Source organism: Paraburkholderia haematera, assembly GCF_905220975.1.
GTDB lineage: Bacteria > Pseudomonadota > Gammaproteobacteria > Burkholderiales > Burkholderiaceae > Paraburkholderia > Paraburkholderia haematera.
The window spans coordinates 229126-690498 of sequence record NZ_CAJNBK010000001.1 but is presented as its reverse complement, the minus strand read 5'-3'; the positions used below and the strand labels follow the sequence as shown (position 1 = coordinate 690498).

The 461373-nt window shown below is 61.9% G+C and carries 381 protein-coding genes, 1 tRNA gene, 1 other RNA gene, 2 pseudogenes and 2 riboswitches (2 of these 387 cut by a window edge); of the genes and pseudogenes, 177 read left to right on the top strand and 208 right to left on the bottom strand.

The features are described from left to right. Positions 1-697: the beginning of a DNA translocase FtsK gene (locus KHO23_RS03050; protein ID WP_211609554.1), read on the bottom strand. Its footprint begins 1619 nt before the window's first position; the window shows 697 of its 2316 coding nt (coding positions 1-697); its start codon is at positions 695-697; the stop codon falls past the left edge of the window. A 345-nt stretch (positions 698-1042) separates the two neighbouring features. Between KHO23_RS03050 and trxB the strand changes: the two genes are divergently transcribed. The 3 genes from trxB (at position 1043) to KHO23_RS03035 (ending at position 3686) form a co-directional block, all read left to right on the top strand. Then, the gene (gene trxB / locus KHO23_RS03045) at positions 1043-2041 is read left to right on the top strand and encodes a thioredoxin-disulfide reductase (RefSeq protein ID WP_211609552.1); all 999 of its coding nucleotides are present in this window, start codon (positions 1043-1045) and stop codon (positions 2039-2041) included. A gap of 252 nt (positions 2042-2293) precedes the next feature. Beyond that, positions 2294-3052, top strand: coding sequence for a Smr/MutS family protein (locus KHO23_RS03040; RefSeq protein WP_211609550.1), 759 nt, complete (start codon positions 2294-2296; stop codon positions 3050-3052). A 13-nt stretch (positions 3053-3065) separates the two neighbouring features. Further along, positions 3066-3686, top strand: coding sequence for a trimeric intracellular cation channel family protein (locus tag KHO23_RS03035; protein ID WP_211609828.1), 621 nt, complete (start codon positions 3066-3068; stop codon positions 3684-3686). A gap of 108 nt (positions 3687-3794) precedes the next feature. Here the strand turns inward: KHO23_RS03035 and fliD are convergent, their stop codons facing one another. Next, positions 3795-5306 (bottom strand): flagellar filament capping protein FliD, encoded by a 1512-nt coding sequence (fliD, locus tag KHO23_RS03030; RefSeq protein WP_211609548.1) that lies wholly within the window; start codon positions 5304-5306, stop codon positions 3795-3797. A gap of 346 nt (positions 5307-5652) precedes the next feature. Here fliD and KHO23_RS03025 point away from each other — a divergent pair, with 346 nt between their 5' ends. Then, positions 5653-6312, top strand: a complete 660-nt coding sequence (locus KHO23_RS03025) for a glutathione S-transferase family protein (protein WP_211609547.1) — start codon at positions 5653-5655, stop codon at positions 6310-6312. Between the two features lie 157 nt (positions 6313-6469). Then, positions 6470-7387, top strand: coding sequence for a LysR family transcriptional regulator (locus KHO23_RS03020; protein WP_211609545.1), 918 nt, complete (start codon positions 6470-6472; stop codon positions 7385-7387). 162 nt (positions 7388-7549) lie between these two features. Here KHO23_RS03020 and KHO23_RS03015 read toward each other — a convergent pair whose 3' ends face one another. The 4 genes from KHO23_RS03015 to KHO23_RS03000 form a co-directional block, all read right to left on the bottom strand. Beyond that, positions 7550-8665, bottom strand: a complete 1116-nt coding sequence (locus KHO23_RS03015; protein ID WP_211609543.1) for an ABC transporter ATP-binding protein — start codon at positions 8663-8665, stop codon at positions 7550-7552. A 112-nt stretch (positions 8666-8777) separates the two neighbouring features. Continuing rightward, positions 8778-9635: a carbohydrate ABC transporter permease gene (locus KHO23_RS03010; RefSeq protein ID WP_148662094.1), complete on the bottom strand. Its 858-nt coding sequence runs from the start codon at positions 9633-9635 to the stop codon at positions 8778-8780. Then, a complete protein-coding gene (locus tag KHO23_RS03005) occupies positions 9625-10566 on the bottom strand; it encodes a carbohydrate ABC transporter permease (protein ID WP_211609541.1) in 942 nt (313 codons plus the stop codon). The genes KHO23_RS03010 and KHO23_RS03005 overlap by 11 nt, the downstream gene beginning before the upstream one ends. Before the next feature lie 198 nt (positions 10567-10764). Then, entirely contained in the window at positions 10765-12012 is a 1248-nt protein-coding gene (locus KHO23_RS03000) for an ABC transporter substrate-binding protein (protein ID WP_211609539.1), read from the bottom strand. Positions 12013-12545: 533 nt separating this feature from the next. Here KHO23_RS03000 and zwf point away from each other — a divergent pair. The 4 genes from zwf to KHO23_RS02980 all read left to right on the top strand — a co-directional run bounded on the left by zwf (position 12546) and on the right by KHO23_RS02980 (position 18615). Further along, on the top strand, positions 12546-14009 hold the full coding sequence (zwf, locus tag KHO23_RS02995; RefSeq protein WP_211609537.1) for a glucose-6-phosphate dehydrogenase: 1464 nt from the start codon (positions 12546-12548) through the stop codon (positions 14007-14009). A gap of 203 nt (positions 14010-14212) precedes the next feature. Further along, positions 14213-14935 carry a 6-phosphogluconolactonase gene (gene pgl, locus KHO23_RS02990; RefSeq protein WP_211609535.1) on the top strand — a complete coding sequence of 241 codons (723 nt, stop codon included), beginning with the start codon at positions 14213-14215 and terminating at the stop codon, positions 14933-14935. Continuing rightward, on the top strand, positions 14913-16829 hold the full coding sequence (locus tag KHO23_RS02985) for a bifunctional transcriptional regulator/glucokinase (protein WP_211609533.1): 1917 nt from the start codon (positions 14913-14915) through the stop codon (positions 16827-16829). Before pgl ends, KHO23_RS02985 begins: the two co-directional genes overlap by 23 nt. Positions 16830-17688: 859 nt before the next feature. After that, positions 17689-18615, top strand: coding sequence for a bestrophin family protein (locus KHO23_RS02980; RefSeq protein ID WP_211609531.1), 927 nt, complete (start codon positions 17689-17691; stop codon positions 18613-18615). An 11-nt stretch (positions 18616-18626) separates the two neighbouring features. Here the strand turns inward: KHO23_RS02980 and KHO23_RS02975 are convergent, their stop codons facing one another. The 5 genes from KHO23_RS02975 to apbC all read right to left on the bottom strand — a co-directional run bounded on the left by KHO23_RS02975 (position 18627) and on the right by apbC (position 24294). Then, entirely contained in the window at positions 18627-19373 is a 747-nt protein-coding gene (locus tag KHO23_RS02975; RefSeq protein WP_211609529.1) for a lysozyme inhibitor LprI family protein, read from the bottom strand. A gap of 2 nt (positions 19374-19375) precedes the next feature. Then, positions 19376-21661 (bottom strand): arginine/lysine/ornithine decarboxylase, encoded by a 2286-nt coding sequence (locus tag KHO23_RS02970; RefSeq protein WP_211609528.1) that lies wholly within the window; start codon positions 21659-21661, stop codon positions 19376-19378. Positions 21662-21745: 84 nt separating this feature from the next. Beyond that, a complete protein-coding gene (gene dcd / locus KHO23_RS02965) occupies positions 21746-22315 on the bottom strand; it encodes a dCTP deaminase (RefSeq protein ID WP_012432068.1) in 570 nt (189 codons plus the stop codon). A gap of 225 nt (positions 22316-22540) precedes the next feature. Further along, positions 22541-23074 (bottom strand): superoxide dismutase family protein, encoded by a 534-nt coding sequence (locus KHO23_RS02960; RefSeq protein ID WP_211609526.1) that lies wholly within the window; start codon positions 23072-23074, stop codon positions 22541-22543. Between the two features lie 131 nt (positions 23075-23205). Further along, on the bottom strand, positions 23206-24294 hold the full coding sequence (apbC, locus tag KHO23_RS02955; RefSeq protein WP_211609524.1) for an iron-sulfur cluster carrier protein ApbC: 1089 nt from the start codon (positions 24292-24294) through the stop codon (positions 23206-23208). 339 nt (positions 24295-24633) lie between these two features. On the opposite strand from apbC, the gene KHO23_RS02950 reads away from it, so the two are divergent. Then, positions 24634-25287, top strand: coding sequence for an OmpA family protein (locus KHO23_RS02950; protein ID WP_211609522.1), 654 nt, complete (start codon positions 24634-24636; stop codon positions 25285-25287). 446 nt (positions 25288-25733) lie between these two features. After that, complete coding sequence (metG, locus tag KHO23_RS02945) at positions 25734-27869, top strand: methionine--tRNA ligase (RefSeq protein ID WP_211609520.1); 2136 nt, start codon at positions 25734-25736, stop codon at positions 27867-27869. Positions 27870-27981: 112 nt separating this feature from the next. Here metG and KHO23_RS02940 read toward each other — a convergent pair whose 3' ends face one another. Both KHO23_RS02940 and KHO23_RS02935 read right to left on the bottom strand, forming a co-directional pair. Continuing rightward, on the bottom strand, positions 27982-32298 hold the full coding sequence (locus KHO23_RS02940) for a translocation/assembly module TamB domain-containing protein (RefSeq protein WP_211609519.1): 4317 nt from the start codon (positions 32296-32298) through the stop codon (positions 27982-27984). 39 nt (positions 32299-32337) lie between these two features. Then, entirely contained in the window at positions 32338-34176 is a 1839-nt protein-coding gene (locus KHO23_RS02935) for an autotransporter assembly complex protein TamA (RefSeq protein WP_211609517.1), read from the bottom strand. 401 nt (positions 34177-34577) lie between these two features. Between KHO23_RS02935 and KHO23_RS02930 the strand changes: the two genes are divergently transcribed. The 4 genes from KHO23_RS02930 to panD all read left to right on the top strand — a co-directional run bounded on the left by KHO23_RS02930 (position 34578) and on the right by panD (position 37098). Next, complete coding sequence (locus tag KHO23_RS02930) at positions 34578-34763, top strand: DUF3460 family protein (RefSeq protein ID WP_211609515.1); 186 nt, start codon at positions 34578-34580, stop codon at positions 34761-34763. Positions 34764-34767: 4 nt separating this feature from the next. Then, positions 34768-35640 (top strand): segregation and condensation protein A, encoded by an 873-nt coding sequence (locus KHO23_RS02925; RefSeq protein WP_211609514.1) that lies wholly within the window; start codon positions 34768-34770, stop codon positions 35638-35640. 187 nt (positions 35641-35827) lie between these two features. Beyond that, positions 35828-36661, top strand: coding sequence for a pantoate--beta-alanine ligase (panC, locus tag KHO23_RS02920; protein ID WP_211609512.1), 834 nt, complete (start codon positions 35828-35830; stop codon positions 36659-36661). Between the two features lie 50 nt (positions 36662-36711). Further along, complete coding sequence (gene panD, locus KHO23_RS02915) at positions 36712-37098, top strand: aspartate 1-decarboxylase (protein WP_211609510.1); 387 nt, start codon at positions 36712-36714, stop codon at positions 37096-37098. 59 nt (positions 37099-37157) lie between these two features. Here panD and KHO23_RS02910 read toward each other — a convergent pair whose 3' ends face one another. After that, positions 37158-37796 carry a ParA family protein gene (locus KHO23_RS02910; protein WP_211609508.1) on the bottom strand — a complete coding sequence of 213 codons (639 nt, stop codon included), beginning with the start codon at positions 37794-37796 and terminating at the stop codon, positions 37158-37160. Positions 37797-38005: 209 nt separating this feature from the next. On the opposite strand from KHO23_RS02910, the gene KHO23_RS02905 reads away from it, so the two are divergent. Continuing rightward, complete coding sequence (locus tag KHO23_RS02905; RefSeq protein ID WP_211609506.1) at positions 38006-38425, top strand: PaaI family thioesterase; 420 nt, start codon at positions 38006-38008, stop codon at positions 38423-38425. Between the two features lie 163 nt (positions 38426-38588). Here KHO23_RS02905 and KHO23_RS02900 read toward each other — a convergent pair whose 3' ends face one another. Further along, the gene (locus KHO23_RS02900; RefSeq protein WP_211609505.1) at positions 38589-39005 is read right to left on the bottom strand and encodes a DoxX family protein; all 417 of its coding nucleotides are present in this window, start codon (positions 39003-39005) and stop codon (positions 38589-38591) included. Between the two features lie 123 nt (positions 39006-39128). After that, positions 39129-40589 (bottom strand): cobyric acid synthase, encoded by a 1461-nt coding sequence (locus KHO23_RS02895; protein ID WP_236066717.1) that lies wholly within the window; start codon positions 40587-40589, stop codon positions 39129-39131. Positions 40590-40743: 154 nt separating this feature from the next. Here KHO23_RS02895 and cobU point away from each other — a divergent pair, with 154 nt between their 5' ends. The 4 genes from cobU to KHO23_RS02875 are packed head-to-tail and all read left to right on the top strand — an operon-like array spanning position 40744 to position 44171. Then, a complete protein-coding gene (gene cobU, locus KHO23_RS02890) occupies positions 40744-41298 on the top strand; it encodes a bifunctional adenosylcobinamide kinase/adenosylcobinamide-phosphate guanylyltransferase (protein WP_211609503.1) in 555 nt (184 codons plus the stop codon). After that, a complete protein-coding gene (gene cbiB, locus KHO23_RS02885) occupies positions 41298-42233 on the top strand; it encodes an adenosylcobinamide-phosphate synthase CbiB (RefSeq protein ID WP_211609502.1) in 936 nt (311 codons plus the stop codon). Before cobU ends, cbiB begins: the two co-directional genes overlap by 1 nt. Continuing rightward, on the top strand, positions 42226-43263 hold the full coding sequence (gene cobD, locus KHO23_RS02880; protein WP_211609500.1) for a threonine-phosphate decarboxylase CobD: 1038 nt from the start codon (positions 42226-42228) through the stop codon (positions 43261-43263). The genes cbiB and cobD overlap by 8 nt, the downstream gene beginning before the upstream one ends. Further along, positions 43260-44171: a cobalamin-binding protein gene (locus KHO23_RS02875; RefSeq protein ID WP_211609498.1), complete on the top strand. Its 912-nt coding sequence runs from the start codon at positions 43260-43262 to the stop codon at positions 44169-44171. Before cobD ends, KHO23_RS02875 begins: the two co-directional genes overlap by 4 nt. A gap of 36 nt (positions 44172-44207) precedes the next feature. On the opposite strand, the gene KHO23_RS02870 is transcribed toward KHO23_RS02875, so the two are convergent. The 7 genes from KHO23_RS02870 to KHO23_RS02840 all read right to left on the bottom strand — a co-directional run bounded on the left by KHO23_RS02870 (position 44208) and on the right by KHO23_RS02840 (position 52152). Further along, positions 44208-45623, bottom strand: coding sequence for a Fic family protein (locus KHO23_RS02870; protein WP_211609496.1), 1416 nt, complete (start codon positions 45621-45623; stop codon positions 44208-44210). A gap of 204 nt (positions 45624-45827) precedes the next feature. Next, positions 45828-46418 carry an alpha-ribazole phosphatase gene (cobC, locus tag KHO23_RS02865; protein ID WP_211609495.1) on the bottom strand — a complete coding sequence of 197 codons (591 nt, stop codon included), beginning with the start codon at positions 46416-46418 and terminating at the stop codon, positions 45828-45830. Then, entirely contained in the window at positions 46403-47179 is a 777-nt protein-coding gene (locus KHO23_RS02860) for an adenosylcobinamide-GDP ribazoletransferase (protein ID WP_211609493.1), read from the bottom strand. The genes cobC and KHO23_RS02860 overlap by 16 nt, the downstream gene beginning before the upstream one ends. A gap of 48 nt (positions 47180-47227) precedes the next feature. Then, entirely contained in the window at positions 47228-48289 is a 1062-nt protein-coding gene (gene cobT / locus KHO23_RS02855) for a nicotinate-nucleotide--dimethylbenzimidazole phosphoribosyltransferase (protein ID WP_211609492.1), read from the bottom strand. Positions 48290-48325: 36 nt separating this feature from the next. Then, entirely contained in the window at positions 48326-49162 is an 837-nt protein-coding gene (locus KHO23_RS02850; protein ID WP_211609490.1) for an ABC transporter ATP-binding protein, read from the bottom strand. Further along, positions 49162-50217, bottom strand: a complete 1056-nt coding sequence (locus KHO23_RS02845; protein WP_211609488.1) for a FecCD family ABC transporter permease — start codon at positions 50215-50217, stop codon at positions 49162-49164. Before KHO23_RS02845 ends, KHO23_RS02850 begins: the two co-directional genes overlap by 1 nt. 27 nt (positions 50218-50244) lie before the next feature. Further along, the gene (locus KHO23_RS02840; RefSeq protein WP_211609486.1) at positions 50245-52152 is read right to left on the bottom strand and encodes a TonB-dependent receptor domain-containing protein; all 1908 of its coding nucleotides are present in this window, start codon (positions 52150-52152) and stop codon (positions 50245-50247) included. A gap of 91 nt (positions 52153-52243) precedes the next feature. Beyond that, positions 52244-52500, bottom strand: a riboswitch (cobalamin riboswitch). Between the two features lie 207 nt (positions 52501-52707). On the opposite strand from KHO23_RS02840, the gene KHO23_RS02835 reads away from it, so the two are divergent. The 5 genes from KHO23_RS02835 (at position 52708) to KHO23_RS02815 (ending at position 55147) form a co-directional block, all read left to right on the top strand. Continuing rightward, the gene (locus tag KHO23_RS02835; RefSeq protein WP_211609484.1) at positions 52708-53064 is read left to right on the top strand and encodes an ATPase; all 357 of its coding nucleotides are present in this window, start codon (positions 52708-52710) and stop codon (positions 53062-53064) included. Next, positions 53061-53375, top strand: coding sequence for a cell division protein ZapA (locus tag KHO23_RS02830; RefSeq protein ID WP_120297991.1), 315 nt, complete (start codon positions 53061-53063; stop codon positions 53373-53375). Before KHO23_RS02835 ends, KHO23_RS02830 begins: the two co-directional genes overlap by 4 nt. 110 nt (positions 53376-53485) lie before the next feature. Next, positions 53486-53667: non-coding RNA, 6S RNA (gene ssrS / locus KHO23_RS02825), on the top strand. A gap of 93 nt (positions 53668-53760) precedes the next feature. Further along, positions 53761-54219 carry an EVE domain-containing protein gene (locus tag KHO23_RS02820; protein ID WP_211609482.1) on the top strand — a complete coding sequence of 153 codons (459 nt, stop codon included), beginning with the start codon at positions 53761-53763 and terminating at the stop codon, positions 54217-54219. Positions 54220-54415: 196 nt separating this feature from the next. After that, complete coding sequence (locus KHO23_RS02815) at positions 54416-55147, top strand: SIMPL domain-containing protein (RefSeq protein ID WP_211609480.1); 732 nt, start codon at positions 54416-54418, stop codon at positions 55145-55147. A 125-nt stretch (positions 55148-55272) separates the two neighbouring features. Here KHO23_RS02815 and lgt read toward each other — a convergent pair whose 3' ends face one another. Then, positions 55273-56178 (bottom strand): prolipoprotein diacylglyceryl transferase, encoded by a 906-nt coding sequence (lgt, locus tag KHO23_RS02810; RefSeq protein WP_211609479.1) that lies wholly within the window; start codon positions 56176-56178, stop codon positions 55273-55275. Between the two features lie 161 nt (positions 56179-56339). Beyond that, positions 56340-57302, bottom strand: coding sequence for a LysR family transcriptional regulator (locus KHO23_RS02805; protein WP_211609477.1), 963 nt, complete (start codon positions 57300-57302; stop codon positions 56340-56342). Between the two features lie 214 nt (positions 57303-57516). Between KHO23_RS02805 and ilvD the strand changes: the two genes are divergently transcribed. Together ilvD and KHO23_RS02795 are read left to right on the top strand one after the other, a co-directional pair. Next, complete coding sequence (gene ilvD, locus KHO23_RS02800; RefSeq protein ID WP_211609475.1) at positions 57517-59190, top strand: dihydroxy-acid dehydratase; 1674 nt, start codon at positions 57517-57519, stop codon at positions 59188-59190. Positions 59191-59381: 191 nt separating this feature from the next. After that, positions 59382-59723, top strand: a complete 342-nt coding sequence (locus tag KHO23_RS02795; protein ID WP_211609474.1) for a c-type cytochrome — start codon at positions 59382-59384, stop codon at positions 59721-59723. Between the two features lie 84 nt (positions 59724-59807). On the opposite strand, the gene KHO23_RS02790 is transcribed toward KHO23_RS02795, so the two are convergent. From KHO23_RS02790 to KHO23_RS02780, 3 genes are all read right to left on the bottom strand, one after another. Continuing rightward, positions 59808-60494: a DUF2486 family protein gene (locus KHO23_RS02790; protein ID WP_211609460.1), complete on the bottom strand. Its 687-nt coding sequence runs from the start codon at positions 60492-60494 to the stop codon at positions 59808-59810. Positions 60495-60587: 93 nt separating this feature from the next. Then, the gene (locus tag KHO23_RS02785; protein WP_211609454.1) at positions 60588-61004 is read right to left on the bottom strand and encodes a DNA polymerase III subunit chi; all 417 of its coding nucleotides are present in this window, start codon (positions 61002-61004) and stop codon (positions 60588-60590) included. A 52-nt stretch (positions 61005-61056) separates the two neighbouring features. Then, positions 61057-62613 carry a leucyl aminopeptidase gene (locus tag KHO23_RS02780; RefSeq protein ID WP_211609446.1) on the bottom strand — a complete coding sequence of 519 codons (1557 nt, stop codon included), beginning with the start codon at positions 62611-62613 and terminating at the stop codon, positions 61057-61059. A gap of 137 nt (positions 62614-62750) precedes the next feature. Here KHO23_RS02780 and lptF point away from each other — a divergent pair, with 137 nt between their 5' ends. Genes lptF through KHO23_RS02765 form a run of 3 tightly spaced genes read left to right on the top strand, consistent with a single transcriptional unit; the run spans position 62751 to position 65392 of the window. Then, the gene (lptF, locus tag KHO23_RS02775; protein ID WP_211609441.1) at positions 62751-63848 is read left to right on the top strand and encodes an LPS export ABC transporter permease LptF; all 1098 of its coding nucleotides are present in this window, start codon (positions 62751-62753) and stop codon (positions 63846-63848) included. 3 nt (positions 63849-63851) lie between these two features. Beyond that, on the top strand, positions 63852-65000 hold the full coding sequence (gene lptG / locus KHO23_RS02770; protein ID WP_211609439.1) for an LPS export ABC transporter permease LptG: 1149 nt from the start codon (positions 63852-63854) through the stop codon (positions 64998-65000). 11 nt (positions 65001-65011) lie between these two features. Then, a complete protein-coding gene (locus KHO23_RS02765; RefSeq protein WP_211609433.1) occupies positions 65012-65392 on the top strand; it encodes a sirohydrochlorin chelatase in 381 nt (126 codons plus the stop codon). 865 nt (positions 65393-66257) lie between these two features. Here the strand turns inward: KHO23_RS02765 and cobA are convergent. The 6 genes from cobA to KHO23_RS02735 form a co-directional block, all read right to left on the bottom strand. Then, positions 66258-67010 (bottom strand): uroporphyrinogen-III C-methyltransferase, encoded by a 753-nt coding sequence (cobA, locus tag KHO23_RS02760; RefSeq protein ID WP_211609432.1) that lies wholly within the window; start codon positions 67008-67010, stop codon positions 66258-66260. A 54-nt stretch (positions 67011-67064) separates the two neighbouring features. Further along, a complete protein-coding gene (locus tag KHO23_RS02755; protein WP_211609431.1) occupies positions 67065-68378 on the bottom strand; it encodes a sulfate adenylyltransferase subunit 1 in 1314 nt (437 codons plus the stop codon). 19 nt (positions 68379-68397) lie between these two features. Beyond that, complete coding sequence (gene cysD, locus KHO23_RS02750) at positions 68398-69360, bottom strand: sulfate adenylyltransferase subunit CysD (RefSeq protein WP_211609430.1); 963 nt, start codon at positions 69358-69360, stop codon at positions 68398-68400. Positions 69361-69475: 115 nt separating this feature from the next. Beyond that, positions 69476-70219 (bottom strand): phosphoadenylyl-sulfate reductase, encoded by a 744-nt coding sequence (locus KHO23_RS02745; protein ID WP_211609429.1) that lies wholly within the window; start codon positions 70217-70219, stop codon positions 69476-69478. Continuing rightward, positions 70216-70755, bottom strand: coding sequence for a DUF934 domain-containing protein (locus KHO23_RS02740; protein ID WP_211609428.1), 540 nt, complete (start codon positions 70753-70755; stop codon positions 70216-70218). Before KHO23_RS02740 ends, KHO23_RS02745 begins: the two co-directional genes overlap by 4 nt. 22 nt (positions 70756-70777) lie before the next feature. Next, positions 70778-72457, bottom strand: a complete 1680-nt coding sequence (locus KHO23_RS02735) for a nitrite/sulfite reductase (RefSeq protein ID WP_211609427.1) — start codon at positions 72455-72457, stop codon at positions 70778-70780. A gap of 219 nt (positions 72458-72676) precedes the next feature. On the opposite strand from KHO23_RS02735, the gene KHO23_RS02730 reads away from it, so the two are divergent. From KHO23_RS02730 to KHO23_RS02710, 5 genes are all read left to right on the top strand, one after another. Next, the gene (locus tag KHO23_RS02730; RefSeq protein ID WP_211609426.1) at positions 72677-73618 is read left to right on the top strand and encodes a CysB family HTH-type transcriptional regulator; all 942 of its coding nucleotides are present in this window, start codon (positions 72677-72679) and stop codon (positions 73616-73618) included. A 32-nt stretch (positions 73619-73650) separates the two neighbouring features. Further along, positions 73651-74829, top strand: coding sequence for an ABC transporter substrate-binding protein (locus tag KHO23_RS02725; RefSeq protein ID WP_211609425.1), 1179 nt, complete (start codon positions 73651-73653; stop codon positions 74827-74829). Positions 74830-74978: 149 nt separating this feature from the next. Beyond that, positions 74979-76169 carry an efflux RND transporter periplasmic adaptor subunit gene (locus KHO23_RS02720; protein WP_211609424.1) on the top strand — a complete coding sequence of 397 codons (1191 nt, stop codon included), beginning with the start codon at positions 74979-74981 and terminating at the stop codon, positions 76167-76169. Between the two features lie 15 nt (positions 76170-76184). Next, a complete protein-coding gene (locus KHO23_RS02715) occupies positions 76185-79376 on the top strand; it encodes an efflux RND transporter permease subunit (RefSeq protein ID WP_211609423.1) in 3192 nt (1063 codons plus the stop codon). Between the two features lie 89 nt (positions 79377-79465). Next, positions 79466-79726 (top strand): hypothetical protein, encoded by a 261-nt coding sequence (locus KHO23_RS02710; protein ID WP_012432018.1) that lies wholly within the window; start codon positions 79466-79468, stop codon positions 79724-79726. A gap of 96 nt (positions 79727-79822) precedes the next feature. On the opposite strand, the gene KHO23_RS02705 is transcribed toward KHO23_RS02710, so the two are convergent. The 6 genes from KHO23_RS02705 to KHO23_RS02680 form a co-directional block, all read right to left on the bottom strand. After that, positions 79823-80974: a Gfo/Idh/MocA family protein gene (locus KHO23_RS02705; RefSeq protein ID WP_211609422.1), complete on the bottom strand. Its 1152-nt coding sequence runs from the start codon at positions 80972-80974 to the stop codon at positions 79823-79825. Between the two features lie 79 nt (positions 80975-81053). Next, positions 81054-82103: a sugar phosphate isomerase/epimerase family protein gene (locus KHO23_RS02700; protein ID WP_211609421.1), complete on the bottom strand. Its 1050-nt coding sequence runs from the start codon at positions 82101-82103 to the stop codon at positions 81054-81056. Between the two features lie 88 nt (positions 82104-82191). Further along, the gene (locus tag KHO23_RS02695; RefSeq protein WP_211609420.1) at positions 82192-83154 is read right to left on the bottom strand and encodes a substrate-binding domain-containing protein; all 963 of its coding nucleotides are present in this window, start codon (positions 83152-83154) and stop codon (positions 82192-82194) included. Between the two features lie 90 nt (positions 83155-83244). Further along, positions 83245-84258, bottom strand: a complete 1014-nt coding sequence (locus KHO23_RS02690) for an ABC transporter permease (protein ID WP_211609419.1) — start codon at positions 84256-84258, stop codon at positions 83245-83247. Continuing rightward, positions 84239-85726 carry a sugar ABC transporter ATP-binding protein gene (locus tag KHO23_RS02685; protein WP_211609418.1) on the bottom strand — a complete coding sequence of 496 codons (1488 nt, stop codon included), beginning with the start codon at positions 85724-85726 and terminating at the stop codon, positions 84239-84241. The genes KHO23_RS02690 and KHO23_RS02685 overlap by 20 nt, the downstream gene beginning before the upstream one ends. 3 nt (positions 85727-85729) lie before the next feature. Beyond that, on the bottom strand, positions 85730-86809 hold the full coding sequence (locus tag KHO23_RS02680; RefSeq protein ID WP_211609417.1) for a LacI family DNA-binding transcriptional regulator: 1080 nt from the start codon (positions 86807-86809) through the stop codon (positions 85730-85732). Between the two features lie 296 nt (positions 86810-87105). Between KHO23_RS02680 and KHO23_RS02675 the strand changes: the two genes are divergently transcribed. From KHO23_RS02675 to KHO23_RS02645, 7 genes are all read left to right on the top strand, one after another. Then, positions 87106-87759, top strand: a complete 654-nt coding sequence (locus KHO23_RS02675) for a protein-L-isoaspartate O-methyltransferase family protein (protein ID WP_211609416.1) — start codon at positions 87106-87108, stop codon at positions 87757-87759. A gap of 59 nt (positions 87760-87818) precedes the next feature. After that, positions 87819-88142, top strand: a complete 324-nt coding sequence (locus KHO23_RS02670) for a rhodanese-like domain-containing protein (protein ID WP_120297962.1) — start codon at positions 87819-87821, stop codon at positions 88140-88142. A 13-nt stretch (positions 88143-88155) separates the two neighbouring features. Then, complete coding sequence (locus KHO23_RS02665; protein WP_211609415.1) at positions 88156-89703, top strand: TolC family outer membrane protein; 1548 nt, start codon at positions 88156-88158, stop codon at positions 89701-89703. Positions 89704-89992: 289 nt separating this feature from the next. Continuing rightward, a complete protein-coding gene (locus tag KHO23_RS02660) occupies positions 89993-90472 on the top strand; it encodes a DUF2844 domain-containing protein (RefSeq protein ID WP_211609414.1) in 480 nt (159 codons plus the stop codon). Positions 90473-90504: 32 nt separating this feature from the next. Further along, a complete protein-coding gene (locus tag KHO23_RS02655) occupies positions 90505-91806 on the top strand; it encodes a DUF3443 domain-containing protein (protein WP_211609413.1) in 1302 nt (433 codons plus the stop codon). A 136-nt stretch (positions 91807-91942) separates the two neighbouring features. Next, positions 91943-92395: a DUF2844 domain-containing protein gene (locus tag KHO23_RS02650; RefSeq protein ID WP_211609412.1), complete on the top strand. Its 453-nt coding sequence runs from the start codon at positions 91943-91945 to the stop codon at positions 92393-92395. 33 nt (positions 92396-92428) lie between these two features. Beyond that, positions 92429-94000 carry a DUF3443 domain-containing protein gene (locus KHO23_RS02645; protein ID WP_211609411.1) on the top strand — a complete coding sequence of 524 codons (1572 nt, stop codon included), beginning with the start codon at positions 92429-92431 and terminating at the stop codon, positions 93998-94000. 329 nt (positions 94001-94329) lie between these two features. On the opposite strand, the gene KHO23_RS02640 is transcribed toward KHO23_RS02645, so the two are convergent. The 3 genes from KHO23_RS02640 to KHO23_RS02630 all read right to left on the bottom strand — a co-directional run bounded on the left by KHO23_RS02640 (position 94330) and on the right by KHO23_RS02630 (position 98222). Next, a protein-coding gene (locus KHO23_RS02640; protein WP_407946027.1) for an IS3 family transposase occupies positions 94330-95465 on the bottom strand; the annotation gives its coding sequence in 2 pieces (ribosomal slippage) (positions 94330-95201 and positions 95201-95465; 1137 coding nt in all). A 174-nt stretch (positions 95466-95639) separates the two neighbouring features. Continuing rightward, the gene (locus KHO23_RS02635) at positions 95640-97406 is read right to left on the bottom strand and encodes a tetratricopeptide repeat protein (RefSeq protein ID WP_211609409.1); all 1767 of its coding nucleotides are present in this window, start codon (positions 97404-97406) and stop codon (positions 95640-95642) included. 144 nt (positions 97407-97550) lie between these two features. Then, on the bottom strand, positions 97551-98222 hold the full coding sequence (locus tag KHO23_RS02630) for a hypothetical protein (protein ID WP_211609408.1): 672 nt from the start codon (positions 98220-98222) through the stop codon (positions 97551-97553). Positions 98223-98654: 432 nt separating this feature from the next. Between KHO23_RS02630 and KHO23_RS02625 the strand changes: the two genes are divergently transcribed. Further along, positions 98655-98921: a hypothetical protein gene (locus tag KHO23_RS02625; RefSeq protein WP_211609407.1), complete on the top strand. Its 267-nt coding sequence runs from the start codon at positions 98655-98657 to the stop codon at positions 98919-98921. A gap of 257 nt (positions 98922-99178) precedes the next feature. Here KHO23_RS02625 and KHO23_RS02620 read toward each other — a convergent pair whose 3' ends face one another. Beyond that, positions 99179-100510 carry an aspartate aminotransferase family protein gene (locus KHO23_RS02620; RefSeq protein ID WP_211609406.1) on the bottom strand — a complete coding sequence of 444 codons (1332 nt, stop codon included), beginning with the start codon at positions 100508-100510 and terminating at the stop codon, positions 99179-99181. A 361-nt stretch (positions 100511-100871) separates the two neighbouring features. On the opposite strand from KHO23_RS02620, the gene urtA reads away from it, so the two are divergent. The 13 genes from urtA (at position 100872) to ureG (ending at position 114181) form a co-directional block, all read left to right on the top strand. After that, positions 100872-102170, top strand: coding sequence for an urea ABC transporter substrate-binding protein (gene urtA, locus KHO23_RS02615; RefSeq protein ID WP_211609405.1), 1299 nt, complete (start codon positions 100872-100874; stop codon positions 102168-102170). 122 nt (positions 102171-102292) lie between these two features. Beyond that, the gene (gene urtB / locus KHO23_RS02610) at positions 102293-103930 is read left to right on the top strand and encodes an urea ABC transporter permease subunit UrtB (RefSeq protein ID WP_211609404.1); all 1638 of its coding nucleotides are present in this window, start codon (positions 102293-102295) and stop codon (positions 103928-103930) included. Position 103931: 1 nt separating this feature from the next. Then, positions 103932-105164 carry an urea ABC transporter permease subunit UrtC gene (urtC, locus tag KHO23_RS02605; protein WP_211609403.1) on the top strand — a complete coding sequence of 411 codons (1233 nt, stop codon included), beginning with the start codon at positions 103932-103934 and terminating at the stop codon, positions 105162-105164. Then, positions 105161-106024 (top strand): urea ABC transporter ATP-binding protein UrtD, encoded by an 864-nt coding sequence (urtD, locus tag KHO23_RS02600; RefSeq protein ID WP_211609402.1) that lies wholly within the window; start codon positions 105161-105163, stop codon positions 106022-106024. The genes urtC and urtD overlap by 4 nt, the downstream gene beginning before the upstream one ends. A gap of 806 nt (positions 106025-106830) precedes the next feature. Then, positions 106831-107523: an urea ABC transporter ATP-binding subunit UrtE gene (gene urtE / locus KHO23_RS02595; RefSeq protein ID WP_211609401.1), complete on the top strand. Its 693-nt coding sequence runs from the start codon at positions 106831-106833 to the stop codon at positions 107521-107523. Between the two features lie 158 nt (positions 107524-107681). Then, on the top strand, positions 107682-108563 hold the full coding sequence (locus KHO23_RS02590) for an urease accessory protein UreD (RefSeq protein WP_211609400.1): 882 nt from the start codon (positions 107682-107684) through the stop codon (positions 108561-108563). Between the two features lie 232 nt (positions 108564-108795). Further along, a complete protein-coding gene (locus KHO23_RS02585) occupies positions 108796-109599 on the top strand; it encodes a transporter substrate-binding domain-containing protein (protein WP_211609399.1) in 804 nt (267 codons plus the stop codon). Between the two features lie 163 nt (positions 109600-109762). Further along, positions 109763-110065 carry an urease subunit gamma gene (ureA, locus tag KHO23_RS02580; RefSeq protein WP_063495016.1) on the top strand — a complete coding sequence of 101 codons (303 nt, stop codon included), beginning with the start codon at positions 109763-109765 and terminating at the stop codon, positions 110063-110065. A 16-nt stretch (positions 110066-110081) separates the two neighbouring features. Then, on the top strand, positions 110082-110387 hold the full coding sequence (locus tag KHO23_RS02575) for an urease subunit beta (RefSeq protein ID WP_054041797.1): 306 nt from the start codon (positions 110082-110084) through the stop codon (positions 110385-110387). A 55-nt stretch (positions 110388-110442) separates the two neighbouring features. After that, the gene (gene ureC / locus KHO23_RS02570; protein ID WP_211609398.1) at positions 110443-112149 is read left to right on the top strand and encodes an urease subunit alpha; all 1707 of its coding nucleotides are present in this window, start codon (positions 110443-110445) and stop codon (positions 112147-112149) included. Positions 112150-112152: 3 nt separating this feature from the next. Then, the gene (gene ureE, locus KHO23_RS02565) at positions 112153-112863 is read left to right on the top strand and encodes an urease accessory protein UreE (protein WP_211609397.1); all 711 of its coding nucleotides are present in this window, start codon (positions 112153-112155) and stop codon (positions 112861-112863) included. Continuing rightward, positions 112850-113530, top strand: coding sequence for an urease accessory protein UreF (locus KHO23_RS02560; protein ID WP_211609826.1), 681 nt, complete (start codon positions 112850-112852; stop codon positions 113528-113530). Before ureE ends, KHO23_RS02560 begins: the two co-directional genes overlap by 14 nt. A gap of 12 nt (positions 113531-113542) precedes the next feature. Then, positions 113543-114181 (top strand): urease accessory protein UreG, encoded by a 639-nt coding sequence (gene ureG / locus KHO23_RS02555; RefSeq protein ID WP_211609396.1) that lies wholly within the window; start codon positions 113543-113545, stop codon positions 114179-114181. 2 nt (positions 114182-114183) lie between these two features. On the opposite strand, the gene KHO23_RS02550 is transcribed toward ureG, so the two are convergent. The 5 genes from KHO23_RS02550 to KHO23_RS02530 form a co-directional block, all read right to left on the bottom strand. After that, on the bottom strand, positions 114184-114540 hold the full coding sequence (locus KHO23_RS02550) for a hypothetical protein (RefSeq protein ID WP_211609395.1): 357 nt from the start codon (positions 114538-114540) through the stop codon (positions 114184-114186). A 13-nt stretch (positions 114541-114553) separates the two neighbouring features. Next, entirely contained in the window at positions 114554-115867 is a 1314-nt protein-coding gene (gene waaA / locus KHO23_RS02545) for a lipid IV(A) 3-deoxy-D-manno-octulosonic acid transferase (RefSeq protein ID WP_211609394.1), read from the bottom strand. A gap of 76 nt (positions 115868-115943) precedes the next feature. Beyond that, on the bottom strand, positions 115944-116828 hold the full coding sequence (locus KHO23_RS02540; protein WP_211609393.1) for a Kdo hydroxylase family protein: 885 nt from the start codon (positions 116826-116828) through the stop codon (positions 115944-115946). Between the two features lie 61 nt (positions 116829-116889). Then, positions 116890-117891, bottom strand: coding sequence for a lipopolysaccharide heptosyltransferase I (gene waaC / locus KHO23_RS02535; RefSeq protein WP_328821940.1), 1002 nt, complete (start codon positions 117889-117891; stop codon positions 116890-116892). Positions 117892-118099: 208 nt separating this feature from the next. Continuing rightward, positions 118100-119494 carry a phosphomannomutase/phosphoglucomutase gene (locus KHO23_RS02530; RefSeq protein ID WP_211609391.1) on the bottom strand — a complete coding sequence of 465 codons (1395 nt, stop codon included), beginning with the start codon at positions 119492-119494 and terminating at the stop codon, positions 118100-118102. Between the two features lie 277 nt (positions 119495-119771). Here KHO23_RS02530 and KHO23_RS02525 point away from each other — a divergent pair, with 277 nt between their 5' ends. From KHO23_RS02525 to KHO23_RS02495, 7 genes are all read left to right on the top strand, one after another. Then, a complete protein-coding gene (locus KHO23_RS02525; RefSeq protein WP_211609390.1) occupies positions 119772-121034 on the top strand; it encodes an oligosaccharide flippase family protein in 1263 nt (420 codons plus the stop codon). Beyond that, positions 121031-121858 carry a glycosyltransferase gene (locus tag KHO23_RS02520; protein ID WP_211609389.1) on the top strand — a complete coding sequence of 276 codons (828 nt, stop codon included), beginning with the start codon at positions 121031-121033 and terminating at the stop codon, positions 121856-121858. The genes KHO23_RS02525 and KHO23_RS02520 overlap by 4 nt, the downstream gene beginning before the upstream one ends. Before the next feature lie 63 nt (positions 121859-121921). Beyond that, positions 121922-123070 carry a glycosyltransferase family 4 protein gene (locus KHO23_RS02515; RefSeq protein ID WP_211609388.1) on the top strand — a complete coding sequence of 383 codons (1149 nt, stop codon included), beginning with the start codon at positions 121922-121924 and terminating at the stop codon, positions 123068-123070. Between the two features lie 12 nt (positions 123071-123082). Continuing rightward, entirely contained in the window at positions 123083-124105 is a 1023-nt protein-coding gene (gene galE / locus KHO23_RS02510) for a UDP-glucose 4-epimerase GalE (protein ID WP_211609387.1), read from the top strand. 587 nt (positions 124106-124692) lie between these two features. Then, on the top strand, positions 124693-125844 hold the full coding sequence (locus KHO23_RS02505) for a glycosyltransferase (protein ID WP_211609386.1): 1152 nt from the start codon (positions 124693-124695) through the stop codon (positions 125842-125844). 26 nt (positions 125845-125870) lie between these two features. Continuing rightward, positions 125871-126959, top strand: coding sequence for a glycosyltransferase family 4 protein (locus KHO23_RS02500; protein ID WP_211609825.1), 1089 nt, complete (start codon positions 125871-125873; stop codon positions 126957-126959). Positions 126960-127104: 145 nt separating this feature from the next. Further along, on the top strand, positions 127105-128250 hold the full coding sequence (locus KHO23_RS02495) for a glycosyltransferase (protein ID WP_236066699.1): 1146 nt from the start codon (positions 127105-127107) through the stop codon (positions 128248-128250). Here KHO23_RS02495 and KHO23_RS02490 read toward each other — a convergent pair. The 6 genes from KHO23_RS02490 to KHO23_RS02465 all read right to left on the bottom strand — a co-directional run bounded on the left by KHO23_RS02490 (position 128176) and on the right by KHO23_RS02465 (position 137472). After that, positions 128176-129660, bottom strand: coding sequence for an MOP flippase family protein (locus KHO23_RS02490; RefSeq protein WP_211609384.1), 1485 nt, complete (start codon positions 129658-129660; stop codon positions 128176-128178). The two genes, KHO23_RS02495 and KHO23_RS02490, sit on opposite strands and share 75 nt — an antisense overlap. A gap of 160 nt (positions 129661-129820) precedes the next feature. Next, positions 129821-132082: a polysaccharide biosynthesis tyrosine autokinase gene (locus KHO23_RS02485; protein WP_211609383.1), complete on the bottom strand. Its 2262-nt coding sequence runs from the start codon at positions 132080-132082 to the stop codon at positions 129821-129823. 95 nt (positions 132083-132177) lie between these two features. Next, on the bottom strand, positions 132178-133545 hold the full coding sequence (locus tag KHO23_RS02480) for a cellulase family glycosylhydrolase (RefSeq protein ID WP_211609382.1): 1368 nt from the start codon (positions 133543-133545) through the stop codon (positions 132178-132180). Between the two features lie 70 nt (positions 133546-133615). Beyond that, positions 133616-134869: a hypothetical protein gene (locus tag KHO23_RS02475; protein WP_211609381.1), complete on the bottom strand. Its 1254-nt coding sequence runs from the start codon at positions 134867-134869 to the stop codon at positions 133616-133618. Then, on the bottom strand, positions 134866-136365 hold the full coding sequence (locus tag KHO23_RS02470; RefSeq protein WP_211609380.1) for a N,N-dimethylformamidase beta subunit family domain-containing protein: 1500 nt from the start codon (positions 136363-136365) through the stop codon (positions 134866-134868). Before KHO23_RS02470 ends, KHO23_RS02475 begins: the two co-directional genes overlap by 4 nt. Before the next feature lie 39 nt (positions 136366-136404). Further along, positions 136405-137472 carry a glycosyltransferase family 2 protein gene (locus KHO23_RS02465; protein WP_211609379.1) on the bottom strand — a complete coding sequence of 356 codons (1068 nt, stop codon included), beginning with the start codon at positions 137470-137472 and terminating at the stop codon, positions 136405-136407. 428 nt (positions 137473-137900) lie between these two features. Here KHO23_RS02465 and KHO23_RS02460 point away from each other — a divergent pair, with 428 nt between their 5' ends. Then, complete coding sequence (locus KHO23_RS02460) at positions 137901-138881, top strand: glycosyltransferase family 2 protein (RefSeq protein ID WP_211609378.1); 981 nt, start codon at positions 137901-137903, stop codon at positions 138879-138881. Between the two features lie 211 nt (positions 138882-139092). On the opposite strand, the gene KHO23_RS02455 is transcribed toward KHO23_RS02460, so the two are convergent. Both KHO23_RS02455 and KHO23_RS02450 read right to left on the bottom strand, forming a co-directional pair. Next, positions 139093-140349, bottom strand: a complete 1257-nt coding sequence (locus KHO23_RS02455) for a glycosyl hydrolase (protein ID WP_236066698.1) — start codon at positions 140347-140349, stop codon at positions 139093-139095. 668 nt (positions 140350-141017) lie between these two features. After that, positions 141018-142574 carry a methyl-accepting chemotaxis protein gene (locus tag KHO23_RS02450; protein ID WP_211609376.1) on the bottom strand — a complete coding sequence of 519 codons (1557 nt, stop codon included), beginning with the start codon at positions 142572-142574 and terminating at the stop codon, positions 141018-141020. Between the two features lie 269 nt (positions 142575-142843). On the opposite strand from KHO23_RS02450, the gene KHO23_RS02445 reads away from it, so the two are divergent. Then, positions 142844-143944, top strand: a complete 1101-nt coding sequence (locus KHO23_RS02445; protein WP_211609375.1) for an MraY family glycosyltransferase — start codon at positions 142844-142846, stop codon at positions 143942-143944. A 383-nt stretch (positions 143945-144327) separates the two neighbouring features. Here the strand turns inward: KHO23_RS02445 and KHO23_RS02440 are convergent, their stop codons facing one another. The 4 genes from KHO23_RS02440 to KHO23_RS02425 are packed head-to-tail and all read right to left on the bottom strand — an operon-like array spanning position 144328 to position 149052. After that, a complete protein-coding gene (locus KHO23_RS02440; protein ID WP_211609374.1) occupies positions 144328-146214 on the bottom strand; it encodes a polysaccharide biosynthesis protein in 1887 nt (628 codons plus the stop codon). Between the two features lie 5 nt (positions 146215-146219). Beyond that, positions 146220-147236: an MraY family glycosyltransferase gene (locus KHO23_RS02435; protein WP_211609373.1), complete on the bottom strand. Its 1017-nt coding sequence runs from the start codon at positions 147234-147236 to the stop codon at positions 146220-146222. Then, positions 147233-148198 carry an NAD-dependent epimerase/dehydratase family protein gene (locus KHO23_RS02430; protein ID WP_211609372.1) on the bottom strand — a complete coding sequence of 322 codons (966 nt, stop codon included), beginning with the start codon at positions 148196-148198 and terminating at the stop codon, positions 147233-147235. Before KHO23_RS02430 ends, KHO23_RS02435 begins: the two co-directional genes overlap by 4 nt. Then, positions 148189-149052: a glycosyltransferase gene (locus tag KHO23_RS02425; RefSeq protein WP_211609824.1), complete on the bottom strand. Its 864-nt coding sequence runs from the start codon at positions 149050-149052 to the stop codon at positions 148189-148191. Before KHO23_RS02425 ends, KHO23_RS02430 begins: the two co-directional genes overlap by 10 nt. A gap of 759 nt (positions 149053-149811) precedes the next feature. Between KHO23_RS02425 and KHO23_RS02420 the strand changes: the two genes are divergently transcribed. Then, complete coding sequence (locus tag KHO23_RS02420) at positions 149812-152280, top strand: methyltransferase domain-containing protein (RefSeq protein WP_211609371.1); 2469 nt, start codon at positions 149812-149814, stop codon at positions 152278-152280. A gap of 38 nt (positions 152281-152318) precedes the next feature. Here KHO23_RS02420 and KHO23_RS02415 read toward each other — a convergent pair whose 3' ends face one another. Then, positions 152319-153260: an NAD-dependent epimerase/dehydratase family protein gene (locus KHO23_RS02415; protein WP_211609370.1), complete on the bottom strand. Its 942-nt coding sequence runs from the start codon at positions 153258-153260 to the stop codon at positions 152319-152321. Between the two features lie 6 nt (positions 153261-153266). Then, positions 153267-156335 carry a glycosyltransferase gene (locus tag KHO23_RS02410; protein ID WP_211609369.1) on the bottom strand — a complete coding sequence of 1023 codons (3069 nt, stop codon included), beginning with the start codon at positions 156333-156335 and terminating at the stop codon, positions 153267-153269. Positions 156336-157140: 805 nt separating this feature from the next. Here KHO23_RS02410 and KHO23_RS02405 point away from each other — a divergent pair. Further along, on the top strand, positions 157141-159735 hold the full coding sequence (locus KHO23_RS02405) for a glycosyltransferase (protein ID WP_211609368.1): 2595 nt from the start codon (positions 157141-157143) through the stop codon (positions 159733-159735). A 113-nt stretch (positions 159736-159848) separates the two neighbouring features. On the opposite strand, the gene KHO23_RS02400 is transcribed toward KHO23_RS02405, so the two are convergent. The 11 genes from KHO23_RS02400 to KHO23_RS02350 form a co-directional block, all read right to left on the bottom strand. Beyond that, complete coding sequence (locus KHO23_RS02400; protein ID WP_211609367.1) at positions 159849-160820, bottom strand: glycosyltransferase family 2 protein; 972 nt, start codon at positions 160818-160820, stop codon at positions 159849-159851. Then, complete coding sequence (locus tag KHO23_RS02395) at positions 160817-162091, bottom strand: glycosyltransferase family protein (protein ID WP_211609366.1); 1275 nt, start codon at positions 162089-162091, stop codon at positions 160817-160819. Before KHO23_RS02395 ends, KHO23_RS02400 begins: the two co-directional genes overlap by 4 nt. 165 nt (positions 162092-162256) lie before the next feature. Continuing rightward, positions 162257-163012 carry an ABC transporter ATP-binding protein gene (locus tag KHO23_RS02390; protein ID WP_211609365.1) on the bottom strand — a complete coding sequence of 252 codons (756 nt, stop codon included), beginning with the start codon at positions 163010-163012 and terminating at the stop codon, positions 162257-162259. Continuing rightward, positions 163009-163821, bottom strand: coding sequence for an ABC transporter permease (locus KHO23_RS02385; protein ID WP_211609364.1), 813 nt, complete (start codon positions 163819-163821; stop codon positions 163009-163011). Before KHO23_RS02385 ends, KHO23_RS02390 begins: the two co-directional genes overlap by 4 nt. Continuing rightward, the gene (locus tag KHO23_RS02380; protein WP_211609363.1) at positions 163808-164317 is read right to left on the bottom strand and encodes a GNAT family N-acetyltransferase; all 510 of its coding nucleotides are present in this window, start codon (positions 164315-164317) and stop codon (positions 163808-163810) included. The genes KHO23_RS02385 and KHO23_RS02380 overlap by 14 nt, the downstream gene beginning before the upstream one ends. Then, entirely contained in the window at positions 164314-165444 is a 1131-nt protein-coding gene (locus KHO23_RS02375) for a DegT/DnrJ/EryC1/StrS family aminotransferase (protein ID WP_211609362.1), read from the bottom strand. Before KHO23_RS02375 ends, KHO23_RS02380 begins: the two co-directional genes overlap by 4 nt. A 22-nt stretch (positions 165445-165466) precedes the next feature. Further along, positions 165467-166018, bottom strand: coding sequence for a dTDP-4-dehydrorhamnose 3,5-epimerase (gene rfbC, locus KHO23_RS02370; RefSeq protein ID WP_211609361.1), 552 nt, complete (start codon positions 166016-166018; stop codon positions 165467-165469). Continuing rightward, positions 166015-166896 carry a glucose-1-phosphate thymidylyltransferase RfbA gene (gene rfbA / locus KHO23_RS02365; protein ID WP_211609360.1) on the bottom strand — a complete coding sequence of 294 codons (882 nt, stop codon included), beginning with the start codon at positions 166894-166896 and terminating at the stop codon, positions 166015-166017. The genes rfbC and rfbA overlap by 4 nt, the downstream gene beginning before the upstream one ends. A 33-nt stretch (positions 166897-166929) precedes the next feature. Continuing rightward, positions 166930-167871 carry a dTDP-4-dehydrorhamnose reductase gene (gene rfbD / locus KHO23_RS02360; RefSeq protein ID WP_211609359.1) on the bottom strand — a complete coding sequence of 314 codons (942 nt, stop codon included), beginning with the start codon at positions 167869-167871 and terminating at the stop codon, positions 166930-166932. Then, entirely contained in the window at positions 167864-168916 is a 1053-nt protein-coding gene (rfbB, locus tag KHO23_RS02355) for a dTDP-glucose 4,6-dehydratase (RefSeq protein WP_211609358.1), read from the bottom strand. Before rfbB ends, rfbD begins: the two co-directional genes overlap by 8 nt. Before the next feature lie 468 nt (positions 168917-169384). Further along, complete coding sequence (locus KHO23_RS02350) at positions 169385-170299, bottom strand: GDP-mannose 4,6-dehydratase (RefSeq protein ID WP_211609357.1); 915 nt, start codon at positions 170297-170299, stop codon at positions 169385-169387. A 202-nt stretch (positions 170300-170501) separates the two neighbouring features. Here KHO23_RS02350 and KHO23_RS02345 point away from each other — a divergent pair, with 202 nt between their 5' ends. Next, on the top strand, positions 170502-171392 hold the full coding sequence (locus tag KHO23_RS02345; protein WP_211609356.1) for a symmetrical bis(5'-nucleosyl)-tetraphosphatase: 891 nt from the start codon (positions 170502-170504) through the stop codon (positions 171390-171392). A gap of 9 nt (positions 171393-171401) precedes the next feature. Here the strand turns inward: KHO23_RS02345 and KHO23_RS02340 are convergent, their stop codons facing one another. The 8 genes from KHO23_RS02340 to KHO23_RS02305 form a co-directional block, all read right to left on the bottom strand. Beyond that, positions 171402-172253, bottom strand: a complete 852-nt coding sequence (locus tag KHO23_RS02340; RefSeq protein ID WP_211609355.1) for a lysophospholipid acyltransferase family protein — start codon at positions 172251-172253, stop codon at positions 171402-171404. A gap of 37 nt (positions 172254-172290) precedes the next feature. Beyond that, positions 172291-173571 carry a dihydroorotase gene (locus KHO23_RS02335; RefSeq protein WP_211609354.1) on the bottom strand — a complete coding sequence of 427 codons (1281 nt, stop codon included), beginning with the start codon at positions 173569-173571 and terminating at the stop codon, positions 172291-172293. Between the two features lie 79 nt (positions 173572-173650). Then, complete coding sequence (locus KHO23_RS02330) at positions 173651-174676, bottom strand: aspartate carbamoyltransferase catalytic subunit (RefSeq protein ID WP_211609353.1); 1026 nt, start codon at positions 174674-174676, stop codon at positions 173651-173653. Between the two features lie 57 nt (positions 174677-174733). Continuing rightward, positions 174734-175285, bottom strand: coding sequence for a bifunctional pyr operon transcriptional regulator/uracil phosphoribosyltransferase PyrR (pyrR, locus tag KHO23_RS02325; RefSeq protein ID WP_211609352.1), 552 nt, complete (start codon positions 175283-175285; stop codon positions 174734-174736). Continuing rightward, the gene (ruvX, locus tag KHO23_RS02320) at positions 175272-175712 is read right to left on the bottom strand and encodes a Holliday junction resolvase RuvX (RefSeq protein ID WP_211609347.1); all 441 of its coding nucleotides are present in this window, start codon (positions 175710-175712) and stop codon (positions 175272-175274) included. Before ruvX ends, pyrR begins: the two co-directional genes overlap by 14 nt. Positions 175713-175722: 10 nt before the next feature. Then, positions 175723-176301 (bottom strand): YqgE/AlgH family protein, encoded by a 579-nt coding sequence (locus KHO23_RS02315; RefSeq protein ID WP_211609337.1) that lies wholly within the window; start codon positions 176299-176301, stop codon positions 175723-175725. A 262-nt stretch (positions 176302-176563) separates the two neighbouring features. Continuing rightward, positions 176564-178012, bottom strand: coding sequence for a hypothetical protein (locus tag KHO23_RS02310; protein ID WP_211609336.1), 1449 nt, complete (start codon positions 178010-178012; stop codon positions 176564-176566). A gap of 145 nt (positions 178013-178157) precedes the next feature. Beyond that, entirely contained in the window at positions 178158-178328 is a 171-nt protein-coding gene (locus KHO23_RS02305) for a rubredoxin (RefSeq protein WP_006047743.1), read from the bottom strand. Positions 178329-178561: 233 nt separating this feature from the next. On the opposite strand from KHO23_RS02305, the gene KHO23_RS02300 reads away from it, so the two are divergent. Further along, positions 178562-179422: a hydroxymethylpyrimidine/phosphomethylpyrimidine kinase gene (locus KHO23_RS02300; protein WP_120297886.1), complete on the top strand. Its 861-nt coding sequence runs from the start codon at positions 178562-178564 to the stop codon at positions 179420-179422. Between the two features lie 195 nt (positions 179423-179617). Here KHO23_RS02300 and groL read toward each other — a convergent pair whose 3' ends face one another. The 4 genes from groL to KHO23_RS02280 form a co-directional block, all read right to left on the bottom strand. Then, entirely contained in the window at positions 179618-181258 is a 1641-nt protein-coding gene (gene groL / locus KHO23_RS02295; protein WP_211609334.1) for a chaperonin GroEL, read from the bottom strand. A 52-nt stretch (positions 181259-181310) separates the two neighbouring features. Then, positions 181311-181601: a co-chaperone GroES gene (gene groES / locus KHO23_RS02290; protein ID WP_007178996.1), complete on the bottom strand. Its 291-nt coding sequence runs from the start codon at positions 181599-181601 to the stop codon at positions 181311-181313. Between the two features lie 390 nt (positions 181602-181991). Then, a complete protein-coding gene (locus tag KHO23_RS02285) occupies positions 181992-182186 on the bottom strand; it encodes a hypothetical protein (protein WP_211609330.1) in 195 nt (64 codons plus the stop codon). A gap of 114 nt (positions 182187-182300) precedes the next feature. Next, positions 182301-182993: a CBS domain-containing protein gene (locus KHO23_RS02280; protein WP_211609329.1), complete on the bottom strand. Its 693-nt coding sequence runs from the start codon at positions 182991-182993 to the stop codon at positions 182301-182303. 857 nt (positions 182994-183850) lie between these two features. Between KHO23_RS02280 and KHO23_RS02275 the strand changes: the two genes are divergently transcribed. Both KHO23_RS02275 and KHO23_RS02270 read left to right on the top strand, forming a co-directional pair. Next, positions 183851-184273, top strand: a complete 423-nt coding sequence (locus tag KHO23_RS02275; RefSeq protein ID WP_407946026.1) for a hypothetical protein — start codon at positions 183851-183853, stop codon at positions 184271-184273. 38 nt (positions 184274-184311) lie between these two features. After that, positions 184312-184716 (top strand): DUF2471 domain-containing protein, encoded by a 405-nt coding sequence (locus tag KHO23_RS02270; protein WP_211609327.1) that lies wholly within the window; start codon positions 184312-184314, stop codon positions 184714-184716. 77 nt (positions 184717-184793) lie between these two features. On the opposite strand, the gene KHO23_RS02265 is transcribed toward KHO23_RS02270, so the two are convergent. Next, positions 184794-185612 carry an FkbM family methyltransferase gene (locus KHO23_RS02265; protein WP_236066697.1) on the bottom strand — a complete coding sequence of 273 codons (819 nt, stop codon included), beginning with the start codon at positions 185610-185612 and terminating at the stop codon, positions 184794-184796. 496 nt (positions 185613-186108) lie between these two features. Here KHO23_RS02265 and KHO23_RS02260 point away from each other — a divergent pair, with 496 nt between their 5' ends. The 6 genes from KHO23_RS02260 to KHO23_RS02235 all read left to right on the top strand — a co-directional run bounded on the left by KHO23_RS02260 (position 186109) and on the right by KHO23_RS02235 (position 193120). Then, entirely contained in the window at positions 186109-187746 is a 1638-nt protein-coding gene (locus tag KHO23_RS02260) for an alpha/beta fold hydrolase (protein WP_211609326.1), read from the top strand. Positions 187747-188157: 411 nt separating this feature from the next. Further along, a complete protein-coding gene (locus KHO23_RS02255) occupies positions 188158-188691 on the top strand; it encodes an SCO family protein (RefSeq protein WP_328821938.1) in 534 nt (177 codons plus the stop codon). Positions 188692-188716: 25 nt separating this feature from the next. Further along, positions 188717-190675 carry an RICIN domain-containing protein gene (locus tag KHO23_RS02250; protein WP_211609322.1) on the top strand — a complete coding sequence of 653 codons (1959 nt, stop codon included), beginning with the start codon at positions 188717-188719 and terminating at the stop codon, positions 190673-190675. Then, the gene (locus KHO23_RS02245; RefSeq protein ID WP_211609321.1) at positions 190672-191112 is read left to right on the top strand and encodes a hypothetical protein; all 441 of its coding nucleotides are present in this window, start codon (positions 190672-190674) and stop codon (positions 191110-191112) included. Before KHO23_RS02250 ends, KHO23_RS02245 begins: the two co-directional genes overlap by 4 nt. Positions 191113-191398: 286 nt before the next feature. Beyond that, the gene (locus KHO23_RS34940) at positions 191399-192034 is read left to right on the top strand and encodes a hypothetical protein (protein WP_236066696.1); all 636 of its coding nucleotides are present in this window, start codon (positions 191399-191401) and stop codon (positions 192032-192034) included. Positions 192035-192109: 75 nt separating this feature from the next. Then, positions 192110-193120 (top strand): hypothetical protein, encoded by a 1011-nt coding sequence (locus tag KHO23_RS02235; protein ID WP_211609318.1) that lies wholly within the window; start codon positions 192110-192112, stop codon positions 193118-193120. 30 nt (positions 193121-193150) lie between these two features. Here KHO23_RS02235 and KHO23_RS02230 read toward each other — a convergent pair whose 3' ends face one another. Next, positions 193151-194233, bottom strand: a complete 1083-nt coding sequence (locus KHO23_RS02230) for a glycosyltransferase family 4 protein (protein WP_211609317.1) — start codon at positions 194231-194233, stop codon at positions 193151-193153. Continuing rightward, a complete protein-coding gene (locus KHO23_RS02225; protein WP_211609315.1) occupies positions 194233-195486 on the bottom strand; it encodes an oligosaccharide flippase family protein in 1254 nt (417 codons plus the stop codon). The genes KHO23_RS02230 and KHO23_RS02225 overlap by 1 nt, the downstream gene beginning before the upstream one ends. Positions 195487-195836: 350 nt before the next feature. On the opposite strand from KHO23_RS02225, the gene KHO23_RS02220 reads away from it, so the two are divergent. Then, positions 195837-197027, top strand: coding sequence for a glycosyltransferase (locus KHO23_RS02220; RefSeq protein ID WP_211609312.1), 1191 nt, complete (start codon positions 195837-195839; stop codon positions 197025-197027). Positions 197028-197054: 27 nt separating this feature from the next. On the opposite strand, the gene KHO23_RS02215 is transcribed toward KHO23_RS02220, so the two are convergent. After that, on the bottom strand, positions 197055-198203 hold the full coding sequence (locus KHO23_RS02215) for an acyltransferase family protein (RefSeq protein ID WP_211609311.1): 1149 nt from the start codon (positions 198201-198203) through the stop codon (positions 197055-197057). Between the two features lie 280 nt (positions 198204-198483). Here KHO23_RS02215 and KHO23_RS02210 point away from each other — a divergent pair, with 280 nt between their 5' ends. Together KHO23_RS02210 and KHO23_RS02205 are read left to right on the top strand one after the other, a co-directional pair. Beyond that, positions 198484-199977, top strand: a complete 1494-nt coding sequence (locus KHO23_RS02210) for an O-antigen ligase family protein (protein ID WP_211609307.1) — start codon at positions 198484-198486, stop codon at positions 199975-199977. Then, on the top strand, positions 199974-201188 hold the full coding sequence (locus KHO23_RS02205; RefSeq protein ID WP_211609304.1) for a glycosyltransferase: 1215 nt from the start codon (positions 199974-199976) through the stop codon (positions 201186-201188). The genes KHO23_RS02210 and KHO23_RS02205 overlap by 4 nt, the downstream gene beginning before the upstream one ends. Before the next feature lie 39 nt (positions 201189-201227). On the opposite strand, the gene KHO23_RS02200 is transcribed toward KHO23_RS02205, so the two are convergent. Further along, positions 201228-202970: an FAD-dependent oxidoreductase gene (locus tag KHO23_RS02200; protein WP_211609301.1), complete on the bottom strand. Its 1743-nt coding sequence runs from the start codon at positions 202968-202970 to the stop codon at positions 201228-201230. A 228-nt stretch (positions 202971-203198) separates the two neighbouring features. Then, positions 203199-203819 (bottom strand): LbetaH domain-containing protein, encoded by a 621-nt coding sequence (locus KHO23_RS02195; protein WP_211609299.1) that lies wholly within the window; start codon positions 203817-203819, stop codon positions 203199-203201. 176 nt (positions 203820-203995) lie between these two features. Between KHO23_RS02195 and KHO23_RS02190 the strand changes: the two genes are divergently transcribed. After that, the gene (locus KHO23_RS02190; protein ID WP_211609297.1) at positions 203996-204502 is read left to right on the top strand and encodes a hypothetical protein; all 507 of its coding nucleotides are present in this window, start codon (positions 203996-203998) and stop codon (positions 204500-204502) included. 31 nt (positions 204503-204533) lie between these two features. Here the strand turns inward: KHO23_RS02190 and KHO23_RS02185 are convergent, their stop codons facing one another. From KHO23_RS02185 to KHO23_RS02145, 9 genes are all read right to left on the bottom strand, one after another. After that, positions 204534-205868: a glycosyltransferase WbuB gene (locus KHO23_RS02185; RefSeq protein WP_211609295.1), complete on the bottom strand. Its 1335-nt coding sequence runs from the start codon at positions 205866-205868 to the stop codon at positions 204534-204536. A 58-nt stretch (positions 205869-205926) separates the two neighbouring features. Then, positions 205927-207069 (bottom strand): glycosyltransferase family 4 protein, encoded by a 1143-nt coding sequence (locus KHO23_RS02180; protein WP_211609293.1) that lies wholly within the window; start codon positions 207067-207069, stop codon positions 205927-205929. Positions 207070-207184: 115 nt separating this feature from the next. Further along, positions 207185-208144, bottom strand: a complete 960-nt coding sequence (locus KHO23_RS02175; RefSeq protein ID WP_211609291.1) for a GDP-L-fucose synthase family protein — start codon at positions 208142-208144, stop codon at positions 207185-207187. A 5-nt stretch (positions 208145-208149) separates the two neighbouring features. Then, a complete protein-coding gene (gmd, locus tag KHO23_RS02170) occupies positions 208150-209268 on the bottom strand; it encodes a GDP-mannose 4,6-dehydratase (protein ID WP_211609290.1) in 1119 nt (372 codons plus the stop codon). A gap of 96 nt (positions 209269-209364) precedes the next feature. Then, positions 209365-211599: a polysaccharide biosynthesis tyrosine autokinase gene (locus tag KHO23_RS02165; protein ID WP_211609287.1), complete on the bottom strand. Its 2235-nt coding sequence runs from the start codon at positions 211597-211599 to the stop codon at positions 209365-209367. 61 nt (positions 211600-211660) lie between these two features. Beyond that, a complete protein-coding gene (locus tag KHO23_RS02160) occupies positions 211661-212800 on the bottom strand; it encodes a polysaccharide biosynthesis/export family protein (RefSeq protein ID WP_211609284.1) in 1140 nt (379 codons plus the stop codon). 66 nt (positions 212801-212866) lie between these two features. Next, entirely contained in the window at positions 212867-214252 is a 1386-nt protein-coding gene (locus KHO23_RS02155) for an undecaprenyl-phosphate glucose phosphotransferase (protein ID WP_211609280.1), read from the bottom strand. Positions 214253-214309: 57 nt separating this feature from the next. Beyond that, complete coding sequence (locus KHO23_RS02150; RefSeq protein WP_211609279.1) at positions 214310-215917, bottom strand: sugar phosphate nucleotidyltransferase; 1608 nt, start codon at positions 215915-215917, stop codon at positions 214310-214312. A gap of 86 nt (positions 215918-216003) precedes the next feature. Continuing rightward, positions 216004-216990: a GlxA family transcriptional regulator gene (locus tag KHO23_RS02145; RefSeq protein ID WP_211609821.1), complete on the bottom strand. Its 987-nt coding sequence runs from the start codon at positions 216988-216990 to the stop codon at positions 216004-216006. An 808-nt stretch (positions 216991-217798) separates the two neighbouring features. On the opposite strand from KHO23_RS02145, the gene KHO23_RS02140 reads away from it, so the two are divergent. The 3 genes from KHO23_RS02140 (at position 217799) to KHO23_RS02130 (ending at position 223227) form a co-directional block, all read left to right on the top strand. Beyond that, entirely contained in the window at positions 217799-220099 is a 2301-nt protein-coding gene (locus tag KHO23_RS02140; protein WP_211609277.1) for a hypothetical protein, read from the top strand. A 169-nt stretch (positions 220100-220268) separates the two neighbouring features. Continuing rightward, on the top strand, positions 220269-220721 hold the full coding sequence (locus KHO23_RS02135) for a GDP-mannose mannosyl hydrolase (RefSeq protein ID WP_211609270.1): 453 nt from the start codon (positions 220269-220271) through the stop codon (positions 220719-220721). Between the two features lie 124 nt (positions 220722-220845). After that, positions 220846-223227: a PIG-L family deacetylase gene (locus KHO23_RS02130; protein WP_211609269.1), complete on the top strand. Its 2382-nt coding sequence runs from the start codon at positions 220846-220848 to the stop codon at positions 223225-223227. A 25-nt stretch (positions 223228-223252) separates the two neighbouring features. On the opposite strand, the gene KHO23_RS02125 is transcribed toward KHO23_RS02130, so the two are convergent. Continuing rightward, a complete protein-coding gene (locus KHO23_RS02125) occupies positions 223253-224338 on the bottom strand; it encodes a glycosyltransferase family 4 protein (protein WP_211609265.1) in 1086 nt (361 codons plus the stop codon). Positions 224339-225053: 715 nt separating this feature from the next. Then, entirely contained in the window at positions 225054-225497 is a 444-nt protein-coding gene (locus KHO23_RS34935) for a hypothetical protein (protein WP_236066695.1), read from the bottom strand. On the opposite strand from KHO23_RS34935, the gene KHO23_RS02120 reads away from it, so the two are divergent. Next, positions 225472-227013 (top strand): hypothetical protein, encoded by a 1542-nt coding sequence (locus KHO23_RS02120; RefSeq protein ID WP_236066694.1) that lies wholly within the window; start codon positions 225472-225474, stop codon positions 227011-227013. The genes KHO23_RS34935 and KHO23_RS02120 overlap by 26 nt on opposite strands. Before the next feature lie 118 nt (positions 227014-227131). Here the strand turns inward: KHO23_RS02120 and KHO23_RS02115 are convergent, their stop codons facing one another. Together KHO23_RS02115 and KHO23_RS02110 are read right to left on the bottom strand one after the other, a co-directional pair. Then, a complete protein-coding gene (locus KHO23_RS02115) occupies positions 227132-228670 on the bottom strand; it encodes an amino acid permease (RefSeq protein WP_211609260.1) in 1539 nt (512 codons plus the stop codon). Positions 228671-228746: 76 nt separating this feature from the next. Next, complete coding sequence (locus KHO23_RS02110) at positions 228747-229523, bottom strand: SDR family NAD(P)-dependent oxidoreductase (RefSeq protein ID WP_211609257.1); 777 nt, start codon at positions 229521-229523, stop codon at positions 228747-228749. Positions 229524-229846: 323 nt separating this feature from the next. On the opposite strand from KHO23_RS02110, the gene KHO23_RS02105 reads away from it, so the two are divergent. Next, positions 229847-230830 (top strand): helix-turn-helix domain-containing protein, encoded by a 984-nt coding sequence (locus tag KHO23_RS02105; RefSeq protein WP_211609254.1) that lies wholly within the window; start codon positions 229847-229849, stop codon positions 230828-230830. Positions 230831-231854: 1024 nt separating this feature from the next. On the opposite strand, the gene KHO23_RS02100 is transcribed toward KHO23_RS02105, so the two are convergent. The 4 genes from KHO23_RS02100 to KHO23_RS02085 all read right to left on the bottom strand — a co-directional run bounded on the left by KHO23_RS02100 (position 231855) and on the right by KHO23_RS02085 (position 236859). Beyond that, a complete protein-coding gene (locus tag KHO23_RS02100) occupies positions 231855-233339 on the bottom strand; it encodes an MFS transporter (RefSeq protein WP_211609252.1) in 1485 nt (494 codons plus the stop codon). 166 nt (positions 233340-233505) lie between these two features. Then, a complete protein-coding gene (locus KHO23_RS02095) occupies positions 233506-234762 on the bottom strand; it encodes a CaiB/BaiF CoA transferase family protein (RefSeq protein ID WP_211609248.1) in 1257 nt (418 codons plus the stop codon). Beyond that, positions 234759-235760 (bottom strand): hydroxymethylglutaryl-CoA lyase, encoded by a 1002-nt coding sequence (locus KHO23_RS02090; protein ID WP_211609244.1) that lies wholly within the window; start codon positions 235758-235760, stop codon positions 234759-234761. Before KHO23_RS02090 ends, KHO23_RS02095 begins: the two co-directional genes overlap by 4 nt. 205 nt (positions 235761-235965) lie before the next feature. Next, on the bottom strand, positions 235966-236859 hold the full coding sequence (locus tag KHO23_RS02085; protein ID WP_211609240.1) for a LysR substrate-binding domain-containing protein: 894 nt from the start codon (positions 236857-236859) through the stop codon (positions 235966-235968). Between the two features lie 215 nt (positions 236860-237074). Here KHO23_RS02085 and KHO23_RS02080 point away from each other — a divergent pair, with 215 nt between their 5' ends. Both KHO23_RS02080 and KHO23_RS02075 read left to right on the top strand, forming a co-directional pair. Next, positions 237075-237728, top strand: a complete 654-nt coding sequence (locus KHO23_RS02080; RefSeq protein WP_211609237.1) for a LysE family translocator — start codon at positions 237075-237077, stop codon at positions 237726-237728. Between the two features lie 203 nt (positions 237729-237931). Continuing rightward, positions 237932-238720: a sulfite exporter TauE/SafE family protein gene (locus tag KHO23_RS02075; protein WP_211609230.1), complete on the top strand. Its 789-nt coding sequence runs from the start codon at positions 237932-237934 to the stop codon at positions 238718-238720. A 58-nt stretch (positions 238721-238778) separates the two neighbouring features. Here the strand turns inward: KHO23_RS02075 and KHO23_RS02070 are convergent, their stop codons facing one another. Together KHO23_RS02070 and KHO23_RS02065 are read right to left on the bottom strand one after the other, a co-directional pair. Next, positions 238779-239027 (bottom strand): hypothetical protein, encoded by a 249-nt coding sequence (locus tag KHO23_RS02070; RefSeq protein WP_211609228.1) that lies wholly within the window; start codon positions 239025-239027, stop codon positions 238779-238781. Positions 239028-239347: 320 nt separating this feature from the next. After that, positions 239348-239701 carry a BON domain-containing protein gene (locus KHO23_RS02065; protein ID WP_211609226.1) on the bottom strand — a complete coding sequence of 118 codons (354 nt, stop codon included), beginning with the start codon at positions 239699-239701 and terminating at the stop codon, positions 239348-239350. A gap of 683 nt (positions 239702-240384) precedes the next feature. On the opposite strand from KHO23_RS02065, the gene KHO23_RS02060 reads away from it, so the two are divergent. The 3 genes from KHO23_RS02060 (at position 240385) to KHO23_RS02050 (ending at position 243781) form a co-directional block, all read left to right on the top strand. Next, a complete protein-coding gene (locus tag KHO23_RS02060) occupies positions 240385-241836 on the top strand; it encodes a TAXI family TRAP transporter solute-binding subunit (RefSeq protein ID WP_211609224.1) in 1452 nt (483 codons plus the stop codon). Between the two features lie 94 nt (positions 241837-241930). Continuing rightward, complete coding sequence (locus KHO23_RS02055) at positions 241931-242575, top strand: 2-hydroxychromene-2-carboxylate isomerase (RefSeq protein WP_211609222.1); 645 nt, start codon at positions 241931-241933, stop codon at positions 242573-242575. A 225-nt stretch (positions 242576-242800) separates the two neighbouring features. Next, positions 242801-243781 carry a LysR substrate-binding domain-containing protein gene (locus KHO23_RS02050; RefSeq protein ID WP_211609220.1) on the top strand — a complete coding sequence of 327 codons (981 nt, stop codon included), beginning with the start codon at positions 242801-242803 and terminating at the stop codon, positions 243779-243781. A 129-nt stretch (positions 243782-243910) separates the two neighbouring features. On the opposite strand, the gene xdhC is transcribed toward KHO23_RS02050, so the two are convergent. The 3 genes from xdhC to xdhA form a co-directional block, all read right to left on the bottom strand. After that, a complete protein-coding gene (xdhC, locus tag KHO23_RS02045; protein ID WP_211609218.1) occupies positions 243911-244477 on the bottom strand; it encodes a xanthine dehydrogenase accessory protein XdhC in 567 nt (188 codons plus the stop codon). A gap of 185 nt (positions 244478-244662) precedes the next feature. Further along, complete coding sequence (gene xdhB / locus KHO23_RS02040) at positions 244663-247029, bottom strand: xanthine dehydrogenase molybdopterin binding subunit (protein WP_211609214.1); 2367 nt, start codon at positions 247027-247029, stop codon at positions 244663-244665. Positions 247030-247056: 27 nt separating this feature from the next. Beyond that, entirely contained in the window at positions 247057-248586 is a 1530-nt protein-coding gene (gene xdhA, locus KHO23_RS02035; RefSeq protein ID WP_211609211.1) for a xanthine dehydrogenase small subunit, read from the bottom strand. A 389-nt stretch (positions 248587-248975) separates the two neighbouring features. Here xdhA and KHO23_RS02030 point away from each other — a divergent pair, with 389 nt between their 5' ends. After that, positions 248976-250187 (top strand): MFS transporter, encoded by a 1212-nt coding sequence (locus tag KHO23_RS02030; RefSeq protein WP_211609209.1) that lies wholly within the window; start codon positions 248976-248978, stop codon positions 250185-250187. A 916-nt stretch (positions 250188-251103) separates the two neighbouring features. Here KHO23_RS02030 and KHO23_RS02025 read toward each other — a convergent pair. From KHO23_RS02025 to aspT (KHO23_RS02010), 4 genes are all read right to left on the bottom strand, one after another. After that, on the bottom strand, positions 251104-252333 hold the full coding sequence (locus KHO23_RS02025; protein WP_211609208.1) for a pyridoxal-phosphate-dependent aminotransferase family protein: 1230 nt from the start codon (positions 252331-252333) through the stop codon (positions 251104-251106). 124 nt (positions 252334-252457) lie between these two features. Next, a complete protein-coding gene (locus KHO23_RS02020) occupies positions 252458-254119 on the bottom strand; it encodes a bifunctional aspartate transaminase/aspartate 4-decarboxylase (RefSeq protein WP_211609206.1) in 1662 nt (553 codons plus the stop codon). Positions 254120-254222: 103 nt separating this feature from the next. Beyond that, positions 254223-255905, bottom strand: a complete 1683-nt coding sequence (gene aspT, locus KHO23_RS02015) for an aspartate-alanine antiporter (RefSeq protein WP_211609203.1) — start codon at positions 255903-255905, stop codon at positions 254223-254225. Between the two features lie 118 nt (positions 255906-256023). Beyond that, positions 256024-257709, bottom strand: a complete 1686-nt coding sequence (gene aspT, locus KHO23_RS02010; RefSeq protein WP_211609201.1) for an aspartate-alanine antiporter — start codon at positions 257707-257709, stop codon at positions 256024-256026. Between the two features lie 145 nt (positions 257710-257854). Here aspT (KHO23_RS02010) and KHO23_RS02005 point away from each other — a divergent pair, with 145 nt between their 5' ends. Together KHO23_RS02005 and KHO23_RS02000 are read left to right on the top strand one after the other, a co-directional pair. Then, a complete protein-coding gene (locus KHO23_RS02005) occupies positions 257855-258028 on the top strand; it encodes a hypothetical protein (protein ID WP_211609199.1) in 174 nt (57 codons plus the stop codon). A 205-nt stretch (positions 258029-258233) separates the two neighbouring features. Beyond that, positions 258234-259232 carry a 2-hydroxyacid dehydrogenase gene (locus tag KHO23_RS02000; RefSeq protein ID WP_211609196.1) on the top strand — a complete coding sequence of 333 codons (999 nt, stop codon included), beginning with the start codon at positions 258234-258236 and terminating at the stop codon, positions 259230-259232. On the opposite strand, the gene KHO23_RS01995 is transcribed toward KHO23_RS02000, so the two are convergent. Further along, positions 259229-259849, bottom strand: coding sequence for a plasmid fertility inhibition factor family protein (locus KHO23_RS01995; protein ID WP_211609193.1), 621 nt, complete (start codon positions 259847-259849; stop codon positions 259229-259231). The genes KHO23_RS02000 and KHO23_RS01995 overlap by 4 nt on opposite strands. 102 nt (positions 259850-259951) lie before the next feature. Here KHO23_RS01995 and KHO23_RS01990 point away from each other — a divergent pair, with 102 nt between their 5' ends. From KHO23_RS01990 to KHO23_RS01980, 3 genes are all read left to right on the top strand, one after another. Further along, positions 259952-260776 carry a crotonase/enoyl-CoA hydratase family protein gene (locus KHO23_RS01990; protein WP_211609188.1) on the top strand — a complete coding sequence of 275 codons (825 nt, stop codon included), beginning with the start codon at positions 259952-259954 and terminating at the stop codon, positions 260774-260776. 235 nt (positions 260777-261011) lie between these two features. Continuing rightward, complete coding sequence (locus tag KHO23_RS01985) at positions 261012-262178, top strand: MFS transporter (RefSeq protein WP_211609184.1); 1167 nt, start codon at positions 261012-261014, stop codon at positions 262176-262178. Positions 262179-262231: 53 nt separating this feature from the next. Beyond that, positions 262232-263395 (top strand): MFS transporter, encoded by a 1164-nt coding sequence (locus KHO23_RS01980; RefSeq protein WP_211609178.1) that lies wholly within the window; start codon positions 262232-262234, stop codon positions 263393-263395. A 310-nt stretch (positions 263396-263705) separates the two neighbouring features. Here KHO23_RS01980 and fahA read toward each other — a convergent pair whose 3' ends face one another. Together fahA and hmgA are read right to left on the bottom strand one after the other, a co-directional pair. Beyond that, entirely contained in the window at positions 263706-265034 is a 1329-nt protein-coding gene (gene fahA, locus KHO23_RS01975) for a fumarylacetoacetase (protein WP_211609172.1), read from the bottom strand. Further along, the gene (gene hmgA / locus KHO23_RS01970; protein WP_211609167.1) at positions 265031-266377 is read right to left on the bottom strand and encodes a homogentisate 1,2-dioxygenase; all 1347 of its coding nucleotides are present in this window, start codon (positions 266375-266377) and stop codon (positions 265031-265033) included. Before hmgA ends, fahA begins: the two co-directional genes overlap by 4 nt. A gap of 272 nt (positions 266378-266649) precedes the next feature. Between hmgA and KHO23_RS01965 the strand changes: the two genes are divergently transcribed. Continuing rightward, positions 266650-267483: an EAL domain-containing protein gene (locus tag KHO23_RS01965; RefSeq protein WP_211609820.1), complete on the top strand. Its 834-nt coding sequence runs from the start codon at positions 266650-266652 to the stop codon at positions 267481-267483. 51 nt (positions 267484-267534) lie between these two features. Here the strand turns inward: KHO23_RS01965 and KHO23_RS01960 are convergent, their stop codons facing one another. Next, on the bottom strand, positions 267535-268320 hold the full coding sequence (locus tag KHO23_RS01960; RefSeq protein ID WP_211609164.1) for an IclR family transcriptional regulator: 786 nt from the start codon (positions 268318-268320) through the stop codon (positions 267535-267537). A 104-nt stretch (positions 268321-268424) separates the two neighbouring features. On the opposite strand from KHO23_RS01960, the gene KHO23_RS01955 reads away from it, so the two are divergent. Further along, the gene (locus KHO23_RS01955; RefSeq protein ID WP_211609163.1) at positions 268425-269615 is read left to right on the top strand and encodes an acyl-CoA dehydrogenase; all 1191 of its coding nucleotides are present in this window, start codon (positions 268425-268427) and stop codon (positions 269613-269615) included. 155 nt (positions 269616-269770) lie between these two features. Here KHO23_RS01955 and KHO23_RS01950 read toward each other — a convergent pair whose 3' ends face one another. After that, positions 269771-270409 carry a peroxiredoxin gene (locus tag KHO23_RS01950; RefSeq protein WP_211609160.1) on the bottom strand — a complete coding sequence of 213 codons (639 nt, stop codon included), beginning with the start codon at positions 270407-270409 and terminating at the stop codon, positions 269771-269773. A 357-nt stretch (positions 270410-270766) separates the two neighbouring features. On the opposite strand from KHO23_RS01950, the gene KHO23_RS01945 reads away from it, so the two are divergent. From KHO23_RS01945 to KHO23_RS01935, 3 genes are all read left to right on the top strand, one after another. Continuing rightward, entirely contained in the window at positions 270767-271069 is a 303-nt protein-coding gene (locus KHO23_RS01945; protein ID WP_028198798.1) for a DUF883 family protein, read from the top strand. A 139-nt stretch (positions 271070-271208) separates the two neighbouring features. Beyond that, on the top strand, positions 271209-271595 hold the full coding sequence (locus tag KHO23_RS01940; protein ID WP_211609155.1) for a phage holin family protein: 387 nt from the start codon (positions 271209-271211) through the stop codon (positions 271593-271595). Positions 271596-271724: 129 nt separating this feature from the next. After that, positions 271725-272204 (top strand): DUF3318 domain-containing protein, encoded by a 480-nt coding sequence (locus KHO23_RS01935; protein ID WP_211609153.1) that lies wholly within the window; start codon positions 271725-271727, stop codon positions 272202-272204. A gap of 76 nt (positions 272205-272280) precedes the next feature. Here the strand turns inward: KHO23_RS01935 and KHO23_RS01930 are convergent, their stop codons facing one another. The 7 genes from KHO23_RS01930 to glyA all read right to left on the bottom strand — a co-directional run bounded on the left by KHO23_RS01930 (position 272281) and on the right by glyA (position 277085). Continuing rightward, positions 272281-272712, bottom strand: coding sequence for a type IV pilin protein (locus KHO23_RS01930; protein WP_211609152.1), 432 nt, complete (start codon positions 272710-272712; stop codon positions 272281-272283). A gap of 10 nt (positions 272713-272722) precedes the next feature. Next, on the bottom strand, positions 272723-273169 hold the full coding sequence (locus tag KHO23_RS01925; RefSeq protein WP_211609148.1) for a pilus assembly PilX family protein: 447 nt from the start codon (positions 273167-273169) through the stop codon (positions 272723-272725). A 128-nt stretch (positions 273170-273297) separates the two neighbouring features. Further along, entirely contained in the window at positions 273298-274107 is an 810-nt protein-coding gene (locus tag KHO23_RS01920; protein ID WP_211609142.1) for a PilW family protein, read from the bottom strand. Further along, a complete protein-coding gene (locus KHO23_RS01915; protein ID WP_211609134.1) occupies positions 274104-274475 on the bottom strand; it encodes a hypothetical protein in 372 nt (123 codons plus the stop codon). The genes KHO23_RS01920 and KHO23_RS01915 overlap by 4 nt, the downstream gene beginning before the upstream one ends. A gap of 107 nt (positions 274476-274582) precedes the next feature. Continuing rightward, the gene (locus KHO23_RS01910) at positions 274583-275149 is read right to left on the bottom strand and encodes a GspH/FimT family pseudopilin (RefSeq protein WP_407946025.1); all 567 of its coding nucleotides are present in this window, start codon (positions 275147-275149) and stop codon (positions 274583-274585) included. Positions 275150-275348: 199 nt separating this feature from the next. Then, positions 275349-275831 carry a transcriptional regulator NrdR gene (gene nrdR / locus KHO23_RS01905; RefSeq protein WP_027799387.1) on the bottom strand — a complete coding sequence of 161 codons (483 nt, stop codon included), beginning with the start codon at positions 275829-275831 and terminating at the stop codon, positions 275349-275351. A 6-nt stretch (positions 275832-275837) separates the two neighbouring features. Next, on the bottom strand, positions 275838-277085 hold the full coding sequence (gene glyA / locus KHO23_RS01900; RefSeq protein ID WP_211609129.1) for a serine hydroxymethyltransferase: 1248 nt from the start codon (positions 277083-277085) through the stop codon (positions 275838-275840). Between the two features lie 166 nt (positions 277086-277251). Continuing rightward, positions 277252-277360, bottom strand: a riboswitch (ZMP/ZTP riboswitch). A 238-nt stretch (positions 277361-277598) separates the two neighbouring features. On the opposite strand from glyA, the gene ydfG reads away from it, so the two are divergent. The 12 genes from ydfG to KHO23_RS01840 all read left to right on the top strand — a co-directional run bounded on the left by ydfG (position 277599) and on the right by KHO23_RS01840 (position 286790). After that, a complete protein-coding gene (gene ydfG / locus KHO23_RS01895) occupies positions 277599-278345 on the top strand; it encodes a bifunctional NADP-dependent 3-hydroxy acid dehydrogenase/3-hydroxypropionate dehydrogenase YdfG (protein ID WP_211609127.1) in 747 nt (248 codons plus the stop codon). Positions 278346-278415: 70 nt separating this feature from the next. Then, on the top strand, positions 278416-278895 hold the full coding sequence (gene ybgC / locus KHO23_RS01890; RefSeq protein ID WP_211609819.1) for a tol-pal system-associated acyl-CoA thioesterase: 480 nt from the start codon (positions 278416-278418) through the stop codon (positions 278893-278895). A gap of 155 nt (positions 278896-279050) precedes the next feature. Continuing rightward, positions 279051-279728 carry a protein TolQ gene (gene tolQ, locus KHO23_RS01885; RefSeq protein ID WP_074285341.1) on the top strand — a complete coding sequence of 226 codons (678 nt, stop codon included), beginning with the start codon at positions 279051-279053 and terminating at the stop codon, positions 279726-279728. 10 nt (positions 279729-279738) lie between these two features. Then, complete coding sequence (tolR, locus tag KHO23_RS01880; RefSeq protein ID WP_211609125.1) at positions 279739-280182, top strand: protein TolR; 444 nt, start codon at positions 279739-279741, stop codon at positions 280180-280182. Further along, on the top strand, positions 280179-281195 hold the full coding sequence (tolA, locus tag KHO23_RS01875; RefSeq protein WP_211609122.1) for a cell envelope integrity protein TolA: 1017 nt from the start codon (positions 280179-280181) through the stop codon (positions 281193-281195). The genes tolR and tolA overlap by 4 nt, the downstream gene beginning before the upstream one ends. A gap of 139 nt (positions 281196-281334) precedes the next feature. After that, a complete protein-coding gene (gene tolB, locus KHO23_RS01870) occupies positions 281335-282627 on the top strand; it encodes a Tol-Pal system beta propeller repeat protein TolB (RefSeq protein WP_211609120.1) in 1293 nt (430 codons plus the stop codon). 32 nt (positions 282628-282659) lie between these two features. Further along, a complete protein-coding gene (gene pal / locus KHO23_RS01865; protein ID WP_035552920.1) occupies positions 282660-283169 on the top strand; it encodes a peptidoglycan-associated lipoprotein Pal in 510 nt (169 codons plus the stop codon). 19 nt (positions 283170-283188) lie between these two features. After that, a complete protein-coding gene (gene ybgF / locus KHO23_RS01860; protein ID WP_211609818.1) occupies positions 283189-283938 on the top strand; it encodes a tol-pal system protein YbgF in 750 nt (249 codons plus the stop codon). Between the two features lie 210 nt (positions 283939-284148). Then, a tRNA-Lys gene (locus KHO23_RS01855) sits at positions 284149-284224 on the top strand. Positions 284225-284448: 224 nt separating this feature from the next. Further along, positions 284449-285111 carry a TonB-dependent receptor gene (locus KHO23_RS01850; RefSeq protein ID WP_211609116.1) on the top strand — a complete coding sequence of 221 codons (663 nt, stop codon included), beginning with the start codon at positions 284449-284451 and terminating at the stop codon, positions 285109-285111. 301 nt (positions 285112-285412) lie between these two features. Beyond that, entirely contained in the window at positions 285413-285784 is a 372-nt protein-coding gene (locus tag KHO23_RS01845; RefSeq protein WP_211609114.1) for a hypothetical protein, read from the top strand. A 193-nt stretch (positions 285785-285977) separates the two neighbouring features. After that, the gene (locus KHO23_RS01840) at positions 285978-286790 is read left to right on the top strand and encodes a mechanosensitive ion channel family protein (protein ID WP_211609112.1); all 813 of its coding nucleotides are present in this window, start codon (positions 285978-285980) and stop codon (positions 286788-286790) included. A gap of 176 nt (positions 286791-286966) precedes the next feature. Here the strand turns inward: KHO23_RS01840 and KHO23_RS01835 are convergent, their stop codons facing one another. Then, positions 286967-287638, bottom strand: a complete 672-nt coding sequence (locus KHO23_RS01835) for a DedA family protein (RefSeq protein WP_211609110.1) — start codon at positions 287636-287638, stop codon at positions 286967-286969. Between the two features lie 172 nt (positions 287639-287810). Here KHO23_RS01835 and mutL point away from each other — a divergent pair, with 172 nt between their 5' ends. After that, positions 287811-289862, top strand: coding sequence for a DNA mismatch repair endonuclease MutL (gene mutL, locus KHO23_RS01830; protein ID WP_211609108.1), 2052 nt, complete (start codon positions 287811-287813; stop codon positions 289860-289862). A gap of 43 nt (positions 289863-289905) precedes the next feature. Then, a complete protein-coding gene (miaA, locus tag KHO23_RS01825; protein ID WP_211609106.1) occupies positions 289906-290865 on the top strand; it encodes a tRNA (adenosine(37)-N6)-dimethylallyltransferase MiaA in 960 nt (319 codons plus the stop codon). A gap of 70 nt (positions 290866-290935) precedes the next feature. Here the strand turns inward: miaA and purM are convergent, their stop codons facing one another. After that, positions 290936-291991 (bottom strand): phosphoribosylformylglycinamidine cyclo-ligase, encoded by a 1056-nt coding sequence (gene purM / locus KHO23_RS01820; protein ID WP_211609098.1) that lies wholly within the window; start codon positions 291989-291991, stop codon positions 290936-290938. Positions 291992-292101: 110 nt separating this feature from the next. Between purM and KHO23_RS01815 the strand changes: the two genes are divergently transcribed. The 7 genes from KHO23_RS01815 to panB all read left to right on the top strand — a co-directional run bounded on the left by KHO23_RS01815 (position 292102) and on the right by panB (position 298415). Next, positions 292102-293178 carry an AI-2E family transporter gene (locus KHO23_RS01815; RefSeq protein ID WP_211609094.1) on the top strand — a complete coding sequence of 359 codons (1077 nt, stop codon included), beginning with the start codon at positions 292102-292104 and terminating at the stop codon, positions 293176-293178. A gap of 93 nt (positions 293179-293271) precedes the next feature. After that, entirely contained in the window at positions 293272-294033 is a 762-nt protein-coding gene (hda, locus tag KHO23_RS01810; protein ID WP_211609091.1) for a DnaA regulatory inactivator Hda, read from the top strand. Next, a complete protein-coding gene (locus tag KHO23_RS01805) occupies positions 294026-294712 on the top strand; it encodes a histidinol-phosphatase (protein ID WP_211609086.1) in 687 nt (228 codons plus the stop codon). The genes hda and KHO23_RS01805 overlap by 8 nt, the downstream gene beginning before the upstream one ends. Next, positions 294709-296289, top strand: a complete 1581-nt coding sequence (pcnB, locus tag KHO23_RS01800; RefSeq protein ID WP_211609084.1) for a polynucleotide adenylyltransferase PcnB — start codon at positions 294709-294711, stop codon at positions 296287-296289. Before KHO23_RS01805 ends, pcnB begins: the two co-directional genes overlap by 4 nt. Positions 296290-296337: 48 nt before the next feature. Then, positions 296338-296886 carry a 2-amino-4-hydroxy-6-hydroxymethyldihydropteridine diphosphokinase gene (folK, locus tag KHO23_RS01795; protein ID WP_211609080.1) on the top strand — a complete coding sequence of 183 codons (549 nt, stop codon included), beginning with the start codon at positions 296338-296340 and terminating at the stop codon, positions 296884-296886. Continuing rightward, positions 296883-297563, top strand: a complete 681-nt coding sequence (locus KHO23_RS01790) for a deoxynucleoside kinase (RefSeq protein WP_211609076.1) — start codon at positions 296883-296885, stop codon at positions 297561-297563. The genes folK and KHO23_RS01790 overlap by 4 nt, the downstream gene beginning before the upstream one ends. Positions 297564-297599: 36 nt before the next feature. Beyond that, the gene (panB, locus tag KHO23_RS01785) at positions 297600-298415 is read left to right on the top strand and encodes a 3-methyl-2-oxobutanoate hydroxymethyltransferase (protein WP_211609071.1); all 816 of its coding nucleotides are present in this window, start codon (positions 297600-297602) and stop codon (positions 298413-298415) included. A gap of 334 nt (positions 298416-298749) precedes the next feature. On the opposite strand, the gene pabB is transcribed toward panB, so the two are convergent. The 5 genes and pseudogenes from pabB to grpE all read right to left on the bottom strand — a co-directional run bounded on the left by pabB (position 298750) and on the right by grpE (position 305288). Then, on the bottom strand, positions 298750-300639 hold the full coding sequence (pabB, locus tag KHO23_RS01780; protein ID WP_211609068.1) for an aminodeoxychorismate synthase component I: 1890 nt from the start codon (positions 300637-300639) through the stop codon (positions 298750-298752). A gap of 24 nt (positions 300640-300663) precedes the next feature. Further along, positions 300664-301803: a molecular chaperone DnaJ gene (gene dnaJ, locus KHO23_RS01775; RefSeq protein ID WP_120297733.1), complete on the bottom strand. Its 1140-nt coding sequence runs from the start codon at positions 301801-301803 to the stop codon at positions 300664-300666. Between the two features lie 267 nt (positions 301804-302070). After that, positions 302071-304023 (bottom strand): molecular chaperone DnaK, encoded by a 1953-nt coding sequence (dnaK, locus tag KHO23_RS01770; protein ID WP_211609065.1) that lies wholly within the window; start codon positions 304021-304023, stop codon positions 302071-302073. A 153-nt stretch (positions 304024-304176) separates the two neighbouring features. Beyond that, positions 304177-304621: pseudogene (locus KHO23_RS01765) on the bottom strand (thioredoxin family protein). Positions 304622-304703: 82 nt separating this feature from the next. Then, on the bottom strand, positions 304704-305288 hold the full coding sequence (gene grpE / locus KHO23_RS01760; RefSeq protein ID WP_211609817.1) for a nucleotide exchange factor GrpE: 585 nt from the start codon (positions 305286-305288) through the stop codon (positions 304704-304706). A 390-nt stretch (positions 305289-305678) separates the two neighbouring features. On the opposite strand from grpE, the gene KHO23_RS01755 reads away from it, so the two are divergent. Continuing rightward, on the top strand, positions 305679-305840 hold the full coding sequence (locus KHO23_RS01755) for a hypothetical protein (protein ID WP_012431795.1): 162 nt from the start codon (positions 305679-305681) through the stop codon (positions 305838-305840). Here the strand turns inward: KHO23_RS01755 and KHO23_RS01750 are convergent. The 3 genes from KHO23_RS01750 to hrcA all read right to left on the bottom strand — a co-directional run bounded on the left by KHO23_RS01750 (position 305812) and on the right by hrcA (position 308503). Further along, positions 305812-306219 (bottom strand): RNA-binding S4 domain-containing protein, encoded by a 408-nt coding sequence (locus KHO23_RS01750; protein ID WP_211609063.1) that lies wholly within the window; start codon positions 306217-306219, stop codon positions 305812-305814. The two genes, KHO23_RS01755 and KHO23_RS01750, sit on opposite strands and share 29 nt — an antisense overlap. Positions 306220-306227: 8 nt before the next feature. Then, positions 306228-307298 (bottom strand): ferrochelatase, encoded by a 1071-nt coding sequence (gene hemH, locus KHO23_RS01745; protein WP_211609061.1) that lies wholly within the window; start codon positions 307296-307298, stop codon positions 306228-306230. Positions 307299-307483: 185 nt separating this feature from the next. Then, complete coding sequence (hrcA, locus tag KHO23_RS01740; RefSeq protein WP_120346113.1) at positions 307484-308503, bottom strand: heat-inducible transcriptional repressor HrcA; 1020 nt, start codon at positions 308501-308503, stop codon at positions 307484-307486. A 213-nt stretch (positions 308504-308716) separates the two neighbouring features. On the opposite strand from hrcA, the gene KHO23_RS01735 reads away from it, so the two are divergent. Together KHO23_RS01735 and recN are read left to right on the top strand one after the other, a co-directional pair. Then, the gene (locus KHO23_RS01735) at positions 308717-309619 is read left to right on the top strand and encodes an NAD kinase (RefSeq protein WP_211609059.1); all 903 of its coding nucleotides are present in this window, start codon (positions 308717-308719) and stop codon (positions 309617-309619) included. A 112-nt stretch (positions 309620-309731) separates the two neighbouring features. Then, positions 309732-311402 (top strand): DNA repair protein RecN, encoded by a 1671-nt coding sequence (gene recN, locus KHO23_RS01730; RefSeq protein ID WP_211609057.1) that lies wholly within the window; start codon positions 309732-309734, stop codon positions 311400-311402. A 17-nt stretch (positions 311403-311419) separates the two neighbouring features. Here recN and glnE read toward each other — a convergent pair whose 3' ends face one another. After that, on the bottom strand, positions 311420-314314 hold the full coding sequence (glnE, locus tag KHO23_RS01725; RefSeq protein WP_456238757.1) for a bifunctional [glutamate--ammonia ligase]-adenylyl-L-tyrosine phosphorylase/[glutamate--ammonia-ligase] adenylyltransferase: 2895 nt from the start codon (positions 314312-314314) through the stop codon (positions 311420-311422). Between the two features lie 90 nt (positions 314315-314404). Here glnE and KHO23_RS01720 point away from each other — a divergent pair, with 90 nt between their 5' ends. From KHO23_RS01720 to KHO23_RS01695, 6 genes are all read left to right on the top strand, one after another. Further along, positions 314405-318592, top strand: a complete 4188-nt coding sequence (locus tag KHO23_RS01720) for a YhdP family protein (protein ID WP_236066691.1) — start codon at positions 314405-314407, stop codon at positions 318590-318592. Between the two features lie 128 nt (positions 318593-318720). Beyond that, entirely contained in the window at positions 318721-319599 is an 879-nt protein-coding gene (locus KHO23_RS01715; RefSeq protein WP_211609047.1) for a carbon-nitrogen hydrolase family protein, read from the top strand. Between the two features lie 93 nt (positions 319600-319692). Next, the gene (tldD, locus tag KHO23_RS01710) at positions 319693-321159 is read left to right on the top strand and encodes a metalloprotease TldD (RefSeq protein WP_211609045.1); all 1467 of its coding nucleotides are present in this window, start codon (positions 319693-319695) and stop codon (positions 321157-321159) included. Between the two features lie 403 nt (positions 321160-321562). Next, complete coding sequence (gene aroG, locus KHO23_RS01705) at positions 321563-322636, top strand: 3-deoxy-7-phosphoheptulonate synthase AroG (RefSeq protein ID WP_211609043.1); 1074 nt, start codon at positions 321563-321565, stop codon at positions 322634-322636. Between the two features lie 201 nt (positions 322637-322837). Next, complete coding sequence (locus KHO23_RS01700; RefSeq protein ID WP_211609035.1) at positions 322838-323176, top strand: type II toxin-antitoxin system RelE/ParE family toxin; 339 nt, start codon at positions 322838-322840, stop codon at positions 323174-323176. A 3-nt stretch (positions 323177-323179) separates the two neighbouring features. Beyond that, on the top strand, positions 323180-323512 hold the full coding sequence (locus tag KHO23_RS01695; RefSeq protein ID WP_211609032.1) for a helix-turn-helix domain-containing protein: 333 nt from the start codon (positions 323180-323182) through the stop codon (positions 323510-323512). A 55-nt stretch (positions 323513-323567) separates the two neighbouring features. Here the strand turns inward: KHO23_RS01695 and hmpA are convergent, their stop codons facing one another. Continuing rightward, positions 323568-324773, bottom strand: coding sequence for an NO-inducible flavohemoprotein (gene hmpA / locus KHO23_RS01690; protein ID WP_211609029.1), 1206 nt, complete (start codon positions 324771-324773; stop codon positions 323568-323570). A gap of 110 nt (positions 324774-324883) precedes the next feature. Next, complete coding sequence (locus KHO23_RS01685; RefSeq protein ID WP_211609816.1) at positions 324884-325438, bottom strand: cob(I)yrinic acid a,c-diamide adenosyltransferase; 555 nt, start codon at positions 325436-325438, stop codon at positions 324884-324886. A 237-nt stretch (positions 325439-325675) separates the two neighbouring features. Between KHO23_RS01685 and KHO23_RS01680 the strand changes: the two genes are divergently transcribed. The 6 genes from KHO23_RS01680 (at position 325676) to proC (ending at position 333025) form a co-directional block, all read left to right on the top strand. After that, the gene (locus KHO23_RS01680; RefSeq protein ID WP_211609028.1) at positions 325676-327091 is read left to right on the top strand and encodes an FAD-linked oxidase C-terminal domain-containing protein; all 1416 of its coding nucleotides are present in this window, start codon (positions 325676-325678) and stop codon (positions 327089-327091) included. A 110-nt stretch (positions 327092-327201) separates the two neighbouring features. Further along, positions 327202-328695 carry an FAD-linked oxidase C-terminal domain-containing protein gene (locus tag KHO23_RS01675; RefSeq protein ID WP_211609027.1) on the top strand — a complete coding sequence of 498 codons (1494 nt, stop codon included), beginning with the start codon at positions 327202-327204 and terminating at the stop codon, positions 328693-328695. 291 nt (positions 328696-328986) lie between these two features. After that, a complete protein-coding gene (gene glcE, locus KHO23_RS01670; RefSeq protein ID WP_211609026.1) occupies positions 328987-330075 on the top strand; it encodes a glycolate oxidase subunit GlcE in 1089 nt (362 codons plus the stop codon). Positions 330076-330083: 8 nt separating this feature from the next. Next, positions 330084-331310, top strand: a complete 1227-nt coding sequence (gene glcF, locus KHO23_RS01665; protein WP_211609025.1) for a glycolate oxidase subunit GlcF — start codon at positions 330084-330086, stop codon at positions 331308-331310. A gap of 153 nt (positions 331311-331463) precedes the next feature. Continuing rightward, positions 331464-332162: a YggS family pyridoxal phosphate-dependent enzyme gene (locus KHO23_RS01660; protein WP_211609024.1), complete on the top strand. Its 699-nt coding sequence runs from the start codon at positions 331464-331466 to the stop codon at positions 332160-332162. 47 nt (positions 332163-332209) lie between these two features. Further along, positions 332210-333025 carry a pyrroline-5-carboxylate reductase gene (gene proC, locus KHO23_RS01655; protein WP_211609023.1) on the top strand — a complete coding sequence of 272 codons (816 nt, stop codon included), beginning with the start codon at positions 332210-332212 and terminating at the stop codon, positions 333023-333025. A 121-nt stretch (positions 333026-333146) separates the two neighbouring features. On the opposite strand, the gene ubiA is transcribed toward proC, so the two are convergent. Continuing rightward, positions 333147-334010 carry a 4-hydroxybenzoate octaprenyltransferase gene (gene ubiA / locus KHO23_RS01650; RefSeq protein ID WP_211609022.1) on the bottom strand — a complete coding sequence of 288 codons (864 nt, stop codon included), beginning with the start codon at positions 334008-334010 and terminating at the stop codon, positions 333147-333149. 220 nt (positions 334011-334230) lie between these two features. After that, the gene (locus KHO23_RS35340) at positions 334231-334353 is read right to left on the bottom strand and encodes a hypothetical protein (RefSeq protein ID WP_268963865.1); all 123 of its coding nucleotides are present in this window, start codon (positions 334351-334353) and stop codon (positions 334231-334233) included. Positions 334354-334627: 274 nt separating this feature from the next. Here KHO23_RS35340 and KHO23_RS01645 point away from each other — a divergent pair, with 274 nt between their 5' ends. Together KHO23_RS01645 and KHO23_RS01640 are read left to right on the top strand one after the other, a co-directional pair. Then, positions 334628-336934 (top strand): DUF6531 domain-containing protein, encoded by a 2307-nt coding sequence (locus KHO23_RS01645; RefSeq protein WP_211609021.1) that lies wholly within the window; start codon positions 334628-334630, stop codon positions 336932-336934. An 88-nt stretch (positions 336935-337022) separates the two neighbouring features. Then, positions 337023-337262 (top strand): hypothetical protein, encoded by a 240-nt coding sequence (locus tag KHO23_RS01640; RefSeq protein WP_211609020.1) that lies wholly within the window; start codon positions 337023-337025, stop codon positions 337260-337262. A 171-nt stretch (positions 337263-337433) separates the two neighbouring features. Here the strand turns inward: KHO23_RS01640 and KHO23_RS01635 are convergent, their stop codons facing one another. The 6 genes from KHO23_RS01635 to recG form a co-directional block, all read right to left on the bottom strand. Continuing rightward, a complete protein-coding gene (locus KHO23_RS01635) occupies positions 337434-337922 on the bottom strand; it encodes a Dps family protein (protein ID WP_211609019.1) in 489 nt (162 codons plus the stop codon). 154 nt (positions 337923-338076) lie between these two features. Beyond that, complete coding sequence (locus tag KHO23_RS01630; protein WP_211609018.1) at positions 338077-338253, bottom strand: hypothetical protein; 177 nt, start codon at positions 338251-338253, stop codon at positions 338077-338079. Between the two features lie 80 nt (positions 338254-338333). Continuing rightward, complete coding sequence (locus tag KHO23_RS01625; protein WP_211609017.1) at positions 338334-339788, bottom strand: catalase; 1455 nt, start codon at positions 339786-339788, stop codon at positions 338334-338336. A gap of 70 nt (positions 339789-339858) precedes the next feature. Beyond that, on the bottom strand, positions 339859-339999 hold the full coding sequence (locus tag KHO23_RS01620; RefSeq protein ID WP_211609016.1) for a hypothetical protein: 141 nt from the start codon (positions 339997-339999) through the stop codon (positions 339859-339861). A gap of 183 nt (positions 340000-340182) precedes the next feature. Continuing rightward, complete coding sequence (locus KHO23_RS01615; protein WP_211609015.1) at positions 340183-341142, bottom strand: hydrogen peroxide-inducible genes activator; 960 nt, start codon at positions 341140-341142, stop codon at positions 340183-340185. A 134-nt stretch (positions 341143-341276) separates the two neighbouring features. Next, positions 341277-343583 (bottom strand): ATP-dependent DNA helicase RecG, encoded by a 2307-nt coding sequence (recG, locus tag KHO23_RS01610; protein WP_211609014.1) that lies wholly within the window; start codon positions 343581-343583, stop codon positions 341277-341279. A 147-nt stretch (positions 343584-343730) separates the two neighbouring features. Here recG and queA point away from each other — a divergent pair, with 147 nt between their 5' ends. The 5 genes from queA to secF all read left to right on the top strand — a co-directional run bounded on the left by queA (position 343731) and on the right by secF (position 349897). Next, positions 343731-344789: a tRNA preQ1(34) S-adenosylmethionine ribosyltransferase-isomerase QueA gene (gene queA / locus KHO23_RS01605; protein WP_211609013.1), complete on the top strand. Its 1059-nt coding sequence runs from the start codon at positions 343731-343733 to the stop codon at positions 344787-344789. Between the two features lie 238 nt (positions 344790-345027). Further along, a complete protein-coding gene (gene tgt, locus KHO23_RS01600) occupies positions 345028-346233 on the top strand; it encodes a tRNA guanosine(34) transglycosylase Tgt (RefSeq protein ID WP_211609012.1) in 1206 nt (401 codons plus the stop codon). Between the two features lie 204 nt (positions 346234-346437). Continuing rightward, positions 346438-346767 carry a preprotein translocase subunit YajC gene (gene yajC, locus KHO23_RS01595; RefSeq protein WP_007179286.1) on the top strand — a complete coding sequence of 110 codons (330 nt, stop codon included), beginning with the start codon at positions 346438-346440 and terminating at the stop codon, positions 346765-346767. Between the two features lie 118 nt (positions 346768-346885). Continuing rightward, positions 346886-348928: a protein translocase subunit SecD gene (gene secD / locus KHO23_RS01590; RefSeq protein ID WP_211609011.1), complete on the top strand. Its 2043-nt coding sequence runs from the start codon at positions 346886-346888 to the stop codon at positions 348926-348928. An 18-nt stretch (positions 348929-348946) separates the two neighbouring features. Next, entirely contained in the window at positions 348947-349897 is a 951-nt protein-coding gene (gene secF, locus KHO23_RS01585) for a protein translocase subunit SecF (protein WP_211609010.1), read from the top strand. Positions 349898-349977: 80 nt separating this feature from the next. Here the strand turns inward: secF and KHO23_RS01580 are convergent, their stop codons facing one another. From KHO23_RS01580 to KHO23_RS01565, 4 genes are all read right to left on the bottom strand, one after another. Further along, on the bottom strand, positions 349978-351255 hold the full coding sequence (locus KHO23_RS01580; protein ID WP_211609009.1) for an MFS transporter: 1278 nt from the start codon (positions 351253-351255) through the stop codon (positions 349978-349980). A 289-nt stretch (positions 351256-351544) separates the two neighbouring features. After that, the gene (locus KHO23_RS01575; protein WP_211609815.1) at positions 351545-352114 is read right to left on the bottom strand and encodes a YceI family protein; all 570 of its coding nucleotides are present in this window, start codon (positions 352112-352114) and stop codon (positions 351545-351547) included. 78 nt (positions 352115-352192) lie between these two features. Beyond that, positions 352193-352756, bottom strand: coding sequence for a YceI family protein (locus tag KHO23_RS01570; RefSeq protein ID WP_211609008.1), 564 nt, complete (start codon positions 352754-352756; stop codon positions 352193-352195). Positions 352757-352764: 8 nt separating this feature from the next. Next, a complete protein-coding gene (locus KHO23_RS01565; RefSeq protein WP_211609007.1) occupies positions 352765-353325 on the bottom strand; it encodes a cytochrome b in 561 nt (186 codons plus the stop codon). Between the two features lie 466 nt (positions 353326-353791). On the opposite strand from KHO23_RS01565, the gene KHO23_RS01560 reads away from it, so the two are divergent. The 8 genes from KHO23_RS01560 to KHO23_RS01525 all read left to right on the top strand — a co-directional run bounded on the left by KHO23_RS01560 (position 353792) and on the right by KHO23_RS01525 (position 363601). Then, positions 353792-354547 carry a paraquat-inducible protein A gene (locus KHO23_RS01560; RefSeq protein WP_211609006.1) on the top strand — a complete coding sequence of 252 codons (756 nt, stop codon included), beginning with the start codon at positions 353792-353794 and terminating at the stop codon, positions 354545-354547. Between the two features lie 7 nt (positions 354548-354554). Beyond that, positions 354555-355205: a paraquat-inducible protein A gene (locus KHO23_RS01555; RefSeq protein WP_211609005.1), complete on the top strand. Its 651-nt coding sequence runs from the start codon at positions 354555-354557 to the stop codon at positions 355203-355205. After that, positions 355198-356856: a PqiB family protein gene (locus tag KHO23_RS01550; protein WP_211609004.1), complete on the top strand. Its 1659-nt coding sequence runs from the start codon at positions 355198-355200 to the stop codon at positions 356854-356856. Before KHO23_RS01555 ends, KHO23_RS01550 begins: the two co-directional genes overlap by 8 nt. After that, the gene (locus tag KHO23_RS01545) at positions 356853-357605 is read left to right on the top strand and encodes a PqiC family protein (protein WP_211609003.1); all 753 of its coding nucleotides are present in this window, start codon (positions 356853-356855) and stop codon (positions 357603-357605) included. The genes KHO23_RS01550 and KHO23_RS01545 overlap by 4 nt, the downstream gene beginning before the upstream one ends. A gap of 843 nt (positions 357606-358448) precedes the next feature. Then, the gene (locus KHO23_RS01540) at positions 358449-360572 is read left to right on the top strand and encodes a site-specific recombinase (protein WP_211609002.1); all 2124 of its coding nucleotides are present in this window, start codon (positions 358449-358451) and stop codon (positions 360570-360572) included. 195 nt (positions 360573-360767) lie between these two features. Beyond that, on the top strand, positions 360768-362063 hold the full coding sequence (locus KHO23_RS01535; protein ID WP_211609001.1) for a THUMP domain-containing class I SAM-dependent RNA methyltransferase: 1296 nt from the start codon (positions 360768-360770) through the stop codon (positions 362061-362063). Between the two features lie 347 nt (positions 362064-362410). Then, positions 362411-362794 carry a VOC family protein gene (locus tag KHO23_RS01530; protein ID WP_201080170.1) on the top strand — a complete coding sequence of 128 codons (384 nt, stop codon included), beginning with the start codon at positions 362411-362413 and terminating at the stop codon, positions 362792-362794. 66 nt (positions 362795-362860) lie between these two features. Beyond that, positions 362861-363601 (top strand): helix-turn-helix transcriptional regulator, encoded by a 741-nt coding sequence (locus KHO23_RS01525; RefSeq protein ID WP_211609000.1) that lies wholly within the window; start codon positions 362861-362863, stop codon positions 363599-363601. A gap of 168 nt (positions 363602-363769) precedes the next feature. Here KHO23_RS01525 and KHO23_RS01520 read toward each other — a convergent pair whose 3' ends face one another. From KHO23_RS01520 to KHO23_RS01510, 3 genes are read right to left on the bottom strand one after another with little or no spacing between them, the layout of a single operon-like run. Further along, the gene (locus KHO23_RS01520) at positions 363770-365224 is read right to left on the bottom strand and encodes an NAD(P)(+) transhydrogenase (Re/Si-specific) subunit beta (RefSeq protein WP_211608999.1); all 1455 of its coding nucleotides are present in this window, start codon (positions 365222-365224) and stop codon (positions 363770-363772) included. Then, entirely contained in the window at positions 365224-365565 is a 342-nt protein-coding gene (locus KHO23_RS01515) for an NAD(P) transhydrogenase subunit alpha (RefSeq protein ID WP_211608998.1), read from the bottom strand. The genes KHO23_RS01520 and KHO23_RS01515 overlap by 1 nt, the downstream gene beginning before the upstream one ends. A 12-nt stretch (positions 365566-365577) precedes the next feature. Continuing rightward, a complete protein-coding gene (locus KHO23_RS01510; RefSeq protein ID WP_211608997.1) occupies positions 365578-366720 on the bottom strand; it encodes a Re/Si-specific NAD(P)(+) transhydrogenase subunit alpha in 1143 nt (380 codons plus the stop codon). 293 nt (positions 366721-367013) lie between these two features. Here KHO23_RS01510 and KHO23_RS01505 point away from each other — a divergent pair, with 293 nt between their 5' ends. The 9 genes from KHO23_RS01505 (at position 367014) to KHO23_RS01465 (ending at position 377270) form a co-directional block, all read left to right on the top strand. Continuing rightward, the gene (locus KHO23_RS01505; RefSeq protein WP_211608996.1) at positions 367014-367508 is read left to right on the top strand and encodes an NUDIX hydrolase; all 495 of its coding nucleotides are present in this window, start codon (positions 367014-367016) and stop codon (positions 367506-367508) included. A gap of 124 nt (positions 367509-367632) precedes the next feature. Then, on the top strand, positions 367633-368790 hold the full coding sequence (mnmA, locus tag KHO23_RS01500) for a tRNA 2-thiouridine(34) synthase MnmA (protein ID WP_211608995.1): 1158 nt from the start codon (positions 367633-367635) through the stop codon (positions 368788-368790). 226 nt (positions 368791-369016) lie between these two features. Beyond that, positions 369017-370627, top strand: coding sequence for an FMN-binding glutamate synthase family protein (locus tag KHO23_RS01495; RefSeq protein ID WP_211608994.1), 1611 nt, complete (start codon positions 369017-369019; stop codon positions 370625-370627). 161 nt (positions 370628-370788) lie between these two features. Next, positions 370789-371640 carry an FkbM family methyltransferase gene (locus KHO23_RS01490; protein WP_236066690.1) on the top strand — a complete coding sequence of 284 codons (852 nt, stop codon included), beginning with the start codon at positions 370789-370791 and terminating at the stop codon, positions 371638-371640. 208 nt (positions 371641-371848) lie between these two features. Then, positions 371849-372856, top strand: a complete 1008-nt coding sequence (glyQ, locus tag KHO23_RS01485; protein WP_211609814.1) for a glycine--tRNA ligase subunit alpha — start codon at positions 371849-371851, stop codon at positions 372854-372856. A 15-nt stretch (positions 372857-372871) separates the two neighbouring features. Beyond that, entirely contained in the window at positions 372872-374971 is a 2100-nt protein-coding gene (gene glyS / locus KHO23_RS01480) for a glycine--tRNA ligase subunit beta (protein ID WP_211608992.1), read from the top strand. A 10-nt stretch (positions 374972-374981) separates the two neighbouring features. Further along, positions 374982-375536, top strand: a complete 555-nt coding sequence (gmhB, locus tag KHO23_RS01475; RefSeq protein WP_211608991.1) for a D-glycero-beta-D-manno-heptose 1,7-bisphosphate 7-phosphatase — start codon at positions 374982-374984, stop codon at positions 375534-375536. Positions 375537-375576: 40 nt separating this feature from the next. Beyond that, the gene (locus KHO23_RS01470; RefSeq protein WP_211608990.1) at positions 375577-376335 is read left to right on the top strand and encodes a lysophospholipid acyltransferase family protein; all 759 of its coding nucleotides are present in this window, start codon (positions 375577-375579) and stop codon (positions 376333-376335) included. 44 nt (positions 376336-376379) lie between these two features. Then, the gene (locus KHO23_RS01465; RefSeq protein ID WP_211608989.1) at positions 376380-377270 is read left to right on the top strand and encodes a M48 family metallopeptidase; all 891 of its coding nucleotides are present in this window, start codon (positions 376380-376382) and stop codon (positions 377268-377270) included. 110 nt (positions 377271-377380) lie between these two features. Here KHO23_RS01465 and KHO23_RS01460 read toward each other — a convergent pair whose 3' ends face one another. The 6 genes from KHO23_RS01460 to KHO23_RS01435 all read right to left on the bottom strand — a co-directional run bounded on the left by KHO23_RS01460 (position 377381) and on the right by KHO23_RS01435 (position 383771). Beyond that, positions 377381-377779, bottom strand: a complete 399-nt coding sequence (locus KHO23_RS01460) for a hypothetical protein (RefSeq protein ID WP_211608988.1) — start codon at positions 377777-377779, stop codon at positions 377381-377383. A gap of 25 nt (positions 377780-377804) precedes the next feature. Beyond that, positions 377805-378191 (bottom strand): lactoylglutathione lyase, encoded by a 387-nt coding sequence (gene gloA / locus KHO23_RS01455; protein WP_211608987.1) that lies wholly within the window; start codon positions 378189-378191, stop codon positions 377805-377807. Positions 378192-378296: 105 nt separating this feature from the next. Further along, positions 378297-379949: a long-chain-fatty-acid--CoA ligase gene (locus KHO23_RS01450; protein ID WP_211608986.1), complete on the bottom strand. Its 1653-nt coding sequence runs from the start codon at positions 379947-379949 to the stop codon at positions 378297-378299. 83 nt (positions 379950-380032) lie between these two features. After that, positions 380033-381853 (bottom strand): alkyl sulfatase dimerization domain-containing protein, encoded by a 1821-nt coding sequence (locus tag KHO23_RS01445; protein ID WP_211608985.1) that lies wholly within the window; start codon positions 381851-381853, stop codon positions 380033-380035. A 109-nt stretch (positions 381854-381962) separates the two neighbouring features. Then, positions 381963-382652, bottom strand: a complete 690-nt coding sequence (locus KHO23_RS01440; protein ID WP_211608984.1) for a TetR/AcrR family transcriptional regulator — start codon at positions 382650-382652, stop codon at positions 381963-381965. 162 nt (positions 382653-382814) lie between these two features. Next, entirely contained in the window at positions 382815-383771 is a 957-nt protein-coding gene (locus KHO23_RS01435) for a LysR family transcriptional regulator (protein ID WP_211608983.1), read from the bottom strand. A 102-nt stretch (positions 383772-383873) separates the two neighbouring features. Here KHO23_RS01435 and KHO23_RS01430 point away from each other — a divergent pair, with 102 nt between their 5' ends. Both KHO23_RS01430 and KHO23_RS01425 read left to right on the top strand, forming a co-directional pair. After that, a complete protein-coding gene (locus KHO23_RS01430; protein WP_211608982.1) occupies positions 383874-385220 on the top strand; it encodes an MFS transporter in 1347 nt (448 codons plus the stop codon). Between the two features lie 273 nt (positions 385221-385493). Next, on the top strand, positions 385494-388490 hold the full coding sequence (locus KHO23_RS01425) for an autotransporter family protein (protein ID WP_211608981.1): 2997 nt from the start codon (positions 385494-385496) through the stop codon (positions 388488-388490). A gap of 9 nt (positions 388491-388499) precedes the next feature. Here the strand turns inward: KHO23_RS01425 and KHO23_RS01420 are convergent, their stop codons facing one another. Next, positions 388500-389609 carry a porin gene (locus KHO23_RS01420; protein ID WP_211608980.1) on the bottom strand — a complete coding sequence of 370 codons (1110 nt, stop codon included), beginning with the start codon at positions 389607-389609 and terminating at the stop codon, positions 388500-388502. Between the two features lie 354 nt (positions 389610-389963). On the opposite strand from KHO23_RS01420, the gene KHO23_RS01415 reads away from it, so the two are divergent. Continuing rightward, positions 389964-390902, top strand: a complete 939-nt coding sequence (locus KHO23_RS01415) for a DMT family transporter (RefSeq protein WP_211608979.1) — start codon at positions 389964-389966, stop codon at positions 390900-390902. A gap of 66 nt (positions 390903-390968) precedes the next feature. Here the strand turns inward: KHO23_RS01415 and rsmA are convergent, their stop codons facing one another. From rsmA to KHO23_RS01395, 4 genes are all read right to left on the bottom strand, one after another. Next, a complete protein-coding gene (gene rsmA, locus KHO23_RS01410; protein WP_211608978.1) occupies positions 390969-391835 on the bottom strand; it encodes a 16S rRNA (adenine(1518)-N(6)/adenine(1519)-N(6))-dimethyltransferase RsmA in 867 nt (288 codons plus the stop codon). 129 nt (positions 391836-391964) lie between these two features. Continuing rightward, positions 391965-392975 (bottom strand): 4-hydroxythreonine-4-phosphate dehydrogenase PdxA, encoded by a 1011-nt coding sequence (gene pdxA / locus KHO23_RS01405; protein ID WP_211608977.1) that lies wholly within the window; start codon positions 392973-392975, stop codon positions 391965-391967. A gap of 4 nt (positions 392976-392979) precedes the next feature. After that, complete coding sequence (locus KHO23_RS01400; protein ID WP_211608976.1) at positions 392980-394344, bottom strand: peptidylprolyl isomerase; 1365 nt, start codon at positions 394342-394344, stop codon at positions 392980-392982. Positions 394345-394411: 67 nt separating this feature from the next. Next, positions 394412-396778 (bottom strand): LPS-assembly protein LptD, encoded by a 2367-nt coding sequence (locus KHO23_RS01395; protein ID WP_211608975.1) that lies wholly within the window; start codon positions 396776-396778, stop codon positions 394412-394414. Positions 396779-397000: 222 nt separating this feature from the next. On the opposite strand from KHO23_RS01395, the gene KHO23_RS01390 reads away from it, so the two are divergent. Both KHO23_RS01390 and murU read left to right on the top strand, forming a co-directional pair. Further along, positions 397001-398080, top strand: a complete 1080-nt coding sequence (locus KHO23_RS01390) for an aminoglycoside phosphotransferase family protein (protein WP_211608974.1) — start codon at positions 397001-397003, stop codon at positions 398078-398080. A gap of 3 nt (positions 398081-398083) precedes the next feature. Continuing rightward, on the top strand, positions 398084-398797 hold the full coding sequence (gene murU / locus KHO23_RS01385) for an N-acetylmuramate alpha-1-phosphate uridylyltransferase MurU (protein ID WP_211608960.1): 714 nt from the start codon (positions 398084-398086) through the stop codon (positions 398795-398797). Positions 398798-398953: 156 nt separating this feature from the next. Here murU and KHO23_RS01380 read toward each other — a convergent pair whose 3' ends face one another. Further along, positions 398954-400843 (bottom strand): ABCB family ABC transporter ATP-binding protein/permease, encoded by a 1890-nt coding sequence (locus tag KHO23_RS01380; protein ID WP_211608953.1) that lies wholly within the window; start codon positions 400841-400843, stop codon positions 398954-398956. A 258-nt stretch (positions 400844-401101) separates the two neighbouring features. Continuing rightward, positions 401102-402940, bottom strand: a complete 1839-nt coding sequence (locus KHO23_RS01375; protein WP_211608943.1) for a cytotoxic necrotizing factor Rho-activating domain-containing protein — start codon at positions 402938-402940, stop codon at positions 401102-401104. Between the two features lie 488 nt (positions 402941-403428). Here KHO23_RS01375 and KHO23_RS01370 point away from each other — a divergent pair, with 488 nt between their 5' ends. Next, positions 403429-403824, top strand: a complete 396-nt coding sequence (locus KHO23_RS01370) for an acyl-CoA thioesterase (protein ID WP_211608929.1) — start codon at positions 403429-403431, stop codon at positions 403822-403824. Positions 403825-403959: 135 nt separating this feature from the next. On the opposite strand, the gene KHO23_RS01365 is transcribed toward KHO23_RS01370, so the two are convergent. Continuing rightward, on the bottom strand, positions 403960-404295 hold the full coding sequence (locus KHO23_RS01365) for a DUF4148 domain-containing protein (protein WP_211608921.1): 336 nt from the start codon (positions 404293-404295) through the stop codon (positions 403960-403962). Positions 404296-404509: 214 nt separating this feature from the next. Then, positions 404510-405415: a LysR substrate-binding domain-containing protein gene (locus tag KHO23_RS01360; RefSeq protein WP_211608918.1), complete on the bottom strand. Its 906-nt coding sequence runs from the start codon at positions 405413-405415 to the stop codon at positions 404510-404512. Between the two features lie 160 nt (positions 405416-405575). Between KHO23_RS01360 and KHO23_RS01355 the strand changes: the two genes are divergently transcribed. Further along, entirely contained in the window at positions 405576-406190 is a 615-nt protein-coding gene (locus tag KHO23_RS01355) for a glutathione S-transferase (RefSeq protein WP_211608910.1), read from the top strand. 9 nt (positions 406191-406199) lie between these two features. Here the strand turns inward: KHO23_RS01355 and KHO23_RS01350 are convergent, their stop codons facing one another. Both KHO23_RS01350 and KHO23_RS01345 read right to left on the bottom strand, forming a co-directional pair. Next, on the bottom strand, positions 406200-407462 hold the full coding sequence (locus KHO23_RS01350; RefSeq protein WP_236066689.1) for an MFS transporter: 1263 nt from the start codon (positions 407460-407462) through the stop codon (positions 406200-406202). Next, positions 407459-408679 (bottom strand): serine hydrolase domain-containing protein, encoded by a 1221-nt coding sequence (locus KHO23_RS01345; protein ID WP_236066688.1) that lies wholly within the window; start codon positions 408677-408679, stop codon positions 407459-407461. Before KHO23_RS01345 ends, KHO23_RS01350 begins: the two co-directional genes overlap by 4 nt. Positions 408680-408790: 111 nt before the next feature. Between KHO23_RS01345 and KHO23_RS01340 the strand changes: the two are divergent. Next, positions 408791-409677: pseudogene (locus KHO23_RS01340) on the top strand (LysR family transcriptional regulator). A 12-nt stretch (positions 409678-409689) separates the two neighbouring features. On the opposite strand, the gene KHO23_RS01335 reads toward KHO23_RS01340, so the two are convergent. Continuing rightward, on the bottom strand, positions 409690-412800 hold the full coding sequence (locus KHO23_RS01335; RefSeq protein ID WP_211608894.1) for a sensor domain-containing protein: 3111 nt from the start codon (positions 412798-412800) through the stop codon (positions 409690-409692). 165 nt (positions 412801-412965) lie between these two features. After that, positions 412966-413442, bottom strand: coding sequence for a nitrate reductase associated protein (locus KHO23_RS01330; protein WP_211608886.1), 477 nt, complete (start codon positions 413440-413442; stop codon positions 412966-412968). 158 nt (positions 413443-413600) lie between these two features. On the opposite strand from KHO23_RS01330, the gene fdhD reads away from it, so the two are divergent. Next, a complete protein-coding gene (gene fdhD, locus KHO23_RS01325; RefSeq protein WP_211608880.1) occupies positions 413601-414440 on the top strand; it encodes a formate dehydrogenase accessory sulfurtransferase FdhD in 840 nt (279 codons plus the stop codon). Positions 414441-414468: 28 nt separating this feature from the next. On the opposite strand, the gene KHO23_RS01320 is transcribed toward fdhD, so the two are convergent. The 18 genes from KHO23_RS01320 to KHO23_RS01235 all read right to left on the bottom strand — a co-directional run bounded on the left by KHO23_RS01320 (position 414469) and on the right by KHO23_RS01235 (position 436962). Next, positions 414469-415239, bottom strand: a complete 771-nt coding sequence (locus KHO23_RS01320) for an enoyl-CoA hydratase (RefSeq protein WP_211608871.1) — start codon at positions 415237-415239, stop codon at positions 414469-414471. 124 nt (positions 415240-415363) lie between these two features. Next, a complete protein-coding gene (locus KHO23_RS01315; RefSeq protein WP_211608863.1) occupies positions 415364-416563 on the bottom strand; it encodes an acetyl-CoA C-acyltransferase in 1200 nt (399 codons plus the stop codon). Between the two features lie 71 nt (positions 416564-416634). After that, the gene (locus KHO23_RS01310; protein ID WP_211608855.1) at positions 416635-419070 is read right to left on the bottom strand and encodes a 3-hydroxyacyl-CoA dehydrogenase/enoyl-CoA hydratase family protein; all 2436 of its coding nucleotides are present in this window, start codon (positions 419068-419070) and stop codon (positions 416635-416637) included. A 116-nt stretch (positions 419071-419186) separates the two neighbouring features. Beyond that, complete coding sequence (locus KHO23_RS01305) at positions 419187-420974, bottom strand: acyl-CoA dehydrogenase C-terminal domain-containing protein (protein ID WP_211608847.1); 1788 nt, start codon at positions 420972-420974, stop codon at positions 419187-419189. Between the two features lie 97 nt (positions 420975-421071). After that, entirely contained in the window at positions 421072-421671 is a 600-nt protein-coding gene (locus KHO23_RS01300) for a TetR/AcrR family transcriptional regulator (protein ID WP_211608845.1), read from the bottom strand. Positions 421672-421898: 227 nt separating this feature from the next. Then, on the bottom strand, positions 421899-423158 hold the full coding sequence (gene clsB, locus KHO23_RS01295) for a cardiolipin synthase ClsB (RefSeq protein ID WP_211608843.1): 1260 nt from the start codon (positions 423156-423158) through the stop codon (positions 421899-421901). Continuing rightward, on the bottom strand, positions 423155-423655 hold the full coding sequence (gene nudB / locus KHO23_RS01290; RefSeq protein WP_211609813.1) for a dihydroneopterin triphosphate diphosphatase: 501 nt from the start codon (positions 423653-423655) through the stop codon (positions 423155-423157). The genes clsB and nudB overlap by 4 nt, the downstream gene beginning before the upstream one ends. A 179-nt stretch (positions 423656-423834) precedes the next feature. Then, a complete protein-coding gene (gene aspS / locus KHO23_RS01285) occupies positions 423835-425634 on the bottom strand; it encodes an aspartate--tRNA ligase (RefSeq protein WP_211608830.1) in 1800 nt (599 codons plus the stop codon). A 76-nt stretch (positions 425635-425710) separates the two neighbouring features. Next, complete coding sequence (locus tag KHO23_RS01280; protein WP_211608823.1) at positions 425711-426367, bottom strand: DUF502 domain-containing protein; 657 nt, start codon at positions 426365-426367, stop codon at positions 425711-425713. A 75-nt stretch (positions 426368-426442) separates the two neighbouring features. Further along, entirely contained in the window at positions 426443-426847 is a 405-nt protein-coding gene (locus tag KHO23_RS01275) for an FmdB family zinc ribbon protein (RefSeq protein WP_211608821.1), read from the bottom strand. A 181-nt stretch (positions 426848-427028) separates the two neighbouring features. Next, complete coding sequence (locus KHO23_RS01270) at positions 427029-427652, bottom strand: methyltransferase domain-containing protein (RefSeq protein ID WP_211608819.1); 624 nt, start codon at positions 427650-427652, stop codon at positions 427029-427031. A gap of 35 nt (positions 427653-427687) precedes the next feature. Next, positions 427688-429265, bottom strand: a complete 1578-nt coding sequence (gene ubiB, locus KHO23_RS01265; protein WP_211608811.1) for a ubiquinone biosynthesis regulatory protein kinase UbiB — start codon at positions 429263-429265, stop codon at positions 427688-427690. 15 nt (positions 429266-429280) lie between these two features. After that, positions 429281-429925, bottom strand: a complete 645-nt coding sequence (locus KHO23_RS01260; RefSeq protein WP_211608804.1) for a ubiquinone biosynthesis accessory factor UbiJ — start codon at positions 429923-429925, stop codon at positions 429281-429283. 153 nt (positions 429926-430078) lie between these two features. Further along, on the bottom strand, positions 430079-431068 hold the full coding sequence (locus KHO23_RS01255) for a Tim44 domain-containing protein (RefSeq protein ID WP_211608797.1): 990 nt from the start codon (positions 431066-431068) through the stop codon (positions 430079-430081). Between the two features lie 38 nt (positions 431069-431106). Further along, on the bottom strand, positions 431107-431838 hold the full coding sequence (ubiE, locus tag KHO23_RS01250) for a bifunctional demethylmenaquinone methyltransferase/2-methoxy-6-polyprenyl-1,4-benzoquinol methylase UbiE (protein WP_211608783.1): 732 nt from the start codon (positions 431836-431838) through the stop codon (positions 431107-431109). 67 nt (positions 431839-431905) lie between these two features. Then, positions 431906-432319 (bottom strand): gamma-butyrobetaine hydroxylase-like domain-containing protein, encoded by a 414-nt coding sequence (locus tag KHO23_RS01245; RefSeq protein ID WP_211608774.1) that lies wholly within the window; start codon positions 432317-432319, stop codon positions 431906-431908. Between the two features lie 85 nt (positions 432320-432404). Continuing rightward, positions 432405-432833: an HIT family protein gene (locus KHO23_RS01240; RefSeq protein ID WP_211608769.1), complete on the bottom strand. Its 429-nt coding sequence runs from the start codon at positions 432831-432833 to the stop codon at positions 432405-432407. Positions 432834-432867: 34 nt separating this feature from the next. Then, positions 432868-436962 (bottom strand): DUF3683 domain-containing protein, encoded by a 4095-nt coding sequence (locus KHO23_RS01235; RefSeq protein WP_211608768.1) that lies wholly within the window; start codon positions 436960-436962, stop codon positions 432868-432870. Positions 436963-437446: 484 nt separating this feature from the next. Between KHO23_RS01235 and ilvA the strand changes: the two genes are divergently transcribed. The 3 genes from ilvA to queF are packed head-to-tail and all read left to right on the top strand — an operon-like array spanning position 437447 to position 440759. Continuing rightward, entirely contained in the window at positions 437447-439012 is a 1566-nt protein-coding gene (gene ilvA / locus KHO23_RS01230; RefSeq protein ID WP_268963870.1) for a threonine ammonia-lyase, biosynthetic, read from the top strand. A gap of 23 nt (positions 439013-439035) precedes the next feature. After that, positions 439036-439938 carry a 5'-nucleotidase gene (locus KHO23_RS01225; RefSeq protein ID WP_211608767.1) on the top strand — a complete coding sequence of 301 codons (903 nt, stop codon included), beginning with the start codon at positions 439036-439038 and terminating at the stop codon, positions 439936-439938. After that, entirely contained in the window at positions 439935-440759 is an 825-nt protein-coding gene (gene queF / locus KHO23_RS01220) for an NADPH-dependent 7-cyano-7-deazaguanine reductase QueF (RefSeq protein ID WP_211608766.1), read from the top strand. Before KHO23_RS01225 ends, queF begins: the two co-directional genes overlap by 4 nt. A 1023-nt stretch (positions 440760-441782) precedes the next feature. On the opposite strand, the gene KHO23_RS01215 is transcribed toward queF, so the two are convergent. The 3 genes from KHO23_RS01215 to KHO23_RS01205 form a co-directional block, all read right to left on the bottom strand. Next, complete coding sequence (locus KHO23_RS01215; RefSeq protein ID WP_211609811.1) at positions 441783-442169, bottom strand: RidA family protein; 387 nt, start codon at positions 442167-442169, stop codon at positions 441783-441785. A gap of 69 nt (positions 442170-442238) precedes the next feature. After that, entirely contained in the window at positions 442239-443720 is a 1482-nt protein-coding gene (locus KHO23_RS01210; protein ID WP_211608765.1) for an N-acyl-D-amino-acid deacylase family protein, read from the bottom strand. 3 nt (positions 443721-443723) lie between these two features. After that, entirely contained in the window at positions 443724-444614 is an 891-nt protein-coding gene (locus KHO23_RS01205; protein WP_211608764.1) for a MurR/RpiR family transcriptional regulator, read from the bottom strand. A 146-nt stretch (positions 444615-444760) separates the two neighbouring features. On the opposite strand from KHO23_RS01205, the gene KHO23_RS01200 reads away from it, so the two are divergent. Continuing rightward, the gene (locus KHO23_RS01200) at positions 444761-446038 is read left to right on the top strand and encodes an amino acid deaminase (protein WP_211608763.1); all 1278 of its coding nucleotides are present in this window, start codon (positions 444761-444763) and stop codon (positions 446036-446038) included. Positions 446039-446182: 144 nt separating this feature from the next. Here the strand turns inward: KHO23_RS01200 and KHO23_RS01195 are convergent, their stop codons facing one another. Together KHO23_RS01195 and KHO23_RS01190 are read right to left on the bottom strand one after the other, a co-directional pair. Further along, positions 446183-446680 carry a MarR family winged helix-turn-helix transcriptional regulator gene (locus tag KHO23_RS01195; protein ID WP_211608762.1) on the bottom strand — a complete coding sequence of 166 codons (498 nt, stop codon included), beginning with the start codon at positions 446678-446680 and terminating at the stop codon, positions 446183-446185. Positions 446681-446711: 31 nt separating this feature from the next. Continuing rightward, entirely contained in the window at positions 446712-448307 is a 1596-nt protein-coding gene (locus tag KHO23_RS01190; protein WP_211608761.1) for an MDR family MFS transporter, read from the bottom strand. A 140-nt stretch (positions 448308-448447) separates the two neighbouring features. On the opposite strand from KHO23_RS01190, the gene KHO23_RS01185 reads away from it, so the two are divergent. After that, entirely contained in the window at positions 448448-449290 is an 843-nt protein-coding gene (locus tag KHO23_RS01185) for an EcsC family protein (RefSeq protein WP_211608760.1), read from the top strand. On the opposite strand, the gene KHO23_RS01180 is transcribed toward KHO23_RS01185, so the two are convergent. From KHO23_RS01180 to KHO23_RS01170, 3 genes are all read right to left on the bottom strand, one after another. Continuing rightward, entirely contained in the window at positions 449260-450225 is a 966-nt protein-coding gene (locus tag KHO23_RS01180; protein WP_211608759.1) for an alpha/beta hydrolase, read from the bottom strand. The genes KHO23_RS01185 and KHO23_RS01180 overlap by 31 nt on opposite strands. A 118-nt stretch (positions 450226-450343) precedes the next feature. Beyond that, positions 450344-450778: a CHRD domain-containing protein gene (locus tag KHO23_RS01175; protein ID WP_211608758.1), complete on the bottom strand. Its 435-nt coding sequence runs from the start codon at positions 450776-450778 to the stop codon at positions 450344-450346. Between the two features lie 189 nt (positions 450779-450967). Beyond that, positions 450968-452134 (bottom strand): porin, encoded by a 1167-nt coding sequence (locus KHO23_RS01170; protein WP_211608757.1) that lies wholly within the window; start codon positions 452132-452134, stop codon positions 450968-450970. 397 nt (positions 452135-452531) lie between these two features. On the opposite strand from KHO23_RS01170, the gene KHO23_RS01165 reads away from it, so the two are divergent. Beyond that, complete coding sequence (locus tag KHO23_RS01165) at positions 452532-453515, top strand: LysR family transcriptional regulator (protein WP_328821935.1); 984 nt, start codon at positions 452532-452534, stop codon at positions 453513-453515. 220 nt (positions 453516-453735) lie between these two features. Here KHO23_RS01165 and KHO23_RS01160 read toward each other — a convergent pair whose 3' ends face one another. The 5 genes from KHO23_RS01160 to KHO23_RS01140 all read right to left on the bottom strand — a co-directional run. Further along, complete coding sequence (locus KHO23_RS01160; RefSeq protein WP_236066686.1) at positions 453736-458190, bottom strand: ATP-binding protein; 4455 nt, start codon at positions 458188-458190, stop codon at positions 453736-453738. A gap of 32 nt (positions 458191-458222) precedes the next feature. Continuing rightward, entirely contained in the window at positions 458223-458969 is a 747-nt protein-coding gene (gene aqpZ / locus KHO23_RS01155; RefSeq protein WP_211608756.1) for an aquaporin Z, read from the bottom strand. A 244-nt stretch (positions 458970-459213) separates the two neighbouring features. Further along, positions 459214-459858: a response regulator transcription factor gene (locus tag KHO23_RS01150; protein WP_211608755.1), complete on the bottom strand. Its 645-nt coding sequence runs from the start codon at positions 459856-459858 to the stop codon at positions 459214-459216. 109 nt (positions 459859-459967) lie between these two features. Beyond that, entirely contained in the window at positions 459968-460660 is a 693-nt protein-coding gene (locus tag KHO23_RS01145) for a response regulator transcription factor (protein WP_211608754.1), read from the bottom strand. Between the two features lie 150 nt (positions 460661-460810). Beyond that, a protein-coding gene (locus tag KHO23_RS01140) for a response regulator transcription factor (RefSeq protein ID WP_211608753.1) crosses the window boundary here: on the bottom strand, positions 460811-461373 show its 3' portion. The gene runs 274 nt beyond the window's last position; the window shows 563 of its 837 coding nt (coding positions 275-837); its start codon lies beyond the right edge, outside the window — the gene reads right to left on this strand; it ends in the stop codon at positions 460811-460813.

Below are 461373 nucleotides of genomic sequence, written 5' to 3'. Positions count from 1 at the left end.
CGACCTTGCCTTCGCGCTTCACGGCAGCGGCTTCGCCCAATTTACGGTCGCGGCCAGCCTCGCGCCGCAGTTTGGCGAACGTGACCGCCGAAATGATCGATTCGCCGACCTTTTCCGACACCGACAGCCATGAAAAACGGAAATACAGCGACAAACCGATGCCGAGCACGATCAGGAGCGCCAAGGTGCCGCCCGTGAAGCCCAGTGCATGCGAAATACCGCGCGCGACTGCTTCGCCGACCACGCCGCCCGGCGCACGCGGCAATTGCACTTTCAGCGACCACATGCGCAGCGCTTCGATACCGTCGCACGCGAGCAACACCAGCATGAACGCGAACGCGTCCGCAAGCCAGCCGGCGTCGCGCGGCGCGTCTTCCTGCAGCGTCTCGTGCCGGGTAATGCGGCGGTAATTGGCGGAGATATGGCGGCCAAGCAGCACGATCCACCAGTAGGCGGACAGGCCGAACAGCAGCAGCAGGATGTCGGACGTCCACGCGCCGACGCGGCCCGCCCAGTTGGCGATGTGGTCGACCTGCGCGGCATGCGTCCAGCTCGGATCGTGCCGGCTGTAGCTGACGAGCGCCATGAGCAGGAAAACGCCGAGCGCGACCTGCAAGATCCAGCGGATTTCGGTGAAAAGGCGCGACATGCGGTGCGGCAATGCCTGCGCGCTCGCGGAATAGGGAGCTTTTGCCATTGATCCTGTTGCTTGTGTGGCCGATCTGCTGCCAGAGGCGCGGCCCGAAGCGGCGCCGAAGGCGGCTTCAGACCCGGTCCCGGCTGCCGGGTCCATCGATGCGGCCTATTGTAAACGCAGTGCCTCACGCGAGGCTGTAAATGACAGTAACTTAGCCGATTGGCGTCACGAAACTCACGAAAGGCCGCCGGCACCCGCGGCAACGCTATCGCCGCGATCGGAAAGCTTCATGGAGCAGGCCGGCGTGCCGCCCTTTATAATGCCGCTCTGATACCCATCTATAGTTCCAGCTCAAGTCGCGCGGCCTCGCATGGGCGAGCCGGGCGCCGTAAAAGGATTTCGATCATGCCCGCAACTTCCACGAAACACGCCAAAGTTCTGATTCTCGGTTCCGGTCCTGCCGGCTACACGGCAGCGGTCTACGCGGCACGCGCCAACCTGTCGCCGGTGCTCGTCACGGGCCTCGCCCAGGGCGGCCAGCTCATGACCACGACCGACGTCGAAAACTGGCCTGCCGACGCCCACGGCGTGCAAGGCCCGGAACTGATGGGGCGCTTCCTGGAACACGCCGAGCGCTTCAACACCGAAATCATTTTCGACCACATCCATACGGCCAAGCTGGACGAGAAGCCGATTCGCCTGATCGGCGATTCGGGCGAATACACCTGCGACTCGCTGATCATCTCGACCGGCGCATCGGCGCAATACCTCGGCCTGCCGTCCGAAGAAGCGTTCATGGGCAAAGGCGTGTCGGCCTGCGCCACCTGCGACGGCTTCTTCTACAAGCAACAACATGTGGCCGTGATCGGCGGCGGCAATACCGCGGTCGAGGAAGCCCTCTACCTGGCCGGCATCGCGAAGAAGGTGACGGTGATCCATCGCCGCGACAAGTTCCGTGCCGAACCGATCCTGATCGACCGTCTGCTCGCGAAGGAAAAGGAAGGCGTGGTCGAGATCAAGTGGAACAGCACGCTCGAGGAAGTGACCGGCGACCAGACCGGCGTGACCGGCCTGCGTATCAAGAATACGAAGAGCGGCGACACCACGGATATCGCGCTGCAGGGCCTGTTCGTGGCGATCGGCCACAAGCCGAACACGGACATTTTCGAAGGCCAGCTGGAGATGAAGAACGGCTACATCATCACCAAGGGCGGCCTGAACGGTTTCGCAACGGCGACCAATGTGCCGGGCGTGTTCGCGGCGGGCGACGTGCAGGATCACGTCTATCGTCAGGCCATCACTAGCGCGGGCACGGGTTGTATGGCCGCGCTCGACGCGCAGCGTTACCTGGAAACCATCGAAGAGATTGGCGAGCACGTGATGAGCGCCGAAGCCGACCGCTGATCTGCAACAATAAGCGCGACGGTAAAATGGCGGCGGGGCACGGCCCGGCCACCTGCTTTCGAGAAGGCCGCGGCTGAGAAGCTGGCGGCCTTTTTTGCGTCATCCCTGCGCCATTCCGGCGGCAGGCTGGCGCCGTTCCAGCGCGCTTGCGTGTACGCTTGCCCAGCGCGACGGCGAGGCGTTGCGATGCGCCACGTTTCGGTGCGGCAATCCGCGTCGCGCAATCGATCTACTTTTCTGTGTATTGCCAATATGCCGAAGAATCAACCCCATCCCAGCGAACCGAAGCGCGCCCGTGCCGTGGCCAGGCCCGCGCCCGAAACGGCAGCACCCGTCGTCAAACCGAAGATCGAGCCAGCCGCCGGCCTGGCCGGCCTGGGCGCATTGCGCGACGCGTTAAAGGGCGAGACGCAACGGCGTGAACGCGACCGCGCGGCAGCGGCGGCAGCGCAGCGCGAAGCGTCGGCGGATGCCGATCTGTTTCGCCGCGAGATCGGCGCCGTTGCGCCGCTGGCGGCCCCGCCGCGCGCCACCCTGCTGCGCAATCCTCCGTCGACGCTGCCGGTGCAGACCAAACTCGACGAAGAAGCCGTGCTGCACGAAGCGATCTCGGACGAGTTCGATCCTGAGATCCTGCTCGAAACCGATGAAACGCTCTCCTATTGCAGACCTGGCATCAGTCAGGAGGTCGTGCGAAAACTGCGGCGTGGCGATTGGATCGTGCAGGCGCAAATCGACCTGCACGGCATGCGTCGCGAGGAAGCGCGCGAGGCGTTGGCCGAGTTCATTCGTGAGTCGGTGAAACGCGGCCTGCGGTGTTTGCGCGTGATTCACGGCAAGGGCCTTGGGTCGATCGGTAAAGAACCGGTACTGAAGGGCAAAGTACGCGCGTGGCTCGTGCAGAAGTCCGAGGTCATCGCGTTCTGTCAGGCGCGTCCGCATGACGGCGGCGCGGGCGCGGTAGTCGTGCTGTTGCAGCCGGGCGTAGTGCCGGCTCCCCCCAAGTCCTGACGGAGCACCGGTGATCCATCCGAGGCTGACGCTGGCGCTGACCATCATGGAGGCGCTGGCTCTTTTCGCGTACGCGATCTCCGGCTTTATCGAAGCGAGAACCCGACGGCTCGATGCGGTGGGGACCTTCCTCGTGGCGATTGCGACGGCCTTCGGCGGCGGCACGTTGCGCGACGTGCTGCTTGAGCGGCGGCCCTTCTACTGGGTCGAACATCAGGTTTATCTGATCGCGATCTTCGTGATGTCAATGTTCGCGCCGACCCTATTGAAGATGACGTCGCGGCTGCTCTCCGAGCGGGTCCTGCTGGTGGCCGATGCCGTGGGACTCGGCCTGTTCAGCATTTCCGGCACGTCGATCGCGCACGACGCGCAGATGCCGTGGTTCACCTCAGTGATGATGGGTGTGTTGACAGGCGTATTCGGCGGCGTGATTCGCGACGTGCTGTGCAACGAGGTGCCGCTGATCTTGCGCGATTCGCGGCCGTACGCGACATGCGCTTTTGTGGGGTGCTGGCTGTACGTGCTGCTGGACTATTTGAACGTCGATACGGTGTACAGCGTGTTGAGCGCCACCGCCTTCATCCTGCTCGCAAGACTGGTGACGTTCAGGTTCAACGTCCGCCTGCCTCATTGAGCTTGCTTCGCGAGGCCTGCCCGACCAAACGTCACTCGCCAAACGTGTTTCATCCAAAAAACGCGCCGCCCGGCATCAGGCGGCGCGCTTTTTTTCAATGAAACAGCCTTACTTGTTGGTGGCCAGCGCCCCCGCACTCTTCGAGCCGCCAAACAGCGCCGTCAGATACTGCGAGTTGTTGTTCATCGTCGCCATCAGCGTGTTGAGCGCGGTGAACTGATTCTGGTACTGCTTCGTCAATTGCGCGCTGTAATTGGCGAGCGTGGTCTGCTGCGTCGTGATGCTCTTCAGATCAGCATTCAGCGCGGTGCTCCGGGTGTCGATGATGCCACCCGTCTTCACGAAATCCGCAATGCTTTTGTTCAGTTTGGCGCCGATGCCGTTGGTCGAGTTGAACAACGTGGCGACCTGCGCCGGGCTGCCGGTGAGCGCCGTGCTCAGCTTCTTGCTGTCGATAACCAGTGTGCCGTCGGCCGGATCACCTTTCAGCGCAATGCCGATCGAAGCGAGACCGACCGTCGACGTTCCCGAGCCGACGCCGCCCCCAACGACCGACGCCAACGCATTCCTGATCGTCATCAGCGTCGAATCGCCGAGCAGCGCGCCGGCGGTCTTCGACGACTTGTCGTACGAAGACAGCGAGTTAATGGTCGTGACGACGGTGTTGTAGAGATTGGCGAAGTTGGTGATGGCCGTGTTCTGCGCAGTCGTGTCCGGCGCGATCGTCAGCGTCTGCGTGGTGCCGACCGCGGCGCTCGACAGATTCAGCGTGACACCGGAAATCGCCGATGTGACCGCGTTCGTGGCGCTGCTCGCCGCAATCCCGCCGATGGTGAATAGCGCGTCCTGAGCGGCTTCGCTCTGCCGCCAGGCCTTGTTCGTATCCGAGGACACGATCGTGGACGCCGCGCCGTTCGCACCGGGCGTGGACGTCACGCCGAGACTCGACAGACCGGCGTCGTTCTGGACGTCGCTCGCGGACACGTTGATCGTGTTGGCCGCGCCGGTGGTGCTCGAGCGCAGCACCAGATGAGCGCCGCCCGTGCCGGTCACGATCGTGGCGGTCACGCCCGGATTGTTGCCGGCCTTGTTGATTGCGTTGGCGATACCGCTCAACGTGTTGTTGCTGCTGTCGAGCGTGACATCCATCGACTTGCCGCCGATCGCGATGGTCAGCTTGCCGGTGCCCAGCCTGGCGGTGCCGTCGAACGCTGCCGAGGACAAACTCTGCGACGCCGCGATTTGTGTGACGTCGACCGCGTAGCTGCCGGCGACCGCGCCGGGACCGGCCTTCGGGTCGATGCCTTTGCCGCTCGCGGTGGCCCCGAAGGTCGACAGGGTGGTTCCGTCCGAGAGACTCTTGATCGCCGCCTGCAAGGCATTCAGCGCGGAGCTCAAGGCGCCATATGCGGACAGGACGGTGGTGTCGCTCGTCTGTTTGGCCTTGAGCGCCGCCGTCTGGCCAGCCGTCTTCGCATTCACGAGAGCCGACACCAGCGATGCCACGTCCATGGCCGAGTTGCCGGTGGAGCCGCTGATAATCGATTGCGCCGCTTGCTGCAACTGACTCTGCGCGTTAGAGGCCGCGCTATTCACAGACGTAGTGGTGATCGTTGACATGCAAAGGCTCCGTGCGTCGAATTATTCGTTATTCATTGCGTGACGCCCCGGTGGTCATTCTTTTATTACGGCGGCAAACCGGCTACGTCGCGGTCACGTCGATTTCTTACAAATTTTTCAAATGTTACGCTAACTTTCTTGAAAGTTTGTGGCGTTTTGTCGTAACAAATCGCGACGCTTGAGCTTTTGAAACATTCGGTCTTTAGCGGGTGCGGATGAACATGTGTCGTCCGTTAATCTTGTCCGGGCTGTCGATTCCCGCCGTCCTTGTTCGTCGTCAGGTAAACGGCCCCTGCGGCCGTCATCGCGCCACAGCGCACCTCGCAACCACCCCAAGGTGACCACGATGACCCTGAAGCTCTATGCCCACCCCTTCTCGTCCTACTGCCAGAAGGCGCTGACCGCGCTTTACGAAAACGGCACGCCGTTCGAACTGCGTCTCCTCGCACACGACGATCCGCAGGTCATGGCTGAGTTCGCCGCGCTCTGGCCGATCAAGCGATTTCCCGTGCTGGTCGACGGCAGCCGGACTGTGACTGAGGCGAGCATCATCATCGAGTATCTCGGCCTGTATCACCCGGGTCCGGCGGCCCTTTTGCCGGCCAATGCCCGCGCCGCGCTGGAAGTGCGCAGCATGGATCGCTTCTTCGACAACTACATCTCCACGCCGCAGCAAAAGATCGTGTACGACAGCATGCGCGCCGAGCCGGAGCGTGATCCGCGCGCCGTGGCCGAAGCCCGCGAGATGCTCGACACCGCCTACGGCTGGCTCGACAAGGTCATGGCCGGGCGCGAGTGGGCGGCCGGCGATACGTTCAGCCTCGCCGATTGCGGCGCGGGGCCGTTCCTCTTCTATGCCGACTGGACGCATCGCATCAACCCGGCTTTTGAGCACGTGCTCGCCTACCGGAAGCGCCTGCTGGCCCGGCCATCGTTCGCGCGCGCGGTCGACGAAGCACGTCCGTATCGCCCGCTGTTCCCGCTTGGCGCACCTGATCGGGATTGATCGTACGGATCCGAAACAATCAGGCGGCGGCGCAGGCAGACGGGCGGGCGAACAGGCAAGCCACGCTCGCGCGGCCGCCCTCATTGCGACAACACAATTTGCAAGCGATACACTTCACTTCGAAACCCACTTCCGCCCATCACTCAAAAGGCAAAACATGGACCGTTTCGAAGCGATGGAGATATTTACGCGTGTGGTCGAAGCGAACAGCTTCACCAAAGTATCCGAGTCGCTCGACCTGCCACGCGCTAAAGTCAGCCGCACCATTCAGGCTCTCGAAGAGCACGTCGGCGTGCGGCTTCTGAACCGTTCGACGCGGCAGGTCAGCGTCACCGAAGACGGCGCGCTCTTCTACGAGCGTTGCGTGCGCATCCTCGCGGAAGTCACCGATGCCGAATCGTCGCTGTCGAACAAGCGCGAGCATCCGAGCGGCACGATCCGCGTCGATACCTCCGGCACGCTCGCCCGCGCGCTCCTGCTGCCCGCGCTCGACGACTTCTACCGGCAATACCCCGAGATCGACGTGCGGCTCGGGCTGGCGGATCGCAATATCGATCTGATTCAGGACGGGGTGGATTGCGTGATCCGCATGGGCACGCCGGAAGAGTCGAGTCTCGTCGCGCGGCGCATCGGCGACGCGCGGATCGTGACCTGCGCGTCACCCGCCTATCTGGAGAAATTCGGTACGCCAACCACGCTCGACGAGCTCAGCGAACACCATGCGGTTAACTACGTTTCCGCACGCAGCGGCAAGACGTTCCCATTCGAATACGAGGTGGACGGCGAGATCGTCAAGGTGCCGATGAAAAGCGTGCTGGCCGTGAATGACGGCAGCGTCTACATCGGCGCGGCCGCGCTTGGCCACGGCATTATCCAGCCATCGCGCTTCATGGTCGCGGATCTGATCGCGCAAGGCGCACTCAGGGAAATTCTCACGACCTACACGAGCCCTGGCACGCCGCTGTCGATTCTGTATGCGCATCGCCGCAATCTGAGTTCGCGGCTTCGCGCCTTCACCGAGTGGGTCACCGAACTGGCGCAAAACAATCCCGATCTGCGTATCACGGACGTTTGACACCGCGGCACGGGAGCGCCATGTTCACATTCCGGGTCCGATGCGAGCAGCACCTGGCCAACGAAAAAGCCCCATGCGTCTCACAACACATGGGGCTTTCTTCATCTTCAACGCGAATCGCTCAACGAATCGCTCAGCGAATCGTTGAGCGAATAATCCGCATCAGGCAATCCGTTCTTCATTGGACGGATCGAACAACACCGCCTTCGATGCATCGAACAACAGCGTCGTATTTGTCAGCGGCTGCGGATTGGACGCCGGGTGCACACGGCTCACAATGCGCTTGCCGTTGACCTGCGCGAACACCAGCGTGTCCGGTCCGGTCGGCTCGATCACGTCGACCTTCACTTCGATCGACTGCAGCTTCGCGTGGTCACCATGCGCACCGCGAGCATCCGTGATCCGCTCAGGGCGCAGGCCGAGAATCACTTCGTGCCCAATGTGCGACTTCACCTTCGCCGACTCGAACGGCAGGTTCAGCACATTGCGCGCGGCGCCCGTATCGAGTTCGATGCCGACGCCCGAACCCTGCTCCACCAGCTTGCCCTGGATGAAGTTCATCGGCGGCGCGCCGATGAAGCCGGCCACGAACAGATTCGCCGGCGAGTCGTAGATCTCTTGCGGCGCGCCAAATTGCTGGACGATGCCGTCTTTCATCACCGCGATGCGGTCGCCGAGCGTCATCGCTTCAATCTGATCGTGCGTCACGTAGACGATCGTCGTGCCGAGGCGTTGATGCAGCAGCTTGATTTCCGAACGCATCTCGATCCGCAGTTTCGCGTCGAGGTTCGACAGCGGTTCGTCGAACAGGAACATCACCGGATCGCGTGCGAGCGCACGGCCCATGGCCACACGCTGGCGCTGGCCGCCGGAGAGCTGACCCGGCTTGCGGTCCAGCAGGTGCGTGATCTGCAGCGTGTTCGACACGCGGTCGACGATTTGCGCCTGCTCCTGCTTCGGCACCTTGCGGATGTTCAGGCCGAACGAGATGTTCTCGCGCACCGTCATCGACGGATACAGCGCGTACGACTGGAACACCATCGCGATGTCGCGATCTTTCGGCGAGAGGTTGTTGACCGTCTTGCCGTCGATCTGGATCTCGCCCTTGGTCACGGTTTCGAGGCCGGCGATCATGTTGAGCAGCGTCGATTTCCCGCAGCCCGAGCCGCCCACGAGAATCAGGAACTGGCCGTCTTCGATGTCGATGTTGACACCCTTCAGAACCGGCACCCCGTTCGGGTAAGTCTTGTACACGTCACGGATGGAAAGGCTTGCCATGCTGTGAATCCTCTTGTCTCTGGTACTGCTTGAAAACGTCTTGTCGGATGACGGCGGCGTTTCTTGCACTTAGTGCGTGTTGTGCAGAAAGCCCCGCCGCGATGCGTATGGATTAGCCCTTGACTGCGCCCGCCGTCAGGCCGCGCACGAAATAGCGGCCGGCGACGATATAGACGAGCAGCGTCGGCAGTGCGGCAATGATCGCACCGGCCATGTCCACGTTGTATTCCTTCACGCCGGTCGAGGTGTTCACGAGGTTGTTCAACGCCACCGTGATCGGCATCGAATCGACACCGGAGAACACAATCCCGAATAGGAAGTCATTCCAGATCTGCGTGAATTGCCAGATCAGGCACACCATGAAAATCGGCAGCGACACCGGCATCAGAATCTTCGTGAAGATCGTGAAGAAACCGGCACCGTCGATCCGCGCAGCCTTGACGAGTTCAGCCGGAATGCTCACGTAGAAGTTACGGAAGAACATCGTGGTGAAGGCGATACCGTAGATCACGTGCACCACCACCAGACCGGTGATCGAATTCGACAGGCCGAGCAAGCCTTCGAAACGCGCCATCGGCAGCAGGATCGCCTGGAACGGAATAAAGCAGCCGACCAGGATCATCGTGAAGATCGGATCCGCGCCGCGAAAGCGCCAGTGCGTGAGCACATAGCCGTTGAACGCGCCGATGATCGACGAGATCAGCACGGCCGGAATCACCATGCGCACGGAGTTCATGAAGAACGGTTGCATGCCGTCGCAGCGCACACCCGTACACGCACCGCTCCACGCTTTGATCCAGGGGTCGATGGTCCAGTGAGTCGGCGGCGTGAGCAGGTTGCCGGAGCGCAACTGGTCGATATCCTTGAACGACGTGGACAGCATCACGTACAGCGGGAACAGGAAATACAGGGCGAACAGAATCAAGGCCGCATAAATGACGGCACGGCTGATCGTCATCTTAGGCTGCATTGCGGGTGCTCCTCGATTCCAGATACATCAGCGGCACGAGCACGGCCACAACGGTAGCGAGCATCATCATCGACGATGCCGCGCCGACGCCCAGCTGCCCGCGATTGAACGAAAACGTGTACATGAAAATAGCCGGCAGCGATGAGGACGTACCCGGACCGCCCGCGGTCAACGCGACGACCAGGTCGAAGGTCTTGATCGTGATGTGGCAGAGAATCAGCAGCACGGAGAAGAACACCGGGCGCATGCTCGGAATCACGATCTTGCGATAGATGGTGGGCAAGCCCGCGCCGTCCATCTGCGCGGCCTTGAAGATTTCACCGTCGACACCGCGCAGGCCCGCGAGGAACAACGCCATGACGAAGCCGGTGGATTGCCACACCGCTGCGATCACGACGCAGAAAATCGCCTTGTCGGGGTCGCCGAGCCAGCTGAACGAGAAGCTCGTCCAGCCCCAGTCGTGGAACACTTTCTCGAGACCGACGCTCGGCGTCATGATCCATTGCCACGCCGTACCCGTCACGATGAACGAGAGCGCCATCGGGTACAGGAACACGGCGCGCAGCGCGCCTTCATTGCGGATCTGCTGATCGAGCAGGATCGCGAGGAACAGGCCGAGGCCGATACAGATACCGATAAACGGAATGCCGAACCAGCCGAGGTTGGCAGCCGAGGTCCAGAACACATCGTTATCGAACAGTTCGCGATAACGATCGAGACCGACAAATTCATAACGTGGCATCAGTCGCGAATTCGACAGCGACAGATAGCCGGTAATAGCGATGAAACCATACACGAAGATCAGGCTGATCACGACGCTGGGTGCGAGCACCAGCTTCGGAATCCAGCGATCGGCAAGGGCCGCCATCGGCGACGTGCGGCGGGTCACGGAAGCCGTGGTTTTCCCGTTCCCGCTGATAGAAGCAGTCACTACTCGACTCCTGCTGAAACTGTACCGCCGAGGTGCTCACGCGTGGAAAACGCGAGACCGCAACGGCCTAGGTGTGACTCGATGAAACCAGGGGTGAAGACTCTCGCCCTAAGTAACGCAACTGCTGCAAGCAATCTGAAGAACGCGCCCGGCGCCCACGAAGGGAACAACCAGGCGCGCCACTTCGCTTAAAGCTGCTTACTTGGTCTTCGCTGCCTTCGCGAGCGCGGCAACTGCGCTCTTCGAATCTTGCTGCGAGTTCATGAACTTCGTGACCACGTCCGAGATCGCGCCGGCTGCTGCATCCGGTTGCGCCATGCCGTGTGCCAGCGAAGGCACATAGCCGCCCGACTTGATCGCCACTTGTTCATCCGCGTACGACTTCTTCGCGCAGTCGTCGAACTTGGCCATCGAGACGCCCAGACGAACCGGGATCGAACCCTTGTTCAGGCTGAACTGCTCCTGGAACTCCGGCGACATGATCGTCTTGGCCAGTGCCAGTTGACCCGGCGTGGCAGCCTTCTGGTCCTTCTGCTGGAAGAACACGAACGAGTCGACGTTGAACGTGTACGACTTTTCCGTGCCCGGCACCGCGGCGCAGACGTAGTCCGAGCCCGCCTTCTTGCCGGCGTTGGCGAATTCACCCTTCGCCCAGTCGCCCATGAACTGCATGCCGGCCTTGCCGTTGATCACCATGGCCGTGGCCAGGTTCCAGTCACGGCCCGTACGGCCCGCGTCGAAATACCCCTGGATCTTGCGGACCGTGTCGAACACGCCGACCATCTGATCCGACGTCAGCGTCTTCTCGTCGAGGTCGACCAGCGCCTTCTTGTAGAAGCCCGCGCCTTGCGACAGCACGACGTCTTCCCACAGCGTCAGGTCTTGCCACGGCTGACCACCCATCGCGATCGGCTGGATGCCCGCGGCCTTCATCTTGTCGGCCACCGCGAAGAACTCAGGCCACGTGGTCGGCACCTTGCCGCCTGCCTTGTCCAATGCTGCCTTGTTGATGTACAGCCAGTTCACGCGGTGCACCGAGAACGGCGCACCAACGTAGTGGCCGTCTGCGTGCATGATCTTGTCGATTTCCGGCGGCAGGTTCTTCTTCCAGTCGCCCGCTGCCGCGTCGATCGGCACCAGCACGCCTTGCGAAGCCCAGTCCTGGATCAGCGGACCCTTGATCTGCGCAGCGCTCGGCGCATTGCCCGAGATCACCTGCGTCTTGAGTGCCGTCATGGCAGCCGCACCTGCGCCGCCAGCAACCGCGAAGTCCTTCCACGTGTAACCCTGCTTCGTCATGTCGTCCTTGAGGACGCCGACGGCTTTCGATTCGCCGCCCGAAGTCCACCAGTGCAACACTTCGATCGACTCGGCGGCTTGCACAGCCGAGACGCCACACATCAGACCCGCGGCGCACAAAGCGCCCATGATCGCGCGAAATTTCATTGCTTATCTCCTCCAGACACCTGAACAAAAAACAAATGACCCCTGATGTCGCCAGGGTGCTGTGGTTGGTTCACAAACAGGCAAAACACTGGGCGATCGAGCACGGTCGGGCGCATGCGTTACGCATGTGCCGGCGGACCGATATCCGGCCGCTGGAAGCTCAAGAGATGAGTGGTTCGGGATGCAACTGACTGTCTCCTCTTTTGATTTTTGCCTGCCCGCGTCGCGCGCGGCAGACTCGAGGTGCCTCGCACGTTAACCCTGACGCCAGACCCGCCTTCCGGCGTTCCGTAAGGGCCGCCGGGGGCATGCTGGCACGTGCTCGCACGCAATGTCCGTTAACATGCAGGGGACGCCTGCCGATTCGGGAAAACGCGCATCTAGCCTCACAGCGCACGCTTTTTTCATCGAATTAGCGCTACCTCTTGATTTGGATTGTAGTTAAACTACAATTCAGTGTCAAAAAATATTTTATCGGACTACGGTCGCCCTTTCCGGTCACCACGGCGGCCCCAGGATATCGACGGAGACTCATGCAAACCGATTCAAGCTTCACCTTCGTTCTCTTTGGCGGAACCGGCGATCTGTCGATGCGCAAGATCCTGCCGGCACTGTTTGAAGCGCACCGTGCAGGTGGCATGCTGGCCGACAGCGGCAAGATCGTCGCGGTGGCACGGCATGTGGCTGATCGTGCTGACTACCTTGAATGGGTCAATGAGCACGTCAAGCCGCACGTGTCGAAGAATGGTGTGGATGAAACCGCATGGGCGAGCTTCCTCGACCGTATCGAGTTCGTGAAGATCGATCTGGGTAAGGCCGAAGACTTCGCGCTGCTGCGCGACGCCGTGAGCGGCATGCCCGGCATTCGCGTGTTCTATCTGGCAACGGGTCCGTCGCTGTTCGTGCCGATCTGCCACGCGCTGGCGTCGGTCGGGCTCAACGAAAATTCGCGCATCGTGCTGGAAAAGCCGCTCGGCTACGACCTCAAGTCGTCCAATGCAATCAATGATGCGGTCGGCGAAATCTTCGCTGAAGACCAGATCTACCGGATCGACCACTACCTCGGCAAGGAGCCGGTGCAGAACCTGCTCGCGCTGCGATTCGGCAATGTGCTGTTCGAACCGTTGTGGCGCCGCGAATGGGTGGAAAGCATTCAGATCACGATTGCGGAAGAGCTCGGCGTGGAAGCGCGCGGCGACTTCTACGACAACACCGGTGCATTGCGCGACATGGTGCAGAACCATTTGCTGCAGCTGCTTTCCATCGTGGCGATGGAGCCGCCGCATTCGATGGATTCCGACTCGGTCCGTGACGAAAAGCTGCGCGTGCTGCGCGCGTTGAAGCCGATCGATCCGCGCGATATCAGCAAGGTCGCGGTGCGCGGCCAGTATCATGCGGGCGTGATCCGCGGCAACGCAGTGCCGGCGTATGCTACCGAGCCCGGCGTGAAGCAGGACAGCACGACCGAGACCTTCGTTGCGGTGAAGGTGGAAATCGAAAACTGGCGCTGGGCCGGCGTGCCGTTCTTCCTGCGCACCGGCAAGCGTCTCGCGGATCGCGTCGCTGAGATCGTAGTGAATTTTCGTGCGGTGCCGCATTCGGCCTTGGGCGCGTCCGCGTTGCGCGGCGGTGCGAACCGTCTCGTGATCCGTTTGCAACCGAACGAAACCATTCGTCTCTACTGTCTCGCGAAGCAGCCGGGCGAAGGCATGAACCTCGCCAGCGTCCACCTCGACCTCGCGTTCGACCAGTTCTTCCGCGAAGGGCAGATGGAGGCGTATCAGCGTCTGTTGCTCGATGTCATCAATGGCCGCCTCGCGCTGTTTGTGCGGCGCGATGAACAGGAAGCCGCATGGCGCTGGGTCGAACCGATCCTCAACGAATGGGCGGCGTCGAACAAGCCGCCCAAGCCCTATGCAGCCGGCACGTGGGGACCGGCCGCGGCGAGCGCGATGTTGGCGCAGCACGGCACCTGCTGGCTCGAAGAAGAAAATTGAATCAACGGAATCACGGCGCCGCGCCTCGCTCCGATCGCAATCCTGATCGAAGCACAGCGCAGCGCCCGCAAGACACACCGACGAACTGAACGGAATGGCGCCGGTATCACGAAGGCGCCTGCGAGTGATCCCGCTTGCAGGCACCGCGTGAGAGCAGTACGGCACATTCCGCAGATCTAACAAGAAAGCAGCACGGAGGAGAAGTGATCGAGCTTCACGCTTTCGACGATCAACGCGCCCAATCCGACGCGTTGGCGAAGGCGGTTGGCGACGCGTTACATGCGTCGCTCGCCGCACAGTCGGCCACGGCCGCAGCGGGCATGCCCAATACTGGCGCACGCCCGGCCATGCTTGCAGTGTCCGGCGGCACCAGTCCACGTCCGTTCCTGCAGACGTTGTCCACGCAATCCTTCGACTGGGCGCGCATTGCCGTGACGCTGGTCGACGACCGCTGGGTGCCGGAAACGGACAGCGCGAGCAATTCGCAACTCGTGCACGACACACTGTTGCAGAACGCCGCCAAGAACGCCCATTTCTGGCCGCTGGTCGACGCGACGCAAGACCTCAACGCGCACGTTGCCGCGCTGAACGCCGACCCGCGCTTTAGCGCCGTGCCGGACGTTGCGATTCTCGGCATGGGTGAAGACGGCCACACCGCGTCGATTTTCGCGGATGCGCCCGAATGGGACCACGCGATCACCACCCCTGAGCGCTTCGTTGCCGTGCATCCCGGCAGCGCGCCGCATGCGCGCGTGAGCTGGTCGCTCTCGGCGCTGAAAGAAGTGAAGCACCTGTTTTTGCTGATCGCAGGACCGCGAAAGATGGACGTGCTGAATGCCGCCGCCGCTTCGCTACAAAAAAATGCCATCTCGCAGTTGGCAAACGACAAGGGAGTGAGACTCGATGTCTACTGGTGTGCAAACTAAGGCTGTTCCGGGCGCGAGCCAGCACGCCGATGGACCGAGGCTGCTCGCCGACATCGGCGGGACCAATGCGCGCTTCGCGCTCGAAACCAGCCCCGGCGAAATCGGCTCGGTGCAGGTCTATCCGTGCGCGGACTATCCTGGCGTTGCCGAAGTCATCAAGAAGTATCTGAAGGACACCAAGATCGGCCGCGTGAATCACGCGGCGATTGCGATTGCGAACCCGGTCGACGGCGATCAGGTCAGCATGACCAACCACGACTGGAGCTTTTCGATCGAAGCCACGCGCCGCGCGCTCGGCTTCGACACGCTGCTGGTGGTGAACGACTTTACCGCGCTGGCCATGGCCCTTCCCGGCCTGACCGATGCACAGCGTGTACAAGTAGGCGGCGGCTCGCGTCGTCCGAACAGCGTGATCGGCCTGCTCGGCCCGGGCACCGGCATGGGCGTATCCGGCCTGATTCCGGCCGACGACCGCTGGATCGCGCTTGGCAGTGAAGGCGGCCACGCTACCTTCGCGCCGGCCGACGAGCGCGAAGACATCGTGCTGCACTACGCGCGCAAGAAGTGGTCGCACGTTTCGTTCGAGCGTGTGGCGGCGGGCCCCGGCATCGAAGTGATCTACCGTGCGCTGGCGGGCCGCGACAAGAAGCGTGTGGCGGCAAACGTCGACACGGTCGAGATCGTCAAACGCGCGATGGAAGGCGAGCCGCTCGCGGCCGAGTCCGTCGATGTGTTCTGCGGGATTCTCGGTACATTCGCGGGCAATATCGCGGTGACGCTCGGCGCATTGGGCGGCATCTATATTGGCGGCGGTGTCGTGCCGCGGCTAGGCGAATTCTTCGCGCGTTCGTCGTTTCGCAAACGGTTCGAGGCAAAGGGCCGCTTCGAGGCGTATTTACAGAGCGTGCCGACCTATGTGATTACCGCTGAATACCCGGCGTTTCTGGGGGTTTCGGCGATTCTCGCGGAGCAGTTGTCGAACCGCGCGGGCGGCAGTTCATCGGCCGTGTTCGAGCGGATTCGCCAGATGCGCGATGCGCTGACGCCGGCCGAGCGCCGCGTGGCCGATCTCGCGTTGAATCATCCGCGCTCGATCATCAACGATCCGATTGTGGATATCGCGCGCAAGGCCGACGTGAGTCAGCCGACGGTGATCCGCTTTTGCCGCTCGCTTGGCTGCCAGGGATTGTCGGATTTCAAGCTGAAGCTGGCGACCGGTTTGACCGGCACGATTCCGGTGAGTCATAGCCAGGTGCATCTGGGCGATACCGCGACGGACTTTGGCGCGAAGGTGCTCGACAATACGATTTCCGCGATTCTTCAGTTGCGTGAGCATTTGAATTTCGACCAGGTCGAGCGGGCCATCGATCTGTTGAACGGCGCGCGGCGAATCGAGTTTTATGGGCTCGGCAATTCGAACATCGTCGCGCAGGATGCGCATTACAAGTTCTTCCGGTTTGGCATTCCGACGATTGCCTATGGGGATCTGTATATGCAGGCGGCGTCTGCTGCGTTGCTTGGCAAGGGCGATGTGATTGTTGCGGTCTCCAAGTCCGGACGTGCGCCTGAGCTATTGCGTGTGCTGGATGTCGCCATGCAGGCGGGGGCCAAGGTGATTGCCATTACGTCCAGCAATACGCCGCTGGCCAAGCGGGCTACGGTGGCTTTGGAGACCGATCACATTGAAATTCGCGAGTCGCAGTTGTCGATGATTTCGCGGATTTTGCATCTCGTCATGATCGATATTCTTGCTGTGGGTGTGGCGATTCGGCGGGCTATGCCTAGCGAGGATGTGGCTGAGACGGTCGCTAAGGCGCGACAGGGCGCGGATGATGATGCTACTGCTGTGCTTGATTGGTTAAGTCATGGGGCGGCTTCTTCGCCGCGGGATTAAGGGGTGTTTTTGGCCTTCGCGGCGGGTTGTTTTTTTGGTCGCTGCGTTGGCCTTTCGTTGGTCTGGGTTCCTTGGCCTTTCCTTGATTTGTTAGTGGTTTATTAGCGTTGCCCCTGTGCGGGGCGGCACTCACTTCTCTTTGCCTGCCGCAAAGAGAAGTAAGCAAGAGAAAGCGGCTCACACCGCTAATTCTTAAGCGGGTCCCCCGCACAGTCGCGGTAGCGGTGCATCTGGAATCTGGGTTCTCGCACATTCGGCGCTAGTGACAAGGGCTCATCAGCTCCCACTCCGCACTGCGTGCGTCGCGGAGGGGTTTGCCTGGGAAACCTAAGGTTTCGTTTTGCGCGTGGTGGGAACCATCGGCTTCGCCTCGGCGAGGCGCCCAAGCGCTCAAAAGACGGTCCCGCAAGTAGCGGCGGTGCCGATTAAAATGCGAGAGCAAAACCGCACGGATCGGTTCGATGAATGACGCGTCGGCGCGCGCAGCGCCGACGGAAGTATGACGGCCTTGTCACTTACGCCGAATGTGCGAGAACACAGATTCCAGATGCACCACTACCTCCTCCGAGCCAGGGGACCCGCTTAAGAATTAGCGGTGTGAGCCGCTTTCTTTTGCCTACTTTTCTTTGCGGCAGGCAAAGAAAAGTAGGTGCCTGCCCCGCACAGGGGCGAACGCTAATAGACCACAAACAAAACAAGGAAAGGCCAACACCGTAGGTATACAGACACAGGGACGACGCCAATAAACCAATAACAAATCAAGGAAAGGCCAACGCCGCAGGCACACAGACAAACAAGCGCCAGGCACGCAAACAGCGATAATAGAAACTCCACCGCCGAAGGCAGAAAGCCCAACTCCATGATCATCCGCCCACATCTCCATTGGTTCCGCATGCTGCTGGCCTGGCGCGGCTCGGTCCTCCCGCAGCTCCTGCCGCGCCTCTTCCTGATCTTCTGCATCGCGATCATCGCCGTGGCCGCTCACGACCACCTGCTGCCGGTCTCGCTCAATCTCAACACCACCGCCCCATTCTCGCTAGTCGGCATCGCCTTAGCCGTCTTTCTGGGCTTCAGAAACAACGCTAGCTACGACCGCTGGTGGGAAGCCCGCAAACTGTGGGGCCAACTGCAGAACGAAGCACGCTCGCTCACCCGCCAGGCAATCACGCTACCAAACAAGCCATTGCCCAAAGCAGAAATCGAGACATTCACAGCGGTCCTCAGTACGATCCCCCATGCGTTGCGTCACCAGCTTCGCAATAGCGACCCGCGCGAAGACCTCGTCGCGCGCCTGCCGAAACCGTTATTCGAAAGCGTCATGGCGTCGCGCTACAAACCGGCAACGCTCATGCTCTGGCTAGGCGAATGGGTCCAGCGCCACGCGCAAGCGGGCGCAATCGATCCCATGGCGGTGCTCGCCTTCGATCGAAATCTGAATGGCCTATCGGACGTGATCGGCGGTTGCGAGCGCATCGTGTCGACGCCGCTGCCCTTCGCCTACTCGGTGATGATTCACCGCACGGTGTATTTCTTCTGCGCGTCGCTGCCGTTTGGACTAGTCGACAGCATCGGGATCTTCACGCCGGTCTTCGCGGTGTTCGTCGCGTACACCTTCATGGCGCACGAAGCAATCGCCTCGCAGATCGAAGAGCCGTTCGGCACCGACGACAACGACCTCGCGCTCGAAGCGATGTCGCTCAGTATCGAAGACGCCATGCGCGACCTGCTGGGGGAGCCGGCACTTGCGCGGCCCTTGTCGCAAACCGAAGCCTATGTGCTCACGTAAGGCGCGAGCACTCAGTTGTTGCCAACCGTCTCCGACAGGCGCTTGAGCGTCGCCACCCGTGCGCCGATGATATCGATACGGCTACGTTCATCGACCACCGGCGTCGTGGCGTTGAGGTACGCGGTCCAGGCCTTTTGAGCGCGCGTGAGTGCAGAGCGCGAGCGCACCGGCATCTTCGCCTGCAAGCGGCGGTAATAGCGGTTCAGATCGAACATCGCGTGTTCACATTGCGCGTCGGCGTTACACGCTCGTGGCCGATGCGGCGGGTCGCCGCCCGCGCTGACCTTCGCCGCCGCGCTGCGCAGCGCCAGCGCGCGATCACGCACCGGCTGCAATTGCATATCGGCTTCGGCCAGCGCATACATCGTGCCGCGCGTCGTCGCGAACACCGCACTCAGCAAGGGCTTCTCGTCATCGCGCGAGGCCAGCCAGCTTGCCTGGCTCTTTTCCCACTGCTTGCGCTGCGCCGGCGGCAACTTCGTCTGAAGCTGCTGCCACGCAGTGTCCAACGCTGCCTTCCAGCCGATTCGCGCGTTGTCCATGCACTGCACCTGCCCCACCGTCGACGACATGTCGCTGCGCGCCAGACACGTACGCATCGACGCGTCGATCGGGTCAGCGGCGGCGACCTCAGCATGCGCCTGAAGCGGCACGATGCCGAGCACCGCCACCGCCACCGACATCACCGACGCCACGGCCAGCGCGCCAAACGCGCGCCGCCAGCCGTCAACGCCGAGCAGAGACGTCACTACCCGCATCGTCAGGCGCGCACGCAATCGACGAAGTATTCGATGCGCCCGTTGATGGTTTCGCCGACAAGCCCATGGATATCCGTGTGGAAACCCGGGAAGCGCTCGTTGAACTCGCGCGCGAAACGCAAGTAGTTGACGATGGTCTTGTTGAAGCGCTCCCCCGGAATCAGCAGCGGAATGCCCGGCGGATACGGCGTCAACAGGATCGACGTGACGCGGCCTTCGAGTTCGTCGATCGGTACCCGGTCGATCTCGCGGTGCGCGAGCTTGGCGAACGCGTCGGACGGCTTCATCGCCGGCTCCATGCTCGACAGGTACATCTCGGTCGTCAGGCGTGCAATGTCGTTCGCGCGGTAGACACTGTGAATCTGCTGGCACAGGTCGCGCAAACCGACGCGCTCGTACATCGGATGATGCGCGACGAATTCGGGCAGCACGCGCCACAACGGCTGGTTGTTGTCGTAGTCGTCCTTGAACTGCTGGAGTTCGGTGACCATCGAATTCCAGCGGCCCTTGGTGATGCCGATCGTGAACATGATGAAGAACGAATACAGGCCAGTCTTTTCGACGATGATGCCGTGCTCGGCCAGATACTTCGTGACGATCGCAGCGGGAATACCCGTTTCGCCAAAGCCACCGTCCATGTCCAGACCCGGCGTGACGATGGTCGCCTTGATCGGGTCAAGCATGTTGAAGCCTTCGGCGAGCGGACCGAAACCGTGCCACGCGTCGTTCGGACGCAGAACCCAGTCTTCGCGCGAGCCGATGCCTTCTTCGGCGAACTGCTCCGGGCCCCACACCTTGAAGAACCAGTCATCGCCGTATTCGGCGTCGACCTTGATCATCGCGCGGCGGAAATCGAGCGCTTCGGCAATCGATTCTTCCACCAGCGCCGGGCCGCCCGGCGCTTCCATCATCGCCGCGGCCACGTCGCACGAGGCGATGATCGCGTACTGCGGGCTGGTGGACGTATGCATCAAATACGCTTCATTAAAGCGATGCTTGTCGAAGCGGCTGTTCTTCGAATCCTGCACGACGATCTGCGAAGCCTGCGAAATACCGGCCAGCAACTTGTGCGTCGAATGCGTCGCAAACACCAGCGCGCCGATCCGCGGACGGCCCGCGCCGATCGCGTGCATGTCCTGATAGAACTCGTGGAACTCGGCGTGCGGCAGCCACGCTTCGTCGAAATGCAGCGTATCGAGCCAGTCGCCGAGCATTTCCTTGATCATCTCGACGTTGTAGATCACGCCGTCGTACGTGCTCTGCGTGATGGTCAGAATGCGCGGCTTGAGGTTCGGATTCTTTGCGAGCGCTTCACGGGCGAACGGATTCGCCAGGATCTTCTTCTTGATGTTTTCCGGTTCGAACTCGCTGCGCGGAATCGGGCCGATGATGCCGAAGTTGTTGCGCGTCGGCGTGAGGAACACCGGAATCGCGCCGGTCATCGTGATCGCGTGCAGGATCGATTTGTGGCAGTTGCGGTCCACCAGCACGATGTCGCCCGGCGCCACCGTGCCATGCCAGACGATCTTGTTCGAAGTCGACGTGCCGTTGGTCACGAAGAACACGTGGTCGGCGCTGAAAATGCGCGCGGCGTTGCGCTCGGACGCCGCGACCGGACCCGTGTGGTCGAGCAGCTGGCCGAGTTCGTCGACGGCGTTACACACGTCGGCACGCAGCATGTTCTCACCGAAGAACTGGTGGAACATCTGGCCAAGCGGGCTCTTCAGGAACGCCACGCCACCCGAGTGCCCCGGGCAATGCCACGAATACGAGCCTTCATCTGCGTACTGCACCAGTTCCTTGAAGAACGGCGGCGCGAGCGAATCCAGATACACCTTGGTTTCGCGGATGATGTGGCGCGCGACGAATTCCGGCGTGTCCTCGAACATGTGGATGAAGCCGTGCAGTTCGCGCAGGATGTCGTTCGGCAGGTGGCGCGAGGTGCGCGTTTCGCCGTACAGGAAGATCGGAATATCCGCGTTGCGGCGGCGCACTTCCGTCACGAACCCGCGCAGCGCGATGATCGCGGCAGCCAACTCCGGTGTCTCGCCTTCAACCACCACGTTCTCGGCGTACGGCAGCAGCTCGTCGTCGTCGATCGACAGGATGAAGCACGACGCGCGGCTCGACTGCTGCGCGAACGAAGTCAGATCGCCATAGCTCGTCAACCCGAGCACTTCCACGCCTTCTTTCTCGATGGCCTCGGCCAAAGCCCGGATGCCGGAACCCGAGATGTTCTCGGAGCGAAAATCTTCGTCGATGATGACGACGGGAAAACGAAACTTCATGGGCGATTCTCCAAAAAGAACGACCGCTGCATTTGACTAAGCAGCGGTCACCCGAATAGCTGGTGGGTCAGTACGCTGCCGACGTCACGTCTTGGGCAACGTGACGCCGTGCTGACCTTGATATTTGCCGCCGCGATCCGCGTACGACGTCTCACAAATTTCGTCGCTTTCAAAAAACAGCACTTGAGCGACGCCTTCGTTCGCGTAGATTTTCGCAGGCAAAGGTGTCGTATTTGAGAATTCGAGCGTAACGTGCCCTTCCCATTCCGGCTCGAACGGCGTGACGTTGACGATGATCCCGCACCGCGCGTAGGTGGATTTGCCCAGACACACGGTCAGGACACTGCGCGGAATGCGGAAATACTCAACCGTACGAGCCAGGGCGAACGAATTCGGCGGGATGATGCAAACATCGCCCTTGAAGTCGACAAACGACTTCTCGTCGAAGTTCTTCGGATCGACGATGGTCGAGTTGATATTGGTGAAGATCTTGAATTCGTCGGCGCAACGGATGTCGTAGCCGTAGCTCGACGTGCCGTAGCTGACAATCTTCCGGCCGTCTTCGGAGACGCGGACCTGATCGGGTGCAAACGGCTCGATCATGTTGTGCGACGCGGCCATGCGCCGGATCCACTTGTCGGATTTGATAGTCATAGATGAACGCTGCTCGACTTGAGTGACAGGTGTGTGACGGGTAACAACCCGGTGGGTACCGGGCACGGCTTTCGGCTCAATCCGCTACGGGCCAGGGCCGCGTGTCCTTGCTGCGGTGGCCAGCGGACCTGGCGCCCCAACTGGGTGCCCCCGCGAAAGGGGCTTATTTTACGCGATCACGAGAAGGGTGCCGCGCCTGTGGCCCGATGGCGAAGCGCCCAAGGCTCATTGGCGAATCAGCCCGCACGCGAGCGCGGGACCCGCGCCATGCTGCGGATACGCATAAGGGTCGGTCGCGTCGTGATGCAACAGGACTGCGCGTTGCAACACCGAGCGGATACCGTCGAGAGACACGTCCGGCGCAACGATGAAGCCGGTGGCCACGCCATTTGCGTCCGCGTGGATGTTGCCGAGATCGCCTTCGACCCGGGCACCTGCTTTCAGACGCTCGGCCGCCGGCGAGAACACCTGCCCGGCGCTGGAGCCGTCGGCGGCATTGCAGTCGCCGCGCTCGTGCACTTGCAAGGCGTGGTCGCTATTGGGCGGCAAGCCCGTCAGATTGTAGGTGACCTGCACGCCGTCCGAACGCTCGATGAACGTGACGAGGCCGCGCGCCTGATTGCCCACGGTGGGCAGCAACTGCGCGTCGGCACGCTTTTCCTGTGGCCTCAGGAACGTGCTGCAGCCGCATAACAGCACGCTGCTGGCAGCCAGGACGATGAACGCATACACCGCCTGCCCGTCGATTCGTTTTCCCATGCGATCCTCTTGCCGGCCTGGTGGCCGCCCCTGCGGCCGCCGAGCCGAACCTGTGAAGTCGACATGATACCGCGAGACCAGGCGCAGATTGACGCCTTGGCCCCGCTTTGGCCCCTCATCCGAATGGCGACTCAGGTGTTCTGCACGACGATGCTGGGAAACTTCGAGGTCATGTCGCGTGCCCGTTCGGCGATATGGATCGCAACCTTGCGCGCGATCGACCGGTAAATCCCGGCGATACGCCCTTCCGGGTCCGCCACGACGGTGGGTTTGCCCGAGTCGGCCTGCTCACGGATAGCGATATCGAGCGGCAGGCTGCCGAGCACGTCGACACCATATTCCTTGCCCATCCGCTCGCCGCCGCCCGCGCCGAAGATGTGCTCTGCGTGGCCGCAATTCGAGCAGATATGCATACCCATGTTCTCGACGATGCCGAGGATTGGAATGCCGACCTTCTCGAACATCTTGAGGCCCTTCTTCGCGTCGAGCAGCGCGATGTCCTGCGGCGTCGTGACGATCACGGCGCCCGTCACCGGCACGCGCTGCGACAAGGTCAGCTGAATGTCGCCGGTGCCCGGCGGCATGTCGACGATCAGGTAGTCGAGATCTTGCCAGTTGGTCTGCCGCAGCAACTGTTCGAGCGCCGAGGTGGCCATCGGGCCGCGCCACACCATCGGGTTGTCCTGCTCGATCAGAAAACCGATCGAATTGGCCTGCAGGCCATGGCCGGTCATCGGGTTCATCGACTTTTCGTCGGGTGATTCGGGACGGCCGGTAATCCCAAGCATCATCGGCAACGAGGGGCCGTAGATATCCGCATCGAGAATGCCGACCGACGCGCCTTCGCTCGCCAGTGCCAGCGCGAGGTTCACGGCGGTCGTGCTCTTGCCGACCCCGCCCTTGCCCGACGCCACCGCGACGATGTTCTTAACGCTCGGCAACAGTTTGACGCCGCGCTGCACGGTGTGCGCTGCAATGTTCTGGGACACCTCGACGCGTGCGTTCGCCACGCCGGGAACGGCCTTCAGCGCGTCGGCGAATTGCGTGCGGACCGCTTCAAATTGCCGTTTGGCCGGATAGCCGAGTACCACCTCGAGGCTAACCGTGTCACCCTCCACGGTCACGTTCTTGATGTTCTTCGCAGCCGCGTAGGGCTTGCCCGTGTTGGGGTCAGTGACGGCCGCGAGGGCTGCGTCGACCAAAGCCCGATCAATACTCATTGACACTCCGTGGGGAACACTTGCGGCGCCGCGGAATCCAAGCCTCGGCCGCGCGCCGGATTTTGAAAAAAATTGTTAGACGGCATTGCCAAAACCAGAGGCGCCGTGCACCCTTCGGGCAGGCGGACCGCCATGGGGTCGCATCGCTGCGTACTTCAGTCATCATTGTAGTGGCTGGCGCCAAGCCTTGCCGGAAGACCCTTCTTGGCTGTCGGACCGGGAGTCGAAAAGGCCTGGGATTTTCCGTATTATCGAACTGTCGGCTTTACTTGCTTCACGTTCACCGCATAAATTTAACGCTACTTGCCGCTTTACTCGCTTCACTCAAGAGGAATCAAAATGAACGCAAAAATCATGACTCGCCTGGCGGTTTTCGCCGTTGCCGGCTCGCTGCTGGCAGGCTGTGCATCTCAACAGGGTACTGACACGGCAGTTGGTACGGGCGTGGGCGCCGCCACCGGCGCGGCGATCGGCGCGATCTTCGGCGGCGGCAAGGGCGCGGCGATCGGCGCGGGCGCCGGCGCAGCGGTCGGCGGCATCACCGGCTACAACTGGCAAGCCATTCACAACAAGCTGTCGGGCGCCACCAAGGGCACCGGCACGCAGATCACCGAGCAGCCGGACGGCTCGCTCAAGCTGAACATCCCGAGCTCGGTCACGTTCGACACCAACAGCTACGCGGTCAAGCCGTCGTTCGCACCGGTGCTGGATCAACTGACGCAGACCATGCAGCAGAATCCGGAACTGATCGCCCAGGTGATCGGCTACACGGATAGCACGGGCCAGCCGACTTACAACCAGACGCTGTCGGTCAACCGCGCGCAAAGCGTGACGGGCTATCTGGGGCAACGCGGCGTCGCGCCGCAACGCCTGTCGGCACAAGGCATGGGCCAGAACCAGCCGGTCGCTGACAACAACACCGAAGCCGGCCGTGCAGCAAACCGCCGCGTGGAAATCTATCTGCGCGCCACGGCTCAGCACGCCACGCAATAAGGGCGCAGCCTGAAAGAGGAAGAAGCACTCGGGGGCCGGGCGGCACTTGCCACCGGCTCTTGACGCCTTTGACGCCTTTGCCACCATTGACGCGGTTTGTCGCTTTTTTGCTGTCGGCGTCGGGCAAGCCGTAAGACGCGGAGGAAAGAGAATCTCGCACGGGAACGAAAAAAATTTCGAACTCTGCCGAAAATCCGCGGTCTGTTCTTACGGTACGTGGCTGGCGAAGCCGCCGCGTCACCATTCTCCTCTTGTCGTTGTTGCTCCGGGGTTAACAGCCCCGGTTTTTTTTGGGCGCCCGGTTTTCGCCCCGCAGCAAGTCCCCTTGGGGGACACACCGCCTGCGCTGGCACCGGCCCGGCCGCGGCCCAGGCGGCCCAGCCCGCGCTGGGCGCCTGCCCTGCTAGAATCAACGTTTCGTCCCACCGCAGGCTCCCGCCATCCTTATGTCAGCACCCGCATCCGATCTCTCCGCAGGCGCGCCGTCAGGCCGTCGCCAGGTTCTCGTCACGTCGGCCCTTCCGTATGCGAATGGGCAAATCCATATCGGCCATCTGGTCGAATATATCCAGACGGACATCTGGGTCCGGACGTTGCGAATGCACGGGCACGAGGTCTACTACGTGGGCGCCGACGACACGCACGGCACACCGGTCATGCTGCGCGCGGAAAAGGAAGGTCTGACGCCGAAGCAGCTGATCGACCGCGTCTGGCAGGAACACAAGCGCGATTTCGACAGCTTCGGAATTTCGTTCGACAATTACTACTCAACCGATTCCGAAGAGAATCGCGTGTTGAGCGAATCGGTCTATCTGGCGCTCAAGGAAGCCGGCCTGATCGAGGCGCGCGACATCGAACAGGCATACGACCCGGTCAAGGAAATGTTCTTGCCGGACCGCTTTATCAAAGGCGAATGCCCGAAGTGCGGCGCGAAGGATCAATACGGCGACAGCTGCGAAGTATGCGGTTCGACCTATCTACCGACCGAGCTGGTCAATCCGTATTCGGTCGTCTCGGGCGCCACGCCGATTCGCAAGACCTCGACGCACTACTTCTTCCGTCTGTCCGACCCGCGCTGCGAGAATTTCCTGCGCGCGTGGGTCAGCGGTCTCGCGCAGCCTGAAGCCACCAACAAGATGCGCGAATGGCTTGGCGACGCCGGCGAAGCCAAGCTCGCAGACTGGGATATTTCGCGCGACGCGCCGTACTTCGGCTTCGAAATTCCGGGCGCGCCGGGCAAATATTTCTACGTGTGGCTTGACGCACCGGTCGGCTATTACGCGAGCTTCAAAAACCTTGCCGAAAAGCGCGGCCTCGACTTCGACGCGTGGATTCGCCGGGGCTCGACCGCCGAGCAGTATCACTTCATCGGCAAAGACATTCTGTATTTCCACACGCTGTTCTGGCCGGCCATGCTCGAATTCTCGGGCCACCGCACGCCGACCAATGTGTTCGCACACGGCTTCCTGACGGTGGACGGCGCGAAGATGTCGAAGTCGCGTGGCACGTTTATCACCGCACAAAGCGTGATCGACACGGGCCTGAATCCGGAATGGCTGCGCTACTACTTCGCCGCCAAGCTGAACAGCACGATGGAAGACCTCGACCTGAACCTCGACGACTTCCAGGCCCGCGTGAACAGCGATCTGGTCGGCAAGTACGTGAACATCGCGAGCCGCGCCGCCGGCTTCCTGATCAAGCGTTTCGACGGCCGCGTGCAGGACAGCGCCATGCAGCACCCGCTGCTCGCCACGCTGCGCGCCGCCGTGCCGCAAATCGCCGCGAACTACGAGGCGCGCGAGTACAACCGCGCACTGCGCCAGACCATGGAACTGGCTGACGCGGTCAATGCCTACGTCGACACCGCCAAGCCGTGGGATCAGGCGAAAGACCCGGTCAATACGGTCGCGTTGCACGAAACCTGCAGCGTGAGCATCGAGGCATTCCGTCTGCTGTCGCTGGCGCTCAAGCCGGTGTTGCCGAAGCTGGCGGAAGCGGTCGAAGCCTTCCTCGGCATCGAGCCGCTGGTGTGGGCCGACGCGAACGTACCGCTTTCCTCCACACGTCCCATCAACGCGTACAAGCATCTGATGACGCGTGTCGATCCGAAGCAGATCGAGGCGCTCATCGCAGCGAATCGCGACTCGCTGCAAGCCACGCCGGAAGCCGCGGCGCCGGTGGACGCGAAGGCCAAGTCGAAGGCAGCGAAGGCAGCCGCCGCCGACAAGGACGAAACGCCCGGTGTCATCTCGATCGACGACTTCGCCAAAATCGATCTGCGTATCGCGAAGATCGTCGACTGCAAAGCGGTGGAAGGCTCGGACAAGCTGTTGCAACTGACGCTCGACGTCGGCGAAGAAAAGACGCGTAACGTATTCTCGGGCATCAAATCGGCCTATCAGCCGGAGCAACTGATCGGCAAGCTGACGGTGATGGTCGCGAACCTCGCGCCGCGCAAGATGAAGTTCGGCCTGTCCGAGGGGATGGTGCTGGCGGCCTCGGCGACTGACGAGAAAGCCGAACCGGGCCTCTACGTGCTCGAACCCGATAGCGGTGCGAAGCCGGGCATGCGCGTGAAATAAAGCGCGCCGCGTCGAACGCTGCAGGTATCAAAAAAAACGGCACGCTTTAAAAGGCGTGCCGTTTTTTTGTGCCGTGGCATTGCTCAAACTCCGAGCACCGCCGTCACTTCCATCACCACCGAATCCGGTCGAAGCGCCGTGTGTACAGCAGTTCCATGCCATCGAACGTGCCGCCATACGCCGCGACCGACCAATAGCGCGTGAGGTTCACCGTCGCCTTGATGGCATTGCTCGCCGACTGCAGACCCTGCTCGTATCCGACCACGAGCCACTCGTTGATGGCCTTCGACACCATCACTACCTGAGGATCGGTCAGTCCGACTTCGCTTCGACCGATCGAAAACTCGTCGAGCCCGAAGGTCTGCGCAATCCGTTTACCGCTCGCGCTGCCGAGCAAGGCGAGCGCGGTCGTCATGGTGCTTTGCTGGCCGAGGTTATTGCCCTGATCCGTGCCGTGTCCGAACAGCAGCCACGAGAGCTTCTCGTTATCCGGCACCGACGGTTCGGACACCAGCTTCGCGACCGGGAACTGCACGGTGCCTGTGACCTGCACACCCGCCTCGATCTGCTGATTACGGCGCATGGCCAGGATGTTGATGCCCGGATTGGCCACCGGACCATTGAACGTGAAGAAGCCGTTCTCGATGTTGAGCTTGCGGCCGAACGCGGTATAGGTCGAGCCCTGCGTCACGCGGACATTGCCGACCGCGCGCAGCGGCAGGTTCGGCGCGCTCATCGCGGTGATCGTGCCGCTCAGGCCGAGGTCCGCGCCCATGCCGCGGAAACGGAAGCTGTTGCCGAGACTGATGTCGATATTGGCGCGTGGCGCAAACGGGCCGATCGGCTTGTTCGTGCCCGCCACCGGCGGCAGCCGCTCGCCCGCCACCGTGCCGTCCGGACGCACCACCACCACGTCGTCGCCAAGCTTCGGCGCGGACTGCTCGGGCATATCGAACAGCGCGTGATCGACCACGAATTTGCCGTTGATCGCCATGCCGCCCTCGGCCCCTGCGTTCGCCACACTCGCACTGCCTGACAGCGACAGATTGCGGTCCGGCGCCGCGAACAACTCCAGCTTATCCGCGACGATACTCGCGGACAGATCGGGCTGCGCGCCGTCCAGACGCACACGGCCGGTGGCGCGCAGCGTGCCGCTCGCACCGTGAAACTCGACCTGCTGGAAGTCCACCAGATTCTGCGAGAGCGCGATGCGGATCACGCCGTCCTTCAACTGCACGCCCTGGTCGACCAACGTCGCCGACAAACCGTCGCCAAGCAGCGACCCGGTCAGGTTCGGCTTCGCGACCGTGCCGCCGAGCGCAAGTTTCAGCGCGAGATGGCCGTCGAGCAGATAGCTCGGGCCAAACAGGCCGCCGGTCGTTTTCAGCGACGGCACGTTCGCATTCACATTGCCGCTCAGCGCGCCCTCTTCGTTGACGGTCAGGAAGCCGTCGCGCGTCACGAGGGTGGTGTGCGCGTCGGCGTCGATCACGCCGATCCGGCTGGCCTGCGCGTGGACGGTTGCGTTCAGCCGGTTGCCGCCACTGAATTCGGCGCGCGCGCTCATATCCTGGATACCCAGCGACGCCAGACCACGGCCGATTTCGACCGTCACGTCGCCGCCACGACGCTTCAACTGAACGTGGCCGCTCGCGGTGCTGCCGAGCGCGAAGTCCCAGTCGCCGTCGAACACCAGATCGGTTTTGACGGCCGGCGGCTCGCCGGTGATCTCGCGGCGCAGATCCTGCAAACGCGCGAGCGAAATACCGGTCAAGGTGCCCGCGGACTGGATCTTGCCGTGGTCGAAGGCGAACGATTTCAGGCCCAGCACCGCGCCTTCGAGTGTGAGCCGTGTCGCGCCGAGCGTCAGACGGCTCGGCCCGGCACTCACGGCGAGCGGCGACTCGAGGTTCAGCGCCGGCGTACCGCGGTTTTGCAGACGGGTCACGGTGCCGTCCCAACGCGTGCCGTCGCGTGCTTCAGTCAGCTTGCCGTTGGCCGCGAGCGTCAGGTCGAGCGGACGATCCTGCAGCTTGCCCGTGGCTGCCGCCTCCAGCGCATGGTTTGCGCGCGTCCCGGACAGGCGTGCCGTGAGCGTGGTCAGATCGACGCCGCCTGCGCTCAGGTTGCGCGCGTCGGTCGTGAAAACGAGCGCGCCATTCGCGCCGTCGCGCAGTTCGGCGTGACCTTCCGCATGACCGATGCGGTTACTGCTGAACACCACGCTGTCTGCCTTGTAGTTCAGCACGACATTCGGATGCGCGAACGAGCCGGTGACGTCGCCATCCGCCGCGACGAGGCCGGCGAGGCCGAAACCGAGGCGCTCAAGTTCCGGCGCATCGACACGAAAACGCAGCCGGTCGCCGCGCGCGCCGAAGCTGCCTTGCAAATCCACCTGGTTGCCCGCCACCGAGAGATTCGCGTGGCTCGGCAGAATCCGCGAGCCGGCCAACTGGACCACGCCGCCGCCCGTCAACGGCAAGCCGTCGTAGACGCTCGGGCCGAGTTTGAATTCGGCCTTGGTGGTGAAGACCGGGCCGAGCATGCCGGCTGCGGTGAGCGTGCCGCTCACACGCGCCTCGATCTTGCGGGCCGGCGCTGCGCCGCTCCTGGGCGGTGGCGCTTTGCGTTGAACAACTTCGGTCCGCACCGCGGCCTTGGCGGTGTTCTTTACCGCGGCGGCGGCTTTGTCGGCGGGGGCCGCGCTTTTCGCACCGGCCGTGCTGCCCGCTTCTGCCGCATCTTGCTTGGCCGCCTTGGCTTTCGTGTTGGCCGAGGCCGGCGCCGGGCCCGTGACCGGTGCCCGCGACGGCATCTGCGAAGTAAGTGTCAACGGATCGAAATCGGTCAGTTGTGCTTTCAGGTTGTAGGTGGAATTCGCGTCGTGCTTGAGTGCGCCGGACAGATCGATACGGCCTTTGCCCGACGTGACGCGCACGTCGTTGAAGCTCAATCGCGCGGGATCGAAAGTCACCTTGCCTTGCGCGCGCAACCCTGCTTTCGGGTCGGCAAGATCGAGAGTCAGACTTTGCACGTCGTCGTTCAGACGCACGCCGATCGAACCGGAAAGCTGGGTAGGCCGCACGGTTGCTTCGAGCGCGTTCAGGTCGAGCCCGGCGACTTGCAGATCGAACTGGCCGTGCTTGCCGGTCAGCGCACCGCCGCCGGTGAGGGTGGCGCTCTTCACAAGCCGCACGTTCAGGTTCGAGATGCGCTGCGCGCGGGCGTCGAGGCGCACGTCGGCTTGCGCGTCGATCAAAGGCAGCAGGTTCTGGTCGATCGCACCCGGTTTGGCGTTGACGATCGAGACATGCCCGGCCACGGCGAAACCCGCTGCGCCGGAAGTGACGGCGGATTTCGCCGCGCTTGCTGCGCCGGAAGCGGCCATGGGTTTCGCCATGCCCGCTGCGCCGGAAGCGCTCGCGCCGCTCGCCGCACTCAACGTCGCTGCGCCCGCCGCATCCTGCCCCACCGGTTGCAACTCAGCGCGCACCGCCAGATCCGCCAGCGGCGCACCGGGCGCAAACGCCTGCGGATTGATGTGGTCGAAGGTCAGCGTGGCGCGTTGCAACGGTACGTCGCTAAACGGCGTGGCCTCGACCCGGGCATGGCCGGCGAGCTTCATGCCGCTGGCATCGAGTTCGGCGACAAGATTTTCCAGCGAGCCACTCAGATGGCCACCCACCTGCACCGCCTCGTTGTTGACCTTGCCGGAATAGCCGAGATCGCCGGTCAGCGGAAACGGCCGCATCCCGTCGAGCTTCGCCGCCGCCGTCACCGCGCCGAACGGCGTATCCAGCCGCTCAATCGCCGCCTCGTGATGCCGGCCGTCGCTGCGGCCATGGAACATGAAACGGGACAGCTCGGTCGTCGAGCCACCCTCGTGCAGCAGCAGCTTGTCGACCTGTAGATCGCGCACCTCGAGTTGCATCGGCAGGCGCAGGTCCTGCGGCAGCGTCACCGGTCCGCTGCTACTCGACGACGAGCCGACACGGGCGTCGATCGTACCAATATGCAGATAGTCGATCGCGAAGCGCCAAGGCTTGTGAGTCAGTGTCCAGCGGCCGGCCACGCGATCGATCTGGATATCGGTGCCGCTGCCGTCGAGACTGCGCCAGCGCACCTGCCGGAGTTGCACGCCGCTGGCGATGGTGCCGCTGTCGAGCGTGCCCGTCAGCTTGCCGCCCAGCAGTTTGACCGCTGCCTGCCACGCGTAAGCCGTGCCGCGCTCGGTTGTCAGCGCGCCGTACAGCAAGCCGATTGCCACGGCGATCAGCAGCACCAGCACGGCGAGCGTCCACGCAAGCGTTTTCAGCAGCAACCGGCCGCGACGGCGCTTAGGCGGCGGCGCGTCGGGCGAAGGCTGCTGTCCAGGCGGATGGGCGCCGGGTGGCTGCGCGGGTGGCTGAGCGGAAACGTCCGTGGTCATGCGTGATTCATGCGTGGTTCGTGTAAAAGCAGGTTTGCATCAAAAGGCGATGCCGAGGGTCAGGTACGGCCGCACGCTCCTGTTGCGGATACCGTAGGCGACATCGACATTGACCGGCCCGACCGGACTGCGCCAGCGCGCCCCGACACCGACACCGGGATAAAAGACTTTTTCGCCCCAGGTATCCGTGGCGGTGCCGACGTCGAAGAACGCGGCTGCGCCCCAGTCGTGATTGAACCAGTGCTGATATTCGGCCGACGCCGTCACGAGATACTTGGTGGGTAACACCGAACCGTCGACGTTGTTACCGATGCTCTGATAGCTATAACCGCGCACCGAATTCGAACCGCCGGCGCGGAACAGCAGCGAAGCTGGAATCCCGCTCGAACTGCCGCTCGTGAACACGCCGCCGAGTTCGGCGCGGAACAGCACAAGGTCCTCCCTGCCGATCGGCAGGTACTGCTGGCCACGGGCGTAGCCACGCGCGAAGGTCTGGTCGGTCAGCGCACCTTTGACCGCGAAGCCCGCTTCAACGTGAATCAGGTTGCCCGAACGCGGGAACAACGGATCGTCGGTATTGCGACGGGTCCACGACCATGACGGCACCAGGGCGCGGCTGGTGGTCGGCGCGCCTGCGTTCTGGTTGAGCCGGTCCTGGTAGTAAAGGATCGCGTAGTTGTAGTCGATGAATTGCGACGTACGGGCCCGCTGCAGGCCACCGCGGGCACTGTAAATGCGCGTGTCGGACACGTCGGTCGTCGTGTAGGAAGCCAGCACGCTATTGGTCCACGCACGCGGCCCAGGCGGCATCGCGAGCTGAATTTGCCCGTACTTCTGGACCTGGTCGATCCGGCCGTCGACCGTGAAGGGCCATGCTTTGCCGAAGGTGTCGAGATAGGAATACGAACCCTGGATCAGCGGACCGTTGTCGGTTGAATAACCCACCCCGCCGCGAATACTGTTGTACGGATATTCCGACACCTTCACGTGCACCGGCGTATCGACCGGCTTGTCTGGGTCGCTATCCACGTCGATTGCCACGCTCGCGTAGTACGGCGTGTTCTGCAACTGCCGCTGCAATTCGGCGACGCGCTGCACGTCGTAGATATCGCCGATTGAAATCGGATTGACGTTGTCGACGATCTGTTCCGGATAGCGCCGCGTGCCCGATACGTCGAGCTTGCCCATGGTGAAGGTCGGGCCGCTGTCATACGTCACCGACAATTTCGCGTCGTGCGTGCGCGGGTCGATCCGTGCCTCGGAGTGGTAGATCTTCGCGCCCAGGTAACGGCGCGCCTGCAACGCCTTGAGCGCCGCGTTTTTCGCGTCGTCCCAGTCGCTTTGCGAAAACGGATCGCCTTCGTGCAGTGAAAACGCGAAGCGCGCGGCGTTTTCTTGCGCGGGGTCTTCAGTCAGCACCGGCCCCTGAAACGACAGCGAAATCGACGTGATGAGGGTTCGCGGGCCGGGATCGACGCTCACTGTCACATGCTTTTTATCGTCGACGGTTCGCACGTCGGTGCGCACGACCGGCGTGAAATAACCCTGCGTGGCGGCCAGATCGCGTACCTGCTGGGGCGTGGCGGTAATCAGAAATTCGAACTGGTCGTCGCTGATATCAGGACGTTTGGCAAAGCGGGCTACGTCCAGATGCGCTTCGAGCAGCTTGCGCAGCGAGCGCGGCGTGGCTTCGATATCGACCTTGTAGCTGGCGGACGCGCGCCGCGCCGCATGCGCGTCGACCGTGGCAAGCATGAGCATGACGATGCCGAACGCCAGCCACGCGCGCAGCCAGCGCCGAATGGGCATCAGATGCCCGGGCTCGTCACCGGTTTTGCCGCGCCGCACATGCGGCACTTCGATCGCACACCCCGCCAAACAGGACCTCCGGCCGTGGTTGATGAATTCTGTCGCTCGGGCCCGCCGCGGCGGCCGAAGCTCGCTATTTGACCACATCGGCAACGCCGCGCCATCTCTAAAAGGGGCCATTGCAGCCTGAGGCACGGCGAGCACTTCGGCTGGTACGCCGCACCTGATGCGGCATGCGTAATCATGTCCGCCCGGGCGCATAATCCGGATTCGCACACCGCCCGCCGGTGACGCGCCCGCCTTTGACGCATGGCAGCAGCGCGGGTTCCGGGTATTTTTGCGGGCCGGCCGCGCGCGCCGGCCATGGTTTTTCGACCACGCGCGGCGCATGCGGTAAAATTGTGGAATAGCAGCGATGCCGCGCGCGTTTCGCCGGGCAGCCGCCACTCCCCAACCACGGACGTCTAGCCATGTATCAATCGGACATCACCCAGTTCCTGAACCAGCTCAAGCAACAAAAACCGAATCTGGAAGCTGAGCAGCGCCGTGGCCGGTCGCTGCTGTGGGACAAACAGCCGATCGACCTCGAAGAAACCGCCGAGCAGAAAGCCTCGCGCGTAGAGCAGACGCCTTACTCGTACTATCAGAACTTCTAAGCGCGTGAGTCACGCCGACGAGGCAAAGGGCGCCACGCCGGCGCCCGACGCCGCGCTTGCCGCGCCCGCCACCGATTCGACGCCGGACACCGTCGACGGCATCGCTTTCGCGCGCCTGTACGGCGAGCCGCTCTTCAAGCTGCCGACGGATCTGTACATTCCGCCAGATGCGCTCGAGGTGTTTCTCGAAACGTTCGAGGGCCCGCTGGATCTGTTGCTCTACCTGATCCGCAAGCAGAACTTCAACGTGCTCGACATCCCGATGGCGGACGTCACGGTCCAATACCTCGGCTACGTCGAGCAGCTGCGCCAGACCAATCTCGAACTCGCGTCCGAGTATCTGCTGATGGCCGCGATGCTGATCGAGATCAAGTCGCGCATGCTGTTGCCGGTGAAGAAAGCCGACAGCGGCGAGGAAGCCGAAGATCCCCGCGCGGAACTGGTGCGCCGCCTGCTCGAATACGAGCAGATGAAGCTCGCCGCACAGCGCATCGACCATCTGCCGCAGCTTGGCCGCGATTTCCTGCGCGCCGAGGTGTATATCGAGCAAAGCATCACGCCGCGCTTTCCCGATGTGGACAGCGAAGATCTGCGCGCCGCGTGGGCCGACGTGATCAAGCGCGCCAAGCTCGTTCAGCATCACAAGATTTCGCGCGAGGAATTGTCGGTGCGCGAGCATATGAGCACGATCCTGCGGCGACTCCAGAATTCGCGCTTCATGGAGTTCTCCGATCTGTTCGACACGAGCAAGGGCGTGCCGGTGGTCGTGGTGAATTTCATCGCCATGCTCGAGTTGTGCCGCGAATCGCTCATCGAAATTACTCAGGCCGAGCCGTTCGCACCGATCTATGTGCGCCTCGCCTATCTGCCGGCCTGAAGCCGCGAAACGGGGATTGCGTGCGCCATTGCTGTCGCAAACGCCTCGTTTCGGTGCGGCCCCGGTACAAATCCACTACAATCCGGCGCTCAAAACCTGTCATTACCAGTGAGGCCGCGGATCGCGCAAACCCTGAGTTTTTGCGCCAACCGAGTCTCGCGCCGCGCAAGGAAATCCCTGTCCGATCATGAAAGTCATCAGCTCGATCCATGAATTGCGCGACCAGTTGCGCGGCCAGAATCGCACCGCCTTTGTGCCGACCATGGGTAATCTGCACGAGGGCCATCTCTCGCTGATGCGCCTTGCGCGTCAGCACGGCGATCCGGTGGTGGCGAGCATCTTCGTCAATCGCTTGCAGTTCGGCCCGAACGAAGATTTCGACAAATACCCGCGCACGATGGAAGCCGACATCGAGAAACTGCAGAAAGAAGGCGTCTACGTGCTGTTCGCGCCCACGGAAAAGGATCTGTATCCGGAGCCGCAGGAGTACCGCGTGCATCCGCCGCACGATCTGGGCGACATTCTCGAAGGTGAGTTCCGGCCCGGTTTCTTCCAGGGCGTGTGCACAGTGGTGATGAAGCTGATGTCGTGCGTGCAGCCGCGCGTCGCTGTGTTCGGCAAGAAGGATTACCAGCAGCTGATGATTGTGCGCAGCATGTGCCACCAGTTCGCGTTGCCGACCGAAATCATCGCCGCGGAAACCGTGCGTGACACCGACGGCCTCGCGCTCAGCTCGCGCAACCGCTTTCTGCAGGCAGCCGAGCGCGCCGAAGCGCCGGTGCTGGCCGCCGAGCTCAATCGCGTGCGCGAGGCGGTGCTCGCCGGCGATCGTGACTTCGCAAAAATCGAACAGGCGGCGATGGCGACACTGGCCGCGCGCGGCTGGCAGCCGGATTACATCGCCGTGCGCAAGCGCTCGAATCTGCTGCCGCCGGGCGCACAAGACACGAACGCGGAGTTGGTTGTGCTGGCCGCCGCCAAGCTTGGCGCCACCCGCCTCATCGACAACCTCGAAATCTGAAACCGTCTTAGTCTGCGCAAACGCGCGTCAGAAGCCACAAGGGATTGGTCATGCAACGCAATATGCTGAAGTCGAAAATCCATCGCGTCGCGGTCACGCACTGCGAACTGCACTACGAAGGGTCGTGCGCGATCGACGAGGACTTGCTGGAAGCCGCAAATATCGTTGAAAACGAGCGGATCGACATCTGGAACATCAACAACGGCGAGCGTTTCTCGACGTATGCGATCAAGGGCGAGCGGGGCAGCGGCATGATTTCGCTGAACGGTTCGGCCGCGCGGCGCGCGCAGTTGGGTGATCTGGTGATCATCGCCGCGTTCGCGGTGGTCGACGAAGCGGAATTGAAGGCAGGCTGGAAACCGGATCTGGTGTTCGTCGGCGACAACAACAAGATCAAAGGCAGCCGCGATCACGTACCGACTCAGAATTGGACCTGAGCCGGACCTTCGCCGGACGGTTCCATGCAGCGGGCGGCCACGCCGCCTGCTGATTCATTTCAAGCTTTCTTACCGGCGCCGTTGGTCCATTGGATGATCGGCTGCCACTGCTCCAGATCCTTCTCCACGCGGCTTTTCGCGACGTCCCACAAGGTCAGGCCGTGCGCCGCCAGCTGCACATAATTCTGCGTGTCGCGCAGGAAACCCAGCACCGGCAGCTTCAGCCCCTCGACAAAACGGTGCAGCTGCTCCGCCGAACGCGTGCGCGCGTCGACGCGCATGCCCACCACACCGATCTCGATCGCACCCTTCCTGACCGCCTTCTCCTTCGCCAGCCGCTCGAGAAAATCCTGGGTGGCGAGAATATCGAACATTGACGGCTGCAGCGGCACGATCACCTTGTCGGCCAGATCCAGCGCGATATTCATGCGGTTGCCGTGCAAGCCCGCCGGCGTGTCGATAACCGCGTGCTCCAGACCTCTGGGCGGTTTGGCCGGGCTTTCAAGGTCGACCTCCCAGGTCTCGATAGGCGGCAACGCAGGCGGTCGCAACGACAGCCACGCGTGCGAGGACTGCTGTTTGTCCAGGTCCGCCAGCGCGACCCATTCCCCTTGCGACGCGAAATAGCCGGCCAGATTGGTGGACAACGTGCTTTTGCCCACGCCGCCCTTCGGATTCGCCACCACGATCACCGTCATGAATTCTCCCGGAAAGAAGGCTGGGCACCGCCAGCCGGTTTACCGCGCAGTTTGCTCTGTCTTGCGCCGACGTGTCCTGATCCGTGCCGGTTTCAAGTCCACCCGTCGATCCAGCCGTTGATAATATCGACAAATGGACCGGGGCCGAAGCCCCCAAACGGCTATTGACTGCCCTACACCCCTGATTTTTCCACCGAGGACCCCATCTCATGAGCAAACTCCGCCCGGAATACACCATCGAGCGCCTGCACGAACGTCAGAAGGGCAAGCTTCCCGGCTTGCTGGGCGTGCATGTTCTGGCGCTGGAGGAAGGCACCCTGACCGCGGAACTGACCGTGCGCGAGGAGTTGCTGGCGCCGAACGGCTTTTTGCACGCCGCCACCGTAATCGGTCTCGCCGATACCGCCTGCGGCTATGCATGTCTCGCGCACCTGCCGGAGACGGCGCGCAATTTCACAACCGTCGAGTTGAAAAGCAATTTCCTCGGCACGGCGACGGAAGGTACGATCCGCGCGGTCGCCAAGGCCGTGCATCTGGGCCGCAGCACGCAGGTGTGGGACGCCACCGTCACCGATTCGAACGGCAAGACGATGGCGCTGTTTCGCTGCACGCAGATCGTGTTGTATTGACTGACGCGAGGAGCGTGGCGCAGGGCCCGAAAGGCCTGACGTGCCTCAGCTTGGCGCGAAAAAAAACACGCGACCTCACGGTGCGTGCTTTTTTGTTGTCCGGCGGGGCGGAGTGCCGTGGTGGGGTGGGCCCGGCCACAGCCTGCACCGCCGCTCGTCCGTATCACGCCGCCACAGCGCGCGGCGCCTTCGCACCACTCAGCGCCAGCGCGCCGCCGCCGAGCAGCGATTGCACGGCCAAAGTCACTGCCCAGAAGGCCGGATATTCCCAGCCGCCGTTCGGCGACGCGAAGCCCCAGCCGTTATGCAGATGCGCCGACATGGCACCGAGCATGAACGGCAGCAGCACCAGCGCGACCCAGCGGACCTGCACGCCAAGCAGCAGCGCGATACCGCCGAACAGTTCGACGAATGCCGTCACATAACCCAGCCAGCCCGGCAGGCCGAGCGAGACGAAAAACTGCGCCGTTCCCGGCAGCGTAAAAACAAAAATCTTCTGCAGGCTGTGGGCAAGATACAGAACACCCAAGGCCAGACGAAGGATCAAGGCGGCCAGATCAGCGGAGCGGTTCGAGTTCATGACAAGTCCTTTACGAGAGATCGATGCCAAGACTGTATTCGAACCAAATGAGGTGAAAAACTGCCAATTAGGCTTTGATTATTTCTCAATAGGATTTAATCGTCATCCATCGATTGAACGTCATCACCCGATCGCGGCGAAGAGCTTCGAAAGATCGAGGTGCTCGGCAAGTGTGTCGGCCAAACGATTCAGAGAAGCCTCACGCAATGCCGGGTAGTCAATTTTCTCGGCGTCGCTCAATCCCGCCCACGCGAGCAGTGCGGCGCAGGCGGCCGGCGTGTCGAACAGGCCGTGCACGTAGGTGGCGAGGATCTGGCCATCGGCCGACATCGCGCCGTCGGGGCGAGCGTCTTGCAATCCGCCCAATTGCAGCGCGGGCGAGCTCAGCGCCGGACCTTGCGTCTCACCCATGTGAATCTCGTAGCCGGCGACCTCGGGCGAACCGGGCAATGCGAGACGCCCCGTCACATTCTTGAGCGTTTTTTCCCGCGTCAACACCGTCGAGTAATCGAGCCAGCCGAGGCCCGCGCTCGTTCCAGGCGCGCCTTCCACGCCGTGCGGGTCGGCCACTTCGCGTCCGAGCATCTGCATGCCGCCGCAAATCCCGATGACGCGGCCGCCATAGCGCAAATGCCGTTGCAGCACCGCATCCCAACCCTGGGCACGCAGAAAGGCCAGATCGCCCGGCACATTTTTCGAGCCCGGCAGGATGATCAGATCGGCTGGCGGAGGCGGCGTGCCGCTTCGCACGTAATGAAAATCGACCTGCGGATGCGCGCGCAGCGCGTCGAAATCCGTGTGATTGCTGATGTGCGGCAGCACCGGCACGGCCACCCGCAACGTCCGGCCGGTATCACCACTATGCGCGGCGCGCAGTTCGGGCGGCAGCATGTCTTCGGCGTCGAGCGTCAGACCGTGCAGGTAAGGCACCACGCCGAGCACCGGCTTGCCGGTCTTCGCTTCGAGCCAATCGAGCCCGGGTTTGAGCAAACTGACGTCGCCGCGAAAACGGTTGATGATGAAGCCTCGCACGCGCGCCTGCTCGCTTTCCGACAGGCACGCAAGCGTCCCGGTCAGATGCGCGAACACCCCGCCGCGGTCGATGTCGGCCACCAGCACGACCGGGCAGTCGACCGCTTCGGCAAAACCCATATTGGCGATATCGCGGTCGCGCAAATTGATCTCGGCGGGACTGCCCGCGCCTTCGACGAAAATCGTGTCGTACTTGGATTGCAGACGCGCATACGATTCCAGTACCGCCTCGAAGGCGACCGGCTTGTAGTCGTGATATGCGCGGGCATCGAGATTCATGCGCGCCTTGCCGTGAATGATCACTTGCGCGCCGCGATCGCTCGTCGGCTTGAGCAGCACGGGGTTCAGATCGGTATGCGCAGCGATGCCCGCGGCCACGGCCTGCAAAGCCTGCGCGCGACCGATCTCGCCGCCGTCGACCGTCACCGCGCTATTGAGCGCCATGTTCTGCGGCTTGAACGGCGCCACCCGCACGCCGGCGCGGCGCGCCAGCCGGCACAAACCCGCGACGAGCGTGCTCTTGCCCGCATCGGACGTGGTGCCCTGAATCATCAGCGTGCCGCGCGGCACGGGTACGGCATCATGCGGATTCGAAGTGGTGGTCACGGAAGATCGGATTCGGCGGTGAATGGGCCATAAACGCGGGCAATGAACGCGGCATTATCCCATCGCGCCGGCACGCGCTGCACGCCGGTACAATCACGCGATGATTCCTCGCGACCTCACTTTCGTTCTCGGCGGCGCCCGTTCGGGCAAGAGCGTGCACGCCGAACAACTGGCGAACGATAGCGCCCTGCCCGTCACGTACGTCGCCACCGCGCACGTAACTGACGACGCCGAATTCAGCGCGCGCATCGCGCATCATCGCGAGCGGCGGCCGGCGCATTGGCAGTTGCACGAAGCGGATGTCGATCTCGCCAGTGCCGTGACGCAAATCGACGCGCCTAGTCACTGTATTCTGATCGACTGCCTGACGCTGTGGCTCGCCAACCTGCTGTGCCCACCTGACGGCGACGCTTTGCCAATCGAGCACTATCACGCGCACTTTGCTGCTTTCGAAGCGGCGCTCATCAACGCCAAAGGCAAGATCATCGTGGTCAGCAATGAAATCGGCCTGGGCGTGGTGCCGCTCGGCGCGGCAACGCGCCTCTACGTCGACGAACTCGGGCGGCTCAATCAGCGCATCGCCGCGTTGAGCACCCAGGTCACGATGATGGTCGCAGGCTTGCCGCTCGCCTTGAAAACGGCGGGCAGCGCGTAATGCTGTCACTTCCTTTGATCGTTACCCTGGCAACGGCGGGCGTCGCCGTCGACCGTTGGCTCGGCGAGCCGCGCACCGCGCATCCGCTGGTCGGCTTCGGCAAATGGGCGCTGCGTCTCGAAGCACGCTACAACACCGGCCGGCGTTTGCGGCTCAAGGGGCTGCTCGCGTGGTCGTTAGCAGTCTTGCCGCCCGTACTGATCGCCTGGTGGCTGGTCTCCGTGCTGCCGTTTTTTGCGGCCTGCGCGGTGCACGTCGTGTTGCTGTGGTTCGCGCTCGGCGCGCGCAGTCTGCACGATCACATCGAGCCGATCGCGCAGGCATTGGCGCGACGCGACCTGGCGCAAGCGCGTCTGCTGACCTCGCGCATCGTGTCGCGCGAAACCGCTCATGCCGACGAAGCGGCGCTGTCGCGCGCGGCCGTCGAATCGGCGCTTGAAAACGGCAACGACGCGATCTTCGGCGCGCTATTCTGGTTCGCCATCGCGGGCGGTCCGGGCGCACTAGGATTCCGTCTGGCCAACACGCTCGATGCCATGTGGGGCTACCGCACGCCGCGCTATTTGCGCTTTGGCTGGGCCGCCGCGCGCATCGACGATGTCCTCAACTGGATTCCCGCTCGCCTCACCGCGGCAAGCTATGCCTTGCTCGGCGACACGCGCACGGCGCTGCGTTGCTGGCGCGAGCAAGCACCGCGCTGGGACAGTCCGAATGCCGGGCCGGTCATGGCGTCAGGCGCAGGCAGTCTGAACGTGCTGATCGGCGGCCCCGCGATGTATCACGGTGCGCTGGAGCACAGGCCGACGCTCGGTTTCGGACACCCCGCGAAGGCGACCCATGTCACTGCGGCATTGATGCTGGTTGAACGGACGGTCATTCTCTGGCTGGCGGTACTGATCGTGCTGGCCCTGCTGAGTGTGCCCTTTCATGGTTGATCGAATGGCCGGTCACCACACCGATACCGGCGCCACGTCCAACGACGTGGTCCACGGCGGCAATCTGCATGAAGCGGCGCAGCGTTACGGCATTCCGTACGTGCAATGGCTCGACCTCTCGACGGGTATCAATCCGCACGGCTATCCCGTGCCACCGGTTCCCGCCGATGTCTGGCGCCGCCTGCCCGACGAAGGCGACGGCTTTGCCGCTTGTGCCGCGCGTTACTACGGCGCGCCCGATGCCGCGCATGTGCTGCCCGTAGCAGGAAGCCAGGCGGCGATTCGCGCGCTGCCCTCCCTACTGCCCCGTGCCCAGGTTGGCATCGCGCCGCTCACGTATAGCGAATATGCGCCCGCATTCGAGCGCGCCGGACACGAAGTCGTGCCACTGGATACGTCATGGGACAGCTTGCCCGACACGCTCACCCACGTGGTCGTCGTGAATCCTAACAATCCGACCGCGGAGCATCTGAGCGCCCGCAAGCTGCTGCACTGGCATGCGCAACTCATCGCGCGCGGTGGCACGCTGCTGATCGACGAGGCTTTCGCCGATACGATGCCTTCAGCCTCGCTCGCTGCAAACACCTATCGCGATGGGCTGATCGTGTTGCGTTCACCGGGGAAATTCTTTGGGCTCGCCGGTGTGCGCGCGGGTTTCGTACTCGGTTCGCCGGCTTTGCTCGACGCATTGCGTCGTATGCTCGGGGCGTGGACGGTCAGCGGCCCGGCCCGGCACGCGGTCAAAGCCGCGTTCGAAGACGAAGTGTGGCAACAGCAGATGCGTACGCGGCTCGATGCCGAAAGCGCCCGCCTGGTGAGTCAGTTGCATGCACACGGTCTCGCCACGCGCAGCACGCCGCTCTTTGCGTGGACCGACGATGCGCGCGCTGCCGCGCTGCATGAAGCGTTAGCGCAGCGCGGCGTGTGGACGCGCCTCTTCACGGCATCGGGCAGTGTGCGTGTCGGGTTGCCTGCAAGCGATGCGGAATGGGCACGCTTCGAAAAGAGTTTGCGCGAGGCTATTCGATGATTCGACTCCCGCGCTTCGCCATCGCTGCGGCATTGTGGGCGGGCATGCTTCACGCACACGCCGCCATCACCGTCACCGACGACACCGGCGCAACAGTCACCCTGCCCTCGCCCGCACAGCGCGTCATCAGTCTTGCGCCGCATGTCACCGAGTTGCTGTATGCCGCGGGTGGCGGTGCGAAACTGGTCGGCGCTGTGTCCTACAGCGACTATCCGCCGGAAGCGAAGCAACTGCCGCGCGTTGGCGACAACAAGGCGCTCGATCTTGAACGAATCGTCGCATTGAAGCCCGATCTGATCGTCGTCTGGCGGCATGGCAATGCGCAGCGCCAACTCGATCGCTTGCGCGACATGCATGTGCCGCTGTTCTTCAGCGAACCGCATCATCTCGACGACATTGCCGTATCGCTAATCAAGCTCGGGCAATTGCTCGGCACCTCGCCGAGCGCCGACGCAACTGCTGCGGCATACCGTCAGGACATTGCACGATTGCGCGCGCTGTATGCGAACCGGCCGCCTGTCGGCGTGTTCTATCAGGCGTGGGATCAACCTTTGATGACGCTCAACGGCGAACATATGGTCAGCGACGTGATTGCGTTATGCGGCGGCCGCAATGTGTTTGCGAAACTCGAACCGCTGGTGCCGACTGTCTCGACTGAAGCGGTGCTCGCAGCGAATCCGGAAGCGATCTTCACCGCCGCGCCCGGCGCGACCCAACCGGATATGCCCCTGCCGCAACTCGATACGTGGCGTGCGTGGCCGGGTCTGAAGGCGGTGGCAAACAACAACCTGTTCGCCATCGACGGCGATCTGATCAACCGGCCGGCGCCGCGTATCGCGCAAGGGGCGAAACAGATGTGCGAAGACCTTGACCTGGCGCGCTCGCGGCGGAAAAGCGGCGCGCAGTGACGCCGCTGCGAAGGTTGTGAAACGGGAAGTGCCGCGTTAGCGTGAGACGGCGTCTGCCCGCTTGAACGGCCAGTGCTCGAATTCGGAAAGCCGCAACCGATAGCGCGCGACATTGCCCAGATACAGTTGATCGAGATCGGACTGGATCGCATCGACAAACGAAGATACATCGGCCGCGTCCACCCGATCCTGCGCAAACGTTTCGACCTCGCCGCGCGTGCCGACAAGGCCGCCGCGAATCACTTCCTGCACCACCTGTATCAACGCGTTGCGATACTTGAGACGAAACGCGTCCGGCTCGCCGATCGATTGTCGAATCGCCAGATAACGCTGACACGAGCGCTCGTACGCCCAGATAAAAACATCGCGCAACAACTCGACACGATTGGTTTCGTACACGCCGAGCGTGCCGTCTACATAGGCTTTTTCGGGAACGTCGATGAACGACAGCGGACACAGATTCTGCCGGATCAGCGGGATATTCGCGGTCAAACGCGAGACCCGTTTGTTGACGTCTTCGAACGGCTGCAGATACGGCAGGTGCACCATGCCGAAGAAAGCCTGCTCGAAGGGATCGTCGATCTGGGCGGCCTTGTTCAGCACCGCCTCAAAGCACTCCGCAATCTGCTGCGGCACGGCAAGCGGAAAAAATACCGTGCCGCTGATCTCCACTTCGCGCGAGCGCAAACGGCCGCTGGAGAACGGGTCGGACATCAGGTTGTCGGAAAGAATGGCATGGAGGTTCAGTACGGTGAACTGGTTGAAGCCCACTTCGTCCGCGCTCTCGACGATCATTTCGATTGCGGCCTTGTGATTCAGGATCATCTGCGTTTCCTGGGCGTCCTTGCCTTCCGCAATGTGCCCTTGCTCGATCAGCCGCACTGTATCGAGCCGCGTGTACGTATTGCCCTCGAGCCGCGACGACGCCCACGACAAATCGATCAGAAGCCGGCTCATGATGTCGCGCGCGTAGGTACCGGCCGGCCGTATATCCGCCGACGTGCGCCCCCACTCATGCAGACGCGCACGCTGCGCTTGCGATAAATACATGTCCTGATTCGGACGATAGCGTTCGAGAAACGCCCGGTTATAGCCGACCGGCCGGCGCTCGTGCAGCGGCCTGTTCACTTCCGCACGCACCTCGAGACCCGCACTCGATACGGGTACGTAGGCCTCACCCGAAGTGCTTGCGCCAACGATAACCTGTGCGGGTAAAACAGCCGCGCTGGAAGCGGCAACCTGCTTGTAGGCCACTGCGCGGCCCGCGCCTTCTGAGATGATCCGGCCCGCTTCGAGCAACACGTCGAGGCGACGTTGCAGCGTACGGCGCTGCATGGGATGGCGACGCGTGGCAAGTGCCGATGCGAGCGCGCGTATGCTCCGCCCCTCGGCGCTTGCAGCAATAAGCTGCTCGATCAGATCCAATTCTTGCTTGATGCCGTTGCCGTTCATGCGCGCCACCCCAAAGTCCATGTGTCGCGATAAATCTTAATCGCGACACTTTACCTTGGAATTGTGACATAAAACCCGCTAATCGTGACACTATTCACGGCAAAATCCGTCACGATTTCCATTATCGCGACATATTTTCTAAAAAGGTGTCACGAATAAAACTGGGACTGACGCAATTCAGGGGAGACGGCAAGCGCCCACCCCTCACGCATTCCACCTCACCAACGACCACTGCTGCGCCTCCCCCTCCCTGCGCAGCCAGACAATCCCGGTCATGTCCAACGACCAGTTCAGACAGCGTTCCAGCGGCACATCCAGCACCAGCGAAGCAATCACCCGTATTACGCCGGCATGCGTGACCACATAGGCCGGCGACAACTCGCGGGTCTGCGCGAACGCGTCGAGCCATGCCCGCACCCGCGCGACGAACTGCGCGACGCTCTCACCGCCATGCGCTCGCGCGTGGTCGAAGTTGGCCGCCCAGTCGTCGAGCAACTCACGATCGATCGCGTCCCAGCGACGCTGCTCCCAATCGCCGAAGTTCATTTCCTTCAGCCGGTCGTCATGGCTAATCGCGCAGCCGAAATCATTCGCCATCGCGGCAGCGAGCGCCGAGCAGCGCATCAACGGACTCGATATGAACACACGCGGCGCGGGCACCTGCAACGTGGCGAGTTTCAATGCCAGCGCGGTTGAGGACACTTCCGCATCCTCGACAAGCGCGACATCGCTCTGGCCGTAACACACGCCCGCATCGAGCGCGACAGCGGGATGACGGATCAGGACGATATCCATGCAAGCCCCAGCAGATAGATGCTCAATTCAAGAATCTGTTGTGCGAAGCCCAGGCAGTCGCCGGTGTAGCCGCCAATACGCCGGACGAAGTAGCGGCCCATCCCGAACCGCAGCGCGGCGAGCACAGCGAAGGCCGCGCCGGCGAAGCGCCAATCCGGCAGACCGGGCCCGCTCGGCCAGAGCAGCAACGGCAAACCGAACACCGCTGCGCAGAGCAACGCGGAACCGCTCAAGCGTTGCGCGACCGGTTTGGCTTTGCCTTCGGCGCGCACGTAGTCGAGCGTAGCCAGATAGCTGATTGCAAATACGCGGCTCGCCGCATGCGCTGCAATCATCAGACTTGCGGCGTGCATCGGCGGTAACGCGGCGAGCGTTTGCCACTTCAGTGCTAGCGCGATCACGAGCGCGATGGCGCCGAAAGCACCGATGCGCGAGTCATGCATGATGCGCAGCACGTCCTCTCGCGTATAGGCGCCACCGAACGCATCGACGCAATCGGCAAGCCCGTCTTCGTGAAATGCGCCGGTGACGAGGAGCGATGCCGCCATCGACAGCAGGACCGCTACACCCGCTGGAAACACATGCAACGCCGCGAGATAAACCAGCGCGCTCAATCCGCCGATCAGCAAACCGACGAGCGGAAAATAACGCGCTGCCGCATTCAGATAGTGCGGCTCATAGCCGACCCAACGCGGCACCGGCACGCGCGTGAAATAGCCGAGCGCCGTGAAGAAATAGCGCAGTTCCGCGAGCGGGTTCATGAGTGAGCCGGGTGCGCGCATCTGGATAACGGCGCTTCGTATAACCGATCAGGCATCGCGATTCGCAACGCCGGCCGATTCGAAGCTCGCCATTTCGTTGACGAACGCCACCGCCGCGCGCAGCAGCGGCACCGCGAGCACCGCGCCGGTGCCTTCGCCAAGACGCATGTCGAGCGAGAGCAAGGGCAGCGCACCGAAATGATCGAGCATGCGCCGATGTCCCGCCTCGTTCGACGCATGTGCGAACACGCAATACTCGCGCACCTTCGGTGCGAACGCATCGGCCACCAGCAATGCCGAAGTCGCAATGAACCCATCGACAAGGATCGTCATACGCGCTTGCGCAGCAGCGAGGTATGCGCCCGCCATCATGGCGATTTCGAAGCCGCCGAACGTGGCGAGCACATTGAGCGGGTCATTGGAAACAGCGTGATGCGCGAGTGCCGAGGCGAGCACGTTGCGCTTTTTCGCGAGCCCTGCATTGTCGAGACCCGTACCCCGTCCGACGCATTCGTCGATCGGCACACCGCACAGACGGCTCATCAGACACGCGGCCGACGACGTATTCGCAATGCCCATTTCGCCGAAGCCGATCACATTGGTGCCGCGCGCCGCGTGATGCCGCACGCGAGCCGCGCCGGCCTGCATCGCGGCAAGCGCCTGTTCGTGGGTCATCGCGGGTTCGTGCGCGAAGTTGCGCGTTCCGGCCGCAACCGGAATATCGATGAGACCCTCAGTGGACGGCAACGGCGTTGCAATGCCTGAGTTGACCACTTCGAGCTCGACACCGGAGACGCGGCTCAAGGCATTGATCGCCGCGCCGCCCGCGAGAAAGTTAGCGACCATTTGCGCGGTCACGGCTTGCGGATAAGGACTCACGCCCTCCGCGGCAATGCCGTGGTCGCCGGCGAACACGATCATCGCCGGACGTTCGACCGTGGGGCGCGTCGTACGCTGGATCAGGCCCATCTGGCGCGCGAGCGTCTCGAGCCGCCCGAGACTGCCCGGCGGCTTGGTCTTGGTATCGATGATGTGTTGCAGTTCGGCACGCAGCGTTTGATCGAGCGGTTCGACTTCGGTCATTCCCGGCAAACCTGGCAAAGAAGTCATGGTCGGTTCTAGTAGAGAGAGTATTTGATAAAGCGCTTAGCCTGCCGCTGTGTCATCAGCCGCAGCCGATTCGTGACGCAATCGCGGCGCGGGAATCAGCGCCTCATGCTCGCCGTCGCGAATCAGAATCAACGGATAGCCGAACGCGCGACTCGTCAGCGTGGGTGTCAACACATCGTGCACCGGTCCAGCATACGCGCCGCCGTTGCCGTCCAGCAGCAGCGCATGCGTCGCGAAGCGGCGCGCGAGGTTCAAATCGTGGCACGAAAACATCACTGTACGCCGAGGCTCGCGCGCCCAGGCAGTCAGCGCCTCCAGGCAGTCGATCTGGTGGTGCAGGTCCAGATGCGAGAGCGGTTCGTCGAGCAGCAACAACGGCGTCTCCTGGCACAGCACCGCCGCCAACGCCACGCGTTGACGTTCGCCGCCCGACAGCGAAAGCACGTCGCGCGCGGCGAATGCGGCGAGGCCCAAACCGTCCAGCGCGGCATGCGCCGCGGCACGATCGGCTTCACCTTCCCACCCCCAGCCTGTCAGATGCGGAAAGCGGTTCAGCATCACAATGTCGAGCACGCTCGCGCTGAAAGCGTCGGCTGCGCTTTGCGGCATCAGCGCGCGACGCTGCGCGAGCGGCAACGGCTGCCAGTCGGCGAGACGCACGCCATCGAGCTCGACATGGCCCGCCGACGGTTGCGCCAAACCTGCAAGCGTCGATAGCAAGGTTGTCTTGCCCGCGCCGTTCGGTCCGGCGATACACCAGATCTCGCCTGCGTAGAACGTATGCGTGAAGGCGTCGAGTAAGGTACGCGTACCCGCGCGCAAGGTCAGGCGTTGCACGCTAAGGGCGGAATGCGGAGCGTTGTGTGCGTTCATTATCGGCGCCTGCGCAGCAGCATCCACAGAAACACCGGCACGCCGACGATCGACGTGATCACCCCAACCGGCAACTGCGCCGGCGCAATCACCGTACGTGCAATCAGGTCCGCGCCCATCACCGCGATACCGCCGCCGAGCGCCGCGGCCGGCAGCAGCATGCGTTGATCGTTGCCGAATGCGAGTCGCAACATATGCGGCACCACGAGGCCGACAAAACCGACCGTGCCCGCCGTCGTGACTGCCGCGGCAGCCGCCAGCGACGCCACCAGATACACGCGCAAGCGCAGCGGCATCACCGCCACGCCGAGTGCCTGCGCGGCAGCGTCGCCTCGCAGCAGCACATTCAGTCGCGGCGCAACGGGCACGATGGCCACCAGTACGACCACGAGCGCGGCGAGCGCCGCCCATGGCACCGTACCGCCGTTCAGATCGCCGGTCAGCCAGAACAACATGCCGCGCAACCGGTTATCCGGCGCGAGGTTGAGCAGCAGCGTAATGACAGCGCCCCAGCCGGCCGCGATCACCGCGCCGGTCAACAGCAAACGCGGCGACGTATCCTGCGGCTCGCCGCGCCACAGCTCGCGGCGTGCGAGGCCGAGCACCAACAGGATCGACACGAAGGCACCGGCGAACGCGCTGGCATCGACGATCCACCACGCGCAACCAGCGATCATCGCGACCAGCGCGAACGTCGCCGCACCGCCCGACACACCTAATACGTACGGCTCGGCCAACGGGTTGCGCAACAGCACTTGCAGCAGCGCACCGGCGAGCGCGAGCAACGCGCCGCACGCGAAGCCGGCCAGCGCGCGCGGCAAACGCAGCGTGCGCACGATCTCGCCCGCAAGATCGGCGGACTCGGCATGCGACGCGTGCGACGGCAGCAGCGCCGCCAACACACGGCCGGGTGCGAGCGGCACGCTGCCGAGCGCGAGCGACGCCATCAGCACAGCTAGCGCGATTCCCGCGAGCACCAGCCAGATCGCGGCCGCGCGCTTCGCGCTCATCACGCGCAACGTGGTCGTGGGCATCGGGCTCGAGCTACGGTTCATCGGCGCGTTCTCATACGAGTCCGTTCGTCACTGCTGCTGCCAACCAACCGTGACATACGCACCGCGCCGCGGCGAGTTATACGAGTAGGCCGTTTCATAGTCCTTGTTCAACAGGTTCTGGATCTGCGCGGTGACGTACCACGCCTTCGTGATGTTGTAGCGCGCCGACAGATTGACCACACCGTAGCCGCCCAACGTGCCGCTGCTGTCTTCGCGTGCGCCGCTGACGATCCACTCGCCGCCGACACGCCACCCGGCAATGCTGCGATTCACGGCGAGCGACGCGAAGTGCCGGGCACGCCGCACAAGATCGGTATCGCTATCGAGGTCGACAGGATTTTGCAGCGTCACCGACGCGCGTATGTCCGTCTTGCCTACATGGCCGCGCCACGATCCTTCGAGCCCCTGCACCTTCGCACGGCCAACGTTCTCGGCCAGATAAATGCCAGGCGAGACCTGCGGGTAGTCGATCAGATTCGAATAACGCGTCTGGAACGCGCTCAGGCGTATCACGCCAAGCGCGTTCGACGCGTACTGCAGCGCTGCTTCGATCGAATGGCTGCGCTCCGGCTGGATCGACGGGTTGCCGCTGATCGGATAGTACAGATCGTCGAAGCTCGGCGCGCGGAACGAATCCGAATAGCTTGCAGTCGCCTTCCAATGCCCGGTGATGTCGAAGCCATAGCCGAGATAGTAACTGTTCGCCCCGCCGAAATCGGAATACTGATCGCGTCGCAGATTGGCCTGAATCTGGCTGCGCCCGAAGCGCCCCGTATAGCCGACAAAGCCGGAATCCACATGCCGGTCGGGCGCCGCAAACGTATCCGAGTCGAGGCTCTGATCCAGATGCTCATAGCCGATCTGCAGTTTCTGCTGCGCGGCGAGCGCGAAATCGTTCTGCCAGGTGTACTGGCGATTGTCGGTATCGAAGCGGCCGTTGTAGATGCCGTTGGTATTCGACACGCTGCGGTCGTCGCCTTCGGCAACGATGAAGTGCGTGGTCCACCAGTCGGTCAGCTTGCCGTTCGCGAACGCCGACACCTGGCGCACTTTGGTGTACAGGTTGTTCAGATCGGTCGGCACGCCGTACGCATTGTCGTAACTATCATTGCCGTTCGACTGGAGATACGTGACGCCCGCGTCCCATTTGTCGTTGAACTTGTGGCGCAGCGAAGCCGAGATACTTTCGTTCAGATAGCCGTTCGCGTTCGGATTCGCGTTGGGCGCCTGGGCCGGATTGAGCGACGAGAAGCCGTCGTCTTTCGAGCGCGTGAGCGAGAGGCTGAACGTGGTATTGCCGTCTTTATCCAGTGCCCCGTTCACGCCGGCCTGCTGCGTCTGCGTGTGATAGCTGCCGTAGCCCACCGAAAAATTGAAGCGCGGCGGATGATCGCCGCCGTCTTTTGTGAATACCTGCACCACGCCGCCAATGGCGCCGGAACCGTATAACGCGGACACGTTGCCGTTCACCACTTCGACGTGATCGATCTGGTCGAGTGGAATCTGCGCGAGTTGCGGCGCGCCCAGGCTCACCGAGTCGACGCGTACGCCGTCGATCAGCAGAAGCGATTGCGTCGACGATGCGCCGCGCAGAAACAGGCTCGCCGTCGAACCCGGACCACCGGTGCGCGAAATCTGCGCGCCGGGCGCGAGTTGCAACAGACCGGGCAAATCAGTCGCGGTCGTATCGGCGATGTCCTGCTGGTCGAATAGCGTGGTTTGCGGGATCGCATCGGCGAGCGATTGCGGCCCGCGCTCCGCGGTGACGACAACCGGCGACAACACCGCGGGCGACGCCACCGCAGCCCCCGTGTCGGCAGAGGCAGAATCAGAGGACGGCGAGGACGGCAAAGAAGAAGCAGCAGCTTGCGCATGCACGACGAGCGGCAGGCTCGCAAAGGCGAGCAGCGCCGCGCGAGCGATAGGGGACAGCATGGGATGACATTCCTGTGGATAGCGTGCGCGGCCCGCTTCCCCGCGGGCCGATGCGTAACGAGGCGCCCGCGCTGTTTTACGTTTGCGTGGGGACGACCCTCTCCCTCTGGCCGGTATCCGGGCTGGCGACGCATCGATCCCGCCTTCCCACGCGTGACGCGCAGTGGCACACTCGCGTGTTCAGCTTCAAACACGCGTTCAGGATCGACCTGCATGACGAATGCGGTCGCTTACCGTTGCGGGGGCAGCGCAGGTTCGCGCGTTCTGGCGAACGACGCGCCCTGCTTCCCGTTTAACTGCGCGCACTGTGGAAAAGCGCGCGCGGGCACCAGAGTGCGGCCAGTTTAGGAGCGGCATTCGGGTCCGTCAAGAATGGTTAATCCGTGCGCAATCTGTTCTGTTAAGTGCAGGTTATTGTCCGATGCGCGGCTTGCTTTTCATCATATGGTCGATAAAAGCCTGCACATTGCGATGTTGTTACGTCTCGAAACGAGACAATTGTCGGAACCTGCGACATTCCGCGCTAAAATGCAATGTCTTTAGAGGACGCAGCAGATGCTCACCGAACTCGAATCACTTTCACAGAATATCGGCAAGCTGATTGCGATCAGCCAACGCCACAATGAAGCGCGGCTCGCGCTCGAAAATCAGCTCGCCCAAACGCGTGCCGACGCAGAGGCCACGCGCACTGAACTCGCGTTGATGCGCGAGGAGCGCGATGCATTGCAGGCGGAACGCGACGCGCTGTCAGCAAAGATCGACGACGCACAGGTCCGCCTGAATGCGATCCTCGAAAAGCTGCCGCGGGCTCGCGCGCACAACGAGCCTGACAATCAGCTCGATCTGCTCGAGGCCGCGCCGCATGAGGTCGAAGCGGAGAGCGACGTCACCCGCCATGGAGAAAATGCATGACCACCAAGCAGATCGAAGTATCGATTCTCGGCGTGCCCTATCGCCTCGCCTGCTCGCCGGAAACTGAAGGCGCGCTGCTTGAAGCGGTGGCACGCGTCGACGCCGAGATGTCGAAGATCCGCAATAGCAGCAACGTGCGCGGCACGGATCGCATTGCCGTCATGGCTGCGCTGTCGCTGGCATCGGAACTGCTTAAGCTGCAAACGAGCGTGCGACACGGAGAAGCATTTCCCGCAGAAGAAATCCGGCGTACAATGCACCAAATGAACGAACAACTGGGTACTGTGATTCAGCAGTACAGCACGCAGTAAGCACCCAGCAGTCTCGAACAATTTCAAGTGGCCGGTCCAGAGATCGGCTACGAATTCAAGCGCAATGCATGAGCAAAGACTCATGCAAACGATTGAGTTCAACCGGTTTGACTTCCCTGCCTGGTTCGCCAAGGTCATATATTCCTTGAACCAATGCCATGTGCACGGTTGTGGAAATTTGTAGCACGGGTGTGCGCGTCACTCTGTCTGATGTACCCGAAGTGCTGCTAACTGCGACCAATTCTGAACCCCCGGTTCAGGATGCCGGCCTAGCGGCTAAGGCGGGGACCTTCTTCAAGACGGCATCGGACTTCGGTTCGGTGCCGTTTTTCTTTGGGCCTCGATTTTTCTTGCTGTATCAACCCTTTAACGTTCTCTTCGATTCATGCGCTACTGGCTAATGAAGTCCGAACCGGACGAAGCAAGCATCGACCACCTGGCCCAGTCACCGCAACACACGTTGCCGTGGACTGGCGTGCGCAACTATCAGGCGCGCAACTTCATGCGCGACATGATGCAGGTTGGCGACGGCGTGCTGTTCTATCACTCGAGTTGCCCTGAGCCGGGCATCGCCGGTCTCGCGGAGGTATCGTCCACCGCCTATCCGGACCCGACTCAGTTCGACACGAAAAGCCCCTACTACGACCCCAAGTCGACGCAGGAAACGCCGCGCTGGCTACTCGTCGATGTGGTGTTCAAGAAGAAGATTCCGCTGATTCCGCTTGCCGCGCTGCGCGAGCATGAGGAATTGAAGGACATGCGCGTGCTTGCCAGAGGCAACCGCCTGTCGATCACGCCGGTGACCGAAGCCGAATGGCGCTTCATCACCAAACGTCTTGTTTGAAGTTGCATACGCACATGCGACCCATTGTCGCTTACGTCATGCGCAAGTCTGCGCGCGGATGAAAGCAAACCTTGAGCAAACGTCAAATTAGGGAACCAAGCTCAGGTTACAAGCGCCTAACGGGCTCGCAAACGTTGTGCCAATGCATGGCGTTCGCTCCAATCGTGCACAACCTGTTCAAGCAAGGAGTCCAAGAATGACGAAAAACACCGCACGTGCACTCGCTCTCGCGCTCATATGCGCCGCCCCTGCCGCGCTCGCGCTGACGCCGGCCATGGCCCGCGCACAGGGCGTGACGCAGTATCAGCCCGCGGGCGTGCTGTCGCTGAACGCACAGGCAAGCGCTGAAGTGCCGCAAGACGTCGTCGATATCACGTTGTTCTATGAGCAGGAAGCGAGCGATCCGTCCGCGCTCACCTCCACACTGAATCAGCGCGCCGACGCGGCTCTGCAAAAGGCCAAGGAAGTGAGCGGAGTAACGGCTCGCACTGGCTCCTTCTCGATCTACCCGTCCACCGATCGTGACGGCCGCATTTCCGCATGGCGTGGCCGTACGGAAGTCGTACTCAAATCGCACGACTTCGCCGCGGCGTCGAAGCTCGCGGGCCAGATGGCATCGATCATGCAGGTCGGCAACGTGCAGTTCTCGCTGTCGCCCGAAGCGCAGCGTGCTGCTGAGCAGAAGCTCACCGGTGAAGCCATCAAGTCGTTCCGCGAGCAGGCGGCTTCGTCGGCGCAGGCGTTCGGCTACAACGGTTATTCGATTCGTGAAGTCAACGTCGGGCACAACGGCGTCATGCCGCGTCCGATGATGATGATGAGTGCGCGTGCAATGAGCGCCGATGCAAAGGCGTCCGCGCCGGTACCGCTCGAAGGCGGTACGTCGACTGTGACGGTCAACGTGTCGGGCTCGGTGCAGATGAAGTAAGGCGGTTGATGCTTGAAGTACGGCGGGCTTGAAGTACGGCTTGCTTGAAGTACCGCTGTAAAGGAAAAAGCCACGGCATGCCGTGGCTTTTTTCATGTGCTGACCACTACGATAAAACGTAGCGCTCAATTCACGCCGACCGCATGCGCCGATTGACGCCGCGCACGGCGATAAGACCACACCAGCATGCCGATGCCCACGAGGATCATAGGCAGCGAGAGCCATTGGCCCATCGAGAGGCCCATTGCGAGCAACCCGAGGAAATCGTCCGGCTCACGCGCGAACTCCACCGTGAAGCGAGCAAGACCGTAGCCGATCAGGAACACCGCGGAAATCGCGCCCATCGGCTTCGGCTTGCGCGAGAAGAAGAACAGCACGAAGAACAGCGCCACGCCTTCGAGCGCAATCTCATACAGTTCGGACGGATGACGCGGCAGCATGTGATATTGCGCGAACACCTCGTTCAGATGCCATTGCGCGGCCAGTTGCGGATGCGCGGTGAGCCACGCGGCGTCGTCCGGCGCGGCGCCTGGAAACAGCATCGCCCACGGCGCCGACGGATCGGTCACACGGCCCCACAACTCGCCGTTGATAAAGTTGCCGAGACGGCCTGCCGCGAGCCCGGTCGGCACCATTGGCGCCACGAAATCGGTGACCTGCAGCCACGAGCGCTTGCGTTGGTACGCGAACAGCACCATCGCCAGCGTCACCCCGAGGAAGCCGCCGTGAAACGACATGCCGCCCTCCCACACCTTGAAGATGTCGAGCGGATGCGCGAAGTAAAAACTCGCCTTATAGAACAGCACATAGCCAAGCCGGCCGCCGAGAATCGTTCCGAGTACGCCGTAAAACAGCATGTCGTCGATATCTTTTACGGTCCAGCCTTGCGCGGCGACGTACGGCAAACGCAGCCGCAACCGGCCGACGACAATCGCCGCGATAAACGCAACGAGGTACATCAGTCCATACCAGCGCACTGCGAGCGGCCCCAGATGAATGGCAACGGGGTCGAAATTCGGGTGAATAAGCATCGTGTTGTTATGGGCAGTTCAGGTTCAGAAGCGGATTTCTAGTCGATTTTCGTCAAGTAGCAGCCGGCGGTTTGCACGCCATGCGGCGCATGCATTGGACGGTTCGATTTGCAATGCGTTCGCGGCAGCCTCGGTCGAGCTTAAACATGCTGCGCAACGCACTACGCCGCGACGGTGGCTGCATGCGCTCGCACGATCTCGATGAAGCCGGCCAACACCGGGCTCACCTCCGCCGTGCGCCAGACCAGCCCCGTCTCGATCGCCGGCACCGATTCGGAGAGCGGCCGGTACACGACGCCGGTGCGGCGAAGGTTACGCAACGATTGCGGCACCAGTGCGACGCCCATTCCAGCCGACACGAGACTCACGATCGTCTGCATCTGGATCGCCTCCTGGCCGACCCGGGGTGCAAGGCCCGCGACGCCGTAGCAATCCATAATGATGTCATAAAAGCCTGGCGCCAAACGTCTTGGGAAGATCACGAGCGGTTCGTCGGCCACGTCGCGCAGGCTGATCGGCGTATCCAGCCACTCGGTGTGCGGGTTGGCATTCGACCCTGCGGCGCTGCTCACGCGCGCAGCCGTTTCCGTCGACATCGCGATCACCAGCGGCTCGCGGGCGATCGGCAGCCACGAGAGTTGGGTGGCATGGCGCGACGGCAGCGGCGCGATCACGAGGCCCGCGTCGATGCGCCCGGCCACCAGTTCGTCGACCTGCACGTCGCTGGTGGCTTCGGTCAGTTCGAGACGCACCCGCGGGTGGCTTGCGCCAAAATCGCGCAGCAACAGCGGCAACAGACCGTAATCCGCCGTCGAGACGAAGGCCAGCGACAATACCCCGGCCTCGCCTCGCGCGAGGCTCTGCGCCAGCGGCCGTAGGCCCTCGGCGCTCGCCAGCAGGCGTTGAACCTCGGGCAGCAGGTCGGCGCCCACCGGCGTGAGTTCGACCGAACGCTTGGTGCGCGCGAACAACTCCACGCCGAGTGTTTCCTCCAGCGCCCGAATGGCTTGCGACAACGGCGGTTGCGTCATGGAAAGGCGCGCGGCCGCTCGCCCGAAGTGTTTTTCCTCGGCGACGGTGACGAAATAGCGCAACTGGCGCAGGTCGGGAATGGCAGGCAACATGATTAATACATTTTACGACCTAATCGAGCCTGAATAATATATTGGACACGCGCTTCGCAAAACTGCATCCTTGCGCGACGCGTCGGAACTACACTGAACTGACGCGCCGGCCGAACCCGCCGGCAAGGCATTGGCAGCGTAGGTGCGGCCCCTGCGGCAACACCCAAGCCCGAACACGCAGCACAGATCAAAACAAAACAGATTGGAGTTCCCCATGGCATACAACCGTCGCTCGAAGAACATCACGCAAGGCGTGGCGCGCTCACCGAACCGCTCGATGTACTACGCACTCGGCTACGAAAAGGCCGACTTCGACAAGCCGATGATCGGCATCGCCAACGGCCACTCGACCATCACGCCGTGCAACGCCGGCCTGCAGCGTCTGGCCGACGCGGCGGTCGCCGCAGTCAAAGGCGCCGACGCGAATCCGCAGATCTTCGGCACGCCGACGATCTCGGACGGCATGTCGATGGGCACCGAAGGCATGAAGTACTCGCTCGTGTCGCGTGAAGTCATCTCCGACTGTATCGAGACGTGCGTGCAAGGCCAGTGGATGGACGGCGTGGTTGTGATCGGCGGCTGCGACAAGAACATGCCGGGCGGCATGATCGGCATGCTGCGCACTAACGTGCCGAGCATCTACGTGTACGGCGGCACGATCCGTCCGGGCAACTGGAAGGGCACTGACCTGACCATCGTGTCGTCGTTCGAAGCCGTGGGCGAATTCACGGCCGGCCGCATGTCGCAGGATGATTTCGAAGGGATCGAAAAGAACGCGTGCCCATCCACGGGTTCGTGCGGCGGTATGTACACCGCCAACACGATGAGCTCTTCGTTCGAAGCGCTGGGCATGTCGCTGCTGTATTCGTCGACGATGGCGAATCCCGACCAGGAAAAGGTCGACTCGGCAGCCGAATCGGCACGCGTGCTGGTCGAAGCGGTCAAGAAGGACTTGAAGCCGCGCGACATCGTCACGAAGAAGGCGATCGAAAACGCGGTGGCGGTGCTCATGGCCACGGGCGGCTCGACCAACGCGGTGCTGCACTTCCTCGCCATCGCGCATGCGGCCGAAGTGGAATGGACCATCGAAGACTTCGAGCGCATGCGCAAGAAAGTGCCGGTGATCTGCAACCTGAAGCCGTCGGGCCAGTTCGTTGCGACCGATCTGCATAAGGCGGGCGGCATTCCGCAAGTCATGAAGATTCTGCTCGACGCTGGCCTGCTGCACGGCGATTGCATGACGATCACCGGCAAGACGATCGCCGAAGAACTGAAGGACGTGCCGAGCAAGCCGCGCGCCGACCAGCAGGTGATCTTCCCGATCGAACAGGCGCTGTACAAGGAAGGCCACCTCGCGATCCTGAAGGGCAACCTGGCGGTGGACGGCGCGGTCGCCAAGATCACCGGCCTGAAGAATCCGGTCATCACCGGCCCGGCTCGCGTGTTCGACGACGAGCAAAGCGCGCTGGAAGCCATTCTGGCCGACAAGATCGTCGCCGGCGACGTGGTGGTGCTGCGCTACCTCGGTCCGAAGGGCGGCCCCGGCATGCCGGAAATGCTCGCGCCTACGTCCGCGATCATCGGCAAGGGTCTCGGCGAAACCGTCGGCCTGATTACCGACGGCCGCTTCTCGGGCGGCACGTGGGGCATGGTGGTCGGTCACGTCGCGCCGGAAGCGTTCGTGGGCGGCACGATCGCGTTCGTGCATGAAGGCGACTCGATCACGATCGACGCGCACAAGCTGCTGCTGCAACTGAACGTCGACGACGCCGAGATCGAACGCCGCCGTGCCGCATGGCAAGCGCCGAAGCCGCGTTACACGCGTGGTGTGCTGGCGAAGTACTCGGCGCTGGCACTGCCGGCCAACAAGGGTGCAGTGACGGGCTAAGCGCGCCTTGAGCACGCGCTGATTCGCACCGGTTCTCCGGGGCGAATCGGAGGCCCCGCTCGACGTGACATACGCTGCGTAAGCTGCCTACGCTACGAAAAAGCGCAAAGGGGCGCACGGAAAACCGTGCGCCCCTTTCCTTTTATAATGCGTGCACCACGAGTCGGGCACCTGCACCGACGGAGACCATAATGAAATCAATGTCGTATGCATCGCTTGCAGCCGCCGGCGTGCTGAGCGCCACGTTAAGCGCCGGCAGTCCGGCGGCGCAAGCGGAGGCTCCTGTCGGCCTCGCGCTTGCCCAGCAGCAGAACTGCATGAGCTGCCACGCCGTGTCGCGTCCATTCATGGGACCGGCACTGCATGACGTCGCCGCGAAGTATGCCGGCCGTGAAGATGCCGCCACCTATCTCAAGCACAAGATTCTGGATGGCAGCACCGGCGTGTGGGGGAAGGTCCCGATGCCCGCGAATACGCAACTCACGCCCGATCAGGCGGCTACGCTGGCGAGCTGGGTGATGACGCTCAAATGAATGACGCCGGAAAGAAGACTCCAATAAACACGGCCAGGTGAAAGCGGCGAGCGCACCCGGATAAAGGCGCGCCCTCTGCCGTGCTCAGACGCTGCCCGAGCGCCGCGCGATCTCCTGATCGACCGCTTCCCTTACCCAGCCGGTCAATTCCGTCTCCAGCGCCAGCGCCACTTCGCGCGTGATCTGGTTGACGAGCCATGAAGTGTGATCCTGCAACGCCTCACGGCAGCGCGCTTCGACGATGCCGCGCCCCTCGCCCGTCAGGAAACCCGCGAACCGTCCACGTAGACGTTCGGCGATGACATCCGCATCGAGAGTCGCCTGCGGCTGCGCAAGCGCCTCGTGAGCGATATCCGGCGGCACGATCGCGCCAGCCTCGATCGGCGCATGCGGCTCAGCCCGATCGAATACACCCGCTGACGGCGCAGCGGCTGGCTGATGGCCGTGCCGGTGGTGATCGGCTGCGTGGTGCGCCCTCGACCGTTTTTTCGGATGAGCGGGTTCTGCCTGATGCACCTGCTCCGCCCCATGCACTGGCTCCGGCGCAAGCGTCGGCTCCTTCTGCGCGGGCACGGATTCTGGCGCGAGCGCCGGCTCAGGCTCGTGCCTGGGTTCCGGCGCGAGGACCGGTTCTTGCACATTCCCGGGATCAGGCACCGGCTGCGTAGCCGGCGCCGCCGCGCTGCCCGGCGCACGATGCCCCTGGGCAGGATTGCCCTGCACGAGAATCTCGTGCAGAACCGGGATCGACTTATCGTTAGGGTCAGACACGCGCACTCTCCGTGTTTGAGTCCAAGCTGAAGCAGGCCGCGCGCGCGTCGAATCCGTACGACAAAACACCACGCGACGCGGGCAAAATGAGACCTAGCTGCCTTGCTTGTAGTTGTTCAAAGGATAGCCACGATCGCGATAGAAACGATAGCGTTCGCGGCCCGCCGCGAGTTCCTCGTGTGCGTTACCGACCACTTCCAGCAATCGTTCGAAGCGCGCGAATTGCGCCGGCACCGTGGCGCCGAGATTCAGCAGCACCTGATGGTGCGGCACATCATCGAGGTTGGACGCCAGCACGATCGGTGTTTGCGCAGCAAGCGGCGAGCCCGCCATGCAGTGCGGCACGAAGTCGAGTGGCGAGAACGTCCACAACAGTTCGTCGAACGCCCGCAGGCGTTCGGGCTCGGCCAGCACGATGGTCGGCTGGCCCGCCTGATACGCCTTGCGGATCAGGCGGCACGCATACAGCAACGAATCGCCGACGTTCGAGTGAAAATCGATTCTCGTCATCGGCGGCTCCGTTTTGCGTCTACCGCGACACTTGCAACCTTACTGCAACGCGTCATTGCGCAGCGCGACCGTCCGCGGCCCGACCGTCAGCGGCCCGACCGTCCGCGGCCCGGTCGATCAGGAACTGCGCGAGCAACGGCACCGGTCGGCCGGTCGCCCCCTTCGCCTGGCCGCTCTTCCACGCGGTGCCGGCGATGTCCAGATGCGCCCACGGATACGCTTCGGTGAAGCGCGACAGGAAGCACGCCGCCGTGACGCTGCCCGCCGGACGGCCGCCGATGTTCGCGAGGTCCGCGAAGTTCGACTTGAGCTGATCCTGATACTCGTCGTCGAGCGGCATGCGCCAGGCCGGGTCGGATGCTTCACGCGACGCGTCGAGCAACTCGCCCGCCAGCGCGTCGTCTTTCGAGAACAGACCGCTGTTGTGATGACCCAGCGCGATGATGCAGGCGCCTGTCAGCGTGGCGATGTCGATCACCGCTGCCGGCTTGAAACGCTCGGCATAGGTCAGCGCGTCGCACAGGATCAGCCGGCCTTCGGCGTCCGTGTTCAGCACTTCGATCGTCAGGCCCTTCATGCTGGTGACGATGTCGCCCGGCTTGGTGGCCGTGGCCGACGGCATGTTCTCGACAGCCGGGATAATGCCGACCACGTTGATTTTCAGGCCCATTTCGGCGACGGCGCGCAACGTGCCCAGCACCGAACCGGCGCCGCACATGTCGTACTTCATCTCGTCCATGCCTTCGCCCGGTTTGAGCGAAATGCCGCCGGTGTCGAACGTGACACCCTTGCCGACCAGCACCACCGGTGCAGCTTTCGCGGCGCCGCCGTGGTACTGCAGCACAATGAACTGGGCCGGTTCGACCGAGCCGGCCGTGACCGACAGGAACGAACCCATCTTGAGCGCCTCGCACTGCTTCTCGCCGAGCACTTCGACCTTCAGCTTCCAGTCTTTGGCGAGCTTCTTCGCGGTGTTGGCAAGGTAGGTCGGCGTGCAGACGTTGCTCGGCAGGTTGCCGAGGTCGCGCGTCAGGTCCATGCCGTTGGCAAGCGCGGCGCCCTGCTTGGCCGCGAGCTTGGCGGCCTTCTCGTCGCCGGTATTGACGCTGAACACGATGCGCTTCAAGGCGCGCGCCGCGTTGTCCGGCTTGCTCTTCATCTGCGTGAACTTGTAGGTCAGCTCGCGCAGCGCGAGGATCGCGGCGCGCACGCCCCAATCGCTCGACCGTTCGAGGATCGGCAGTTGGGCAAGCGTGAAGGTGACCTGGACGATCTTGGTGCCGAGCAGTGCGCGCCAGGCGGCCCGCACGGCTTCGCCGTAGGCTTTCTGGCTGAAAGCATCCTGCTTGCCGAGTCCGACCAGCAGCACGCGCGAAGCGCCGATGCCTGAGACTTCGTGCAGGAACAGCGTAGTGCCGGCCTTGCCGTCCATGTCGCCGGCCTTGATGATGCGGGTCAGGAGACCCTTGGTGGCCGCGTCGATCTCAAGGGCCGCGCCCGAGAGCGTTTGCGACTCGAACACGCCGATTACGATGCAATCGGATTTCCCGGTCAGGAAACCGTTTGACGAGCCTTTGGTCCAATCACAGGCTTTTATGCTAAAGTCCATCGCGCTTGTCCTCGGATAAAATCTGGGCTTAGGATGAAAGCCGCAATTATCCGCTATTTTTCCCGCGGCGGCTGCACCGGAGGCGTGACGGGAACCAACCCGCATGTCACTGAGAGCGCCCCCTCTCATCATCAATAATGATCTTCGAACGCTCCCTCCAGCGCGAACTCGCGTATACGGCTGGTGCCGTGTTCATGGTTCTCCTCACGCTCGTGCTGACGACGATGATGATCCGCATCGTCGGCCTCGCCGCCTCGGGCGAGATCGATCCGCGCGACGTGCTGGTCCTGATCGGCCTGACCGTGATTGGCTACCTGGCCATCATGCTCGTCGCGACCCTGTTCGTGTCGATTCTGTTCGTCCTGACCCGCTGGTACAAAGACTCCGAGATGGTCGTCTGGCTCGCCTCGGGTGTCAGTCTGACCCGCTTCATCAAGCCGATCGGTATTTTCGCCACGCCGATCATCATTCTCATCATGTTCTTCGTATTCATCGGCTGGCCGTGGTCGAACCAGCAGAGCAAGCTGCTGCGCGCGCGCTTCCAGCAGCGCGACGAAGTCTCGCTGCTGGCGCCGGGCCAATTCCGCGAATCGTCTGCCAGCCACCGGGTGTTTTTCATCGAAAAAATGTCGCCCGACCAGGGGCGCGTCGAGAACGTGTTCGTCACCAGCACGGAAAACGGCAAGGTCAATGTGGTCGTGTCGAAAACCGGCCACACCGAAACCCACAAGAACGGCGACCGCTTCGTCGTGCTGGAAAACGGCCGCCGCTATGACGGCGAACCGGGTCACCCCGATTTCCGCATCATGGAGTTCGAACGCTACGGCCTGAAGATCCAGAGCCAGCCAGTCGTCAATACGCCAACAACGACCGGCTTGTCCACACTCGCGCTCCTGCGCAATCCGACCAACGACAACCTTGCCGAATTCGCGTGGCGCGCGGGCCTGCCGCTGATTGCGATCAACCTGATGCTGCTGGCGATTCCGCTTGCGCATCAAAACCCGCGGCGCAGCCGCACGATCAATCTGGTGATGGCTGTCCTGATCTATCTAACCTATTCAAATCTGTTGAACGTGGTCCAGGCGTGGATCGAGCAAGGCAGGATGTCGTTCGGGATTGGACTGGTGGGCCTGCACATTATTGTGGCGGCAATCGTCGTGTTCATCTTCTGGATGCGCGTTCGCAACCGGCCGCTATTCACGCGGGCCATGTTCGGCCGTTCGCAGGGAGCCTGACCGATGCGCATTTATGAAAAATACTTTGCGCGTCAGGTCTACCTCACGTTCATCTTTATTCTGTTCGCGTTCTCGGGTCTGTTCTTCTTCTTCGACCTGATCAACGAACTGAACTCCGTCGGCCACGGCAACTACAAGCTCCAGTACGCGGTGTTGCGCGTCGCGCTGCAAACGCCGTCGCGCTTTTACGAAATCATTCCGGTTGCTGCGTTGATCAGCGCGATCTACGTATTCGCGCAGATGGCGGCGAACTCCGAGTACACGATTTTTCGGGTGTCCGGACTCGCCACCAATCAGGCGTTGCGCTCGCTCATGAAGATCGGCATTCCGCTGGTGTTCCTGACTTACCTGATCGGCGAAGTGGTCGGCCCGTACACGGATCAGTTGTCGGAACGTGTGCGGCTCGAAGCGCTGGGGTCGGCGGTATCGAGCAACTTCGAGTCGGGCGTGTGGGTGAAAGACACGCTCACCGCGCGCGCGGACGGCGAACAGGTGACGCGCTTCGTGAATGTCGGCGAATTGAAGCCGGACGCAACGATCAGCAACGTGCGGATTTATGAGTTCGATTCGAAGTTCCGCTTGTCCAACGTGCGGATTGCGAAGAGCGGCAAGTTTCAGCCGCCGGGTCATTGGCAGTTGACTGATGTGACGGACACGCAACTGATTGACGTGCCCCCTCCTCCAGGCACCCCGTCCGATGCGTTGAATCCGGTGTATCGTGCGAACCAGGTGACGATGCCGTCGTATTCGTTGCGCTCGGAACTGACGCCGCAGATTTTGTCGGTGCTGCTCGTGTCGCCGGACCGGATGTCGATGTTCAACCTGTTCCGCTACATTCAGCATTTGACCGAGAATCATCAGGACACGCAGCGGTATGAAATTGCGCTGTGGCGCAAGCTGCTGTACCCGTTTGCGGTGTTCGTGATGCTGGTGCTGTCGTTGCCGTTTGCGTATCTGCATACGCGTGCCGGCGTGGTCGGCGTGAAGGTTTTCGGCGGGATTATGCTGGGGATGAGTTTCCAGCTGTTCAACACGCTGTTCTCGCATATCGGCACGTTGAATACGTGGCCTGCTCCTTTGACTGCGGCTACGCCTGGGCTCGTTTATCTGGTGCTTGGTCTGGTCGGGTTGAAGTGGGTTGATCGCCATTAGGAGCCTGTGTCATGGCTACGCATGGGATGGTGTTGTTTGGGCATGGTGCGAGGGATGTGCGCTGGCGCGAGCCGTTTGAGAGGCTCGCCGATAAATTGCGGGTCGCACGTGGTTCTGATGCTGGCGCTGGGCCGGTTTTGCTGGCTTTTCTTGAGTTGATGGAGCCGGATTTGCCAACTGCTGTGGGGGCTCTTGTCTCCGACGGGTGTTCTGTTGTGACGGTTGTGCCTGTTTTTTTTGGGCAAGGTGGGCATATCAGGAAGGATCTGCCTGCGCTCGTCGAGCGGTGTCGTGGGTTGTATCCCTCCGTTGAGATTAAGTGCGCTGTTGCCGTTGGTGAGGATGAGGAGGTGTTGGACGCTGTTGCTGAGTATTGCCTTCGGCAAGGTTGATTTGTTTTTTTTTGCCTTTGGCGGCGGCATTGGCTGTGTGCCTGCGGTGTTGGCCTTTCCTTGATTTCTTATTGGTCTATTAGCGTCGCCCCTGTGCGGGGCAGCACCTACTTTTCTTTGCCTGCCGCAAAGAAAAGTAGGCAAAAGAAAGCGGCTCAAACCGCTAGCCTATAAGCGGGTCCCCCGCGCAGCCGCGGTAGTGGTGCATCTGGAATCTGTGTTCTCGCACATTCCGCTCCGGTGACACAGCAATCATGCTTCCCGCCTCGCACTACGTGCTCGCCGGAAGGGACAATCATGCGGATCCTTGGATTCGTTTGGGCGCAGTGGGGGTCATCGGCTTGGCCTTGACGATGCGCTCAATATATCGGATGGTTTTGGGTGTGCCGCCGGGCCCCTCAAGCAGCTAGCGGCCGCTAGCGCCCCCCATGATGCCGGAAGCAGCCGTTACCAAATGAAGCAGCAATGAGCCTGACGAGACCTGGTGGCTTGGCGGATTTCCTCAAAGCATCGGCGACAACACGCGATTTGATGAAGGCACGCCGAGCGTCAGTAACAACGCACGGTTTGATGAAGTACCGCGTCGGCGCGCGAAGCGCCACCGGAAGTATGACGGCCTTGTCACCAGGGCTGAATGTGCGAGGGCACAGATTCCAGATGCACCACTACCGTGGCTGCGCGGGGGACCCGCTTATAGGCTAGCGGTTTAAGCCGCTTTCTTTTGCCTACTTTTCTTTGCGGCAGGCAAAGAAAAGTAGGTGCTGCCCCGCACAGGGGCGACGCTAATAGACCAATAAGAATTCAAGGAAAGGCCAACACCGCAGGCACACAGCCAATGCCGCCGCCAAAGGCAAAACCCCAAACCCTAAGCCGCAACTAAAAGCCCATCCGCGGAGCGGACCACCTGCTGCCTGGCAGCAAAAGCCTCCCCGATCATCAGAAGACTAGGCTGCGAAGCATCAAGCCACTGCTGAGCCTCCCCGCAGGCGAGCCCAGAAAGTGTGAGAGTGAGCATACGCTCACGAGGCGTACTACAGGCTTCGACAATCGCCACGGGAGTCGCGCTATCACGCCCAGCGTCAATCAACTGTTGAGCGATCTCCGGCCCACTATCCCGCCCCATGTAAAACACGAGCGAATCGGCATTCACCTGCTCACGAATCGCCTCAGTATCGGCCGCCCGGCTATGCGTAGCCAACGCCACGCTACGAGACACACCGCGAAGCGTCAACGACCGCTTCAAAGAAGCCGCACTAGCCAGCGCAGCCGTAATCCCAGGCACCACCTCATACTCGATCCCCGCGGCCTCAAGCGCCCGCATCTCCTCATCGGCACGTCCAAACAACATCGGGTCGCCGCCCTTCAGACGCACCACCACGTCATGCTCCAAAGCCGCATCGACGATCTGCTTGTTGATGAACTGCTGCGCAGTGGAAAGCTGCCCGCACCGCTTGCCCACTGCAATCCGCCGCGCACGTGAAGGCGCATAGTCCAGCATCGCAGGCTCGACAAGCGCATCGTGCAACACGACATCAGCCGTGCCCAGCAGCCGCGCCCCACGTACCGTGATGAGGTCCGCGGCGCCCGGCCCTGCGCCGATCAGATAAACCTTACCCATATGCTTAAACCTGTTCGTTAGGGTGCCCGCAGTGCGCAGCTACGCGCCGCTCGCTTACGCCGAATACGCCCGGATCATCCCGGCCGCAACCGTGTGATGCGTCGCTTCGTCGATCAGCACGAATGCACCCGTGCCCTGATGCGAGTCGTACACGTCGCACACGAGCGGCTTTTGCAACGTCAATGCCACGCGGCCGATATCGTTCATCGCCAGCTCCTTGCGATCGGTTGCCTGCGACAGCGTATGCACGTCGAGCACTTCCTTGATCGCCCCGATCCGCGCGAACACCGTGTTGGTGGTCTGCTTCAACAGATACTTGCGTTGCGTCGACAGCGGCGTGTCGTCGAACCAGCACAGGTCGGCTTCCAGTTTCTTCGCCGGCTCCGGTGCCGCTTCGCGCAGCACGAAGGTATCGCCACGCGACACGTCGACGTCTTCCGCCAGACGGATCGTCACGGTTTGACCGGCAAACGCGCGGTCCACCGCCGCCGTACCGCCCGTCACCGGCGCAATGATCTCCGCAACCGTCGCTTCGCGGTTCGCCGGCAACACGACGATGGTATCGCCGACCTTCACCTCACCCGCCTCGACACGGCCCATATAGCCGCGGAAGTCGTCAGCCTGGCTGCCGTCCTGACGCGCCACCCATTGCACCGGAAAGCGCAGCGCCTGGCCCGTCGGAATATCGACCGGCAACGCTTCGAGCAAATCGAGCAGCGGCTCGCCTGCGTACCACGGCATGCTTTCGCTAGCCGTCACGATGTTGTCGCCTTTCAGCGCCGACACCGGCACAAAGCGCACGTCGTTCAGACCCAGTTGACGCGCGAGCTCGACATACGCATCGCGAATCTCGTTGAAGCGCGTTTCGCTATACTCGACGAGGTCCATCTTGTTGATCGCGACAATCGCGTGCTGCAGGCCGAGCAGCTTCACAATCGCGCTATGACGCTTGGTTTGCGGCAGCAGTTGAGCGACGCCGTCGACAAACGTCACGCGCGTTGCGTCGACCAGAATGATCGCTGCGTGTGCCGTCGATGCACCGGTCACCATGTTGCGCGTGTACTGCTCGTGACCCGGCGTGTCGGCGATGATGAACTTGCGCTTGGCCGTTGCGAAGTAGCGGTAAGCCACATCGATCGTAATACCCTGCTCGCGTTCGGCTTCGAGACCGTCAGTCAGCAGCGACAAATCGATTTCGTCGCCAACGGTACGCTTATTCTTGGCGCGCGACAGTGCCGAAAGCTGGTCGCTCAGAACTGCCTTGCTGTCGTACAGCAGGCGGCCGATCAACGTGCTCTTGCCGTCGTCGACGCTGCCCGCAGTAATGAAACGCAGCACGCCGAGGTCTTCTGGATGATGAATATTCATTTGCATTGTCCCGGTGTGCTTAGAAATAACCTTGCTTCTTACGCTGTTCCATCGCGGCTTCGGAGACCTGATCGTCCATCCGCGTGGCGCCCCGTTCCGTGATTTCGGTTACGGCCGTTTCCGCGATGATCTTCTCGAGATCGTCGGCATCGCTTTCCACCGGGCACGTGCAGCTGATATCGCCCACGGTGCGGAAACGCACGAGCGCGGTTTCGCTGGTTTCGCCTTCACGCATCGGCGTGAGCGGCGTGACCGGCACGAGCAGACCGTTGCGGCGCACGATCTCGCGTTGATGCGCGTAATAGATCGACGGCAGTTCGAGCTGTTCGCGGGCGATGTATTGCCACACGTCGAGCTCGGTCCAGTTCGAGATCGGGAACACGCGCAGGTGTTCGCCGTTGTGCAGACGCGCGTTGTACAGGCTCCACAGTTCCGGGCGCTGCGCCTTCGGATCCCATTGGCCGAATTCGTCGCGGAACGAGAAGATCCGTTCTTTTGCACGGGCCTTTTCTTCGTCACGGCGCGCGCCGCCGATCAGTGCGGTGTACTCGTGTTCCGCGATCGTTTCGAGCAGCGTCACGGCTTGCGCGGCGTTGCGCGAATCCAGTTCGCGGCGCAGGCGCACCGTGCCGCGCTTGATCGAATCTTCAACGTGGCCCACCACCAGTTCAGCGCCGATCTCTTTCGCGCGGCGATCGCGGAAGTCGATCACTTCGTCGTAGTTGTGGCCGGTGTCGATATGCACGAGCGGGAACGGCAGCACGGTCTTGCGATTCGCGCCAATGCCGAAGGCCTTCAGCGCGAGGTGCAGCACCACCACCGAATCCTTGCCGCCCGAAAACAGCAGCGCGGGCTTGCTGCATTCGGCGACCAGTTCGCGCAGGATATGGATCGACTCGGCTTCGAGCCAATCGAGGTGATCCATGCGGTTCGCGGTGTTGGCAAGCGGTGCATTCACAGTGGATTCGAGCGTGGTGCTCATGTTTGGGTCCTTCGTTGATTCGCCCGGGCGGGCGGTTGCTCGCCCAGGCGGAAGTATTCAAATCGGTATGTGCGGCGTTCAAGCTAAAAACCAAGGCCCGAACCGCCGTAATGCTTTATGCCGACGTGTTCTCGCTGCTGACGGGGATCGGCGTAATCGTCGTGATATGCAGGCCACATTCCTTCGTATCGCGCGATTCCCACCACCAGCGCCCTGCCCGGCTGTCTTCACCGGGACGGATCGCGCGGGTACACGGTTCGCAGCCAATGCTCGGATAACCGCGCGCATGCAGCGGATTGACCGGCACGTCCAACGCTTTCAGGTAGTCCCACACTTCCGCTTCGGTCCAGTCCGTCAGCGGATTGAACTTGGCGATGTTGCGCGCCGCATCGTGTTCTTCCTCGTGCAGTTCGGCACGCGTCACCGACTGTTCGCGGCGCTGTCCCGTCACCCATGCGCTGACGTCCGACAGCGCGCGGTTCAACGGTTCGACCTTGCGAATTTCGCAGCAGCGCTTGCGCAGATCGACGCTTTCATAGAACGCGTTCAAACCGTGCGAGCCGACATATTCTTCAACCGCGGCAGCTTGCGGATGAAACTGCTCGATATCATAACCGTAGCGCTCTTTCACGCGATCGAGCATGCCGAGCGTTTCCGCATGCAGACGGCCCGTGTTGAGCGAGAAGATGCCGATCTTCACGCCACGCGACAGAATCGCGTGCGTGAGCAGCATGTCTTCCGCCGCGAGGCTGCTGGCGAGCTTCACGTTCGCGTGACGCGCGGCGATCGAATCGAGCAGCGCATCGAGGCGCTCGACCTTCGCAGCGAGTTCCGGCGTGAGCGATTGTGTGCCGCTCATGCCGAGGCCTTTGCCAGTTCGCCCGCTTCACGCCGGCGGAACAGCGGCGACGAGTTCACCGCGCCCTGATAGTTGAAGCTGAATTCGTCGAACGCCTTGAGCGCGTCGTCGAAGTCTTTATCGGAACGCAATGCGTAAGCGTCGAAGCCGCAGCGGAACATGAACGTCAACTGGTCGCGCAGCACGTCGCCGATCGCGCGCAGTTCGCCCTTGTAGCCATAACGCTCGCGCAACAGGCGGCCGATGCTGTAGCCGCGGCCGTCGCGGAACACCGGGAAATCCACGCCGATCAGCGCGATCGTGTCGAAGTCACCGACGATATCCGCCGGTTCGCTATCCGGCGCGAGCCACACGCCGATTTCAGCGGTGCTGCGCGAAGCGATCAGCGCGTCGCGCTCCGCCTGCCACAACGCGAGCGGCACCAGCACTTTGCCGGCCGGCAAGGCAGCGACTGCGGGCAGCGTGCCGTCTTCAGCGGCGCGCACCACCGTCCAGTCATCGTTGACGATCGCGCGGTTCTTGATGATAGAAGCCATCTGTTCAGTATCCTTTTCGCGATTACGCGTGAGCCGGTTGACGCGAGGCGTACACACGTTCCTTGAACGGGGTCATGCCGATGCGGTTGTACGTTTCGACGAAGCGTTCGCCTTCGTGACGGTTTTCCACGAACGTATCGATCACCTTGCTGATCACGTCCGGCATTTCTTCCGCCGAGAACGACGGGCCGATCACGCGACCGAGATGCGCGCCCGTGGCGCCCGTACCCTGCTCGCCGCCGAGCGTCACCTGATACCACTCCGAGCCGTCCTTATCGACGCCCAGAATGCCGATGTTGCCGACGTGGTGGTGACCGCAAGCGTTGATACAACCCGAGATGTTCAGCGACACGTCGCCGAGGTCGTACACGTAGTCGAGATCGCTGAAACGCTCCTGAATCGCCAGCGCGATCGGAATCGACTTTGCATTTGCGAGCGAGCAGAAATCGCCACCCGGGCACGCGATGATGTCGGTCAGCAAGCCGATGTTCGGCGTCGCGAAACCTTGCGCCTTGGCCTTTTCCCACAGCGCGAACAGGTCGCGCTTCTTCACGTTCGCGAGAATCAGGTTCTGTTCGTGCGATACGCGGATTTCGCCGAGCGAGTATTCGTCGGCCCAATCGGCGACCGCTTCCATCTGCGCGTCGGTGGCGTCGCCCGGGGCGATCGTGGTCGGCTTCAGCGACAACGTGACAGACGAATAACCCGTCACCTTGTGCGGACGCACGTTACGTTCGACCCAGCGCGCGAACGCACGGTTTTCCAGCAGATGCTTTTCGAACGATGCATCCGTGTCGGCCAGCTTTTCATACACCGGCGGCTGGAAGTATTGCGACACGCGATCCACTTCCGCTTGCGTGAGCGTCGACGGACCGTCCTTCAGGTGTTGCCATTCTTCTTCGACTTGCGCCGAGAATTTCTCCGGGCTCAACGCCTTCACGAGAATCTTGATGCGCGCCTTATACATGTTGTCGCGGCGGCCATAGCGGTTGTACACGCGCAGCACGGCTTCGCAGTACGTCAGCAGATGTTGCCACGGCAGATCTTGACGGATGATCGCGCCAATGATCGGCGTACGGCCCATGCCGCCACCGGCCAGGATGTCGGCCACCAACTCGCCCTGCGCGTTCTTCCTCAGATACACGCCCATGTCGTGAATCTGCACGGCAGCACGGTCTTCCTGCGAACCCGACACGGCGATCTTGAACTTACGCGGCAGCCATGCGAATTCCGGGTGGAACGTCGACCATTGGCGCAGGATTTCTGCCCACGGACGCGGATCGACCGTTTCATCCGGCGCCACACCGGCGAACTGGTCGGCCGTGATGTTACGGATACAGTTGCCCGAGGTCTGGATGCCGTGCATTTGCACCGCGGCGAGCTTGCGCAGGATTTCCGGCGTTTCTTCGAGCTTGATCCAGTTGTACTGGATGTTCGAACGCGTCGAAAAGTGACCATAGCCGCGGTCGTGCTCGCGCGCGATCTGGGCCAGCACGCGCATCTGGTCGCTGCGCAGATTGCCGTACGGAATCGCGATGCGGTGCATGTACGCGTGACGCTGCATGTACAGGCCGTTCTGCAGACGCAGCGGACGGAACTCCTCTTCGCTCAATTCGCCCGACAAGCGGCGGCGAACCTGATCGGCGTATTGCGCGACCCGCTCATCGACGATGGTCTGGTCGTACTGATCGTATTGGTACATTCGGGGACCCCAATTTTTTGCGTGACACACGGCGGTCCGGTTCCGCCGCGCCCTAGATATCTCCATTTGTCAGTCCAGCCGAGACAGGGTTTAGACCTATCTCTCATTTGCTTATGACAAATACAGATATCCATATTGAAAAAGATGGACAGATCGTAATAAACTCGCCTTATATTTCAAACGACTAAAAAATTCTTTTGATATGCGGAGAGGTTATATATGAACCTGCATCAATTCCGCTTCGTCCGCGAGGCTGTGCGGCAGAATTTCAATCTGACCGAAGCGGCCAAAGCCCTGTTTACAAGCCAGCCGGGCGTCTCCAAGGCGATCATCGAGCTGGAAGACGAGCTGGGCGTCGAAATCTTCACGCGGCACGGCAAGCGCGTGCGCTCGCTGACCGAGCCGGGGCGCATCATTCTTCAGTCGGTTGAGAAGATTCTGCAGGAAGTCGAGAGTCTCAAGCGGGTCGGTAAAGATTACGCGGCCCAGGATCAGGGCAATCTGGTGATCGCCGCCACCCATACCCAGGCACGCTACTCACTTCCGGCCGCCATCGCCGAATTCAAGAAGCGGTTCCCGAAAGTCCACCTTTCAATCTTGCAAGGCAGCCCGACCCAGGTGGCCGAGATGGTGATTCACGACCAGGCGGACCTCGCCATCGCCACCGAAGCGATCGCTAACTATAAGGAACTGGTCTCGCTGCCGTGCTTCCAGTGGCACCACGTCGCCGTGATGCAGCCGGATCATCCGCTGCTCGACCGTAAACTTTTGTCGCTGGACGATCTGACCCAATATCCGCTGATTACGTACGACAACGCGTTCGCGGGCCGCACCAAGATCAACGAGGCGTTCCGCCTGCGTGGCTTGCATCCGGACATCGTGCTGGAGGCGATCGACGCCGACGTGATCAAAACCTACGTGGAACTGGGACTGGGCGTCGGCATCATGGCGGATATCGCGTTCAACGCCGAGCGCGACCGCCATCTGCGCGCCATGCCGGTGGGCCATCTGTTCGGCAGCAACGTGACGCGCGTCGCGCTGAAACAGGGCGCGTATCTGCGCAGCTATGTGTATACGCTCGTCGAACTGCTGTCGCCGAGCATGAACCGCAAGCTGATCGAACAGGCGCTCAAAGGCGAACACGAAACCTACGAACTTTGAACTGACTACGCTTCCCGCTACGGAGACCCTCGATGACGTCGCATAAGAAAAAGATCAACGGCCTATCCACCGCTTTTGCCGCTTTTGGTTTTGGCGCGCTCCTGCTCGCCACCGCAGCACAGGCCGACATCAAGGTCGGTATCGACCTGTCGAGCACCGGCCCTGCCGCCGTGATCGGCATTACGAGCAAGAACGCGATGCTGATGTGGCCGGCCACGATCGCCGGCCAGAAGGCCGACTACATCTTCCTCGATGACGCCTCCGATCCGGGCAACGCGGTGCGCAACATCCGCAAGCTGATCAATGAAGACCATGTCGATGTGATCGTCGGCCCGAATATCACGCCGGCTGCAATGGCCGCGCTCGATCCGGTCGCGGAAAGCCAGACGCCGATGATCACGCTCATCGGCTCGGCAAGCGTGGTGGAGCCGCAGGAAGGCAAGAAGGTGTGGGCCTACAAGATGGCGCAGACCGATAGCGCGATGGCCGACGTGATGACGCGCTACATGTCGAACCACAACGTGAAGACGGTAGGGTTCATCGGTTTCGCGGACGGTTACGGCGAAAGCTGGCTCAACGAGTTCAGCAAGTTCGCGGCCTTGCGGCATATCCAGTTGGTGGCAACGGAGCGCTACAACCGCACCGACGCCAGCGTCACCGGCCAGATCCTCAAGCTGATGGCGGCCAAACCGGACGCGATCCTGATCGCCGGCGCCGGCACGCCGACCGTGCTGCCGCAACGCACGCTGATCGAACGCGGCTTCAAAGGCCCGATCTATCAGACGCACGGCATCGCCACGCCCGAGTTCATCAAGCTGGGCGGCAAGGACGTGGAAGGCACGCTATTCCCGACCCAGCCGGTCGTGGTGGCGCGCACGCTGCCGGCCGATCATCCGGCAAAGAAGGCGGCGCTCGCGTTCACCAACGAATACGAAGCGAAGTACGGCCCGGGCAGCGTCACGCAGTTTGCGGGCGACGCGGCAGGCGTCTATCCGCGTTTGCAGGACGCGGTGGCGCGCGCGGTGAAGACGGCGCAGCCGGGCACGCCGGCGTTCCGCGTTGCCTTGCGCGACGAACTGGAACACGCGCATGAACTGGTCGTGCCGAACGGTGTGGTCAACACGAGCCCGAAGGACCACGTCGGTCTGGATCAGCGCGCGAGTGTGATGGGCATTATCAGGAACGGCAAGTTCGTTTATTTGAGTCAGTGAGCATGCAAGCTGCGTGTACCATGCTGACGGCCAGCTTGCAGTGAACTGCGGGCTCAGGCTAATTTCGCCGATTCCGTGTGAGATGCGCGGCGCCTTGAGACCACAAGGCCGCCGCCTCTCGCCAGCCCGTGAAGTCCGTCAGACCGCGCATGCTAAAAACCAGAAAACGCATCTTTTTCGCCGCCGTTGTAGCCGTTGTGATCCTCGCCATCGCGGTGGGCCACGCCATCAGGAAGCGTAGCGGCGCCGTTGCCGCCGGCGTCGAGACACCTTCGTCCGTCGTCGAATTCGCGCCCGACGATCTCACCACCGTCAGCCGCCGCACCCTCTCCGAAACGCTGCCCCTGACCGGCTCGCTGCGCGCCGTCACGCAAGCCGCGGTCAAATCGAAAGTGGCCGGCTCGGCACTCAACGTGATGGTGCGCGAAGGCGATTCGGTCAGGACCGGCCAGACTCTCGCGAAGATCGATGCCCGCGACTATGTCGCCCGCGCCGAACAGACGCGCGGTCAGATGGCCGCCATGGCCGGCCAGCTTGACATCGCCAAACAGACGCTCGACAACAACCGCGTGCTGGTCGAAAAAGGCTTCATTTCAAAAAACGCCTTCGATACCGCGCAAAGCCAGTACCAAATCGCCCGCGCGAATCTCGATGCGGCGAAGGCTGCGCTGGCGTCGTCGAATCTGTCGCTGGACGATACCGTCGTGCGCTCGCCGCTCGATGGACAGATCGCCTCGCGCTCGGTCGAACCGGGCGAGAAAGTCGCGGTCGATACCAAGCTGTTCGACGTAGTCGATCTGCGCACGCTCGAACTTGAGGCACCGGTGCCGGTCGGCGAGATCGGCCGCGTTCGCATCGGCCAGCCGATCCAGATCGCATTCGACGGAATCGACACGCCCGTTCAGGGCGCGATCACGCGCATCAATCCGGCCGCGCAAGCCGGCTCGCGTTCGATCATGGTGTATGTGCAGGTTGCCAATCCGTCGGGCACGCTGCGGGTCGGCATGTTCGGCACCGGCACGATCTCGGTCGGCAGCCGGCAGGACGTGCTGGTTGCTCCTGCCACTGCCATCCGCACGGACGGCACGCGCCACAGCGTCTATGCGCTCGTCAACGGCAAGCTGGTCGAGCAAGCGGTAGAGACCGGCGCGACCGGCGACGCCGACGGCGATACATGGACCGAGATCGTGGGCGGCCCGCTGGTGCCTGGTCAGCAGATCGTGAAGAACAACCTCGGCTCATTGCGGATCGGCAGCACCGTGCATGTAGTGCAGCCAGTCCAACCAGGGCAGGCTGCACCGCAAGCGGCCAGCGTGCCGGGCGCAAGCAGCGCACGCTGACCGGAGCCCCCGCCTATGTGGTTCACCCGCATCAGCATCGGCAACCCGGTGCTCGCCACGATGATGATGATGACGCTGCTCGTCATCGGTCTGTTCTCTTATCAGCGGCTCAAGGTCGATCAGTTCCCCGACATCGCGTTCCCGGTCGTCGTCGTACAGACCGCGTATCCGGGGGCGTCACCGGAATCGGTCGAATCGGACGTCACGCGCAAGATCGAGGAAGCGGTCAACACGATCAGCGGCATCGACGAAATCACCTCGCGTTCGTACGACGCGCAGTCGGTCGTGATCGTGCAATTCGATCTTTCGGTGGATGCGGTGCAAGCCGCTCAGGACGTGCGCGACAAGATCGCGCTCATCCGCCCGGATCTGCGCGACGGCGTGAAGGACCCGCGCGTGCTGCGCTATGACCCGTCGGATATGCCGATCATCACGGTGGCCATTTCGAACGCGCCGGGTGCGTCGCGGTCCACGCGCGACCTCACCACGGTCGCCGATCAGATCGTGCGCAAGCGGCTTGAGACCGTACGCGGCGTCGGTTCGGTCTCGCTGGTGGGCGGCGTGAAGCGACAGGTGCAGATCGACGTGAATCCGCAGAAGCTGCAGGCGCTTTCGATCGGCGTCGATCAGGTGATTCGCGCAGTACAGAACGAGAATCAGGAGATTCCGGCTGGGCCGCTGACGTCGAGCAATGTTGAACAGACGGTCCAAGTCAAAGGCCGTTTCGAGAAACCGGGCGACTTCAAACGCATCATCGTCGCGCGGCGCGGTGCGCAGTCAGCGATTCCTACTGCTTCATCGGCGACACAGCCCGTCACGCTCGATCAGGTCGCCGACGTGGTGGACGGCCAGCAGGAACCCGACAGCATGGCGTTGCTCAACGGCCAGCGCGCACTGTTCCTGTCGATCATCAAGGCGCAAGGCGAGAACACCGTCGACGTCGCGCACGGCGTGCGTAACGCAGTTGCGCTTCTGCAGCCGCAACTGCCTCCGGGCGTCAAACTCGATATCACCGACGATTCCTCGATCAACATCGAACAAAGCGTCAACGAAGTGAAGCGCACCCTGCTTGAAGGCGCGCTGCTGACGGTGCTGATCGTGTTCCTGTTCCTCGGCTCGTGGCGCAGCACGGTGATTACCGGCCTCACGCTGCCGATTGCGCTGATCGGCACCTTCGCGGTGATGTACGCGTGCGGTTTCACGATCAACGTGATCACGCTGATGGCGCTGTCTTTATGCGTCGGCTTGCTGATCGACGATGCAATCGTGGTACGCGAGAACATCGTGCGGCACGTGCAGCTCGGCGCGGACCATCGCACCGCCGCGCTCGACGGCACCAAGGAAATCGCGCTGGCCGTGCTGGCCACCACTTTTTCGATCGTTGCGGTGTTTCTGCCAGTGGGCTTCATGGGCGGCATCATCGGCCGCTTCTTCCATCAGTTCGGCATCACGGTGGCCGCTGCCGTGCTCATCTCGATGTTCGTGTCGTTCACGCTCGATCCGATGCTGTCCTCGATCTGGCCGGACCCCGATCTGCATGACGCGGACACGGGCCGCAAAGGCTATCGCTACGGACGCTTGATCGAACGTTCATTGCATCTGTTCGACAGGCAGATCGACCAGCTCACCGCGTTTTATCAGCGCCTGCTCGGCTGGTCGCTGAGGCATCGCGCGATCACGCTCGTCGTGGCTGCTGCGACGTTCTTCGGCAGCCTGTTTCTGGTGCCGTTTGTCGGTACCGAGTTCGTGCCGAATGCGGACTTCTCCGAAACGCAGATCGGTTTGAACACACCGGTGGGCACTTCGCTCGAGGCCACCTCGGAAAAAGTGAGGCAAGTGCAGGCGATTCTCGCCACCTATCCCGAAGTGCGCTTCAGTTACGCAACGGTCAATTCGGGCAACACACAAGGCAAAAATACCGCGCTGATTACCGTGCGCCTGAAGGACCGCCGCGACCGCACGCGCGGCATGGTCGAATTGAACCAGGTGTTTCGCGCGCGGCTCGCCTCGGTGGCGGGCGTGTCGATTACTGAAATCGGCGTGCCCGACGGCGCCGGCAGCACGAAGGCGATCCAGTTGAGCTTGCAGGGCGACAACCTCGACGAACTGCGCCGTCTTTCGGATGCGGCTCAGGCACGGATGGTCAAGATCCCGGGGCTGGTCGATCTCGATTCGAGTCTCAAGGCGGATAAACCGATCGTCGCGATCAATGTGAAGCGCGAACTGGCGTCCGACCTTGGCGTGGGCGTGGCCGATATCGGCACCGCGCTGCGGCCGCTGCTCTCCGGCGATGCCATCAGCACCTGGCGCGCGCCCGACGACCAGGACTACGACGTTAGCGTGCGCTTGCCGCGCTCGCAGCGCGAGGACGTCGACGATCTCGCCAAGCTGATGATCGCCACCAACCGCACCGACGCGAACGGCGCGCCGGTGCTGGTGCCGCTGCGGCAGATCGCGGATATCGTCAAGACGACCGGCCCTGACGTGTTGAACCGGCGCGACCTGCAACGCGAGGTGATGCTGTCGGCGAACGTGAATGGCCGCTCGCCCGGCGAAGTGGCCTCGGACGTCGCGAAGGCGCTCGACGCGATGCACTTGCCGGCGGGCTACCACTATCGATTCGAAGGTTCGACCAAGAGCATGAACGAGTCGTTCGTGTACGCGGTGGAGGCATTGGCGCTCGCGGTGATCTTCATCTACATGATTCTCGCGTCGCAGTTCGCGAGCTTCGCACAGCCGCTCGCGATCATGGCGTCACTGCCGCTCACCCTGATCGGTGTGCTGATCGCCCTGCTGCTGTTCGGCAGTACGCTGAACATGTTTTCGATCATCGGCTTCGTGATGCTGATGGGCCTCGTGACGAAGAACGCGATTCTGCTGATCGACTTCGCCAATCAGGCGCGGCGCGGCACCTTGCTCGACGCGTCCGGCAAGGGTCGCATGATGGAGCGGCGTGAAGCGCTGCTCGAAGCGGCGCGTGTGCGCCTGCGGCCGATTCTGATGACCACGCTCGCGATGATCTTCGGCATGCTGCCGTTGGCGGCGGCGCTCGGTGAAGGCGGCGAGCAACGCGGGCCGCTCGGGCAGACGGTGATCGGCGGGGTGATTACGTCGTCGATTCTGACGCTGGTGGTCGTGCCGGTGGTTTATACGGTGCTGGAGGATTGGGCGGATTGGCTGCGGCGCAGGTTCAAACGCCAGACGTAAGGTGCAAGGCCGCGCAATGTAGCAACTTCGCGCGCCCCGCGCGAAGTTGCTACAGTAGAAGTCTTTCCCCCGACCAGCAGCCCCCCATCATGCGCACCACCCGAGCCATCCACGCCGTCGAGCGGCTGAAAACCCGCAGCGGCAACCCGCAGTTCGCCGCGATCAGCCTGTCCGGCGGCCTGTTTTATCTGGTCGACAAATCGAGCGGCACGGACAAGAAGGTCTCCGATCCGCTGACGCTTGACGACTTCGTCAAGTTCGTCGACGGCTTCGGACCGCCGAAACCGCGCAAGGCGAGCAAGCTCGATATTGCGTTCGAAGAGCAGATCAAGAAGAGCAAGGGCGGTTGAAGACATGGCTGAGGGACCTGCAACGACAAGGCCGGGCTTTTAGCGTCAGCGGTGGCGAGCCGTACTGAACCCAAGGCCGGCGCCCAACCGCAACGCTCAGCCATTCGCGATTTCGCGCCACTGACCGTCCGCCGCACTGCTTGCCAACACCGCATCGATGAAACGCAGGCCCGCCACACCGTCATCCACCGTTGTCAACAACAGGCTTTCGGCGGGTAACGGTCGGCCCGCATCCAACGCTTCGATCTGCAACGCCGCATCCTTGTACAACTGCGCGAACGCTTCCAGATAACCCTCAGGATGCCCCGCCGGCACGCGCGTCGCGTGCGCCGCGAGCGCGCTTTTCACCCGTCCGCGCGTCAGGCGCCTAGCCGAACCACCCAACGGCGTAAACCACAGTTCGTTCGGATTCTCCTGGTCGAAGCTCAAACCGGCCTTCGTTCCATACACCCGCAGGCGCAGCGCATTCTCCGCGCCGCTCGCCACCTGGCTCGCCCAGAGCATGCCGCGTGCCCCGTTCGGATAACGCAGCATCGCCTGGACGTGGTCGTCGATACGGCGTCCCGGCACGAAGGTATGCAACTCGGCGGATAGCGACGACGGCGTCATCCCCGTAACGAAGGCAGCGAGATGATACGCATGCGTGCCGATGTCGCCGAGACAGCCGGCAGGACCCGCTAACGACGGATCCGTACGCCAGCCTGCCTGCTTGTTCGTGCCACTCGTTTCTATCGGTTCAGCCAGCCAGTCCTGCGCGTATTCAACCTGCACCACGCGTATTTCGCCGAGTTCACCTTGTTCGACGAGTTCACGGGCATGGCGCGCCAGCGGATAACCTGAATACGTATGTGTCAGCGCGAACAGCTTGCTCTTCTCGCAAGCGAGTTTCGCTAGCGCCTCGCCTTCCGCCAACGAAATCGCCAGCGGCTTGTCGCACACCACATGGATGCCGGCTTCGAGAAACGCCGTCGCCACCGGTGCATGGAGATGATTCGGTGTGACGATCGCGACTGCGTCGATACCGTCATCGCGAGCGGCTTCGGCACGCGCCATCTCGCGCCAGTCCGCATAGCTGCGCGCGATACCGGCCTCAGCGGCGCTCGCTTGCGCGCGCTGCGGATCGGACGACAACGCACCGGCCACCAGTTCGAACCGATCGTCAAGCCGCGCCGCAATCCGATGCACCGCGCCGATAAACGCGCCTTGCCCGCCGCCCACCATGCCGAGCCTGAGTCTTCTTTGTGGCATCGCCACCACTCCTTTGAGATCCGCTTCAACTCACAGTCAGGCCGCAGCCAACACCCCCCAATTCACCTGGAGATCGCGGTCAAATGCCAAGCACGCGCTTCAATTGCGCCGCATCCACGCCGCTGCCCGCGAAATCGTCGAACGCATGCTCGGCCACGCGAATGATGTGGCGGCGAATAAACTCCGCGCCTTCACGCGCGCCGTCCTGTGGATGCTTCAACGCGCATTCCCATTCCAGTACCGCCCAGCCCGGAAAATCGTATTGCGCCATCTTCGAGAAGATCGCGCCGAAATCGATCTGCCCGTCACCGAGTGAGCGGAAGCGCCCCGCGCGGTCGACCCAGCCGCTATAGCCGCCGTACACACCTTGCTTGCCGTTCGGACGAAACTCCGCGTCCTTCACGTGGAACGCCTTGATGCGCTTGTGATAGATGTCGATGAACGCGAGGTAGTCCAGTTGCTGCAACACGAAATGACTCGGGTCGTAGAGAATGTTCGCGCGCGGGTGCTGTTTCACCGCGTCGAGAAAACGCTCGAAGGTCACGCCGTCGTGCAGGTCCTCGCCCGGATGCAGTTCGTAGCACACGTCCACACCCGCTTCGTCGAACGCATCGAGAATCGGCGTCCAGCGGCGTGCGAGTTCGTCGAAGGCCGTCTCGATCAACCCTGCCGGACGCTGCGGCCACGGATAAAGATAAGGCCACGCCAGCGCGCCGGAAAACGACACATGGGTGTTCAAGCCCAACCGTTGCGACGCCTTTGCCGCCAGCTTCATCTGATCGACCGCCCACTGCGTGCGCGCAGCAGGATTGCCACGCACATGCTGCGCGGCGAAGCCGTCGAACAAGGTGTCATAAGCCGGATGCACGGCAACGAGTTGCCCTTGCAGATGCGTCGACAGTTCGGTGATTGTGACACCCGCATCTTCCGCGATCTCGCGCAACTCGTCGCAATAGCTCTGACTCGCCGCCGCCTGTTCGAGATCGATCAGACGCGTATCGCACGGCACCTGGATGCCCTTGAAGCCGAGACTCGCGGCCCAGCCCGCCAGATGTGCGAGGTTGTCGAACGGCACCTCGTCGCCCATGAACTGGGCGAGAAAAATCGCCGGCCCTTTGATCGTTTTCATCGTACGGTTCCTCGAACTATGGCGCGCCTGTCATGCCGTAGCGACAGAAACACGGCAAGCGCGCTGCGGATGCCCAGGCATCGGAACGTCAGAACGGCGAGTCAGGAAAATAGAACTGCTGCGCGTTTTCCTTCGTGATCAGCACCGACGGAATGATCGTGGTCGGCGGGAGTTTGTCGCCCTTCAGACGCGCTTCGGCGGTGAGCTTGATCGCGTCGTAGATGAATTTCGGCGAGTACGACACGTCGGCCTTGATCATCGGCGCGCCGTCCATCACGTTCTTCACCATGCCCTTGGAACCCGCGCCGCCGAACACGATCTTGATGTCGCTGCGTTTGGCCTGCTCGATCGCTTTGAGCACGCCAACGGCCATGTCGTCGTCGGCGGCCCAGACTGCGTCGATATGCTTGAAGCGCGTGAGGTAGTCCTGCATCACCTTGAAGGCGTCGTCGCGATTCCAGTTCGCGTACTTGCCGTCCAGAATCTTGATGTTCGGATACGCCTTCAGCACGCCCGTAAACGCGGTCCACCGTTCGTTGTCGAGCGTGGTCGGAATGCCTCGCAGCGCGACGATGTCGCCCTTGCCGTCGAGCGCTTTCGCCAGATACTCGGCGGGAATCTTGCCGAACGCGGTGTTATCGCCCGCGACGTAGGCATCCTGCGCGCTGGTGTCGGTCAGACCGCGATCCACCACCGTCACGTACACGCCCTTCTTCTTCACCTGAGCAACCGGCTGCGTCAGCGAAGCCGATTCGAACGGGAAAATCACCAGCGCATTGATCTTGTTCACCGTCACCAGATCCTGCAATTGGTTCGCCTGTTCGGGCGCGCCGGCTGCGGTCTTCACGATCACCTTCAGGTCCGGATGCGCTTTCTCCAGATCGGCCTTCGCCTTGTTCGCCCACCACACGATGCCACCTGTAAAGCCGTGATCCGCCGTCGGAATCGCGACGCCCAGCGTGACTTTTTCATCGGCACGCACGACGCCTGCCGTGCCCAGTATCCCCAACGCCAGCATGCCGGCGCCGACCGCTCGAATGACCTGCTTCATGGTTGTGTCTCCAATAGTGAGGCGTTCATGCGCCCCGATTCTCGAACTTGCCGTTGTATCCCTTGAAGCTCAACGCTCAACGCTTACCACCTACCGCCGTCCGCGCTGCACGAACGCGACGAAGATAATGACGACGCCCTGCACTGCCGCGTTCAGATACACGCTGATGATGCTGGTTAGATTCAGAATATTGGCGATCACCGAAAGCAGAATCGCGCCGATCACCGTGCCGACCACGCGCCCTTCGCCGCCCTTCAGCGCGGTGCCACCCACCACTACCGATGCAATCGCTTCCAGCTCCCACAACAACCCGGTGGTCGGCGTGGCCGAACCGAGCCGCGGCACATACAGCACCGTCGCAACGCCGACGCAGATACCGAGCAATACGTACGTAATAATCTTCACCGTATCGACTCGAATTGCCGCATAGCGCGCGACCTGTTCGTTCGAGCCAATCGCTTGCACGTGGCGCCCGAACGCGGTGCGATTGAGGATCAACGCGCCGCCCGCGGCAACGACCAGGAACACCCAGATCGGGACCGGCACGCCGAAGAGGCTCGCGTAGTAAACGGGTCCGTATAGATCGGACAACGAGTTATCCAACGTCAGCGCGCCGCCGTCCGCGAGCCACGTCAGCACCGCGCGAAAAATTCCCAACGTCCCCAATGTCACGATGAACGGCTCGATGCGGCCTTTGGTAATCAGCAGGCCGTGCGCGCAGCCGAACAACCCGCCGAGCACCAACGCCAACACGATGCCGAGCGTCACGATCAGCAAGGGCGCAAGCGTATGGCCGCCCACACCAGCCGCCAATCCGTTCATCAGCCAGATCATGCTGCCCGCGATCAGCGCCGCCATCGACCCAACCGACAGATCGATGCCGCCCGAAATGATCACGAAGGTCATGCCGACCGCGATGATGCCGATGAACGACGTGCGCGTGAGCACGTTCATCAGGTTGTCGAGCGTCGCGAAATCGCGGTTGAGCAGCGTGCCGACGACGCACAGCGCGATCAGCCCAACCAACGGCCCGAGGGCATACAGACGATGCGCGAGGCGCAACGCGCGGCCGGACTGGACGGCTTCAGTGGGTGCCGGTCGCATGGGCGATCAACTCCTCTTCGGTCAGATGCTCGAGCGTGAGCGTGGTTTGCAGGCGTCCCGTGCGCATCACGGCAACGCGGTGGCACAGTCCGATCAGCTCGATCAGTTCGGATGAAATGACGATCACGGCGCGGCCCTGCGCGGCAAGACGATGAATCAGGAAATAGATGTCGCGTTTCGCGCCGACGTCGACGCCGCGCGTCGGCTCGTCGAGCACGATCACGTTCGGATCGGGCTGCAGGAATTTGGCGAGCGCGAGCTTCTGCTGATTGCCGCCGGAGAGCATGCGCGCGCGGCTCGACAGATCGCCCGTGCGAATACCGAAGTCGCTCACCGCTTTCGTCAATGCCGCGCGCCCCGCCTTCATATCGAGCAAAGGATGCGCGTAGCGTTCGAGCGTCATCAGCGTGACGTTGTCCTGCAGGCTTAGATTCACATGCAGGCCTTTGCCTTTGCGGTCTTCGCTCAGATACGTGAGGCCGTGGCGCATGGCGTCGCGTGGGCTTTTCAGATCGACGCGGCGGCCGGCGATTTCGATGCGGCCCGCCGTGCGTTTGCGCAGGCCGATGATCGCTTCGAAGGCTTCCGTGCGGCCTGCGCCGACGAGGCCTGCAAAGCCCAGCACTTCGCCGGCGCGCACGTCGAAGCTCAAATCTTCGACCCAGTCCGGCACGGCCAGGCCTTCTACTTTCAAAGCGACCGGCGCGTCGGCTGGCACGGTGATTTTGTCGGGGAACATATCGGACACGTCGCGCCCCACCATCAGATTCGCCATCTGCTGCCGGGCGAGCCCCGCGGTTTCGCTGTGCGCGACAAAACGGCCATCGCGCATCACGATCACTTCGTCGGTGATGCGCTCGACTTCATCCAGCTTGTGCGAGATGTAGACGATGGTCACGCCGTCGGCTTTCAACTTCAGCATCAGCGTGAAGAGGCGTTCGGTTTCGGACGGCGTGAGCGTGGCAGTCGGTTCGTCCATGATGAGCAGACGCGCGCGGCGCGATAACGCCTTGGCGATCTCCACCATCTGCTTTTCCGCGACGATCAACTCGCGCACTTTCGTATCCGGCACTTTCTCGAGACCGACCTGCGCGAGATAACGCGCAGCTTCAGCCCGCATGCCGGTGTCGTCGACGAACCAGCCGCGCTTTTTTTCATGGCCGAGATACATGTTCTGCGCGATCGTCAGATGCTCGGCGAGATTGAACTCCTGGTGAATCAGCACGATGCCGGCCGCTTCCGCGTCGCGCGAGCCGATGAACTGCCGCGCGTGACCGTCGACCAGCACGGTACCCGAGGTCGCCGTTTCGTAGCCCGCGAGGATCTTCATCAGCGTCGACTTGCCCGCGCCGTTCTCGCCGAGCAAACCGTATATACGCCCCGGCGCCAGCTCGAAGCTCACGCCATGCAACACGCGCACCGGCCCGAAGTCTTTGCGAATATCGTCGAAGCGAACGGCGAGGCTCATGGCTTACGCGCTCCTGCGAATCACGAGCCGATGCGGCAGCAGCACACCCGGCACGTTCGCCAACGGGTTCGCGAGCCGTTGCAGCAGCAGGCGCGCGGCGGTTTCGCCGAGTTCGCGCATGGGCTGTGCGATGGTGGTCAGCGGCGGATCGATCTGCGCGGCAAGCGAAATATCGTCGAAACCGACCACCGCGACATCGTCCGGCACGCGCTTGCCGACGCTCCGCAAACCGTGGATCACGCCGATCGCCAGCGTGTCGGAGACGGCGAAGATCGCGCTCGGCGCGTGCGGCTGCTGCATCAGTAAGGCTGCGGCCGACGCGCCCGCCTCGTAGTCGAGACTGTTCAGGTTCATGCGCCAACGCTCATCCGGCGTGATGCCCGCTTCGGTCAGCGCATCCAGATAGCCCTGCTGGCGCTGCCGCGCGTACAGATAGTCGACATCCGAATTGATCAGCCCGATGCGCCGATGGCCGCGCGCGAGCAGATGCCGCACGGCGTCGCCCGCCGCCCGATAGTTGTCGATACCGACGTACGGCACGCCCGTCGCCGGATCGAACTCGCAGCACGCGACCCACGGCAGCGCGCTGGACGCCTCGCCGAGCGCCTGCTGGATCGTAGCGGGGTCGAGGCAGATCGCGCCGTCCGCTCGGCGGCGGCGCAGCAGATCGAAATAGCTGCGCTCGCGCCCCGGATCGGCGCCTGTGTCGCATAGCAGCATGAAGTAGCCGTGCTGGCGCGCGACGCTGTCGATGCCGCGCACGATCTCGGCGTAGAAGGGGTTGCCGACGTCGGGCACCATCGTCAGCAGCAGGCGGCTTTCGGCGGTGCGCAGGTTGCGCGCGAGTTCGTTGACGCGATAGCCGCTGGCGTCGACCGCCGCCAATACCTTGTCGCGCGTGGCGGGCCGCACGTTCTCGTGGCCGTTCAACACGCGCGACACGGTCGCCACCGAGACCCCCGCCTGCTCCGCCACCTGGGCAATCGAAAGCCCCCCGGCCGGATGCGACGGCTGAGCTTCAGGCGGCGAACGCCTTGTCGGCGACGACGACGCGGGCGCCGCTTTGGGCAACGACTTGGACAAGGGGATTCGCCTCAAAATGTAATCGATTACATTTTTGAGCGATGAAAGCGGGAATCGCAAGGACGGATCGCTAGGGATTAACACGGAGTCAGACGGGCCGTCCCAAGGTGACGGCCGGACGGCGCACTGCCCACGACGGCCCGGGTTCGCGCCGCCATTTGGTACAATCCCGCAGTTACCCTGCCGTGGCCTGCATGCCGAGTTGAACCCCGGAGTTATCCCCGGAGTTGAGCCCCGAGGCGGCCGGTCAGCGGCAAAGAATCGCAAACTCGCCAAACCACACTGCCGAATCCACCATGAACATCGAGCAAGCGCGTTTCAACATGATCGAACAGCAGATCCGCCCCTGGGAAGTGCTCGACCAGGACGTGCTGAATCTGCTCTCGATCGTCAAGCGTGAAAACTTCGTCCCCACCGCCTACCGCGACCTGGCCTTCGTCGACTTCGAAGTGCCGCTGCCGGCTGGCCAGCACATGTTGGCGCCGCGCGTCGAAGCACGTGTGCTGCAGGAACTGGCGGTGAAGAAACACGAAAGCGTGCTCGAAATCGGCGCCGGCTCGGGTTACATGGCCGCCCTGCTCGCGCACCGTGCGCAGCACGTGCTGACGGTCGACATCGAACCTGAGCTCGCGGAATTGGCGAAGAACAACCTGATCGCCAACGGCGTGCTGAACGCCGAAGTTGCCACCGGCGACGCCTCGCGCGGCTGGGCCGGCGCGGCACCTTACGACGTGATCTGCGTATCGGGCGGCCTGCCGGTGCTGCCGCAGGAAATCCTCGAACATCTGAAGGTCGGCGGCCGTCTGGCGGTTTTTGTCGGCGTCGCGCCGGTTATGAAGGCACAGGTCATCACGCGTATCGACGAGAAGCAATACCGTATCGCCGACGTGTTCGAAACCTATGTCGAACCGCTGATCAACGCCGTGCAGCCGCCGCGCTTCAAGTTTTAATTCACACGCTTATCTGTACGGCCGGCACGCTGCCGGCCGCTGAACTGGATGTCCTGCTGATGCAAAATCTGACCGCTCCGGCGCTCGCCGAATGGCTCGCCGATCAATCGCGCCCCGCGCCCGTGCTGCTCGACGTGCGCGAACCGTGGGAAATCCAGACGGCGTCGATCGCCGGCGCCGTATTGATTCCGATGCGTGAGATTCCCGCGCGCAGCGAAGAGTTGGACGACGACGCGCAAATCGTCTGCGTGTGCCATCACGGCGCGCGCAGCGCCCAGGTCGCAATGTTCCTCGAATCGCGCGGCCATACCAACGTCTTCAATCTGCAAGGCGGGATCGACGCGTGGTCGCGTCAGGTCGATCCGTCCGTTCCCACCTATTGATCGCACGGTCGCGATGATCCGCCAGCGGGTGCCGGTCCTCGCGGCCGCTCTGGCGCTTCATTGCGCAGCTCTCGCATTTCTCCCGATCCCCGCGCACGCCGTCGGGCTCTCCCAGCTTTACGACGAAGCACTCTCGAGCGACACGCAGCTGCAAAGCGCGCGTGCGGCGCTTGCCGCCAATAGCGAAGAGTTGCCGCTCGCCCGCGCCAAACTGCTGCCGCAAGTCTCCGCGTCGCTCACCGCGAATCGCCAGAACACCGATTTCGGCGGCGGCTTCCCTGCCTCGTATGGCAATAGCAACGGCTACACAATTTCGCTCACGCAGCCGCTGATTCACGTCGATAGCTGGTACGGCTATGCGCAGGGCAAGCTCGCGGTGGATTCGGCGCAGGCGTCGTTTGGGGCTGCGCGGCAGGATCTGATCGTGCGGCTGGGTCAGGCTTACTTCGACGCGCTCGCTTCACAGGACAACCTCGCGATTGTGCGCTCGCAGAAGGCATCGATCGCGCAGCAGCTCGAATTGGCCAAGCGTTCATTCGAAGTCGGCAACACAACGATCACCGATACCAACGAAGCCCAGGCTAAATACGATCAGGCGATCTCGCAGGAAATTGCCGCGCAGAACGATCTCGCGGTGAAGCTGGCCGCGTTGCAGCAGATTGTGGGGCATCCGGTCGAGCATGTGGATGGACTGGCCGCCGGCGCCCCGCTGCCGCCGCCTGTGCCCGCCGACATCAATCAGTGGTCCGATACCGCAAGCGATGCCAATTACCAGGTCGTGCTGAAGCAGATCTCGCTGGCTAATGCACAACGCGAGACGTCGAAGGCCAAGGCCGGCCATCTGCCGACCGTCGACCTGGTCGCGAGCCGTTCGCGCAGCAGTCTCGGCGCGGCCGGTGCGGGTAACTTTGGCGGCAATTTCGGTGGTGGCTTTGGCAGCGGCGCGAACACACCCGCGCCCGGCACGCCGGCGCTCGCGGCTGAACTGGGGAACCTGGGGTCGTCGTACACGAATAGCACGATCGGCGTGCAGGTTACCATCCCGATCTTTGCGGGTGGCGCGACGCAAAGCCGTGTACGTCAAACGCTCGCGCTCGAAGACCAGGCCGCCGCCGATCTCGATACGGCCCGGCGCAATGCAGCGCTATCGGCGCGGCAAGCTTTTCTCGGCGTGGTGAGCGGGCTCGCGCAAGTGCGCGCGCTGCAGACCGCCGAGCGATCAGCGAACACCTCGCTCGAATCGAATCTGCTCGGCTATCAGGTCGGTGTGCGGATCAATATCGACGTGCTCAATGCACAGGATCAACTGTTTTCGGCGCGGCGCGATCTGGCGAAGGCGCGATATGACACGCTGATCAATAGTCTCAAATTGAAGGCTTCCACCGCGAATCTCACCGATCAGGACGTGCTGCAGTTGAGCGCGCTCCTTTCACCCGTCGACGATGGTTCGTTGACCGCGCTGCCACCGGTGCCGACGGTGCCGCATCCGGGGGTTGCGGCTAAAGGCGCTGCTGGGAAGCTTGGGCGGCGGGCTATGCCGAATGCGGCGGCGGTGCAGTAGCGCCGGTTCGCCGCGTCCTCAGCAAGCCGGTGCGCTTGATCTTTTCCTGCTCCGATTGATCTTCTGCCTGCGCGACATTTGACTCGTTGCGTGCTTGGGTTGCGCGCTGCTTGTGGCTCTTTGCCGACGCATGTGATTCTTCGCACACTCTCAGGGCACCGGCCGTCTTCGACCTCCCAGACACCTAACTTTCATTGCGATCCTTCCGGTCTGCGCCGCAGAATTTTCGTACGGTTTCCTGACCGTTGCCCGGGCACCATGCTCCGACCATTTTTGGAGGAGCGAGGTGATGAAAGTGTTGAAGATCGCGATGCTGGCCGCAACGTTGTTGCCACTTGCATCGTATGCCGCTTTGGGCGGCGCACCGGGCAGTACCGGCACATCCTCTCCAACCATGCTGCGCGCTACGCCGCAGTCCGCCGCCGCTTCGAGCACGGGCGCGGCTAACAGAACCGCCACGACGCCTTACACCGTACGCGAGTCGCTCGACGCCAACGGCGTCACGATCCGCGAATACGTCCTGCCCAGCAACGTCGTGTTCGCCGTCACGTGGGAAGGACCGATACGGCCGGATATGACGGCTCTGCTCGGCAGCTATTTTCCCAACTTCGTCGCGGCGGGCGAAAGCCGTGCGCGCGGCACGGGTCCACTGATCGAAGGCAATGGCGACTTCCGCATCGAGTCGGCCGGCCGCCTTGGACACTTCTTCGGCATGGCGTACCTGCCGCGCCTGATGCCGGCGAACGTCCGTCCGGGCGATCTGAAGTAATGCGACACACCGATTTCGCGGAATACAACAAGATGAAGACAATCAACAAGACACTCTGGGTCGCGCTGGTAGCGCTTGGCCTGACACTGTCCGCGTGTGGCGGCGGAAGTGACGGAAACGGCAGCGCAAACAAAGGCTCCATCGCGTGGTCCGCCGAACCCGACTGGATCAAGAAACCGGATGGCTCGGGCAGTTCAGGCAATTCGGGCAATACACCCAACAACGGCAGCAACACGGTGTCGATTCGCGTCGACAATTCGATGGGCGGCATCAACATGCTTTCCGCGACGATCACCGTGTGCGTCCCCGGTACGCAAGGCGCGAGCCAGTGCACCACGGTCGACCGCATGCTGGTGGATACCGGATCGGTGGGCGTACGCATCATGGCCAGTGCGTTGCCGACGCTCGCTTCACAATTGCTCACGCAAGTCGGCGCCGTCGACGACGCGAGCGGCGTTGCACCCATCGCCGAATGCATGCCGTTCGGTTCCGGTACGACCTGGGGCTCGGTCAAACGCGCCGACGTCAAAATCGGCAGCCGCACGGCAAGCAATATCCCCATCCAGTTGATCGGCGACGGCGCGTACACCGTCCCGTCGGACTGCGTCGCGCACGGCGGCCCGGACCTCAGCACGGTCCAAAAACTCGGCGCCAACGGCATTCTCGGCATTGGCTACGGCACGTATGACTCGAAAGACGCACTAACCACCGCGCTGCCGGGAAATTACTACTATTGCACGGGCGCCAATGCTTGCTTCAACACGCGCATGCTGATGAACAAGGAGGTGATGAACCCGGTCGCCGCTTTCCCGAGCGATAACAATGGCACGATCGTCCGCCTGCCCAAGCTGCCCGCGGGGGGCGAGGCGAGTGTCACCGGCGAACTGGTATTCGGTATCGGCACGCAGTCGAACAATGCGTTGCCGTCGAATGTGAACGTTCTGGCGATAGATGAGTACGGCGAGTTTACGACTCAGTACCAAGGTCAGGTGTTCAAGTCGAGCGCAATCGACAGCGGCACCAACGGGTTCGCGTTCCAGGACGATTCGATTCCCACTACATCGGGCTGGTACTCGCCGTCAGCCGCGCTGAACCTGGCAGCCACGATGGAAGCCACCAACGGCAAGGGAACGCCCGTGAACACGACCTTCACGATCGACAACGCCGTCCGGGTTTCGGCCAACGGATACGCCGCTTACGACAACGTCGGCTGGTATCTCACCCGCTCGAAATTGTTCATGTGGGGCCTGCCTTTCTTCTACGGACGAAGTGTCTACACGACAGTGGGCAACGGCATGATCGGCAAGCAGAGCGGACCGTTTGTTGCGTTCTGACGAATGCGGGCGGGCAGACGGTGTCGAGAGGCGCCGTTTGCTCGCCGTTGTTTCCGACTCTCGGTTGGGATTTTTCAGTACATCTCGTTAATCGTCCGCAGGCAACATGCTCCGACCTGTTTTTTGGAGCAATGTGATGAATTTTGTAAAGATCGTACTGGCCGTGTCGGCAATGCTGCCGCTCGCGTCGTATGCGGCGTTGGGCGGAGCACCGAGTGCGGGTTCGGCTCCGAAGTCCTTGCTCCAATCGGCGGCGCCTGCTTCCACTTCCACTTCCACTTCCGCCTATACCGTGCGTGAATCGCGTGACGCCGACGGCGTCAGGATTCGCGAATACGTCCTGCCGACCAATGTCGTGTTTGCTGTCACGTGGCAGGGGCCGATACGCCCCGACATGGTCGCACTCCTGGGCAGCTACTTCCCGAACGCAGTCGCGGCCGGTGCGGGACGCGCACGCGGCACCGGTCCGTTGATCGAACGCAACAGCGATTTTCAGATCGAGTCCGCCGGACGGGCGGGAAATTTCTTCGGCAAGGCAGTTCTGCCACGCCTCGTCCCCGCCAATGTCCGTGCTGACGATCTGCAGTGACACGGCGCATCGATTTCACGGAACACAAGAAACATGAAGACGCTCAATAAGAAACTTTGCTTCGCGCTGCTCACGGCCAACTTGGCGCTTTCAGCCTGTGGTGGTGGCGACGACGGCAACTCGAACGCGACTAAGGACAACGAAAAACCGGCGACTCCGACTCCGACTCCGACTCCGACTCCGACTCCGACTCCGACTCCGACTCCGACTCCGACTCCGACTCCGACTCCGACTCCGACTCCGACTCCGACTCCGACACCGACACCGACTCCGACGCCTACTCCTACTCCGACGCCGACGCCGACGCCGACGCCTACTCCGACTCCGACTCCGACTCCGACTCCGACTCCGACTCCGACTCCGACTCCGACTCCGACTCCGACTCCGACTCCGACTCCGACTCCGACTCCGACTCCGACACCGACACCGACGCCGACTCCAACGCCGACTCCGACTCCGACGCCGACTCCCTCGCCCGTGGCCGACGTCAACACCGTCCCGATCACCGTCGAACGGTGGGAGGGGAATTTCGCCAACCAGCCGTACGCGACCGTCACGATTTGTATCCCTGGCGTGCAGGGCGCAAACCAATGCGCGACGATCGATCATATGTTGATTGATACTGGATCAACAGGAGTGCGTGTCTTGGCGAGTGCATTGGGATCGGCGCTCGTGGGCCGCTTGCCGGCTCAGACCGGTGCCACCGACGACCCAACCAGTGGTGCGCCGATTGCCCAATGCGCGCAATTTGGGTCGGGTTACACGTGGGGCCCAATCAAGCGTGCCGACGTGACGATTGGCGGTAAAGCGGCAGGCAACTTGCCGATCCAGGTCATCAGCGACGGCGCATATGCCGTACCGTCGGATTGCGCGTCGAGTGGCCTCTCGAATATCGGCGCTGTGGCCAATCTCGGCGCCAACGGGGTGCTTGGCATCAGATCCATGGTGCGGGACTTTCCGCGCGCGGCTCAATACGCCCTATCGGCAACCTACTACTACTGTCCATCCACGGGCTCGTGCGCGAAGACGCGCGTGCCGCTCGACACGCAGGTCATGAATCCGGTCGCCAATTTCACTTCAGACAACAACGGCACGATCATCCGTCTGCCTGCATTGCCCGCAGGTGGTCAGGCACGAGTCACAGGCGAACTGGTGTTCGGCGTCGGCACGCAGCAGAACAATGCATTGCCATCGAATGCAAACATCCTGCCGCTTGATCAGGATGGCTACTTTACGACCACATATAAGGGTGTCTCGTATAGCAGCACGATCGACAGCGGCGGCAATACGACCGCGTTCTGGGATGCGGCGATTCCCAACTCCGGCAATGACTATGTGGGCTATATGTATACGCCTTCGACTACGCTCAGCTTATCCGCCGTTTTGACTGGCGTTGCCAAGGGCGCCACGCCAGTCACGGTGCCATTCTCGGTAGCGAATGGATGGACCCTGACGGCGAACCAGAATGCGGCCTACGACAGCCTCGCCTCGCCATACTCCCGGTTGTTCATCTGGGGGCTGCCGTTCTTCTTCGGCCGCGACGTGTACACGGTATTGAACGGTGCCCGCGCAGGCACCCAAAACGGGCCATTCACCGCATTCTGATCTTCAGCGATGGTGAAATGACCGAAGGCGCAAGAGATTGCGCCTATTTTTTTCCTCAATTATGAACCAATAGTTCCTACGTACCCCGGCGACATTTCCCGGCAATAAATAGATCGCGCCCGATGGCCTCGCTCACCTCGTCGCTTTAGGCTATTTTATTACGTGCAATTACAGAAACAACGTACTGGCGACTATTGACGAAACTTCATAGCGCATACATGTCTTTGCCAATCGTTCCTTAGGAACCTTCCACGAAAAAAAAATGGCCAGAGGTGGCCTCGCTCGTTCAGACAGGATCTGCGAGTTTTTAAGTGGAATTGCTGGGGCAATCAAGCTGCCGATTTTATCGCTGGCAGCGTGGCGAAGTATGCTTCATCCGGTGTCTGATCGGCCAGCCTGGAATGAGGCCGATTCTGGTTATACCAGTTCAGGTAGTTGCCGATTGAGCGGCGGGCGTGGCTGACCGAGTCGTAGGCTTTCAGATAGACCTCTTCATATTTGACGCTGCGCCACACCCGTTCGACGAACACGTTGTCACGCCAAGCGCCCTTTCCGTCCATGGACAGAAGAACGTTCCGGCTGAGCACCGCGTCGGTGAATTCGGTTGCGGTGAACTGGCTGCCTTGATCCTTGTTGACGATCTCAGGCAGGCCGTATTTCGCAAACGCTTCCTCCAGCGCCTCGACAGCATGGCAGCTCTCCAGCGTGATCGCCACCCGGTGCGCCAGCACCCGACGACTCGCCCAGTCCACTACGGCCGTCAGATAGACAAAGCCGCGCGCCATCGGGATATAGCTCGTATCGATCGCCCAGACCTGATTGGCCCGGTCGATCTTCCGGTTGCGCAGCAGGTACGGCCAGATCCTGTGGGCTGCATGCTTGCGGCTCGTGTTTGGCTTGCGATACAACGCCTCGACGCCCATGCGCTTCAGCAAGGTGCTGACGTGCCTGCGCCCGACCTTGATGCCTTCGCGACGCAGCAGCCGTGCCAGCATTCGCGCCCCTGCAAATGGATGATCGAGGTGAAGCTCGTCAATCCGGCGCATCAATTTCAGATCCGCTTCGCTGACCCCACGCGATTGGTAATAGGCACTCGACCGGCTGTTACCGACCAGCCGGGCCTGCTGTGTCACCGGCAGAGCGTGATTACGATCGATCATCGCCTTACGCCCAGCAGTCCCGCCTTGCTGAGCGCGCTTTCTAAAAAATCATTCTCCAACGTCAACTGCCCGATCTTCGCATGCAGCACCTTCACGTCGATTGGCGGTGCTGCCGGCGCCGCGTTGCCCGCGTCAAACACATCGGCAACCCGCTCCTGCAGTTGCTTCTTCCAGTCCGTGATCTGGTTCGGATGGACATCAAATTGCTGGGCCAGCTCTGCCAGCGTCCTGTCACCCTTGAGCGCCGCCAGGGCCACCTTTGCCTTGAACGCCGGTGAGTGGGTCCGTCGGTTTCGTTTCGTCATCTTCTGGTTCCTTGTCGCCGGCCATTATGGCCGACCCACGCCCCAGCTTTTCCACTCAACGAACTGTCCGAATTCTCGAAGCCACCTCTCTTCCAACTGGCGCCATTACGGCGGTCATTCCCGGCGTCATTACGGTGGTCCGTGACAGCAGGCCTTGCGCGTGCGATCGGTCGCTCAAACGTCGCGCGTACCGCGCCAATCCTGCAGTGCGTTTCGCACGTCTTCAATAACATCAGTCCATTCTCCGAGAGCGCGCTGCCGGAAAAGCCGCATGGACGGATACCAAGGACTATCGGTTCTATCGATCATCCATCGCCAATCCGCGTGTGCGGGCACGAGTACCCAGACAGGCAGTCCGGCAGCACCGGCAAGATGAGCGACTGATGTGTCGACCGTGATGAGCAGGTCGAGCGTTTGAAGCACTGCCAGCGTATCGGAGAAATCGTTGATCGCAGGCCCCAGCGTATGCAGATCGAAGGTGTTCTTCAGGTCCAGCGCTTGCTGTTCAAGTGGGCCTTTTTGTATAGAAAACCACGTAAGACCAGGCTGCGCAAGCAAAGGCTTGAGCGCGTCCAGTTCGATCGAACGGCGATGATCGAATGGATGATTCGGATTCCCCGCCCACACCAAACCAATGCGTTTTCGGTTCGTGCACGGCTTGATCGGCGCAATATCATCAAGACATGTCTTCCAATGGTTCATTTTTTCCATCGGCGTACCGATATAAGGCATTGCGAGAGGGAGCATGGAAAGATTCAGATTCATATGCTCCGGCATCCTTAGCATACGACACCAGTAGCGGTAGGGAGTTGTCGGCCGCGCCGTCCAGACCGCGCGGACGCCGCTGGCCGTGCGTGCCACTTCGCCCAGCGGAGCATCGACCCATACGTCGACAGTCGCTCCTTGACGATGCAGCCAATCGGCCATCCGAAGAAACTGGATTTGATCTCCAAATCCCAACTCGCCGACTAGCAGAAAGGTGCAACCCGCAACCGGCTCACCGGTCCATTCGGGGAAGTCCAGACATACCGCAGCTTTGAAATACTCAGTCTTGTCGCGCCAATTCAGCCGCTGCCAACCCGATTCGAAGGCACCAAACGCCAGTTCCAAACTCGCGAGAGTGAATTGTATTTGGGCGTTGTGCGGAAAGAATCTGACAGCCTCGACACAATGCGTCCGCAGCCCTGAAAGATCCGCGAGCGAGTCGAACGCGTACATCGCGTTGAAATGCAGTGACTCATTATGAGGATCAAGAACCAGTCCCTGCCGGGCGACAGTGATCGCCTGCCTGAAATAGCGGATGCAGTTCAATGTGTAAGCCAGATCCTTGAGTGCATCTGCGTCGGATGCAAAACTGGATCGAATGGCTTCGACAACTAAATCTATTTCATCATGGCGCTCGGCCTTTGCCAGCGCTTTGATCAGGTCAAGTCCGTCCGCCAATCCACCTGGATTGATTGTCCAGGCGCGTAGCGAGTACGTCGCCGCATCGGCGACATACCCGAGTTGAGTGCTGATTTTCGCCAGGGAACGAGCGGCGTGATGTAAGCCGGGTTCGATTTCAAGTGCCTTGGCATAGTGACTCCGTGCCTCGTCAAGACGCTGGGACAATCTCAGGCAATCGGCAAGATTTCGGTGAATTGTGACAGTACTGCCGGAGAGATCCAGTGCGCGAAGGTAGAACGCTTCGGCCGCTGTCCAGTCTTCAGAGATGCCCGCAAGCAATCCACGTTGCTCCCAGATATCCGCGCGTCGCGGGGCGGCGAGCGATGCCTTGCGCAGGAATTCCCGTGCTTGTTCAAGCTGGTTGCCAAGGATAGAAGCGAGTCCCGCACGATAAAGCGCATCGACGTGTTGTGGATGCAGACTCAATACTTGCCGATATTCGTCAATAGCTTCGGGAAGTCGGTTTCCGGAGAAGTACGCGTCAGCGCGCGCCATGCGAGTGTCAAGGTTTTGTGTCGCGGATGAGTGAAGGGCTGGCAAAGTTGAAGTACTCGCGTGCAGAGGTCGATTGTCGACCCGTTTGAAAATGACGCCCTCGCGCTTTCTCGGACGTGGGGCGTCGCCTCGTTTTCGGTTCGACTATTGCGTAATACTCACTGCCGGCGAAACGCCGCTGACGTTCGTGAAAGCACTCAATGTGACGTAATACGTGCCCGCGTTCGGCGTGTAACCCCACTGCATGCTGTAGTTCGAATCGTTCGGGATTGCATCGATGTGCATGGGTGTATCGACTTCGACATATTCCACGTTACGATCGGAAGCGATGTTCTGCATAAAGGTTCTGGCTTCCTTACGGTTCAGTTTTCGGTCGGCCGTAATGATGTCCGCACCGGCTCCCAAGCGGCGCAGATGCCTTGCTCTAGCAGGGAATGTGCTCGCGCGCCGGTCGAGTGTTGATTGGATCACACTGGGAGAGACACGCTCCGTGGTACCGATTCGATACTTGACGATAAACCTATCTTTAGTGGCGCTCGTTGCAAGACCGCTGGTGTTCACCACGGCAGTCAACCTCATTGAACTTTTGCCAGCATTGGCGTCGCTGTCGGCCGCTGTGTTTTTGAACGAGGGTGCTGTGTCAGCGGCAGCCTCATTACCACTATTTCCGCCGCATGCGGCAAGCGCCAATACGATCGAAAGGCCGGTAGCACCGGCAAGGACACGGCGCGGCATTGTTTCCGACCATAAAGAGCGAGCTTGCGTATCGTTTTTTTGGGGAACGTCCTGCCCTGTATCACGTCTCTTCCTCTGCATTTTCTAGTTCCCTGTACGGCGTTCTAAAGGATTTGTCTCCGACCAGGAAAGATTAGCGCTGTGAGTACACCGCGAATGACGATCGCCGTCACTGCAACGCAATACATGTAATCCTTCGGAAGAAGCGAGCCTAATTAGCTCGAACGAGCCAGGGAACGGGATTTATCTTTTTTTGAATTGGAAAATTCAGTCTGATGTGTAGGAATATGCAGAACGCGTTGAAGCAGGAAGGAAGCGCGATTCCTCTCACCTTTTGTACTGTGGCAAGGTGCCGCCAGGTCAGGTCCGTGTGTGACAGCAGGGGACAGTGCGCAGGCTTTCGGGAGCTTCGGTTTTTTCTGGCCGACACCGGTTGCCCCGTCCCTGAGAACAGCGGCACGCACATCGTGCGTCAGGATGGTTCGCATTTTCAGTCGCAACAGCGAAAGCGAAATGTTTTTCGACATTCGCCCGCTGCCAGTAGTGCTCGGTACTATCGACAAGCGTTTTTGTCAGGTCCGCATAATCGCGCGCCTGGTCTCGGCTCTTCGCCGTATGTCGCTTGCTCGATTCAGCGGCCGCGCTCGCGACACGCTACACGGTGATGCCAGCGCTGCTGTGCGTGGCGCGCGGTTGAGTCATGGATTGGGTTTCGGCCGCTTGGGTCCCGGTGCGATTTCCGGTTGTTTCCTTGGATCGCCCGACACCGTTAACAAATGAAATGAGTAGACACGTGGCAGGGTTAATGGAATTGGCGCCCCATTACTATCTTCATTCCCCGATAATCGGGGATTCTGACCAGCCAAGTCCGGCGTGATTCTCGCCCCCAGTTGCTTTAGACAATAGTCACCTTCCTTGCCATCCAGGACGGGTTCGACTTTTCTCCATACCTCATCGCTCATTAACGTTCGTGAGCATCCTGTCTCGCTTGCTCAAGAGGCAAAATGCCCACGCGCCTGAGCAAACGTACACTGCCCCTAATCCGTCTCCCTCAGCACCTCAGCCACCGTCCCAAATATCTCCTCGATCTGCGCCTCTTCCACAATCAACGGTGGCGAGAACGCCAGGATATCGCCGGTATAACGCGTCAGCACCCCCTTCTCGAAGCACCGCACGAAAACATCATAAGCACGTGCCCCAGGCGCCCCAGCACGCGACGCCAACTCCACCCCACCCACCAGCCCAAGATTGCGCACATCGATGACATGCCGCTCGTCGCGAAGCTTGTGAATCTCGCGCTCGAAGATCGGCGCCATCCGCGCGGCCCGCTCGAATAGCTGTTCACGCTCATACAGATCGATCGTCGCGCACGCCGCAGCCGCCGCGATCGGATGCCCTGAATACGTATACCCATGAAACAGCTCGATCCCACCCGGCGCCCCGTTCACAATCGCATCGTGAATCTTCGCACTTGCGGCGACAGCCCCCATCGGCGCGGCCGCATTGTTGGTGCCCTTGGCCATGGTCAACAGATCCGGCGTCACACCGAAATACTGCGCGGCAAATGCCGCACCTAAGCGCCCCCAACCCGTAATCACTTCGTCGAAGATCAACAAGATGCCATGCTTGTCGCAGATCTCGCGCAGCCGCTGCAAATACCCTTGCGGCGGAATCAGCACACCGGTCGACCCAGCCACGGGCTCAACGATCACCGCAGCAATCGTCGACGCATCGTGCAGCGTAACGAGCCGCTCCAGTTCGTCAGCGAGATGCACACCCCATGCCGGCTGCCCTTTCGAAAACGCCGCCTCCTTGATGTTCAACGTATGCGGCAAATGATCGACAGCCGCCAACAGTCCACCTGAAAACGCCTTGCGGTTCGGCGCAATACCGCCCACCGAAATCCCGCCGAAGCCCACGCCGTGATACCCACGCTCGCGACCGATAAACCTCGCTCGCTGCCCCTCGCCACGCGAACGGTGGTAAGCCAACGCAATCTTCAGCGCGGTATCCACCGCCTCCGAGCCCGAGTTCACAAAGAAGATGTGCTTCAAGTCGCCCGGCGTATGTCGCGCGATTTTCGTCGCGGCTTCGAAAGCCTTCGGATGGCCCATTTGAAACGTTGGCGCGAAATCCATTTCGGCCGCCTGCGCCTGCACAGCGGCCACGATCTCGTCGCGGCAGTGCCCCGCGTTCACGCACCACAGCCCGGCGGTGCCGTCGAGAATGCGCCGGCCGTCGTGTGACGTGTAGTACATCCCCTTCGCGCTCACCAGCAGCCGCGGCGCGCTCTTGAATTGACGGTTCGCGGTAAAGGGCATCCAGAACGCGGACATATCGGGTGTATTGACGCTGGCGCGCTCATTCATGTCGTGTCTCCTCGCGTGGGTGCTCTTTCAGTGTAGGCACAGCGCGGCGCATGCACAAAGGGGCGGCGGCCATGCACCGCCGACGCCCAATGGCCGATCGATACGCTTCGTTGCGGCGCGGCACGCACCTGAACGAGGCGCACGCCCTGCTCCTGCACCAATTTTGCGCCGCATGACGCATAACTGCCGTGACGCATCACCGCGCCGCAGCACGCAGTAGCACGCAACTCGCGGACTTCAAGTCGAAATTGCTGCATGGCATGTGCCTTGCAGTACACGAACGGCAAGTCATGCGGGATAGGCCCTGCTGGCTGAAATCGACGCCCATAAACATTCACCATTCAATGGCAAGGGGAAATACATGAAACGTCGTAGTCTGTTGAAGTTCGGCTCCATGTCGGGCGCATTGGCGCTAGCGGGTCGGGTTCCGTTTGCTCATGCGCAATCGGGCAGCGGTCCGATTAAAGTAGGCGTTCTACATTCCTTGTCAGGCACGATGGCGATCTCGGAGACATCGCTCAAAGACACCGCGCTGATGACTATCGCGGACATCAACAAGAACGGCGGCGTCATGGGCCGCCAACTGCAGCCGGTGGTCGTGGACCCGGCGTCGAACTGGCCACTGTTCGCCGAAAAAGCGCGTCAGCTGATCACCCAGGAAAAGTGCGCCGTCGTGTTCGGCTGCTGGACGTCCGTCTCGCGCAAGTCGGTGCTGCCGGTGTTCGAAGAACTGAACGGCCTGCTGTTCTATCCCGTCCAGTATGAAGGCGAAGAAATGTCGCGCAACGTGTTCTACACGGGCGCCGCGCCGAATCAGCAAGCAATTCCGGCCACCGAATACCTGATGAGCACGGAAGGCGGCGGCGCCAAGCGCTTCTTCCTGCTGGGCACCGACTACGTCTACCCCCGCACAACCAACAAGATCCTGCGCGCGTTCCTCAAGTCGAAGGGCGTGCAGGAAGCCGATATCCAGGAGGTCTACACCCCCTTCGGCCACAGCGATTACCAGACCATCGTCGCGAACATCAAGACCTTCTCGCAGGGCGGCAAGACCGCGGTGATCTCTACCGTCAACGGCGACTCGAACGTGCCGTTCTACAAGGAACTGGGCAACCAGGGGCTGAAGGCGTCTGACGTGCCGGTCGTCGCATTCTCGGTCGGCGAAGAAGAACTGCGCGGCATCGATACGAAGCCGCTGGTCGGCAACCTCGCGGCATGGAACTACTTCATGTCGCTGCGCAATCCGGCCAACGAGAAGTTCAAGAAGCAATGGGCCACGTGGGTCAAGGACAACAACCTGCCGGTCGGCACCAAGCGCGTGACCAATGACCCGATGGAAGCGACCTTCGTCGGCATCCATATGTGGAAGCAGGCCGTCGAGAAAGCGAAGAGCACGGACGTGGACAAGGTACGCGTCGCGATGATCGGCCAGACGTTTGCCGCGCCGTCGGGTTTCACGCTCGAAATGGACGGCAATCACCATCTGCACAAGCCGGTGATGATCGGCGAAGTGCGCGCCGACGGCCAGTTCAACGTGGTGTGGCGCACCAAGACCGCGGTTCGCGCGCAGCCGTGGAGCCCGTTCATCGCCGGTAATTCGAGCAAGCCGGATGTGGTCAGTTCGATTCCCGCATTCCTGAAGCGCTCGCGGGTTGCCTGAGTCTAAGTTCGAGTCTGAACCCGATTCTGAGCCAGACAGGACGACGCAGTAATACGACGGCGCGGTATCGATGCTTTCGCATCATGCCGTGCCGCTCTGCCGGTTTTTCTTCAAAGGCCATCATGGCGTTTTCATTCCTGACTGTTGCACGACGCAGCGCACGGCGCACCATCGGCAGCGTGGCGCTTGCGCTCTTCGCTAGCGCGCCGCTTGCGGCCTTCGCGCTGAGCCCGGCCGATGTCGCGCCGCTCGCGGGCGATGACTTCGACGCGAAATCCGCGGCCATCGACAAGCTGATTGCCAACCACGACAAAGAATCGCTAGCGGTCCTCAAAGCACTCTCCGAGGACAGCGCGCTCGCCACCGATTCCGGCGCGGTGCTGCTGCAAGACGGCGACACGGCACGCGATGCCGTCACCGGTAAAACGGTCGCCGCGGGCGACGCGCAACCGGTCACCCTGAACAACCTGCTGCGCTCGAAAGTAACCGGCGCACTCTCGGGCTTGCAACTCGATTCCCCCGACACCGCCACGCGCGACGCCGCCATCACCTCGCTGCTGCAAAACCCCGATCCGTCGATCAAATCGCTCGTCGATGCGGCGCGCGCGAAGGAAACCGACCCCGTGCTAAAGAAGCGCCTCGACACGCTGTGGGCGATGACCGCGTTGCACGATGCCGACCCGGCCAAGCGCCTCGAAGCCGTGCAACTGGTCGCCGCGCGGCACGATCTCGACATGAACGAACTGCTACGCCCACTCGTCGCGAAGAAGCCGGATGGCACCTTCAACGAAGCGGACGGCCGCGTGCGCGCCGCCGCGCAAAGCGGCATCGACGAACTCGATTCGATCCAGCGCCGCAGCCAGATCGCGGGCACGCTGTTCGCCGGGCTGTCGCTCGGCAGCGTGCTGCTGCTCGCCGCATTGGGCCTCGCGATCACGTATGGGCTGATCGGCGTGATCAACATGGCGCACGGCGAATTCCTGATGATCGGCGCCTATGCAACGTACGTCGTGCAGAACCTGTTCCAGCGCTTTGCGCCGGGTGCGTTCGACTGGTATCCACTGCTCGCGGTACCGGCTTCGTTCGCCGCGGCCGGACTGGTCGGCATCGTGCTCGAACGGCTGGTGTTGAAGCATTTGTACGGCCGTCCGCTGGAAACCCTGCTGACCACCTTTGGCGTCAGTCTGATTCTGATTCAGGCGACACGTATGGTGTTCGGTGCGCAGAACGTCCAGGTGATCAACCCTGCATGGATGAGCGGCGGTGTGACCGTGCTGCCGAATCTGATCCTGCCGTACAACCGGCTGGCGATTCTGGCGTTCTCGCTGATCGTCGTCGGAATTGCCTGGGCTGTCCTAACCAAAACGCGTCTGGGACTGTTCGTGCGCGCCGTCACGCAAAACCGGCGGATGGCCGCGTGCGTCGGCGTGAAGACCTCGCGCGTCGACTCCTATGCGTTCGCGTTCGGCGCGGGCATTGCCGGCCTGGGTGGCTGTGCGCTGTCGCAGATCGGCAATGTGGGTCCGGACCTCGGTCAGAGCTACATCATCGACTCGTTCATGGCCGTGGTGCTCGGCGGCGTCGGCCAACTCGCCGGCACGGTGATCGGCGGCTTCGGCCTTGGGCTGGTCAGCAAGGCGATCGAGCCGTTCTGGGGCGCGGTGCTCGCCAAGATCGCGGTGCTCGTGCTGATCGTGTTGTTCATCCAGAAGCGTCCGCAGGGCATGTTCGCCCTCAAGGGCCGTAGCGCGGAGGCATGAGATGACATCGGCTACCTCATCTGCCACCTCATCTGCCACCTCATCTGCCACCTCAGCTGCCACCTCATCGGCTCACATTGGCGCAGCGGGCGGTGGCGCGACGGCCGGACGCGAAGTGCAGTCTGGCTTCGCGCTGGGCTTGCCGCCGCGTCCCGCGTTGCTGTCGCGCCGCGCGTGGCTCGCGTTGATCGCTTTGATCATCGTATTCGGTCTAGGCGTGCCGTTAGCCACCCTGGTGGTGCCGGAGACGAGCGCGTTCCATCTGTCCGCCTACGCGATGACGATCACCGGCAAGTTCATGTGCTATGCAATTGCCGCGCTCGCGCTCGATCTCGTGTGGGGCTACTGCGGCATTCTGAGCCTGGGACACGCGTTGTTTTTTGCATTGGGCGGCTACGCGATCGGCATGTACCTCATGCGCTCGATCGGCCACGAAGGCAAATACGGCAGCGACCTGCCCGACTTCATGGTGTTTCTCGACTGGCACCAACTGCCGTGGTACTGGCAAGGCACGCAGCATCTCGGTTACGCGCTGCTGCTGGTGGTGCTGGTGCCCGCTGTAGTCGCGTGGGTGTTCGGCTTCTTCACGTTCCGCTCGCGGGTGAAGGGCGTGTACCTGTCGATCATCACGCAGGCGATGACGTTTGCCGCGATGCTGCTGTTTTACCGTAATGAAACGGGGTTCGGCGGCAATAACGGCTTCACTGACTTCAAGCGCATTGGCGGTTTTCCGATCACGCATCCGGGCACGCGCACGGCCCTTCTGCTGATCACGTTCGCGGTGTTGATTCTGGCCTTCATCGGCGCGCGGGCAATCGTCACGTCGAAGCTGGGCCGCGTGGTCACCGCGGTACGCGACGGCGAAACGCGTTTGATGTTCCTCGGCTACAGCCCGCTCGCGTACAAGCTGTTCGTGTGGACCGTGTCCGCGATTCTGTGCGGGATTGCAGGGGCGTTGTATGTGCCGCAGGTCGGCATCATCAACCCGGGCGAGATGTCGCCGGGCAACTCGATCGAGATGGCGATCTGGGTTGCGGTGGGTGGACGTGGCACCTTGATCGGACCGATCATCGGCGCGTTCGCGGTGAATGGTGCGAAGAGTTTTTTTACGGCGAACTTCCCTGAATACTGGCTGTTCTTTCTTGGCCTGATTTTCGTGCTGGTCCCGCTGTTGTTGCCGAACGGCATCATGGGGTTGGTCGACATGGTCGCGCGAAAAAGGAACCGCTCATGAACGAAAACCCGATGGTTCCCGATCTTGCATTACCCGAAGAGCCTGCTGAACGGTCACTGAGCGGCGTCGCGAGCATGGGGCACGCGGTGGTGCCGGGCGAGATCGATATTTCGCACGGGACGATTTTGTACCTTGAAGACGTGACTGTGAGTTTCGACGGGTTTCGCGCATTGAATGCGTTGAGTTTGTCGATCGACGCGGGCGAGTTGCGTTGCATCATTGGGCCGAACGGCGCGGGTAAGACGACGATGATGGATGTCATCACCGGGAAGACCGAACCGGACTCCGGGAAGATTTTTCTCGGGCAGTCGATTGATCTGACGCGGATGAATGAGCCTTCTATTGCGCGTGCGGGCATTGGGCGGAAGTTTCAGAAGCCTACTGTGTTTGAGCAACATCCTGTGTGGGAGAACCTTGAGTTGGCCATGAAGGCTGATAAAGGTTGGTGGGCTTCTTTGCGTGCGCGGTTGGATCGTGATGCGCAAGCGCGGATTGAAGAGACGTTGGCTTTGATCGGGTTGGAGAGCGAGGCGCGGCGGCTCGCTGGTGAGTTGTCGCATGGGCAGAAGCAACGGCTTGAGATTGGGATGTTGCTGATGCAGCAACCGGCGCTGCTTTTGCTCGATGAGCCTGCGGCTGGCATGACCGATGACGAGACCATGCAGCTAGCTGAGTTGCTGAATCATTTGCGTGGGACGTGTTCGATGATGGTGGTTGAACATGATATGGAGTTTGTTGCGGCTTTAGCGGGTGATAGGGGGAAGGTCACTGTGATGGCCGAAGGGCGGGTTCTTGCGCATGGCACGCTTGATGAGGTCAAGCGGGATGAGATGGTGATTGAGTCTTATCTAGGGCGGTGATTTTTTTTTGCCTTTGGCGGCGGTATTGGTTTGGTGGCCTGCTCGGCGATTGTTTGTGTTTTTATGGTGTTGGTGTTGTCTTGATCTGGATTCTTTGGCGTTGTCTTGATCTGGATTCTTTGGCCTTTCCTTGAGTTCTTTTTGGTCTATTAGCGTCGCCCCTGTGCGGGGCAGCACCTACTTTTCTTTGCCTGCCGCAAAGAAAAGTAGGCAAAAGAAAGCGGCTCAAACCGCTAACTTTTAAGCGGGTCCCCTGGCTTGGAGGAGGCAGTGGTGCATCTGGAATCCGTGCCCTCGCACACTCAGCGTTAGTGACAAAGGTGTCATCAGCTCCCACTCCGCACTGCGTGCGTCGCGGATGGGTATGCATGGGAAACCAGGGGCTTCGGTTCAAGGTCATGGGGCCGTCAGTATCGAGCGATGCAATCGACAGATGGAAGATGTGAACTGACATGATGCCGCTCACCGATTGACAGCCCCCACGCACAAACAGGAGTGAACGCAAATGACCCAATGGCCCCATGAAGTACTCGTCGGCGCGCGCAGCGCCGCCGGAAGTATGACTGCCTTGTCACTCACGCCGAATGTGCGAGAACACAGATTCCAGATGCACCACTGCCTCCTCCAAGCCAGGGGACCCGTTTAAAAGTTAGCGGTTTGAGCCGCTTTCTTTTGCCTACTTTTCTTTGCGGCAGGCAAAGAAAAGTAGGTGCTGCCCCGCACAGGGGCGACGCTAATAGACCAATAAGAATTCAAGAAAAGGCCAACGCCGTAGGCACACACAGGAACACACAGGAACACCAAAAATGCTAGAAGTCGAAAACCTAAACCAGTACTACGGCGGCAGCCACATCCTCCGCGACGTGAAACTCACCGTTCCTGACGGCAAGCTCACCGTATTGCTAGGCCGCAACGGCGTAGGCAAAACAACGCTACTCAGATGCCTGATGGGCGTCGTCCAGACCAAGAGCGGTTCAATCGCCTGGCGCGGCACACCGATCACCAAGCTGCCGACCTACTCACGCGTGGAGCAAGGTCTCGCCTACGTCCCCCAAGGCCGCGACATCTTCCCGCGGCTAACGGTCGAAGAAAATCTACTAGTCGGCGCAGCCAGCAAAAAAGCCCCGAAGAAAATCCCGGATCGTATTTACGAACTGTTCCCCGTTCTAAAGGACATGCGCAGCCGCCGCGGCGGCGACCTCTCCGGCGGTCAGCAACAGCAACTCGCGATCGGCCGTGCGCTAATGAGCGATCCGCAATTGCTGATCCTCGACGAACCCACGGAAGGCATCCAGCCGTCGATCATTCAGGACATCGGCCGCACGCTGCGTCAATTGGTCGAAGAAATGGGTATGACCGTGCTGCTCGTCGAACAGTATTACGACTTCGCGAAGGAAATCGCTGATCGGTATTGGGTAATGAGCCGCGGTGAAATCGTCGCAGGCGGCGAAGGCGCAAACATGGATACGGATGGTGTGCGCGCCCTCATCGCGGTCTGAAGCGCAGCAGCACGGCAATGCAGCGTGCTATTCTCGCCGCATCCCGTGGCAACGCGGCTAGTCGTTGCCTAACGCGCGTCGGCACGCTCCGCAACAACACGTCTGTTGCCGCGTCCTTTAGCGGACCGCGCCGCCCGTCCATTCGCAAGTCCATCCGTATGTCGCTTCACGAAAATCACACCGCACTCGCCACCGCGCAACCTGCCGCGCACTCGCAATGGCGCGCGCGCCTCGAACTCGGCTTCGTCAAAGAGGACGAACGGACCACACTCAAGCATCGGCTGCATGACGGACCGTTGCGCGTGCAAAGGCCGCTCTACCCGGAAGGCAATGCAATCTGTCATGCAGTGATCGTGCACCCGCCAGGTGGGATCGCGGGCGGCGACCATCTCGACATCGATGTTGCTGTCGGCGACAACGCGCATGCCGTGATTACCACGCCCGGTGCGACCAAGTGGTACAAGGCCAATGGGCGTGCGGCACGGCAGAATATTGCGGTGCGTGTCGGTGAGCATGCGAGGCTCGACTGGCTGCCGCAGAACAATATTGTTTTCGATCACGCCAATGCGATGCTGGATTTTTCGTTGACGCTTGGCGAAGGTGCCACCGCGATTGGGTGGGATGCGACTCAGCTTGGGCGGCAAGCGGCCGGCGAGCAGTGGTCAGCCGGTCATTTGCGCGCGGTATCGCGGATTGTCGGCGCGAATGGCGAGGCGCTATGGCTCGAACGCGCGAGTCTTGCTGCAGAGGATTCATTGCGGGATGCGGCGCAAGGTCTGGCCGGGTTTCCTGCTTATGGGACGCTGTGGGCTGTTGGGGCGGCTTGCGATGATGCGCTGGCTGAGGCGCTCACCGCCCAGTTGCCGTTTGATGATTCGTTGCGGGCGGCGGCTTCCTGTGTCACTGAGGGTGTTTTGCTCGTGCGGGCAGTTTCGCGGTCTATGGAGACCCTGCAGCGAGCTTTGACGCAGTGCTGGCTTCAGTTGAGACCGGTCGTGCATGGTGTCAACGCCGTGCCGCTTCGAATCTGGTCCACCTGACGCCCGCGTCGTCTGTCCGTCTGTCCGATCGGCAGGCGGCCGTTCACCTTCGCAAGTCGCCTCATGCACCAATCGGGAACACGGCATCACCCCAGATTGGTGCATCACTCCCTTTTCCTCCCCGCCCACCTATACTGCACCGGCATGGCACATACCTTGCTGCAAAATCCCCCACAATGCCGCCGCATCCTGACGGCAGCCGACCGCTTCTCGCCACCACCGCTCACACAACATGACCCGATCGACCCTTCGCCCCGCGCGTCGCGCCTGGCTCGCCGCACTGCTGCTCTCGCCCGTCCTCGCACTCAATGCGCCCGCCGCCCACGCGGATACGCTCGACAACATCGCCAAAGCAGGCACGCTCAAAGTCGCCGTGCCGGAAGACTATCCGCCGTTCGGATCGGTCGGCGCGGATATGAAGCCGCAAGGCTATGACATCGATACCGCCGCGATGCTGGCGAAGTCGATGAACGTGAAGCTCGAGCTCGTGCCGGTCAATAGCGCGAACCGCATTCCGTATCTGCAAACAGGTAAGGTCGATCTGGTGATCTCGTCACTCGGCAAAACACCCGAGCGCGACAAGGTCATCGATTTTTCAACGGCCTATGCGCCGTACTACCAGGGCGTGTTCGGCCCCGCCGACATCAAGGTCACCGGCCCCGCCGATCTCACCGGCAAGACAGTCGGCGCCACCCGCGGCGCGCTCGAAGAAATCGCTCTCACGCAAATGGCGCCGAACGCCACCATCAAACGCTTCGAAGATAACAACGCGACTATCGCCGCGTTTCTCTCGGGTCAGGTGCAGTTGATCGCCGCCGGTAACATCGTCGCCGCCGCGATCCTCGCGAAGAATCCGCCGCGTCGTCCGGAACCGAAGTTCGTTATCAAGAATTCGCCGTGCTTCGTCGGCATGAACAAGAACGAACCCCGCCTGCAACAGAAGGTCAACGCTGCCATCGCGACGGCCAAGCAGGACGGTACGCTCAACACGATGTCGAAGAAATGGTTCGGCGCAGCGATGCCGGCCGACCTGTAAGCGCATCGTTAGCTGAACTTGATACCGTGCCTGGCTTATCCGGCATTGCACTCGTCATGGCCGCATCCCGTGCGCAACGCGCGATCGCGGCCATGACACGCAACGCCAATCACTGTCGCAGCCGGTCCCACTCGGGACCGGCGCAACCCTACGTAGACATTCGATGAAGCTGACACCCCGCGAGAAGGACAAGCTGCTGATCTTCACCGCCGCGCTGCTCGCCGAACGGCGCCGCGCTCGCGGCCTCAAACTGAATTACCCGGAAGCGGTCGCCTTCATCAGCGCCGCGCTGATGGAAGCGGCCCGCGACGGCAAGACCGTCGCCGAAGTCATGCACTACGGCACCACGCTTCTGACGCGCGCCGATGTGATGGAAGGTGTGCCGGAAATGATCCCCGACATCCAGGTCGAAGCCACGTTCCCCGACGGCACCAAGCTCGTCACCGTGCATCATCCGATCCCGTAACCCGTAAGGCTGCCCCATGATTCCCGGCGAACTCCTCATTGACGACGGCGAACACGAGCTCAACGCGGGCCGCGCCACCGTCACGGTGGTCGTGTCGAATACCGGCGACCGGCCGGTGCAGATCGGCTCGCACTATCACTTCTACGAAGTGAACGAAGCGCTCTCGTTCGATCGCGAAGCGGCACGCGGTTTCCGCCTGAACATTGCTGCAGGCACCGCCGTTCGCTTCGAGCCCGGTCAGGAACGAACAGTCGAACTGGTCGAACTGGCGGGCGATCGCGTCGTCTACGGCTTCAACGGCAAGGTGATGGGCAAGCTTTGACGCGTCACCCGCGCATGCCTGCTCCGACCACCCTGCTCATTTCCGGACCCACACCATGACATTACGCATTGGCCGCCGCGCGTACGCGGAAATGTTCGGCCCCACGACCGGCGACCGCGTACGCCTCGCCGATACCGATCTGCTGATCGAAGTCGAACGCGACTTCACGACCTACGGTGAAGAAGTGAAATTCGGCGGCGGCAAAGTGATTCGCGACGGCATGGGCCAGTCGCAACGCGTGCATGCCGACGTGGTCGATACGGTCGTGACGAATGCGGTGATTCTCGATCACTGGGGCATCGTCAAGGCCGATATCGGCATTAAGAACGGCCGCATCGCTGCAATCGGCAAAGCGGGCAATCCCGACATCCAGCCGAACGTGACGATCGCAATCGGCGCGTCCACCGAAGTGATCGCGGGCGAAGGCCTGATCGTGACGGCGGGCGGCATCGATACGCACATTCACTTCATCAGTCCGCAGCAAATTGAAGAAGCCCTTGCAAGCGGCGTGACGACGATGCTCGGCGGCGGTACAGGTCCGGCAACAGGCACGAACGCAACAACCTGCACGCCGGGTCCGTGGCATCTCGAACGCATGCTGCAAGCCGCCGACGGTTATCCGATGAATCTCGGCTTTCTCGGCAAGGGCAACGTGAGCCAGCCGCAACCGGCGCTTGAACAGATCGCCGCGGGTGCGATCGGTTTGAAGCTGCACGAGGACTGGGGCACGACGCCCGCCGCGATCGACAACTGTCTTTCCGTCGCCGACGACACCGACACGCAGGTCGCGATTCACACGGATACGCTGAACGAAGCAGGTTTTGTGGAAGCGACCGTGGCGGCGTTCAAGGGTCGCACGATTCACACGTATCACACGGAAGGCGCGGGCGGCGGCCACGCTCCAGACATCATCAAGGTGTGCGGCGAAGCGAACGTGCTGCCCTCCTCCACGAATCCGACGCGCCCGTACACCATCAACACGCTCGAAGAGCATCTCGACATGCTGATGGTGTGCCACCACCTGGACCCGTCGATTGCGGAAGATATCGCGTTCGCCGAGTCGCGCATTCGCCGCGAGACCATTGCTGCCGAAGACATCCTTCACGACCTCGGCGCATTGTCGATGCTGTCCTCGGATTCGCAGGCGATGGGCCGCGTGGGTGAAGTGATCATCCGCACGTGGCAGACCGCGCACAAGATGAAAGTGCAACGCGGCGCGCTGCCCGAGGACAACACGCGGCACGACAATTTCCGCGCGAAACGTTACGTCGCCAAGTACACGATCAACCCGGCCATCACACACGGTATCTCGCACGAAGTCGGCTCGATCGAGCCGGGCAAATGGGCCGACCTCGTGTTCTGGGAGCCGGCGTTTTTCGGCATCAAGCCTTCGCTGATTCTGAAGGGCGGCATGATCGCAATGGCGCAGATGGGCGACCCGAACGCATCGATTCCGACGCCGCAACCGGTCCACTATCGCGAGATGTTCGCGACGCGTGGCGGTGCGCTAGGGCGCACGTCCTTGACCTTCGTTTCGCAAATGGCCGCCGACGCGGGTGTCGGCGAACGCTACGGTCTGAACAAGCGTATCGTTGCCGTTAAGAACTGCCGCAACATCACGAAGGCCGACATGATTCACAACGCGTGGCGCCCGGCGATCAGCGTCGATCCGGAGACGTATCAGGTCATCGCGGACGGTCAGTTGCTCACGTGCGAACCCGCAACCGTGCTGCCAATGGCGCAACGCTACTTCCTGTTCTAAACCATGCGCACTATCGACAAGCTGATCGCGCCGCATCTGAAGCTGGCACCTGTGCTGGTGAAGCGCGCGCCAACCCTGACACTCACTTTCGACGACCGCCGCAAGAGCCGTCTCGCGGCAACGCTCGATAACGGCGAAGAAGTCGCGCTGCTGCTGCCGCGCGGCACCGTGCTGCGCGACAGCGATGTTCTGGTCGCCGACGATGGCGGCCTGGTGCGTGTTGTCGCCGCGCCTGAAGCGGTGCTGGTTATCCGCGCTAAAGATGCATTGACGTTGACGCGCGCTGCATACCACCTCGGCAATCGTCATACGCCGGTCGAAGTCGGCTTGGATTATCTGAAGCTGGAATACGATCCGGTGCTCGCCGATATGCTCAAGCGTATCGGCGCCAGCGTGGATCAGGTGTCGATGCCGTTCCAGCCGGAATCCGGCGCGTACGGCGGCGGCCACAAGCATGGTCATGATGAGACGTTTGCTGAAGACTATGCGTTAGCGCAGCAGGTGTTCGGCGAGCATCATGGGCATGAACATGCGCACGACCATGGGCACGGGCACGATGACCACCCGCATGATCATGAACACGGCCAAAGCGCACAAGGCCACACGCATGACCCTGATCACGGCAACGACCATTCGCACGATCACAAAGACGGCGATCACGTCCACGACGAATCGTGCGGCCACGGGCATCATCACCACCATGCGCATCGCTGAACTCACTGCGCTGCTGCATCTCGCGTCGCCGGCACTGCCGATCGGCGCGTTCAGTTACTCGCAGGGTCTGGAAGCAGCGATAGAAGCCCAACTCATCACCGACGCGAATTCCGCCCGCGATTGGATCGCGAGCGGTTTAACCGACGTGCTCGCGCGCGGTGAGCTTCCGTTTCTCGCGCATCAGATGGAACGCTGGTACGCGCATGATGCCAGCGGCTTGAAGGAAGCGAACAGCGAATTCCTGGCGAGCCGCGAGTCTGCTGAACTAAGACGCGAGACGGAACAGATGGGCTGGTCGCTGCGGCAGTTGTGCGTCTCGCTTGAATGGGGCGACGCCGAACGGCGCGCAACATTGGCATCGCTCAAGCCCTTGGCCCAGCCCACGGCTTTCGCATTTGCCGCTTTTGCCCACGATGCGGCGCCGGATGCCGCGCTCGCCGCCTACGCATTTAGCTGGGTGGAAAACCAGGCCGCCGCGGCATTGAAGGCCGTGCCGCTCGGCCAACTCGCAGGCCAGCGCATCATCGTGGCGTTACGCGAGCCGATCGACGCGGCTGTCACGCGCGCATTGGCCACCTCACCCGACGACATCAACACCTTCGCGCCGCAATTAGGCATTCTGTCGGCGCGTCACGAGTCGCAGTATTCGCGGCTCTTCCGCTCATAAAAAAGATCCATCATGAACGCACCTCAACACCTCCGTACCAAGAAACTGCCGCCGCTTCGCGTGGGCGTCGGCGGCCCGGTTGGCTCGGGCAAGACCACGCTGCTCGAAATGCTCTGCAAGGCGATGCGCGAGCAGTACGACCTCGTCGCGATCACCAATGACATCTATACGAAAGAAGACCAGCGTTTGCTAACCGTGGCGGGCGCCTTGCCGGCCGAGCGGATCATGGGCGTCGAGACGGGCGGCTGCCCGCATACGGCGATTCGTGAAGACGCGTCGATCAATCTCGAAGCCGTCGACCGCATGCTGACGCGTTTTCCCGACGCGGACATCGTGTTCATCGAGTCAGGCGGCGACAACCTGGCAGCGACGTTCAGTCCGGAATTGTCGGACCTGACGATCTACGTGATCGACGTAGCCGGCGGCGAGAAGATTCCGCGCAAAGGCGGACCGGGGATTACGAAGTCGGATCTGCTGGTGATCAACAAGACCGATCTCGCACCGATGGTCGGCGCGAATCTGGAGGTGATGGCGTCAGACGCGAAGAAGATGCGCGGCGAGCGGCCCTTCGTGATGTGCAATCTGAAGGCGCTCGACGGACTGGATACGGTGGTGAAATTTATCGAGAAGAAGGGGTTGTTGAAGGCTTGAAGCTATCGCTTCAATCGCAAGCACATGTAGCGATTAGCCGTGTCGTCCGGATTAACTGCCCCACCGCCGATCAATAGAATAGACGAGGTGAACTGAGACATGCGAATGTCGGCAAGTTTTTTGACAGAGTCAATTTGCGAGAACTGCACGTCGCATTGCGTGTGCCGTTGTTGATCAATGACCTGCTTCAGACTTTCGTTCTGCTGCTTGAGCAGGGCAATCTGCTCTTCGCGTAAATTGATTCGGCCTTCATAAAAATAGCTGACTACGCCGTGATACATGCCTAACGCTGTTAAAACAGATACAAGACGTGCAGCCCAGCGGCGCACTCCAGCGGAAACAAGATCAAGTTTTTCCATCTATACTCGCCCCTCATTCCGGCAACAACGCCATCAACACATCCACCGTCCGTGCCGTTGCCCCGCGATGCCGCGCGGCAAACGCTGAGGCCGCGCCCCCCATCGCCAACCGCGCTGCCTTGTCGCCGAAGAGTTCGCGCAATGCCCGCGCCAGATCCGCCGGATCTTGCACCTGGACCGCCGCCCCCGCCGCGACGGCATCCGCCGTAGCTTGCGTGAAGTTGAACACGTGCGGCCCGATCAGCACCGGCACACCGACCGCACAGGCTTCGATCAGATTCTGCCCGCCCAACGGCAGCAAACTTCCGCCGATAAACGCCAGATCCGAAGCGGCGTAGTAAGCGCCCAACTCGCCCATCGAATCGCCGAGCAGCACGTTCACATCAGCAGGCAAAGCAGGCACACCGCCGCTGGTAGTCGCAGCCGCCGATGCCACCGCCGCGCCCGGCGCCCACGTCGAACGTCGCTCAAGACGCAAACCGCCCTTTTCCACCAGCGCCGCGACTTCGTTAAACCGTTGCGGATGACGCGGCACCAGGATCAGCAACGCGTCGTCGACGCCGAGCGCCGCGAACGCCTGCAGCACCAGTTCCTCTTCGCCTTCGCGCGTACTGGCCGCGACCCACACGGGCCGCGTGCCGATCGCCGCGCGCCATGCATGGCCCCGCGCCGCCAGTTCCGGCGGCGTGTTCATATCGAACTTCAGATTGCCCAGCACCGCGACGTTACGAGCGCCGAGTGCGGTAAGCCGCTCCGCATCCGCCGGACTCTGCGCCAGCACGCGCGCAAACCCGCCGAACACGTCTTTCGTGGCATGGCCTAACTTGGCCGCGCGCTTATACGAGCGTGCCGACATTCGCGCATTCGTCAGCACGAGCGGCACATCCGCGCGACGGCATTCGTCGATCAGCGTCGGCCACACTTCGGTTTCCATCACCAGGCCGAGCGATGGCCGCCACGCCCGCAAAAAACGCCGCACGGCGTGCGGCATGTCGTACGGCAGATAGCTGCGCAACACACGGTCGCCGAAAATCTGCTCACCGGTGGCGCGGCCGCTCGGCGTCATATGCGTCAACAGAATGCGTGCGTCGGGGCGCGCTTTCATCAGCGCGTCGATCAGCGGTTGCGCGGCACGCGTCTCGCCCACCGACACCGCATGCACCCAGATAAGCGGCGCATTGTCTTCCGGCAACCGGCTACGCGAATAACCGAAACGCTCGGCGATATGCTCACGATAGCCACGCTCCTTGCGCGAACGGATCAGCAAACGCAGCACGGCAAGCGGCGCGACGATCCACCAGAGCGCGTTATAAATCGCCCTCAGCATCGGGACTCCGCACGCCCGAGTGCGAATCCGGATGCAAGGGCGAGTGTCACCGCGCGATCGAACAAGACAGCGGCGCTCAAACCAGCGCCCTGCCCTTCAGGCGCTCGAGTATGCCGAGCGGGGCGCATTCCGGCTGCGCCATCGCCTTGACCGGCAGGAAGAAGGTTTGCTCCAGCATGAACTGGCCGGACATCACCGCATGCGACGTCTGGTCGGAGAAACACACCCACACGCTACCCGGCGGGAACGGCATGGTCTCCTGCGGGCTCGCCTTCTGATAGTCGAGATCGGCCTTCATGCCGTCGTGCAGATTCAGCATCAGATGGTCGTATTCGCTGCGCGGCGATTTGGTGACATGCAGCAGGTTCAGCAGCCACGCCGAGCCCGGCATCTGCGGTTTGATGCGCGGCAGGAAGCGCTTGGCCATATCCTCGAACGGCTCGCCGACGCGCCAGACGCGCGGTGCCCCATGCGGGTTGACGTTGGTGAACACGCGCAAAATGCGCTCGCCGTAATTCGGCCGCGACGGAAAAGCATCGACGTGCAAACGGCTATCGTCCTTGCGCCAGGACGTCTCGCGCCCTTCCACCTGATGCAGCCGCAGGCTCGTCGGCGCGACGCGCAACTTGCTGTTGTATTCGGGAAAGAGCCCATCGACCAGCGTGCGCGCATTGGCCTGATAACGCGCGATCAACGCGCGCACCGCCGATTGCGTGACCGCGTCGCCGGCCACGCCGTGCAAGGCGCCGCCGTTCGGCTCAAGACTGATGTTCTTGCGGCTCGGATCGGCCAGGGCGGGATCGAGCAGCGCCTGTTCGCCGCCTTCGATCGCAAAGCGCAGGTTCGGGAAATACAGCACTTTGCCGCGTTCGACGCCGGCCAGCAGCATCTCGCGCGGCACGGACAGATTGCGCCCGTGCCAGTCGGCGTTCGCTACTTCGATGATCTGGGTTTCGTTCATGGTCGCCCTTGAAAACAGGTGGAGCGTAAGGCGAAGCACACCGCATTACAGCGCTACAGCATCAGAGCAGGCCGAAACCGGCCAGCGCGGATTTGACTTCCTGCAGCGTGGGCGGCTTGCCGGCCGTGCCGAGGTTGAGGACGTTCGGCGACCAGTAGCCGCCGGTCCGCCACGCGGTGGCAAAATTGTACAACTCGACCGTCGGCCGCTTCAGCGCCGCCGCAATGTGAACTAGACCTGTGTCAACGCCGACTGTCGCGGCGGCCCCTTCAATCAGGCCGACCACCGCCGGCAACGATAGCCTGGGCGGCACGATGGCCGCGGCGCCGAACTCCTTCGCCAGACGTTCGCTGGTGACGCGTTCTTCCTCGCTGCCCCACGGCAGCACGATCGACGCGCCGCGCCGCACCAGCGACTGACCGAGGTCGATCCACGCGGCATCGGGCCACTGCTTGTCGGCGCGCGAGGTGGCATGCACGAACACCACGTAGGGCACCGGCAGGTTCAGATTCGCCTCCGACAAAGCCAGCGCCGCGCGCCTGGTGTCGAGGCCGAAGTCGATCTCGTCGGTGGGTTGCGGCCGCGGGTCGTTCAGCGCCGCGGCCACCAGTTGGCGCGTGCGCTCGACCACATGGGTGCGCGGCTCGATCGGCACGCGCTTGCCGTAGAAGAAGCGCACCGGCCATTCGAAACCCGCGCCGTCGGTACGGTTCGCGAGGCCGACCAGCGGTCCGCGCGCCATGCTCGCGACCCACGCGGTCTTGATGAGCCCCTGGCAGTCGATCACGAGGTCGTAGTTCTCGGCGGCGAGCGCGCGGCGAAACGCGCCGATCTCGCGCCAGTTGTCGACCGACAGGATGCGCTTGCGCCAGCGCCGCAGCGACACGGGAATCGCCCGCCGCACGCCGCTGACGAGTTCCACGAGCCCCACGAAGCTTTCTTCGACGAGCCAGTCGATCTGGGCCTCGGGATGGCGGCGTCGGATGTCGGCGATCACCGGCATGTTGTGAACGACGTCGCCCAATGACGACACCCTCACGATTAGTATCTTTTGCACGCTCAAGTGTGGGAAAACCGGCTATCCGGCCCGAAGATGCGTTGAAAGAGCCCCCAAACCTGTCGCTTCGCGTCAGGCCCCCCGAGGGGGTGAGGACCGCAATTCTAGCGCGACACGCGTCAATAGCATGAAAAAACGCGGCGCGGTAAGTGAAACCCGCGCCGCGTTCGACGGCAGCCCCGGTTCACGAAGAACCGCGCCGCCACTGGAGCATTTAGAACGGCAGCTTCGCGTCAGGCTTCTCCGCCATGATCACGCGGCGGAAATCTTCCTGGATGCGCTTGAGCGCTGCGTCGCTATCGGCTTCGAAACGCATGACCACCACCGGCGTGGTATTCGACGAGCGCGCGAGGCCAAAGCCATCCGGATACTCGACACGCAGGCCGTCGATCTTGACGACGTCGTCCGCGCCGGTGAACTTGGCGTTTTGCTGCAAACGCGCGATCAGTTCGAAGTTTTCGCCTTCTTCGAGCTTCAATTGCAGTTCCGGCGTGGAATTCGAGTTCGGCAGCGAGTTCAGCAGCTTGCTCGGATCGGCCACGCGCGTGAGGATTTCCAGCAGACGCGCCCCCGTGTACAGGCCGTCGTCGAAACCGTACCAGCGGTCCTTGAAGAACACGTGGCCGCTCATTTCGCCCGCCAGCGGCGCGCCGGTTTCGCGCAGCTTCGCCTTGACCAGCGAATGGCCGGTCTTCCACATCAGCGGTTCGCCGCCTTTGTCTTTGACCCACTTGGCCAGATTGCGCGTGCACTTCACGTCGTAAATGATCTGTGCGCCCTTGTTGCGCGACAAGACTTCTTCGGCGAACAGCATCAACTGGCGGTCCGGATAGATGATCTCGCCGTCTTTGGTCACCACGCCCAGGCGGTCGCCGTCGCCGTCGAACGCGAAACCGATTTCAGCGTCCGTTTCCTTCAGCGCGCGGATCACGTCCTGCAGGTTTTCCGGGTGAGCCGGGTCCGGGTGGTGGTTCGGGAAGTTGCCGTCGATCTCGGTGAACAGCTCGACCAGTTCGCAGCCGAGCTTCTTGAACAGCATTGGAGCAAGGCCACCCGCCACGCCATTGCCGGTATCGACCACGATCTTGATCGGGCGTGCGAGCTTGACGTCGCTGGCAATGCGATCCAGATAGGCGTCGGCGATATCGTACTCAGTGTACGTGCCGCTACCTTCGGAGAAATTTTCGTCGACGATGCGCTGATGCAGCGCGAGGATCTGCTCGCCGTAAATGGCCGCGCCGCGCAGAACCATCTTGAAGCCGTTGTAGTCGGGCGGATTGTGGCTGCCCGTCACGACGATGCACGAGTCGACACGACGTTCGCCGCCGTCGAGCTGCAACGGCACGCTGGCCGCGAAGTAGCCGACCGGCGTCGGCACCATGCCGACGTTGACCACGTCGACACCGGCCGCACGCAGGCCGTCCGACAGCGCCTGAATCAGCTCGGGACCCGAGAGGCGGCCGTCACGCGCGACCACCACGGCATCGCCGCCTTGCGCCCGCACTTCGCTACCGAAGGCGCGGCCGATCGAACGCGCCGCATCGGCGTCGAGCGTCTTGCCGATTACGCCGCGAATGTCATACGCCTTGAAAATAGATTTGGAGATCATGTTGGCTCACTTGCGTGCAATGGAAAATTTTGACCGGCACATCGCCGAGGGATCGGTAAAACAGTCTGTTAAACCGTGCGATGCGCCCTTGCCGGAAGCGATCCGGTTCCAACTTATAATTGCGCCTTCCGGACATGCCCTAATAGACGCCCATTCTAATGCTTAGACGCCCTGCTTTTGCAATGTTGCCGCGACAGTCGGCCAGGTGGGCTGTTACACATTGCGCCTTGGCGCACGTTGCGTCCCTCGTGCACCCGCATAGGCGAGTGTCCACCGGATGCTGACGCTCAAACGCTTCGCCAATCCCGACGTCACGCGCGCCTTCACCAATATCGTCTGGCTCGGGTTGGAACGGCTCACGCAGATCGGCGTGGCAATCGTGATCAGCGGCATGCTGGCGCGCTACTTCGGGCCGGACACGTTCGGCAAATGGCAGTATGCGAATACGCTGCTGCTGGTGCTTTCGCCGATCACCTGGGTGTGCGGCGCGGAAATTCTGGTTCCCACCATCGTCAGCCGGCCGCCAAACCAGCTGGGCACGGTGCTCGGCAGCGCCTTCGCGCTGCGCTTCTCGGTGTCCGTCGCGGCATTGCTGCTCACGTGGCTCGGCATTGAGCTGCACTTCTTCGACCCGCTGGTGGGCGCCATGCTCGCCGGCCTCGCGGTCACCATGCTGTTTCGCGAGCCGTTCGTCGGCGTGATCAACGCGTGGCTGCAAAGCATGACGTACAGCAAGCCGCAGTTGCTCACCAGCATGAGCACCGCGGTGCTGAAGGCCGGCTTCGTCTATCTGCTGGTGCGCGCCATGGCAACACCCGCGCGCTTTGGCTGGCTGTGGGCCGCCGAATCGGCGGTGATCGGCGCGGTTCTGCTGGCGTATTTCGTTCGCCGGCATGGCGGCAAGCTCGGCTGGCACCTCGACCGCTCGCTCTTCAGGCACTTCGCGAGCGCGGGCACGGTGTTCTGGCTCGGCCTGATCTGTATGTATCTGTTCCTGAAACTGGACCGGCTGATGCTCGAGCGGGCGATTTCCTTCGCCGACCTCGGCCGTTATTCCGCCGCGCAGCAGTTGAACGAAAACTGGATCACGCTTGCGCTGATGCTCGCGCAGACGATCGCGCCCGCCTTCGTCTACCGCGTGCAGGACGCCGCGCAACTGCGCCGCAACGTGTGGCGGCTCACCGCCATGACCGCCGCGCTGATGGTGAGCGGCGCGATCGTGCTGGATCTGCTGGCCGGCTTCATCATCCGCCGCGTGTTCGGACCGGATTTCGAAGACGCGATCGAGATTTTCCGCTGGGCCGTGTGGCTTTCCGTGCCGGCCGGCATTGAAGCGATCGGCAATCTGATCGTGCTGAAATATCAGGCCAAGTTCGTGTTGCTCTCAAAGTGGCTGCTGGCGCTGGCTGTGGCGTTCGCCGTCAATCTGCTGGCGATTCCGCGGCTTGGCGCTTACGGTGCGCTAGTGGGCCTCGCGGCCGGTTATCTCGCCGCCGCGTCAGTTAATCTTTATTACATTCGTTTCAAATTGCGCCCATGACGAATTCATCCGCCACCGCGCTTTTCCTCGACGACGTCGCCGTCCTGATGCCCGCGTACAACGGCCAGGCCGACGTCGATCTCACGCTGGCCTCGTTCAGCGAAAGCGCGCTGGTCCACGTCCTGATTGTCGACGACGGCAGCACACCGCCAATCGTCGCGCCGGCGATCTCGAACATGAAGATCGAAGTGCTGCGCATGCCGCAAAACGGCGGCATCGAACGCGCGCTGCAAACCGGCATCGACGCCCTGGCGCAGCGCGGCTTTCGCTACGCAGCCCGCATCGACGCGGGCGACCGCAGCGTGCCGCAGCGGCTCGCCAAACAACGCGTGTTCATGGAGTTGCATCCGCACGTGGCCGGTCTTGGCATGTGGACGCAGGTCGTCACGCGTGAAGGGAAACCGCTTTTCATGCTGACGCCGCCCGCCGAACCGGATGCGATCCGGCGTCTCCGGTTCTTCCGGTCATGCCTCGCGCATCCTTCCATGATGCTGCGCATCGACGCGGTCCGCGCGGTCGGCAACTATCGCGCAGCGTATCCTTCCGCCGAAGACCTCGATCTGTTCGTGCGCCTGATGGCGCGCTACGACTGCGCGAATCTGCCGGAACTCGGGCTCTATTACGAGCTGAACGAAGGCGGCATTAGTGCCACCAAACGGCGCCGCCAGGTGAACTCCACGCTGCGGCTGCAACTACGCTACTTCAACGCCGCCAATCTGTACGACTGGCTGGGGCTCGCCAAGAATCTGCTGCATCTGGTGACACCCTACCGTGCCTTGCAACGGGTCAAACGCACCTTGCTCGCACCGCGTGCAAGCCATTGATTCCGTTGCTCCAGCATTCACCCTGCCACTCACCCTGTCACTCACCGTCGAGCCCGTTCCCGCATGAAGCCTGCCCTGAAGTCGACGCCCGCGCTGCGCATTACACTCGTCTGTAACACCGCCTGGGCAATCTATACGTATCGGCAAGGACTGATTCGTATGCTGGTGGGACGCGGCGTCGACGTGACGGTGCTCGCGCCACGCGACCGCACGTTCGAACTGCTCACCGCGATGGGGTGCCGTTGCATCGAGTTGCCGGTGGCGTCCAAAGGCACCAATCCGCGCGATGACCTGCGCACGCTTTTGTCGTTGTATCGTTTGTATCGAAGCATCCGCCCGCACGTCGTGTTCCATTACACGATCAAGCCGAACATTTACGGCTCGGTCGCCGCGAAACTGGCGGGCGTGCAGTCGGTGGCGGTGACCACCGGGCTCGGTTACGTGTTCATCCAGCAGAGCCGCGCTGCGCAAGTCGCGAAAAAACTGTACCGTTTCGCCTTCCGTTTCCCGCGCGAAATCTGGTTTCTGAATCGCGACGATCAGGCCGCGTTTGTGGAGCAGAATTTGTTGGTGCATCCTGAGCGTGCGCGTCTCCTGCATGGCGAAGGCGTCGATCTCGAACAGTTCGCCTTCACCCCGCTTCCGGAGCGGGCGGAGTTCAAATTCGTCCTGATCGGGCGGCTCTTGTGGGACAAGGGCGTCGGCGAATATGTCGAAGCCGCGCGGCGCTTGCGCGAACGTTATCCGCAGGCGCGGTTCCAGTTGCTCGGGCCGGTCGGCGTGGACAACCCTAGCGCGCTCACCCGCGAAGAGGTGGCCGCGTGGGAGCGGGAAGGCATCATCGAGTATTGTGGCGAGGCGCACGACGTGCGGCCCTTTATCGCCGACGCGGACTGCGTCGTCCTGCCGTCCTATCGCGAAGGCGTGCCTCGCACGCTAATGGAAGCATCGGCGATGGGCCGGCCGATTGTGACAACAGACGTGCCCGGCTGCCGCGAAGTGGTGGCGGATGGCGTCAACGGACTGCTGTGCGAAGTGCGCAATGCAGACAGTCTCGCGGCAAAGCTGGCGCAAATGCTCGACATGAGCGGCACCGAGCGCCGTGTAATGGCTGAGCGCGGCCGACAGAAAGTCGCGCAAGAATTCGACGAACGCGTTGTCGTCGAAACGTATAAAGACCTGGTGCAGAAAATGACGGGCGTTTTACTTTAACGGAGCAACAGCATGACCACGAAGGGTACGATTCTTGTAACGGGCGGTGCAGGATTTATCGGCTCGCACACGTGCGTCGAACTGCTGAACGGCGGTTACGACGTCGTGGTAATCGACAATCTCGTGAACAGCAACCGCGAATCGCTGCGGCGCGTGGAGCAAATCACCGGCAAGCCCGTGACCTTCTACGAGGCCGACGCGTGCGATGAAGCGGCGCTCAACCGTATTTTCGACGCACACCCGATCACCGGCGCGATTCACTTCGCGGCGTTGAAAGCGGTGGGCGAATCGGTCGCCAAGCCCATCGAGTACTACAGCAATAACGTCGGCAGTTTGCTGGCGCTGCTCGGCGTGATGCGCGATCGCAATGTGAAGCAGTTCGTGTTCAGTTCATCGGCAACGGTGTATGGCGTGCCGAAGAGTTCGCCAATCGACGAATCCTTTCCATTGTCCGCCACCAATCCTTACGGGCAGTCGAAGCTGATTGCCGAGCAGGTTTTGCGCGATCTGGAAGTGGCGGATCCGTCCTGGCGGATTGCGACGCTGCGATATTTCAATCCGGTTGGCGCGCATGAGAGCGGGTTGATTGGGGAAGATCCGGCTGGCATTCCGAATAACCTGATGCCATATGTGGCACAGGTAGCAGTGGGTAAGCTGGAAAAGCTGCGAGTATTTGGTGGCGACTATGAAACACCGGACGGCACCGGGGTGCGGGACTATATCCACGTGGTGGACCTGGCGCGTGGGCACCTGGCCGCGCTGGACGCACTGGTTACACGCGATGCCAGTTTTGTCGTGAATCTCGGCACAGGCCAGGGGTATAGCGTTATCGACGTCGTCAAGGCGTTCGAGAAGGCCGCAGGCAGGCCCGTGCCTTACGAAATCGTGGCACGCCGCCCGGGCGACGTGGCCTCGTGTTTTGCGGATCCCGCCGCGGCCCTGGCAGTGATTGGCTGGCGCGCGCAGTTTGGGATCGAGCGGATGTGCGCGGATCACTGGCGGTGGCAGTCGACGAATCCGCACGGATTCGCCTGAATGACGTAAAGGTCGACGGCGGAACGAGTCGCCTGGCAGGGACTCAGCCGCTGTCGATCGCCCCCGAACCTCGCACAGCGTGCGCGCCATGCCGGGTTCAATCCAGGCAATCTGATGTACTCATCGGCGACACGCGCCAACTCCCCGAAAGAAAAAAATCTGGCTCGACAATGAGTCCGGGCGTCGCGCTCGGTGTCATCGGACGCACCTCGATCCAGCTTGTCCGGATCAGACCGGTCAATGAACTCAATCTCCGCAATTAGCGAACTTCCCGACCTTTAAATGTCGATCTGACATTCCTCGAATTCGGCCGAATTCCAATCGTAAAAGAACGTCAATTCAGTTTTATTCCGCCACCCTGGCGCTTTGATTCGTATTCTTTTTGCGGATAGAACCTAAATCGTTCGTACCATATTGAGAATACTTTCTTAATCATTTCGCAGGCCTACATATATATATTTTCTCAATGTGCGCTATCACACAGTGCCATTGCCCCCGTGAAGACAAGATCAAACAGTGCTCGGTGCCTCCACCTTGTTGAACAGTCCCATCTTGCCTACCAGAATCTCGTCAACGGGAACAGACATATGAAAGACATCGTTCATATCACGGAAGCCTTCGGAGGAGGGGTTCTGTCGATGCTAGTCGAGCTTTCCAATCGCGCTGCGGAGGCCGGGGCAAATGTTTCCGTCATTTATTCATTACGGCGAGAAACACCCCATGATTTCGCGCGCCTGTTTCATCCGAAGGTCAAAATGACCTATGTCGCGATGTGCAGAGAGATCAGTTTTAAAAAGGACTTGTCGAGCCTGCGTGCATTGGTTAAAAACCTGCGCGACCGTCATCCCGAAGTCATCCATCTCCACTCGTCAAAAGCCGGCGCGCTTGGGCGCGCAGCCGCCAAGATCGCGTCTCCTCACGCCAAGGTACTTTACTCGCCGCACGGCCCCGCCTTCTTACGGCGCGATGTATCGCCGACGAAACAGTTTGCTTATCTGAGCCTGGAACGATTGGCCAACTATATAGGCGGAACGATCGTCGCATGCTCACGCAGCGAACTTCATGAGATCGAGGGCAGAGTTCATGCGCGCGCCGCCCTTCTGATTGAGAACGGAGTGGACATCGGCGAAATCCCCGTGCGGTGCCAACGCACCGACGGCAAGGTCGCAATCGGCATGACAGGCCGGGCGTCCTTCCAGAAGAACCACGAGGTGTTCGCTCAACTCGCGAATGAACTCCGGAATCCCGCCGTCAGCTTTGTCTGGATAGGCGGGAGTGCAGAAGACGTGCCGGAATGTTACCCGGGCGACGCCGTGACGTGCAGCGGTTGGGTGACCCGTGCGCGCGCATTGGAATTGATGTCCCACCTCGACATCTACGTTCAGACGTCCCGCTGGGAGGGAATGCCTCTGGCTCTGATCGAGGCGCAAGTTGCGGGTATTCCTGCGGTTGTCACCAACGTAGTCGGCAATCGAGATGTTGTTATTCACGGCGTCACCGGCTTTGTGGCGTCAAGCGCCGAGGAAATGGCGATCTATCTCGCTCTCCTCCGTGACAACTGGACGCTTCGGCAGCAAATGGGTGCGGCTGCGAGAAAGCGTGCAATGGAGCGCTTTTCAATGGATGCGATTTTTCGCGAATGGCGACAGCTTTACGGTCTTGCCGACGAGCGGAGTACCAGTAAAGAGCCATTGATCACTGACATCGCGCTTCCTTACGAAGTCAATCGCCAAATCTGACTTCCGGAGACAACGGTGTGAAGAATATGTACCCGGCAGCACAAACGTTTATCTACAACGGTCGATTTGCCACACAGAAGACGACCGGCGTGCAGCGCGTTGCGAGAGAGCTGATCGTTGCGCTTGGACATTTGCCCGGCAACGGCAAGGTCACCGTCGTCGTTCCACCGCAGCAAGACACGCTGTCAGTGGGCAATACAAATACCGTCAAGATCGGATTTGGAAAGGGGGTGTTCTGGGAGCAGCTCGTTCTGCCCGTTTTCGCGGGCCGTCACCGTATTGTCAATCTCAGCAATTCGGCTTCGATCTTCCGCTTCAATCAGGTGATCTATATGCACGATGCGGCGGTGTTCGATACACCCGCCCATTTCTCGTGGCGTTTCCGGACGTGGTACAGACTGATGTTCTGGATCCTTGCACGGACGGCGAGTTGCGTGGTCACCAATTCGAACTTCTCGAGGCAGCGTCTCGCCCATCACTGCGGTGTGCCGGCAGCACGAATCAGTGTCGTTCCGCTTGGCGCGGATCATCTCGATGCAATCGCGCCCGACACAAGCGTGCTGCATGAACACGATTTGACCTCGAGGCGTTTCGTGCTGGCGGTCAGCAGCATGAATCCCACCAAGAACTTTGGCCGGATTCTGGAGGCCTTCCGTCAACTTGCCGACCCCTCGATCGATCTGGTCATTGTCGGCATGAAAAACGCGAGTGTGTTCGGCAATGTCCAGGACTTTCAAGGCGTCGCGCCCAACATCAAAGCCGTGGGATATATAAGCGACGAAAAGCTGAAAGCGCTGTATCAGCACGCACACTGCTTTCTCTATCCGTCCATCTACGAAGGGTTTGGCATTCCGCCGCTCGAGGCAATGCGAAGCGGCTGCCCCGTTATCGTGGGGCGCTCAGCGGCGTTACCGGAAACCTGTGGAGATGCCGCACTCTATTGCGACCCCTACTCGTCAGACGATATTGCAGACCAGTTACGTACGCTGCTGCGCTCACCTGAACTCAGGGCAATATTAATAGCGCGCGGTCGTGCGCACGCCGCTGAATACCGCTGGGGGGCGAGTGCCAGGATGCTCACACAGGTTATCGATCGATCCCGGCACAAGGTGTAACTTCGCTCGCTTGACCTCGTAGTCCTCCGCCGGCGTTTCGTATCAAAATAATTGGCATGCCCACAAACCATACGTCGTTCTAAGGGGAATTTCTGTGAGGTTGGGCATCTATTGCGATTCGAGTGTCAACGGTGGCCACGAGGAGATGCTCAAGCGGCTTGTTCTCGCACTTGTAAAGTGTCGGGACATTGTCAGCCTGCATATTCTCGTGCCGGCAGAGAATAAACTCATGTCCGCCTTTGCCGACGATATCGCCAGGCGGCATCGTCAGGTTGCTGTCATCTCATTGACATTCACTTCCGAGTCGATTCACCGCAACCCGCTTGCCCTGTTGTCGGCCACGTGGCGAACGGCCGCTATATTGCGCACGCTTCATCTGTCGAAACTCGTCATCGCTCAGGGAACGATCGTGTCCGCCATCGCCGGTTTGTTCGCTGCGCGACTGACGCGAACGACGGCCGTCAGCTACATTCCTCTAGTTGATGACGATACGAAAGTGGGCGCACCCACAACAGAACGAATCAAATCGTTAGTTAAACGTGCGCTGTACCGTCTACCGCAACAGTACATCACGCTGAATGAACATCTGCTCGGCAAGCTTCTGAAGGTGGCACCAAGAACGCCTGTCGCGATTCTCGAAAACTATGTCGACGACAGATTTAGTCAGACCGCCCTCACCCGTGATGCGGCACGCAGCGTACTCTCCTTGCCACAGAGCGGAAAGTTCATTTGCGCCCACATTGGACGGATTCACTTTCAGCATAAGCGACAGGACTTTCTGCTTGCAGCCATCGAACGGCACCCGGAAGTATTTGCGAACACACTTGTGCTCATAGTGGGTGACGGTCCGGACGCGGATAAATTACGGCAAGCGGTACAAGACAGTGAAATCTTTTCCCGTTGCGTCAGGATCATCGGCGCTCGATCCGACGTCCTGCCTTATATCGTGGCAAGCGACGTCATCGTGTTGCCTTCGGCTTATGAAGGTGTCCCGCTTGTCATGATCGAGGCCATTCTGGCGAACCGCCCCATCGTGGCATCGCAGGTATCGGCACTCGGATCGTACTTGCCGGATGAGCTGCTGTTTCCTGCTCACGATCAGGATGCTTTTGTCGAAAAGATATTCTCCGCACCGAGCTACCCGCTCACCGGGCTCACTGATTCTTTTCGACTGCGGTTTTCACGCGAAGTGTTTGACGCTCAGGCGCAGCACGTCTTACTGCAGGCCGTGCCGCAATGCCGCCTTGCGGACCATCTTGAACACAATGCCTCTGATCTCGGCACAAAGTAACGAGCGGTCAAGCAGAAACGTCACACCGAAAACCACTGCGCCGAGCGTCACCTCCGTGACCAGCTTCAGGACATGCCCCATCGAAGAAGCGTCTAACAATTCCGAAACGACCAGAACGCTCGCGACCATCGGTATCGTCATTCTCAACGGCACGAAACACGCGTTGCAAAACTCTCCGAAACTTGGACCGAGCACGCGCTTCAGCATGAACCGATACATCGGCAGAAGCATCATTGCTTCGACCGTGAGAAGCGAAATCGCGACGCCCAGCGCGCCGCCGAGATAGGCGCCAACAATGATGGCGGGCAGCATCGCGGTTGTCTTAGTCAGGTTGAACCAGAAACTCACCCTGATGTTTGCGGTTGCCATCATCAACGATGCGACCGGATTGCCGATGCAGCGGAAGGCCCCTACCAGACAAAGCACTCTCAATACCGGCGTGGCCCAGAGCCATTTCTCACCGAACATGCACACGACAAAATCCGGTGCGACGACCATCAGTCCGAACACCAGAGGAAAATTGAACATCGCAATGAAACCCGTCAGCTTGTAGTAATTTTGACGAAGCTTCGCGATGTCATCCTGAATGATCGAAAAGACGGGAAAGAGCACGCGCGTAAAGAATGGATTGAGTCTCGCCGGAAAATTGACGGCGCAGTTGAGCGCCAGGTTATAGCCGCCAAGCGTCGCCGCACCCAGAGCCCGACCCGCGACAATGCCGCCAAAATTGACGTTCAGATAGTTCACCATCGAGTCCATTGCCTGGAAGACGCCGAAGCTGAGATACGACCTCGTCTCCGAGAACCTTAACCGCAATCCGGGCTTGTGCAGTTTGCGCCCGTTCAGATTGAGCAGCACCACGCGACACACCGCCGCCGTCAACGCACCGATAACCGGGGAGTAAGCGCCATAGCCCCGCAGTGCGGCGACTAGCGTCGTGATGAATAGCACCATGCTGGATGCAACCTCGATCTTTGACAGCATGTCGAACATCAGTTCGCGTGCCATCAGCGATTGGTATAGCAAGCCATGGGGTGAGACAAAGAACATCAGTGCAGCGAGCCCAACTAGCGCCTTCAGTTCCGGCTCCGAGAAGAACCATGCTGCCAATCCGCTCCCGGCGAGCAGGAGTCCGCCAAGAACCGCCCCAAACAACACATTGAGCCAGTAAAGCGATGAAAGCTCGTTCGCCGCCACGTTCTTACGCTGTACGATCGCTGTGCTCAAGCCCATATCGAGAAACATGTCGGCCAGCGTCGTCACCAGCGAAACCATACTCGCCAGGCCCAGTTCGCCCGGTCTCAGCAAATGCGCCAATATGGCGACCTGCAAGAACTGGACACTGACGATCGAGATCATTGATGCCGCCGACCACTTTGCCCCCGAGATCGCCTTTTCACGTAATGACATTACTTTCCTTGCTGTCGTCTGAACTACACAGGGCAAAGCCGCACGCGCATCGGGAAGAAAAAATATCCACCGTGTAGCAGATAGTGAAGCGATGATGGCCGGGCCTGATACCAGAGACTTCTCCGATATCAGGCGCCGGGGGGGTGCTTCCGGGGTGTACTTAGTAACGTCGGGCGCCGTTCAGCGTGTAGTCATCGCGTTCGCCGTATCGCGAGGGAAGAAACCCGTTGAAGATATGCCCGCCCACATTGGCACCGACGTTCGCCAGCCGCTGCAGCGCTTCTTCGACCTGGCGAGATCCGGTGTAGTCGGCACGCGAGACGAGCAGAACCAGATCGCAACCTTGAGCCGCGATCGAGACGGCATCACTCACAGGAAGAACAGGAGGCGAGTCGATCACCACGTAGTCGAAACGATCACGAAGCCTGTTCAGCATGTCCCGGAACCCTGGACTGCTCAGTAGCTCCGCGGGGTTCGATGGATAAGCTTCGCCCGCCCCCAGAATCGACAGTCTGGTCCCTTCGGTCCGCACAATCGCGTCATCGAGTTCCGCTGTTCCCTTGAGTACCTCCGCAAGCCCTGGCCTATCCTGATCCGCACGGAGACGGCTCAATTTTCCCTGCCGCATGTCGCCATCTATCAGCAGGACCGATGCCTCGGTCTGCGAAAGCAGATAGGCGAAATTAGACGAAACAAAGCTCTTCCCAACGCCCTGAGTCGGGCCGGTGAATAGAATGACCTTGTTCTTCAGTCCGCTCCCGCTTCCCGAGAGCAACGTTCTCACGCTGCTCGGCAATGCGCGTAACGCTTCAACGCTCGGATCCCCGGGACTGCTCACCGCCAGCAACTTCACCGGCTCAGCCAGACGACCTCGCGACTCGGCGACACCGCGAAGCTGCGCCTTGGATCGCGCAACAACAGCGAGGCGCGGCAAATCGGAAATCGTGTTCATTTCTTGCGGCGTACGGAGTTCCTTTCGATTGAGCGACACGAGATGAACCGCAAGCGTACTGGCAAACAATCCGCCGAGAATCGAACCGAGCAGAATGATCGTCTTGCGCGGCCAGGAGGGTTTCTCCGACGCGATGGCCCAGTCCATGATGCTGACACCGGATGCGGTACTCGCCGCGGCCACTTCGAGTTGTTGAACATTGGCCAACACCCCGGTGTAAAGCTGCTTGTTGATCGTGGCATCCGTGGACAGCCTCACGTATTCGCGCTGTGTGGCCGGCAGATTCTTCGTTGCCTCGGTGTTTTGCTGAATATCCTGCTTCACCTGATCCAGTTGTTGGACCAAGCCCCTGTATACCGGGCTATCCGGACCGAATGTCTGCCGCTTGTCGTCGAACTCGAGTCGCAACGCCCGTTGTTTTTCGGCAAGCGCGTTCATATTCGAAATGAGCGCCGATCCTTGTTGCTCCATATCGATCGCCTGATGCTGCGTACGAAAATCACTGAAGCGGTCCTCCGCGCGATGCATCTCGTCCTGCAGTTGAGGCAGGCGTGCGCGCAGGGTTTCGAGCTTCAGGCGTGCCTGATTTGCCCGATCGTCGACATTGCGTTTGACGAACGCCTGCACGATGGTGTTGACCATCAGTTGAGCGGTCAGGGGCGAGTTGGATTGGTAACTCAACCTCATCATCGACGAGTCCCGCACCGATGAATTCTGGCCGGAAACGGAGGTCTTCAATTGATTGCTGACGTTCTCATAGGTCGTTTGCATGGACGCCTTGGACAGCGTGAACTCCACGCCCGGACGCGCGCGCAGCACATCGATCCTCAACTGCCCCGGCGCGCTCCCCTCATCGGTCACCACCTGGAATGCCACGGTCTCGCCAACGTGGCCCCGCGCAAGCTGATGACCGTCCTTGTCAAATAACGTCCAGCTACCCGCTTCGCCCGTCACCACACGGAACTTATCGCCCAATGCGGCGCCCGGCACTTCGAAGATGCCGGGTTTCAGCTGTTCACCGCCCCAGGCATATCCACTCAGCCCCAAAAACGGACGCGACAATACGGTGTCGGCCGCATGGCGGGATGCAAGGTAGCGGCCAATCAACGGAAAGTGACTTTCCGTCTGCACGGTAATATCCGCACCGGTTTGCGCGATCGCTTCGCCGACTATGGTTCGCGACGTCAGAACATCGGTTTCGTCGTCGGCGGATTGATCCGCGGACGTCGTTCCCGATACGTCGGATAGCGCGCTGACTGACGCGCCAGGTTTGATCTGTACTCGCAGCAGTGCGTCGGCCCGGTATTGTGGCGTCGCCAGCAGAATGTACAGCCCGCCGACCAAGCAACATGTGCCGAAGATCGCTGCGAACAGCAACTTGTGCCGGGCAATATTTCGCCAAAGACCGGTAAGCCCGTCGTTTTGGGCTGGAATCACACCCACTGCCGATTGTCCGATGAATGAACTCATTTCATTTCCCGCGATAAAGGACGAAGGGGAGCCCGTTAGTACACAAGCTTCCAGCTATCGAACATGCTCATCTGAAACCGTGAGACACGTTCGCTCTACGCCGCATGCGCGGCTACAGGCGAAACGCTGACGAAAACCGGGCCACGCGCTTCAGGAACTGCAAGTACGCCATTCGTGGTCAGATCCCTGCCAAACATGTCAGTGATCGTCGCATGCCCCGCAATATGCGAAGCGTCCAAGTTCAGTGTATTTCCGTCGCCGTAAGACCAAACTACATATCTGACGTCGCCCGATTTCATCGTTAACTTGAGCAGAACATATTTCTGTTTCTCGTCGATGTAGTACTTCGCACTGTTCGTGTTTGCCGTAAACGAAAACAGATACTTCGACGCACGATAGGCTGGCAGCTTGTGATTGCTCGCATCCAGCAAACCAAAGTTGTGCTCCGGATCGTGCGGATCTGTGCCGTCGTCTCGCATGTCGTAATAGGCGGTGAGTCCAACTTCCGACATCCAGTCGACCAGGAACCGCCTTACCGTGTACTTGGCCTGAAGTGCGAGCGCCTCAGGTGAATGCCCATTGCGTATCGTGCGTACATATTTGTAGCCGTAACTCGGGTAAGACCATTCCGTCGTCCAGATTGCCGGAGCGTTCTTATACGTGGACAGATCCTCACGCAGCAATCGGTAGTCTGCCAATACCGACTCCGGGTATTCCTGGCGGTATGCGTGCACACTGATCGCGTCCGGGCCACGCTCGGTTGCATTGGAAATATCGCCGACCGATCGAATGAATGCGCGGTCCATTTCCTGCACCCCTCCCGAGGCAATCGTCACCTTCGGATTGGCTGCCCGGGCTGCCCTCACGGCAGTCGCCAGCAGGTTCCGATATTTCGATGGAGACGGTGGGGCCAGCCAGTACATCGGGTGATTCTCTTCATTCCACACCTCGAACCTGACGTCGGCACCGTTGTATCGTTGCACTGACTGATGAACATACGTGTAGAACGCTGCAAGCTGGGGCGCGGTCGTAGGCGGCTGGTCCGGGCTGTACAGATAGTGCTTGTAGCCAAGGATAAAAAGCGCACCCAACTTTCTCTGCGCGAGGTTGGATACCAGCGTGTCGAACTCCCCAAAATGCCAGCCGTCAGGCGCCTGAACCGCTTCCCAGAAGAGATCCGTGCGAACAAAGGAGAAACCCACATCCCTCACCGCATCCAGCAATTGCGTATCCTTGATGTCGTGGATCGCCACGCCCGTGTTAGCGCGTGCTGCTTCGAACGAAGGCAGTTCGATGTATGGCTTTTCGTCCGCTTGTGCTGCTCCGTCCAGCATGACCAGCGGCGGCGCCGGCATCGCAAGGGCACGAATAGCCAGCGCGCCCGCTAGTGCGAGGACCAGGCCCACACACCCTGCGACGATGACGACAAGCCGACCGAATCCCCTGTTTTGCTGAACCTTCATCTACTGCTCCCAAGCCGGTACCGTTGTCACACCGCGAGCCGCCGACGTCGAATCTGCCGCAATGGGTGCGTCACAGCGTCGACTTTCGCCCCCTCACGGACATCACAAGACCGGGATTCAAGCGAAAGCGCTGTCCTTCCGCGTTGAGCCATAGCGACTTCGCCGCGGCGCCTAAGAACAACAGGCAGCCAAGCGATTCAAAGATGTCCGTGGTAATGCCGCTAATCAGCAGAAACAGCAACATGGTCCACGCAAACCTGTCTTTGGACTCGCTAACGAAAAACAGTCTCGACAACAGAGTCGCGAAGATAGCCACACCGAGTACGCCAAAGTTCGCAATGACATACAACGCGACGTTGTCCGCATAGCCAACGTTGAAACCGAAGTTTGTGTGATAGTAGGTCGTCGCCGCGCCAAACCCGCCCGGACCGATTCCCAACCAGATCATGTTTTCCCGCAGCAGGCCCTGCAGCAAAAGCGGCCACGTATTCTCGAATCGATCCCGGAACGAAGAGAGCGCACCGCCGGCGATCATCGAGTGATTGATCGCCGCCGTTATCGCAAACGAAGCGAGCGGCAGTAGAAGCACCGCAGCCGCTGCCCAGATAGCGGCTCGCCTGATTGTGTCCAGCTTCCCGAAGCGCTCTATGCCGAGGACGATCGCAAGCGCAACCAGCGCCGTCTTGTTGGTCGTTGCCCAGATGGAGAGCGCCGCTACCGCGAGTATCATCGACGCGAGCGTGAGCGAGCGGAATCTGGGCAGCAACCATGTCGACAGCAAACCGAGCATGAGCCCTGTAGCAGCGCTGTCACGCCCGAACCCCGGCAACCGCGGCGTATCCCCAACGAAGGTCGAGCTCGTGACGTGCACGGCCGTCCCATCCACCACCGTGCTCGCTCCTACCCACGGCAGAGGGGTGAAGTAGCCGGCATAACTCGCTAACACGCCTAACATACAAACCGCGGCGACCGCCAGAAGCGCATTGCGGGCGCGTGGCCGACCCAGGATCGCGAGCGCCTCGGGTGGCGCCAATAGGGCGAAGAACATCGGCAGCACGGTCCATGCCCAGAACGCCACTGCGCCCGGGCCGACGCCATTGAAAAGCGACACGCATGCCTGCATGGCGAGGTACAGCAAGACCAGCAGGTGGCTCACCTTCGGTCTATGCGAAACGATGAGCACGATGCATGCCGCCATCATCACCTTGGGCAAATAGATGGCCTGCGGCGCCCCTGCCAGCGACGTGTAGTAACGAATCGCCCCTGACATGACATCGCTCAGTATCCCGATGAAGAAGGTCAGTACCCAGAGTCCACCCATCATGCGTTCCCTGCGTCAATTGGCACGCAATGCTCGCCCCATCCCGACGACGCGAATGGATCCAGCGCCGAGATTTCCCGTGAAGCGTCCTGGTCGGCGGCAGCTGAGAATTTCCGAATCACGTTGTGGGTAATCTGCGACACGATGGCATGACTGCCTGCGCCGCTATCGCCTAGAATCCGCGGCCAATCCGTCGTACCGCAGTTGAACACCATCCCCTGATGCAAGGCGCCACCCAGATCCGGCTTAAACAGGCCCATTGCACCGGCGCCGCCGACTTCCCAGCCTTCGAGTCTCGACGTATTGGCGAGCGTCATGAACCCGTTTGAATTCGTCGGCACGCCGTCGGCTTCGTAGCCGACCAAATGATCTTCCGCACCGAAGGTCTGCCCATCTTCGAGGTGGGTGCCGGCGAATGCCCAATGGTCCGCACGCTGTACGGTGAAGCCGATCGGTTCGCGCCCGGTTTTAACCCATTTGCGCCTGAACCGGCTCCAGACACCGTACGTTCCGCCACCGTAGCCGTAACTCAATCCGATCAGATCGCTTTCATTGAAATCCGGCCAGGCGTCGCCGAGCCGATTTATTTCCCTGATGTTCTGCGGATCCTCGTTCGCACCGAAATCGATCGGCCGGTAGCAGGTATTACCGCTGAACACAGCCAGATTGCCGCCGCCGGCAATGAAGCGCGCGACATGGTCGCGCATCTGCTGGCTCCAGTATTCATGGTGGCCGACGCTCAGCATGCAGCGGTATTGGGTCAGGTCCAGGTCCGTCCCACGGTGCAGGTCCACGTCGGTGTAGAAGTCGCACGCGAAGTGACGACTACTTAGCCAGCGGATAAACTTCGCGTCCCAATGCGTGAAATGCTGCCGGGGGGAGCGCCTGTCATACGGATCTTCGGCATGGCCGATTTGAATACCGAGCCCGCCACCCGGCCGGAGCAGGCTAACTTTAAGCGCCGGGTGTGTGCGGTAAACAGGATCACCGTAAAAGCAGCCGCCGCCGATCGAGTTGTAGGCATGATAGGTGGCGATCGGCACCACATACGCGATGGAGGCGACCGGCGAACGGGGGCGCACGACGATGAGCGCCATGCTGTCGCTCTCCGGCGGTCCGGCAAAAACCGGCAGACGCGCCGCGCAACGACGCCCCAGGTCCGTCAGCGGTTCGCCGTTCGGGCCGACCTCGTACGCAATCGCTGCATAGGCGCCGCTTTCCAGTTCTTCCATCTCCGGCTTCACGGTAATCGTCGGCCAGTTCCAGTCGCTATCGAATCGAACCGGCTTGCGCTGACGCGACGACTCAAACACGTATTTGCCGTCGATCAACGTCGCCGTCACATCACGCGTGCCTGTCGCGATGACACCACCCACGCTGATCAACGATTCTTCGTCCTGCTGCTGATAGATCGCGATCGAGAACCTGCTGCGTGGCTGCACCGCCAGGTCGAGCTGCTCCCCTGCAGTGAAGGATGTTTGAAGTGGATAGAGTTGCATGCCTGGTGCGCCTCGAAAAGTCACTTACCGGTTGCCGGTTCAAGAATGGTTGTCCAAACCACGCGAATCGACACGGCGCGGTGCTGCTACGGGTGGCCGGAGTTGCAGGCCCAGCGTGCGCTTTATCAACCCCTTCATCTGAAACACGCGACGGTTGACCGATATCTGTGTGCGAAAACGCAACGCAGGCAACTGCTCCCTGTGTTTTTCAGCGAAGGTTCGGTACTTCGCGGCCGTCGCCTCGACAAGCTTCATTGCTTCTGCAAGGACGGCTGCATCGACACGAGACGTCAAAAAACATTGATTGGCAAAGAACTTCTTAAAGAGCGCGAGCCAATACACTCGTTCATCTTCCCTCTCGCTCTTCTGAAGCGCGTCCGCCGCAAAGTGAGCAACGCATTGGACTGACCATAGCGTTGTTGTCTGCGTAATACTCCCGGCACGCCGGCGATAGTAGTAGAGCTGCTCACGGATGCCGTACAACGTCTTGGCGCGCTTATACACCAGCGGAATGGCAAAACAGTCTTCATACACGCGGCCTACTGGAAACTCGATACCGTCCCATAGCTCGCGGCGATAAACCCGCGCGCCAGAATGCACCTGGCAGATTCGCGCGAACTCCAACAGCATCGCCGTACTGTTGGTCCGTAGGCCCACTGTGGCGTCGTCCACCATTTTCAGTTCGCCGACGAAGCGTCCTTTTGAATCAACCATACCGACATTGAATTCAATGATGTCCGCGGTGTCTGCATCGAGCAACGGCATGACGACGTCGGTGAAATTCGCCGCGAATTCGTCATCTGAATCGAGAAAACCGATATAGCGGGATTTCGCACGCGCTATGCCTGCATTGCGGGCTGCGCTGACGCCCTGGTTCTCCTGATGAATCACCGTGATGTTGTGTCCGCGTGCGCTTTCCTTGACCTGAAGGATTTCTTTCAACGTGCCGTCCGTCGACCCATCGTCGACCACAATCAACTCAATCTCTTCTGATCTAGGTTGAGCGAGGGCTGACCTGAGTGCTACGCCGATATAGTGCTCGACGTTGAAGGCCGGAATGACTACAGACAAAATTGTCTCGCCGCTACGGCTATCCACTGGTTTCATAGGATGGGTGACTCTTCAAAATCGACGTCGACTCGTCTGATGCGGACCACGCGAATAATTCGGCACGCCCCCTGTACGCCTGCATATTGCGGTGCGGCGACGATATCGTACGTTCGGAAACACACAGTGCAGGGACACACGCTCGACGGTGGGATCAGGCAACCAGCCTTGGAAAGTGCAGACAATTGACGCCGCATTGCCGCCACGCCCGGCGACAAGGGCGTTTCAGGAAATTCCACCGGGCGTTCGATTCTCGCGATCGATTCAGGAATTGAGAGCGAATGAGGAAATGTGACATATCGCACCGACCGGAAAACACGGGATCGCTACGGTGGTCCACTTGCAAAATATGCGCGCAAGTGAGCAAACATGGCGCAACTTACGTTGCAACAATTGCAGTCCGACACCTCAATCTCGAGGCGCCACCTATGTCAATGCCAAAAGTAAGCGTTCTGCTGCCAATCTACAACGTTGAACCTTATGTTGAAGCCTGCCTCAAGTCCCTTTTGTCGCAGACCTGTACAGACTTTGAGATCATCGCCGTCGACGACTGCAGCCCGGACCGGTCCCGCGAGATCGCGGCTCGCGTGCTGGGTTCGCAGAACAAAGTGGCATGGAAGTTAGTGACGAATGAGCGGAATCAGGGGCTTGCCGAAACACGCCGAATTGCCGCCATGGAAGCAACCGGTGACTACGTGCTTTGCGTTGACAGCGATGACTACGTTCATCCGAGTCTGATGGAAAGAGTCATTGAGGAGGCGACCGAACATGACGCCGATGTTGTGATCTTCGCCGCCACCAACGTCAATCCCGATGGCACGGTGAATTACCAGATTGAAAGCGACGACAAGGTGATAAGCGGCGTCGAGGCCGTTGAGGGAATCATGGATCTGTCGTTGCAGGCGTACTGTTGGAACAAGCTTGTGCGGCGCTCGATCTTTGTCGGAGTCCACCATCCGAGCGGACTCATTTACGAAGACATATGCGTGTCGGTCCAGACCTTAGGCAGATCGAAGAAGGTGCGCCTGATACCGGACCGCTTGTATTTCTACGTGCTTCGCGATTGCGGTATCTCGACCCGCTTTAATCCAAGAATTGTGGACCTCTTCACCATCATGGAGCTCGTGGAGAAGACCACGGCATCGCTGCCGATCAAGAACCGGGAGCTACGTCTTTTCAGGCTGAAATACATCTATGGCTTTAGAACAGTCGCTTTCCAGGCGGCGATGAGAGCCCCCACGTATCGGCTGGCTAGCCCGATCCTGCAAACCGTTGCCGAGAGGTTGCACCCTCAGCACCTCTATCGTATGTATGCCGATAGCCGGCCGAAATTGTCGTTCGTGATGTGCCTGCTCAAAATTCATCCGAGAATTTTTTACAGCTTCGTACGGCGCTTCTCCGAACGGTAAGGCCTTCGTAGAAATAAAACTGCGGCCGATCGCCAATCCGGGACACTGTGCCTCGGATTGGCGATCGGCCGCTACACGCACGCGAAACAGCTCAAAAAGATCCACAAGCCACGCGCTCTAATTGCATCCCAAATCGAGACCGTGAACACGTGACCTGCCGAATCATCAGAGCCGGTTGCGCACACCGCGCGCAACCGAGTCATTGACTTGCTTACTTCGTCGCCGCGATCGCCGCTTTAAGCGTTGCGTAAATGGGCTTCTGGGCTGCGCTGCTTGTCAAGATCCCGTACTGTCCGGTTGGGTCGTCGTACAGTTCGTACCAGTTGAGACCGATCACGTTGTACGTGGCTTTAGCCGCGACGAGTTCAGGAATCGTCTTGTTGATGTACGTCTGCGCCTGCGCCGTGGTGAAGTCGGTATTGACGCCGATTTCAGTGAACATGATCGGGAGGTTGTACGCGTCGTGCAGGGACTTGAGAACGTTGTAGTTCGTGCCCGTCACGCCCCACGTATTCTCGGGATCACCACCGTCAGAGTACCAGTGCAACTGAATGATGTCGGTCTTCACCACAGGATGTCCGGTCGAACCATCCGGCTGGGTGCCGGTCAGCATGCCTTTGTACCAACCCAGGTGCAGGAAACCCGATGATGCGGTGTTGATGATTTTCGTCGTGCCTGCCGTATCGACCGAACGCCATCCATCGTAGTAACCACGCAGCGCCCCGCGCCAGATCGGCCAATAGTTGTTGTCATAGTCGGAGACATTAGCGCCGTCGTTGGCCACCGGTTGGTTGTGGCTATCGAGATCGTATTCGTTGCCGAATTCGACCGCCGGTACGCCCTTAAACTTGGTTGCCGCGTAAGCCGCCATCGAGTAGGCGTATGCGTAGGCGCTCGCCTCGGTCGGCGTTTGTCCGTTCAGCGACGGGTCATCCCACGGATAGGCATCGATCATGGGCATGATCGTGACGTTCGAGCCCATGCCAGGAATGACCGTATTCGCAACGGTATCGATCTGATCGTAGCCGTGAATATCCTGCCGATTCCCCGGCATTCCAAGGTCGACCAAGGTTGCAGCCTGGGTGGCCAGCGGGATCGACGTGTAGATACCGCCGTAGTTGTAGTGCTCGTTCACGCCGAAGAACGGGATGGCCGCAGACGTAGCCGGAGGCGTTGCGGGCGTGCTCGACGCCGGGGTGGAACCAGAGCTGGAAGCAGGGCGCGGATCAGCCGATGCGACCCAGTTGCTGTTCTGCCAGACCCACCATTGATTGTTGACGTTTTCCTGATACATCTTGCCGGCATACCAGAGCAGCAGCGTGACGTTCATCGTAAAGCCGGCTTTCACACCCGCCCGATAGACCACACCACTCTTCACCGACCAGACTGCGCCCGAGGAATCGTTGATCGAGGTGGAGGGAGGAATCGCGGTGCCACTGACTGACGCGGGATGCTTGAGAACATTCACGACTGATACGGGATCGACGGCGTTGGCTGCAACGCTAGTGGGGTCACTCCCTCCACCGCTACCACCACCGCACGCGGCAAAAATTGGGACAACTAAATAGATTGAATGGTTTAGTAAGGATCGAAGTTTCATTTGCTTGTCGTCTGAACTTGTGACGGGTCTGAACCAGGCAAAAGCGCGCCCGGGCGTCCTCGTAGGAAGCCAATGGCGACTGGATCAGGATGAAAGGAGGCAGGACGGCCTATGCGCCCCGCTAAACCGGGCGCAACTTAACAAAATGCGTACCGCCTGGACAGAACGTTCGTTTGTTCTGACCTGTAGGAGCCCCAATGTTACACAGATGAAACGTTTTTAACGAGTTTTGAACCGTAACAACCTGTAACGTCTGATAATTAACCGGTAATTTCCACTTTTATATTAATAATATAAATAGGTGAGCTACTGAACCGATACGCTATATTTCTAGCGAAATAACGCCAAGCGACGAGCCACTGGCGAACGACAATCACCGGGGCAAGACTGCGAGAGAACGTCAGTCAACCGCACCGGTGCACCAGCGAACGGCATCGTCTCAATTGCTTAGGTAACCTTATAAGGCAAGGTGTTGCGTGACAGTGAGGCGCCTCTACTGCTGTAGAAATCATTCGAAGCCGCCTGACTGCCTACGTTCATTGATGCATCTCGAGTCGAAACACCGCGACCGCATTGCGCAACACCGTCGCCTGCTCTTCCAGCGATTTGGCCGCCGCGGCGGCCTCTTCGACGAGCGCTGCGTTGTGCTGTGTGACTTCGTCGATCTGAGAGACTGCCTTGTTGACCTGCTCGATCCCGTCGCTCTGTTCGAGCGCTGACGCCTCGATCTCATTCATGACGCCCGTGACGCGTTGAACCGCGTCCATGGCTTCGTGAATCGTCTTCTGTGCGTCGGAGACGAGCGACGCACCCTGCTCCACTTTCGCGGCCGATTCGCCGATCAATTCCTTGATTTCCTTCGCTGCCGCGCCGGAGCGCTGCGCGAGACTGCGCACTTCGGAGGCCACCACCGCGAAGCCCCGCCCCTGCTCGCCCGCCCGCGCCGCCTCCACTGCTGCGTTCAACGCGAGAATGTTGGTTTGAAACGCGATCCCTTCGATCATGCCGATGATCTCGGCCACCTTGCGCGACGATTCAGTGATGCCATCCATCGTCTCGGTGACGCGCGACACCACAGCACCGCCGCGCGTCACCGTGTCCAACGCTCCCTGCGCCAATCGGTTCGCCTGCTTCGCGTTGTCCGCGTTCTGCTTCACCGTCGCCGAAAGCTGCTCCATGCTTGCCGCAGTCTGCTGAAGTGCCGCAGCTTGCTGCTCGGTGCGCGACGACAGATCGGCATTGCCTGCGGCGATCTCGTTCGCACCTTGCGTGATCGCCGTTGTACTACCGCGGACCTTCGCCACCGTCTCGACGAGCCCGTCGCGCATCTTCATCAGCGCGCTCAGCAACTGCCCCATCTCGTTGCGCGATCTGCTTTTGATTGCGATCGTCAGATCGCCCGCGGCAATGCGCTCGAAGTGTTTGATCGTCGCATTGACCGGCTTGATCACCGCCGCCGACAGACCGACTCGCGCCATCACGCCGATCACGATGGCAATCGCGCCGATCGCGGCAAACAGCAGCGTCGCCACCTGGAAACGCTGCGCCGCCGTCTCGGCCTGCTTGCGCTGGCTGCCCATCTGCAAACGCTGAAGCGCGTCGATGGCCTTCGAATAGGTTGCGTAAAAGGCGTTCGCCGTTTCGCCCTGGATGTTCCGGAAGGTGTTGAAGTCGAAGTCCGTCAGCGCCTTGAACTCAGGCTCGATTGCCTTATCGACGAGTGCAGTGCGTGCCTGTTCGACGGACTGCGCGAGCTTCCTTTCGTCGTCGCTCGCGAACGGGCCGGCAATGTAGTCGCTGAAATCTTTGTTCGATTCGACCAGCACCTTATGCGCGGCCGGCAACAGGTCGTCCGTTTGCTTGCCGACGCTGAAGAGCGTCTGATAGGAGCCGAGCGCGAGCTGCACCTGCAGCAGCTTCTCAGAGCTCGCTTTCAGATGTGACAGTGCCACGGCGCTGTGCTGCGTTTCATCGAGGCTGCTATTCGCGAGCTTCAATGCACCGTAGCCGACGCCGATTACGGTCAGCAGGAATGCAACGAACACGCTGACCACTAGCGTCAGGCCGCCACGAATGGTGATGTTGTTAAGCATTGGGTCTCCGGAACGTCTGATGGATCGGCGGCGAACCCCGCGATGCGTCGGCGATCAGCTTTTTCGCCTGCAACTTACACTTCGCCGCAACCAGGTTAACGGCCTTCCGGAGACCTCGTTAAATAGGTGAAATCCATGACAGGCTTGGGTTTGCGGCCAGTTAAAGCTTCACTATCTGGGATTTTCCGCACACGTGGTGCAAACACTGCTTTTCAGGACGGCACGCGTTTCGTTTGTATAATTCGGCGTCTTCGCTCAGGCCCACTTTCATGCTTAGTTTTGCGCTCGGCTTCCTCGTTTCACTGCTGATCACGCTGTTGATCGTGCGCTATGCGCATCTGCATGAAAAATTCTCCACCGACTCCGATCTGGCCGGCGTGCAGAAATTCCATGTACGCCCGGTGCCGCGCATCGGCGGCGCAGGGATTCTGGTCGGGCTGATCGTGTCCGCCGTGCAGTTGCATCATGCGTATCCCGCCGTGTCGGGCGGCATTCTGGGGCTAATCGCGTGCGGCATGCCGGCGTTCGGCTCGGGCTTGGTCGAGGACCTGACCAAGCGCGTGTCGCCGCTCGCGCGGCTCGTCTGCACGATGGCCGCCGCCGCCCTCGCCTACTTCCTGCTAAATATCGCCGTCACGCGCATCAGCGTGCCGCCGCTCGATTTTCTGCTCTCGTACGCGGTGATCTCCTGCGCGGTCACCGTGCTGGCTGTGGCGGCGCTCGCCAACGCGATCAATATCATCGACGGCTTTAACGGCCTCGCATCGATGGTCGCGTTCATGATGTTCGCTTCGCTCGCTTACGTTGCGTTCCAGGTGTCCGATCCGATCGTGCTGTCGGCATCGTTCATGATGATGGGCGCGGTGCTCGGCTTCTTCATCTGGAATTTTCCGGCGGGGCTCATTTTTCTTGGGGACGGGGGGGCGTATTTCATCGGCTTCATGCTCGCCGAGCTGTCGATCATGCTAGTGATGCGCAACCGCGATGTGTCGGCGTGGTATCCGGTGCTGCTTTTCATGTATCCGATCTTTGAGACGTGCTTTTCGATCTACCGGAAGAAGTTTATTCGTGGGATGTCGCCTGGGATTCCCGATGGCGTGCATCTGCATATGCTGGTTTATAAGCGGTTGATGCGGTGGGCGGTCGGTGCCAGAACGGCGAGGGAACTGACGCGGCGGAATTCGCTGACTTCACCGTATCTTTGGCTACTATGTTTGATCGCAGTCGTGCCGGCGACGTTGTTCTGGCGGCATACGCTGCATCTGTTCTGTTTTGTGGTGGTGTTTGCGGCGACTTATGTTTGGCTTTATGTGAGTATTGTGCGGTTTAAGTCGCCTAGGTGGATGGTGGTGAGGAAGGGGAAGCGGTAAGCCTGTCTTTTCTCGTTCGGTGCGTTGGCGGTCAGTCTGCCGGCGTTCGCCAACACGGCCTCGGACAATATCGTCTGGAGCGCCAGGCCGGTGGCTACGGTGAGTGCCCAGCCGGAATGCACGGCCTACACACATAGGCAAGTGGCGGGCACGGGTGACACAGCGTCGGATCCGCTGACCAGGACGCTGAAGGTGGTGGGGACGATTGCGACACTGTCAGCCGTGTCGGTGGCGACCAAGGCCACGAGTACCGCAGCACCCGATCCTTGTGGAGGCTTTTGATTTCCACTGCGGCATGGTCGATGTATGGCATTAAAAAAGGCGCTCAAGAGCGCCTTTTTTTACTGCATGAGAACAACCAGAACCCGCATCGTGAATCAGTTCTAGGAAACTCGCGTGACTGACGTAACGTTGCTGACACTACGCAATGCCGGTGCAGTGGCCGGTTGATATTCCGGCACCCAGCGGCGCAGGTCGCGGCGGACTTCGTCGTCGCTTAACACGCGATGCTGCATAAGCCACGGCAACAATTTGTCCAGCAGATCATCCGACACTTCGCGCGCGCGTGCAGTCCGCAACTTGGGATGCGGCGTGCGAGTCGTCGTTTCGTCGCAAGCCAGCAGTTCTTCGTACAGCTTTTCGCCAGGCCGCAGACCAGTAAACACGATCCGGATCTGCTCCTCGCTAAAACCGTACAAGCGAATCAAATCGCGCGCCAGGTCGACGATCTTCACCGGCTCGCCCATGTCGAGGATAAAGATCTCGCCGCCATGGCCCATGCTCGACGCCTGCAGCACAAGCTGCGACGCTTCCGGGATGGTCATGAAGAAGCGCGTGATCTCGGGGTGCGTCACCGTGACGGGGCCGCCCTTCGCAATCTGCTGCTGGAACTTCGGAATGACACTGCCGGCGCTACCGAGTACGTTCCCGAACCGAACTGTCTCGAACTGTGTACGCGAGCTGGTTTGCTGCAAAGCCTGACACGCCATTTCCGCCAGACGTTTGCTCGCACCCATGACGTTGGTCGGATTGACTGCCTTGTCGGTCGAGATCAGCACGAAATGCTTCACATCGTGACGAATCGCCGCACGCCCCACGCGATAGGTGCCGAGCACGTTATTGCGCACGGCCTGCCATGCGTTCTGTTCTTCCATTAGCGGGACGTGTTTATACGCTGCCGCATGAAAGACGATGTGCGGCGTGTGACGCGACATCACCTCATCAAGCAGCAGTGAGTCTTTGGCATCACCGATGACCGGAATGACCGACACGCCTGGAAAACGCTCGTGCAACTCTTCGGTAAGCCGATAGATCGCGAATTCGGATAAGTCATAGGCAATGAGTTGAGCCGGCTGGAAGCGCAAGATCTGGCGGCACAATTCGGAGCCGATAGACCCGCCTGCGCCGGTGACCATGACTATCCTGTCATGCAGAAGTGCTTCTACATGGGGGGTATCGATATTGATAGGATCACGGCCCAGCAAATCTTCGAGGTCAATCTGCCGCACGCGCGATAGAAACGCCTGGCCTTGCGTGACGTCCGTTAGCGCCGGCAAGACGAGCGCCCGAACGCCGGCGCGCACACATAGCGTCGCTACGCGCCGCTGCACGTCCACCGAGGCGGAAGGAATGGCAATGATCGCGTATTCGGTCTTCAGCGTCTCAGCCAATTGCGGCAATTCGCTTATCGAACCGAGCACTTTGTAGCCATAGATCTCGCGTCCGTGCTTGGAAACGTCGTCGTCGAGCAGGCCAACCAGTCGCCATTCGCTCGAACGCGACAGTTCGCGGGCGAGACTGGCGCCTGCGTTGCCTGCGCCGAGCACGACGACCGGCTTACCCTGTGCAACGAGCCCACCGTACAGGTAGAACTCTTTGGATGCGCGATAGAGCGCACGCGAGCCACCCATGGCGAGGAACAGCAGAAGTGGAGAAACGACAAGCACGGAGCGCGGGATGATCGGGTGCGGCTGAACCATCACAGCGACCATCATCATCGCGAATGCGCCGGCCAGCACGGCCTTCGCGATGCGCATAAGGTCCGGCAGACTGGCGAAGACCCACATGCCTCTGTACAGGCCGAATACACGGAACATCAGTCCGTAGACAGGAAGAAGCCAGACAAGTGTCTTGACGGCGCCGGACCAGAATTCGACCGGCACATAACCGTTGAAACGAATCAGGTATGCGATCAGCCAGGCACCCGCCGCGGCGCACAGGTCGAACGCGAAGGCGCTAAAAGATAGCCACGAGGCTTTAAATCGAAGCATCCGTTTCACACCTCAGGTTGTTCGCAATGTGCCAAATTGAATCGACGCCAGCGAGAATCAATACCGATGCCAATCAAGACGAGTACGATCACCCAGGCCCCAACGCTACACCACTGAACGACCGGAGGCCAGCCCAAAGTCATCAAGGCAAGAATTGTGCCAGATACCATGACCAAATACCAGATCTTGGCTGTCTTCGCGTGCCCGAGTCCGTACTGGACCATGCGCTGATAATAATGTTCGCGGTGAGCCTGCCAGATCTTTTCCCCGCGCAACAGGCGCCGCAGCAGCGTGACCGAGGCGTCGCCGATAAACGGCGAGAACACCAGCGCTGGGAACCAGATAGGCCAAACCTGATCGCTCCATCCCAGATAGCCGAGTGCGCCGGCGAGGAAGCCCAGCGGGATCGAGCCCGCGTCGCCCATGAAGACTTTGGCCGGGTGAAAGTTGAACAGCAGGAATCCTGCCGCCGCACCGGCCACGGCCGCTGAGGCCAGCATGAGTTCGCGCGAGGCGTGCACGCTGATCATCGCCGCAATCGCGTATCCCGCGAAGCCGAACATGGCCATTCCACCGGCCAGGCCGTCCGCGCCGTCCATGAAGTTGTAAAGATTGACCAGCCATAACAGTAAAAACGACACGCCCAGCAACAGCCAAAGCGGCGCGGGGACCGGATGACCCCATACCAGCGCCATCACCGCGGCGAGATGGGCAGCGAACCTGACCCGCGCGGGCAGCCCGCGCCGATCGTCGATCTGGGATACCGCGGAGAGCAAACATGCACCGGCGGCGGCAAGCCACAGCGTCGGCGCGACAATCGCCATCGCCACCACCACGACCGGTACGATGCCCCATCCGCCGACACGCGGTGTGGGTCGCACGTGAAGCGAACGGTCGTTGGGAATATCGGTCGCGAGACGCCAAGCAACGCCGGTCTTCAGCAATGCAAACAGAATGAGCGCGCTTGCCGCGAACGATATGCAGGCCACCAACAGGGTCGCCGGTAGAGAGACTAGATTCATGATGCGTGGCCTCGATACGTCGATCGGTACCATTGGGCAGTCAGCGCCAGCCCTTCTTCAACGGAAAAGCGCGGCTGCCACTCCAGTTTCTCGCGAATATGCGACGAGTCGACACGCAGCGGTTCGACCAGTCGCTCGATCTGCGGCCGCCGCCCGGTCAGCCTGCCGGCGACGAGCAACCAGCTGGCCGGTATGGGCGGCAGCCAGACCGCTTTGTTCAGATGCCGCCCGAGCGCCTTTGCCAGTTCCGCCACGCTCAGATCGGCGCCGTCGGTGATATGAAAACACTCGCCCGCCGCACGCGGGTCGGTCGCGCACAGTATCAACGCGTCGGCAAGATTGTCGTTGTAGACGAGACTCCGGCGCGCCGAGATAGCGCCCAGCGGCAAGGGAACACCCTTCGCGATTGCGCTCATCAGTTGCAGGAAATTCGCACGGACTTCTGGACCATAAACCAGCGGCGGGCGGGCGATCACAATCTCGAGCCCGGCCTGTTGGCCGAAACGGATCAGCGCTTGCTCAGCCTCGAGCTTCGACATCCCATAGGGATCTTGCGGCAGTGGCGTATCGCCTTCGCGCAACGGACGGCCACTGTCCATTTCGGCTAGCGCCTTGATGCTGCTCACGAATACCATGCGCGTCGCGCGTGCGCGGTGAGCCGCCTCGGCAACCCTGAGCGCACCGGCCACGTTGACCTCACGGAACGCCGCCAACGCACCGGGCGCGCTCTCGCCCATGACATGCACGCGCGCGGCAAGATGAATCACGGCATCCGGCCTCAGGTCCGCGGGCCACGCGCACGAAGCCGCCTCGCCCACCACGCACTGCCTCACGCCGCCAGTTTCGCCCGCGCTGCGCCGGACGATAGCCGTGACCTCATGCCCGCGCGCCAACAGCGTCCTGACGACCGTGCGCCCGACGAAGCCATTCGCTCCCGTGACGGCAACATGGCTCACAGCCATCTCCATCCGAAGCGGTTGAAGAACCTCACCATCGACACGACGAACAGGCGCACGTGCAGCCAGCCCTTGCGCGACGCGCCGCCACCGTGGTGCAGGATGCGCACAGCGGGCAGATAGACGACGTCCGACACGTCGTGCGTGCGAAGCGACAGATCGTAGTCTTCAAAATAGAGGAAATAACGATCGTCGAAGCCATCGAGGCGCCGTAAGACATCCGTGCGAAACAGCATGAAGCAACCGCTGACGATGGGCGGATTGATCACCGTGTCCTGGTCGTTGACCTCGCCGCGCATCTCATAGCGCGACAGACGCCCAGCGAACGGAGCGCGCAGCTTCTCCGGGAAAAAACCTCGCACGAGCAGATCGAGCACCGTTGGAAAGCGGCGGCAGAGAAACTGCTGCTCGCCATGTTCGTCGCAGATGTATGGCGTGAGCAAGCCGTAGCCCGAGTGGGTATCGAGGAAGGCCAGCGCTTTCTCCAGCGCATCTGCTGCCAGTTCGACATCGGGATTGAGCACCAGGTGATAAGTGCTGTCGGCTTGCGCCAGCGCAAGGTTATGTCCCGCGCCGTAACCGACGTTGCCGTGTCCCGCAATCACGGTGCACGGTATATCGAGGCCTGCGAAGGCGCGGACGGTGGCGGTCATGTCAGGGGCGCCGCCGTTGTCGACCAGAAAGATGCTCGCGGACAAATCCGGGGCCGTACGCTGCAGCGCGGCCCAGCTCACGCGCAACGTCGCGAGCGTGCGCTCAAGCTGTGCGACATCCGGCCTGTACACCACCACGGAAATCGACAAATCGACGGCCTCTGCGCGCGGCCGCAGTGCCTCTTGCGCCGCGCCTGATTGCCGCATCACACCACTGACATTACTTCGCCCCAATTCGCCCCCATTTCGAAGTTTCGTAGTTTGAAGGAAAAAGCGGATTTTGGGCAGTCCGATTGCGATTTGTTACCAAGAGGAGGTTCGGGAAACACGGTGCGTGAGGCGCGGGCTGACGATTCGGCGGAATGCCCGCACCCGGCGGGCTGCGCAGGCCGTCAAGTCAACACCGCGCAAGTAAGCAAGTGGAAGACACCGATATTGCAGCACAGCCATTTAATATGGCACGCTCGAATTTTAATCGGATTATATATTTTAACAAATTCACCGATTTTTTATTCAGGAAAACCCAGAAAAACATTAAATCGTCCGATTAATACAAATTCTCCGCACGGAAGACAGCAGCAGACAATTGTGTCAGCCATATGCCGCCGGGGCCTGTAAGACACGGCAACAAAGAGGCAACATACGGTTACCAACTCAAGGCGTCAATTGCGAAACTCGCGTGGTATCTTTACTATACTGGGTCAACACGGAATGCGGCCGGCCCAACCAATTACACAGGGCGTTTGTCAAGTCAATCTTCCTCGTCGCGCCATTGTTCACAAAACTGTATTTTTTGTCGGCGTCCAGACGCCACTCGATTTTGTGGGCATCGAAAGTGCTGCTTCATCGACCGTTCGACGCTGCGAAGAGTTCGTACGAGCCCCGCACGTCTGCATCATCATTACTCCCCACCTCTACATGGGCAAACAGCGATTGAACTCAGAATTTAAGCGACTGGCCATTGAAATGGTAGCGCCGAAGGACGGCCCACTACCGCCGTTTATCGACGACGCCAGCCTCCAGCGCATCGCAACGCTTCTGCAAACGTCCCCCACTATCGCAGTGGTCGACTTGGGAGTGCATGCCACGCCGACCAGTCATCCGTCTTTTTCGCGCTTCGCCCAACTGGTTGGCAATATTCTGCGCGAACGTGGCGGACGCGTTGTCGTGTGGTGCGACACGACCACCGATTGCGAGATTCTGACGGCACTGACACCGTTGGCGTGCCCGGTCGTCACCATGGCGCTGCCGGGCTTCGACAGCACGGAAGTCAAGAACCTCAACAAGTGCGCCGGCTTTCTGACAGAAGACGACATCGGTGCGGACGACACCTACGCTCTTGGCGTGCCGCTCGCCGCCCGGCCGGATGCGCCGCCTCCCGTGCGTTCGGCGTCCGTTCACGGCGGCTGCCCGATCGTCGAACAGGGCTTCTGGTGCTTCGACACCGACGGCCGCGAGTTCGCCTGTCACCGGCTCCTGCAAAATCGAGAAGCGCTCGGCACTCCGTCTGCGGAAAATCCGGCCGGCGAGTCCGTCGACCAGCAACGGCACGCGTTGTGCCACACCCTGCGGCTCGATCAGCGCGATCAGGCAACGAAGTCTTGCGTCGGCTGCCACTTCTCGTATCAAGGCTGGGTGGATGATAACGATCTCAGAACCTTCTGGATCACCAAGGACGACCGCGGTGACATCACCGACCGCGCAGAACGCGAGCATCTGTTCGGCAAGGCCATCCCAACCGCGCAGCGCGTGGTGAGAGTCGATCTGGGTTGCGGGCCGATGAAACGTCCCGGGTTCATCGGCATCGACCGTTTTCCGCTGCCGGGCGTCGACATTACGGCGGACCTCAACAAGGGCATTCCGCTGCCGGAAGATTCTGTCGACTACCTGGTCGCGTCACATTCGCTCGAGCACTTCGACGATCTGCCGCACGTGATCCACGAAATTCACCGGGTCTGCAAAGACAGGGCGCTGGTGACCATCGTGGCGCCCTATTCGGCAACGGGACTCAACCTTGCCAATCCGTACCACGTCCAGGTATTCAACGAACACACGGCGCGCTTCTTCACGAACGCCGCCGAAACGGCGCTGCAGGTTGCCGACTACGACTTCCCCTCGGCGATCAATTGGGGGCTGGCTTCGTCGGACCACAGCAACTGGCTTGCCGATCTGCGCCTGCTGAAGTGCGAATTCTTCTACATGCCGGCTTACCGGGGCCTAGAAGAGCCCGCCAAGCGTGTGTTGCGGCACTCCCTGAACGACGTGTGCGAGCAAATGCTACTGCAGATGCTCGTCGTCAAGTCGCCGATCAGCGCAGCCGAGTTTGCCGAGCGTACGCAAACCACGGTCTATCAGGAGCCGCCGGTCCTCACGGCTCGCCGGGCTGAGGAAGCGAGGGTTGGCGAGGCGAACATGTTCACGGCGCTCGCCGAGCTGCCGAAGTCGGTGTCCGAATTGGGCGAGGTGGTGGCGCACTGGCGGCTGCAGATGGAAAGCATGGCGACCGACGCGCGTAGCGTGAATCACCAACTGCGGTCGCTACACACCGAACTCGTTGCGCTCAGCGAACGACTGGACCGCGTGGAGCGCGCAGTCGTCGGCACCCATCAGGCCATCGAGGCGGACGGAACGCTCATCGCCAAGCGCATTACAGCGGTCAATACCGAGCTCATCCGGCGCGATCAGCAGCAGCGCAGCAAATTCGAGGAACTGGAAAAGACGGTTGCACAACTGCAGCGTCATCTGGAAGAGCCGCGCATTGCGGCCGAGCAAGCCGCGCAAGCTGCTGCCCTTACCGCCGCAGCGCCAGAACCGGAACACGAGCCCGTGCCCCAGCCGGTGATCGAAACCGTGTTCGAAGAACCGCACCCGTTGCAGAAGCAGGCGGTTAATGCGGCTTTGTCTCGCGAAAGCGGCGGAGAGCCTTTGAGCCGCGCTATCCGGCTTTACCGTCGACGCGCGCAAAATCTCACCGGCCTGATTTCGCCGCGCTTCAATTCGTTGAAGCAATTTGGCGAGCGGCACGGGTGGATCACGCAAGGATTGCGGCTGCAGGAAAGCAATCTTTGGCGCAGCGGGCAGGAGTGGATTTATGATCTCCCGGTTGAGAGCGGATCGCTGGCGGGAATCCGGCTGGCCGTCACCGCGCAGTTCACGCCGTCGGCGCAGACACCCTTATTCGATTGTGCGGTATGGTCGGCCGACTCGAACAATATGCTTGCGGGTGCGAAACTCACACCGCGCGGCGACCTGTCAGTCGAGCCCGTCGAGATTTCCTTCACGCCGATCGACGTCGCTCGTGGCTTCGTCCGTATTCGCTTGATAGCCCTCCCGGCAGTCGAGGCGCTAGGCATCCGCACGATCGAATGGCGCGGCCTTAACGCGTTGCGGCAGGTCAAGAAAATTCACCTGTTCTGCGAACCGGTCTACCAGTAAATAAAAAAGGCGCCTCGAATATTGAAGGCGCCATTTTATTATCTGTCACGCAACGCGCATTTTCGTTGCCACGTAAGAGCGATCCCATCTCCGAGCGATACGCTCGGACGCCATCCCACGGTACGCGTCAAAAGCGAACAATCGATTGAGCTGCGTGCCACGCCTGAATACTGGTCGTTGGCCAATTCACAGCGGTGCCGCCCATCGGTGACCTGCTCGATAAGGCTCAGCACCTGGCGCAACGAATGGCTTTCAGACTGCCCGACGTTGTAGACCGAACTGGGCCGCCGGTTCGACTTCAACAAGGCCAGCACCGCATGCGCGACGTCGTCGACAAAAATGTAGTCGCGCTGCACATCCAGGCTGCCCCAAACCTGCGATGTCACACCACGAATCGCGTTGTCGAGAAAATGATCGATCACGCCTTGCGGCACGTGTCTTGGCCGCGCGTTTCCATAGGCGTTGGAGATGCGCAGGATATCGCTGCGAATATTGAAAACGTCGTTATAAAACTGCACCGTTTGTTCCGCCAGCGCTTTGCCCAGCGCGTAGGCCGACAAGGGATGCGTTGGACTCGATTCACTCGGCGCGTTGTCGCAGGATCCGTATATTGCGCCACCGGTTGACGGAAAAAAGAACCTTGCTTGCGGATTGCAGCGAACCAACGCATTCAATACGTTCGTGAGCGGTGGCAGCGAGGCTTCAAACTCAATCGCCGGGTTGTCCCCCGAGGTGGCCGGAACCGATGTACCCGCAAAATACAGCACAGTCTGAACGCCCTTCACCGCTTCATCCAGACCTTGCCCCGTCATAATGTTGCCACGGACGATCTCGTCCGGCCGGCGTGCAAGCGGAGTCGCCGGGCCGCCGTCCCGCACCAACACGCGCACCGTATATCCGTGCTCAGGTAAGATCGATGCGATTGCAGACCCGATCATGCCGGACGCTCCGATCAACAATACTGGCAGATGATCCGTCATATGGGTTCAGGTTCCTGCCAAGGCTTCCGCCGCCCTGACCTTGCGCGCCGCCGTCATGGCGAGTCCGCCGTCGCTGCCCTCGAAAAGCAGCGTAACTAGCGCATTGGACGCGGACTCGCGGACGTAATCCCGCGCAAGGATGGCTTGCGTCTCGCGGATCCGATCCGACCAGTGTGCGCGATCGTCGATCGCCCGCTTGAGCACCGCGGCGATGCCGTCCACCGACGCGTCGTGCGTCAGGTAGCCGGTCACGTTGTCCGTCAGGATTTCATCGATGCCGCCACTCAGCACGCCCGTGCCCACCAGGCCGCAGCGCAGCAGTTCGAGCAAGGTCTGCGGCAGACTCTCGTCTAGCGACGCGGACAGGATGATGTCGTTATTCTCGGCAATCTCGCTCAACTGCACGAGGCCACAACGGCGCACGCGCGTATCGAGATGCAGCTTTTCAATCTGTTCGTCGATCTGCCGCACGTAGCTATCGAGCATGGACAGTGCGTACCCATAGATATTCAGCTCGACGTCATAGCCTGCGTCGCGCAAAGCCGAAACGGCAAGCACTGCTTCCAGTTGACGCTTGCGCGGTTGTAGCGTCCCGCCAATCGCGATGCGCACAGGACCTGTCGCCCAACGCGGCTGCGTCCTCACCGGCGTCGCTGCCGCCTCATTGAGCGGTAGGGACGTGCGCACAACCCTGGACGGCACTTCGGAAATTCGCGCAAAATGACTGAGCGACCATTCGCAATCGGACAGGATTCCATCGACCCGGCCACGGAGATACGAGAGATCCGCGATATCGTACGCGGAGGGCTGGAACAGGGCCTGGTAGACCCGATACGAGCGCTGCGTGGCGTCCATCGCGAATACCGGCATGAAACCCGAACAGATCGCCACGCCGATTCCCCGTTCGCGGATGAACGTATCGAGCCGTTCGGTCTCCGCGTCCCGGCGCGCCTGATCGAAATGCAGGAACACAGCGCCGACCGTATAGGGTGCGCGTTTGACCGGCTTGAGCCCGTGGCGCTCCAGCCAATCGTTGATTTCGCTCAAGCCCGAATCCGCGCCGTATTTGTGCTCCTCGGGAACATAGACACGAACGTCTGCGCCAAGCAGCGACAGGTTCCGCGCGAGAGCGAGGCCGTAGACCTCGGACCCCGAGAACATTTCGCTGTTCAGAAAGACGGCCATGGTGCGAGCGCCGGTATTGCCGTGATGCATCGAGGCAATCCGCACGTAGTTGCGCATCCAGTCGCCGATGGCGCTGCACGCCTGCGGATCCACCTTCAGCGTGCGGCCGTTGGTCGCGACGATTTCGATTCCGTTACGCGCCGCGGTGGCCGAAATGCCGAAACGCTCGAACGCGGACAATTCGTCGTAGCTCGAAGCAGAAATGGCGATGCGGGTATCGTGGCGCACCTGCACGAGCGCGCTGAGCGACTCCCAGCTCGAGCGCAATACCTTCGCGTTGACGGCGCCCCCCGCAGGCGGACGATGATTCGGCGGCATGACCTGTTCCAGCGCGCCGGGAACGACGCCGTACGGCAGGCCGAACGTGGCATCCGCCTGAACGGGCGCCGCGGCGCCTTCACAGCCCCCCCACGAACCCTCCGGCAGGCGCGGCAACTCGATATGCGGACACGACGCGCCAAGGGTCTTGTAGGCGCTTGCGCTGCCCACCACCACCATCGACGCGGCTGCGATCTGCACGGCGACGCCGCGCTGCTGGCTAGTCATGGTGGCGTGCGGCTGAGCGAAGAACGCGTACCCTTCAAACGTCTTCGCGACATCCTTGTTTTGCAGGAAATCGCGTGGGTCCGCACCTTGCCTTTCGGCATGCTCGTCCGAACCCACGCCGGCGTCGGCCAGATAAATCACGGGCACGCCGGCGTCGCGAAATGCTTCGATCTGGTGAACCGTCCGGACGTAGCTTCCTTCGAACACCATCAACACGTCGATATCAGCCGGCTTGAACGCCGACAGATTCCATTCCGGCGTATTCAGGACGATTAGTGCGGGATCGTTTCTCAGTTCGTCGAGCCAGGTGCCGACCCACGCATTGACGACATTGCTGACAATCAATACACGGCGACGCTGCGGTCCTTCGGCTCTTTCGAACCAGGTGCTCGGCATCGCAAAAGATTGCCGATTCGTCAACGCCTTCGCCGGATCGGCGCTCAGGCGGCGGGCAAAGGGCTCGAAAAAGGTTTTGACGACCTCGAGCCATTCGCCGGAATTACGCAAATAGGGAAAGAATGGCGTGGGGTCCAGAACATCCACGTCAACGATCCGCTCCGGCGTCAGGGTCGCGCTTCGTTCGGCGAAATAACGCTCGTCCATCATGTAGCCGTAGACGGCCTTGACGTCCCACGCGACGGTGTTGCCAAGCGAGTTGGGCGAAACCAGCCCGTGCTCCACCGCGCTGACGGTATCGAGAAAAGCGAACTTGGCACCGAGCCGCAGTGCGCGCAGCCACAGGTCCCAGTCGCAAACGCGACGCAGCAGCAGATGCGGATCGTAAAGACCAAAGCGCTCGAAGAACGAACGACGCACGAGCACGCCGCCGTTCGGAATCGTGTTCAGGTTGCGCATCATCTCGATGGTTTGCGGCCAGCCACCGAGCATGAATCCATCGCCTTGCTTGGTCAGCATCTCGACGTTCGTAATGATCACGTCGGCATTACTGGTCTCGAGTTTGTGCCACGCTTTTTCGAGAAAATCGGGCGCGAAAACGTTGTCGTCGAATAAGAATGCGACTGCATCGCCACGCGCGCGCATGATGCCTTCGTTGGTTCGAACCCCCGGCAAGCCGCTATTCTTGTCGTGGCGGATATAGACGATCCGGTCGTCGCGCAACGCTGCGTCAGTCAGAACGGCTTGAGAGCCGTCCGTCGAACCGTCGTCGATAATAACGTGTTCGAAATCAGCGAACGACTGCATGGCGGCGGAATCCAGACAACGAAGCAGCAGCCCTTCCGCATTACGGCAATAGGTCGGCGTCACGACGCTGATTTTGGGCTTATAGCGTGAGCGTCCGGCGCTAATGACCTGCGCGTTCGCGATGATTTGAGAGACTTTCATATCGGTTACGTGATAGCTGGGATGCGACGTTAGCGGCTGGCACCGCTTCTGACCACCGCGCAGACCGAGCCGCTCAGCGCGCCGTTTCAAACGCAGGCTGGCAAATCGAGCACGCTAGCTGGAGCCGTGGGACGCCATTATGCTACTAGACAGCCCTCACGTTATTCCAAGATTGTGTCAACACGATCATGTTGCATTTTCTTGTTGTTTATGTGGCAAATGACCTTGTCAGTTTTACCTCGAACTACTCGCGATTCGGTGGAAACGCCCTCACGTGGGATTCCGATTCCCTCGTGTTTGAAAAAACCATCGCAACAGCCCAACCATCATGCATTGCAAGCGCCGCAACCGAGCGCCGATGACGCAAAGAAAAACACAATTGCGCCCGCGAATAGCATTGAAAGAGAAAACATCAACCGGGCGACATACGAGTGAAGTGCAAATAAGCGGCGTATTGCGGCACATGTTGTAAGCGGCGTCTGCGGCACATGTTGTAATCGCCTAGTGGCGAATGAACGCAGACCTCCCGCTTGCGACCGAACGATACCGCCACGATCTCGTCGCTCAACGAGTGTCAAACACGCGCCGCACACACCGAAGGGCGCGTATCCCCCCGCCTTGGCATGCAAACTAGGATCCGCGGCCAGCAGCGCTGGTCGATCATATCGGCGTCCTAAATACTGCCGCAATCGAGGGCTGGCACGTAGCGCGTGCCATTCAGGCTGGATCCTACGCGTTTCGAATTCGAAACATGCATTTGTTATACTCGTGAACGCACTTCCGTACCCATTTTTGAGAGACCCAAATGCTGGTCAAAGACCTTGTTCGCGACACGATCTGGATGCCTGGAACGGATTATGATCCGTCGCACAAGCCCAAAATTTCGGTCCTGCTCCCGACCTTCCGTCGCGGCAAGAGCGGCCTGTTCCGGCGCTGCGTCGATTCGATCCTCTCCCAGACGCTCGAAGACATCGAGTTGATCATCATCGACGATGCGAGCACGGACGGCACCGCAGACCAGATCGCCGAGTATCTCGCAAAAGACGGCCGCGTGAGCTGCCTGCGGCATCCGAAGAATATCGGCCTGCCGGCAATCTCGGAATACGAGGGGTACCTGAAGGCTAGAGCTGATCGCCTGTCGTTTGCTTTCGACGACACAATGTTTAACGAAGACGCTCTCGAAAAGCTCCTCAAGGAATCCGAGAAAGCGCCTCACGCGATGATCTACGGGCACGTCGAGATGTCGCTGCGCAACGAGGCGACTGGCGAGATCGTGACAACTCGTCTTGGCATCGCTCGCTCGCAGGGGATGCTGCGCATTGAGAATTTCATCCCGAATAACGGCGTGTTGCTGACGAAGGAAATCATCGAAGACGTCGGCTTCTACGACCCACACGTCGTCATCGCCCGACTATGCGATTGGGATCTCTGGTGCCGCATAGCTGAACGCTACGAAGTCAAAGCAGTCGATGTCGCGGTTGGTATCGAAGAAGGACCGATCACGAACGACAGCCTCGGACATACTTACGTACTTGACAGTTGGGCCGCCAATGAATGGATGCACACTACGCGCAACGAACGTTTGCATCCCGATCAGCTTGAAAACTACGAGGTATTTGCCCCGAACCCGGTGCATGGCGCGAGCACACAAAATGTCTCTCATGGCCTTTCCGTCAAGCATGCGACGGCGCGTAACTGGACATTGCCGGCTGATCCCAGCACAGCATCTGGAGACGGTTACATCCTCGTCGTCACCGCACACTACGATGCTTCGACGTATCTCTACTTCAATATGCTGCCACCGGAAGTCGCGAGGCGCGTCCGGATCATTTCAGTCAGCACCGGATACGGCGTCGAAGAACTCGCTCGCGCGAGCTGTGTGATCTTCGTCCGGCACATCAACCTATTTTCCGCGTGGATGGATGCCGCGCAGGTGATGAAAGTGCCGGTGTATTACTTCCTTGACGACAATCTTCCGTTGCTCGCAAAGTCCGGGGAACTGTCGGCCGGCAACGAAGACTATCGCCCGGATCAATACCGCAAAGATCTGGCGATGTTCGATGGCGTATTGCTGTCCAGCAGGAATCTCCTTGAGTACTTCGAGGATGAGATGCTGCACGACAGGCTGTTTTGTTTCCCAGTCTCTTACTACGATCAGCGTTCGATGTTCATCGACTATCACGAAGCAAAGCACCGAGACGAGTTGGTCATCGCATGCGCGACGGGCTCACATCGTGCGAAGGGACTCTGGGAAGTCGTGTTCCCCGCCATCCAGCGTTTGGTAAGCGAGGGTCGCGACGTTCATCTCATTGCTCCGGAACCGAGCGAGAGCGAATACAGGAACCTGACCAAGGGACTGCAGAAGAATTTCCGGATTACCCTTCTGCCGTTTGAGCCGGATTATCTGTTTGCGATGCGCCGATTCGCACGCTACTCGCCGGATTTTTTGCTTCACGCGCCAAGCGCCACGGTGAACAACGCCTACAAAACATTGCATCCGCTCATGTCGGCATTGATCATGAACGCGGTGCCTGTGTTGCCCGACACCAAGCCGTACGACCAAATCCTGGAATGCGACAATGCCGTCTTCGTGCACGATTCCACGAAGCCGGTCTCATGGTACAAGGCGCTCGTCGATGTGCTTAAAGATCAATCGTCACTTGATCAGATACGTCAGAAAAATTCGGAATACTGCGCGGCAAATTTTTCTGGCAAGCAGAACTCGGCCGTGCTCGACGGCATTCTCACGAAGTTCGATCGCGAGGCTTCATGGGAAACGCAGACCAACCGCCTTCACAAACTCGCCTCATGGTCCAGGCGAATTAATGGTGTAAGCGCCGGCAATGCATCTACCACGCCGGCAATCGAGCAGGCATGTGAACTCGCCAACTTCCGGCGCATCCACCGCTACTCGTGGCGTCACCGCATCATGTCGGCGAAAAGCAATCTCTGGAGTCTGATCTCGCCGCAGTTCGCGCGCCTGAAGTCATTCAGTGACGAACAAGGTTGGCGATTGAATGGATCGTCACTTGAGTTGAGTGATTCACTGCATAACATGCCGTTCCGGGAATACCGCATCTCGCCACCGGCCGGAAAGTTGTCGGGTCTGTATATTGCACTGACGGTGGACTTCATTAAGCAAGGTGAGGTCGGCGTCGAACTCGTCACTCCAGAAAACAATGTCAAGAACCACATCGCCATTGACATTCAGAAACTGGATCTGACGAGACCGATTCGCTTCGATTTCCAGGATATCAACGTAAAACCTGGTGAGACGTGGGGCATTCGTGTCTTTGCGAAATCCAAGGCACCAGTTTATGTATACGAGTTCATCAACCGGAAGTGGTTCGGAATGAGATTTTCCGAACCTACCCCCTTCATGGAACTTGTAACGGAGTGAGCTTCCCTCGGCTTTTCGCATTCCAACGGTTGCAGTTCTGCAGCCGCACCCTTGGTCTGCTGAGCCTTGACACCCGGTAACGGTGCGTGCCGGAATCGCGGCACGCACCGTTACTAATTCATCTTCCCGCTCCGTCCGCTCACGCCGTCAAGCAACCCTTTCCCCATGAGCTTCAAACGCTTACGTCTAGGCGCTACGAAAAAACCAAAGAACATAATCTGCGCCACCAATCGCACCGACAGAAAAGCACGCCATGCAAAACTCATGGGCACGTGGCGAAGCAATAAGAGCGTGTTGCGGGATGCGTAGTAGTCGCGAATGGGGGAATGCACAAACACCTCGCGCCGGCGTCCACTCCACACTTCGACCACCTCGTCGCCTAGTGAATGCGTCAACAACGCATCGCGGGCGGCATAGAACCTGTATCCTCGCGCCAACGCACGCAGACACCATTCTGTGTCGACGTGGTCTATAAACAAGCCATCGTTCATCCCACCCACATCGTTCATTACGTCAAGTCGCGTCAGTGTGCCGGACGAGATCAAAAAATCAACGGATAGTTCAGGCACATCACTTGGACATTTTTCACGGTTGAGCCAGAAGCGGCCTTCGCGCATGAAGCGAGCCGCCGTGCCGGTCCGCTTGTCCACCGTGACCGGCCCCACGCCGCCTACGCGCTCCCCGCGTTCCCGTATGCGAAAGTCGGCTTCAAACAGGCACTGCACCATATTGCCAGCAGGAATACTGTCGTGATCTAAAAACAGAACAAAGTGCGAATCTATTGCTTCGCCGCGCACATGTTCCCTGATCGTCTCAATGCCACGATTCTGAGCAGTCGCGATGCCAAGATTCTCACCAAGCGCCTTCAGGACGCAGCGGTGACGCGCAGCGAGTTGTTCGAGTCCATCCATCACGGCTTGCTTCGATCCGTTGTCGACGATCACTACCCGATCAACCTGCGGACAGATTGCCGCGAGAATTGTCTCAAAGGTCGCCAGATCGGGATTGAACGTGATTACGATAGCCGACACCGACGGGCGTTTCTGCGCCCGGCTGTCATTCACGTGTTGCGCGCTTGCAATCATTCGCTGCGCGCGCGGCTTCGACGCGCGACTTTCGCATGCAACCGTTTGCGGACCATCTGCGCACGCAGTAGTGTCAGGTTGAGGACGCGGCGCGCCCGGATGCTCGTGGTAAGTGCACGGGACGGCTTCTCGACCGGATTGCTGGTCGAGTATCGGGCCGCGAAATCGAACAGCAGGTCAGCCCATTGCCGCGCGACGACGCTTTGTGCATAGTTTTCGCGCACGTCCTGATAGGCTGCATCAGCGATCTGGCCGCGCAGCTTTGCATCCACCACCAGCCGCTTCAACGCACCGTACCAGGCGTCGACGCCGTGTTCGACAAGCAGTCCAGTCTTCCCGTCGACAACCGACTCCTTATACGGCGATGTATTGGTATAGATGCCGGCGATCTTCAACGCGCCATATTCACGATACTTGTTATTGGTCTTGTAGAGGTTCGACACGGAGCCGGTCATCGGCGCAAGCCCGATATCCAGCCCGCTCGACGCCTTGAGCGCAATAAATTCAGCGTAGTCATTGACGGTGGGCACGTACGTCACGCGCTCACGGCCAATCAGTTCAGGCGGACAGTACCCAAAGAAAACCATCGAAACATGCGAATACTCGGCGAGCAATCGATCGAACGCGGGGAAAATCTCAACGAAATCGGCGGCGCGCGACACGTTGCCGGCAAAGCCGATACGAACCTCGCCGGGCGCTTTGTCGTGCGGGGCAACTCGCTCGATTAACGAAAAATCGAATGGCGCATTCAAATGGACGACGTTAGCGCGTGGAAAGCGCTTCCTGATGTAGTCGCCCAACAGCACGGAATTCACGATGACCGCTTTGGCGCCCTCGACCGCTCGTGCGAGCGCCTTGCGCACCCTGGGATACTGGTAGTACTGGGCGAGCTTGGTATTGCCCGCCAGCTCCCAGAAGTTATCGTCGATATAGTACAAATACGGGACTCGGCGCGTCGCCATCCAATCGAGCATTGGTATCGCCGTGGGATCGCCCACGCGGCTCAGGATCACAGCCCCGCCATTCTCAAGCACATCTGGCGTGAAATATGGCAGCAGGTATTTTTCGACCGTCCCTTTGCTGCCGAGCGCCTCGCGAATCACCCGCTCAATGATGTGGTTGGTGGGAATGTCTCCTTCAATGATCAGCTTCACGTCGACCGACAAGGATTCGCCGCCCGGCTCCGGCTGGCCCAAATCGTTCGCTTCGCGACATGTCCCGGCCACGTCACCCGCCATGCGAGGGTGGTCGTTTGCGTCTCGTGGGTTCATAGGTGCAAGCAAGTCCATAAACGGGCACGCCGGGGCGTAGAACATATTGAAGCCGCGGCGATCGACCAGCTCGTACACATAAACCGGCATCGTCGAACGGCACCGGAGCCGGACGCGCAGCACTGCCACGCGAATTACGATAGCAATTCGCGCTTGTACCGATCGTTACTGGCCGCCTCTGTCCGTGTATTCCGACAACACTCGCTTGGCCGGACCATCCATCACCACTTCGCCCTTGCGCATCCAGATGACGCGCTCGCAAAAGGCCTCCAGCATGTCAAGACTATGACTGGAAAAGACCAGAATTTTTCCCTGCTCCATGAACTCATGCATCCTGCGCTTGGCCTTGTTGGCGAACTGCACGTCGCCGGCGCCCATGACCTCGTCCAGCAGCAGAATTTCCGGATTGATGGCGGTCGACACCGAGAAGGCCAGGCGGATGAACATGCCCGCCGAGTAGGTTTTGACCGGATAGTCCAGGAACTCGCCCAATTCGGAGAATTCACCGATCTGCTGAATGCGCTCTTCGACCTGGGCCGGCGTCAGGCCGAGCAACATGCCGCGGATCCGAATGTTGTCCCAGCCGGTTTGCGTCATTTCGAACCCGGTGGCGAGTTCGAACATGGCCGAAACATGGCCGCTGATCGTCGCCTCGCCGGAGGTCGGCGGATAGATCCCGGCCATCACCTTCAGAATCGTACTTTTGCCCGCGCCATTCAAGCCGATCAGGCCGACCCGCTCCCCATGCTCGATATCGAGCGTCACGCTCTTGAGCGCGTGAACGACCCGACGCTCCGTTTTTTCTTTCTTGCCGGATCGACGAAACGCGTTGAGCACCGTGGACTTGAGACTGTCCTGGCGCGCCGACACGTCAAACTTCACGCCCACGTTACGCAGGCTGATTCTCAAATCTTCGGTCATAACACGTATACAATCCGCTGCGACAGCTTTCTCACGACATACGTTGCGACCAAGCCCGCAACAACGCAGTAGCCCAGCGCGACATAGACCACTTCGGCTGGCGGAGCTTCGCTATTGAGCAGCGGATAGCGCAGGATCTCGATTAGGTAATACAGTGGATTGAACATGTAGACGAACGCCAACCCGCGATCTTTGAGCATCGTCACGGTGAAAATCACCGGCGTCAGATAGAACGCAATCTGGATCAGACTGCCAAGCAGGTGCGGCAGATCCCTGAAGCGAACGCCTATATGGGCGACGATCACCAGATGAAAGAAATTGATGGTCAAGAAAAGCAGGAAACACGGCAGAGCCCAGAGCGCACCCCACCCGATGTGGCGCTGATAGAGCGCCATAGCGGCGAAGAACACCAGCAGGCCCACAAAGAACACCACCGTAAAAGGTACGATCGCCCGGTACAGGTAAATGATCTTGGGAAACGGGAATTGCTTGATATAGCCCTCGGCGACGACAAACGCCGAGCAACCGTCCACCAGCGACGACGAGATGAACGTCCAGATCACGAGACCCAGCGTCAGAAACGGCAGGAACTCATTCATCGGTTGATGAAAGAGACGCCCGTAGATCACGCCGATCGCAGCGATGACCGCCCCTAGATTGATGAGAATCCACGCCGGGCCCAGCACCGAACTGCGGAAACGGCTCTTGACGTCCTGAAGTCCCATATGAACCCAGACCCGCCAAAGCTTGGCAGCGTTGACGAACTCCGTCAAAGACGGACGAGCGCTGGTACTGTTATACGTGATCATTGATGCTTCGCTCCATTGTGATCATGCCGTCGGCGCGCGAAACCTCGCTGAAACCAAGCTGCACGTACAGGCGGTGAGCACGCTCGTTGGTGTCCCGCACGAGCAGATACACCGATGCAAGTCCGAGCACTTCGCGTGCGAACCCCATCAGCGCCTCGATTCCCTGCCGCATCAATCCCTGCCCCTGGAATTCCGGTGCAACGACAAAGCGTCCGATCTCGGCTTTGCTCGTCCCGGCGTCGATCCCATAGATCGCCACCTGGCCGATACGCGAGTGCGTCGCCGCATCTTCGACGATGAAGACCAGATCATCCGCTTTATCGAGGTAACGCGTGAACCAGCCGGCGTGCTGCTCCCACTGCAACACGTCGGCGGTGCCGAACTGCTGACGCGCGCCGTCCCGGTTTCGCCACGCGAGCGTGGACGGCAAATCAGCCTCGGCGAGCAGCCTCAAGCGGAGGCTGGCCGCCGCAAACGGCGGATAGGCTTGCTTCATTGTGCAGCGTAGCGATTCACGAGGCTGGCGATCAGCTCGACGTCCTTGCGCGTGACGCCCATGTGCATCGGCAGCGACAGGATTTCATTGCTGGCTTGATGCGACTTCGGGCACTGGCCCTTGCCGTGGGCATACATGCGGTATTCGGTGTTATCGCGGTAGTGCACGCCCGGATAAACTTCGTGCTCGTTCAGCGCAAGCATCAGCTCGTCGCGATTCTTGACGCGAATCTGGAACAGATGGCGCGACGATTCGCAACCCTTGGTGATCGGCACGAGACGCACGTTGGCGTGACCGCCCAGCAGCTCTTCGTACCAGCTTGCCAATTGGCGGCGATACGAGTTGTCGTTGTCCAGATACTTGAGCTGCACGAGACCGATCGCGGCCATAATCGAGTTGCCGTGATACTTGAAGCCGACTTCCTCAACGTCGTACATCCACTTGTACGCGCCTTGCGAAGCCGTACGCGCATACGTGTCCTTGTTGATGCCGAGCCAGCTCATCTTGCGTGCGCGCGCATCGTCTTCCGCGTCGCGGAAGCAGATCATGCCCGAGTCAGCCGTAGGCAGGTTCTTGACTGCCTGGAAGCTGAACACCGTGACGTCCGCATCATGGCCGACGTGCTTGCCATGGAAGCGTGTGCCCGACATATGCGCCGCGTCGAGAATCAGCACGAGGCCGCGGTCGCGGCACAGCTTCAGCACGCGCTCATACTGGCCGACATTGCCGCCGACACCGACATAGATCACTGCGCGCGTACGGTCGGTAATACGCGCTTCGATGCTTTCCGGATCCAGACAGAGCGAGTCGTCGACGTCGGCGAACACCGGCGACAGTTGCGAGTAAAGAATCGCGTGATTCGACGACACGAAGGTCAGCGGCGTGGTGATGACTTCGTCGCCGTCGGCCCAGTTGTGCTTGGTCTTCAGCAGTTCAAATGCCAGGTGCAAGCCAACGGTGTTCGAGCTCAGAAAGTGCGCGTTCGGCAGGCCCGTGTAGGCCTTCCATGCTTCTTCGAACTGATTGGTCTTGAAACCGAGTCCAGTCCAGCCCTTCTCGAGGCATTCCTTGATCTCGTCGAGGCACTCTTGAATACGGAAATTGGGTACGAACAGCTGGATAGCCATAAAGGTCTCCTCGGGAGTCGGGCTAGTTAAATAATTCGGCGTCGGCGAGCGCAGGCGCTGCAGCGTCTTTTTTAGACAGCAGCGGCTCGCCCTCGAACGGCCATTCAATTCCAATCGCGGGATCGTTCCATCCCAGCGAGCGCTCGAATTCAGGCGCGTAATAATCGGTCGTTTTATACAGGAATTCCGCGAAATCTGACAGCACGACAAAGCCGTGAGCGAAACCTTCGGGAATCCACAATTGACGCTTGTTTTCGGCCGACAGTTCGACACCCACCCACTTGCCGAACCGCGGCGAGCTGCGGCGAATGTCGACCGCTACGTCGAACACGCGTCCGCCGACCACGCGCACCAGCTTGCCTTGCGGCTGGCTGATCTGATAGTGCAGGCCGCGCAACACGTTGCGCGCCGAACGCGAGTGATTGTCCTGCACGAACTCGCGCTCGATTCCGGTGGCCTGTGCAAAGGCCTTGGCGTTGAAACTCTCGTAAAAGAAGCCACGGTCGTCGCCAAACACCTTCGGTTCGAGAATGACGACTTCCGGCAGCGCGGTCGGAATAGCAGTCAGATTCATGCAACAGACTCCTGAAGAATGCGGTGCAAATAGGCCCCGTAGCCGTTCTTGGCGAGCGGCTTGGCCAGCGCTTCGAGATCTTCCGCGGAGATCCAGTGATTGCGGAACGCAATCTCTTCGGGGCACGCGACCATGAGGCCCTGGCGCTTTTGCAGCGTGGCGATAAACACGGCGGCATCCTGCAGTGAATCGTGCGTGCCCGTATCGAGCCAGGCGTAGCCGCGGCCCATGATCTCGACGTTCAAACGGCCGTTACGCAGGTAGTGCAGATTGACGTCGGTGATTTCGAGCTCACCACGCGCCGACGGACGAATGCCCACCGCGATATCGCACACGTCGTTGTCGTAGAAATACAAACCGGTCACCGCGTAGCTGGAACGGGGCGACTTGGGCTTTTCCTCGAGCGAGACCGCGCGGAAGTCCTTGTCGAACTCGACTACGCCGTAACGCTCCGGGTCATGCACGTGGTAGGCAAAGACGGTCGCGCCCTGCTCCTGCGAGGTGGCATGCTGCAACTGCCCCAGCAGATCGTGGCCGTGGAAAATGTTGTCACCGAGAATCAGCGCCGACGGGTCATTGCCCACGAAATCGCGGCCGATAATGAAAGCCTGCGCGAGGCCGTCCGGCGAGGGCTGCACCGCATACTGCAGGTTCAAGCCCCAACGCGCGCCATCGCCCAGCAGTTCCTCGAACCGCGGCGTATCCTGCGGCGTGGAAATAATGAGGATGTCGCGAATTCCGGCAAGCATCAGCGTGCTGAGCGGATAGTAGATCATCGGCTTGTCGTACACCGGCAGCAACTGCTTCGACACCGAACGCGTAATGGGATAAAGGCGGGTGCCAGAACCACCTGCCAGGATGATGCCCTTTCGTTTCATGATGGATCCTTCAGGTATGCGATGGAGGCACAATCAGCCGAGCAACCGGCGTCCCTCGACAAACTCGGCAAGCACGCGATCCACGCCTTCGCGCCAATCGGGGAGGTCGATATTCAAGGCCGCGCGCAGTTTCGACGTATCCAGCCGCGAATTGGCGGGACGCGCGGCCGCGCTGCCATACTCGGCGGCTGCGATCGGCAGAATGTCTTCCGGCTTGACCGCTAGCGGAACGCCGGCAGCGGCGAGCGTTTCGACAATATGGCGCGCGTACCCGTGCCAGTTGGTTTCACCCTGAGCGGTAAGGTGGTACACGCCGCTTGGCATGGGCGAAGCGCCGTTCAGATACCGGTGCACAGCGAGCGCCGTCACATCCGCCAGCAGCGATACGGGCGTCGGCGCGCCTACCTGGTCTGCGACCACGGACAACGACGTGCGGCTACGCGCGGCACGTGCAATCGACTTGAGGAAGTTGCCGCCCTGCAAGCCGAAGACCCAGCTAGTCCGGAAAATCCAGTGCGCCGCGTCCACATTCTGTACCGCAATCTCGCCGTCGAGCTTCGAACGGCCATACACGGACAACGGCGCAGTCGCGTCGTCTTCCAGGTACGGGCTCGCCTTGGCTCCGTCGAATACGTAATCTGTCGAGTAGTGAACCATCAAGCCGCCGAGCGCCTTGGCCTCGGCCGCCAGCAGCCCCGGCGCCGCCGCATTGACGGCGTGCGCGAGCTCAGGCGACGTTTCCGCCGCATCGACGGCGGTGTAACCACCGGCGTTGACGATGACTTGCGGCTTGACGGAACGCACCGTTGCCACGATCTGTTCCGCGGATGCCAGGTCGCAGGTGTCGCGCCCAACAGCAACGAGACGACCGACCAGCGATAGGCTCCGGCACAATTCCACCCCCAGTTGCCCATGGGCGCCAACTACGAGAATCGCGCCAGTCTCGCCATCAGGCCGCGACTCAAGGTCACGCATAGTGCTGGCCTACCCATTTGCGGTACTCACCCGACGTGACGTCGTTCACCCACGGCTGGTTATCCAAATACCACTGCACCGTCTTCTTGAGACCGGTCTCGAACGTCTCGGCAGGGCGCCAGCCAAGTTCGCGCTCAAGCTTGCGCGCATCGATCGCATAGCGGCGATCGTGACCAGGGCGATCCTTGATAAAGGTCATCTGGTCACGATAAGAGCCTTCAGCCTTAGGCTTGAGTTCGTCGAGCAGATCGCACAGCGTGTGGACGACCTCGAGATTCGTCTTCTCGTTCCAGCCCCCCACGTTGTACGTTTCACCGGGCGTACCGCGCTCGAGCACTTGACGAATCGCCGAGCAGTGATCGGTCACATACAACCAATCGCGCACGTTCTGCCCGTCGCCATAGATCGGCAACGTTTTGCCCGCGAGCGCGTTGGTAATCATCAACGGAATCAGTTTTTCCGGGAAGTGATATGGACCGTAGTTGTTCGAGCAGTTTGTAGTCAGCGTGGGCAGACCGTACGTATGGTGGTAAGCCCGAACGAGGTGATCGGACGCTGCCTTGGTTGCCGAATACGGGCTATTGGGCGCGTAAGGCGTTGTTTCGGAAAACTGCGGATCTTGAGGCCCGAGCGATCCGAATACTTCGTCGGTCGAAACAGCCAGCATGCGGAACGCCGATTTCTCGGCAACTGGCAACGCCCCCCAGTAAGCCCGAACTGCTTCGAGCAGCGTAAAGGTGCCAACGACATTTGTCTGCACAAAGTCAGCCGGGCCGTCGATCGACCGATCTACATGACTCTCCGCTGCGAAGTGCACGACGGCACGCGGTTTGTGTTCAGCCAGCAACGAGTCGAGTGCGGCGCGATCGCAGATATCGACCCGGGCAAATATATGCTTCTCGCTCCCTTGAAGGGACTTGAGCGTAGCCAGATTGCCCGCGTACGTGAGCTTGTCCACGTTGAGCACAGGTTCGTTGCATACACTCAGCCAATCCAGCACGAAATTCGCGCCGATGAAGCCGGCGCCGCCCGTTACGAGAATCATACAAATCCTTAAGGTGTATTCGTGCGCCGCAGTATAAGCAGCGCGCCCCGCCCCTTTGTCGCTGCCGCTCGCAGCAGCAGCCGACGCTCTTTTTTGCGGATCCGCGCTCAACCCGACATAGACCGGGGGCGGATGTGTTTTTCAGCAATCGAGCCAAAACACACCACAGCGGGGCGGTTTTTGACGCTTGGGGAGCGGAGATTATATGACACCCAGCCCCCAAAACAACGCTCGTATACAACTTGATACATCGAGTGGGAAGCAAAAGTTTGCGTTAAAGCACGAAGCTCGCCCCATCGGCAATTTGCCAGCACGACCGGCAAAATATGCAACTGCCAGCGCGCTTTAAGGCAACATTTACCTGAGACTCATTCGTTGATCACCGACCGCCGCAAACAGACTGAAATAATTTCGTAATTTTTATCGTCAAATGCAGCATGTTCGCACACGATTTCAACAGACACGAGCTTACGCCGCCAACATCCACCGCAACGTATCCATGAACGGAATCGCCTCGACCTTCGGCACCAGCGAGCGCAGCTTGGCCGGCGACCCTGCCAGCATCTTCACGTCGGTTTGTCGCACGAAAGCGGGATTGATCCGGACTTCGAGTTCATGCCCGGTCAGATCGCTCGCGGCCGAGAGAATCTCCCGCAGCGTATAAGGCGTGCCGGTACAGACATTAACCGTCTCCGAGGCAGCGGCCTCCGACTCAAGCAAAGCCTCATAAGCTCTCGCCACATACCGCACGTCCGAAAAATCGCGCGCTACGTCGATATTGCCGAGCTCAATAGCCGGCTCACGCCGCGCAAAATGCTCGACGATCTTCGGCACCAGGAAATTCGAAGCCTGCCCGCGGCCGGTGTAATTGAACGGCCGCACGATCAGAATCGGCAGCCGGTCGAACCAGGTCCGCACCATGGTTTCCATCGCCGCCTTGCTGGCGGCATAGTGGTTCACCGGCGTGACCGGAAAGGTTTCGTCGATGGCGTCGCTCGTGACATTGCCGTAAACATTCGCGCTGCTGGCGATCAGCAGCTTGCGAGGCGTATGGCCGACGGCCGCACAGGCCTCCAGCAGATTCAGCGTGCCAATCACGTTGACGCGGTAAAAGTCGAGCGGATCGTTATGGCCCACAAAGCTGATCGCCGCCAGATGCACGATGTAGTCGGGCCGCACCGCTTCGATCACGCGCCGGCATGCGTCGGGCGACGTAATGTCGAGCCGCAGCCGCGTCGGCGTTTCAGGCTCGTCGCGCCCGCCCACCGTTTCGATCACGGTATGGCCGCGGCCGAGCAGATTGTCGACCAGATAGCGGCCAGTGAAGCCGCTCGCCCCGGTGACGAGCGTGCGGATAGGTTGCTTCGCATGAAAAGACGACATGCTTTCTCCGTTCACGAGGGTCATCCTGTTGTGTTGCAATATCGCGCGCGCCGCCTGCCGGGCCGGGTACCCACGGCTTCTGACGGCGCATGCCACGATATCTACGCATCAAACGGGCTATTATGTCACGCTAACTTGCTGCACCGCCCAACACGGCACGCCTAGTTCGTAACCGCGTGTATCGATCTGCACCGACTCCTCGATGACATCCTCCACCGCTTCCGCCCCCACTTCTTCTGCCCTCACGCAGGCACATCTGCTACCGCTCGCTTTCGGCGACCTGCAAGGCTGCCGCACGCCGTTCCAGCAGTTGCTGGCCAAGGCCGCGCCGCCCGAAGGCACGCCGCTGTGGTTCGCGGGCGACCTGATCAACCGCGGGTCCGAATCGCTCGCCACGCTGCGCGACATCATCGCGCTGGGAGACCGTGCGGTGCCGGTGCTGGGTAACCACGACCTGCATTTGCTGTCGGTGTCGGCGGGAATTCGCAAATCGAAGAAAGGCGACACGATCGAGGACATTCTCGCCGCGCCGGATGCCGCCGACCTGCTCGAATGGGTTCGCCACCGTCCGCTCGCCCATTTCGACAACGGCATGCTGATGGTGCACGCGGGCGTACTGCCGCAGTGGGACGCCGCCCTGACGATGGAACTCGCCGACGAATTGCAGCGGGCGTTGCGCGCGCCGAACTGGAAGGAAACGCTCGCGGGACTCTACGGCAACGAGCCGAACCGTTGGACGCCCAGCATCAAGGGCATCGAGCGGCTGCGCCTGACGTGCAGCGCGTTGACGCGCATCCGCTTCTGCAATGCCGAAGGCGAGATGGATTTCAGCACCAGCGGCGGCCTGAATTCCGCGCCGCCGGGCAGCATGCCGTGGTTCGACGTGCCGTCGCGCAAGACCGCGGACGTCACGGTGGTGTTCGGCCATTGGGCAGCACTCGGTTTGACCTTGCGCGACAACCTGATCGGCCTGGATTCCGGCTGCGTATGGGGCGAGAAACTGTCCGCCGTGCGTCTGGCGCAAAATCCCGCGGAGCGCACGCTGACCCAGGTCGACTGCGAAGCTTGTGGCGTGCCAAACGGCGGCAACTAAGCTGCCCCGCTATGCCGACCGGCTGGATTGATCGACTGGTTCGATCAGCGCCGGCGAGTTGTTGGCGGCGTCGGAGGCATTGGGCGATGCTATCGACACCGCGATCGCAGCACCAGATCTCGTCATGCCGCCCTGCATCTCCCGCAACGCCGCAGCAATCACCCCTTCCGCCTCGGCCGCCAGCGTGCGCCGATCCGCGCCAGGCGCGAGCGGCCCGCCGACGTACACGTGCGCGGTCAACGGCCCGCCGCGCAGCAACATATTCAACGAATCAGCCAGCGTCAGATCGTCGATATACGCGGGCGCGGTGGATTGCCGGCCCTGTGCATCTTCATACATGATGCACAGCGGCTGCACCGGCACTGAGGCTGACACCGCAGCCTGGAACATATTCGCGTGAAACGGCAGCAGCGTCAGACCGTTTGACGTCGTCCCTTCAGGAAACACGCACATCAGCTCACCCGCGCTCAGGCGGTCGGCCAGTTCGTGCATGATCCGCTTCGCATCGCTGCGCTTCTCGCGCTGGATGAACACCGTGCCCAGTTGCTGCGCCAGCCAGCCAACCACCGGCCACTGCCGGATCTCGGCCTTCGAGACGAACGGCGTGGGCCGCCACGCATTGATCACGTAGATGTCGATCCACGAGATGTGATTGGCGACCACCAGCGCGCCGCGGTCGAGCCGCGCACTGTCGTTATGCACGACGAGCTGCATGCCGCACAGACGCAGCATTTTCAGCGACCATTCGCGGTTGAGCGTCTGCCGCCCCTCCGCACCGGCCTTGGAAAAGCGCGTCGCGACAATCCACATGCCGTGCAGCAGATGCGCGATGAGACGGGCCTTGCGTAACGCGAGCTTCATTGTCGGAGCTTTCCGTAACTGGGCGATGCCGCGGATATTAGCGCTGTTCGAACGCGACGTGACCGGACACGATCGTGGCCCGTACGCGCGCCGGCAATTCGTAGCCGAGGAATGGTGTGTTGTGCCCCTGGCTCTTCAAGGCACGCGGCTCGACGCGCCAATACGCGTGGCGGTCGAACACGCAGAGATCGGCAACAGCCCCCACGGCGATGCGGCCCGCCGCCTCAAGCGTCAACACGTCGGCCGGCGCCGTGGTGATGCGGTTCAGCGCCTTTGCCAACGGCACGCCTGCTTCGTCGGCCCATTTGACCGTCAGCGAGAGGAACAACTCAAGACCTGTCGCACCTGGCGTTGCCTCACCGAACGGCAGGAGTTTTTCGTCGTCGTCGACCGGCGTGTGGTCGGAGCAGATCGCGTCGATCGTGCCGTCGACGAGGCCCGCGCGTATCGCTTCGCGATCGCGCTGCTGGCGCAACGGCGGATCGAGCCGGAATTGCGCGTCAAAGTAGCCGATGTCGAGGTCGATCAGATGCACATGGTTCACGGTGACGTCGCACGACACCGGCAAGCCTTCAGCCTTGGCCGCCCGCATCAACTCAATGCCCGCCGCCGAGGACACATGCGACAGATGCACCCGCGCACCCGTCACGCGGACCAGTTCGAAGATCGTGTGCAGCGCGATCGTCTCAGCCGACGCCGGCACGCCCGATAGCCCAAGGCGGGACGCCAGCGCGCCGCTCGCGGCCACGCCGCCGCGGCCGAGATACGCGTCGACCGGACGCAGCCACACGGTGTAGCCGTAGGTCTTCGCGTACTGCAACGCGCGCATCAATACCTGCGTGTCGACCACCGGCACGTCGGCCTGCGAAAAGCCGATGCAACCCGCTTCGGTCAACTCGACCATCTCGGTGATGACCTGGCCTTTCAGACCGACGGTCAACGCGCCGAGCGGATACACATGCGCCTGGTTCAGATTGCGCGCGCGGAACTTGAGCATCTCGACGAGGCCCGGTTCATCGAGCGTCGGATCGGTATCAGGCGGACACACGAGACTCGTCACGCCGCCCGCGAGCGCCGCGGCCATTTCGGATTCGAGCGTCGCCTTGTGTTCGTAGCCTGGTTCGCGCAAGCGCGCGGACAGATCGACCAGGCCCGGCACGATATGCAGGCCTTTAGCGTCGATCATCTTCGCTGCGTTGAAATCAGCAGGCGCGTTGCCGATGGCGACGATCTTGCCCGCTGCGATAAAAATGTCCTGCTGCTGTTCGGTGCCCGCTGCCGGATCGATCAGCGTGCCGCCTTGAATGTGAATCTTCATGCGCTGCCTTAATTTTTGCCAAGCGTTCAGCTAAGTTTTGCGTGACGTGTCGCGCGTGTTGGTACGTGCCGTGGCGAGATCAATCGTGATTGCCGGCGACGATTCCCATCACCGCCATGCGCACCGCGATACCGAACGTGACCTGATTCAGAATCACCGATTGCGGACCGTCGGCTACCTGCGAATCGATTTCGACGCCGCGGTTCATCGGACCCGGGTGCATCACGATCGCATCGGGTTTGGCGAGCGCGAGGCGCTCCGGCGTCAAACCCCAGCTCTTGAAATACTCCTGCGCCGAAGGCAGCAGCGCGCCGCTCATCCGCTCATTTTGCAGACGCAGCATGATGATCACGTCGACGTCTTTCAGACCTTCGTCGAGGTTGTGGAACACGCGCACGCCCATCTGCTCCAGACCGCCCGGCAACAGCGTACGCGGACCGATTGCGCGCACTTCCGGCACGCCGAGCGTAGTCAGCGCGTGAATGTCCGAACGCGCGACCCGCGAATGCAGAATGTCGCCGACAATCGCCACGCGCAGATTCGTGAAATCCTTCTTGTAGTGGCGGATCGTGTACATGTCGAGCAGACCCTGGGTCGGGTGTGCGTGGCGGCCGTCGCCGGCATTGATCACGTGCACATGCGGCGCACAATGCTGGGCAATCAGGTACGGCGCGCCGCTCGATGCATGACGCACGACAAACATATCGGCATGCATCGCCGAGAGGTTGTTGATCGTGTCGAGCAGCGACTCACCCTTGCTCGTCGACGAAGCGTTGATGTTCAGATTCAGCACGTCCGCCGACAAACGCGTGGCGGCGATCTCGAAGGTGGTGCGGGTGCGCGTCGAGTTCTCGAAGAACAGGTTGAACACCGACTTCCCGCGTAACAGCGGCACCTTCTTGACTTCGCGATCGGTCACGCTGACGAACTGGTCGGCGGTATCGAGAATCTGATTGACGATCGCCTTCGGCAAACCCTCGATCGACAACAGATGTTTGAGCTCGCCGTTTTTCGTGAGCTGCGGATTGCCCTTCAGGAAGCCATAACGGAAGCGCTCGGTGGCGCTATCGGCTGAATTCTGGGGGGCCTGGGTGGCGGTGTTCATGATGTACCTGCTTATTGCTCAATGCGGCTAAATACGGCTCAATGCGCAAAGCCACGTTCAATCGACGCGGTCTTCGGTGTGAAAGGTGAAACGCTGATTGTTGCCGACACCGCCGGCACTGCCCTCTTCGCGAGTCAGCACGAGCGTCGCCTCGGCGGGCACTTGAACCACGCCGCCGACGAACCGCGCCGCCACCGGCAGTTCGCGACCGCCGCGATCGGCCAGCACCGCCAGTTCGACCGACGCCGGCCGGCCGTAGTCGTACAGCTCGTTCAACGCCGCGCGAATCGTGCGGCCGGTGTAGAGCACGTCGTCCACCAGCACGATGCGGCGCTTGTCCACTGAAAACGGCAGCGAGGTCGGGCTCGCCTGCGAGTGCAGGCCTTTTTTCGCGTAGTCGTCACGATGCAGCGCGACATTCACCACGCCGAAGCTCGGCACGTGCAGGTCGCGCGCGAGGCGTTCGGCGAGCCACGCGCCGCCGCTGTAGATACCGGCCAGCACGGCGCCTTCCGCACTGTCTTGCCCGGCGCCGAGCGTGTCGCCATAAGCGGCACGAATCTGTTCGAGCAGAGCGCTGTAAAGCGCTTCGGCGTCAATGGAACTCATGATCGTCGGAAAGTCCGTCTAGATATTGCTGGAGGATGATGCTGGCGGCTTCGGCGTCGAGCATGTCGGCGCGGCCGTTGCCGGCCCGGATTTCCGCCTTCGCCTCGACCGAGGAATAGCGCTCGTCGACCCACGTCACAGGCAGATTGAAGCGGCCGTTCAGCTGATTGCCGAAGCGCTTCGCGAGTTGAGTCATTTCGTGCGGCGTGCCGTCCGGGTGCATGGGCAAGCCAACCACCAGCGCGTCCGGCTTCCACTCAGCGATCAGCTTGCCGATCGCCTCGAATCGATATTCGCGGCTGCGGTTCTGTACGATCACAAGCGCCCGTGCACTGCGGGTGAGCGAGTTGCCCACTGCCACGCCGATCCGCTTTTCACCATAGTCGAACGCAAGCAGCGTCGCCTCACGTCCGGCCGGAGGACTCATGCGTCACCTTTCATGCGTGACCTGCTTCGCCCGACAGCATTGACAGCGAAATACCGAGCAACGCGAGCGCGGCTTCCAGGCGCTCTTCGGCGGGCACGTCGAAAACGATTTTCGGGTCGGCTTCAACCGTGAGCCAGCCATTCTTCGAAATCTCTTCTTCGAGCTGGCCCGCGCCCCAGCCGGCATGGCCGAGCGTGAGCAGGAAGCGCTCCGGACCGGTGCCGCTCGCGACGGCTTCGAGCACGTCTTTCGAGGTGGTCATCTCGAGCCCGCCCGGCACCGACATGGACGACGTATAGGTATTGCCGTCTTTCGGATCGTGCAGCACAAAGCCACGCTCGGTTTGCACCGGGCCGCCGAAATACACGGGCACATGGAGAAGGGGCTCGATCTCGAGCTTGAGATCGATGCGACTGAAGAGCGCTTCCAGATCGATGTCGGTCGGCCGGTTGATCACGAGGCCGAGCGCACCGCGCTCACTGTGATCGCAAAGGTAGACCACCGTTCCTGAAAACGTAGGATCCGCCATGCTCGGCATGGCGATCAGGAACTGGTTGGTCAGATTGATGCGATCGGTACTCTTGGACATAGTTCGGATTTTAGCAAAGACGATGCAGGATGGCGGGCTTTGAGCGCGGAACCGCGACGTGCGCGATGCAATGCGCCGCGAGCCATCGACGGCGAATCAAGTTGCACTCTATCACGCACGCCGGCCTTGTCCATGGCGCGGTTAGCGGTGTTTTCGGCACGCATATCGCGTGCCTCCGGGTTCGGCCTTGCTCCTCGCCGCGGCCGGCTGAGGATGCCTGCCGGCGCGCAGAACATGCTGCGGATGCTGATTGCGCAGCCGTTCAGGCGCCGCCCTGCTCGATCGCGCGCGTCAACGCAGCCAGCGCGGCGCTGCTGCCTGCCGGTGCGACGCCCGCCGCGACTTTGTGCAGCATGGCGCGCAACGCTTCGGCAGCCTGCTCGAGCGTGCTTGCCGCCGGCGCACCGACGACGACATGGGAGCGCACCGCCGGCGTCGACACGCCGGCGTGCGCGCGGCGGCGCCACGCAAGCCCGAGCGCGTCGGCCACCAGCGCCACGTGGCCCAAGCCCAGCGCGCATGCGGCGGCGCCGAGCCGGTAGGCGGCGTCGCCTGCCTGCAGCGCTTCGCTCGGATCGGCTTTCTCGGGCTGATCGGCCGCGCGGGCGTGCTCGGTCAGCGCCGAAATCGAGGCATCCGCGGTTTGCAGGAAATCTTCATAAGCATGCGCGTTGACGGTCAACACGCCCAGCTCACGCATCAGCGTGCTGCGGGTCGCGCTGATCGCCTGGGCCTGCACTGCGCCGGCTTCCCAAAGCATTTCGGATGCCTGGGTGCCCGCGACGTGCCAATCGACCGTCAAGCCATAGTCGTGCAGCACTTCGACCTGGTCGGCATCTTCCGCCGCGGCGCCGAACAACGCGTAATCGCGCCACAGCAGCGCCAGCGTCGCACGCACCAGGGAGCGCGGCGCGCGCTCGATGCCGCGCGCGTGATCGGCGAGCGCGAGGTTGCAGCGCGCATAGAAACGCCGCGCATCGGCTTCTCCGGTGGCGCGGCCGCTGACGCGCAGCGCCTTGGCGCAGGCCTTGGCAAGGCGCCAGAAATCGTAGGGGTCCGGGCCGGTGAGTTCGGTCAGGACGGCGTCCAGTTCGTCGAGCGCCGCGTTCGTGAACGCCAACGCGGCGCCACTGTTATCGGGTTGTGAACGCAACACGGGCAGCAGCGCGCGCTCATAGCGCGCGCGCAAATGGGCCAACTGGTCCGCGGACTGGGCATGCAGCGACACCGGCGGCACTGGGCGAGCGCACAGCGCGAGGTCTTCGAAAGCGACGGTCGAACCGGGCGTGTGCTCCGACAGATGGGTGCAGAGCACGCGGTAGTGGTTGAACAGGGTGGGCGAGCAGGACAGCTCATGCAGATTGTGACGCTCGAGTGCCGCGCGGAAATCGCGCAACGCCACGCCGAACGCGGGCCGCGCGCTGTTCGTTTCGACCGGGCTAACCTGGTGAGTAGGATGAGTCAGGTGAGTCGAGTCACCCTCGTCGGCCAACGGCGAAAGCCGCACCAGCGCGTCCGCGAAACGCTGCGCGCTCAGCCAGCCGGCCTCGCGCAATGCGTGCGACGCACGCAGCAGCGCCGAGGTGCTCTCGCTGTGTTGTTCGAACGCCAGCAACGCCTCGGCCAGCGCCAGTTCCGCGGAACGGACAGCGCCGCCACGCGGATTGGGCAATGCATCGAAGGAATCAGGTGCAGCGGATCGAAGAGTCATGGGCAGGCGACAGGAAGCTGACGGGCCGCCGCTCAATGCCGCGCGAGAGACTGATCGGCTTACGCGCGAACTGGCGACAGGACAATGACAGACTACCGTTGCGACACGGCGCAACCGGGGACGTTCCGCGTCGACGCGTTGGGACTCAGATCTGGACCATCTCGAAGTCTTCTTTGCGCGCGCCGCATTCCGGGCAGGTCCAGTTGATGGGAACGTCCTCCCAGCGGGTGCCCGGCGCAATGCCTTCGTCCGGCAGACCGGCTTCTTCGTCGTAAATCCAGCCGCAAATCAGGCACATCCAGCTTTGATATTCCATTCTTGTGTCGCGTCGTAGAGTCCGTGGAAACGGGAGCCATGATGGTACCGTGTTGCCGCCCCAATGCCTAGCAATCAGAAACGCGCAATCCTAGCGTGCAGCGGCCTTTGGCTACGCGAGCTGCGCCGGTTTGCCGAAGAATGCGAAAAAACGCCTTCACAACAGTTTAGGCCGCATAATTGAGCCAATTGCGCATCCTCTGCGCCTAAATACAGCCCCTTTTGCAAATTTTCATGCCCAGCGATACGCCTCCGATCGTCCTCACCTTCGGCCTTTCCGATCCCACCGGTGGCTCCGGACTGCAAGCCGACCTGATGACCCTTGCCAGCATGGGTTGCCATGGCGTCTCCGTGCTCACCGGCTATACCGTGCGCGATTCGGCGAGCTGCGACGAAGTCACCGGGCTCGACCCTGAAGTGGTCGCGACCCAGGCCCGGATGCTGCTCGAAGACATGCCGATTGCCGCGTTCAAGGTCGGCGCGTGCACGCGCGCGGAAGTGGTGAGCGCGATTGCCGAGGTGGTCGCCGATTACGACGACATCCCGCTGATCCTCGCCCCCGATTTCACGCTCGACGACGAACACGTGCTCGCCGCCGACGAACTGCGCGAAGCAATCGCCGACCTACTGGCGCCGCAAACCACCTTGCTAGTCGCCGATTCGGCCACGCTGCTCGCCCTCGCCCAGCCGGACGGCGACGCCGAAGCGCCGAGTCTCGACGCAGCCATCTCGCATCTGCTGTCACAAGGCTGCGAATACATTCTGTCGACGGAAACCGGCACACACCGGCTCGTCAATACGCTGTTCAGCGAAGACGGCCAACTGCGTCAGGATATGTGGGATCGCGGCAGCCATCGGATCATGGGCATTACCGATACGCTCGGTTCCGCGATTGCCGCCTTGCTGGCCAATGGCCAGGAACCCGCGGAAGCCGTGCGCGAGGCGCAAGAGTATTTGTATCAGGCGGTGCGCAACGCATTCCGGCCGGGAATGGGTGTCTATATGCCGGACCGCTTCTTCTGGGCCCGCAGCAGCGACGACGACACGCCGCCCGCAGCCGGCAAGGACGCGGCGCCGGGCGAGGCGCGGCATTGAGTATTCGAGGCGAAGCGTCTGCTGTATAAGCGGCAGGCGCCCAGCAAGCACTTCTGCTTTGACTTTTGCCCCGGCCAAGCAGCGCCTAAAAAAAACCCGCATTTCTGCGGGTTTTTTCTTTTGGGAAGCACGCCTCGCGGCGCACTTCCCCATGTGTTTCGAACTGGGCCTCTAATGAGCGAGGCCCAACCGAAATTACATGTCCATGCCCATGCCGCCCATGCCGCCGGGCATACCGCCGCCCATCGGAGCATCTTCCTTCGGCAGTTCGCAAACAGCTGCGTCGGTCGTCAACAGCAGGCCAGCGACCGAAGCTGCGTTTTGCAGCGCCGTGCGCGTCACCTTCGTCGGGTCCACGACACCGGCTTCAACCAGGTCGACGTACTCGCCGGTTGCTGCGTTGTAGCCGTAGTTGCCCGTACCAGCCGCAACAGCTGCCACCACGACGCTGGCTTCTTCGCCACCGTTCGTGACGATCTGACGCAGCGGCTCTTCCATCGCGCGCAGCACGATCTTGATACCTGCGTCCTGATCGGCGTTAGCGCCCTTCAGGTTCGTGATCGCCGTACGTGCACGGATCAGTGCAACGCCGCCGCCAGCCACGATGCCTTCTTCCACAGCTGCGCGCGTTGCGTGCAGTGCGTCTTCGACACGTGCCTTCTTTTCCTTCATTTCGACTTCGGTCGCAGCGCCAACCTTGATCACTGCAACGCCGCCTGCCAGCTTGGCAACGCGCTCTTGCAGCTTTTCACGGTCGTAGTCCGACGTTGCTTCTTCGATCTGCGTGCGCACTTGCTTCACGCGCGCTTCGATCGTTGCTGCTTCGCCAGCGCCGTCGATGATCGTCGTGTTTTCCTTGCCCACTTCGATACGCTTCGCCTGGCCCAGTTCAGCCAGCGTTGCCTTTTCGAGCGTCAGGCCGGTTTCTTCAGCGATAACTTGACCGCCGGTCAGGATCGCGATGTCTTCCAGCATGGCCTTACGACGATCGCCGAAGCCCGGAGCCTTGACAGCAACAGTCTTCAGGATGCCGCGGATGTTGTTCACAACCAGCGTTGCCAGTGCTTCGCCTTCGACGTCTTCTGCGATGATCAGCAGCGGACGGCCAGCCTTAGCGACTTGCTCCAGTACCGGCAGCAGATCACGGATGTTCGAAACCTTCTTGTCGTGCAGCAGCACGAACGGGTTTTCGAGCACAGCAACTTGCTTGTCCGGGTTGTTGATGAAGTACGGCGACAGGTAGCCGCGGTCGAATTGCATGCCTTCAACCACGTCCAGCTCGTCTTGCAGCGACTTGCCGTCTTCAACCGTGATGACGCCTTCCTTGCCGACCTTGTCCATCGCTTCAGCAATACGGTCGCCGATCGACGAATCGCTGTTTGCCGAAATCGCGCCAACTTGAGCGATTTCCTTGTTCGTCGTGCACGGCTTGCTGATCTTGCGCAGTTCTTCGATAGCGGCCGTCACAGCCTTGTCGATACCGCGCTTCAGGTCCATCGGGTTCATGCCCGATGCAACGTACTTCATGCCTTCGCGGACGATCGACTGAGCCAGAACCGTAGCGGTCGTGGTGCCGTCACCTGCGTTGTCGCTGGTCTTGGAAGCAACTTCCTTGACCATTTGTGCGCCCATGTTCTGGAGCTTGTCTTTCAGTTCGATCTCTTTCGCGACCGAAACACCATCCTTCGTGACCGTCGGGCCGCCGAAGCTGCGTTCCAGGACAACGTTGCGACCCTTCGGGCCCAGCGTGACCTTCACAGCGTTCGCGAGGATGTTCACGCCTTCAACCATCTTGGCACGGGCGGAATCACCGAATACGACGTCTTTAGCTGCCATCTTCTAACTCCTTGAATTCTTTAGATATAACCGGGGAAGTAGCGACCAGCGCTTACTTCTGCACCACGGCCATGATGTCTTCTTCACGCATCACGAGCAGTTCGTTGCCGTCGACCTTGACGGTCTGGCCTGCGTACTTGCCGAACAGGACGCGGTCACCAACCTTCACGTCGAGTGCGATTTGTGCACCCTTGTCGTCACGCTTGCCCGGGCCAACTGCCAGAATTTCGCCTTGATCCGGCTTTTCTGCTGCGGCTTCGGGGATCACGATGCCCGACGCAGTCTTGGTTTCTTGATCCAGACGTTTGACGATCACGCGATCATGCAAAGGACGAAGGTTCATACATACTCCTCTCTTGATTGAGACTGAAGAACGCTGAGAAAACCCGGTTGGCTAAGCCAACCGGCGATGTTGTTAGCACTCTCGTGCAGCGAGTGCTAATTATATGGACGGGTGGTGACAAATTCAAGAAGGGATGTGGGGATTGATGTCGAGATGTCGAGATTCGCTTAACTTTGAACTTTGTTCACTTAAGCCTGAACTCGCGGCCCACATCCGTGCGCGGCGGCGGCGCACACTTTCCAGAAAAAACAACGACTTAAGGTCGAAATCGCTGTCCTGCAGTATCGCGCGTGCAGTACGAACCCGGACCTTTTCTGACTGCGCCTGGTCGCGAAAACTTCGCGGCCAACGTTCATTTCAGGGTAAACCCCCCGAGGCCGATCACATTCCTCAGTCATGCTCTGGAAATTCGAAAAACATGATGCGGGCAGCGGCCGTCATGCTAGCGCTATCTGCGTCTAGCGTCAGCAACCTGACCAGCCAGTTCAGCTCGTTCATCAACAAGCCGACGCGCAACAATGCCGACGCCTCTCCGCCGAGATGCTTGAGCGCCGGCCTGCACCGCGGCTTGCGCATGTCGATCACCCGCTCGACGCCAGGCAACACTTCGACCGCCGGATTGAATGTGAGCGATCACGATTGCCGTCATCGCTCACCTCGTGCGAATCGACCTGCACGCGTCTTGCGACCGCGTGCGGACTATAGCGACGGCATCACGCTCGGGAACACCAAGTGACTCTCCACACGCTTGACGCCGGCCACGCCCTCGGCCGCGATGCGGATCGCGCGCTTTTCCTCCTCGGACTCGATCACGCCCCATAGATGCGCGACGCCGTCCTTGACGAGCACGCCTTGTTTCGGCAACGCCCAGCGCTGCCCGTGCATTTCCAGGACTATCGCGTTGCGCAGGCTCACATCGTCGTGCGAAGCCGAGTCCACGGCCAGCGCGACGCTCGCGAGTGCGCGGATCAGGTTCGAGCGGCTCACGATTCCGACCAGCTTGCCGTCCTTCAGCACCGGCACGCGTTTGAGATGCCGGCGCTCCATGAGGTCCGCGATCTGCTGGAGCGGCATGTCCTCGGGAATCGAAATCACCTGGTCGCACATCACGTCGCCGACGACATGTCCGTGCTCCTTCACATACCTCGCGGCCTGCTCGCGGGGCGACGACGACAGGAGTTCGAGCCACCACGAGCGCTTTCCGCGGCAGGTGTCGGTCTCCACGCGATGCAGCAGGTCGCCCTGGCTGACGATGCCGACGACCTTTCCGTTCGCGTCGACGACCGGCATGCCGCTGATACGATTATCGACGAACAACCTTGCCGCGTCGTGGATCGTCATGTCCGGTGTGGCGGTGACGACGGACGGCGTCATGATGTCGAGTGCGCGCATGGTCGCTCCCTCAGCGTGTCGCGACGGGTCCCCATCTGTTGCATCCGTCGCACGATTTCGGCAGACGCACCGGCGGCGGGCCGCGCGGTGCTGAGGCGCCTGAATCCAGTACCTAACAAACGGCCGCTCGCGCCACTGTCGCGCATGCGGCGATAACTGCACGCTGTCCGGACTCTCGCGGTTCTGATGGAAGTGGCCGCTGCTCGCGAGCAGCGCCCTGTCGCAGCCGAGTTCGTCGATTACGTCGTCGAGCGACAGCACGCCGACGATGCCCTGCGTATGTCTGGCTCGCCGTTTGCGCAGGCAGCGATAAAAGGACGAAAGGCCACCAGCACGGCCGTCTATTCGGGAAGGCAGGCAATATCGGCGCTGATTCGATCGAGGCAACACAGTCGCGACAGCGACCGACGTTGTGATAGTGAATTGCTCCACCCACGATCCATTTGCCGACGGGTCTCGGCAGACGCGTGACGATGAGCCTCACGAAAGCCAGCGCATGGGCGACTTTGTGAGTCAGCCGCGCATTAAGATTGCGTCGCGAAAGTGATCATAGGTCGCCTCTAGAAAAGTATCCGACAAAAGCGAGCCGAATTCTGACTCCGGTTCCGTAGAAAACCCAGCCGTTGCTTCGTGGAGAGCGCTATTAAGTCGGCTTGCGGGCGGCGCCAAGGTGGTGGCTGACTGTACGTCTGAGCCTGCACTTCAAATATTCCTTCGACTGCAGTGCCAGTGCCCGTCGTGTCGACAGCGCCTGTTCGCTGTGCTCGGAAGCGGTCATTGCGAAATGCCGGCCGGACCCTTTATAGACGCTGATCTCGCGCCCTGTGATCGGGCAGAAGTGCCTCAGCCGCCTCTGTGTGCTCGACGACCGATTGCACCACGAGTTTGATCCCCATCTGCACGCTCTTGCCGCCGGATCCAACATTCTGCGAATTGACTTGCATCCTGGTCAAATACTGTATAAATTCACAGTACTGTTTTTATATACAGGATCGGTCATGAACCAGCTCATCCGTATCTTGAACGACGGTGATCGCGAAACGCTTGCGTGGTTGCGCAAGCATGTCGGAGACGTGCGCGTGGCTGCCGCTGCGCGACATCTGGGAGGCAACGGCAAACCGTACGTGTCCGCTGTGTGCCGCTATCTCGGCGTGCGTCCACCAACGCCTCATCAGCAAAGCCGGCCTGTTGAAGACTGCACGGTCGGTGATAACTATCTTGCCCAGATCCGTCAGTTGCTGGCACAGCGAAACCAGGCGTTGTTGAAGCATCAACTTTGATGCTGCGAGTGGCCGCGAGTCCTCAGGAAGATAACAATATGATTGACGATTCTGCTCTTGATAGGGATGTCCACGACATCAATCCTGTCGCCCTCGAACGCGCACTCCGCAGCGCGTCGCTCGATCTCCAGCAGATCATTGCCACGGTCGCAGGTCGCCACCTCGCCAATGGCCGTCACCGTTACTCAAGCGGCGCGCGATTGCCGACCTGGCGCACGCTGCTGACAATCGACGAACAGGTCTTTGAGAATCGGGGCTTCCGCGCGCGGCACAACGAGACAGTACGTTCGACGTTTGTCCGGTTTGAGGACAGTCGTTTGTCTGCGATGGATCTCGACGAACCCGTCGACTGGCGACGTGATGACGACGACTTGCCAGCCGTGTACCTGCTCGTGCGTGCACTGGTACAGGCCGACGCTACCGACCTGGCCACTCAAGACTAATGTGCCGATATCGGCCGTTGGTCGTTGTAGTTTTGGATGCGCCCCAGAGAATTCAAAGTTAAATGAATCCCGGCAGCTCAGCTACGCGCCGCCCCGTCATTCATCGCATTAGAAATCGAAAAAATGTTTTCGCCGTAATTGACGAAGTCCCGTTTCATTTCGACGTGCCATTTCAAGAAATTAAGGCTGGTTGATTCCCCAGGCAGCATCCAGTCATGCAACTCAATAATAACCAGGGGAAACCGGTCCAATTCCGCTGCGTGACGTGAAAACAGGTCCGACTCGGCGCCCTCGATGTCAATTTTGAGGATGAACGGCGTTCCGCTCGATTTCGCCAACACCTGCTCGAGCGTCATGGCTTCAACCGCATTGGACCGTTCATCGGGCTGCGCCGCCGTGCGATAGCCCCAGGCGCCAACGCCTGGATCATTCAGATAAAGCGTCCCGCTATGTGCCGCAATAGCCGCATTCAGCGGCACGACGGAGGGAAACGAAGCCGCGTTACGCGTGAGCAACCCGTAATTCGCGGCGTCCGGCTCAACGGCCAGAACCCTGGCTTTGGGGTACGTGAGCGCGAACCAGACCGCAGCGGCGCCCATATTGGCGCCCGCATCGACGATGATGGGATCGGGACAGGTCTCGTAGAAGTCACCGATCTCCTTCCCACGGGTCAAATGATCTGTCGCATAGTCCCGCTTAAAAAAGATCTGCTCGCAGACCATGCGGTCCGCTGTCGAAGGCCGATAAATAAAACGCCTGCCTCCCGGCAGGCGCAGTCCACTCAGACCATACCTTGCTCCGCCCCAGACGTCAGAAGGTCGCCGTTTCGGTCGAAGCGCTCGCAGCAGCGCGGGGGGCATCACGGATTTAAGCGTAACCTTCAAGAGATCGTGCAAGTCCGTTCTCCTTCTTCAGATCGTGCTGCAGGGAAAGGCGCCACGCACGGAACACCCAGACGAATCCGCAACGCCAAATTTCAACCAGAAACAAAATATTCTGGGCCTCACCCGAAGTACAGCGAATGTCGACGAATGGCGCATTGGACCTCATATCCGTCCGAAGGTCGTGATTGAAGGCCTTCACCTCCACCTCGGCCGGCTACGTGCGCAAGCGCACCGACAACTACCATCGTGATATCGCGTAATAGCGCCAAACTCCAAGTCTAAAAATCATCGTACGGCCAAGGCATTGGAAAAGCCCCCCGCGGCAAATGCAATGAATCGCCGCAAGGATAGAGAGACAAATAAAGTGGACTTCAAAATGCATCCAGTCGATTTCGGCGGACATTTCGGTTGGCTTTACGAGCCAGTGCCCCGGTCTGGCGAAAATGGGAAATTAGGCATCGTGCTCTGCGGACCGCTCGGGCATGAGGCCTTGTGGTTGCATCAAACCATGCGGTCGCTCGCCGACCGCCTCGCAGGCCAGGGGTTCGCGGTACTGAGATTCGACTATGCCGGCACCGGCGACTCCGTCGACACCGGCGCGCTCGTCGAACCGAACAAATGGGTGGACGAAGCCATCGAGGCCGTGGGTTACCTGCGGCGAACAACCGGCGTGGAGCGCGTGACGCTTGTCGGATTTCGTTTCGGCGCGATGGTTGCCGCGCAGGCCGCGCGCGCGGCACGCGTCGATACCATTGCGCTTATCGCGCCGGTTGTTGTCGGGCGGCTGTTCGTGCGCGAAATGAATGTCCTGCAGCGAACGTGGCTGGACAAGACGATTGACCACGTGCGCAGCGATTCAGCACCGGCCGACGCATTCGACGTACTCGGGCATCGCTTCAGCCGCGCGTCGATCGACGTCATCATGAAACGTGATCTGCGCCGGGTGACATCGCCGCCGGCGAGCCGGTTGTTGATCGTTCACGCCGGCAATCAGGGGCCCAGTTACGAGCTGGCGAACCTGTACAGCACGCTCGGTGCACAGGTCGATTCGCTTCCGTTTCCCGAATACACCGAGGCCATGCAGCCCTCGTGGCTGGCCGTACTGCCCCAGGCGACCCTGAGCGCCATCGAGACATGGTTCGTCCGCGAAGTGGCGCGATCACCCGCGCCGTTTCCACCCGCCGCATTCGACATGGTGGCGCCCTCTGCCCCTTCCCTGCACTCAGTCAGTTTGCACGGCATTGTCGAGACGCCGGTCGAGCTTGCCGACGGACGCCTGTTCGCCATGCTATGCGAACCGGAAGACCGTTCGGTACGCTCGCCGCTTGTCGTCATCGCCAACACCGCCGCGACGCATCATGTCGGCGACGGCCGGTTTAACGTCGAACTCGCCCGCTCGCTGGCACACGCCGGCATCGCATCCCTGCGCGTTGATGCGCACGGTATCGGCGACAGCCGCGGTGCCCGGATGGTCGCGAACCCGTCCTTGCTCAGCTACGACCAGCTCGCCGCGGATACATCGCTGGCGGTCGACTGGGCCGTCGAAAGAGGGCATCCGCGTGTCGCCGTGTTCGGCATCTGCTCCGGTGCCTATCTGGGGCTTCACGCAGCCACAAAGAATCCTGCCGTAGCGGCGCTATTGCTGGTCAATCTCCAGGGATTCGACTTCCCGGTCGGCTTCAGGATGTGCGATGCCGCGACTATCGGTGCGGGCTCGACGCGCGCCCATTTTCGAGCGATGTTTCGCGCGCAAAAATGGTCCCAGGTTCTGCGCGGCGAAGTCAGCCTGCGGCCTGTGTTGCGAACGCTGTCCCGCTATGCCATTGACGCTGTCGTGAGTACCGCTACGTCGTGGACCGGTGATGCGGACCACGGTGCGGTGAATAAAGGTGCGCGCGCCCGGCGGCGAATGATGGATCTCGATGCGCGAGGTGTCCGTGTCCGGCTGCTATTCAGCCCGCTGGATCACGGGTTGGACGAACTGCGCATGCACTTCGGCCGGGGTGGACGGCGGCTCAATAAGTTGGCGCACGCGAGCGCAATGGTCATCCCGAACATGGACCATGAAGTGTTGAATCCTGCGGCACGGCAGCGGGTTGCCGCCTTGTGCGAGACATTCTTCAGGCAAGCATTCGCGCCTGAATAAAGCGGGCGTGACGTCTTGTCCGTTGAATCAGCTAACGTGCGAAAACCACAGGCGAAGAATTCAAAAACGCCTTGCCGGCCGGCGCCCGCCACATCAACAAGTCAGGTGTGTGACCGGACGCACAAACGCCAGCAATTCACGGACTCTCTATCGCGCCCATCGGCTATCTTCTTTAAGTGAGTTCCCGAAAGCCGCGCTCACCCGCGTTGCCCACTGACTGTCGTACAGGAAACATTCTTGAGAGCGCGTGGTTAGCAAAGCGCCCCGTTCATCAGACATTCGCAGAGACCACTGCCAGCGCAAGATCAAAAATAAATGAACACGGGCCCAATTCCTACCGAGTACACGTCTATTCGAAAATTCACTCGACGCGCATTGCTGCGTGGCCTGGCATCGGCCACGATGGTCGCGATGTCATCCCGCCTATACGCACAACATGCAGGGATGGGGGTTGTCAGCCCACCGGTTCGACTCGACGATGCCTGGTTAATCGACCAGACCGGCAGGAAGCATCGGCTCAATGACCTGCTAGGTCAGCACGTGACCGCGCTGCAGACGATCTACACCGGGTGCAGTTCGGTATGTCCTCTGCAGGGCGCGCTCTTCAGCGCGGTTCAGGAACGGATGCCAGACATTCATGCTCGTCATCCGATTCAACTGCTATCGATCGGAATCGATCCGCTTTCCGATTCGCCATCCGCCTTACACGAATGGCTCATGCGCTTTCAGGCCGGCCCGGGCTGGAATGCGGCCACGCCGGCATTGGGCGATGTCGACCGGATACGCACAGCGCTGTCGGGCAGTTCGTTGCCCCTCGGGGACATCGCCAGTCATTCAACACAAATCTACTGCTTCGACGCGAATGCCATGTTGCGCTGGCGTAGTGCCGACCTTCCGCGTGCAGACGAAATCTGCGATGTGCTCAATGCGCTGGGGCGCGTGTAGTCCGATGCCACAGGAGACCAAAGCCATGGCACACATTCTTTCCGCAAGGATCGTCTCGCGATCACTCCACAGGTGTGCGAAAACCCTGTTCCTGATCGCATTGACGTCGGCCTTTACCACCCTGTCAGGACCCGCCGAAGCGCAAACCTCGTCGCCGATCGGCCTGAGCGGATCGAGCTTGTGTGTGGACGTCGATTCGCAATCGCTATCGCCAGGCGCCTCGGTCCTTGCCTGGACGTGCAACGGCGGCGCCAATCAGAACTGGCTGCCGTCAGCTTCAGGAAGCCAATACAAGTTAATCAACCAGAACAGCAATCTGTGCATGGACGTGTCGGGTGCGAGCAAGAGCGCCGGCGCGCCCATCATCCAGTGGACCTGCAACGGCGGCACGAACCAACGCTTCACGCTGAAGCCTCAGGGTAGTGGCTACGCGATCGTCGCGGGGAACAGCGGCATGTGTCTCGCAGCCGCGAGCCAGACCACGCCGGGTCCACAGATCCTGCAGCAGGTATGCAACGGAAGCGCTTTGCAGACCTGGCAGGTCAACGGCCTGCCGCTGGCGGCGCTGCCATCGAAGTGGACCGCACCGATCAAGCTGCCACTCATCCCGGTGGCGGCAGCCAATCTGCCCGACGGGACCGTCCTGGTCTGGTCGGCCGATAGCCAGTTGAATTTCACGCCCGGGGAGGTCACGCCGGGCAAGACGTACACGGCGATCTTCGATCCTGCGACCGGAACCAGTAAACAGACCCTGGTCACCAATACCGGCCACGATATGTTTTGTCCGGGTATCGTCAATCTCCCGGACGGCCGCGTGTATGTGACTGGCGGATCTAGCAGCGACAAGACCAGTCTCTACTCGTCTTCAACCCACGCCTGGACTTCCGGCGACCCGATGAATATTCCGCGCGCCTACCAGGGCAGCGTCACGTTGAGCAATGGTAGTGTGTTCCTGGTGGGAGGCTCGTGGAATGGACCCCTCGGAGGCAAGACCGGCGAAACCTGGACCTCCGGTTCGGGCTGGCAGGTGAATAGCGCGATACTCGACGACTATATCCTCACCAATGACGCGGGCGGCATCTTCCGCGCCGACAACCACGCATGGTTGTTCGCGTTGTCCAATGGACGCGTCTTCCACGCGGGGCCGAGCCAGGCCATGCACTGGTTCGATACGGCGGGCGGCGGCAGCGTGACCCAGGCCGGAAATCGAGGCAGCGACAGCGACGCGATGAATGGCAACGCCGTCATGTACGACATCGGCAAAATTCTCGCCGTGGGCGGTGCGCCAAGCTACGATTCATCCCCCGCTACTTCGGACGCCACGCTCATCGATATCAGCAGCGGCACGGCGGTCACCACGACCCTCCACTCGATGAGCTATCAGCGTGCTTTTAACAACAGCGTCGTGCTGCCGAACGGACAAGTCGTCGTGGTGGGCGGGCAAACTTTCGCGCAACCTTTCTCGGACGATACCGCGGTGCTGACGCCGGAGTTGTGGGACCCGACAAAGCAAACCTTCTCGCCGCTGGTCGCCCAGGCCGTGCCGCGCGTTTATCACAGCATTGCGTTGCTGTTGCCGGATGGGCGCGTGCTGAGCGGCGGTGGCGGACTGTGCGGCAGTTGCTCGACTAATCATCCGAACGTCGAAATACTGACGCCGCCGTATCTGCTCAATGCAAATGGGTCCGCGGCATCACGGCCAACCCTTTCTTCGGCGCCGGCTCAGGCGCAACCCGGCACCTCGATCGCCGTGACCGCCAGTACCGGGATCAAAGCGTTCGCGCTGATGCGCCTGTCGTCCGCGACGCATTCGATCAACAATGAGCAGCGGCGCATACCGGTGAGTTTCACGGTGGGCACGGGCGGGGAATATCTGTTGACCATTCCCTCTGATCCCGGCGTTGTGATTCCTGGGTACTACATGCTCTTCGCCCTGAACGCGAACGGTGTGCCGAGCGTTTCGCGCACGCTGCTGATCCCATGATCGCATCGCCGTCTCAACGCTCGGCGGCACGCGCATCGATCGGCCTCGCACTGCTCATCGCGGTGCGGCTGATCCATGCTGCCGAGCTGTGCGAACCCGCCGACCTGGGGTGCGCGATCTTCAACGGGCAGCATGCGATCCCAGCACACCTGCGCGACGACGATCGTCCGTTGCCCACCTGGACCACGCGATGCGTCAACTGCCACACTCAAGCGGACCCGGCGGCCACCTTCGCACCACCCTTGACTGCCGGCAATCTGCTTGATGCAAAAAGCCGTCGAGGGGGCCCGCCCAGCCGCTATGACCCAACGACCTTCTGTCGTGCGCTCAAGGACGGTGTCGATCCGGCAAGCGTGGTGCTGCGCAAGTCCATGCCCCACTATCAGATTTCCGACGCCGAGTGCGCAGCGCTCTGGCGTTTCGTCACGAACCATTGAGGACCTGTGAGCAGCAATTTTCAAGAACGGGCAAAAATCCAGGTATTTCCCCTGACCCTATGCACAGTTTCGCGCGCGTTCAGCTCGGTCTGTCTTGATTCGACTGCAGGATGGCGGTTTCACGCGCTATCCGATTCGTTCCGAAGACAATGCGCGGTGTTACGCTCAAGAGAGGAGCCTTCGCGGCAGTGAGCCGCCGTTCAGCGGCAAAATCAGCAATCACGAGAACATACCGCGAAGCGCCATTGCCGGCGAACGGCGAAACATCGCTGCGGGAGCAACTGCGATGGAATTCAAAACATATATAGCATTGACGGCATGGGTGATTAGCAGTGCTGCCTTCGCATGGCAGCCGCTCACCTATCCGATCCGAAGTCAAAGCGCTTATCAGCGCAGCATCGACACTGCGATGTGCTATGCCACGGCGAACAGAGAGACCAAGGTCAACATCGCCCACGAATCGCAGCTTCCGCCGCGCCAGCCTGCGGTAACCAAAGGGACATCGACCGGCGCACCGTCGCGGCCACCCCTGCCTTCCAGCACCTTTTCGGCAATACCGTTTGGCGCGAGCATGCCTGCTGCTGCATCCGCGCCCGCCGCAAGCGGGACCGCTGTGACCACGGCAAACAACCCAGCGGCGATGAAGGCAGCAAGCGCACCCTCGGCAACGACAGCACCCTCCGCAACGACAGCGGCATCGGCATCGGCGGCAGCAACAACCGCAGCGGCGTCCGCGTCAGCGGGTTCGGCGGCGATCGCGGATAACGGTGCATTGGAGACGGCGGCAAGCGGCGCGTCGCAAACGACAGCAGGGTCCAACGTGAAGCTGCCGCCATTGCCCGCGCCTGAGCCGCCCATGACCCGGTATTGGGCCGCGTATGGTGCGTGCATGCAAGCGCGGGGTTACGTCGTCTCACAGTAAACCCCTGTACCCCGTTGCCGTGCCTTGTATCCCTGATTTTGACGCCGGTATTTGACGTCCGTTTTCGACATGGCAATGCTTAGCGACATTACACCCGATGAGCACGATTTCCCCCAATGCGGGCACTGCGGTGCGCCGCTAGCCGGTCGCTTTACGCCCTGTCCCTCATGCAATACCAGCCCGCCCGGTTCACTGGGCGCGCGCGCCGCGCCTCCACCGCCCCTGAACATCCCGCTGGCTGACAGCGAGTCGCTGTTCGGGCCGCAGCTACCCGTGCGCAAAGTCTGGAGGCCCTCCACGCGAGCGTTGACCAATCCATACGATGTCGTCGACGAACTGCAACTCGCCGCACCGGTCACCCAGAAACAGCGCCGGCCGCTCGTGATGGGCATGTCATTGGTGGTGGTGACATCCGCGGTGTACCTGGGCTTCATTCACACTAACGACGAGGAAATCAGCCCTCCTATCGCGGTATCCGGCAAAGTGACGACCCAGCACGTCAAGCCCCCGGTGGTCCTCGCCCAGCGGGGCGCGCCCGTATTCGCCGCACAGCGGCCGGCGCCTGCCGAGACCGCTCCGCGCACGGCACCCGTGCGCTCGCCGCCTATCCCGCCGCCGACCGTGGCGCCGCTGGCTTCGCGCCGCGTGACGGTCGCATCCTCAGGACAGCAGCACAATCCCGGCAGCCCGTCGGACAAACCTCGCGTGGATGTCTCGAAACAGCTCAGAGCCGCCCGTGCCAATCTGCAGCAGAACAATCTGTCGGCCACAAAAACACGGCTCGCGGCGGCCATTGCCGCACAGCCGGATAACCGCGACGCGCTGAACATGCGCAGCACGCTCACCGAACGCGAGCAGGAGCGCGACGCGCTGCTGAGCCTGGCGCGAGGCTGCGGCTATATCGCGCGATGGGGATGCACCTGGCACAATGCCGCCAACGCGCTGCAGGTCGATTCGAGCAGCAAGGAAGCACAGAACCTTGTCTCGCTTGCGGTGCGCGAATCCGAACTGGCGAGCGCGTGGCCACCGGCACCCGCGTCCGAGGCGACGCCTGACGACCGCAGCCCCGCCATCAGCCATCATTGAACGTGGCGCGCCATGCGCGGCCATAGTGAACTAGCGGGTCGACACGGCCAGTTGACGGCTACTGACCTGATGCGCGATCGCCCGATAGCGGGCCGCCGTATCCCTGAGTGTCAGACCGGCAAGCGAGCGTTGCGCCCGGGCCTGCCCCAGCGCCGCAATAACGGCATCCGCATAGTTCGGCACATTGTCCGTATCGACCAACTGCACGCCGGGAAATCCGCTAGCAAACGCAAACGACGGAATCCTGCTCGCGACGATCGGAATACCCGTGGCCAGCGCTTCAAGAAACGCCACGCTATGCCCCTCGGCGCGCGAGGGCATGACGAACACATTCGACTCCGACAGCACGCTCGCCACATCGGTGCGCGGCCCGGCCACCACGACATGGTCCGCAAGCCCCAACTCCCGCACGAGGTGGATAACCGCGCACTGGTAATCGGCGTCTTCGACTACGCCGTGCAGGACAAGGCGCGCATCGGTCACCCGCTCGACCACCTCGCCGAAGGCGCGCACTGTCAGAAGCTGATTTTTCACTGGCGCATACCGCCCGATCTGCACGAGCTGAGGCGCACCGCCGTTATGCCCGGCGCCGTCGGTGAACGCGAAGCGCCGGAGATCGACACCGTTGGGCACCACGGTCATGGAAGGATGCGGCCCGATAGCCTGCACGTAGTCGGTCAAGCCTTGCTCCGATACGCCAACTACCACACGGGCACGTCCCGAGAGGATGTGCTCGACGCGCCGGAACAGCGGCCGCTCGAAGTCGTTGATCGCAGAATGCATGACATAGACGACCGGCACGCGCAGCGGCAACGCACGCGCATAAAACGACGGAATCGTGGCGTGCGCGAAAATCACGTCGGGGCGGAAACACCGCACCGCCAGAAACAGGTTCCACAATTTGCCGGCAATGCGCATACGCCGCGGCGGAAACCAGCACTGCACACCGTGCTTCTGCAGTTCGTCCTGCAAGGGCAAGAATTCGACTTGCGCGGGTAACAGCGAGGCGACACAGACCGCCATGCCTTCTAGACTCTGGTCGATAGCGAGATCCTTCGCGAGGACTTCGGCGCCGGATAAACGCGGCGCCAGAACCAGATGTAAAACGCGCATCACGGAGTCCTTGCGATCAACGTCCTGAACAGCATCCACGTCGCGGCGCAGCCAAGGCCCAGGGTCATGGACCAGGCGATGCCCGTCACACCCCACCCATGAACCGCGGGCGGCACGCTGACCAGCAGCACGGCCACCTGAATCAGCGACGCATGCACAGTCGCCCTGGCGTCGCCTACCGCGCGCAGGTAAGCGACCAGCACGGCGATCAATGCGCCGATCGCCATGTTGATCACGAGAATTCTGAACAGCGGCACCGCAGGCAACCAGGCCGGGCCGAGAATCAGCGAAAAGAGCGGCTCGGCGATCAGTCTCAGCACCGCGACAAAGACCGCCAGCCCGAGCGCGATCACGAGCAGATAGATCTTGATGAGTCGCGACGCCGACTGCGGACTCCGGCGATGATGCGCGGCAAAGGTGGGGAAGAGGTATTGCGACATGGCGATCGCGGCGTCGGCGAGCAGCATCTGCGCGAGCCGCGACGACATCTGATAGCCGCCGAGTTGCGCCGGGCCGAGCAATTTGCCGACCACGACCTTGTCGAACTGGTTCAGCAGCAGATTGACCACGCTGCTCGCCCAGATCCAGCGGCTGAAGCCCAGGTACTGACCGATGCCCGACCATACCGCGCGAATCGGCGGGCGCGGATTCATCGTCGACCAGGTCAGGATGCTTTTCAGGCTTTCGGCGGCCACGAGGCCGATCAGCACCGAGGCCGCACCGGCGCCGAAATACGCGAGCGCGAGCCCGACCGAACAATCGACAAACGCCGCCGCAATCTCAACGCCGGCGATATGCTGGAAGCGCCGTTCGCGCTGCACGAGGTAGTACGTGGGCGACGCCAGGCCGCGCAACAACGGCAGCAGCGCGGCAAGCTGAATCAGCACCAATGAACCGTTCAGATGAAACTGGTTGCTCAGCAATGGCGCGAGCCCGACCAGCAGCAAGGAGATGAGCACGCCGCGCGCTGTCAGCGTGGTCCACACCGCGCCGAGCTGCGAACGCGTGGGCGGATGTTCGCCTTGAATGACCGCTTGCGCGAGACCCGTGTCCGAGAGCGCCTCGGCAATCGCCACCGCGAGCAAGGCCACGCTCACGCTGCCGATCGCCGCCGGTCCGAGCATCCGGCCAATCGCAAGAAACTTGATGGCTACGAGTCCACGCACGGCGAACTGCTGCAACAACACCCACGTCGCCGCGCTCGCGCCGAAGCTGGCCGCTATCGAGAGCGCCGGAAGCCTGATCGCCCGCAAGCTGTATCTCCGTCGAATCGGCACGCCGTTGAATCGGCCGCACACAGCGAGTCAGTGCATCGCTGCGATAGGCCGCCGGCGCATAAATAGTTAGGTCGCACCAGCAAGCTGGCGAGCTTATTCGTCGAACGCTATGCACGACCTTACCGCGAGAGGATCGGCAACAACCGCCATCTGCTAGGCCAGTTCAGCCGAACCCATTGCACAGTAGTACGTTTACCCACAGAACGGGTCAAATAGACGGGTCCACTCACGCCGCCAGTGCTAACGTTGATCAGTTAGCGCCCTCGAATAGCGAGCGTGACGGCGTTTTCCCATAACGCATTCGACCACCGAAGATCACTGAATCGATGGAACAAGATTACGTTCTGATTGTGGAGCCCAACCTCACAGGCCATCGCTGGCGCTATGTCGAATGGACCATGCAGGCCTGTACGGAAGCCGGCTATCCCTGCATCCTCGCGACAGAATCCGCTAACGAAGACCATAAGCTCGCGAGACAGATCGTCGCCGCGAACCGGGCGGATCTGCAGATCGCGTTCGTCGACCCCGAGGACCGGCCGCGCGGGTTGCTGCGCCAGTCGAACCAGTACTCGCGCTTTCACGGCTACTTCAGGCGCGTGCATAGAATCGTCAGCCACGCGCAACCGATCAGGCTGGTGGTCGTGCCGTATGTCGATTACTTCTTTTATGCCTTGCCGTTTCTCGGCTCGCCGTTTCGCAGGACACCGTGGATCGGCATCACGATGCGGTCGACCTTCCATCATCACAAGGTCGGCATCAAGTCGCCTGATCGGCCGATCGTGAACACGATCAAAGCACTGCTGTTCAAGCGCGCGATCCAGTGCCCCGGCTTGCGCACGCTGCTGACGATCGACCCGACGCTGCCTGAGTGGTCGGCGCGCAACGCTTCGAAGAGGAGTGCAGCGATCGCCTACGTCGCGGACCCGTTTCCCGACGAGCAAGCGGAAAACCCGGTACTGGCTCGCGAACGGCTCGGACTCGACCCCACGCAGCGTTATCTGCTGGTGTACGGCTCGATCACCGAACGCAAAGGCATCTATGAACTGGTCCATGCGCTGACCCGTCTGGAACATGCACCGACGCTGATCGTTGCCGGCGAGCAGGACGCGGGCACGCGTCATTTCATGCGCAATCATGTGCGCAGCCTCACGCCCGCGCCGCTGGTACTCGACTCGTTCATTGCGAACGACGTCGAGCGCGACCTGTTCTCCGCCTGCGACGCAGTCTGGCTAGGCTACAAGGGACACTATGGAATGAGCGGTGTGCTGGTGCAGGCGTACCGCTTCGGCAAGCCTGTGGTTGCAACGGAAGACGGTTTGATCGGCTGGTTCAGCCGGCGCTGCGACCTCGGGCCGATTCTGAGCGACCTGAGCTCCGCCTCGATCGGCCGCGCGGTCACCGAAACAATGACCTCCTGGCCGCACGCGCCGCAAGCCGTGCCCGCAGGAGGCGAAGATCTGCTGTCACGGCACACGCTCGGGCAATTCAAGCGGACCTTGCTTCAGCAGATGGCCTGATCCGGCCAGAGGCCGAAGGTCGGAAGGTCAGGACAACTGGCCACCCGCAACCGGCACTTCCTCGCGTATCGAACTGTTGCGCTTGGCCGGGAACAGCGCGTTGCGCATCAGCAGGAACGGATACTCGATCGCGCGCGTAGTCACATAGCCGATCGCAATCGCGAACGCGAACTGCGCCGTGAGTGCCACAATCCAGATCACGCTCGGTGCGAGACCCATGGCGGTCGCTTTGCGAATCAGCATGTCGCCTGGCGCAAGCGCAAGCGAATGCCACAGATAAATGCCGTACGAATAGAGGCCGATCCACGCGACTCCGCGATACACCCACGTCGAACGCAGCGATCCGGAATACTCCAGCACGAACACGATCAGCGCGGCGAAACCGAGCGCCTGAATCGTATAGCCGATGCTTTCGTCGAGCGCGAGGTGTGGTGTCGCAAACGCGAGCCACGCGCACAGCACCACGATGCTGGCGACCAGCAGCCACTTGCGCTTCGCAATCTGATGATAGACACCCGGCTTCATCCAGTAGATCGCGGACAGAATCACGCCGACCAGCAAACTGTCGATGCGGTATTGCGTGTACGCAAACGCACCTTCAAGGTTGCCGCCCGCCACCGCGAAGCAGCGCGCGGTGAACACCACCGCGCAGATGCCGGTGAGCACGCCGACAATCGTCCACGCGCCAAGACGCCAGCGCGCGAACAGCAACAACAGCGCCGGCAGGACGAGATAAAAGTGTTCTTCGACCGCGAGACTCCAGGTCTGCGTAATCGAGGTGCCCAGATAATTCTGCAAATGGGTCAGGTTCTGAACCAGAAAGGTATTCCACGGATGGCGCCCGGCCAGCACATGAAACGCGATCAGCACGTAATACGCAGGCCAGATGCGGAAAATCCGCCTGACGATAAAGCGCTTTGCGTCAACATTACCTGTTTCGGCATACTGTCTAAGCAGCAGGCCGCCAACCAGAAAACCGCTCAGCGTAAAAAACAGATTGACGCCTTCGCGGCCGAAATTCTTCAGGGGGTACTCGATAATCTGGATCAGGAAGTTGCCGGTATGCACAGCATGAAAGTGAAAGCCCATCACCATGATAATGGCGATGCCGCGCACGAAATCCAGCTCGATGGCCCGGCCGGCTGTTACGGATTTCGCCCCGCCGAAAAATTTCATATTGTTCTCCCCTGTCACCATTCCTGGGCGCGTGTCCCTTTTTGCATCTTCGGTGGCGGCACGCGTGCGTGCGCGCCAACATCAAGGCATTGACCGACAACATAAGCAAGTGTGCGCGCGTCTTGCAGTGGCCGCCCTTGCCACTGTCGCCAGAACCCAGGCCATGGGCGACGAAACCGGGTGTGCGGAATTTGCAGGTGGGGAGTTTCCCTCACAATGACCCGATGCGAGACTGTCCGCTATGCACCGACGGCATCGACAGCACGGGGAGGAATCAGCAATGCGCCACCAGTATGCGACGCTCTGGCTATGGTTTTTTCTGTTACCGCTTGCACTCGACTATAAGGCGACCGACGCCAACGTAGGCCACTTCGCGCAGTCGGCGCTGGTGGTCCCGGCGGTCGCCGCGGGCCTCGCTCTTCTTCTGATTGCGCCCCGCTTTCACGACCGCTCGCGCTTGCGCTCAATCGTCACCTTCAGCATGCTGCTGTGCGTGCTCGGCAGCATCGTCGCCCAGTTCGTCCAGGACAACGACACCGGTAACTATCTGCGCGTTCTGCTGCCGTTCGCGCTGTTCGCGCTGGGCTACCTCGTGGCCTGCCGTCCGTGGAGCGAATACCGAATCGCCCAGTTCGAGAGAGCACTGTTCTTCGCGAACGTGATCAGCCTCGTGTTCACCTTCATCTACGGCATGGCGACCGGCGGCGGTCTCGATGACGTCCGCTTCCGCATCATCTCGGTGACGCTGCTCGGGTTGCAAGGCGTGCTGCTGCACGAATTCATCGTCGCCAAGCGCTTTTCCTTTTTCACGATCGCCGTATTCGCCGTCAGCGTGATCGTCGAGTTGCTGAGCGTCACGCGCAGTTTGATGATCGGCACCATCTTGCTGTTCCTGGTCGCCATGGCGCTGTCCGCGCCGTCGATCCGGCAGGTCTGGCGCGCGGTCGCGCGTACCGTGATCGTAGGCGCCGTGCTGGCCGGTGTGGCCGGCATCGCGGCGCTGAGCTTTCCGAATGTTGCCGAGCATTGGACACAGCGCATTTTCGCGTCCGAAGAAACCGTCACCGGCAAGGACCCGACCACCGTCACCCGCCTCGCCGAAATGCGCGATCAGTACGACCAGGTAACGGCGTCGCCGGAAACGCTGCTGTTCGGCGCAGGCTACGGCCACTACTATCGCTATTCCCCCGCCTACCTGCCGGACCTCGCCGGCCAGATCAGCGAGAAAGATTTCTACGCGATCAACGAATGGGCCGCGGGCCACAACTTCTGGATTTATCAACTATTCGCGGGCGGACTGCTGTTCGGCGTCGCCATGCCTGTGGCGACGCTGGCCGCCCTGGCGATCTGTTTCTTCTCGTACCGCTACTGGCGTTCGGTGGTTCCCGACGCGCCCATGCTTCCCGTGCTAGGACGCGCCATCATGCTGTTTGCCGCGCTGCCGGCCACCTCGATCGGCGGCAATCCGCTCGGGCCGCGTTTCTCAGGGCTGATCTTCGGCGTCGCCCTCGGCCTGATGATCGCCACGCACGCACGATTGCAGCGCGCGCTGCCGGCACGGGTAAAGCGCGCACCCACGCCATCGCGTTTGCGCCCGGCCGCCATGCCTGAATTGCCGGGCAGAATCCGGCCCGGCATGGGCCGCGCCGATCTTGCGGCGACCCTCGGCATATCGCGCGCGGCAAGCTCCGCACCCGGCTCCAGCCAGTTCGGCGCCCTCGTGTCGCGCACTGCCTCGACGCGAAGCGCCAATCGACCGAAATTCGTCCGATGAAAATTCTCCATCTGCTTGCCAGTGTCGATCCGCGCGCCGGCGGCCCGGTTGAAGGTGTTCGCCGCAGCGGCGTGGCGATGCAGGACACCGGGCACGAAATCGAAGTGGCCACCTGCGATGCGCCGGGCGATGCCTATCTTGCGGCGTTCCCGTTTCCGGTCCATGCGTTCGGCCCCGTCGACAGCCGCTACAGCTACAGCGCGCAACTCGCGCCGTGGCTCGCCGCCAACGCAAACCGGTTCGACGCGGTCATCGTGCACGGCTTGTGGCAATACCACGGCTTTGCGGCATGGAAGGCGCTGCACAAAAGCGCTGTGCCTTACTACGTGTACGTGCACGGCATGCTCGACCCCTGGTTCAAGCAGACTTATCCGCTCAAGCATCTGAAGAAGTGGCTGTACTGGCCATGGGCCGAATACCGGGTGCTGCGCGACGCACGCGCCGTTATATTTACGACGGAAGAAGAGCGCACGCGCGCGCGTCAATCGTTCTGGCTGTACCGGGCGCAAGAACGGATCGTGCCGTTCGGCACGACCGTGCCGCCGCTTGATGCCGCGTCCTTGCGCGAAGCGTTCCTGCAAGCCGTGCCCGGCCTGCACGGCAAACGCATCGTGCTGTTTCTCGGCCGCGTGCATGCGAAGAAAGGCTGCGATCTGCTGATCGACGCGTTCGCGCGCGTCGCCGGCCGCGATCAGTCGCTGCATCTTGTGATCGCGGGTCCCGACGAGACCGGCTGGGTGGCCAGTCTGCGCGCTCAGGCTCAGGCGGCTGGCATCGCGCACCGCGTCAGCCTGCCAGGCATGCTGCAGGGCGATCTCAAGTGGGGCGCGTTCCATGCCAGCGACGTGTTCGTTCTGCCCTCGCATCAGGAGAATTTCGGCGTGGCGGTGGCTGAAGCGCTCGGCTGCGGACTGCCGGCGCTGATCTCCGACAAGGTCAACGTATGGCGCGAGATCGAAGCGGACGGCGCGGGGATGGTGGCCGCCGATACGGTCGACGGTACGGAAAAGAATCTCGTGCGCTGGCTCGAACTCGACAGCACCGCGCGCACCACCATGCGTGCTCAGGCGACCCGCACGTTCGAAGCCCGCTTCCGGGTCGAAACCATGGTCGACGCATTGACCGCTCTGCTGGAAAACCGCGGCAGCGCCGTCGAAACGCGCGACAAGACAATCACCACACTGCGCGAAGCCACTCAGACGAGCCGGTGACGATGCGCCGCCCAGGCGCGCGCCGTCACCGGCTGTTTCTCACGGCTCCTTCATCAACGGCGTCAAGGTCGAGGCCGCGATCGGCAGGGTATCGACCTGAGGCTGCGGCATCTGAACCGACATCATGGAATTGTTGGCGGCTTCGCCCCGCGAATTGCCCACGGTATCCGGAACATCGAGTTGCCGTACCAGATGACCCGCGAGACGCAGCGCAAGCGCGGCGATCGTGATGGTCGGAAAGTTGGCGCCGACGGTGGGAAACACCGAGCTGCCCGCCACATAGAGATTGCTTATCCCATGCATCTTGCAGTCGCGATCGACCACGCCTTCGCGTGGCGAATCGTGCATACGCGTGGTGCCCATGTGGTGCCACGTGCCCTCCAGCTTCGCCGGCCACGGCCGGCCCTCTAGCGGCGCGTCGAGTTCCACGTCCGCGATGTTGGCCATCCGCAACTCCTGCGCAAGCAACGCGAACGTTTTGTCGAAGGTACGCTGCACCTGTTCACCCAGACGCCACTCCACCTTCACGCGCGGCATGCCGAACCGGTCGCGCTTATCGGCCGACAACGTGACCCGGCTATCGGGATCGGGCACGGCTTCGACGATGGCTTGCAGTGTCACGTCGGTGATCAGCGCCGGCCATTGCAGGAGCCGCGTCAATCCGTAGCCCACGGTGTGCAACGGGTGCGCGATCATCGTCGCGATATCGGTTTTCAGGCTGCGGCCCGGCTGGTCCTTCTGCATCAGCGCTTCCTTGCAGTGGATCAGCGCCTCGGACCCCGCCGTGCCTTCACCGTACCAGCGCGAATAGAGCCACACGCGTGAATTCAGCAGCTTCTCGCGCTCCATCAGCTCCTGCTTCGGCGCGAACTGTGAGGATATCTTCGTGCCATGCGCCGACACGGCGGCATTCTGATAGTGATACTTGATGTCATACAGTTTGTTGCGCGCGTTTCCCGGGCGAAAACGCACTTTCCCGGACATCATCCGTGGATGATCCATGAAGTAGCGGCCCACCAGATCGTTGGCATTGCCGAGGCCCGCCGCGTGCACATTGTTCGAGGCGAGCAGGAGGCGCGCATTCTCGATACCGCCCGTGGCCAGCACGAAGATCCGGGCGCTCACCGTCATCTTGCGTCCACTGATGGTCGACACCTGGAGCCGCGAAATGGACGTGCCTGGCGCATCGGCGTCGATGTTCTGGACATTCGCGTACAGAAACACGCGCACCCGCGACGAACGCGACAGCTCGTCGCGATAAGCCTTGCCGAAACGCACAGGGGGGCTGAACTGCGCAACGGTGTCGCGCATATCGCCCGTTGCGAGCGGTATGCGGCGCACGTCATGGCGTCCGATCTCGCGCTCCCAGTAGGCAGGGTCGAAATTCTGCGGGCCGAGCTTCAGCAGTTCATGCGTGCGCGCGTAGTACGGCGCCAGTTCGTCGAGACCGAACGGCCAGCCGCTATGCGCAATCCAGTCGCGCTTCTCGAAGTCCCACGGATCGAGCGGACGGCACCAGCCGCCCCAGCAATTGCTGCTACCGCCGAAGTAGCGGCTGCGCGAGCCGTCCGCAAAAGAATAGGGAAGCCCGGCGTTTTCGCCGCGATAGAGATCGCGCGTTTCGTCATCCGGCCCGAAGCCCCCGCTTTCGAGCATGCAGGTGTCGACCCCGGCCCTCGACATCTCCCGTGCAAGCGTAATGCCGGCGACACCGCCGCCGATGATGCAGACCGTTGTTTCAATAACCGTGTTGGGTTGAACAGTGCGAGTATCGATAAACATCCCTACTCCCCATTTTCCTCATGCATTTCTGAGTGCGTCAATCCGGCTACTCATCCAACCGGGGCTGGCAAGCAAACCACGCACGCGTCGTTACCGGACACCTCATCGGCTTAACCGCGGACGTCGATCAAAGGGTTCGATCGACAATCCCATTGCGGCCGCCGACATGCCGGCTTGTCAACGACTGGCCTCCTCAGCGTATAGTCGCTGCGGTTTTCTATCTGTGCTTCAGGTCACGGAATCGAAACGGTTCCTGATAAAACGGCATGGATTGCCGCCGTACACGCCCTCTGGATCGAGCGAACGATGCACGACGGACAACGGCGTCACCACGGCCGACCGGCCGATCGTCACACCCATCTGCACAACGCATTTCGACGTGATCCAGACGCCGTCCTCGATGACGATCGGCGCCACGCGCAAATCCATCGTCGTGCTCATGTCGTGAGAACCGGCGCAGAGGAATGTACCCTGTGAAATGCAGACATTCGATCCGATGCGGATCGGCGCCTGGTTGTAGATCCAGACGTCGACGCCGAACCAGCAGTGGTTGCCCACCTCCAGATTCCACGGTGCCTTCACACGCAATGGATGCACGAACCGGCAACCTGTACCGATCTTCGCGCCGAACAGGCGTAAAAGCGCAACCCGGACCGATGAGAGAGGCAGCAGCTTGTTGTTGATCACGCAAGCCTCAACGACAAACCAGATGAGCTCGATCAGGGCACCGCGCTTCGCGCGATAGTTGCCCTTTCCAGCCAGGCTCAGATCGATGACGCGCCCCTCCTCGCGAGCGCCTTCGGCTTGCGGCATCCGACCGATATGCGGATCGTCGGCAGCGTTACCCATCAGTTTTCTCCGGACCACAAACGGGATTCAACATACCCACGCATCCTGTTTGCATTATGTTTCGACTCCTTACTGAATCCGGCTTCATGGCCGTCCCGGCAAGCGTTTTGGCGGCTGCACGCGTACTGGTTGGCGCACGATAGCTCTATTGAGACCGCATTTCCCTGGGGCATACCATGACCATCTCGTTCAGGCATACCACCACCTTGCTGCTTCTCGCCATCGTTAGCTATGCCGCACCGGCGCTCGCGCAAAACGCGGCACCCGCGCCCGCAGCGCCGGCCCTTGCCGCTACCGCTTCGACCAGCTACAGCACGCCCGTTCCGGCAGCGCGCGTCAACCCGGGCGTGGCAAATCGCAACAGCGAAGCACAGTTGCTCGGCGCCCCGCGCGAATACGGATCGCCAGACGCGCAGCAAGGCAATACCGCCGACGCCCAGCAGGCAGCGCTGCTCGACGAACAGCGCATGAAAGTGCTGGGAGGACAAGTCGGTCAACCGGCGGTGGGCAAAGGCCAACGCAACAACAAGGCGCCGGCCGCCGCCAACGGCAAGGTGCGCGTAGCCGGCCAGCCGGGTGTTCCGAATGCGGCCCAAGGCTTGATGCCGGAAGGCGCGGCGAGAGCCGCGTATGCCGATCCGTACGATCCGGGTAAGCACGCTGTCTACCGGTCCCCGTGGTGATATTGCCTTCATGAGCTGGCCGCGTGCCGGATCAATCCGGCGCGGCTTCCTCCGTTGTAGCCGGCTTGTGTTGCCGGGCCGCAGCGGGTGAAGGCCTCGGGCTGCCGAAATACGGCGTCTCCACTTTCGCGCGCTTGCCGCGTGACTCGCGAACCAGCGTCACAAGCCGTTCTTCGAAAGCGCCTATCGTCGCCTCCGGCGAGAGCGCGCACTCGGCGTAATCGCGAGCGGCCTTGCCGAGCGCAGCGCGGCGTTCCGGATCGCTCGCCAGCACGGTGATCGCCGCGGCCAAAGCCTTGGCGTTGTCCGGCGGCACGACCACGCCGCGCGGCGACACCGTGTCGTAGAGACCCGTGCCACGTCGCGCCATGGCCACCACGGCGCGCCCGCTTGCGAACATGCCTGTGAGCTTCGACGGCATCACCAGATCGGCGGCATCGCCGCGTTGCGGCAGGACATGGATGTCGGCGAGATTGAGCAGTTCGTTGAGATGTTCCGCCGGCTGCAGCGCAATGAAAACGCAGTTCTTCAATCCCGCGCAGCGCTCCAGCAAACTCTCTTTCGCGGCACCACTGCCGCAGAAAACGAAGGTGACGTCGGCGCGCGCGCCAAGCAGGGCCGCCGCATCGGCGAGCGTTTCGATGCCCTGCTTCGCCCCCATGTTGCCCGAGTACAGCACCACCTTCTGGTCAGCCGGAATGCCCAGCAGCCCGCGGAAGCCGCTCGCACGCGCAAGCGGAAAGATGGTCGACACATCGACCCAATTGGGCAGGCACACGACCCGCGAAGGCTCGACACCCTTCTGCACCACGCGCGAACTCATCTGGGGCGTTATCGACGACACCGTATCGAAGCGCCGCAGCAGCGTGCTTTCGATCCAGCGTGCCACGCGAGCCGCGCGCGAGCTTTTCAGCAGACCCAGATCGAACGCCGCATCCACCTCGAAGTCCTGAATATGCACCCACGCACTCGCGCCCGCGAGACGCGCGAGCGCCAGCGTAGCCGGCGCGCACATCAGGGTCGGCGCGATCAGCATCGCCGCATCGGGACGCCACAGCACCTGCCGGGCGAGCAGCGGCAACGAGCTCACCGCGAAGCTTGCCAGATGCAGCATCCGCTTCAGGCCGTTGGGACGCGCAGGCACCCACAGCGGCGCGCGCCAGATCGTCACACCGTCGCGCATCTCGCGCTGATATCGCCATGACACGTAGTCCGCAGCAACGTGCCACTCAGGGTAATAAGGCGGCGCGCACACGACGCGAACCTCATGGCCGCTGCTGGCCAGAAGTACAGCCATTTCCGCCGTGTACTTCCCCACTCCCGTCAGTTCAGGCGCGTAATTGAGGCCGTAGATGAGGATCTTCATTGTGGCTGCCAGAACGTGTTATAGCTTCTTCGCATCCGCGACAGTGCCGCGCGGCGCGTCAGTCGCTCAGCATCAGCGCGCAGCCACGAGCGATATTGGCGGCGGCAGAAGGCGGATCGAAACGGCGAATCACATCCATGCAACGGCGCGCCGTGCCGCCCGCGTCGGCGAAAGCCTCCATCGCCTTGAGCATGGTGCGCTGCAAGCCGGCGACGTCGCCCGCCGTGAATGCATAGCCGCTCACGCCGTCGATCACCAGTTCCGGCACACAGCCGCAACTCTCGCTGACCACCGCCGGGCAGCCATGCGCGAGCGCCTCGTTGACGACGAGCCCCCATGGTTCGCTGTAGCTCGGCAGCACCATGCAAGTCGCACCGTAATATTCCCGAGTGAGCGGCTCGTCCTGCAAACTGCCGGCGAAGGTCACCGCGTCGCCCAGTTCGAGGTCGGCCACCTTCGCATGCAGCATGTCCGCCATCGGCCCCGTGCCGACAATGCGCAGCTTCGCCGCTGGAATACGGCGCCGCAGACCGGCGAACGCCTCGATCAGTGTGCCGATACCCTTCTCTTCCGAAAGACGGCCGACGTAGAGAAAAATTGGAGGATTGCCGGCGCGGGCCGCAACCCGCTCGACCAGCGCGCGCTCCGGCGAAAACGATCCCGGCAATGCCGCGGCCTGACACGGTACGAAGATCTTGTCGCGCTTCGCGCCGAGTGACAGCAGATACTCGCGGCTGCGCTCGCCGAAACCGAAATAGCCGTCGCAGAGCGAGAAGAACAGGCGCTTTGGAATCGACGTCAGCAACTTCTTGGGCCGGTCGCGTGCAGTCGAATCGCAGAACACCGCGCGCCGCTTGCCGGTCACAATGCACGCCGCCAGCATCGCCCAGTATTCCGGACGGTGGTAGCCCGGCAGAACGATCAGATCCGACTTGGTTCGCAACACTTCCCAGGTGAGCCGCGCGATCATCTTCATCGTCGGCACGTCTTCGTAGCAGCCGTCGAACAGCTTCTGCATCGGATAGCGGTGGTACGAATAATCGACATCCGAAAAGCCGACACGATCGTGTTCGGTATCCGCGATCTGCACCATCGAGTAGCGAATCGCGCCGGACGACGAGATGTTATGCAAGGCGGAGAACACGACACCCTTGTGGCGCGACCACACGACGTTGTGGAAGATCGTGACTGACGCAGTCATTTTTATGCCGCTCCTCGAAAAATCGTCCCTGTGTGCGTTGCACGCTATTCGCGCGAAACGCCACACGCGTCCCCTCAATTCCGAAAACCACGCTCAACGGCCTTCGAGTGCGCGCCTAGGCCTGCATGGCGGCGGCGGAGGTCGAGCCGGCGTGCAATTCAACGAATTCCCGATACGTGGACGCGATGCCCTCTTCAAGGCCAATAGTCGCGTGCCAGCCCATTTTCGCGAGCCGCGATACGTCGAGCAGCTTGCGCGGCGTGCCGTCGGGTTTGGACGCGTCGAACACGAGCTCACCCTCGAAACCGGCCACCTTGCAGATGCATTCGGCCAGTTCGCGAATCGACAGGTCTTCACCCACCCCGACGTTGAACAGGCCCTCTGTCACGTTGTGCTCGAGCACGAAGAGCGTCGCCGCGGCAAGATCGTCGACGTGCAGAAACTCGCGGCGCGGCGTGCCCGAGCCCCACACCGTCAGGGTCGCGGAGCCGTTCACTTTCGCCTCGTGCGCCTTCCTCAGCAGCGCCGGCAAAACATGGCTGCTGTTCAGGTCGTAGTTGTCGTTGGGGCCATAGAGATTGGTCGGCATCAGCGAGACGTATTGTGTGTTGTATTCGCGGTTGTACGCCTCGCACAGCTTCAGGCCGGCGATCTTGGCGATCGCATAAGCGTCGTTGGTCGGTTCGAGCGGCGAGCTCAGCAGATACTCCTCGCGAATCGGCTGCGGACATTGCTTCGGATAAATGCACGACGAACCGAAAAACACCAGCCGCTCCACCTGCGCGCGATACGCGGCATGGATCACGTTGGTTTCGATCACCAGGTTGTCGTAGATAAACTCGCCCGGCCGCGACGCATTGGCAAGAATGCCGCCCACCCGCGCGGCCGCGAGCAACACCACCTCGACCTTTTCATGCTCGAAGAAGGCGTTCACGGCAGCCTGATCCGTGAGGTCGAGCTCCGCCCTCGAACGCGTGACGACGTTGCGGTAACCCTCGGCATTGAGCCGCCGGACCAGCGCGGAGCCGACCATGCCACGGTGGCCCGCGACGAAGATGCGTGCTTGTTTGTTCATAGCCGTTACTCGTGATGTTCCAGCGCGGTGAAACCGGCCAGCGTGACCAGCGCGTCACGTCTCGCGATCTGATAGTCGGCCCGCACCATTTCCTTGACGAGCGAGGCGAACGACGTGGTGGGTTTCCAGCCGAGCTTCGCATGGGCTTTCGACGGATCGCCCAGCAGCGTCTCGACTTCGGCGGGCCGGAAATAGCGCGGATCGACTCGCACGATCACGTCGCCGGGCGACATCTTGATTTCGCGCCCTTCCACCTTCTCGACAATGCCGACCTCCTCCACGCCGGTGCCTTCGAAACGCACCGTGACGCCCAACTCGGCGGCGGCATGCTGAACGAACTCGCGCACGCTGTATTGCACGCCAGTGGCGATGACGTAATCCTCCGGCTGCTCTTGTTGCAGCATGCGCCATTGCATCTCCACGTAGTCGCGCGCATGCCCCCAGTCGCGCAACGCCGACAGATTGCCGAGATACAAGGTCTTCTGCATGCCCACCGCGATGCGTGCCACAGCGCGCGTGATCTTGCGCGTGACGAAGGTCTCGCCGCGTACCGGCGATTCGTGATTGAACAGAATCCCGTTGCAGGCATAGAGCCCATACGCTTCGCGGTAATTGACCGTGGTCCAGTACGCAAACAGCTTGGCGACCGCATACGGGCTGCGCGGATAGAACGGCGTCGTCTCGGACTGCGGCACCTGTTGCACAAGGCCGTACAGCTCCGAGGTCGAAGCCTGATAAAAGCGGCTCTTGTTCTGAAGATCCAGAATCCGGATCGCTTCGAGAATCCGCAGGGCGCCAAGGCCGTCCGCATTCGCCGTGTATTCCGGCTCCTCGAACGAGACCGCCACGTGGCTCTGCGCGGCGAGGTTATAGATCTCGTCGGGCTCCACGCGCTGGATCACGCGCAGGATGCTGGTCGAGTCGGTCAGGTCGGCGTGATGCAGATAGAGCCGCTGATCCGGGTCGTGTGGGTCGCGATAGAGATGATCGATCCGGTCTGTGTTGAACAGGGATGACCTGCGTTTGATGCCATGCACGTCGTAATCCTTGCTGAGCAGCAGCTCGGCAAGATACGACCCGTCCTGTCCAGTGATACCGGTGATCAGCGCGACCTTGCGTTTCATGAAGCTCTCCTCTCGTTGAACTTTGCGATGCCGGTGCCACAGCACGATCGAGTGACCGGCCCCGTGACGGGGCCGCTGCGTCACGACCCTCAACCATCAACCAGCGATGCTGTCGTATCCGTAATAACCGCCTTGATAGCCGGAACCGAGGAATGCCCCCTCCTGGGGCACATCGGTGAGCAACACGCCTTTGAGCGATACACCGCCGTTGAACAGCCGCTTGGCCGTCTCGGCGATTTCGTTCAGCGGATGGCGGCCATGGCGCACCACCAGCAGCGTCGTGCCCGCGTACTTGCCGATCACCGTCGAATCCGTCACGGCCAGTACCGGCGGTGTGTCGACGATCACGATGTCGTAGTGCGATTTCAGTTCGTCGAGCATCGTTTCGAAGCGCTTGCTCATCAGCAATTCGGACGGATGCGAGGGCAGCGTGCCCTTGGCGAGCACGTCGAGTCCGGGCAGCACATCGCGCTGGATCATCGACGCGAGATCGCCGCCGCTCAACACGTCCGAGAGCCCTGGCTGATGGCCGATGCCGAAATGCGAATGGACGTCGCCGCGCCGCATGTCGCCGTCGATAATCAGCACCCGCTTGTTCGCCGACGCCACCAGCGCTGCCAGATTCACTGACAGAAACGACTTGCCGGTGTCGGGACGCGAACCCGTGATCATCACGACGTTGTTCTCGGCGTGATCGAGCGACAACTGCAGCGAGGTCCGCAGATTGCGCACGCCTTCCACCGCGATATCTTCCGGCGCCTGCTGCGCGAGCACATGAAGCCCGCGACGGCGCAGCATGACGTTTTCCTGCAAACGCAGCTGAGTCTGGCTGCGCGGCACGATCGCGAACACCGGCACGCCGAGCACCGCTTCGAGTTCGTCCGGACGTTCCACGCCGCCATACATCGCCCGCTTGAAGAAGGTCAGCATGATGCCGATCAGCAAGCCGCCGCCGAGCGAGATCAGGATCGCCAGCACGCGCTTCGGACGCACAGGCTCGTCAGGCGTTTCGGCGAAGTCCACCACCCGCACGTTGCCCACCTGGCCGGCTTTCGCCACCCGCAGTTGCTGCGCGCTATTCAACAGATTGGTATAGAGCTCCGTATCGACGTGCACGTCGCGCAGCAGCCGCAACGCGGTCTGCTCGGTATCCGGCATCACGGCCACGCTGCGGTTCATGCTGGCCGCCGCGTTCTGCAGGGCGGCGATCTGCGCATCGAGCGCGGCTACCGCCGGGTGATTCGCCGTGAAGCGCTGCGACATCTCCGCGCGTTGCTGTTGCAGATCGAGCAGCTTGGTCTTGTTGTCGACCACCTGCTGCAGCAGCAGGCGGCTTTCTTCACCGAGATCGACCGTGCCGTGCTGGTTGCGGAACTTGTTATAGCGTTGCTCGGCGTCGTCGAGTTCCTTGCGCAAACCGGGCAATTGCTGATCGAGGAAGGCCAGCATGTGCTCCGCTTCGGTCGAACGGCTCGCCACGTCCTGACGGACGAATTCGCGCGCCATGCTGTTGACGATCGCCGCAGTCAGCGCGGGATCGCCGCCTTCGAGGCTCGTGCGGATCACGCCGGACTGCAGCGTGGTCTCGGCCACCACCAGTGCCTTTTGCAGGCGCTCCACGGTCCCCAGCGTCGAGGCGCGCTGCAGTTCGAACCGTGAGCCGGGCGCGCCGGCCAGCTTATCGACGTGCAACGCGATCGGGCCGTCGGCAGTGTCGGTTTCGACGGTCTCGCCGACATGGCCGGAGAGAATCGCGATACCGTTCTTGTCGCGCAGCACGTACGACCCGCCCTCACCCGCAATCAGCGTGAAGGTCGTGTCGTAGAATTCCTGCGACGTGTCGAAGCGCGACACGGCAATGCTTTCGTTACCCCATGCAAAGCCCGACAGGTTGATGAACGACGGCAACTTGAAGCCCCATTGCCCATTCACCCATCCCGCGATCATCCCGCCAATGAACGGCAGGGTGCGCGGCGCAGCCGAAATGTCGAGGTGCAGTTTCTTGACCGTTTCCTCCGTGACGAGGCGTGACTTCAGCAACTCGATCTCCGCCGCCGTGGAGGGCTTGGTGTCGAACATGCCGGTGAGCGGCGGCAAGGAATCCTTGCCGTTCGCGTTGGCATTAGCCGTTTTGTCCTCGACGTGGAACAGTACGTCTGCGCGATACGTCGGCGGAGCGAGAAACGCGTACGCGCACCCCAGCGCGAGCGCGATCAGGGTCACCACCGCGATCGTGCGCCAACCTCTTACGATCGTGCGCAGATAGTCCGACAGGTGCAGCTCGTCGGCTGCAGACACGTCGGTGTAGCGGTTTTCGAAGTTGATTGCCATTTTGTTCACCCAACAAAGCCCGGCGGTTCATGGTCACGTTGCACGCTTGTTATCACGCTTGTTATTTCGCAAGAACGGCACCCGTCACAGCCGCATTGATCGCCGGCAGCAGCAGGTTCAACACACGGTTGAAGCGGACCAAACCACCTTGACCGACGTACACGACGTCCTTCGGTTCGAGTTCGAACTGATTGGCAAGCACCATGGACACCGGCGAAGTCGCATCGAGGTGGTAGACCTGCGGCGAATCGCTTGTCGAATTGCGGATCACGAACAACTGTTTCGGCGCGGACGTGTTCGAATCGAAGCTGCCGCTGTCGGAAATGGCCTGCGAAAGCGTGAGCGTTCCGTTACGCATCGGCAGGATCGTCGCCGGCTTGTTGACCTCGCCCATCACATATACGCCGCTGTCTTCGCGCGAAGACACGCGCACGATGTCACCCGCTTGCAGGTAGATGTCCGACGGATTGCGGCCACGCTTGATCAGATCGTCCACGTTGAGCGGATACGTCACGCCGTTGCGGATCAACTCCACGCGGCTGCGGTCCGCGTTGGGGCTAAAGCCGCCGCCCTGGTTGATTACGCTCGTCAACGACATCGGAATGTCCGTGACCGACTGCGCGCCGGGCGTGCGTACTTCGCCGTCGACGTAGACCTGCGCGTTGCGGAACGAAGCCACCCGCACCGTCACCTCGGGCTTCTGGTACACGGTGCTCAGACGCTTGTGCAATTCCCTCTGGATCGATGCGACGTCTTTGCCCGCCACATGCACGTTGCCCGCGTACGGGAACTGCACGTCGCCGTTTTCGTCGATCAGAAAGCCAGGCGCGGCATCCGTCGTTTTCGTGTTCTGCGCAGGCTGGCCGAGCGCCGCGGCGAGTTCCGGGTGATCCCATACGACGATCTGCAGTACGTCGCCCGGACCGACCTTGTAAGCCGTCGGCTTGCCGAACAGCGCGAGCGTCTGCGGCGACAGCGCGGTGGACGTCTGCGCCGAGTTCATCTTGCGCAGCAGCGCAAGGTTGATATCGGTAATCGGTATCTGCTGTTGCTGCGATGCTTCCGTGCTGTAATCCCCACCCGTGTCCTGAATCGCGGCTGGCGTAATCATCCGTTGACCCGGTACGGCCCCGCATCCGGAAAGCAGTACTGTAGCTGTGAAAATCACGAGACTTCCCGTGCGTATACCAAGCGAGCTCATGGTGTTTCCTCCTTGTGCCAGGGCCTGTCCTCGGGGGAGGGTGTGCCCGGCGTGCTTGTTAACTACTTAGTAAGCGTTTCGATGCACCAGTCCGGCGACAATCGTCGCGCCGATAATCCGCATATCGAGCGCGAACGACCAATGCCCCAGGTAGTACAGGTCATGTTCGACGCGACGCTCCATCTTCTCGATGCGGTCGGTTTCGCCACGAAAGCCGTTGATCTGCGCCCAACCGGTAATGCCCGGCTTGATCCGATAGCGATTGATGTAGCCGGCGACCACTTTCTGATAGAGGTCGTCGTGCTCGAGCGCATGGGGACGCGGTCCAACGACCGACATGTCGCCACGCAACACGTTGAAAAATTGCGGCAGTTCGTCGAGGCTCGTGCGGCGTAGAAATGCGCCGACCTTCGTGACGCGCGCATCGTTGCGCGTCGCCTGGCTGAGCGTGCCTTTCTCTTCGGTATGCAGTCGCATCGAGCGGAATTTGTAGATCGTGAAGACGCGGCCGTCCGCGCCTTTACGCTTCTGCTTGAAGAGAACCGGACCGCGCGACGAGAGCTTCACCGCGATCGCAATGGCGAGCAGGATCGGCGCGAGACCGATCAACGCCGTCGCGGCGAACATGCGGTCGAAGATTTCCTTCTTCAGCATCGAACTCGCCGAGAGCGGCGAGGCGACCAGGTTGATTGCCGGCACGCCGAGCAGATCGATCACGCCGCTGCCTTCGAACAGCGCGAGGCTGCGCACGTCCGGCATGAAGCGGATATTCACGAGGTCGCAGCGGAACTCGCCAATCAGCGAGCAGATCAGCGGCTCCTCGGTGAGCGAAAGCATCAGCCAGAGTTCGTGCACGTCGTTGGTGCGGATATAGCCGGCGAGCGCGTCCACGGTGTCGAATACCGGCACGCGCGAACTGGTAACGGGCGACACGTCCGGGTGCGTGTTGTAGACGGCGGTGGCGCGAAAACCGGTGGTCGGCGCCGACTCGATCCGGCGGATGATGTCGTCGCACTGCGCCCCGCTGCCGACAATCGCGACCTGATGCAGGTTCATCCCGGCGCTGCGCGCACGCGCCAGCACCGCGTGCGTGATCAGGCGGTAGGCGATCATCAGGCCGCCCGTCATCGCGGTCCAGTAGGAGAACCACAGTCGCGACACGAAGTCGCTGCGATGCAGCGAATACATCAGTACTAGCGCACAGCCCTGCACCATCAGCCACGCAAGCGACACCTGGCCGGCCAGCGAGAGCTTGGAACGGCCGCGCCATGATTCATAGACACCGAACGCCGGAAAGATGGCCAGCGCGAAGGCAGCGGAAAACATCACGAGCGCCCAATAGAATCCGGATTGGGCTAGGTAGTCAAAACGGATCTGCGACGCGACCGCCGCCCCCGCGAGCACCAACGCGACATCGAACACTCGCGCGAGTAAATCCTGAAACTTGCGCATTTTCCTTACCTCGTTCTGGCTGTTCGTTCTTTTCCGCAAATCATCCCTGGCGCGCTGTTAGGGGCAGCGGCCGTAGTTGTCGTTGAACCTCACAATGTCGTCTTCACCAAGATAGGTGCCTGACTGGATTTCAATAATTTCGAGCGGCACCTTTCCGGGGTTCTCGAGCCGGTGACGTGTGCCGAGCGGAATGTAGGTCGATTCGTTTTCGCTTAGCAGGAACTGCTCTTCGCCGCGTGTGACGAGCGCCGTACCGCGCACGACGACCCAGTGCTCGGCCCGGTGATGGTGCAGTTGCAGCGAAAGCTTCGCGCCTGGCGTGACGACGATGCGCTTCACCTGGAAGCGTTCGCCACGATCGATGGAATCGTAGAAACCCCACGGACGGCGCACCTTGCGATGCGCATCGGCTTCGGGGGCGTGCTGCGCCTTGATGCGCGACACCAGGCCCTTGACGTCCTGCACATGCGAACGGTCGACCACCAGCACGGCGTCGGCCGTTTCGACCACCACTACATTGGTCGTGCCGACACAGGCGACGAGCCGGCCTTCGGAATGCGCATAGCTCGATATCGCGCCTTCGAACGTCACGCGGCCGCGCCCGGCATTGCCGTTGGCGTCCTTCTCCATCGCGGCCCAGACGGCGTCCCAGGAACCGAGATCCGACCAGCCCGCATCGAGGCGCACCACCACGCCGGACGGATTCGCGCCGGATACTTGCGGGTCGGTGCCGTGGGTCGCGGGTGCCTCGTTTGCGGCGCTTGTGTCACCTACGTCGCTCGCGTTACTTGCATCGCTCGCATCAGTCAGACGCTCCATCACCGCGTAGTCGATCGAGTCGGCGGGCGAACTCAGGAACGCGTCCGCCAGCGGACGGAAATACGCGCCTTCGCTGCGGCCGTCCACGAATGCGCGTTCACAGGCAGCGTGCATCTCGGGTTGCAGGCGTTTCAACGTCTCGAGCCACACACGCGCCCGCACGACGAAGATCCCGGCGTTCCACCAATACGTGCCCGCAGCGACGTACTGCGCGGCGATTTCCTCGGCCGGTTTCTCGACGAAACCGTCGATCGCATGGCAGCCATCGACCAACGGCGCGCCGATGCGGATATAGCCGAAACCCGTATCGGGGCGCGTGGGCGGCACGCCCAACGTGGCGATCGAACCCTGTTCGGCGTACCGGGCGGCACGTTCCAGCGCGCTTTGCAGCGCGGGCACATCCGCAATCGCATGGTCGGCCGGCATGACGATCAGAATCGCGTCGTCGCCGTCCGCGCACGCGTGCCACGCCGCGAGCGTCAACGCCGGCGCCGTATCACGCCGCGCGGGCTCGACAACCAGACGCGCGTTCACGCCGTTTTCAAGAAGCTGCTCGGCAATCACAAACCGGTGTTCTTCGCCGCACACGACGATCGGCGACACGTCCACGTTCCAGCCGGCGGGAAAACCGTCCATACGCCGCGCAGTCGCCTGCAGCAGCGAGTCGGAGCCGACCACGTCGATCAGTTGCTTCGGATAGTTTTCACGCGACACCGGCCACAGCCGTGTGCCCGAACCACCGGCAAGAATGACCGGGACGATGCGCGCGCAACGCGCACCGGTGGTCCCGGCAAGTGCGCCGTCCGGGTTCACCGACGCAGCGCTAACATCTCCCTTAGTCAACATATTCGGATTCCTTATAATTCTGTTAGTCAACGAACGATCTGCCGAAGCACTACGTGATAGGCGCAGTCAGCCGGACCGCGCGTGCGCTATCCGCCGACCATGCGGCGGCTCTGAATCCGGAACTCAGTGGGGGAAATTCTCATCCGCTTGCGGAAGACCTTCGCGAGCCGGTCACCGTTACCCATTCCGGTGCGCCGTGCAATTTTGTCTACCGGCAATTCCGACTCGGTCAGCAGGCTGCAGGTCACCGCGAGGCGCTCATGCAACAGAAAACTCGAGGGCGTGATACCCATTTCCATCTTGAAGCGGCGCAGGAAGTTGCGCTCGCTCATCGCGGCGAACTGAGCCGCATCGGCAATCGAAATCGACTGCTGGCAATTTTCTTGCAGCCAGCGTGCCGCCGCGCGCACTTTGTCGCCGGGGCTCAAACCGCCGTCTTCACCAAGCAATGGCGCGAGGTTCGAGCACGAATCGGCGAGCAGGCGCTCAGCCACCGTGCGAGCGGTCGCGTTGCCGAGATCGCGCTTGATCATGGCGAGCGCGCTTCGCATCGATTCAAGCCGGTCGCCCGCATCGCCGTTCTGCTCGGCCTGGCGTGACGGCATCGGCTGCGGTTCAAGGAAATCGCCGCTTTCCCTGCAGTCCGGCACATAGGCGGCTTCGAGCAGCACCCGCCCTTCGGCGATCGGCCGGATCATGCCGGTATTGCGGCGAACGCGTCGTAACCAGGCGATCAGGCGCTCGTCGCCGGCTGCGGCGAATGCGCCTTTGCCTCCGGCGACATACAACGCGTCGAAGCCGCCGTAATGCCGCGCATCGAGCCCGTCGGTCCAGACCCGCAGGGCAGATGACGAGGTCACCATGCCGCCGTCGGCCGACAGGAAGGAAACGTCATACAACGAGCCGCCCGAACCGGACGACGCCAGTTCGTTCGCAGCCTGGAATACCTCGGCAACCACGCCCGCGCCCTGCAACGAGCAGTCGTTGAACATGAGTATTGCGATGCGACGCATCCCCTTGTTCGGTGCGTGCACCCAGCGCAGCATTGCTGACTCGAGACTTGCGCAGGTCATAGTCATCCTCTCACCAGAAAACGGATAAACGGAGCTACTTTTCAACCTTGAACGCCGGCACAGAGGCATGCTCAGTGCAGTGCATCATAGCCATCCGCAATCAAGCATTTAGCCGCCATGACCGAAAGTGCAGACATGTTGGCGTTTCAATATGATGGCCGGCCAGTGATTTTCGGAACAATTCGACCATCACCGATTTTTCAAAGAATTAAATACCGATTCTGCATATGAATGAAGTTACATTTTGCGAATCTTAATGCTAATTAATGCGCTTTTTTGTGCGTTGGCACACATACAATCGCTACTCGAAATGCTTGAGTTGCAAATTGATCCGCGCGCCATTCCGCAGATTTGAAGTGACTTCTTTCCATCACGTCGTCAGAATGAGCGCAGCCGCCTTGCTTGCACTACTCATTGCTCTTACCAGATGCCCAAGAGGGCTTTCTTCTGACGATATTTTCGGTCGGCATAGACATGTAATGCAGTGTCCAATATAAACACTTTTCAAGAGGGAAAATTATTTAATTCGTTGTTATAGGACCTGGCGAATATAAACAAGACGATTAATGTTTCAATCGTGAAACACGTCAATAAGGCAACTTTAGCCCGTCCGGCAATAGCCGGGCCAATGGCGGATTCTGTCGGATGAGAGCCGGTACGATTCCGCCATCGGATTGCGGAAAAAACCTATGCGGTTTCCGCAACAGATTGCGATACGAGGTAGCCTGAGGCGGGTCTGACCTGGTCAACTAGCACTTCGACGACGCTTTGTAGTCGGATCATAGTGATCGAACGACACGGGGAACACATGTCGAATGTACGCGAATATCAAGCGCTGCAACCCGTCGCCCGTGCGTGTGCCGCGCACGGGTTAGCGCTGCGTGCCGCTGCCTCGGCGGCGGCCTTTATCCTGCTGGGCATCGCGGCCTCGTCGGGTCGTGCGGCAGAGGCTTCAGCAGGCCCTGACAGCGCGAAAAATGCCGATCTGACCGTCGACGGCAGAAAGTGGACACCGTGCGCGGCGGAATACGGCACCTGCCGGTTCAGCGGTACGCGTGACGTGCTGTATGGCACGGTTGAACAGCACGTCGTCAAAACATTCTCGAACAGCGCCGAGTGCAATAACGGTGTGTTCGGCGATCCGGCACCAGGGGTGGAGAAGCGCTGCGCGGTCGCACTCACCGCGGCTGACTCGAGTACGGCGGCGAAGGCCGCCGCGGCTGCCTCGGCAAACGCTGATGCCGATACCACGCCGAAATCGGCGGCCACCGTGCCCGCTGCATTGAAGATGCCGCCCGGACAAGGCCTGCGCTGCGCCGCGCCTTCCTCACAGGTGCGCGCGGCGGCAAACGGCGATCTGCTGGAAGCGGACACGCAAAGCGACGGCACGCGCCTGTTCGCAACGGATCAGCCGTTCGCACTCGTTTTCACGACACGTCCGGCGCAAAGCGACACGCTCAACTGGCAAATCCGCGACACCTGGAATACCGTGCGCGCCAGCGGCCACTTCCCCGTTGCGGCCGGCGCTACGCTGTCGACCCTCAATTGCGCGTCGAGCATTGCCGGCTACTTCGCTGTGTCGGCTTCGCTGGAACGCGCACACGGGCAACTCGAATCGCGCGGCACACGTCCTGCGGGCATCGTCACTTTTGGCGTTCTGCCCGACACGTCCGCTGCCTTGCCCACAGTACGCTTTCCCTATGAAGATCTGCATCGATTCGGGGGACAAGGCACTGCCTACCTCGCGCCAGGACAGCATTGCTGCGACGGCGACGGCTACCGGCCGGCCTATACGGCGCTCGGCCTTGCATGGGCAAACGACAACCGCAACTGGTACATGGAAGAGCCGAAAAACGCGGGCACGTTCGATCCCGCGAGCAAGCAGTTGCTCCCCTATTTCCGGCGCGGCGACATCATGCGTCTGATCCAGCTTGACGGCATTCCGCAGTGGGCCAGCCCGACCGGCAAAGAGACGCACAGCTACGCGCCAGCCTCGCTCGCGCAAATGAAGGACTACATGGCAAAAGTCGGTGCCGAGTCCAACCGAACACGCATGACCTACTTCCCCAAACAACGCGACAACTACTATCAGGTGACATGGGAACCGGACGCCGATGGCGGGCTGCCCTGGCGCGACACCGACGCGAATTTCCTCGCAATGTACAAGGCCGTCTGGGAAGGCATTCATCAGACAGACCCGCATGCCGTGGTGATGGGTGTGACGTACGCCTCGGTGCAGGCCAATGTCGCGTGGATGCGCCGCCTCGGTCCGCTCGGAATCGGCCGTTATATGGACGGCATGACTATTCACGGTTACTACGATATCGGCACGACGCCGTCGCATCCCCCCGAGCGCGTTGCCGACCCAGGCAATGCGGGCACCGTGCAGGGCGCGCTGCCCGCTGCAATGCGGGCGCTGCGTCACGAGATGCATCTGTACCTGAAGTCCGGCGCGCCGCTGTTCGTCACCGAAACCGGCATTAGCTACGACATCGGGCAGGCCTACGGCAAGAACTACCCGGACGCGAACGTGCTGTATGCGCAAGCCGCGGTCGTGGCGCGCACGCATCTCATCCTGCTCGGCGAAGGCGCTGACATGACCTATGTGTTCTACCTCGCGGACATGCCGGACGCCGCACCCGGCTACGGGATCTTCTTCGAACTCGATCATACGAATGGCGCCTATGGCCCCACTCGCATCAGCCCCAAACCCGCCGCGCTCGCGGTGGCGGCGATGACGCGGATCATCGACGGAACAGAGACGCTCGGGCCGCTCAAAGCAACGCCCAAAGGCATTTACGCGTACGCATTCCGCCGGCTCGGCGGCGGCAAGATCGTGACCGCGCTGTGGACGCACGACAACGACGCGTGGAACGCCAAAACCGGCTTCAGCGCGAGCCAGAGCGCGGATTATCGTCTGCGGGTCGACGCGCCCGGCACGTCGGGCGAAGTGACGGCGTTCGACATGATGGGCAACGCATCGAGCTTGCCCTATCGCGATGGCGTTGCGAGCCTCAAGCTGTCGCCGACGCCCATCTATGTGGTCTCCGCCAACGCCGGCGTGTTCAAGGATGCGGTCACGCCCCCTGAGGGTTACGTTCCTCGCTAGCTGCGCCGCGCATGGCGCGCATGTTGCATGGCGTGGCCGGGGCGGGCGCTGCGCTAAACACGGCGTCCTGTCGCGATGCGCCGATACTTCGGCGTGTTGAGACAGGGCAACCCGTTGTTGGCGCACGTAGAATCCAGGCTCAATCGCCACACGCGCCACGGGAGATGACATGCTGACCGAGATCGATTTCCTGGACGTGGTGCGTCTGACGCCGCTGGTCGCGATCGATCTGATCGTCACCGACGCCGAGGGCCGCGTGTTGATCGGCCGTCGGCGTAATCGCCCCGCGCGCGGCACATGGTTCGTTCCTGGCGGGCGCATTCATAAAGGCGAAACGCTCGACGCCGCGTTCACACGCGTTGCCGACGCCGAATTGGGCATCGCGAAGCTGGCGCGCTCGTCCGCGCGTTTCGAGGGTGTTTTTGAGCACCACTACACAGACAACTTCGCTGCGGAGCCTGACGTGTCGACGCACTACATCGTGCTCGCCTACACGCTCCAGTTCATCCGCACCGTCTCCGTCGGCCGGTTCGAGCAGCACAGCGAATATCTTTGGCTCACGCCCGCTGAACTGCTCGCGCGCGATGATGTTCACGAGAACACCAAAGCGTATTTCCGCTAACGCGAAGGGCGGCGGCAGCGCTAGCGGTGCCGGCACGCAAAAGTGGTGCCCACTGTGAGTTCGCCAACGCGGCGGCACACATCGATACAGTATGATCGAGCACACCGTCAGGGCTCGAATCAACATGCGATCATCGGCAGCCAGGCTCGTTCGCAATTCATTCTTTGCTTTTCTAGCGCTACTCTTCTTCGCTCTCCTTCCCGGCCCGGCGCGCGCGGCGGATTGTGGCGCCGGTACGCTGGTCACCGTCGTCGCCCACCTCGACGACGATCTGCTCTTCGTGGACCCCGCTATCAGCGAACGGCTCGACGCCGGCTGGTGCATCACCACGGTGCATCTGATCGGCGGCGCCAACGGTGCGAATTTCGCTTACGTGCTGACCCGCGAGCGGGCTTCACGGCTTGCTTATGCGCGTATGGCAGGCGTGCCTGACGAATGGATCGAAACGAATCTCCCGATTGCTGGCAAACTCGTGCATCAGATGGTGCTGAAGGCGAAGCCGCAGGTCCGCCTGCTCGAACTCCGCCTGCCCGGCGGCGCCGTGCGCGGCGGCCGCGAACCGCTCGGCCTGCTGTGGGAACAGCACGCCACGCTCTCCACCTATCCGATGAACGCCGACGGCTCCGTGCGTGTGCAATACGACCGGGCCTCGCTGTCAGCCATGCTGAAGGTGATACTTGCCGAGGCGTCGCAGATCTACACGCTCAATCCGGACACGGTGCCGTTTCTCGAACATCCCGATCACATCTACGCCGCGCGCATCACGCGTCACGTCGCCCAGACGCTGGGCAAAAGCGTGCCGATCGAATATCACATCACCTATCCAACCGGCGACTGGCCCGGCAACGTGCCGGCGGCTGAAGTTCAGCGCAAGCGCGACATCGTCGCCAGCTATTTCTCTGTCGACGGCAGCGAGTATTCGCACGTATTCGGCGAGTTTCAATGGAACGGCAATTGGGTCGCGCGCCGCTATGCATTTGCCGATCGCAGCGATCGCCACGCCGCGGATTTCCAGGCGCGCCCCATTCAGCTGTTCAATGCGGCGGCGAGCCGCTGCCTGAGCGCCGCGCGCAGCGGCCAGGCGCCGACCCTGGCCGCGTGCACGGGCTCAACCGCGCAACAGTGGCGCTGGGACCCGCTGACCGTCTATCCCGGCAATACGCGCAACGCGGCGCTCGTCAGCGTCGCGACTTCGCAATGCATCGCCGAACGCGACGGCTATCTGATCTCGGAGACCTGCGATCAATGGGACATGGCGCAGCGCTGGACACCGTGGGACTTCGGCCTCGTCTATACACCGCTGCGGCACTGTCTTGGCGAAAACGACGGCAAACTCACCATGCGCGGCTGTACCCTGCTCACCACACGCTACCGTTGGGCAACCACGCAACACACGCAGGCAACCGATCTGCGGCTCGCTACCGCGATGGCGGGCGATATCGCCGGTACAGGCGAACAAGCCGCGGTCTATGTGCAGCGACAACACGGCGGGCCCGGATTCAGCGTGTATGCGGCGTCGCTCGTCAAAGCGTCGCCGCCCGTGCTTTGGTATGCGAGCACTGTGCCGTTCGATCCCCGTGCCACGGCACCGAGTTGCGCGAATGACACGCTGTGCTTCGACAGCGCGCGTTTTCTACTCGGCGACTTCGACGGCGACGGCAAGGCGGACTTGATGGTAATCACCGCGCGCCATGGCGGCACAGCGTTCTGGTTGCTTCGCAGTACAGGCAATCGCTTCGAAGCCCCGCGTCTCTGGCTCCAGACCGACAATGCATTCAGGCCTGAGCTGGCGCAGCAATACGTAGCGGCGGATTTCAGCGGCACGGGACGTGCCGGCGTGCTGATCGCACAGAAACGACCCGATAGCGGACTCGACCTCTGGCTGGCCTCTTCCACGGGTTCAGCCGGCGCGGCGCCGGTGCTCATGGCACAGGCCAAAACGCTGGGGCAAAACGCAAATCTTCTGCCGGTCCAGGATCCAGGATCACGCGCGTCACTGGTCGCGGTGGAGCGTGCGGACGGTCGACTCGCGCTCACGCAAATCGTCAACGAAGGCACACGCATGACCGTCGGCGAACGCAGGCAATTGCCGGCGAATTTCCTGCCCGATTTCGTCAAGGTGACGATCGGGGCCGTGCGCGGCAAAGCGAACAATACGCTGATTCTTTTGACGCCACATCTTGACGGGACAGCGCAGGACGCGGTCATCGACATTGCCACGCTCGATACGGCGGACGCACGGAGCGTGCCCGTCCAGGCAGCAACGTTGCGCGGCATGTCGTGGTCGGATGTTTTTCCGCTTTTCGTGCGCGACAAGCGCAATGCGGCGCTCGTGCTTTACCGCAGAATCGACGCGACGCTCGGCGATTTCTATTTCACCGGCGGCGCACCGGCGCTGGCGCGTTATCCGGTAGGCGACGGTTTTGCCCTGGGGCCAGCCCAGGATCTCGGTGAACTGCCGGGGCTGTTCTCGGAGACGGTGCGCATCGACCGGTTGGCGCAGTAGTGCGAGCCGGTCTATCTGACGCCGTTCAGGTCGACACCCGCAGCGTCCGGACGAACTGCCGCGCGATCGTCATGTAGCGATCCGCGGTGTCATGCAACGTATATCCCGCCAGTTGCCGGTTCGCGCGCGGCGTGTCGAGCGCATGGAGCAAGGCGCGGCTGTAAGCCTCAGGATCGGCCGTATCGACGAGACTGACACCGGCATATCCACTGGCAAAGCCGAACGATGGAATCCGGCTCGCCACGACAGGAATGCCCGAGGCAAGCGCCTCCAGGAAACCGATGCTCTGTGCTTCGAACCGCGAAGGCATGGCGAAGACACGCGAGGAGCGCAGGATCGCGGCGACATCCGAGCGCGGCCCGCATACCGTCACGCTGCTCTCCAACCCGAGTTGACGAACGAGCGACAGCACCGCATCGTGATAAGCGACGTCTTCGACAACACCACATAGCAGCAGGTGTGCTTCGGGCTCGCTCTGCACAACACGCTCGAACGCGCGGATCGTGTGCAACTGGCTCTTGCCTTCGATATAGCGACCCAGCTGAACGATCTGCTTTGCAGGCACCGCGATATCCGGTGGCGATGCGCCGTTGTCCTCCGAGAACAGCGATGCATCGACGCCGTTCGGAATCACGACCATCGCGGGATGTTTGCCGATCTCTCTCAGGTAGTCGTCGATATTTTGCTGCGACACGCCGATGATCGCTCTCGCCCGTCGTGACAGCAGGCGCTCCGCCTGCTTGAGCGCACCGTTCTCGAAGTCGTTCACGCCGGAGTGCATCACCCAGGCAATCGGCGTATGCACGGGCAGAAGACGCACATAGAGTGCGGCGAGCGTGGCGTGAGCCACGATGAAGTCGGGACGGAACTGACGCACCACGCGATACAGGTGCAGCAGTTTGCCCACCCTGCCGTGGTGGATAGTCGGGAACAGGCAGGTGACGCCCGCGGCCTCGAGCTCCGCGCGAATAGCGGCGAAATCGTCCTGCTGTGGAAGCAGCGACGCCATACAGACCTCATGGCCACCGCGCTGATGATGAATTGCGAGCCCCTTTACCAGTACCTCTGCCCCGGATAGTCGCGGTGCGTGAACCAATTGAAGAATTCTCACGATTTATCTCTCTGGATAACCGCCCTTTTTACGCAGCGGATGGACATACCCACCAGCAAATGCCGGTCCCGAAAAACATCGGCATCTCATCATTGTTTATCTGGCGCGCCCCTTTTTGCGGGACGCGGTCTCGTCTTTCTTAAAACAGCGACAGGTCCGCCGCGAAGTCGCGGTCGCGAGGAAACGTTACACCGAAGGCCCAGCGCTTTTCCGCCATCTCCAAGGCACCTTCGGCTATGGAATGAGCGCTAACGCCCATTTCCCTGAGGTTTACGCCGATTCATATACTTAGGCATCCATCGCAATTTTTTCGACCCCATTTTTTGATTGGCGGATAAAGACTGGTCTCGTCATACGCATTTTTTGATGCGATCAATGCAATTAGTACTGCACCATTATTCATACGTAACGACTCGTTACTTCTTTTAAGCATACTAATGCGTATTGTTGCGGTCGATTCGCCTTATCAAAAGCCTCTATTTCTTACAGGACAGTAAAAAGTTCATTGAGCAGCGCGATGAACTCGAGCACTGCGATGTGAACTGCGTTGTTCCTCAAGACATTGGTTGTTTTCGTCGCACCTTCCCTGGTCGTCCGATTCCGCCAAATCCGCCATGACGAGCGGCACGGATTCGTACGACATTAATTTCTGTTCACTCCGTCTCCCGACGCGCGTTGCGCGAAGAGACGAACGAATGTTCAGCTCACGCATTGGTTAGAGATTGATGAAATCGCAACTCCTCGTACTCTCGACACTTTCCCTGGCACTAGCAGGTTGCGGCGGCGGCGGTGGCAGCACCACCAGCAGCCCAGCGACGCAGGCCAACGGCACCGGCAGCCCATCCAGCTCGCCCACCTCGACCGCGGCAGGCAACAGCAGCACCGGCGGCACCGCCACGGTGAACGGCGCGGGCAACACCGTCGCGGCACTGAGCTGCGCGTCGCCGGCCATCTCGGCAGGCTCCGGCAGCGCCACCCTTTCCGCCGACACGCCCAGCGCCGATGGCACGCGCATCTTCGCCGCCGGCAGCACGTTCCAGCTCGCCTTCACCACCAACGTACCGAACGCCGACACGCTGAACTGGGCCGTCACGGACACCGTCGGCCGCGTGGCGGCGAGCGGCAGCACCGCCGTGCCGAGCGGGTCAAAAACCATCACGCTCAACTGCACCTCGACGCTCGCGGGTTATTTCGCGGCATCGGGTACGCTTGCTCAGAACGGCGGTCAGTTGCCGCAAGCCGGCACGCGCCCGGTCGGCATCGCGACCTTCGGTGTGTTGCCGAACCTGTCCGGCGTCGTACCGGCTGTCACGTATGCACATCAGGAACAGCACCGCTTCGGCATGCAGGGCGCGAACGACAACGGCCCGCTGCTCGCCGCCCTCGGCATTTCGTCGACGATCGACGACCGCCAGATGTCGACCATGGAACCGAATGGAGCGAACACGTTCAGTCCCTCGGCCAACAATCTCGATCCGTTCTACAAGACCGGCAACGTGATGCGCCTGATCCGTCTTGACGGCATTCCCGCCTGGGCGAGCAGCACCGGTGCGTTCCAGGACGACACGAGCGTGCCCACCAATCTTTCGTATTATCAGAGCTATATGAGCCGCGTCGGTACGGAATCGAACGCTATTCGCGCGGCGTATTTCCCGACCCAGTCGGCGAACTACTATCAGGTGACGTGGGAGCCCAACCAGTTCTGGACCGACACCGACGCCAACTTCATCGCGTTGTATCAGTCTGTTTATCAAGGGATTCACTCGACTGATCCGAGCGCGGTGGTGATGGGCCCGACCGACGCGTTCCCGAGCCTGACCACAACGCGCCTGAAGCGCCTCGCGCCGCTCGGCTTCGGCCAATACATCGACGCCGTCGCCACGCACGGTTACTACGACGCGGGCACCTCGCCGTCGCATCCGCCGGAACGCTACGATTCGGACCCGTCGACCGCCGCAGGTTCGTTGCGCGGCCAGATGCGCGATCTGCGCGCGGAAATGGCCACCGATTACCGTCCGGGCATGAAGCTGTTCTCGACGGAAGCCGGCATCAGCTACGACCTCGGCACCTCGTACGGCCCGAACTATCCGACCGCGAACGTGCTGTACGCACAGGCCGCGGTTGCGGCGCGCATGCACATCATCACGCTGGGCGAAGGCGCGGATCAGACCTACGTGTTCTACAGCGCGGACTATCCTGGCGAAGTCGGCTATGGCACGTTCTTCGATCTGAACGACGCGCAAGGCGCATTCGGCGCGACGAACATCAGCCCGAAACCGGTCGCGATGGCGATCAGCGCCATGACGCACACGCTCGACGGCACCCATACGCTCGGCCCTGTGAACGGCACGCCGACCGGCATCTACGCCTACGCGTTCCAGCAGGTGGGTAACGGCGCCGTGATCACCGCGCTCTGGGCCCACAACAACAATGTATGGAGCGCAAGCGCCGGGTTCAGCTCGAGCTACAGCGTGCCGTACACCCTCACCGTGGATGCACCGGGCACGAGCGGCACCGTGAAGGTCGTCGACATGATGGGCAATGCGTCGAGCGCGAATTACAGCAACGGCACGCTGACGCTCAATCTGACCGAATCGCCCGTGTATGTGGTGTCGAACAACGGGTCGGTTGCCAAAGCCAACGCGACGGTTCCGGTGGGATACGCCGGTATCTGACCGGCGACCGCCACGTATGCGGCAGATGTAAAGACGTCAGTCGGCTTCAGGGCCGGCTGACGTTATTTTTTTCAGACATGAACGGAACGGCGGCAACGAGCCGCACATTCGCAAAGACTCACCCCTCCCCCAACTGCCCCTCCATCCCGCTAAGCTCCTGCTCGCGCTCCTTCGACACCTTGCCAATCGGCGGTCCCGCAAAGCTCTTGCGCACGCCTGCGCCGTACCAGATCGCCAGCAACACCGCGAGCAACCCGACCAGCACGTACACCACTTTCTGATTCGGCGGCTGCATGCCGACATAGGCAAGCACGAGTGCGCCGAACACCGCCGCCACCGCGAACGGCTTGGACAGCATGCCTAACTGGAACGGGCCCTTTTCTTTCCACGTACGGCCCTCGGCGAAAATGCCGGACGCAATCGGCATGGCGTACGAAATGAACAGGAACACGGCGCTACCCGCGCTCAGCACCGTGAAGGCATCGCCGTACAAGGTCACCACGATCGCCAGTACTGCCGAGGTCCAGATCGCGGCGCCCGGCGTGCGGTGTGCCGCATTCACTTTGCGCAGCCACTTCGAGCCGGGCAGGCCGCCGTCGCGGGCAAAAGCGAACATCATGCGCGAGGTCGATGTGACAGCCGCGAGACCGCAAACATAGTTGATGAAGAACATCAGCAATTCGATCAGGATGCGTAGCGGCCCCGGAATCGGCGCGAGAATCGCTTCGAAGAATCCGGTGCCCTGCTTCACCCCCGCGCCGATATCCGGCATCACCAGCACGAAGGCGCACACCATCACGTAGCCGAACGTGGTCGACCAGAACACCGAGCCGACAATGCCGCGCGGCACATTGCGCGCCGCCTGATGCGTTTCCTCCGAGGTATGCGCGGAAGCGTCGAAGCCCGTGATCGTATAAGCGGTCAGCAGCAGGCCGGACAGAAACGCCATGGCGATGGTCTGCTTGGGCCACGCGCCGCCATCGACACCCGTGAAGTTGGTGAACGTATAGAGCCGCGACAGATCGATCTTGACCGGCGAATACACCAGCAGGGAAACCACCAGCATGATCGTCACCACAAAGATCAGGTATCCGGACAAATCCGTGATCTTGCTCGTGATGCGAATGCCGCGATGATTCAGGAATGCTTGCGAAGCGGTGATCACCGTCAGAAAGAGCGTCTGCTGCCACCAGCCGAGTGAATCGGGATTCACGCCGAACATTGGTGCAATCAGCGTGCGAAAGAACGGATCATAGGTACCGTAATTGATCGCGGCGACGACGAACACGAGACCGAGCAGATTCAGCCAGGCGGTGAGCCAGCCCCACATTTTGCCGCCGAGAATCGAACTCCAGTGATAGAGACCGCCGGCCGTCGGATACGACGACGCGATCTGCGCCATCGCCGCCGCCACAACCAGCGCGAACAGCGAGCCGAGCGGCCAGCCGAGTCCGATCGACGCCCCACCCGCCGCCGACAGGCCCATCTGGAACGACGTGATGCCGCCCGACAGAATGCAGATCAGCGAGAACGAGACCGCGAAGTTCGAGAACGCCCCCATGCGCCGGGACAGTTCCTGCGCGTAGCCCATCTTGTGCAATAGCTTGACGTCGTTGTCGGCGGACTCTGCCGACGGCACGGCCGTATTGATGTCCATGACGCGATCCTTTGAACAGGGTTATGCCGAAGCGGCTAAGCGATAAAGAGGCGTGAACTCGCGACGAAGGACCGGCTCACGCAGCCGTAAAGCAGTTATCCACGTACAGGTGTGCGCCGTTGACGAAACTGGCGTCGTCGCTGGCGAGAAAGAGCGCGGCGCGCGCGACTTCTTCCGGCGCGCACAGACGGCCTTGCTGCACCGACAGTGCCGCCTCGCTCGCATCGAAGCCGTACTTCGCGAGCGCACTGATTTCACGGCGCCCATGCGGCGTATCGATGAAACCGGGGCACACGGCATTGCAGCGAATACCACGGTCGCGATACTCGACGGCAATCGACCGCGCGAACATGGCGCACGCGCCTTTGGTCGTGCAGTACAGCACTTCGAGCGGCGTGGCCGCCACTGACGAAATCGACGCCGTGCACACGATCGAACCACCGCCCGCGGCGAGCATGTGCGGGAGCACCGCGCGCGTCATCATGAACATGCTTTTCACGTTGACGTTCATGAGCCAGTCGTAGTCTTCGTCCGTGGTATCGACGAATGGCTTCACGACGATGCTGCCGGCGTGGTTGAACAGCACGTCGATGCGGCCAAAGCGGGCCATGACGTTCGCCACGGCGGTATCCACGGCTTCGCGTTTCGACACATCGGCGGCGAACAGTTCCGCTGTGCCGCCTGCCGCGCGAATTCGTGTCACGACTTCCTCGCCTGCATCGGTATTGATATCGACCACAGCGACCTGCGCGCCTTCCTGCGCGAACAGCAACGACGCCGCGCCGCCCGCGCCGGTTGCGCCGCCTGACACGATTGCGATCTTGCCCTCAAGCCTGCCTGCCGATCTGCTCATGCGTGACTCCCGTTCCATGTCTGATGCATTGCATTGCGCTACGTTGTGCACAAAGTAGGGGCGGCAAAAAGCGGCGACTATCCAAAATTGGCAAAAAGTAAAAATCCCGTAAAAATTTTCGTTACTGACAAATGCATTACAGCCAGGCGTGAAAGCTTGCCGGGTCGAGTGGCCTCCGGATTCGTGATCGGCGCGGACAGGGGGCAGGAAGCCGCGCGCGAGTGCCCTGGATGGGCCGTATCAACACTGCGACGCAGTTTTTTTTTCGCATACACTGGTCGGCACGAGGCTTTCGGGGAGCGCCAACAGAATCGGGAGAAGCTATGCAGCCGGTCAACCAGGTAGGCAGCGCCGTCGAGGTTCGCTGTTGCCGGAACATTGACGAGCAGGCGATGCTGCTCGACGCGTGGAACCAGAGCTATTGCCAGATTTCGCGCGGCGCCTTCGACGGCTCGGTGAGTTCGTTTTTGGCGGGCGGCGTGCGGGTGTTGGTGGAGCGCCTGAACCGCGCGGTCTACCAACGCGGCCAAGTGGCGCGATCCAGGCTCGCCGTGGGCATTCCATTTCAACTCGAAGGGCATGCACTGCTGTGCGGACAGACGAGCCATCGTGACGGCCTGCATGTATTTTCCGGCGATGGTGGGTTCGAATTTTTATCGCCTGACAAGCACGTCGTGGTGAATCTGGAGATCGAGGCCGATGCGATTGGCGATGAACGGGTGCGCTCACAGCTCGATGAAATTACGTCGCTGCTGGGCGCGAAGCCTGGCATATTGAATGTCGATCCCGCCAGATTGCAGGGCTTTCGCGAAGTGCTGAAGCATTTGCTCGATGCCGTGGCTGCGACGCCGACTTTGCTCGACGACGCGGGCGTGGCGGCGTCGTTTGAGAAGTCGGTGATCTTCGGTCTCGCCGAGACATTGCAGGGTCTGCGGCATGCTGATCCGCACGGAAGCGTTGAAGCGCGTACCGCGCGGAACTGGCAACTCGTGCGAGGGGTTCGCGAACTGGTTGAAGAGTCGCCGGATTGCCCGCTGTCCGTGGCCGAGTTGTGTGCGCGGTTTCACGCGAGCCGGCGAACTTTGCAATATGCGTTTGAGGATACCCTTGGGGTGAATCCTTCAGCGTATATACGTGCCGTTCGGCTTGATCATGTTCGGCGTGAATTGCGAGGCTCCGGGTCTGTTACCGAGGTCGCGACGCGGTGGGGGTTCTGGCATTTCGGGAATTTCTCCAATGAGTATCGGGGGCAGTTTGGGGAATTGCCCAGTGAGACCTGGCGGCGCAGTAAGAGCCGGGGGAGTTAAGGTTTGGTTTTTGGCCTGCTCGGCGGTTGATTGTCTGTGTTCTTATGGCGTTGGCCTTTTCTTGATCTGGCTTCTTGGCCTTTCCTTGCTTTGTTAGTGGTCTATTAGCGTTGCCCCTGTGCGGGGCGGCACTCACTTCTCTTTGCCTGCCGCAAAGAGAAGTAAGCAAGAGAAAGCGGCTCAAACCGCTAATTCTTAAGCGGGTCCCCCGCGCAGCCACGGTAGTGGTGCATCTGGAATCTGAGTTCCCGCACATTCGGCGTTAGTGACTAAGGGCTCATTCGCTCCCACTCCGCACTGCGTGCGTCGCGGACGGGTCTGCATGGGAAACCAAAGCTTCGTTCGTGCACGGTGGGAGCCATCGGCTTCGCCTCGGCGAAGCGCCGCATGAAGCGCGAGTGCGAAAACGCCGTAGGGTTTTATGAAGTGCGCATCGGCGCGCGCAGCGCCGCCGGAAGTATGACTGCCTTGTCACTGACGCCGAATGCGCGAGGGCACGGATTCCAGATGCACCACTACCCCCTCCAAGCCAGGAGACCCGCTTAAGAATTAGCGGTTTGAGCCGCTTTCTCTTGCTTACTTCTCTTTGCGGCCGGCAAAGAGAAGTGAGTGCCGCCCCGCACAGGGGCAACGCTAATAGACCACTAACAAAACAAGGAAAGGCCAAGAAGCCAGATCAAGGAAAGGCCAACGCCACAGGCAAATAGGCACACAGACAAACACCCGCCGTGCAGGCAAAAAACCAAAATCCCACCCATAAACCCCAGAATCAGCGCACACTACCCTACTGCTCCCTTGGGGAGCGACAACGCCAACTGGGGAGTCCATCATGGCAAAAGGTCAAGTTCGCAGTAACCGCGAAGCGAAGAAACCGAAACAGGACAAGAAACTAAAACCGGCCACTACACCGTCTGGCGCGCCGCCGATTCGCGTAGCACAGCCCGCATCGGCGACACAAAAGAAACACTAAGCGAGTAAGCCCGCCCCGCCAGGCGGGCATCAACCATCGGCCATCGGCCAGCCACTACTTCGAAATATCCTCCAAAGCGACATCCCGCGTCTTCGGCCCAAGCGTTCCAATGGCCACCATCACCACCACCATCGCACCTGAAATAAACACAAACACCCCGTTCACACCAAAGCGGTTCAAGCATCCCGCAATCACGAACGCGGAAAACATCGCCGAAATCCGGCTCCACGAATAAACAAATCCCACTGCCCTCGCCCGAATACTGGTCGGAAACAGCTCCGCCTGATACGCGTGATAGCTATACGAAATAATATTGCCCGCCAGCACAAGGCACACTCCAAGACTCACCAGCAACACCGTCTCCCGCGCCTGGCTGAACAGCAACCCGCACACCACGTTCACCGCCGCCATGCAGATAATCACCGTCTTACGCTCGAAGCGGTCGGCAATCAGCATCCCCAGCAACGGCCCAAGCGGCGCAGCAATCGCAATGACGCTCGCATACATCAAACTCGTCGTGACGGTAATGCCCTGCCTGATCAGCAACGTCGGAATCCAGTTCGCGAAGCCGTAATAACCCATCGTCTGGAACACGTGAAAAATGATCAGCATCAGCGTGCGCTTGCGATACGGCGGCACCAGCAGATCGCGAAACGCCGCACGCGCACGCACCGGTTCGGGCAACGCCGGCTCCGGCAAGGGCCGTCCATATTCCCGTTCGACGCGCGCTTCGAGTCGCTTCATCACCGCGTCGGCTTCCTCGATGCGGCCTTTCTGCGCGAGCCAGCGTGGGCTCTCCGGCAAACGCAGACGAATCCACCACACCACGATCGCACCCACTACGCCGGTCAGCACGACCAGACGCCAGCCGTCGAGTCCGAAGTAACGGTGCGGCACCAGCAAATACGATAGAAACGCGACGATCGGCACCGCGCAGAAACCGACCGCCTGCGAAAATGCCGACGCGCGGCCACGCACATGCTTCGGCACGAGCTCGGAGATGTAAGTACCGATCGTCACGATCTCCACACCAATGCCGATCCCCGCGATGAAGCGCCAGAGGTTGAGCCCAAGCGCCGTGTCCTGGAACGCCATGATGATGTTGGCCGCGGTGTACCACAGCAACGACCACGTGAAGATCGCACGCCGCCCGAACCGGTCGGCGAGAAACCCGCATGCCGCCGTGCCGATAAACAGGCCCGCGAATAGCGCAGCGATGAAACTCGCCACGCCGCTGGTGCCGAACAGACCATGCGTCGTCGCAGTGAGGATACCGCTGCGCACGAGGCCCGGCGCAATGTAGCCGGAGTACATCAGGTCGTACAGTTCGAAGAAGAGGCCGAGGCTCAGCAGCATCACCAGTTGCCAGACGGAACGCGTGGCGGGCAAACGATCAAGCCGCGCGGAAATGCGCGCGCCCTCCAGCGCGATCTCTTCAGCACGGCCGCCCGCCGATGTGCCGGTGTCCGAGGGAAATCCATCCAGCGCGCCGGCATCGCCAACCGCTGTCGCATACACCACTTGAGTCGACGATTTCATCGCCTGTCTCCATGAATTCCGGTCTGACGCCGGATGAGATTGTTTGACTACGCTCGACGCGTCGAACACCCACAAGCAAGGTCGCTACGCTCATGCCTTCGCGCTGGATGCCTCATGGGTCGTTGTGCCCTGGCAGCGTTGCGTGACGCCTCATGAGTCACTACGCTCACGCCGCTTCTCGCGGCACCCGCGCCACGCCGCCGCCCAACGCCGCGATCTGCGCTTCGTCGTAGCCCAAATCACGCAGCACGTCGACGGTGTGCTCGCCGATCTTCGCGATCGGCTGACGCGGTTGCAGACGCGCGCCGTCCATCGAAATCGGCAGCAAGGGCATGGCGGTTTCGCTGCCGTCATCGAGTGTCAATCGGGCAAGGCCGCCGCTCTCGTTCAGATGCGGATCGTCGAACAGGTCTTCCGGTTTCGTGATCGACGCAAAGGGAATGTGGTCGCGTTCGAACAGCGGCGCGAGCGCCGCGCCTTCGAAGCGGCTCAGGGTCTCGCCGAGCGTCTGCAGCAACCACTCGCGCGCCAGCACACGGTCGTTGTTGGTCGCGAGGCGCGGGTCGGCCAGCAGATCGGCGCGCCCGAGAATCGCGCACAGCGCGCGCCACTGTCCGTCGCCGGTCGCGGCGATAAACATCTGCTCATCGTTGGCAAGCCGGAACACGTCGTAGACGGCCCACGCACTGATGCGCTCGGGCATCGGCGCCGCGGGCACGCCGGTCGCAGCGAACTGCTGCATGTGTTGCGCGGATAGCAGCACGCAGTTTTCGAACAGCGCACTCTGCACTTCCTTGCCGCGCCCGCTCGCATGCCGTTCGTGCAACGCGGCAAGCACGCCGATCGCGCCGAACATGCCGCCCATGATGTCGTTGACGGAACTGCCCGCGCGCAACGGACGGCCTACCGGTCCCGTCATATAGGCGAGGCCGGCCATCATCTGCACCACTTCGTCCAACGCGAGACGGTGTTCGTACGGACCGCTCAGAAAACCTTTGTGCGAAACGTAGATCAGCCTGGGATTGCGTTCACGCAGCGACGCGTAATCGAGACCCAGGCTCGCCATGCGGCCCGGCTTGAAGTTCTCGACGAATACATCCGCGGTATCGACCAGCTTGTGCAGCGCGGCCAGTCCCGCTTCGCTATCTAGGTCGAGTGCGACACTCTTCTTGTTGCGATTGAAGGTACGGAAAAACCCCGCACCGGTGCCGAGCAAACGGCGCGTACCGTCGCCGCGCGGCGGCTCGACCTTGATGACTTCGGCGCCAAGGTCGCCAAGAATCATCCCGCAGGTCGGCCCCATCACCATATGCGACAGCTCGACTACGCGAATGCCCGCAAGCGGCAATGCACCTTGTTGCTGCGTTGAAGAAGCAGGTGCGGAAGAAGCAGAAGAGGCAGACGTAGAAGCAAATGAAGTCATTGCAGCACCTGTGATTCGGAAGGTTCGATACGTTGACGTTGTGCCGTGGCACTGAACTGCTTCGGCAAACCTGCGCGCGCCAGATAGCCGTACAGCGGTTCGCCGGGCAGCGCCTTGGCGAGCACGTCACGCGAGGCGATGAGCCCGGCGAGGTCGATCCCGGTCTCGTAGCCCATGCTGTCGAGCATGAACACGAGGTCTTCAGTGTTGACGTTGCCGGTCGCGCCCGGCGCATGCGGACAGCCGCCGAGGCCGGCCAGCGAGGCGTCGAATTCACGGATGCCGTGCTGGAGCGCGATCAGCGTATTCGCGAGACCGAGGCCGCGCGTGTCGTGGAAATGCAGCGAGCGCAGCTTGTGTCCTGCGACCTCTCGCACGAGTTCGATGATTTCGCCGACCTGGCGCGGCGTCGCTTCACCGGTGGTGTCGCCGAGCGCGATCACATCGGCGCCCGCCTGCAACGCGGCGCGCGCAATCGCGGCGATATCGGCGTAAGGCACCGCGCCTTGCAGCGTGCAGCCGAACACCGTCGATAAACCGGCGATCAATTCCACACGCCGCGCGCCGGCGCTTGCACTGGCACGTTCACTAGCCGCGCTGTCGATCAGCGCGCGCATCGCGGCAAATGACTCGATCATCTCGGCAGGCGTCTTGCGAACATTGGCAAGGCTATGCGCCGTGCTTACCGAAATCGGCGCGACGATCCGATGCACGCCGGACGCGAGCGCACGTTGCGCGCCCTTCAGGTTCGGCACCAACGCCGTCACGATCAGATCGTCGTATGTGAGCGCGTGGGCGATCACTTCGTCGGCGTCGGCCATTTGCGGCAGCAGCTTCGCCGGCACGAACGACGCGACTTCCATATGCCGCACACCGGCGGCATACGCGGCGTCGATCCAGCGCCGTTTGAACTCGGTGGGCATCGTGCGCGCGATGCTTTGCAGGCCGTCGCGCATGCCCACTTCGGTCACGACGACGCGCTCCTGGATATCACTCATGGTCTTGAATCCCGGTCTTGAACTTTGCGTGGAGTGCAGGGAAAGAAGCAACTGAGTGACAGCGTGCCCGCCCGCGAGCGCACGGCAAAGTCTGCGTTGGCGACGCACTCCATCGCCGCTCGCGATGGCGGCGAAGGCAAGCGGGACGGGCGTGCGCCGTCATAAAGGGAAAACCCTTAAGGGCTTTTCAGAAGACAGCCGGCGCTTAGGCCGAGCGCAAGAGATGGTCGAGTAAATGCGACGCCGTCAGCGTCAGCGCCTTGCGATCGCGCATGCAGATCACGAAGCGCCGCTCTGCCCACGCTTCGCGCAACGGCACGGCGACGATGCCGTATTCATCTGCGGCATGCTTCGGCAGCGCCTCGCTCGGCAGGATCGCGACAGCAAGGCCCGCCTGGATAAAGCGAAAGGCGGCGTCGAAGGTCGAGACATAGGTTCGATAGTTGAGCTCGCTGCCTTTCTCCACGGCAATGCGCTGCATCAGCGCGTTCACCGACGCGTTCGATGCGAGCCCGAGATGATCGAACGCCAGGGTCTGCTCAAAGCCGATCGCAGTCTCACCGGCCAGCGGATGATCCCGCGGGACGATCAGCGCGAGATGGTCGGCGCGATACTGCAGCACATCGAGACTGCCCATCGGCACCACATCGCGGCAGATGCCGAGATCGGCCACTCCTTCTTCGAGACCGCGCACGATCTCGGCGCTGACGCGCTCTTCAACGTCGACACGAATCTGCGGATTGGCCTTCAGGAACACCGACAGCGCTTCGGGCAGAAACTCGACCATCGACGACACATTCGCCAGCACCCGCACATGACCGCGTGCGCCGGCCGCGTACTCGCTGAGTTCCGCCTGCAACCGTTCGTGGCCGCGCATGATGAGCCGCGCGTGCTTGAGCAACGCCTCGCCGGCGGCGGTCGCACGCACGCCGCGCTGGCTGCGCGAGAGCAGCGCGACGTCGACCAGCGTTTCGAGATCGGCGAGCCGCTTGCTGACCGCGGACGGCGCGATGAACTCGCGTTCGGCCGCTCGCGCGATCGTGCCTTCCTCGCAGACGGCGATGAACAAGCGCAACGTCACCTGATCGATTTGCCACATGAGCGGGCGTGCCCCGGGTGTTTGAAGTGAGAAAATTATGCCCGAGGAAGGCCGTGGCCGAGTCCACTCCAGGGTATCCACCGCCGACGCGCCGGTTTGCGTCGTTGATCGCACGCGAGGTTGTGAAGGCGGATGGTGTGTCAAACTGCGCAGGTTGACTCGGTACGGCCTCGCGCAGGCCGATCGCATACAGAACAATCTAAAAAGGATTTGCCATGTCCACCGCCAGTCTTTTCGCCACCTCCGCCGGGGTCGGCCTCGCGATTGCCGCACCGGTCGGTCCGATGGGCATGCTATGCATCCGCCGCACGCTGACGGGCGGTCCGCGCGCGGGGCTCGCCATCGGCTTCGGCATTGCGACCGGCGATGCGGCTTATGGTCTGATCGCGGCACTCGGCCTTGTCGGCATTTCGCAGTTCATGCTTGCCTACGACCGGCCCTTGCATCTGCTCGCCGGTCTGTTCCTGCTGTATCTCGGCGTGCGTGCCTTGCTGCAAAAAGCGCCCGCCGACGCGGCCAACGGTAATGGCAGCAGCGACGCCAACGGCAAGCTCGCGCAGGTGGGCCGCACCGGCGCGCTGCGCGCGTATGCGAGTTCATTGCTGCTTACGCTGACCAACCCGCAAACCGTCATCATGTTCGCCGCGCTGTTCACGACGCTCGCGCCGCGTGGTGCGTTTTCTTCGAGCATCGCGTTGACCACGGTAGGCGGCGTGTTTTGCGGCTCGATCGCGTGGTGGTGTTTTCTCGTGACCGTGGTGTCGCTCGCGCGTCACGCGATCGGCAGCAAGTTGCGCGTGGCGATCGACCGGATCGTCGGATTCACGCTGGCGGCGTTCGGTATCGTCGAGATTCGCCGCGCGCTTTGAATGCGGTTTGGGGGCGTCGCGCAGGGGGTGCTCAAGGCCGCCTCGCCGCCCACCCTACGCAAGCGCGGCAGTTTTGCGACAATAGCGGTTTTCGCCGCGCCGTCCCGGGCCTGTCGCCGACCTTCGCCGACGCTCGAAGGCTGGCGCGCGCCGGCCTTGTCGCCTAACCTGCCCAACCCACCCGACCGTCAGCGGTCTGCTCAATGGCTCTCCCCCACATCAATCTGCTGTACTCCGTCTCCGGCCTGTTCGTCGGTTTTCTGGTCGGACTGACGGGCGTCGGCGGCGGCTCGCTGATGACGCCGATCCTGGTTCTGCTGTTCAACGTGCATCCGGCCACCGCGGTCGGCACCGATCTGCTATACGCGGCCGCCACCAAGGCGACCGGTACGCTGGTGCACGGCCTGAAAGGCTCCGTCGACTGGCAGATCACCTTGCGTCTCGCGGCGGGCAGCGTGCCGGCCGCGACCCTCACCCTGATCCTGCTGCACCGGTACGGCATGGACACGCCGGGCGCGAGCCGGCTGATCCAGATCGTGCTCGGCGTCGCCCTGCTGGTGACCGCCGTGGCGCTGGTCTTCCGCCCGCAACTCGCGGCGTTCGCCGCGCGCCGTCAGCGCGCCCCCAGGCAAGGCCGTACGCTCGCGCTCACCATGCTGACCGGCGCGGTGCTGGGCGTGCTGGTGTCGCTGACGTCGGTGGGTGCGGGCGCCATCGGCGTGACGGTGTTGTTGCTGCTGTATCCGTTGCTGCCGACCACGCGCATCGTCGGCTCCGATATCGCGCATGCGGTGCCGCTCACGCTGCTGGCGGGCGCGGGTCATTGGCTGCTGGGTTCGGTCGACTGGTCGATGCTGCTGTCGCTGCTGGTGGGCTCGTTGCCGGGCATCGCGATCGGCAGCTATCTGTCGTCACGCGCGCCGGACGCGCTGCTGCGCAACGTGCTCGCCGCTACGCTCACGCTGGTCGGCGTGCGCCTCGTGCTGGCATGAAGCGGCGGTAAAGCGGTGGCGAAAGCAGTGGCGGAAGCGCCACCGCACCCAAGCCACGCTATTTGAAGAACCTGCAGGTCAGATCGGTCTCGAACTGCCTGACCCACTGGCCATGATGGTCGTGATAGGACTGCGCCCAGCCGCCGCGCCGCACCGTGACGAGGCGCTCGTGCGCGGCATCGTCCGGATCCGGACAGGCGCTGATGTCGAAATGCGCCGGCGCAAATCCGTGCCGCGCGCACACCAGTTCAAAAGCCGCCCGATCGCTGATCGGCAGATCGGTATAGCGCAAAAGCATGATGTCCATGGCGTAGGCTCCGGTTCCCCTCGCATCACAGTACGCTTCACGGCGCGTCAGTTGTGTGTCACGGCGCACAGACCGGCCGTTGCGGTGCCGGCGTTCAGCCCGGAGCGGGTATGAACCATCATCACCGCGTCAAAAATCGCCACTACGAAAAATAAATCTAAAAAAAGGGTTCCGGCTATTCGCCGGAACCCTCGCACTGGCATGCATCACGATGGGGCATTGCGATTTCGAATCGCGTGCAACGTCGGATGCAGCCTCGTGCGCTTGCTGCAAGCCGCTTATGCCTGGCCGCTTAATCCGGCCGGCTCAGTGCAGCCGTCTTACTGCTGAACCACGGTCAGCTTGTTCGACACCGACGTCACGCCGGCGACGCCCTTGGCCGCTTCGCCGGCAGCGTCGATCTGGCCTTGGTCAGGCACCGAACCCGTCAGGGTCACCGCGCCGCCACGAGCACGCACAGCGATGTTCGAGACGTCGATACCTTGCGCCTTGGCGAGCGCGCTGCGTACCTTGCGGCCCAGCTGGCCGTTGGCCTTCTTGACGGCCTTGCTGTTTGCAGCCGGCGTTGCGGTCGTGCCCGTTGCCGTTGCATCGCTTGCCTGAGCGTACACATTGCACGCCACCACCATTGCCACGACCGAACCCAGCGTTTTCAGAAAACCGACCGATTTCATAGTTTCTTTTCTCCTTAGCTACACATTGGACCGCATATAACAAGCGGCTTCGTTACGACTACGGGCGGCCATGCTTCAGACGCGGCAAGGCGCGGCTCAGCAACGGCCGACTATGGCTGCAACACGATGTGCGAGAGGCGAGAGAGGCCGGCCGCCGTTAGTCGCATGCGATGCCACGCATGCAATGCGGTACGGGAGCCGGCAAGCCGCGAAGTCCGCCAGCGCGCCCGGTTCTTGTCTGTCGTGCCGGGTCACGCCGCGCAAACGTCTGTTCGCGGCAGCGATGCACAATTTAATCTAGCCGCGCCAGAAGCGCAAAGGGTTTAGTCATACCTCGGGGTGCCCGCGGCCTGTCACGCGCGTATCGATCGTGTTTTATTCATGCGCCGATCATATTTCTGGTCCGGAAATGGTTCATCGGCCATCCATGAAGTATTCACGCGCCGTTCACACGCTGTTCACGCGCTGTTCACGAATTGTTACGGGTTTGACGGCACCCTCCCAGGCGGGACGCTGCGCCGCTGCTCGATTCTCAGGTACCATCGGCGCGACGCGCGCTGCCGTGCGGCGCGTGCGTCTTGCGCGGCGGCCAGCCCGGCATGGCGCGAGCGCCCCGTCCCGGTTCCCGCGCCGCAGAGCGCCACCACCCTGTTCACTTTCGACCGTAGCCATCACGTCACCTGATGAAGCCAGCCACCGGCCGCAAACGCCCTCCCCGTCTCGTCGCCCGTTTCGTGGCGATCTCCTGGCGCGATCTGGCGGTCTCGTTCGGGCCGATCCTGCTGATCGCCGTCGCGGCAATCTGGGTCGCCGTGCGCCTGATCCAGCCCGCCCCGCCCAATACGCTGACGATCAGCGCCGGCCCCGAAGGCAGCACCTTCTGGAATGCGGCGCAGAAGTACAAGGCGATTCTGGCGCGCAACCGCATCACCCTGAACGTGTTGTCCTCGGAAGGCTCGCTGCAGAATCTCAAGCGGCTCTCCGACCCGAAGTCGAATGTGGACGTCGCCTTCGTGCAGGACGGCGTCGCGCCCGGCCCGGCCAGCGAGGGACTGATGTCGCTCGGCAGCGTGGCCTATATACCGCTGGCGATCTTCTATCACGGGCCGACGGTCGCGCGGCTCTCCGAATTCAAGGGTTTGCGCCTCGCGGTCGGCGCCGAGGGCAGCGGCACGCGCGAACTGGCGCTCGCGCTGCTCAAGGCCAACGGCATCGTGCCCGGCGGCCCGACCAAACTGCTGCCGCTTTCGGGCGACGACGCCGCCCAGGCACTCGTCTCCGGCAAAGTCGACGCAGCCTTTCTGGCCGGCGATTCGGCGCAACCGGCGGTAATGGGCAAGCTCTATCGCACGCCGAATGTGCAGTTCTACGACTTCACCCAGGCCGATGCTTACACCCGCCGTTTTCCGTATCTCACGCAACTCGAAATGCCGATGGGCGCGTTCGACCTGGGCAAGAACCTGCCGTCCACACCAATTCATATGGTGGCGCCGACCGCCGAACTGGTGGCGCGCGATTCCCTGCACCCCGCGCTTTCCGATCTGCTGATTGAAGCGGCGCGCGAGGTGCACGGCAAGCCGAACGTCATGCAGCGCGCCGGCGAATTCCCCGCGCCGCTCGCCCACGATTTCCCGATCAGCGACGACGCCGCCCGTTACTACAAGTCAGGCAAGGGCTTCCTCTACCGGATCCTGCCGTTCTGGCTGGCCAGTCTTGCGGACCGGCTGCTGGTGGTTGTGGTGCCGCTGATCGTGCTGCTGATTCCGGCGCTGCGCGTCGTGCCGTCGCTGTACGCGTGGCGGGTGAAATCGCGTATCTACCGCTGGTACGGCTCGCTGATCGCGATCGAACGAAGCGCGCTCAGCGAGTACTCGGCCGCCGAACGCGCCTCGCTGATCGAACGGCTCGATGCGATTGAAGAATCGGTGAACGGTCTGAAAATGCCGCTTGCCTATGCGGATCAGTTCTATGTGCTGCGCGAGCATATCGGTTTCGTGCGAGAGCGGCTCTCCCATAGCCGCGACGCTCAGCGCGACACAGCGGGTGAATCGGACGAACCGGGTCAACCTGGCGAGGATCCCGAGCCGGGTTCGGCGTCCGCCGTGCCGGCCGCCGCGGACCCAAAGTCATTTTGACCGGTGCAAGTAGCGGCTGCACCGCGTAAGATCATTACAATTCCGACGGTCCAGCAGACAACGCCGTTCGGATCAGGCAATCCGGGAGACATTCATGACCGTTGGCATCGACGCCACGCAACCGCTGTGGCTTTACGATTTTGTCTCGCCGTTCACATACCTGTTGCTCGAGCAACACGACAAATGGCCGGGCTTCGACTTCGCCTTCACGCCGGTCGTGCTGAACGACCTGTATCGCCACTGGGGCCAGCGGCCCGCTTACAGCGTGCCCGAGAAGCGCACCTTCATGTACCGCCACGCGCTGTTTCGCGCGGACCAACTCGGCATTCCGTTCAAGATGCCGCCGGCCCATCCGTTCGACTCGATGAAGCCGCTCCTGCTCGCCACCGCGGTGAAGGCCGATATCGGCTTCGTGCGCGATATTTTCCGCTTCATCTGGCGCGAAGGCCGCGATCCGTCGAGCGATGCGGCGTTCGCCGAACTGTGCGAGCGCGTCGGCGTGCCGAATGGCCCGGAACTCATCAGGAACGAAGACGTGAAAGCGCAGTTGCAGCGCAACACCGCGGATGCGATCGGTCTGGGCGTCTACGGCGTGCCGACCTTCCGTCTGAACAATCAATTGTTCTGGGGCGAAGACGCGTTGCCCATGGTGCTGTATTGCGCTCGCACACCCAACTGGCTCGACTCGAAAGAAGTGAAGCGGATCAGTTCGCTGCCTTCGGGCCTGGCGGACAACTAAACGAAGGCAAAACGTAAGGTTGGTGCGAACAGGCCTGCCGTTTCAGACGTGATTGCGTCAAAAAGGCCGTCCTGATGCCGGCCATACCGTGCCCGCTATGGCCGTCACACCGCAAACGGGCCTAAGGTTATAACCTTTGCGCCCCGCTCTCGCGATCCGGCTCGCGGGCGGCTCCGTACGACGCTTCATCCGGGCCCGACCTGCTTGCACCGCCTCGCCTAAACCATGGACGACTCCGCCGCTTCCCTCGATATCTGGCTCGTGCGCGTGCTGCGCACGCTGATCGTCGAGCGCAGCGTCACACAAACCGCACTGCGCCTGAACCAGACCCAGCCCGCCATCAGCACCGCGCTGCGCAAACTGCGCGAGACGCTGAACGACCCGATCCTCGTGCGCGGCAAGTCGGGCATGGTGCCGACCGAATACGGCGAATCGTTGCTGGCTTCGGCGCAACGTGTGCTGCGCGAAGTCGATTTCGTGGCAACGCCGCACGGCGACTTCGATCCCGGCCGCTCGCGCCGCACGTTCCGCGTGGCCGCACCGGACTATCTGAACGACTTCTTCATGCCGACCGTGATCGCACAGTTTCGCGAAGCGGCACCGCATGCGCGGCTGGAGATCGATTCGCTGAGCCCGATGCTCGACCATTCGGCCGCGCTCGATGCGGGCGAACTCGATCTGGTGATCGGCAATTGGCCGAAGCCGGATCCGCGTTTCGAGCGCAGCGACCTGTTCTCCGATACGGTGGTGTGCCTGATGCGCGCCGATCATCCGCTCGCACGCACGCCGCTCACGCGCGAAGCGTATCTCGCCGCACCCCATCTCGCGCCGACGCCCTATAGCGGCGCCAGCGGCGGTGCTGTCGATATCGGGTTCACGCGGGCCCGAGCCGAGCGGCGCATCGTCGCCACGCTGCCCTACTTCGGCCTCGTCCCGCAAACGCTATTGCAATCGGATCTGATTTTCACGACGACACGGCGATTCGCGACGCACTACGCGAGCATCCTGCCGCTCGCGGTGGTCGACGTGCCGATTCCGTTTCCACGCATCAAGTGCTATCAGCTATGGCATCCGCAGCCGGACCGGCCGAGCGATGTCGGCTGGCTGCGTACCTTGATGTCGCAAGTGTCGGATGGGCTGGTTGCGCAGAAGGCGCGGCGCGCGAAACGGCCGCCGAAAAAGGAAACGTCAGCCGCGGCGGACTGACGTTGTGGATGGATGTCTGGGGGCGTGAAGGTTTTACGCTGAACGGCTTATATTGCGAGCCTTGTGTGATCAGCCTCACGCTACGAGGCTCGTGTTAAACCCCGTACACGAAGCGCCTCGCCCGCCCGCTCACAAGCTCGCGCAGAGCTTTTTCGTTGTCAGTTGCGCGCTCGCCTCGCGCCCACGAATCTGCAGCAACTCGGCGCACACCGCGACCGCAATCGACGCAGGCGCTTTATCGACAATCCCCGTCACACCGATCGGGCACGTCATCTCCACCAGCCGATCCAGCTCCACCCCGCGATCCAGCAAACGACGCTCGAACTTCACGCGTTTCGTTTTGGACCCGATCATGCCGAAGTAGGTGAAATCGCGGCGCCGCATGATGCGCGCGGCGAGTGAAAAATCGAGCGCGTGGTTATGTGTCATCACGAGAAAATACGCGCCGGGCGGCGCCGTATCGACGATCGCATCAGGTGTGTCGGTGGCTTCGACCTGCACGTTGGCCGGCGTTTCGTCGGGGAACAGCTCGTCGCGCTCATCGACCCACTGGACGACGCACGGCAAGCTGCCGAGCAGCGTGACGAGTGCATGCCCGACATGTCCCGCGCCGAACAGCACGATGTGCATGGGCGCCGGACGCGCCGCTTCCACGGCGCTGCGCCGGCCGATCTGAACGGAAGAAAAGTCGTTCATGGCGATCAATCCAGTGGGTTTCGATATTTGCACGATTACTCTGCCCGACGGTTTCTAACGGCTGCTCGCGGCTGTTGGTCGCCGACTGCCGGCTGCACTGAAGGTCCTGCCGGCGACCGCCAGTTCCTCCGCAATCTCCGGCGTGGCGCGGCGCTCACGCCAGCGTCACACGCTCATCGCAACGCCTACTGCCGCGCCGCCACGGTTGCTGCCCGCACCGCGCCGACTGCCTTGAGGATTTCCTCGCTGGTTGCGGGTGCATTCAGCGGCGGATTGACCTTGTGGTCACCCACGGCCGACACGGCATCGCGCACGGCGAAGAACACCGAGAACGGCAGCAGCAGCGGCGGCTCGCCGGTCGCCTTCGAACGATGAATGCTGTCCTCCGCATTGCGATTCTTGAACAGACGCACGCGGAAATCAGGCGGCGTATCGTTGACGGTCGGAATCTTGTAGGTGGAGGGGGCGTGCGTCATCAGCTTGCCGCCTGCGTTCCACCACAGTTCCTCGGTCGTGAGCCACCCCATGCCCTGGATGAACGCGCCTTCCACCTGGCCGACGTCGAGCGCCGGGTTCAGCGATGCGCCCACGTCATGCAATGCGTCCGCGCGCAGCACGCGCATTTCGCCGGTCAGCGTATCGATCACCACTTCCGACACGGCCGCGCCGTACGAGTAGTAGTAGAACGGCCGGCCTTGCAGCTTCGATTGATCCCAGTAGAGCTTCGGCGTCGCGTAGAAACCGTCCGACCAGAGCTGGACACGCGCGACGTAGGCCTTCGCGATCACTTCTTCGAACGGCACGATCATCTCGCCGACCACCACGCGGTCATGCACGAAACGCACTTCCGAGGCGGCCACCTGCCCTGCGCCGAAACGCTCCGCGGCAAAAGCCGACAGACGTTCGCGCAACTGGCGCGCGGCGTCTTGCGCAGCCTTGCCGTTCAGGTCCGAACCGGTCGATGCAGCGGTCGCCGACGTATTGGCGATCTTGCTCGTGTCCGTTGCCGTGACGCGGATACGATTAAAACCGATACCCAGTTCATGGGCGACGACTTGCGCGACCTTCGTGTTCAAACCCTGGCCCATTTCGGTGCCACCGTGGTTCACCAGCACCGAACCGTCGGTGTAGATGTGCACCAGCGCGCCGGCCTGGTTGAAGTGGGTCACGTTGAACGCGATGCCGAACTTGACCGGCGTGAGCGCCATGCCCTTCTTCAGCACTTCGTTGTTCGCATTGAACTCGTTGATCGCCGCGCGTCGTGCGCGATATTCGCTGGTCGCTTCGAGTTCGTCGATCAACTCGTGAATCACGTTGTCTTCGACTACCTGGCCATACGGCGTCTGGTTGCGCTCGGTCTTGCCGTACAGATTGCGACGGCGCACGTCGAGCGAATCTTCGCCCACCGAACGCGCGACGTTGTCCATGATGTACTCGATCGCGAACGCGCCTTGCGGGCCGCCGAAACCGCGGAACGCGGTGTTCGACTGCGTGTTGGTCTTGCCGCAGAAGCCGTCGATCGATACGTCGGAGAGCCAGTACGCGTTGTCGAAGTGGCACAGCGCACGCGTCATCACCGGACCGGACAGGTCGGCGGAGAAGCCGCAACGCGAGGTCATGTCGACGCTCACGCCGTCGATCACGCCCTTGTCGTCGTAGCCCACTTCATAGGTGTAGTGGAAATCGTGGCGCTTGCCGGTGACCATCATGTCGTCGTCACGGTCCGGACGCAGTTTCACCGGGCACAGCAACTTCCATGCGGCCAACGCCGCGCAGCACGCGAACAGACCCGATTGCGATTCCTTGCCGCCGAAACCGCCGCCCATACGGCGGCATTCGATCAGCACGTTGTGCGACGCCACGCCCAACGCATGCGCGACCATGTGCTGCATTTCAGTCGGGTGCTGCGTCGAACAATAGACGTGCATGCCGTCGTCGTCCTTCGGCACCGCGTACGAAATCTGGCCTTCCAGATAGAACTGCTCCTGGCCGCCAAGCAGCATCTCGCCGGCTTCGCGGCGCGCCGCACCGGCGATCTTCGCACCGGCTTCGCCGCGCGCGAGTTTCATCGGCGGCAAGACGTGTTGATTCGCGGCGCGAGCCTGTTGCGCGGTAAGGATCGCGGGCAACTCTTCGTAGACGACTTCGGCGCGGCGCGCGGCGAGGCGTGCGATTTCATGCGAGGTCGCGACCACGATGAACATCGGCTCGCCGACATACTGCACGAGACCGTTGGCGAGAATCGGATCGTCGCCGTGGATAATCGGGCCGACGTCATTGACGCCGGGAATATCGTCCGCGGTGAAGATCGCGACCACGCCGGGCGTGGCGCGCACTTTGTCGAGCGACATCGAGACGATCTTCGCGTGCGCTTTCGGCGACAAGCCGAGCGCGGCGTGCAGCGTGCCGGCGAGCGTCGGAATGTCGTCGGTGTACGTGGCGCGGCCGCTGACGTGCAAATGCGCGGACTCGTGCGGGCGCGAGATGTGGACCTGGGTAAAGTCGTCGAGATCCTGAAGGTCTTTCAGGAACGGTTCGGCGTGCTGATTCATTCTGGTGTTCTCCGTATTCTTGGCGTCTTAGGCGCTCGCGCCGGCCGGGGCACAGGCAGCGGCAACTGCACGAACATCCAGTGCGCTCTTCGGCAGCGGATTGTTCGGACGCGTTTCGAGCCAGAAGCGGTACAGCGTGTTCTTCGCCGCTTCGAGGCGGTAGTTGCTGGTCGCGCGCATGTCGGACAGCGGCGCGTAGTCGTTGCCAAGCGCGAGCATCGCGGCCTGCGCGGTGGCTTCGTGCCATTCGGCGTCGCGCAACACGGCTTCGGCGTGCGTCGCGCGCTTCGAGGTAGCGGCCATGCCGCCGAACGCAATGCGCGGCTCGCGGATCACGTTGCCGTCGGCGATGAAGGAGAACGCGGCGCACACAGCCGAGATGTCCGAGTCGAAACGCTTCGACAGTTTGTAGGTGCGGAACTGCAGGTTCTTGCGCGCGCCGGTGCGGGTCGGCACCTTGAGTCCGACGACGAACTCATGCTCGGCCATGTCCTTCTTCTGATACGCAAGGTACAGATCCTCGAGCGGCATTTCGCGTTCGATCTCGCCGCCGCGCACGATCACATGCGCACCGAGCGCGATCAGGCCAGGCATCGAATCGCCGATCGGCGAACCGTTGGCGATGTTGCCGCCAAGCGTGCCCGCATTGCGGATCGGCAGCGACGCGAAGCGTTGCCACATTTCCGTGAGTTCCGGATATTGCTTCGCAATTTCCGCGTAGGCCTTTTCGACGGTCACGCCCGCGCCGACCTCGATCCAGTCGTCATTGGTTTCGAGCTTTTGCAACTCGGCGATCTGGCCGAGGTAGACGATGTTGCCAAGCTCGCGCATCTGCTTGGTTACCCACAAGCCGATGTCCGTGCTGCCGGCGAGAATACGGGTGGCCGGTTCGGCTTCCTTGATTTTCGCGAGTGCGGCGATGGTGCGCGGCGCGTCGAACTGCTGGCCGGCGTGCTGGTAGTGGAACGTGTCCTTGCGCTCGATCGTGGCAAGCGTTTTCGAGAGCGCCTCGACATTGACCGGCGCTTTCGGTGCGGGGGCTTCGAACATGCGCACAGCCGCGTCGACGATCGGACGATAGCCCGTGCAACGGCACAGATTGCCGGTCAGCGCGTTGCTGATTGCGTCGCGCGACGGCACGGTCTTGTTCGCGCAGCTATGTTCGTGGCCGTGCTTCTCGTACAGCGACCACATCGACATCACGAAACCTGGGGTGCAGAAGCCGCACTGCGAACCGTGGCACTCGACCATCGCTTCCTGCACCGGATGCAGCGAGCCGTCCGGCTGACGCAGGTCTTCGACGGTGTAGAGCGCCTTGCCGTCCAACGTCGGCACGAACTGGATGCAGGCGTTGACCGCCTTGAAGTCGACGCCGCCTGCCTCGTTGCGCTCGCCGATCACGACCGTACACGCGCCGCAATCGCCTTCGGCACAGCCTTCCTTGGTGCCGGTGCAATGCGCGTCCTCGCGCAAATACTGCAGGACGGTGCGGGTGACGGGCGCATCCTTGATCTCACGGATCGCGTTGCGATGGTAGAAGCGAATCGGCTCAGTCATGTCTCGTTACTCTCAATGTTCTGTGTCCGTTGGGACGTGCTGCGATGATGGTTCGAAAACTATCACCATCAATAAATCCAACCCATAGCAGGGATCGCATGCGGGACATATCCGCGAAACGATATAGAGATGGGTTTGAGGGTCGGCTGGCTTATGTTGATATGGCCGTTTTACTGCATTTTTATAAATATTGAAGAATTATTGCCATTGTCGGTTGAGGCTTCTTGGCTCGCTGCGCATGAAAACACCGCTCGCGCGGGGTGAAAACGAACCACTATATGACTCCGGCACCCTTTTTTGGCCGCCGAAATTATTAAGCAACTCCTGCAAGGGAATCGGTTCCATGGGAAAATCACGCCTTTCCGCCGTTTTCAAGTCTCGTTTTCCCCATGTCTACCGACTCAGCGACACCTCGCAGCGAATTTGCGACGACCATGCAGATCATTCCGGTCGTCTTTTTCACGTTTCTTTGCTATCTGACGATCGGAATTCCGCTCGCGGTGCTGCCGGGCTACGTCCACGACGACCTGGGTTACAGCGCGATCCTGGCTGGCGCGGCGATCAGCGTGCAGTACCTGGCGACGCTCGCGTCGCGACCGCTCGCCGGCCGTTCGGCGGACACGTTGGGACCGAAGCGGACGGTGTCGATCGGCTTGCTGGGTTGCGGCGCGAGCGGGATTTTGTTGCTGGCGGCCGTGTTGTGCGGGCGCTGGCCGGTGTTGAGCCTGGGGCTGCTGGTGTGCAGCCGCCTTGTGCTTGGATTCGGGGAAAGCCTGTGCGGCACCGGGGCGATTCTGTGGGGTATCGGCCGCGTGGGCACCAGCAACAATGCCCGGGTGATTTCGTGGAACGGCATCGCGACTTATGGCGCGCTCGCGGTTGGCGCGCCGCTTGGGGTCGCGATCGCGCATTCGATCGGGTTCGCCGCGTTGGGCATTCTGGTGATTCTGCTGGCGGGGCTCGGTTTTTATCTGGCCCGGCTCATTGCGCCGGTGCCGGTTGTGCATGGTGAGCGGATGTCGTACGGGAGCGTGTTGACGCGGGTGCTGCCGCACGGGATCGGGTTGGCGCTGGGCTCGGCCGGCTTTGGGTCGATTGCGACGTTCATCACGCTGTTTTATGCCGCGCGGCATTGGCCTAATGCGGCTTTGTCGTTGACTGTTTTCGGCACGCTGTTTATCGGTGCGCGTTTATTGTTCGCTAATACGATCAAGGTCTATGGTGGGTTTCGCGTTGCGATCGCTTCGTTTTCGTTTGAGTGCGCCGGGTTGTTGATGTTGTGGCTCGCGCCTGAGCCGCATATTGCCCTCGCGGGGGCGGCGTTGACCGGGTTTGGGTTTGCTTTGGTGTTCCCGGCTCTCGGTGTTGAAGCGGTTGGGCTGGTGCCGCCTGCTAGCCGTGGGGCGGCGTTGTCGGCCTATTCTGTGTTTCTCGATCTCTCGCTGGGGATTACTGGGCCGTTGGCCGGGTATATCGCTGGAGAATTCGGCTACGCGCAGGTGTTTCTTTTTGCAGCGGTGGCTTCTGCAATGGCTGTCGTGCTGTCGACGATGATGTATTTGCGGAATTCGAGAGCGCCTAATGCGCCTGCGGCGACCTGATTTTTTTGCCTGTGCGGCGCTTTGTTTGTGTTTTTGTGGTGTTGGCCTTTCCTTGATCTGGAATTCTTGGCCTTTCCTTGATTTGTCAGTGGTTTATTAGCGTTGCCCCTGTGCGGGGCGGCACTCACTTCTCTTTGCCTGCCGCAAAGAGAAGTAAGCAAGAGAAAGCGGCTCAAACCGCTAATTCTTAAGCGGGGCCCCTGGCTTGGAGGAGGTAGTGGTGCATCTGGAATCGGTGCCCTCGCGCATTCGGCGTCAGTGACAAGGCAGTCATACTTCCGGCGGCGCTGCGCGCGCCGACGCGTATTTCCCCGAACCATCTGTTCAGTTTCGCGCGCGAGCTTCACCTGCCGCAGCGACTCGCCGGCGTATCCCCCTCTCCAATGCGCTAGTGCTTCATTCGAAGTGCGAATTAATGCCCACGAGCGCTGCCACGGCTTGTCTGCGCTCGGAGCGGCGGGCTGCACGTCCTGAAACAGATGCAATTTCTGGCACCTCGTCAAGACAAAGCCGGTGGCCATCACGCACCTCAACCGAAGTCCCGCGTTCGCCTCGCAGACCCGACCGCGCCGAGGCGAAGCCGATGGTCCCCACCAAGCGCAAACAAAGCCCCTGGTTTCCCACGCAGACCCATCCGCGACGCACGCAGTGCGGAGTGGGAACAAATGAGTCCTTTGTCACTCACGCCGAATGTGCGAGAACACAGATTCCAGATGCACCACTACCGTGGCTGCGCGGGGGACCCGCTTAAGAATTAGCGGTTTGAGCCGCTTTCTCTTGCTTACTTCTCTTTGCGGCCGGCAAAGAGAAGTAAGTGCCGCCCCGCACAGGGGCAACGCTAATAGACCACTAACAAAGCAAGGAAAGGCCAACGCCGTAGGCACACAGACAGAAAGCGCCGAGCAGGCAAAAAACCTCATTTCCCTTCCGACAACCCACCCTCAAGCGCCGCCACGCCAGCCGGCAACTCAACCTTAACGCCAAGATCCACCATCGTCCGCCCAAGCGCATGCAATGTCCGAAACAGGTTGTGCTCCCGGCACTGCTCCCCCATCTGCCCAATCCGCACGATCGGCAACCCAAACGAGCCCGAGATTTCCACCTGGTGCTGCCGAGAAATATGGCCGCAAATATCGGCAGGACTCAAACGCTCCGGCACAACAATACCAACCACCGAGTTCAACCGGCAAGCCGCCGGAGCATAAAGCTGCAAGCCCAGCGCGGTAATCCCAGCCTGAAGCGCCACCGAGCACTTCAAATGCCGCGCGAAGCGCTTCTCAAGCGTCTCAGCGCACACAAGCCGCAAAGCCTCATGCAACGCCAGCACACCCGACACCGGTGCCGTGTAGTGATACCCCGCGTTATGCCAGAAATTCTCCGCCAGCGAAGCGTCAAGACACCAATGCGCGTTCGGCGCCGTCCGGCCTTTCACCCGCGCCCATGCCTCATCCGAAAACGCGATCAGCGAGACACCCGGGATCGAAGACAAACCCTTCTGCCCGCCCGTAATCACCGCGTCGATCCCCCACGCGTCCATCTCCAGCGGCATCGTGCTCAGCGTACACACCGCATCGACAATGACCAGCGCACCGGCTGCCTTCGCGAGCGCTGCAATGTCCTTCAAATGATGGTTCCACACGGTGTTGGACGTCTCGCCCTGCACCACCGTGACGATCTCCGGCCGCTCGCGGCGAATCGCCTCGGCAACCTTTTCGAGGCTCGCCACCGTGCCGTCTTCTACATCGAGCGTGGCAACCCGCGCGCCGACACGCCGCCCCATCTCCGCCATCCGCTCGCTGAAAAAGCCGTTCCTGATGCTCAGCACTTTCGTGCCTTCCCACGCAAGGTTGGAGATCGCCATTTCCATCGCGGCGGACCCCGGTCCCGCTACCCCCAGCACCCACTTCGAATTCGTCTGGAATACGTAGCGCGCCATGGTCTTCACCTGGCCGATCACCTTCACCATCGTGCTGCCCAGGTGATTGATCACCACCGTATTGGCCTTGGCCACCGCCGCGGGAATCGGCACGGGCCCGGCGCCCATCATCAGCAACGGTTCTTCGGGAAGAATGGCGTCGAGCGATTCGACAACCGGACAGGGGACAGCGCAGGAAACGGATTCGGTAGACGGGGATGAAGTTGGCATGATCGGTACGTGAATGTCAGAACGCAAAGGAACAAGCGGCCCCGCCAGCAATGACACTGGCGGGGCCGCTTGTCCGATCATTCACCGATCCGCGCGATTGCGCAAGGTTTTTGTCAACGCACGCTCACTTCACCTTGGACTTATCGAGCTTCTTGCCGGTTGCCGCGTTGTACCGCTCGACGTATTCCTCCATCAGCTTGCGCATCGCGCGGCCGATCTGCCGATAGTCCGACTCGTTCAGATTCGCCAGCGAGACCCGCCCCGACGGATGCTGCGTACCGAAACCGCGTCCCGGTAACAACACCACGCGCGCTTCACGCGCGAGGCGGAACAGCAATTCGGACGGCTCGGTGTTCTTCAACAGCCACTCGACAAAGTCACGCCCGAACATGCGCTCACCGAGGTACTCGATGTCGAGAATCGTGTAGTAGTCGACCTGATTCGGATCGTCCTGCTCGAACGAAATGCCGACCTCTTCGTACAGCGCCTGCTTGCGCTTGCGGATCAGGCGCTTCAATGCGTTCTTGTACGCGTCGGGCGTGTCCATCAGCGAGAACAGCGAGAACAACACCATCTGCACCTGCTGCGGCGTCGACAAACCGGCCGTGTGATTCAGTGCGACAGTGCGGCTGTCGGCAACCAGCCGATCGATGAACTTGAGCTTTTCCGGTTCGGTCGTGATCGATTCATAACGCTCGTGCAACTGCTTTTTCGTGTCCTTCGGCAGTTCGGCGATCAGCCTGTCGAGCACGTTGTCGCGATGCGTCGCGATCGTGCCGAGACGCCAGCCGGTCGCACCGAAATACTTCGAGTACGAATACACGAGAATGGTGTTCTTCGGCGCGAGCGCGAACAGCGAGACGAAATCGTCGGCGAAGGTGCCGTACACGTCGTCTGTCAGCAGGATCAGATCGGGCCGTTCCTTGACGATTTCGGCGATATATTCGAGGCTCTCGTCGCTGATTTTCACCGAAGGCGGATTGCTCGGGTTCACGAGGAAGAACGCCTTCACCTTGGGATCGCGCAGCTTGTCGAGTTCCTTCTTCGAATACTGCCAGCCGTCTTCCACATGGGCGTCGAGATTCACGACGTTCAGCTGATAGTCGTTCAAGCGCGGAATTTCGATGTACGGCGTGAAAATCGGCATGCCGAGCGCAATCGTGTCACCCGGCTTGATCAGGTGATTCTCGCGCATCGTGTTGAAGATGTACGTCATCGCCGCCGTGCCGCCTTCCACGGCGAACACGTCGAACTCGCCGACAAACGGGTGACTGCCGATCATCTCCTTACGCAGATACTGTCCGACAATCAGTTCGGATAACTTAAGCATCCGATCCGGCACCGGATAGTTCGACGCGAGAATACCCTCGCACATTTCATACAGAAAATCGCCCGCGGAGAGTCCGAGCTGATCGCGCACATACGACACTGCGCCACGCAAAAAGTCGATGCCCGGCACGCCCTTGTTTTCGCGCAGGAACAGATCGAAGCGCTCGGTGAGCCCTTCGCGGCGCGGGAAACCGCCAACTCCCTCGGGCATATACGCAAACGAACGCTCCGATTCGCGCATCGCAAAGAGACCGAGTTGCCAGAAGCCGTGGCGCGGAATCGTCGCGAGGAAGTTCGGATTGCCGCGGCCGGCGTTGAGCATCGACGCATTGGCGGCACGCTCCACCGCGCCGCCACCGGCTGCCTTGATCAACTCGTCCTTGAGTTCGAACGGGCTCAACGCCGCAAAGCCGGCTTGAGCCATGTCGCCTTTCTTGCCGCCTTTCTCTTTTGCCATGATGCATTCTCCAATGTACAAGTGAATGACGCCGGCGCCGCGTGTGATCGTTCAGTTGCCGCCGGCGTAAGAAAGATCGATAAATGCGTGCGCGAATTCAGCGCTAAACCAGCCCGACCACGAGCGGTCCGAGCAAAGTCAACGCGACGTTCGCAATCGCATACGTGATCGCGAACGGCACGGTCGGCACGGCGCTTTCCGCCTTGTCGAGCACACCGCCGAATGCCGGGTTGGCACTGCGTGAGCCTGTCAGCGCGCCGGCCAGGATAGCCGCGTTGTTGTAGCGCAGCACGTAGCGGCCGAACAGCATCGTCAGCACCAGCGGCAGGACAGTGACGACCACGCCGAGCAGGAAAATCGTCAGGCCGCTCTGCTTGACGGTCACCACGGCCTGCAAGCCCGAATTCAACCCCACCACCGCGACGAACGCCGCGAGGCCGAAGTCCTTCAGCAACTGCGAAGCCGCAGACGGCATCGCGCCGTACATCGGATGCTTGCCGCGCATCCAGCCGAACAGCAGGCCGGCCAGCAGACAGCCGCCGCCCGAACCGAGCGTGAGCGGAATGCCGCCCACGTTGACGACGATCAGCCCAATCAGCAGACCCAGCACGATGCCGACGCCCATATAGATGAAGTCAGTCTTGTTGCTATTTGGCAGCTCATAGCCCGCTGCATCGACGGCGCGCTTGGTGTCTTTCGGCGAGCCGTAGAAGGTAATCACGTCGCCGTGTTCGAGCTTGGTTTCGGGAAGGATCGGCAGCGGCTGCCCCGCACGCTTGGCGCTCTGGATGTAGACGCCGTGGCGCATGTCGCGATCCACGATTTCGCGCGCGGCGGCGATCGTGGTGTGGTTCATGCCTTTGCGGGTGAACACGCCGTCGCGCGTCTGCATCACGACGCCAATGTCCTCAACGTCGGCGATCTCGTTGCCGTTCGCGCCGAATGCGACCACCGCCTCCCGGCGACCCACCACCAGCACTTCGTCGTTGAGTTGCAAGGCCAGATCGGGCGTCGGCTCGAGATTCTTGCCGTCACGCTTGATCCGCTCGATCGTCAGCATGTCCTGATGCTGGGTCTCGATTGCCTTGACCGTTTTCCCGGCGCTGACATCGATCTTGTACGCACGGCCCACCAGTTCGGGCAACGCACGAATCTGCCCCGCGCCGAGTGACGACGAACCTGAAGACAGTTCCTTTTCCGCTTCGATCGACGCCTCCCGTAACCCTTGCCCCATGAACTTCGGCAGGATGTTCACGCAGACGATGATCGCGCCGAGCGAACCGAACACATAGGTCACCGCGTACGCGATTGCCACGTCCGATTGTAGTGACTTGACCTGATCGGCGGGTAGACCGAGACGCGCGATGGCGTCGCCGGCCGTGCCGATAATCGCCGACTGCGTCAGCGCGCCGCCCGCAAGACCCGCGGCGAGGCCCTTGTTCAGATGGAACAGCTTTGCGCAAATCACCACGGTGATCAGCGCCGTGACGGCAAGAAACACCGCCATCGCAATCTCACGCAACGTCTTGCGGTTCAGTGAATTGAAAAAGCCTGGCCCGGAGTCGTAACCGACCGCGTAAATGAATACGGCGAACATCACCGATTTCACGCCGTTGTCGATCGTCACGCCGGCCTGGCTGATAACGACCGCGGCCAGCAATGAACCGCCTACACCGCCTAACTGGAACTTGCCGAAGTTGATTTGCCCGATGAAGTAGCCGGCTGCAAGCGACAAAAACAGCGCGATCTCGGGTGATTTTTGAAAAATATGATGTAGCCAGTCCATCGTGCCCTCGCTGGATAGTTTGCGATACTGAGTACTGGGTGCTGCATACCCATCCGGACCTCACGGCATCCGCATGGGGTTGGCTGCGCGCCACGCCGCGCGCAACCCATCTGCCCGCCTAGCCGAACTTCCCGGCAAGGCCAACCACAATCGGCCCCAGCAGCGGCAACAGAATGTTCGAGAGCGCATAAGTGATCGTGTAGCCGATCACGGGCGTCGAATTGCCGGTCACGCCCACCAGCGCGCTGATCGCCGGCGTGCTGCATTGCTGACCGGCAATGGCGCCGAGCAGCATGGGCGCTTCGAGCTTGAGAAACACGCGGCCGATCCAGAGCGACAGCAATCCGGGCACGAGCACCATCAGAATGCCGGCGACGGGCAACGCCAGACCGTACTCGCGCACGAGCTTGATGGCATCGGGTCCCGCCGAGAGCCCGACTGCGGCAATGAAGGTGGCAAGGCCGAAGTCCTTGAGAATTTGCGCGGCCGCCGAAGGCAACGAACCGACGAACGGATAGCGCGAACGGATCCAGCCGAACAACAACCCCGAGAGCAGGCATCCGCCGCCCGTGCCGAGCGCGATCGAGACGCCACCAATGCGTCCGCCGAGATGGCCGATCGCCATGCCGACCAGCACGCCCAGGCCGAGAAAAACGAAGTCGGTTTTCTGGGTCGCGGTGAGCACGTAGCCCAGATGCCGCGCGCCGCGTTCGACGTTGGCCTTCGCGCCCACCAGCGTCAAAATGTCGCCGCGATTGAGTTCGGTGCCGGGCAGAGCAGGCACCGTGGTTTCAAGCCGCGTGACTGCCGCGACATAGACGCCGCGGCCTTCTTCCGGCTTCGCCCGTTCGCGCATCTGCTTGAGCGTCAGACCGTGCGCCTCTTTGCGTGTCAGCACGACGTCCAGCTTCTCCGCAATGACCTGGTCAAAGCCGGCGTCCGCCACTTCTTCGCCGAGGCCGGCCGCCGCGGCCACGATCGCTTCGCGCCGCCCGCCTACCAGAATCAGGTCGCCGGCCGCCAACGTCAGTTGCGGTTCGACCGGTACCTTGACGCCGTTGCGCCGAACCTGTTCGACGGTCAAGTAGAAGCCGTGAGTCTGTTCGAGTGCATAGACCGTCCCGCCGGCGGCCGCCGCACCGACCCGGAACGCGCGGCCCACGAGCGTCGGCGCCGCGGCCCGTTGCCCCTCGCCAAACGCACCGTCGCCGCCGAGCTTGCGCCACACCCGCTCGGCTTCTTCGCGCAGATTGACGCGCAACAGCAGCGGCGCGAACTGGCTGGTGAACAGAACGATGGTGATCAGGCCGAACAGGTAGCTCACGCTGTACGCGGTCACGATGTTGGCCTGCAGACGCAGCGTCTCGGCGTCGCTGAAGCCAAGCTTCGTAATCGCCTCAGAAGCCGTGCCGATCACGGCCGACTCGGTAGCGGCGCCGGCCAGCAAGCCGGCCGCCGTGCCGGCGTCGAGCCGCATCACCAACACCGCGATCATGATCAGCGCCAGCACCGACACAATCTCGACCACCGACAGCAAGCCATAGCGCCAGCCCCGGCCGATGTTGGCGAAGAACTGCGGCCCGCCGGTGAAACCCAGCGCGAAGATGAATAGAGCAAAAGCGATGTTTTTCAGATCAGGGGCAAGCCGCGCGCCGGTCTGCCCTAATAGCAAGGCAACAATCAACGTGCCGCAGACGCCGCCCAATTGAATTGGCCCCACGCGAAACGAGCCAATGAAATATCCGATTGCAAGGCTTGCGAACAGCGCGATCTCCGGTTGAGATCTCAGCAATTCACCGATCATGTTGTCTCGCCGATTGACGGTTTATAAGCAGAAAGCTGAAAAAACTCTCTGGCATTCAAAAGAATTTGATCCAGGTCAAGTCGACTCGGAAATTAAGCATCCGGCATAACCGGATTCCATTGAATGGAAACTTTATGGCAATGGCATGACGCTCTTCGCGTCAAAAGAAGACATGCCGCGGTGCAGCAACGGGGCGACAAATAGCGAAATTTCCAGCAAGCTCGACAGTCACGCATTCCTCGCGAAGTTGTCTAAGGCATTGAAAAGACATGTCCTGCTGATGGCCGGTTTTCAGCACGATTTCTTCGTGCTTTTTTGAGACTGCTTTTTAAAAAATATTGTAATTCTGCACCGCCGTCAATATGATTTTCGATTGCGGCCGCTTTCGCTTCGCAAAAGATGATCTTTAGTAAAGGTCGAATAGGTTTTTGGATCAGACATCGCAAGCCGCGATCATTACCATAAAGGGCCGATATACTGAGCTGCCCGCATGCCGCGCCGGCACGCACGCTTCGGAGCCATTCATGCGCATGATCCTGTTCAGCAGCCGCCAATACGACAGCGACACATTCGCCGAGGCCAACGGCACACATCGCTATGAACTGCATTTCCAGGAATCGCATCTCGATGTTGAAACCGCGATCCTCGCAGAGGGCTATGAAGTCGTCTGCCCATTCGTCAACGACAACGTCGACGCCGCGGTTCTGGAGCGTCTCCATGCCGGCGGCACGCGCATGATCGCGCTGCGCTCGGCGGGCTTCAATCACGTCGACCTGGCCACAGCCGAGCGGCTAGGTATGACGGTTGCGCGAGTGCCGGCCTACTCGCCGCACGCGGTCGCCGAACATGCGGCCGGTCTGATTCTCGCGCTGAACCGGCGCTTGCCGCGCGCGGTCGCGCGCACCCGTGAAGGCGATTTCTCCCTGCATGGACTGCTCGGCTTCGACCTGCACGGCAAGACTGCGGGCGTGATCGGTACCGGCATGATCGGCCGCGTGTTCGGCCGCATCATGGCGGGCTTCGGCATGCAGGTGCTTGCCCACGATCCCGGCACGCCGGCCGCGGATCTGCTCGCGCTTGGCGCGCGTTACGTGCCGCTCGACACGCTGCTGGCCGAAAGCGACGTCGTCAGCCTGCATTGTCCGCTGGTGCCCGGCACGTACCATCTGATCGACGGGCCCGCACTCGCGAAAATGAAGCGTGGCGCGATGCTGATCAATACCGGGCGCGGCGGCCTGGTCGAAGCCAATGCGCTGATCGGTGCGTTGAAGGACGGCCAACTCGGCCATCTCGGGCTCGACGTGTACGAGGAAGAAGGCGGCCTCTTTTTCGAAGACCACTCGAATCTGCCGCTGCAGGACGACGTGCTGGCCCGTCTGCTGATGTTCCCGAACGTGATCGTCACCGCGCACCAGGCATTTTTCACGCGAGAGGCGATGAACGAGATCGCGCAGACCACGCTCGATAACGTCGCGGCGTGGCATTCCGGCACGCCGCGCAACGTCGTGCAGGCGCGAAGTTAAGCGTTGCTGCCGCCGCCATCCACCGTGCTCGGGCGGATCGCCGTACGGGCATCGTCCGCTGCACCGCATATCTCACGGAGCAAGGCCGCTTCGCGTTCGTGGACTTCCACCGGAAACCAGCGCGCACCGGCATCGGCCAGATAGCGCGCGCGATGCTGCCCGTTGCGAAACGCCACCACGCCTTCGCGCTCAAGACCGAACCAGCCCAGCAGACCCGGCGCGCGACGCGTCGAGATCGTCACGTACGGCATCTGCGGAATGCGCGGATTGTCCGGATCGAGAAACTCGCGGATGCCGCGCACCTTGCCCGAATGCCATTCGGCAACCGGCTTCAGCACGTAGTCGGTGTTGTCGCGATCCGCGCACTCCAGCAACTTGCGCGCGTCGACCATGACGACTTGATGGCGCGTGCCGTCAGTCACGAAGACGCGTTTCAGGCGCACATGGTCGTACCATGAATGGTCATGCAAGGGCACAGTCCAGACCGTCCCGGCAGAGGCTGGTGCGGCTTCGGGCAATGTATTTGACAAGGGCAAAGGCAGGCTCGATGAGCTAGCTAAAAAACGCCAGCGCGTTAAAAGAGCGCTAACGCTACGAGCCGATTGTGAAAGAAACATGACAACCAACGGTATTAGTCAGCGTGCATGAGCACAGCGCATGGACACACTGCATGAGCATCCGGCATGAGCGGCCGGACACGAACCTTTACGGATACAACGATGATAATCCCGCAGCATCTGAATGAACACGTGCGCATTGAAGCCAACGAGGATGCCGGCGTTGCCACCATCGTGCTCGAACGCCCCCTGCGGCGTAATGCGGTCGACCGTCCTACCGCGCAAGCGCTCACCGCCGCCTTCCTCCGCTTCGAAGCCGAGCCGGCATGGCGCGCGGCCGTGCTGTTCGGCGCGGGGGGCACCTTCTGCGCCGGGGCGGATCTCACCGCGCTCGCCGACGAGAGCCGCCGCAATGAACTGCATGCCGACGGCAGCGGCCCAGGGCCGATGGGACCGACGCGCATGAGCTTCAGCAAGCCGGTGATCGCCGCGATTGCCGGCTATGCGGTCGCGGGCGGCCTCGAACTGGCCGCGATGTGCGATTTGCGCGTCGTCGAAGAAGACGCCGTGCTCGGCGTGTTCTGCCGGCGCGTCGGGATCCCGCTGATTGATGGTGGCACGATCCGCTTGCCGCGTCTGATCGGACTCTCGCGGGCGCTCGACCTGATCCTGACCGGCCGCGCCGTGAAGGCGCAGGAAGCGCTCAGCATCGGTCTCGCCAACCGCGTCGTGCCCACGGGCGAGGCACGCACGGCGGCGGAACAACTGGCTGCTGAACTGGCGGCCCTTCCGCAGGCGGCGCTGCTGGCGGACCGCCGCTCCGCGCTGGAAAACAGCACGCTCGAGGATCTCGCCCTGGCGCTGCGGCGCGAAGGCGCGGGCGGCTATCAGACGGTATTCGACGAGGGCGTGGCAGGTGCCGCACGTTTTGCCGAAGGCGCCGGCCGTCACGGCAACACCTTCAAGCCGGATGACGACACGCCTTAAAACCGTGCCATTCCGCTGGGAGACGCATAGCCGGCAGGTCGGCTATGCGCTCCAAAGCAGGCACCCGGATGGCTTTCAGCAAAAAACAACATCCGCCTTGACGCTCAGCAAGGCTGTTTTGACTTAGGTAGAATCCCCTACTGTTTTCCCCTCGCATGGCGCATGCGTTCTCGCCCCGAAAAATGCGCGCCTGCCGCACGACGCTTCCCGTCGCGCCGATTCACGCTCCCTCACCATGCCTTTACCCCTGCTCGCCCTTGCCGTTGCCGCCTTTGGAATCGGTACCACTGAATTCGTGATCATGGGGCTGCTGCCCGATGTCGCCCGCGATCTGTCCGTGTCGATCCCGGCGGCCGGTATGCTGGTATCCGCTTATGCGCTCGGCGTCACGATCGGCGCGCCGATCGTCGCGATCGCCGTGGCCAACATGCCGCGCAAGAAGGCGTTGATGAGCCTGATCGGCGTGTTTATCGTCGGCAATCTGCTGTGCGCGATCGCGCCGGGCTACGCGGTGCTGATGGCGGCGCGCATCGTCACGGCGTTTTGCCATGGCGCGTTCTTCGGTATCGGTTCGGTGGTTGCGGCCGGTCTGGTCGCGCCGAACCGTCGCGCGCAGGCCATTGCGCTGATGTTCACCGGATTGACGCTCGCCAACGTGCTGGGTGTGCCGCTCGGCACGGCGCTCGGTCAGGCGGTAGGCTGGCGCGCGACCTTCTGGGCGGTCACCGGCATCGGCATTCTCGCTGCAGCCGCGCTCGCGGTATGCCTGCCGGCCAAGATCGAGATGCAGAAGGCGAGCCTCGTGCGCGAATTCAGCGTGTTGAAGAACCCGCAAGTGCTGATGGTGCTCGGCATCAGCGTGCTCGCGTCGGCCAGCCTGTTTTCCACCTTCACCTACATCACGCCGATCCTCGAAGACGTGAGCGGATTCACGCCGCACGCGGTCACGTTTGTGCTGTTGCTGTTCGGCCTCGGCCTGACGGTGGGCAGCACGCTCGGCGGCAAGCTCGCGGACTGGCGGCTGATGCCCTCGCTGGTCGCGTTTCTGCTGGCGATCGTCGTGATCCTGACTATTTTCGCCGGCACGATGCACGCTGAAATCCCGGCCATGATCACGATCTTCGTGTGGGGCATTCTGGCCTTCGCGATCGTGCCGCCGCTGCAAATGCTGATCGTCGATCGCGCGAGCCATGCGCCGAATCTGGCGTCGACCTTGAATCAAGGCGCGTTCAACCTCGGCAATGCAACGGGCGCGTGGCTCGGCGGCATGGCGATCGGCGCGGGGGCGCCGCTCACTACGCTGCCGTGGGTCGGCGTGGCGACCTCGATCGGCGCGCTGGCGCTGACGTTGTGGTCGGTGTCGATCGACCGGCGCGCGCAACGGATGGCGGTAGCCGGGTAACCCAATCCGCACAAAGGTGCGAATGACTCGAGGCCGTAGTAGCATCTCGGCCGATGAAAGTCATCTTCACACGCGATTTCCTCGCGCTGATCCTGAGTGTCGCCGTCGTCGGACTCGGCAGCGGCGCAACGCTTCCGCTCACCGCCCTCGCGCTCACGCAAGCTGGCTATGGCACCGACGTGGTCGGCCTGATGACCGCCACACAAGCGGGCGGCGGCCTGATTGTCGTGCCGGTGGCCGGTTGGGTCGCAGCGCGCTTCGGCGGCCGCCAGGTGATCGTCGGCGCGGTGCTGGTGGTTGCGCTCGCCACCGCGCTGATGCAGCTCACTTCGAACCTCTGGCTCTGGGCGCTGTTACGCATACTCTGCGGCGCGGCATTGACGCTGCTCTTCACAATCGGCGAAGCATGGGTCAACCAGCTCGCCAACGACGACACCCGCGGCCGCGTCGTCGCGATTTACGCGACCAACTTCACGTTGTTCCAGATGTCGGGCCCGGTGCTGGTCAGCCAGATCGCCGGCTTCACGCATTGGCGCTTCCTGATTTGCGGTGCGATCTTCCTGCTGGCTTTGCCGGCACTCGCCAGCATCCGCAAGACGCCGCAAGCGTCGGAGGATGAACACGCGGCGCACGGCAGTTGGCGCCATGTTCTACCGCAGATGCCGGCGCTCGTGATCGGCACGGGTTTTTTCGCGTTGTTCGATACGATCGCGCTGTCGCTGCTGCCGCTCTTCGCGATGGCGCACGGCATTACGAGCGAGGTGGCCGTGCTGTTCGCGTCGGCCCTGCTGCTCGGCGACACGACCATGCAGTTCCCGATCGGCTGGCTCGCCGACCGGCTCGGGCGCGAACGCGTGCATATCGGCTGTGGCGTGATCGTTGTGGTGCTGCTGCCGTTTCTGCCTTGGGCGATTACGTCGCCGTGGCTGTGCTGGCCACTGCTCTATGTGCTCGGCGCTACGGCTGGGGCGATCTATACGCTGTCGCTGGTCGCCTGCGGGGAGCGGTTTCGCGGTGTCGCGCTGGTGTCGGCGAGTTCGCTGGTGGGGGCGTCGTGGAACGCGGCCAGTTTCGGTGGGCCGCTTGTGGCCGGCGCGTTGATGAAGGGGGTCGGTGATGATGCGATGGTCAGCGTGCTTTTGGTTGCTGCGCTTGCGTTTCTTGTTGCCGTCTGGTGGGAAAGGCGGCGGGCGCCGGTGCGGGTTGTTGGGTCGTGAGTCTTGTTAGCGGTTTGCTTTTGGTTTTGGTTTTGGCCTTTCCTTGAGTTGTTAGTGGTCTATTAGCGTTGCCCCTGTGCGGGGCGGCACCTACTTTTCTTTGCCTGCCGCAAAGAAAAGTAGGCAAAAGAAAGCGGCTCAAACCGCTAACTCTTAAGCGGGGCCCCCGCGCAGTTGCGGTAGTGGTGCATCTGGAATCCGTGTTCTCGCACATTCGGCGTGCGTGACAAGGCAGTCTTACATCCCACCTCGCACTGCGTGCTCGACGGAACGGCCCATCCCTCCCCTCGGTCAAGGGGTTCGTTCCGCGTTATTTCTGCGCCGGCAAGATCTCCCCCACACACGTCCCGAAGCCCACGCGGTACCCGTCGCCCTGGCACCAGCCGGTGAGCGTCAGCTCGTCGCCGTCTTCGATAAACCCGCGCGTGCCGCCCTCCTTCAATTCCAACGGATTCTTGCCGTTCCATGTGGACTCGAGCAGGCTGCCGCATGAGTCGGCAGTCGGCCCGCTGATCGTGCCCGAACCCATCAGATCGCCCACCCGCGTATTGCAGCCCGATACCGTGTGATGCGCAAGCTGTTGCGCCATCGTCCAGTACATGTGCTTGAAGTTGGTCCGCGAAATCGTGGTCGCCTGCCTGGCCGTTTGCGGTCGCAGCGTCACTTCCAGCGAGATGTCGAACGCGTGCTTGCCATCGTGGCGCAGGTAAGCCAGCGGCTGCGGCGCTTGCGTCGGCTGCTCGACACGGAACGGTTCGAGCGCGTCGAGCGTCACGATCCACGGCGAGATCGTCGTCGCGAACCCCTTGGAGTTGAAAGGACCGAGCGGCACGTATTCCCATTGCTGAATATCGCGCGCGCTCCAGTCGTTCAGCAGAACCATGCCGAAGATGTGCGCTTCGGCATCCGCACAGGCAATCGGCTCGCCCAGTATATTGCCGCTGCCGATCACAAAACCCGTCTCCAGTTCGATATCCAGCTTGCGGCACGCACCGAACACCGGACGCTCCTGATCCGGCAGTTTCAACTGGCCGTTAGGACGCCGCACCGGCGTCCCGCTCACCACCACCGACGATGCACGCCCGTTGTAGCCGATCGGCATCTCCGACCAGTTCGGCAACAGCGCATTCTTCGGATCGCGAAACATCGAGCCGACATTCGTCGCGTGCTCCTTCGACGAGTAGAAATCGGTGTAGCCCGGAATCTGCACCGGCAAATGCAGTTGCGCATCGGCCTGACGCACCAGGGCTGTCGAACGCAAATCGGCGTTGTCGCGCAAGGTCGCCGTGTCGCGCTTCAACAGATCGCTCAGTTGGATACGCACGCTGCGCCATGCATCGCGGCCGAGCGAGATGAAATCGTTAAGGGTGTCCTGCTCGAATGCCCGGTCCTTCATCGCGATCAATTGACCGGCCGAGGCGCCTGGGAGCTTGAGCAAGCCAGCAGACTTGAGCACGCTCAGATCGACGATCTCATCGCCGATCGCTACGCCCACGCGGCGCGCAGTGTTGGTCTTGTCGCTGAAAATGCCGAACGGCAGGTTCTGGATCGAAAAATCGTGGGTCGAATCATTGGCCGACTCGATCCAGCTCTTGCGCGACGGATCGAGCGTCGCCTGAAGATCGCTCAATGCGTTCATCGTTGCTCCGGGTTGAAGTGTTTCTTGAGACCTTGCCAGCACTCGTAGTAATTCGCCTGCAATTGCGCCGTTTCGAGCGCGAAGCGGGTCGGCTTGATCAGCATGCGCGTTTCGAACATGAAGGCCATCGTGTCGCCAACTTTCTTCGGCGTGGACGTATCACCATGCGACGCTTTCTCGAACGTGTCCGCATCCGGGCCGTGACCCGACATGCAGTTGTGCAGACTCGCGCCACCCGGCACAAAGCCCTCGGCTTTTGCGTCATACACGCCGTGCACGAGTCCCATGAATTCGCTCGCGACATTGCGATGGAACCAGGGCGGGCGGAATGTATCTTCGGCCGCAAGCCAGCGCGGCGGGAAAATCACGAAGTCGATGGTGTCGACGCCCGGCGTATCGCTTTGCGATTGCAACACCAGAAAGATCGACGGGTCCGGATGGTCGAAGCTGATCGACCCGATCGTGTTGAAGCGGCGCAGATCGTATTTGTACGGCGCGTAATTGCCGTGCCACGCGACCACGTCGAGTGGTGAATGACCGATATCCGCGCGCCACAGGTTGCCGTTCATCTTGGCGACGAGTTCGAAGTCGCCTTCGCGGTCTTCATACGCGGCATGCGGCGTGAGGAAATCGCGCGGATTGGCGAGGCCGTTCGAGCCGATCGGGCCGAGATCCGGCAGACGCAGCAACGCGCCGAAGTTCTCGCAGATATAGCCGCGTGCGGTACCGTCCGGCAGATTCACGGCGAAGCGCACGCCGCGCGGAATCACCGCGATTTCGAACGGCTCGACGTCGAGTTGCCCCATTTCGGTGGCGATATGCAGGCGGCCTTCCTGCGGCACGATCAGCAATTCGCCGTCGGCGCTGTAAAAGAAGCGATCCTTCATCGAGCGATTCGCTGCGTACAGGTGGATCGCGCAGCCGTTCATCGCTTCGGCTGAACCGTTGCCCGCCATCGTCACCCAGCCGTCGATGAAGTCCGTCGGCTCGGTGGGCATCGGCAACGCGTCCCAGCGCAACTGGTTCGGCGGCGTCGGCGGCACCTCGGCGAAGTTGGCCACGAGCCGGTCCGACGGCAACTGCGTGAATGGCTTGTGGACTGCCGCCGGCCGGATTCGGTACAGCCACGAACGGCGGTTGTGTCCGCGCGGCGCCGTGAACGCGGTGCCCGACAGTTGTTCGGCGTACAAGCCATAGGCCGCGCGTTGCGGCGAATTGCGGCCTTCGGGCAGTGCGCCCGGCAAGGCCTCCGTGGCAAATTCGTTCGCGAATCCCGACTGATAGCCCGGCTCGATTTCGAGCCGCGAACTGGCGGTATTCGGCGTGCGGGTTTGGGTATCCATGCAAGTTTCTCCATTGAAACGCAAACGCAACCGCCCTCGCAGCCGCGCCACAATTTACGTATGGTAAAACTAATTACGTATAGTGAAATTAACGTATACCCTGAAAGCGAACCGCGAAAATCCCGTCAGCCCGTGGTGACAAGCGTTTGCCCGATATCGTTATCAGCATTTTGTTCAAGTGCGCGCGGCGCGGACTGCTACCATCAGGGCATGCGGCAACTCGTCGCCTTGCCGAGCGCCGAGTGCGCATTTATCGCCATTCATTCGCCTACATGATTCCGCCGACCATCCCCAACCTCATTGCCCGCGCCGCCGACCACCCGTTTCTCGGCGAACATCTGGTGATGGGAACCGGTGTGCATAGTGAGATCGCGCTGGCACAGTGCGACGGCGTCGAGCTTGCGAGCGCCTATGAGCCGATCTTCGATATCAGCGTGCACGCGTTGGCGCAGTCGTTGTCGTCGGGTGCCGAAGGCGTGGATCGTTTCGGTGACGAGCTCGGGTTTCAGGCGGTGACGCAACGCCTCGACGGCGCGCCCTTTGATGTCTTCGACCGCTTCGAACGTATCGCCGACGATCAGGAACTGGTCGCGCTCGACCGCATGTCACGCGCGCTGCACGCGATCAATTTCTTCGGCGCGCAGCGTCACGGGCTCCTGTTTCTGCGCGTGCACGAGCGCCTGCTCAAAAGCGTCAAGTACGACCACGGACGACATTTTTCGAGCGTGCTGGTGTCGTTCGGACTGAACCCGTCGCGCGTGGTGATCGAGTTGCCGGCGGCGGCGGTCGCGCATAAGACATTCCTTGGCTATCTGACCAAGAGTTATCAGCACTACGGCTTCAAGGTGGCGGGGAATCTTTCGAACGCAGGGCAGATTCTGTCTGTGTCGGAAACGGCGCGGCTCGACTTCATCAAGATGGACGCGGCGATCGCGTTGCGCGATGCCATGGTGAAACCGCTAGTCGGCTATGCGAGCCGGCTGCGGATTCCGCTGATCTTCAATCGGGTGGTAGATGAGCCGCAGTTCCTCGCGCTGCAGCAGTACGACGTGCGCTTCGTGCAAGGGCCGTTGTTCACCGCGCATTATCACGATCGGGCGACGTGATTAAGTTAGCTTGAGTTTGGCCGGCAGGCTCTGGTCTGGTTGGCATGTGCTTCAACCGGTGTCACCCAAACGGCGTGCTAGCGCCTTCAGACGCGGCGCCACGGTTTCCCGAAACACCTCCTCTCCCATCGACGACGCCGGCCCGCTGCAACTCAGCACCAGCCAACGGCCTTCGCGCGGCTCGCGAAATGGCACCGCGACCGCGTTCACGTCGTCGTGCCACGCGCGGAACGAATAGCAGCAGCGCTCCTGCGCGAAGGCTTCGATTTCCTTTTCGGCATCTGCCAGCAACGCAGCGCCCTCTTCGCCGGCGGCTTTCTTAAGCTCGACCAGCAATGCGGCGCGCACGTCCAACGGCTGTACTGCCAGGTACGCGCGCCCCATCGAACTTGTGAGCATCGACAGTTTCGAACCGGAGGCGAGCCCGAGCGTCAGCGCGGTTTCGCTGCGGATCGTCTCCAGATAAATCATGTCGAGGCCGTCGCGGCATCCGAGCGACACCGCCGCGCCCACTTCCCGTGCGAAGGTACGCATGTGCGGGCGGGCGAGTTCGAGCGTGTCGGTACCCGAGAGGAGCGCGAAACCTAGCGACAGCACGCCGGCGTCGAGCGCATATTTACCCAGGGTTTCGTCGAGCCGCAGATAGCCGAGCACGGTCAGCGTGTAGGCCAAACGGTTGACGGTCGCCTTCGGCAAGCCCGTGCGTTCGACGAAATCGCGGTTGCCGAGCATCGTTTCGCCCGGCTTGAACGCGCGCAGCAAGTCCAGCCCACGCGCAAGGGCGACGACGAATTTGCGTTCGTCGAGCGGATCGGAAAGTGTAGATGTGGGCATCATGGGATGATACACTCAGACGTGGTTTGCAAAACATTGTTTCGCATAGCGGAACTCAAGTCAAGCTCAAACCCGTTTTAGCCAAGCAGAGAATCAGGAGATACGTCATGGCAGAGGCCGCGCAGTTTCACTGGGAAGACCCACTGCTGCTGGATCAGCAGCTCACCGAAGACGAACGCATGGTGCGCGACGCCGCCGCCGCTTACGCGCAGGACAAGCTGCAACCGCGCGTGCTCGAAGCGTTCCGCCACGAGAAGACCGACATCGAGATCTTCCGTGAGATGGGCGAACTCGGCCTGCTCGGCCCGACGATTCCTGAGCAATACGGCGGCCCCGGTCTGAACTACGTGGCGTACGGTTTGATCGCGCGGGAAGTGGAACGCGTCGATTCCGGCTACCGGTCCATGATGTCGGTGCAGTCGTCGCTCGTGATGGTGCCGATCTACGAATTCGGCTCGGAAGCGCAAAAGCAGAAGTACCTGCCGAAGCTCGTCACGGGCGAATGGATCGGCTGCTTCGGCCTGACCGAGCCGAACCACGGCTCCGATCCGGGCAGCATGATCACGCGAGCCAAGAAAGTCGACGGCGGCTATTCGCTGTCGGGCTCGAAGATGTGGATCACCAATTCGCCGATCGCCGACGTGTTCGTCGTGTGGGCGAAGCTCGAGGAGGACGGCAAGGACGCGATCCGCGGCTTTATTCTCGAGAAGGGATGGAAGGGACTGTCGGCGCCGACCATCCATAGCAAGGTGGGCTTGCGCGCTTCGATCACCGGCGAGATCGTGCTCGACGAGGTGTTCGTGCCGGAAGAGAACCGCTTCCCCGAAGTCAGCGGCTTGCGCGGCCCCTTCACGTGCCTGAACTCGGCGCGCTACGGGATCGCCTGGGGCGCGCTCGGCGCGGCTGAAGCATGCTGGCACACGGCGCGTCAATACGTGCTGGATCGCAAGCAGTTCGGCCGGCCGCTCGCCGCGAACCAGTTGATCCAGAAAAAGCTCGCCGACATGCAAACCGAAATTACGCTTGGCTTGCAAGGCGTGTTGCGTCTCGGCCGCATGAAAGACGAAGGCACGGCCGCCGTCGAAATTACATCGATCATGAAGCGCAATTCGTGCGGCAAGGCGCTGGACATTGCACGGCTCGCGCGTGACATGCTCGGCGGCAACGGCATCTCGGACGAGTTCGGCATTGCGCGGCATCTGGTCAATCTGGAAGTCGTGAACACGTATGAAGGTACGCACGACATTCACGCGCTGATCCTCGGGCGAGCGCAAACGGGAATTCAGGCGTTTTTCTGACCCGCCGATTGGGTTGATGGCGACGCTTCGTCCTCGCCGCTGAAATAGAAAATCGAAACGCAGAAAGCAAAGAGGCCGGTTCTTTTTTGAACCGGCCTCTTTTCGTTGCGCCGCCGCGTTGAAGCTAACGGCGCGCTTCGTGATGCATCATCCGCTTACTTGTTCGGCTGCGGCGTCATGCGCAAGTACGGGCGCAGCGCCTTGTAGCCCTTCGGGAATTTCTGCCTGATGACTTCTTCGTCTTTCAACGACGGCACGATCACCACGTCATCGCCCTGCTTCCAGTTGCCGGGCGTTGCGACCGAGTGGTGGTCGGTAAGTTGCAGCGAGTCGATCACGCGCAGCACTTCATCGAAGTTGCGCCCGGTGCTGGCCGGGTAGGTAATGATCAAACGCACCTTCTTCTTCGGATCGATCACGAACAGCGACCGGACCGTGAGGGTCTCATTGGCATTCGGGTGGATCATGTCGTAGAGCTCGGAGACCTTGCGATCGCCGTCGGCGAGAATCGGGAAGCCGACATTGGCGGCTTGTGTCTCGTTGATGTCCTTGATCCATTCCTTGTGCGACTCGGCGTTGTCAACCGACAGCGCGATCGTCTTCACATTGCGTTTCTCGAATTCGCCGGCCAGCTTCGCCGTCAAACCCAGCTCGGTCGTGCAGACCGGCGTGAAATCGGCAGGGTGCGAGAACAGCACACCCCAACTATCGCCCAGCCATTCGTGGAACTTGATGCGGCCAACACTCGACTCCTGTTCGAAATCCGGTGCGATATCGCCAAGACGTAAACTCATGAAGCAGCTCCTTGATTGAATTCGGACATTTTGCGCGAGCTTTCGCCCGCGATGCCACGCTAAAGCGTGCCTGGCAAACGTACAGCATACGGGAGCGACGGTACACAACCAACGAACATCGCGTCACTACCTTTTGCGTTTTTGTAATTTTCACCGATTTAGTGGAAACTTTGCGGGACAGATCAACTCCATATTTGGCAAACTTTGCTGCATGGTGCCGCAAAGGTGGAATTTTTAAGGCTTTGCTTCAACCGGGAACGGTTCGTGCGTTCGTTTTCAAGAACTGAGCGCCGCGCTCGCCAGCAGCCGTTTCTTTGGTTACGATTCACGCGTGGCGTGAGACGAAGGGAGCTGTCAATGTCGGAAGTCAACAAGGAGAGATTGATGTCGGATATCAAAACCGTCCTCGCGGACGCTGAAGATTTGCTGAAACAGGCCGCGAGCGCCACCGGCGAGCGCGCTTCGGAACTGCGTGAAACGGCGCTGACGCGCCTGAAGCAGGCTAAGGAAAAGGCGGCTGACGTACAGGTCGTGGTGGTCGAGAAAGGCAAGAAGGCCGCACGCGCCACCGACGACTACGTGCATGAGCATCCGTGGGCATCCATCGGCATCGCCGCGGGCGCCGGCGTACTGCTGGGGCTGTTGATCAACCGCAAATAACACTGGTCCTGCGGCCGGCGCGAATCGCGTCCGGCACACCAGCGAATCAAGTTGACCGGTGCACGTCTGGCCGGTCCGCTTCTCTTGGCGCGCTCGTTTTCACGCGCCGGTTAGCTCTTCACGCGCAACGCCCGAAGCCATGACGATCGAAACTCAATCGAAGCACGGCGAACATAGTCCGTTGCGCCGTATCATCGGATCCGTGTTTGCCATTATGCAAACGCGGCTTGAACTGGTCGGCATCGAACTCGCCGAAGAAAAAGATCGTCTGATCGGTGTGCTGTTCCTCGGTCTCGCCGCCATGATGTTCGCGACGATGGCCTTGATCGCATTGACGGCGCTGGTCGCCATCGCGTTCTGGGACACCTACCGATGGCAGGCGCTTGCCGGAATCACGACGGTTTATGCCATTGCGGGAATAGCCTGTGCACTGAAAGCGCGCAGCAGTTTGCGCAATGCCCCAGCGGTGTTCGAAGCCACCCTTGCTGAGTTCGAAAAAGACCGCGAGCTGTTCCGCAAACCGTGATACGGCAGGCGTAATGGGCTCATGGACGTCCCTCAAACGCCCTGCGCCTTTTTGCAGATACTTCGCACCCACCTCGAACGATTTGCAGCACTGTTTTACCGCCCCAACTTCCACTGCCGCCGACACGCCATGAGCCAATCCCACGCCGATACCGCTTTCCGCAACAAACGCTACCAGGCCAAAGATCTGAGCGCACCGCATCTGCGGGCGCTGCGCAAGGAATTGCTGCTGGTGCGCGCGGATGTCGAGCGCATGGAACTCGGCCAGGCAACCATCGAATTTCGGCAGGCAGTCACGCACTTCAGCTGGCTCAAATTCATTCTGCCGGGCTTCGGCGGCATGCGCATGGGTAGCGGATCGAAGGCGGGCTTCCTCAACGCAGGAAGCATCGGTGCGCTTCTCAAACAGTATCCACTCGTCAGCTCGATCGCTTCGCTTCTGTTGGCCAAACCGCTGCGCGCGACGCTTGCAGCGAGTGCAAAACCCGCGCTCAAATGGGGCGGTCTTGCGCTTGCCGGCTGGGAAGCGTATCGGATCTGGAAGCAGATGAAGAATGACTCCGCCAAGTCGGCCAACGGCAAGAAAGGGGCTGTTGACAGCGGGTATTGAAACGCAGCGCAAAAACGGTCTATTTGTTTGCCATTGCATTTTGATCCCAAAGCCGGCTCGTTCCCAGTAGCGCGCCCTAGCTTGTATTCCAGCACTCGCTGCTTGGCGGCGCAGTGCCGTTTGCGCCGCTTCTGTTGCCCCTCAACCCTGTCGCATCCAGCGTAAAGATGCCGCATGCATCGTCGCGCATCGGGCCGATGCTGATCGGTGTTGCCTCTACCGAATAGCCACCGTTTGCCTCGTCCGAGGGGAGCACTTGCAACCGGTAGATTGGCGTGCCGAATTGCGGCGCCTGATCCAGACCCGGCGGTAATGCACCGGCGCCATCACTGAGGGCTCCCTCGACGAATTGCGCTGCCCGATACAGGGCAGACGCTGCGTCGACCCTGTGTGTTCGCGCGACATGGCTCCGATAAGAAGGCACGGCAAACGCGACCAGCGTCGCGGCTATCGCCAGCACGATCATTAATTCAAGCAGCGTAAATGCGGATGTGCGCGGCCTCGTCATGAACCTCCCGTCAAAATGGGCGTGCGGCGACGCGGCGCCAATGACGCTCGATCTGTTCGCCTGCGATCACGAGCTCCATCTGCAACCACACCTGCGACTCTTTGGTCCGGCCAAAGCCACGCGCAGTCAGTAAATAGGCTCTGGCATCGGCGCGTGTGCCGAGACGCCAGGCTTCAATCAAGCATTGAGGCGCGCGCAGCGATCCGGGCCATTGCGCGACAGGTGCGACGGCGCCGGCTTCAAAAGCGGCTTCGTGCTTCCATTGTGTCGGCTCGCCGGATGAGAACGGCGCCACCGGCGGCGGCTCGAAAGCTGCCGCAGCGGCCACGTTCCGTGCGCACAAGGTCAGCACCGAATCCGCAGCGTGAAATGCCTGCAAATAGTCGCGCACATTGTTGGCGCTGCGTGCCGCTGCAAGCGATGTTTCGAACCAGGCCGCAGAGGTGGTCAACATCATCGCGGAAATCAGCAGGACGATCGGCAGGACGGCACCGCGATTGCGAACGCGCGATCTACGGCCGGTACGGATAAGTCCTGCCAAACGCTTCGGCGACGCGTGGTGCGTTGGGTTACAAAGTCTTCCGGTCACAGGGCGTCCTCCGCGTGATTGCGTATCGCCACCCGCCGCCAGAAAGCCTGCCGCGCCCGCATGTCGGCACCCAGAGCGCTCACACCGTCGCAATCGACATACCGCACACGCCGCCCTTGCGGCGCGCCGCGGACGAGCACGCAGAGATCGACGGCGACGATCTTTGCCCATTGAGCGGCCGTCATCCCCGACGCGTCGATTGCGCCCAGCCCGCCGGCCAGCCAGTACTTGAGTCGCACGCGCTCGACGCCTTCGACCAGCGGCTGCGCGGACCCCGCCTTGCCATTGCCTTCGCAGTAAAGTTCCGGCTCGCCCGTCGAACCGCTGACCCTGGCGAAGTATCGGTTGACCACCAACGCACCCTGCCCATTGAGTGCCGCATTGTTGCCCGTTACAGCCTGGCCGAGGCAGTCGGTCGATTGGCCCGTCGTTGACGGCCACGTCGAAACATTGTCCCCGACATAACGGACCACAATGCCGTCCGAGCGGCTCGGCAACGCCTCGCAGACAACGCTGTCGTCCGCACCGGCCGGGCGTCCTCCCGAACAGCCGAATAAGGGTGGCGGACTAATGAACTTCACGGCGTCCGCAGGGACGAAGCCGGCCATTTGAAGTTGCTGGCCCATTAACGTAAGCGCGGTCAGACCGGCTTCGCGGATCCGCATCGCATCGCCCGCGCGCTCGAACACGTTACGCTGCGTTGTATAGAGCGAAGCCACACCGGCGGTCACCACTAGCCCAAGCGCAATTGCGATCACAAATTCGACGAGCGTATGGCCCCGCGCAATATTTATACGCCGTGTCATTTCGCGAACGCCAGCGCGACGCATGAGGCGCTTGTGGGTACCTCAGCACCCCCGCACGACTCGGGCTTGTCGATGACATCGTCGGTGCGCGGCATGTCACGCAGCGCCGTCCACGTGACGCGTGCGATAGACACACCGCCGCTTTCCCCTACCGACGCTTCGCCATGCGGCAACAGGAGCGCGGCACGCGCGCTCCATTGTCTGATCGAAGAATCGCCCGCCGATGGCTCGCGCATCGCTTCGGCAACGGAATCGGCAATCCATGCCGCGTGCTCGCGCATCGCCATAGCACGGGCTTCGCGCGCAGTCCACAATTGACCGGCGATCAACCCAAGCGCTGTCACTGCCATCAGGGCAACGGCCAGCATCACTTCGATCAGTGAACTGCCTGTATGGCTTGCTGAGCGCTTTGTTGAGGGCTTTGCTGGGCGCGTTGCCGTGCAACTGCGCCCCCATGGGTTCGACGGATATCGGCTCATGACGCCGCTCCACACGCACCCTCGACAATCCGCGCGCGGCCGCCCGCCGCGACGCGGATGCAACGCCGCCACTTGTCACCCTGTGTCGCTTTCGACGGCACGCGCGGCGCGATATCAAAGCTGCGAAAGGTGCCAATCAACTGACCCGCCGGCGGCGTGAAAGTTAGATTGGTCTGCGTCCCGGTGATGCTGACCGCTGCAAGCAAAGGATGCGCGCGCAGTAACGAGAGCGTGCCACCTCGTTCGGCCAATACGGCCCAACCGCACGACCAGTCAGTGACGCCGTTGCCACAGGCTTGCCCAACGGCAAGACAGTGCCGCGCCGCGTCTATTCGACACACTGTGACGCGAGCACCTCGGCGCAATGCTTCGCTGCGCGCATAGGCGAGCGTTGAGGCAAGCGCTTTCGCGCGTGCGTCGACCTGGTCCCGCAGGTGCCATGCGACGAACGACGGTGTCGCCATCACCGCGACGATCGCCAGCAGTGCGACAACAGCCAGCGTTTCGACAAGCGTAAAGCCGCGGCGCGGCCTCAAACAGACTGCATCCCATTTCATCTGCATCCCTGATCGTTTCAAAGAATGCAGCCAATCTAGCGATTCGCGAACGGGTCAACAATCGGCCGAATGGCCAGGTGGCACTCAGACGCTATCCCGCGCAAGAATGCACGCGTGACGAACCATAACGGAAGCGGAGATGCGGATGCTCGACCCTACGCAACGGCAAACAGAACCTGGAGCACGGCTTCAGGCGTGGCAACAATCAGCGCTTGCGGGACGGCTTGGGAGGAGAAGAGGCACGGCGAAATTCTTCGATCACGTCCTCGAATTCGGAGACGTCTTCGAAGCGCCGGTAGACGGAGGCGAAACGAACATAAGCAATGGTATCCAGCGCACGCAACTCGTTCATCACGAGTTCGCCAAGGCGCTCGCTGCGCACCTCGCGCTCGCCGCTGCCGAGCAGTTGATACTCAATGCGGGCGACTGCCGCGTCGATCGCGTCCGCCGCCACCGGGCGCTTGCGCAGCGCCAGTTGCATGCTCGCAACGATCTTGCGGCGATCGAATTCCGTGCGGCTGCCGTCCTTCTTGACGACCGACGGCAACGCCAGCTCGACCCGCTCATACGTCGTGAAACGTTTGTCGCAGGCCGGGCAGCGGCGGCGCCGGCGAATTGTCGCGCCGTCTTCGGATACGCGGGAATCCACAACTTGCGTATCGGCGTGACGGCAGAAGGGGCAGTGCATGGCGGCTTAGCGGTAAACCGGGAAGCGCTGGGTCAGCTCGGCGACTTGCGCACGCACACGTTCGATCGTGGCAGCGTCTTCCGGGTTGTCCAGCACGTCGGCGATCAGGTTACCCACCTGCTCCGCTTCCTTGACGCCAAAACCGCGCGTGGTCATGGCCGGCGAGCCGAGGCGCACACCGCTCGTGACGAACGGCTTTTCCGGGTCATTCGGAATCGCGTTCTTGTTGACCGTGATGTGCGCCGCGCCGAGCGCAGCTTCCGCTGCCTTGCCGGTGATCTTCTTCGCGCGCAGGTCGACCAGCATCACGTGGCTTTCGGTGCGGCCCGAGACGATGCGCAGACCACGCTTGACCAGCGTTTCAGCCAGCACGCGCGCGTTCTCGACGACTTGCTGCTGATACGTCTTGAACTCCGGCGACAGGGCTTCCTTGAATGCGACAGCCTTGCCGGCGATCACGTGCATCAGCGGACCACCTTGAATGCCCGGGAAAATTGCCGAGTTGATCTGCTTTTCGAACTCGGCTTTCATCAGGATCACGCCGCCGCGCGGGCCGCGCAGGCTCTTGTGCGTGGTGGTGGTGACGAAATCGGCGTGCGGCACCGGGTTCGGGTAGACACCCGCGGCGATCAGGCCGGCATAGTGCGCCATGTCGACCATGAAATACGCGCCGACCGACTTGGCGATCTTCGACATCCGTTCGAAATCGATGCGCAGCGAGAACGCCGACGCGCCCGCCACGATCAGCTTCGGCTTATGTTCCTGAGCCAGCTTCTCAGCAGCGTCGTAGTCGATGTCTTCGGCTTCGTTCAGGCCGTAGCTCACCACGTTGAACCACTTGCCCGACATGTTGACCGGCGAACCGTGCGTGAGGTGGCCACCGTGCGCGAGGCTCATGCCCATGATCGTGTCGCCCGGCTTGAGCATGGCGAAGAACACGCCCTGGTTCGCCTGCGAGCCGGAGTTCGGCTGCACGTTGGCGGCTTCGGCGCCGAACAGTTGCTTGACACGGTCGATCGCCAGCTGCTCGGCGACGTCGACGTACTCGCAGCCGCCGTAATAGCGCTTGCCCGGATACCCTTCAGCGTACTTGTTCGTGAGTTGCGAGCCTTGCGCAGCCATGACAGCCGGGCTCGTGTAGTTTTCCGAGGCGATCAGTTCGATGTGTTCTTCCTGACGGCGGTTTTCCTGCTCGATGACCTTCCAGAGTTCAGGATCGACGTTGGCGATGGTGCTTTGGGCTCTGTCAAACATACGGATTCCGTTGAGTGGGTTCAGGTTGACCGGATCGTGCGCCGAATCTTGCGTAGAGGGTACGCAGCGCTGCTGGCGGCTGGGCCAGCCCTGACGTGGCGGATGGAGAGTCGCCGCACACGCGAGGCAGGACAGCCACCGCCAGCGCAGATCAATGCGCGCGGATCACGGCTGCCCAGGCGAACGGCGAAACGGCACCCTGCGCTTCACGGTGGGTTGTTCCACCTTGAACCCGATTGCTTGAACCGGTTCTATCGCCAGTCACGCAGGGATGAGCGCGTTAGTTTATTGGAAGAGGATCGAATAGGCAACCGGCTTGCTGGCGGGCCAGCAGACGCTTGCAAAGCCGGCCGTGGCGGCGCCGCGAGCGGCGCGCAAACGTCAGACGAAAGCACGCCCGGAACCCGCTCCGGGTCTCTGCCGCTGCCGCTTGTACGGCTGGTTCATCCTTGCCGCAGCGCCGCATTGGAAGTAGGCTTGGGACCTTTCTCTTTTACCAGCCAGGGAACTGCAATGATCGTGTTCGTCACCGGAGCGTCCGCGGGATTCGGCGCCGCTATTGCTCGTGCTTTCGTCAAGGGCGGCCATCGTGTCGTCGCCACCGCGCGCCGTAAGGACCGCCTGCAGGAACTCGCCGACGAACTCGGCGACGCCCTTCTGCCGTATGAACTCGACGTGCGCGACCGCGCCGCCGTCGAAGCCGTGCCGGCCTCGCTGCCCGCCGATTTCGCCGCGCTCGACGTGCTCGTCAATAACGCCGGGCTCGCGCTCGGCGTCGAGCCGGCGCAAAAAGCGAGCCTCGACGAATGGAACACCATGATCGAAACCAACTGCACGGGCCTGGTGCAGGTCACGCACGCCCTCCTGCCCGGCATGATGGAGCGCAATCGCGGTCACATCTTCAATCTGGGTTCGGCGGCCGGCAGCTGGCCTTATGCGGGCGGCAACGTCTATGGCGCCACCAAAGCGTTCGTGCACCAGTTCAGTCTGAATCTGCGTGCCGATCTGGCCGGCACGGCATTGCGCGTGACCAACATCGAGCCGGGCCTGTGCGGCGGCACCGAGTTCTCGAACGTGCGTTTCCGCGGCAACGACGAAAAAGCCGCCAAAATGTACGAAAACGTGCAGCCGCTGACGCCCGAAGATATCGCCGACTCGATCTACTGGATCGCCACCCGGCCTGCCCACGTCAACATCAACACGATCGAGCTGATGCCGGTGGCTCAATCGTTCTCCGCTTTGTCCGTTCATCGCGGCTGAAATCCCGGCTGAGGCCCGCCAGACGGGGCGCACATCTTGAAACAGACCTCGTGGTGTGCGTTCCGGTAAAATGCGCGGCATGAATATGTCGACCAGCCAGCCCGGCACGGAAATCGGCTTCACGTGGCCAATCCGCGTGTATTACGAAGATACCGACGCCGGCGGCATTGTGTTTTACGCGAATTACCTGAAATTTTTCGAGCGGGCGCGCACCGAATGGCTGCGCGCGTGCGGCGTCGACCAGAACCGGCTCGCCGACGAAACGGACACGATCTTCGTCGTCCGCAGCACCGCGGTCGACTATCGGGCGCCGGCCCGGCTAGACGATGTCGTCAACGTGGTAAGCCGAATCGAGCGTCTTGGCCGTGCTTCCGTCGATTTTGCGCAGGAAGCGTGGCGTGACGGTACGTTGCTTGCTAGCGGCGTCATCCGGGTCGGATGTGTCGACCGCGTTGGGCTGCGGCCAGCCGCGATTCCTCCACCGGTTCTCGCTGCGTTGCGGCGCGGGCCGGGTGTGAACGGCGGCGGGATGTCAACGGACAACGACTGAACCCCGTTGTTACGGGGCCAGTGAACTCATATCGATCAAGCAACACAAAGCATGGTTCGGCTTGCAATATCGCCGATGCTTCCGTTTTGCTCACGGCAAGCTTCGACTGACCTTGCAGCCGGACGCCCCCTTCCGGGACGTTAAAACGAACCTTTATGAACACTACACAAGATCTGTCGATCATTTCTCTCGTACTCAATGCGAGCCTTCTGGCGCAGGCCGTCATGGCGCTGCTGCTTCTGCTGTCGCTGCTGTCGTGGACTTTCATCTTCCGCAAGTGGTTTGCGATCCGCCGGGCGCGCGCGCAAACTGAACGCTTCGAGCGCGACTTCTGGTCGGGCGGCGATCTGCAGGCGCTCTATCAGAGCGCCGCGAACAACCGCCACACGATCGGCGCACTGGAGCGGATTTTCGAGTCCGGTATGCGCGAATTCCTGAAGGGTAAGGAAAAGCGCCTGAACGATTCAGGCGCGATTCTCGACGGTGCACGTCGTGCCATGCGCGCCGCGTTCCAGCGTGAAATGGACGTGCTCGAGGCAAATCTGGCGTTTCTCGCGTCGGTTGGCTCGGTCAGCCCGTATATCGGTCTGTTCGGCACGGTGTGGGGGATCATGAATGCGTTCCGCGGCCTCGCTAACGTGCAGCAGGCTACGCTTGCGAACGTCGCGCCGGGCATTGCCGAAGCGCTGACCGCCACCGCAATCGGCCTGTTCGCCGCCATTCCGGCCGTGGTCGCGTACAACCGGTACGCGCACGACATCGACCGTCTGGCGATCCGCTTCGAGACCTTCATCGAAGAATTCTCGAACATTTTGCAGCGTCAGGCACAGTAAGGAGTCCACGATGGCAGGCTCTTCCTCCAGCATGCGCGGCAGCCGTTCGCGCCGCGCGATGGCCGACATCAACGTTGTGCCGTACATCGACGTGATGCTCGTGCTGCTCGTGATCTTCATGGTGACCGCGCCGCTCGTCGCCCCGTCGATCGTCAATCTGCCGACCGTTGGCGGCGCCGCGCCCCAGCAGCAAACGCCGCCCGTGATCGTGAACATCCGTGCGGACGGCAATATGAGCGTCAAATACAAGGACGATTCCGGCGCGCAGCAGCAGGAAGACATGACCAAGGCGGATCTGCACGGCTTTATCGCCGACCGTGCGCAATCGCATCCTGACCAGCCGGTCGTGATCGCCGCCGACAAGACCGTGAAGTACGAAGTCGTGATGAATGTGATGTCCGAGCTGAAAGCTCAGGGCGTCAAGCGCGTTGGACTGCTCGTCAAATCGCAATGATCCGCAAGCATTCCGAATACCCGCTCCAGCCTCCGCGTGAACGCGGCACCGGGCGAGCCTTTGCGTTCGCACTGGTGATGCATGCGCTGCTCGGATTCTTCCTCTACCACGGCATTCAGTGGCAGAACAGCACGCCGGCCGGCGCGGAAGCCGAACTGTGGACTGAAATCCCCGATACGGCCATTCCGCGTCAGCCCCCGCCGCCGCCCGTGCCGGTCGCCCCTGCCCCGCCGCTGCCTGACGAACAGGCCGACATCGCGCTGCAGGAAAAGAAGCGCCAGCAACAGGAAGCGGCTCGCCAGGCGCAACTGGCCGAGCAGCTGCGTCTGCAGAAACTGCAAGCCCAGCAGGAAGCCGACGCGAAGCGCCAGCAGCAACTGGCGGCCGATCAGGCAGCGCAACTCGCCGCGCAAAAAGCAGCGGCGACCAAGCAGAAACAGTTGCAACAACAGCAACAGGCTGAGAAGCAGAAGCAGCAGCAATTGGCCGACCAGCAAAAGCAACAGCAGTTGAAAGAACAGCAGCAGGAGCAGCAGAAACAGGCCGAAGCCGACGCGCAGAAGAAGGCCGATGCGCAGAAAGCGGCGAAAGCCAAGGCTCAGGCCGATGCTGCGGCGCAAGCCAAGAAGCTGGATGTCGAACGCCGTGCGCGGCTTGCCCAGATGCAAGGCTCGGCGGGCGGCGAAGGCTCGAGCGGCAATGGGCTTGCGAAGAGCGGCACGGGTAGCGGTTCGGGTGGCACGGCGACATCGCCGGGTTACGCGGACAAGGTGCGTCGCGTGGTGCGCCCGAACATCTCGTGGGGCGGTGAAACGGAAGGTCTGGAGACCGTCATCTCGGTACGCTGCTCGCCGACAGGCACGCTGCTGGACGCACAGATCGCGCGCAGCAGTGGCAACTCGGCGTGGGACGACGCGGCACTGCGAGCCGTCCAGCGTTCCAATCCGATGCCTCAGGACATCGACGGGAAGACGCCGACCAGCTTCAAGATTACGTTGCGCCCGGCAGGTTGATTGCACCAGTTTGAAAGTCAGTTGACAGCGGACGCCGCGCCCCGCCCAGCGCGGCGCACCCGGGAACGAATTAGATATTCGCGGGTCTCTCTGCTGTCATGAAGTGTTAGTAAAACCGTTTTTGGGGAAACCATTCAGCATGAGTTTGATGACCAAGCTAGGCCTGCGGACACTTGTAGCGTCGTGCCTGATCGCCGTCGGCGGCGCTGCCAACGCACAACTCAACGTCCTCGTGACGGGCGTCGGGTCCACCCAGTTTCCGATCGCAACGGCGAATTTCGCCAATGAAGCGAACTCGCCGCAGCAGGTCAGCACAATCGTGCGTCAGGATCTGCAACGCAGCGGGAAATTCACGAATATCGACGCAGGCAGCACGCCGGTCGCGGAAACCGATTCCGTCGACCTCGGCAGCTGGAAGGCCAAGGGCGCCAACGCATTCGTGTCGGGCAGCGTGAACCGTTTGCCGAACGGTCAGTATGAAGTGCGTTTCAAACTGTACGACACGGTCAAAGGCGAAAGCCTCGGCGGCCTCGTGCTGGTCAGCCCGGAGAGCGGGCTGCGCATGAGCGCGCACAAGGTCGCGGACTACATCTACGCGAAGCTGATGGGCGGCCGCGGCGTGTTCGCCACGCGCCTCTCGTACGTCATCAAGACCGGCGGCCGTTATCAATTGCAGATTTCCGATTCGGATGGCCAGGACGCGCATATCGCGCTGTCGAGCCCCGAGCCGATCATCTCGCCGGCATGGTCGCCTGACGGCACCAAGGTCGCTTACGTTTCGTTCGAAAAGAAGAAGCCGATCGTCTACATCCACGATCTGCCTACGGGCCGTCGCGTGGTCGTATCGGACCAGAAGGGTAACAACAGTGCGCCGGCGTGGTCGCCGGATGGCCGCACGCTGGCCGTCGCGCTCTCGCGCACCGGCAACACGCAGATTTTCGCCGTCAACGCGGACGGCAGCGGCCTGCGGCGCCTGACGCAAGGCAGTTCGATCGACACTGAGCCGTGCTTCTCTCCTGACGGCCAGTCGATCTATTTCACCAGCGACCGTGGCGGCCAACCGCAGATCTACAAGATGTCGGCCCAGGGCGAGAATGCCGGCGCCGCGCAACGCGTGACCTTCACAGGCAGCTATAACACCAGCCCGCGCGTGAGCCCGGACGGCAAGCAGCTCGCCTACATCTCGCGCGTCGGCGGCGGGTTCAAGCTGTATATCCAGGACCTGCAAGGCAATACGGCGACGGGCCTGACGGACACCACACACGACGAATCGCCAAGCTTCGCGGCGAACGGTCAGTACATTCTTTACGCCACACAGGTGAACGGCCGTGGCGTGTTGGCCGCAGTATCGACCGACGGTCGCACTCGGCAGGTCCTGTCCGTTCAGGGTGGCAGCGTACGCGAGCCATCCTGGGGCCCGTTTATGCAGTAACGTTGATGCAATAACACAAGGAGAGTAACAAAATGATGTCCAAACTTCGTTTCGCATTTGCCGTATTGATGGTCGGTGCGCTGGCAGCATGTCACTCGGGCGTCAAGCTCGATGAAAACGCTAACAAGGGTGGTGCAGTTTCGACGCAACCGAATCCGACCGATGTCGCTCAGGTCAACGTCGATCCGCTGAACGATCCGAACAGCCCGCTCGCCAAGCGCAGCATCTACTTCGACTTCGACAGCTACTCGGTCAAGGACGACTATCAGTCGCTGCTGCAACAACACGCGCAATATCTGAAGAGCCATCCGCAACGTCACGTCCTGATCCAGGGCAACACCGACGAACGCGGCACCAGCGAGTACAACCTGGCACTCGGCCAGAAGCGTGCTGAAGCCGTGCGCCGTTCGCTGTCGCTGATGGGCGTGACGGACTCGCAAATGGAAGCCGTGAGCCTCGGCAAGGAAAAGCCGCAAGCGACCGGTCATGACGAATCGTCGTGGGCACAAAACCGCCGCGCCGACCTCGTGTACCAACAGTAAGTAACGGGTGATGAGCCGAATGACGCATCGTTTCTCCTGGCTGCGGTTTGCCGCAGCGGCCTGCGTCGCGGGCACGGCCTTCGCGGCTGTGCCGGCACATGCAGGCATGTTCGACGACGATCAGGCCCGTCAGGCCATTCTCGATCTGCGTTCAAAGACCGATAGCCTGTCGAGCCAGCTGTCGGCCGCACAGCGCACCATCCTCGATCAGTCCAACCGTCTCGACCAGCTGAATCAGCAGGTCGCGACGTTGCGTGGACAGAGCGAGGATATGGGCAACCAGCTCGCCACGCTGCAAAAGCAGCAGAAGGATTACTACACCGATCTGGACACGCGGCTGAAGAAATTCGAGCCGCAGCAACAGACGGTGGACGGCGTCCAGGGCGAGGTGCAGCCGGGTGAAACCGAATCGTTCAATGCGGCTTCACAGCAATTCCGCAACGGCGACTTCAAGAATGCGGCGGCGTCGTTCCGTAGCTTCATCTCCAAGTATCCGACCAGCCCTTACCAGCCGACCGCGCAGTACTGGCTCGGCAACGCGTTGTATGCGCTGCGCGACTACAAGGGCTCGACGGCGACCTGGCAAGGTGTGGTGAAGAACTACCCGCAGCATCCGCGTGCGCCGGAAGCACTGCTCGCGATTGCGAACAATCAGCTCGAGCAAGGTCAGAAGGCTGCGGCCAAGAAGACGCTGGAGCAGATCGTCGCGCAGTACAGCGGCTCGGACGTCGCGCAGTCGGCTCAGAGCAAGCTGTCGCAGATCAAGTAGTCGCAGATCATGTAGTCGTACAAGGTTTGGCAGTTGATGTAACGCGCAGTGGCCGCGCAGTTTCCAGATCAACAGCCACGCGCGCCTCTCGCTGGAAAGCCCGCGGTAGCGATACCTCGGGCTTTTCACTATCTGAAGTACGGATGACTCGACTTACCGCTATGGGTTGACAGCCTGTACGCGCTATCGCTATAATTTCGCTTCTCTTTTGGGTCGTTAGCTCAGCTGGTAGAGCAGCGGACTTTTAATCCGTTTGTCACAGGTTCGAATCCCGTACGGCCTACCAAAAGATTCAAGGGCTTGCACGCGTCAGCGTCGCAAGCCCTTTTCTTTTTGCGGTCCGCGCCGCCCTCTCCGCTCTATCCCCCCAAATAGTTCGACAGCCCACAGACCGCCCCCTCTAGCACAAGCATGATCGCTTCACAGCGCCGCAAGAGCGCTGCAAAAAAACCAAAAGACAGGGCTGCCAGGCCAGACGCCTCGTCCGCCCAACCGCCCAGGGGGGCGCCCATGAACACTGCAAAAGTAATCTGGGTAGCAGTAGGTTTGGCAATCTCGATCGAAACGTCGCACGCTCAGGAAATATTCCTGGAGGGCGGGACGCTTGGTGTCGGCATTGGCGCGGCGCTGAACGTCACGTCCTGGTTCGGCATGCACGCGGACTTCAACGCGATCAATATTTCGCATGACTTTACGGTAGGCGGAAATCGTTATGCCGACGGCGTGCGTCTTCGCCAGGGAGGCCTCTACGGCGATCTGTTCCCATGGTCAAGCAGCGGCTTTCGCGTCACCGCCGGTCTTCGCTTCACGGACGACGAGGTCAGCGGCAATTCCACTCCAACGAACGGCACCTACACATTCAAAGGCAAGACCACACCGGCCTTTCCGGGCGAGTACGCGACTGCCACCGTCAAGTACCCCACCGTGATGCCTTATCTGGGGGTGGGTTACGGCTTGCAACCCGCAGCCAAAGGATTTGGCCTGGTGGTCGATCTCGGCGTCGCTTATGGCGTACCGCACTCGTCCTATACGTTGTCACCGGCCTTGGCCCAGGTTGCGGGTCCTGCCATGAGCCAGGAGATTATCGCGACCGGCTTGCAACAACTGAGGGACAAGGCCTCGCCCTATCGGTGGTATCCGACGTTGCAAATCGGCCTTTCGTACCACTTCTAATCGCGAGAAACGCCGCACGAGAGACACGCGACACCGACGAAATCTGAACGAATTCATCACAGACTTTCGCACGGTCGCGAATATTCTCACCGCGCAATTCATCATGCCACACGCATACACAGGAACATTCTTACATCACGCCCTTTGGATGCCTAACAGATACAACGGACTCCGAACATTATTATTTATTGAGACATAAAGACGTGCAATGATCGCCGCCGATTCCGCGAATCACGCTGTCACTCTGCGTGAGCAAACGCCCTGGTAACGCCCCAGATCCCTGCGCTTTCATTCCGTCAATATGCCCAATTTTCTGTTCAACCTTGTCTCGAACCTTGCTTTGCTGACTATCGTGCTGAGCGCGTGTCATCTGTGCAACCGGCTTGTGCCGAGCGCCGCGCTCAATGGTGCGCATATTTTCGTGGCGCTGGCATCGGCCGCATTGCTGCTCGATGCCGCCCTGACCTTTCTCGTGTTTGCCGATGCGCAGAGCCGCTATGGCAAGTTCAGCACGTCGGGTGCATTCTTCGAACGCGCCGGTACGTACGTGCTGGCAGCCATTGCCGCATTGGCGTGGCAATACGCGGCGCATCGCACGCGCCCCGCCAAAACGAGCAACACCGCGCTGGTCATTCGCACCTCCCCCTACTCCGAATCACATCTGCCGATGTAAGCCCAGGCGCGCACTTTCTCCTCTTCACGCAATCCGCATCATCGTCAGGAACGGACCTTGCGAATGGACGCGCCGTCGCGTATAACTCCCGAAGATCAAGAGTTACTGTTTGCACCCGCCACCGGGCATTCGCCGCTGTATTGCACTCCCGCCGTTCAATTAGTCGAAGACAACTTAACCAGCGAGGAACATCTTGGATCTCGAAACCGTACGCGCGTTTATCATGACCCGAGGCATCGACATCGGCACCAAGGTACTCGGTGCAATTGTGTTGTGGATCGTCGGCCGCTGGGTCATTGGCCTGATCACCGGCTTGCTTCGCAAACTGCTGTCGAAAAACGGCCGCGTCGATCCGACACTCGCTCACTACCTCGGTTCGATTCTCGGCGCACTGCTGAACCTGCTGCTGATCCTCGCGATCCTGCAGGTGTTCGGCGTCCAGACTACCTCGTTCGCCGCGTTGCTCGCCGGTCTCGGTCTTGCGATCGGCACCGCGTGGGGCGGCCTGCTCGCCCATTTCGCGGCAGGCATCTTCATGCAGGTGCTGCGGCCGTTCAAGGTGGGCGATTTTGTTACCGCGGGTGGCGTAACCGGCACGGTCTCCGAGTTGGGGCTGTTCGGCACGACCATCGTGACGCCGGATAATGTGACGACCATCGTCGGCAACAACAAGATCTTCTCGGACACAATCTCGAACTACAGCATACTGCCGGTGCGCCGTGTCGAGTTGACAGCGAAGATCGCCAACGGCGTCGACCCCACGGATGCGATGAGCCGGTTGAAGGCGGCCGTCACGAAGATTCCGAACGTAGCCGAGAGCCCGGCGCCCGACATCGAAGTGCTTAGCTTCACGCCGGAGGGACCGTTGTTGTGCGTGCGGCCCTATACAAACAATGAGCATTACTGGCAGGTCTACTTCGACACCAATCGTGCGATCGTTCAGACCTTCAAGGATGCCGGCTATCCGACACCGGAAACGCCGCTTGCGCCGCGTGCAGTGACGTGAGCGCAAATGCCGTTTAGGTTCCCGTGACCCAAGTCGTGACTCGCTAAGGCGACAAGGGTACGCACAACGTCCGCGGTCCGGCTCATGGGAATCACGGAATCATGACCACCAAATGAAAACGGCGTCGCGAAATTCGCGACGCCGTTTTTTCGTCTTGCTCCGTACTAGCTGAAGTGTCAGCGGCCGCCCGCCTTGGATGCGTTCTTGCGCGTCATCTTCCACAGCGCGCCGAGCACAACCGGCACCACAGCCGCGCCGATACCCACCAGCACGATCACGTTCAGATATTGACGGATGAACGGAATGTTGCCGAAGAAGTAGCCGAGCAACACCAGCAGCAATACCCACAACAGCGCGCCGAGGATGTTGAAAAGCTGGAACCGGCTCACTGTCATCTCCGAGGCGCCGGCAACGAAGGGCGCGAAGGTCCGCACCACCGGGATGAAACGCGCCAGCACGATCGTCTTGCCACCATGCTTTTCATAGAAGTTATGGGTCTTCTGCAGCGCGGCCCGATCCAGGAAGCGCTCGAGGAAAGGGATGTGCGAATTGAACACCCGTGGTCCGATGGCCCGCCCAATCATGTAGTTGACCGTATTGCCGGCGACCGCCGCAACAAGCAGCAGAACGATCAGCAGGCCGAGATTCATTTCACCGCTTGCGCAGAAAGCGCCGCCGATGAACAGCAGGGAATCGCCCGGCAGAAAGGGCAGAACGACCAGCCCGGTTTCACAGAACACGATAAGAAACAGCACCGCATAGACCCAGGTGCCATACACGTGAATGAAGTCGCCCAGAAACTTGTCGATATGCAAGACAAGGTTGACGAAGTGTAGCAACGTGTCCAAAAAGCGTCCTTTATTAAGCGAATGTGACCGTAGCGGGAGCGGCCGCGCGAAAAGCCTTGCGGGCGATGAGCGGCGAGCGCGTGCTCGCTGCCGGAAATTGACCGCGTCATCATACCGAAAGTGCCCGGGTGCGATTAAAAAACTGCTCGCGCCGAATCGCTATAATTTCGCCATGTCAGAATTCTCCGAAACGCCTGCCGGCACCGCCGACGCGGCCGCAGTTCCCGCCGCGGCGCCCGTCCCACGCCCGTTGCGGGCGATCCAGCCCCTACCCGATCAGTTGATCAGCCAGATTGCCGCCGGCGAAGTGGTCGAGCGGCCAGCCTCGGTGGTCAAGGAATTGCTGGAAAATGCGCTCGATGCCGGCGCCCAGACCCTGCGCATCCTGCTCGACGAAGGCGGCGTCAAACGCATTTCGATCACCGACGACGGCTGTGGCATCCCCGAAAACGAACTCGCGCTCGCGCTGATGCGCCATGCGACCAGCAAGATCCGCTCGCTTGCCGAACTGGAAGCGGTCGCCACGCTGGGGTTTCGCGGCGAAGCGCTGGCGTCGATTGCGTCGGTCGCGCAGATGAGCATCACGAGCCGCACTGCCGACGCGCCGCACGCCGTGCGCGTCGACGCGCAAACGGGTGTGCTGAGTCCCGCCGCCGGTACGCAGGGCACCACGATCGAAGTCCGCGAGCTGTACTTCAATACGCCCGCGCGCCGCAAATTCCTGAAAAGCGAGCAGACCGAACTCGGCCATTGCCTCGAACAGATTCGCCGTGCCGCGCTGGCGCGGCCGGATGTGGCGATTTCCGTTCTGCATAATGGTAAGGCGGTCGAACACTGGAACGCCAGCGAGCCGCCCGCGCGGGTCGCCAAGATTCTTGGCGAAACCTTTGCGACGGCTCATTTGCCGCTCGACGAATCCGCCGGCCCGCTCGCCGTCTACGGCTGCGCGGGCCTACCGACCGCGAGCCGCGGACGCGCCGATCAGCAGTATTTCTTCGTCAATGGCCGGTTCGTGCGCGACAAGCTGCTCACGCACGCCGTGCGCGCCGCCTACGAAGACGTGCTGCACGGCGACCGCTACCCGTCCTATGTGCTGTTTCTCGACCTGCCGCCAGAAGCAGTCGATGTGAACGTGCATCCGTCCAAAATCGAAGTACGGTTTCGCGATTCCCGCTCGATTCACCAGTTCGTGTTTCATGCCGTGCAGCGTGCATTGGCACGGCACGCGGGCGCGTCTCCAGAGACAACTGCCGGTGGGCATGCGGCGCATCTGGAAGCATCGACGGGTGGGCCGGCTTCGTTCGGCGCGACGCCGCTCGGCGGTGCGGGCGCGGGAAGCGGCGCAGGCTTGGGCGGAGGCTTCGGCAGCGGTGCAGGCGGCTTCGGCGGCGGGACGGGCAACGGCTTCGGCTCCTCGCAACCCGGCAACACGTGGATGCGTCAGGCGCGCATGACGCAGGGCACGCTGCCGGTCGCACAGCCGCTAGCGTTCTACGACGCGCTTTTTGGCCGTAGAGACACGAACGCCGGCACAGCGGAAGGCGCGACGCTGTTCGAAGCGCGCGACTCGGCTGCGGAAACGCCGTCCCCGTACAACACCTCGGCGCCATACGCATCGCCCGCGTTCAATGCCTCAGACGAGCAACCGCTCGGCTTCGCGCTCGGCCAGATTCACGGCATCTATGTGCTCGCGCAGAACGCACATGGGCTCGTGATTGTGGACATGCACGCCGCGCACGAACGCATCCTGTACGAGCAGTTCAAGAACGCTCTGGCCGATCGCACGATCGCCGTGCAGCCGCTGCTGATCCCGCAAACGATGCAGGCCGATCCGATCGAAATCGGCACGGTCGAAGAAGAACGCGACACGCTGGACGCACTTGGTTTCGATCTCGCCGTGCTATCGCCGACCACGCTCGCGATCCGCGCCGTGCCCGCGTTGCTGAAAGACGCCGATCTGCAGGCGCTGGCACGCGCGGTCCTCTCCGACCTGCATGCGTTCGGCGGTTCCCGTGTGTTGACTGAGCGTCAGCACGAGCTGCTCGGCACGCTCGCCTGCCATCACGCGGTGCGCGCGAACCGGCGTCTGACGCTCGACGAAATGAACGCGCTGCTGCGCCAGATGGAGGCGACCGAGCGCGCCGACCAATGCAATCACGGGCGTCCGACCTGGTATCAATTGACGATGTCCGATCTCGATCGGCTGTTCATGCGTGGGCAATGACGGTGCGCCTGATTACGCTTATCCGGCGCGCGCCATTTTGCCTATGACCTCCTCGAACACGTCAAGCACTCCCGCGCCGATCCCATGTCTGCTCGGTCCGACCGCATCCGGTAAAACCGCTGCCGCGCTGGCCCTGGCCGCACGGCGGCCGGTGGAAATTATCAGTGTCGATTCGGCGCTGGTGTATCGCGAGATGAATATCGGCACCGCCAAGCCGACGCCGGAAGAACGCGCGGTGGCGCCGCATCATCTGATCGATATCGTCGATCCGGCGGACGCGTATTCAGCGGCGGAATTTCGCCGCGACGCGTTGCGCCTGATCGGCGAGATCAGCGCGCGCGGGCGGCTGCCCTTGCTGGTCGGCGGAACCATGCTGTATTACAAAGCGCTCACGCAGGGACTGAACGACCTGCCCGCCGCCGATGCCGACGTGCGTACAACGCTCGATGCCGACGCCGCGCGCGAAGGCTGGCCGGCGCTGCATGCGCGGCTCGCCGCTGTCGATCCCATTACGGCTGCGCGCCTCGCGCCAAACGATTCGCAGCGAATTCAGCGGGCGCTCGAGGTTTTCATGCTGACTGGGCAAGCAATGTCGGCTTTGCTGGCCGCGCCCGCTCGAACGGACGACGCCGCTCTGGCGTGGCGCTTTGTGCCTATCGCGCTCGAACCATCCGAGCGGAGCGTGCTGCATGCTCGCATCGAAAAGCGCTTCGACGCCATGCTGGCCAACGGCTTTATCGACGAAGTCGTAACATTGCGCGAGCGCGGGGATTTACTGCCCGAGATGCCGTCCATGCGCTGCGTGGGATACCGGCAGGTCTGGGAATATCTCGACGGAGCCGTCGACTACTCGACCATGCGCGATAAAGGGGTTTTTGCCACCCGGCAATTGTGCAAGCGGCAACTCACGTGGTTGCGCAGCATGACGGAGCGGGTGGTGGTTGATTGCTGCGATCCCGGCGCGACTGCGCAGGTCGTCAGCTTGATTGAAGCGATGATGTGAAGCTTCTACCCGCGCGGCGCGAACCTTCTGTACGCCGCGCAGGCAACCAGCCTGCTTTCAAACTGGCTGGTTAAACGACGATCGTCTGAGCTTCGCCGGCCGCGCTCTCGCGAATCACGCCGATCTTCCAGACCTGCTCGCCAGCCGCCGACAAAGACGCGATCGCAGCGTCGGCATCAGCGGCAGCAACAACCACCGCCATGCCGATCCCGCAGTTGAACACGCGGTGCATTTCCGCATCCGCCACGCCACCGTGCTTCTGCAGCCACAAGAACAGCGGCGGCATCGGCCAGTTGTTGTGATCCAACTCAGCCGTCAGACCTTCACGCAGAACGCGCGGAATATTCTCGACCAGCCCGCCGCCGGTGATGTGCGCCATACCCTTGACAGCGATCTGCTGCATCAAGGCCAGCAACGGCTTCACGTAAATATGCGTAGGCGCCATCAACGCGTCAGCGAGCGTTCGGCCATCAAAATCCGCATTCAGATCAGGCTGCGCACGTTCGATGATCTTGCGCACCAGCGAAAAACCGTTCGAATGGATACCGCTGGAAGCCATACCCAGCACCACATCACCCGGGGCGATCGTGCTGCCGTCGATAATCTTGCTCTTTTCCACCGCGCCGACCGCGAAACCGGCCAGATCGTACTCACCGTCCGGATACATGCCCGGCATTTCAGCCGTCTCGCCGCCGATCAGCGCACAACCGGACAGTTCGCAGCCATGTGCGATACCCTTCACGACCGTTGCCGCGGTGCCGACGTCCAGCTTGCCGCAAGCAAAATAATCGAGGAAGAACAGCGGCTCGGCGCCCTGAACCAGAATGTCGTTCACGCTCATCGCCACCAGATCCTGGCCGACCGTGTCGTGTTTGTTCAGCTGAAACGCGAGACGCAGCTTGGTGCCGACGCCGTCCGTGCCCGAAACCAGCACCGGTTCCTTGTACTTCTTCGGCACTTCGAACAGCGCGCCAAACCCGCCGATGCCACCCAGCACGCCGTCGCGCATCGTCTTTTTGGCAAAGGGCTTGATCGCATCGACAAGGGCGTCGCCCGCGTCGATGTCCACGCCGGCGTCGCGATACGACAAACCTTGAGCGTCAGGGGCGGATTTCGGTTGATTCATGGGGAAGGGCAAGAAGGTCGGTAAAATGCGATTTTACCCGATGCCGGCCGTCTGGCTGGAATTTGCATCAGCCTGAATCTTCCGGTCGCGACGACACCTGGGAAACAATTTTGCAACAGAACTCCTCGATCCTGACACCTGTACAGCGCCGCGCTTTCATCTGGCTGGCAATCGCACTGGTTGTCGGCATTTTGCTCTGGCTACTGAGTCCAGTCCTCACACCGTTCCTGCTAGGTGCCATTCTCGCGTACATTCTGCAACCGGGCGTCGCGTGGATGGTTCGCCGGCGTGTGCCGCGCGGACTCGCCGCCTTGCTGATGATGCTGCTGTTTTCGTTGCTGATGACAATGCTCGTGCTGCTGGTGCTGGCCGTCATCCAGAAAGAAGGTCCGCAGTTGAAGCAGCAGGTGCCCGTGCTGTTTGCGCACGCGAGCGCCTGGTTGCAACCCAAGCTTGCGATGATGGGCCTCGCCGACTCGCTCGATTTCGCCAGTATCCGCGATCTCGTGATGGGGCAGCTCGAAGGCAGCGCACAGCAGGTCGCGCTTTATGCATGGACTTCGATCCGCACCAGCGGCAACCTGATGATGACGGTGGTCGGCAACCTCGTAATGGTGCCGCTCGTGCTGTTTTATCTGTTGTACGACTGGAACCGCATGCTCGCCCGCATGCAGATCGTGGTGCCGCGCCGCTGGCTCGAAAAGACGCTGCAGCTCGCGCGCGACATGGACCTGATGCTGTCGCAATACCTGCGCGGCCAGTTGCTCGTGATGGCGGTGCTCGCGGTCTATTATGCGATTGCGCTGACCGTCGCCGGCTTCGAGATCGCGCTGCCAGTGGGTATTTTCACGGGCCTCGCCGTGTTCATCCCGTACATCGGTTTTGCAACCGGGCTCGCGCTGGCGCTGCTCGCGGCACTGCTGCAGTTCGGCGACTGGTATGGCTTCGGCGCGGTCGCGGTGATTTACGGCGTCGGCCAGATCGTGGAGAGCTTTTATCTCACGCCACGCCTCGTCGGCGAACGGATCGGCCTGCACCCGCTCGCGGTCATCTTCGCGTTGCTCGCGTTCGGTCAGTTGTTCGGCTTTTTCGGCGTGTTGATGGCGCTGCCGGTCAGCGCGATTCTGTCGGTAGCGATGCGCGAGTTGCGTCAAAGCTATCTGGCGAGCACGCTTTACAACAACTGAGTCACTGACTGCTCATTGACTGTTCCTTGACGTTTCAGGGCCCGAAGTTCGGGCCATTTGCGGCCTAAGCCCCATTTTCGGCATTAACCTACTGTGCTTCGTCAACTGACGCTCGATCTCGGCACCCCGCCGCCATCGACATTCGACAATTTCTTCGCCGGCGCCAACGCCGAGCTGGTCACGCGGCTGCGCGAGCTCGACAATGCGCTCGCGGCCGGGCCAGTGGCCGATCGCACCTTCTACGTCTGGGGCGAAAGCGGCAGCGGCCGCACCCATCTTTTGCAGGCGCTGGTCCACGAAGCGCCGCCGGGCCATGCGCGCTTTGCCGGTCCGCAGAGCAGCCTCGCCGCCTTCACGTTCGACCCGCGCGTCGCGCTTTATGCGATCGACGATTGCGACGGCCTGTCCGCGGCGCAGCAGATTGCCGTCTTCAACCTGTTCAACGAAGTGCGCGCGCACCCCACCAGCGCGCTCGTCGCCGCGGGCAATGCGCCGCCGATCGGCATGACGGTGCGCGAAGATCTGCGCACGCGCCTCGGCTGGGGCCTCGTATTCCACCTCGCGCCCCTGCCGGACGAAGGAAAGGCCGCGGTGCTGAAGCACGCGGCGCGCGAGCGCGGCATCATGCTTGCCGACGACGTCCCCGCCTACCTGTTGACGCACTTTCGCCGCGACATGCCAAGCCTGATGGCGTTGCTCGACGCGCTCGACCGCTTTTCGCTCGAACAGAAACGCGCGGTCACGCTGCCGCTTCTACGCACCATGCTAGCCTCGCCTGACGCCGACGATCGGCGAACGGCACCCGCCTCATCCGCTTCGCCCGCCGCTTCAAGTAAAATAGGCCCCCATGGCTAACCTCGCACTCTTCGACCTCGACCACACCCTCATTCCCACCGACAGCGACCACGAATGGGGCCGCTTCATGGTGAAACAAGGCATGGTCGACGCGGAAAACTTTGCCCGCGAAAACGACCGCTTTTTCGCCGACTACAAAGCCGGCAAGCTGGACATTCACGCGTATCTGATCGCCATGCTCACGCCGCTCTCGAAGTACACGCGCGCACAGCTTGCCGACCTTCACGCGCAGTACATGCATGAAGTGATCAAGCCGGCGATCTTCCCGGTCGCGCTGGAGCTGGTCAGGGAGCACCGTGAAGCCGGCGATCTCTGCTGCGTGGTCACGGCAACCAACGAATTCATCACCCGCCCGATCGCACAGGCGTTCGGCGTCGATGCGCTGATCGCCTGCGAAGCGGAAACCGTCGACGGCCAGCCGCATTCGCCGTATACCGGCCGCCCCACCGGCACGCCGAGCTACAAAGAAGGCAAAATTGTCCGTACCGAGGCGTGGCTGGCGTCCCTCGGCAAGACCTGGAGCGATTTCGAGCACAGCTATTTCTATAGCGACTCGCACAACGACATCCCGCTGCTCGAAAAGGTCACCGATCCGATCGCGACCAATCCCGACGAAACATTGCGCGCCCATGCGCAGGCCAAAGGCTGGCGCATCCTCGAACTCTTTCAACCCTCGTGATCAAAAAACTTATCCGCAAGCTATTCGGCCAGGACTCGGCGCCCGCTGACGACACCACGCCCGCCGAAGCCGAAGCAGACGAAGCCGGCTCGGCGCCGGCACGCAACGCGTCCGGCGCCAGCAAGGCGCGCCGCAAACCGGCACGCCCAGCCACCAAAGCCGTGCAGGACCCCGACGTGCCGGTCATCATTCCGCACGACGTGCATGGCATCGATCAGTCGCTGATCTCGAGGAACGCGATTCGCGTCACCGAGGGCCTGCAGGAAGCTGGGCATCGCGCGTTTATCGTCGGCGGTGCGGTGCGCGATCTGCTGCTCGGGATCAAGCCGAAAGACTTCGACGTCGCGACCGACGCCACGCCCGAACAGGTGCAGAAACTGTTCCGCCGCGCCCGCATCATCGGCCGCCGGTTTCAGATCGTGCACGTGCAGTTCGGCCAGGAAATCATCGAAACCTCGACGTTCCGCGCGCTGGTCGATCCGCCCGCAGCCGACGCAGCACCGCCGCGCCGTCTGAAGCGCGACGAGCTCGACCGCCGCACGCATGCGGTGGACGCCAGCGGCCGCGTGCTGCGCGACAACGTCTGGGGCGAACAGCACGAAGACGCCACGCGCCGCGACTTCACGATCAACGCGATGTACTACGATCCGGCCACGCAAACCGTGCTGGACTATCACAACGGCATGGCCGACATGCGCGCGCGTCTGTTGCGCATGATCGGCGACCCGGCCACGCGTTATCGCGAGGATCCGGTGCGCATGCTGCGCGTGGTGCGCTTTGCCGCCAAGCTCGACTTCGAAATCGAAGACACGACCCGCGCGCCGATCACCAAAATGGCCGATCTGATCAACAACGTGCCGGCCGCCCGTCTGTTCGACGAAATGCTCAAGCTGATGCTGTCGGGCCACGCGCTTGCCTGTTTGAAGCGTCTGCGCCAGGAAGGCCTGCATCACGGCCTGCTGCCGCTGCTCGACGTGGTGCTGGAGCAGCCGATCGGCGAGAAATTCATCACGCTTGCGCTGACCAATACGGACGCCCGCGTGCGCGCCGGCAAGCCGGTTTCGCCGGGCTTCCTGTTCGCCACGCTGCTGTGGCACGACGTTCAGACGCGCTGGCAACAATTTGAAGCGAACGGCGAATATCCGGTGCCGGCCCTGCATCGCGCGATGGACGAAGTCCTCGACATGCAAACCGAGAAGCTCGCGATCCACAAGCGCTTTTCGTCGGATATGCGCGAGATCTGGGGGCTGCAGCTGCGCCTAGAGAAACGCTCGGGAAGAAGCGCGCTGAAGCTGCTGGAACACCAAAGATTTAGAGCGGGGTATGATTTCCTCCTGTTGCGCTGCGAATCGGGCGAACTCGAAGAGTCGGTCGGTGCGTGGTGGACGGAGTTCATTGAAGGAGACGTCGCTGCGCGTGAGACGTTGCTTACGCAAGGCGGGAAGGACCGGAGCCCCAGAAAACGACGGCGGCGCAGCAGTGGCGCCAGAACCCGCAAACCGGGCGAGGGAATGGAGGGCGGCACGCCAGAACGCACAGCCAACGACGCGGGCCATGACGGCTCGCACGAAGACTGACACGGCGTTGGCGGTTGCCGTCGAACGATAGTTGCAGGAAGTTATGCCATGACGGTTGCTTATCTCGGCCTCGGCGCGAATCTCGGGGACGCGCGCCAGACCCTGAAAGACGCGGTGGTGTGCCTGGCCCAACAGCACACCATCACCGTGCTCGCCAAGTCGAGCCTGTATCGCACCGCCCCGATCGACGCGGGTGGTGACGATTATTTCAACTGCGTCGTGAAGGTCGACACGACGCTCCCCGTGCGGCATCTGCTTGCGCTGTGCCACAAGATCGAGCATCAGTTCGGCCGTGAACGGCCGTTTCGCAACGCCCCGCGCACGCTCGATCTGGACATCCTGCTTTTCGGCGATCAATCGATCGACGAAGCCGATCTGATCGTGCCGCATCCGCGTTTGATCGAACGCGCCTTTGCGCTCGTGCCGCTCGTCGAGATCGACGCGGCGCTGATCATCCCGCAATACGGCCGTGCCGCGGCCTTGCTTGACGGCGTGAGCGAGCAACGCATCGAGAAAGTGAAGGGCTCCTGCCAGTGCCCAATGCTTAATGCATTGGCTGTCGGCGCCCCCGCTGGGGACAAGGGCCGTTGCGAATGAATTCGCCACCGCTCACCGTCACCGCGCCGCAACTACGGCCGCCCTTCGGCTATATCGCGATCGAAGGGCCGATCGGCGTCGGCAAGACCTCGCTCGCTCGGCGGCTCGCACAGCGCTGGTCGATGCAGGAGCAGTTCGAGCGCCCACAGGGCAATCCCTTCCTCGAACGCTTTTATCGCGACACCGCGCGTTATGCGCTACCCGCACAATTGCACTTCGCGTTGCAGCGCGCGCAGCAGGCCCAGGAGGTGGCGGCCGCGCATGTGGCAGGCATCCCGCTTATCGCCGATTTCATGACGCAGAAGAACGACATCTTCGCGCGTCTGACTCTGCAGGAAGACGAGTGGCATCTGTATCGCGCCCTCGCCGCGCGACTCGAGGTGAGCGCGCCGGCACCGGATTTCGTGGTCTACCTGCAAGCCAGTCCCGAAGTGCTGTTCGCCCGCATCCAGAAGCGGGCCGTACCCATGGAACTGCAGATTTCCGACGCGTATCTGCACGCGCTTTGCGACGCCTACAACGAGTTTTTCTACCACTACGACCGCGCGCCCGTGCTGACGGTCAATGCTGAACATCTGAATCCGCTCGACTCGGACGCGGACCTTGCGCTACTCGCCGAACGCATCGAAACCATGCGTGGCCGCAAGGAATTCTTTGTCAAAGGCACGTCGCTTTAAGCGGCGCGCCCCCTCTTTTTCCAACGGATTTCCCCCATGACCTATTTGCAGGAAGCGAGCCGGAACGCCATCACCGTGCCGAAACTGCAGGCAATGCGCGACGCCGGCGAAAAGATCGCCATGCTGACCTGTTACGACGCGAGCTTCGCCGCGCTGCTGGATCGCGCGGGGGTCGACGTGCTGTTAATCGGCGATTCGCTCGGCAATGTGTTGCAAGGCCAGACGACCACGCTGCCGGTGACACTCACCGAGATCGCGTATCACACGGCAAGCGTCGCGCGGGCGCGGCCCTCGGCACTGGTGGTCGCCGACCTCCCGTTCGGCACGTACGGCACGCCGGAGGACGCGTTCAGGAGCTCGGTGGAACTCATGCGCGCCGGCGCGCAAATGGTGAAGCTCGAGGGCGGCGAGTGGCTCGCGGACACGGTACGTTTTCTGGTCGAACGGTCGATTCCGGTGTGCGCGCACGTCGGCCTCACGCCGCAATCGGTGCATGCGTTCGGCGGCTTCAAGGTGCAGGGCAAGACCGAGGCGGGCGCGAGCCAGTTGCTGCGCGACTCGCTCGCCGTGCAGAATGCGGGCGCCCAACTGATCGTCATGGAAGCGATCCCAACGTTGCTCGCGAGTGAGGTCACGAAGCAATTGCGGATTCCGACGATCGGCATCGGCGCAGGCGTGGACTGTTCGGGTCAGGTGCTGGTGCTGCACGACATGCTTGGGATTTTCCCCGGCAAGCGGCCGCGCTTTGTGAAGGATTTCATGCAGGGGCAACCGAACATCCAGGCCGCCGTAGAAGCGTACGTGCATGCGGTGAAGGATGGCTCGTTCCCGGGGCCGGAACACACGTTCTAAGCACCAGGCCTGCTAGGAATCACATTAATTGGGCACATTCGCGCCTGTTTTGGGACCCGTCTGATATCACCTGGAAACCGGGTCATCTATCTTCGTCTACCTTGTTAACGCGGCTCTGCCGCATACCGAAGAGAGATGACTATGAGCCCCTTTTGCCTGATCGACGTAGCGGGAATCCGCAACCACGCTACCGCGCCGCATGACGTGCGGGAATCCACATGGCACGCACGCCTGTTCGGATGCGTGGCCCGCCTGCTGCGTGTTCGCAACAGTTGAGCAGCCGGCTGCAGCACACAACGCCCCAAAGCCGCTAATGCCCGCAGCGCCGCTGGCCCTAGCCCAGCACGTGCGCCTGTACTGCGCCTCGCAGTGCGTTGCACACCAGAAGCGCTTCGGCGTTTAGCACATCAACTCGAGTCAGCACGCGTTCAGCCGCGTGAAGATCGAGATCCTCCAGCAGCACGCTCCGCATGATCCCGGGCAGCACACCCGAGGTTAATGGCGGCGTCCACCACCGCCCACCCAGCTTCACAAACACATTCGACCGGCCGCCTTCGGTCAACTCACCGCGCTCGTTAAAAAACAGCGTGTCGAAAGCACCCTTCGCTTCTGCTTCGCGCCAGCCGCGGTCATATTCGGCGCGGCGCGTGGTCTTGTGCCGCAGCAGCGGATCACCGGCCTGCATCGCGGGGAACGCGTGGTCCGGCCCGAGCAGTACAGCGACGGTCTCGCCGGCCAGCGGCGCCAGCACTGCGGCCGCTATCTGCACCGCGCCGTTTTTGCTCAATGCGAGGCGCATACGATGCGGGGTCTGCGCCGGCAATGCCGCACATTTCTCCGCGATTTGCGCGTGAATTTCGTTTTCGTCGTCGAGTTTGAAACCCAGCGTCGCGGCGCTCGCCGAGAGTCGTGCGAGATGGCGCGACAGATGGCGCACGCCCTCATCCCGCGTCGCATACATCGTTTCGAAGAGCTCGAAACCCGGCTCGGCGCCGGTCAGAAAGCTGGCCTTCAATTGGCACTCCGCATATTCGTCGGCGGCGACGCTGTCGAGCACGATGCCCGCGCCCACGCCCATCTTGCCTTGCAGCTCACCCGCCCGCGCGGCCGGGCTTAAGGTCAACGTGCGGATCGCCACAGATAGGCAAAAGTCGCCGCAGGTGTTTTCGCCGCTGGTCGTCGAGGGCGCATCGAGCCAGCCGATCGCGCCAGTGTAGAGTCCACGCGGCGTGCTTTCGAGCGCGTCGATCAATTGCATCGTGCGATGCTTCGGCGCACCGGTTATCGAACCGCAGGGAAACAGCGCGCGCACAATCTCGGCGAAAGTCGTGCCGGCGCGCAACGTCGAATGTACCGTCGACGTCATTTGCCAGACCGATGCATACGGTTCGACCGAAAAAAGCGCCGGCACATGGACCGAGCCCGTCTGCGCCACGCGCGACAAATCGTTGCGCAACAGGTCGACGATCATCACGTTCTCGGCGCGATTCTTCGGGTCGTTTGCAAGGAACTCGGCAGCATGACGATCGGCCACGGGATCGGCTGATCGCGGCGCCGTGCCTTTCATCGGCCGGGCGCGCAACATCGCGCCGTCCTTCTCGATGAACAACTCCGGCGAACACGACAAGACCCAGGTGTCGCCCGGTAATGCGATCAGCGCACCGTATGGCACCGGCTGACGGACCCGCAGGCGCCGATAAAGCGCGGTCGGCGAGCCGAATACATCGAAACCAAGCCGATACGTGTAGTTGACCTGATAAGAATCGCCCGCGCGCAAAGCGGCATGGATCGCGTCGATCGCGTCGTTGAATTGCTTGGGATCGACGCTCGCGCGCACGTTCGCCGTGCCCGCCACCGACGCCTCGGCCGCGCCGCCGTCGCGCTCCACCAGCCACGCATCGACGTCATCGCGCGACAGTTTCTCGCAACGGTCAAACAATAAAAAACGCAGCGCGGCATCGCCACGCTGCGTTTCTTTCAATGCCCGGTGAGAATGGCCGCCGCCGAGAAGATGCCGGCCAAACTCGTAGTCGGCAAGCACGACAGCATGCAAACCACGCAGCGTATCCGCGGCCACGGTCTCGCACACGGCTTCAAGCTGCGCGGCGTCCGCGCAAACCCGCTCACGCACAAATCCCGTGTACAGACGACTCGAACGGCGCGCCGCCGTCGCGTCGCAATCGTCGAGCAACGCGAAAACTGCGTCGCGCTCATCTGCCCTCATGCTTACCGCCAAATCGAACCGCTATTAATCGAAGAAGCTCTTCACCCGATCGAACCAGCTCTTGCTCTGCGGGCTATGCCGCGCGCCGCCTTCCACGAGCGCCTTCTCGAATTGCTGAAGCAACTCGCGCTGCGGCTCGGTGAGCTTGACCGGCGTTTCGACTTGCACATGCACGTACAGATCGCCCGCAATGCTCGAACGCAGCCCCTTGATACCCTTGCCACGCAGACGGAAGGTCTTGCCCGACTGCGTGCCTTCCGGCACCGTGAAGCTCGCGCGGCCCGCGAGGGTCGGCACTTCGATCTCACCGCCGAGCGCCGCCGTGGTGAACGGAATCGGCATCTGGCAATGCAGGTCGTCGCCGTCGCGTTCGAACACCGAGTGTTGCTTGATGTGAATCTCGACGTACAGATCGCCCGACGGACCGCCGTTGATACCCGGCTCACCATTGCCGGCCGAGCGGATGCGCATGCCGTCGTCGATACCTGCCGGGATCTTCACTTCCAGCGTCTTGGTTTCCTTCACCTTGCCCGCGCCGTGGCAGTGGCCGCACGGATCGGGGATATAGGTGCCCGTGCCGTGGCACTTCGGGCAGGTCTGCTGGATGCTGAAGAAGCCCTGCGACATCCGCACCGAACCCGAGCCGCTACAGGTCGGGCAGGTTTCCGGCTTGGTGCCGGGCTTCGCGCCCGAACCGTGACAGATTTCGCACGACACCCAGCTCGGCACGCGAATCTGCGTGTCGTAGCCGTGCGCGGCCTGTTCCAGCGTGATTTCCATGCTGTAGCGCAGATCGGCGCCGCGATACACTTGCGGGCCTGCACGGCCGCCGCCGCGTGCGGCACCGCCGGCCGCCTGGCCGAAGATGTCGCCGAAAATATCGCCGAACGCATCGGCAAAACCGCCGAAGCCTTGCGCACCGGCTCCGCCCATGTTCGGATCGACGCCCGCGTGGCCGTACTGATCGTACGCGGCACGCTTTTGCGAGTCCGACAGCATTTCATAGGCTTCCTTCACCTCTTTGAAATGCTCTTCCGCATCCTTGTTGCCCGGATTGCGGTCGGGGTGGTGCTTCATCGCAAGCTTGCGATAAGCCTTCTTGATTTCGTCGTCGCTCGCGTTCTTTGCGACGCCCAGAACCTCGTAGTAATCCCGTTTCGCCATATCGGTTCAACGCCACTCGCGCAATGGGGCGCGGTGGCTCCTCTTGAATGCTGGAGTCTTGCGACTCGTCCGGCCGTTGTTCACACCGCTTTCAGGCGGTTCAAACAACGCCCTCCATAAAACAAATGTGCCCGGAGAGCCTAAAAGGCTCGCCAGGCGTGATAACCGCTCTTGCACGTTCCTGCTGCCCGAATGGACGCAGTCCCTTGTGCAGCCGGGCCGCACACAGAGTTGTGTGCGGCTTTACGGTCGAAATGCGACCTGGCTTTAGTCTTTCTTGACTTCCTTGAACTCGGCGTCAACCACGTCGTCTTGCGGCTGGCTCGCGCCGTTCGCCGATGCGCCCGCTCCTGCCGCGCCCGCTGCCGCTGCTTCGGCACCTTGCGCTGCCTGCATGTCGGCGTACATCTTCTCGCCCATCTTCTGCGAGGCGGTCGCCACCACTTCGATCTTGGCTTCGATCGCAGCCTTGTCGCTCGACCCGCTCTTCAGCGTGTCTTCGAGGTCCTTCAGCGCGGTTTCGATCTTTTCCTTCTCACCGGCGTCGAGCTTGTCGCCGTATTCGGTGAGCGCCTTCTTCGTGCTGTGGACCAGCGCGTCGCCCTGGTTGCGGGCATCGGCCAGCTCACGCAGCTTGTGGTCTTCTTCCGCGTTCGCTTCGGCGTCCTTCACCATCTTCTCGATTTCGGCTTCGGACAGACCCGAGTTCGCCTTGATCGTGATGCGGTTTTCCTTGCCGGTCGCCTTGTCTTTCGCGCCGACGTGCAGAATACCGTTCGCGTCGATGTCGAAGCTCACTTCGATCTGCGGCGTGCCGCGCGGTGCCGGCGGAATGCCTTCGAGGTTGAACTCGCCCAGCAGCTTGTTGCCGGCTGCCATTTCGCGTTCACCCTGGAACACCTTGATCGTCACGGCTCCCTGATTGTCGTCAGCCGTCGAGTAGACCTGTGCGTGCTTGGTCGGGATCGTGGTGTTCTTGTTGATCATCTTCGTCATCACGCCGCCGAGCGTTTCGATGCCGAGCGACAGCGGGGTCACGTCGAGCAACAGAACGTCCGTGCGGTCACCCGACAGAACCTGGCCTTGAATCGCGGCGCCAACGGCTACGGCTTCGTCCGGATTCACGTCACGGCGCGGTTCCTTGCCGAAGAACTCCTTGACCTTGTCCTGCACCTTCGGCATACGGGTCATACCGCCGACCAGAATCACGTCGTCGATCTCGCCGACCTTCACGCCTGCGTCCTTGATCGCCGTGCGGCACGGTTCGATCGTGCGTTCGATCAGCTCTTCAACCAGCGCTTCCAGCTTGGCGCGCGTGATTTTCAGGTTCAAGTGCTTCGGACCCGACGCGTCGGCCGTGATGTACGGCAGGTTGATTTCGGTTTGCTGGCTCGACGAGAGTTCGATCTTCGCCTTTTCAGCCGATTCTTTCAGGCGTTGCAGTGCGAGCACGTCTTTCGACAGATCGACGCCTTGTTCCTTCTTGAACTCGCCGATGATGTAATCGATGATGCGCTGGTCGAAGTCTTCACCACCGAGGAACGTGTCGCCGTTCGTGGACAGCACTTCGAACTGCATTTCACCGTCAACGTCCGCGATTTCGATGATCGAAATGTCAAACGTGCCGCCGCCCAGGTCGAACACGGCGATCTTGCGGTCGCCCTTTTCAGCCTTGTCCAGACCGAATGCCAATGCGGCTGCGGTCGGTTCGTTGATGATCCGCTTCACTTCCAGACCGGCGATGCGACCCGCGTCTTTGGTAGCCTGACGCTGGCTGTCGTTGAAGTACGCGGGAACCGTAATCACAGCTTCCGTGACCGGCTCGCCGAGGTAATCTTCAGCGGTCTTCTTCATCTTGCGCAGCGTTTCCGCGGAGATTTGCGGCGGTGCGAGCTTCTGGTCGCGCACTTCGATCCATGCATCGCCGTTGTCGGCTTTCATGATCTTGTACGGCATCAGACCGATGTCTTTCTGCACTTCTTTTTCTTCGAAGCGGCGGCCGATCAGGCGCTTGACGGCGTACAGCGTGTTGCGCGGGTTCGTGACCGACTGACGCTTAGCCGGTGCGCCGACGAGAATTTCGCCGTCTTCCATGTAAGCGATGATCGACGGCGTGGTGCGCGCACCTTCCGAGTTCTCGATCACTTTGACCGAATTGCCTTCCATGATCGCCACGCACGAGTTGGTCGTGCCGAGGTCGATGCCGATGATTTTGCCCATTTTTACTAATCTCCTAACTTTGATCGCTGCGGGAATCGCCGTTTTTGCTCATCTGGCGGTACGGCGACCCGCTCTCAATTCCTACCTGCACTCAACATAAGTGCGTCCGCATCGTTTTCAAGACCTCTTTTACGATGCGGTCTTTAATTTTTTTCAATCGGTCGAACTTTTGCCGCTTTTTTCACCATTTGCCGTGCTGCCGACCGCATTGGCCGCCCGGACTCTGTCCGGCGCCGCCGTAGCCCCCGCCTCGAACTGCCCCAGGCCGTGCCAGCCGGTTGCCCGGCCGAGCCGCTTGCCTCCGGTAAAGGAGGAACCAGGTGGGCACGCCACGAGGCATGAAATTGCCGGCCTGGTTCGCGATGCTCGGAGACGTTGCCGTGAAACCCTCTGAGACCGGGCGCACGAATCGCATCCGGCCGCGCCAGCATCGCCGTCCCTTCCTGGCGATCTCGCGGTTAAAACAATCAAGACCCCAGAAAAACACCATGGCCAGTTCATCACCGGCCTCGGCCAGCCCTGCGTCGAATCACTCGGCGATGAGCGCCTGCATACCGAAGATGGCGAATGCAGCGGCGTCGACGGGAATGTTGGCCATCACGATGCCTGCCAGGCGGAACGGCTGAAAATCGCCTTGTAACCCGGCTGGAGACGCAACGCTCGTGCTGCGACCCGGATGCTTATTTCGGTGCCGCGACGGTCACGAGGGCAGGACGCAGCACGCGGTCGGCGATCACAAAGCCTTTTTGCAGCACGGCGACAACGGTGTTCGGTTCCTGATCGGCCGGCACCATCGAAATAGCCTGATGGCGATGCGGATCGAACTTCTCGCCGACCGGGTTCAGGGCAACGACGCGGCCCTTCTCCAGCGCGCCGGAAAGCTGGCGCAGCGTGAGTTCGACGCCTTCACGGACCTTTTGCAGGTCGTCGGACGAGTGGGCAACCGCTGCTTCGAGGCTGTCGACCACCGGCAGCAAATGCTCAGCGAAGCTTTCGATCGCGAACTTGTGGGCCTTGGCGACATCTTCCTGGGCGCGGCGGCGCACGTTCTCGGTCTCAGCCTTCGCCCGCAGGAAGCTTTCCTGCAGCTCGGTGATCTTCGCCTCCGCTTCGGCCAATGCAGCTTCGGCGCCGGCGGCCGGAGCTTCAGGAGCAGCGTTTGCCGCCGCGTCCTGCTGGGATGCAGCGGCCTCGGCGGCCTGGCGCGCGGTTTCGTCGGCGGGCGTGGGATTCTGGCTCGTCGGGTTCTCTTGCGTGTTTTCCATGTCGCTGAAAGTCGTTAAAAAAGTTAAAGCAAACGGCGGCGGCAACGCGTCAAAGCTGGCGCCATTTGTGCGTTGCAAAATTGCGACAGACAACCTGGTGCACAACCTGGTGCGTTAGCGCGGATCGAAACGGGAGATGGGGTCGAAAAGACCCATTTCAAGCGCCTCTCGCGGAACTTTTCGCGCCGCGGGCGCTCGGCAGAAATGCCCGGTTACAACCATTATTGCGTCGCAATCAGATTGAGATTGAGTGCGCCCGACAAGTGGCCTATCCTCCAATAAAGCGTCGGAAAAGACACGTTAACCCTAATCTAACGTAAACCTTACCGACATTTTTCAAATCCACCTGAATCGCCCGTTTCCATCCTGAATCTTCCCAAGGGGAGCACCGTGAAACTGACCTTTGCAATATCGGTGGTCGCATTGGTACTGATCGCGGGCACCACGACCATCTGCATGTCCGGGGCCGTCAACGATCACACCACCGAGTACGGCGGTGTGCACGCGACGATGGAACAACTGTTCAATCCCCACCTGAAAGTTTGTCGATAGTGCGCCGGTCGCGCTTGGTCGGCCTGCCGTGTAAAGCGGCGGTCGGTTCGCGATACGTCTTGCGCCGCTCCTGCTCGACCTGCCGCTTCACCCTGCTCTCTTCGGTTTCGGCATAAAGCGTCTGCGCGACGCTGGCTGGGCCACGCACGTCGCACACGCCCAGTACTTCCACCTGCCACACAATCCGTTCGATCTCGATCTCGACCAGGTCGCCGACGCGCACGTCTTTGGCCGGCTTGATGCTGGCGCCGCCGATCCGCACATGCCCTTTGTCGACGGCGTCCGCCGCGAGCGAGCGAGTCTTGAAGAAGCGCGCCGCCCAAAGCCATTTGTCGATACGCAGTTTCGCGCCCGGTTCGGTAGAAATCCTGTAATTCATGAGCCTGCTTAAGCCCCTGTCGTGTGCGGCACCGGCACCGCTTGCACGGGCCAGCCCTGCAGATTCTGAGCGACGATTTCGCCTAGCGCGGCGATCCACGGCTGCGAGGCGTTCAGGCAGGGAATCCGATGAAACTCCTTGCCACCCGCCTGCAGAAACTCGTCGCGGACTTCCATGCCAATTTCCTCAATCGTTTCAAGGCAATCGGCGGTAAAGCCCGGACAGAACACGTCGGCACGCCGCACGCCCGCCGAGCCCAATTCCTTCAGCGTAGGAGCGGTATACGGCTGCAGCCATTCGGCCTTGCCGAACCGGGACTGAAACGTAATGCGGCATTCCACCTGCGTCAATCCCAGTGCCTGCGTCAACAGCGCGCCGGTCTGCTGACATTGCTCGTGGTACGGATCGCCGAGATCCATCGTGCGCTTGGGCACACCGTGAAAACTCAGCACCAGCTTGTCTCCTGTCGCGAAATCCGGCCGGCCGTGCTGATGCCAGTAGTGATGTACCTGAGCGGCAAGCGCGGCGATATACGCCGGATGATCCGCGTACTGCCGCACAGTGCGGATTTCCGGTTGATTGCGCATGCGCCTGAGAGCCGAAAAGGCGTCGTCGAAAGCCGTGGCCGTGGTCGACGACGAGTATTGCGGATACATGGGCACCAGCAGCACACGCTCGGCGCCCGCCAGCTTGAGCTGGTTCAGCATGGCCGGAATGCCGGGGGTGCCATAGCGCATGGCATAGTCGACCAGCACCGTGTAGTCGTTCAATTGCAGCAGATGCCGCAAGCCCTCCACCTGCTTTTCCGTGAAGACACGCAGCGGCGAGCCTTCCGGCATCCACACGGCCGCGTACTTCTTCGCTGACGCACGGCTGCGGAACGGCAAAATCAGCAAACGCAGGATCACTTGCCAGAGCAAGGCCGGAATTTCGACCACACGAGGATCGGACAGGAACTGCGCAAGATAGCGACGGACCGCGCGCGGCGTCGGCGCGTCGGGCGTGCCAAGATTGATCAGCAGCACGGCGACACGGTGTGACGTGGCGTTCTGTGAAGGCCGCTCGAGGTCGAAGCGCATAGGCAACAGAAATAACCGCTTTGGGCGGAGAGTCGGTTCAGGTGGAATTCATTATAGCGGCGCGGTTCGTTGCGAGGTCCGCCAGGGACCCCTGGCCATTCGGCCAATTGGCAAGCCGCGCGCGGTCGCGCATCATTTGCTGCATGAGATGCCGCAGCCGGCGGTGACCGGTAGTAACTGCCGGGTTACTGCTGACTCAGCGTGAGAGAAAGCAGCCGCGCGGTGATGTCGACGATCGGAATCACCCGGTTGTAGGCCATGCGGGTCGGCCCGATCACACCGAGCGTGCCGACGATCTTGCCATTCACCTCATAAGGCGCGGTCACCACGCTCATTTCCTCGATCGGCACGAGATTCGACTCGCCGCCGATGAAAATCTGCACGCCCGCGGCGTGACTCGACACGTCGAGCAACTGAAGGAGACTGGTCTTTTGGTCGAACACATCGAACAGCTTGCGCAAGCGCGCCATGTCCGACGAAAGGTCGGCGACTTCGAGCAGGTTGCGCTCGCCGGAAATCAGCACGGTCTCGCCGGTGTCGGATTCATCCGTGCTGGCCGTGACCGCGGCGTGCATCAGCGTGGTCATGTCGCCGCGCAACTCGTCGATTTCTTCGCGCAGGCGGCGGCGCACGTCGTCGAACGAAAGGCCGGCGAAGTGCGCGTTGATGTAATTGGAGGCTTCCACCAGTTGCGACGGCGAGAAGTCACGCTGGGTCGCCATGATGCGGTTCTGCACGTCACCCTCGGGCGTCACGATAATCAGCAGGATCCGCTTGTCCGACAGGCGCATGAATTCGATCTGCTTGAACACGTGGCTGCGGCGCGGCGTAAGCACCACACCGGCGAACTGCGAGAGATTGGACAGCACGCTGGCCGCCGCGGCGACGATTTTCTGCGGTTCGCCCGCCTGCAGCGTAGTTTTGACGGTGCGCATGACCGCTTCTTCGTCCGCGGCGGATTCCACCGTCAGCATAGTATCCACGAACAGCCGGTAGCCACGCGGCGTCGGGATGCGGCCCGCTGAAGTATGCGGACTGATCACGAGCCCCAGGTCCTCGAGGTCGGACATCACGTTGCGGATCGTCGCCGGACTCAGCTCGAGGCCGGAATAGCGAGACAACGTGCGCGAGCCGACCGGCTGACCTTCGGCGATATAGCGCTCGATCAGCGTTTTTAGGAGGGTTTGTGCGCGGGGATCTAGCATGACGGAAAATTTTAGCTCAATGACACGACTACAGCGAGCGCTAACGGCGCCACCCCCTGACTATCGCGCCGCCGGACTACAACCGGCGCGCATGTCATCAAGATTTCACCATTCTAACGATAATCGCCCAATCCGCTCGCGCCCGCTTGAGCAGGCTCGCTACCGGGTCTTTCTGCGGTTCTTTTCAGGCCCTACCTATGGTGTAATGCCGGCATGCAAGTGACTAGCCAGTTCAAGACCGTCGCGCTCGTCGGGCGCAACAATACGCCGGGCATTGGCGAGCCGCTGACCGAGCTCGCCTCGTGCATCGCGAGGCGCGGCTTCGAGGTCGTGTTCGAAGCCGACACCGCCGCCGAGATCGGCGTCACCGACTATCCGGCGCTGCGTCCCGCCGAGATCGGCGCGCGCGCCGACGTTGCGGTGGTGCTGGGCGGCGACGGCACGATGCTGGGCATTGGCCGCCAGCTTGCGCCCTACCGCACGCCGCTGATCGGCATCAACCACGGGCGGCTCGGCTTCATTACCGACATTCCGATCTCCGACATGCGCGAGATCGTGCCGCAAATGCTCTCCGGCAACTTTGAGCGCGAAGAGCGCATGCTGCTTGAAGCGCGCATCATGCGCGACGGCAATCCGATCTACCACGCACTTGCCTTCAACGACGTGGTGGTGAACCGCAGCGGTTTCTCGGGAATGGCGGAACTGCATGTCTCGGTGGACGGGCGGTTCATGTACAACCAGCGCTCGGACGGCCTGATCGTCGCCACACCTACGGGCTCGACCGCCTACGCGCTGTCCTCGCAGGGGCCGATCCTGCACCCGCAATTACAAGGCATCGTGCTGGTGCCGATCGCGCCGCATGCGCTGTCGAACCGGCCAATCGTGCTGCCGGACGACTCGAAGGTCAGCATCCAGATCGTCTCGGGCCGGGAAGTAAACGTCAATTTCGACATGCAGTCGTTCACCTCGCTGGAATTGGGCGACACGATCGAGGTGCGCCGCTCGCGTCATACAGTGCCAATGCTGCACCCGGTCGGCTACAGCCATTTCGCGACGCTGCGCAAGAAGCTGCACTGGAACGAATATCCGTCGCACGAAGAAGATACCAAGCCCTGAGCGGCCCGGAACACCGGACCGCCGGAAAGCCGGAAAGCCAGACCGCGGGAAGATCGAAACACGAACGCCGCCGCTGCCGAACCCTGAATATCAAGCTCATCAGACGACCTCCATGCTTCGCCACCTCTCGATACGCGACTTCGTCATCGTCGCCGCGCTCGATCTCGAATTCGACAGCGGCTTTACCGTGTTCTCCGGCGAAACAGGCGCCGGCAAGTCGATCCTGATCGACGCGCTAGCGCTCGCGCTCGGCGCCCGTGCCGATGCGAGCGTGGTGCGCACCGGCGAGAGCCGCGCCGACATCACCGCGGAGTTCGACACGCATGAGCAAGTCGAGCAATGGCTCGACGCGCTGGCGCTCGGCGCAACCGCCGACGAAGGCCACCACGGCGGTACCGTGATGCTGCGTCGCGTGGTGGATGCGAACGGGCGCTCGCGGGCGTTCATCAACGGCACGGCGGCGACGCTCGCGCAGTTGCGCGAAGTCGGCGAAATGCTGGTGGATATTCACGGGCAACATGCGCACCAGTTGCTGATGCGCCCGGATGCGCAACGCGAACTGTTCGACACCCATGCGGGCCTCACGGAAACCGCTGCAACCGTCACGCGTGCATGGCGCTCGTGGCGTGAAAAGGTTCAGGCCGTCGAGCATGCGCAAACTCGCGACCGCGAACTGCAACTGGAGCGCGAGCGCCTCGCCTGGCAGCTCACCGAACTGGACAAACTTTCGCCGCAACCGGGCGAATGGGAAGAGGTCAACACCGAGCACCGGCGCCTGTCGCATTCCGCCAATCTGATCGACGGCGTTCAAGGGGCACTCGGCGCGCTGTCCGAATCGGACGAGGCGATGATCACGCATCTCGCCTCGATCGTGTCGAAAGTGCGCGACCTGGCCGAGATCGACCCAGCGCTGAACGACGTGCTGGCGGCACTGGAGCCGGCTGAGATCCAGTTGCAGGAAGCGGCCTATTCGCTCAGCCACTACGCGCAGAAGCTCGAACTGGATCCCGACCGGCTCGCCCAGGTCGAAAAGCGTCTCGACGCGCTGCACTCGGCCGCACGCAAATTCCGCTTGCAGCCGGAAACGCTGCCGGATGAACACGAAGCCCGTCGCGCGCAACTCACCGCGCTCGACGCCGCAGCCGATCTCGACAGCCTGCACGCAGCCGTTGCCAAGGCAAAAGAAGCCTTCCTGAGCGAAGCGCAAAAGCTGTCGAAGGCGCGCGCCAAGGCCGGCAAGGCCCTGGCCGCCGCGGTGACCACCGGCATGCAGGAACTCTCAATGAAAGGCGGCAGCTTCGAAGTGGCGCTGGTGCAGTTGCCCGAAGGCGGCGCGCATGGGCTGGAGCAGGTCGAATTCCGTGTCGCCGGTCATGCCGGCGTGCCGCTGCGACCGCTCGCGAAAGTTGCCTCCGGTGGAGAACTGGCGCGGATCAGTCTCGCGTTGGCTGTCATTGCGAGCGCCGCGAGTCCGACACCAACGCTGATTTTCGACGAAGTGGATACAGGGATCGGCGGCGGCGTCGCTGAAGTGGTTGGGCGGCTGCTGCATCAATTGGGACAGGCGCGTCAGGTGCTGTGCGTCACGCACTTGCCGCAGGTCGCCGCACGTGGCGACCATCATTTCCAGGTGGCGAAGGCTGGCAACGGCAAGGGTGGCACGGTCAGCAGCGTGACCTCGCTCGACCGCGCAAGCCGCGTCGAAGAGGTCGCGCGGATGCTCGGCGGACTGGAGATCACCGCGACCACCCGCAAGCACGCGAAGGAAATGCTGGCGGCCTAGGCATTCGGGCTGGAAGTTCAGCCCTGACCGAACACCCGCTCCCAAAGCCCCAATACCGCCTCGCGCTGAGTCACCACCAGCGCCGGATCGACGCGCGCCTTCTCCATCCCATCCAGCCGCAGCTTGTGCTGCAACTTCCGGTAGATCCGGTAAGCCGCGCCGACCGTCTCCGCTTCCGCCTCGCTCATCAAGCCAAAGCGCGACACTTCACGCAGCAACGCAATGTTGCCGGTATTGCGGATCAGTTCAGGATCGCTCGCCGCATGCAGCAGCACCCAGTACTGCACGGTGAATTCGATATCGACCATGCCGCCGCGATCGTGCTTCAGGTCGAACAGCGCGGTATGGTTCGGATGCCCCGCCTCGACGCGCTCGCGCATCTCGACGATTTCCTTCGCGAGCGGCCCGGCTTCGCGCGGCGTGGTCAGCACCTGTTCGCGGATCTGCTCGAATTTCGCGCCGATCTCGGCGTCGCCTGCGCAGTAGCGCGCCCGGCTCAACGCCTGATGCTCCCACACCCAGGCGGTATTCGCGGCATCGCCTTCGCGCAGTTGATAGCGGCGGAACGCATCCAGATCGGTGACGAGCAGGCCCGACTCGCCGTTCGGCCGCAGCCGCAAGTCGACATCGAACAAGGTGCCCGCGCCGGTCGCCGTCGTCAGCCAGGTGATGAGGCGGCGGGTGTAGGTGGCGTAGACGTCGGCAGCGGCATCGTCCGGATCGTCGTAGAGGAAGATGACGTCGAGGTCGGACGCGTAGCCGAGTTCCTTGCCGCCCAGCTTGCCGTACGCGATCACCGCGAACTTCGGCACCTCGCGGTGGCGTTTGGCCAACTGCTTCCAGACCGCTTCGAGCGTCACGTCGAGCACGGCGTCGGCGAGTTCGGACAAACGGTCGCTCACATGCTCGACACTCAGCCTGCCGGCCAGATCGATCAGCAGGATGCGGAATACCTCAGCCTGATGCGCGTGGCGCAGCAGATCCATCTGTTGCTCGATGCCGTCCGCTGCGGCCAGACGCAAGCGCAGCGTGCGCTTGAATTCAGGCCAGTCGAACGGACTATCCATCGCCTCGTCGTCAAGGAGTTCGTCGAGCAGTTGCGGGTGACGAATCAGATAGCCCGCGGCCCAGCGTGAACCACCCAGCACCGACAGCACCCGATGCAGCGCTTGCGGATATTCCGTCAGCAGCGCGAGGTACGCGCCGCGCCGGCTCACGGCTTCGAGCAGGTCGAAAAATCGCGCCACCGTATCGCCGCGCCGTTCGGGCGGCTCCAATGTGCGCGCGGCTTCCAGCGCACGCTGCGCGACGATGTCGAAGCGTTGCCGGCTACGCTCGGCGAGCCCCGCATAACGCGACGACTGCCACACCGCGCGCAAGCGCGCCAGCAGCTCGTCCGGCTCGGGCACGCCCAGTTCGTTCAGGCGCGCGCGCAGCGCGTCGTCAGCGCTGTCGTCGGCGAGCGCACTGCTCCAGACCCACGCCGCCGCGCCGTCTTCCGGCGCGCCGCAGCCGTCGCGGCCGCTCACCTTGTCGGCGAAAATCTGGTCGAACTGCTGTTCGACCAACTCTCGGTGCGCATCGAGCTTGAGCATCAGCGCGGCATAGTCGTCGCAACCCATGGCGCGCGCGAGCGCCACACGCTCCTCAGGATCGACCGGCATCGCGTGGGTTTGCGCGTCGTTGCGGTACTGCAGGCGGTGTTCGAGTTCACGCAGGAAGCGGTACGCCTGTGAAAGCTTCACGCACACCGAGGTATCGATCAGGCCATGCGTGGCCGCGTGGCGCAACACGGCGAGCGTCGGGCGCACCCGAAAACCGGCATCCTGGCCGCCCCGGATCAGCTGAAATACCTGCGCGCTGAATTCGATTTCGCGGATGCCGCCGCGGCCCAGCTTGATGTCGTCGGCCTTGTCGGGCCGCATCGAGGCACGCCGCTGCGCTTCCTGGCGAATCTGCAAATGCAGCGCGCGAATCGCGCTGATCACGCCGAAGTCGAGATAACGCCGATAGACGAACGGCGTGACGATCGCGTCGAGCTGCTTTTGCAGCCGCTCTGCCGACTCGCTCGCGCCTTCGGACACGAGCCGGCCCTTGATCCACGCATAGCGCTCCCACTCGCGGCCCTGCACGTAGAAATACTCTTCGAGCATGCCGAGGCTGCACACGAGCGGCCCCGAATCGCCGTTCGGCCGCAAACGCATATCGACCCGGAACACGTAACCGTCGGCGGTCACCTCGGCCAATGCGCCGATCAGGCGTTTGCCCAGACGCGTGAAAAAGTCCTGCGTGGCGATCGGCGAACGCTGACCGCCCGCAGTCTCACCGTCTTCTTCATAAACGAAGATGAGGTCGATATCCGACGATACATTCAACTCACGCCCGCCCAGCTTGCCCATCCCGACCACGCCGAGCGAGAGGCGCTCGCCCTGTGGTCCGCGCGGCTCACCGTAAAGCGTTTCGAGTTCGGCGGACACCACGGCCAAGGCCCGCTGGATCGTCGTCTCCGCCAGATCGGTCATCGCGCCGGTGACTTCCGCGACATCCGCCTCGCCCGCCAGGTCGCGCTCCATCACCGCGCAAAAAACCTCCGTGCGCAATTGGCGCAAGGCGCGTTTGAGTGCATCCTCGCTCAACGGGCCGCCGCCCGCGCCTGCTGCCTCGGCGCATAACACGTCAAAGCGCGCGTCGATCCTGTCGCGGGTGAGGGGGGCGGACGCGAGCGCCGCCACGTGCGCCACGATTTGCGGACGGGCCGCCGCGGCGCGCGCCGCGTAATGCGAATAGCTGGAACTCAGGAGAGTGGGGTCGGTCATCAAAGGTCTGGCTCGCTCGTTGCTTGATCGGCGTTGTTCAGTTTGCTGCGGCACACGGGTCCGGCGGCCTCGCGCAGCTCGCGAGACGGCATGCACAAAGGGTTTGCCGGAAGTTCGCCGACGCTTTCCCGTGTGTTACATTTCGTCGTTAATTCGCAAAACTACCATACGCCCACCCGCCGCAGCATGTCCGAGCGAAACGAATCCGCCGACCCGCACGAAACCAGGCAGGTCCGGCCCGCGAGCGGAACCGCCCACGTGGTGTTGCATCGGACGTCCCATGTGTTGCTGGCGTTCGCACTCGCCTTTTACTTCATCGCGGCGGCGCTCTTTCTTGGCCTGCGTTACGTGGTGCTGCCGCGCGTCGACTCGTTCCGGCCGCGCATCGAAGCCACGGTCTCCGAGAAGCTGCACACGCAGTTCACCATCGGCAAGCTGGCGCCGCATTGGAGCGGTTTTCAGCCGGGCCTCGACGTCACCGATATCGTCATCCGCGACCATGAAGGCAAAGCGGCGCTGACTATTCCGCACGCCACCGCCACGCTCTCGTGGAAGTCGCTGTGGCAATTCCATCCCGCGCTTTCCAGCCTGATTGTCGATCAACCGGACGTGCTGGTGTCGCGCAGCAGCGACGGCGTGATTTCGGTGGCGGGCGTGCCGGTGCCCACCCGGCACAGCGGCAACGACACGCTCTCCACCTGGCTATTGCGCCAACAGGCGATCGTGGTGCGCGGCGGCGTGCTGCGTTGGCGCGACGCCCAGCACGACGCGCCGAAACTCGCCCTACGCGACATCCGGATCGCGATTCTCAACGACGGCTACGATCACCGGCTCGCGTTGCAAGCGCCCGCCGACGGCCAGGTGCTGCATGGGCCGATCGACTTCCGCACACATTTCAGGCACGCCCGCCTCTCCGCGATCGGCAAGCCGGTCAACTGGGCCGGCCAGGTCTATATGTCGACCGGTCCGGTCGATCTGCCGACCCTTGCGCGCTACATCAATATCCCGATCGAGATGTTCGCCGGCCGCATCGACAATGCGATCTGGGCCGACTTCGCCGATGGCCATATGACGTCGGCGAGCGGCAAGCTGGCCGGCACAAATGTCTCGATGCGGGTACGCCCAACCCAGCCCAAGCTGGTCGTGCCGATCGCCAATTTCTCATGGCGTGTCGGGGTCGGCCCGGGCGACTACACGCTGCAACTGAAGAATTTGCGCGCCGAGCTCGGTCAGCCGCCGCTCGACGACGGTACGCCGCTCACCCGCACCCTCGCGCTAACCACGCTGAACGGCCAGTACCGGACCGCCTCGCTGCAGCATGGGCAATTCGTCAGCGTCAGCGGCGATCGCGTCGACCTGGGCATCCTCGCCGAATTCGCCCGCGCGCTGCCGTTCCCGCGACCCTTGCTGAACAATCTGGTGCGCTTCAATCCGCGTGGCATGGTGGCGAACTACGTGATTGAAGTCGAACGCGGCAAACCCGAATCCGGCGAAGCGGGCAGCGACCACCGGCCGAGCGGCGCCGAGCCGATTGAGCGCTATCGTTTCAAGGGCGACCTGCAGGGCATCAGCATCGCCGCGCAGGAACCGCCGCCGGGGCTCACCCCGCTGAATCACCCGCGCGCGGGCATTCCCGGCATCGAAAACCTGTGGGGCACGGTCGACGCCGACGAAAACCACGGCACCGCGACGCTCGACACCTCCAACGTCGCGATTACGCTGCCGGGCGTGTTCGACGACCCGCGGCTGAAGCTCGATCGCATGCACGGCCGGGCCGACTGGACGATCGCGCCAAAAGCGCCGGGTGAAAATCACCGTGCCTTCGCCGTCAAGCTGGCCGACTTCGGCATCTCGAACGCGGACGCCGACGCTACCGCCACCGCCGATTACAGCAACCCGGGACATGGACGCGGCTCCCTCGACCTGAAAGCCGACTTCCAGCGGGCGCAAGTCGCGCGCATCGTCCGCTATCTGCCGACCAGCATCAGCGAAAAGTTGCGCATCTACCTTGGCCATGGGCTGCAAGCCGGCGTATCGCACGGCGCGACAATCGAAATTCATGGCGATCTGACCAAATTCCCCTACTCCCGCGCGCCGGAAGCCGGAATCTTCCATATCGTCGCGCCGTTCAAGGGCGGCAAGTTCGACCCGTCACCGTACCCGCCGCGCAAGATGAAGAACGGCACGCCGAACGTCTGGCCGCCGCTGGATGGCATCGACGGCGTGTTCGAGCTCAAGCAGAACGTGCTGCGCTTCGATGTCGACCGCGCCCGTTACAAGCAGGTCGCTTTGAACAAGGTGAACGGCAGGATCGACGATCTAGGCACGAAGGCGTCCGACCTCGTCATCACGGGCAACGGCCGCGGGCCGCTTGCCGACATGCTCGACTACGTCAACGAAAGCTCGCTCGGCATCATGTCCAAACATGCGACCGAGAAAGTGCACGCCGAAGGGCCCGCCGCGCTCGCGCTCAAACTGACCGTGCCGCGCACGCCGAAGCCGCATATCGGCGTGGAAGGCGCGGTGGGCTTCCAGAACAATCGTTTGACCGTCGATAACGTGCCGCCGTTGTCGCAACTGAACGGCAAGGTGCACTTTACCGAACATACGGCGCAGCTCGACCGGCTCTCGGGCCAGTTCCTCGGCGGTGACGTGCATGCGAACGGCGGCCTGAAGCAGGACGGCACGTATGCGCTCACCCTCGGCGGCCACATCGCCGTGGATGCCGCGCGCGGCCTGAATCTGCATGGCCCGGCCGCCCAGGTGCTGACGCGCATGAGCGGCAGCGCGCCCTACGCGCTCAGCGTGCGCGGCGCCAAGGGGCGCTTGCCGGAGGTCACGGCGAACTCCGATCTGAGCGGCCTTGCGCTCGACTTCCCCGCACCGTTCGACAAACCGGTCGGCACGCCAATGCCGTTGCACTTCGCGGTCGGTCCGTCGACCGGCGCGGGCGAGGCCGGTCTGGAACGCGCCGATCTCACCTTCGGTCCGATCGCCGCCACGTACCTGCTGCGTTACCAGCCCAAAACACCGCCAACGGTCGTGAGCGGCGCGATCGGCGTCAACAAGCCCGCCGACTTGCCGTCCGATGGCGTGATCGCCGCCGTCGAGCTCGAAGCGTTCGACGCCGACGCCTGGCGCACGCTCGTTACGCAGATGCGCAACAAGGAAGCCCCCGCAGCCGCGGCAGCGCCGGCTGCGCCGAATCCGACCCTCGCCCAATTTTTGCCGAACCGCTTCGCGCTGCACATCGGCACACTGACGCTGCTCAAGCGGCACTGGGACAGCGTGATCGTCGGCGCGTCGCATGCGGACAATAAATGGCAGGCCAATATCGCGTCGAACCAGGTGTCGGGCCACGTTTCCTGGCTGCCCGGCGCCAATAAGGAATCGCCGGGCACGCTTCAGGCGCGCTTTGCCCGCGTGGTGATTCCCTCGGCCACCGACAAGGATCTGCTCGGCCAGGCCATGTCCGCGCCGGCGCAGAACATGCCGTCGATCGATCTGGTGGTCAACGAGTTGATCGTGCGCGATCGCAACATTGGCCGGCTCGAAGTCGACGCACACAACTTCCAGGAAGACGGCGTGCCGGTCTGGCAGCTCGACAAGCTCGACATCACCAATCCCGCCGCCACGCTGACCGCCACCGCGAACTGGCGCACGTCGACAGGCCTTGGCAACGCCGCCGACGAAACAACGCCACGCCGTACCGTGTTCAATTTCAAACTCGACATCAAGGACGCCGGCGCACTGCTGGAGCGTTTTGGCAAACCGCACACGATCAAGGCCGGCAACGGTACGCTGTCGGGCAAGGTTGTGTGGCGCGGCGGCCCGACCGCCATCGACTATCCGACGCTCAACGGCAATCTGGCCGTCGATCTGCGCCATGGGCAGATTCTCAAAGTCGACCCGGGCGTCGCGAAACTGCTGGGCCTGCTCAGTCTGCAAAGCCTTGAGCGTGTCGCAACGCTCAATTTCCGCGACGTGATCGGCGAAGGGCTACCGTTCGAGCGCGTCACCGGTACGGGCGAGATTCACAATGGCATTGGCCGCACCGAGAACTTCGAGATGGTGACGGCGCCGGCCCGTGCTGAGATGAAGGGCTCGGTGGATCTGGCGCAGGAAACCCAGGATCTGCACGTGCAGGTTGTGCCGACCATCAGCGCCGGTGCTGCCGTGATCGCCGCGACCGTGATCAATCCGTTCCTCGGGCTTGGCGCGCTGGTGGCCGATCTGGCGTTCAGCAAATCGGTCTCCACGGCGTTTGCGCGCGAGTACGCGATCACCGGTTCGTGGTCGAAACCGCACATCGAGCGGGTGAAGAGCGATCGCGGTAAGATGGACGCTCCGGCTTCGACCGTGGAAGCGAATTGAGCCCGATCCGATCCGTTGTTTGATCAGAAGAGCGCCGCGCCGCACCACGGGCCCCAGCCAGCCTTGAACGACGTATGCGGCGCCACAGGTTCGCGCCGCCGCCTTGCCGGGAGTTTTTCGAAACGCTCATGAGCGAAACACACGTCTCTCCACCCTCCTCCACCGCCTCGCCCGCTGCGGCGTCCAGCGGGTCTTCCGAAAGCGCGTTCCGGGTTGCCGCGCTGCAAATGGTGAGCACGCCGGATCGCGAGCGCAATCTGGCCGAAGCCGAACGCCTGATCGCCGAAGCCGCCGCCGACGGCGCGCAACTCGTCCTGCTGCCCGAGTACTTCTGCTTCATGGGCTTCAAGGACACCGACAAGCTCGCCGTGCGCGAGCCCTATCAGGACGGCCCGATCCAGCGCTTTCTCGCCGATGTCGCGCGCCGCCACAAGGTGTGGATGATCGGCGGCACCTTGCCCCTGATGTCACAGGAACCGGCGCGCGTACTGAACACCACGCTGGTGTTCGACCCGCAAGGCCACGAGGCCGCGCGCTACGACAAGATCCATCTATTCAACTTTGAAAAGGGCGAGGAATCGTTCGACGAGGCACGCACTATCTGCCCCGGCGGCGAAGTCCGCACCTTCGAAGCGCCGTTCGGCCAGGTCGGCCTGTCGGTCTGCTACGATCTGCGGTTTCCGGAGCTGTACCGGCGCATGGGCGACTGCGCGCTGATCGTGGTGCCGTCGGCGTTCACTTACACCACCGGCCGCGCGCATTGGGAGATGCTGCTGCGCGCCCGGGCGGTCGAAAACCAGTGTTACGTACTGGCCGCCGCGCAAGGCGGCAAACATGAAAACGGCCGCCGGACATGGGGCCACAGCATGCTGATCGACCCGTGGGGCGACATCGTCGCGGTGCGCGACGAAGGCCCCGGCGTGGTGGCCGGCAACCTCGAGCGTGCGCGCATCGACGAAGTGCGGCAGAGTCTGCCCGCCTGGCGTCACCGCGTGCTGAGTTGCTGATTTGTTACCTGACATTGAAAGTGCGGCGCCTGTCACACATATAGTGATTGAAGCGCTAACCGAATCCTTCGTATCGAGCAGAACATACTTCGCATGAACATCATCGAACCCGGTATCCGTAATCTCGCCACCGCCAAGGACATCCTCCTGACGCCCTACGGTCTCGACGAATCCCTGCTCACCCGCACGCTCGCCGAAATCTTCACGCACAAGATCGACTACGCCGACCTGTACTTCCAGTACACGCGCAGCGAAGCGTGGAGTCTCGAAGAAGGCATCGTGAAGTCGGGCAGCTTCAGTATCGACCAGGGTGTCGGCGTGCGCGCCGTGTCAGGCGACCGCACTGCCTTCGCGTATTCGGACGATCTGTCGCCCGAAGCGATCCGTCAGGCGGCGCTCGCCACCCGTTCGATTGCCAAGGCGGGCGGCGGCAAGCAGAAGATCAAGGTGGCCACGTCGCTGACCGGCATTGCCGGGCGCGATCTGTATCTGCCCGCCGATCCGCTGCATTCGCTCGACGCGACCGCCAAGGTCAAGCTGCTCGAGCGCATCGAACAGATGGCGCGCGGTCGCGATCCGCGCATCCAGCAGGTCATGGCAGGCCTCGCCGGCGAATACGACGTGGTGCTGGTCGCGCGCAGCGACGGCGGTTTTGCGGCCGATATCCGTCCGCTCGTGCGCGTGTCGGTCACGGTGATCGCCGAGCAGAATGGCCGCCGCGAAATCGGCAGCGGCGGCGGCGGCGGCCGCTTCGACTATGGCTATTTCACTGACGAAGTACTGTCGAGCTACGTCGACGACGCCGTGCATGCGGCGCTGGTGAACCTCGACGCCCGTCCGGCTCCGGCCGGCGCGATGTCCGTGGTACTCGGACCGGGCTGGCCAGGCGTGCTGCTGCACGAAGCGATCGGCCACGGCCTCGAAGGCGACTTCAACCGCAAGGGATCGTCGGCGTTCGCGGGTCAAATCGGCGAGCGGGTTGCGGCGAAGGGCGTGACAGTGGTTGACGACGGCACGCTGCCGAACCGCCGCGGTTCGCTGAACATCGACGACGAAGGCAATCCGACCCAGTGCACGACGCTGATCGAAGACGGCATCCTGAAGGGCTACATCCAGGACACGCTGAACGCGCGCCTGATGAAAATGCCGGTCACGGGTAACGCGCGCCGCGAATCGTATGCCGCGCTGCCGATGCCGCGCATGACCAACACGTACATGCTCAACGGCGACAAAGACCCGCAGGAAATCATCGCGTCCGTGAAGAACGGCCTTTACGCGGTGAATTTCGGCGGCGGCCAGGTCGACATCACGAACGGCAAGTTCGTGTTCTCGGCCTCCGAGGCGTACATGATCGAAAACGGCAAGATCACCTACCCGGTCAAGGGCGCGACGCTGGTCGGCAGCGGCCCGGAATCGCTCAAGTACGTCAGCATGATCGGCAACGACATGAAGCTCGATTCGGGCGTCGGCGTGTGCGGCAAGGAAGGTCAGAGCGTGCCGGTGGGCGTCGGTCAGCCAACGCTGCGCATCGACCGGATGACGGTGGGCGGTACGGCCTGATTGAGATGTATATGCATACTTCGTGCATGCAATGCGCGAAGTATGCGGATTTACCGCATTTTTAACCCCTGCGGCTTGCCAGCCGAGCTTGCACGGGTTATAAAGTCACTCACCCTTTTTGACCAGCGACCTATTTCGCCATGTCCGCCAAGTTTTACTTTTACTTTTTTTGGCATCTCAGACCGCTGGCGGATCGAGAGGGGTGTTAATGCACGCAAGACACCCAGAATTCACGAAAACCGCCAGCTAGCCTGGCGGTTTTTTTTCGCCTCACGCCTTTGACACTTTTGCCGTTGAAATCTTTTTGATTGTTGTCCGCCCTGGCATCGCTGCCTGATTGCTGTTTGATCGCAGACTTCGTTGCCCGCGCGAACACGCTACGACCCGATTCAGGAGAACAAGCATGCCCCCGCACAACACCGACGATGTCCGCATCCGCGAATTGAAAGAACTCACGCCGCCCGCTCACCTGATCCGCGAATTCGCCTGCGACGAAACGGTGTCGGAAGTGATCTACAACTCGCGCAATGCGATGCATCGCATCCTGCACGGCATGGAAGACCGTCTGATCGTCATCATCGGACCGTGCTCGATTCACGATACGAAGGCGGCCATGGAATACGCCGGGCGTCTCGTCGAACAGCGCAAGCGCTTCGCCGGCGAACTCGAAATCGTGATGCGGGTGTACTTCGAAAAGCCGCGTACGACGGTGGGCTGGAAGGGCCTCATCAACGACCCGCACATGGACAACAGCTTCAAGATCAATGACGGCCTGCGCACCGCGCGCGAGTTGCTGCTGCGTATCAACGAACTCGGCCTGCCCGCCGGCACCGAATACCTCGACATGATCAGCCCGCAGTACATCGCTGATCTGATCTCGTGGGGCGCAATCGGCGCGCGGACTACCGAATCGCAAGTGCATCGCGAACTGGCTTCGGGACTGTCATGCCCGGTCGGCTTCAAGAACGGCACGGACGGCAACGTCAAGATCGCCGTCGACGCGATCAAGGCCGCGTCGCAACCGCATCACTTCCTGTCCGTCACCAAGGGCGGCCACTCGGCGATCGTCTCAACCGCCGGCAATGAGGACTGCCACATCATCCTGCGCGGCGGCAAGACGCCGAACTACGATGCCGACAGCGTCAATGCGGCATGCGCCGATATCGGCAAGGCAGGTCTCGCGGCGCGTCTGATGATCGACGCGAGCCACGCGAACAGTTCGAAGAAGCACGAGAACCAGATTCCGGTGTGCGCGGACATCGGCCGCCAGATTGCTTCGGGCGACGAACGGATTGTCGGCGTGATGGTGGAATCGCACCTGATCGCAGGCCGCCAGGATCTGCAGGAAGGCTGCGCGCTGACGTACGGTCAGAGCATCACCGATGCCTGCATCGGCTGGGACGAAAGTGTCGCTGTGCTGGAAGGTCTCGCTGAAGCGGTCAAGCAACGGCGTGTGGCGCGCGGCAGCGGCAATTAAATTCCGCTTCGCGCACGTGCGCGCTGGCTGTAGTAGCTTCATCGAAAAACCCGGCTCAGCGAGCCGGGTTTTTTTTTATTAGCCAAACGGACGAATGGTGCTTCACGCGCCGCCTCTGTACCGTAACAACTCGTTGCCGGGTCGAATAGGACTTGACCAGGTTGAGAGTTACGTATAAGATTTTGTACATGAAAGGCGGTTATGGAGCAGGAAAAAGAAATTCGCTGGATGGGCTCCAGCTATCACGATTTACTCGCCTTTCCCGAAGAGCCGCGTCGCCAGGCCGGATTTCAGCTTGGCAAGATTCAGGCAGGATTAGACCCCGACGACTGGAAGCCGTTTGATTCAATCGGCGCTGGAACGCGCGAGATTCGCGTCAGAGAAGCTGACGGCATTTACCGCGTAATGTATGTCACCAAGTTCGTGGAAGCGCTGTATGTGCTGCATTGTTTCCAGAAGAAAACCCAGAAGCTGGCGCCGCAGGATAGAAAAGTTGCCGAGATGCGGTACCGCGCCATCATTAATGATAGGAAAACTTAACAAATGACGATCGACACGAAAATCCGTCACGTAACCAAGCCCGGCGCGAACCTGTTCCTCGAACTCGGCTTTTCCGCCGAAGAGGCGAAGCGCTTGCACGCCGCGTCGCAAAAACAGATCAACGACACGCGGCGGCTCAAGGAGCAATTGATGACCGAGCTGTCCAGCTGGATCGAACAGCATCATCTGAAGCAGGCCGAGGCAGCCGAGATTCTGATGGTGTCGCGTCCGCGCGTGTCAGACGTGGTCAACAAGAAGACCACCAAGTTCACGATCGATACTCTGGTCGAAATGATGAGCCGAATCGGCAAGCCGGTCACACTGGCGATTGGGTAAGGCGCACGGCACGCCTTCGTGTGCATTCACACGTAACTCGCCATGCGCCCTTGTTTCACTGCACCGAGCCTGAACCGAACACTTCGGTGTGAATCCGCGCCGCATCCACACCGAGCGAGGCCAACGCCTCACATTGCGCGCGCATGAACGGCACCGGCCCGCAGATGTAGTAATCGGCATCGGGAACAATCGCCTTGTCGGCGATTTTCGCGAGGTCAAGGCGGCCTTCGAAGTCGTAGTCCACTCCAGCGCGATCGCTCGCTTCAATGGCTTCGTAGAACACCGCTCGCATGACGTTGGGATGCGCTGCGACCGTATCGTTGAGCCACTGCCGGAACGCATGCACGCGGCCATTGCGGCAGGCATGTACGAAAGTGACGCTGCGCTCAGCCTGGTTGGCGAGTAACGTGGACAGCATCGAGGTCATCGGGGTTACGCCCACGCCGCCGCTCATCAGCACCACAGGCGTCGTCTTCTTGCGGTCCAGCGTGAAATCGCCCGTTGGCGCGCTGGCATACACCACCGTGCCCACTTCCACACCGTCGTGCAGAAGGTTCGATACATGGCCGGGCGCCGCATCTTCGCGGCCGGACTCGCGCTTCACCGAAATACGCAACCAGTTGCCATTCGGCGCATCCGACAGGCTGTACTGCCGTGGCTGATCAACGCCGAGCTCTTCCACGAAACGCTTCACGCTCAGATATTGGCCGGGCTCAAAGCCGCAGGCCGCCGAGCCATCGGCGGGCGTCAGATAGAACGACGTGATTTCGTCGCTCTCCACTTCCTTGCGCGCAACCTTGAATGGCCGGAAGCCACTCCACGCGGCACCTTCGTAGAGCTTGGCCTCCGTGCCGATGAAGATATTCGCGAGCTGCCCATAAGCGGCTTCCCATGCGCCAAGCGTCTCCTGATCGACTGCGTCGCCAAGCACGTCAACCATCGCACCCAACAGGTGCCGCCCCACAATCGGATACTGCTCCGGCCGGATATTCAGACTCACGTGCTTGTGAGCAACTCGGGAGACGGTCGGGCCCAGCGCGCCGAGGTTATCGATATTGGCGGCATACGCATACACCGCCTTCGCCAGCGTTTCCGGCTGATTGCCGCTTTTCTGGTGAGTCTGGTTGAACACATTCTTCAACTCAGGATGATGCGCGAACATGCGCTTGTAGAAGTGTTTGGTGATGGTCGTGCCGTGTACGGCGAGCACGGGGACGGTGGCTTTGACGCGGGCGATCTGATCGGCGGTGAGTGTGGTCATAACGACTTCTCCTTAAAGATGCATTTACAATACCTTTTTAAAGACAAGTTTTGACCCGGGCAGATTGTCGCACCGCTTTAAGGAGCTAAAACAGGAGCTAAAACGCGGGCTTAGCCGACGCTACGATCGTGCTGCCACAATACGTCGCTGCCGCCGTTCGCGCGATTGAGCACGCGCGCGAGCACAAATAGCAGGTCGGATAGCCGGTTCACATACTGGCGCGGCGCCTCATTGATCGCCTCGCTTTCACCCAGCGCGACGATCGACCGTTCGGCGCGACGGCACACCGTCCGGCACACGTGCGCAAGCGCGGCCGCGCGCGAGCCACCCGGAAGAATGAATTCCTTCAAGGGCGGCAGGGCTGCGTTGTAGTCGGCCAGCCAGTCGTCGAGCTGGCCGAGCTGTTTGTCGGTGATCATTGTGTGACCGGGAATGCAAAGCTCACCGCCAAGATCGAACAGATCGTGTTGAATCGCAACCAGCGCCGCCCGCACGTTGTCAGGCAGCGTTTCGCACAGCAACACGCCGAGATTCGAGTTGAGTTCATCGACGTCGCCGATCGCGGCAATGCGCGCGCTGTCTTTGCGCACGCGGCGGCCGTCGCCGAGACCGGTGGTGCCGTCGTCGCCGGTACGGGTGGCGATCTTGCTCAAGCGGTTGCCCATGATGTCTCCCATGCAATCATTCAAGTAACGATGCGTCAGCGTGGCGCCGGTGAATCCATACGGCGAGGCGGGTTAATAAGCCACCCGGTTAGCCACCGCGTTTATCCATATTGCGCGCATCGCGAGGTCGCCGCCATTATAGGAGCGGCAACCGTCCCCAACGCCGGCCCGCGGATGATCGGCGTAAAATGAAGCACAAGCTGCAGAACAGCTCTGCCCCAATATCAGGAGACATGCGTGAATCATCCCGTGCCGCCGGCCCCGTTGCGCCGGCCGTTTCCCGCCGAGTTGCTGACTGCCCTCCGAGCCGCCTTTGGCGAACGCGTGTCCACGGCAGAAGCCGTGCGCACCCACCACGGCCGCGACGAATCGCCATTCGATCCTCAACTGCCCGACGCCGTCGTATTCGCACGCAATACGGAAGACGTGCAAACCATCGTCAAGCTGTGCGGCCTGCACAACGTTCCGGTCATTCCCTATGGCAACGGTTCGTCGCTCGAAGGACATCTGCTGGCGGTCCAGGGCGGCGTATCGATCGACCTCTCGGAAATGAACCGCGTGTTGTCGATCAACGCCGAGGACCTGACGGTCACCGTCGAACCTGGCATTTCGCGCAAGCAGTTGAACGAAGCGCTACGCGACACTGGCCTGTTTTTCCCGATCGACCCGGGCGCTGATGCGAGCATCGGCGGCATGTCGGCCACGCGCGCCTCGGGTACCAATGCCGTGCGCTACGGCACGATGCGCGAAAACGTACTCGGGCTGACGGTGGTCCTCGCCGACGGCCGCGTGATCAAAACCGGCACGCGCGCGCGCAAGTCGTCGGCGGGTTACGACCTCACGCGTCTGTTCGTCGGCTCGGAAGGCACACTCGGCGTGATTACCGAAATCACCGTTCGGTTGTATCCGCAACCGGAAGCGGTCTCGGCCGCGGTATGCACGTTTCCGTCGATGGGCGATGCAGTGCGCGCAGTCATTGAAACGATTCAGATGGGCGTGCCGATCGCGCGCGTCGAATTCGTCGACTCACTCGCGATCCGCTCGATCAATCGCCATTCGAATCTCACGTTGCGTGAGGCGCCTACGCTGTTCTTCGAATTCCACGGCACCGAGGCCGGTGTGAAAGAGCAAGCCGAACTGGTGCAGGAGATCGCCGCGCAAAATGCCGGCGAAGGCTTCGAATGGGCGACCCGGCCGGAAGACCGCAGCCGCCTGTGGAACGCGCGCCACAACGCCTATTTCGCGATGCTGCAACTGAAGCCCGGCTGCCGCGCCGTTACGACCGATGTCTGCGTGCCGATCTCGCGCCTCGCGGAATGCGTGGTGGAAACCGAGCAGGATCTGAAGGCGTCGCCACTGCCCTGCCCGATCGTCGGCCATGTCGGCGACGGCAACTTCCACGTCGCGATCCTGATCGATCCGAACAAGCCGGAAGAGCTCGCCGAAGCGGAACGCCTGAACCAACGCATCGTGCAACGCGCGCTGCGCATGGACGGAACCTGCACCGGCGAACACGGCGTGGGTCTGCATAAGATGAACTTCCTGCTCGAAGAGCACGGCGAAGTCGCCGTCGATACGATGCGTTCCATCAAGCACGCGCTCGATCCGCGTAATCTGATGAACCCGGGCAAGATCTTTTCCTGGGCAGCTTGAGGCGTCATCGGCGCTCAGCTCAGTTGCAACAGCAGCAGCGGCAACGCCTGCTGCCGCACAACCAGGCCAGACCGGGCACGCAGTGTGAAAGACACCAGGAGACAAGTCATATGAACGCACCCGTCGAACTGACGGCCGAAGTTCTTGCCCAACGCCAGCGCGAAGTCGTGCAGGCACTGATGGCCGTGTTGCCGACCCACTGTCTGCTGTATCGCGAAGAAGACACCGTCGCCTACGAATGCGACGGCCTTGCTGCCTACCGGCGTCTGCCGCTCGCAGTCGCGTTGCCGGAGACGGAATCGCAGGTCCAGCGCATCGTGCAAATCTGTCACCGGCTCGACGTGCCGATCGTGCCGCGCGGCGCGGGCACCGGTTTGTCCGGCGGGGCCATGCCAATTCGTCACGGCGTAGTGGTGTCGCTCGCGCGCTTTCGCAAGATCGTCGAAGTCGACTCGTACGCGCGGACGGCCACGGTGCAACCGGGTGTGCGCAATTTGTCGATTTCCGAAGCCGCCGCGCCCTACGGGCTTTACTACGCGCCCGATCCGTCGTCGCAGATTGCCTGCACGATCGGCGGCAACGTCTCCGAGAATTCGGGCGGCGTGCACTGTCTCAAATACGGCCTCACCGTGCACAACGTGTTGCGCGTGCGCGCCGTGACGATGGAAGGCGAGATCGTCGAATTCGGTTCGCTCGCGCCGGACGCGCCGGGGCTCGATCTGCTCGCGGTGCTGATCGGCAGCGAAGGCATGTTCGCGATCGTCACGGAAGTCACCGTCAAGCTGATCCCCAAGCCGCAAACGGCACAGGTCATCATGGCCAGTTTCGACGACGTCGTGAAAGGCGGCGATGCGGTCGCCGGCATCATTGCGGCAGGCATTATTCCGGCCGGTCTGGAGATGATGGACAAACCGGCCACGCGCGCCGTTGAAGAGTTCGTCAACGCGGGCTACGACCTCGACGCGGCGGCGATCCTGCTGTGCGAATCGGATGGCACGCCGGAAGAAGTGGCCGACGAGATCGTGCGCATGACCGCGGTGCTGCGTGAACAGGGTGCAACCCGCATCCAGATTTCACGCTCGGAAGCCGAACGGCTGCGCTTCTGGTCCGGGCGCAAGAACGCGTTCCCGGCGGCAGGCCGCATTTCGCCCGACTACTACTGCATGGACGGCACTGTGCCGCGTCGCAGTATCGGGCCCTTGCTGGCGCGCATCGAGGTCATGGAGAAGAAATACGGCCTGCGCTGCATCAACGTATTCCATGCCGGCGACGGCAATATGCACCCGCTGATCCTGTTCAACGGCAACGATCAGGACGAGTGGCATCGAGCTGAGGCGTTCGGCTGCGACATTCTCGAAACGTGCGTCGAACTGGGTGGCACGGTGACCGGCGAGCACGGCGTGGGCATCGAGAAAATCAATTCGATGTGCGTGCAGTTTTCGCCCGAAGAGCGCGATACATTCCACGCGGTCAAACGCGCCTTTGACGCACCGGGCTTGCTCAATCCCGACAAGGGCATTCCCACCCGGGCCCGTTGCGCCGAGTACGGCAAGATGCATGTGCGCGGTGGCTTGCTGCCGCATCCGGACCTGCCGCGGTTTTAAGACCGCTTGTGGCGCTGCTGGCCCAAGGCGGGCACGCAGCGTCACATGGCTTGGCCGCCGCACGGCTCCGCCTGTCCACATAGCGGGACTCCCGCACGGCGCCAACCCGCTTTCCAGTCCACTCCCCAGCCAGCCCCCCGCGCGATTACTCCCCCTCCCGACGCATCCCGCATGCCCCACGCCCACGGCGCTTCCCGGTTCCCACCCTGATTACCCGATGCGGGTCCGCTCCGGGTTGCCAGCGAGCCGCCGCCCGGTACAATCGATCGAAACACAACGAAGCAGGACACCATGGAAGAGGACGACATCGTCGCCGTTTGGTCTGAACGCGTGCGTTCAGCCAGCGCCGAAGGGCGCACATTGCGCATCCGTGGCGGCGGCACCAAAGACTGGTACGGTCAGACGCTGGAAGGTGAGATCCTCGACACGCGCGCTTATCGCGGCATCATTGCTTACGATCCGGCCGAACTGGTTATTACGGCGCGCGCGGGCACGCCCCTCCTGGAAATCGAGGCCGCACTCGCCGAACGCGATCAGATGCTCGCCTTCGAACCGCCGCACTTCGGCCCGCAGGCCACCTTCGGCGGCTGCATCGCGGCGGGCATTGCCGGTCCACGCCGCCCTGCCGCCGGTGCGGTGCGCGACTTCGTGCTTGGCGCAGTGATCATGAACGGCCAGGGCCAGAAGCTGCATTTTGGCGGCCAGGTGGTGAAGAACGTCGCCGGCTATGACGTCTCCCGTTTGATGGCGGGCTCGCTCGGCACCCTTGGGCTGATCCTCGAGTTGTCTATCAAGGTGCTGCCGCTGCCGCAGGCCGAAGCCACCCTCAAATTCGATATGAACGGCACGGACGCGGTCCGCAAGCTCAACGAATGGGGAGGCAGGCCGTTGCCGATCACGGCGAGCGCATGGCGTCACGGCACGCTGGCCGTGCGGATGGCCGGCGCGGAAGCCGCGGTCAAGGCGGCGCGCACGGCGCTCGGCGGCGAAGTCGTCGACGCTGTCGAGGCGGAGCGCTTCTGGGCCGGCCTGCGTGAACAGACGGACTCGTTCTTCGCCGGCATCCCGCCGAAGGCCGCGCTGTGGCGCCTCGCCCTGCCGTCGATCACCGAGCCGATGCAATTACCCGGCGCGCAACTGATGGAATGGGGTGGCAGCCAGCGCTGGTGGATCACCGACACCGACGCGCAAACCGTGCGGATCAGCGCAAAACAGGCCGGCGGCCACGCCACCATCTTCCGCACCGGCCACGGCTACGACCGTAACGCCGGGGTATTCACGCCGTTGCCCGCACCGCTGATGAAAATCCATCGCGGTCTGAAAACCGCCTTCGACCCAGCCCGCATTTTCAATCGCGGCCGTCTCTACCCCGACTTCTAAGCGACGCGATGCAAACCAACCTTGCGGACTTCATTCGCAACACGCCGGATGGCGACGAAGCCGACGCCATCCTGCGCAATTGCGTGCATTGCGGTTTCTGCACGGCGACCTGCCCGACCTATCAGATACTCGGCGACGAACTCGACGGCCCACGCGGACGCATCTATCTGATCAAGCAGATGGTGGAAGGCGCGGCGGTCACGCGCAGCACTCAGGTCCATCTGGACCGCTGCCTCACTTGCCGCAATTGCGAGACCACCTGCCCGTCCGGCGTGCAATACGGCAGGCTGGTCGAGATCGGCCGCAAGATCACCGAAGAAAAAGTCACGCGTCCGCTCGGTCAGCGCATGGTGCGCAGGCTGCTCGCGAGCTTCGTGCCGAACAGCGCGCTGTTCACGCCGACCATGCGCCTCGGCCAGCATATCCGTCCGCTCCTGCCCAAGAAACTGCGCGACAAGGTGCCCGCGCGGCAGCGTCCGCTCGAATGGCCGACCGCGAAACATCCGCGCAAGATGCTGATGCTCGCGGGCTGCGTGCAACCGTCGATGATGCCGAACGTCAACATCGCCACCGCGCGGGTGCTCGACGCGCTCGGCGTCGAAACGCTGATTGCGCCCGAAGCGGGCTGTTGCGGTGCGATCCGTTTGCACCTGGGCTACAACGAGGAAGCGCTCGACGATCTGCGCGCCAACATCGACGCGTGGTGGCCGTATATCGAGCAAGGTGTCGAAGCGATCGTGATGAACGCGTCCGGCTGCGGCGCGACGGTCAAGGAATACGCGCATTTGCTGCGCAACGATCCCGCGTATGCGGAGAAGGCGCGCCGCGTGACCGAACTGACGCGCGACGTCGCGGAGATTCTGCCGGAGTTCGAAGAGGCGCTCGTCGCCGTGACGCGCCGCCGCGCGATCCATACTGTGGCGTTCCATCCGCCGTGCACGTTGCAGCATGGTCAGCAGGTGCGCGGCAAGGTCGAACACCTGCTAACGGCGCTCGGTGTGGAAGTCCGTCTGCCCGCCGATAGTCATCTCTGCTGCGGCTCGGCCGGCACTTATTCGCTGACGCAGCCCAAGCTCTCGTACGCACTGCGCGATCAGAAGCTCGAACGGCTGCAGGCGCAGGAGCCGCAGGTAATCGTCTCGGCGAACGTCGGCTGCATTGCGCATCTGCAAAGCGGCACGTCCACGCCGGTCGCGCATTGGATCGAACTGGTGGAGCACATGCTGTCCGCTTGACGCGATCGATTTTTGGCGCGAAGCGCGGCACGTGGCGTGCTGTACGTCACCGCGCGCGCTTTCGCGTGTCGGGCAGCGGCATGTGACATGCATGAAGCGACTGCGTCCGTATAATTCGACCATTGTCTTTCGCTAGACTTCCGGTTCCGCTCCATGCCCGATCTGACTCACAACCTCGAAGCGGTGCGGCAGCGCATCGCCCTCGCCGCGCAAGCCGCCGGACGCGATGCGCGTTCGATCACCCTGCTCGCGGTTTCGAAGACGTTTCCCGCCGAAGACGTGCGCGCTGCTCATGCGGCCGGTCAGCGCGCGTTCGGTGAGAACTACGTGCAAGAAAGCATCACCAAAATCGAAGCGCTGGCCGATCTGCGGGCCGCGCTCGAATGGCATTTCATCGGACCATTGCAATCGAACAAGACGCGGCCGGTGGCGGAGAATTTCGACTGGGTCCATTCGGTCGACCGCCTGAAGATTGCGCAGCGGCTGTCGGAGCAGCGCCCGGACAACCTGCCGCCATTGAACGTCTGCCTGCAGATCAACATTAGCGGCGAAGCGTCGAAAAGCGGCGTGAGCATTCCCGAGGCCGCGGAAGTCGCGCAGGCCATCGCCGCGCTGCCGAAGCTGAATCTGCGCGGTCTGATGGCGATTCCAGAACCGGCCGGCAGCATCAAAGAGCAACGCGTGCCGCATCGGCAACTACGCGAACTGTTCGAACGCCTGCGCAATGACGGCCTCGCACTCGATACGCTCTCCATGGGCATGTCGAGCGACCTCGAAGCCGCGGTGCTGGAAGGCGCGACGATCGTACGGGTCGGCACCGCGATCTTCGGCGCGCGAGATTACGCTCACTGACCGTTTCGCCCCTTTGCGGGCTCCCACGAAACCTCTTTCGGAACATCATGAAAATTGCTTTTATCGGCGGTGGCAACATGGCGGCCGCGTTGATCGGCGGTCTCATCAAGCGCGGCGTCGCGCCTGCTGACCTCTACGCAATCGACCCCAACGAAGATGCGCGCAAGCGCAATGAGCAGCAATTCGGTATTAAAACCGGCGCCGCAGCGGACGCCGCGCTCGCGTCGTACGACGCCGTGGTGCTGGCGGTGAAGCCGCAGATTCTGAAGAGCGTCGCCGAGTCCCTGGCGGCGCATTTGAAGCCCTCGCAACTGGCGATCAGCATTGTCGCAGGCATTCGCATGGATGACATGTCGCGCTGGCTGAACGGTCATGCCCGCATTGTGCGCGTGATGCCGAATACGCCGGCGCTGATCGGCATGGGCGTAACGGGCCTCGTTGCGACCGGCAGCGTCGACGAAACCGGCCGTGCGCTCGCCTCGCAGGTGTTGGGCGCGGTCGGCGAAACCGTCTGGTTCGATGACGAAGCGAAGATCGACGCCGTCACCGCGATCTCGGGCAGCGGCCCCGCCTACGTGTTTTATTTCATCGAAGCGTTGCAGGAAGCCGCGCGTCAACTCGGCATGGATGAAGCGCAAGGCCGCGCGCTGGCGGTCGCGACCTTCACCGGCGCGGCACAATTGGCCGCGAACTCGGACGAGCCGCCGAGCCTGTTGCGCGAACGTGTGACCTCGAAGGGCGGTACCACGGCGGCTGCGCTGGCGTCGTTCGAGGCAAGCGGGATCAAGGACGCGATCGTGCGTGGCGTGCTCGCCGCCGATGCGCGCGCCAGGGAAATGGGTGACGAGTTCGGCAAGCTGTAAGCGCGATCTGAATCCCGCGCTCAGCAGTCAGGAGCAGCGTGACGCCGGAGGACGCACCGCCTCGAATCGCACCGGGGCGGCGTCCGGCGCGCAAGAGAACGGCAGAAGAAACGCGAAAGAATTAAAACGAAGCAGCCGCGTAATGCGCGGCAATGCCGACAAACAACGCGCCGCCCAACCAGTTGTTATGGCGGAATGCCGCGAAGCACGCCATCCGCTCGCGATTGCGGATCAGCGTGTAGTGATAGATCGCGCAACCCACCGCTGCCGCCCATCCCAGCCAATACAACACGCCGAAGCCGAGCATCACGCCAATGCCGACGTAAATTCCCAGCGTCACCGCATAGCAAAGCATGATCGCCGCCACGTCGAAGCGGCCGAAGGTCAGCGCCGAGGTGCGGATGCCGATCTTGATGTCGTCGTCGCGATCGACCATCGCGTATTCCGTGTCGTACGCAACCGACCAGAACACGTTGGCCAGCAGCATGACCCAGGCGAGCATCGGCACGTGATTCTGAATCGCGGCGAACGCCATCGGAATGCCGAAACCGAATGCAATACCCAGGTACGCCTGCGGAATCGCGAAGAAGCGCTTCGTGAACGGATACGAACCGGCGACGAACAGCGCCGCCACCGATAGCTCCTTGGTCAGCGTATTCAGCGGCAGGATCAGCAGAAACGCCAGCAGCGACAGACCGGCCGCCAGCGCCACCGCTTCCCATGCCTTGATCTTGCCCGACGTAATCGGACGGTTTTCCGTGCGCTTCACATAGCGATCGAAGTCGCGATCCGCGTAGTCGTTGATCGCACAGCCCGCCGAGCGCATCAGCACCGTCCCCACAGTGAAGATGACCAGCAGCGGCCACGAAGGATGGCCGTCGGACGCAATCCACAGCGCATTGAGCGTCGGCCACAGCAGCAGCAGGCTGCCGATCGGCTTGTCCATGCGAACGAGGCGCAGATACAGAGGAAGTCGGGCGAACATGGGCGGATTCGGTGAAGTGCAGACGGTGCCGCTATTTTACGGGATGCGGGCGGCAGGCAGCCTTCAGGGCGGCGTGGTTGACATGCCGGGCGGCGAAACCGGGTCCCGAACCAAAGCTGGGTCTAAATCCGACGCCGCAAATCGGCATAGGGGACGGCCATGAGGACGGCCACTGACGCAGCACGTTGCGTCGTCGTCGCCGATCCCGAGTTCGCTCCGCTCAATGACCTGTTGCATCGAGTTCGACGGCGGCCCTTGCTTCGATTTGCGAATCGTTGATTGTGTCGCGGTCAACGATGACGTGTACCGAGTGTTCCCCTTCGCTGCAAATCGTACCTTCCATGGTTTGCACCTCCGCAGGATGCCCCGCATGGCGGGCGTTGTTGGCGCGCAGATTAGCGCGGCTCCTGCTTTGAAGCTGTCAATTTCAGCCGGCCTGTGAAGATGTGTCGCGCGACGGCTTTTTTCCGAATTGTCCTATTTTGACTCCCAACTCCCCGATGCAGTGTCGCTTTATTACGAATTTATAACGACGCGTTACAAAAGGGAGATGTATGAGAATAAACGAACCATCTCGTGGGCCAGCAGGCAACCTGGCCCGTCTACTAGCCGCATTCATGCTGTTACTGGTGGCGTTCGGCGCGAACGCGGACAGCGGCGACGACATCTGTTTTCCCCTGTACGCGAGAGCAGGGGCCATGCCCGGCGATAAAGACTGTGCTTTGATTGCTGCGAGCCGAACATCAGTCGGCATGGGTACGTATTTCTGCACTGCAAATGCGCAGGAAATAATCGCCCGGTACTGCAAGGGACCCGATCCTGTCCTGCCTGACGACTCCTGCCCGGTGGCGGACCCGGTGTACCCGTCTAGCGGCGCAGTGACATTGACAGAAAACGATTTCGTCAGTGGCGATGAACTGCCGGTCACGTTCACACGCACATACCGATCTACCGTGTTCCTGAAAAGTGCGAGTGCTGTCGGTCCAATGTGGTTTCACAATTGGCAACGGCAGCTGAATGTCACCGGGGCCGCAGGCAGTTCTGGCAACGTCATCGCATATCGTGCAAACGGTGAACCCCTAACATTCACGTTAACGAACGGTGCGTGGCGAACGAAGAGCTTTAGCGGCCTGACGCTCACGCAGAACAGCGCGGGCTGGACGCTCAATGACCTGATGACGGAGACCAGCGAAATGTACTCTTCGCAAGGCGTTCTGCTATCGGAGGCAGCCAAGACCGGGTTTGTCAGAGCGTTGACCTATGACGGATCGGGACGGCTTGCGGCGATCACGCAGCATGGTCCCGACACCAAGGCAGTCTACGACCTCACCCTTCGCCTCGAATATGACGATAAAGGCCGTATCGCGCGACTAGTTGACCCTGCGGGCCACTTCACGCAGTACCAGTACGACGCAAACAGCAATCTCGCTTCTGTCACCTGGCCCGATGGAAACGTACGGCAATACGCGTACGGCGACTCTCGTTTCAAGAATGCGCTGACCGGCGTTATTGACGGGACCGGCTCGCGAATCGCAACGTGGACCTACGACGCACAAGGCCGAGCGACTGCTGTCAGCCATCCTGACACAACAAAGAACGTACAGTTTTCCTATGGATCGGGGACAACCACTGTCACGGATAGCAATGGTGCAAGAACGCTTTCCTTCTCGACCATAGGTGACAAGGTTCGCCCAACCGGCAGCAGTGGTTCTCAATCGGGCGGGATGACGTGGGACGCATCGGGCAGCCTCCTGACGACAACTGCGCCGGGACGCAATGCCGTCTACCGCTACGACGAAACTGGTCGTCCGGTGAAAGCGACCGTGCGGACCTCTTCCGCCGTCGCAGTCACTTCGGTGCAGTACGCCGATGCAACGAGTCTTCATCCTGCGTCCGTCGCCATGCCGGGGAAGTTGATGTCATTCGTCTATGACGCCAATGGCAACGTCACGGGGTATAGCGAACGCATCACAAATGACCTGACGGGTGAAGCAGGTTTCGATGCCACCTGGGACGGACAGCAGCAGCGAACTGTTGGTGCTCGATACGACCAGTTCAATCGGTTGGCCGAGGCGATCACTTACGTTAACAACGTTAAGGCTTCGGATTGGGTCTACTTCTACGACGAAACCGGCAATCTCAACACTGCGCAGAATATCGTCTCGAAGTGGCTCTTTGGTAATCAGGATCGCGATGCGGCGCACCGTGTGACGTTGCAAACCGGCAATTACCGCACGGCACGCATTGCTTACGACGTGCGAGGACGAGTTAGCCAGTTCAAATACAACGAAGAGCCAACGAATACGAACGGCCGACTCGGCCGCCAGCTAAACGTAGACTACGGCTATTCGCCTGACGGACGCGTGGTGTCTCGTAACGGTACGGTCGCAACGAACGGTGGAGCAGCCTCGGCGATTAGCAGTGACGACATCGACAAATGGCTGGATAACTACCAGGCAGGTATTGACCCCGTAGGCCCGCCACCAAGCGTCCTTGGCTGGTTGCGCTCGAACATGTCCAACGCACCACCGGCTATCAGCGCTGTGTGCGTGGATTGCGGGTTCATTCAGGCTCGTCTTGCATGGCCGCTGTTCCTTCACGACCTTTATTTCAGCGTACAGACGGGTAACCCCATTGAGGACAATCCGATTGAAATTCAGGTTGCAGCACAGAATCAGTTACCGTTTCCGATATTGACTCCGAGCCTGTCCCAACGGACTGCGCTCTATGCGAAAGTATTCCCGAGCGCCACAGCGCAAACATCCGGCTTCGTGAAATGTAAGGACACTTCGGATTGTCGGGCAGTTAGAGCAGCCTGCCGGAAAAAGTGCTCATTTGCAGCATTGCCGACCGGCGATTTTGGATACAAATTCTGGAACTGCGTTAGCGACTGCGCTGAGCTTTCGGACTGTCCACGAATATAACGCGCACAATCAGCGTCAGCGTAGTGCCGGGGCACGCAATGCCCCGGCAACGGATTTCGGGTTCCACAAATTAATTTGGAGTAGAAGCATGATTAAAGATAAGGCATTGGCCCTGGAAGTGTGCAACCGTATGTTGAGCATAAACGGATCGCTCGACGAAGCGATTGTCTTTGTTCAAGCGCATTGCCCCGCCGAGGAGCTTGATACCTTCAAACAGGCCGTGGGAGAGGTCATGTACATGGTATTCGAGCAAATGCTCATCCCTATTTACAAACAACACCCGGACCTCGCTCCGGAGGGGCAACGTGTAAGCGGAATCACGGACTAAGTCAGGTGTCAGCAAAAAGGGGGCGAGCAATCGCGCCTTCTTCATGTGCGCCCATGCTGGGCGCACAAAACAAAGCCTCCCAAAGAGGGAGGCTTTGTTTGTATTCCGTTCAACGCCAACACTGAAGCACCGCGCTGAAATCCAGACTAAGCGCCCGGACCGTTAAAGCATTTAAGCCAGCATCGAGCGCAGCATCCACGCGGTCTTTTCGTGCGTTTGCATGCGTTGCGTCAGCAGGTCGGCGGTCGGCTCGTCATTGGCGGCTTCGGTTGACGGGAAAATCGCGCGTGCGGTACGCACCACGGCTTCCTGGCCTTCCACCAACTGGCGGATCATTTCTTCCGCAGCCGGCACACCGTCCGCTTCCGGAATCGACGACAGCTTCGCGAATTCCTTGTAGCTGCCCGGGGCATGCACGCCCAGCGCGCGAATACGTTCAGCGATCGAATCGACCGCGAGCGACAACTCGGTGTACTGCGTTTCGAACATCAGATGCAACGTGTTGAACATCGGACCCGTCACGTTCCAGTGGAAGTTGTGGGTCTTCAGGTACAGCGTGTAGGTGTCAGCGAGCAGTCGCGACAGACCTTCTGCAATCTTCTTGCGATCCTTGTCGTTAATCCCGATATTGACGTGCTGTACGGCTTCTTTCTTGGCCATGATGACTCCTTTGAAGAGTGATACGAACCGGTAGGTAAAGTGACAGTGTGCGGCTGGCAAAACCGGCACTTCGAACGCCCGCCAGTTTAGCTTAGAAAGCTGCTGCGCTCGTGTGACGCGTGGTCGCTTGCCGCACCCACGGCCTCATGCTCGATCACGCGCCCAGCGCGTGTTGCACGGCTTGCACGACGATCACCGCCAGTCCGCTCGAAACGATCGCGAATCCCGCTAACTTGCGCAGCATCAATGCTTGCTGGCGTTGCGCGCCGCGCACGGCCGAGGAGCCGCCAGTGGTGGCCCCGCCAATGGTGGACATCATCATCTGGATCATGATCGTGCTTCCTCGATTCGGATCGTTACCGGCGAGGTGCCGATGCACCCCGCCCTGCTGCATGAATTCACTTCAACTGCTTACTTCTTGCCGCCTTCAGCGAGCCTGGCGATCGCCGCGATCACGCCTTCCGCATAGGCCGGATCGGCGCGGCGGAAATGCTCGATCTGACGCGCGACGATCTCTTGCGGCACGCCGTTGATATGCCGCGCGATATTGCCGAACAGACGCTCGCGTTGCGCTGTGTCGAAGAGCGCAAACAACATACCCGGCTGCGTGTAGTAGTCCTCGTCCAGGCGATGGTCGTAGCGGTCGACCGTACCCGCCGCGAGCGGCGGCTCCGATGCATGGGCGTCCTGGGCAAAGTCACCGAAGCGATTCGGCTCGTAATTCACGTTGCCGCCGAGGTTGCCGTCCGCGCGCATCGCGCCGTCGCGATGGAACGAATGGTGGACCGGACAGCGCGGCGCATTCACCGGAATCTGATGGTGATTGACACCAAGGCGGTAGCGCTGCGTGTCGCCATACGAGAACAAACGGCCCTGCAACAGACGGTCCGGCGAGAAGCCAATACCCGGCACTACGTTGGCCGGCGTGAACGCCGCCTGCTCCACGTCGGCGAAGTAGTTCGCCGCGTTGCGGTTCAACTCGATCGTGCCGACATCGATCAACGGGTAATCCTTCTGCGACCACACCTTCGTAATGTCGAACGGGTTGAAGCGATAGTTCGAGGCTTCCGCTTCCGGCATCACCTGAATGGCAAAACGCCATGTCGGGAAGTTGCCTGCGTCAATGCTGGTGAGCAGATCCTGTTGCGCGCTTTCACGGTTCTGCGCGACCACTTGTGCTGCTTCGGCATCGGTAAAGTTCTCAATGCCCTGCATCGACTTGAAGTGGAACTTCACCCAGAAACGCTCGTTGTTCGCGTTGATGAACGAGTACGTGTGCGAGCCGAAGCCGTGCATCTGCCGGAAGTTCTTCGGAATGCCGCGGTCGCTCATCAGGATGGTGACCTGATGCAACGACTCCGGATGACGCGCCCAGAAATCCCACGCCGCAATATTGCTGCGCATATTGGTGTACGGGTCGCGCTTTTGCGTGTGGATGAAGTCCGGAAACTTCAACGGGTCACGGATGAAGAACACCGGCGTGTTGTTGCCGACCACGTCCCAATTGCCTTCTTCCGTGTAGAACTTGATCGAGAAACCGCGCACGTCGCGTTCCGCGTCGGCGGCGCCGCGTTCGCCCGCCACCGTCGAAAAGCGCATAAAGAGCGGCGTGTCTTTGCCGACCTGGGCGAACACCTTCGCCTTCGTGAAACGCGAGATGTCGTGCGTGACCTTCAGCGTACCGAATGCGCCCGAACCTTTAGCGTGAACGCGGCGTTCCGGAATCACTTCACGGTCGAAATGGGCGAGTTTTTCGAGCAGCCAGACGTCTTGCAGAACGACCGGACCGCGCGTGCCGGCGGTCATCGAATTCTGGTTGTCGGCGATGGGTGCGCCGGCTGCATTGGTGAGCTTACGTTCGGACATGCGTGACTCCTGAGTGGCTTTGATCGGAAACAGAAAGGGGAGAGAGGGACGGTGTGCCGATGCCCGCGGCTTATGCGGACAAGGCCCGATCGACCAGCAAGGAAAGCGCAACCGTGCGCACGCTGCGCACCGAGGCGGCGAAGGTGCCGGTAGTCACGCGGGCGGATTGAGAAGCGGCGGTCTGGACGGGCTGCGAGTTTGATTGCGTCATGATTTCCTCCGGGTCTTATGGGATCGGGCGATCCATGGAGGAAACTATATCAACGCTATCGAATTAACGTGTTTGATTAATTTTATCTATTCGATAGGGAGGGGCGACTATCGCCACCTTGGGCGGTCGCCCGCCCGCCCGCCGGCATGCGCGACGGGCGGGCTGGGTGCGGAGCGCCGCTTCCTAGTTGACGGCGACTGGCAAATCCAGCTTTTTGACGCCCGGCAGTTCGCAGGCGTTAATGGCGTCGCAGATGGCCTCGATCGCGGGCATCCGCGTGAAGCTCTTGCGCCAGGCGAGCACAACGCGGCGATCCGGCACCGGCTCGTCGAAGGCGACGTAGCTGAGCAGGCCGGCATCGATCCCGCCGGCGTGCGGCTTGACCTCATGCACCGACATGCGCGGCAGCACGGTAATGCCGACGCCGCTCGCCACCATATGACGGATGGTTTCCAGCGACGAGCCTTCGAAGGTCTTCTGGATACCGTCCGCGTTCTGCGAGAAACGCATCAGTTCAGGGCACACGCCCAGCACGTGGTCGCGGAAGCAATGGCCGCTGCCCAGCAACAACATGGTTTCCTGCTTGAGATCCTCGGCGTCGATCTTCGGGCGGTTTTCCCACGCGTGACCCGACGGCAGCGCGACGACAAACGGTTCGTCATAGAGCGGGCGCTGCATCAGACCCGTTTCCGGGAACGGCAGCGCCATGATGGCGACGTCGATCTCCCCCTGCTTGAGCAGTTCGATCAGCTTGATCGTGTAATTTTCCTGCAGCATCAACGGCATCTGCGGGACGCGCTTGATCATCTGCTTGACGAGCGTAGGCAGCAGATACGGCCCGATCGTATAGATGACGCCAAGGCGCAGCGGCCCAACCAGCGGGTCTTTGCCCTGTTTCGCGATCTCTTTGATGGCAAGCGTCTGTTCGAGGACGCGCTGGGCCTGCGTGACGATCTGTTCGCCGATCGGCGTGACACTGACTTCACTGGTGCCGCGCTCGAAAATCTGCACGTTGAGCTCGTCTTCGAGCTTTTTGATTGCCACCGACAGGGTCGGCTGGCTAACGAAACACGCTTCGGCGGCCCGGCCGAAGTGCCGTTCGCGGGCAACCGCGACGATGTATTTCAATTCGGTGAGCGTCATTGGGGGACCAATCAGTGCGATGAATTCGATAGGTTCTAGTTATACACCTATAGGGTCGGTTCGCCAACCTTTTGGTCCTTTGAGCCGTTCGCCAGCCGGGGCAGACGGGTGTTTCCGCCGGCAAAGACACCTCATCAAGCCTTCAGATAGTGCTCTCGCGCTCCGAGCCAGCGGGCCAGGTGCTGCATCACCACCTCGGGATACTTCTCGAGCAAAGCCGCAGCGGCCTCTCTGGCAGGCTCGATGAGCCACTGATCATTCTCGAGATCGGCAAACCTCAACATGGCCGCACCCGACTGCCGGGCGCCCAGAAACTCACCCGGACCGCGAATCTCGAGGTCGCGCCGGGCAATTTCGAACCCGTCAGTCGTCTCGCGCATGGTCTGCAAACGCGCCCGCGCCGTCATCGAGAGCGGCCCGGTATACAGCAATACGCAGATCGAAGCCGCGCTCCCGCGCCCCACCCGTCCACGCAACTGGTGCAACTGCGCGAGACCGAACCGCTCGGCATGCTCGATCACCATCAGCGAGGCATTCGGCACGTCGACACCCACTTCGATCACCGTCGTCGCCACCAGCAATTGCACCTCGTTGCGCGTGAACGCATCCATGACGGCAGCCTTCTCCGACGGCGCGAGGCGTCCGTGCACCAGACCGACATTCAATTCGGGCAACGCGGCCACCAGCGTCTCGTAGGTCTCCACCGCGGTCTGCAACTGCAAGGTCTCGCTTTCCTCGATCAGCGGACACACCCAGTACACCTGCCGCCCCGTCAGCGCGGCCTCACGCACACGGCCGATCACCTCTTCCCGCCGCGCGTCGGAAACCAGCTTGGTCAGAATCGGCGTGCGCCCAGGCGGCAGTTCGTCGATGGTCGAGACGTCGAGGTCGGCGTAGTAAGTCATGGCCAGCGTGCGCGGAATCGGCGTCGCCGACATCATCAACTGATGCGGCTGGAAATCGCGCGCGCCTTCGGCGGCGTTCCGTGCCTTGGCGCGCAAGGCGAGACGCTGCGCCACGCCGAAACGATGCTGTTCGTCGACGATCACCAACCCCAGCCGTGCGAACTCGACCGCGTCCTGGATGATCGCGTGCGTACCGATCACGAGTTGCGCCGTGCCGAGCGCCGCCGCTTCGATCGCGGCGCGCTTTTCCTTCGTCTTCAGGCTGCCCGCGAGCCACGCGACACTCACACCCAACGGTTCCAGCCAGCCGCGCAATTTGCGGGCGTGCTGTTCGGCCAGAATTTCGGTCGGCGCCATCAGCGCGGCCTGGTAGCCGGCGTCGATCGCCTGCGCCGCGGCCAGCGCGGCGACGATCGTCTTGCCACTGCCGACATCGCCCTGCAGCAGCCGCTGCATCGGATGAGGCTGCGTCAGATCAAGCGCGATCTCGCCGCCCACGCGCTCCTGCGCCGCCGTCAGCGAAAACGGCAGCGCCTTCAGCAAACGCGCGACGAGTGCCGATTCATCGCCCAGCTTCCGGCGCGGCATGGTCGGCGCCGCACGCGTGCGGCGCTCTTCATGTGCGCGCTTCAACGACATCTGCTGCGCCAGCAATTCTTCGAACTTGATGCGCACCCACGCGGGATGCGTGCCGTCTATCAACGCGGTTTCATCGGATTGCACGCCCGGATGATGCAGCGTGCGCACGGCGTCCATCAGCGTCGGTACGCCGAGCGGCCGCATATAAGCTTGTTCGATCGGCGCGGGCAGCAACTCGGGCAACGACGTGCGCGACAACGCGTTATCGATCGACTTGCGCAGATATGCCTGCGTCACGCCCGCGGTGCTCGGATACACCGGTGTCAGCGCCTGCGGCAGCGGCGTGTCTTCGTCGACCACGCGTACCGCCGGATGCACCATCTCCATGCCGAAGAAACCACCGCGCACGTCGCCGCGCACGCGCAACCGCGCGCCGACCGCCATCTGTTTGACCTGCGAGCCGTAGAAATTCAGAAAGCGCAGGACGAGTTCGTCGCCTTCGTCATCGCGCAGTTTCACCAGCAACTGCCGGCGCGGGCGATAGGCGATCTCGTTGTCGAACACCACGCCTTCGGTCTGCGCGATGCCGCCCGGCAGCAGATGGCCGATCGGTGTCAGCGAGGTCTCGTCTTCGTAGCGCATCGGCAGATGCAGAACCAGATCGATGTCGCGTGTGAGACCGAGCTTGGCGAGCTTGTCGACCGGCTTGGCTGCGGATTTTGCGGCGGCCTTGGCAGCAGGCTTGCCGGTAGCTTTGCCCGCGGATTTGCCGGCGGGCTTGTCAGCGAATGGATCAACCATTTCACCTTCACGCGCGGCCTTGTTGCCCTCTGACGCGACACCCGCGCCGAGGTCGTTTAAGTCCGCCGCCGCTGCTTTGCCCCGCGAGACGCGGCGCTTGGGCTCGGCGCTCACTTCATCGGTAGCGGAGGGCAATCGGCGGTCGGACAAAGGCATGGGTTGCTTCGCAAGTACAATATCGGCTGTCAAAGGTGTTGCGCCATACAGCGCGCGGGCTCGCGGGCCGCTCTGGCGTCCCGCAATCATAGCCGCCCGGCTCCGGCTTCGGCTCAATTCAGTCCCAATTCGCTTCCAGTCGTCCGCATGTTTACGCTTTCCGATTTCGATTTCGATCTGCCACCCGAGCTGATCGCGCAAGTTGCGCTGCCCGAGCGCAGCGCCAGCCGTCTGCTCGAAGTGGCCAACACGGCCGATGCCGCTGGCGCCGCGCGCCTGATTGACCGCCGCTTTGCCGAGCTGCCCGAGTGCATCGAGGCCGGCGACCTGCTGGTCTTCAACGATACCAAAGTGCTGAAAGCGCGCTTCCTCGGCCAGAAGGCCAGTGGCGGCAAGATCGAAGTGCTGGTAGAACGCCTCACCGGCGAGCGCACCGCGCTCGCGCAGATCCGCGCGAGCAAGAGCCCACAGCCGGGCACCACGATCCGTCTGGCCGATGCGTTCGACGTGACGGTCGGCGAACGCGTCGAGCCGTTCTACACGCTGCATTTTCCAGACGACTGTCTGACGCTGATCGAGCAATTCGGCCGCCTGCCGCTGCCGCCGTACATCGAGCACGATCCCGACTCGACTGACGAAACCCGCTACCAGACAGTGTTCGCGCAGAACCCAGGCGCAGTGGCTGCGCCCACCGCCGGCCTGCACTTCGACGACGCGCTGCTCGCGCGGCTCGACGCCCGCGGGGTGGAGCGCGCGACGCTGACGTTGCACGTCGGCGCGGGCACCTTCCAGCCGGTACGGGTGGAGAATCTGGCCGAACACAAAATGCACAGCGAGTGGTACCACCTGCCGCAATCGCTAGCCGACAAGATCGCGGCGACGCGGGCGCGCGGCAACCGCGTGATCGCGGTCGGCACGACGTCGATGCGCGCGCTCGAAGCCGCCGCGCGCGATGCCGAGGCCGTCGGACGCCCGCTCGGCGCGGCCAGCACGGAAACCGACATCTTCATCACGCCGGGCTACAAGTTCCGCGTGGTCGACCGGCTGGTGACCAATTTCCATTTGCCGAAGTCGACGCTGCTGATGCTGGTGTCGGCGTTCGCGGGCGTCGAGACGATTCGCGAAGCGTACCGGCACGCGATCGAACAGCGTTACCGCTTCTTCAGCTATGGCGACGCGATGCTGCTGACGCGGCGCGACGCCTGAACCGTTTCGCGTCGCACGGCGATATCCCGTGCGACAGCGTTGCGCGCCGGCAGCGCGCGCGGTAGTCTGCCGCTCCTTGCTGCGTTGATTTAGCGGCGGTCGTCGCTGCCTCCCTGTTCCGGCGGGCAGCGACAGATCTGCACTGCAACTTAAGTTTTCTTTACCCAGCCGCCGTGGCTTACCCGGCGGCGTTCAACAATTGCGCCGGACTGTTTTCCGGTTGCACAGGAGTCCCCCAATGACCGACGGTCATACCCACGATACAAGCGGTACCTGTAACACCTGCGCGAGCACCAACGAGCGCCCCGACAACGGTCTCAAATTCGAACTGCTCGGCACCGACGGCCAGGCACGCCGCGGCCGCGTCACGCTGAACCATGGCGTGGTCGAAACGCCGATCTTCATGCCGGTCGGCACCTACGGCACGGTGAAGGCGGTCCAGCCGCGCGAGCTCGAGGAAATGCACGCGCAGATCATCCTCGGCAACACGTTCCACCTGTGGCTGCGCCCGGGTCTCGAAACCATCGAGGCGCACGGTGGCCTGCACAGCTTCATGGGCTGGAAGAAACCGATCCTGACGGACTCCGGCGGCTTTCAGGTGTTTTCGCTGGGCGATCTGCGCAAAATCACCGAAGATGGCGTCACGTTCGCCTCGCCGATCAACGGCGACAAGCTCTTCCTGTCGCCCGAAGTGTCGATGCAGATCCAGAAGGTGCTGAACTCGGACATCGTCATGCAGTTCGACGAATGCACGCCGTACGCGACCAATAACGTGCCGACTTCGCATCAGGAAGCCGCCGATTCCATGCGCATGTCGATGCGCTGGGCCAAACGCTCGATCGACGAATTCAACCGCCTCGGCAATCCGAACGCCCTCTTCGGCATCGTCCAGGGCGGCATGTTCGAAGACCTGCGCGACGAATCGCTGGCGGGTCTCGCGGAGATGGATTTCCACGGTCTCGCCATCGGCGGCCTGTCGGTCGGCGAGCCGAAAGAAGACATGATGCGCGTGCTGAACCATATCGGCCCGAAGCTGCCGGCCGACAAGCCGCACTATCTGATGGGCGTCGGCACGCCGGAAGACCTGGTGGCCGGCGTGGCCGCCGGCGTCGACATGTTCGACTGCGTGATGCCGACCCGCAACGCGCGCAACGGCTGGCTCTTCACCCGTTTCGGCGACATCAAGATCCGCAACGCCGCGCACAAGAACTCGCTGCGCCCGCTCGACGAGCAATGCGGTTGCTACACCTGTCGAAATTTCACGCGGGGCTACCTGCACCATCTGCATCGAGTAGGGGAAATCCTCGGTGCGCAGTTGAACACGATTCACAACCTGCACTACTACCTCGAATTGATGCAGGAAATGCGCGACGCAATCGACGCAAAACTGTTCGAGCCTTTCCGCAAGCGCTTCCACGAGGACCGCGCGCGCGGCATCGATTAGCCCGCAATCGGGAATCAGCTGACAAATTGCCGGACGAATCCGCTGGCTTCGCGCGGAAAACCTTACAATTAACTTTCGCGCACGGTGAAAAGGCTTTAAACGGTTGATCGGAAAGCCGATTCGCCGCGCCGACCCCTGTCAGGCCAGTGGTAGAATAACCGGCTGATTTTTTTGATCGTTTTGATTTATAACGGAGAGACCAACGTGTCGTTCATTTCCAATGCCTTCGCCCAAGGCACAGCAACTGGTGGCATTGAATCGAACCTGATGAGCTTCCTGCCGCTGATCCTGATGTTCGGCGTGCTCTACTTCATCATGATTCGCCCGCAAATGAAGCGCCAGAAGGAACATCGCAACATGCTCGCCGCCATGGCCAAGGGCGACGAAGTGGTGACGAATGGCGGCATCGTCGGCAAGGTGACCAAGGTGGGTGAAGCTTACGTCGGCGTCGAAATCTCGGAAGGCACGGAAATCACCGTGCAAAAAGCGTCGGTCACGACGATTCTCCCGAAGGGCACGATCAAGTCGCTGTAAGGCCTGCTCTCTCGCGTCCGGCGCGGCCTCGCCGGCGGTTCTCGCGGAACAACGCTGAATCGCCCGCGCTCATCGCTGGACGCATCGCTTCCAAGCCAACCTTCCCGTTGGACCACTCATGAATCGTTACCCCCTTTGGAAATACGCCGTGATGCTGGTGGCTCTGGTCATCGGCCTCGTGTACACGCTGCCCAATCTGTTCGGCGAAGCGCCGGCGGTGCAGGTGTCGAGCGGCAAGGCAACGGTCAAGCTCGACTCGACCACGCTGTCGGCAGTCGAAACGGCGCTTGCCGCCAATCAGATCAAGCCTGACGAAGTCACGTTCGACAATTCGTCGACCAACGCGAACATTCGCGTGCGCCTGCTGGACACCGACACGCAATTGCGCGTGAAGGACCTGCTGCAGAAGTCGCTGAACAGCGACCCAACCGACCCGCAGTTCATCGTGGCGCTGAACCTGCAAAGCGCGTCGCCGCGCTGGCTGACCGCCCTGCATGCGCTGCCGATGTATCTCGGTCTGGACTTGCGCGGCGGCGTGCACTTCCTGCTGCAGGTCGACATGGCCGGCGCGCTCAACAAGAAGCTCGACTCCGACGCGTCGGATGCACGCACCATGCTGCGTGACAACAACATCCGCGACGGCGGCGTGAACCGCGTCAACCAGACGGTGGTGATCAATTTCGCCGACCAGGCCACAGCGGACGCGGCATCCAAGCAACTGGGCCGCAGCATCAGCGAACTCCAGTGGGCCTCGCAGGCGAACCCGGACGGTGGTGTGCAACTGGTCGGCACGTTCACGCCGGCGGTGCAGAAAGCCGTACAGGACGCCGCGCTCAAGCAGAACATCACCACGCTGCATAACCGCGTGAACGAACTGGGCGTGGCCGAGCCGGTGATCCAGCAACAAGGCTCGGACCGTATCGTCGTCGAACTGCCGGGTGTGCAGGACACGGCGAAGGCGAAAGACATCATTGGCCGCACGGCAACGCTCGAAGCGCGCCTCGCCGACCCGGTGAACACGCATCCGAATCCGTCCGATCCAGTGCCGCCGGGCGACGAGCTGTTCACTCAGGGCAATCAGACGCCGGTGCTGCTGAGGAAGCAGATCATCTTCACGGGTGACCGCATCATCGACGCGTCGGCAGGCTTCGACGAACATCAGCGTCCGTCGGTCAACATCCGTCTGGATTCGGCGGGTGGCCGCGCGGTGCGCAGCGTCTCGCGCGACAACATCGGCAAGCCGATGGCAATGGTGCTGTTCGAAAAGGGCAAGGGCGAAGTGCTGACGGTGGCGACCATCCAGTCGGAACTGGGCGACCGCTTCCAGATCACCGGCCAGCCCACGCCGCAAGGCGCCGCCGACCTCGCGCTGCTGCTGCGCGCCGGTTCGCTGGCAGCGCCAATGGACATCATCGAAGAACGCACGATCGGCCCGAGCCTCGGCGCGGACAACATCAATAAGGGCTTCCATTCGGTGGTGTGGGGGTTCGCAGCGATCGCCGTCTTCATGATCGCGTACTACATGCTGTTCGGCGTGATCTCGATGATTGGCCTGTCGGTCAACCTGCTGCTGCTGATTGCCGTGCTGTCCATGTTGCAGGCCACGCTCACCTTGCCGGGCATTGCCGCTATCGCGCTCGCGCTCGGTATGGCGATCGACGCGAACGTGCTGATCAACGAGCGCGTGCGTGAAGAACTGCGCAACGGCGCGCCGCCGCAACTGGCGATCCAGAACGGCTACGCGCATGCATGGGCGACCATTCTCGATTCGAACGTCACCACGCTGATCGCCGGCCTCGCCCTGCTCACGTTCGGCTCCGGCCCGGTGCGCGGTTTCGCGATCGTGCACTGTATCGGCATCTTGACGTCGATGTTCTCGGCCGTGTTCTTCTCGCGCGGCGTGGTCAACTTCTGGTACGGCGGCAAGAAGAAGCTCAAGTCGCTGGCCATCGGTCAGGTGTGGCGCCCGCAAGCGCAAGGCATCGACGGCGCGGCTGCGTACCTCGGTAACGAGGACGCCGCGACCGACACCGCGCAAGCCATCGCTGCGGCAAGCGCCAAACCGAAGGCAAAAGCTGCCGCCCAGGCGCGCGCCGGCAAACCGACGGTGCGTCGCCGCGACGCGTCCAATACGCCGCAGAAACCGGGTTCATCCCGCTGAGTCCCGGAGAACTAAACCATGGAATTTTTCCGTTTTCGCAAAGACATTCCGTTCATGCAGCGTGCGTTGATTTTCAACGCAATCTCGCTGCTGACGTTTGTCGCCGCTGTGTTTTTCCTGCTGCATCGCGGGCTGCATCTGTCGGTGGAATTCACCGGCGGTACGGTCATCGAAGTGCAGTATCCGGGTGCCGCGCCGCTCGAACCGGTGCGCGGCACGCTCAACAAGCTCGGCTATCCCGACGCGCAGGTGCAGAACTTCGGCACCTCGCGTGACGTGCTGATCCGTCTGCCGCTCAAGCAGGGTCTCACGTCAGCGCAACAGAGCGACCAGGTGATGGGCGCGCTGAAGGGCCAGGATTCGCAGGTGCAGTTGCAGCGCGTCGAGTTCGTCGGCCCGCAGGTGGGCAAGGAACTCGCTACCGACGGCCTGCTCGCGCTGGCGTGTGTGGTGGTCGGCATCGTGATCTACCTGTCGTTCCGCTTCGAATGGAAGTACGCGGTCGCCGGCGTGATCGCGAATTTGCACGACGTGATTATCATTCTCGGCTTCTTTGCGTTCTTCCAGTGGGAGTTCTCGCTGTCGGTGCTGGCCGCTGTGCTCGCGGTGCTCGGCTACTCGGTGAACGAATCCGTCGTTATCTTCGACCGGATTCGTGAAACCTTCCGCCGCGAACGCAAGATGACCGTGATCGAGGTGATCAACCACGCGATCACCAGCACCATGTCGCGCACGATCATCACCCACGGCTGTACGCAGATGATGGTGCTGTCGATGTTCCTGTTCGGCGGCCCCACGCTGCACTACTTTGCTCTCGCGCTGACGGTCGGTATTCTGTTCGGTATCTACTCGTCGGTGTTCGTCGCTGCGGCGCTCGCCATGTGGCTCGGCGTGAAGCGCGAAGATCTGGTGAAGGACAAGAAAGACCGCGTCGATCCGGACGATCCAAACGCAGGCGCGCAAGTTTGAGCTTGCTGTAGTCAGACCTCGCAATAAGAAAGGCCGGTTCTCTCGAACCGGCCTTTTGCGTTTACCGCCTTTGCCGCGTTTTAGCGGAAACCAAGCTTGCGCCGCGCCGCCATCAACGCCACCAGGCTCACGCCCGCCGCAAAAATCATGTAGTAGCTCGGCGCGGCCTTCGACCCCGTGAAGCTGATCAGCCACGCGATGATGAACGGCCCGAAGCCGCCAAAGATCGTCACGGCGATGTTATAGGCCAGCGACATGCCGGTCGTGCGTGTCTGCACCGGAAACATCTCGGAGAGCAAACCCGGCAGCGCCGCGAAGTAGCCCGTCATGAGAAAGCCGAACACGATCTGCAGCGCAATCAGCGTGCCGAAGGTGGGATGCGCGACCAGATACACGAAGGCCGGATTGATCAGCACGAGAAGGAGCACCGCCGATACCAGCATGATCGTGGTGCGCCCATGCCGGTCCGACAAATGGCCGACCAGCGGCGAAAACACCATCTGAATGACGCCGGTCAGCGCAATCGCCGCGAACGCAACCGAAGGCGCCAACCCCAACTGCTTCACACCGTATGTCGGCATGAACAGCACCAGATAGGTCGACACCGTCCCGAGCACCACCACGCCGATCGCAATCACGAGGCGCAGCTTCTGGCTGGCGAAGGTATCGCGCAGCGGCGTCGTGGTGGTTTCCGCCGCGAGGAACTCGGGCGTTTCGTCGAGTTTGGTGCGGATGTACCACGCGACCGGCCCGATCAGAAGACCGAAGCAGAACGGCACGCGCCAGCCCCACGAGGCCATCTGCTCCGGCGAGAGCTTACCGGTCAGGAGCACGCCGAAGCCGGCCGCGAGCAGCGTGGTGAGCCCCTGGCTCGCGACCTGCCAGCTCGCGAAGAAACCCCGCCGCCCCGGCACGTGTTCCGCGAGAAAAGCCGTGGCACTGCCGAACTCGCCGCCCGCCGAAAAGCCTTGCATCAGTCGCGCCATCACGAGAATCACGGGCGCGGCAATGCCGATGCTCTGATACGTCGGCAGAACCGCGATGATCAGCGTGCCGCCCATCATCAGCAGGATCGACAGGGTGAGCGCTGCTTTGCGTCCGGCGCGGTCGGCGTAAGCACCGATCACGATCGCGCCGAGCGGCCGCATGAAGAACGACACGCCGAAGGTGCCGAGCGTCAGCAGCAGCGAGACGGTGTCGTTACCCGCCGGGAAAAACAGCTTCGCGATGATGACCGCGAAAAAGCCGTACACCACCAGATCGAACCATTCCAGCGCGTTGCCAATCGAGGCGGCGACCACCGCGCGCCACGAATTCCGCCGGCTCCCCGCCAGGCTTGCCGATGTCGTTGCATTCATGCAGATCTCCAATGCGCGCGAAATATTATTAACGTAGGTTTTACGCTGGGTATTGCCGGACTGGGTGCGCGCACAACCAATACGGAACCAGCGCTCTGTGTACCTGAAAAATTAATTCAACGCGAGCGGCAAATAGCCGGTGGCCGGTGCACAAGGCCTCCTGCGTTTCAACCGGGCAATAAAAAACCGCTTCATCGCGAAAGCGCGGGAAGCGGTATCTCTGTTGCGGCGCAACGGCCGCGCCATGCGCGGTATTAGATACGTCCAGGCAAAAAGCTCGTTTAAGCGCTTATTGCTTGATGCCTTCTGCCTGAATATGCAGCTTGGTATCCATGCTGAAGCCATATTTGGCGCCGAAATCCATGCCGTAATCGCTGCGGTTGAAATGAGCGCTCGCTTCCACGCCGCACACTTCGCGCTTGAGCACCGGGTGCTGCATGCACTTGAACGATTCGACCTTCAGATTCAGCGGCTTGGTCACGCCATGCATCGTCAGGCTGCCGACCACTTCGACCGGCTTGTCGCCGTCGAACTTGATATCGGTCCCTTTGTAGGTCACCGACGGATACTTGGCGACGTCGAAGAATTCGTCCGATTTCACATGCTCGTCGAGCTTGGTGTTGCCGGTCTCGACCGAAGCCGGGTCAACCGTCACGTCCACCGTGCCGGTTTTCGCCGCGCGGTCGAGCGTGACCGTGCCCGACGTTTTGGTGAACTTGCCGCGCCATACCGAAAGGCCGCCGAAGTGATCCGCCTCGAAGCTCGGATACGTGTGGGTCGGGTCGAGCTGATAGGTGTCGGCGGCAGCCAATGCGCCGAGCGAGACAGAAGAGGCCAATGCGCCGACGGCGATCAACAGGGATGTTTTCAATTCAGGCTCCTTATGTTTCTTGAATGCTTGAAGGAAAGCGGCCGCGCTCAAAGAGCGTGGCGAACGTCACTTGTGTGCTGCGACGATATGAAACTTGATCACCACGTCATCGGCGACCACTGAGGTATCTTTCCATTCGCCGGTGCCGATGTCGAATTGCGAGCGCTTGATCGGCAACGAGCCGTCGAACGTCTGCGTCGCGCCCTGCTGGGCGACCGTGACCGGCACCACGACGGTCTGCGATTTACCCTTGATGGTCAGCTTGCCGGTGACCTTGAACTGATTGCCGCCGGCCGGGGCGATCGCGCTCGACACGAAGGTTGCCGTCGGATAGGTCTTCGCGTCGAACCAGTCCTTGCCGCGCACCTGATCGTTATAGCTTTCGTCACCGAGGTCGTAACTGCCGACATCGATGCTGAACTGCGCGCTGCCGTCGGCCGGTTTTGCCGGATCGAACTTCACTTGCGCGGTGAATTTACCGAATTTGCCTTCCACCGGCACGTTCATCTGCTTCGAGGTTGCCGTGACCGAACTTTTACCGGCGTCGACCTGCGCGAGCGCACTGCCGGCCGCTGTCAGCGAAGCCGCTGCGAAGGCGGCGAGCATGTAGCGATAAAACGAAACTTTCATGGTTATCCTTATTTGATGAAAGGGAGCATGCGCGACAGCAGGCCGTCGCGGTCCAGCCATTGATGCTTCAGCGCCGCCGCGACGTGCAGCGCGACCAGCACGAGCAAGGTGTAATTCAGCGCGATGTGCACGTTCTTCAGCAGCTCCTTGAGATGCGGATCGGGTGCGATCAGGCGCGGCAGTGGAATCAGGCCGAGGTACACCACCGGCACGTTGGCCGCCGAGCTATATAGATAGCCGGAGGCGGGAATCACGATCATCAGCACATAGAGCAGCAGATGCATGAGATGTGCGGCGCCGCGCTGCCAGGCCGGCATGCGACGCGGCATGGGAGGGCCCGCGTGAGTGGCACGCCACAGAATGCGCAGCATGGCGAGCGCGAACACCGTCACGCCGATCCATTTGTGCCAGGAGAAATAGCGCAGCTTGGTGGGCGTGAAGCCGGGAATGTCGGTCATCACCCAACCGAGCGCGAAGCCGCATACGATGAGCAGCGCGATCAGCCAGTGAAAAGCGATGGCAGTCCGCGTGTACGACTCCCGGCCACCGAAAGAAGGATTGAGTGACATGACTGATCAACACAAGCTAAGAGAGGTAAACGGCGCAGCCGGCCCTGCTATTCCACGCTGTCGATGCATGCCGCATCAAGCGACTCGACAGTCGAGCATGGCGGCCGCGGCACACGCCAAGGCCGCCATGCTACCGCAAGCGGAAAATGCTGGCTGTGTCGACCGGAGTTAGCGCTTTAGCGCTTACTCCGGTCCCATGCAAAGCCTGCCGCCCGGAATGCGGTGACTCGGAAAATTTTCCCACGAGCAGAACCTGTATTGAACAATTGGGGACGGAGGGTGTCAGAAGTAAGCATTTTTGTGTAAGACTAGCCCCAATTCCGACGCCGCGTGATCGACAAATTGCACCGGGCGCAACAGCTGGCCCCGCGGAGAAGCACGTTTGGTACTATTGCCCCACGTTTTCCAGCCCTGCCCTAAAGTCGGCATTGCACGCCACTCTTCACGTCGTTAGCCTCTCTGCCGTATGGAACATGACAACCTGATCGCGTGCCATGAATGCGATACGCTGTTCCGCAAGCCCCGGCTTGTCGGGCGGGCGGTCGCGCGCTGTCCGCGCTGCGGCGCGACGCTCTATAGCGGCGTCTCTCGCAAGCTCGACAGTATTTCCGCAATGACGCTGGCCGCGCTGATCACCTTCATCATCGCCCAGGCCTTCCCGATCGTCGAACTCGAAACCAGTGGCATCACCTCGCAAACCACGCTGTTCGGCGCGCTCGTCGCGTTGTGGGGCGAGGACATGCAGATCGTCGCGGTCATGGTGTTCTGCTCGACCATTCTGTTCCCGCTGACCGAACTGGTCGCGCTGCTCTACGTGCTGATCCCGCTGCGCGCCGGCTATGTGCCGATCGCCTTCAACCGCGTGCTGCGCGCCATTCAATTCGTGCGGCCGTGGGGCATGATCGAAGTATTCATGCTCGGGGTGCTGATTACGATCGTGAAGATGGTGAGTCTCGCACGCGTGATTCCCGAAGCGGCGCTATTCGCGTTCGGCGTGCTGACGCTGATGATCGCGGTGGTCGTCACGTTCGATCCGCGCGTGCTATGGGACCTCGCCGACGAAATGCGCGAGCGCAGCAAGAGACCGCTGCCGGGCACCTCCACGGATAGCGCGGCGGCCGCCGGCAGTTCGCTTGACGCGCCGCCCGCACCGCCTGAGGTGCAAGGCACGGTTCGATCCGCATTGCCGCCGGGCGTGCCGCCGGCGCCGCACCAGGGATGAACGCACGATGAAATACGTGACGGCGAAACGCGCGGGGATGGTCGCGTGCCACGCGTGCGGACGCGTCGAGCCGCGCATCCGCTCCGCCACGCCGCAGCACTGCGGACGTTGCGGCGCAGTCCTCCACTCGCGCCACCCCGACAGCCTGATGCGCACCTGGGCACTGCTGATTGCCGCGGCCTTGCTGTATATTCCCGCGAATTTGCTGCCGGTGATGCACACGTCGTCGCTGCTCGGCTCGGAAGACGACACCATCATGAGCGGTGTCGTGTACTTCTGGACCTCGGGCGACTGGCCGTTGTCCGTGATCGTGTTCATCGCCAGCATCATGGTGCCGATGCTCAAGCTCAGTGTGCTCGTGTTGCTCACTGTCACCGCGCAGCGCCGCTCGCACTGGCGGCCGGAGCAACGCACCACGCTTTACCGGATGGTCGAACGGATTGGGCGCTGGTCGATGCTCGACGTGTTCGTCGTCACACTGACTGTCGCGCTGGTTCGTTTCAAATCGCTTGCCGTGATCACGGCCGGGCCGGGCGCAATCGCCTTCGGTTCGGTGGTCATTCTGACGATGGTGGCATCCATGCAATTCGATCCACGGCTCATCTGGGACAACGTGGAAAGCAGTACCCAAAAACCTCAGGACCTCGACCATGACTAGCCCGCAAGGACCGACGCCCGCCTCCGATGCGCCGCGCAACGATTCGAACGGACCCAAGCTGCCTCCCCAATTGCCGGACCCTGACATCGAGCCGCGCCGCCGCTGGCTGCCCTCGCTCGTCTGGGTGATCCCGCTGATCGCCGCGCTGATCGGTGTCGCGCTCGTGATCAAGTCGGTAACCGAAAGAGGTCCGACCATCACGATCACGTTTGTCAGCGCTGAAGGCCTCGAGCCCGGCAAGACCAAGGTCAAGTACAAGGACGTCGATGTCGGCTCGGTGAAGACCATCACGCTGTCGAAGGATCTGTCACACGTGCTGGTTCAGGTGCAGCTCACCAAAGAAGGCGCAAACTTCGCGGTCAAGGATTCGCGCTTCTGGGTGGTGCGGCCTCGCGTCGGCGCGAGCGGTGTGTCCGGACTGACCACGCTGCTCTCGGGTGCGTACATCGGCGCGGACGCCGGCCATTCACCGGACACAGAGAAAGACTTCGTCGGCCTCGAAACGCCACCACCTATTACGGGTGACGAGAAGGGCCACCAGTTCGTTCTGCACGGCGACTCGCTCGGCTCGATCGACATCGGTTCGCCAATTTTCTACCGGCGCGTGCAGGTCGGCCAGGTGGTCGGCTTTTCGCTCGACAAGGACGGCACCGGTGTGACGATGCAGGTCTTCGTGTCGGCGCCGTTCGACCAGTATGTCGGCACCAATTCGCGCTGGTGGCACGCAAGCGGCGTCGATCTGCGGCTCGACTCGAGCGGTTTCAAGCTGAATACGCAGTCGCTTGCGACGGTGATCGTCGGCGGCTTGTCGTTCCAGTCGCCGCCGGGCCAGGGCGTGGGCGCGCAGGCGCCGAACAACATGACGTTCCGCCTCGGCTCGGACGAAGCGGACGCGATGCGCGAACCGGACGGCGTACCGCTGCGCGTGGTGATGAACTTCAACCAGTCGCTGCGTGGGCTGTCGGTCGGCGCGCCGGTCGATTTCCGCGGCATCGTGCTGGGCCAGGTGACCAACATCGGCATCGACTACGATCCGAAGACGCGCAGCTTCACGATGCCGGTGACGATGAACGTCTTCCCGGACCGCCTCGGCAAGCGCTTCCGCGAAACTGCGCCGACACCGGGCAGCCTCGCGGGTCAGACCTTGCTGCAACAGCTCGTCAAGCATGGACTGCGCGGCCAGCTGCGCACCGGCAATCTGATTACGAGCCAGTTGTACGTGGCGCTCGATATCTTCCCGAAAGCGCCGTCGGCCACGGTTGACGTAACGGGCGATCCGCTCGAGTTGCCGACCATTCCGAACTCGCTCGACGAACTGCAGGTGCAGGTTGCCGACATTGCGAAGAAGCTCGACAAGGTGCCGTTCGACCAGATCGGTTCGAACCTGAACAGCGCGTTGAAGAATGCCGACCAGCTATTCGCGCGACTCGACAAGGAAGTCGTACCGGAGGCGCGGGACACTCTGGCCGCGGCGAAGCAGACCTTCGGTTCGGCCCAGGCGACGTTGCAGCAGGACTCGCCGTTGCAGTCCGATGTTCATCAGGCGTTGCAGGAACTGACACGTACGCTGCAGTCGCTGAATGCGCTGTCGGATTATCTGGAGCGTCATCCGGAATCGCTGTTGCGCGGTAAAACAGGAGATAAACCATGATGTTTGCCCGGCTCCCCCGCCCGCCGCGCGGGCTTGTGCGCGGCGCTGTTTATGTCGGCGCTCTGGCCGGACTGGTGGCGATGGCGGCGTGTTCGTCGCCGAGCAGCCGCTTCTATACGCTCGGCGCGGACGGTGCGCCGGCTGGCTCTGTGGCGCCGGTTAGCGCCCGGACGTCGGCTGCACCGGCGTGGCTGATCGAAGTCGCGCCGATCGATGTACCGCCGCAAGTGGCGAAGAATCAGCTTGTGGTACAGACGGGACCGACGCAGGTCAAGGTCCTCGAAGAGGAGCGTTGGGCTTCGCTGCCGGGTGACGAAATTCGTCGTGCTTTGTCTACCAGTCTGACGCAGCAGCTGGGCACGATTGATGTGTATGGCACGGCGTATTCGGATACGACGCCTGTGTACCGGGTTAGCATGAATGTGCAGCGGTTCGAGTCATGGCCTGGGTCGCATGCGTTGATCGATGCGGTTTGGAGTGTGCGGGTCGTGCGTGGTAATGCTGTGATGACCTGCCGGAGTGTGGTGAGTGAGCCGGTTAGCGGTGGCTATGACGCGCTTGTTAGTGGGCATCGCGCGGCGTTGCAGCGGATTGCTTTGCAGGTGGGGGCGGCTGTGCAGGCTATGGCTGGTGCTGGTGCTGGTGCTGGTGTTGTTGCTCCGCAAGGGAAGGTTGGGGGTGCTAAGGGTGCTGGTTTTGTTGTGCCGGCGTGTCCTTCTGCTATTGCGGCTGCCGCCGCGGGTAGTTGACGGTTTTTTTGCCTTCGCGGGGCTTTTGGGTTGTTCGCCTGGGGGTTGGCCTTTCCTTGTTTTCTTATCGGTCTATTAGCGTCGCCCCTGTGCGGGGCAGCACCTACTTTTCTTTGCCTGCCGCAAAGAAAAGTAGGCAAAAGAAAGCGGCTCACACCGCTAACTATTAAGCGGGTCCCCTGGCTCGGAGGAGGTAGTGGTGCATCTGGAATCCGTGCCCTCGCACACTCCGCGTTAGTGACAAAGGTGTCATCCGCTCCCACTCCGCACTGCGTGCGTCGCGGACCGGTCTGCATGGGAAACCTTGGGGCTTCGGTTACGCGCAGCGGGGGCCATCGGCTTCGCCTCGGCGAAGCGCCGAATGCGCAAACACAATGGGATTCTGGAAGTGCCCCAAACCGAGTGCAGCAGGATCGCGAAACCGAAAAGATGGTTCTATGAAATACGCGTCGGCGCGCGCAGCGCCGCCGGAAGTATGACGGCCTTGTCACTCACGCCGAATGTGCGAGAACACCGATTCCAGATGCACCACTACCTCCTCCGAGCCAGGGGACCCGCTTAATAGTTAGCGGTGTGAGCCGCTTTCTTTTGCCTACTTTTCTTTGCGGCAGGCAAAGAAAAGTAGGTGCCTGCCCCGCACAGGGGCGACGCTAATAAACCGATAAGAATTCAAGGAAAGGCCAACGCCGCAGGCAACCAGGCAAGCAAGCGCCGCGAAGGCAACCAAATCAAGGAACGGCCCCAAAAGCCAGCCGAAGAAAACCCCCCCGCCACAGGCAAACAAAACAAAGCACCACAAAACAAAGCACCAAAGCCAGCAACCCCGTAGGGCAAAAAATCAAAATGTTCACCTCATTCAAAAGATTCCTAAAAAAATGGCGAGCCTCCCGCGACAGCGGCCACCAACTGGACGCGCTCCTGGCAATCGCCGACCAAACCGCCCCTTATCCGGACCGCAGTGAATGGCTGATCGAACTCGCCCACTGGATCCACCGCGGCCGCGCAGTCCAACCCGAGCAACTCGATAACTCCGTCGAAGACAACCCATCACGCTCAACCCCAGCGCACACAAGAATCCGTTATCTCCTCCACGTCCTGGACCGTAACCCGGCCTGGAAGGCCAACGTCGCCGGCATTCTCCGCGCGCTGTTCCGCGAAAGCGACAGCCTCTCGCTTCTCTGCGATGCAGGCATGCCCGTCCACTCAGGCTTCTTCGGCGCACTCTTCGAACGCCTCGAAGCCTCACTGATCCCGCCCGCGCCAAACCGGCGCGACCTGGGCGCGATCGTCACGCTAATGTTCAGCCAGGAACGCGACGCGGAATGGATCGCCAATCTGCCAACCGATCTGCTCACCCGCATCCAGGACCTCTTCGCCTATGAGCAGGACGACAGCGAACACCGTGACATCACCCCGTTCTCGCTCGACCTGCTCGCCGCCCTGCACAACCTCACCTGCCAGATCAGCTCGACCGGTCTGTCGCAAACCGTCCGCAGCCGCCTCGGCGAAGTCGATGTCCCCGATGCCGGCGATGTGCGCGCCGCCATGGAAAAGCAGCCGTTCTACCGGCTCACGCGCGCCATGCTTGCTGTCGAAGCAGCCCATCAGGCAGTGAGCGCAGGCGGCCCGCAAGACAAGCTGCTGCACGAGGTCAACTATCTGCGCCTGCTCCTCGACGAATGCCGCAGCGCCACCGACAACGTCTTCGCCCATCTCTACCGCAACGGCGTCAGCGTCGATATCGTGTTTCAGGTCGAACGGATGCGCATGCGCATTGTCCGCGCGGAGGATCTGCTGAACGCCTGGATGACGCAGGACGATCCGCACGCCGGCGCGCGCCTCGCCGCGGAACTGGTGAACGCCAATCACGCGAGCCAGAGCGTCGCCCATCTCGTGCGCAGCAATTTCTCGTTGCTGGCGCGCAAAGTCGTCGAGTACAGCGCCGATACCGGCGAGCACTACATCGCGCGCGATCGCGCCGAATACCTGAAGATGCTGCGCATGGCGGCCGGCGGCGGGCTCGTGACCGTCGTCACGGTCTGCGTGAAATTCGCCCTGACCGGCGCGCATCTGCAATCGATGATCGAAGGCCTGCTCGCCGGCATCAACTACGCGGCCAGCTTCCTGCTGATGCACTTTCTGCACTTCTCGCTCGCCACCAAGCAACCGGCAATGACCGCGCCCACGCTCGCCCGTGAACTGGACGGCGTCGGCACGCCGGCAGGCGTGGACAGCTTCGTGAGTTCGGTAACCGCGCTGATGCGCACGCAGGCAGCCGCGGTGCTCGGCAACGTGCTGCTGGTGTTTCCCGTGTGCTTCGGCGTGCAATTGCTCTGGCATGCGCTCTTCAACGCCAACATCATCTCGCCCGAGAAGGCGCACGCCACGCTGCACTCGTTCTCACTGTTGGGACCGACACCGTTCTACGCCGCGTTGACGGGCGTGCTGCTGTGGTCGTCGAGTTTGCTGTCAGGTTGGGCGGACAACTGGTTCGTCCTGCATCGCGTGGCCGATGCCCTCGCCTACAACCGGCGCCTGCGCTTGACGCTCGGCGTAGCCGGCGCGGCCCGGCTCGCAGCGTTTTGCCGCTCGAATGTGGCGGGCGTCGTGGGCAATATCACGCTCGGCCTGATGCTCGGGCTCGTGCCGGCGATCCTCACCGCCTTTGCCTTCACCTTCGAGGTGCGTCACGTGACGCTCAGTTCCGGCTCGATCGGCGTGGCGATCGGCGTGCTCGGCAAGGGCGTCTTGAAGTTACCGGAGCTGTGGTGGGCGGTTGCCGGCGTCGGCAGCATGGCAATTCTCAACGTGGCCGTGAGTTTCGCGCTCGCCTTCTACATGGCGGTGAAGTCACGCGACTTGCGGCGCAATGCGGTGCGCTCGCTGCGCGGCGCGATCTGGCAGCGGGTGCTCCGGCATCCGCTGGAGCTGGTGTGGCCGGCCAAAGCGGCGCCTCAGAGCAAATAAAGAGCACGCACGGGGGCGCTAGCGAGCGGCTGTCACGCCGTCCCACGTGCGCCACCGCGCCGCCCCTAAGCCACGCGTTCCGCTCGCGTGCGGGCCGCCCGGGCGGCGGGGCCGCGCCCTCGGGAACGGTCCCGCCTGGCCACCCACCCCGACCGCGTACAATAGCGCCTTATCTAACGCCTTCCGGCAACCTCAATGTCCTTCGATTTCTTCCTTCCTTGTCCGCGCGGCCTTGAAGCCTCGCTCGCCACCGAGCTCGCCGAGATCGCCGCGAAGCACCTGAACGGCGCGCCGTTCACGGCCGGCGCGCAAGTGCCCGGCGGCGTGCATTTCCGCGGAGGCTGGGCCGCCGGCATGGCCGCCAACCTGCACTCGCGCCTCGCGAGCCGCGTGCTGCTGAAAATCGCGCATCGGCCGTATCGCAGCGAACAGGACATTTACGCGCTCGCGGTCGAACAGCGCTGGGAGCAGTGGTTCTCGGCCAACGAAACGCTGCGCGTGGATGTCACCGCGATCAAATCGCCGCTGCGCAGCCTCGAATTCACGACGCTGCGCGTCAAGGACGCGATCTGCGATCGTCTGCGTGAAGTGAGCGGTGCGCGTCCGAGCATCGACACCGCCATGCCCGACGTGCGCGTGTTCGCGTTTCTCACCGCCACCGATTGCACGCTGTATCTCGATACCTCCGGCGATCCGCTCTTCAAGCGCGGCTGGCGGCTCGATAAGGGCGCGGCGCCGCTGCGCGAGAACCTCGCCGCGGGCATCCTGCGCCTGACCGGCTGGACCGCAGGCACGCCGCTGTATGACCCGATGTGCGGCAGCGGCACCTTCCTCGCGGAAGCCGCGCAGGTGGCGCTGAATATCGCGCCGGGTGCGGAGCGCCGCTTCGGCTTCGAAAAGCTCAAGCAATACGAGGCCAAAACTTGGCAAACGCTTAAGGCCGCGGCGCTCGACGCCAAGCACGCCGCCCGCGACTCGCGCGCCGATCTGCAGATCTTCGGCAGCGATATTTCTGGTGACATGCTCGACAAGGCGCGTGCGAACTTCCAGCGCGCCGGTTTGCCGTCGATCCCGCTCAAGCAGGTCGATGCGCGCGGCATGACGGCACCATCGGCTGAGCCGGGCATCCTCGTCGCCAATCCGCCGTATGGCGAGCGGATTGAAGTGCGCGGCCGCAACGCGCGCGGCGAAATCCGCGAAGGCCGCGCCACGCGTGAAGGCCGCGACGACGACAGCTTCCACCGGGCTCAGGAAGAAGCACCGGACAGCGAATTTTTCCAGTCGCTCGGCGATGCGCTGAAGCAGCGTTTCACCGGCTGGCACGCATTCATCCTGACGTCGGATCGCAAGCTGCCGGGTCAACTGCGTCTGCGTGAATCGACCAAGACGCCACTCTTCAACGGCGCGCTCGAATGCCGGCTGTTCCGCTTCGATCTGATTGCGGGCAGTGTGCGGCAACGGCCGCAGAACAACGACACACCGGCAGGCTAAGCTGGAGCAGAGCAGCATCGAAAAAACCGCGGATCCAGGTCCGCGGTTTTTTTTCGCCGGTACCTCAGCGATCGGCCGGTGTCGGGTCCCCCTCCGCTGCCACCCTGGCCTCTCAATCCTCCTGCCACCGTCATCGCTCGATCCCCGAGTTGTCCATCCCCTGTATCCGCCCGTTACGCCATCCCGCGGCTCCCGCCGGCGCGCCCCTGCGCGCTCATCGTCTGCCCCATCCTTTTGCTGCACCCGCCACACCCTACTGACACTACGCTGTCAGTAGCACCCCAGCACACTCCTTCTCACGCCATCCGGCGCTTTGCACGGCTTACCGCCATTCCCAGGAGAGTGTCATGTCCGCATCATCCAAAGTTGTCGCATGGTTTGAGATTCCGTCCGTCGATTTCGATCGTGCTGTTCGTTTTTACGAAACCGCGCTCGACGTCAAACTGAATCGCCAGGAAATCGGCGGCCAGCCGATCGCCATCTTCGGCTACGAGGAACCGGCCACCGGCGGCGCGATCGTCCACAGCCCGTCGATGAAGCCAACCAACGACGGTGTGCTCGTCTATCTGAACGCACAACCCAACGTGGACGCCGTGCTCGCCCGCGTCGAGCAGGCCGGCGGCAAGACCGATGGTCCAGTGATCAAGCTGCCGCAGGACATCGGTTACATCGCGTTCTTCACCGACACGGAGGGCAACCGCCTCGGCCTGCATTCGCTGACCAACGGCTAACACCCAACGCGGCGTACAAGCGCGGCGGCCAGCAGGCGCCGCGCGGAACGCCGACCGGAGCGCGGCATGCGGCGCTATCATCGCGGGACAGTCCCTGTCCTTTTCTACAAGACGCCCACGATGACGCGCCGCGCCGACCGCCTGTTCCAGATCGCCGAACTACTACGCGGACGACGTCTGACCACCGCGCAACAACTCGCCGACTGGCTGAATATCTCGCTGCGCACGGTCTATCGCGACGTGCGCGATCTGCAACTGTCAGGCGTACCAATCGAAGGCGAAGCGGGCATCGGCTATCGGTTGAGCCGCGCGGCGAGCTTGCCGCCCCTCACCTTCACCGCCGATGAACTGGCCGCGCTCGCAGCGGGGGCGCGGATGCTCGAATCGTGGGGCGGCGCCGGTTTCGCGAGCGGCGCACGCGGGGCGTTGGCGAAGATCGCCTCGGCGATGCCCGCCGACAAGCGCGCAACGCTCGAACGTCTGGCGATCTTCGCACCGTCGTTTCACATCAAGGCGGATTTTTCAGCGAAGGTGGACGCGCTGCATCGGGCGATCGACGCGCGTCAGGTGGTGAGTTTTGCCTATACCGATGCGAACGGCGCAGCGACCGAGCGGCGCGTGTGGCCGCTGGCGTTAGCTTATTGGGGTGCGCGCTGGACACTCGGCGCGTGGTGCGAATTGCGAAGCGATTTCCGCAATTTCGGGTTGGAGAGGATCCAGAGTCTTCAGGCGCTCGAACCGTATCCGGATCAGGAAGGCAAACGGCTGGCGGACTGGCTACGGCACGTGAATGCGAAGCCGAGGTAAGAATGCAGATCAGGCCACGGTTTGGTGGGACGCGGGCACATATTCCAAGCGGTGAATCATGAAGCGCCCTGCATCGGCCAGATTTCGCGCACGCATCCCGGCTACATGACCGGCGGTTCGCCGCCCACCGCGAGGCAAGCCGCGAACCGCCGAACCTCGCGAGGCGCGTTACTCCACCGACTTCACCATATCCTCGATCACCTTCTTCGCGTCGCCGAATACCATCATCGTCTTGTCCATGTAGAACAGATCGTTGTCGAGACCCGCGTAACCCGCCGCCATCGAACGCTTGTTCACGATGACGGTACGCGCCTTGTACGCCTCGATGATCGGCATGCCTGCGATCGGCGACTTCGGATCGTTCTTCGCCGCCGGGTTCACCACGTCGTTCGCACCGAGTACCAGCACCACGTCGACCTGACCGAACTCGCCGTTGATGTCGTCCATTTCGTAGACCATGTCGTAGGGCACTTCGGCTTCGGCGAGCAGCACGTTCATGTGGCCCGGCATCCGCCCGGCCACCGGGTGAATCGCGTACTTCACCTCGATGCCCTTCTCGACCAGCTTGTCGGTGAGTTCCTTCAACGCATGCTGTGCACGTGCTACGGCAAGGCCATACCCCGGCACGATCACCACGGTTTCAGCATTGCCGAGCATGAACGAAGCGTCATCAGCCGAACCGGATTTCACCGGACGCTGCTCCGCCGAGCCACCCGCCGCAGCCGCACCCGCCTCATTACCGAAGCCGCCAAGAATCACGTTGAAGAACGAGCGGTTCATCGCGCGGCACATGATGTACGACAGGATCGCACCGGATGAACCGACTAGCGAGCCCGCGATGATCAGCATCGGATTGTTCAGCGAGAAGCCGATACCCGCCGCCGCCCAGCCCGAGTACGAATTGAGCATCGACACCACCACCGGCATGTCCGCGCCACCGATCGGGATGATGATCAGCACACCGAGCACGAACGCGATCAGCGTCATGATGATGAACGGCAGCCAGGACTGCGTGAGGAAGAAGATCACGCCGAAGCCGAGCATCGCGAGCGCGAGCATCAGGTTGATCAGATGCTGTCCCGCGTAAACCACCGGCGCACCCTGGAACAACCGGAACTTGTACTTGCCCGACAGCTTGCCGAACGCGATCACCGAACCGGAGAACGTAATCGCGCCGACAAACGTACCGATGAACAACTCGACGCGATTGCCATAGGGCAGGAAGCCCGGAATCGGATTGTCCGGATCGACGAGACCGAACGCGGACGGTTCCGAAACCACCGCATACGCGATACACACGGCAGCAAGACCGATCAGCGAGTGCATCGCCGCGACCAGTTCCGGCATCTTGGTCATCTCGACGCGCGCCGCGACGAACGCGCCGATCGCGCCGCCGATCACCAGCGCGACCAGCAGCAGGCCGAGCCCTAACCCAAGATTCGAGCCGAGCTCATTAGCCTGCTTAACGATCAGCGCGATGGTCGTGAGAATGGCAATCGCCATCCCGACCATGCCGAAGGTATTGCCGGTGCGCGCCGTCTTCGGATTCGACAGCCCCTTGAGCGCCTGGATGAAACAGACCGACGCGACCAGATAAAGCAGCGTGACGACGTTCAGACTCATTACGCGTTCTCCCTGCTCGTGGATTGTGCCTTGTCAGCGGGGAGCTTCTTCGGCTCTTTCTTCCTGAACATCTCCAGCATTCGCCTCGTCACCAGAAAGCCGCCGAACACGTTCACCGCCGCGAGCGCGACGGCCAGCGTGCCGAAGAACTTGCCGGTGTCGCCCACGGTGAGGCCTGCTGCCAGCATCGCGCCGACGATCACGATCGCCGAGATCGCGTTGGTCACCGCCATCAGCGGCGTGTGCAGCGCGGGTGTGACGTTCCAGACGACGTGGTAGCCGACGTAGATCGCCAGCACGAAGATAATCAGGTTGATGACGGTGTGGTTGATGACTTCCATCGCCGCTCTCCTCTATGCCTTGCGCGTGACTTCGCCGTCACGGGCCAGCAGCGTGGCCGCGACGATATCGTCCGCGAGATCGATGTTCAGGGCGCCTTCCTTGCTGATGATCAGCTTGAGGAAGTCGAGCAGATTGCGCGCGTACAGGGACGACGCGTCGGCGGGCACCATCGAGGCAAGGTTCGTGTAGCCGACGATCTGCACACCGTTTTTCGTGACGACCTGGTCCGCTTCGGTGAGCGGACAGTTACCGCCGCGCCGGCCCTCGTATTCCGCGCCCCGTCCTGCCGCGAGGTCCACCAGCACGGAGCCGGGTTTCATCGCCTGCACGGTTTCCACCGAAATCAGCGTCGGTGCGGCCCTGCCCGGGATCAAGGCGGTCGAGATCACCACGTCGGCCTGTTTCGCGCGCTCGTGAACCAGCGCGGACTGCCGCGCAAGCCACGAAGGCGGCATCGGCCGCGCATAGCCGCCGACACCCTGCGCGGCTTCGCGCTCCTCATCGGTTTCGTACGGAACATCGAGAAACTTGGCGCCGAGCGATTCGATCTGCTCTTTCACCGCCGGACGTACATCGGACGCTTCGATCACCGCGCCGAGGCGCTTGGCGGTCGCGATCGCCTGCAGACCGGCCACGCCAGCGCCCAGAATCAGTACGCGGGCCGCTTTCACGGTGCCCGCGGCGGTCATCAGCATCGGCATGAAGCGGGGATAGAGCGTAGCCGCCAGCAGCACCGCCTTGTACCCGGCGATGTTCGCCTGCGACGAGAGCACGTCGAGGCTCTGCGCGCGCGTAGTACGCGGCGCGGCTTCCAAAGCGAACGCGGTGACGCCCGCGGACGCCAGCTTTGATGAGTTTTCGGTATTAAACGGATCGAGCATGCCGACCAGCGTCGCGCCGCGCTTGAGCAGCGGTAACTCGGCATCGGTCGGGGACTGCACCTTGAGGACCAGATCGGCGCCAAAAGCGGTGGCCGCGTCGACGATTTCCGCGCCGGCGGCTGTAAAGGCATCGTCAGGAAAGCTCGCGCCGGTACCGGCGCCGCTCTGGATCGTGACCCGGTGGCCCTGGGTCACGTACTTCTTGACCGTTTCGGGCGTCGCGGCGACGCGGGTTTCGTGCGCGCGCGTCTCGGCTGGCACTCCGATGTGCATCTTGGCTCCTCCTCGACTTCCTGTTTTACGACAGTTCTGCCGACGAGGCACGCCGGCTTGCAAGTGCAACGGCTAACGGCGTCACTTTAACCGAAACCTGGGGGTGCGCTGAAATCGGGGACAATCCGGGGGTGCCCGGCGAGTGGGGCGGCTTGTTGGCTGGGGCTGAGGGCCCTCTCCGCTGGGGTGCTCACGCCCCGCCCGGCCCGACACCACCCGCCCGACGCCACCCGCCCGCATCCGGTCGCCCGCTTCCCGGCAGCCCAGGCCCATAAACGGTAAAATGCGCACCCATGAAACCGGAATCCTGGCTGCCGCACGTCACCGTTGCGGCCATCGTCGAGCGTGACGGGCGTTTTCTCGTGGTCGAGGAACATACCGCCGACGGCCTGCGTCTGAATCAGCCCGCCGGCCATCTGGAAGCGGGCGAAACGCTTCTGGAAGCGGTCATCCGCGAAACGCTCGAAGAAACCGCGCATCCGTTCACGCCCGAGGCGCTGGTCGGCATGTATATGACGCATTTCCAGCCGCCTGGCCGTGAGGGCGTGACCTATCTGCGCTTCACCTATTGCGGCACGAATGGCGAAGCGGATGGAGAGCGCGCGCTCGATCCCGACATCGTCCGCACGCTGTGGATGAGCGCCGACGAATTGCGCGCCTGCCCCGAACGGCATCGCACGCCACTCGTCATGCAATGCCTCGACGATTACCTCGCGGGCCGGCGTTTCCCGCTCGATTTCGTGCACACGCATTCGGTCGGGCGCAAACAGGTTGAAAAGAAGACGTAGGCAGGCACGGCCGGGCCTAACCCGTCATAAACGGGCCTGATCCGTCACGAGCGGCCAGGCAGGCGGCCGGGCAACACGGTCATCCCACGATCAATGAAGTCACGCGGTACCCAGTGAGCACCTTATGAGCAAGCAGAAAGTCGTAGTAGGCATGTCGGGCGGCGTCGATTCGTCGGTTACCGCGTGGCTGCTGAAGGAACAGGGCTACGACGTGGTCGGCCTGTTCATGAAAAACTGGGAAGACGACGACGACAGCGAGTACTGCTCGACGCGGCAGGACTGGATCGACGTCGTCTCGGTCGCGGACCTGATCGGCATCGACGTGGAGGCGGTCAACTTCGCCGCCGAATACAAGGACCGCGTGTTCGCCGAATTCCTGCGCGAATACTCGGCCGGCCGCACGCCGAATCCGGACGTGCTGTGCAACGCCGAGATCAAGTTCAAAGCCTTCCTCGATCACGCGATGTCGCTCGGCGCGGAAACCATCGCGACCGGCCACTATGCGCGCGTGCGTGAGAACAACGGCCGCTTCGAACTGCTGAAGGCCTTCGATCATACGAAAGACCAGTCGTACTTCCTGCATCGGCTGAACCAGGCGCAGTTGTCGAAGACGCTGTTTCCTTTGGGCGAGATTCCGAAAACCAAAGTCCGCGAAATCGCCGAACAGATCGCGCTGCCGAATGCGAAGAAGAAAGATTCGACCGGCATCTGCTTTATCGGCGAACGGCCGTTCCGCGACTTCCTGAACCGCTATCTGCCAACCCAACCCGGTCCGATGAAAACCACCGACGGCAAAGTGATCGGCGAGCACATCGGCCTCGCGTTCTACACGTTCGGGCAGCGCAAGGGCATCGGCCTCGGCGGCAGCAAGGACGGCAGCGGCGAGCCGTGGTTCGTCGCGGGCAAGGATATTGCCTCGAACACGCTGTATGTCGCGCAGGGCCACGATCATCCGTGGCTGCTGAGCCATACGTTGAGCGCGGGCAATACGAGCTGGGTCGCGGGCGAACCGCCGGCTGAGGGTTTCGCGTGCGGCGCGAAAACCCGTTACCGGCAAGCGGATGCACCGTGCTCCTTCAGCGCGGCGGCCGGTGCGACAGGTGCAGGCGAAGGCCTCTTCGAACTGAATTTCGACGACGCCCAATGGGCTGTCACACCGGGGCAATCGGCGGTGCTCTACGATGGCGACGTGTGCCTCGGCGGCGGCATCATCGAACACGCGGTGACCGGGCAGCCAAGCGTACGTCAGCCGCAAAAGGCAGCGTTGCTTACCGCCCGTTGAGCCATGGATGTTATCGTGCGGCAACGCCTGGCGTCGCCGCACCCGTTTCACCTGCATGCTTCGTCTTCAAGCTTCAGACTTCACGCTTCGCCCACGCGATTCACCTTCGAGCCGCAGCAAGCTTCACCATAACAAGCAGTTGTTCGTTTCCCTTCACGGCGGATTCCGTCCGCGCCGACAGCGTCGACGATCCCTCCGCGACGATCCCCACTGCACTGGAGTCCCCATGTTTTCTCGACGTTATCTGGCAATGTGGTGCGCAGTCGTGCTGCTCGCAGCCTGTGCGGCGCTCGCCGCGACGCATCACATTTCGTGGTTCTGGATCATCGTGCCGGTGGCGCTCGTCGCGCTCGGTCTGTTCGACCTGACGCAGGATCGCCACGCGATTCTGCGCAACTATCCGCTGTGGGGCCACTTCCGTTTCCTGTTCGAATTCATCCGCCCGGAAATCCGCCAGTATTTCGTCGAGGACGATACCGACGAGAAACCGTTCTCGCGCGCGCAACGCAGCATCGTCTATCAGCGCGCGAAAAACGACGTGGATAGCCGCCCGTACGGCACCGAACTCGACGTCAAAGCTGTCGCGCACGAATGGATCAGCCACTCGCTCGCGCCGACCAAAGTCGACAACCACGACTTCCGTGTCGTCGTCGGGCCCGACCGCGCGCAACCTTATTCGATGTCGATCTTCAACGTCTCCGCGATGAGCTTCGGCTCGCTGTCGGCGAACGCGATCATGGCGCTGAACCTCGGCGCGAAGAAAGGTAACTTCGCGCACGACACCGGCGAAGGCTCGATGTCGAAATACCACCGCGAGCACGGCGGCGACATCATCTGGGAAATCGCCTCGGGCTACTTCGGCTGCCGTAACGACGACGGTACCTTCAGCGCGGAGAAGTTCGCCAAACAGGCCACCGAGCCGCAAGTGAAGATGATCGAGGTGAAGCTCTCGCAAGGTGCGAAACCCGGTCACGGCGGCGTGTTGCCGGCCGCGAAGATCACTCCCGAGATTGCGGAAACGCGCGGCGTGCCGATGGGTCGCGATTGCATCTCGCCCGCCACCCACTCCGAATTCTCGTCGCCGCGCGGCCTGCTCGAATTCGTCGACCGCTTGCGCACGCTGTCCGGCGGCAAGCCGACCGGGTTCAAGCTGTGCATCGGGCATCCATGGGAATTCTTCGGCATTGCGAAGGCGATGCTGGAGACGGGGATTCTGCCGGACTTTATCGTGGTCGACGGTGCGGAGGGCGGCACGGGCGCCGCGCCGCTGGAGTTCACCGATCACGTCGGCGTGCCGTTGCAGGAAGGGCTGCTACTGGTGCACAACACGCTGGTCGGCATCGGCTTGCGTCAACGCATCCGCATCGGCGCGAGCGGCAAGATGATTACCGCGTTCGACATCACGAAGACGCTTGCAATCGGCGCGGATTGGGTCAACGCGGCGCGTGGCTTCATGTTCGCCGTCGGCTGCATTCAGGCGCAGACCTGCCACACCGGACGCTGCCCGACGGGCGTCGCGACGCAGGACCCTGTGCGTCAGCGCGCTTTGGTGGTTCCGGACAAAGCCGAACGTGTATTCAACTTCCATCACAACACGCTGCATGCGCTGAAGGAAATCATTCAGGCCACGGGGCTCAAGCATCCGGCGGAACTGCGCGCACATCACATCGTGCGGCGCGTATCGTCGCATGAGGTGCGCTTGATGTCCGAACTGTTGAAGTATCTCGAGCCGAACGATCTGCTGAACGGCAACTATCGCTACACGCTGTACGAGAAATATTGGCCTATGGCGCAAAGCGATTCGTTTGCACCGAAAGTTGAACTGGCCGCGACTTGATCTGGCGGTGAAGGCGATCGGCTTGCGGGCCGATCGTCGCTTCAGTCTTAGGTTTTGACGGCGAATTCTTGCAGAAAAATAAGAATCCTTGAGAGCTCGTCTCATATACAAGGACAGCGACGGACCGTACATTTGCGTGGTCTTTTTCCCGCTCAATGTCCATGGTTACGCCCTCCTCTTTTCCGCTGCCGCTCGGCGAGCACACGCAACTTGTCCAGACCCGTCATGGCTGGATGCTCGCCAATCCGAACGACTTCTATCTCGGCCGCGCACTCATCGAATATGGTGAATGCAGCGAACTCGAATCTGCCGTGTTGCGACAGTTGCTGGTGCAGCCGGGCATCGTCGTGGAAGTCGGCGCGAATATCGGCGTGCATACGATCATGCTGGCTCGTGAGGCACAGGCGCGCCGCCAGGTGCTAGTCGCTTTCGAACCGCAGCCGGTGATCTTTCAGAACCTCTGCGCGAATCTTTCGGCCAATGGCGTGCGCAACGTGCTGGCCTGGCCGTATGCGTGCGGAGCGACCGCGGGGACGCTGCATTTTGCGCGGCCCGACTATGACGCGCCGGGCAACTTTGGCGGCGTGTCGATGCAAACAGAGGCTGCGGCAAATACGATCCCGGTTCCGTGCGTGCGGCTGGACGACGTGCTGCGCTCGCATACCGTGGGACTGCTGAAGCTCGACGTGGAAGGGTTCGAGTTGAATGCGCTGCTGGGCGCGGAGGAAACGATCGCCCGCTCGCGGCCGGTGATTTACGTGGAGAACGACCGGCTCGATCGGTCTCAGGCGTTGATCGAGTGGTTGTGGTCGAAGGAATACCGGTTGTGGTGGCATTTGCCGCCGCTGTTCAACCCGGGGAATTTCTTTGAGCGCGCGGAGAATATCTACGGCAGGTTGCTGTCGTGCAATATGCTTGCACTGCCGCGGGAGCTGGAGATGGAGATCGACGGGTTTGTCGAGGTGACGGACGCGAATTCCGCCACGCATGCGTTGATGAGTTTGAGCAGTTAGCCGACGCCGCACTTTGCGAGAAGACGAACGACAATCGGCCGCCTCAAGCGGCCTTTTTTCGTTTGGAGAACACTTCGATTCCCGTCCGACCCCGCAAAACGGACACCCCCCTCCCTTTCCGTTAAAATCTACGGTTTAGCACTTCGCTCCACGGCCAGCTCGCGCGCTTCGGCGCTTACGGCGCGGCCCCATGCCCGAAAGGCACTTCATGCTCACGTTTCAGCAAATCATCCTGACCCTGCAGTCCTACTGGGACAAGCAGGGTTGCGCGTTGCTCCAGCCGATCGACATGGAAGTCGGCGCGGGTACGTCCCACGTCCACACCTTCCTGCGCGCGATCGGCCCGGAACCGTGGCGAGCCGCCTATGTGCAGCCGTCGCGCCGCCCGAAAGACGGCCGCTACGGCGAGAACCCGAACCGCCTGCAGCATTACTACCAATACCAGGTCGTGCTGAAGCCGGCTCCGGAAAACATCCTCGACCTGTACCTCGGCTCGCTGGCGGCCCTCGGCTTCGACCTGAAGCAGAACGACGTGCGCTTCGTCGAAGACGACTGGGAAAACCCCACGCTCGGCGCATGGGGTCTCGGCTGGGAAGTGTGGCTGAACGGCATGGAAGTGACCCAGTTCACCTACTTCCAGCAAGTCGGCGGTCTGGACTGCAAGCCGGTGCTCGGCGAAATCACCTACGGTCTCGAACGTCTGGCCATGTATCTGCAGAAGGTCGAGAACGTCTACGACCTGGTCTGGACCGAGTGGGAAGAGCAAGGCCCGAACGGCCCGGAACTTCGACGCCTGACGTACGGCGACGTGTATCACCAGAACGAAGTCGAACAGTCGACCTACAACTTCGAGTACGCGAACGTTGAGTTGCTGTTCTCGAACTTCAACAGCTACGAAGCAGAAGCGAAGCGCATGATCGAAGCGCAGATCGCGCTGCCCGCTTATGAACTCGTGCTGAAAGCCGGCCATACCTTCAACCTGCTCGACGCGCGCGGCGCGATTTCCGTCACGGAACGCGCGGCGTATATCGGCCGCATCCGTGCACTGTCGAAGCTGGTCGCCCAGGCTTACTACGACTCGCGCGAAAAACTCGGCTTCCCGATGCTCGGCAATCCGGTGCACGGCGTGCCCGGCCTGACGACCGACGAGCAAGATGCCGCCATGCCCGCGTGGGCGCCGCCGCTGAAAGTCGAACGCAAGATCGACCAGGACTGACGAGAACATCAAGAAATGACTCAACCCCATCAAGCTACCCTGCTGGTCGAGCTGCTGACCGAAGAACTGCCGCCGAAAGCGCTCGCGCGTCTCGGCGACGCGTTCGCCGAAGGCATCGCGCAGCGCCTCGCGGCGCGCGACCTGGTCGAAGGCGAACTGTCGTTCGAGCGTTACGCCACGCCGCGCCGCCTCGCTGTCACGATCAGGAACGTGCGTTCGGTCGCGCCGGAAAAACACGTGCGCGAAAAAGTGCTGCCGGTTTCCGTCGCGCTCGATAAAGACGGCCAACCCACCGCGCCGCTCGCGAAAAAACTGGCCGCGCTCGGCTTCCCCGATTTTTCGGTGAACGACCTGGAGCGCGCGCAGGACGGTAAGGCCGAAGCCTTCTTCCTGCGCTACGCCGCGCCGGGTGCCACGCTCGCCGAAGGCCTGCAAGCCGCGCTCGACGAAACGCTCACCAAGCTGCCGATCCCGAAGGTCATGACGTATCAGCGCCCGGACGGCACCAATGTGCAATTCGTGCGCCCGGTGCAACGCCTGACCACGCTGCATGGCGAACAGGTCGTGCCGGTCACGGCGCTCGGCGTCGATGCCGACGACACCACGCTCGGCCACCGCTTCCTGTCCGAAGGCTTCGTGCAGATCCAGCACGCGGATTCGTATGCCGAGACGCTGATGCACAAGGGCCGCGTGGTCGCGAATTTCGCTGACCGCAAGGAAACCATCCGCACGCATCTGCTCGCGCAAGCCGACGGCGACCAGGTCGTGATGCCGGAATCGCTGCTGGATGAAGTGAATTCGCTGGTCGAATGGCCGGTGGTCTACGCCTGCCGTTTCGAGGACGAATTCCTGCAAGTGCCGCAGGAATGCCTGATCCTGACCATGCAGACGAACCAGAAATACTTCGCGTTGACGGATGCGAACGGCAAGCTGCGCTCGCGCTTCCTGATCGTGTCGAACATCGAAACCAAAACGCCGGGCGATATCGTCGAAGGTAATGAACGTGTGGTGCGTCCGCGCCTGGCCGATGCAAAATTCTTCTTCGAGCAGGACAAGAAGAAGCCGCTCGCCGACCGCGTGCCGCTGCTCGCCAACGTCGTGTATCACAACAAGCTGGGTTCGGCGCTGCAACGCGTCGAGCGCGTCGAAGCGCTAGCGGGTGCCATTGCCTCGCTGATCGGCGCGGATGTCGCCTTGGCAAAGCGCGCCGCGCGCCTCGCCAAGGCTGACCTGATCACGGACATGGTCGGCGAATTCCCCGAGCTGCAAGGCACGATGGGCACGTACTACGCGCGCCACGACGGCGAGCCGGAAGAAGTCGCCCTGGCGTGCTCGGAACACTATCAGCCACGTTTCTCCGGCGATGCGTTGCCGGCCACGGCAACCGGCACCGTGGTCGCGATTGCCGACAAGCTCGAAACGCTGGTCGGTATCTGGGGTATCGGCCTGCAACCGACCGGCGAGAAAGACCCGTTCGCGCTGCGCCGTCATGCGCTCGGCGTGCTGCGGATTCTGGTCGAGAAGCAACTGCCGGTCGATCTGGTCGAACTGCTGCGCACCGCCTACGCGCAATTCGCCGCCGTGCCGGGCGTCGCTGATTCAACGCAGGCGATCTACGAATTCAGCATGGACCGTCTGCGCGGTCTGCTGCGCGAACGTGGCTATGCACCGGGCGAAATCGACGCGGTGCTGGCACTGAACCCTACGCGCCTCGACGACATCGTCGCGCGCCTGGATGCGGTGCGCGAGTTCGCGGCGCTGCCGGAAGCGGCCTCGCTCGCGGCGGCCAACAAGCGTATCTCGAACATCCTGAAGAAGTCGGAAAGCGCCACGAACGGCGGCGTGCAGGTCGCGCTGCTGGGCGAAGCGGCGGAACAAGCCTTGCATGCGCAGCTGGAACAGGTGGCACCGCGCGTGCAATCGCAACTCGCCGCGCGCGACTATACGGGCGCACTGACCGCGCTCGCCGCGCTGCGTGAACCGGTCGACACGTTCTTCAACGACGTGATGGTCAACGCAGAAGATCCCGCGTTGCGGGCCAACCGTCTGGCTTTGCTCGGCGCGCTGCATCAGCAGATGAATTGCGTCGCCGACATTTCCCGACTCGCCGCCTGAGCCCCGCGCCATGCCGACCAAAAAAGTGGTGATCCTCGACCGCGACGGCGTGATCAACGTCGATTCCGACGCGTTCATCAAGTCGCCGGACGAATGGGTCGCCCTGCCCGGTTCGCTCGAAGCCATCGCGCGGCTGAACCAGGCGGGTTATCGCATTGCGATCGCGACCAACCAGTCGGGCATCGGCCGCGGCCTCTTCGACATGAACGCGCTCAATGCCATGCATCTGAAAATGCATCGCATGGCGGCGGCGGTCGGCGGACGTATCGACGCGGTGTTCTTCTGCCCGCATACGGCGCAGGATCAGTGCGAATGCCGCAAGCCGAAGCCCGGCATGCTCAAGATGATCGCCGAACGTTTCGAAGTCGATCCGGAAAATACGCCGGTGGTCGGCGACGCGATGCGCGACCTGCAAGCCGGTGCGTCGCTCGGACATCCGACTCATCTGGTGCTGACCGGCAAGGGCCGCAAGACGCTCCAGGCCGGCGGCTTGCCCGAAGGCACGCGCGTGCACGACGATCTGCGCGCGTTCGCCCTCGACTTCCTTTCCGACGCTCAAGAGTGATGCGCGTCACGCGCGTCCCCAACCCTCACTGACCACGCCGATGCGCTTCATTCGTTCACTGCTGCTGCTGATCTACCTCTTGCTCTTCACGGTGCCGTACGCGATCGCGTGCTTCATTGCGTTTCCGTTCATGCACGCCGACAAGCGTTACTGGATGGCGGCCGGCTGGTGCCGCGCCACGCTCCATACGGCGCGCTGGTTGAACGGCATCCGCTACAAGATCGAGGGTTACGAGAATCTTCCCGATGGTCCGGCCGTGCTGCTGTCCAAGCACCAATCGGCATGGGAAACGCTGGCGTTTCCGGCGCTGATGCCGCGGCCGATGTGCTATGTGTTCAAGCGCGAGCTGCTGTACGTGCCGTTTTTTGGCTGGGCGCTGGGCCTGCTGAAGATGGTCCACATCGATCGCAAGGAAGGCAAGTACGCGTTCGACTCGGTCATCAAGCAAGGCAAAGCGCGCATGGCGGAAGGCGCCTGGGTGATCATGTTTCCGGAAGGTACGCGTACGCCGACCGGCAAGCAAGGCAAGTACAAAACAGGCGGCGCGCGTTTCGCGATTGCTGCCGGCGCCCCGGTCGTGCCGATCGCGCACAACGCCGGACGGGTGTGGCCGCGCAACTCGTTTCTCAAATATGCGGGTATAGTCACAGTGTCGATCGGCAAGCCGATCGACACCACGGGGCTCACGCCCGATGAAGTGAACACGCGCGTCGAACAGTGGATCGAAGCAGAAATGCGTCGCATCGATCCTACTGCGTACCGCGCGGCGGATAGCACCTCCGCCGCCGCACCAATCTGACGCGCCCGCGCCCTCGAAGGCGCATTTGCGCGAAGCCGAATCCGATGCAGAAGTCTCCTACGTCGCAGCCCGCTGCGGCGCTCGATAACCGGCAGCTCGATCTCCCGCTCTTCGCCGAGCCGGGGTCGACGTCGTCGTCCCCAACACCCTCCGCACCTTTGGCGGGCTCGCAAAGCGGGCAGCAGCCGGCTGTGCCGCTCGCACCGGACGGTACCAAGCTGCGCAGCCTCACCATTGGTTCGCGCACGCTGCACTATGTGCTCAAGCGCTCGGCACGCCGCTCGATCGGCTTTGCGATCGACAGCACCGGCCTGATGATTACCGCACCACGTTGGGTCACGCTCGCCGATATCGAAACCGCGATCACCGAAAAGCAGCGCTGGATTTTCACGAAGCTGATCGAGTGGCAAACGCGTGTCGAACAGCGCGCGTTGCCCAAGGTCGACTGGAAAGACGGTGCGGAAGTGCCGTATCTCGGTCAGCCGGTGCGCGTGACTCTCGGCTCGCCGCAAGGCATGTTGGCGTTCAACGCGAATGAAGGCGCATTGCAAGTGCCGTTGCCGTTGCACGCCGATCCGCAGCAGATCAAGGATCGCGTGCAAGGCTGGCTGCAAGGCGAAGCAAAGCGCCTGTTCGGCGAGCGTCTCGCGATTTACGCGGAGAAGCTCGGCGTCAACTATCGCGCGTATGCGCTCTCCTCAGCAGCTACGCGTTGGGGCAGTTGTTCGAGCGACGGCAAAATCCGCCTGAACTGGCGGCTGATCCACTTCCCGCTTTCGATCATTGATTACGTCGTGGCGCACGAGTTGGCGCATCTGCGCGAGATGAATCACAGCCCGCGCTTCTGGCAGACGGTCGAGTCGATTTTTCCGGAATTCCGCGAAGCGCGGCAGACGTTGAAGTCGCATCCGCCGGAATTGCTGCCGACGCTTTAAGGCCTTCAGGTTTTCTTCGGCCCTTCATGACTTCGGCCTTCGGTCATGAAGTCACGTACTCTTCAAGCCGGCGCTTCAACCCGAAGCCCCGGCCCTCTGAAACCCGCCTCTCATTCCGTGCAGAACGTTTCCTGCAGGTGACGCCACGTCACCTTGCCGTGCGCATCGAGATCCATCACCGCTGTCGAGCGCCGCACGTTCGCATTACCCGCGCTGTCGCTCTGATACTCACGATATTTCACCACCGCGCCCGACGGATACTCGGACACGATCTCCATATCGCGGATTTCGATCTGCGAGCCGGGACGCGCGCCGTTCAACTTCGCGAAAATCGCGCGCAGGCCCGCGTGGTCGAGTGCTAGACCGGACGGCATGACCAGCGTGAATTGCGGAGCGAAGCGCGCCATGATGCGATCCAGCGCGGCGTGATCCGCGGAGCCGTCGAACAAGGCCTGGATTTCGACGTGAATGTCGCCAAGTTCTTTGAAGTAGGGATTGCTGTTATTCATTGCTTGTCCTCGCCCGGCGCCTACGTCACTTTTTCTTCTGGATGAACTCGATCTTGTAGCCGTCCGGATCTTCGACGAAAGCGATCACGGTGGTGCCGTGTTTCATCGGGCCGGCTTCACGCACGACCTTGCCGCCTTGGGCCTTGATCTTGTCGCATGCCGCGTACGCGTCTTCGACTTCGACAGCGAGGTGCCCGAAGCCGCTGCCGAGGTCATACGACGGCGTGTCCCAGTTGTGCGTCAATTCAAGGACGGTGCCGTCGCGCTCGTCCGTGTAGCCGACGAAGGCCAGGGTGAACTTGCCATCCGGATAATCGTCGCGGCGCAGCAGTTTCATACCGAGGATGTCGGTGTAGAAGGCAATCGAACGGTCCAGGTCGCCGACCCGGAGCATGGTGTGAAGCAGGCGCATCGTGTACTCCCAAGTGCGTGATGTCGAGAATGACAATGTACCCGGAATCACGCTGCGCTGCAGCGCGCGCCACACGCGGCGAGACGCGTGGCACGCCCGATTTCATCAACCCACGCTTTTCACCTCGTCGCGCAAACTGCGCCGCAAAATCTTGCCGACGGTGGTCTTCGGCAGTTCGCTGCGGAACTCGACGATCTTGGGGCGCTTGTAACCCGTCAGTTGCTCCTTGCAGAACGCGAAAATGTCCGCCTCGGTGAGCGCCGGGTCTTTCTTCACGACGTAAAGCTTCACCACCTCGCCCGACTCCGCATCCGGCACGCCGAGCGCCACCACTTCGAACACGCCCGGATGCTTCGCGACCACGTCCTCGATTTCGTTCGGGTAGACGTTGAAGCCCGAAACCAGAATCATGTCTTTCTTGCGATCGACGATCTTCACGAAGCCTTCTTCCGTCATCACACCAATGTCGCCGGATTTGAAGAAGCCGTCCGGCGTCATCACCTGCGCGGTTTCATCGGGACGGTTCCAGTAGCCGGCCATCACCTGCGGTCCGCGAATGCAGATTTCGCCGCGTTCGCCGGGCGGCACTTCGCGGCCAGCATCGTCGCGAATCGAGATATCCGTGGACGGTAGCGGCAAGCCGACCGTCCCGGTGAACACGGTGGATGTCGGCAGATTGGTAGTGGCGCACGGCGAGGTTTCCGAGAGCCCATAACCTTCGACAATCGGCACGCCGGTCAGTGCTTGCCAGCGTTGCGCGACGGCCTGCTGCACCGCCATGCCGCCGCCGTTCGATTGCACCAGCTTCGAAAAGTCGAGCGTTTTGAAGTCGGGTTCGTTCAGCAGCGCGTTGTACATGGTGTTCACGCCAGGGAACGAGTTGATCGCGTAGCCTTGCAAGGTTTTGATCAGTCCCGGCAGATCGCGCGGATTCGGAATCAGGATGCCCAGGCCGCCGCAACGCATCGTCAGCAAGCCGCAGACCGTCAACCCGAAGATGTGATACAGCGGCAGCGCGACAACCGTGATGTACTGCTTGATGTCGGTGCGCCCACGATAAACCGGTTCGCGCCACAACTCCGATTGCAGGACGTTGGCAATCAGATTGCCGTGCAGCAGGGTCGCGCCCTTCGAGACACCGGTGGTACCACCGGTGTATTGCAGCACCGCCACGTCGTTTTGCGTGAGCGCGACGGGTGTGAAGCCTGCGTCCGAACCACGCGCGATTGCATCGTTAAACGCAATGCACGCAGTTGGCGGCACGTTGTCCGCAATCTCAGGACTTCCGGCACCGAGCATCTCGCCGATCGAGGTCAACACGACATGCCTGATCGACGTGCGCGCCTGCACAGCCTCGAGCGTCTTCGCGAACGGTTCAAACAGCACGATCGCTTCTGCGCCGCTGTCGTTCAACTGATGCTCGAGCTCTCGCGGTGTATACATCGGATTGACGTTCACCACCACGTAACCGGCACGCAGGATCGCCGCCATGACCACCGGATACTGCAACACATTCGGCAGCATCACGGCAATTCGCGCACCGCGCGCAAGACCTACCGATTGAAACCACGCGGCAAGGTCGCGCGACTTCGCATCGAGCTCGCCGTAGGTCAATTCGCGGCCCATGCAGACGAACGCGCGCTCGGCGGTGTGCGTCTGAAAACTCCGCTCCAGCAAATCGCCGACAGAGCTGAACCGCGTGGCGTCGATCTCCGCCGGTACGCCCGGCGGATAGGACTTCAACCAGATTTTTTCCATGTCTCCTCCTTGGGTTTCGCATCGCGATGCGCCAATGCACGATGTGCCGCCGCGCCGGCGCGCCGATGCGAGCCGCGCTGCTTCTATCGACCAGTCAGTGCGGGCATACGCCGCGCAGGCCGGTCGAAGCAATCGAAGAATCTACGCAACTGCTCAGCCGTGCCGCGCTCCAGCATGACTGTGCCGCTCTCCAGGCACTTCGGCAACTGCGTCGCCATGTCGCGCAGTATGCCGTACAGGGTGCTGGTTTCCAGCGCGAGTTGAACGTCGATCGCCGAAGGTGTCCGCTCGTGAATCTGCAACACGCCACGCCGCAATTCGAGCGCATGGGTTTCATTGCGATCCGTCACGCGGAATACGAGCGTCATCTGCACATCGGCGCAGCGTTCCGGATCGACGTTCACGCTGAAGCGCTGGAACACATTGCGCAACGGCTGGGCGCGCAACACATCCACCGAGGCGAGACTGGCGCTGCCCCCAAACGGCAGTTCCTCGTAGGCGTGCTCGAGTTCGCGCGCCGCGCTCAGATACCAGTTGCGCCAGTTGGTGTTCACCGTGCGGTAGCCCAACTCGCGCAATGCGCTCGCCTTGATATTGCGCGCGTCGGCGTCGGTTTTATCGCGGCGCACCAGCAGCGTGGCCAGCTCCGCGGCCCAGCGCCAGTCCGAATCGTCCAACGCGACGAGCGCCGCGGCGCGCACCGCTTCCGCGCCGCCCATCATCTTCACCATACGCTCTGAACGTTCAACGCGCGGCAGCGGATCGAGCGAGGCCGGATCGCCATCGAACCAGCCGAGTTGGCCGCTATACACCTGTCGCACCGAATGCTTGACCGTGCCGTAGTACTCGCCGAGCCACGCATGCTCCGCGAGATGCGGGGGCAGCGCGGGAATCGCCTCAGCGAGTTCGTCCGGGCTCAGCCCGAAGTTCATGTGGCGGATGGTCTGGTCGTGGATGAACTGAATCGCGTCGCGATACACGCACAGCACTTCGGCGACATACTGGGCACCCGATACCGGACGGCCATGCGCCGGCACCATGTGCACCGCGTTGAAGCCGCGCATCATGTCGATCGTCTGATACCAGCGCACCGGGTCGCGGTAGCGCGTGCCGCGTAGCGTATGCACGTTCGCGAGGCATTCGCCCTGGATCACTTCTGCCGAGAGCAGCACGCCGAGTTCGGGCAGCCACATGACGATTTCGTCGTCGGCTTCCGAGGGCGCGTAGCGGAACTCGAAACGTACGCCCGCCAGCACGATGTCGAGCTTGTCGTCGAACACGCGAGTCGGCGCGAAGAAGCTCGCCGGCTCGGCGATCAGCACCGGCCCGATACCCGCGTTGACTTTGCCGGTCGCACCGGGCGGCAGCAGCGTGCCGAAGCTGTACGCCGAACGCGTGGCGAGAATCGGCGCCACGAGGTTCGCGTTGTTGATCACGGTGTCCATCAAGGAGCGATGCGCGATGATCTCGACGCTGCCCGCCTCGAGCGCGGCTTCGTCGACGAAGGCACGCACGCCGCCGGTATGGTCCGTGTGGTTGTGCGTGTAGACCACGGCCTTGACGGGCAGCGCGGCGTGCCGCGGATCGATCGCACAGAAGTCCTCATAGATGCGTTTCGCAGCGGACACCGCTTCGGTCGCGTCGATGACCACGACGCCGTCATCGCCCACCACGAAGATGATGTTCGCGATCGCATAGCCGACCGCGCAATACACGCGCTCCGCGACGCGATAGATACGCTGCGCCATGCGCCGCGAGTGTTCGGTGAGGCGCGGCGGCACCGTCGGCGCGGCGATGGCGAAGGCGAGATTCACACCGGCATCGAACGCGACATCGAGCGGTTCGCCGATATGCGGCGCGTCGAAGGCAGGATTACGGACCCGTTCTGGGCAACATGAGCTCATGCGATGTCTCCTTGAATATTCGGCTGCGCGCAAGGGAAATCGCGCGATGCCTGGATAGGTCTTCTATGAATGGAATCGGAATTCTTATTCCGGTTTTTGGATAAAAAAATCAGCGGTCCGGCAAACCGAGACAACGTCGCAGCCGGATTTGCAGCCACGAACGCAGTTGCCTGCTGGAGAGCGACAAAGGACCGGGGTCGTTCAGCACGCTGTTGACCAGCATACCGAGAATCAGTTGCAAAGTGGCGTGCACTTCAAATTCGAGCGCCTGAGTAGCGTCGTGACCGGCCTTGATGCCGCGCGACAGTGCCAACGCGCTGACAAGACGCGGCACGATCATGGCCAGCACCTCATGATTGGTCGACTTCACGGCGTCCCAGCTGGCTTTGCGCTGCGATGCCTGTAGCAAGGACGCGTGATACAGCCCGCGATTGCGCCGGAACGTCACGACGTAAAACGAAATGACTGCATCGGCAAGCGTGCCCGCGTCGTTCGAACGCCAGGCCGGGTCACGCTCGACGGTCTCGCGCACATGCTCGAGCCCCTCTTGCATCGCCGCTTCCTGGACGACTTCGAAGAAGCTGTCCTTGTTGTCAAAGCGCCGATAGAACGCGCCGATCGACGTACCCGCGCGCTCGACGATGTCGTTGATCGACAGATCGTCGAGATTGCCGCTCGCTTCGATCAGCTCGCGCCCGGCTTGCAGCATGCGCACGAGCCCCTGCTGGCTGCGGGTCTGACGCGGCGCCGCGATGCTGCTGGGCTGCGTTTCGCGGCTGCGTGGTGAAGTCGTCGTCATGCGGTGTTCTGCCTCGGTTCGCTGCTTTGAGAAAAGAAAGACTCACGGCAAACCGGAATCTGGATTCCGAATCGTCCGCGATTGGGACCGCTGTGTCAACCGCATCCAGGGTAATCACGGGGGCCGGTCATGCGATCCTCCGGCCGCCGTTCAGCGGCCCATTCATGTCGCCAGTGCGTCCAGGTGCAGCAGGCCCTGAGCGGCACGGTTGGCGTCTTCCATCAGCTGTTCGGCGAGTCCCAAGGCGGAATACGCGGCGGGCGAAAGCGTGCGCTCGGCCAGATACACCAGCGCGAATTCCAGCGCGAGACGCGGCGGATTGGCGAGCGGGATGCGCGCGAGGCGCCGCATCTCGAGATCGCGCCGCACCGCGGACGCCGTGGCGAACAGAACGGCATCGGTCCGCGCAACGACGTCCTTCAGCACGGCCACGTCGTTGCATTCGATCTGCAACGGAATCTGCTCGTGGGCGCGGTACTTGAGCAGGCGATGCAGGGCGTCCTTCATGAATGCGGGCAAGGTCACGGAGACCAGCGGAAACTCGCGCAACGCCGCGAGCGGCACCGTGTCGCGCGCAAACAGGGGATGGTCCGGCCGCGCGAACCAGCCGCCCTCGTGACGCGGCAGGCGCTGCATCGTGACGTCGGGCGTCACGGGCGGCACGCGGCGGTCGGTGACGAGAAAGTCGATCTGTTCGGCGCGCAGCTTGCCGAGCAGCGCATCGCCTTCACCGAGCTCGATCGACACCTTGATCTTCGGAAAGCGTCGCGCGAACTCCACCAGCAGGTCCGGCAACAGCACGACGGCCGCATAGGGCCCGAGGCCGATGCGCACCTCGCCGAGTTCGTGGGCCTTCAGCAATTCGACGTCGCGGAACAGGCAGCGCGTTTCGAACAGCACGCGCCGGGCGCGCTCCACCAGCAACCGCCCGGCCGCCGTCATCGCGACACCGCGTGCGGCGCGGTCGAACAGCTTCATGCCGACTTCCTCTTCCAACGCCTGAATGCTGCGGCTCAACGCCGGCTGGCTCAGATGAACCCGCTCCGCGGCGCGTGCAAAACTGCCTTCCTCGGCGAGCGCGATCAGATGGGTAAGACGGCGGGAATTGACCTCATGCATAGTTTGCAGGCTCCCGATAAAGAGAATGCACTTGAACAATTCACTTATACCACCTCAAATGGGCGAAAACCCAGCGCCCCGCGCCAGAATTGGAGACACGCTTTGCCCACCATCCTCAGCAGCACGGAGCGCTGCACGGCGCTTGCCGCCGACACGGCGTCGATCCAGACCGCCCACGCGCGCGAGGCTGCGCAGGGCCGCCGCTGGATCGTTGTTGCCTCGCTGTTCCTGTTCATGCTGATCAACTTCGCCGACAAGGCCGTGCTCGGTCTGGTCGCGATCCCGCTGATGCATGACATGCAATTGACGCACGGTCAGTTCGGCCTTGTCGGCAGCGCGTTTTTTGTGTTGTTCTCGATCTCGGGCATTGCCGTCGGCCTGATCGCCGACCGCGTCAATATGAAATGGCTGCTCGCCGCGCTTGCGCTGATCTGGGCGATCGCCCAGTTGCCGCTCGCATGGCCGACCAGCTTTGCCGTGTTGCTGTTATGCCGGGTCCTGCTTGGAGCGGGTGAAGGGCCGGCCTCGCCACTGGCGCTGCATGTGGTTTACACCTGGTTCGATGACCACGAGCGTAATCTTCCCACCGCCATCGTTCAACAAGGGGGGACGGCCGGCGTGATCATCGCGGGACCGTTGCTCACCTATATCTCGCAGCAATGGCACTGGCACGCGACGTTTCTCACGCTCGGCGCGGTCGGCATCGGCTGGACTGTCTTGTGGCTGTGCCTGGGCAAGACGGGCAATCGTCAGCACAACCCATCACCTGCGTTTGCCGTCGCGGCGGCCGGTCCGCGTGCAGCGTCGCTGCGCTTTCGGCGCATGCTGAGCGATCGCACGGTCATCGGCGTGATGCTGCAATGCTTTGTCGGCTATGCGGTGATCGCGATCGGCTTCACCTGGGTGCCCGCGTATTTCAGGCTCGGCCTCGGTTTTGCCGCGACCCAGGCCGGTTGGCTGTTCGCGCTGCAAGTCGCGGCGCAAATCCCGCTCGGCATCGCGCTCGCGATGGTTTCGCATCGCATGCTCAAGCGCGGCGTGCCGTCCAAGGTAGCGCGCGGCAGACTGATCAGCGCGGCATGCGTGGTGAGCGGGTTTGCGTACTGCTCACTGTTGTTGGGCATGCCGCCGTTCGTCAAGATCGCCCTGATGGGGCTCGCCAGCGCGTTGGCGATCCAGACTTTCACCTTCGGTCCGATGCTGGTCGCCGAAGTCGCGCCGGCGGCGCGGCGCGGGGCCCTGCTCGCGGTCACCAACTCGATCGTCACGACCGCCGGTCTGATCGGACCCGTCGCGATGGGCAAGCTGCTTGGCGCAACAGGCGACGTGGGTGGCTATGAAATCGGCTTCGCTGTGACCGGCACGCTGCTGTTGATCGTCGGCGCAGCGGGTTTCGCCTTGATCGATCCACAACGCTCGAAGCTGCGCATGGAAGGCACGCCTGGGTAAGACTTGCGGCTGCGTGCCGGCATGGTTTGCAGGTGGTTTTTGATTGGCATTACCCTGAGCGCTGTGCGGCGTTTGTCCCGCGCAGCGCTACTTCCCGCGCACGATTTGATGCGGCGCGTCGCCTGCCTCCTGCGTCTTCCGAGTCGTTGACTAAATTCGTCAGACAGTACATTCTCTTGCACACCGTCCAGCCGCGGTATCCCTAGAGACGGCGCAGCACACATAGCGAACTCCACAGGAACTGACCAGGCCTGTTCTACTGAGGGACACTGTATGCGTCGTGCATGCTCGCGGCATGTGCCTGTTCGTTTGCGTCTGTACGAAGCTCTTTCGTCCGCGCTCGGAATAGCGCTCCTTCTGCCATGCGAGTCTGCGTTCGCCGCCTGTGACAACACCGCACCGCTTAGCGGCCAGACCGTCACCTGCAGCAGCAGCGCCCCCAGTCCGTCCACTGCGCCGGTCGCCGCGGTTGCCGGCAGCGCCAACGTCACGGTTAACGTGCAAGCAGGCGCCGAACTCGACGTCACCGGCAATAACGTCGTTCTCGTGCGCGACGGCAGCACCGTCACCAATCTCGGCACCTTGCACGGCGCCGGCGACACCTTCGACGCCATCTCGGCACAAGGCGCCAACGGCGGTGCCGGCCATGACGTCCTGATCAATCGCGGCACGATCGTCACGAGCGGCGTCGAATCGGAAGGCATGTTCAATAGCTCTGCCGCGGTGACCATGCTCAACGACGCCGCTGGCGTGATCCGCACCACCGGTAACAACTCAGTCGCGATGCACGACTTCGCGAGCCCCGGTGGCGGCACGCTGACCAACAACGGCACGCTGTCTACGAGCGGCGACGGGTCTCACGGCATGGCCGCGTTGACGAACAACGATACGCTCGTCAACAACGGCTCTATCACCACGACGGGCACCAGTTCGTACGGCATGGTAGCCAATGGCAACGCCGTCGGCGGCACCGGCGGCAACGTGCTGACAAACCACGGCACCATCGACGTCTACGGTGCATATGGCCACGGCCTGGTTTCATTGGATACGGCACCCGGCGTCGTGACGAATACCGGCTCGATCATCGCGCATGGCCCAAACGGTCTCGGCGCGTTCCTCGCTGGCAAGATCACGCTAGACAATCTGGCGGGCGCAAGTATCGTCAGCCAGCAAGCCAACTCGATCGTGGCAAACGGCGGCGGCACGTTCAACAACGCCGGCACGATTGCAGGCGCGATCAACGCGATCGCCCTGACCGGCGGCGCGGCGACCATCACCAACAGCGGGGCGATCACCGCCGCGGGCAGCCAGGCGATCAGTGTGATCGGCACGTTCGACACCGTCATCAACAACACCGGCACCATCGCCGGCGGTAACGGCCGCGCGATCTGGACCGACAGCGGCAACGACACGTTCAACTGGAGCGGCGGCACCGTCACCGGCTTCGTGTGGCTCGGCGCAGGCGACGACACGGCCAACCTCGCCGGCCTCACCGACGCCAATCTCGCCGGCGTGCCGAGCTTCGACGGCGGCACCGGCAACGATGTACTCAACTTCAACCACACGTCGGCGAGCGGCCTCGGTCGCTTCGTCAACTGGGAGACCGTCAACGTCACCAATGGCAGCCAGTTGACGCTCGACGCCAACGGCCTCGTGCTCGGCGACAGCGGCACGCTGACCGGCGCGCTGAATATCGATGCGAGCAGCACGGTGTATGCGGGCGGCTTTGGCGGCACGGCGACAATCGCTCCGGCGGTGGCGGGTCAGCGCGTGAACGTCAATAATGCAGGCACCATCGATCTGACCAACGGTGCGACAGCGACACACAATACGCTGGTGATCGATGGCAACTACACCGGGCTCAACGGTCGCTTGCTGTTGCAGACGGTGCTCGGCGGAGACGGTTCCCCGAGCGACAAGCTGGTGATCGCGCAAGGCGTCGGCGCCGGCAATACTTTGCTCGGCGTCACCAACGTCGGCGGCTCCGGGGGTGTCACGCTCACGGACGGCATACTCGTGGTGCAGGCAAGCAACGGGGCGACGACGACGGCGACTGCATTCACGCTGCCGAAACCGCTGTCCGTGGGCGCCTACACGTATTACCTGTTCAAGGGCGGCGTGAGCGCGGGAACGGCGGATAACTGGTATTTGCGCTCGAGTCTGGCTGCCGTGCCGACGCCGACTCCGACTCCGACTCCGACTCCAACTCCAACTCCAACTCCAACTCCAACCCCAGACCCCGCAGCCGTGCCGATCGCGGCGCCCGGCACACCGCCCCTGCCTGCGCCGCCACCCGCAGGCGCCGCCGCGACGCCGCTCTACCGGATGGAGGTGCCCGTCTATGCCGAGGTCCCGGTTCTCGCGCGCGAACTGGGTATCGCGCAAATCGGCACCTTTCATGACCGCCAGGGCGAGCAGGGACTGCTGAACGAAAGCGGCCCGCTAGCCGCCGCATGGGCGCGTGTCTGGGGCGAGCACGCTTCACAAAGCAATGGCGGCGCCGCCAACCCCGAATTCAGCGGCACGATGGGAGGCGTGCAAGTGGGTCACGATATCTACGCGGATCGCAGCGCAAACGGCCATCGCAATCACTATGGTTTTTTCATCGGCTTTGCCCGCGCCCAAGGCGACGTGAACGGGTTCGCGCTCGGATTTCCCGATCTGTCGGCCGGGCGGCTGTCGATCAATGCATACAGCGCGGGCCTTTATTGGACGCACATCGGTCCGGGCGGCTGGTACACCGATGCGGTCGCGATGGGCAGTTCGCTCACGCTCGATCCATCGTCGAATCAGGGCGTCGGCGCGACCACACATGGGCATGCAGTGACAACTTCGCTGGAAGCCGGCTTACCGATTCCACTGCGCGCCGATCTCAGTCTCGAACCACAAGCACAACTGATCTGGCAGCACGCATCGATCAACGATCTCAACGACGGCATTTCGACCGTATCGTTTCACGCGGCAAACAGCCTGGTGGGCCGGCTCGGCGTCCGCCTGCAAGGCAGCTTCGAAGGTGCGGGCGCGCAGTGGCAACCGTATCTGCGCGCGAATCTGTGGCGCTATTTCAATGGTACCGATAGCGCGACCTTCGCCGGCACGACCGTGATTCCTACCGATGTCGCCGCCACGGCCGCCCAGTTCGGCATCGGCATGGTCGCGCATTTGAGTGCTCGCGGCAGCGTGTTCGCCACGGCGAGTTACACCATGAACGTGAACGGCGAACACCGCAGCACGGTGGAAGGCAATCTGGGTGCGCGGTGGAGCTGGTAAGTGCCCAGCTCAGAATTGATGCCGCACGCCGGCCATCAGGCCGATCTGGCTACCCTTCTGCGCAAGCCCGATCCCGTTGACACCCTGCAATTGCGCGCCGATCAGATCGCCCCGGTATAGCGCGTAATCGCCTTCCAGATAGATATCGGTACGCCTCGACAGGTTGTAGTCGGCGACCAGTTGGTATTGCCATGCCGAACCGTCCTGCGCGGCGGTCTTGCCGTCCTGCAGCGTGCGCCAGACGTTCGCCGCGAAGTGCCACGTGGTGCCGACCTGCTGCATGATGCCGCCCATGATCATGCGACGCCGCGAAAAGTCGGTGTACTTGAGCGCGGCCAATGCGGGCGCGGTGAACGGCCCGTTGGCGAAATTCGAAAAGCCGGCGTCGTTCTGATCGACGATATAGCCGACCGAGAACCGCGTGAAATTCCAGGTGTATGACCCGCCGAAGGTCCACGCTTTCGCGGCTGCGCCATTGACCGAATCTTTCGACTCCTGATACGCGCCGCCGAAGGTGAACGGGCCGCCCGGCGCGTAAGCGGCAGCCACGCCGACCTGGCTGCCGTACGAGTTGCCCGCGTTGCCGCCAAATGCATAACCGGCGGCTAAATGGAAACCGTTATATTTCGCCTGATACTGCACCTGGTTGCTGGTCCAGATACCGCCCGTCATTGTCACTTCCGGCTGGAAGCTGAAATCGTACGGAATCCAGATATTGCTGCCGTAGCCACCGATAGTAATGCCCTCGATCATCACGTTGTACTGACGGCCAAAGATCACCTGGCCATAGGAATCCGAGCGCACGCCTACTTGCGCTTCATTGAAGAACGGCAAGGTGGGATCGCTTTGGCCGGTATTCATGTAGAACCGGTTTTCGAGTTTGAAGAACGTTGACCAGCCGCCGCCCAGATCCTCGACGCCCCTTATACCCCAGCGGCTCTCCGTCATGCCGCCGTTACCGAGCCCAATCGACGAATCGCCCGCCTTGTTTGCGTGGGTCAGATACCGCACACTCTCGTCGATTACGCCGTAGAGCGTCACGCTCGATTGCGCATGGGCCATCTGGCATGCCAGCGCTGCGGGCAAGGCGGCCATGGCCCACCTGCTTACGTTCTTCATTTCGTCTCCTCATACAGGTTTCCGCTTTTCACGGATATTCGACACCGCCACGCCTGACGCAAAGTACCGGCACATTGCGCATTGGCGGCCACGCAAATCGACAGGCAGGGAGCCGGGTCCGGCGGGGAACCTGGCATGACGGCCCATACAGGTTCGTTGAATAAGCTGACGAAATGCGCGTGAGTGAACCTTAGCGCGAAACCGGGGCAGTTAGAAAATAGACTGACTTAAGTGTTGTTCTGTCATCTAAGGGCTTGCAGCTTGTAAGAAGCACGCGTAGGCGGTGGGGTCATCGAATGGCGGAGCGGACGGTTTTGATATCGTATGACCTGTCATCGCCACTCCATGAAACCCATGAGCACCACCGCCCTGCCCGCGCGCCGCACCCCGGATAGCTTCGCCATCCTCCTGATGATCGGCTTGTGCGCGATCTGGGGACTGCAGCAAGTCGCGATCAAGAGCACCAACGCGGCACTCCCACCGGTCTTCCAGGCAGGCTTGCGCTCGGCGATCGCGGCCGTGCTGGTTTGGGGCTGGGCGCGCTCGCGCGGCACCCCGCTCTTTCGCGACGACGGCACGTTAGGCGCCGGCTTGCTCGCGGGCGTGCTGTTCGCGGGGGAATTTGTGTGCATTTTCCTCGGCCTGACGCTGACCAGCGCCTCGCGTATGGCGGTCTTTCTGTACACCGCGCCGTGCTTTACGGCGCTCGGGCTGCACTGGTTCGTCGACGGCGAGCGGTTGCGGCGCATTCAATGGCTCGGCATCCTGGTGGCGTTTGCGGGTATGGCGCTGGCGTTCGCGGACGGCTTCCTGCATGGTCATGGGGCGCAGGGCTCGACCCTGAAGGGCGTCGCCGGCGACGCGCTCGGCGTGCTGGCCGGCATCGCGTGGGCGGCGACCACGGTGGTGGTGCGTGCCACGCGCCTCGCCCAGTCGAGCGCCAGCAAGACGCTGTTCTATCAATTGACCGTGTCGGCGGTGGTCCTGCTCGCCCTCGCGCTGGGGCTCGGCCAGGCGCGCGTGGACATCGTCACGCCACTCGCGGTGATGAGCCTCGCGTATCAGGCGGTGATCGTGGCGTTCGTCAGCTATCTGGTGTGGTTCTGGCTGTTGACGCGTTACATCGCGTCGCGCCTGTCGGTGTTCTCGTTCCTGACGCCGTTGTTCGGCGTGACCTTCGGCGTCTTGTTGCTCGGCGAATCGTTCAACCTGCGCTTTCTGATGGCAGCGGCGCTGGTGCTGACCGGCATTGCGCTGGTCAATGCGCCGGCGAAACGCCGGGCTGCTTCTTAAGGAGCGGGGTGTTTTCAGACGCGCTGCAGGACACAGCGCGCTGTCTTTAAGACCGCGCGGTGCAACTCAGGCGTCGGCGGTCCCGGCGGCTGCCGCGCCACGCGTCGGCGAAGCCGCCACGATCTGCGCCACACGCACATATTCGGCCACCGGCACATCTTCGGCGCGGCGTTGCAGATCGAAGCCCAGCGCCTCGAAATCCACCGCGTCGCGGAACGCAGCTAACGTATTGCGCAGCATCTTGCGCCGTTGCGAGAAGGCCGCCGTGACCACCTCGCCGAGCACGCGCTCGTCCACAGCCGGCAATTCATGCAGCTCGTACGGGATCATCCGCACGATCGCCGAATCGACCTTCGGCGGCGGATTGAATGCTTCGGGCGGCACGTCGAGTTGCTTGTCGATCACGTAGCGGTATTGCAGCATCACCGACAGGCGGCTGAACGCCTTGGTGCCCGGCTCCGCCACCATGCGATCGACCACTTCGTTCTGCAGCATGAAATGCTGGTCGATCACGCGATGCGCGAACGTGGTCAGGTGAAACAGCAGCGGGCTCGAAATGTTGTACGGCAGATTGCCGACAATGCGCAGCGAGGCTTTCTCACCCGGTGCCGCCAGCGTGCCGAAGTCGAACGCGAGCGCATCGCCCGCATGCAGCTCGAGCAGGTCGCCGAATTTTGTCTTGAGACGGCCAATCAGATCGCGATCCAGTTCAACCGCGTGCAACGGCGCTTCGGGCGTCGCCAGACGCTCGATCAGCGGTTCGGTGAGCGCGCCAAGCCCTGGCCCGATCTCGACCATGCGCTCGCCGCGCTGCGGCCGGATCACGTCGACGATCGAATCGATCACGCCCATATCGACCAGAAAATTCTGCCCGAAACGCTTGCGCGCGATATGGCCCTGGTGCCGGCCCTGTTGCTGTCTGCTGGTGGACATCGAAGAAACGCTTTGAAAGAGAACTGCTTAAGAATAGGAGCAACCTGGGAGCAAACCAGGAACACGCGCAACGAACGCATAACGGCAAGCAGCAAAAAGCGCGTACGCGCCCGCCTCCCGACTGCTGGATCAGCCCGCGCGGCGGTGCTGCGCCATTGAAACCGCCGTATCGATCGCGGCGATCAGACTTCCCGCGTCGGCACGGCCGGTACCGGCCAGATCGAGCGCGGTGCCGTGATCGACCGAGGTGCGGATGATCGGCAAGCCGAGCGTGATGTTGATGCCTTCGCCAAACGTTGCGTACTTCAACACCGGCAGACCCTGATCGTGGAACATCGCCAGCACGCAGTCGGCCTGTTCCAGATAACGCGGCTGGAACAATGTGTCCGCCGGATAGGGGCCAGGCGCGTCGATGCCTTGCTCGTTCGCAAGCTTCAGTGCGGGAGCAATCACCTCGATTTCCTCGCGGCCCAGATAACCGTTTTCACCCGCATGCGGATTCAAACCCGTCACGAGGATGCGCGGCGCGGGCAAACCAAAGTGGTGGCGCAGATCGTGATCGATGATGCGCAACGTCTCGACGATACCTTCGATCGTCAGCGCGGCGGAGACGTCTTTGAGCGGCAGATGCGTGGTAGCGAGCGCGACGCGCAACGGGCGCTTGCCGGTGCCGGCCAGCATCATCACCACGCGCGGCGTGTGCGTGCGCTCGGCCAGATATTCCGTGTGGCCGGTGAACGGCACACCGGCGTCGTTGATGGTGCTTTTTTGCAGCGGCGCGGTGACGATCGCGTCGAACGTGCCGGCCACGGCGCCGTCGATCGCGCTGTCGAGCAGATCGAGCACGTAGCGGCCGTTGGCGGCGTCAAGCTTGCCGGCCAGCGAGGGCGCGCCGAGCCGCCGATGCTGCACCCGCACACGCTTGCCGCCCGCCACCAGCAGAGCCCAATCGACGCCGACCGCACGCGCGCGTTCAGCCAGCAGATCCGCATCGCCCAGCACGGTGAACTGTGCGCCCGGCCAATGCGCCGCCGCGCCCGCCAGCGCCTGCGCGGTCAGCTCGGGACCGACGCCGGCAGGCTCGCCGGTCGTGATCGCGATCTGCAACGGAAGGCTGGTGGACTGCGCGGCGGATGTCATGATGTTATTGCGTGCTCGACAGAGTCGGCTTCACTTCCACGTAGGCGGTGTCGCGCAATTCGCGCAGCCAGTCTGCGTAGGCCTGCTCTGCCTTGCGCTGACCGATTGCCTGACGCGCCAGATCCATCTGCTGCGAAACCGAGCCTTCCGATTCGCGGCGGCCCAGCACCTGAATCAGGTGATAGCCGTATTCGCTGCGCACCGGGTCGCTGATCTGACCGTCCTGCAGGCTGTTCATGGCGCGCTCGAATTCCGGCACCGTCTCGCCCGGGCTGATCCAGCCGAGGTCGCCACCTTGCGACGACGAACCGTCTTGCGAGTAGGTGTGGGCGAACTTCGCGAAGTCGCCGCCCGCGGCGATCTGGTTCTTGATTTCGAGCAGCTTTTGACGCGCTTGCGGCTCGGACATGCCGTCGCCGACGCGCAGCAGAATGTGGCGAACGTGTGTCTGCACAAGCTTCGGTGCGTCGGAGCTGGTACCCTGGCCGGCGCGACGATCGACGAGGCGCACGATTTCGAAGCCGTCGTTGGTGCGGATCAGATCCGGATTGACCTGACCCGGGCGCAGCGTCGAGACGGCCTTGACGAATTCAGGCGGCAGTTTGGACGGCGGCACGAAACCCGTATCGCCGCCTTTCGACGCATCCGCCGCTTGCGAATTCGACTTCGCCAGCTTTTCGAAGTTGGCGCCGCCCTTGGCTTCGGTCAGCAGGGCCTGAGCCTTTTGCTGCGCGGCTTCGATGTCGGTTTCCGAGGCGTTCAGCGGCGCCTTCACGAAGATGTGCTGAAGATGCAGATCGCTCGTCAGGCCGGAGTTCGGGCCGCGCTGGCTGGCGATATAGTTCGCGACCTCGGCGTCCGACACCGTGACCTTGCTGTCCACTTCCTTCTCACGCAGACGCGAGAGCGTGAGCTCGGTGCGCGCGTCGCTCGTGAAGGTGGTCCAGGGCACGCCTTGCGCCTCGATACGCGAGCGGTACATATCGAGCGACATGTTGTTCGCCTGCGCGAGCCGCTCGAGGGTTTTTTGCACGGCGGCGTCGTCGATGTTGATGCCGTCTTCTTTCGCCTTCTGCAACTGGATGCGTTCCAGCACCATCTGGTTGAGCACCTGCTGGCGCAACTGGTCCATCGGCGGGACCGGTGCGTTCTGCTGGTTCAGCCGGTGGGTGATCAGGCCGATGCGCTCGTCGAGCTCGCGCCGCGTGATGACACCGTTGTTGACTACTGCGGCGATGGTGTCGACCGTCTGGCCGCTACGGGCGGACGACAGCGCCTGCGCCTGAACCGGCGCGACCGACAGGAAAGACGCCGCGGCGGCAAGACCGGCCGCAAGCGTTGCCAAGCGAAGCTTTTTCATGATTGCCACAGATACTCCAATGATGTCGGGCGCGCCTGGCCCGTCTTTTCGCATTCTATAAATGATCGGGCAAGCGTCATTCGTAATTGGTGAAACGCGCTTCCGGCGGCGGCGGCGGCGGCAATGGCGTATAGCCGGCCACGCTGGAGCGGAATGCGGAAATCAGCCCGTTGTCGACGCTCGACAAGCCCTTGAACGTCAACTGCGCGAGAAACCGCGTGCTCGACTGCTGCTGCGACGACGTGTTCACACCGTTCGCGTAGCGCTGAAGCCCGACGCCGAGCGTCCAGCAGTCCGCGTCGTATTGCAGGCCGACCAGACCGTCGACGATCCGATGCCCGCCCAGGTCGTAATTGAAACGGCCCACCCCGTACACTCGGTGCGCCAGCGGCCACTGCCCCGAAATCAGCACCTGGTTGATCGGCTGGTTGTCCAGCGTGGTGTTCGCGCGGGTATAGCGATACGCGACATTGATCACCTTGCCGGTGGCCGGACTGAACCCGAAGCCGACGCTCGTCTTCGTCAACTGGTTGCTGTCGGCATTATATTGGAACGCCGTTTCCGACGCGAAACCGGCGCCGAGCTTGAGCGACGCGCCCACGATCAGGTCCGAATGCGTAGCTTGCGTGCTGGTCTGCGTAGGCAGCAGCGTGACGCGCTGATCCTGGAAGTAGTACTGCTGCGCGATCACGAAGCGTGCGCGTTCGTCGCCCGTGGCCGGGTTGATGAAGCGCGTGGTGATCGCGGCGGTCAGACGGTTCGCGTCGGCAATCCGGTCGTTGCCGACGAACGTGTTCGGCGTGAAGATTTCCGCCAGTCCGAAGTCGGAGTCGGCCGTGTCGAACAGCGGCGCGGACTCCTGGTTGCGGTACGGCGTATAGACGTAGTAAAGCCGCGGCTCCAGCGTCTGGATGTAATCCTCACCGAAGATTCGCACCGATCGGTCGAAAATCAGCCCGGTGTCGAAGCTGAGCGTCGGGATCGATTCGGTGAAACTCTTCGGCGTGCCGACCGGTACGTCCGAGCTGATATTGTTCAGGTTGTACGACGCAAAGTGCCACTGCACCTTCGGCGTGACGAAATAGCCCGGCCCGACCACCGAATACGACAGGTACGGGTTGAACATCACCCGCTGACCTTGGGTCAGGTCCCCGGTGGTGATGCGGAAATTCGTGTAGTCGGCTTCCGCGCCGTAGTCGAAACCGCCGACGTTGTACTTCGCGTACTTCACGTTCAACTGCGGCTCGCGGCCATACGGCGCCGTGGAAGGCTGCAGCGTCTGCCAGTGCTGCTCGCGGGCGAGCACCGACCACGGGCCGTTGTTATAGGTCAACCCGGCTTCCTGTTGATACAGGAGCTGGGTGCCGTTCATGAACTGATTGACCGACGACGACAGGTCTTCCGGATACGTATTGTCCGAAACCTTGTTGTAGTAGATGTAACCGCCGAACCCGTTGCCGAAGTTCTGGTTGTGCTGGATGTACAGCGCGTAACGGTTCGTATGGGTCAGGTGGTCATTCGGCAGGAATTCACCGGTGATCGAGCCCGAATACGTCGGCGACAGATAACGGAAGGTCGACTGCAACTGCACGCCGCGCTTCGAGATCAGACGCGGTGTGACCGTCAGATCGCGATTCGGCGCGATATTGAAGTAGTACGGCACCGACAGTTCGAAGCCGTTCGACGAACTCAGCGAGAACGTAGGCGGCAGAATGCCGCTGCGGCGATCGCCCGACAGCGGGAACGACAGCCACGGCGAAGCGAATACCGGCAGGCCCTGGAAGAACAGCACGCTGTTGTACGCAACGCCTTCGTCCGCGCCGGTGTCGAAATCGAACTCGCTGCCCTTGATGTACCAGGCCGGGTTGTCGGTACACGAGCACGCCGTGTACGTACCCTTCGTGAACACCGAGCGCTCGTTGTCGAGCAGGTCGACGCGCTCCGCGCTGCCCGAGCCGCCCGTCACGTTGAAGTGATACTTCGGCGCGGACATGAAGCCCTCGCTCGAGTCCACCCGCATATGCGCTTCCGGCCCGGCGAACGTCGCGCCGTTGTTGTTCAGGTGAACCCGGCCATAGGCGTCGGCCATGTCCGTGTCCTGATCGTAGTGCAGCGCGTCGGCCTTGATCACGAAGGTATTGCGCCGCACCTCGGCCGAGCCTTTCGCGGCCATATCCTGGTCGGTGGTCCCGTTCGTCGTGTCGCCGAGTACGAACGTGGCCGGCTTCTGGCCTGACTGCAACGGATGTTCTTCGAGCTGCGGGGCGAGCTGCATGCCCCAGGGCGCGTCGATAGGTTGCGGCTGCGCGGCATCCCCCACCAGCTGGGCGTGCGCAAGCGCGGGCATCAGGCCCGGAACGGCGATCAACGCCGCGACGAGCCGCCTTTTGCGCGGCACTACGGCACAAGAGGGAGTCGTTTGGGAAAGCTGTCTAGGCGGCATGTATCGTTTGGCGAATCGGCCCGTCCGTCAGCTTCTGCAGTCACGATCCACCGCCTGCACATCCCGACCGTGACAGTCGGCTGCACATCAATATTTACAATCTGTCGAACGATGAGGCGGGCGGTAAAGCGGAACACGCGAAAACTGGCGTGAGTCGCGTCAAAAAAGTCGTGGGGTATTATATGGCAAGACGTTGCCCCTCAGAATTTGCCGCCGGTTTTCATGACGCTGCCCCTCTCAAAAGACTCCAAAGATACCCGCCTCGAACTGCTCAAGGCCTGGCTGAATGCCCACGCAGCGCGCTATGCGCTCGAGCTAGACACACTTGTGCCGGCTTCGTCCGACGCCAGTTTTCGCCGCTATTTCCGGCTCGCCGGTAAGGCGGCGGAAGGCGAAAGCGCCGGCACCCTGATCGCCGTCGATGCCCCGCCGCCCGAAAAGTGCCGCGAATTTGTGCAAATCGCGCAATTGCTCGACGCCGCCAACGTGCATGTGCCGCGCGTGCTGGAGGTCGACTTCGACGCCGGGTTCATGCTCGTCACCGATCTGGGCACCGATTCGTACCTCGGCGCGCTGACCGGGGCGCAAAGCGCCGACGACCCGCGCCTTGCCCGCACGTTGATGCGCGACGCGCTCGATGCGCTGATCCGCTGGCAGCTCACGTCGCGCGAAGGCGTGCTGCCGCCCTTCGACGAAGCCTTCCTGCGCCGCGAGATGGACTTGATGCCGGAGTGGTTCATCGGCCGCCATCTGGGCCGCGAGGTCGACGAGAAGACCCGCGGGCTGCTCGATCGCACCTTCGCGCTGCTGATCGCGAGCGCCCGGGCGCAACCGCAGGTGTTCATGCTGCGCGATTTCATGCCGCGCAATCTGATGGTCGCGGCCGCCCCCAATCCCGTGAATCCCGGCGTGCTGGACTTCCAGGACGCGGTGACCGGCCCGATCACGTATGACGTCGCCTCGTTGCTGCGCGATGCCTTTCTCAGCTGGGACGAAGAGTTTGAGCTGGATTGCTTCGTGTATTACTGGGAACGCGCGAAAAAAGCGGGCCTGCCGGTCGATGCGGATTTCGGCGAGTTCTACCGCCAGCTCGAATGGATGGGGCTGCAACGGCACATCAAGGTGCTGGGGCTGTTCTGCCGGATCAACTACCGCGACGGCAAACCGCACTACATGAAGGATCTGCCGCGCTTCATCGGTTATGCGCGCAAGGTTGCCGAGCGTTATGCGCCGCTGCGTCCGTTCGCAAAGCTGCTCGACGAGCTCGAAGGCCGCGCGAATGAAGTCGGCTACACGTTCTGACCCATGACGATGTCTCTGAAGAAAGCGATGATTTTCGCCGCCGGGCGCGGCGAACGCATGCGTCCGTTGACCGATACGTGCCCGAAGCCTTTGCTCGAAGTGGGCGGCAAGCCGTTGATCGTGTGGCAGATCGAACGCCTCGCGCGGGCCGGCTTGCAAACCATCGTGATCAACCACGCGTGGCTCGGCGAACGGATTGAAGCCGCGCTCGGCGACGGTTCGCGCTGGGGCGTGCAACTGCGCTACTCGGCCGAGCATGAAGCGCTGGAGACGGCGGGCGGAATCGTGCAGGCGCTGCCGTTGCTCGAAGACGAGGGCGCGCCCGAAGTATTCGTTGCGGTCAGTGGCGACGTCTACGCGGATTTCGATTACGCAACGCTGAATACGCGCGCCGAAGCACTGAAGTCGCTCACCGGGCCCGGCATGCATCTGGTGATGGTGCCGAACCCGGCGTTTCATCCGAACGGCGACTTTGGTCTGGTCGACGGAACGCTGTCGCTCGAGGCGCAACCGCGCTTCACGTTCGGCAATATCGGTCTGTACGACACACGCATGTTCCGCGATCTGCCGCGCGGCACGCGGCGCGCGCTCAGGCCGTACTACCGCGAGACGATTGCGCGTGGCCTCGCGAGCGGGGAGTTGTATGAGGGACTGTGGGAAAACGTTGGCACGCCGGCGCAATTACAGGCGTTGGATCAGCGCCTGAACGCGCGCTGAGCACGACAACTTGCCGAGCGGCACCGTGAGACAACTCGCGGCTCAACGTGCAACGAACAAAGACAGGACGTCGGCGCCGAATGCCAGGCGCCCAGCGGCGAGCACACTACACGCGCGATCCAGTAAACAAACGTGCTGCACCCCGCCGAAGCTTGCTCACCGCCCACCCTCTCCCGCAGTTACCGTTTCCGCCGACTCCGACGCCTCTGCTGCACGTTGCTGCTGCAACGCCCACATCTGCGCGAAGAGGCCGTTGGCACGCAGCAACTCGGCATGCGTCCCGCGCTCGACGATGCGCCCCTTGTCCATCACGATGATCTGCTGTGCGTGCACCACTGTCGAAAGCCGGTGCGCGATGATCAGCGTCGTGCGCTCGCGGGCGATCTGATCGAGCTCATGCTGGATCGCGCGCTCCGAGCGCGAATCGAGTGCCGAAGTCGCTTCGTCGAACAGCAGGATCGGCGGATTCTTGAGGATGGTCCGCGCAATCGCGACGCGTTGTTTTTCACCGCCGGACAGCTTCAGGCCACGCTCGCCGACCGGGGTCTCGTAACCCTTCGGCAGCCCTTCGATGAAGTCGTGAATATGCGCCGCGCGCGCCGCCGCAATCACTTCCTCGCGCGTGGCCGACGGACGGCCATAAGCAATGTTGTAGTAGATCGAATCGTTGAACAGCACGGTATCCTGCGGCACGATGCCGATCGAAGCACGCAACGAGTCTTGCGTGACGTCGCGAATATCCTGACCGTCGATGGTGATCGCACCGCCCGTTGCGCGATCCAGGTCATAGAAGCGGAATATCAGCCGCGCGAGGGTCGATTTGCCCGAGCCGCTATGGCCGACCACCGCCGTGGTGCTGCCCGCCGGTATCGTGAAGCTCACGTCGTGCAGAATCTGCCGTGCCGGCTCATACGAGAAGTTCACACTCTCGAAGCGCACCTGCGCACCGCTCACCCGCAGCGCGGGCGCGTCCGGCACATCGGGCACTTCCTGGGCCGCGCCGAGCAGCGTGAACATGCGGTCCATATCGGTGAGGCTTTGCTTCAGTTCGCGATACACGACGCCGAGAAAATTCAGCGGTATATAGAGCTGCAGCATGAAGGTGTTGATCAGCACAAGATCGCCAAGCGTGAGGCGCCCGGCCATCACGCCTTCGGTTGCGCGCCACAGAATGAACACGAGACCCGTGCCGATGATCGCCTGCTGCCCAAAGTTCAGCGCCGACAGCGAACGCTGCGATTTGATCGCGGCCGTGCGATAGCGTTTGAGATTTTCGTCGTAACGGCGCGCTTCCCACTCTTCGTTGCCGAAGTACTTCACGGTCTCGTAGTTGAGCAGCGAATCGATTGCGCGCGAATTCGCCTTTGAATCGAGGTCGTTCATCGTGCGGCGAAAATGCGTGCGCCACTCGGTGACTTTCACGGTGAACGTGATGTACACGGCGAGCGCAATGAACGTGACGATCGCGTAATACGCCTCGTACTTGACGACAAAAAATCCCAGCACGAGGCCGACTTCGACCAGTGTCGGAAGGATGCTGTACAGCGAATACGAAATCAGTTGCGTGATGCCGCGCGTGCCGCGTTCGATATCGCGCGACATGCCGCCCGTCTGCCGTTCGAGATGGAAGCGCAGTGACAGCGCGTGCAAATGGCGGAACACTTTCAGCGCGAGCTGGCGCACCGCGCTTTCGGTCACCTTCGAAAACAGGATCTCGCGCAGCTCGGTAAACAGGGAGGTGGACAGCCGCACTATCGCATAGGCGACCACCAGCAAACCCACGCCGCCCAGCAGCACGATACCTGGCGAATCATGCGCGCGACCGAGCGCGGTGAGATGCTGCACCGAAGCGAGGCTGTCGACGATCCGTTTCATCACAATCGGTACGCCGAGATTGGCGACCTTCGCGCCGATCAGGCAGCTCAAGGCGAACCCGACCCGCCATTTATAGGTGGCGAGGTAGGGCAGCAGCGACAGGATCGTTTGCCAGTCATTGCGCGGCTGGGTCGAGATCGGTGAAGGTTCGGACGAGGGCGTACGGCGCATGGGATCGGCTGAGGAGAGTGTGGGAGCGACGAAACCGCCATATACAGGTCCGACGCGCTCCAGCGAAGTCTGCGGCGCCCGCCTTCACTGTGGATGGCTTAAGCGCCTTGTGATTCCGGATCAGTCTACCGTATTCCCAGACCGTCTGGCTTTTGCCGATCGCGGTCTTGCCGTATCGGCTGCGGAATAACGTCCGGAAGGCGCTCGGCCCGGCTACCGGCAGTATGACTTCGTCCCCGAAACCGTTTGCTCGCCCCGTCAGCTACCTTGCGGAACAAACTTATACTTTGCCGTCTCCATAGCTTTATAGTCGTACGTGAGGGGATCGCCCCTGCTCCCCTTGGACGTTGCGCTTTTCAATGCGCCTTTCTCGTAAAGCACGCTGACTGAAACGTGTCCCCGCGCATCTTTTCGAATCAACGCAACGCCTGTTCCTATCGACGGTATTTTTTGATCGGATTCAAAATAATTCTGAACATGCGTTCCGTCCGACCACCCCCATTCCGGCCGGTTAATACGCGTGTCGTCCTGCGGCCGCGCCTTATTGTATTTTCCGCTATAGACAATCACGGAAAATGGATAATCATTCCCCATGTCGATCAGATCGTTATTGCCGGGTTGCTCGAGTGTCTTTTTTTGGACATCTGGTTTTAAATGTTCGTGCGCCTCTCGCAGGCTACTCACGCCTTCCTGAGCGGTTTTCCAGTTAGCCGCCGGCGTCGATGTCCCGGTATGATAAGCATAAAAACTCTGGTTGTCCGCTGCGAACATCGCAGTACACCCACTAAGCGCCCCTGTTGTCACCAGAACAGATCCCTTGAGCGGTATATCTGCAAAGGATACTCGGACAGCACCCACGCCTTCGTTACCGTTTTGGAGTTCGATCACATCGATCTTCTCACTCAGACTGCGATTATCCCGCCCCCACCGACCGAAATAACTCCCTGAGACTCGGGAAAGAGAAGTGACGTCCTGCCCATTGCCCATTCGCAAAACTCCTTGCTCCGCAGCGGGCGTGATAGTCGACGAATTAGCGAGCTCGGACATTTTCACGTCCTTATCGGAACGATAAAAACTGAACCCCGTTTTGGTCTTACCGGTCGTCTTGAGGTAAATGGCGCCTTTCCCTTCAAGAGGCGCAATATCGCCTTTCCTGACCCGGTTGGCAGCGCTATAAAACGCCCCCGGGAATTTTGATCTGATGGATGAGGAAGACCGCCCTTCGTGGCTGGTGCCCGGCGGCAGCTCGGCTGCGCCGGCTCTCGGCGCATCAGGCCGCGGAGTACTTTTTGGCCGCGCCCCCTGGCTATGGCCGGGCCGCGCCTCGACCGTACCGCCTTCCGGCGCACCAGGCCGGGGAGTACTTCCTGGCCGCGCCCCGGGGCCACTTCCGCTTGGCCCCGGGGTCTCACCAGGTAATTTGGGGGGCTTGGTTGGACTTAGCGTATAGCCTTTACGGCCATCCCGTAGTCGCTTGGGAGGATTGAAACCCAGACGGCTCAATGGCGGATTCGCTGCCGCACTTTCCCCTCGCCTGACGGGTATTGCGACGCTATCTCCGGAAGGCAAATCGTTAATACTGAAGACCAGATCGTGCATCTGGTCCAGCGTCAATGGCTTGTCTTTAGACATGGCATTTAGCACGTCGGCGGAAACAGTGATGACATTCATTACGCCACCGGCAGGCGTCATCCCACGAATAGCCACCAGAACGGAATCGATCTGAGCGGTATCTTCCGCAATCTCTTTCCTTTCCTGCGCTGTGATATTCCTGCCATGCGTTATGACGTGGTGCATGTCGCTAACACTCGCGGCAAAAGCGCCAATAGGGTGTTTAAGCGCATCTTTAACTGTGCCCAGCACCTCTTCCAACGTGTAATCGGTTCTGACGCGAATGCCCCCCACATATCGGACCTCATCCGGGCCATTGCTGGGCGGCTCGTTCTTTGGCGACGCAGGTGTCGGGTCGTCTTGAGGTATAGCGCGTTTCACGCGTGAGCCACCGGGGCCGGCGCCTTGTTCATCGCGGGCGAGCGCCATATTATTCGGCTCGGGCTCCTGCCAATGGGAAGTTGCAAGACTGCTGTTGATTCTCATGGATTATCTCGCGTCATCGGATTTCGGGACGAGCGCACCCCCTCGTTTTGTCTGGCTCGAAACCGCAATCCGCGGCAGCGCCTTGGATTTCCAGAACAAGGCAGTCCGCCCAGGAATCGCCATCGTGCGCCGATGTTTTTACGGAGGGCGTTACCCCGGTACTTCGTAACGACATTTCGGGTCGGGATTCTCGAAACAGAACCGCGCGCCGCCAATTCCAGGCGGATCACGTGTTTTCGGCGGTACGCCCCGCCCGCAGCGAACCAACCGGACCCACTGCTTTCCGGTACGCGCTCTGGCTGGCCCTTTCCCGTACAATTCCTGATCTTTTACTGTCACAGAAGCCGGCTGGCGCCGCTTTTCACGAGATGGTCGGCCGTAGTTTCATCTGGGCCGTGCGGCTGTGCTGCGCAGTCGTGCAGTCTTCGTGAAATCCCCCGCCTACCTGTCGAGCCGACCGAGCCATTACGAATTTCAAGGGTGTCCCGATGACCGATCTCCTCCAACTCCCGCAAAAATCTTGCGCGCTGCGCGTCGTGCCGCAACCGTCAGACGCGAACGTCCATGGCGACGTGTTCGGCGGCTGGATCATGGCGCAAGTGGATATCGCCGGTTCGATTCCGGCCAGCCGCCGCGCCAACGGGAGGGTGGCGACCATCGCGGTCAATTCGTTCGTCTTCAAGCAACCGGTGTTCGTCGGCGATCTGTTGAGCTTCTACGCGGATATCGTCAAGACGGGCAACACCTCGGTGACGGTGGCGGTCGAGGTCTACGCGCAGCGCATGAGCCTGACCGAAGACCTCGTGAAGGTCACCGAGGCGACCCTGACCTACGTCGCAACCGATAGCGACCGGCGCCCGCGCGCGCTGCCAGTGCTGGATTGAGCGGCGGAGATTGAACGAAAACGAGGCGCCTGAGCGCCTCGTTTATCTTCATACCTTGTGCTTGCCGGGCTGCGTTTGCCAGGCCCCCAGCGCAAGCACGACCGGGCCGGCAACTTCCATCCGACCCACGGCCGCTTACTGGCTCGCCGCCGCGCCCGCTGCCGCCTTTTTCTGCGCGTTCTGGAGATCCGTCGGATAGTTCGGATCGTTGCGCGACGGGTTATACCCATTGCTCTCCAACTGCTTCAACTCGGCGTTCTTCTTCGCCCTCGCCTGCTTGCGCGCGGCCTTGCGTTGCGCCTTGGCGGCTGCCTTGGATGCAGCCGCCGGCGTGGCGGCCGTGGTGGCATTAGCGCCATCGCCCGCCGGAGCACTTGCGCCGCTTTGCGCGAACGCCGGTGCAACCGAAGCCGCGCTCAGCACAACCGATGTCAGCAGCACAGCCCATTTCTTTGCAGGTGAAGAAGTCATTGTTCTCTCCAGTCGTATTAGAAGATATGTGGTGGCGAAACGCCCTTGACGGAGTGCGAGCAGCGAAAGGCGGGCGCAACGCCACGTGAATCGATGCTTCGTGGTTCCCGGCGAAGTCTGAGACGGGAATCCCGAATATATACGACTGACATTTACGCGCAACCCGGTAATCCCCCGCGAGCGGCGGCCTGCGCGCGCCAATCGCCACAGAATCTCAGGAACCACTACGCAAATAGGCACCGACCTGCGCGTCGATCCACTGTGCGAAATGCGCCTGTTTTGCGTTCAGAATCTCGCGTTGCTGCCACACCAGCCAGTACGGATAGCGATACGGCACGCGGATGTCCGTGATCTGCACCAGTTCGCCTCGCGCGAGCGCGTGCGCGACGAGGCTGCGCCGCTCGAGCGCGACACCCTGCCCGAGCAGCACGGCGCCGATCACGACGTTCGAATCGTTCGCCGACAGCACCAGTGCTTCAGCGGCCGGCTCGGCCACCTGCCCCGCCTGGCACCAGTCGCTCCAGGGCGCGTCGGGGCTCGAGATCAGCGGACACGCGAGCACGTCCTCGGCCGTGCGCGGAAAACGGCCGTTTGGCCCGAGCGCGAAATGCGGGGCTGCGACCACGAGCATGTCGTCGTCGAATAGCTTCTGTTGCGCGACGTCGGGCCAATGCCCCTGCCCCATGCGAATACCGATGTCACTCGTACTCTGGCGAAAATCCTCGATCTGCAGATTCGTCAAAAGGCGCACGCGATAGTACGGATGCGCCTCGCGGAAGCTCGCGAGGCGCGGCACAAGCCAATGCTGCGCGAACGACGGCAAGGTCGCGATCACCAGTTCGCTTTCGTGCGGACGCGCCTGCGCACGGCGTGTCGCCTGCGTGATGTCGCGCAACGCCGAGCGTATTTCGAGCGCGTAGAGCCGGCCGTCGTCGGTAAGCCGCAGGCCGCGCGCTTCACGCACGAACAGCGCGACGCCCATCGACTCTTCCAGCACCTTGATCTGCTGACTGACCGCCGAATGCGTGACGTGCAATTCCCGCGCGGCCGGCGTGACACCGCCGAGCCGGGCGACGGCCTCAAAGCAGCGCAAAGCGGTAAGCGGTGGAATGGGTTTCATGTAAGAAATTCTGACGTAAATCGTCGATTAATGTTGCTTTTTTTGATGCGGCGAGACGGTTAGGCTATTGCCTTACTGCTCTGCAGGCACCGTCTGACAGGCGAACAGCCGGATACTCGCCCGCTCGGGCAAGCTATATAGATCTTCTAACGGGAATGAGATGAAGCTGATCGGAATGCTGGATTCGCCCTACGTGCGCCGGGTCGCTATCTGCCTGAAGATGCTGAAGCTCGACTTCGAACACCAGGCAATTTCGGTGTTCAGCACGTATGACGCGTTCGCGAAGATCAACCCGGTCGTCAAGGCGCCGACGCTGATCCTCGACAACGGCCAGAGCGTGATGGATTCGACCGTGATCCTGCAGTATGTCGCCACGCTCGCGGCGCCGGATCACCGGATCTTCCCGTCACAACCAGATCACTGCCTGCGCGCCGCGCGCCTCACGGGCCTGGCGCTAGCCGCTTGTGAAAAGTCCGTGCAGATCGTCTACGAACGCAATCTGCGTCCGGCGGACAAACAGCATGAGCCGTGGGTCGATCGTGTGACCGAGCAATTGCACGCCGCTTACCGCGAACTCGAGGCGGAACTCGCGTCGGCCCCGCTGCCGGTCGAGCCGAACCATTTCGGCGCGGTGGATGTGACGGTAGCCGTCGCGTGGAATTTCACGCAGATGTTCTTGCCGGAGATCGTCACCAAGGCGGCACATCCGAATCTTCAGGCGTTTTCCGAGGCGGCCGAGCGGTTGCCGGTATTCGTCGACACGCCCGCCGTCTGAGATTCGCTTTCATTGACTGCCGCAGGATCCGAGGCGCGCGGCGGTTGCTTTGTCCGCCGCGCCCGTCCCTCGGCCGCGGAGCGCATTGACGCCGACGCACAGCAGCGTCCCGATCAACAGCGCGGCGGGCACCCACGGCAACGCGAACGCACCATATCGGTCGATCGCAACGCCGCCCAGCGCCCCGCCGCCTGCAATCGCGAGATTCCAGACCGTGACGATCATCGATTGCGCGACGTCGGCGCCCTCGCCCGCAGCACGCGCCGACGCGGTTTGAAACAGCGTAGCGGCGCCGCCGAACGCGAGCCCCCATACGCCCACGCTGAGATAGACGGCGGCCGGCAGATCGCTCGCCAGACCGAGCATCACGGTCGCCACGCCGAACAACGCGACGCTGACGAGCGTCAGCCGGCGCAGGTGCCGGTCCACCAGCACGCCGACGATCGCGATGCTCGCAAGCGCCATCACGCCGAACACGAACAGCACCGCATCCACGCGCTGCTGCAAATGCGCGAGCGCAAGGAACGGCGAGATGTAGGTGTAGAGGATGGTGTGCGCGAGCACGTAAGCGAACATCACGGCGAGCACCGCCTTGATGCCCGGCGAAGCGAGCACGCCGCGCAATGTTGCGCGCCGGCCGGCTGGCTGACCGGCGAAATCGGGCACCTGCCAGCGCACCCAGCCGAGCAGCACGACCGTCAGCACGCTCATCGCACCGAACGTATAACGCCAACCCATCGAAGCGCCCACCAGCGTCCCGAGCGGAATGCCGAGCGACAACGCGACCGGCACGCCCGTCATCGCCACCGCGATCGCCCTGCCTTGCAGATGCGCGGGCGCCATGCGCGCCGCGTAGCCGGCGAGCAGCGCCCACACCAGACCAGCTGACACACCGGCCAAAAAACGCGCGACCAACGTGAGCGTGTAGTTCGTCGACAGTGTCGTTACCGTATTGACGACGACGAAACCCGCAATCGCCACCAGCAGCAGCGGACGACGGCGCCAGCCGCGCGTCGCGATCGCCAGGGGAATCGCCGCCAGCAATGACCCCGCGGCATACACGGTGACGAGCTGCCCGATCAGTGCCGCCGACACCCCGAAGTCGCCACTCATTTCGCGCAGCAGGCCAGCGGGCAATGCTTCAGTCAGGATCTTGATGAAGCCGGCCGTGGCGAGTGCGAGCAAACCTGACAGCGGCAAACGATCGGCAGATTGCGCCAATTGCGCTGGAGGTATCGTGACGCGGGAGTGATCGATGTCGAATTCGCTCATGGCCGGCTTGCCTCCTGAACCGTGGGCGCTGTCACGCCGTACACCGCATCGCGCAGCGCGTTGACGAACGCCCCTGACATCCCTTCGTACAACGTGTTGGTGAGCGCGACGACGCTCAGGCCACGACTCCGGTCGACGAACCATGAATGGCCGTACGCGCCGCCCCAGCACCAGGTGCCGGGCGACTCCAGCGAATCGGCGGCAAGCGGATCGCGCAGCACGGAAAAGCCCAGTCCGAAGCCGTAGCCCGGCTTATCGGGCGGACCCATCTCGCCGGTCTGGTTGCGGCCCATTTCGTCGACCCACGCGCGCGGCAGCAAAGCGCCGCCGCCGTCGCGCAATGTGTCGAGCAAACGCAGCACATCATCCGCGCACCCCACCATGCCCGCGCCGCCCGAGGCGAACGCGGAGCGGTCCAACGCGCGCGCGGGTTCGAAGTCGATGCCGATTGCACCTTCGAATGGCGTGACGCGTTCCTTGTCGTGCATGCGGTGCGGTTGCGGTACGTCGCTCACATAAGGCGTCGCGAGGCGCTGCGCGTCGAGGGTGTAAAAGGCGGTGTCGTTCATCGCAAGCGGAGCGGTGACGAGCTCGCGTACGGCATCGTCCAGCGGCAGCAGCGCCACGCGTTCGATCAGCGCGCCCAACACGTCGATCGACAGCGAGTAAGCCCACGCGGTGCCCGGCGTGAACATCAATGGCACGCTGGCGATCCGGCGCACATTCTCAGCGAGCGTAATGCCCGCGCGATCCATGCCATCGGAGACACCTGCGCGGGCATACGGACCCTGTTCGTCGGTTTCGAGAAAGCGATAGCCAAGGCCTGCGGTATGCGTCAGCAAGTGCCGCACAGTGAGCCGCGCGGCAGCGCCATCCGGTCCGTGCGGCGTGAATTCAGGCAGGTAACGCTCGACTGCGTCATCGAGTCCGAGACGCTGCTGGCTGACCAGCACCATCGCGGCCGTCGACACGATCGGTTTCGAAATCGACGCGAGCCGAAACAGCGTGTCTTCGCGCATCGGCTGCTCGCGCTCGCGATCGGCGAAGCCTGCCGCGCAGCGATACACCGGCTCACCGTGCTGGGCGATCAGCACCACGCCCCCGACGAGGCGCTGCGAAGCCAACGCGGTATCGATCACCGCATCGACGCGCGCGGAGAGCGGTGCGGTATGACGCGCAGAAAGAGAAGCGTTGGACGGTTCGTGCAAATCGGACATGGCGGTTCCAATGAAAAGGCGTGCCGCCATCATACGAACCCGGCATCCGAAGAAAAACTGGGATAGAGTTCCTCAGTCTGCGGACATTCATGTCCGGAATCGGAGGCAACGGTGGAAAGTCTGAGCGGGTTCCTGGTATTCGTGCAGGTGGCCGAAACACGCAGCTTCGTCACGGCCGGGCGGCTGCTCGGCGTGTCGGCGTCGGCGGTCGGCAAGCGCATCGCAGCACGCGCAGCATCACGCTCACCACCGACGGCGTGCAATTCCTCCAACGCAGCCGGCGCATCCTCGCCGAAATCGAAGCGGCGGAGCTGGAGATGTCGCAAAGTGCCGGTTCGCCGCGCGGCCGCTTGCGCGTGAGCCTGCCCGTGGTCGGTTCGCTGGTGCTGCCGGTGCTCGCCGATTTCATGCTGGCGTATCCAGAGATCGAACTGGATCTGGACTTCAGCGACCGCGTGGTCGACGTGATCGACGAAGGTTTCGACGTCGTCGTGCGCACTGGCGCGCTGGCGGATTCACGCCTCGCCGCGCGGCAAATCGGTTCATTCGGCGTGGCACTGGTCGGCGCGCCGGCCTACTTCGCCCGGCGCGGCACGCCGCAAACGCCCGCCGATCTGGCCGACCATGTGTGTCTGCACTACCGTTATCCGACGAACGGCAAGCTGGAAATCTGGCCGTTGCGGCGCGAGGCCGGCGAGCGCGAGCTCGCGCTGCCCATTTCGATGGTGTGCAACAACATTGAGACGCGCGCGTGCTTCGCGATGCGCGGTCTGGGGATCGCCTGCATGCCGGATTTTTCGGTACGGCAGGCGCTGAAGGACGGTTTGCTGTGCACAGTGCTCGACGATTACGTCGAGCAGGCGATCGACATCAGCATCGTCTGGCCCGCCGGACGCAGCGTGCCGCCCCGGCTGCGGGTGTTTATCGATTTCATGGCGGCGAGGCTTCTGGCGAACGACGAGCCGGACGAGCCACCACGCTATGCAAGCGTCGCCTAAGCTTCCCGCGAACTACACCGTCACCACTTCCCGCCCTACCCCGCCCTGTAACAACGCCGAAATCGCGTCGGTCGACAAGGGCTTCGCGAAGTAGAAACCCTGCATTTCGTCGCACGCGCGTTCTTTCAGGAAGTCGAGTTGCGCCGACGTCTCCACACCCTCGGCGATCACCTGCAATTTCAGCGAATGCGCGAGCGCGATGATCGCCGACGTGATCGTTTCGTCGTCGCCCGACACGCCAATATCCGACACGAACGAGCGGTCGATCTTCAAACGGTCCACCGGGAAGCGCTTCAGATAGCTGAGACTCGAATAGCCGGTGCCGAAGTCGTCGATGGCAAGACCGATGCCGAGCGCGTGCAGTTCGTTGAGCATCGACACTGCCTCCTCGGCATTGCGCATGATGGTGCTTTCGGTAAGCTCGAGTTCGAGGTACTGCGGCTCGAGACCCGTCTCGGCAAGCACCTGCATGACGAGCTTCGCGATGTCGCGCTGCTGAAAAACCCGCGCCGACAGATTCACCGACACCCGCGCCGGCGGCAAGCCCTCGTCCTGCCACGCCTTGTTCTGGCGGCACGCCTCGCGTAGCACCCATTCCGACAGCGGCCCGATCAACCCGCTCTCCTCGGCAACCGGAATGAACACCGACGGCAGCACCAATCCGACTTCCGGATCGCGCCAGCGCACCAGCGCCTCGGTGCCGACGATCTGCCCGCTCCCGATATCCACCTGCGGCTGGTAGTGCAGCAGGAACTCGTTGTCGCGCAAGGCGCGGCGCAAACGCCGTTCGAGATTCAGGCGCGCGCCCGCACTCGCATTCATTTCCGGCTGGTAGAACTGGAACGTGTTGCGGCCCATGTCCTTCGCGCGATACATCGCGAGGTCGGCCTTTTTCATCAGCGTTTCCGCGTCTTCGCCGTCCTGCGGGAAGAGGCTCGCGCCCATGCTGCAGCCGACATACAACTCGGTGCCGTCGAGCCACACCGGCTCGGAAATCGACGCGCGCACCCGCTCCATCCACGCGATCAGCGACTGCTCGTCAACGGTATCGGTCATCACGATCACGAACTCGTCGCCGCCGTGCCGCGCGACCGTGTCGCTGGTTCGCGTGCAGCGCGCGAGCCGTTCCGCCACCACGCTCAGCAAGCGGTCGCCGACGCTATGGCCAAGGCTGTCGTTGACGTTCTTGAAACCGTCCAGATCGATGAACACCACCGCGACGCCCTTGTGATGCCGCTGGGCGACGATCAACGCATGCTGCAGGCGATCGCGCAGCAGGTTGCGATTCGGCAGCCGCGTGAGACTGTCGTAGTTGGCCTGGTATTCGAGCTGCTCCTGATAGCGGATCAGATCCGTCACATCATTGATCACGCCGATGTGATGCGTGATCACACCTTCCGCGTTCGGCACGGGCGCGATGAACAGCTGATTCCAGAACAGCGCGCCGTCCTTGCGATAGTTGCGCACCACGGCGCTCACCTCGCGGTTCGCGGCAAGCGCCTGGCGGATCAGGGCGACGCCTTCCTGGTCGCGGTCGTCGCGCTGCAGCACTCGGCAATCGTGACCCATCACTTCGGCGGGATCGTAACCGGTGATGCGCATGAACGCAGGGTTCACGTATTCGATCAGATTGCCCGCCGGCGACGGCGCGGTAATCAGAATCGCGTTGACGCTGGCATCGAGCGCGCGGCTTTGCAGACGCAAGGCCAGATCGGCGCGCTTGCGCTCGGTGATGTCCGTGTAGGAACCGAGCACGCCGATCACGCGGCCATCGCCGTCGGTGAACGGCAGCTTGCTCGTGACCGTGGTGCGATGCACGCCGTCGATCACCAGGTCGACCTCGAAATTCATTTTCGGCACGCCGGTGGTCACCACTTCTTTATCGTGCTCGTTCAGCAGGCCGGCGAAGGCGCGCCATGGCATATCGCTGTCACTCTTGCCGACCACCTGCTCAGGGTAAGAGAGCCCCGCATCGCGCGCGAACGCCATGTTGCAGCCGAGATAGCGCGACGCCTGATCCTTCCAGAAAATCCGCTGCGGGATGTTGTCGATCACCGTCTCGAGCATCTGGTTCGAACGCTGCGCTTCGGCTTCGGCGTTGATCTGTTCGGTGACGTCGTCGGCCAGCACGAAGAAAGCGGCGCGGCCCATGAAGTTGAGCGCGTGATAGGAAATGTCGGCGCTGATCGTTGACCCGTCCTTGCGCCGGTGATGCCAGACACCCGCCATCGTGCGGCCCTGATGCGGGACGTCGCTGCGCTGCAGGTGCGATTCAAGGCGCGAGATTTCGCCATTCGGCCGGATCGCGCGAATCGTCATGGCGAGAAATTCGCTTTCGGAATAGCCGTATTGCTGGATCGCTGCCGCGTTGACGGTGAGAAAGCGCAGCGTCTCGCGATCGAAAATGTACATCGGCACCGGATGATCGTCGAACAGGCCGCGAAAACGTTCGTCGTTGCGGTTGAGCGCGCGGACGGTGCGCAGTTTCTCGCGCGCGCGGCTTTCGCGAGCGCCGAACGTGAAGATCAGGAGCGCGCTGCCGGCCAGCATCGTCACGATCAGCAGAAACATGGCGCGCTGGGTTTCGTTCGCGGAGGCCGTGAGCGACGCCTGCAATGTCTGATTCTCCTGCTGGCGCAACGCCGTCAGACCGGCTTCCACCCGGCCGAGACCCAGCCCGAGATGCGTATAGGTCGACGCCGCCCACGCGCGCGACTCGTTTGGCGTGGTGCTGGCGCTCTTCAACAGCGCATCGTCGATATCGTGTTGCAGCGCATGACTGTCCGTACCCAGTTTGGCGAGCGTGTCGAGCAGCGCGGGTTCGCCGGCGAGTTCTTTGCGCAACTCGCGCTCCAGACCGGCCAGCGAAGTCGCCATGGCGGCGGCCTCGTTGACCGGCGTGGCCTCACCCGATGCTTCGAAACGGCCGAGCGCGGCCAGTCCGCTGTCCAGCGCCGTATGGTAGGCGTCGAGATTCTGACGCACGCTCGTCGAACGCAACATGCGCGCGTCGGCGTCGCGCTGGCCGCAAATCTGCGTATAGGCGACGAACGCGTTCGCGCCGATCGCAGCGGCGACGACCGCCAGATTGATCAGCAGCCGCTTCGATAAAAAAGGAGTCATGGGTTCCGAACGTCAATCGTTCTGAGGGCGGGAGCACGGGGGTCGCTTTCGGTGCGTCGGGTCGCGCCGAGTCGAGTCTTTTTACGCGCCAACCCATGGATAACGGCAGGGTTCGGAACAGATTAAGGGTGTGAAGTGAAATAATTCGCGCCTAGACGGCCGCGCCTAACCGGCCGTACCAAATTCCTTCATCGCGGGAATGAAGTCGTGGTTGCTTTCCGGCTTGCGCGACAATTTGGCGAGCACGTAGCGCTTGAACGGCGCGAGTTCGGCCCACTGGGCGACGCCCGGCGTGGGCAGGCCGGCGAGTCCCGCCTGGTGTGCGACGTCACCCGGTACGGCATCGGTGCGACGCCAGGCAGGCGCTTCCTCGGGCGTGAACCAATCCGGCTCGACATTCGCGTGCGTGCGCAGCATCTCGAACAGCGCGTGGTCGAAATTCGGCTCGATTTCCGAGTCTTCTTCGACCGGAAACCGCGCCAGCAGCTTGCGGTCTTCGAGCGGCAGCAACTGCCACTGCGCGAGCGTGATGCGCAGCCCGAAACGGTCGAGATTGAAGCGTACCGACATCGGGATGTAAGTGAAATTCTCCGACGACGCGACTTCGAAGTTGAACAGAAGCGGTGCTTCGTTGAGTGCCATGACAGTCATCCTCTTGGTGGCGGGCAACGCCCAAGCCCAGCTTGAGGTATTTTAGAACCTTATTCGCGCGATAGCAGCGTGGTCTGGCGCTGCTTCGCGCCGCCCGGCCAAGGCTGCAAGCCGTAGAAACGCGCGCAGCATGAAAGGAGTGAAGTCGCTTGAACGAACTGGACACAGACGGGCAGACGGGCGCCGTGGAGCGCCAGGTGCACCGGCATCGCGGCGCGGCGGTCGAAACCGTCACCGATCACGTCGGTCAGGAATGGCCGGTGGCGCTCGTCTTCAATGGCATCTCGCACGCGGTGATGATGTGCACCCCGCGCGATCTGGAAGCGTTCGCGGTCGGTTTTGCGGTTTCGGAAGGGATCGTGGAACGCGGCAGCGACATTCAGGACATCGAGGTCGAGTTGCACGACGATGACGAATTGCCGCACGCAGAAGTGCAATTGAAGGTGGTGCAGCAGGCTTTCGTTGCGCTGAAGGAAAAGCGCCGCGCGCTCGCCGGGCGCACCGGCTGCGGCGTATGCGGGATCGAAAGCATCGATCTGCTGGATCTGAAACCGGAACGCGTGCCCGATACCGGCTTTCTGCAACGGCTTGCACCGGATGCGATCGCTCGTGCCGCGCGCGAGTTGCCGGCGCACCAGGCACTAACCCGCCTGACCGGCGGCCTGCACGCCGCCGCATGGTGCGATGCGGCAGGCGCGATCCGCTACGCGTTCGAAGACGTCGGCCGTCACAACGCGCTCGACAAGCTGATCGGCCAGTTGGTGCTCGACCGAGCGGATACCCGGGAAGGTTTTGTGTTTCTGTCGAGCCGCGCCAGCTACGAGCTGGTGCGCAAAGCAGCACGTGTCGACGTGCCGATGGTCGCGACGATTTCGGCGCCGTCTTCGCTGGCGATTGCGATCGCCCGCAAAGCGGGCGTGCGGCTTGTCAGCTTCTGCCGGGAAACCAGCTACGTCGACTACGACACCTTGCAGCCGGCGCAACCTTGAACGCTTCAGGCGCCTGAACGCAGCCGGTTCAATCGAACTGCCGGAAGTCCGGCTTGCGCTTCTCGAAGAACGCCTTGAACGCTTCGCGCGCTTCCGGCGCGAGCAGCATCTTGCCGAAGTGCACCGCTTCCTCGATTATCTGCGTCTGCACTTCCTGTTGGCTCGCGCGCTTCATCAGGCTCTTCGTCACCCGCAGCGATGACGCCGGCAGCGCCGCCAGCTTCGCCGCTTGCGCGGCGGCGAACGCGTCGACTTCAGCCGCGGGCAGCACGCGATTCACGAAGCCCATGCGCTGCGCTTCCACGGCGTCGAATGCTTCGCCGAGCAGCAGCTTTTCCGCTGCGGCCTGATACCCGGCCACGCGCTGCAACAGCAAACTCGATGCGGCTTCCGGACACAACCCAAGTTGCGTGAACGGCAGCGAAAAGCTCGCCGTATTTGCTGCGTAGACCAGATCGCAGTGCAAGAGGAGCGTCGTGCCGATGCCGACCGCCGGCCCCGCCACCGACGCCACCACCGGCTTTTCCGCCGAACTGATCGCACGCAGGAACTGGAATACCGGCGAGTTTTCGCCGCCTGGCGGCTTCTTCATGAAGTCTTCGAGATCGTTGCCGGCGCTGAAAATGCCGGCGCTCCCGCGAATCAGAATCGCCCGAATCGATGCATCGCCTTGCGCTTCGACCAGTGCGTCGGCCATCGTCTGATACATCGCGGCCGTGATCGCGTTTTTCCGCTCGGGCCGGTTGAAGGCAATCGTCAGCACACCGTCGGCGCGCTCGACCAGAATATCCATTGTCATCTCCTCGTAGTCCTGTTGCTGCTGAATGGAAAAAACGGTTCGCAAGCCAGGCGGCCTGCGAACCGTTTCCGCGGTCCCTAGGTGGTCACTGCAAGGATCACTGCGGGGACCCGGGCGAACACGATTACAGACGTTCGATGATGCCCGCCGCGCCCATGCCGGTACCGACGCACATCGTCACCATGCCGTACTTGAAGTTGCGGCGGCGCAGGCCGTGCACAACCGTCGAGGCACGAATCGCGCCCGTCGCACCCAGCGGGTGGCCGAGTGCGATCGCGCCGCCCAGCGGGTTGATCTTCGACGGATCGAGACCGAGGTCCTGAATCACCGCCAGCGATTGCGCGGCGAACGCTTCGTTCAGCTCGATCCAGTCCATGTCCTCGATCTTCAGGCCGGCTGCCTTCAGCGCGGCCGGAATCGCTTCCTTCGGACCGATGCCCATGATTTCCGGCGGCACGCCGCGCACGGCGAAGCTAACAAAACGGGCGAGCGGCGTCAGGTTGAATTCCTTCAGCATCTTTTCCGACACGACGATCAACGCGCCCGCGCCGTCCGACGTCTGCGAGCTGTTGCCCGCCGTTACCGAACCCTTGTTCGCGAACACCGCGCGCAGTTTCGCCAGACCTTCCATCGACGTTTCGGCACGCGGGCCTTCGTCGAGCGCGACTTCACGCGTTTTGATATGCACTTCGCCGGTAGCGAGGTCGGGGAAACGCTCGGTGATCGTGTACGCGGCGATTTCGTCGTTGAATTCGCCGGCTTGCTGCGCGGCGATGGCGCGGCGGTGCGATTCGACCGAGAACTGGTCTTGTGCTTCGCGGCTGATCTTCCAGCGCTCGGCGACCTTCTCCGCCGTCAGGCCCATGCCGTAGGCGATGCCGATGTCTTCGTTGCGATCGAAGATATGCGGTGACATCGACGGCTTGTTGCCCATCATCGGCACCATGCTCATCGATTCGCAGCCGCCGGCGATCATCGCGTCCGATTCGCCGACGCGAATCCGGTCAGCCGCCATGGCCAGCGCGGTCAGGCCCGAGGCGCAGAAGCGGTTCACCGTGACGCCGCCCACCGAGTTCGGCAGGCCGGCCAGCAGTGCACCCATACGCGCGACGTTCAGGCCTTGTTCCGCTTCCGGAATCGCACAGCCGATGATCGCGTCTTCGATCACCTTGGTGTCGAGGCCGGGCACTTGGGCCACAGCCGACCTGATCGCGTGCACCAGCAGTTCGTCCGGGCGCGTGTTCCTGAACATCCCGCGCGGCGCCTTGCCGATCGGCGTGCGGCTCGCGGCGACGATGTATGCGTCTTGCAATTGCTTTGACATTTAAATATCTCCGTCTGTCGACGGGAGTTAGCGCTTTAGCGCTTACTCCCGTCCCATGCAATTTATTGCACTTAGTTGCGCACCGGCTTGCCGGTTTGCAACATGCCCATGATCCGTTCCTGCGTCTTTTGCGTGCCGAGCAGATCGACAAACGCTTGACGCTCGAGTTTGAGCAGCCATTCCTCGTCGACAAGGCTGCCGGCTTCAACGTCACCGCCGCACACCGCTTCCGCGATACGGCTGGCGATCAGGAAATCGTGCTCGCTGATGAAACGGCCGTCGCGCATGTTGACGAGCGATGCCTTGATGGTCGCAATCGCCGAGCGGCCCGCTACCGGCACTTGCGTGACACGCAGCGGCGGACGGTAACCCGCGGCGGACAGCGCGCGCGCTTCCTTCTTCGCGATGTCGAGCAGTTCGAACACGTTGAAGACGATCGTGTCGGACGGCTTCAGGTAACCCATTGCGCGGGCGTCGAGCGCGGAGGCCGAGACCTTCGCCATCGCTGCGTTTTCGAACGACTTCTGCACGAACTTCAACAGGTCGTTGGTCGCGCCGGCTGCGGTCGCGGCCTCTGCTGCGCGCAGTGCCGCTTCCTTCAGACCGCCGCCTGCAGGCACGAGGCCCACGCCGACTTCAACCAGACCGATGTAGCTTTCGATGTGCGCGACACGCTTCGCGCTATGCAGCGCCAGCTCGCAACCACCGCCGAGCGCAATGCCCGACACGGCCGAGATGACCGGTACGCTCGCGTACTTCACGCGCAGCATGCCTTGCTGGAACTTCTTCACGAACGGTTCGATACCCTTCGCGCCGCCCGTCATGAACGCGGGCATCGCTTCTTCGAGGTTCGCACCTGCGGAGAACGGGCCGCCCGGCGTGCCGAGTTTCAGCGACGTGGGTTGCCATACGACGAGACCCTTGTAGTCCTTCTCGGCCAGTTCGATCGCCTGCGTCAGACCGTCGATCACCGACGGTCCGATCGTGTTCATCTTGCTCTTGAACGACACGATCAGGACGTCGTTCTCGCCTGCACGGTCGTCGACCCAGGCGCGCACAGCGTCGGTTTCGAACAGCGTCTTGCCGTAGGTCTTCGGGTCAGCCGACGTTTCGCCGACCAGCGGTGCACGGAACACCTGCTTGTCGTAGACCGACAGCGACGAGCGCGGCACAAAAGTCTTCGAAGCCGGCGACCACGAACCTTCGTTCGTATGCACGCCGCCCTTCTCGGCAACCGGCCCCTCGAGCACCCACGACGGCAGCGGCGCGTTCGACAGCGCCTTGCCTGCCGCGATGTCTTCCTGCACCCATTCGGCGACCTGCTTCCAGCCGGCCGTCTGCCAGCCTTCGAACGGGCCTTCGTTCCAGCCGAAGCCCCAGCGAATAGCCAGATCGACGTCGCGCGCGTTGTCAGCGATCGATTCCAGATGCACGCCAATGTAGTGAAACACGTCGCGGAAAATCGACCACAGGAATTGCGCTTGCGGATGCTCCGATTCGCGCAGGAGCTTCAGACGCTCTGCAGGCGGGCGCTTCAGAATTCGGCCGACCAGTTCGTCCGCCTTCGCGCCGCCGTCGACGTAGGTGCCCGTCTTCGGGTCGAGCACCTTGATGGCTTTGCCTTCCTTCTTGTAGAAGCCGCCGCCGGTCTTCTGACCGAGCGCGCCCTTCTTCACGAGTTCGGCGAGCACGGCCGGCGTTTCGTAGACCGGGAAGAACGGATCGTCCTTCAGCGTGTCCTGCATCGTCTTGATGACGTGCGCCATGGTGTCCAGACCGACCACGTCCGCCGTGCGGAACGTTGCCGACTTCGCGCGGCCCAGACGCGAGCCCGTCAGGTCGTCCACTTCGTCGAAACGCAGGCCGAACTTCGCGGCTTCCGTGATGACGGCGAGGATCGAGAAAATACCGACGCGGTTGGCGATGAAGTTCGGCGTGTCCTTCGCCCGAACAACACCCTTGCCGACCACGCTCGTCAGGAACGATTCGAGTTGGTCGAGGATTTCCGGACGCGTCGTCGCGGTCGGAATCAGTTCGACCAGGTGCATATAGCGCGGCGGATTGAAGAAGTGCACGCCGCAGAAGCGCGCCTTCAGTTCATCCGAGAAACCGTTCGACAGGTCGGTGATCGACAGACCCGACGTGTTGGTCGCGAAGATCGCATTCGGCGCGATGTGCGGCGACACCTTCTTGTACAGGTCGTGCTTCCAGTCCATGCGTTCGGCGATCGCTTCGATCACGAGGTCGCACTCGGCGAGCTTCTCGATGTCGTCGTCGTAGTTCGCGGGCTGGATGTATTGCGCGTCGTCCTTCACGCCAAACGGCGCGGGCGACAGCTTCTTCAGATTCTCGATCGCCTTCAGCGCGATCGCGTTCTTCGGGCCTTCCTTGGCGGGCAGGTCGAACAGCAGCACGGGCACCTTGGCGTTGATCAGGTGCGCTGCGATCTGCGCCCCCATCACGCCGGCGCCGAGCACGGCTACCTTGCGAATGTTCAGATTGCTCACGTCGTTCCTCCGGGGAATTATGCGGTGTCGCGAATGTGTTTTTACGGTTCGCGATGTGTGGCCTGGCGGAGCGCCACGCCTCTTGAGAGCGTGGCGCTTGCCGTGAGGGGTGCGCCTTAGAACAGCGACTCTTCAACGTCCATCATCGACTTCGAACCGGCGCGCGCCTGACGAATCGTCATCGCCGTTTCCGGCAGCAGCTTCGCAAAGTAGAAGCGTGCGGTAGCGAGCTTCGCCTTGTAGAACGGATCGCCCGATGCTTCGTTGTCCAGCGCGATACGTGCCATGCGCGCCCAGAAGTACGAGAACACCAGGTGGCCGACGGTGCGCAGATACGGCACGGCGGCGGCGCCGACTTCGTCCGGGTTCTGCATGGCCTTCATGCCGATTTCCATCGTCAGCTTCTGCACCTTTTCACCGATGTCGGCGAGCGGGTTGATGAACTCCTGCATTTCCGGCTTCACGCCTTCGGCTTCGACGAAATCCGACACCAGCTTGCCGAACCTCTTCATCTTCGCGCCCATGTCGCCGAGAATCTTGCGGCCCAGCAGGTCGAGCGCCTGAACCGCGTTGGTGCCTTCGTAGATCATGTTGATACGCGCGTCGCGCACGTATTGCTCCATGCCCCACTCGGTAATGAAACCGTGGCCGCCGTAGATCTGCATGGCGTGGTTGGTGCTTTCGAACGCGTTGTCCGAAAGGAACGCTTTCAGGATCGGCGTGAGCAGCGCGACCAGATCCGCCGCTTCTTTGCGCACCGATTCATCGGCGTGCGACAGTTCCTTGTCGATGTGCAGCGCGGACCAGTACGAGAATGCGCGAGCGCCTTCAGCGTAGGCCTTTTGCGTGAGCAGCATGCGACGCACGTCAGGGTGGACGATGATCGGGTCAGCGGCTTTTTCCGGTGCTTTCGGGCCGGTCAGCGAACGCATTTGCAGACGCTCTTTCGCGTACACCAGCGAGTTCTGGTAGCCGATTTCGGTCAGGCCCAGACTCTGCATGCCGACCCCCAAACGCGCGGCGTTCATCATCACGAACATCGCGTTCAAGCCCTTGTTCGGCTCACCGACCAGCCAGCCCTTCGCGTTGTCCAGATTGATCACGGCGGTCGCGTTGCCATGAATGCCCATCTTGTGTTCGATGGAGCCGCACTTCACGCCGTTGCGCTCGCCCGGTTCGCCCGCTTCGTTCGGCACGAACTTCGGCACGATGAAGAGCGAAATACCCTTGGTGCCCTTCGGCGCGTCCGGCAGACGTGCGAGCACCAGGTGAACGATATTCTCCGCGAGATCGTGTTCGCCGCTGGAGATGAAAATCTTCGTGCCGCTGATCGCGTACGAGCCGTCGCTGTTCGGTTCGGCCTTGGTCCGCAGGATGCCGAGGTCGGTGCCGCAGTGCGGCTCGGTCAGACACATCGTGCCGGTCCAGACGCCCGCAACCAGCTTCGGCAGGTAGCGTTGCTGCAGTTCCGGCGTGCCGTGTGCGTGCAGGCATTCATACGCGCCATGCGACAGGCCCGGGTACATCGTCCACGCCTGGTTCGCCGAGTTCAGCATTTCGTACAGCGCGTTATTGACGAACGCGGGCAAGCCCTGGCCGCCGTAGTCCGGATCGCAGCCGAGTGCCGGCCAGCCGGCTTCCACGTATTGCTTGTAGGCTTCCTTGAAGCCCTTCGGCGTGGTCACGACGCCGTCGCCGACGTACGTGCAGCCTTCCTGATCGCCGCTGTGATTGAGCGGGAACAGCACTTCAGAGCAGAACTTGCCGGCCTCTTCGAGCACGGCGTTGATCGTGTCCGCATCGAGATCCGCGTGCTTCGGCATCTGCTTGATCTCGGCTTCGACGTTAAGCAGCTCGTGCAAAACGAATTGCATGTCGCGCAGCGGTGCGGCGTACTGTCCCATGACTCTCTCCAAAGTTTGACAAGGAGCGAGGCGATTAGCTCGGTCCGTGGAAACGGACTTTCAGCACCGCTGAATCTGTTTAAGTTCGACGGCCTTGCTAACGGCTTTCGCTCTGATACGAAACAATCAATTTTTCCAGCGCGGCCCACGTAAGACGCACTGCGTCCGGCAAGTGCAGGAAGCGCGCGTCGTGATGCAGGCCGAGCGTGAAGCTGTACAGTTCGAACAGCATCAGCTGCGGATCGGTATCGGCGCGCAGATGCCCTTCTTCCATCGCCTGCGAAATCGCACGAGTGAGCGCCGCACGCCAGATCGTCACGCTCGACACCAGTTGCTCGCGCACCGGGTTGTCTCCGCGGTCGTCATACTCGACCGCGCCGCTGATGTAGATGCACCCCGTGGTGACTTCCTGAATGCGTTTCTCAATCCAGCGGGCGAGCATCGCGCGCAAGCGCGGCAATCCACGAGGCTCGCGCAAACTCGGGAAAAACACCTCGTCTTCGAAACGACGGTGATATTCGCGCACGACTTCGACCTGCAAATCCTCGCGCGACCCGAAATGCGCGAACACGCCGCTTTTGCTCATCTGCATGCGCTCGGCCAGCAGCCCAATCGTCAGACCTTCCAGTCCGTCGCGGCTTGCCAGATCAAGTGCTGCTTCGAGAATCGCGACGCGCGTTTGTTCGCCTTTTCGCATAGCTTTTTTACCGTTCTAATGTGACCGAAAGAAAATCGAACGGCCGTACTATTATTGTGCGCCGCCGTCCGCGAAACAAGGACTTTATTAGAAACCGGTTTCTAACCCGGTTTCAATTCTGCGGCATCCGTCAATCAGAGGAAGGAGATTTTTTAGAGGCGGTTGCCTTCTTTTGTCCCCATTCATTGACACCGCGCCCTTGCGCCTATGTGAGAGAGGGGGAAGCGCTAGTCATAGCCACCCACCGTCAACAGCTTCATCGCCGCCCGGTAAGCTGTGTAGGCCAGCCAGTTAAGCAACCGCTCACCGGCCGGACGGGCCTCGTAGCGCGCCTCGTCGATCCGGCGCGAATCCTTGAACGCGGCGAGGATCGCTTCGCGCAACGCGCCGATCGACGGATCGTTCACCAGCACCACGTTGGCTTCGTTGTTGAGCATCAGGCTCAACGCATCGAGGTTCGACGAACCGACGGTTCCCCAATTCGAATCCACCACCGCGACCTTGCCGTGCAGCATGGTCTTCTCGTACTCGGCGATCTGCACGCCGGCTTTGAGCAGCGCACGATACAGGAACGGCACGGCGTAATCGAGCGCCCGGAACTCCTTGCGCCCGATGATCAGCTTCACCTCGACGCCTCGCTCAGCCGCGAACATCAGCGCGCGCCGCAGCTTGCGGCCCGGCATGAAGTACGGGTTGGCCAGCAGTACTTCGCTGCGCGCCTGGCCGATCGCGGTCAGATACGCCTTTTCGATGGCGCGACGGTTGATCAGGTTGTCGCGCGCGACGAAGGCGACGCACGGTTGCCCGCCGGCCCAAAGCGTTTCGTTGCGATTGCGGCGCCGGCGGCGCAGCGTGCCGAGCGACGCCATGGTCGTCGGCGCGAGATCAGGTTGGAGCGACTCCAGAGGCCGATGCCCGAGCCGGATCCTGCGCCATTGCACGTCGAACGCCTGGCGGATATCGGCGACCACCGGCCCATGCAATTCCACCGCGAAATCCCAGCGCCGGAAAGGCAGCTTCTCGCCGTTGTTCTCGTAATCGTCGACGATATTGATGCCGCCGCAGTAGCCGAATTGATCGTCCACTACGGCGATCTTGCGGTGCGTACGTGAGAAGCCGAAGCGGCCGAACAGATGCGGGTTGTAGATGCGATGCTCGATGCCGGCGAGCGTCCATTCGTTGAACATCTCGAGACGCTCGGTGCCGATACCGTCGGTAATCACGCGCACCTTTACGCCGCGCGAGACTGCGCGCAGCAAAGCCGCGCTAACGGCCTGACCCGCGCTGTCGTTACAGAAGATATAGGTTTCGAGAACCACGTCGCTTTGCGCCGCGTCGATGCGTTCGATCAGCGCGGCGAAGAACTCGTCGCCGGAACGTAGCAGCTTCACGTCGTTGCCGCTGGCGAAGCGGTAGCGCTGCCAGTAGCGGCGGCCGAGCAGCGATTGCCGGAGTCGCGCGAAACGGCGCGCGCCGCCGACGCTCACCGGACACGCTCCTTGGGCTCGCCATTCAGGCGCCCAGCAAGCCGCTTCGGCAATTGCAGGATCGCGTCGGCATTCGACGACGAAAAGCAGCGCGAGGCCGCCTCTTCATAGGGTAGCCACAGAAACGCGGTATGTTCGCGCGGCGCGAGCGTCACCTCGAGTTGCTCGGGCACTTCCAGGCTGAACCAGTGCTCAGTGTTGTGGATCACGCCCTCGGCATAGCGATGCCGGAACTGTGGGTAAATCTCATACTCGATCGAGTATTGCCAGTCGAACAGCGCGCTGTACGGCACCAGCTTGCTGCCGACCGCGATGCCGGTTTCCTCGGCCACTTCGCGGGCCGCCGTCTCAACGAAAGGTTCGTCTAGCTGGTCTTTCGAACCGGTCACCGATTGCCAGAAATCTGCGTGATCGGCACGCCGGATCAACAGCACGTCGAGCGCGGGTGTATGGATGACGACGAGTACGGATTGTGGGATCTTCGGCGGTTTCGGCATGGCGTAAAAACTGGGCGCAACGCTTGCGCGGTACATGTCGGCGAGTGGTCCTGTGATCGGTCGAGACCGGTTGCTTCGACTGTAACGCAAAAAACGAAAAAGGCGCATCACGCGCCTTTTTCGATTGCTTTTTCGTCACGTCCTGCTGTCGTTTTCAGACAGCTTCCGTTTGATCCAGCTTAGACCTTCGGTTCCGGCTGACGCAGACGGATATGCAACTCGCGCAACTGACGCTCGTCCACTTCGCTCGGCGCCTGCGTGAGCAGACACTGCGCGCGTTGCGTCTTCGGGAACGCGATCACGTCGCGAATCGAATCGGCGCCGGCCATCATCGTAATGATGCGGTCCAGACCGAATGCGATACCGCCATGCGGCGGCGCGCCGTATTGCAGCGCGTCGAGCAGGAAGCCGAACTTGGCTTGCGCTTCTTCCGCGTTGATCTTCAGCGCACGGAACACCTTGCTCTGCACTTCTTCACGGTGAATACGCACCGAACCGCCGCCGATTTCCCAGCCGTTCAGCACCATGTCGTAGGCCTTGGCGAGGCAGCGCGCCGGATCCGTTTCCAGATACTCGAGGTGCTCGTCCTTCGGGCTCGTGAACGGGTGATGCGCGGCGACGTAGCGGTTGTCTTCTTCGTCGTACTCGAACATCGGGAAGTCGACCACCCACAGCGGCTTCCAGCCGGATTCGACCAGACCGTTGGCCTTGCCGAATTCCGAATGGCCGATCTTCAGGCGCAGCGCGCCCAGGCTGTCGTTCACCACCTTCGCGCGATCCGCCGCGAAGAAAATGATGTCGCCGTCTTGCGCGCCGGTGCGCTCGATGATCGCCTTGACCGCTTCGTCGTGCAGGTTCTTGACGATCGGGCTTTGCAGACCGTCACGGCCCTTCGCCACTTCGTTGACCTTGATCCAAGCCAGGCCCTTCGCGCCATAGATGCGCACGAATTCCGTGTAGCTGTCGATGTCGCCACGCGAGAGCTCGCCACCCTTCGGCACGCGGATCGCCGCGACACGGCCATCTTTCGTGTTGGCCGGCGTGCTGAACACCTTGAAGTCGACGTCCTTGACCGCGTCGGTCAGGTCCGTGAATTCGAGCTTGACGCGCAGGTCCGGCTTGTCCGAACCGAAGCGGCGCATGGCTTCCGAATACTCCATGACCGGGAATTTCTCGGCAAGCGTTACACCGATCGTTTCCTTGAACACGTGACGGATCATCGCTTCGAACAGATCGCGGATTTCCTGTTCCGACAGGAACGAGGTTTCACAGTCGATCTGCGTGAATTCCGGCTGACGGTCGGCGCGCAGGTCTTCGTCGCGGAAGCACTTGACGATCTGGTAGTAGCGATCGAAGTTGGCGACCATCAGCAACTGCTTGAACAGTTGCGGCGATTGCGGCAGCGCGAAGAACTGACCCGGGTTGGTACGCGACGGCACGAGGTAATCGCGCGCGCCTTCCGGCGTGCTCTTGGTGAGCATCGGCGTTTCGATGTCGATGAAACCCAGCGAGTCCAGGTACTTGCGCACTTCGATCGCAACGCGGTAGCGCAGACGCAGGTTGTGCTGCATCTGCGGACGGCGCAGGTCGAGCACGCGGTGCGTAAGACGCGTGGTTTCCGACAGGTTGTCGTCGTCGAGCTGGAACGGCGGCGTGATCGACGGGTTCAGCACGATCAGCTCGTGGCACAGCACTTCGATCTTGCCGCTCTTCAGCGTGGCGTTCGTCGTGCCTTCCGGGCGAGCGCGAACCACACCCTTGATCTGCAGGCAGAACTCGTTCCGGACGCCTTCGGCCGTCTTGAACATCTCCGCGCGATCCGGATCGCAGACGACCTGAACGAGGCCTTCGCGGTCGCGCAGGTCGATGAAGATAACGCCGCCATGGTCGCGGCGGCGGCTTACCCAGCCACACAGCGAGACGGATTGGCCCAGCAGTTCTTCGGTCACCAGACCGCAGTATTCAGATCTCATCGACATGATGTTTGTCTTTCGTTTTGCATTAGTTGAACGGCGCGCCGCGATCAAACTCGGCTTGAAACTCTACGCACCGGCATTACAGCGGAGGCTCGACTGTCGTGCGGCGCACCACCGGCGCCGGCGGCGCGGACGGCGCCACGACGCCCATCGAGACGATGTATTTGAGCGCAGCGTCGACCGTCATATCGAGTTCGATCACTTCGCTCCTGGGCACCATCAGAAAGAAGCCGGACGTGGGGTTCGGCGTAGTCGGCACATACACGCTGACGTGATCTTCTTTCAGGTGGTTGAGCACGTCGCCGCCCGGAATGCCGGTCAGAAACGCAATCGTATAGGAACCGCGGCGCGGGTACTCGATCAGGAGCGCCTTGCGAAACGCATTGCCGCTGCTCGACAGCAAAGTGTCCGACACCTGCTTCACGCTGGTGTAGATCGGGCCGACCACCGGAATGTGCGCGACCACGACTTCCCACCACTTCACGAGCTTCTGCCCGATGAAGTTTTGCGTCAACAGCCCGACGACAAAGATGAACGCCAGCGTCAGCACCGCGCCGAGGCCCGGCAAACGGAAGCCGAACACGCGCTCCGGCTGCCACGAGGTGGGCAGCAACAATAGCGTCTGGTCCATCGTACCGATGATCAGGCCGAGCACCCACAGTGTGATAGCCAGAGGCACCAGCACCAGCAGGCCAGTCAGGAACACCGATTTGAGCGTCGTTTTTTTCGTCGTCATGTGTACCGCCAGAAAGCCGCGCGAGCCGATTCCCGGCACGCGGCATGTGCGCCGCCCCTGAGGGCGGCAGTCCCACTAGGCGCTGCCGGAACTGCTCGAACTCGCCGATGCGGCGGGTGCGGCAGCAGGCGCGGCAGGCGTTGCGGCTGCGCCCGATGAAGCGGCGGCGGCCGTGCCGTTGGCCGAAGCCGTGTCGGATTTCGCCGCGCCGTCATTTCCGGCCGCGGCGTTTTCGCCCGAATTCGCATTCGAGCCGCCATTCGCGTCGGGCTTGGCCGGCGCGCTCGCGCCGGCGTTACCGCCGCGGAAATCGGTCACATACCAGCCGGAGCCCTTCAACTGGAAACCGGCTGCAGTGACCTGCTTGCGAAATGTGTCTTTCCCGCACTCGGGACACTGCGTCAACTGGGGGTCGCTCATCTTCTGAAGCACGTCCTTCCCGAAGCCGCATGACTCGCAACGATAAGCGTAGATCGGCATGAACTTTTTCCTACTGAAATCTTGTAAACGCTTGCAAAGCCTTGAATTATAGCCGCAAACGACACCCCTCCCCCGGATTTTGGGGGCGAGCGCCAGGCACAGCCGCCGCCCACGTAAATGGGGGCGGCGGCGATCGAATCAAGTGCGGCCCGCGCCGCTGTCATATGCGGCGGTGGCGCGCTCAGCCACGACGCCGCCAGGTCATCCAGCGCTCGCGGCCGGCAAAGACGGCGATCGAGTCGCTCACGGCCTCGTCTTCGATCAGATCGAAGTTCGGTGTAAGCAACCCGTCGAGTTCCGTCCGCTCGATCCCGAACGGCGGCCCTTTCGGCGTCGCGCCGACGAAAAAGAAACCCGCCAGCAACGCACCGCCGGGCAACAACTCAGCCATCCGCCGCGCGTAGTCTGCGCGGCGCGCCGGTGGCAACGCGCACAGGAACGCGCGTTCGTAGACCCATGCGGGGGTGAACGGCGGCTCGTAAGCGAAGAAGTCAGCCTGCTCGACCCGTTGCGCATGCTGCGCGCCCAATTGTTCGCGTGCCGCGGCGACGGCAGCGGGTGAAAAATCGATCGCCCGGACTGGATTACCCTGCTGCGTTAGCCATAGCGCCTCATAGGCACTGCCGCAACCGGGAATCAGTACCGCTGCATCGCGATGCCGCTCGGCGAATGACTGGAACGCGGCCGGCACGCCCGCCTGATCCCACGGCGTGAAATGGCGCTCGAAGCGTTCGTCCCAAAACTCAGGCGAGTTGGGATCGCGGTTGTCGAAGTCGGGCGCGGAAGGCTGGGTCGGGTCGCTCATGAGCTGCTTTGTAGGGGTCAGAATCGGGGCTGGGATCACCCGCCGTAAGCGAATGCCAGAAACGCCCGCGCCAGCACAGCGCCGACGCCTACCGCCACGCCGAACAGCAACAGGCCTTGCAGCAGCCGGTTGGTGCGCTTCTGCTCGAGCAGAATCTGGCGAATCATGTCGTCGTTTGCGCCGCGAGTGTTGTCGTGACGCTCAGCCAGCACGTGATGGATCAGGCGCGGCAACTGCGGCAGCGTCTTGCTCCATTGCGGCGCCTCGATCTTCAGCCGCTCGTACCAGCCGCGCAGACCGATCTGCTCGTTCATCCAGCGCTCGAGATAGGGCTTGGCCGTCTTCCACAAATCCAGTTCAGGGTCGAGCGAGCGGCCGAGCCCCTCCACGTTCAGCATGGTTTTTTGCAGCAGCACCAGTTGCGGCTGGATTTCCACATTGAAGCGGCGCGAGGTCGAGAACAGGCGCATCAGCACCTGGCCGAGCGAGATATCCTTCAACGCGCGGTCGAAATAGGGCTCGCAAACGGCGCGGATCGCGCTTTCCAGTTCCTCGACCCGCGTCGTAGGCGGCACCCAGCCGGACTCCAGATGCAGCGTGGCGACGCGGTGGTAGTCACGTTTGAAGAAAGCGAGGAAATTCTGCGCGAGGTAGTTTTTATCGAAGTCCGATAGCGCACCGATGATGCCGAAGTCGAGCGCGATATAGCGGCCAAAGTGCGCCGGATCGAGGCTTACCTGGATGTTGCCCGGGTGCATGTCGGCATGGAAAAAACCATCGCGGAACACCTGGGTGAAGAAAATCTCGACGCCTTCGCGCGCCAGCTTCGGAATATCGACGCCGGCCGCGCGCAGCGTCTCCACCTGGCTGATCGGCACCCCGACCATACGCTCCATCACCAGCACGGTGGGCGTGCAGAACTCCCAGTACATCTCCGGAACCAGCAGCAGATCGAGCCCGGCGAAGTTGCGGCGCAACTGGCTGCCGTTGGCCGCTTCGCGCATCAGATCGAGTTCGTCGTGCAGATACTTGTCGAATTCGGCGACCACCTCCCGCGGCTTGAGACGCTTGCCGTCAGCCCAGAGGCGCTCGGCCCACACGGCGATGTCGCGCAACAAGGCGAGGTCGGAGTCGATCACCGGCAGCATGTTCGGCCGCAGGACCTTCACGGCGACCGCCTTGCCCGCGTGCTGCCCTGCTTTCACCGTCGCAAAGTGAACCTGCGCGATCGATGCGCTCGCTACCGGCACCCGCTCGAAATCGTCGAACAGCACGTCGACCGGCGCCCCGAGCGACTTCTCGACCAGCCCGATCGCCACCGCCGAATCGAACGGCGGGACCTGATCCTGCAGCTTGGCCAGTTCATTGGCGATATCGACCGGCAGCAGATCGCGCCGCGTGGACAGCACCTGGCCGAACTTGACGAAGATCGGTCCGAGGCTTTCGAGCGCGAGCCGCAAGCGCACGCCCGGCGGCGCGTCGAACTTGCGGCCGATGGTGGTGATACGCAGCAACAGACGCACACGCCGGTCGTTGACGCGACTGAGCATCATCTCATCGAGACCGAATCGAATGACCGTGAAGAAAATCTTGAGGAAACGCAAAAAACGCATAGTTGTGCCCAGTGACTAGCGCGTGCCGCGCGACGTGGCGGCGCCGCCCGGCGCATCGGCGCCGTGGGCTTCGACCTTCTGTTCAAGACGCTCGATACGCTTTTCCACGCGCGCCAAAGCATCGCGGGCGCGGGCCAGCTCGACGTTGAAGTCCTCCAGCGCGGCACGCCGCACCAGTTGCGGATTCTCGTCGAGAAGATATTCAGCGGCTGTGTCGAGCAGATTGCGCCCGGTACGCCGCGCGTGTTCGCCGACCGTACGCACGACCGACGCGACCCGCCACGCCGGACCGTCGCCGATCAGTTTCGCCAGATCCTCTTCCGGCTCCCAGCGCAGATGCTCGGCGAGTTTGGCGATCACAGTCGCAAACTCGGCGTCGCCTTCGATCTTCACGTGCTTCATCACGGCGGCCTGGCCGCCCTGCACGAAAGCCGGCAGTGCATCGGACGGCACCGAGATGGTCACGTCGAATTGTTGCGCGTCGGTTTCGTCGACCGCACCCAGGTAGCCGTCCGGCTGCACCAGCAGCATCAGCACGACCGGAGGACAGGACAGTCTGGCAGTCTTGCCCGCGTACGGGGCGAGGCGCTCTCGAGCCCACGATTCGCGGGCGAGCAGGTGATTGACGGCAGCAGCGAAGGGCTTGGCGGCGAGGGTCATTGAGAGTGGCAAGAAAAAACCCGCGCGGGCAAGGTGCCCGCGCGGGTTCCTATTGTAACGTCCGTTCGCTTTGCGGCTTGCTCTGCCGAACGGCCAATGCTTTAAGCGAAGTCAGGACGCGCAATGCTGTCCCGGCTCCGTCCCGCCACTGTCTCAGTGCTGCGCCACCTGCTGAATGCCGGCCAGCAGCCAGCCTTCGCCGGGGCGGTTCGCCTTCGTCAGGTTCCAGACCTCGACGAACGGCTCCGCCGCCGCACCCGCCGATTCGCGGATCAAGCCGGAGAAGCGCACGCTGGCAAAGTATTCGGTTGCACGTTCTTCAACGCCCAGCAACTCCGCGTTCAGCTGCACCACGTCCGTCTGGTTGGACTCGGCACCGCGCGACGACAGATCGACCCTCACTTCGGCGAACATTTCCGGGGTAGTGAATTCGCGGATGTCTTCCACGTTGCCAACGTCCCAAGCGGCTTGCAGGCGCACGAAGTACACCTTGGCATTGCGCAGGAACGCTTCCGAATCAAAGCCGGCCGGGACAGAAGGCGCAGCATTGAGGGACGGCGTGGTCTGGTTGCCTTGCGGTTCGACGTACGAGCCGGTGGGCGGAGCACTGTAGCGCGGCTCCTGCGAGTAACCGGTACCGCCTGCATTCAGCGACGGTGCGCTGCCCGCATACGACGGTTGCGCCGTATCGCGCTTGCGGCCCATGAAACGGCGGATCAGCCAGATGCCGATCATCGCGAGGATCGCGATCACGATGATGTTGGCCATGGCGCCTGCGAACGCACCGCCCAGACCGAAGTGCGACAACAGCGCAGCAATACCAAGACCAGCCGCGAGACCGGCGATCGGCCCGAGCCAGCGCGAGCGGTTAGGCGCCGCTGCCGGAGTCGGCGTAGCCGCCGGTGCCGGCTGCGCGCGCTGCTGCATGGCCTGATTGCTTTGGGAAGGTTGCGACGGGGCCGACTGCTGCTGAACCGTGTTCGACTGACGGCCAATACTGCGGCTGCCGCCCAGGCGGCGGGCCTCCGCATCGAGCGAGGCGAGAGAGCCGGCCATGATCAGACCGACCATCGCGATCAGTCCGATTCTTCTCACCAACGACCGCTTAACCTTACGGGGAGATAACACGCCTGAATCGGACATTTTCGTACTTTCCTTTAAAAATCGATGGGTTAGGAACCCTAGTATTTGGTCCCCACATGTAAAGCTACCACGCCAGCTGACAAATTGTAATATTTGACGCCGTCCAGGCCTGCTTGTTCCATCATTGTTTTTAAAGTTTCCTGATCCGGGTGCATCCGGATCGATTCCGCCAGGTAGCGGTAGCTCTCGGCGTCTTTCGCAAAACGGTCGCCGAGCCACGGCAACACCTTGAACGAATAGACGTCGTAGACCTTTTTAAGCGGATCCCACACCTTCGAGAACTCCAGCACCAACAGACGGCCCGCCGGCTTCAACACACGACGCATCTCGGCCAGCGCGACATCCTTGTGCGTCATGTTGCGCAAGCCGAAGGCCACGGTCACCACGTCGAAATAATTATCCGGAAAGGGGATCTTTTCGGCGTCGCAAAGCAGCGCCGGCGTGATCACGCCCTTGTCCAGCAGACGGTCGCGGCCCACGCGCAGCATCGATTCGTTGATGTCGGTGTGCCAGACTTCCCCGGTCTCGCCCGCCTGTTTGGCGAACGCCTTCGACAGATCGCCCGTGCCCCCCGCAATATCGAGCACCTTGTAGCCCGGCCGGACGTTGGCCTGGGCGATCGTGAACATCTTCCACGCCCGGTGCAACCCGCCCGACATCAGGTCGTTCATCAAGTCGTAGTTGGAGGCGACCGAGTGGAACACGCCCGCCACCTTCTGCGCTTTTTCCTGTTCGTCGACCGATTGAAAGCCGAAGTGGGTTTTGCTCATCGCGCTCGTCCTTTCGCGTATTCTGGAATGTTGCGCCGCATCAACGCGGCGATCAGGGCGAATCGTATCAGTGACAGTGCCCGTGCGCAGCACCGGCTGGCGTCATCGGCGCATCGCGGTCAACGCCGGCTGCTGTCAGTTTGGCGAGATAGTCGCGCCAGAGTTCATCCTGGCGGACGGCCATGTCATACAGCAGGTCCCACGAATAGATGCCGGTGGCGTGCCCATCGGAGAAAGTCGGCTGCAGTGCATAGTTGCCGACGCCTTCGATCATGGTGATCGTGACGTCGCGCTTACCGGTTTGCAGCGTCTCCTGGCCGGGCCCGTGGCCCATCACTTCCGCTGACGGCGAATACACGCGCAGCAGTTCGAACGGCAGGCGATACGTTTCGCCGTTTGCGTATTGCAATTCGAGCACGCGCGATTTGGAATGCACGACCACGTCGGTCGGCACCGGGGTATCGGGAGTCAGTCCGCTCATATTGACCTCATAAAGAAAACGCCGGGCCGCCCCAAGTTTTCGCCCTCCTCGCCGGGTTTGGCGCGAAGCGACAGATTCTGGGCGCTCAGCCAAGAGCCTGTTCGATTTCCTGCCGCACCGCCTCGCGCAGCAAAGTGGCTTGCGCGCGGCGCGACGACAGCATGGCTTCGGACACCGTGCGTTGGCGCGGCGCCCAGATCGGCAACGGGAAGTGAGCGTCGTTCGAAAAACGCGGAATCACATGCCAATGCACGTGCGGCACCTGGTTGCCGAGGCTCGCCAGATTGACCTTCACCGGCTGAAGAATGCGCCGGATCGCACGTTCGACCGCGTACACGGCCCGCATCACGCGATCCCGGTCGGTTTCATCAAGATCGGAAAACTCAGCGACGTGCCTGCTCCAGATCACCCGGCAAAAACCCGGGTAATCGTGTTCGTCGGCGAGGACGACACGCAGGGTGTCGTCCTGCCACAGCACATCGCCGCCATCTTCCCGGCAAAAAACACAGTCCATCGTCGTCCTCAGGCAAGAATCGTCAGTTGTGCCATTAAACCAGCACGCGCTCGATTCCGCCATTGTTCGCCCGCTGGACGTAGTCCGCCATCCAGTCTTCACCCAGCACGTGGCGTGCCATCTCGACGACGATGTAGTCCGCTTCGGTGCCCACGTCTTCGTTGTAGCGCGACAGGCCTTGCAGGCAGGATGGGCAGCTCGTCAGGATTTTCACCTCGGTCGCGCCGTTCGGTTGCGCCCCGTCGCCCGCCTTGGGTACGGAACCGCTTGCAGCACCCGCCGTGCCGGCCGACGTATTGGCCGTATTGATCGCGTTCGCGCCGGCTTCGCCCACTAACGGAATACCACGCAGCTTCGCCGCGCCCTTGCGCATTTCCTCTTCCTTGCGGAAGCGGACTTGCGTCGAAATGTCCGGGCGCGTCACCGCGAGTGTGCCGGATTCGCCACAGCAGCGATCGTTCTTCTCGATCTTGTAGCCGTCGTTCTCCGCCCCCATCAACTGATTGACGAGCTTGACCGGGTCCATCGTCTTGATCGGCGAGTGGCACGGGTCGTGGTACATGTAGCGCACGCCGTTCACGCCTTCGAGCTTGATGCCTTTTTCGAGCAGAAACTCGTGGATGTCGATGATCCGGCAGCCCGGGAAGATCTTCTCGAATTCGTAACCGGCGAGCTGGTCGTAACACGTACCACACGACACCACCACCGTCTTGATGTCGAGATAGTTCAGCGTATTCGCGACGCGATGGAACAGCACGCGGTTATCCGTGACGATCTGCTCGGCCTTGTCGAACTGGCCCGAGCCGCGTTGCGGGTAGCCGCAGCACAGGTAGCCCGGCGGCAGCACGGTTTGTACGCCCGCTTCCCACAGCATGGCTTGCGTCGCCAGGCCCACTTGCGAGAACAACCGCTCGGAGCCGCAGCCCGGGAAGTAGAACACCGCTTCCGTATCGGCGGTGGTTGTCTTCGGATTGCGGATGATCGGGACAATCTTGTTGTCTTCGATATCGAGCAACGCGCGGGCCGTTTTCTTCGGCAGATTGCCCGGCATCTTCTTGTTCATGAAGTGGATCACCTGCTGCGTGACCGGCGGCTTGCCGACGGTTGCCGGCGGGTGCGCCGTCTGCTTCTTCGCGAACTTCTTCAGCACGTCGTTGCCGAGGCGCTGCGCCTTGTAGCCGATGCCCATCATCGCGGTGCGCGCGAGGTTGATGGTCTGCGGGTTGGTGGCGTTCAGGAAGAACATGCCGGCCGCGTTGCCCGGATTGAACTTCTTCTTGCCCATCTTGCGCAGCAGGTTGCGCATGTTCATCGTCACATCGCCGAAGTCGATCTTCACCGGACACGGCGTCACGCATTTGTGACAGACAGTGCAGTGATCGGCGACGTCGTTGAACTCGTCCCAGTGCTTGATCGACACGCCGCGGCGGGTCTGCTCTTCGTACAGGAACGCCTCGACCAGCAAGGAGGTGGCGAGAATCTTGTTGCGCGGGCTGTACAGCAGGTTCGCGCGCGGCACGTGGGTCGCGCACACCGGCTTGCACTTGCCGCAACGCAAACAGTCCTTGATCGACTCGGAAATCGCGCCGATGTCGGACTGCTGCATGATCAGCGATTCGTAGCCCATCAAGCCGAAGCTTGGCGTGTAGGCGTTACGCAGATCGGCGCCTTCGAGCAGCTTGCCCGCATTGAAGCGGCCATGCGGATCGACGCGTTGCTTGTACGCGCGGAATTCGCCGATTTCTTCTTCGGTCAGGAATTCGAGCTTGGTGATACCGATGCCGTGTTCGCCCGAAATCACGCCGTCGAGCGAACGCGCCAGCTTCATGATGCGCGCGACCGCCGTGTGGGCGTCCTGCAGCATCTCGTAGTTGTCGGAATTGACCGGCAGGTTCGTGTGGACATTGCCGTCGCCCGCGTGCATGTGCAGCGCGACGAACACGCGGCCACGCAACACCTTCTTGTGAATCGCCTGAGCTTCTTCGAGGATCGGCTTGAATTCGCCGCCGTTGAAGATCTGACGCAACTCAGCCCGGATTTCCGCCTTCCACGACACGCGCACCGTACGGTCTTGCGTGATATGGAACACGGTCGCATCCGGCTGCGCGTCGACGCGGTCGGCGAACTTCTCCGCCAGCCCTTCGTAGCCGAGGCCGACCAGATAATGCTGCGCCTCGCGCAAGGACAGATCGAGCTTGTCGCGCAGGAATTCCCAGCGCGCGCGCACCTTCTTCAGCAGATCGAGCGCCTGTTGGACACGATCTTCGAGCAGCTCCGCGCTCGGGATTTCGTTGGCGTCGTCGCTCTTGCCGAGCGGCAGCTTGCCGCCCTTGAAGAACGCTTCCAGCGCGTCGACCAGCTGCAGCTTGTTCTTGATCGACAGTTCGATATTGATGCGCTCGATACCGTCGGTGTACTCGCCCATGCGGTCGAGCGGAATCACCACATCTTCGTTGATCTTGAACGCGTTGGTGTGCTTCGCAATCGCCGCGGTACGGCTACGGTCGAGCCAGAAACGCTTGCGCGCCTCGGCGTTGACGGCGACGAAACCTTCACCGCTTTTGCCGTTGGCCATGCGCACGACTTCCGAGGTGGCTTGCGCCACCGCGTCCGCATCGTCGCCGACGATGTCGCCGATCAGCACCATCTTCGGAAACGCGTTGCGCTTGCTCTTGGTCGCATAGCCGACTGCGCGCAGATAGCGTTCGTCCAGATGCTCGAGGCCGGCGAGAATCGCCCCGCCCTGCTTCGACGTCTCAAACAGATAGTCTTTGATCTCGACGATGCTCGGAATCGCTTCGCGCGCCTGGCCGAAGAATTCGAGGCAGACCGTGCGCGTATGCGCGGGCATCTTGTGCAGGATCCAGCGCGCCGACGTGATCAGGCCGTCGCAGCCTTCTTTCTGCACACCCGGCAGACCGGCCAGGAATTTGTCGGTCACGTCCTTGCCGAGACCTTCCTTACGGAACACGCGGCCCTTGATGTTGAGCGCTTCCGTGCGCAGCAGCTTCTCGCCCGGCGCGTAGCTGCCGTCGAACCACTTCAGCTCGAAACGCGCCACTTCGATGTCGTGAATCTTGCCGAGGTTGTGGTCCAGGCGCGTGACTTCGAGCCAATTCCCTTCCGGGTCGACCATGCGCCACCAGGCGAGGTTGTCGAGCGCCGTGCCCCACAGCACCGCCTTCTTGCCGCCCGCGTTCATCGCGACGTTGCCGCCGACGCAGGATGCATCCAGCGAGGTCGGGTCAACCGCGAACACATAGCCGGCCTGTTCGGCGGCTTCGGTCACGCGGCGCGTCACAACGCCCGCGCCGGAGAAAATCGTCGCCACCTTGCGATCGACGCCCGGCAGTTCGGTCAACTCGACCGCACCCAGCTGTTCGAGCTTTTCCGTGTTGATGACGGCCGAGAACGGCGTGAGCGGCACCGCGCCGCCCGTGTAGCCCGTGCCGCCTCCGCGCGGGATCACCGTCAGACCGAGCTCGAAACACGCCTTGATCATGCCTGCGATCTCGGCTTCGGTATCCGGCGTCAACACGACGAACGGGTACTCGACGCGCCAGTCGGTTGCGTCGGTCACGTGCGAGACACGGGACAAGCCGTCGAACTTGATGTTGTCCTTTTCCGTGACCTTACCCAGCACCTTGGTCGCGCGGCGGCGCAGATCGTAGGTCTTCTGGAATTCGCTCTCAAAATCGTCGACGGCGCGGCGCGCGGCCGCCACCAGCGTTTCAACGCGAGCGGCCCGATCGATGCCCGCTTCATCGCCGTGCTCGACCAGATCGGCGCGGCGGCGCTTCTCGATCTCGCTCAGACGATGGTGCAGCGCCTCGATCAGCATCGCGCGGCGCTTCGGATTGTCGAGCAGGTCGTCTTGCAGGTAAGGATTGCGGCGCACGACCCAGATGTCGCCGAGCACTTCGTACAGCATCCGCGCCGAGCGGCCGGTGCGGCGTTCCGCGCGCAGTTCGGCCAAAGCCGCCCAGGCTTCGTCGCCGAGCAGGCGGATGACGATTTCGCGGTCGGAAAACGACGTGTAGTTATAGGGAATTTCGCGCAAACGCGCTTCGGGATCGGCGGCCACCGCAGTGGCGGCCCCGTGCGGATCGAATACTTGAGGTGCGTTCATGTTCGGACGACTCGGTGGGTCAACCGGGCGCGCTCATCTCAGTGAGGCGTCGGCGGACGGTGCGCGTGGGGCGCAATGCTGGAAATCTTCTTGGGGAGCGAAGCGCAACCGACGGCCTACCCACATCAGTCGCTTCACGGCGCTCAGAGACAGCTACACGATCGTGCCTGACGGACGTGACGCTCCGCCGCGGGGCGAGACTCACGCGGGACGGGCATCAAATGGGCGATCCGAGGCTGCCAGTGCATCTTCCGATCCTTATTCCAAAATGGAATTCTACCCCATGATCCGGCCACGCGTTGACGCCTGAAATCGGAGCTCTGGCGGGACTTTGGGCGTTTTTGCGCTGAACGGCGCCCACACACGTACGCGAATAATTTTCCGACCGAACGGTCGGGCGGGTCTTTGCCGGTGACGCTCGGGCCCACGCCTAAGGTTCACCAACGGTTCGCCGAAGGCCAGAGCGAACACCGTTGGCGCTATCATTGACCCTTTCCCGTCTCACAAAGCGCACCGCGCCACCCGCATGGCTTCCCACGACTATCTCAAGAAAACCCTGACCGCGCGCGTCTACGACGTGGCCCGCGAGACCGAACTCGAACGCGCGCCGAATCTGTCGGCACGCTTGCGCAATCCGGTTTATCTGAAGCGCGAGGACAACCAGCCGGTGTTCTCGTTCAAGGTGCGCGGCGCGTACAACAAGATGGCGCATATTCCGGCGGAGGCGCTGGAGCGTGGGGTGATTACCGCGTCGGCGGGCAATCATGCGCAGGGCGTGGCGCTGTCGGCGGCACGCATGGGTGTGAAGGCGATCATCGTGGTGCCGGTGACGACCCCGCAGGTGAAAGTCGATGCCGTGCGCGCGCATGGCGGGGCGACGGTCGAAGTCGTGCAGTTCGGCGAGTCCTATAGCGACGCGTACGGGCACGCGGTGAAACTGCAGGAAGAGCGCGGCCTGACGTTCGTTCACCCGTTCGACGATCCGTACGTGATCGCCGGCCAGGGCACGGTCGCGATGGAGATTCTCAGCCAGCACCAGGGTCCGATCCACGCGATCTTCGTGCCGATCGGCGGCGGTGGGCTGGCGGCAGGTGTCGCGGCGTACGTGAAAGCGGTGCGCCCGGAGATCAAGGTGATCGGCGTGCAGACCGATGACTCGTGCGCGATGGCCGCGTCGCTGAAAGCCGGTGAACGCGTCACGTTAAACGAGGTCGGCCTGTTCTCGGACGGTACTGCCGTCAAGCTGGTGGGGGAGGAAACCTTCCGCCTGTGCAGCGAATATCTCGACGACGTGCTGCTGGTGAATACCGATGCGCTATGCGCCGCGATCAAGGACGTGTTCCAGGACACCCGCAGCGTGCTGGAGCCGGCCGGCGCGCTGGCCGTGGCGGGCGCCAAGCAGTATGCCGAGCGCGAAGGCCTCGAGAACCAGACGCTGATTGCGATCACGTCCGGCGCGAACATGAATTTCGACCGCATGCGATTCGTGGCGGAGCGCGCCGAAGTCGGTGAAGCACGCGAAGCGGTGTTCGCCGTGACGATTCCTGAAGAGCGCGGCAGTTTCCGCCGCTTCTGCGAACTGGTGGGCACGCGCAGCGTCACCGAATTCAATTACCGCATTGCGGATGCGCAATCCGCCCATATCTTTGTCGGCGTGCAGATCCGCAATCGCAGCGAATCGGCGCAGATCGCGGGGGCATTTGAGGCACACGGCTTCGCCACCGTCGACCTGACCTTCGATGAACTGTCCAAGCAGCACATCCGTTACATGGTTGGCGGGCGCTCGCCTCTGGCGCATGACGAGCGTCTGTTCCGTTTCGAGTTTCCGGAACGGCCGGGCGCGCTGATGAAGTTCTTGTCGTCGATGGCACCGAACTGGAATATCAGCCTGTTCCACTATCGAAACCAGGGTGCGGACTACAGTTCGATTCTGGTCGGCATTCAGGTGCCGGAGAGCGAGAACAGCGAGTTCGGGCGCTTTCTCGCGACGCTGGGGTATCCGTACTGGGAAGAGACGCAGAACCCGGTTTATCGCTTGTTCCTCGCTTGATCTTTCAGGACTGAAACGCGTCGATGGCTATTTCGCTTGCCGACAAACTGGTGGTGGCAATCTCGTCGCGCGCGCTGTTCGACTTCGAGGAAGAGAACTGCGTGTACGAGGAAGGCAACCTTCAGGCGTATGAAGCGTTGCAGCGCGAGCGGCTGGCCGTGCCCGCAAAACCGGGCGTTGCGTTTCCGCTGATCCGCAAGCTGCTGGCGTTGAATGCAGGCGGCCACCGGGTCGAAGTCGTGATCCTGTCGCGCAGCGATCCGATTAGCGGATTGCGCGCATTTCATTCGTGCAGGGAATACGGGTTGGCGATCGAGCGTGGCGTTTTCACACGTGGGCGCGCGCCATTCGGCTATCTGAAGCCGTTGAACGCCTCGCTGTTCTTGTCCGCGAATCAGGACGATGTGCGCGATGCATTGGCTGCCGGATTCCCGGCCGCGCGCGTCTTGCCCGAATCGGCGAAAATGGCGAGTAAGTATCCGGACGAAATCCGGATTGCCTTCGACGGCGACGCCGTGCTGTTTTCCGACGAAGCCGAGCGCGTATTCCAGAAGGATGGCTTGCGGGCGTTCGTCGGCCATGAGATTCACAACAAGGATCTGCCGCTCGCGGATGGGCCTTTGAAGCCGTTGCTCGAAGCGCTGCACCGGCTGCAGAAACTCGCGGACGAAGCCGCACCGATGCATATTCGTACGGCATTGGTGACGGCGCGCTCAGCCCCGGCGCATGAGCGCGCGATCCGTACTTTGATGGCATGGAACATCGAAATCGACGAAGCGATGTTCCTCGGCGGCCTCGACAAGAGCGCGTTTTTGCGCGAGTTCGAGCCGGACTTTTTCTTCGACGACCAAATTGGCCATTGCGAATCGGCCCGCGTCGTGACGGCGACGGGGCACGTGCTGAGTGGCATCGTGAACGCATCATGACACCTGAACAGTCACCGCTGGGTAAGCCTTCCGCTTACACCGAACAATATGACGCTTCGTTGCTCTTTCCGATTGCCCGGAAGAATGCGCGCGAGGCGATTGGGATTGGCGCGCAGTTGCCGTTTTTCGGCACGGACATCTGGAATGCTTATGAGCTTTCCTGGCTGAATGCGCGCGGCAAGCCGCAGATTGCAGTGGCGACTTTCTTTGTGCCGGCTGATTCGCCGAATATTGTCGAGTCGAAGTCGTTCAAGCTTTATCTGGGGTCGTTTGCGCAGACGGCGTTCGAGTCGATGGAGGTTGTGCGGGATACGATCAAGCGGGATGTTTCCGCTTCTTGCGGCGCGACGGTTTCTGTTCATCTGGCCGCGCCGTATGAGTTCGGCAAGCTGCGGATGGAGGAGTTTGAAGGCTTGTCGCTGGATCGGCTCGATCTGGATGCGGATGTTTATCAGCCGGATGCTTCGTTGCTTAAGGCTGCGCTTGATGAAGCGCCGGTTGAGGAGACTTTGTTCTCTAATTTGTTGAAGTCGAATTGTCCGGTGACCGGGCAGCCTGACTGGGGCAGCGTGCAGATTCATTACGTCGGGCCGCAGATCGATCATGCGGGTTTGCTGAGGTACATCATCTCCTATCGGAATCACACCGGGTTTCATGAGCAGTGTGTCGAGAGGATTTTTATCGATGTTCTTAAGGCCTGCCGGCCGGTGAAGCTTGCGGTTTATGCGCGGTATACGCGGCGCGGTGGGCTGGATATTAATCCGTTTCGCACTAACTATAATTTGCCAATGCCGGATAATTTCCGGTTGGCGCGGCAGTAGTTTTTTGTTTTCGCCGCAGGCGGTCGGGTGGGTTTTGTTTGGTTTGGTTTGCCTGCGCGGCGCGTTTTGTCTGTGCGCCTGCGGTGTTGGGCTTTCCTTGATCTGGTTGCTTGTGCGGCGCTCGTTTGTCTGTTTTCCTATGGCGTTGGCCTTTCCTTGTTTTCTTATCGGTCTATTAGCGTTGCCCCTGTGCGGGGCGGCACTTACTTCTCTTTGCCGCCGCAAAGAGAAGTAAGCAAGAGAAAGCGGCTCAAACCGCTAATTCTTAAGCGGGTCCCCCGCGCAGCCACGGTAGTGGTGCATCTGGAATCGGTGTTCTCGCACATTCAGCGTAAGTGACAAGGCCGTCATACTTCCGGCGGCGCTGCGCGCGCCGAAACCTACTTCATAGAACCCATTCGCTCGTTTTCGCGCTTCGCTCAACGCCGCGGCTCGCCGGTGCATCCTCAACGCTCCGCAATGCGTCAGCGCTTCATTTGTACTGGCTGGAACTCGCCCCGCCGCACACTGTCTGTCGAGTTAGGTGCGGTCATCCACACTTAATTCGATGTACGAACTGATGCCTGCGTGCGCCTGCACGACCTTTCAGCCGCTCCGAGCACCGAATGGCACCCCGAACCAAATATATATTTTTTTGGCACATCGCCGAGGCGAAGCCGACGGCTCCCACCGCGCGCGAACGAAGCCTCTGGTTTCCCATGCAGACCCATCCGCGACGCACGCAGTGCGAAGTGGGAGCTGATGACTCCCTTGTCACTACCGCCGAATGTGCGAAAACACAGATTCCAGATGCACCACTACCGCAACTGTGCGGGGGACCCGCTTAAGAATTAGCGGTGTGAGCCGCTTTCTCTTGCTTACTTCTCTTTGCGGCGGCAAAGAGAAGTGAGTGCCGCCCCGCACAGGGGCAACGCTAATAGACCAATAAGAAATCAAGGAAAGGCCAACGCCATAGGCAACCAGACAAAAGCGCCGCGCAGGCAAAAAAACCACCCACCGCCTACGGCAAACAAAAAACCTCAATCAAGCCGAAGGCTTCTTATAAGCGACGCAGTCAACTTCCACCCTGCAATCAATCACCATAGAAGAAACCACACAAGCCCGGGCCGGCGGATTCTCGCCAAAATACTCCCGAAACACCTTATTGAACGAAGCAAAATCCCGCGGATCATCGAGCCACACGCCGCAGCGAACGACATCCTCCGCCCCATACCCCGCTTCTTTCAGAATCGCAAAAACATTCTGAATCGCCTTATGCGATTGCTCAACAATGCCGCCGTTGATCACCTCGCCATTTTCCATCGGCGTCTGCCCGGAAACGAACAACCAGCCATCCGCTTCGACCGCCCGAGCAAAGGGCATATGCTGACCACCGGTACCCTTGCCGCCTTCAACGCCATATCGCTTCATCATCCAACTCCTTAAAAAGTCAGGCACGCGCCAACAAATCCGCATGCCGCATTGATCAGAAAAACAAAATCAAAACGCGCCGTGCGCATCACCCTTCGACGCCGCGCCACGCGCCACAAAATGCCCTGCCCGTTCGCCGGTCACCGCGCCATCGCGGTAAGTCAACACGCCATTCACCCACACCGCATCGATGCCGTCAGCCGCCTGTTGCGGATTCTCAAACGTCGCCGCGTCGCGAACCCTGGCCGGGTCGAACAACACCAGATCCGCGTGATAACCGATATGCACCTCGCCGCGCTGCGCCAAACCAAACCGGTGCGCCGACAAACTGGTCATCTTGCGCACCGCCTCTTCAAGCGGCAGCAACTTCGCATCGCGCGCGTAGTGGCCGAGCACGCGCGGAAACGCGCCCCACAACCGCGGATGCGGCAGCGGATCGTTCGGCAAACCGTCCGAGCCAACCATCGTGGCGGGATGCGACAGAATCCGCCGTACGTCGTCCTCGGACATGTTGTGATACACCGCGCCCGCCGGCTGCAAGCGCTTGCCCGCCTCCTGCTGCGTAACGCCCCACTCCGCCGCAATCTCCTTCACCAGCTTGCCCGCCATCTCGGGATGCGGCTCCGACCACGTAATCGTGATGTCGATGTCGCCCGTCACCTGCTTCAGATCGAGCGTCGACGAACTGCGGTTGTACGGATAGCAATCGCAGCCGATCGGCTGCATGCGCCGCGCGCCTTCCAGCGACTTCAGCACCTCCTCGCTACGCCCCCAGTTCGAAGGCCCCGCACACTTCAGATGCGAAATCACCACCGGCACATGCGCGTGACGGCCCACCCGATACGCTTCGTCCATCGCGTCGAGAATCGCGTCGAACTCGGTGCGCATGTGCGTCGTGTAAAGCGCGCCCGCGGCGGCGAGCGGCTCGGCCAGCGCCATCACCTCCTCGGTCGGCGCGGAGAAGGCGGAGCCGTACGCGAGTCCCGAACTCAAACCCAACGCCCCGTTCGCCAACGCCTCTTCGAGTTGCGCGCGCATTCCGTCGATTTCCTCTGCCGTCGCCGCCCGATCGAGCCGGTCCATCTGATTGCTGCGCAACGCCGTGTGCCCAATCAGCGCGCCGACATTCACCGCGGGACGCGCCGCGTTCACCGCTTCGACGTACGCAGCGAAAGTCGGGTACTGGAACGCGTCGCGCTCGCCGAGCAGGTTCATCGGATCAGGCGGATCGCCCTTCAACGAAACCGGCGACGCGCTGATCCCGCAATTGCCGACGATCACCGTCGTCACGCCCTGGGTGATCTTCGGCAGCATTTGCGGCGACTGGATCACATGCGTGTCGTCATGCGTGTGAACGTCGATGAAGCCTGGCGCCAGCGCACGGCCGTTGGCCTCGATCACCTCTTCGGCGAGCCAGTTCGACAGGTTGCCGATCGCGACGATACGACCGTCACGGATCGCGACGTCGCGTTCGACCGGCGGCGCGCCCGTGCCGTCGTACAGTTGCGCGCCGACGATCAGCGTATCGGCGGCTTCGGGATGCGAATGCATGGATCAGTCTCCTAACGGTTGTCGATCGCCGCCGCCACGGTGCGCGTCGAGCGCGTGCTTCATGCGGCGCAGCAATTCTCGGCTCTCGTCACCCTGACTGACGGCAAGTTCGGTGACGAGCACATCGAGCGCCATCATCATCGCGTAACGCGACGACGACGGCTTGTAAATGAAATCGGTCTCAAACGCGACAATCGGAATCACCCAATCAGCCAGCCTGGCCAAAGGCGAAGCCGGCGCGGTCAGGGCAATCACACTCGCCCCGTAGCTGCGCGCGATCTTGCAGTTCTCGACCATCTCAGGCACACGCCCAGTGGTAGACAACGCGATCACGACACACTCGCGCGATACGGTGCTCGCCACCATGCGCTGCAACAAGCCGTCCTGATACGTCGCGACGGGCCGGCCGAGACGCACGAGCCTGAAACGCATCTCGTCGGCCAATGCGGTCGACCCGCCGCCCATGCCGAAGACATAGATCATTCGCGCGGCGCGCAACGCGGCTGCGGCATCGGCTAAAGGTGCCTGGCGAAGAAGTTGATGGTTATGCGCAAGCGCGGTTTGCAGTTCGTCGAATACGCGGGTGGCGATCGGCTCAGGTGCGTCGGCGGGTCCGCCCGTTTGCAGGAAGCGCTGACCGACCGCTGCGGCCTGCGCGAGCCGCAACTTCAACTCCCGCACGTCGCGGCAACCCACCGCCTTCGCAAAGCGCGTCACGGTCGCAACGCTCACCTCGGCCTGCTGGGCGAGCGCACCAATGCTGGCGCGCGATGCGCCGGTCAGATCGTCGAGAATCAGCGCGGCGACCTTCCGTTCGGCCGACCGCAATTCCGGCGCGCATTCGGCGATGCGCGCGACGATATCGAAGGCCAGCGGTTCTGCGGTTGAGTTCATTTCAGGCCGTGGGGTGCCGCGGAAAGGCTTACAAACAGCCTCCGGCAAGCTATGGTACTAAATAACATTTCTTCAGGCATCGTACTTTCGGTAACATAGTAAAGTCAACTTTGATTCAATTTAACTGGACGATGGAGCAGGGAGACATGAAAGTTACAAACTATCAGGGCGCTACGATTGATCCTTATAGCAAGGGCTTGGGCATGGTTCCGGGCACCAGTATCCAACTCACGGATGCCGCGCGCCTCGAGTGGAACCTGCTGAACGAGGACGTGAGCCTGCCCGCCGCCGTGCTGTATGCGGATCGTGTGGAACACAACCTGAAGTGGATGCAGGCATTCGTCGCGGAATACGGCGTCAAGCTCGCGCCGCACGGCAAAACCACCATGGCGCCGCAGCTGTTTCGCCGTCAGCTCGAAACCGGCGCATGGGGCATCACGCTCGCCACCGCGCATCAGGTGCGCGCCGCCTATCACGGCGGCGTTTCGCGAATCCTGATGGCCAATCAACTGGTTGGCCGTCGCAATATGATGATGGTCGCCGAGTTGCTGAGCGACCCTGATTTCGAGTTCTTCTGCCTCGTGGATTCGGTCGAAGGCGTCGAGCAACTGGGGCAGTTTTTCACGTCGGTACGCAAGCCGCTGCAAGTATTGCTCGAACTCGGCGTGCCGGGCGGCCGCACCGGCGTGCGCGACGAAGCGCAACGCAACGCGGTGCTCGAAGCAATCGCACGCTATCCGGACGTGTTGAAGCTGGCGGGCGTCGAATTGTATGAAGGCGTGCTGAAAGAAGAACACGAAGTGCGGGAGTTTTTGCAGAGCGCCGTCGCGGTGACGCGCGCATTGGTCGAGGAAGGACGTTTTGCCCGCACGCCGGCCGTTCTGTCAGGCGCTGGCTCGGCCTGGTACGACGTGGTCGCGGAAGAATTCGTGAAGGCCTCGGAAACCGGCAAGGTCGAGGTCGTGCTGCGGCCCGGCTGCTATTTGTCGCATGACGTCGGCATCTACCGCAAGGCGCAAACAGACATCTTCGCGCGCAATCCGGTCGCGAAGAAAATGGGCGAAGGCCTCTTGCCGGCGCTGCAACTGTGGGCGTACGTGCAATCGATCCCGGAACCGGATCGCGCGATCATCGGTCTGGGCAAACGCGATTCCGCTTTCGACGCGGGCATGCCGGAACCGGCGCGCCACTATCGTCCGGGCACCGAAGCGCCGCGCGATATCGCGGCGAGCGAAGGCTGGGAGATTTTCGGCCTGATGGATCAGCACGCGTACCTGCGGATTCCCGCGGGCGCCGATCTGAAGGTGGGCGACATGATCGCGTTCGACATCTCGCACCCATGCCTGACGTTCGACAAGTGGCGTCAGGTGTTGGTGCTCGATCCGTCGTATCGCGTGACTGAGGTGATCGAAACGTTCTTCTGATCTTGATGCAAGCGGCGCGCTTCACGGTGAAGTGGCGCGCCGTTCGGGATGTTCATGACGTTCACGACGTTCGTGACTTCGTTTCAGGTCGTGTCGTTCACCGCGGCTGCGGCGCTGAATCGGCCGCTCGTCCGTCTGCAGGGTCTAACGTGCCGCGGCCGTTTCCGGAGCTTGCGCAGAAGCGGCAGAATCCGCGCCTGCCGAGTTAGCCGTCGCGGCCACTTCACCGATCCGCACTTCCAGCATCTTCAAGGCCCCCGACAGCGCGCTCAGCGCATCGTCGGGCAACGCCGCTATCGTGTCGTGCAAAAAAGCGTTACGGGCAGGCAAGCTGGCTTCGATAGCCGACTGCCCCGCTTCGGTCAACCGCACATTGGTCACGCGGTTATCGCGCGTATCCATGCTGCGAGCAATCCAGCCTAAACCCTCGAGCGTTTTCAACTGCCGCGTGAGCGCGCCCGGATCGACGCGCAAGCGCTCGACCAGCCGCTTCTGCGACGACTCGCCGGCCTGCTCATACAGCGCGAGCAGAATGCGCCAGCGCGGCAACGGGTGGCCGACCTGGGACTCGAACGCCGACATGAACGCCCGATAAGTGCGGCCGAATTGCTGCATGACGGCGACGCGGTCCTGTTCTTCCATAGTTTGTCAGTAAAACGGTAAGGCTAAAAAATCAATCCGCGTGAATCACCGGCTCGAGCTTGCGCTGGAGCTTGATCGGCGGCACACGGCGGCTTTGCCACACGGACACCACGGCGATGATCGCCGCCAGCGCGAGACCCAGATGAATCGCCGCGACAAGCGCCTCGCGCGCGCTTTCGAGCAGCATCGCGCCGTTGTGGCCCGCCTGCGTCAGCTGCCCGAGCAAGGTGGTTTGCGCGTCGCGATTGATCAGGATTTGCGGGTCGCCGAGATCGGCGAACCATTGCGAGGCGCGATCGTTTTCCAGCGCGCTGCGCACGCCGCTCGCGTACATATGACTAATCAACGTACCGGTCAGCGCTGTGCCGATCATCCCGCCGATCATCCGCAGAGACTGCAACAGCGCGGTCGCGATACCGAGGTGTTCGCGGCCTGCTGTCTGCTGCGCGAAGATCGTCAGATTCGGCATCACGAAGCCGAGACCGAGGCCGCCGACCACCATGAACGACATCAACAGCCATTGCGGCATGGAGCGCGTCGCGACGACCGCACCGAGGCACGCCAGCGCCAACAGCGCGAAGCCGATGTACAACATCAAATTCGGATTGCGCACACGCGAGACGATACGTCCGTTGGCGATGCTGCCGATCGTGATGAACACGACGAGCGGCGTGATGACGAGCCCCGCTTCGTTCGGCGACATCCCGAAGCCACCCTGAAACAGCAACGGGGCGTAGAACAGCAGCGAGAACATCGTGAAGCCGCCCAGCACGGCGAGCGTGAAGAGCGCCGCCAGACTGCGATTGCGAAACATGTCGACGGGCAAAATCGCCGTCGGACAACGCTTTTCCCACTGCCATAAGCCGTACGCCGAGGCGACGCTCAAGGCGAGTAACGCGAAGGCGCTCAGCGTGACGCCGTGCTTCGGCAACAACTCGACAAACAACTGCAGCGAGCCGAGCGCCACCGCGATCAGCAGCGCACCCGGCCAATCGAGCCGCATCTTACCTTTATGCTCGACATGCCGCAGATGAGGCAGGAAGCGCCAGACGAAAAACAGCGACAGCAAGCCGACCGGCAGATTCACATAGAACACCGAGCGCCAGCCGTAGTACTGGGTGAGAAAGCCGCCGAGCGACGGCCCCACCGCGTTCGCAATACCGAACGCCGAACTCATCAGCACCTGCCAGCGCAGTCGCACGACCGAATCGGGGAAGAGATCGGGAATACACGCGAAGGCGGTGCCGACCAGCATGCCGCCACCGATGCCCTGCAAGCCGCGCGCGAGCACGAGGAACAGCATGTTGTTGGCGGCGCCGCAGAGCACCGAAGCCCCTGTGAACACAATGATCGATGCGATCACGAACGGCTTGCGTCCGTAGTAATCGCCGAGCCGGCCAAAGATCGGCACGGTAATCACCGAGGTCAGCAGATACGACGTGGCGACCCACGCGTAAAGCTCGAAACCCTTCAGCTCCGCAACGATAGTGGGCAAGGCGGTGCCGACCACCGTCTGGTCGAGGGCGACCAGCATCGCGACGAAGGAAACGCCGAGCATCGCCAGTAGCGATTCACGGAAAGGTAAAACTTGCCCACTCGAGTGATGGGCAGCGGTATGGACAGCCATTTTTGATAGAGCAACAGTTGACTCGTCAAACGATCGGGAATCATACCACGAGGTCATGCTCTAAGCTGGAACCCACTGGGGCGGTTCATCGCGCCGGCAATCGACTGAAGAATGGACAACACATGACGCCAGGGAGGCACATGGAGCCGAGTTCGCTCGCAGCACAATCGTTATCGGAAGAAGACCTGAGCGCGCTGCGACGCGCGAAACACGAACTGGAGAGTCCCGCGCTGGCGATGAAACTGGCCAGCATCGTCGGCTCGCCGCTCGAAAAGCTGCTCTCGCGCATGCCGGCTTTTGCTAACGAAAAGGTCACGGACGCGACGGAACTCGCATTGCGCAAGTGCCTCTCGATCGCGCTGCGCACGCTTGGGCGGCAGAGCGGCGCCTCGCCCCTGATCGTGCCCGACAAGCCGAGCAACCTCCTGCACAAGTTCGCCGTGGCCACCACCGGCGCGGCCGGCGGCGCATTCGGTCTGTTCGCGCTGCCCGTCGAATTGCCGGTCACGACCACGCTCATGTTCCGCTCGATCTGCGACATCGCGCGCAGCGAGGGCGAGGATCTGACGTCGATCGACACGCAGTTGCAATGCCTGACGGTGCTCGGCATGGGCGGCACCTCGAAAGCCGACGACGACGCCGACTTCGGCTACTTCATCATGCGCGGCGCGCTGGCGCAGGCCGTATCGAAGGCTTCATCCGAAATTGCGACGAAAGGCTTCACCGCGCATGGCTCCGCGGCCTTGCTGCGCCTGCTCAACACGATTGCCGCACGCTTTTCGGTGCAGGTGAGCGAGCAGATCGCCGCCAAGTCGATTCCGGCGATCGGCGCGGTGCTCGGTGCCATGGTCAATACGGTGTTCATCGACCACTTCCAGCAGGTCGCGCACGGCCACTTCACCGTGCGGCGACTGGAGCGGCAATACGACCAGGAAACGGTAGAGACCGCCTATCAGGCGATAGACGTCACGCTGGATGGATGAGCGGCCCTTGCCGCGCCGCTCGTCACACGCCGCACAAAGACTCCGGCGCGGTCGAGCGCAAGATTCGCTTCGGGAATGAACGGAGCGAATATCGGCCAGACGTGCGGCATCTTCTTCCACACTTCCAGTTCGCAGTCGACACCCGCCGCGCGCGCCTTGTCGGCAACGCGTTGCGAGTCGTCCAGCAAGACCTCCGTGCTGCCGGCCATGATGAAGAGCGGCGGCAAGCCGTGCATGTCCGCATAGACCGGCGAAGCGTAGGGATGCGTCGCCGGCGTTTCGCCGAGATAAACCCGGGCTGCCGGCCCGATGGCGGGGCCGCTGAACATGGGATCGAGACCGTCGTTGGTGCGGATGGTGGCGCCGGTAGCGGCCAGATCGGTCCACGGCGAAAACAGCAGGCAACCTGCCGGCAACGGATCGCCGGCATCCCGCAAGGCGACCAGCGTCGCGAGCGCCAGGCCGCCGCCCGCGGAATCCCCCGCGATCACGATCGACTCCGGCGCCGTGCCATTCGCGACAAGCTGACGATACGCCGCGGTCGCATCGTCGAGTGCGGCCGGAAAACGGTGCTCCGGGGCGAGCCGGTAGCCGAGGGAAAAGATCGGTGCATTCGCACGCATGGCCAGGCCGAATACGATCGAGCGATGCGTGCGCGGCGAGCAGAAATAGTAGCCGCCGCCATGGCAATACAGCACGGTCGGGCTGTTCGCGAAGCTCGATGCGCCATCAGCGCGTTCGATCCACTCACCTTGCAACGGCCAATCGCCCGGTCCGTACAGTTCGCGCAGACGCCAGCCCCCGGGCACGCGTGGCGACCAGGCACGTTTGGCCGTTAGCGCACGTGCTCTCTCGACATTGATACCCGGCTTGAGGGTTTGCGGTCGAAACTGTCTACGCAGATACCAGCACGCGAGTGCACTTTGCCAACTCATCGGGACACGCTCCTTCGATAGGGTCCCGTCATGGTACGTGCGTTCGCCGCTGCGCCGGTGGATGACAGCTTCTAATCCCAAAAAGCGGCCGCGCCGCCGGGCGCGGCTTGCCGCCTGTTTAGTTCGCCGGCAAAACCTGACCGCGAATTTCGCCAGTCGGGTTCTGCTCGGTATGGACGTTGAAGTACCACTGCCCCGCCATCAGGTCGGTCACCTGCTGGTCGGTGAGCGCCGCCAATCCTTTGATTGGGCTCGCGAGCGCGTCCTTCCCGATCGGCACCTGGACCTTGGCGTTCTGCCCAACCGGCGCGGGACCGTGGAAATGCGCGGCCGTTGCCGGACCGCTCAGCCCTTCGTATGTGATCGTCCATTTCAGGGACTTGGTCGACGTATCGAACGAGGCGTTCAACATGCCGTGCCCGTGACTCACGCGCGGCGGCACTTCGCTCGACGGTTCGAGGTCTGCTTTCAACGCCACCGTATCAGCGAAGGCGACACCCGACGCCAACGCCCACAACACCACAGCCAGATTCAGCTTTCGAAGTGCAATCATGGTCTTCTCCGGACTTGGTGCCCCGCCGCACCGGAAAGCCGGTCGCGCGCGGAGCCACCACATACTAGTGGAAATCCTTCGAACATGTTTGCGCCGCGGTCCTCACGATCTGCCGGCGCTCACCAGCGCGCGTCCGCCAACGAAAAAAGCACCGCAAGCGGTGCTTTTCCCGACACACAGTGACGCGCTTTAGAAGCGGTGGCGGATACCCGACGTCAAGACGTACTGGTTCTTGCTAGCCGACGGCGCATCCGTGCCGTTGACCTGCGTGACGTTCACGCCGACCTGATTCTGAGCACCGGTTTGAAGGACGCCCTCAAGGTAAAGGTCCGTGCGCTTCGACAAGGCGTAGTCAGCCTGCAAGCCAAACTGGTTCCAGTGGCCCGCGCCGGTGTTCGTGCTCGTCGTGCCCGGCGCTGCGCGAAGCGCCTGCGTATACGTGTACGCTGCACCCAAGCCCAATGCCGGCGTCAGGTTGTAATGCGCATTGATTTCGTAGTTGTTGTAACGCACCGATGCGTCCGCGATTTGATCCTGCAAGCGGGTCTGCGTGAACACGCCGCCGACGACGGCCGGTCCGAACGTGTAGCTGGCGCCAACGCCCCACGTGCGCTGGTTCTGAACGCCCGGGAGCGCAGCGGTCGCTGAAGCCGGAAGGTTCTGAACAGCACCATTGGCATTCGCATTCACGCCCTGGATCTGCAAGTAGGCAGCGCCCGCTTGCAGGCCGCCGTTCTGGTACCCAGCGCCAACGCTATATGCGCGGTTGTTGGCAAAACCGCCTGCCTGATTCGAGAAGCCGTACAGACCGCTGAACGAGAAGCCAGCGTAGTTTGCGCTCTGGTACTTCACCGAATTGTTGATGCTGATCGTGTTATTGAGGTTATCGTTATCGCCACGATGTGCGAGGTACGTGCCCCCCCAGCTACCGGCTGCCGACACAGGGCCGAGATAATCGACAACGGAATCGTATTGACGACCGAGCGTGAAGGTGCCGTATTGGCTGTCGCTCAGACCGACAAACGCCTGGCGATTGAACAGCGTGTTCGTGACAGACTGCTTGCCGTTGGCCACATTAAAACCGCTTTCAAGGGTGAAGATCGCCTTCAGGCCACCGCCCAAGTCTTCCGCACCACGCAGGCCCCAGCGGCTGGCTTGCAAATTGCCGCCCGTCAAACCAACCATCGAATGGCCGTTGGTCACGCCGGTCGGCGAAACCTGCGAATTCTTGTTAGCCTCATTGCTTACGTAGGTAAGACCAGCGTCGATCAAACCATACAGCGTCACGCTGCTTTGCGCTTGTGCTGCGCTCGCAAAAGTCGCGGACACAGCCGCGAGAATCATAATTTTTTTCATGTCGAACCTTGGATACTGAGTCTATTGACTCGATTGAACGCACAGCGCGAGTGCAAGTCGATATTCACCGCATCGCACCTACCACTCGCACTGTGAAGCCGGTTTCATTTGCAGTGCAAAGTGTAGGTCTGCGACTTTCACGGCGGCCACGCCCAACCAGCAAAACTGTTTTTGAATTGTTCAAAAACAGCAGATGCGCCTTGCTCACCCTTTGTTTCGCAAGGGAATCCCCTTTCCCAATCCTATATTTCGCTTTACTTAATTAATGAAAACGTTGCCTTCCCACCACAGCCACTAACGAGATAACGTTGAGACGTTTCGGATCACTCCTATTCCCCTACACGATCGTTACTCCTAGCATCACCCCTCCCAGGTTCGGCCGCACAACACACCGACGTTGGTCGATTCAGAAACACGCTTCTTCCCTCTCAAATACAAAATCATGATGAACCAGCTACAGGCCATGCGCGTCTTCCTGAAGGTCGCCGAGAACGGTTCATTCGGGCGAGCCGCCGCTAGCCTGGGTTTGTCCAATGCTGTCATTACGCGCTACGTCGCGTTGCTCGAATCGCATCTCAGCACAAGGCTCGTCAATCGGACCACGCGCAGTCTTTCTCTGACCGAAGCAGGGCAGGCCTATGCCGAAGGTTGTCGCAGGGTTATCGAACAGGTCGAAGTCATGGAGTCGGATGTAGCGAAAAGTGCGACTGATCCATCCGGTACGCTGAAAATCGTGGCCGTTGCGTCGTTTTCGTTATTTGGACTAACACCGCTGTTGCAGCGGTATCGAACACATCATCCAAACGTGAAGCTATCTGTCACGTTGCTTCATCGGCCGGTGGATCTCATCGAAGAGGGTTTCGATGTCGGCATCGTCTCACTGGGACAGGTAAGCACCGGTACCCTGATCAAGCGGCCACTGTGCAGGGTGCGGCCAGTAGCCGTAGCATCGCCGGGTTATATCAACGCCAACGGGATACCGGCAGCACCCGCGGAACTCACCGCACACACGTTTCTTGCCCCGTCCGCCGATGTTCATAGCTCAGTCTGGCATTTCGTCGCCGAGAACGGACATGAGCAAACCGTGAACCTCGATTCCACGTATGCGGTCAACAACGCCGTTATGCTGCGCCAGGCGGCGCTCGCCGACATGGGCATTACGATCTTGCCGGAGAACCATGTCTCGGCAGACCTCATGAACGGCCTGCTTGTGCAGGTGTTGCCCGGTTATCGAATCAAAGGCGCCGACAAGGAAGTGTCGCTGGTGTATCCTGGGCGCCGGCACGTGCCCGCCAAGACGCGCTCGTTTGTTGAATTCACCGTCGACTACTTTCGAAACAACGCTCTGCCGACGCTTTCATCGAAATTTTCAAACAGTTAATTGCGCATTTTGTAATGAATCTTTTGCGCGGTTCCGGTTATGCTTCCGACTGCGAGAAGTGACTCCTTCATCGAGGGATGTCTCCAAATCTTTAACGCGGCTTCGGCCGCGTTTTTTTTCGCACTCCCGATTCGCCCGCGAGATTCACGCTTGGTCGCGCGCCAATGCGCGCGTCCAAGCGCGGCGCCAAAGCCTCGCTTCGCTGTTGTGCGCCTCAACGTCACGCGAGTAATGCCGCCTGCTCCTCAATTCCATCCAGCATTGCATTGCACTTGCGGACCAACGCCAGCCCGTCGCTGCGCAAGCGTTCAGGCGTCTTGCCAGCAAGGTCTCGGTGGTAGTCTTCCAACGCACTGAGCAGCGGCGGATATCGCAACACACTCGCCGCCCCTGCCACGCGATGATGCCACTCGCGCAGACGCTCGACCTCGATGCGCTCGAGTAGCGGTGGTAGTGCCTGCATGTCTTCGCGTACCGACGAAACAAACGAATCGAGCAATGCCTTAACGGTCGATTCGCTCCCCCACAACTCCGTCATGTGACCCAGGTTGACCGGAACGAATGGTTCGGGGCCACTGTGAGTGCTCGGCCCGGAAACCGGCAGGACGCCGACAGCTTCAGCGGGTGCGGCTTGCCACGCGCTGTCCGAGCCAAACCAACGACTCAGATAGTCCCGTAGCGTAGCGAGCCGCGTCGGCTTAACAAGGCAATCATCCATACCCGCTTCACGGCACAGCGTCAGGTCTTCTGGCGCGGTATTCGCGGTAATCCCGAGGATCGGCAGATGACGCGCGCCACCATGCTCCTGCTCCCGGATCCGCCGCGCCAGCTCGTACCCGGACAGGTTCGGCATGTGACAGTCCGTGATCAGACACCCGTAGCTGGTTTGTTCGAGCGCAGCCAGTGCCTCGACGCCGTCATTCGTCACGTCGCAGGCAAAACCGAGCAAGGCCAGTTGATGACGGATCAACTCCTGATTTACCGGATGGTCTTCCGCAACCAGGATCAGGCGTCCGTTGGCAATTGCCCGTTCGCGGTCCGGCGGCACGGTGGCGCCTTCGGCCTGGCGCGGCATGCCGCCGGAACGCGGCGCCACCGAAGGCAATCCCGTCATCGCCGCAGCGCATGCCGCGCCGAGGCCACGCCACGAGATCGGATTGATACTGACTCGCACCTTGTTCTCGATGATGCGGTAGCCGGTCGGCTTCGGCTTCTCGGTCAGGCAAATGATCCTCGAATCGGGCCCGGCACCTGCCGGCAGCTCCACATCTTCGCTCACGAAAATCATATCCACGCCTGCCAGAGCAGTTGGATCGCCCAATTCGGCCGCATGAGGCGATACGCGGTGCAACTCGAGTCCGAGGGCCTCGCCGAAATGCATCAGCGCCCGCGCGACCCGTGCGTCGCCCGTCGCCACAACGCCGCGTTTGCCGCGCAGACCGCTCACGGAGTAACGCTGCGATTCCACAGGCATGGTGAGACGCACCGTCATACGCGTGCCGACTCCTGGTTCGCTACGCAAATCGAGCGTGCCGCTCATCAGGTCGATCAGCTTGCGGCAGATCGTCAGGCCCAGCCCGGTACCGCCGAAGCGGCGCGTAGTAGACGTCTCCGCCTGCACGAACGGCTCGAACAGCCGCGCCTGCACCTCCGGTGAGATGCCGATGCCGGTGTCCTCGACGGACATTTCAAGCGTCTGAGCATTGCCGGTCTGATTCACGACAACAACCTGCACGTCAACCTCTCCCTCCGGCGTGAACTTGATGGCGTTGCCGAGCAAATTGAACAGAATCTGCCGCAATCGCACGCTGTCACCACGTAGCGTGGCCGCAACATCGGGCGCGATATCCACGCGTACCTTCAGGGCCTTTTCATGGGCTCGGCCCGCGAGCAATCCAACTGCGTTGTCGACCAGCTCGCGCATGTCGATAGGTTCGGCTTCGATAGTCAGCCGCCCAGCTTCGATCTTCGAATAGTCGAGCAGGTCGTCCAGAATCTGCAGCAACGCACCAGCCGACTCGTGGATCATGCTCAGCATTTCCCCTTGATCCGCATTGAGCGGTGTGCGTTCCAGCACTTCCACGAGGCCGAGAACTCCGTTCATCGGCGTACGGATTTCATGACTCATCATCGCGACAAACTCATCTTTTGCGAGCGAGGCGGCTTCGGCCACGTCGCGCGCTCGCGCGAGTTCCTCTGACCTCGCATGCTCGACGGTCGCGTCCACCCAATAGCCGCTCCACACAACGCCGCCATCCTTCTCGCGGCGCGGCACCAGCTCCGCGCGCGCCCACCTGAGTTCATGCTCGACTTCGAAACGAAACTCCATATTCACAGGGGTCGCACAGCGCGCCGACCGTTCCAGTTCGGCCAACACAAAAGGCCGGTCCTCTTCGCACACCTGGCTGAAATCGATCTTTTCACGGCCCATCGACGAGGTGCGGTCGTCACCCAGCAGATGATGCGTGTCGCCACCGATATACGGAAACGAATACTCGCCGCCCGCGGTGCGACGCAGTTGAAATACGACGGCCGGCAATGAACGCGTGACGTCGAAAAGGCGCCGTTCGGTTTCGCGTGCGAGCATCTCAGCGCGCCGGATATCGGTAATGTCGACCATCGTTCCGAGCACACAGCTCGGCTTGCCGTCGCTGTTGCGACAGATCCGAGTCCAGAACAGGCCATGCCGCAGATCACCCGTGCCGCGCTCGAACTGGAGTTCCGCCTGTGCGGGCTCGCCGCCTGTCAGCATCTTGCGCGTAAGGTCATCCAGAACGTGGCTGTTGGCTTCACCCCATGCCTGGATATCCACCGCGGTACATCCGATCACCGCTTCGCGGCGCAAACCGCACGCTTCTTCATACGCGCGGTTGATCGCGATGTAGCGCCCATTCAGATCTTTTGCGACGAGCGGATACGGAACCATCTCCATCATGGTTTCCTGAAAGTTCAGCTGTAGCGCCAGTTCGCGTTCGGTCTGTTTGCGCAGCCTGACTTCGCGTTGCAACAGTACGTAGGCACGCAGTGTGACCAGCAATATGAGACCGATGCCGATCAGCAACGGCAGAAGACGCACTGCGGGAACGCTCCATGTTCCCGACTCTCCCGCACCACCGGTCACCCACTTCTCGCGGATACGCTGCTTCTCGGCCGGCGGCATAGCCAGCAACGCACGGTCGATCAGACCAGCGAGCGGGCTGAGATCAGGCCGCACCGCGAAGCCGAGCGCGTCAGATCCGCCGACTGTCCCGAGGATCTTGAGCACGCCGGCATACCGTTGCTTGAGGAGGATATCTACCGCGGCTACGTTGCCAACCAGTGCGTCCGCCTGGCCGTTCTCGACCATCTTGAGCGCCTCGTCCAGACTGGGCACGACAGCGATGTTGCTGGCCGGAATATTGTCGGCCGCGAGCGGAATCGAGCCGGCGACGTGCAACGGGACAACAATGCGCCGCGAGGCGAAATCGTTGAGTGCGCGTGCAGCCGGTTCGTCTTCGCGACCGACGATCACAAGCGGATAACTTTCGTATGCATGGGTGTGGACCGCACTCTTCAGACGGGGATCGCTACTGGAGGAGGTGGCCAGAATCGCCAGATCGCCGCGCTGGAAAGCTTCCATGGTAGCGGGCCAGTCGGCCGTCTGGGCGCGCTTGAACACGACACCCAGCGCACGGCTCAGATAGTCCAGATATTCGGCTGCAATGCCGGCGGGACGGCCGGACTCGTCGACATAACTGAAAGGCGGCCAGCCACTATCGAAACCCACCTGCAACGGTGGCAGCGAACGGAGCCAGGCTTGCTCCTGCGGTGTCAGCACGAGATGCCGCGCAGTGGACGCTGCTTGCGCGTCGAAATTGCCGGATAGCCAGCGCGCGCGGATCGCCGTGTCGTCGACCGGATTCATGGACGCGAGCGCGCGATCGAGTTGGTCACGCAACGCCACCCGATTGCGCGGCACGGCAAAGCGCAAGCTAGCGAGTTTGCTTCGCTCTTCGAAAGCGACTTGCAATCCGCGGAATTCTTCCGTGTTCAGCGCGTACTGTATGGAAGGCGTAAAACCGAGATAGGCGTCGGCGTCGCCTTGTGCGACCGCCTGGAGCGCCGCGTGTGTACTGGCGAAGGTTTCGAGCTGGGCGCGTGGAAAGCGCTCGCGCAACGAGCGTTCGAGCGCGAACCCTTTCTCTACCGCGAGGCGGGCGCCGGCAAGCTGAGCGGCGTTCGCGTACACATCGCCGTCGCGACGGACCGCGACCGATGCGGACGCCCGAAAGTACGGCGCAGTGAAGCTGAAGCAGCGTTCCCGCTCGAGTGTGCGAGCGAGACTCGTGACCAGATCTACGTTGCCTGCGCATGCCGCGGCCAGAAGTTGCGGCAAGTCAGGAAACGCTTTCGACTCGATCACGACGTTCGGCCCAACCAGCGCACGCAAATAGTCCGCGCTCAAGCCGGTTAGCTGACCGTCCTGAATCCCGTCAAAAGGCAACCACCCACTAGCCAGAACGCCGACGGTCAACGTGGCAGGAAAGGCGCCGCCAACCGACGGATGCGATTGACCGGCGACCGGCTGGGCTACTGCTGGCTGCATCTGCATGGCGACAAACACGAACGCTGCAAGCAGGGACTGCGATACACGTCGCAGCACCTGCCTCATCGCGATACAGCGCGGCAGTTTCATAGCAGTCACCATGAAATGACACCAGGCGGCGTTCACGCGACCTTGCCCTGCTCGTGAGTGGGCGACGCGGTGTCCCGGCCGGACTTGCCGCGCAAAAATGAAAACAACGCTCCGGCAACGACGCCGCCCAGCAAGGGCGCCGCCCAGAACAGCCAGAGCTGATCGAGCGCCCAATCGCCGACGAACAATGCCTGACCGGTCGAGCGAGCAGGATTGATCGAGCCGTTGGTAACCGGAATCGACACCATGTATACGATCGTCAGGCACGCACCGGCGACCAGCGGCGCGATCGGCCTCGACCTTCGCCGGCAGGCCATCATCAGACTCGCCATGACGAAAGCAAACGACAGCGCAAGCTCGACGACGAGCGCCGAATGAAGTTGATAGTCGGCTGGAGAATGGTCGCCAAAACCGTTAGCCGCGAATTCGCTCGCGGCCAGTTCGAAGCCGGGGCGGCCGCTCGCCACATAAGCCAGAAGAGCAGCGGCTGCGATGGCCCCGAGAATCTGAGCGGCAATGTAGGGCAGCAGATCTCGAACCGGGAATCGTTGCGCGACCGTAAAGCCGATCGTGACAGCCGGATTGAAGTGAGCACCGGAGATGGTGCCGAATGCGTAGCTCGCCGTGACAAGCGCCAGACCGAACGCAAGCGGCACCTCGAGCACGCCGTAGCCTTGCTGCACCGCGCCTGCGTTCAATACAATGCTGCCGCAGCCGATGAAAACCACCCACGCCGTCCCGCATCCCTCGACCAATAACCGCTTGCCTAGCGCAACCATCCCGCCTCCCAGTATTTGTGCCAATGCCAGATGGCGCGACACTCCAGCCGCTAGACATCTGCCTGAATTTTCCAGGCTCGGCAGTGCACAGCATTGCGAAATGACTGTTTTCGTCATGCAAGTGTTGGAAGTCGAGCCCCAGCGAATTCAGCACTATGAAACAGTGACGTCCCCCAACCAATCAGAAGACTCTTAAATTCTTAAGATGCATCGACTGTCGAGGGCCAGTTCTCTCACACAGCTGTCAGGCCAACCCGATCTGTCTCGCATAGTCGATGAGGTCGTTTTCTGTCTCGAGACCGAGCTTGCGCATCGCGCTGCGCTTCTGCGTGCTGATGGTCTTGCCACTGCGCTGCAGACGTGTCGCGATTTCGTGGACTGCCAGACCTTGCACATAGAGCTGGAAGACCTCCCATTCGCGCGCGCTCAGCACGCCCGCGCGCGGCTGCGGCGGTGCATCGGATGTGCCTATCGCAACGCGAACCCAATCCGATAGATAGACACCGCCGGAAATCGCTGCCTCGATCGCATCGATTAACGACGTGGCGGTGTCGCGCTTGTCGACGATTCCGGACACGCCGAGGTGCAACAATCCGGAGAGCATGTGCGCATGGCAGATCATCGTCAGCACAACGACGCAGGGATGTGGCCGGGCCCGCAACAAGCGACGCAGGAAGGACACGACGTTGCTGGCACCGTCCATGCCCGGCATTCCAATATCCGACACGACGACGTCGCACGCATGGGTGTCGAGCAATTCGGCCAGCGTCTGGGTGTCAGGCGCCTCGCCGACTATTTCGATGCGAGGTGCCGCTTGCAGCAGGCGTATCACGCCAACACGAACGCAATCGTGATCGTCGGCCACGATGACGCGGATCTTTTGTGTCATTTTTGTCGTCTTATCGACTGGCATTCCCTGCACGCAACGTGCATCCCCGGGATGGGCCAGTACATCTTCTGTTCGCCACGCCTCCGGACCGGCGTGACGTCTCGTCGGCTTAGCGCCGGTTTTGCAGGCGATCTTCAGAGATCACGCCATGCTCGACTGCGAAGCGGAATATTTCCGCGTCGCTGCGCAGGGCGAGCTTGCGCATCGCGGTACATTTCTGAGCACTAATTGTCTTGACACTGCGGCCGAGGCGCGCGGCAATCTCCGTAACGCCTAGCCCGGAAGCGTAGTACGTGAATACCTCCAGTTCGCGGCGAGACAACATTTGCCGGACAAAATCGAGCCGCTGCGCGACCGTTGCGTCGGCAATCATTGCCCGCACGGCCGGCCCGAGATAACACTCGCGCGCCAGTGCTGTGACAACCGCCACGTGAATCAGATCGATCCGGTCGCGTTTGCTGATCAGCCCATTGACACCGAGCGCGATAACCTTTTTCAGCGCGGCAGCTTCGGTTTCCATGGTCAGAATGACAAGAGCGACATCGGGATAGCGCACCTTGAACTGCCTGATGGCTTCCAGCCCGTCTCCGTAGAAGCCTCCTGGCATATAGAGGTCCATGAGAACGAGGTCGCATGGAATACGTTCAACTTCCCTGAAAAGTTCTGTGGCGTCGGCAGCACGGCCGACGATTCTCATATCCGAATAACCCAACATCAGATTCTCGATCGCCAACAGAACGAGTGGATGATCGTCCGCGATGATGGCTCGAACAGGTGTGCTTAAGTCGGCGTTATTGTTCATCGTTTTTTTCTCCCCCGTACCTGAATTCCCATCGCTCTCTCCGGAGCGACTGGCCCTCCCTCGATCATCAAACGTATTTCTGACGATTAACATAAGATCGCTCTGAATTATGTCGATGAGTGCATTGTTATAATTGGTTAGCTATGCGATTTAACTTTCGCAAACTCCATGTGCGCGAACACAAGCAAAGAGACCGGGATCGTTGGCGACACCGAGTTTAGCCATTGCTTCGCGTTTTTGACGGCTGACGGTTCGGCGATGACATCCGAGCGCCACTGCGATCTCGGAGATCGATTGGCCACGTACGACCCTTCTTATCACTTCCGCCTGCCTGCGGGACAATCGTGAAACCGGCGGCAGATCGCATGCTTCGTCCTGCGGCCGGGCAAGCGCTGCGGCGATGGAGCAGCCGACGTAGACCTCCCCCTTACCGCTCGCTTCGATCGCTTGCCAAAGCTCGTCCATTGTTTCCATCTTGCTGAGCGTACTGACTACGCCATCCGACACGATTGCGCGCAGAATCGCCGTGTTCGTCAGAGCTGTCATCACGACGATGCGCATCAAAGGCCACGCACGTTGGATTCGCCTGACGAGATCCAGACCGTCTTCAACCGCGCCAGACGCCTCCGGCATCGTCAGGTCGGTGACGAGCACGTCGCATGGGGTGCTCTGCAACAGTTCGATCAATGAACCCGGCGTAGCGGCTTCGCCGA

What these genes read in the sequence shown, in the direction of transcription:
- KHO23_RS02110 (WP_211609257.1), bottom strand. Translation starts at nt 229,523, where the DNA reads ATGAGCAGATCGGCAGGCAGGCTTGAGGGCAAGATCGCAATCGTGTCA.
- KHO23_RS02850 (WP_211609490.1), bottom strand. Translation starts at nt 49,162, where the DNA reads ATGAACGCACACAACGCTCCGCATTCCGCCCTTAGCGTGCAACGCCTG.
- KHO23_RS01465 (WP_211608989.1), top strand. Translation starts at nt 376,380, where the DNA reads ATGCAGAAGTCTCCTACGTCGCAGCCCGCTGCGGCGCTCGATAACCGG.
- KHO23_RS02930 (WP_211609515.1), top strand. Translation starts at nt 34,578, where the DNA reads ATGTATCAATCGGACATCACCCAGTTCCTGAACCAGCTCAAGCAACAA.
- KHO23_RS02690 (WP_211609419.1), bottom strand. Translation starts at nt 84,258, where the DNA reads ATGCGACCGGCACCCACTGAAGCCGTCCAGTCCGGCCGCGCGTTGCGC.
- KHO23_RS02195 (WP_211609299.1), bottom strand. Translation starts at nt 203,819, where the DNA reads ATGGGTAACGCTGCCGACGATCCGCATATCGGTCGGATGCCGCAAGCC.
- KHO23_RS02380 (WP_211609363.1), bottom strand. Translation starts at nt 164,317, where the DNA reads ATGAAGCAAGCCTATCCGCCGTTTGCGGCGGCCAGCCTCCGCTTGAGG.
- KHO23_RS02575 (WP_054041797.1), top strand. Translation starts at nt 110,082, where the DNA reads ATGATTCCCGGCGAACTCCTCATTGACGACGGCGAACACGAGCTCAAC.
- KHO23_RS01910 (WP_407946025.1), bottom strand. Translation starts at nt 275,149, where the DNA reads ATGCAGATGAAATGGGATGCAGTCTGTTTGAGGCCGCGCCGCGGCTTT.
- KHO23_RS01990 (WP_211609188.1), top strand. Translation starts at nt 259,952, where the DNA reads ATGATAATCCCGCAGCATCTGAATGAACACGTGCGCATTGAAGCCAAC.
- KHO23_RS02620 (WP_211609406.1), bottom strand. Translation starts at nt 100,510, where the DNA reads ATGAATGAGCGCGCCAGCGTCAATACACCCGATATGTCCGCGTTCTGG.
- KHO23_RS02220 (WP_211609312.1), top strand. Translation starts at nt 195,837, where the DNA reads ATGGAACAAGATTACGTTCTGATTGTGGAGCCCAACCTCACAGGCCAT.
- queA (WP_211609013.1), top strand. Translation starts at nt 343,731, where the DNA reads ATGTTTACGCTTTCCGATTTCGATTTCGATCTGCCACCCGAGCTGATC.
- pyrR (WP_211609352.1), bottom strand. Translation starts at nt 175,285, where the DNA reads ATGAGTTCCATTGACGCCGAAGCGCTTTACAGCGCTCTGCTCGAACAG.
- KHO23_RS02375 (WP_211609362.1), bottom strand. Translation starts at nt 165,444, where the DNA reads ATGGCTATCCAGCTGTTCGTACCCAATTTCCGTATTCAAGAGTGCCTC.
- KHO23_RS02270 (WP_211609327.1), top strand. Translation starts at nt 184,312, where the DNA reads ATGATTGACGATTCTGCTCTTGATAGGGATGTCCACGACATCAATCCT.
- KHO23_RS01190 (WP_211608761.1), bottom strand. Translation starts at nt 448,307, where the DNA reads ATGGCTGTCCATACCGCTGCCCATCACTCGAGTGGGCAAGTTTTACCT.
- KHO23_RS02465 (WP_211609379.1), bottom strand. Translation starts at nt 137,472, where the DNA reads ATGAAACCAGTGGATAGCCGTAGCGGCGAGACAATTTTGTCTGTAGTC.
- KHO23_RS01225 (WP_211608767.1), top strand. Translation starts at nt 439,036, where the DNA reads ATGGCTATTTCGCTTGCCGACAAACTGGTGGTGGCAATCTCGTCGCGC.
- proC (WP_211609023.1), top strand. Translation starts at nt 332,210, where the DNA reads ATGAAAATTGCTTTTATCGGCGGTGGCAACATGGCGGCCGCGTTGATC.
- KHO23_RS01920 (WP_211609142.1), bottom strand. Translation starts at nt 274,107, where the DNA reads ATGACACGGCGTATAAATATTGCGCGGGGCCATACGCTCGTCGAATTT.
- KHO23_RS01370 (WP_211608929.1), top strand. Translation starts at nt 403,429, where the DNA reads ATGACCGATCTCCTCCAACTCCCGCAAAAATCTTGCGCGCTGCGCGTC.
- KHO23_RS01645 (WP_211609021.1), top strand. Translation starts at nt 334,628, where the DNA reads ATGCTGTTACTGGTGGCGTTCGGCGCGAACGCGGACAGCGGCGACGAC.
- KHO23_RS02980 (WP_211609531.1), top strand. Translation starts at nt 17,689, where the DNA reads ATGATCATCCGCCCACATCTCCATTGGTTCCGCATGCTGCTGGCCTGG.
- KHO23_RS01180 (WP_211608759.1), bottom strand. Translation starts at nt 450,225, where the DNA reads ATGAGTTGGCAAAGTGCACTCGCGTGCTGGTATCTGCGTAGACAGTTT.
- KHO23_RS02390 (WP_211609365.1), bottom strand. Translation starts at nt 163,012, where the DNA reads ATGACCGAAGATTTGAGAATCAGCCTGCGTAACGTGGGCGTGAAGTTT.
- KHO23_RS01335 (WP_211608894.1), bottom strand. Translation starts at nt 412,800, where the DNA reads ATGACTCCTTTTTTATCGAAGCGGCTGCTGATCAATCTGGCGGTCGTC.
- KHO23_RS02145 (WP_211609821.1), bottom strand. Translation starts at nt 216,990, where the DNA reads ATGACCTGCGCAAGTCTCGAGTCAGCAATGCTGCGCTGGGTGCACGCA.
- miaA (WP_211609106.1), top strand. Translation starts at nt 289,906, where the DNA reads ATGACCTCCTCGAACACGTCAAGCACTCCCGCGCCGATCCCATGTCTG.
- pal (WP_035552920.1), top strand. Translation starts at nt 282,660, where the DNA reads ATGATGTCCAAACTTCGTTTCGCATTTGCCGTATTGATGGTCGGTGCG.
- KHO23_RS01520 (WP_211608999.1), bottom strand. Translation starts at nt 365,224, where the DNA reads ATGAGTCTGAACGTCGTCACGCTGCTTTATCTGGTCGCGTCGGTCTGT.
- KHO23_RS02385 (WP_211609364.1), bottom strand. Translation starts at nt 163,821, where the DNA reads ATGATCACGTATAACAGTACCAGCGCTCGTCCGTCTTTGACGGAGTTC.
- KHO23_RS02305 (WP_006047743.1), bottom strand. Translation starts at nt 178,328, where the DNA reads ATGGAATATCAAAGCTGGATGTGCCTGATTTGCGGCTGGATTTACGAC.
- KHO23_RS01210 (WP_211608765.1), bottom strand. Translation starts at nt 443,720, where the DNA reads ATGCATTCGCATCCCGAAGCCGCCGATACGCTGATCGTCGGCGCGCAA.
- KHO23_RS01675 (WP_211609027.1), top strand. Translation starts at nt 327,202, where the DNA reads ATGAACGCACCCGTCGAACTGACGGCCGAAGTTCTTGCCCAACGCCAG.
- KHO23_RS02315 (WP_211609337.1), bottom strand. Translation starts at nt 176,301, where the DNA reads ATGTCCAAGAGTACCGATCGCATCAATCTGACCAACCAGTTCCTGATC.
- aspT (WP_211609203.1), bottom strand. Translation starts at nt 255,905, where the DNA reads ATGGACTGGCTACATCATATTTTTCAAAAATCACCCGAGATCGCGCTG.
- KHO23_RS03010 (WP_148662094.1), bottom strand. Translation starts at nt 9,635, where the DNA reads ATGCAGCCTAAGATGACGATCAGCCGTGCCGTCATTTATGCGGCCTTG.
- KHO23_RS02875 (WP_211609498.1), top strand. Translation starts at nt 43,260, where the DNA reads ATGATTCGACTCCCGCGCTTCGCCATCGCTGCGGCATTGTGGGCGGGC.
- KHO23_RS01395 (WP_211608975.1), bottom strand. Translation starts at nt 396,778, where the DNA reads ATGCCGCCTAGACAGCTTTCCCAAACGACTCCCTCTTGTGCCGTAGTG.
- KHO23_RS02860 (WP_211609493.1), bottom strand. Translation starts at nt 47,179, where the DNA reads ATGAACCCGCTCGCGGAACTGCGCTATTTCTTCACGGCGCTCGGCTAT.
- ureA (WP_063495016.1), top strand. Translation starts at nt 109,763, where the DNA reads ATGAAGCTGACACCCCGCGAGAAGGACAAGCTGCTGATCTTCACCGCC.
- KHO23_RS02245 (WP_211609321.1), top strand. Translation starts at nt 190,672, where the DNA reads ATGATCGCATCGCCGTCTCAACGCTCGGCGGCACGCGCATCGATCGGC.
- KHO23_RS02050 (WP_211609220.1), top strand. Translation starts at nt 242,801, where the DNA reads ATGGACGACTCCGCCGCTTCCCTCGATATCTGGCTCGTGCGCGTGCTG.
- KHO23_RS02695 (WP_211609420.1), bottom strand. Translation starts at nt 83,154, where the DNA reads ATGAAGCAGGTCATTCGAGCGGTCGGCGCCGGCATGCTGGCGTTGGGG.
- queF (WP_211608766.1), top strand. Translation starts at nt 439,935, where the DNA reads ATGACACCTGAACAGTCACCGCTGGGTAAGCCTTCCGCTTACACCGAA.
- KHO23_RS01545 (WP_211609003.1), top strand. Translation starts at nt 356,853, where the DNA reads ATGATGTTTGCCCGGCTCCCCCGCCCGCCGCGCGGGCTTGTGCGCGGC.
- KHO23_RS02300 (WP_120297886.1), top strand. Translation starts at nt 178,562, where the DNA reads ATGCCCAGCGATACGCCTCCGATCGTCCTCACCTTCGGCCTTTCCGAT.
- KHO23_RS02440 (WP_211609374.1), bottom strand. Translation starts at nt 146,214, where the DNA reads ATGCTTCGATTTAAAGCCTCGTGGCTATCTTTTAGCGCCTTCGCGTTC.
- glyA (WP_211609129.1), bottom strand. Translation starts at nt 277,085, where the DNA reads ATGTTTGACAGAGCCCAAAGCACCATCGCCAACGTCGATCCTGAACTC.
- lptG (WP_211609439.1), top strand. Translation starts at nt 63,852, where the DNA reads ATGCGCATTTATGAAAAATACTTTGCGCGTCAGGTCTACCTCACGTTC.
- KHO23_RS02650 (WP_211609412.1), top strand. Translation starts at nt 91,943, where the DNA reads ATGAATTTTGTAAAGATCGTACTGGCCGTGTCGGCAATGCTGCCGCTC.
- KHO23_RS02560 (WP_211609826.1), top strand. Translation starts at nt 112,850, where the DNA reads ATGCGCATCGCTGAACTCACTGCGCTGCTGCATCTCGCGTCGCCGGCA.
- KHO23_RS01415 (WP_211608979.1), top strand. Translation starts at nt 389,964, where the DNA reads ATGAGCACCACCGCCCTGCCCGCGCGCCGCACCCCGGATAGCTTCGCC.
- secD (WP_211609011.1), top strand. Translation starts at nt 346,886, where the DNA reads ATGAATCGTTACCCCCTTTGGAAATACGCCGTGATGCTGGTGGCTCTG.
- zwf (WP_211609537.1), top strand. Translation starts at nt 12,546, where the DNA reads ATGCAAACCGATTCAAGCTTCACCTTCGTTCTCTTTGGCGGAACCGGC.
- KHO23_RS02260 (WP_211609326.1), top strand. Translation starts at nt 186,109, where the DNA reads ATGCGGTCGCTCGCCGACCGCCTCGCAGGCCAGGGGTTCGCGGTACTG.
- ybgC (WP_211609819.1), top strand. Translation starts at nt 278,416, where the DNA reads ATGCGCGGCATGAATATGTCGACCAGCCAGCCCGGCACGGAAATCGGC.
- metG (WP_211609520.1), top strand. Translation starts at nt 25,734, where the DNA reads ATGTCAGCACCCGCATCCGATCTCTCCGCAGGCGCGCCGTCAGGCCGT.
- ilvD (WP_211609475.1), top strand. Translation starts at nt 57,517, where the DNA reads ATGGCATACAACCGTCGCTCGAAGAACATCACGCAAGGCGTGGCGCGC.
- KHO23_RS02540 (WP_211609393.1), bottom strand. Translation starts at nt 116,828, where the DNA reads ATGAACGAAACCCAGATCATCGAAGTAGCGAACGCCGACTGGCACGGG.
- KHO23_RS02190 (WP_211609297.1), top strand. Translation starts at nt 203,996, where the DNA reads ATGACCATCTCGTTCAGGCATACCACCACCTTGCTGCTTCTCGCCATC.
- KHO23_RS02830 (WP_120297991.1), top strand. Translation starts at nt 53,061, where the DNA reads ATGACCACCAAGCAGATCGAAGTATCGATTCTCGGCGTGCCCTATCGC.
- cobA (WP_211609432.1), bottom strand. Translation starts at nt 67,010, where the DNA reads ATGGGTAAGGTTTATCTGATCGGCGCAGGGCCGGGCGCCGCGGACCTC.
- KHO23_RS02340 (WP_211609355.1), bottom strand. Translation starts at nt 172,253, where the DNA reads ATGAAGCTCGCGTTACGCAAGGCCCGTCTCATCGCGCATCTGCTGCAC.
- KHO23_RS01150 (WP_211608755.1), bottom strand. Translation starts at nt 459,858, where the DNA reads ATGACACAAAAGATCCGCGTCATCGTGGCCGACGATCACGATTGCGTT.
- KHO23_RS01195 (WP_211608762.1), bottom strand. Translation starts at nt 446,680, where the DNA reads ATGGAAGAACAGGACCGCGTCGCCGTCATGCAGCAATTCGGCCGCACT.
- KHO23_RS02155 (WP_211609280.1), bottom strand. Translation starts at nt 214,252, where the DNA reads ATGCGCAAGTTTCAGGATTTACTCGCGCGAGTGTTCGATGTCGCGTTG.
- KHO23_RS02820 (WP_211609482.1), top strand. Translation starts at nt 53,761, where the DNA reads ATGCGCTACTGGCTAATGAAGTCCGAACCGGACGAAGCAAGCATCGAC.
- KHO23_RS02000 (WP_211609196.1), top strand. Translation starts at nt 258,234, where the DNA reads ATGCGCATGATCCTGTTCAGCAGCCGCCAATACGACAGCGACACATTC.
- ureE (WP_211609397.1), top strand. Translation starts at nt 112,153, where the DNA reads ATGCGCACTATCGACAAGCTGATCGCGCCGCATCTGAAGCTGGCACCT.
- KHO23_RS02530 (WP_211609391.1), bottom strand. Translation starts at nt 119,494, where the DNA reads ATGATCTCCAAATCTATTTTCAAGGCGTATGACATTCGCGGCGTAATC.
- KHO23_RS02055 (WP_211609222.1), top strand. Translation starts at nt 241,931, where the DNA reads ATGACCGTTGGCATCGACGCCACGCAACCGCTGTGGCTTTACGATTTT.
- KHO23_RS02115 (WP_211609260.1), bottom strand. Translation starts at nt 228,670, where the DNA reads ATGGACATCAATACGGCCGTGCCGTCGGCAGAGTCCGCCGACAACGAC.
- KHO23_RS02160 (WP_211609284.1), bottom strand. Translation starts at nt 212,800, where the DNA reads ATGAGCTCGCTTGGTATACGCACGGGAAGTCTCGTGATTTTCACAGCT.
- KHO23_RS02985 (WP_211609533.1), top strand. Translation starts at nt 14,913, where the DNA reads ATGTCTACTGGTGTGCAAACTAAGGCTGTTCCGGGCGCGAGCCAGCAC.
- aspS (WP_211608830.1), bottom strand. Translation starts at nt 425,634, where the DNA reads ATGTCGATGAGATCTGAATACTGCGGTCTGGTGACCGAAGAACTGCTG.
- KHO23_RS01995 (WP_211609193.1), bottom strand. Translation starts at nt 259,849, where the DNA reads ATGTTTCTTTCACAATCGGCTCGTAGCGTTAGCGCTCTTTTAACGCGC.
- KHO23_RS01375 (WP_211608943.1), bottom strand. Translation starts at nt 402,940, where the DNA reads ATGAGAATCAACAGCAGTCTTGCAACTTCCCATTGGCAGGAGCCCGAG.
- KHO23_RS01700 (WP_211609035.1), top strand. Translation starts at nt 322,838, where the DNA reads ATGGAGCAGGAAAAAGAAATTCGCTGGATGGGCTCCAGCTATCACGAT.
- KHO23_RS02430 (WP_211609372.1), bottom strand. Translation starts at nt 148,198, where the DNA reads ATGGCTGTGAGCCATGTTGCCGTCACGGGAGCGAATGGCTTCGTCGGG.
- KHO23_RS01535 (WP_211609001.1), top strand. Translation starts at nt 360,768, where the DNA reads ATGTCCTTCGATTTCTTCCTTCCTTGTCCGCGCGGCCTTGAAGCCTCG.
- KHO23_RS02065 (WP_211609226.1), bottom strand. Translation starts at nt 239,701, where the DNA reads ATGAAATCGGTCGGTTTTCTGAAAACGCTGGGTTCGGTCGTGGCAATG.
- KHO23_RS02500 (WP_211609825.1), top strand. Translation starts at nt 125,871, where the DNA reads ATGTACCCGGCAGCACAAACGTTTATCTACAACGGTCGATTTGCCACA.
- KHO23_RS02435 (WP_211609373.1), bottom strand. Translation starts at nt 147,236, where the DNA reads ATGAATCTAGTCTCTCTACCGGCGACCCTGTTGGTGGCCTGCATATCG.
- KHO23_RS01555 (WP_211609005.1), top strand. Translation starts at nt 354,555, where the DNA reads ATGAAATACGTGACGGCGAAACGCGCGGGGATGGTCGCGTGCCACGCG.
- KHO23_RS02725 (WP_211609425.1), top strand. Translation starts at nt 73,651, where the DNA reads ATGACGTCGCATAAGAAAAAGATCAACGGCCTATCCACCGCTTTTGCC.
- KHO23_RS02895 (WP_236066717.1), bottom strand. Translation starts at nt 40,589, where the DNA reads ATGATTCAGGGCACCACGTCCGATGCGGGCAAGAGCACGCTCGTCGCG.
- glyQ (WP_211609814.1), top strand. Translation starts at nt 371,849, where the DNA reads ATGCTCACGTTTCAGCAAATCATCCTGACCCTGCAGTCCTACTGGGAC.
- KHO23_RS03025 (WP_211609547.1), top strand. Translation starts at nt 5,653, where the DNA reads ATGACCCTGAAGCTCTATGCCCACCCCTTCTCGTCCTACTGCCAGAAG.
- KHO23_RS02525 (WP_211609390.1), top strand. Translation starts at nt 119,772, where the DNA reads ATGCTGACGCTCAAACGCTTCGCCAATCCCGACGTCACGCGCGCCTTC.
- KHO23_RS02395 (WP_211609366.1), bottom strand. Translation starts at nt 162,091, where the DNA reads ATGAACCCACGAGACGCAAACGACCACCCTCGCATGGCGGGTGACGTG.
- dnaK (WP_211609065.1), bottom strand. Translation starts at nt 304,023, where the DNA reads ATGGGCAAAATCATCGGCATCGACCTCGGCACGACCAACTCGTGCGTG.
- urtE (WP_211609401.1), top strand. Translation starts at nt 106,831, where the DNA reads ATGCTAGAAGTCGAAAACCTAAACCAGTACTACGGCGGCAGCCACATC.
- KHO23_RS01720 (WP_236066691.1), top strand. Translation starts at nt 314,405, where the DNA reads ATGTCCGAGCGAAACGAATCCGCCGACCCGCACGAAACCAGGCAGGTC.
- hmgA (WP_211609167.1), bottom strand. Translation starts at nt 266,377, where the DNA reads ATGGATACCCAAACCCGCACGCCGAATACCGCCAGTTCGCGGCTCGAA.
- rfbC (WP_211609361.1), bottom strand. Translation starts at nt 166,018, where the DNA reads ATGAATCTGACTGCTATTCCGACCGCGCTGCCGGAAGTCGTCATTCTC.
- cobU (WP_211609503.1), top strand. Translation starts at nt 40,744, where the DNA reads ATGATTCCTCGCGACCTCACTTTCGTTCTCGGCGGCGCCCGTTCGGGC.
- secF (WP_211609010.1), top strand. Translation starts at nt 348,947, where the DNA reads ATGGAATTTTTCCGTTTTCGCAAAGACATTCCGTTCATGCAGCGTGCG.
- KHO23_RS01615 (WP_211609015.1), bottom strand. Translation starts at nt 341,142, where the DNA reads ATGACGCTCACCGAATTGAAATACATCGTCGCGGTTGCCCGCGAACGG.
- KHO23_RS01985 (WP_211609184.1), top strand. Translation starts at nt 261,012, where the DNA reads ATGCCTTTACCCCTGCTCGCCCTTGCCGTTGCCGCCTTTGGAATCGGT.
- mutL (WP_211609108.1), top strand. Translation starts at nt 287,811, where the DNA reads ATGTCAGAATTCTCCGAAACGCCTGCCGGCACCGCCGACGCGGCCGCA.
- KHO23_RS02415 (WP_211609370.1), bottom strand. Translation starts at nt 153,260, where the DNA reads ATGACGGATCATCTGCCAGTATTGTTGATCGGAGCGTCCGGCATGATC.
- KHO23_RS02550 (WP_211609395.1), bottom strand. Translation starts at nt 114,540, where the DNA reads ATGGAAAAACTTGATCTTGTTTCCGCTGGAGTGCGCCGCTGGGCTGCA.
- KHO23_RS01630 (WP_211609018.1), bottom strand. Translation starts at nt 338,253, where the DNA reads ATGATCCAGATGATGATGTCCACCATTGGCGGGGCCACCACTGGCGGC.
- cobC (WP_211609495.1), bottom strand. Translation starts at nt 46,418, where the DNA reads ATGGATATCGTCCTGATCCGTCATCCCGCTGTCGCGCTCGATGCGGGC.
- KHO23_RS02255 (WP_328821938.1), top strand. Translation starts at nt 188,158, where the DNA reads ATGTCATCCCGCCTATACGCACAACATGCAGGGATGGGGGTTGTCAGC.
- groES (WP_007178996.1), bottom strand. Translation starts at nt 181,601, where the DNA reads ATGAACCTTCGTCCTTTGCATGATCGCGTGATCGTCAAACGTCTGGAT.
- KHO23_RS01470 (WP_211608990.1), top strand. Translation starts at nt 375,577, where the DNA reads ATGCGCTTCATTCGTTCACTGCTGCTGCTGATCTACCTCTTGCTCTTC.
- aqpZ (WP_211608756.1), bottom strand. Translation starts at nt 458,969, where the DNA reads ATGGTTGCGCTAGGCAAGCGGTTATTGGTCGAGGGATGCGGGACGGCG.
- xdhC (WP_211609218.1), bottom strand. Translation starts at nt 244,477, where the DNA reads ATGAACGACTTTTCTTCCGTTCAGATCGGCCGGCGCAGCGCCGTGGAA.
- KHO23_RS01945 (WP_028198798.1), top strand. Translation starts at nt 270,767, where the DNA reads ATGTCGGAAGTCAACAAGGAGAGATTGATGTCGGATATCAAAACCGTC.
- KHO23_RS01850 (WP_211609116.1), top strand. Translation starts at nt 284,449, where the DNA reads ATGAACACTGCAAAAGTAATCTGGGTAGCAGTAGGTTTGGCAATCTCG.
- KHO23_RS01685 (WP_211609816.1), bottom strand. Translation starts at nt 325,438, where the DNA reads ATGGGCAACCGCTTGAGCAAGATCGCCACCCGTACCGGCGACGACGGC.
- recG (WP_211609014.1), bottom strand. Translation starts at nt 343,583, where the DNA reads ATGCCTTTGTCCGACCGCCGATTGCCCTCCGCTACCGATGAAGTGAGC.
- KHO23_RS02080 (WP_211609237.1), top strand. Translation starts at nt 237,075, where the DNA reads ATGTCCACCGCCAGTCTTTTCGCCACCTCCGCCGGGGTCGGCCTCGCG.
- KHO23_RS01560 (WP_211609006.1), top strand. Translation starts at nt 353,792, where the DNA reads ATGGAACATGACAACCTGATCGCGTGCCATGAATGCGATACGCTGTTC.
- KHO23_RS02645 (WP_211609411.1), top strand. Translation starts at nt 92,429, where the DNA reads ATGAAGACGCTCAATAAGAAACTTTGCTTCGCGCTGCTCACGGCCAAC.
- KHO23_RS01320 (WP_211608871.1), bottom strand. Translation starts at nt 415,239, where the DNA reads ATGACAATGGATATTCTGGTCGAGCGCGCCGACGGTGTGCTGACGATT.
- KHO23_RS01215 (WP_211609811.1), bottom strand. Translation starts at nt 442,169, where the DNA reads ATGAAGCGATATGGCGTTGAAGGCGGCAAGGGTACCGGTGGTCAGCAT.
- ureG (WP_211609396.1), top strand. Translation starts at nt 113,543, where the DNA reads ATGAACGCACCTCAACACCTCCGTACCAAGAAACTGCCGCCGCTTCGC.
- KHO23_RS02310 (WP_211609336.1), bottom strand. Translation starts at nt 178,012, where the DNA reads ATGACTCTTCGATCCGCTGCACCTGATTCCTTCGATGCATTGCCCAAT.
- purM (WP_211609098.1), bottom strand. Translation starts at nt 291,991, where the DNA reads ATGAATCAACCGAAATCCGCCCCTGACGCTCAAGGTTTGTCGTATCGC.
- KHO23_RS01185 (WP_211608760.1), top strand. Translation starts at nt 448,448, where the DNA reads ATGGAGCCGAGTTCGCTCGCAGCACAATCGTTATCGGAAGAAGACCTG.
- KHO23_RS01540 (WP_211609002.1), top strand. Translation starts at nt 358,449, where the DNA reads ATGTTCACCTCATTCAAAAGATTCCTAAAAAAATGGCGAGCCTCCCGC.
- KHO23_RS02835 (WP_211609484.1), top strand. Translation starts at nt 52,708, where the DNA reads ATGCTCACCGAACTCGAATCACTTTCACAGAATATCGGCAAGCTGATT.
- KHO23_RS01580 (WP_211609009.1), bottom strand. Translation starts at nt 351,255, where the DNA reads ATGAATGCAACGACATCGGCAAGCCTGGCGGGGAGCCGGCGGAATTCG.
- KHO23_RS02845 (WP_211609488.1), bottom strand. Translation starts at nt 50,217, where the DNA reads ATGAACCGTAGCTCGAGCCCGATGCCCACGACCACGTTGCGCGTGATG.
- KHO23_RS02215 (WP_211609311.1), bottom strand. Translation starts at nt 198,203, where the DNA reads ATGAAATTTTTCGGCGGGGCGAAATCCGTAACAGCCGGCCGGGCCATC.
- ureC (WP_211609398.1), top strand. Translation starts at nt 110,443, where the DNA reads ATGACATTACGCATTGGCCGCCGCGCGTACGCGGAAATGTTCGGCCCC.
- KHO23_RS02025 (WP_211609208.1), bottom strand. Translation starts at nt 252,333, where the DNA reads ATGCCAACTTCATCCCCGTCTACCGAATCCGTTTCCTGCGCTGTCCCC.
- KHO23_RS02250 (WP_211609322.1), top strand. Translation starts at nt 188,717, where the DNA reads ATGGCACACATTCTTTCCGCAAGGATCGTCTCGCGATCACTCCACAGG.
- KHO23_RS02425 (WP_211609824.1), bottom strand. Translation starts at nt 149,052, where the DNA reads ATGCGGCAATCAGGCGCGGCGCAAGAGGCACTGCGGCCGCGCGCAGAG.
- xdhA (WP_211609211.1), bottom strand. Translation starts at nt 248,586, where the DNA reads ATGACTGAGCCGATTCGCTTCTACCATCGCAACGCGATCCGTGAGATC.
- KHO23_RS02405 (WP_211609368.1), top strand. Translation starts at nt 157,141, where the DNA reads ATGCTGGTCAAAGACCTTGTTCGCGACACGATCTGGATGCCTGGAACG.
- KHO23_RS02450 (WP_211609376.1), bottom strand. Translation starts at nt 142,574, where the DNA reads ATGCTTAACAACATCACCATTCGTGGCGGCCTGACGCTAGTGGTCAGC.
- waaA (WP_211609394.1), bottom strand. Translation starts at nt 115,867, where the DNA reads ATGCTGAGGGCGATTTATAACGCGCTCTGGTGGATCGTCGCGCCGCTT.
- KHO23_RS01735 (WP_211609059.1), top strand. Translation starts at nt 308,717, where the DNA reads ATGCAAGTGACTAGCCAGTTCAAGACCGTCGCGCTCGTCGGGCGCAAC.
- KHO23_RS02180 (WP_211609293.1), bottom strand. Translation starts at nt 207,069, where the DNA reads ATGACTGCGTCAGTCACGATCTTCCACAACGTCGTGTGGTCGCGCCAC.
- dcd (WP_012432068.1), bottom strand. Translation starts at nt 22,315, where the DNA reads ATGACTATCAAATCCGACAAGTGGATCCGGCGCATGGCCGCGTCGCAC.
- tolR (WP_211609125.1), top strand. Translation starts at nt 279,739, where the DNA reads ATGGCAGGCTCTTCCTCCAGCATGCGCGGCAGCCGTTCGCGCCGCGCG.
- folK (WP_211609080.1), top strand. Translation starts at nt 296,338, where the DNA reads ATGACGGTTGCTTATCTCGGCCTCGGCGCGAATCTCGGGGACGCGCGC.
- KHO23_RS01460 (WP_211608988.1), bottom strand. Translation starts at nt 377,779, where the DNA reads ATGAATAACAGCAATCCCTACTTCAAAGAACTTGGCGACATTCACGTC.
- murU (WP_211608960.1), top strand. Translation starts at nt 398,084, where the DNA reads ATGACGATGTCTCTGAAGAAAGCGATGATTTTCGCCGCCGGGCGCGGC.
- KHO23_RS01145 (WP_211608754.1), bottom strand. Translation starts at nt 460,660, where the DNA reads ATGAACAATAACGCCGACTTAAGCACACCTGTTCGAGCCATCATCGCG.
- KHO23_RS02940 (WP_211609519.1), bottom strand. Translation starts at nt 32,298, where the DNA reads ATGACCACGGACGTTTCCGCTCAGCCACCCGCGCAGCCACCCGGCGCC.
- KHO23_RS02330 (WP_211609353.1), bottom strand. Translation starts at nt 174,676, where the DNA reads ATGAACACCGCCACCCAGGCCCCCCAGAATTCAGCCGATAGCGCCACC.
- lptF (WP_211609441.1), top strand. Translation starts at nt 62,751, where the DNA reads ATGATCTTCGAACGCTCCCTCCAGCGCGAACTCGCGTATACGGCTGGT.
- KHO23_RS02675 (WP_211609416.1), top strand. Translation starts at nt 87,106, where the DNA reads ATGAACATCGAGCAAGCGCGTTTCAACATGATCGAACAGCAGATCCGC.
- KHO23_RS02665 (WP_211609415.1), top strand. Translation starts at nt 88,156, where the DNA reads ATGATCCGCCAGCGGGTGCCGGTCCTCGCGGCCGCTCTGGCGCTTCAT.
- KHO23_RS02230 (WP_211609317.1), bottom strand. Translation starts at nt 194,233, where the DNA reads ATGCGCGTTTTACATCTGGTTCTGGCGCCGCGTTTATCCGGCGCCGAA.
- KHO23_RS01205 (WP_211608764.1), bottom strand. Translation starts at nt 444,614, where the DNA reads ATGAACTCAACCGCAGAACCGCTGGCCTTCGATATCGTCGCGCGCATC.
- KHO23_RS01435 (WP_211608983.1), bottom strand. Translation starts at nt 383,771, where the DNA reads ATGCATGAGGTCAATTCCCGCCGTCTTACCCATCTGATCGCGCTCGCC.
- KHO23_RS01695 (WP_211609032.1), top strand. Translation starts at nt 323,180, where the DNA reads ATGACGATCGACACGAAAATCCGTCACGTAACCAAGCCCGGCGCGAAC.
- cbiB (WP_211609502.1), top strand. Translation starts at nt 41,298, where the DNA reads ATGCTGTCACTTCCTTTGATCGTTACCCTGGCAACGGCGGGCGTCGCC.
- KHO23_RS01515 (WP_211608998.1), bottom strand. Translation starts at nt 365,565, where the DNA reads ATGGAAGTCATCAACCACACCGTCATCAACCTGATTATCTTCGTGCTG.
- KHO23_RS01170 (WP_211608757.1), bottom strand. Translation starts at nt 452,134, where the DNA reads ATGAAAAAAATTATGATTCTCGCGGCTGTGTCCGCGACTTTTGCGAGC.
- KHO23_RS02345 (WP_211609356.1), top strand. Translation starts at nt 170,502, where the DNA reads ATGACATCCTCCACCGCTTCCGCCCCCACTTCTTCTGCCCTCACGCAG.
- KHO23_RS01445 (WP_211608985.1), bottom strand. Translation starts at nt 381,853, where the DNA reads ATGAGCTCATGTTGCCCAGAACGGGTCCGTAATCCTGCCTTCGACGCG.
- KHO23_RS02765 (WP_211609433.1), top strand. Translation starts at nt 65,012, where the DNA reads ATGGCTACGCATGGGATGGTGTTGTTTGGGCATGGTGCGAGGGATGTG.
- gmd (WP_211609290.1), bottom strand. Translation starts at nt 209,268, where the DNA reads ATGAAACGCAAGGTCGCGCTGATCACCGGTATCACTGGACAGGACGGG.
- KHO23_RS01160 (WP_236066686.1), bottom strand. Translation starts at nt 458,190, where the DNA reads ATGAAACTGCCGCGCTGTATCGCGATGAGGCAGGTGCTGCGACGTGTA.
- KHO23_RS02005 (WP_211609199.1), top strand. Translation starts at nt 257,855, where the DNA reads ATGACGCTCTTCGCGTCAAAAGAAGACATGCCGCGGTGCAGCAACGGG.
- KHO23_RS01330 (WP_211608886.1), bottom strand. Translation starts at nt 413,442, where the DNA reads ATGGCACTCAACGAAGCACCGCTTCTGTTCAACTTCGAAGTCGCGTCG.
- KHO23_RS02960 (WP_211609526.1), bottom strand. Translation starts at nt 23,074, where the DNA reads ATGGGAAAACGAATCGACGGGCAGGCGGTGTATGCGTTCATCGTCCTG.
- glcE (WP_211609026.1), top strand. Translation starts at nt 328,987, where the DNA reads ATGGAAGAGGACGACATCGTCGCCGTTTGGTCTGAACGCGTGCGTTCA.
- KHO23_RS02460 (WP_211609378.1), top strand. Translation starts at nt 137,901, where the DNA reads ATGTCAATGCCAAAAGTAAGCGTTCTGCTGCCAATCTACAACGTTGAA.
- KHO23_RS01620 (WP_211609016.1), bottom strand. Translation starts at nt 339,999, where the DNA reads ATGACGCAATCAAACTCGCAGCCCGTCCAGACCGCCGCTTCTCAATCC.
- tolQ (WP_074285341.1), top strand. Translation starts at nt 279,051, where the DNA reads ATGAACACTACACAAGATCTGTCGATCATTTCTCTCGTACTCAATGCG.
- tgt (WP_211609012.1), top strand. Translation starts at nt 345,028, where the DNA reads ATGACCGACGGTCATACCCACGATACAAGCGGTACCTGTAACACCTGC.
- KHO23_RS02060 (WP_211609224.1), top strand. Translation starts at nt 240,385, where the DNA reads ATGAAGCCAGCCACCGGCCGCAAACGCCCTCCCCGTCTCGTCGCCCGT.
- KHO23_RS02475 (WP_211609381.1), bottom strand. Translation starts at nt 134,869, where the DNA reads ATGATGGGTGGACTCTGGGTACTGACCTTCTTCATCGGGATACTGAGC.
- KHO23_RS02480 (WP_211609382.1), bottom strand. Translation starts at nt 133,545, where the DNA reads ATGAAGGTTCAGCAAAACAGGGGATTCGGTCGGCTTGTCGTCATCGTC.
- KHO23_RS01245 (WP_211608774.1), bottom strand. Translation starts at nt 432,319, where the DNA reads ATGAGCGGACTGACTCCCGATACCCCGGTGCCGACCGACGTGGTCGTG.
- glcF (WP_211609025.1), top strand. Translation starts at nt 330,084, where the DNA reads ATGCAAACCAACCTTGCGGACTTCATTCGCAACACGCCGGATGGCGAC.
- KHO23_RS02350 (WP_211609357.1), bottom strand. Translation starts at nt 170,299, where the DNA reads ATGTCGTCTTTTCATGCGAAGCAACCTATCCGCACGCTCGTCACCGGG.
- KHO23_RS02100 (WP_211609252.1), bottom strand. Translation starts at nt 233,339, where the DNA reads ATGAAATCGTCGACTCAAGTGGTGTATGCGACAGCGGTTGGCGATGCC.
- KHO23_RS02095 (WP_211609248.1), bottom strand. Translation starts at nt 234,762, where the DNA reads ATGACTTCATTTGCTTCTACGTCTGCCTCTTCTGCTTCTTCCGCACCT.
- KHO23_RS02505 (WP_211609386.1), top strand. Translation starts at nt 124,693, where the DNA reads ATGAAAGACATCGTTCATATCACGGAAGCCTTCGGAGGAGGGGTTCTG.
- KHO23_RS02420 (WP_211609371.1), top strand. Translation starts at nt 149,812, where the DNA reads ATGGTAGCGCCGAAGGACGGCCCACTACCGCCGTTTATCGACGACGCC.
- KHO23_RS01365 (WP_211608921.1), bottom strand. Translation starts at nt 404,295, where the DNA reads ATGACTTCTTCACCTGCAAAGAAATGGGCTGTGCTGCTGACATCGGTT.
- KHO23_RS02280 (WP_211609329.1), bottom strand. Translation starts at nt 182,993, where the DNA reads ATGCGCGCACTCGACATCATGACGCCGTCCGTCGTCACCGCCACACCG.
- KHO23_RS02520 (WP_211609389.1), top strand. Translation starts at nt 121,031, where the DNA reads ATGACGAATTCATCCGCCACCGCGCTTTTCCTCGACGACGTCGCCGTC.
- KHO23_RS01450 (WP_211608986.1), bottom strand. Translation starts at nt 379,949, where the DNA reads ATGGAAAAAATCTGGTTGAAGTCCTATCCGCCGGGCGTACCGGCGGAG.
- KHO23_RS02090 (WP_211609244.1), bottom strand. Translation starts at nt 235,760, where the DNA reads ATGAGTGATATCCAGGAGCGCGTCGTCGTGACCGAAGTGGGCATGCGC.
- KHO23_RS01955 (WP_211609163.1), top strand. Translation starts at nt 268,425, where the DNA reads ATGGCAGAGGCCGCGCAGTTTCACTGGGAAGACCCACTGCTGCTGGAT.
- KHO23_RS02205 (WP_211609304.1), top strand. Translation starts at nt 199,974, where the DNA reads ATGAAAATTCTCCATCTGCTTGCCAGTGTCGATCCGCGCGCCGGCGGC.
- panC (WP_211609512.1), top strand. Translation starts at nt 35,828, where the DNA reads ATGAAAGTCATCAGCTCGATCCATGAATTGCGCGACCAGTTGCGCGGC.
- KHO23_RS01965 (WP_211609820.1), top strand. Translation starts at nt 266,650, where the DNA reads ATGATTCCGCCGACCATCCCCAACCTCATTGCCCGCGCCGCCGACCAC.
- KHO23_RS02795 (WP_211609474.1), top strand. Translation starts at nt 59,382, where the DNA reads ATGAAATCAATGTCGTATGCATCGCTTGCAGCCGCCGGCGTGCTGAGC.
- panD (WP_211609510.1), top strand. Translation starts at nt 36,712, where the DNA reads ATGCAACGCAATATGCTGAAGTCGAAAATCCATCGCGTCGCGGTCACG.
- KHO23_RS01915 (WP_211609134.1), bottom strand. Translation starts at nt 274,475, where the DNA reads ATGCTGGCCGTTGCCCTGATGGCAGTGACAGCGCTTGGGTTGATCGCC.
- KHO23_RS02975 (WP_211609529.1), bottom strand. Translation starts at nt 19,373, where the DNA reads ATGCGGGTAGTGACGTCTCTGCTCGGCGTTGACGGCTGGCGGCGCGCG.
- KHO23_RS02655 (WP_211609413.1), top strand. Translation starts at nt 90,505, where the DNA reads ATGAAGACAATCAACAAGACACTCTGGGTCGCGCTGGTAGCGCTTGGC.
- KHO23_RS02970 (WP_211609528.1), bottom strand. Translation starts at nt 21,661, where the DNA reads ATGAAGTTTCGTTTTCCCGTCGTCATCATCGACGAAGATTTTCGCTCC.
- KHO23_RS02705 (WP_211609422.1), bottom strand. Translation starts at nt 80,974, where the DNA reads ATGCCACAAAGAAGACTCAGGCTCGGCATGGTGGGCGGCGGGCAAGGC.
- KHO23_RS01950 (WP_211609160.1), bottom strand. Translation starts at nt 270,409, where the DNA reads ATGAGTTTACGTCTTGGCGATATCGCACCGGATTTCGAACAGGAGTCG.
- KHO23_RS01240 (WP_211608769.1), bottom strand. Translation starts at nt 432,833, where the DNA reads ATGGACTGTGTTTTTTGCCGGGAAGATGGCGGCGATGTGCTGTGGCAG.
- KHO23_RS02235 (WP_211609318.1), top strand. Translation starts at nt 192,110, where the DNA reads ATGCTTAGCGACATTACACCCGATGAGCACGATTTCCCCCAATGCGGG.
- KHO23_RS01715 (WP_211609047.1), top strand. Translation starts at nt 318,721, where the DNA reads ATGAGCGAAACACACGTCTCTCCACCCTCCTCCACCGCCTCGCCCGCT.
- KHO23_RS01235 (WP_211608768.1), bottom strand. Translation starts at nt 436,962, where the DNA reads ATGAACGCACCTCAAGTATTCGATCCGCACGGGGCCGCCACTGCGGTG.
- KHO23_RS02335 (WP_211609354.1), bottom strand. Translation starts at nt 173,571, where the DNA reads ATGAAGATTCACATTCAAGGCGGCACGCTGATCGATCCGGCAGCGGGC.
- KHO23_RS01390 (WP_211608974.1), top strand. Translation starts at nt 397,001, where the DNA reads ATGACGCTGCCCCTCTCAAAAGACTCCAAAGATACCCGCCTCGAACTG.
- aroG (WP_211609043.1), top strand. Translation starts at nt 321,563, where the DNA reads ATGCCCCCGCACAACACCGACGATGTCCGCATCCGCGAATTGAAAGAA.
- KHO23_RS02900 (WP_211609505.1), bottom strand. Translation starts at nt 39,005, where the DNA reads ATGAACTCGAACCGCTCCGCTGATCTGGCCGCCTTGATCCTTCGTCTG.
- KHO23_RS01550 (WP_211609004.1), top strand. Translation starts at nt 355,198, where the DNA reads ATGACTAGCCCGCAAGGACCGACGCCCGCCTCCGATGCGCCGCGCAAC.
- KHO23_RS02140 (WP_211609277.1), top strand. Translation starts at nt 217,799, where the DNA reads ATGTCGAATGTACGCGAATATCAAGCGCTGCAACCCGTCGCCCGTGCG.
- mnmA (WP_211608995.1), top strand. Translation starts at nt 367,633, where the DNA reads ATGAGCAAGCAGAAAGTCGTAGTAGGCATGTCGGGCGGCGTCGATTCG.
- KHO23_RS02585 (WP_211609399.1), top strand. Translation starts at nt 108,796, where the DNA reads ATGACCCGATCGACCCTTCGCCCCGCGCGTCGCGCCTGGCTCGCCGCA.
- hmpA (WP_211609029.1), bottom strand. Translation starts at nt 324,773, where the DNA reads ATGACCACACTCACCGCCGATCAGATCGCCCGCGTCAAAGCCACCGTC.
- KHO23_RS01175 (WP_211608758.1), bottom strand. Translation starts at nt 450,778, where the DNA reads ATGATTGCACTTCGAAAGCTGAATCTGGCTGTGGTGTTGTGGGCGTTG.
- KHO23_RS02870 (WP_211609496.1), bottom strand. Translation starts at nt 45,623, where the DNA reads ATGAACGGCAACGGCATCAAGCAAGAATTGGATCTGATCGAGCAGCTT.
- KHO23_RS02085 (WP_211609240.1), bottom strand. Translation starts at nt 236,859, where the DNA reads ATGTGGCAAATCGATCAGGTGACGTTGCGCTTGTTCATCGCCGTCTGC.
- KHO23_RS03020 (WP_211609545.1), top strand. Translation starts at nt 6,470, where the DNA reads ATGGACCGTTTCGAAGCGATGGAGATATTTACGCGTGTGGTCGAAGCG.
- KHO23_RS01305 (WP_211608847.1), bottom strand. Translation starts at nt 420,974, where the DNA reads ATGGGACAGTACGCCGCACCGCTGCGCGACATGCAATTCGTTTTGCAC.
- KHO23_RS02625 (WP_211609407.1), top strand. Translation starts at nt 98,655, where the DNA reads ATGTTTTTCGACATTCGCCCGCTGCCAGTAGTGCTCGGTACTATCGAC.
- glyS (WP_211608992.1), top strand. Translation starts at nt 372,872, where the DNA reads ATGACTCAACCCCATCAAGCTACCCTGCTGGTCGAGCTGCTGACCGAA.
- panB (WP_211609071.1), top strand. Translation starts at nt 297,600, where the DNA reads ATGACCTATTTGCAGGAAGCGAGCCGGAACGCCATCACCGTGCCGAAA.
- KHO23_RS01625 (WP_211609017.1), bottom strand. Translation starts at nt 339,788, where the DNA reads ATGTCCGAACGTAAGCTCACCAATGCAGCCGGCGCACCCATCGCCGAC.
- KHO23_RS02030 (WP_211609209.1), top strand. Translation starts at nt 248,976, where the DNA reads ATGTCTACCGACTCAGCGACACCTCGCAGCGAATTTGCGACGACCATG.
- cobD (WP_211609500.1), top strand. Translation starts at nt 42,226, where the DNA reads ATGGTTGATCGAATGGCCGGTCACCACACCGATACCGGCGCCACGTCC.
- urtD (WP_211609402.1), top strand. Translation starts at nt 105,161, where the DNA reads ATGAACGAAAACCCGATGGTTCCCGATCTTGCATTACCCGAAGAGCCT.
- KHO23_RS02805 (WP_211609477.1), bottom strand. Translation starts at nt 57,302, where the DNA reads ATGTTGCCTGCCATTCCCGACCTGCGCCAGTTGCGCTATTTCGTCACC.
- KHO23_RS01355 (WP_211608910.1), top strand. Translation starts at nt 405,576, where the DNA reads ATGAAGCTGATCGGAATGCTGGATTCGCCCTACGTGCGCCGGGTCGCT.
- KHO23_RS01380 (WP_211608953.1), bottom strand. Translation starts at nt 400,843, where the DNA reads ATGCGCCGTACGCCCTCGTCCGAACCTTCACCGATCTCGACCCAGCCG.
- rfbB (WP_211609358.1), bottom strand. Translation starts at nt 168,916, where the DNA reads ATGATTCTCGTAACGGGCGGCGCCGGCTTCATCGGCGCGAATTTCGTG.
- KHO23_RS01270 (WP_211608819.1), bottom strand. Translation starts at nt 427,652, where the DNA reads ATGAGCGACCCGACCCAGCCTTCCGCGCCCGACTTCGACAACCGCGAT.
- KHO23_RS02710 (WP_012432018.1), top strand. Translation starts at nt 79,466, where the DNA reads ATGCGCACCACCCGAGCCATCCACGCCGTCGAGCGGCTGAAAACCCGC.
- KHO23_RS34940 (WP_236066696.1), top strand. Translation starts at nt 191,399, where the DNA reads ATGGAATTCAAAACATATATAGCATTGACGGCATGGGTGATTAGCAGT.
- rfbA (WP_211609360.1), bottom strand. Translation starts at nt 166,896, where the DNA reads ATGAAACGAAAGGGCATCATCCTGGCAGGTGGTTCTGGCACCCGCCTT.
- KHO23_RS02785 (WP_211609454.1), bottom strand. Translation starts at nt 61,004, where the DNA reads ATGACGAGAATCGATTTTCACTCGAACGTCGGCGATTCGTTGCTGTAT.
- KHO23_RS02910 (WP_211609508.1), bottom strand. Translation starts at nt 37,796, where the DNA reads ATGACGGTGATCGTGGTGGCGAATCCGAAGGGCGGCGTGGGCAAAAGC.
- cobT (WP_211609492.1), bottom strand. Translation starts at nt 48,289, where the DNA reads ATGACTTCTTTGCCAGGTTTGCCGGGAATGACCGAAGTCGAACCGCTC.
- KHO23_RS01300 (WP_211608845.1), bottom strand. Translation starts at nt 421,671, where the DNA reads ATGCGAAAAGGCGAACAAACGCGCGTCGCGATTCTCGAAGCAGCACTT.
- rfbD (WP_211609359.1), bottom strand. Translation starts at nt 167,871, where the DNA reads ATGCGTGACCTTGAGTCGCGGCCTGATGGCGAGACTGGCGCGATTCTC.
- cysD (WP_211609430.1), bottom strand. Translation starts at nt 69,360, where the DNA reads ATGAGCACCACGCTCGAATCCACTGTGAATGCACCGCTTGCCAACACC.
- tolB (WP_211609120.1), top strand. Translation starts at nt 281,335, where the DNA reads ATGAGTTTGATGACCAAGCTAGGCCTGCGGACACTTGTAGCGTCGTGC.
- urtB (WP_211609404.1), top strand. Translation starts at nt 102,293, where the DNA reads ATGGCGTTTTCATTCCTGACTGTTGCACGACGCAGCGCACGGCGCACC.
- KHO23_RS01750 (WP_211609063.1), bottom strand. Translation starts at nt 306,219, where the DNA reads ATGAATTACAGGATTTCTACCGAACCGGGCGCGAAACTGCGTATCGAC.
- tolA (WP_211609122.1), top strand. Translation starts at nt 280,179, where the DNA reads ATGATCCGCAAGCATTCCGAATACCCGCTCCAGCCTCCGCGTGAACGC.
- KHO23_RS02735 (WP_211609427.1), bottom strand. Translation starts at nt 72,457, where the DNA reads ATGTACCAATACGATCAGTACGACCAGACCATCGTCGATGAGCGGGTC.
- KHO23_RS01640 (WP_211609020.1), top strand. Translation starts at nt 337,023, where the DNA reads ATGATTAAAGATAAGGCATTGGCCCTGGAAGTGTGCAACCGTATGTTG.
- KHO23_RS02075 (WP_211609230.1), top strand. Translation starts at nt 237,932, where the DNA reads ATGGCTCTCCCCCACATCAATCTGCTGTACTCCGTCTCCGGCCTGTTC.
- KHO23_RS01925 (WP_211609148.1), bottom strand. Translation starts at nt 273,169, where the DNA reads ATGATGTTGACCACCTCTGCGGCCTGGTTCGAAACATCGCTTGCAGCG.
- KHO23_RS01255 (WP_211608797.1), bottom strand. Translation starts at nt 431,068, where the DNA reads ATGTCCGATTCAGGCGTGTTATCTCCCCGTAAGGTTAAGCGGTCGTTG.
- KHO23_RS01935 (WP_211609153.1), top strand. Translation starts at nt 271,725, where the DNA reads ATGAGCCAATCCCACGCCGATACCGCTTTCCGCAACAAACGCTACCAG.
- KHO23_RS02185 (WP_211609295.1), bottom strand. Translation starts at nt 205,868, where the DNA reads ATGAAGATCCTCATCTACGGCCTCAATTACGCGCCTGAACTGACGGGA.
- KHO23_RS01570 (WP_211609008.1), bottom strand. Translation starts at nt 352,756, where the DNA reads ATGAAAGTTTCGTTTTATCGCTACATGCTCGCCGCCTTCGCAGCGGCT.
- KHO23_RS01490 (WP_236066690.1), top strand. Translation starts at nt 370,789, where the DNA reads ATGGTTACGCCCTCCTCTTTTCCGCTGCCGCTCGGCGAGCACACGCAA.
- KHO23_RS02070 (WP_211609228.1), bottom strand. Translation starts at nt 239,027, where the DNA reads ATGGACATCATGCTTTTGCGCTATACCGATCTGCCGATCAGCGATCGG.
- KHO23_RS02740 (WP_211609428.1), bottom strand. Translation starts at nt 70,755, where the DNA reads ATGGCTTCTATCATCAAGAACCGCGCGATCGTCAACGATGACTGGACG.
- KHO23_RS01280 (WP_211608823.1), bottom strand. Translation starts at nt 426,367, where the DNA reads ATGACGACGAAAAAAACGACGCTCAAATCGGTGTTCCTGACTGGCCTG.
- recN (WP_211609057.1), top strand. Translation starts at nt 309,732, where the DNA reads ATGCTTCGCCACCTCTCGATACGCGACTTCGTCATCGTCGCCGCGCTC.
- fliD (WP_211609548.1), bottom strand. Translation starts at nt 5,306, where the DNA reads ATGTCAACGATCACCACTACGTCTGTGAATAGCGCGGCCTCTAACGCG.
- KHO23_RS02905 (WP_211609506.1), top strand. Translation starts at nt 38,006, where the DNA reads ATGAGCAAACTCCGCCCGGAATACACCATCGAGCGCCTGCACGAACGT.
- gmhB (WP_211608991.1), top strand. Translation starts at nt 374,982, where the DNA reads ATGCCGACCAAAAAAGTGGTGATCCTCGACCGCGACGGCGTGATCAAC.
- apbC (WP_211609524.1), bottom strand. Translation starts at nt 24,294, where the DNA reads ATGAGTATTGATCGGGCTTTGGTCGACGCAGCCCTCGCGGCCGTCACT.
- KHO23_RS01525 (WP_211609000.1), top strand. Translation starts at nt 362,861, where the DNA reads ATGCGGCGCTATCATCGCGGGACAGTCCCTGTCCTTTTCTACAAGACG.
- aspT (WP_211609201.1), bottom strand. Translation starts at nt 257,709, where the DNA reads ATGATCGGTGAATTGCTGAGATCTCAACCGGAGATCGCGCTGTTCGCA.
- KHO23_RS02200 (WP_211609301.1), bottom strand. Translation starts at nt 202,970, where the DNA reads ATGTTTATCGATACTCGCACTGTTCAACCCAACACGGTTATTGAAACA.
- nudB (WP_211609813.1), bottom strand. Translation starts at nt 423,655, where the DNA reads ATGCCGAAACCGCCGAAGATCCCACAATCCGTACTCGTCGTCATCCAT.
- KHO23_RS01635 (WP_211609019.1), bottom strand. Translation starts at nt 337,922, where the DNA reads ATGGCCAAGAAAGAAGCCGTACAGCACGTCAATATCGGGATTAACGAC.
- ubiA (WP_211609022.1), bottom strand. Translation starts at nt 334,010, where the DNA reads ATGTTCGCCCGACTTCCTCTGTATCTGCGCCTCGTTCGCATGGACAAG.
- KHO23_RS02780 (WP_211609446.1), bottom strand. Translation starts at nt 62,613, where the DNA reads ATGGACTTTAGCATAAAAGCCTGTGATTGGACCAAAGGCTCGTCAAAC.
- rsmA (WP_211608978.1), bottom strand. Translation starts at nt 391,835, where the DNA reads ATGTCCACCAGCAGACAGCAACAGGGCCGGCACCAGGGCCATATCGCG.
- KHO23_RS01505 (WP_211608996.1), top strand. Translation starts at nt 367,014, where the DNA reads ATGAAACCGGAATCCTGGCTGCCGCACGTCACCGTTGCGGCCATCGTC.
- KHO23_RS01315 (WP_211608863.1), bottom strand. Translation starts at nt 416,563, where the DNA reads ATGTCAAAGCAATTGCAAGACGCATACATCGTCGCCGCGAGCCGCACG.
- KHO23_RS01345 (WP_236066688.1), bottom strand. Translation starts at nt 408,679, where the DNA reads ATGTCCGATTTGCACGAACCGTCCAACGCTTCTCTTTCTGCGCGTCAT.
- KHO23_RS01275 (WP_211608821.1), bottom strand. Translation starts at nt 426,847, where the DNA reads ATGCCGATCTACGCTTATCGTTGCGAGTCATGCGGCTTCGGGAAGGAC.
- ubiE (WP_211608783.1), bottom strand. Translation starts at nt 431,838, where the DNA reads ATGAGCAAAACCCACTTCGGCTTTCAATCGGTCGACGAACAGGAAAAA.
- KHO23_RS02135 (WP_211609270.1), top strand. Translation starts at nt 220,269, where the DNA reads ATGCTGACCGAGATCGATTTCCTGGACGTGGTGCGTCTGACGCCGCTG.
- pabB (WP_211609068.1), bottom strand. Translation starts at nt 300,639, where the DNA reads ATGAGGGCAGATGAGCGCGACGCAGTTTTCGCGTTGCTCGACGATTGC.
- KHO23_RS01530 (WP_201080170.1), top strand. Translation starts at nt 362,411, where the DNA reads ATGTCCGCATCATCCAAAGTTGTCGCATGGTTTGAGATTCCGTCCGTC.
- galE (WP_211609387.1), top strand. Translation starts at nt 123,083, where the DNA reads ATGACCACGAAGGGTACGATTCTTGTAACGGGCGGTGCAGGATTTATC.
- dnaJ (WP_120297733.1), bottom strand. Translation starts at nt 301,803, where the DNA reads ATGGCGAAACGGGATTACTACGAGGTTCTGGGCGTCGCAAAGAACGCG.
- KHO23_RS02590 (WP_211609400.1), top strand. Translation starts at nt 107,682, where the DNA reads ATGTCGCTTCACGAAAATCACACCGCACTCGCCACCGCGCAACCTGCC.
- KHO23_RS02840 (WP_211609486.1), bottom strand. Translation starts at nt 52,152, where the DNA reads ATGCTGTCCCCTATCGCTCGCGCGGCGCTGCTCGCCTTTGCGAGCCTG.
- urtA (WP_211609405.1), top strand. Translation starts at nt 100,872, where the DNA reads ATGAAACGTCGTAGTCTGTTGAAGTTCGGCTCCATGTCGGGCGCATTG.
- KHO23_RS02210 (WP_211609307.1), top strand. Translation starts at nt 198,484, where the DNA reads ATGCGCCACCAGTATGCGACGCTCTGGCTATGGTTTTTTCTGTTACCG.
- ybgF (WP_211609818.1), top strand. Translation starts at nt 283,189, where the DNA reads ATGACGCATCGTTTCTCCTGGCTGCGGTTTGCCGCAGCGGCCTGCGTC.
- trxB (WP_211609552.1), top strand. Translation starts at nt 1,043, where the DNA reads ATGCCCGCAACTTCCACGAAACACGCCAAAGTTCTGATTCTCGGTTCC.
- KHO23_RS02720 (WP_211609424.1), top strand. Translation starts at nt 74,979, where the DNA reads ATGCTAAAAACCAGAAAACGCATCTTTTTCGCCGCCGTTGTAGCCGTT.
- KHO23_RS02755 (WP_211609431.1), bottom strand. Translation starts at nt 68,378, where the DNA reads ATGAATATTCATCATCCAGAAGACCTCGGCGTGCTGCGTTTCATTACT.
- KHO23_RS01440 (WP_211608984.1), bottom strand. Translation starts at nt 382,652, where the DNA reads ATGACGACGACTTCACCACGCAGCCGCGAAACGCAGCCCAGCAGCATC.
- hrcA (WP_120346113.1), bottom strand. Translation starts at nt 308,503, where the DNA reads ATGCTAGATCCCCGCGCACAAACCCTCCTAAAAACGCTGATCGAGCGC.
- KHO23_RS03015 (WP_211609543.1), bottom strand. Translation starts at nt 8,665, where the DNA reads ATGGCAAGCCTTTCCATCCGTGACGTGTACAAGACTTACCCGAACGGG.
- KHO23_RS01510 (WP_211608997.1), bottom strand. Translation starts at nt 366,720, where the DNA reads ATGCACATCGGAGTGCCAGCCGAGACGCGCGCGCACGAAACCCGCGTC.
- KHO23_RS02175 (WP_211609291.1), bottom strand. Translation starts at nt 208,144, where the DNA reads ATGAACAAACAAGCACGCATCTTCGTCGCGGGCCACCGTGGCATGGTC.
- KHO23_RS02745 (WP_211609429.1), bottom strand. Translation starts at nt 70,219, where the DNA reads ATGAGCGGCACACAATCGCTCACGCCGGAACTCGCTGCGAAGGTCGAG.
- KHO23_RS35340 (WP_268963865.1), bottom strand. Translation starts at nt 334,353, where the DNA reads ATGGAAGGTACGATTTGCAGCGAAGGGGAACACTCGGTACACGTCATC.
- KHO23_RS02660 (WP_211609414.1), top strand. Translation starts at nt 89,993, where the DNA reads ATGAAAGTGTTGAAGATCGCGATGCTGGCCGCAACGTTGTTGCCACTT.
- KHO23_RS01200 (WP_211608763.1), top strand. Translation starts at nt 444,761, where the DNA reads ATGAAAGTTACAAACTATCAGGGCGCTACGATTGATCCTTATAGCAAG.
- KHO23_RS01940 (WP_211609155.1), top strand. Translation starts at nt 271,209, where the DNA reads ATGACGATCGAAACTCAATCGAAGCACGGCGAACATAGTCCGTTGCGC.
- KHO23_RS01260 (WP_211608804.1), bottom strand. Translation starts at nt 429,925, where the DNA reads ATGACCCTCGCCGCCAAGCCCTTCGCTGCTGCCGTCAATCACCTGCTC.
- KHO23_RS02470 (WP_211609380.1), bottom strand. Translation starts at nt 136,365, where the DNA reads ATGCAACTCTATCCACTTCAAACATCCTTCACTGCAGGGGAGCAGCTC.
- grpE (WP_211609817.1), bottom strand. Translation starts at nt 305,288, where the DNA reads ATGGAAAACACGCAAGAGAACCCGACGAGCCAGAATCCCACGCCCGCC.
- groL (WP_211609334.1), bottom strand. Translation starts at nt 181,258, where the DNA reads ATGGCAGCTAAAGACGTCGTATTCGGTGATTCCGCCCGTGCCAAGATG.
- KHO23_RS02105 (WP_211609254.1), top strand. Translation starts at nt 229,847, where the DNA reads ATGCAGCCGGTCAACCAGGTAGGCAGCGCCGTCGAGGTTCGCTGTTGC.
- KHO23_RS02485 (WP_211609383.1), bottom strand. Translation starts at nt 132,082, where the DNA reads ATGAGTTCATTCATCGGACAATCGGCAGTGGGTGTGATTCCAGCCCAA.
- pdxA (WP_211608977.1), bottom strand. Translation starts at nt 392,975, where the DNA reads ATGACATCCGCCGCGCAGTCCACCAGCCTTCCGTTGCAGATCGCGATC.
- KHO23_RS02400 (WP_211609367.1), bottom strand. Translation starts at nt 160,820, where the DNA reads ATGATTGCAAGCGCGCAACACGTGAATGACAGCCGGGCGCAGAAACGC.
- urtC (WP_211609403.1), top strand. Translation starts at nt 103,932, where the DNA reads ATGACATCGGCTACCTCATCTGCCACCTCATCTGCCACCTCATCTGCC.
- KHO23_RS02630 (WP_211609408.1), bottom strand. Translation starts at nt 98,222, where the DNA reads ATGCAGAGGAAGAGACGTGATACAGGGCAGGACGTTCCCCAAAAAAAC.
- KHO23_RS01495 (WP_211608994.1), top strand. Translation starts at nt 369,017, where the DNA reads ATGTTTTCTCGACGTTATCTGGCAATGTGGTGCGCAGTCGTGCTGCTC.
- KHO23_RS02490 (WP_211609384.1), bottom strand. Translation starts at nt 129,660, where the DNA reads ATGTCATTACGTGAAAAGGCGATCTCGGGGGCAAAGTGGTCGGCGGCA.
- KHO23_RS01805 (WP_211609086.1), top strand. Translation starts at nt 294,026, where the DNA reads ATGGCTAACCTCGCACTCTTCGACCTCGACCACACCCTCATTCCCACC.
- ruvX (WP_211609347.1), bottom strand. Translation starts at nt 175,712, where the DNA reads ATGAGTCCTCCGGCCGGACGTGAGGCGACGCTGCTTGCGTTCGACTAT.
- KHO23_RS01425 (WP_211608981.1), top strand. Translation starts at nt 385,494, where the DNA reads ATGCGTCGTGCATGCTCGCGGCATGTGCCTGTTCGTTTGCGTCTGTAC.
- KHO23_RS01660 (WP_211609024.1), top strand. Translation starts at nt 331,464, where the DNA reads ATGCCCGATCTGACTCACAACCTCGAAGCGGTGCGGCAGCGCATCGCC.
- nrdR (WP_027799387.1), bottom strand. Translation starts at nt 275,831, where the DNA reads ATGCACTGCCCCTTCTGCCGTCACGCCGATACGCAAGTTGTGGATTCC.
- KHO23_RS02020 (WP_211609206.1), bottom strand. Translation starts at nt 254,119, where the DNA reads ATGGCAAAAGAGAAAGGCGGCAAGAAAGGCGACATGGCTCAAGCCGGC.
- KHO23_RS02130 (WP_211609269.1), top strand. Translation starts at nt 220,846, where the DNA reads ATGCGATCATCGGCAGCCAGGCTCGTTCGCAATTCATTCTTTGCTTTT.
- KHO23_RS01360 (WP_211608918.1), bottom strand. Translation starts at nt 405,415, where the DNA reads ATGAAACCCATTCCACCGCTTACCGCTTTGCGCTGCTTTGAGGCCGTC.
- KHO23_RS01930 (WP_211609152.1), bottom strand. Translation starts at nt 272,712, where the DNA reads ATGACGAGGCCGCGCACATCCGCATTTACGCTGCTTGAATTAATGATC.
- KHO23_RS03000 (WP_211609539.1), bottom strand. Translation starts at nt 12,012, where the DNA reads ATGAAATTTCGCGCGATCATGGGCGCTTTGTGCGCCGCGGGTCTGATG.
- KHO23_RS01350 (WP_236066689.1), bottom strand. Translation starts at nt 407,462, where the DNA reads ATGAGCGAATTCGACATCGATCACTCCCGCGTCACGATACCTCCAGCG.
- hemH (WP_211609061.1), bottom strand. Translation starts at nt 307,298, where the DNA reads ATGCGCTTCGACCTCGAGCGGCCTTCACAGAACGCCACGTCACACCGT.
- tldD (WP_211609045.1), top strand. Translation starts at nt 319,693, where the DNA reads ATGAACATCATCGAACCCGGTATCCGTAATCTCGCCACCGCCAAGGAC.
- KHO23_RS01790 (WP_211609076.1), top strand. Translation starts at nt 296,883, where the DNA reads ATGAATTCGCCACCGCTCACCGTCACCGCGCCGCAACTACGGCCGCCC.
- KHO23_RS02715 (WP_211609423.1), top strand. Translation starts at nt 76,185, where the DNA reads ATGTGGTTCACCCGCATCAGCATCGGCAACCCGGTGCTCGCCACGATG.
- KHO23_RS02700 (WP_211609421.1), bottom strand. Translation starts at nt 82,103, where the DNA reads ATGAAAACGATCAAAGGGCCGGCGATTTTTCTCGCCCAGTTCATGGGC.
- KHO23_RS01845 (WP_211609114.1), top strand. Translation starts at nt 285,413, where the DNA reads ATGCCCAATTTTCTGTTCAACCTTGTCTCGAACCTTGCTTTGCTGACT.
- KHO23_RS02670 (WP_120297962.1), top strand. Translation starts at nt 87,819, where the DNA reads ATGCAAAATCTGACCGCTCCGGCGCTCGCCGAATGGCTCGCCGATCAA.
- ubiB (WP_211608811.1), bottom strand. Translation starts at nt 429,265, where the DNA reads ATGCGTTTTTTGCGTTTCCTCAAGATTTTCTTCACGGTCATTCGATTC.
- KHO23_RS02445 (WP_211609375.1), top strand. Translation starts at nt 142,844, where the DNA reads ATGCTTAGTTTTGCGCTCGGCTTCCTCGTTTCACTGCTGATCACGCTG.
- KHO23_RS02685 (WP_211609418.1), bottom strand. Translation starts at nt 85,726, where the DNA reads ATGAGCCTCGCCGTTCGCTTCGACGATATTCGCAAAGACTTCGGGCCG.
- gloA (WP_211608987.1), bottom strand. Translation starts at nt 378,191, where the DNA reads ATGCGCCTGCTTCACACCATGCTCCGGGTCGGCGACCTGGACCGTTCG.
- KHO23_RS03040 (WP_211609550.1), top strand. Translation starts at nt 2,294, where the DNA reads ATGCCGAAGAATCAACCCCATCCCAGCGAACCGAAGCGCGCCCGTGCC.
- KHO23_RS02950 (WP_211609522.1), top strand. Translation starts at nt 24,634, where the DNA reads ATGAACGCAAAAATCATGACTCGCCTGGCGGTTTTCGCCGTTGCCGGC.
- KHO23_RS01960 (WP_211609164.1), bottom strand. Translation starts at nt 268,320, where the DNA reads ATGATGCCCACATCTACACTTTCCGATCCGCTCGACGAACGCAAATTC.
- KHO23_RS02815 (WP_211609480.1), top strand. Translation starts at nt 54,416, where the DNA reads ATGACGAAAAACACCGCACGTGCACTCGCTCTCGCGCTCATATGCGCC.
- KHO23_RS02730 (WP_211609426.1), top strand. Translation starts at nt 72,677, where the DNA reads ATGAACCTGCATCAATTCCGCTTCGTCCGCGAGGCTGTGCGGCAGAAT.
- xdhB (WP_211609214.1), bottom strand. Translation starts at nt 247,029, where the DNA reads ATGAATCAGCACGCCGAACCGTTCCTGAAAGACCTTCAGGATCTCGAC.
- lgt (WP_211609479.1), bottom strand. Translation starts at nt 56,178, where the DNA reads ATGCTTATTCACCCGAATTTCGACCCCGTTGCCATTCATCTGGGGCCG.
- KHO23_RS02165 (WP_211609287.1), bottom strand. Translation starts at nt 211,599, where the DNA reads ATGGCAATCAACTTCGAAAACCGCTACACCGACGTGTCTGCAGCCGAC.
- fahA (WP_211609172.1), bottom strand. Translation starts at nt 265,034, where the DNA reads ATGAACGCATTGAGCGATCTTCAGGCGACGCTCGATCCGTCGCGCAAG.
- KHO23_RS01980 (WP_211609178.1), top strand. Translation starts at nt 262,232, where the DNA reads ATGAAAGTCATCTTCACACGCGATTTCCTCGCGCTGATCCTGAGTGTC.
- KHO23_RS02410 (WP_211609369.1), bottom strand. Translation starts at nt 156,335, where the DNA reads ATGAAAGTCTCTCAAATCATCGCGAACGCGCAGGTCATTAGCGCCGGA.
- KHO23_RS02150 (WP_211609279.1), bottom strand. Translation starts at nt 215,917, where the DNA reads ATGTTGACTAAGGGAGATGTTAGCGCTGCGTCGGTGAACCCGGACGGC.
- KHO23_RS01565 (WP_211609007.1), bottom strand. Translation starts at nt 353,325, where the DNA reads ATGTCACTCAATCCTTCTTTCGGTGGCCGGGAGTCGTACACGCGGACT.
- ydfG (WP_211609127.1), top strand. Translation starts at nt 277,599, where the DNA reads ATGATCGTGTTCGTCACCGGAGCGTCCGCGGGATTCGGCGCCGCTATT.
- KHO23_RS01420 (WP_211608980.1), bottom strand. Translation starts at nt 389,609, where the DNA reads ATGAAGAACGTAAGCAGGTGGGCCATGGCCGCCTTGCCCGCAGCGCTG.
- KHO23_RS02515 (WP_211609388.1), top strand. Translation starts at nt 121,922, where the DNA reads ATGAAGCCTGCCCTGAAGTCGACGCCCGCGCTGCGCATTACACTCGTC.
- KHO23_RS02495 (WP_236066699.1), top strand. Translation starts at nt 127,105, where the DNA reads ATGCTCAAGCGGCTTGTTCTCGCACTTGTAAAGTGTCGGGACATTGTC.
- KHO23_RS02635 (WP_211609409.1), bottom strand. Translation starts at nt 97,406, where the DNA reads ATGGCGCGCGCTGACGCGTACTTCTCCGGAAACCGACTTCCCGAAGCT.